General features: G+C 60.1%; 377 protein-coding genes, 18 tRNA genes, 6 rRNA genes, 1 other RNA gene, 1 pseudogene and 1 riboswitch (1 of these 404 running past the window's edge). Of the genes and pseudogenes, 302 read left to right on the forward strand and 101 right to left on the reverse strand.

The genetic code is table 11. The features are described 5' to 3' along the window. On the forward strand, positions 1–1,601 hold the 3' portion of the coding sequence (pknB, locus tag ET524_RS04070; RefSeq protein WP_236648248.1) for a Stk1 family PASTA domain-containing Ser/Thr kinase. 439 nt of this gene lie to the left of the window's left edge; the window shows 1,601 of its 2,040 coding nt (coding positions 440–2,040); its start codon lies beyond the left edge, outside the window; it ends in the stop codon at positions 1,599–1,601. Positions 1,602–1,615: 14 nt separating this feature from the next. On the opposite strand, the gene ET524_RS04075 is transcribed toward pknB, so the two are convergent. Next, entirely contained in the window at positions 1,616–2,062 is a 447-nt protein-coding gene (locus ET524_RS04075) for a hypothetical protein (protein ID WP_129423456.1), read from the reverse strand. Positions 2,063–2,423: 361 nt separating this feature from the next. Between ET524_RS04075 and ET524_RS04080 the strand changes: the two genes are divergently transcribed. The 4 genes from ET524_RS04080 to ET524_RS04095 all read left to right on the forward strand — a co-directional run bounded on the left by ET524_RS04080 (position 2,424) and on the right by ET524_RS04095 (position 5,607). Further along, positions 2,424–2,500, forward strand: a tRNA-Arg gene (locus ET524_RS04080). A 26-nt stretch (positions 2,501–2,526) separates the two neighbouring features. Further along, positions 2,527–2,603: transfer RNA gene (locus tag ET524_RS04085), tRNA-Arg, on the forward strand. Between the two features lie 283 nt (positions 2,604–2,886). After that, entirely contained in the window at positions 2,887–4,239 is a 1,353-nt protein-coding gene (locus ET524_RS04090) for a magnesium transporter MgtE N-terminal domain-containing protein (protein WP_129423458.1), read from the forward strand. Between the two features lie 3 nt (positions 4,240–4,242). Further along, positions 4,243–5,607: an NRAMP family divalent metal transporter gene (locus ET524_RS04095; RefSeq protein ID WP_129423460.1), complete on the forward strand. Its 1,365-nt coding sequence runs from the start codon at positions 4,243–4,245 to the stop codon at positions 5,605–5,607. Between the two features lie 298 nt (positions 5,608–5,905). Here ET524_RS04095 and ET524_RS04100 read toward each other — a convergent pair whose 3' ends face one another. Continuing rightward, positions 5,906–6,370 (reverse strand): RrF2 family transcriptional regulator, encoded by a 465-nt coding sequence (locus tag ET524_RS04100; RefSeq protein WP_201738657.1) that lies wholly within the window; start codon positions 6,368–6,370, stop codon positions 5,906–5,908. 266 nt (positions 6,371–6,636) lie between these two features. Between ET524_RS04100 and ET524_RS04105 the strand changes: the two genes are divergently transcribed. Continuing rightward, the gene (locus tag ET524_RS04105) at positions 6,637–7,254 is read left to right on the forward strand and encodes a 5-formyltetrahydrofolate cyclo-ligase (RefSeq protein ID WP_129423462.1); all 618 of its coding nucleotides are present in this window, start codon (positions 6,637–6,639) and stop codon (positions 7,252–7,254) included. Positions 7,255–7,552: 298 nt separating this feature from the next. Here ET524_RS04105 and ET524_RS04110 read toward each other — a convergent pair whose 3' ends face one another. The 28 genes from ET524_RS04110 to ET524_RS04245 form a co-directional block, all read right to left on the reverse strand. Beyond that, positions 7,553–9,199: a Na+/H+ antiporter NhaC family protein gene (locus tag ET524_RS04110; protein ID WP_129423464.1), complete on the reverse strand. Its 1,647-nt coding sequence runs from the start codon at positions 9,197–9,199 to the stop codon at positions 7,553–7,555. Positions 9,200–9,518: 319 nt separating this feature from the next. Continuing rightward, entirely contained in the window at positions 9,519–11,069 is a 1,551-nt protein-coding gene (locus ET524_RS04115; RefSeq protein WP_129423466.1) for a sodium:solute symporter family protein, read from the reverse strand. Between the two features lie 216 nt (positions 11,070–11,285). Then, entirely contained in the window at positions 11,286–11,477 is a 192-nt protein-coding gene (locus ET524_RS04120; RefSeq protein ID WP_129423469.1) for a hypothetical protein, read from the reverse strand. 780 nt (positions 11,478–12,257) lie between these two features. Next, positions 12,258–13,499 (reverse strand): phenylacetate--CoA ligase family protein, encoded by a 1,242-nt coding sequence (locus tag ET524_RS04125; protein WP_129423471.1) that lies wholly within the window; start codon positions 13,497–13,499, stop codon positions 12,258–12,260. 480 nt (positions 13,500–13,979) lie between these two features. Then, positions 13,980–14,576 carry a 2-oxoacid:acceptor oxidoreductase family protein gene (locus tag ET524_RS04130; protein WP_129423473.1) on the reverse strand — a complete coding sequence of 199 codons (597 nt, stop codon included), beginning with the start codon at positions 14,574–14,576 and terminating at the stop codon, positions 13,980–13,982. Continuing rightward, positions 14,569–16,509: a thiamine pyrophosphate-dependent enzyme gene (locus tag ET524_RS04135; RefSeq protein WP_129423475.1), complete on the reverse strand. Its 1,941-nt coding sequence runs from the start codon at positions 16,507–16,509 to the stop codon at positions 14,569–14,571. The genes ET524_RS04130 and ET524_RS04135 overlap by 8 nt, the downstream gene beginning before the upstream one ends. A gap of 375 nt (positions 16,510–16,884) precedes the next feature. Beyond that, on the reverse strand, positions 16,885–17,355 hold the full coding sequence (purE, locus tag ET524_RS04140; RefSeq protein ID WP_129423477.1) for a 5-(carboxyamino)imidazole ribonucleotide mutase: 471 nt from the start codon (positions 17,353–17,355) through the stop codon (positions 16,885–16,887). A gap of 349 nt (positions 17,356–17,704) precedes the next feature. Further along, a tRNA-Phe gene (locus ET524_RS04145) sits at positions 17,705–17,780 on the reverse strand. Positions 17,781–17,980: 200 nt separating this feature from the next. Next, complete coding sequence (locus ET524_RS04150) at positions 17,981–19,309, reverse strand: coproporphyrinogen III oxidase family protein (protein WP_129423479.1); 1,329 nt, start codon at positions 19,307–19,309, stop codon at positions 17,981–17,983. Between the two features lie 153 nt (positions 19,310–19,462). Beyond that, complete coding sequence (gene purD, locus ET524_RS04155) at positions 19,463–20,755, reverse strand: phosphoribosylamine--glycine ligase (protein ID WP_129423481.1); 1,293 nt, start codon at positions 20,753–20,755, stop codon at positions 19,463–19,465. A gap of 123 nt (positions 20,756–20,878) precedes the next feature. Continuing rightward, a complete protein-coding gene (locus tag ET524_RS04160) occupies positions 20,879–22,195 on the reverse strand; it encodes an adenylosuccinate synthase (protein WP_129423483.1) in 1,317 nt (438 codons plus the stop codon). 45 nt (positions 22,196–22,240) lie between these two features. Beyond that, on the reverse strand, positions 22,241–24,421 hold the full coding sequence (locus tag ET524_RS04165; protein ID WP_129423485.1) for an ATP-binding protein: 2,181 nt from the start codon (positions 24,419–24,421) through the stop codon (positions 22,241–22,243). Continuing rightward, a complete protein-coding gene (locus ET524_RS04170) occupies positions 24,418–25,704 on the reverse strand; it encodes a metallophosphoesterase family protein (RefSeq protein ID WP_129423487.1) in 1,287 nt (428 codons plus the stop codon). Before ET524_RS04170 ends, ET524_RS04165 begins: the two co-directional genes overlap by 4 nt. Before the next feature lie 35 nt (positions 25,705–25,739). Then, on the reverse strand, positions 25,740–27,152 hold the full coding sequence (gene dnaB / locus ET524_RS04175; protein WP_129423489.1) for a replicative DNA helicase: 1,413 nt from the start codon (positions 27,150–27,152) through the stop codon (positions 25,740–25,742). A 340-nt stretch (positions 27,153–27,492) separates the two neighbouring features. After that, a complete protein-coding gene (rplI, locus tag ET524_RS04180) occupies positions 27,493–28,014 on the reverse strand; it encodes a 50S ribosomal protein L9 (RefSeq protein ID WP_129423491.1) in 522 nt (173 codons plus the stop codon). Positions 28,015–28,029: 15 nt separating this feature from the next. After that, entirely contained in the window at positions 28,030–28,290 is a 261-nt protein-coding gene (gene rpsR / locus ET524_RS04185; protein WP_042432253.1) for a 30S ribosomal protein S18, read from the reverse strand. Positions 28,291–28,308: 18 nt separating this feature from the next. Continuing rightward, entirely contained in the window at positions 28,309–28,776 is a 468-nt protein-coding gene (locus ET524_RS04190) for a single-stranded DNA-binding protein (RefSeq protein WP_129423493.1), read from the reverse strand. 57 nt (positions 28,777–28,833) lie between these two features. Then, entirely contained in the window at positions 28,834–29,127 is a 294-nt protein-coding gene (gene rpsF, locus ET524_RS04195; protein WP_129423495.1) for a 30S ribosomal protein S6, read from the reverse strand. 375 nt (positions 29,128–29,502) lie between these two features. Next, positions 29,503–30,033: a hypothetical protein gene (locus ET524_RS04200; RefSeq protein WP_129423497.1), complete on the reverse strand. Its 531-nt coding sequence runs from the start codon at positions 30,031–30,033 to the stop codon at positions 29,503–29,505. A gap of 128 nt (positions 30,034–30,161) precedes the next feature. Then, positions 30,162–30,635, reverse strand: coding sequence for a MarR family winged helix-turn-helix transcriptional regulator (locus ET524_RS04205; protein ID WP_129423499.1), 474 nt, complete (start codon positions 30,633–30,635; stop codon positions 30,162–30,164). Positions 30,636–30,962: 327 nt separating this feature from the next. Then, a tRNA-Ser gene (locus ET524_RS04210) sits at positions 30,963–31,055 on the reverse strand. A gap of 79 nt (positions 31,056–31,134) precedes the next feature. Beyond that, positions 31,135–31,226: transfer RNA gene (locus ET524_RS04215), tRNA-Ser, on the reverse strand. A gap of 73 nt (positions 31,227–31,299) precedes the next feature. Beyond that, positions 31,300–32,115: an ABC transporter ATP-binding protein gene (locus tag ET524_RS04220; RefSeq protein ID WP_236648249.1), complete on the reverse strand. Its 816-nt coding sequence runs from the start codon at positions 32,113–32,115 to the stop codon at positions 31,300–31,302. 81 nt (positions 32,116–32,196) lie between these two features. After that, positions 32,197–33,408: a peptidylprolyl isomerase gene (locus ET524_RS04225; protein ID WP_129423501.1), complete on the reverse strand. Its 1,212-nt coding sequence runs from the start codon at positions 33,406–33,408 to the stop codon at positions 32,197–32,199. A 265-nt stretch (positions 33,409–33,673) separates the two neighbouring features. Continuing rightward, complete coding sequence (typA, locus tag ET524_RS04230; RefSeq protein WP_129423503.1) at positions 33,674–35,485, reverse strand: translational GTPase TypA; 1,812 nt, start codon at positions 35,483–35,485, stop codon at positions 33,674–33,676. A gap of 9 nt (positions 35,486–35,494) precedes the next feature. Next, positions 35,495–36,055, reverse strand: coding sequence for a J domain-containing protein (locus tag ET524_RS04235; protein ID WP_129423505.1), 561 nt, complete (start codon positions 36,053–36,055; stop codon positions 35,495–35,497). A 164-nt stretch (positions 36,056–36,219) separates the two neighbouring features. Beyond that, positions 36,220–36,295, reverse strand: a tRNA-Ala gene (locus ET524_RS04240). A gap of 73 nt (positions 36,296–36,368) precedes the next feature. Next, positions 36,369–36,445: transfer RNA gene (locus ET524_RS04245), tRNA-Ile, on the reverse strand. 204 nt (positions 36,446–36,649) lie between these two features. Here ET524_RS04245 and ET524_RS04250 point away from each other — a divergent pair. Next, entirely contained in the window at positions 36,650–37,162 is a 513-nt protein-coding gene (locus ET524_RS04250; protein ID WP_129423507.1) for a bifunctional nuclease family protein, read from the forward strand. A gap of 157 nt (positions 37,163–37,319) precedes the next feature. Here ET524_RS04250 and gyrA read toward each other — a convergent pair whose 3' ends face one another. The 7 genes from gyrA to ET524_RS04285 all read right to left on the reverse strand — a co-directional run bounded on the left by gyrA (position 37,320) and on the right by ET524_RS04285 (position 48,153). Beyond that, positions 37,320–40,055: a DNA gyrase subunit A gene (gene gyrA, locus ET524_RS04255; RefSeq protein WP_129423509.1), complete on the reverse strand. Its 2,736-nt coding sequence runs from the start codon at positions 40,053–40,055 to the stop codon at positions 37,320–37,322. Positions 40,056–40,064: 9 nt separating this feature from the next. Further along, entirely contained in the window at positions 40,065–42,026 is a 1,962-nt protein-coding gene (gene gyrB / locus ET524_RS04260; protein WP_129423511.1) for a DNA topoisomerase (ATP-hydrolyzing) subunit B, read from the reverse strand. 141 nt (positions 42,027–42,167) lie between these two features. After that, positions 42,168–42,749: a phosphoadenosine phosphosulfate sulfotransferase gene (locus tag ET524_RS04265; protein WP_129423514.1), complete on the reverse strand. Its 582-nt coding sequence runs from the start codon at positions 42,747–42,749 to the stop codon at positions 42,168–42,170. Positions 42,750–42,760: 11 nt separating this feature from the next. Then, positions 42,761–43,870 (reverse strand): DNA replication/repair protein RecF, encoded by a 1,110-nt coding sequence (recF, locus tag ET524_RS04270; RefSeq protein WP_129423516.1) that lies wholly within the window; start codon positions 43,868–43,870, stop codon positions 42,761–42,763. A 16-nt stretch (positions 43,871–43,886) separates the two neighbouring features. After that, entirely contained in the window at positions 43,887–44,987 is a 1,101-nt protein-coding gene (dnaN, locus tag ET524_RS04275) for a DNA polymerase III subunit beta (protein ID WP_129423518.1), read from the reverse strand. Between the two features lie 362 nt (positions 44,988–45,349). Next, positions 45,350–46,975 carry a chromosomal replication initiator protein DnaA gene (dnaA, locus tag ET524_RS04280; protein WP_129423520.1) on the reverse strand — a complete coding sequence of 542 codons (1,626 nt, stop codon included), beginning with the start codon at positions 46,973–46,975 and terminating at the stop codon, positions 45,350–45,352. 56 nt (positions 46,976–47,031) lie between these two features. Continuing rightward, positions 47,032–48,153, reverse strand: coding sequence for an ATP-binding protein (locus ET524_RS04285; protein ID WP_129423523.1), 1,122 nt, complete (start codon positions 48,151–48,153; stop codon positions 47,032–47,034). Between the two features lie 405 nt (positions 48,154–48,558). Between ET524_RS04285 and ET524_RS04290 the strand changes: the two genes are divergently transcribed. The 9 genes from ET524_RS04290 (at position 48,559) to ET524_RS04330 (ending at position 54,523) form a co-directional block, all read left to right on the forward strand. Then, entirely contained in the window at positions 48,559–49,089 is a 531-nt protein-coding gene (locus ET524_RS04290) for a hypothetical protein (protein WP_129423525.1), read from the forward strand. A 19-nt stretch (positions 49,090–49,108) separates the two neighbouring features. Beyond that, on the forward strand, positions 49,109–49,243 hold the full coding sequence (gene rpmH, locus ET524_RS04295) for a 50S ribosomal protein L34 (RefSeq protein WP_042432297.1): 135 nt from the start codon (positions 49,109–49,111) through the stop codon (positions 49,241–49,243). Positions 49,244–49,254: 11 nt separating this feature from the next. Then, a complete protein-coding gene (rnpA, locus tag ET524_RS04300; RefSeq protein ID WP_129423527.1) occupies positions 49,255–49,581 on the forward strand; it encodes a ribonuclease P protein component in 327 nt (108 codons plus the stop codon). A 51-nt stretch (positions 49,582–49,632) separates the two neighbouring features. Next, positions 49,633–49,827: a membrane protein insertion efficiency factor YidD gene (gene yidD / locus ET524_RS04305; protein WP_269089564.1), complete on the forward strand. Its 195-nt coding sequence runs from the start codon at positions 49,633–49,635 to the stop codon at positions 49,825–49,827. 56 nt (positions 49,828–49,883) lie between these two features. Next, the gene (locus ET524_RS04310) at positions 49,884–50,675 is read left to right on the forward strand and encodes a YidC/Oxa1 family membrane protein insertase (RefSeq protein ID WP_129423531.1); all 792 of its coding nucleotides are present in this window, start codon (positions 49,884–49,886) and stop codon (positions 50,673–50,675) included. A gap of 75 nt (positions 50,676–50,750) precedes the next feature. Next, entirely contained in the window at positions 50,751–51,287 is a 537-nt protein-coding gene (locus ET524_RS04315) for a Jag family protein (protein ID WP_129423533.1), read from the forward strand. A 313-nt stretch (positions 51,288–51,600) separates the two neighbouring features. Beyond that, entirely contained in the window at positions 51,601–52,242 is a 642-nt protein-coding gene (gene rsmG, locus ET524_RS04320; protein WP_129423535.1) for a 16S rRNA (guanine(527)-N(7))-methyltransferase RsmG, read from the forward strand. Positions 52,243–52,647: 405 nt separating this feature from the next. Then, positions 52,648–53,397 carry a ParA family protein gene (locus tag ET524_RS04325; RefSeq protein WP_201738828.1) on the forward strand — a complete coding sequence of 250 codons (750 nt, stop codon included), beginning with the start codon at positions 52,648–52,650 and terminating at the stop codon, positions 53,395–53,397. Further along, the gene (locus tag ET524_RS04330) at positions 53,390–54,523 is read left to right on the forward strand and encodes a ParB/RepB/Spo0J family partition protein (RefSeq protein WP_236648250.1); all 1,134 of its coding nucleotides are present in this window, start codon (positions 53,390–53,392) and stop codon (positions 54,521–54,523) included. The genes ET524_RS04325 and ET524_RS04330 overlap by 8 nt, the downstream gene beginning before the upstream one ends. Before the next feature lie 95 nt (positions 54,524–54,618). Here the strand turns inward: ET524_RS04330 and rlmN are convergent, their stop codons facing one another. Beyond that, a complete protein-coding gene (gene rlmN, locus ET524_RS04335; RefSeq protein WP_129423537.1) occupies positions 54,619–55,668 on the reverse strand; it encodes a 23S rRNA (adenine(2503)-C(2))-methyltransferase RlmN in 1,050 nt (349 codons plus the stop codon). A 107-nt stretch (positions 55,669–55,775) separates the two neighbouring features. Between rlmN and ET524_RS04340 the strand changes: the two genes are divergently transcribed. Continuing rightward, positions 55,776–56,726, forward strand: coding sequence for a D-alanine--D-alanine ligase family protein (locus ET524_RS04340; RefSeq protein WP_129423539.1), 951 nt, complete (start codon positions 55,776–55,778; stop codon positions 56,724–56,726). A 194-nt stretch (positions 56,727–56,920) separates the two neighbouring features. Here the strand turns inward: ET524_RS04340 and ET524_RS04345 are convergent, their stop codons facing one another. Then, complete coding sequence (locus tag ET524_RS04345) at positions 56,921–57,565, reverse strand: hypothetical protein (protein WP_129426065.1); 645 nt, start codon at positions 57,563–57,565, stop codon at positions 56,921–56,923. A 132-nt stretch (positions 57,566–57,697) separates the two neighbouring features. Here ET524_RS04345 and ET524_RS04350 point away from each other — a divergent pair, with 132 nt between their 5' ends. From ET524_RS04350 to ET524_RS04365, 5 genes are all read left to right on the forward strand, one after another. Then, a complete protein-coding gene (locus ET524_RS04350; RefSeq protein ID WP_201738660.1) occupies positions 57,698–60,781 on the forward strand; it encodes a helicase C-terminal domain-containing protein in 3,084 nt (1,027 codons plus the stop codon). Positions 60,782–60,793: 12 nt separating this feature from the next. Continuing rightward, positions 60,794–62,104 carry a hypothetical protein gene (locus tag ET524_RS04355; protein WP_129423543.1) on the forward strand — a complete coding sequence of 437 codons (1,311 nt, stop codon included), beginning with the start codon at positions 60,794–60,796 and terminating at the stop codon, positions 62,102–62,104. A 55-nt stretch (positions 62,105–62,159) separates the two neighbouring features. Beyond that, positions 62,160–65,750 carry an aminopeptidase gene (locus ET524_RS04360; protein WP_129423545.1) on the forward strand — a complete coding sequence of 1,197 codons (3,591 nt, stop codon included), beginning with the start codon at positions 62,160–62,162 and terminating at the stop codon, positions 65,748–65,750. A 132-nt stretch (positions 65,751–65,882) separates the two neighbouring features. Next, a complete protein-coding gene (locus tag ET524_RS11695) occupies positions 65,883–66,032 on the forward strand; it encodes a DUF5679 domain-containing protein (RefSeq protein WP_042432320.1) in 150 nt (49 codons plus the stop codon). 96 nt (positions 66,033–66,128) lie between these two features. Next, positions 66,129–67,475 carry a citrate/2-methylcitrate synthase gene (locus tag ET524_RS04365; protein ID WP_129423547.1) on the forward strand — a complete coding sequence of 449 codons (1,347 nt, stop codon included), beginning with the start codon at positions 66,129–66,131 and terminating at the stop codon, positions 67,473–67,475. 246 nt (positions 67,476–67,721) lie between these two features. On the opposite strand, the gene ET524_RS04370 is transcribed toward ET524_RS04365, so the two are convergent. Continuing rightward, positions 67,722–67,809, reverse strand: a tRNA-Ser gene (locus ET524_RS04370). Positions 67,810–67,833: 24 nt separating this feature from the next. On the opposite strand from ET524_RS04370, the gene ET524_RS04375 reads away from it, so the two are divergent. The 4 genes from ET524_RS04375 to ET524_RS04390 all read left to right on the forward strand — a co-directional run bounded on the left by ET524_RS04375 (position 67,834) and on the right by ET524_RS04390 (position 70,458). Next, the gene (locus ET524_RS04375; RefSeq protein WP_201738661.1) at positions 67,834–68,343 is read left to right on the forward strand and encodes a nucleoside deaminase; all 510 of its coding nucleotides are present in this window, start codon (positions 67,834–67,836) and stop codon (positions 68,341–68,343) included. Positions 68,344–68,345: 2 nt separating this feature from the next. Then, positions 68,346–69,368, forward strand: a complete 1,023-nt coding sequence (ispE, locus tag ET524_RS04380; protein ID WP_201738662.1) for a 4-(cytidine 5'-diphospho)-2-C-methyl-D-erythritol kinase — start codon at positions 68,346–68,348, stop codon at positions 69,366–69,368. A gap of 187 nt (positions 69,369–69,555) precedes the next feature. Next, positions 69,556–70,101, forward strand: a complete 546-nt coding sequence (locus ET524_RS04385; protein WP_129423551.1) for a LemA family protein — start codon at positions 69,556–69,558, stop codon at positions 70,099–70,101. Further along, complete coding sequence (locus ET524_RS04390; RefSeq protein ID WP_129423553.1) at positions 70,102–70,458, forward strand: guanylate cyclase; 357 nt, start codon at positions 70,102–70,104, stop codon at positions 70,456–70,458. A gap of 49 nt (positions 70,459–70,507) precedes the next feature. Here ET524_RS04390 and ET524_RS04395 read toward each other — a convergent pair. Further along, positions 70,508–70,598, reverse strand: a tRNA-Ser gene (locus ET524_RS04395). A gap of 65 nt (positions 70,599–70,663) precedes the next feature. Here ET524_RS04395 and ET524_RS04400 point away from each other — a divergent pair. The 3 genes from ET524_RS04400 to ET524_RS04410 all read left to right on the forward strand — a co-directional run bounded on the left by ET524_RS04400 (position 70,664) and on the right by ET524_RS04410 (position 74,389). Next, entirely contained in the window at positions 70,664–72,679 is a 2,016-nt protein-coding gene (locus tag ET524_RS04400) for a DUF2207 domain-containing protein (RefSeq protein WP_161566603.1), read from the forward strand. 185 nt (positions 72,680–72,864) lie between these two features. Then, on the forward strand, positions 72,865–73,782 hold the full coding sequence (locus ET524_RS04405) for a DMT family transporter (protein ID WP_129423557.1): 918 nt from the start codon (positions 72,865–72,867) through the stop codon (positions 73,780–73,782). Positions 73,783–73,864: 82 nt separating this feature from the next. After that, a complete protein-coding gene (locus tag ET524_RS04410; protein ID WP_129423559.1) occupies positions 73,865–74,389 on the forward strand; it encodes a shikimate kinase in 525 nt (174 codons plus the stop codon). Positions 74,390–74,619: 230 nt separating this feature from the next. Here the strand turns inward: ET524_RS04410 and ET524_RS04415 are convergent, their stop codons facing one another. Further along, on the reverse strand, positions 74,620–76,194 hold the full coding sequence (locus tag ET524_RS04415; protein WP_129423561.1) for an alanine/glycine:cation symporter family protein: 1,575 nt from the start codon (positions 76,192–76,194) through the stop codon (positions 74,620–74,622). 182 nt (positions 76,195–76,376) lie between these two features. Beyond that, positions 76,377–76,521, reverse strand: a riboswitch (glycine riboswitch). A gap of 201 nt (positions 76,522–76,722) precedes the next feature. On the opposite strand from ET524_RS04415, the gene ET524_RS04420 reads away from it, so the two are divergent. The 15 genes from ET524_RS04420 to ET524_RS04490 all read left to right on the forward strand — a co-directional run bounded on the left by ET524_RS04420 (position 76,723) and on the right by ET524_RS04490 (position 95,317). Next, positions 76,723–77,202 (forward strand): 23S rRNA (pseudouridine(1915)-N(3))-methyltransferase RlmH, encoded by a 480-nt coding sequence (locus ET524_RS04420; RefSeq protein WP_129423563.1) that lies wholly within the window; start codon positions 76,723–76,725, stop codon positions 77,200–77,202. 441 nt (positions 77,203–77,643) lie between these two features. Then, positions 77,644–78,585: an exodeoxyribonuclease III gene (locus ET524_RS04425; RefSeq protein WP_129423565.1), complete on the forward strand. Its 942-nt coding sequence runs from the start codon at positions 77,644–77,646 to the stop codon at positions 78,583–78,585. 145 nt (positions 78,586–78,730) lie between these two features. After that, positions 78,731–79,312 (forward strand): GTP cyclohydrolase I FolE, encoded by a 582-nt coding sequence (gene folE / locus ET524_RS04430; protein WP_129423568.1) that lies wholly within the window; start codon positions 78,731–78,733, stop codon positions 79,310–79,312. 12 nt (positions 79,313–79,324) lie between these two features. Then, entirely contained in the window at positions 79,325–80,122 is a 798-nt protein-coding gene (locus ET524_RS04435) for a sulfite exporter TauE/SafE family protein (protein WP_201738663.1), read from the forward strand. A gap of 138 nt (positions 80,123–80,260) precedes the next feature. Further along, complete coding sequence (locus tag ET524_RS04440; RefSeq protein WP_129423570.1) at positions 80,261–80,530, forward strand: ACT domain-containing protein; 270 nt, start codon at positions 80,261–80,263, stop codon at positions 80,528–80,530. Positions 80,531–80,784: 254 nt separating this feature from the next. After that, positions 80,785–82,074, forward strand: a complete 1,290-nt coding sequence (locus ET524_RS04445; protein WP_129423572.1) for an isochorismate synthase — start codon at positions 80,785–80,787, stop codon at positions 82,072–82,074. Next, positions 82,071–84,002 (forward strand): 2-succinyl-5-enolpyruvyl-6-hydroxy-3-cyclohexene-1-carboxylic-acid synthase, encoded by a 1,932-nt coding sequence (gene menD / locus ET524_RS04450; protein ID WP_129423574.1) that lies wholly within the window; start codon positions 82,071–82,073, stop codon positions 84,000–84,002. Before ET524_RS04445 ends, menD begins: the two co-directional genes overlap by 4 nt. A gap of 306 nt (positions 84,003–84,308) precedes the next feature. Next, on the forward strand, positions 84,309–85,172 hold the full coding sequence (locus ET524_RS04455; protein WP_161566604.1) for an alpha/beta fold hydrolase: 864 nt from the start codon (positions 84,309–84,311) through the stop codon (positions 85,170–85,172). Between the two features lie 271 nt (positions 85,173–85,443). Further along, on the forward strand, positions 85,444–87,357 hold the full coding sequence (locus tag ET524_RS04460; RefSeq protein WP_129426071.1) for a diguanylate cyclase: 1,914 nt from the start codon (positions 85,444–85,446) through the stop codon (positions 87,355–87,357). Between the two features lie 47 nt (positions 87,358–87,404). Next, positions 87,405–87,761: an Hpt domain-containing protein gene (locus tag ET524_RS04465; RefSeq protein ID WP_129423578.1), complete on the forward strand. Its 357-nt coding sequence runs from the start codon at positions 87,405–87,407 to the stop codon at positions 87,759–87,761. Positions 87,762–87,914: 153 nt separating this feature from the next. Further along, entirely contained in the window at positions 87,915–88,754 is an 840-nt protein-coding gene (gene menB, locus ET524_RS04470) for a 1,4-dihydroxy-2-naphthoyl-CoA synthase (RefSeq protein ID WP_129423580.1), read from the forward strand. A 41-nt stretch (positions 88,755–88,795) separates the two neighbouring features. After that, on the forward strand, positions 88,796–91,639 hold the full coding sequence (gene menC, locus ET524_RS04475) for an o-succinylbenzoate synthase (protein WP_129423582.1): 2,844 nt from the start codon (positions 88,796–88,798) through the stop codon (positions 91,637–91,639). An 85-nt stretch (positions 91,640–91,724) separates the two neighbouring features. After that, on the forward strand, positions 91,725–93,242 hold the full coding sequence (locus ET524_RS04480; RefSeq protein WP_129423584.1) for a basic amino acid/polyamine antiporter: 1,518 nt from the start codon (positions 91,725–91,727) through the stop codon (positions 93,240–93,242). 54 nt (positions 93,243–93,296) lie between these two features. After that, entirely contained in the window at positions 93,297–93,875 is a 579-nt protein-coding gene (locus tag ET524_RS04485) for a xanthine phosphoribosyltransferase (RefSeq protein ID WP_129423586.1), read from the forward strand. After that, a complete protein-coding gene (locus tag ET524_RS04490; protein ID WP_201738665.1) occupies positions 93,872–95,317 on the forward strand; it encodes a uracil-xanthine permease family protein in 1,446 nt (481 codons plus the stop codon). The genes ET524_RS04485 and ET524_RS04490 overlap by 4 nt, the downstream gene beginning before the upstream one ends. Before the next feature lie 375 nt (positions 95,318–95,692). Here the strand turns inward: ET524_RS04490 and ET524_RS04495 are convergent, their stop codons facing one another. Further along, positions 95,693–96,745 carry a helix-turn-helix domain-containing protein gene (locus tag ET524_RS04495; RefSeq protein ID WP_129423588.1) on the reverse strand — a complete coding sequence of 351 codons (1,053 nt, stop codon included), beginning with the start codon at positions 96,743–96,745 and terminating at the stop codon, positions 95,693–95,695. A gap of 94 nt (positions 96,746–96,839) precedes the next feature. Here ET524_RS04495 and ET524_RS04500 point away from each other — a divergent pair, with 94 nt between their 5' ends. The 6 genes from ET524_RS04500 (at position 96,840) to ET524_RS04525 (ending at position 105,128) form a co-directional block, all read left to right on the forward strand. After that, entirely contained in the window at positions 96,840–97,613 is a 774-nt protein-coding gene (locus tag ET524_RS04500) for an energy-coupling factor transporter transmembrane component T (protein WP_129423590.1), read from the forward strand. Continuing rightward, positions 97,613–99,184, forward strand: a complete 1,572-nt coding sequence (locus tag ET524_RS04505) for an ABC transporter ATP-binding protein (protein WP_129423592.1) — start codon at positions 97,613–97,615, stop codon at positions 99,182–99,184. The genes ET524_RS04500 and ET524_RS04505 overlap by 1 nt, the downstream gene beginning before the upstream one ends. Before the next feature lie 18 nt (positions 99,185–99,202). Continuing rightward, positions 99,203–99,826: an MptD family putative ECF transporter S component gene (locus ET524_RS04510; RefSeq protein WP_129423594.1), complete on the forward strand. Its 624-nt coding sequence runs from the start codon at positions 99,203–99,205 to the stop codon at positions 99,824–99,826. A gap of 72 nt (positions 99,827–99,898) precedes the next feature. After that, positions 99,899–101,722 (forward strand): ABC transporter ATP-binding protein, encoded by a 1,824-nt coding sequence (locus tag ET524_RS04515; protein ID WP_236648251.1) that lies wholly within the window; start codon positions 99,899–99,901, stop codon positions 101,720–101,722. Next, positions 101,712–103,457 (forward strand): ABC transporter ATP-binding protein, encoded by a 1,746-nt coding sequence (locus ET524_RS04520; protein WP_129423599.1) that lies wholly within the window; start codon positions 101,712–101,714, stop codon positions 103,455–103,457. Before ET524_RS04515 ends, ET524_RS04520 begins: the two co-directional genes overlap by 11 nt. Before the next feature lie 348 nt (positions 103,458–103,805). Beyond that, complete coding sequence (locus ET524_RS04525) at positions 103,806–105,128, forward strand: hemolysin family protein (RefSeq protein ID WP_129423601.1); 1,323 nt, start codon at positions 103,806–103,808, stop codon at positions 105,126–105,128. 6 nt (positions 105,129–105,134) lie between these two features. On the opposite strand, the gene ET524_RS04530 is transcribed toward ET524_RS04525, so the two are convergent. Continuing rightward, positions 105,135–105,941 carry an amidohydrolase family protein gene (locus ET524_RS04530; RefSeq protein ID WP_129423603.1) on the reverse strand — a complete coding sequence of 269 codons (807 nt, stop codon included), beginning with the start codon at positions 105,939–105,941 and terminating at the stop codon, positions 105,135–105,137. Positions 105,942–106,199: 258 nt separating this feature from the next. Between ET524_RS04530 and ET524_RS04535 the strand changes: the two genes are divergently transcribed. Together ET524_RS04535 and ET524_RS04540 are read left to right on the forward strand one after the other, a co-directional pair. Next, positions 106,200–107,411 (forward strand): trans-sulfuration enzyme family protein, encoded by a 1,212-nt coding sequence (locus tag ET524_RS04535; RefSeq protein ID WP_201738666.1) that lies wholly within the window; start codon positions 106,200–106,202, stop codon positions 107,409–107,411. A gap of 197 nt (positions 107,412–107,608) precedes the next feature. Beyond that, entirely contained in the window at positions 107,609–108,790 is a 1,182-nt protein-coding gene (locus tag ET524_RS04540) for a MalY/PatB family protein (protein ID WP_129423605.1), read from the forward strand. 125 nt (positions 108,791–108,915) lie between these two features. On the opposite strand, the gene ET524_RS04545 is transcribed toward ET524_RS04540, so the two are convergent. Then, positions 108,916–110,880: a UvrD-helicase domain-containing protein gene (locus tag ET524_RS04545; protein WP_129423607.1), complete on the reverse strand. Its 1,965-nt coding sequence runs from the start codon at positions 110,878–110,880 to the stop codon at positions 108,916–108,918. Positions 110,881–111,028: 148 nt separating this feature from the next. Next, complete coding sequence (locus ET524_RS04550) at positions 111,029–111,862, reverse strand: hypothetical protein (RefSeq protein ID WP_129423609.1); 834 nt, start codon at positions 111,860–111,862, stop codon at positions 111,029–111,031. Between the two features lie 362 nt (positions 111,863–112,224). Here ET524_RS04550 and ET524_RS04555 point away from each other — a divergent pair, with 362 nt between their 5' ends. The 7 genes from ET524_RS04555 (at position 112,225) to yhbY (ending at position 122,687) form a co-directional block, all read left to right on the forward strand. Next, positions 112,225–116,016 carry a molybdopterin dinucleotide binding domain-containing protein gene (locus ET524_RS04555; protein WP_129423611.1) on the forward strand — a complete coding sequence of 1,264 codons (3,792 nt, stop codon included), beginning with the start codon at positions 112,225–112,227 and terminating at the stop codon, positions 116,014–116,016. A gap of 18 nt (positions 116,017–116,034) precedes the next feature. After that, positions 116,035–116,694 (forward strand): 4Fe-4S dicluster domain-containing protein, encoded by a 660-nt coding sequence (locus tag ET524_RS04560; protein ID WP_129423613.1) that lies wholly within the window; start codon positions 116,035–116,037, stop codon positions 116,692–116,694. Positions 116,695–116,698: 4 nt separating this feature from the next. Continuing rightward, positions 116,699–117,616 carry a dimethyl sulfoxide reductase anchor subunit family protein gene (locus ET524_RS04565; protein ID WP_129423615.1) on the forward strand — a complete coding sequence of 306 codons (918 nt, stop codon included), beginning with the start codon at positions 116,699–116,701 and terminating at the stop codon, positions 117,614–117,616. A 447-nt stretch (positions 117,617–118,063) separates the two neighbouring features. Further along, the gene (locus ET524_RS04570; RefSeq protein WP_129423617.1) at positions 118,064–118,780 is read left to right on the forward strand and encodes a 4Fe-4S dicluster domain-containing protein; all 717 of its coding nucleotides are present in this window, start codon (positions 118,064–118,066) and stop codon (positions 118,778–118,780) included. Between the two features lie 10 nt (positions 118,781–118,790). Further along, a complete protein-coding gene (locus ET524_RS04575) occupies positions 118,791–119,723 on the forward strand; it encodes a 4Fe-4S binding protein (RefSeq protein WP_129423619.1) in 933 nt (310 codons plus the stop codon). Between the two features lie 1,109 nt (positions 119,724–120,832). Beyond that, on the forward strand, positions 120,833–122,242 hold the full coding sequence (locus ET524_RS04580; RefSeq protein WP_129423621.1) for an MFS transporter: 1,410 nt from the start codon (positions 120,833–120,835) through the stop codon (positions 122,240–122,242). A gap of 142 nt (positions 122,243–122,384) precedes the next feature. Further along, positions 122,385–122,687 carry a ribosome assembly RNA-binding protein YhbY gene (yhbY, locus tag ET524_RS04585; protein WP_129423623.1) on the forward strand — a complete coding sequence of 101 codons (303 nt, stop codon included), beginning with the start codon at positions 122,385–122,387 and terminating at the stop codon, positions 122,685–122,687. Between the two features lie 68 nt (positions 122,688–122,755). On the opposite strand, the gene ET524_RS04590 is transcribed toward yhbY, so the two are convergent. Beyond that, positions 122,756–123,700 (reverse strand): SGNH/GDSL hydrolase family protein, encoded by a 945-nt coding sequence (locus ET524_RS04590; protein WP_129423625.1) that lies wholly within the window; start codon positions 123,698–123,700, stop codon positions 122,756–122,758. A gap of 390 nt (positions 123,701–124,090) precedes the next feature. On the opposite strand from ET524_RS04590, the gene ET524_RS04595 reads away from it, so the two are divergent. The 10 genes from ET524_RS04595 to ET524_RS04635 all read left to right on the forward strand — a co-directional run bounded on the left by ET524_RS04595 (position 124,091) and on the right by ET524_RS04635 (position 134,580). Next, a complete protein-coding gene (locus ET524_RS04595; protein ID WP_129423627.1) occupies positions 124,091–124,540 on the forward strand; it encodes a hypothetical protein in 450 nt (149 codons plus the stop codon). Beyond that, complete coding sequence (locus tag ET524_RS04600; protein ID WP_129423629.1) at positions 124,541–125,011, forward strand: PIN domain-containing protein; 471 nt, start codon at positions 124,541–124,543, stop codon at positions 125,009–125,011. A gap of 236 nt (positions 125,012–125,247) precedes the next feature. Further along, on the forward strand, positions 125,248–127,203 hold the full coding sequence (htpG, locus tag ET524_RS04605; protein WP_129423631.1) for a molecular chaperone HtpG: 1,956 nt from the start codon (positions 125,248–125,250) through the stop codon (positions 127,201–127,203). 94 nt (positions 127,204–127,297) lie between these two features. Next, a complete protein-coding gene (locus ET524_RS11700; RefSeq protein WP_201738667.1) occupies positions 127,298–127,435 on the forward strand; it encodes a hypothetical protein in 138 nt (45 codons plus the stop codon). A 49-nt stretch (positions 127,436–127,484) separates the two neighbouring features. After that, complete coding sequence (locus tag ET524_RS04610) at positions 127,485–129,005, forward strand: TrkH family potassium uptake protein (RefSeq protein WP_129423633.1); 1,521 nt, start codon at positions 127,485–127,487, stop codon at positions 129,003–129,005. 41 nt (positions 129,006–129,046) lie between these two features. Then, the gene (locus tag ET524_RS04615; protein WP_129423635.1) at positions 129,047–129,763 is read left to right on the forward strand and encodes a hydrolase; all 717 of its coding nucleotides are present in this window, start codon (positions 129,047–129,049) and stop codon (positions 129,761–129,763) included. Positions 129,764–129,781: 18 nt separating this feature from the next. Continuing rightward, the gene (rsgA, locus tag ET524_RS04620; protein ID WP_129423637.1) at positions 129,782–130,789 is read left to right on the forward strand and encodes a ribosome small subunit-dependent GTPase A; all 1,008 of its coding nucleotides are present in this window, start codon (positions 129,782–129,784) and stop codon (positions 130,787–130,789) included. Positions 130,790–130,914: 125 nt separating this feature from the next. Next, a complete protein-coding gene (locus tag ET524_RS04625) occupies positions 130,915–132,210 on the forward strand; it encodes a glycosyltransferase (RefSeq protein ID WP_129423640.1) in 1,296 nt (431 codons plus the stop codon). A gap of 18 nt (positions 132,211–132,228) precedes the next feature. Continuing rightward, positions 132,229–133,185 (forward strand): sulfite exporter TauE/SafE family protein, encoded by a 957-nt coding sequence (locus ET524_RS04630; protein ID WP_129423642.1) that lies wholly within the window; start codon positions 132,229–132,231, stop codon positions 133,183–133,185. Positions 133,186–133,260: 75 nt separating this feature from the next. After that, a complete protein-coding gene (locus ET524_RS04635) occupies positions 133,261–134,580 on the forward strand; it encodes a histidine kinase (protein ID WP_129423644.1) in 1,320 nt (439 codons plus the stop codon). A gap of 49 nt (positions 134,581–134,629) precedes the next feature. Here the strand turns inward: ET524_RS04635 and ET524_RS04640 are convergent. Next, positions 134,630–134,713: transfer RNA gene (locus tag ET524_RS04640), tRNA-Leu, on the reverse strand. A 61-nt stretch (positions 134,714–134,774) separates the two neighbouring features. On the opposite strand from ET524_RS04640, the gene ET524_RS04645 reads away from it, so the two are divergent. The 6 genes from ET524_RS04645 to ET524_RS04670 all read left to right on the forward strand — a co-directional run bounded on the left by ET524_RS04645 (position 134,775) and on the right by ET524_RS04670 (position 142,441). Beyond that, positions 134,775–136,310, forward strand: a complete 1,536-nt coding sequence (locus tag ET524_RS04645; RefSeq protein WP_201738668.1) for a Sapep family Mn(2+)-dependent dipeptidase — start codon at positions 134,775–134,777, stop codon at positions 136,308–136,310. 616 nt (positions 136,311–136,926) lie between these two features. Next, positions 136,927–137,640, forward strand: a complete 714-nt coding sequence (locus tag ET524_RS04650) for a LytR/AlgR family response regulator transcription factor (protein ID WP_129423646.1) — start codon at positions 136,927–136,929, stop codon at positions 137,638–137,640. Positions 137,641–137,970: 330 nt separating this feature from the next. Then, positions 137,971–138,795, forward strand: a complete 825-nt coding sequence (locus ET524_RS04655; protein WP_129423648.1) for a CPBP family intramembrane glutamic endopeptidase — start codon at positions 137,971–137,973, stop codon at positions 138,793–138,795. Positions 138,796–138,906: 111 nt separating this feature from the next. Beyond that, positions 138,907–138,993, forward strand: a tRNA-Leu gene (locus ET524_RS04660). 708 nt (positions 138,994–139,701) lie between these two features. Next, the gene (locus ET524_RS04665; protein WP_161566605.1) at positions 139,702–141,801 is read left to right on the forward strand and encodes a Na+/H+ antiporter; all 2,100 of its coding nucleotides are present in this window, start codon (positions 139,702–139,704) and stop codon (positions 141,799–141,801) included. Positions 141,802–141,805: 4 nt separating this feature from the next. Next, on the forward strand, positions 141,806–142,441 hold the full coding sequence (locus ET524_RS04670) for an IMPACT family protein (RefSeq protein WP_129423652.1): 636 nt from the start codon (positions 141,806–141,808) through the stop codon (positions 142,439–142,441). Between the two features lie 118 nt (positions 142,442–142,559). Here ET524_RS04670 and ET524_RS04675 read toward each other — a convergent pair whose 3' ends face one another. Beyond that, positions 142,560–144,293, reverse strand: a complete 1,734-nt coding sequence (locus ET524_RS04675; protein ID WP_201738669.1) for a response regulator transcription factor — start codon at positions 144,291–144,293, stop codon at positions 142,560–142,562. Between the two features lie 351 nt (positions 144,294–144,644). On the opposite strand from ET524_RS04675, the gene ET524_RS04680 reads away from it, so the two are divergent. Then, positions 144,645–145,304 carry an iron-sulfur cluster assembly scaffold protein gene (locus tag ET524_RS04680; RefSeq protein WP_129423654.1) on the forward strand — a complete coding sequence of 220 codons (660 nt, stop codon included), beginning with the start codon at positions 144,645–144,647 and terminating at the stop codon, positions 145,302–145,304. Then, positions 145,301–146,527, forward strand: a complete 1,227-nt coding sequence (locus ET524_RS04685; protein ID WP_129423656.1) for a hypothetical protein — start codon at positions 145,301–145,303, stop codon at positions 146,525–146,527. Before ET524_RS04680 ends, ET524_RS04685 begins: the two co-directional genes overlap by 4 nt. 178 nt (positions 146,528–146,705) lie before the next feature. Here the strand turns inward: ET524_RS04685 and ET524_RS04690 are convergent, their stop codons facing one another. After that, positions 146,706–148,844, reverse strand: coding sequence for an aldehyde ferredoxin oxidoreductase (locus ET524_RS04690; protein ID WP_129423658.1), 2,139 nt, complete (start codon positions 148,842–148,844; stop codon positions 146,706–146,708). A 385-nt stretch (positions 148,845–149,229) separates the two neighbouring features. On the opposite strand from ET524_RS04690, the gene ET524_RS04695 reads away from it, so the two are divergent. From ET524_RS04695 to ET524_RS04725, 7 genes are all read left to right on the forward strand, one after another. Next, positions 149,230–149,919 (forward strand): ferredoxin-like protein, encoded by a 690-nt coding sequence (locus ET524_RS04695; protein ID WP_042432432.1) that lies wholly within the window; start codon positions 149,230–149,232, stop codon positions 149,917–149,919. A 109-nt stretch (positions 149,920–150,028) separates the two neighbouring features. Further along, on the forward strand, positions 150,029–150,721 hold the full coding sequence (locus ET524_RS04700) for a molecular chaperone TorD family protein (protein WP_129423660.1): 693 nt from the start codon (positions 150,029–150,031) through the stop codon (positions 150,719–150,721). Positions 150,722–150,780: 59 nt separating this feature from the next. Next, positions 150,781–152,985, forward strand: a complete 2,205-nt coding sequence (locus ET524_RS04705) for a molybdopterin-containing oxidoreductase family protein (RefSeq protein ID WP_129423662.1) — start codon at positions 150,781–150,783, stop codon at positions 152,983–152,985. A 3-nt stretch (positions 152,986–152,988) separates the two neighbouring features. Continuing rightward, entirely contained in the window at positions 152,989–153,531 is a 543-nt protein-coding gene (locus tag ET524_RS04710) for a 4Fe-4S dicluster domain-containing protein (RefSeq protein WP_042432438.1), read from the forward strand. Positions 153,532–153,538: 7 nt separating this feature from the next. Further along, positions 153,539–154,435, forward strand: a complete 897-nt coding sequence (gene nrfD / locus ET524_RS04715) for an NrfD/PsrC family molybdoenzyme membrane anchor subunit (RefSeq protein ID WP_129423664.1) — start codon at positions 153,539–153,541, stop codon at positions 154,433–154,435. 1,009 nt (positions 154,436–155,444) lie between these two features. Next, positions 155,445–155,696: a hypothetical protein gene (locus ET524_RS04720; protein WP_129423666.1), complete on the forward strand. Its 252-nt coding sequence runs from the start codon at positions 155,445–155,447 to the stop codon at positions 155,694–155,696. A 203-nt stretch (positions 155,697–155,899) separates the two neighbouring features. After that, positions 155,900–156,415 carry a ferritin gene (locus ET524_RS04725; protein ID WP_129423668.1) on the forward strand — a complete coding sequence of 172 codons (516 nt, stop codon included), beginning with the start codon at positions 155,900–155,902 and terminating at the stop codon, positions 156,413–156,415. Between the two features lie 337 nt (positions 156,416–156,752). On the opposite strand, the gene ET524_RS11920 is transcribed toward ET524_RS04725, so the two are convergent. Next, on the reverse strand, positions 156,753–157,487 hold the full coding sequence (locus tag ET524_RS11920) for an ATP-binding protein (RefSeq protein WP_236648252.1): 735 nt from the start codon (positions 157,485–157,487) through the stop codon (positions 156,753–156,755). A gap of 374 nt (positions 157,488–157,861) precedes the next feature. On the opposite strand from ET524_RS11920, the gene ET524_RS04735 reads away from it, so the two are divergent. Further along, complete coding sequence (locus ET524_RS04735) at positions 157,862–158,917, forward strand: tyrosine-type recombinase/integrase (protein ID WP_129423670.1); 1,056 nt, start codon at positions 157,862–157,864, stop codon at positions 158,915–158,917. 67 nt (positions 158,918–158,984) lie between these two features. Here ET524_RS04735 and ET524_RS04740 read toward each other — a convergent pair whose 3' ends face one another. Next, on the reverse strand, positions 158,985–160,859 hold the full coding sequence (locus tag ET524_RS04740) for a hypothetical protein (protein WP_129423672.1): 1,875 nt from the start codon (positions 160,857–160,859) through the stop codon (positions 158,985–158,987). Between the two features lie 280 nt (positions 160,860–161,139). Here ET524_RS04740 and ET524_RS04745 point away from each other — a divergent pair, with 280 nt between their 5' ends. From ET524_RS04745 to ET524_RS04790, 10 genes are all read left to right on the forward strand, one after another. After that, positions 161,140–161,388, forward strand: a complete 249-nt coding sequence (locus ET524_RS04745) for a hypothetical protein (protein WP_129423674.1) — start codon at positions 161,140–161,142, stop codon at positions 161,386–161,388. After that, entirely contained in the window at positions 161,375–161,599 is a 225-nt protein-coding gene (locus tag ET524_RS04750; protein WP_129423676.1) for a hypothetical protein, read from the forward strand. Before ET524_RS04745 ends, ET524_RS04750 begins: the two co-directional genes overlap by 14 nt. Further along, positions 161,592–162,584, forward strand: a complete 993-nt coding sequence (locus tag ET524_RS04755; protein ID WP_161566606.1) for an AAA family ATPase — start codon at positions 161,592–161,594, stop codon at positions 162,582–162,584. Before ET524_RS04750 ends, ET524_RS04755 begins: the two co-directional genes overlap by 8 nt. Beyond that, positions 162,574–162,924, forward strand: a complete 351-nt coding sequence (locus ET524_RS04760) for a plasmid mobilization protein (protein ID WP_129423680.1) — start codon at positions 162,574–162,576, stop codon at positions 162,922–162,924. The genes ET524_RS04755 and ET524_RS04760 overlap by 11 nt, the downstream gene beginning before the upstream one ends. 18 nt (positions 162,925–162,942) lie before the next feature. Then, positions 162,943–164,907, forward strand: a complete 1,965-nt coding sequence (locus ET524_RS04765) for a type IV secretory system conjugative DNA transfer family protein (protein WP_129423682.1) — start codon at positions 162,943–162,945, stop codon at positions 164,905–164,907. 2 nt (positions 164,908–164,909) lie between these two features. After that, positions 164,910–165,794 (forward strand): relaxase/mobilization nuclease domain-containing protein, encoded by an 885-nt coding sequence (locus ET524_RS04770; RefSeq protein WP_129423684.1) that lies wholly within the window; start codon positions 164,910–164,912, stop codon positions 165,792–165,794. Between the two features lie 949 nt (positions 165,795–166,743). Next, on the forward strand, positions 166,744–167,823 hold the full coding sequence (locus ET524_RS04775) for a tyrosine-type recombinase/integrase (RefSeq protein WP_129423106.1): 1,080 nt from the start codon (positions 166,744–166,746) through the stop codon (positions 167,821–167,823). Then, positions 167,808–169,232 (forward strand): tyrosine-type recombinase/integrase, encoded by a 1,425-nt coding sequence (locus ET524_RS04780; protein ID WP_129423105.1) that lies wholly within the window; start codon positions 167,808–167,810, stop codon positions 169,230–169,232. The genes ET524_RS04775 and ET524_RS04780 overlap by 16 nt, the downstream gene beginning before the upstream one ends. Continuing rightward, complete coding sequence (locus tag ET524_RS04785) at positions 169,233–170,732, forward strand: tyrosine-type recombinase/integrase (RefSeq protein WP_129423104.1); 1,500 nt, start codon at positions 169,233–169,235, stop codon at positions 170,730–170,732. Further along, positions 170,722–171,150, forward strand: coding sequence for a DUF6262 family protein (locus tag ET524_RS04790; protein WP_129423103.1), 429 nt, complete (start codon positions 170,722–170,724; stop codon positions 171,148–171,150). Before ET524_RS04785 ends, ET524_RS04790 begins: the two co-directional genes overlap by 11 nt. Before the next feature lie 60 nt (positions 171,151–171,210). Here the strand turns inward: ET524_RS04790 and ET524_RS04795 are convergent, their stop codons facing one another. Then, positions 171,211–171,567 (reverse strand): YraN family protein, encoded by a 357-nt coding sequence (locus ET524_RS04795; protein ID WP_129423686.1) that lies wholly within the window; start codon positions 171,565–171,567, stop codon positions 171,211–171,213. Positions 171,568–171,929: 362 nt separating this feature from the next. On the opposite strand from ET524_RS04795, the gene ET524_RS04800 reads away from it, so the two are divergent. From ET524_RS04800 to ET524_RS04815, 4 genes are read left to right on the forward strand one after another with little or no spacing between them, the layout of a single operon-like run. Then, positions 171,930–172,139 carry a YlcI/YnfO family protein gene (locus ET524_RS04800; protein ID WP_129423688.1) on the forward strand — a complete coding sequence of 70 codons (210 nt, stop codon included), beginning with the start codon at positions 171,930–171,932 and terminating at the stop codon, positions 172,137–172,139. 5 nt (positions 172,140–172,144) lie between these two features. Further along, positions 172,145–175,234 (forward strand): type I restriction endonuclease subunit R, encoded by a 3,090-nt coding sequence (locus ET524_RS04805; protein ID WP_129423691.1) that lies wholly within the window; start codon positions 172,145–172,147, stop codon positions 175,232–175,234. Between the two features lie 9 nt (positions 175,235–175,243). Then, on the forward strand, positions 175,244–176,755 hold the full coding sequence (locus ET524_RS04810) for a type I restriction-modification system subunit M (RefSeq protein ID WP_129423693.1): 1,512 nt from the start codon (positions 175,244–175,246) through the stop codon (positions 176,753–176,755). Next, positions 176,745–177,953 (forward strand): restriction endonuclease subunit S, encoded by a 1,209-nt coding sequence (locus ET524_RS04815; RefSeq protein WP_129423695.1) that lies wholly within the window; start codon positions 176,745–176,747, stop codon positions 177,951–177,953. Before ET524_RS04810 ends, ET524_RS04815 begins: the two co-directional genes overlap by 11 nt. Here the strand turns inward: ET524_RS04815 and ET524_RS12165 are convergent. Further along, on the reverse strand, positions 177,919–178,386 hold the full coding sequence (locus tag ET524_RS12165) for a restriction endonuclease subunit S (protein WP_129423697.1): 468 nt from the start codon (positions 178,384–178,386) through the stop codon (positions 177,919–177,921). The two genes, ET524_RS04815 and ET524_RS12165, sit on opposite strands and share 35 nt — an antisense overlap. Further along, on the reverse strand, positions 178,383–179,342 hold the full coding sequence (gene xerA, locus ET524_RS04825) for a site-specific tyrosine recombinase/integron integrase (protein ID WP_129423699.1): 960 nt from the start codon (positions 179,340–179,342) through the stop codon (positions 178,383–178,385). Before xerA ends, ET524_RS12165 begins: the two co-directional genes overlap by 4 nt. Before the next feature lie 83 nt (positions 179,343–179,425). Here xerA and ET524_RS04830 point away from each other — a divergent pair, with 83 nt between their 5' ends. Continuing rightward, positions 179,426–180,166: a restriction endonuclease subunit S gene (locus ET524_RS04830; protein WP_129423701.1), complete on the forward strand. Its 741-nt coding sequence runs from the start codon at positions 179,426–179,428 to the stop codon at positions 180,164–180,166. Positions 180,167–180,264: 98 nt separating this feature from the next. Here ET524_RS04830 and ET524_RS04835 read toward each other — a convergent pair. Next, positions 180,265–180,341 (reverse strand) — tRNA-Met (locus ET524_RS04835). A 214-nt stretch (positions 180,342–180,555) separates the two neighbouring features. Here ET524_RS04835 and ET524_RS04840 point away from each other — a divergent pair. From ET524_RS04840 to ET524_RS04855, 4 genes are all read left to right on the forward strand, one after another. Continuing rightward, on the forward strand, positions 180,556–181,467 hold the full coding sequence (locus tag ET524_RS04840; protein WP_129423703.1) for an acetamidase/formamidase family protein: 912 nt from the start codon (positions 180,556–180,558) through the stop codon (positions 181,465–181,467). Positions 181,468–181,988: 521 nt separating this feature from the next. Further along, the gene (locus ET524_RS04845) at positions 181,989–183,389 is read left to right on the forward strand and encodes an APC family permease (protein WP_129423705.1); all 1,401 of its coding nucleotides are present in this window, start codon (positions 181,989–181,991) and stop codon (positions 183,387–183,389) included. 345 nt (positions 183,390–183,734) lie between these two features. Beyond that, complete coding sequence (locus ET524_RS04850; protein ID WP_129423707.1) at positions 183,735–184,214, forward strand: universal stress protein; 480 nt, start codon at positions 183,735–183,737, stop codon at positions 184,212–184,214. Between the two features lie 127 nt (positions 184,215–184,341). Beyond that, positions 184,342–184,417 (forward strand) — tRNA-Thr (locus tag ET524_RS04855). A 344-nt stretch (positions 184,418–184,761) separates the two neighbouring features. Here ET524_RS04855 and ET524_RS11925 read toward each other — a convergent pair. Beyond that, positions 184,762–187,005, reverse strand: a complete 2,244-nt coding sequence (locus ET524_RS11925; RefSeq protein ID WP_129423709.1) for a MurT ligase domain-containing protein — start codon at positions 187,003–187,005, stop codon at positions 184,762–184,764. Between the two features lie 222 nt (positions 187,006–187,227). Between ET524_RS11925 and ET524_RS04865 the strand changes: the two genes are divergently transcribed. Both ET524_RS04865 and ET524_RS04870 read left to right on the forward strand, forming a co-directional pair. Continuing rightward, the gene (locus tag ET524_RS04865) at positions 187,228–188,502 is read left to right on the forward strand and encodes an ArsB/NhaD family transporter (RefSeq protein ID WP_129423711.1); all 1,275 of its coding nucleotides are present in this window, start codon (positions 187,228–187,230) and stop codon (positions 188,500–188,502) included. A 266-nt stretch (positions 188,503–188,768) separates the two neighbouring features. Continuing rightward, a complete protein-coding gene (locus ET524_RS04870; RefSeq protein ID WP_129423713.1) occupies positions 188,769–190,322 on the forward strand; it encodes an LCP family protein in 1,554 nt (517 codons plus the stop codon). Between the two features lie 90 nt (positions 190,323–190,412). Here ET524_RS04870 and ET524_RS04875 read toward each other — a convergent pair whose 3' ends face one another. Further along, complete coding sequence (locus ET524_RS04875; RefSeq protein WP_129423715.1) at positions 190,413–191,174, reverse strand: TraX family protein; 762 nt, start codon at positions 191,172–191,174, stop codon at positions 190,413–190,415. Positions 191,175–191,260: 86 nt separating this feature from the next. On the opposite strand from ET524_RS04875, the gene ET524_RS04880 reads away from it, so the two are divergent. From ET524_RS04880 to ET524_RS04930, 11 genes are all read left to right on the forward strand, one after another. Continuing rightward, the gene (locus ET524_RS04880) at positions 191,261–192,214 is read left to right on the forward strand and encodes an L-lactate dehydrogenase (RefSeq protein ID WP_129423717.1); all 954 of its coding nucleotides are present in this window, start codon (positions 191,261–191,263) and stop codon (positions 192,212–192,214) included. Positions 192,215–192,435: 221 nt separating this feature from the next. Then, positions 192,436–194,148, forward strand: coding sequence for a glucose-6-phosphate isomerase (locus tag ET524_RS04885; protein ID WP_129423719.1), 1,713 nt, complete (start codon positions 192,436–192,438; stop codon positions 194,146–194,148). Positions 194,149–194,338: 190 nt separating this feature from the next. Further along, positions 194,339–196,792: a carbamoyltransferase HypF gene (hypF, locus tag ET524_RS04890; RefSeq protein ID WP_129423721.1), complete on the forward strand. Its 2,454-nt coding sequence runs from the start codon at positions 194,339–194,341 to the stop codon at positions 196,790–196,792. 45 nt (positions 196,793–196,837) lie between these two features. Continuing rightward, positions 196,838–197,110, forward strand: coding sequence for a HypC/HybG/HupF family hydrogenase formation chaperone (locus ET524_RS04895; RefSeq protein WP_129423723.1), 273 nt, complete (start codon positions 196,838–196,840; stop codon positions 197,108–197,110). 153 nt (positions 197,111–197,263) lie between these two features. Beyond that, positions 197,264–198,400 (forward strand): hydrogenase formation protein HypD, encoded by a 1,137-nt coding sequence (hypD, locus tag ET524_RS04900; protein ID WP_129423725.1) that lies wholly within the window; start codon positions 197,264–197,266, stop codon positions 198,398–198,400. 721 nt (positions 198,401–199,121) lie between these two features. Beyond that, a complete protein-coding gene (locus ET524_RS04905; protein ID WP_129423727.1) occupies positions 199,122–200,270 on the forward strand; it encodes a serine/threonine protein kinase in 1,149 nt (382 codons plus the stop codon). 254 nt (positions 200,271–200,524) lie between these two features. Continuing rightward, on the forward strand, positions 200,525–201,658 hold the full coding sequence (locus ET524_RS04910; protein ID WP_129423729.1) for a DMT family transporter: 1,134 nt from the start codon (positions 200,525–200,527) through the stop codon (positions 201,656–201,658). A gap of 46 nt (positions 201,659–201,704) precedes the next feature. Further along, positions 201,705–202,292, forward strand: coding sequence for a hypothetical protein (locus ET524_RS04915; RefSeq protein WP_129423731.1), 588 nt, complete (start codon positions 201,705–201,707; stop codon positions 202,290–202,292). A gap of 224 nt (positions 202,293–202,516) precedes the next feature. Continuing rightward, positions 202,517–203,848, forward strand: a complete 1,332-nt coding sequence (locus tag ET524_RS04920) for an MFS transporter (RefSeq protein ID WP_129423733.1) — start codon at positions 202,517–202,519, stop codon at positions 203,846–203,848. Between the two features lie 351 nt (positions 203,849–204,199). Then, complete coding sequence (locus ET524_RS04925; protein ID WP_129423735.1) at positions 204,200–205,549, forward strand: MFS transporter; 1,350 nt, start codon at positions 204,200–204,202, stop codon at positions 205,547–205,549. Positions 205,550–205,658: 109 nt separating this feature from the next. Continuing rightward, entirely contained in the window at positions 205,659–206,252 is a 594-nt protein-coding gene (locus tag ET524_RS04930; RefSeq protein ID WP_129423737.1) for a TetR/AcrR family transcriptional regulator, read from the forward strand. A 263-nt stretch (positions 206,253–206,515) separates the two neighbouring features. Here ET524_RS04930 and ET524_RS04935 read toward each other — a convergent pair whose 3' ends face one another. Next, the gene (locus tag ET524_RS04935; protein ID WP_129423739.1) at positions 206,516–207,952 is read right to left on the reverse strand and encodes a basic amino acid/polyamine antiporter; all 1,437 of its coding nucleotides are present in this window, start codon (positions 207,950–207,952) and stop codon (positions 206,516–206,518) included. A 216-nt stretch (positions 207,953–208,168) separates the two neighbouring features. Further along, positions 208,169–209,386, reverse strand: a complete 1,218-nt coding sequence (gene arcA / locus ET524_RS04940; RefSeq protein WP_129423741.1) for an arginine deiminase — start codon at positions 209,384–209,386, stop codon at positions 208,169–208,171. Positions 209,387–209,819: 433 nt separating this feature from the next. Here arcA and ET524_RS04945 point away from each other — a divergent pair, with 433 nt between their 5' ends. Together ET524_RS04945 and ET524_RS04950 are read left to right on the forward strand one after the other, a co-directional pair. Next, positions 209,820–210,788 (forward strand): helix-turn-helix transcriptional regulator, encoded by a 969-nt coding sequence (locus ET524_RS04945; protein WP_129423743.1) that lies wholly within the window; start codon positions 209,820–209,822, stop codon positions 210,786–210,788. Between the two features lie 289 nt (positions 210,789–211,077). Continuing rightward, a complete protein-coding gene (locus ET524_RS04950; RefSeq protein WP_129423745.1) occupies positions 211,078–212,331 on the forward strand; it encodes an Nramp family divalent metal transporter in 1,254 nt (417 codons plus the stop codon). A 112-nt stretch (positions 212,332–212,443) separates the two neighbouring features. On the opposite strand, the gene ET524_RS04955 is transcribed toward ET524_RS04950, so the two are convergent. The 4 genes from ET524_RS04955 to ET524_RS04970 form a co-directional block, all read right to left on the reverse strand. Then, positions 212,444–212,519, reverse strand: a tRNA-Arg gene (locus tag ET524_RS04955). Between the two features lie 73 nt (positions 212,520–212,592). Further along, positions 212,593–213,258 carry an HAD family hydrolase gene (locus tag ET524_RS04960; protein ID WP_129423747.1) on the reverse strand — a complete coding sequence of 222 codons (666 nt, stop codon included), beginning with the start codon at positions 213,256–213,258 and terminating at the stop codon, positions 212,593–212,595. A 251-nt stretch (positions 213,259–213,509) separates the two neighbouring features. Beyond that, a tRNA-Gly gene (locus tag ET524_RS04965) sits at positions 213,510–213,584 on the reverse strand. Positions 213,585–213,679: 95 nt separating this feature from the next. After that, positions 213,680–214,009, reverse strand: coding sequence for a helix-turn-helix domain-containing protein (locus tag ET524_RS04970; RefSeq protein WP_129423749.1), 330 nt, complete (start codon positions 214,007–214,009; stop codon positions 213,680–213,682). A gap of 351 nt (positions 214,010–214,360) precedes the next feature. On the opposite strand from ET524_RS04970, the gene ET524_RS04975 reads away from it, so the two are divergent. Next, positions 214,361–215,878, forward strand: coding sequence for an LCP family protein (locus tag ET524_RS04975; protein WP_201738671.1), 1,518 nt, complete (start codon positions 214,361–214,363; stop codon positions 215,876–215,878). Positions 215,879–216,032: 154 nt separating this feature from the next. On the opposite strand, the gene galE is transcribed toward ET524_RS04975, so the two are convergent. Continuing rightward, positions 216,033–217,169, reverse strand: coding sequence for a UDP-glucose 4-epimerase GalE (gene galE / locus ET524_RS04980; RefSeq protein WP_129423751.1), 1,137 nt, complete (start codon positions 217,167–217,169; stop codon positions 216,033–216,035). Between the two features lie 466 nt (positions 217,170–217,635). Further along, positions 217,636–218,079: a hypothetical protein gene (locus tag ET524_RS04985; protein WP_201738672.1), complete on the reverse strand. Its 444-nt coding sequence runs from the start codon at positions 218,077–218,079 to the stop codon at positions 217,636–217,638. Between the two features lie 121 nt (positions 218,080–218,200). Between ET524_RS04985 and ET524_RS04990 the strand changes: the two genes are divergently transcribed. The 9 genes from ET524_RS04990 (at position 218,201) to ET524_RS05030 (ending at position 227,581) form a co-directional block, all read left to right on the forward strand. Further along, positions 218,201–218,455, forward strand: coding sequence for a dynein gamma chain protein (locus ET524_RS04990; RefSeq protein ID WP_129423755.1), 255 nt, complete (start codon positions 218,201–218,203; stop codon positions 218,453–218,455). 3 nt (positions 218,456–218,458) lie between these two features. Then, on the forward strand, positions 218,459–218,887 hold the full coding sequence (gene nikR / locus ET524_RS04995; protein ID WP_129423757.1) for a nickel-responsive transcriptional regulator NikR: 429 nt from the start codon (positions 218,459–218,461) through the stop codon (positions 218,885–218,887). Positions 218,888–218,971: 84 nt separating this feature from the next. Then, complete coding sequence (gene hypE / locus ET524_RS05000) at positions 218,972–219,994, forward strand: hydrogenase expression/formation protein HypE (RefSeq protein WP_129423759.1); 1,023 nt, start codon at positions 218,972–218,974, stop codon at positions 219,992–219,994. Positions 219,995–220,140: 146 nt separating this feature from the next. Further along, complete coding sequence (locus tag ET524_RS05005; RefSeq protein ID WP_129423761.1) at positions 220,141–220,329, forward strand: ATP-binding protein; 189 nt, start codon at positions 220,141–220,143, stop codon at positions 220,327–220,329. 486 nt (positions 220,330–220,815) lie between these two features. Further along, the gene (gene dnaK / locus ET524_RS05010) at positions 220,816–222,729 is read left to right on the forward strand and encodes a molecular chaperone DnaK (RefSeq protein ID WP_129423763.1); all 1,914 of its coding nucleotides are present in this window, start codon (positions 220,816–220,818) and stop codon (positions 222,727–222,729) included. 5 nt (positions 222,730–222,734) lie between these two features. Continuing rightward, the gene (locus ET524_RS05015; RefSeq protein WP_129423765.1) at positions 222,735–223,427 is read left to right on the forward strand and encodes a nucleotide exchange factor GrpE; all 693 of its coding nucleotides are present in this window, start codon (positions 222,735–222,737) and stop codon (positions 223,425–223,427) included. A 66-nt stretch (positions 223,428–223,493) separates the two neighbouring features. After that, positions 223,494–224,447, forward strand: coding sequence for a DnaJ C-terminal domain-containing protein (locus ET524_RS05020; RefSeq protein WP_129423767.1), 954 nt, complete (start codon positions 223,494–223,496; stop codon positions 224,445–224,447). A gap of 2 nt (positions 224,448–224,449) precedes the next feature. Further along, complete coding sequence (locus ET524_RS05025) at positions 224,450–224,848, forward strand: heat shock protein transcriptional repressor HspR (RefSeq protein WP_129423769.1); 399 nt, start codon at positions 224,450–224,452, stop codon at positions 224,846–224,848. Positions 224,849–224,881: 33 nt separating this feature from the next. Continuing rightward, positions 224,882–227,581 carry an ATP-dependent Clp protease ATP-binding subunit gene (locus tag ET524_RS05030; RefSeq protein WP_129423771.1) on the forward strand — a complete coding sequence of 900 codons (2,700 nt, stop codon included), beginning with the start codon at positions 224,882–224,884 and terminating at the stop codon, positions 227,579–227,581. 161 nt (positions 227,582–227,742) lie between these two features. Here the strand turns inward: ET524_RS05030 and ET524_RS05035 are convergent, their stop codons facing one another. Beyond that, positions 227,743–229,182, reverse strand: coding sequence for a helix-turn-helix transcriptional regulator (locus ET524_RS05035; RefSeq protein ID WP_129423773.1), 1,440 nt, complete (start codon positions 229,180–229,182; stop codon positions 227,743–227,745). 1,299 nt (positions 229,183–230,481) lie between these two features. On the opposite strand from ET524_RS05035, the gene ET524_RS05040 reads away from it, so the two are divergent. The 4 genes from ET524_RS05040 to ET524_RS05055 all read left to right on the forward strand — a co-directional run bounded on the left by ET524_RS05040 (position 230,482) and on the right by ET524_RS05055 (position 236,222). Then, positions 230,482–231,994: ribosomal RNA gene (locus ET524_RS05040) — 16S ribosomal RNA — on the forward strand. Between the two features lie 287 nt (positions 231,995–232,281). Then, a 23S ribosomal RNA gene (locus ET524_RS05045) occupies positions 232,282–235,260 on the forward strand. 123 nt (positions 235,261–235,383) lie between these two features. Beyond that, a 5S ribosomal RNA gene (gene rrf / locus ET524_RS05050) occupies positions 235,384–235,498 on the forward strand. The 16S, 23S and 5S rRNA genes sit together here, the layout of an rRNA operon. Before the next feature lie 292 nt (positions 235,499–235,790). Continuing rightward, on the forward strand, positions 235,791–236,222 hold the full coding sequence (locus ET524_RS05055; RefSeq protein ID WP_129423775.1) for a universal stress protein: 432 nt from the start codon (positions 235,791–235,793) through the stop codon (positions 236,220–236,222). A gap of 162 nt (positions 236,223–236,384) precedes the next feature. On the opposite strand, the gene ET524_RS11930 is transcribed toward ET524_RS05055, so the two are convergent. The 4 genes from ET524_RS11930 to ET524_RS05070 form a co-directional block, all read right to left on the reverse strand. Continuing rightward, positions 236,385–236,606, reverse strand: coding sequence for a hypothetical protein (locus ET524_RS11930; protein ID WP_236648253.1), 222 nt, complete (start codon positions 236,604–236,606; stop codon positions 236,385–236,387). A 16-nt stretch (positions 236,607–236,622) separates the two neighbouring features. Further along, positions 236,623–237,378 (reverse strand): acyl-CoA dehydratase activase, encoded by a 756-nt coding sequence (locus ET524_RS05060; protein ID WP_236648254.1) that lies wholly within the window; start codon positions 237,376–237,378, stop codon positions 236,623–236,625. Then, a complete protein-coding gene (locus ET524_RS05065; protein WP_201738673.1) occupies positions 237,375–237,734 on the reverse strand; it encodes a 2-hydroxyacyl-CoA dehydratase in 360 nt (119 codons plus the stop codon). The genes ET524_RS05060 and ET524_RS05065 overlap by 4 nt, the downstream gene beginning before the upstream one ends. Positions 237,735–238,222: 488 nt before the next feature. Continuing rightward, a complete protein-coding gene (locus ET524_RS05070; protein WP_129423777.1) occupies positions 238,223–239,074 on the reverse strand; it encodes a TrmH family RNA methyltransferase in 852 nt (283 codons plus the stop codon). Between the two features lie 119 nt (positions 239,075–239,193). On the opposite strand from ET524_RS05070, the gene mazG reads away from it, so the two are divergent. From mazG to ET524_RS05085, 3 genes are all read left to right on the forward strand, one after another. After that, positions 239,194–240,126, forward strand: coding sequence for a nucleoside triphosphate pyrophosphohydrolase (mazG, locus tag ET524_RS05075; RefSeq protein ID WP_129423779.1), 933 nt, complete (start codon positions 239,194–239,196; stop codon positions 240,124–240,126). 224 nt (positions 240,127–240,350) lie between these two features. Next, entirely contained in the window at positions 240,351–241,121 is a 771-nt protein-coding gene (locus ET524_RS05080; protein WP_236648255.1) for a GTP pyrophosphokinase, read from the forward strand. Between the two features lie 113 nt (positions 241,122–241,234). After that, positions 241,235–242,362, forward strand: coding sequence for an aldo/keto reductase (locus ET524_RS05085; protein ID WP_129423781.1), 1,128 nt, complete (start codon positions 241,235–241,237; stop codon positions 242,360–242,362). Positions 242,363–242,600: 238 nt separating this feature from the next. On the opposite strand, the gene ET524_RS05090 is transcribed toward ET524_RS05085, so the two are convergent. Next, positions 242,601–243,044, reverse strand: coding sequence for a GatB/YqeY domain-containing protein (locus ET524_RS05090; protein ID WP_129423783.1), 444 nt, complete (start codon positions 243,042–243,044; stop codon positions 242,601–242,603). A 160-nt stretch (positions 243,045–243,204) separates the two neighbouring features. Between ET524_RS05090 and trhA the strand changes: the two genes are divergently transcribed. The 6 genes from trhA (at position 243,205) to ET524_RS05120 (ending at position 248,474) form a co-directional block, all read left to right on the forward strand. Beyond that, positions 243,205–244,011 (forward strand): PAQR family membrane homeostasis protein TrhA, encoded by an 807-nt coding sequence (gene trhA, locus ET524_RS05095; protein WP_129423785.1) that lies wholly within the window; start codon positions 243,205–243,207, stop codon positions 244,009–244,011. A gap of 45 nt (positions 244,012–244,056) precedes the next feature. Beyond that, a complete protein-coding gene (locus ET524_RS05100; RefSeq protein WP_129423787.1) occupies positions 244,057–244,944 on the forward strand; it encodes a hemolysin family protein in 888 nt (295 codons plus the stop codon). Then, on the forward strand, positions 244,941–245,918 hold the full coding sequence (locus ET524_RS05105) for a PspC domain-containing protein (RefSeq protein ID WP_129423789.1): 978 nt from the start codon (positions 244,941–244,943) through the stop codon (positions 245,916–245,918). The genes ET524_RS05100 and ET524_RS05105 overlap by 4 nt, the downstream gene beginning before the upstream one ends. A 314-nt stretch (positions 245,919–246,232) precedes the next feature. Then, entirely contained in the window at positions 246,233–247,042 is an 810-nt protein-coding gene (locus ET524_RS05110) for a CMP-2-keto-3-deoxyoctulosonic acid synthetase (protein WP_129423791.1), read from the forward strand. A gap of 91 nt (positions 247,043–247,133) precedes the next feature. Next, on the forward strand, positions 247,134–247,793 hold the full coding sequence (locus tag ET524_RS05115; protein ID WP_129423793.1) for a potassium channel family protein: 660 nt from the start codon (positions 247,134–247,136) through the stop codon (positions 247,791–247,793). Between the two features lie 9 nt (positions 247,794–247,802). Further along, on the forward strand, positions 247,803–248,474 hold the full coding sequence (locus ET524_RS05120) for a potassium channel family protein (RefSeq protein ID WP_129423795.1): 672 nt from the start codon (positions 247,803–247,805) through the stop codon (positions 248,472–248,474). 181 nt (positions 248,475–248,655) lie between these two features. On the opposite strand, the gene ET524_RS05125 is transcribed toward ET524_RS05120, so the two are convergent. After that, positions 248,656–249,306 (reverse strand): MOSC domain-containing protein, encoded by a 651-nt coding sequence (locus ET524_RS05125; protein WP_201738675.1) that lies wholly within the window; start codon positions 249,304–249,306, stop codon positions 248,656–248,658. A gap of 237 nt (positions 249,307–249,543) precedes the next feature. Between ET524_RS05125 and purB the strand changes: the two genes are divergently transcribed. Continuing rightward, positions 249,544–250,887, forward strand: coding sequence for an adenylosuccinate lyase (gene purB / locus ET524_RS05130; protein WP_129423798.1), 1,344 nt, complete (start codon positions 249,544–249,546; stop codon positions 250,885–250,887). Positions 250,888–251,131: 244 nt separating this feature from the next. On the opposite strand, the gene ET524_RS05135 is transcribed toward purB, so the two are convergent. Next, complete coding sequence (locus tag ET524_RS05135; protein WP_129423800.1) at positions 251,132–252,538, reverse strand: aminopeptidase; 1,407 nt, start codon at positions 252,536–252,538, stop codon at positions 251,132–251,134. A gap of 252 nt (positions 252,539–252,790) precedes the next feature. Between ET524_RS05135 and ET524_RS05140 the strand changes: the two genes are divergently transcribed. From ET524_RS05140 to ET524_RS05150, 3 genes are all read left to right on the forward strand, one after another. Next, a complete protein-coding gene (locus ET524_RS05140; protein WP_129423802.1) occupies positions 252,791–256,108 on the forward strand; it encodes an ABC transporter ATP-binding protein/permease in 3,318 nt (1,105 codons plus the stop codon). Positions 256,109–256,374: 266 nt separating this feature from the next. Next, positions 256,375–257,781: a sodium-dependent transporter gene (locus tag ET524_RS05145; protein WP_129423804.1), complete on the forward strand. Its 1,407-nt coding sequence runs from the start codon at positions 256,375–256,377 to the stop codon at positions 257,779–257,781. A gap of 293 nt (positions 257,782–258,074) precedes the next feature. Then, entirely contained in the window at positions 258,075–259,592 is a 1,518-nt protein-coding gene (locus ET524_RS05150; protein ID WP_129423806.1) for an IMP dehydrogenase, read from the forward strand. Between the two features lie 54 nt (positions 259,593–259,646). On the opposite strand, the gene ET524_RS05155 is transcribed toward ET524_RS05150, so the two are convergent. Continuing rightward, positions 259,647–260,567 carry a LysR family transcriptional regulator gene (locus ET524_RS05155; RefSeq protein ID WP_129423808.1) on the reverse strand — a complete coding sequence of 307 codons (921 nt, stop codon included), beginning with the start codon at positions 260,565–260,567 and terminating at the stop codon, positions 259,647–259,649. 152 nt (positions 260,568–260,719) lie between these two features. Between ET524_RS05155 and ET524_RS05160 the strand changes: the two genes are divergently transcribed. The 13 genes from ET524_RS05160 (at position 260,720) to ET524_RS05220 (ending at position 270,866) form a co-directional block, all read left to right on the forward strand. Further along, positions 260,720–260,795, forward strand: a tRNA-Lys gene (locus tag ET524_RS05160). 35 nt (positions 260,796–260,830) lie between these two features. Next, a tRNA-Gln gene (locus ET524_RS05165) sits at positions 260,831–260,904 on the forward strand. 389 nt (positions 260,905–261,293) lie between these two features. After that, positions 261,294–261,512, forward strand: a complete 219-nt coding sequence (infA, locus tag ET524_RS05170) for a translation initiation factor IF-1 (protein WP_042436934.1) — start codon at positions 261,294–261,296, stop codon at positions 261,510–261,512. Positions 261,513–261,612: 100 nt separating this feature from the next. After that, positions 261,613–261,726 (forward strand): 50S ribosomal protein L36, encoded by a 114-nt coding sequence (gene rpmJ, locus ET524_RS05175; RefSeq protein WP_006363204.1) that lies wholly within the window; start codon positions 261,613–261,615, stop codon positions 261,724–261,726. Between the two features lie 22 nt (positions 261,727–261,748). Continuing rightward, on the forward strand, positions 261,749–262,117 hold the full coding sequence (rpsM, locus tag ET524_RS05180; protein ID WP_129423810.1) for a 30S ribosomal protein S13: 369 nt from the start codon (positions 261,749–261,751) through the stop codon (positions 262,115–262,117). Between the two features lie 16 nt (positions 262,118–262,133). Then, positions 262,134–262,532, forward strand: a complete 399-nt coding sequence (gene rpsK / locus ET524_RS05185; protein WP_129423812.1) for a 30S ribosomal protein S11 — start codon at positions 262,134–262,136, stop codon at positions 262,530–262,532. 19 nt (positions 262,533–262,551) lie between these two features. After that, the gene (rpsD, locus tag ET524_RS05190; RefSeq protein WP_129423814.1) at positions 262,552–263,148 is read left to right on the forward strand and encodes a 30S ribosomal protein S4; all 597 of its coding nucleotides are present in this window, start codon (positions 262,552–262,554) and stop codon (positions 263,146–263,148) included. 29 nt (positions 263,149–263,177) lie between these two features. After that, positions 263,178–264,128 (forward strand): DNA-directed RNA polymerase subunit alpha, encoded by a 951-nt coding sequence (locus tag ET524_RS05195; RefSeq protein ID WP_129423816.1) that lies wholly within the window; start codon positions 263,178–263,180, stop codon positions 264,126–264,128. A 12-nt stretch (positions 264,129–264,140) separates the two neighbouring features. Beyond that, complete coding sequence (rplQ, locus tag ET524_RS05200; protein ID WP_129423818.1) at positions 264,141–264,644, forward strand: 50S ribosomal protein L17; 504 nt, start codon at positions 264,141–264,143, stop codon at positions 264,642–264,644. Positions 264,645–264,883: 239 nt separating this feature from the next. After that, the gene (locus ET524_RS05205; protein WP_161566607.1) at positions 264,884–265,627 is read left to right on the forward strand and encodes an energy-coupling factor transporter transmembrane component T family protein; all 744 of its coding nucleotides are present in this window, start codon (positions 264,884–264,886) and stop codon (positions 265,625–265,627) included. 141 nt (positions 265,628–265,768) lie between these two features. Continuing rightward, positions 265,769–267,061 (forward strand): phosphopyruvate hydratase, encoded by a 1,293-nt coding sequence (gene eno, locus ET524_RS05210; RefSeq protein ID WP_129423822.1) that lies wholly within the window; start codon positions 265,769–265,771, stop codon positions 267,059–267,061. Between the two features lie 130 nt (positions 267,062–267,191). Continuing rightward, positions 267,192–269,765 carry a leucine--tRNA ligase gene (leuS, locus tag ET524_RS05215; protein WP_129423824.1) on the forward strand — a complete coding sequence of 858 codons (2,574 nt, stop codon included), beginning with the start codon at positions 267,192–267,194 and terminating at the stop codon, positions 269,763–269,765. A gap of 465 nt (positions 269,766–270,230) precedes the next feature. Next, on the forward strand, positions 270,231–270,866 hold the full coding sequence (locus ET524_RS05220; protein WP_201738676.1) for a SanA/YdcF family protein: 636 nt from the start codon (positions 270,231–270,233) through the stop codon (positions 270,864–270,866). Between the two features lie 335 nt (positions 270,867–271,201). On the opposite strand, the gene ET524_RS05225 is transcribed toward ET524_RS05220, so the two are convergent. Then, entirely contained in the window at positions 271,202–273,280 is a 2,079-nt protein-coding gene (locus ET524_RS05225) for a response regulator transcription factor (protein ID WP_201738677.1), read from the reverse strand. Positions 273,281–273,590: 310 nt separating this feature from the next. On the opposite strand from ET524_RS05225, the gene ET524_RS05230 reads away from it, so the two are divergent. Both ET524_RS05230 and ET524_RS05235 read left to right on the forward strand, forming a co-directional pair. After that, positions 273,591–275,084 carry an FAD-dependent oxidoreductase gene (locus tag ET524_RS05230; RefSeq protein ID WP_129423828.1) on the forward strand — a complete coding sequence of 498 codons (1,494 nt, stop codon included), beginning with the start codon at positions 273,591–273,593 and terminating at the stop codon, positions 275,082–275,084. A gap of 33 nt (positions 275,085–275,117) precedes the next feature. Next, positions 275,118–275,825: a cytochrome c3 family protein gene (locus tag ET524_RS05235; RefSeq protein ID WP_129423830.1), complete on the forward strand. Its 708-nt coding sequence runs from the start codon at positions 275,118–275,120 to the stop codon at positions 275,823–275,825. Between the two features lie 378 nt (positions 275,826–276,203). On the opposite strand, the gene ET524_RS11715 is transcribed toward ET524_RS05235, so the two are convergent. Next, positions 276,204–278,066 (reverse strand): helix-turn-helix domain-containing protein, encoded by a 1,863-nt coding sequence (locus ET524_RS11715; RefSeq protein WP_201738678.1) that lies wholly within the window; start codon positions 278,064–278,066, stop codon positions 276,204–276,206. Between the two features lie 397 nt (positions 278,067–278,463). Between ET524_RS11715 and ET524_RS05245 the strand changes: the two genes are divergently transcribed. The 5 genes from ET524_RS05245 to ET524_RS05265 all read left to right on the forward strand — a co-directional run bounded on the left by ET524_RS05245 (position 278,464) and on the right by ET524_RS05265 (position 284,148). Next, complete coding sequence (locus tag ET524_RS05245; RefSeq protein WP_129423832.1) at positions 278,464–280,875, forward strand: DMSO/selenate family reductase complex A subunit; 2,412 nt, start codon at positions 278,464–278,466, stop codon at positions 280,873–280,875. A 14-nt stretch (positions 280,876–280,889) separates the two neighbouring features. Beyond that, complete coding sequence (locus tag ET524_RS05250; protein ID WP_129423834.1) at positions 280,890–281,510, forward strand: DMSO/selenate family reductase complex B subunit; 621 nt, start codon at positions 280,890–280,892, stop codon at positions 281,508–281,510. Position 281,511: 1 nt separating this feature from the next. Next, positions 281,512–282,369, forward strand: a complete 858-nt coding sequence (locus ET524_RS05255) for a dimethyl sulfoxide reductase anchor subunit family protein (RefSeq protein WP_129423836.1) — start codon at positions 281,512–281,514, stop codon at positions 282,367–282,369. Between the two features lie 90 nt (positions 282,370–282,459). Further along, entirely contained in the window at positions 282,460–283,131 is a 672-nt protein-coding gene (gene dmsD / locus ET524_RS05260; RefSeq protein WP_129423838.1) for a Tat proofreading chaperone DmsD, read from the forward strand. Positions 283,132–283,224: 93 nt separating this feature from the next. Then, positions 283,225–284,148 carry a dimethyl sulfoxide reductase anchor subunit family protein gene (locus ET524_RS05265; RefSeq protein WP_129423840.1) on the forward strand — a complete coding sequence of 308 codons (924 nt, stop codon included), beginning with the start codon at positions 283,225–283,227 and terminating at the stop codon, positions 284,146–284,148. 260 nt (positions 284,149–284,408) lie between these two features. Here ET524_RS05265 and ET524_RS05270 read toward each other — a convergent pair whose 3' ends face one another. After that, positions 284,409–286,322 (reverse strand): MDR family MFS transporter, encoded by a 1,914-nt coding sequence (locus ET524_RS05270; RefSeq protein ID WP_129423842.1) that lies wholly within the window; start codon positions 286,320–286,322, stop codon positions 284,409–284,411. 358 nt (positions 286,323–286,680) lie between these two features. Further along, positions 286,681–286,902: a helix-turn-helix domain-containing protein gene (locus ET524_RS05275; RefSeq protein WP_269089548.1), complete on the reverse strand. Its 222-nt coding sequence runs from the start codon at positions 286,900–286,902 to the stop codon at positions 286,681–286,683. Between ET524_RS05275 and ET524_RS05280 the strand changes: the two genes are divergently transcribed. The 7 genes from ET524_RS05280 to ET524_RS05310 all read left to right on the forward strand — a co-directional run bounded on the left by ET524_RS05280 (position 286,866) and on the right by ET524_RS05310 (position 292,684). Further along, positions 286,866–287,294, forward strand: coding sequence for a 4Fe-4S dicluster domain-containing protein (locus ET524_RS05280; protein WP_201738679.1), 429 nt, complete (start codon positions 286,866–286,868; stop codon positions 287,292–287,294). The two genes, ET524_RS05275 and ET524_RS05280, sit on opposite strands and share 37 nt — an antisense overlap. A 14-nt stretch (positions 287,295–287,308) precedes the next feature. Next, on the forward strand, positions 287,309–287,674 hold the full coding sequence (locus tag ET524_RS05285) for a DmsC/YnfH family molybdoenzyme membrane anchor subunit (RefSeq protein ID WP_129423846.1): 366 nt from the start codon (positions 287,309–287,311) through the stop codon (positions 287,672–287,674). 288 nt (positions 287,675–287,962) lie between these two features. After that, positions 287,963–288,343, forward strand: coding sequence for an ATPase P (locus ET524_RS05290; RefSeq protein ID WP_201738680.1), 381 nt, complete (start codon positions 287,963–287,965; stop codon positions 288,341–288,343). A 1,010-nt stretch (positions 288,344–289,353) separates the two neighbouring features. Next, the gene (locus ET524_RS05295) at positions 289,354–289,941 is read left to right on the forward strand and encodes a tryptophan transporter (RefSeq protein ID WP_201738681.1); all 588 of its coding nucleotides are present in this window, start codon (positions 289,354–289,356) and stop codon (positions 289,939–289,941) included. A gap of 276 nt (positions 289,942–290,217) precedes the next feature. Next, on the forward strand, positions 290,218–291,075 hold the full coding sequence (locus ET524_RS05300; RefSeq protein ID WP_129423848.1) for an energy-coupling factor ABC transporter ATP-binding protein: 858 nt from the start codon (positions 290,218–290,220) through the stop codon (positions 291,073–291,075). Next, positions 291,072–291,917: an energy-coupling factor ABC transporter ATP-binding protein gene (locus tag ET524_RS05305; protein ID WP_129423850.1), complete on the forward strand. Its 846-nt coding sequence runs from the start codon at positions 291,072–291,074 to the stop codon at positions 291,915–291,917. Before ET524_RS05300 ends, ET524_RS05305 begins: the two co-directional genes overlap by 4 nt. After that, positions 291,914–292,684, forward strand: coding sequence for an energy-coupling factor transporter transmembrane component T family protein (locus tag ET524_RS05310; protein WP_129423852.1), 771 nt, complete (start codon positions 291,914–291,916; stop codon positions 292,682–292,684). Before ET524_RS05305 ends, ET524_RS05310 begins: the two co-directional genes overlap by 4 nt. A gap of 280 nt (positions 292,685–292,964) precedes the next feature. On the opposite strand, the gene ET524_RS05315 is transcribed toward ET524_RS05310, so the two are convergent. Further along, positions 292,965–293,810 (reverse strand): protein-ADP-ribose hydrolase, encoded by an 846-nt coding sequence (locus ET524_RS05315; protein ID WP_236648256.1) that lies wholly within the window; start codon positions 293,808–293,810, stop codon positions 292,965–292,967. Positions 293,811–294,275: 465 nt separating this feature from the next. On the opposite strand from ET524_RS05315, the gene ET524_RS05320 reads away from it, so the two are divergent. From ET524_RS05320 to ET524_RS05365, 10 genes are all read left to right on the forward strand, one after another. Next, positions 294,276–295,703 (forward strand): S1C family serine protease, encoded by a 1,428-nt coding sequence (locus ET524_RS05320; RefSeq protein ID WP_129423854.1) that lies wholly within the window; start codon positions 294,276–294,278, stop codon positions 295,701–295,703. Between the two features lie 478 nt (positions 295,704–296,181). After that, entirely contained in the window at positions 296,182–297,597 is a 1,416-nt protein-coding gene (locus tag ET524_RS05325; RefSeq protein ID WP_129423856.1) for an L-cystine transporter, read from the forward strand. Between the two features lie 118 nt (positions 297,598–297,715). Next, a complete protein-coding gene (pyrH, locus tag ET524_RS05330) occupies positions 297,716–298,432 on the forward strand; it encodes a UMP kinase (protein WP_129423858.1) in 717 nt (238 codons plus the stop codon). A gap of 63 nt (positions 298,433–298,495) precedes the next feature. Continuing rightward, on the forward strand, positions 298,496–299,038 hold the full coding sequence (frr, locus tag ET524_RS05335) for a ribosome recycling factor (protein ID WP_423826684.1): 543 nt from the start codon (positions 298,496–298,498) through the stop codon (positions 299,036–299,038). A 342-nt stretch (positions 299,039–299,380) separates the two neighbouring features. After that, the gene (locus tag ET524_RS05340) at positions 299,381–300,163 is read left to right on the forward strand and encodes an isoprenyl transferase (RefSeq protein ID WP_129423862.1); all 783 of its coding nucleotides are present in this window, start codon (positions 299,381–299,383) and stop codon (positions 300,161–300,163) included. Continuing rightward, positions 300,164–301,132, forward strand: a complete 969-nt coding sequence (locus ET524_RS05345) for a phosphatidate cytidylyltransferase (protein WP_236648257.1) — start codon at positions 300,164–300,166, stop codon at positions 301,130–301,132. 80 nt (positions 301,133–301,212) lie between these two features. After that, a complete protein-coding gene (gene dxr, locus ET524_RS05350; protein ID WP_129423864.1) occupies positions 301,213–302,427 on the forward strand; it encodes a 1-deoxy-D-xylulose-5-phosphate reductoisomerase in 1,215 nt (404 codons plus the stop codon). Positions 302,428–302,578: 151 nt separating this feature from the next. Continuing rightward, positions 302,579–303,694 carry a site-2 protease family protein gene (locus ET524_RS05355; protein WP_129423866.1) on the forward strand — a complete coding sequence of 372 codons (1,116 nt, stop codon included), beginning with the start codon at positions 302,579–302,581 and terminating at the stop codon, positions 303,692–303,694. A gap of 184 nt (positions 303,695–303,878) precedes the next feature. Beyond that, entirely contained in the window at positions 303,879–305,015 is a 1,137-nt protein-coding gene (gene ispG / locus ET524_RS05360) for a flavodoxin-dependent (E)-4-hydroxy-3-methylbut-2-enyl-diphosphate synthase (protein WP_129423868.1), read from the forward strand. Then, entirely contained in the window at positions 305,016–306,776 is a 1,761-nt protein-coding gene (locus ET524_RS05365; RefSeq protein WP_129423870.1) for a proline--tRNA ligase, read from the forward strand. Between the two features lie 123 nt (positions 306,777–306,899). Here the strand turns inward: ET524_RS05365 and ET524_RS05370 are convergent, their stop codons facing one another. Then, positions 306,900–307,790 carry a LysR family transcriptional regulator gene (locus ET524_RS05370; protein ID WP_129423872.1) on the reverse strand — a complete coding sequence of 297 codons (891 nt, stop codon included), beginning with the start codon at positions 307,788–307,790 and terminating at the stop codon, positions 306,900–306,902. A gap of 282 nt (positions 307,791–308,072) precedes the next feature. Between ET524_RS05370 and ET524_RS05375 the strand changes: the two genes are divergently transcribed. The 3 genes from ET524_RS05375 (at position 308,073) to ET524_RS05385 (ending at position 311,215) form a co-directional block, all read left to right on the forward strand. Further along, the gene (locus ET524_RS05375; RefSeq protein ID WP_129423874.1) at positions 308,073–309,041 is read left to right on the forward strand and encodes a DMT family transporter; all 969 of its coding nucleotides are present in this window, start codon (positions 308,073–308,075) and stop codon (positions 309,039–309,041) included. A 114-nt stretch (positions 309,042–309,155) separates the two neighbouring features. Next, positions 309,156–309,542, forward strand: coding sequence for a phasin family protein (locus ET524_RS05380; RefSeq protein ID WP_129423876.1), 387 nt, complete (start codon positions 309,156–309,158; stop codon positions 309,540–309,542). A 17-nt stretch (positions 309,543–309,559) separates the two neighbouring features. Next, positions 309,560–311,215 carry an ABC1 kinase family protein gene (locus tag ET524_RS05385; RefSeq protein ID WP_129423878.1) on the forward strand — a complete coding sequence of 552 codons (1,656 nt, stop codon included), beginning with the start codon at positions 309,560–309,562 and terminating at the stop codon, positions 311,213–311,215. A 182-nt stretch (positions 311,216–311,397) separates the two neighbouring features. Here ET524_RS05385 and ET524_RS05390 read toward each other — a convergent pair whose 3' ends face one another. The 3 genes from ET524_RS05390 to ET524_RS05400 all read right to left on the reverse strand — a co-directional run bounded on the left by ET524_RS05390 (position 311,398) and on the right by ET524_RS05400 (position 313,335). Beyond that, positions 311,398–311,793, reverse strand: a complete 396-nt coding sequence (locus tag ET524_RS05390; protein ID WP_236648258.1) for a hypothetical protein — start codon at positions 311,791–311,793, stop codon at positions 311,398–311,400. A gap of 144 nt (positions 311,794–311,937) precedes the next feature. Continuing rightward, a complete protein-coding gene (locus ET524_RS05395) occupies positions 311,938–312,570 on the reverse strand; it encodes a GNAT family N-acetyltransferase (RefSeq protein WP_161566608.1) in 633 nt (210 codons plus the stop codon). 72 nt (positions 312,571–312,642) lie between these two features. After that, the gene (locus ET524_RS05400; protein WP_236648259.1) at positions 312,643–313,335 is read right to left on the reverse strand and encodes an iron chelate uptake ABC transporter family permease subunit; all 693 of its coding nucleotides are present in this window, start codon (positions 313,333–313,335) and stop codon (positions 312,643–312,645) included. A 605-nt stretch (positions 313,336–313,940) separates the two neighbouring features. Between ET524_RS05400 and pheS the strand changes: the two genes are divergently transcribed. From pheS to ET524_RS05425, 5 genes are all read left to right on the forward strand, one after another. Further along, a complete protein-coding gene (gene pheS, locus ET524_RS05405; RefSeq protein ID WP_129423886.1) occupies positions 313,941–315,023 on the forward strand; it encodes a phenylalanine--tRNA ligase subunit alpha in 1,083 nt (360 codons plus the stop codon). A 13-nt stretch (positions 315,024–315,036) separates the two neighbouring features. Next, positions 315,037–317,532 (forward strand): phenylalanine--tRNA ligase subunit beta, encoded by a 2,496-nt coding sequence (pheT, locus tag ET524_RS05410; RefSeq protein ID WP_129423888.1) that lies wholly within the window; start codon positions 315,037–315,039, stop codon positions 317,530–317,532. A gap of 225 nt (positions 317,533–317,757) precedes the next feature. Further along, entirely contained in the window at positions 317,758–318,642 is an 885-nt protein-coding gene (locus tag ET524_RS05415; RefSeq protein WP_129423890.1) for a methionyl aminopeptidase, read from the forward strand. A 236-nt stretch (positions 318,643–318,878) separates the two neighbouring features. Continuing rightward, positions 318,879–319,169, forward strand: a complete 291-nt coding sequence (locus tag ET524_RS05420) for a hypothetical protein (protein ID WP_129423892.1) — start codon at positions 318,879–318,881, stop codon at positions 319,167–319,169. Between the two features lie 193 nt (positions 319,170–319,362). After that, a complete protein-coding gene (locus ET524_RS05425) occupies positions 319,363–319,998 on the forward strand; it encodes a hypothetical protein (RefSeq protein WP_129423894.1) in 636 nt (211 codons plus the stop codon). Positions 319,999–320,045: 47 nt separating this feature from the next. On the opposite strand, the gene ET524_RS05430 is transcribed toward ET524_RS05425, so the two are convergent. Together ET524_RS05430 and ET524_RS05435 are read right to left on the reverse strand one after the other, a co-directional pair. Next, complete coding sequence (locus ET524_RS05430; RefSeq protein WP_129423896.1) at positions 320,046–320,474, reverse strand: FKBP-type peptidyl-prolyl cis-trans isomerase; 429 nt, start codon at positions 320,472–320,474, stop codon at positions 320,046–320,048. Positions 320,475–320,591: 117 nt separating this feature from the next. Further along, on the reverse strand, positions 320,592–321,884 hold the full coding sequence (locus ET524_RS05435; RefSeq protein WP_201738682.1) for a glutamate-cysteine ligase family protein: 1,293 nt from the start codon (positions 321,882–321,884) through the stop codon (positions 320,592–320,594). A gap of 170 nt (positions 321,885–322,054) precedes the next feature. On the opposite strand from ET524_RS05435, the gene ET524_RS05440 reads away from it, so the two are divergent. From ET524_RS05440 to ET524_RS05485, 10 genes are all read left to right on the forward strand, one after another. Further along, positions 322,055–323,878: a polysaccharide biosynthesis protein gene (locus tag ET524_RS05440; protein ID WP_236648260.1), complete on the forward strand. Its 1,824-nt coding sequence runs from the start codon at positions 322,055–322,057 to the stop codon at positions 323,876–323,878. Next, positions 323,875–324,939, forward strand: coding sequence for an N-acetyl-gamma-glutamyl-phosphate reductase (gene argC, locus ET524_RS05445; RefSeq protein WP_129423900.1), 1,065 nt, complete (start codon positions 323,875–323,877; stop codon positions 324,937–324,939). Before ET524_RS05440 ends, argC begins: the two co-directional genes overlap by 4 nt. Before the next feature lie 46 nt (positions 324,940–324,985). Next, positions 324,986–326,311, forward strand: coding sequence for a bifunctional glutamate N-acetyltransferase/amino-acid acetyltransferase ArgJ (argJ, locus tag ET524_RS05450; RefSeq protein ID WP_129423902.1), 1,326 nt, complete (start codon positions 324,986–324,988; stop codon positions 326,309–326,311). After that, complete coding sequence (gene argB, locus ET524_RS05455) at positions 326,308–327,300, forward strand: acetylglutamate kinase (protein ID WP_129423904.1); 993 nt, start codon at positions 326,308–326,310, stop codon at positions 327,298–327,300. The genes argJ and argB overlap by 4 nt, the downstream gene beginning before the upstream one ends. Before the next feature lie 83 nt (positions 327,301–327,383). After that, a complete protein-coding gene (locus tag ET524_RS05460; protein WP_269089565.1) occupies positions 327,384–328,601 on the forward strand; it encodes an aspartate aminotransferase family protein in 1,218 nt (405 codons plus the stop codon). Positions 328,602–328,875: 274 nt separating this feature from the next. Continuing rightward, a complete protein-coding gene (locus ET524_RS05465) occupies positions 328,876–329,304 on the forward strand; it encodes an arginine repressor (RefSeq protein ID WP_129423908.1) in 429 nt (142 codons plus the stop codon). Between the two features lie 249 nt (positions 329,305–329,553). Continuing rightward, positions 329,554–330,888 carry an argininosuccinate synthase gene (locus ET524_RS05470; RefSeq protein WP_129423910.1) on the forward strand — a complete coding sequence of 445 codons (1,335 nt, stop codon included), beginning with the start codon at positions 329,554–329,556 and terminating at the stop codon, positions 330,886–330,888. A 4-nt stretch (positions 330,889–330,892) separates the two neighbouring features. Next, complete coding sequence (gene argH / locus ET524_RS05475) at positions 330,893–332,281, forward strand: argininosuccinate lyase (RefSeq protein WP_129423912.1); 1,389 nt, start codon at positions 330,893–330,895, stop codon at positions 332,279–332,281. A gap of 171 nt (positions 332,282–332,452) precedes the next feature. Continuing rightward, on the forward strand, positions 332,453–334,741 hold the full coding sequence (locus tag ET524_RS05480; RefSeq protein WP_201738683.1) for a transglycosylase domain-containing protein: 2,289 nt from the start codon (positions 332,453–332,455) through the stop codon (positions 334,739–334,741). Positions 334,742–334,774: 33 nt separating this feature from the next. Beyond that, positions 334,775–335,284, forward strand: a complete 510-nt coding sequence (locus ET524_RS05485) for a hypothetical protein (RefSeq protein ID WP_129423914.1) — start codon at positions 334,775–334,777, stop codon at positions 335,282–335,284. Between the two features lie 156 nt (positions 335,285–335,440). Here ET524_RS05485 and ET524_RS05490 read toward each other — a convergent pair whose 3' ends face one another. Next, a complete protein-coding gene (locus ET524_RS05490) occupies positions 335,441–337,657 on the reverse strand; it encodes a transglycosylase domain-containing protein (protein WP_330853701.1) in 2,217 nt (738 codons plus the stop codon). A 108-nt stretch (positions 337,658–337,765) separates the two neighbouring features. On the opposite strand from ET524_RS05490, the gene ET524_RS05495 reads away from it, so the two are divergent. From ET524_RS05495 to truA, 20 genes are all read left to right on the forward strand, one after another. Then, positions 337,766–340,282: a DUF3656 domain-containing U32 family peptidase gene (locus ET524_RS05495; protein ID WP_129423918.1), complete on the forward strand. Its 2,517-nt coding sequence runs from the start codon at positions 337,766–337,768 to the stop codon at positions 340,280–340,282. Positions 340,283–340,331: 49 nt separating this feature from the next. Then, the gene (gene tyrS / locus ET524_RS05500) at positions 340,332–341,543 is read left to right on the forward strand and encodes a tyrosine--tRNA ligase (protein WP_129423920.1); all 1,212 of its coding nucleotides are present in this window, start codon (positions 340,332–340,334) and stop codon (positions 341,541–341,543) included. Between the two features lie 567 nt (positions 341,544–342,110). Further along, positions 342,111–343,623, forward strand: a 16S ribosomal RNA gene (locus tag ET524_RS05505). Positions 343,624–343,910: 287 nt separating this feature from the next. Then, positions 343,911–346,889, forward strand: a 23S ribosomal RNA gene (locus tag ET524_RS05510). A 124-nt stretch (positions 346,890–347,013) separates the two neighbouring features. Then, positions 347,014–347,128, forward strand: a 5S ribosomal RNA gene (gene rrf, locus ET524_RS05515). Between the two features lie 534 nt (positions 347,129–347,662). Beyond that, a complete protein-coding gene (locus tag ET524_RS05520; RefSeq protein WP_129423922.1) occupies positions 347,663–348,271 on the forward strand; it encodes an L-threonylcarbamoyladenylate synthase in 609 nt (202 codons plus the stop codon). An 89-nt stretch (positions 348,272–348,360) separates the two neighbouring features. Further along, entirely contained in the window at positions 348,361–348,801 is a 441-nt protein-coding gene (gene rpiB, locus ET524_RS05525) for a ribose 5-phosphate isomerase B (protein ID WP_129426100.1), read from the forward strand. 208 nt (positions 348,802–349,009) lie between these two features. Next, positions 349,010–350,266, forward strand: coding sequence for a serine hydroxymethyltransferase (glyA, locus tag ET524_RS05530; RefSeq protein WP_129423924.1), 1,257 nt, complete (start codon positions 349,010–349,012; stop codon positions 350,264–350,266). Positions 350,267–350,347: 81 nt separating this feature from the next. Next, on the forward strand, positions 350,348–350,833 hold the full coding sequence (locus ET524_RS05535; protein WP_129423926.1) for a deoxycytidylate deaminase: 486 nt from the start codon (positions 350,348–350,350) through the stop codon (positions 350,831–350,833). Positions 350,834–351,133: 300 nt separating this feature from the next. Next, complete coding sequence (locus ET524_RS05540; protein WP_236648263.1) at positions 351,134–351,322, forward strand: hypothetical protein; 189 nt, start codon at positions 351,134–351,136, stop codon at positions 351,320–351,322. Positions 351,323–351,360: 38 nt separating this feature from the next. Further along, positions 351,361–352,149, forward strand: coding sequence for a F0F1 ATP synthase subunit A (gene atpB / locus ET524_RS05545; protein ID WP_129423930.1), 789 nt, complete (start codon positions 351,361–351,363; stop codon positions 352,147–352,149). Between the two features lie 124 nt (positions 352,150–352,273). Then, positions 352,274–352,486, forward strand: coding sequence for an ATP synthase F0 subunit C (gene atpE, locus ET524_RS05550; protein ID WP_042435060.1), 213 nt, complete (start codon positions 352,274–352,276; stop codon positions 352,484–352,486). A gap of 52 nt (positions 352,487–352,538) precedes the next feature. Then, the gene (gene atpF, locus ET524_RS05555) at positions 352,539–353,147 is read left to right on the forward strand and encodes a F0F1 ATP synthase subunit B (RefSeq protein WP_201738685.1); all 609 of its coding nucleotides are present in this window, start codon (positions 352,539–352,541) and stop codon (positions 353,145–353,147) included. Further along, positions 353,137–353,715 carry an ATP synthase F1 subunit delta gene (atpH, locus tag ET524_RS05560; protein ID WP_129423933.1) on the forward strand — a complete coding sequence of 193 codons (579 nt, stop codon included), beginning with the start codon at positions 353,137–353,139 and terminating at the stop codon, positions 353,713–353,715. The genes atpF and atpH overlap by 11 nt, the downstream gene beginning before the upstream one ends. After that, entirely contained in the window at positions 353,709–355,280 is a 1,572-nt protein-coding gene (atpA, locus tag ET524_RS05565) for a F0F1 ATP synthase subunit alpha (protein ID WP_201738686.1), read from the forward strand. The genes atpH and atpA overlap by 7 nt, the downstream gene beginning before the upstream one ends. Positions 355,281–355,291: 11 nt before the next feature. Next, the gene (gene atpG, locus ET524_RS05570) at positions 355,292–356,194 is read left to right on the forward strand and encodes an ATP synthase F1 subunit gamma (protein WP_129423935.1); all 903 of its coding nucleotides are present in this window, start codon (positions 355,292–355,294) and stop codon (positions 356,192–356,194) included. Continuing rightward, positions 356,195–357,649 carry a F0F1 ATP synthase subunit beta gene (gene atpD / locus ET524_RS05575; RefSeq protein WP_129423937.1) on the forward strand — a complete coding sequence of 485 codons (1,455 nt, stop codon included), beginning with the start codon at positions 356,195–356,197 and terminating at the stop codon, positions 357,647–357,649. It begins immediately after the preceding gene. Position 357,650: 1 nt separating this feature from the next. Further along, a complete protein-coding gene (atpC, locus tag ET524_RS05580) occupies positions 357,651–357,920 on the forward strand; it encodes an ATP synthase F1 subunit epsilon (protein ID WP_129423939.1) in 270 nt (89 codons plus the stop codon). 353 nt (positions 357,921–358,273) lie between these two features. After that, positions 358,274–361,732 (forward strand): DNA polymerase III subunit alpha, encoded by a 3,459-nt coding sequence (gene dnaE / locus ET524_RS05585; RefSeq protein WP_129423941.1) that lies wholly within the window; start codon positions 358,274–358,276, stop codon positions 361,730–361,732. 220 nt (positions 361,733–361,952) lie between these two features. Continuing rightward, positions 361,953–362,750, forward strand: coding sequence for a tRNA pseudouridine(38-40) synthase TruA (truA, locus tag ET524_RS05590; RefSeq protein WP_201738687.1), 798 nt, complete (start codon positions 361,953–361,955; stop codon positions 362,748–362,750). 548 nt (positions 362,751–363,298) lie between these two features. Here truA and asnB read toward each other — a convergent pair. Then, positions 363,299–365,302: an asparagine synthase (glutamine-hydrolyzing) gene (gene asnB / locus ET524_RS05595; protein WP_129423945.1), complete on the reverse strand. Its 2,004-nt coding sequence runs from the start codon at positions 365,300–365,302 to the stop codon at positions 363,299–363,301. A 480-nt stretch (positions 365,303–365,782) separates the two neighbouring features. Here asnB and ET524_RS05600 point away from each other — a divergent pair, with 480 nt between their 5' ends. The 5 genes from ET524_RS05600 to ET524_RS05620 all read left to right on the forward strand — a co-directional run bounded on the left by ET524_RS05600 (position 365,783) and on the right by ET524_RS05620 (position 372,967). Next, positions 365,783–366,295: a YbhB/YbcL family Raf kinase inhibitor-like protein gene (locus tag ET524_RS05600; protein WP_129423947.1), complete on the forward strand. Its 513-nt coding sequence runs from the start codon at positions 365,783–365,785 to the stop codon at positions 366,293–366,295. Between the two features lie 261 nt (positions 366,296–366,556). Beyond that, positions 366,557–369,355, forward strand: coding sequence for a YhgE/Pip domain-containing protein (locus ET524_RS05605; RefSeq protein ID WP_161566609.1), 2,799 nt, complete (start codon positions 366,557–366,559; stop codon positions 369,353–369,355). Then, positions 369,348–371,537: a YhgE/Pip domain-containing protein gene (locus tag ET524_RS05610; protein WP_129423951.1), complete on the forward strand. Its 2,190-nt coding sequence runs from the start codon at positions 369,348–369,350 to the stop codon at positions 371,535–371,537. The genes ET524_RS05605 and ET524_RS05610 overlap by 8 nt, the downstream gene beginning before the upstream one ends. A gap of 373 nt (positions 371,538–371,910) precedes the next feature. Continuing rightward, complete coding sequence (locus ET524_RS05615; protein ID WP_129423953.1) at positions 371,911–372,336, forward strand: metal-dependent transcriptional regulator; 426 nt, start codon at positions 371,911–371,913, stop codon at positions 372,334–372,336. Positions 372,337–372,487: 151 nt separating this feature from the next. Next, complete coding sequence (locus ET524_RS05620) at positions 372,488–372,967, forward strand: universal stress protein (RefSeq protein ID WP_161566610.1); 480 nt, start codon at positions 372,488–372,490, stop codon at positions 372,965–372,967. Positions 372,968–373,223: 256 nt separating this feature from the next. Here the strand turns inward: ET524_RS05620 and crcB are convergent, their stop codons facing one another. Continuing rightward, on the reverse strand, positions 373,224–373,610 hold the full coding sequence (crcB, locus tag ET524_RS05625; protein WP_129423957.1) for a fluoride efflux transporter CrcB: 387 nt from the start codon (positions 373,608–373,610) through the stop codon (positions 373,224–373,226). 109 nt (positions 373,611–373,719) lie between these two features. On the opposite strand from crcB, the gene ET524_RS05630 reads away from it, so the two are divergent. After that, the gene (locus ET524_RS05630; protein ID WP_201738689.1) at positions 373,720–375,111 is read left to right on the forward strand and encodes a M18 family aminopeptidase; all 1,392 of its coding nucleotides are present in this window, start codon (positions 373,720–373,722) and stop codon (positions 375,109–375,111) included. Here the strand turns inward: ET524_RS05630 and ET524_RS11530 are convergent. After that, entirely contained in the window at positions 375,108–375,251 is a 144-nt protein-coding gene (locus ET524_RS11530) for a hypothetical protein (RefSeq protein ID WP_161566611.1), read from the reverse strand. The genes ET524_RS05630 and ET524_RS11530 overlap by 4 nt on opposite strands. Before the next feature lie 160 nt (positions 375,252–375,411). On the opposite strand from ET524_RS11530, the gene ET524_RS05635 reads away from it, so the two are divergent. From ET524_RS05635 to ET524_RS05645, 3 genes are all read left to right on the forward strand, one after another. Then, entirely contained in the window at positions 375,412–376,305 is an 894-nt protein-coding gene (locus ET524_RS05635; RefSeq protein ID WP_236648264.1) for a DegV family protein, read from the forward strand. A gap of 326 nt (positions 376,306–376,631) precedes the next feature. Next, positions 376,632–377,912, forward strand: coding sequence for an O-acetylhomoserine aminocarboxypropyltransferase/cysteine synthase family protein (locus tag ET524_RS05640; RefSeq protein ID WP_129423959.1), 1,281 nt, complete (start codon positions 376,632–376,634; stop codon positions 377,910–377,912). A 297-nt stretch (positions 377,913–378,209) separates the two neighbouring features. Further along, a complete protein-coding gene (locus ET524_RS05645) occupies positions 378,210–379,106 on the forward strand; it encodes a LysR family transcriptional regulator (protein ID WP_129423961.1) in 897 nt (298 codons plus the stop codon). Positions 379,107–379,154: 48 nt separating this feature from the next. Here the strand turns inward: ET524_RS05645 and ET524_RS05650 are convergent, their stop codons facing one another. Further along, positions 379,155–379,796 carry a response regulator gene (locus ET524_RS05650; RefSeq protein ID WP_129423963.1) on the reverse strand — a complete coding sequence of 214 codons (642 nt, stop codon included), beginning with the start codon at positions 379,794–379,796 and terminating at the stop codon, positions 379,155–379,157. After that, positions 379,793–381,031, reverse strand: coding sequence for a GAF domain-containing sensor histidine kinase (locus ET524_RS05655; protein WP_129423965.1), 1,239 nt, complete (start codon positions 381,029–381,031; stop codon positions 379,793–379,795). Before ET524_RS05655 ends, ET524_RS05650 begins: the two co-directional genes overlap by 4 nt. Before the next feature lie 262 nt (positions 381,032–381,293). Between ET524_RS05655 and ET524_RS05660 the strand changes: the two genes are divergently transcribed. The 12 genes from ET524_RS05660 to ET524_RS05715 all read left to right on the forward strand — a co-directional run bounded on the left by ET524_RS05660 (position 381,294) and on the right by ET524_RS05715 (position 393,450). Further along, complete coding sequence (locus ET524_RS05660; RefSeq protein ID WP_129423967.1) at positions 381,294–382,625, forward strand: ammonia-forming cytochrome c nitrite reductase subunit c552; 1,332 nt, start codon at positions 381,294–381,296, stop codon at positions 382,623–382,625. Positions 382,626–382,786: 161 nt separating this feature from the next. Next, entirely contained in the window at positions 382,787–383,497 is a 711-nt protein-coding gene (locus tag ET524_RS05665; protein ID WP_129423969.1) for a cytochrome c3 family protein, read from the forward strand. A 162-nt stretch (positions 383,498–383,659) separates the two neighbouring features. Further along, positions 383,660–384,325, forward strand: a complete 666-nt coding sequence (locus ET524_RS05670) for a cytochrome c maturation protein CcmE domain-containing protein (RefSeq protein ID WP_129423971.1) — start codon at positions 383,660–383,662, stop codon at positions 384,323–384,325. 18 nt (positions 384,326–384,343) lie between these two features. Next, positions 384,344–386,551, forward strand: coding sequence for a heme lyase CcmF/NrfE family subunit (locus ET524_RS05675; protein WP_129423973.1), 2,208 nt, complete (start codon positions 384,344–384,346; stop codon positions 386,549–386,551). Between the two features lie 101 nt (positions 386,552–386,652). Further along, on the forward strand, positions 386,653–387,372 hold the full coding sequence (locus ET524_RS05680; RefSeq protein WP_129423975.1) for an ABC transporter ATP-binding protein: 720 nt from the start codon (positions 386,653–386,655) through the stop codon (positions 387,370–387,372). Beyond that, on the forward strand, positions 387,373–388,131 hold the full coding sequence (locus tag ET524_RS05685) for a heme exporter protein CcmB (RefSeq protein ID WP_129423977.1): 759 nt from the start codon (positions 387,373–387,375) through the stop codon (positions 388,129–388,131). It begins immediately after the preceding gene. A 186-nt stretch (positions 388,132–388,317) separates the two neighbouring features. Then, a complete protein-coding gene (gene ccsA, locus ET524_RS05690; RefSeq protein ID WP_129423979.1) occupies positions 388,318–389,094 on the forward strand; it encodes a cytochrome c biogenesis protein in 777 nt (258 codons plus the stop codon). Between the two features lie 90 nt (positions 389,095–389,184). Next, a complete protein-coding gene (locus ET524_RS05695; RefSeq protein ID WP_129423981.1) occupies positions 389,185–389,370 on the forward strand; it encodes a hypothetical protein in 186 nt (61 codons plus the stop codon). A 91-nt stretch (positions 389,371–389,461) separates the two neighbouring features. Then, positions 389,462–390,283, forward strand: coding sequence for a UTP--glucose-1-phosphate uridylyltransferase (locus ET524_RS05700; protein ID WP_129423983.1), 822 nt, complete (start codon positions 389,462–389,464; stop codon positions 390,281–390,283). Positions 390,284–391,391: 1,108 nt separating this feature from the next. After that, the gene (locus tag ET524_RS05705) at positions 391,392–392,291 is read left to right on the forward strand and encodes a homocysteine S-methyltransferase family protein (protein ID WP_129423985.1); all 900 of its coding nucleotides are present in this window, start codon (positions 391,392–391,394) and stop codon (positions 392,289–392,291) included. Position 392,292: 1 nt separating this feature from the next. After that, positions 392,293–392,562, forward strand: coding sequence for a hypothetical protein (locus tag ET524_RS05710; RefSeq protein WP_129423987.1), 270 nt, complete (start codon positions 392,293–392,295; stop codon positions 392,560–392,562). 117 nt (positions 392,563–392,679) lie between these two features. Continuing rightward, on the forward strand, positions 392,680–393,450 hold the full coding sequence (locus ET524_RS05715) for a mechanosensitive ion channel family protein (protein ID WP_129423989.1): 771 nt from the start codon (positions 392,680–392,682) through the stop codon (positions 393,448–393,450). Between the two features lie 68 nt (positions 393,451–393,518). Here the strand turns inward: ET524_RS05715 and ET524_RS05720 are convergent, their stop codons facing one another. Continuing rightward, complete coding sequence (locus ET524_RS05720; protein ID WP_129423991.1) at positions 393,519–393,731, reverse strand: TOBE domain-containing protein; 213 nt, start codon at positions 393,729–393,731, stop codon at positions 393,519–393,521. 335 nt (positions 393,732–394,066) lie between these two features. On the opposite strand from ET524_RS05720, the gene ET524_RS05725 reads away from it, so the two are divergent. The 8 genes from ET524_RS05725 to ET524_RS05760 all read left to right on the forward strand — a co-directional run bounded on the left by ET524_RS05725 (position 394,067) and on the right by ET524_RS05760 (position 401,405). Beyond that, the gene (locus ET524_RS05725; protein WP_129423993.1) at positions 394,067–395,023 is read left to right on the forward strand and encodes a phosphate ABC transporter substrate-binding protein PstS family protein; all 957 of its coding nucleotides are present in this window, start codon (positions 394,067–394,069) and stop codon (positions 395,021–395,023) included. A gap of 58 nt (positions 395,024–395,081) precedes the next feature. Next, positions 395,082–395,999, forward strand: a complete 918-nt coding sequence (gene pstC, locus ET524_RS05730; protein ID WP_129423995.1) for a phosphate ABC transporter permease subunit PstC — start codon at positions 395,082–395,084, stop codon at positions 395,997–395,999. Then, the gene (gene pstA / locus ET524_RS05735) at positions 395,992–396,909 is read left to right on the forward strand and encodes a phosphate ABC transporter permease PstA (protein WP_236648265.1); all 918 of its coding nucleotides are present in this window, start codon (positions 395,992–395,994) and stop codon (positions 396,907–396,909) included. Before pstC ends, pstA begins: the two co-directional genes overlap by 8 nt. Further along, positions 396,906–397,718 carry a phosphate ABC transporter ATP-binding protein gene (locus ET524_RS05740; RefSeq protein WP_129423997.1) on the forward strand — a complete coding sequence of 271 codons (813 nt, stop codon included), beginning with the start codon at positions 396,906–396,908 and terminating at the stop codon, positions 397,716–397,718. The genes pstA and ET524_RS05740 overlap by 4 nt, the downstream gene beginning before the upstream one ends. Positions 397,719–397,721: 3 nt before the next feature. Continuing rightward, on the forward strand, positions 397,722–398,531 hold the full coding sequence (pstB, locus tag ET524_RS05745; protein ID WP_201738690.1) for a phosphate ABC transporter ATP-binding protein PstB: 810 nt from the start codon (positions 397,722–397,724) through the stop codon (positions 398,529–398,531). Then, the gene (locus tag ET524_RS05750; RefSeq protein ID WP_236648266.1) at positions 398,531–399,205 is read left to right on the forward strand and encodes a phosphate signaling complex PhoU family protein; all 675 of its coding nucleotides are present in this window, start codon (positions 398,531–398,533) and stop codon (positions 399,203–399,205) included. Before pstB ends, ET524_RS05750 begins: the two co-directional genes overlap by 1 nt. 64 nt (positions 399,206–399,269) lie before the next feature. Further along, a complete protein-coding gene (locus tag ET524_RS05755) occupies positions 399,270–399,962 on the forward strand; it encodes a response regulator transcription factor (RefSeq protein WP_129423999.1) in 693 nt (230 codons plus the stop codon). Positions 399,963–399,971: 9 nt separating this feature from the next. Next, positions 399,972–401,405 carry a sensor histidine kinase gene (locus ET524_RS05760; protein WP_129424001.1) on the forward strand — a complete coding sequence of 478 codons (1,434 nt, stop codon included), beginning with the start codon at positions 399,972–399,974 and terminating at the stop codon, positions 401,403–401,405. A 17-nt stretch (positions 401,406–401,422) separates the two neighbouring features. On the opposite strand, the gene ssrS is transcribed toward ET524_RS05760, so the two are convergent. Then, positions 401,423–401,597: non-coding RNA, 6S RNA (gene ssrS, locus ET524_RS05765), on the reverse strand. Positions 401,598–401,799: 202 nt separating this feature from the next. Between ssrS and ET524_RS05770 the strand changes: the two genes are divergently transcribed. From ET524_RS05770 to dxs, 20 genes are all read left to right on the forward strand, one after another. Beyond that, on the forward strand, positions 401,800–403,191 hold the full coding sequence (locus tag ET524_RS05770; RefSeq protein WP_129424003.1) for a replication-associated recombination protein A: 1,392 nt from the start codon (positions 401,800–401,802) through the stop codon (positions 403,189–403,191). Between the two features lie 118 nt (positions 403,192–403,309). Then, positions 403,310–403,921, forward strand: coding sequence for a DUF948 domain-containing protein (locus ET524_RS05775; protein ID WP_201738691.1), 612 nt, complete (start codon positions 403,310–403,312; stop codon positions 403,919–403,921). Between the two features lie 33 nt (positions 403,922–403,954). After that, entirely contained in the window at positions 403,955–405,229 is a 1,275-nt protein-coding gene (locus ET524_RS05780; RefSeq protein ID WP_201738692.1) for an AI-2E family transporter, read from the forward strand. Between the two features lie 57 nt (positions 405,230–405,286). Then, entirely contained in the window at positions 405,287–407,920 is a 2,634-nt protein-coding gene (gene alaS, locus ET524_RS05785) for an alanine--tRNA ligase (RefSeq protein ID WP_129424005.1), read from the forward strand. 85 nt (positions 407,921–408,005) lie between these two features. Then, positions 408,006–408,428: a Holliday junction resolvase RuvX gene (ruvX, locus tag ET524_RS05790; RefSeq protein WP_129424007.1), complete on the forward strand. Its 423-nt coding sequence runs from the start codon at positions 408,006–408,008 to the stop codon at positions 408,426–408,428. 7 nt (positions 408,429–408,435) lie between these two features. Next, a complete protein-coding gene (mltG, locus tag ET524_RS05795; protein ID WP_129424009.1) occupies positions 408,436–409,587 on the forward strand; it encodes an endolytic transglycosylase MltG in 1,152 nt (383 codons plus the stop codon). A 6-nt stretch (positions 409,588–409,593) separates the two neighbouring features. Further along, positions 409,594–410,178, forward strand: a complete 585-nt coding sequence (locus tag ET524_RS05800; RefSeq protein WP_129424011.1) for a YqeG family HAD IIIA-type phosphatase — start codon at positions 409,594–409,596, stop codon at positions 410,176–410,178. 97 nt (positions 410,179–410,275) lie between these two features. Then, positions 410,276–411,223 (forward strand): shikimate dehydrogenase family protein, encoded by a 948-nt coding sequence (locus tag ET524_RS05805; RefSeq protein ID WP_129424013.1) that lies wholly within the window; start codon positions 410,276–410,278, stop codon positions 411,221–411,223. Between the two features lie 63 nt (positions 411,224–411,286). Next, positions 411,287–412,462 carry a chorismate synthase gene (gene aroC, locus ET524_RS05810; RefSeq protein ID WP_129424015.1) on the forward strand — a complete coding sequence of 392 codons (1,176 nt, stop codon included), beginning with the start codon at positions 411,287–411,289 and terminating at the stop codon, positions 412,460–412,462. A gap of 20 nt (positions 412,463–412,482) precedes the next feature. Next, positions 412,483–413,154, forward strand: coding sequence for a shikimate kinase (locus tag ET524_RS05815; RefSeq protein ID WP_129424018.1), 672 nt, complete (start codon positions 412,483–412,485; stop codon positions 413,152–413,154). After that, on the forward strand, positions 413,136–414,245 hold the full coding sequence (gene aroB, locus ET524_RS05820) for a 3-dehydroquinate synthase (RefSeq protein ID WP_129424020.1): 1,110 nt from the start codon (positions 413,136–413,138) through the stop codon (positions 414,243–414,245). Before ET524_RS05815 ends, aroB begins: the two co-directional genes overlap by 19 nt. A 105-nt stretch (positions 414,246–414,350) precedes the next feature. Continuing rightward, entirely contained in the window at positions 414,351–414,863 is a 513-nt protein-coding gene (gene aroQ, locus ET524_RS05825; protein ID WP_129424022.1) for a type II 3-dehydroquinate dehydratase, read from the forward strand. Beyond that, entirely contained in the window at positions 414,853–416,007 is a 1,155-nt protein-coding gene (locus tag ET524_RS05830) for a M24 family metallopeptidase (RefSeq protein ID WP_129424025.1), read from the forward strand. Before aroQ ends, ET524_RS05830 begins: the two co-directional genes overlap by 11 nt. 54 nt (positions 416,008–416,061) lie before the next feature. Continuing rightward, positions 416,062–416,622, forward strand: coding sequence for an elongation factor P (gene efp, locus ET524_RS05835; RefSeq protein ID WP_129424027.1), 561 nt, complete (start codon positions 416,062–416,064; stop codon positions 416,620–416,622). Positions 416,623–417,038: 416 nt separating this feature from the next. Further along, positions 417,039–418,919 carry an acetyl-CoA carboxylase biotin carboxyl carrier protein gene (accB, locus tag ET524_RS05840; protein WP_129424029.1) on the forward strand — a complete coding sequence of 627 codons (1,881 nt, stop codon included), beginning with the start codon at positions 417,039–417,041 and terminating at the stop codon, positions 418,917–418,919. A 1-nt stretch (position 418,920) separates the two neighbouring features. Next, positions 418,921–420,273 (forward strand): acetyl-CoA carboxylase biotin carboxylase subunit, encoded by a 1,353-nt coding sequence (gene accC, locus ET524_RS05845; RefSeq protein WP_129424032.1) that lies wholly within the window; start codon positions 418,921–418,923, stop codon positions 420,271–420,273. Beyond that, positions 420,270–420,623, forward strand: coding sequence for an Asp23/Gls24 family envelope stress response protein (locus tag ET524_RS05850; protein ID WP_129424034.1), 354 nt, complete (start codon positions 420,270–420,272; stop codon positions 420,621–420,623). The genes accC and ET524_RS05850 overlap by 4 nt, the downstream gene beginning before the upstream one ends. Before the next feature lie 33 nt (positions 420,624–420,656). After that, positions 420,657–421,124, forward strand: coding sequence for a transcription antitermination factor NusB (gene nusB, locus ET524_RS05855; protein WP_129424036.1), 468 nt, complete (start codon positions 420,657–420,659; stop codon positions 421,122–421,124). Positions 421,125–421,136: 12 nt separating this feature from the next. Continuing rightward, positions 421,137–421,430, forward strand: a complete 294-nt coding sequence (locus tag ET524_RS05860) for an exodeoxyribonuclease VII small subunit (RefSeq protein ID WP_129424038.1) — start codon at positions 421,137–421,139, stop codon at positions 421,428–421,430. 10 nt (positions 421,431–421,440) lie between these two features. Next, positions 421,441–423,330 (forward strand): 1-deoxy-D-xylulose-5-phosphate synthase, encoded by a 1,890-nt coding sequence (gene dxs / locus ET524_RS05865; protein WP_129424040.1) that lies wholly within the window; start codon positions 421,441–421,443, stop codon positions 423,328–423,330. 314 nt (positions 423,331–423,644) lie between these two features. Here dxs and ET524_RS05870 read toward each other — a convergent pair whose 3' ends face one another. Next, complete coding sequence (locus tag ET524_RS05870) at positions 423,645–424,151, reverse strand: GNAT family N-acetyltransferase (RefSeq protein ID WP_129424042.1); 507 nt, start codon at positions 424,149–424,151, stop codon at positions 423,645–423,647. A 193-nt stretch (positions 424,152–424,344) separates the two neighbouring features. On the opposite strand from ET524_RS05870, the gene ET524_RS05875 reads away from it, so the two are divergent. From ET524_RS05875 to rpsA, 4 genes are all read left to right on the forward strand, one after another. Then, on the forward strand, positions 424,345–425,619 hold the full coding sequence (locus ET524_RS05875; protein ID WP_129424044.1) for an ammonium transporter: 1,275 nt from the start codon (positions 424,345–424,347) through the stop codon (positions 425,617–425,619). Positions 425,620–425,650: 31 nt separating this feature from the next. Next, on the forward strand, positions 425,651–425,989 hold the full coding sequence (locus tag ET524_RS05880) for a P-II family nitrogen regulator (RefSeq protein WP_129424046.1): 339 nt from the start codon (positions 425,651–425,653) through the stop codon (positions 425,987–425,989). A 180-nt stretch (positions 425,990–426,169) separates the two neighbouring features. Continuing rightward, positions 426,170–426,595, forward strand: coding sequence for a Fur family transcriptional regulator (locus ET524_RS05885; protein WP_129424048.1), 426 nt, complete (start codon positions 426,170–426,172; stop codon positions 426,593–426,595). Positions 426,596–426,893: 298 nt separating this feature from the next. Next, complete coding sequence (gene rpsA / locus ET524_RS05890) at positions 426,894–428,039, forward strand: 30S ribosomal protein S1 (RefSeq protein WP_449133264.1); 1,146 nt, start codon at positions 426,894–426,896, stop codon at positions 428,037–428,039. Positions 428,040–428,334: 295 nt separating this feature from the next. Here rpsA and ET524_RS05895 read toward each other — a convergent pair whose 3' ends face one another. Beyond that, entirely contained in the window at positions 428,335–430,563 is a 2,229-nt protein-coding gene (locus tag ET524_RS05895) for an acyltransferase family protein (RefSeq protein WP_129424052.1), read from the reverse strand. Between the two features lie 165 nt (positions 430,564–430,728). Here ET524_RS05895 and coaE point away from each other — a divergent pair, with 165 nt between their 5' ends. Next, entirely contained in the window at positions 430,729–431,337 is a 609-nt protein-coding gene (gene coaE, locus ET524_RS05900) for a dephospho-CoA kinase (protein WP_236648267.1), read from the forward strand. A gap of 165 nt (positions 431,338–431,502) precedes the next feature. Continuing rightward, positions 431,503–433,620, forward strand: a complete 2,118-nt coding sequence (gene uvrB, locus ET524_RS05905; protein WP_201738841.1) for an excinuclease ABC subunit UvrB — start codon at positions 431,503–431,505, stop codon at positions 433,618–433,620. 162 nt (positions 433,621–433,782) lie between these two features. Here uvrB and larE read toward each other — a convergent pair whose 3' ends face one another. Together larE and ET524_RS05915 are read right to left on the reverse strand one after the other, a co-directional pair. Then, on the reverse strand, positions 433,783–434,622 hold the full coding sequence (gene larE / locus ET524_RS05910; RefSeq protein WP_129424056.1) for an ATP-dependent sacrificial sulfur transferase LarE: 840 nt from the start codon (positions 434,620–434,622) through the stop codon (positions 433,783–433,785). Between the two features lie 92 nt (positions 434,623–434,714). Then, on the reverse strand, positions 434,715–435,350 hold the full coding sequence (locus ET524_RS05915) for a glycoside hydrolase family 25 protein (RefSeq protein ID WP_129424058.1): 636 nt from the start codon (positions 435,348–435,350) through the stop codon (positions 434,715–434,717). A gap of 629 nt (positions 435,351–435,979) precedes the next feature. Between ET524_RS05915 and ET524_RS05920 the strand changes: the two genes are divergently transcribed. Beyond that, positions 435,980–436,408, forward strand: a complete 429-nt coding sequence (locus ET524_RS05920; protein WP_129424060.1) for an RrF2 family transcriptional regulator — start codon at positions 435,980–435,982, stop codon at positions 436,406–436,408. Between the two features lie 61 nt (positions 436,409–436,469). Here the strand turns inward: ET524_RS05920 and ET524_RS05925 are convergent, their stop codons facing one another. Both ET524_RS05925 and ET524_RS05930 read right to left on the reverse strand, forming a co-directional pair. Then, on the reverse strand, positions 436,470–437,981 hold the full coding sequence (locus tag ET524_RS05925; RefSeq protein ID WP_129424062.1) for an ATP-binding protein: 1,512 nt from the start codon (positions 437,979–437,981) through the stop codon (positions 436,470–436,472). Positions 437,982–438,014: 33 nt separating this feature from the next. Then, the gene (locus ET524_RS05930) at positions 438,015–439,556 is read right to left on the reverse strand and encodes a vWA domain-containing protein (RefSeq protein ID WP_201738693.1); all 1,542 of its coding nucleotides are present in this window, start codon (positions 439,554–439,556) and stop codon (positions 438,015–438,017) included. Between the two features lie 94 nt (positions 439,557–439,650). On the opposite strand from ET524_RS05930, the gene ET524_RS05935 reads away from it, so the two are divergent. Together ET524_RS05935 and recN are read left to right on the forward strand one after the other, a co-directional pair. Next, the gene (locus ET524_RS05935) at positions 439,651–441,687 is read left to right on the forward strand and encodes a leucine-rich repeat domain-containing protein (RefSeq protein WP_201738694.1); all 2,037 of its coding nucleotides are present in this window, start codon (positions 439,651–439,653) and stop codon (positions 441,685–441,687) included. 192 nt (positions 441,688–441,879) lie between these two features. After that, positions 441,880–443,544 (forward strand): DNA repair protein RecN, encoded by a 1,665-nt coding sequence (recN, locus tag ET524_RS05940; protein ID WP_129424066.1) that lies wholly within the window; start codon positions 441,880–441,882, stop codon positions 443,542–443,544. Positions 443,545–443,903: 359 nt separating this feature from the next. Here the strand turns inward: recN and ET524_RS05945 are convergent. After that, positions 443,904–443,978: transfer RNA gene (locus ET524_RS05945), tRNA-Val, on the reverse strand. Between the two features lie 316 nt (positions 443,979–444,294). On the opposite strand from ET524_RS05945, the gene cpaB (ET524_RS05950) reads away from it, so the two are divergent. The 23 genes and pseudogenes from cpaB (ET524_RS05950) to ET524_RS06055 all read left to right on the forward strand — a co-directional run bounded on the left by cpaB (ET524_RS05950) (position 444,295) and on the right by ET524_RS06055 (position 461,358). Beyond that, positions 444,295–444,945, forward strand: coding sequence for a Flp pilus assembly protein CpaB (cpaB, locus tag ET524_RS05950; RefSeq protein WP_129424068.1), 651 nt, complete (start codon positions 444,295–444,297; stop codon positions 444,943–444,945). A gap of 35 nt (positions 444,946–444,980) precedes the next feature. Next, positions 444,981–446,330, forward strand: coding sequence for an AAA family ATPase (locus ET524_RS05955; RefSeq protein ID WP_129424070.1), 1,350 nt, complete (start codon positions 444,981–444,983; stop codon positions 446,328–446,330). A 1-nt stretch (position 446,331) separates the two neighbouring features. Beyond that, positions 446,332–447,651: a CpaF family protein gene (locus ET524_RS05960; protein WP_129424072.1), complete on the forward strand. Its 1,320-nt coding sequence runs from the start codon at positions 446,332–446,334 to the stop codon at positions 447,649–447,651. Then, positions 447,621–448,562: a type II secretion system F family protein gene (locus ET524_RS05965; RefSeq protein WP_129424074.1), complete on the forward strand. Its 942-nt coding sequence runs from the start codon at positions 447,621–447,623 to the stop codon at positions 448,560–448,562. Before ET524_RS05960 ends, ET524_RS05965 begins: the two co-directional genes overlap by 31 nt. Then, positions 448,562–449,476 carry a type II secretion system F family protein gene (locus ET524_RS05970; protein ID WP_129426123.1) on the forward strand — a complete coding sequence of 305 codons (915 nt, stop codon included), beginning with the start codon at positions 448,562–448,564 and terminating at the stop codon, positions 449,474–449,476. Before ET524_RS05965 ends, ET524_RS05970 begins: the two co-directional genes overlap by 1 nt. Before the next feature lie 18 nt (positions 449,477–449,494). After that, positions 449,495–449,695 (forward strand): Flp family type IVb pilin, encoded by a 201-nt coding sequence (locus ET524_RS05975; protein ID WP_129426125.1) that lies wholly within the window; start codon positions 449,495–449,497, stop codon positions 449,693–449,695. Continuing rightward, positions 449,664–449,891 carry a hypothetical protein gene (locus ET524_RS05980; protein ID WP_129424076.1) on the forward strand — a complete coding sequence of 76 codons (228 nt, stop codon included), beginning with the start codon at positions 449,664–449,666 and terminating at the stop codon, positions 449,889–449,891. Before ET524_RS05975 ends, ET524_RS05980 begins: the two co-directional genes overlap by 32 nt. 26 nt (positions 449,892–449,917) lie before the next feature. After that, positions 449,918–450,427, forward strand: coding sequence for a TadE/TadG family type IV pilus assembly protein (locus tag ET524_RS05985; RefSeq protein WP_129424078.1), 510 nt, complete (start codon positions 449,918–449,920; stop codon positions 450,425–450,427). After that, the gene (locus ET524_RS05990) at positions 450,424–452,559 is read left to right on the forward strand and encodes a molybdenum cofactor biosynthesis enzyme (RefSeq protein ID WP_129424080.1); all 2,136 of its coding nucleotides are present in this window, start codon (positions 450,424–450,426) and stop codon (positions 452,557–452,559) included. The genes ET524_RS05985 and ET524_RS05990 overlap by 4 nt, the downstream gene beginning before the upstream one ends. Continuing rightward, positions 452,550–452,993, forward strand: a complete 444-nt coding sequence (locus tag ET524_RS05995) for a class III extradiol ring-cleavage dioxygenase family protein (protein ID WP_201738695.1) — start codon at positions 452,550–452,552, stop codon at positions 452,991–452,993. The genes ET524_RS05990 and ET524_RS05995 overlap by 10 nt, the downstream gene beginning before the upstream one ends. 56 nt (positions 452,994–453,049) lie before the next feature. Further along, positions 453,050–453,520, forward strand: a complete 471-nt coding sequence (locus ET524_RS06000; protein WP_129424082.1) for a hypothetical protein — start codon at positions 453,050–453,052, stop codon at positions 453,518–453,520. Then, positions 453,520–453,843: a DUF192 domain-containing protein gene (locus tag ET524_RS06005; protein ID WP_129424084.1), complete on the forward strand. Its 324-nt coding sequence runs from the start codon at positions 453,520–453,522 to the stop codon at positions 453,841–453,843. Before ET524_RS06000 ends, ET524_RS06005 begins: the two co-directional genes overlap by 1 nt. Then, entirely contained in the window at positions 453,840–454,433 is a 594-nt protein-coding gene (locus tag ET524_RS06010) for a hypothetical protein (RefSeq protein WP_129424086.1), read from the forward strand. Before ET524_RS06005 ends, ET524_RS06010 begins: the two co-directional genes overlap by 4 nt. After that, the gene (locus ET524_RS06015) at positions 454,430–455,320 is read left to right on the forward strand and encodes a helicase associated domain-containing protein (RefSeq protein ID WP_129424088.1); all 891 of its coding nucleotides are present in this window, start codon (positions 454,430–454,432) and stop codon (positions 455,318–455,320) included. The genes ET524_RS06010 and ET524_RS06015 overlap by 4 nt, the downstream gene beginning before the upstream one ends. A gap of 97 nt (positions 455,321–455,417) precedes the next feature. Then, complete coding sequence (locus ET524_RS06020) at positions 455,418–455,654, forward strand: hypothetical protein (RefSeq protein WP_201738696.1); 237 nt, start codon at positions 455,418–455,420, stop codon at positions 455,652–455,654. Between the two features lie 4 nt (positions 455,655–455,658). Beyond that, positions 455,659–455,814, forward strand: a pseudogene (locus tag ET524_RS12170) (TadE family protein); the annotation flags it as partial. 15 nt (positions 455,815–455,829) lie between these two features. Beyond that, the gene (locus ET524_RS06025) at positions 455,830–456,195 is read left to right on the forward strand and encodes a hypothetical protein (RefSeq protein WP_236648269.1); all 366 of its coding nucleotides are present in this window, start codon (positions 455,830–455,832) and stop codon (positions 456,193–456,195) included. After that, positions 456,182–456,643 (forward strand): hypothetical protein, encoded by a 462-nt coding sequence (locus tag ET524_RS06030; RefSeq protein ID WP_129424094.1) that lies wholly within the window; start codon positions 456,182–456,184, stop codon positions 456,641–456,643. Before ET524_RS06025 ends, ET524_RS06030 begins: the two co-directional genes overlap by 14 nt. 17 nt (positions 456,644–456,660) lie before the next feature. Then, entirely contained in the window at positions 456,661–457,236 is a 576-nt protein-coding gene (locus tag ET524_RS06035) for a pilus assembly protein TadG-related protein (RefSeq protein ID WP_129424096.1), read from the forward strand. 186 nt (positions 457,237–457,422) lie between these two features. Continuing rightward, positions 457,423–458,112 (forward strand): Flp pilus assembly protein CpaB, encoded by a 690-nt coding sequence (cpaB, locus tag ET524_RS06040; RefSeq protein WP_161566613.1) that lies wholly within the window; start codon positions 457,423–457,425, stop codon positions 458,110–458,112. Then, positions 458,105–459,421: a CpaF family protein gene (locus ET524_RS06045; RefSeq protein ID WP_129424100.1), complete on the forward strand. Its 1,317-nt coding sequence runs from the start codon at positions 458,105–458,107 to the stop codon at positions 459,419–459,421. Before cpaB (ET524_RS06040) ends, ET524_RS06045 begins: the two co-directional genes overlap by 8 nt. A gap of 84 nt (positions 459,422–459,505) precedes the next feature. Continuing rightward, the gene (locus ET524_RS06050) at positions 459,506–460,411 is read left to right on the forward strand and encodes a type II secretion system F family protein (RefSeq protein ID WP_129424102.1); all 906 of its coding nucleotides are present in this window, start codon (positions 459,506–459,508) and stop codon (positions 460,409–460,411) included. A gap of 20 nt (positions 460,412–460,431) precedes the next feature. Continuing rightward, positions 460,432–461,358, forward strand: coding sequence for a type II secretion system F family protein (locus ET524_RS06055; protein ID WP_129424104.1), 927 nt, complete (start codon positions 460,432–460,434; stop codon positions 461,356–461,358). Positions 461,359–461,373 lie beyond the last annotated feature (15 nt).

A 461,373-nucleotide genomic window follows, 5' to 3' on the forward strand; every position in this document is an offset into this window, starting at 1 on the left:
CCGACGGCAACGTGAAGGTCATGGACTTCGGCATTGCGCGTGCGAAGAACTCCACGAAAGAGCAAACGTCCAGCGTGCTGGGCACGGCGCACTATATCTCGCCTGAGCAGGCACAAGGCAAGGAACTCACCGCCACCAGCGACATCTATTCGCTGGGCATCGTGCTGTACGAATCCGCCACGGGCAAGCTGCCGTTCGACGGCCCCGACGCCGTCAGCGTTGCCATGAAGCAGGTGCAGGACGAGCCGGTGCCTCCGCGCGAGCTGAACCCCGAGATCGATCCGTCGCTTGAGGCCATCATCATGAAGGCCATGGCGAAAAACCCCATGGAGCGCTTCGCCACCGCAAAGGAAATGCGCTCGGCGCTCAACGACTACTTGGCCGGTCGCCCCGTTATGCTCGGCGGCGGCTTCACCAGCGCGCAAACGCAGGTCATGAGCAACGTGCCTCCTATCAGCCCCATGGGCGACGGTACCGCAGTTATGCCTGCAGTCGGCGGCAACCAGCACGGTACGTCCAAAAGCGGCCAAAGCCACTCGTATATGTCGGACAACACTGCGCCGAAGAACAACAAGAAGAAAATCGCCGCCATTGTTGCGGCCGTGGTTGCCGTGGTGGCGCTTATCGCCATCTGCGCGTTCGCGCTTGGCGGAAACGGCGACAGCAAGGAGCAGATCGAAGTTCCTGATGTCACGGGCCAAACGCTTGACGAGGCGAAATCCGCCATCCAGTCGGCCGGCTTCACGGTTGGCACCGTGCAGCAGCAATACTCCGACAAGGTGGAGTCCGGCAAGGTTATCAGCCAAGACCCCATGGGCAAGTCGAAGAAAGCCAAGGGCTCCAGCATCAACTTGACGGTTTCGCAAGGAACCCAGGAAATCGAAGTGCCTGACCTTACGGGCAAAACCGCAGATGAGGCTAAGAAACTCTTGCAGGCAAACGGCTTGAAGTTCAAGGCCGGCGCCGCTGAATACTCCGACACCGTCGACAAAGACCTTGTTGTGCGCCAGAACGTTGAGGCCGGTTCGAAGGTTGCAAAGGACACTGTGGTCACGTACTACCTGTCGCTTGGTTCCGAAGGCTCCTCCGTGCCTAACGTGGTCGGCCAAACGCGCAGTGCCGCTACCACCACGCTGAACAACGCCGGCTTCTACGTCACGTACGATGAGCAGTACTCCGACAGCGTCGCCGAGGGCGTCGTCATCAGCCAAACGCCCGAATCCGGCAGCAAGCTGAAGGCGGACGGCACTGTAAACATCGTGGTCAGCAAGGGTAAGGAAAGCAAGGCCGTCAGCGTGCCGAATGTTGTGGGCCAGTCTGAGGGTGCCGCAACCACCACGCTCAGCAACTCCGGCTTCCAGGTAACCACCGAATACCAAGCCAGCACTTCGGTTTCCGCCGGCAACGTTATCAGTCAAACGCCTTCAAGCGGGTCTGAACTTGATCCCGGCAAAACGGTGCACCTGGTCATCAGCACCGGCAGCGGGTCCACGGGCGGCGGTTCCGACAACAGCGGCAGCGGTGGCTCCAGCACGAGTGGCGGCTCTGGCGCCAATTCCACGGGCGGCGGCTCTGGCACTGGCTCCAACAGCACCAACTAACCAAAACGCGACACTCACTCGCGCCAACGAGAAGAGCCCCCGCCAAGGGGCTCTTCTCGTATATACGGGACAAGGGTGGGACAAGGGGACAGTCCCTTGTCCCATTCCGCACCTGACAAACGACCTAGCGTCGTCAAGGAACCAGCTTCCCACAGAAAGCCCTTCGTGCGCGTTTCACCCAGCGCCGACATCAGGCCGCGGAAATTCCCCATGCCCGTTGCCAAGTCCGTCACTTCGGCGGCACTGCGGTTGATGATGTAGCCGACGTATACCGTGGGCATGCCATCGGTGCCTTGCGTAAGCTTGTAATCGTACATCTTGCGGTCGGCATCAAGCGTGGTCTGCCTGCGATCATCGCCGCGCGCCGGCTCGGTCAAGGAGCACCCGTAGCTGAATGAGAACACCAGCGAAGAAGCAGGGTCGTTCTCCTTCAGAAGCTCGCTGCGGCAACGCGTCAACATCCAAAGAAGGCTGCATGACGTCGTCTTTCAGCAGCACGTCCACGTATGCTTCCAAAACGCCTTCGCCCTGTGCGGCAAGCGGAACCTCATCGTTGTTTTTCGGCTCATCTGGACTGGGCTTTTCGCTATTGATATTCTCCGAGCTATCGCTATTTGATAACATCGCATCCCCTTCGGATTACCTTGTCGCAAGCGTTTACAAGCCCCTTGCCGCGCAATGCCTGCTCATCCTCTTCACTTCAAGTAAGCTCTATTGTTTTACGAACTTAACTGGTAACCAAAAAAATTTTTCTCATTTAACGAAATTAGGTATTGACTTAGGGGCAAACGGCAGGCATAATAACCGTTGCTGTTTCAATGTGCGCCGTTACCTCAGCTGGATAGAGGGACTGACTACGAATCAGTACGTCGGGGGTTCGAATCCCTCACGGCGCACCATTTTAAACAGCGCCGCTTGACAATGTGCGCCGTTACCTCAGCTGGATAGAGGGACTGACTACGAATCAGTACGTCGGGGGTTCGAATCCCTCACGGCGCACCATTTTTAAGCTTTGAAATCCGCAATGGCTCCATCGAGCACATGCGGTTTTTTGTTTTGTAGGCCAAGGAAAGGAATTCTGTTGAAGGTTCGAAAACCGAAACCTCACAGTATGTAGCCTTCCTTCGACGCCATCCCTTACCGGCAGCCGAAGGTCAGGCTGCAACGCGCTCTCGTTTGACAGAGTCTTTACGCACCCGTGATGCCGCGTAGATTCGGCGACGGTACTATCGCGGGCACGATGAAAACTCTACCGAACGCGAGCATGGACAGTAAGGGAAATCACATGCTCTATCTCTCTCAAATGCTGGGGAAGCCGGTTGTGGACTCAACCGGTGAGAAAATCGGCACCGTTTCCGACCTTGCCATCTCTACGGGCGAGGTTTTTCCGCGTATCACCAGCCTGGCCTTCCAGGGGCCGGGCAAAATCCCGTTCATGATCTCGTGGCGCAAGTACGTCGACGAATTCGACGACGACGGCATCACGCTGCAGGTTGAGGCGCACGACATCCGCTTCAGCTATCTGCAGCCCGACGAGGTGCTGCTTGCGCGCGACCTTATGAACCGCCAGATTGTGGACACGCAAGGCCTGAAAGTCGTGCGCGTAAACGACCTGAAGCTTTCTGTTTCCGGCTCTCAACTGCGCCTTTTAGGCGCTGAAGTGGGCGTGCGCGGCATCCTGCGCGGCCTGGCGCCGTGGCTTGAGCGCGCCGTTGTTTCCGTGGCGAAGCTGTTCGGCAAGAAAATCGACGAGCAGATCATCGCCTGGAATTACATGGACCTGCTTGACCGCGACCTGTCCGAAGTGCAGCTGTCCGTCACGCACAAGCGCCTTGACGAGTTGCACCCCGCCGACGTGGCCGACATTCTGGAGCAGCTTGACCCGCAGCAGCGCGCCAACGTGTTCCAGCACCTCGACGATGCGCAGGCCACCGAGGCCATTTCGGAGATGGAAGACGAGTACCAGTCCGACTTCATCGAAAGCTTGGACAACAAGCAGGCCGCAAACGTGCTGGGCAACATGGACCCCGACGACGCAGCCGACATTGTGCGCGACCTGTCCTACGAGCGCGCTGAAACGTTGTTGCGCCTGATGGGTGTGGAAGATGCCGCCGAGATTCGCCGCCTTCTGGGTTACAAGGACGGCACGGCCGGCGGCATGATGACCACGCAGTACGTGTCCGTAAGAGACACCGACACCGTTGGGCACGCCATCGAGGTTTTGCGCGAGCTGCCTGAAGACCACCCCACCGTGCACTTCGTCTACGTACTTGACGAATACGACAAGCTGGTGGGTGTGTGCTCGCTGCGCACGTTGGTGCTGACCGACGACAAAACGCCCATGTCGCAGTGCATGTACGACGACGTTATCACCGCAACGCCTGACGAAACCGAGGAAGACGTTTCGGCCGACATCTTCAAGTACGACCTGCCCGCCATGCCCGTGGTCGACGAGCGCGGCGCGCTTCTGGGTATCGTCACCGTCGACGACGCATGGGACGCCATCGAAGATGACGTGCAGGGCGACAAAACGAAGACGTCCGTCCTGAAATGGGTGGGCATCGCCACCGGCTCGCTGCTGTTCTTGGCGCTGTATACGCTGGTGCTGCTGCAAATCGTCGGATTCACGGGGAGATAAGCCATGGTTTTGAAGCACAAGGGCAAAACCGCAGCCGCCGTCGACATCGATGCTTCCAATCCGCTTGAGCGCAGCAGCTTCAAAACCGGCGAGGCAGCACGCGGCCCCGAAGAGGCGCTGGCCACCGAAAACGCCCCTAAGCAGAAAAGCAAGCTGCTGCTTATCCTGGCCGCGCTGGGCCCCGGCATCGTCACGGCCATGGCCGGCAACGACGCTGGCGGCATTTCCACGTACTCCACCGTGGGCGCGCAGTTCGGCTTCGCCACGCTGTGGGTCATCCCCGTCATGTGCGTGCTGCTTATCGTGGTGGAAATGACCGCTGCGAAAATGGGCGCTGTCACCGGCAAGGGCTTCGCCGCGCTTATTCGCGAGTCGTTCGGCATCCGCTTGACGGCCCTGGCCATGTTTTCCCTGCTCATCGGCAATGTTTGCACCACGTTCTCAGAATTCGCCGGCATTGCCTCGGGCATGGAGATGTTCGGCGTCACGAAATACGTGGCCGTGCCCGTGGCCGCGGTGGCTGTGTGGCTGCTTATCGTGGGCGGCAGCTATAAGCGCGTGGAGAAGGTGTTCCTTATCCTGTCGCTCGTGTTCCTAACGTACGTGGTGGCCGCGTTTTTGGCCGAGCCGAATTGGGAAGAAACGGCCATCAACACGTTTGTGCCCCACGTGGTGTCCGACCAAAGCTTCGTGTCGCTGGTCATTTCCATGATCGGCACCACCATTGCGCCGTGGATGCTGTTCTTCAACCAAAGCAACGTGGTGGAGAAGGGCGTCACGCCCGACGATCTGTTTGCGCAGAAGGTCGACGTGGTGTCCGGTACCATCGCAGCTTGTTTGGTGGCCTGGTTCATCATCGTCACCACCGGCACCGTGCTGTTCCCGCAGGGCATCACCATCAACGACGCCGCCGACGCGGCGCGCGCGCTGGCACCGTTCGCAGGCCAATACGCCGAGGCGCTGTTCGCCATCGGCTTGATTGCCGCGTCGTTTTTGGCCGCGTGTGTTCTGCCGCTGACCACGGCGTTCGTTATCTGCGAAGCATTCGGCTGGGAAGCGGGCGTGTCCTTCAAATGGAAGGAAGCGCCGCTGTTCAAGAGCATCTTCACGTTCGTCATCGTGTTCTCCGCCGTCATCGTGCTGATTCCGAACATCAACCTTATGGGCGTCATGCTGATGGCGCAGTTCATCAACGGCCTGGTGCTGCCGGTGCTGCTGGTGTTCATGGCGCTGATCTCGTCGGACAAGCGCGTGATGGGCAAGTACAAGTCCGGCCGCGTCACCCGCGTGCTCATCTGGATCACCGTGGCCATTGTTACCGTGCTGACGGCGGTGCTGCTGGTCATGCAAGTGCTCGGCATCGGATAGCGGTGCTCTGCTGCCCTGCAAGCTCAACCATATGAGAAGAGGAAGGCCCCGAAAGCCTCCCTCTTCTTGTTTTCAGGTGGCAGGAGCGAAGCCGGGTATCCCAAGCCGAAGAGCAGCGCACCTCTTGCCCGGCCGGGTTCTCTTGTGATTCTTCCCCGCGTCATCCACTCAGCCAAATTGCTGCACGCGTGTACTCAATCGGCAGCAACGGACGCAACGCAATACGGCTCAACAGCAAAACCAACCGCAAAAAGGGGAGGTACAATGCCTCCCCTTTCGTTCGCTATTCGGTTCGCTGCTATTCAGCCAGCAAGCGATCGATTTGCTGCTGCATCTGATGCGCGATGAATTCGTTGTCGGGCTTTTCGCTGTGCATGTAGTCAAGCAGCATCTGCAGCGTCAACGCCGACATGTGCGCGTCAATGCCGCGCTCCACCATGTTGCACGCCGACACAACGCTGCGCGCGATATCCGTTTGGCGCGTGGCGACCTTTTTGCGCTTCGCGGGGCGCTTCTGGTCGTCCGCAAGCGCGTGCATCACATCGTAAACGCTAATCTGAGCTGGGTCTTTCGCAAGACTGTAGCCGCCGTGCTTACCAGGACGCGCGGCAATGATGCCCGCATTGCGCAGCAGCTGGGCAAGCTGAATAAGGTAATCGCGGGGAATCGACATCTCCTCCGCCACGTCGCGCGACGAGCACACCGTGCCCCTTTCTGCCAAATACAGCACTGTGCGCATCCCGTATTCAGTCGAAGCTTTCAAGCGTATAGCCTCCTTTAACATCCTCCGCTCGCACCCTCCAGGCGAGCATCGCAGGCTGACGCGTGCAGCGTATCAGCATCCCGCTCGTTGCAGGTGAAGCATACCAAAATGCCGCACCCTTGTCTTTTCATACCGCCAAAGCGAATCTTGTCGCTCATATTCCGCTTTGCGCATATGATTGCTAGATGAAGCAATGCCTAATATTCTAGTATATTACTGTACTTTCGACCAGGGTATATAACCAGCCTACATGATTGGACTTCCCAATGGCATTAAAGGAATCTACCCGAAAACTTGTGCTCGAAAAACGCGATGCGATTCCAGCCGATCAGCGCGTAAAGAAAAGCCAGCGAATCTGCGATCAACTGATGCAAATCGCGCTTCACCATGTTGACGAATCGACGAATATCTCAAGGAACGGGCTGTTCATTGCGGCCTACGAGCCTATGCGCAGCGAAGTTGACGTGCATCCGTTCTTCCGCGAAGCATTCGCGCGCGGGTGGCATGTTTGCCTGCCTTGCATGGCGAAGGATACGGAAAGCGCCAAGGCGCGTATGGTGTTTTTCGAGCTGTCCGAGAAGCGCATTTTCGACGAGCGTCCAGCATTTCTCGACCACCCGGCACAGCCGTTTCTGCTTGCCGACTTGCATGCCCAGGGATGGCACGAGATAGATGAGGTCCTGTTCGATATCGCGGTTATTCCCATGGTCGCGTTCGACAGCACGCTTATGCGCCTAGGATACGGCGGCGGCAACTACGACCGATTCCTGCCGAAGCTACGCCCCGATTGCCTTGTTGCCGGCGTGGCATTCGCCGAACAACAGATTCCCGTCGTCCCTACCGAGCCGCACGACCTGTCGCTCCCCCGCATCATCCGCGCCTAGCAAGCAGCAAGCCACCCGCTTGCGGGATTATTTGCAAACAAAAGCGTTCTGAAGAGCTCGCATTGCGTAACGTTTGCCCCCCTGTAAGCGGCGCGCATCAACTGCGGTCCCACCTGCGACAATACTGCGACAACATCCTTCTTGGCCAGGCAGCCCTGCGTCTTTTAGCCAGGCAGCGCCACCGGCCAACTCCTTCCTCATCGCATAAAAAGAGGGTGCCCGCAGGCACCCTCTCATTCCGCTTGCTTTCGCCAGCTTTCCGTCAGGCTGTCAGCTTCTGCCGGCTTTTCGCCAGCCGCTATTTCTTCGCGCCGAAGCTGGACTTATGCAGGCACAGCACGGCCACAACGGTCAGCACCACGCCAAGCGCCAGGGAAATCCACGGGTTCGCCGTGAAACCAGCCACGATGTAGCACACGAAGCACACCACCATGACGGTGGTGGCATACGGCAGCTGCGTAGCCACATGACGCAGGTGGTTGCACTTCGCGCCCGCCGACGACAGGATCGTCGTGTCCGAAATCGGCGAGATGTGGTCGCCGTACACAGCACCGGCCAGCGTTGCGCCAACCGCCACCAGGAACAGAGGGTCGCCCTCGGGGAACACGCCCACCACGATGGGCAGGATCAGCGCGATGGTACCCCAGCTGGTGCCCATGGCAAAGCCGATGAAGCCCGCCACCAGGAAGATAATGCACGGCAGAATGCCCAGGCCAACGCCCAAACCGTTCAGGAAATTGCTCACGAACTCGCCCGTGCCCAGCATATAGCGGCAGCAGCCGCCCAAGCTCCACGCCAGCACCAAAATCATGATGGCGCCCACCATGGAGCGCACGCCTTCGGAGATGCTCTCCACGAAGCCGCTCAGCGTGGTCAGGCCACGCGGCAGGAACATGGCGCCAGCAACGCACAGCGCCACGGTGGCGCCGATGCACAGGCCGCTGACCGGGTCTTCGCCAACCGCGGTGGCGAAATCGACGCCTTCGAAGAAGCCGCCCGTGTACAGCATGCCCAGGATAGAGAACACGATGAGCACCAGAATAGGCACCACCAGGTCGTGCACCTTGCCCTTTTCGGAGATGTTCAAGCCCTTGTACTCTTCCATGGCCGGCGCAGCGGACATCTCGATGTCGGACTGCTCGGTAACCACCGACTCCAGGTTCGTATGGTCGTCAAGGTTCGCCTCGGCCTTGTCGGACAGACCCATGGTGGCCATCTTTTCAAGCGCGCCGCCTTCACGCACGATTTCGCCGCGGGCCTCTTCCTCAGCCGCGCGCATCGGGCCGTAATCGTTCTTGCCCGAAATCAGCATGAAGAACACGAAGAAGATGGTCAGCAGCGCGTAGAAGTTGTACGGAATAGATTGTACGAACGTGGTGAAACCGTCTTCGCCCAGGTAACCGCCAACCGCAACGGCCCACGAGGACACCGGCGCGATGATGCACACCGGGGCAGCCGTGGAGTCGATGATCCATGCCAGCTTTTCGTGGCTGACGCGGAATTTGTCAGTGACGGGACGCATAACGGCGCCGACCGTCAGGCAGTTGAAGTAATCGTCCACGAAGATGATGATGCCAAGCAGCGCCGTGAGCACCTGGGCCATCTTCGCGTTCTTGATATGGGTGGACACCCACTCCGCATACGCGCGGCTGCCGCCCGCCGTGGCGATGACCACGGTCAGCGCGCCCAGCAGCGCAAGGAATAGCAGCAGCGCTCCGTTGTCGGCGATTTGCATGGCCATGGCGCTGGGCACGTCGGTAAACGCCGTGACCAGCGGGTCGACACCCACGCCGTTGAGGGTGAACTGGTAGATGACCATGCCCACGAACACGCCGATGGTCAGCGACGAGTACACCTCCTTCGTGATGAGTGCCAGAGCCAGCGCCAGCAGCGGCGGCACGATTGACCACGCGCCGGTGCTGATAAGCTCGAAAGCCTCTTCCATTTCCTTTCCCTTCCTAAACTCGAGGAACTTGTTGCGCACCAGTATACCCACGCCAAGCGCCCACACGCAGACGATTCCGCAGACGGGTCACACGCGAAACAAGGGGCTTAGGGCAAACGCGCACAAGTTCCCCCATGGACCGAAGCGCATTCAAGGCGCGGTACAAGCGTGTGGGCGGCTTTAGAAGACATCTATGCCACGAACTTCCTTCGACCCCCGCAGCTGCTAACAACCTGCCGCTTCAGCCCGCAAAACACGAGAAGGGAACTTGCGGCAAGTCACCCTTCCCTGTCCTAGGTATGTTCAGCTAGCGTTTGCGCTATTTCGCTTCGCTTTCGGCGGCCAGTTCTTGCTGGTATTCGCGGTCGATGGCGCCTTCGGGCGTGGGCGGATTCACCTCGAACGGCACCGCCTTCGTGAACAGGCTGACCACCGGCACGATAACCAGCGACAGCAGCATGGCCAGCGCGCCGCAGTTGATGGGGCTGGCGATCAGCGGCGTGCCCATAAGCGTGAGCACCATGTTTCCGCTGGTCAGGCATACGCCCACGATGAAGCTGCACCACACGGCAGCCTTGGAGATGCGGCCGGAGTACAAGCCCCACAGGAACGGGCCCAAAAATGCGCCAGCAAGCGCGCCCCAGGAAATGCCCATGAGCTGCGCGATGAACGTGATGGACGAATTGTACTGCACCAGCGCCAGCGCGGCGGAAACCACGATGAACACCACGATCAGACCGCGCATCCAGCCGAGCTTCTTTTTCTCGCTCATGCCCTTCACCACGTTGCCCTGCAGCAGGTCAAGCGTCAGCGTGGACGACGAGGTGAGCACCAGCGACGACAGCGTGGACATGCTGGCCGAAAGCACCAGCACGATCACGATGCCGATGAGCAGGTCAGGCAGCGTGGACAGCATAGTGGGGATGATGGAGTCGTACACCGGAGCGCCGTTGGCACCCATCTCGATCTGATCAGCGTATAAGCGGCCGAAACCGCCCAGGAAGTAGCTGCCGCCAGCAACCACGAACGCGAACAACGTGGAGATGATAGCGCCCTGCTTCACGGCCGGACCAGACTTGATGGCGTAAAACTTCTGCACCATCTGCGGCAGACCCCACGTGCCCAGGCTGGTCAGCACCACCACGCCAAGCAGGTTGAACAGGTCAGGGCCGAACATGCTGACGAACGGGCCGGCCATCTGCGAGCCCTCGGCAGGAATCTGAGACAGCGTGGTGATGGCCTCGCTGAAGCCGCCGTTGTTCAGGATAACCGCCGCGATAACGGCCACAATGCCGAACAGCATGACGATGCCCTGCAGAAAGTCGTTCATGACCGTGGCCATGTAGCCGCCAAGCACCACGTACAGGCAGGTGATAACGGCCATGCCGATGACGCATACCTCGTACGGCAGGCCAAATGCCATGCCGAATAGGCGCGACAGGCCGTTGTACACGCTGGCGGTGTAGGGGATCAGGAACACGAAGATGATGGCCGCGCTGGCAATGCGCAGGCCCTTCGACTTGAAGCGCTTGCCGAAGAACTCGGGCATGGTGGTGGCACCCAAGCGGTGCGTCATCTCGCGCGTGCGCGGGCCAAGCACCCACCAGGCCAGCAAGCTGCCCAGAATAGCATTGCCGATGCCGGCCCACACGGCGGCGATGCCGTATTTCCAGCCGAACTGGCCAGCGTAGCCGACGAACACCACAGCAGAGAAGTAGCTAGTGCCGTATGCGAACGCGCTCATCCAGGGGCCGACGTTGCGGCCGCCCAGCACGAAGCCATCGACGCTTGACGTTGTACGTCTACAGTACAACCCTACGCCGACTGCCACGCCGATGAAAATCAAAACCATGCAGATTTTTGCAACCATTAGTCTATTCCTTTATCGAGGTCTATCGAGGTACAAATGACCCGACACTGCGCATTTCACCAGGTCAAGCTGGCGTGAAATCAATTGGTTCGCTGCGTCGAGGAGCTTTGACACGCAAGAAGCACGCGCCAAAGCGCAAAGGCGCACACGCGATTTGCCCGAGTTTCGCCAAACGAAAGCACCGAAGAGCTAACGCACGGCAGCAAATCCCGTGTGCTAGATATATCGATAGGAATAGTAGGTGTAGAAGCAAGGCTCCATTGACCCGAATTCACCGGCCTTTATCCTCGCAAGATACATTGCCTGGACATCTGCGTTCGCAAGCGCGGTGAAGCGCATGAGCGCGGCAAGCTGCAGCTGCAGACGGCAGCGAGAAGATGCAGCGGTATGTCCCTGGGCGATGTTCATGGCGCATACTCTACCACACTATTTTGGTTAAGCGTTCACAATTTCTTCAATGGTTGCGGAGATTATCCTCATATTTTGATTCTCAGTTTTAGAATATTACCCGTATTTCATTGCATACTTTCATTATAGGCGCAACAATTGTCCTATAGGTTTCGCACATATTTACACAGATTCGCAAATATGTTTCTTTTCGAAGGGAATCGTAACCAGTAAAATACTTGGTGTCGGGAGAGCAATCCCCTTCGGTGAGCGACATGTCATCCCCTTTTACACAGTCGCCACCGGCATTCCTGACGTTGGTATGGTGTAGCGTCGGTGCCGCGTTTTCCCCTTATCGCGACATCGTGAACAACAACACTACATCGGTCGCGCGGCTATCGGCTGCCGACCACCCCTCCTCCTCCTTGCCGACCCGCGTCCCCTCACCTATGGCGGGTCGGCCTTTTTATGCCTTCATGCGCCCGAATGGGACAAAGGGACAGTCCCTTTGTCCCATTCGGGCATGCCGGTGCGAGCAACAAAGCCTATCAAGAAGAATACGTAGCGTCGAGCGCAAGCTCGACCCCAAATAGAAAGCGCCAATGGCGCGCCACCAATTTCCCCATGAGTAAAATTTGGTGACGCGTCCTTTGGGCGCTGACTAAAAAGGGACGAGCTTTCGCTCGTCCCTACGATTTCGCTCGCATATCGATTTCAGGCCACATTCCCACACTTCGGTCGCATATCGATTTCCGGCCGCGTTCCCACGCTTCGGTCGAATTTCAACCTCGCCCTGCGCCCCTAGTAGCGGCTGTCGAAGATGCGCTTCGTTTTCTTTTCGCTGCGCGGAAGTTCGCCCATGGGAACGCCCTTTGCCTCGGGCGTGCAGCCGATCTTCGCCTTGAAGATGGCGGCCAGCTGCGCCTCGCAGCGCTCGAGCTCTTCGCCCTCAAGCGGCGTCTCGAACAGCACGGTCAGCACATCGTGCCCGTTCACGGCCTCGATCATCACCTGATACTCCGACGAAGCGCCGTCGGTAAACTGAATGACTTCCTCTATCTGCGCCGGGAACATGTTGCAGCCCTTCACCTTCACCATGTCGTCGGTGCGGCCTGTCAGGATGTCGATGCGCGGGTGGTGGCAGCCGTACGCACACTTGCAGTCGCCCGGGATGATGCGCGTCAGGTCGTGCGTGCGGTAGCGGATAAGCGGCGCGCCCTGCTTGCGCAGCGTGGTCAGCACCAGCTCGCCCACTTCGCCGTCGGGCAGCGGCTCGCCCGTCTTCGGGTCGACGATCTCGCAGTACACGTAGTCTTCCCAGATGTGCATGCCGTGGTGCTCGTTGCACGAAATGCCGATACCCGGGCCATATATCTCGGTCAAACCATAGATGTCGAAGATTTCGATGCCCATCTCGTTGGCGATGCGGTTGCGCATCTTGTCCCCCCAACGCTCGGAGCCGATCACGCCTTTGCGCAGGTCAAGCTTATCGCGCAGGCCGCGCTTGCTGATTTCCTCGGCCAGCAGCAGCGCATAGCTGCTAGTGCCGGTGATAACGGTGGTGTGCAGGTCCTGCATCATCTTTAGCTGCTTTTCCGTGTTGCCGGGGCCCATGGGGATGGCCATGGCGCCCAAACGCTCGCAGCCCAGCTGAAAGCCGATGCCGGCAGTCCACAGGCCATAGCCCGGAGTGATCTGGATACGGTCCTTGTTCGTGATGCCCGCCGTTTCGTAGCAGCGCGCGAAAATGGTTGCCCAGTCGATGACGTCCTGCTGCGTGTACGGGATGATAACCGGCGTGCCCGTAGTGCCCGACGAGCTGTGGATGCGCACAACCTCTTCGTCGGGAACGGCCTGCAGTCCCAGCGGATACGCCTCGCGCAGGTCGGCCTTTTCCGAAAACGGCAGCTTCTCGAAATCTTCCTGCGTCTGCACGTCGGACAGGTCGATTCCCTTGAATTTCCGCGCGTAGAACGGCGAGCGGTCCTTCAGCGTTTTGAACTGGTTCTTGATGAGCTCAAGCTGCTCCGGCTTCATATCCATAGTAATCTCCCTTGGTAGGTGACGAATGATTCGATTGAATAGCAGGAAAAGTGCGAAAGGCGCTTCAAGCCCGTAAGCGAAGGGCAAGCGTGAACATCCAAGCCCCAAGCCTTGCAGGTCTTGAAGCTAAAGCCATCGACCAGCCAACGCGGTGCGCGCGGCTATGCGGGAAGATATGTCGGCTGCGAAAGTCATATCGCCATTGTAGGGCAAACTGCAGAGCGCTCAATCCCCAAATAGCGAAGACGGGGCCGAAATAGGCCCCATCGGTGAAAAGTTTTGCATACTCGAGAGATGGTGCGCTCACGATGCGCGCCACAGTTTTGCGAAGACACTGCGTCGGCGGCGAACCGCACGCATGGCAACCCTCGTTAACGCGCACGCAGCGGCAAGTCGCAATGTTTCATACGCGAGACCGCCATCGCGCGCAAACCGCGCGCCACGTTTCTCAACTAGCAATCGCCCGCAATAGCCTGTCAGCTACTCCGCCACAGCAATATCCACGGCACGCAGATTCATGTCCACCAGCTTCGGCTTCACGCACGCGGCGATGGCGCTGCGCAGGTCAACCAAGCTGATAGGAATGCAACCCGTTTGCAGGGCTTTCGCCAGAAGCAGGTTGTTCAGCACCTTGCGGCTTCCCGCGGCCTCCACCAGCGCCTGGTCGTCCACGGGAATGAACGTTGCCTTCGTGCCCTCAAGCGCGCGCTGGATGTTCGCCACCACGTCGATTGCACGGTACGGGTCGGTGGACAGCGCCGCCGTGACGGGCTGCACCGCCGTGGTTGCCGTGACCAGCGTGCCCGCCGGCGCCAAGTACGGAAGCACGCGCGCAGCCTCGGCCGGCTCGAACGCGATGACCAGGTCGGCCATGCCGCGGCTTACCAGCGATGCGTGCACCGTTTCGCCCTTGTCGCCGATGCGCACGTGCGACACCACGTTGCCGCCGCGCTGCGCCATGCCGATGGTTTCGGCCGTGCGCACCTGCCAGCCCTTTTCAAGCGCCGCCTGGGCCAACAACTTCGCCGCCAAAACGGTGCCCTGCCCGCCTACGCCTGCAAGTAAAACGTTAAGCATTGTCGGCCCCTTCCCTCTTCGCAACCTGAATGCAATCGAACGGGCACACCTGCGTGCACAGCCCGCAACCGTTGCACTGGCTGGGGTCGATGAACGCCTGGCCGCGCTGGCCGCTTTTCGGGCCGCGCGCGTCGGCATCGAATCCGATGCCCGGGCAGCCGATCTCGGTGATGCACTTCTTGCAGCCGGTGCAGCGCTGCGCGTCAAGCACCACGGGGACTTCGGGCTTGAACAGCTGCACGCACGGGCTTTCGAACAGAATGGCCGATGGACCCTCGAAATCGATGGCTTTCTTCGCCGCATCGATGGATTGTTGCAGGTCAAGCGGGTTTGCGTGCACGATACACTCCATGCCAAGCGCCTCAAGCACGCGCTCAATGGAGATGGGCTTGCGCTTCGGGCCCATCAGCGTCACGCCCGTGCCCGGATGCGGCTGGCTGCCCGTCATGGCCGTGGTAGCGTTGTCAAGCACGCACAGCGTGAAGTCGTGGCCGTTGTACACCGCGTTGGCCACACCGGTCATGCCGCTGGCGAAGAACGTGGAGTCGCCGATGAACGCCAGCGCCTTCTTGCCGGGGTCGGCCACCGAAAAGCCCTGCGCCATGGTCACGCCGGCGCCCATGCAAAGGCACGTGTCCACCGCGTCAAGCGGCATGGCGTTGCCCAGCGTGTAGCACCCGATGTCGCCGCAGTACACAGCCGGCGTTTTGCCGAGCGCGCGCTTCACCGCGTAGAAGCTGCCGCGATGCGGGCAGCCCGGGCACAGCACCGGCGGGCGCACGGGCAGCGGGAACTCGGGTTCGGCCGATTCGTACGTTACGGGCGATTCCACCTGTGCAAGCTCGGGAACACCCAGGAACTTCGCCAAGCGCTCGACGATGTCGTCGACGTCGTTCTCGCCGCGGTCGCGCGCCTCGCCCGTCAACTTGCCGTGCACGTTATATGCCGCGTGCGTTTTGCCGGCGTACGCCAGCAGCTCGTCTTCGATGACGTGGTCAAGCTCTTCGAACACGATGACGTCCGAAAGCCCGGCCGCGAACTTCTCACACGTGCGCTCGGGGAACGGGAACGGCGTGCCCACCTGCCAGAAGCGGTAGGCCGGCATATGGATGCCGCGCTCGTCGGCGCGCTGCTCTAAGATGCGCAGCGCCTCAAGCGCATACGCTGCCGACACGCCGCCGGCCGCAATGCCGAAACGCGTGGATTCGCCCGCGATGCGACGTTCGTCCATGGGGTTGAAGCGCGCGAAACGTTCGTCGGCGGCGTACGTCACCGCAATCTTGCGCAGGCGCTCGTTGATTTCGCCATGGCCTTCGAAGGCGCGCTTCGGGAAGATGACCCAGCGCGAGTCACGCTGAAAGCCCTCTTCCGGCACCGGCTTGGCTTGCGTGCTTTCCGCAACGTCGAAGAACGTGGACGCATGGCAAACGCGCGTGGTGGGGCGCATGATGACCGGCGTTTTGTACTGCTCGGAAAGTTCGAACGCCGCCTGCATCATGGCGAAGCCCTGGTCGGGCGTGGCCGGATCGAGTACCGGCACCTTCGAGAAGTTGCCGAAGCGACGCGTGTCCTGCTCGGTTTGCGACGAGATGGGGCCCGGATCGTCTGCCACGAACAGCACCGTGCCGCCCTTGACGCCCACGTAGTTCAGGCTCATAAGCGCGTCGCTTGCCACGTTCAGGCCCACCTGCTTGCACGTGAACAGCGTACGCGCGCCGCAATACGCCGCGCCGGCCAGCAGCTCAAGCGCGCTTTTCTCGTTCGTTGACCACTCGACGTGCACGCCCTGGGCGGACCCGTCCGCATGCAGCTTCGCGATTGTTTCGATTACCTCCGATGACGGCGTGCCCGGATAGCCGGCGACCACGCGGACGCCCGCCTCCAAGGCGGCATGGGCGAATGCCTCGTTGCCCATCAGCAATTGTTTCGTCATACGCTTCCCCACCTCAAAGCTGTGTTCTCTCAAGCAAAACGTAAGGCTGTTTCACGTGAAACAGCCGCTTTGTCGTCTGACTATGCACTCCATGATAGCAAAACGAAAGCGCCCCTCAGCTGCGCTTTCGATGCAAGGGCTGAATAGGTCGATGAAGCAAGATGAGGATTGGAATCGATTTCCTTGCTGCGAGGGGGATCTTCAATCTGCCGATGGTTTTCGCTTCAGCCTGCCTTCGCCGCAAGTGAAACCAGGGCTTTTGGCGAATCCGCCGATGACCTCTTTCTCGCTTGCCCGAAGCCCACCTTGCCCATTGACGCCCATAACAGCAAAGAAGGCGACGGACCGTCCCGTCGCCTTCTCGAAAACGCGCTGTTACGCCTCGGCCATAGCCTTCTTCATGTCGATGATCTTCTGGCGTGCGCCGTCGCAACCCGTGCCCAGCATCTGCACCGCCAGGATGGCCGCATTCTTGGCACCGTTGATGGCAACGGTGGCCACCGGCACGCCGGAGGGCATCTGCACCATGGAAAGCAGCGAATCCAGGCCACCCAGGTCGCTGGTTTTCATAGGCACGGCGATAACGGGATCGGGCGTGTAAGCCGCAACCACGCCACCCAAATGCGCAGCCTTGCCGGCAGCGGCAATGATGACCTTGATGCCGCGCTCATGCGCTGTGGACGCCCATTCGTGCACCTCGGCGGGCTTGCGGTGCGCGCTGGCAACCTTCACCTCATACGGAACGCCGAACTCGTCGAGCTGTTTCATGCACGGCTCCATGTTGGGCATGTCGCTTTCCGAGCCCATGATGATGCCGACAACCGGATTCTTATGATCGCAAGACATTGTGCAACCCTTCCTTCGCGCGATTCTTTCCACAAGCAGTGTAGCGCGCAAGAAGAGGCCAACACGAAACCGCACGAAAGCCGAATAAAGCCGCAGGGGTAGGAAGAGAGAACGCACGGAATGCCGAAGTGCCTGGCATACGTCAAATCGTGGGGTTGAGCGAAAGCTCAGCCGTTTTAATGTAGCGCCAAAGGGCGCGCCACTACTTTCCAAACGCGCGTGCAATAAGTTAGTGATGCGCCTTCGGCGCTTTTGGATGGGTCGAGCTTGCGCTCGACGCTACGAGGTCCGTCCCTGAGGTAACCTCAACAGCAAAAAAGTAGGAGCCCGAAGGCTCCTACGGTGTTTATGGTGGTCGGAGGGGGACTTGAACCCTCGGCACGGGGATTTTCAGTCCCCTGCTCTACCAACTGAGCTACCCGACCAGAAGTCGTTCGTTTCGAACGCGAGTTAGTATAATACGGGAAGCATCCCGGTCCGTCAAGCGGTTTGAGAAAAATCTTTTCTCAAACCTCCCGCACGCCCATAACATCCCGATTATGCACGAGCAGCGCACCGTTTCCGGCTGCACAGCGCTCGTCGCCTTCACGCACAAAACCGAAGAACGCCCAGCAACCGCAAACCGCTACTTGCACTCGGCGCAGCCGCTGCCAAACAGCAGTTCCTTCTCTTCGCCGGGAAGCACCGCACGAGCCTGGTCGCGCAGGTTGTTCACGCCAATGAAGAACTGGCGCATCATCACCACCAGCAGGTAGCGGCCCTTCGGTGTAAGCGTCAGTTCGTCGGCGTTGTCGGTGGCGAACGCCCCCGACGCCTTCATGAACGCCATCTCCGCAGGCAGACCGCGCTCGACCGAGCAGCCGAAATCCTTCTTGAACTGGCGCTTGTCCAGACGCAGGCCGAACAGCTGCATCATGAAGCGATAGCGCATGCGGTCGCGCTTGCTGAACGTGGTCTTGCCCATGATGGACATGTGACCAGCCTCGATGCACTTGTTGTAATCCTTCACGCTAAACGTGTTCACGTACAGGTTGCTGCCCAGATACGTGATGCCGCCGCTGCCGATGGCCGGATACTCCTCGTAGTCCACCACGTACTCGTCGATCATGGCGTCCTCGCCTGCGGCCGACGTGTTGCGCTTGTTGAACGTCCACGCGCTGCCGTGCTCGAACAAATGCAGCGGGCCGCCCGTCAGAAGTTCGCAAATAATCTCGTAGTACTTCTGCTCGCGCGCGTAATCCACCTTGCCAACGGTGCGCGCCAGGCTGCGCTCAACCGACGGCGACGCCATCAGCGGGTAGAACGTCGTCTGCGTGCAACCGCTTTCGATGACGCGCTCGATGTCGCTGATAAGGATATCCTCGGTCTGCGCAGGGAAGTTGAAGATCATGTCCGCGTTCATGGACGTGAAGTACGGGCTGGCGTCCTGAATGCGCGCGATAATCTCCTGGCCGCTGCCATACTTGTCGTAGCGGTCCATCTGCTTGAGCAGGTCGTCGTCGAAGCTTTGAACGCCAACGGACAGGCGCTGCACGCGCCCCTGCAGCTTGTCAAGGTAGCGGGGAATCAGATGGTTCGGGTTCGTTTCGCTGGAAACTTCCTTGATGCTGAACAGCTCACGCGCCTGATCGATGGTGTCGCACAGTTCATCGATCATGATGGTGGGCGTGCCGCCGCCAATGTAGACGCTGTCGAAGTCGTAGCCCAAGTCCTTCAGCATGCGCATTTCCTTGCGCATGTTCTCGAAGTACGGGCGTGCGCGCTCCTCGGAGAACGGGAAGCGGTTGAAGCTGCAATACGGGCACAAGCGCTCGCAAAACGGCACGTGCATGTACAGCATATAGCGCTGACCAGGCACGGGAGCCGGCATCGTCACTTCATCGGTCGGTTTCAGTTTCAGGTATTGGTTCGTGCACTGGCGAACCACCGTGGTAAGCAAACGCTCGGACAGCATGTTTCGCGTGCTCCTTCTCTCGTCATAAGTAAACGGTAGGAATTATATCCTACCGTTTAAGTCTCATATAATCTTGACGAAGCCTTCAAGCAGTCAGCTCGAGTTCTTCACCGTCCAAGCGCGCCGCGCGGACAGACGCGCCAAGCGTGCCGTTTACGCCCAGGCACCGCGACCGGCGGCCGCCTTCGCACCGATGTCGGTGCGAAGCTGCTTGCCCTCGAAATTGATGACGTCGCAAGCCTCGTAGGCCTTTTCGCGCGCCTCGTCGAACGTCTTGCCAAGCGCAACCACGTTCAACACGCGCCCGCCGGCCGTAACCAGCTCGCCATCGGCGTTGCGGGCGGTGCCGGCATGGAACACCGTCACGCCGTCCATGGCCTCGGCGTCCTCGACGCCGAGGATGACCTTGCCCTTCTCGTACTTGCCCGGGTAGCCCGCCGAAGCAAGTACCACGCACACGGCCCATTGGTCGTCCCACGTCAGGTCGATGTCGTCGGGACGGCCTTCGGCCACGGCCATCATCACGTCCACCAGATCGTTCTGCAAACGCGGCAGCACCACCTGCGTTTCCGGATCGCCGAAGCGGGCGTTGTACTCAAGCACCTTCGGGCCTTCGGGCGTCAGCATGAAGCCGCCGTACAGCACGCCGCGGTAGTCGTGCTCAAACGGCGCGCGGGCCGTTGCAGCCGCGGCCGTCTGCATGACCTGCTGCATGGCCTCAAGCTCTTCGGGCGTCACAATCGGCACCGGCGAGTACACGCCCATGCCGCCGGTGTTCGGACCCTTGTCGCCATCGAAAGCGCGCTTGTGGTCCTGCGCCGTTGCCATGCAATGCGCCTTGCCGCCGGAAACGAACGCCAGAAGCGAGCACTCGGGGCCGGTCAGGCACTCCTCCACCAGCACCTTCGAGCCTGCGTCGCCGAACGCACCGTCGAAGCAGCTGCGAACGGCTTCTTCGGCCTCTTCGATGGTTTGCGCAACCACAACGCCCTTGCCAGCGGCCAGGCCGTCGGCCTTCACCACAACGGGGGCACCCAGCTCGCGCACGTAGGCCAGCGCCGGCTCAAGCTCGGTGAAGCTGCCGTAGCGCGCCGTGGGGATGCCGTTGGCCTCCATGAATTCCTTGCTGTAGGTTTTGCTACCCTCAAGCTGCGCACCCTGCGCGTCGGGGCCGAACACGGCCACGCCAGCCGCGCGCAGCACGTCGGCCACGCCGGCAACCAGCGGGGCTTCCGGGCCGATGACCACCAGGTCGATGGAGTGCTGCTGCACAAAGGCCAGCACCGCTTCGCCATCTTCGGCATTCAAGCCCGCAACGTTTTGCGCGATGTCGGACGTGCCGCCGTTGCCGGGAGCAACGAAAAGCTCGTCAGTGCGCGCAGATTTAGCCAACGCCCATGTGATGGCATGCTCGCGACCGCCGCCGCCCAAGACCAGGATGTTCATGAATGACAACCTCCCAAGTGTCCGAATGTCGTTTTCCGAGGTAATACGCGCGTGCGGGCCTGCAGCTTAGCAGCCCCGCACGATAATGCACTTCTATTTCACGCTGATGCCGACAAGCAAGGTTTAGCCCTGCCAGCCGCGCATGATGGTTTGGTCGCGATCGGGGCCAACGGCCACGATGCTGATCGGCACGCCAATGGTGCGCTCGAGGTATTCCACGTAGGACTTGGCGTTTTCCGGCAGCTCGTCGAACGTGCGGCACCCGGTGATGTCCTCGCCCTTCCAGCCCGGCAGCTCCTCGTAGATGGGCTTGGCGTGGAACAGCACGCTTTGCTGCATGGGGAAATAATCGTAGCGCTCGCCGTTGCACTCATAGGCAACGCACACCTTGATGGTATCGAACGCGGAAAGCACGTCGAGCTTCGTGAGCGCCACGTCCGTCAGGCCGTTCACGTCAGCCGCATAGCGCGCGATGACCGCGTCGAACCAGCCACAACGGCGCTTGCGGCCGGTGGTCACGCCGTATTCGTGGCCCACCTGGCACAGTGTTTCGCCCTCTTCGGCCTCGATGCCTTCGCCACCGTCTTCAGCGTACTTGAGCTCGGTAGGGAAAGGACCGCCGCCGACGCGCGTGATGTAGGCCTTCTGAATGCCCAGCACGCGGTCGATGTTGACCGGGCCCACGCCCGAACCCGTGGCTGCGCCGCCGGCGCAGCACGAAGAGGACGTGACGTAGGGGTACGTGCCATGGTCGATGTCGAGCAGCGTGCCTTGCGCGCCCTCGAACAGGATGGACTTGCCGGCGCGCACGGCGTCGTTGAGCATCTGGCTGGTTTCGGCCATGTATTGCTTGAGGATGCGGGCGTACGGCAGGTACTCTTCGCAAATCTCCTCCACCGTGTAGGTGTGCAGGCCATAGATCTTCTCGAGGATGGCGTTTTTCTGCACCAGCGCCGTTTCAACCTTCAGGCGGAAAATCTTCTCGTCCATAAGGTCTTGGATGCGGATGCCTTTGCGGGCAACCTTGTCCTGGTAGCACGGGCCGATGCCGCGCTTCGTGGTGCCGATTTTGTGCTCGCCCAGGCTTTTCTCGTCCGCGCCGTCAAGGTCTTTGTGGTACGGCATGATCACATGCGCGTCGCAGCTGATCTTGAGGTTCTTGCAGGAGATGCCCTCGGCTTCCAACATGGCCATTTCCTTGACCAGCACGCCGGGGTCGACCACAACGCCGTTGCCGATGACCGGGATGGCGTTCTCGTACATGACGCCGGACGGCATCAGGTGCAGCGCCAGCTTCTTGTCGCCGTGAATCACGGTGTGGCCGGCGTTGTTGCCGCCCTGATAACGAACGACGTAGTCGTATTTGCTTGCGATAAGATCGGTAATCTTGCCTTTACCTTCGTCGCCCCACTGGGCGCCAACCAGAACGGTGTTCGGCATGTGTGCGCATCCTTTCAGTTACTGTGTCGCAACCCTCACAGTTTACTACAGAACCACTTCATTCAACGACGAATCGGCCAGGCGCATCGTATCGACGATTTCTTCATGGCACGTCAACATGATCACCTGGCGATGACAGGCCAGCTCCGCCAGCGCGCGAGCGGCGGCCACGCGGCGCTTGGAGTCGAAATTCACCAGAATGTCGTCGGCGATGATGGGGATGTTGCGCCCCACGTTGTCGGCCGTGATAAGCAACGCGATGCGCAGCGCCAGGTACAGCTGCTGGCACGTACCCAGCGAAAGGTGCACCGGTTCGCGCGTGGTCAGCATGTCGTTGGAAACCTGCAGGCGGCCTTCCCTGCTCATGGAGACGCTTGTCCATTTGCCGTCGGTCATGTCGGCAAGCAGCTTGCTGGCGCGCGCATACACCTCGGGCTGGCTTTTGCTCTCCCATGCCGCGATGGCTGTTTCCAGCATGCGGCGCGCAAGCAGCAGCTTGGCGAATTCCATGGCGCTCCGATCGCGGCGCGTTTGCAGCTCTTGGTAGCGCAGCTTGAGCTCGTCGAACGCGCGCTCCGATCTGCCGTACGCCAGAATTTGGCTAAGCTCGCCATAACGCCTGTTCAGATGCTCGCTGTTTTCCATTAAGCCCTCGCGCTGCCGCGTTTTGCGCGCGACGAACGCGTCCACGGCCTCGATGGTGCCGCGCTCGGGGCGGAAACCCATGTCCCCGTACAGCGCGTTGCGGGTGTTTGTGGACGCATCCAGCGTTTCCTCAAGCGCCGTGCGTCGCGACACCAGCGCTTGCCGGCGCTGCAGGTACAGCGCGTTGTTGGCGCGCATGTCGTGCGCCTCGTCCAGAAGCGTGCGCGCGTGGCGCAGCGAGTCTTTCGCTTCCGAAAGGCCCATCTCCGCCAGCTCGTTTTCCACGCGCACACGGTGTTGCTCCTGCTCAGCGCAACAAGTTTCAAGCTTTTTCTTGTCCTGCAACATCACCCAGCGCGCATCTTGCACGCGCGCATCTGCCGCTTCGGCCTTCTTGTTCGGCTTGAACAGCAGCGCCAGGGAAGCCGCCGCCAGAATGACCGCCACCAACACCAGGCAGAAGCCCAGCGCCGTGAACGACAGGCTGGTGATTTCGCGGCCGTGCATGAACAGAGGAATGCCCGCGGACATGAACGCCACCGGCAGCGCGATGGACAGCGCTACCTGCACGTATTGCTGCCGACGCGCCGCCTGGGCAATTGCCTGCTCGTCATCGGCCTCAAGCAGCGCCTCATACGACGCCTTCGAGGTGGCGAAATTGTCGCGTGCCAGGTCAACGGCGTGTTCGAACTTGGCGTTTTCGGCCGCCAGCACCTCGATGCGGTCGCGCAGGTGCCGCTCTTCGGTGGCCGTGATGCCCGCAAGCTGCACCGCGTGCTCTTTCTGGGCCGAACGGTGCTCGCGACGCAGGTCGTCTTCCTGCTCGCGCAGATCCGCAATCTTCGCCTGCAGATCGCCCGTTTCAGCTTCCAGCTTCTCAAGCGTCTTGCGGTTTGCCGTCAGCATCTCGATTGATGCGTTCAGCTCGCTGATTTTCGTCAGCAGGTCCTCGCGCTGAGGGGCAAGCTCGGCGAACTCTTCGCTTTCGCGCTTGAGCTTCTCGACGCGCTCCGTCTCCTGCGCAATCTGCTCGCGAACAGCATTCTGCTCGCGCTCGATGTTCACCAGAGAGTTTTCCGCCGCCTGGGCACGCGACGTGAACGAGGCCAAACGCTGCTGCAGCTCCGCCAGCGCATGCGCCGGCGACGCGCCCGTGCCCGAACCCGCCGTCAGCAGCTTCGCCGCCACATCGGACGTGTTCTTCAAGCGGCGCAGCTCATCGCTTGAAAGGCTGAACATGGTGCGATACGTTTCGCGGTCGATGTCGGCCGCCACGGAAACGTCCCCCTGTAGCCCATCGGCGTTGCGCACGCGCGTGACCTGCGCCGTTTCGCCCGTTTGTTCATCGGCGAACACCAGCGTGCCTGAGCGCTCCGCGTTTGCCGGCTTGTACGTGTTGCGCAGGCCGCGCGCCTCTTCCCAACCGAACAGCACGCCGCCCACAAACTGCGACAACGTGGTTTTGCCCGCCTCGTTTTGACCGAACACCACATTCAGATGCGGCCCGAATGGCCCCACCACGCGGTTCGAGAACGCGCCGAACACATCGATTTTCGCATGCTTCAAATACTTGCCGCTCATTGGTCGTCACCCCAAGACAGCAGGTCAAGCACCAAATTCTCGGCCTCTTTCGTCAGCTTGTCCACTTTACCAGCGCACGCAGCGGGCATCTGCAGGTTGCGGTCGATGAACTCGGCCTGCAAAAACGCCACTGCATCTTCCTTGTTCTCGATTTGATCGTCGGCCACGCGCATCAACACCGCCGGGAACAGCCCTTCAGAGCGAAGCGCCTGCTCATCGCGCGGTTCGACCGTCGCGTCCACCAGCGTGTCGCAGAAAAACGACGAGTACGAGTCATTCACGTGCTTGCGCAAGTCCTCGATGACGTCCGGACGGCTCAGCACCTCGTGCAGCTTCGTTTTGCCCACCAGCGTGATGCGGGAGATCATCTCCTCGCAATGCGCTTTGCCGTTGGCGCGGAACTGCTCGCGCATAATCTTGTCGCCCACCTCGGGCAACGTTGCGCATTCCTCGACGTTCACGTCAAGGCGCTGCCACACCACGCTTGCCGTGGGGATATATTCCAGCTGCGGCGCGGCGCCTTCCGCAAGCGTCACGGCCATCACACCGCGCGTGCCCGTCTCCTTGATGTCGCGCCCCTGGATGCACCCCGAGAACGCTATGCGCGGATTTTCCTTGCTGGGATAGAGGTAACGCATATGAATATGCCCGCACGCCCAGTAATCCATGCCGGCGTTCATAAGCACCGAAGGGTTCACCGGCGCCTTGATGGGGTCAAGGTTCAGCCCCGTGTGCAGAACGCCGATGGAAAACGGTGCCTCGGCCACACGCGGACGAGCAGGCGAAAGCGCCTGGATGGCCGCTTGGCGCGTCAGGCCATCGGCGATGCACTCGTCCATGGGCCACGTTTGGTTATAGTAGCCGCGCCCCGCGATGATGCACGCAGGCTGGCCGTCTTTCTCGAACAGCTCGAACCCGGGGTGGTCGGCCGCAAGCATGCGCACGTTGTCCGGCAGCGCGAACATACTTTGCTGCCACGACGTGAACGGATCGTGGTTGCCCGTGATCATGTACACGGGAATGCCCGCGGCGCCAAGCGTGCGCATTCCCTCGAAAAAGTGCAGGTAGTCGCCATACGACGCGCGCGAAGCATCGAAGATGTCGCCCGCAATCACCACAAAGTCCACCTGCCGCTTCACCGCCGCATCGATCATACGGTCGAACGATTCGGCGATAGCCTGAATCAGCCGCGCGGCCCACAACTCGGAAACCTGCGCAAGCCCGCGAAAAGGCGCGCCAAGGTGAAGGTCGGCGGAATGAAGGAATGTCAGGCTCTTCGTCATGCAGCAGGCACGGCTCCTATCTTTTGCGTTGCTTCTTACATATACCCGGGCACGCGAGAATCGTCAACGAAGTCCATGAAGCGCGTGTACTCGGCGTTGAACGCCAGCGTGATGTCGCGCGTGGGGCCGTTGCGGTGCTTCGCCACGATCAGCTCGGCCGTTCCCAGGTCGGGGCGATCTTCGCTTTCAGCCTCCATCTCGTCCATGCTTCGGTCGATGAACATAACGATGTCGGCGTCTTGCTCGATAGCGCCGGATTCACGCAGGTCGGAAAGCATGGGGCGCTTCTTGCCGCGCATCTCAACGGCACGGGACAGCTGCGACAGAGCAATAACGGGCATGTCCATCTCCTTGGCAAGCACCTTCAAGCCACGCGAGATTTCTGCGACCTCAACGGCGCGGTTGCCGTCGCGGCGAGCCTGCGGAGGCTGCATAAGCTGCAAGTAGTCAACGATGATGAGGCCTTTTTCCGCGTCGCGCAGTTCGCGGCGGGCCTTTGCGCGCAGCTCCAAGATGGAAAGCGCCGGCGTGTCGTCGAACTCGATTTTCAACTTCGAAAGGTTACTCGAAGCCTCGATGATGGCCGCCCAGTCGGCGTCTTGCACCTGACCTGCGCGCAGCTTCGACAAGCTGACGCGCGCTTCCGAGGCCAAAACACGTTGTACCAGCTGAGAGGCGCTCATTTCCAGCGACAGGAACGCCACGGTTGCGCCCAGCTTCGCTGCGCTGGTTGCAAGGTTCAACGCGAACGCCGTCTTGCCGACACCAGGACGCGCCGCAAGAATAACCAGGTCGCCGCCGCGGAAACCGTGAAACAGGTCATCAACGTCTTTGAAACCAGATGCCACGCCGGAAATCTTGTTCTCCTGCGCCGCCATTTCCTGCAATTCTTCGAAGGCGTCGACCAGCAACGTGTCGATGCCCGTGAACGCCGACGAAACGCGCTGCTCGGTAACGCGGAACAGCGTTTTCTCCGCCGACTCCACCACCACGCCTAAATCGTCGGGAGCATCGTAGGCCATGGCCTTGATTTCCTCGGACGCTCGGATAAGGTCGCGCAAAATAGCGGTGCGCTTAACGATTTCAACGTGGTTTTGCCAGTTCGTCAGAGCGAACGTGTTCGAGGAAAGCTCAAGCAGGTACGACCTGCCACCCACAGCTTCAAGCTGGCCGGCAGCATTGAGGTTGTCTGCCACCGAGATCTGATCGATGGGGATATGGCGCACGTACAGGTCCACCATCGACTCGAAAATGCGCTGATGGGAAGCGCGGTAGAAGTTCTCGGGGACCAGCTTCGCCGCCACGTCCTCAATGGCCGCAGGGGTCAACATGCACGCTGCCAACACCGATTTCTCAGCTTCAATGTTCTGAGGCTCCACTTTTCGGTTTGGCTGCGTACCGGCAACCTCAGGCGCGAAATCGGGATTGTAGGGAACGTCAACGGGCATGTGTCATCCTTTCTTTGCTTCGGCTATTTTACCGCAGCCTACACCGCGCGCCGATTTTCCATCGCCCCTTTACGGTGCATGGCGTGCTCTACGCTCGCGCAAGATGCAACCTTTGGCAAGACGAAACCACCAAGCAGCAATACAGCATCAAGGCGAAGGTAACGAACAGCTGTTGACCCGTTATTCGATGGTGTCAACCCAGCCTAGCGGCATGCGCGCGCCCCACACCACCCACGCCGCGCCGCCTCACGTCATCACAAGCAGACCCGCACCATGGGCGAAAAAAATCCCCGCACCGAAACGATGCGGGGATGCAAAAGTCTTCAAAAAAGACGCTGCGTTATTCAGCAGCCTCTTCCGTTGCGACTTCCTCAGCCTCGGGAGCAGCCTCTTCGGCCTCTTCCTCAGCCTCAACCTCGTCGATGCCGACGAGCAGGGTCACCGTGGCCTTGATGTCACGGTAGATGGAGATGACAACCTCGTGCTGACCAGCCGTCTTGATGGCCTTGCCAGCCTCAATGCGACGACGGTCGATCTCGACGCCCAGGGACTCCTTGATGGCCTCGGCGATCTGAGCGGCGGTAACGGAGCCGAACAGCTGGCCCTCTTCGCCGACCTTCGCGTCAACCTTCACGGAAGCACCGTCAAGCGCAGCCTGCAGCTTGGCAGCGTCGGCCAGGCGAGCCTCTTCGCGCTTAGCGATGTTCTTCTTGCGCATCTCCAGCTGCTTCAGGTTGCCCTTCGTAGCCAGGATGGCGATGCCCTGCGGCATCAGGTAGTTGTTGGCAAAACCGGGGGCCACGTCCACGACGTCGCCTTCGCCGCCCTTGCCCTTAAGCTCTTGGAGCAGGATGACTTTCATGGTTCCTCCTTGCGCCTAGCGATTGCGGCGGTCGCCGCGGCCGCTGATGGCGGGAACCGCGTAGGGCATCAGAGCCATCTCGCGAGCGCGCTTCACGGCGTTCGCGATGTCACGCTGGTGCTGGGTGCAGGCACCCGTCACGCGGCGCGGCTTGATCTTCCCGCGGTCGGTAACATACTTGCGCAGCATCTGAGTATCTTTGTAGTCGATGTACTCCGCGTCCTCTTTGCAGAACTGGCAGTACTTGCGACGAGGCTGCTTCGCGTAATCGGACATTTCGTAAACCTCTTTCGCTTAAAACGGGATATCTTCGTCGTAAACCGAAGCAGAGGCATTCATAATCGGTGCCGGAGCAGGCTGAGCAGCCATCATAGGCTGAGGCTGCGGGGCGTAGCCAGCGGACATGCCGTTGTCGTAGCCCTGGTTCGCGCTGTTGCGGCTCGACATGAACTCCAACTCGTCAACGATCACTTCAAGCTTGCTGCGGCGCTGACCGTCACGCTCCCAGGAGCTGTAACGAAGCTTGCCTTCGATGGCCACTTTCGTGCCCTTCGTGAGGTACTGCTGAAGCTTTTCCCCGCGGGTTCCGAACATGGTGCAATCGACGAAGTTCGGGTAATCCTCCCAATCGCCGGTCTGGGGGTTCTTGCGACGGTCGTTGACCGCCACGCCAAAGCCCAGTATTGCCATACCGGATTGCGTTGAGCGAAGCTCTGCGTCGCGCGTAAGATTTCCGCTGATCATTACTCGGTTGATGCTCATGTGAATCTACCTCTTCTCATGCTGGGGCCTATGACGAGAAGGCCCCTACGTCAAATCCTAATCGCGGTCGGTGCGCTTCACGATCATGTGGCGAACAACAGCATCAGTGATGCGAAGCACGCGATCGAGTTCTGCAACCTCGGCGGGATCAGCGTGGAAATCGATGAGGGTGTAGACACCATCGGTCAGACCATTGATCTCGTAAGCGAGTTTACGCTTGCCCCACTCGTCGACGTTGTCAACGGTACCCTGGGCAGCAGTGATCACGCCCTGGATACGGTTCAGCGTATTTGCGCGGGTTTCCTCGTCGGTAGACGGAGCGACAAAAAACAGCAGTTCGTAAGCCTTCATCAGCTCACCTCCTTTGGACTTTACGGCCCCGGGCTGGTGAAGGCATACACCGGGGCAGGAATTAGCCCGTCTATATTAGCAAAAGGCCGCTTCCTGTTCCAGACAAACATCCATTACGAGCGCATCTGCATCTTTTCATCACATATCGCCTGTTCAGCACCTGCAAACGTAGTAGCGCATCCCGACCGCAGCTGCCATGATGGCACACGAACCTTGCAGACCTTTTGCCAATATAGCGAACGAGGTTCGTCGAGACCTTGCCGACGAACCTCGTTTGTTTGTATGCGCATGTTGCGCCGATGCGCGCAAAACCTTGCAGATATCTTAACGGCTACAGCCTTCCCATACGCAATGCGGCTTTAGCCGAGAAACGTGCTATTCCTCAGCCTCGTCTTCCCCTTCGGCTTCTTCCTCGGCGGTGTACTTCTCGTCGATCTCGTCGTCCGAGTACTCACCAGGGGCCTTCAGGGCAATCATGAAGTTCGGGGCGTGGCCGATGTAGGCAGGCTCCTCCTCAAACGTGATGCTACCGTCTTCATTCTGCTCGTAAAGGTACCCAACCGCAAAGCCTTGGTCAGCACCAGGGACACCGCCTTCGGCTACCAACGCGTCTTTCGTGCCTTCGTCGATTTCGACGTAACCGTCGTAGCAGAACGAATACGCCTGCGCGCCCTGCGCGTGCTGCACCGTATGCTGCGCCGTCGCAAAGCAAGCGTCAACGGTTTCGCCGGGGTGGCTTTCAATGAACAGGTTGTCCTTCACCACCAGCGACGTGAAGGGAACCACTTCGTTGCTTTGCGTCAACTTTTCCTTCGCTTCGTCAAGCGAGAACAACAACACCTTTTCCAGTACTTCGGGAATTTCGGGAACCTGATCGTCAGAGCTTTCAACAACACGGTCTGCCATTGGTGCATCCTTTCTTCCTTGAACAAGGGAAGCCACGCTCCCGCATGCATCTACGATGCATCCAGTGTAGCGCGGCTTGCTGTGAGAGGTACCTATTTGATGTGGGAATCGTTGAAATCCCGCAACCTTTAGCGACGATGCTTCTTGCGGCGAACCTTGTAGCCCTTCTTCTTGCCGCTGATGCCCTTTTCCTTCATGGCAACGATAAGCTTCTCGGTGATGGCGTCGAGCTGCTTGACCTCCTCGGCGGTCAAGCAGGACAAGATTTCATCGGCCGTGCGATCGTTCGCGGCGACGCGCTTTTCAGCAAGCTCGCGGCCAAGGTTGGTCAGCTTGACGGCGTAGGTGCGCGGCTCGTCAACGCTTTCGATGGTGACGTACTCGTTGCGCTGCGCCTTCTTCACGACGTCCTTCAGGTTGCTGCGATTTATGCCGAGCGTCTTCACCAGCTCGCGCTGCGTGGCACCGTCGTTTTCCAGCAGGGCGCGCAGCAGGGCACCCTGACCACGCTTGTAGCTTTTCGGGCCGTTCTTATGGAACGCCAGGCGAACCAGCTTATTTGCTTTCTTCAGTTGCGCAAGAGACTTTGCGGCTTCGTTCATGGTACGTCCTTTCATTTGGAGAGTGGCTAAAGTATAGGACGTGCCTTATGTCGATGTTTCACGTGAAACGCTTTATACACAAACACTTCGCGGATTAATATTTTCGCAGGTTATTCTGCAGTTTAAATTATTCACGAATTACGAATATCAACCCGACAGCATTGCGGATTCGCATATCAGGACCACATCTTTAGACACCCCGCAAGATGCCCTACGCACTCGAAAGGCAAGTTCGAACCAGAGAGACCCTCGCCTCTCGGTCCGAATCCTCAGCAAGACCCCTGGAAAAAGAAAAGGTTCCTGCAATTGCAGGAACCTAAAATCGCGTGGCGGAGGAGGAGGGATTCGAACCCTCGTCACCGGGGTTTCCGGTGAAACGGTTTTCGAGACCGCCGCATTCAACCACTCTGCCACCCCTCCGCATGGGGTGCAGCCGACCGGTTTTCAAAGCCGACTGTATAAAAAAGGCGTTACCATAAAGGTTCCGCCGGGATAATTCTGGCGGAGAGATGGGGATTCGAACCCCAGATACGCTTTTGGCGTATACACGATTTCCAATCGTGCACCTTCGGCCAGCTCGGTCATCTCTCCGCTTGCTTACATTCTGCACAGCGTTCATGTTGTTTCTCATGTGCCCATGCAGCGGTTTAGTAGTTTACCTCATTTAGCACGAACTCACAAGGGAATAATACTCATTATTTTTGCCATTTTTTGCAACTTGAAGCGGAACGTCAAACAACGAGCTCATAACCTTGTCCGTAAGCATGTCCTCCTTCGCACCATCGGCGAACAGCTTGCCTTCCTTGATCAGCACCAAACGGCTGATTTCGGGAATGATGTCCTCGGGATAATGCGTGATCAGCACAATGCCTTTGCCCGCGCGCGCCAAATCGCGCATGCTCGAGCGCACGTAGTACATGCCTTCCGGGTCAAGGCCCGTGCACGGCTCGTCAAGCAGCAGCGTGCTGGGGTCGTGTACCAACGCGCGCGCAAACAGCACGCGGCGCGCCTGGCCGCTCGACATCGTCATGATGTCCTGGTCGGCCAGCTTCGCAACACCCAGCATCTCCATGGCCTCAAGCGCCTTGGCGTGCGAACGCTCGTCGGGGTGCACGTGGCGCGGCAAGCCCAACGTGCCGAACAAGCCGCCCTCCACAATGTCCACGGCAGGCAGATGCACGTTGATTTGCGACTGCATCGTCGACGACACCACGCCAAGCGTCTTTTTCACCTCGTCAAGCGTGGCGCGGGGGTTCCCGTTGAACTTCACCGGAGGCTTCTCACGGTACAGCGGCATGACTTCACGCGTGATCAGCTTCACAAACGTAGACTTGCCGGCGCCATTCGGGCCGAGCAGCGCGATGTTCTCCCCTTTCGCCAGGCTGAACGAATCCACATGAAGGATCATCCTGCTTTGGCGCACCACCTCAGCGTTTTCGAGCTCGAAAAGCGGCTCGGCTGCTTGCATTTGTTCATTCATAGTTACCATCCTGGCTTAAACAAAGAAGGGAACCCGGTGCTGCGGATTCCCTTCTGATGTACGTGTTTCTGCCGTTAACGGCTAGTTTGCGGAAGAAGTTTTCGTGGTGCTTGCATCGCCCTCGGTAGAGGCAGTCGACTCGTTATCGGCCGTATTCGCCGAATCGGTGGTAGCACCATCGCTGCCGGACTCATCGGACGTCGAAGAGCTGTCGGACGTATCGGTCTGATACTTCGACATATCCACGTCGTAAGGCAGGCCGGAAGGCATGTCGTTGATCTGCAGGTCGGAGGAATCCTTCTTCTCGCTCAGCCAATTCTGGTAGTTCGTGGTCTGACCCCGAGACTGCAGCGACTCCTTGATAGATTCCTGCCACTCGGTAGGAATCTGGTCGATGCTGGTCACCTTCACCGTTTCGGTACCGTCATCGGCGGTTTCCTTCGGTGCGTTGAACACGTCAGTGCACTTGATGATATGAATGCCATATGTGCTGGTAACAAGGCCGCTGACCTGGTCTTTCTCAAGGCCGTTCAGCGCATCGGTGTACTCCTGCACAAAGGAGTTGGTCTTATCCCAACCCACATCGCCGCCATTTTCGGCAGAACCCTTATCCTGGGAGTACTGCTTGGCAGCCTCGGCGAAATCAAGCTCGCCGGAGTTAATCTTGTCCAGAACCTCCTGAGCGGTTGCCTCGTCATCGGAATTGAACAGGATGTGAGAGGAACGCTTCGCGCCATCGTACGCGCTTGCATACATCTGCGCATACTGCAGCATGTCCTCATCGGAAGGCTGCTCGTCGGACGTGAACGTGTTGTACAGCTCTTTTGCCTTGAGCTGCAGTTCAATTTCAGAACGATACTCGTCCTCGGTCATGCCCGCCTGCCCAAGCGCGGCCTGCCACTTGTCGTCGCTATCGTAGTTGGCCTTCATTTTGTCGACATAGCTGTCCACCTCGGAGCTGTCGACAGTGATGCCCTTCTCTTCGGCACCGGAGTTGATAAGCTCGCGGGTGACGTACGTGTTGATGATCTGTTCGCGCACGCCTGCCGGGTCGGTACCCATCTGGGCCAGGTAGTTGCCCCAGGAATCTTCGTCAGTCAGACCCTGCTGCTCGCGCACGCTTTGGATGTAATCCGTCACCGTATCTTCGTAGATGTTGGTGCCGTTGATGGTTGCTGCCACCGCGCCGGAGCCGGACGACTGGTTGTTGCTGGAGCAACCGGCAACGCCCATGATGCAGGCCGCCGACAAGCCCATCGCGCAAACCGTCGAGATAATGCGAGATGCCTTCATAGAACCCTTCCTCAGAATTGCCAAAACCGCTTTATACCAGGCGGTTTAATCTGAAATGCTTCGTGCGCATTTTCCCACAGCGCTCATCAGAGTTATCTTCACAGCACAATATGCCCATGCAGGTTTCACAGTACCCAAGGGTTCCTACATCATTTGGCGTAATCTGACGAAAAAGACGGCCCCGAGGGGCCGTCTTTTTCGTGCGTTCTCTTAGCCGTGCGACAGTCGCTTTCACTGTTTCGCGGCGGCATAAGCAGTTGCAGTTTTATTTCTTCGCAGCCTTCTTACGCTCGATGGTGCTGAGGATGCGCTTACGCAGGCGAATGGACTGCGGCGTGATCTCCACCAGCTCGTCGTCCTCGATGTACTCGAGCGCCTCTTCAAGCGTGAAGGTGATCGGCGGCGTCAGCTGGATGGCCTTGTCCGCGGTGGAGGAACGCTGATTGCCCAGGTTCTTCGTCTTGGACACGTTCACCACCATGTCGCCTTCCTTGGCGGACTCTCCCACGATCATGCCCTCGTAGCACTCGTCGCCCGGCTTGACGAACAGACGGCCGCGCTGCTGCAGCGTGTCGAGCGCGTATGCAACCGCCTTGTCGGTTGCCATGGCGATCATGCCGCCGTTCTTGCGGCCTTCCATCTCGCCGGAGTAAGGGCCGTACTCGCGGAAGTGGTGGAACAGCACCGCTTCGCCATGCGTTGCGTTGAGGATGCGGGTTTTCAGGCCCATGGTGCCGCGCGACGGGATGCTGAACGTCAGGTGCGTCATGTTCTCATCAGACGCCATGTCCTCCATGATGCCGCCGGCGGTGCCCATGACCTCGATGGCCTTGCCGGAGTAATCGTTCGGCACGTCGACGGTGGCTTCCTCGATAGGCTCGAGTTTGTTGCCGTGCTCGTCGGTCTTGTACACAACCTGCGGGCGGCCGACCTGGAATTCGAAGCCTTCGCGGCGCATGGTTTCCATAAGCACGGACAGATGCAGCACACCACGGCCGGCAACGCGCACGCCAGACTTGTCCTCGGTCTCGTCGATGCGCATGGAAATGTTGCTTTCCTTCTCGCGCATCAGGCGCTCTTTGAGCTGGCGGGCACCGACGATATCGCCTTCGCGGCCCACAAGCGGGCTGGTGGAAGCTTCGAAGACAACGGCCATCGTAGGCTCTTCAACGGCGATGGGCTCCATTTCCACCGGATTTTCCGGATCGGTGATGACATCTCCGATGTCGGCGGCCTCAACACCGATGACGGCCACGATGTCGCCCGCGTGGGCCTCGGGAACTTCCTGTTTGCCCAGGTTCTCGAACGTGTACACCTTGCGAATCTGCGCTTTGTACTCGTTGCCGTCGGGCTGCACCACAAGCACCTGCTCCTTCTCGTGCAGCGTGCCGCTATGCAGACGTCCGACGCCGATGCGACCTTCGTAGCTGCTGTGGTCGACGGTGCACACCTGCAGGGCAACCGGGCCGTCCACGTCAACGTCGGGGCACGGAATCTCGTTGATGATAGTGTCGAGCAACGGAACCATGTCCAGGTTGCCGTCCTCGGGGTCCATGCGCGCGTAGCCGTTCACGGCAGAGGCGTACACCACGGGGAAGTCAAGCTGCTCGTCGGATGCGCCCAGTTCAACCATCAGGTCGAACACCTTGTCAACGGCACCTTCGGGATCGGCGTTGGGGCGGTCGATCTTGTTCACCACCACCACGATGCGCAGGCCGCGCTCAAGAGCGTGGGACAGCACGAAGCGCGTCTGGGGCTTCGGGCCCTCGTAGGCGTCGACGATCAGCAGCGCGCCGTCGGCCATGTTGAGCACGCGCTCCACCTCGCCGCCGAAGTCGGCGTGGCCAGGCGTGTCGATGACGTTAATCTTGATGCCCTTGTAGTGGATGGAGATGTTCTTGGAAAGAATGGTGATGCCGCGCTCGCGCTCCTGGTCGTTGGAGTCAAGAACGCGCTCTTGAACTTCCTGGTTCTCGCGGAACACGTGGGACGACCACAGCAGGCGGTCGACCAGCGTGGTCTTGCCGTGGTCAACGTGAGCGATGATAGCGACGTTGCGTAGACCTTCTTGCTTCATACGGTTGTGTTACTCCTCTTCCATTTCTTGCGCGATGCGGCGCTCTTCCTTATTCAGTTCGTCAATATGCTCGTTAAGCGTAGCGATAGAACGTTGAGATGATACCACCTGCACAATGCCCCAGATGGCCGCGGTAGACGCTATGGCCGCAACCACACCGAACAACCCGAAAGGGCGCCGGCCGCAGAACAGAGCCACCAGACCGCCCACAACCGCCATGCCGATGCCGTTGCGGCGCTCGTCGAGCACGGCGTCGCGCTGGCGAACTAGCTGCGTGCGGGCAGCGGCTATGCCGGCAAGGCGCGCATCGTCGGCATCATAGCCGGCACGGGCCGATGAGGAAGCGCCTGAAGCGGCGCGCGAGCCCTTGCGCCCCTTCGACGACGTCAGGTAGTCGTAGGCTTCCTGCAGGTTCTTGAACTGTTCCGTAGCGCGTTCCTGCAGCTTTTTGTTCGTTGCGAAGCGATCGGGGTGCAGAATCTGGGCCGTCTCGCGGTAGGCGGTCTTGATATCCTCGTCCGTTGCGTCCTCGTCAAGGCCCAACGTACGCAGCGCTTCCAATCGGTTCATAGCACCTCGCTTGATAGAGCGGTTTTCTTCGCTTGCCATGGTATAAAAAATCGCAGGCACCATGCCTGCGATTCAAAAATCACACCTGCAAAAAAAGAAGCTCCTCCGCAATGCAGGCAAAAAAAAATTGCAGGCCCGTTACCAGACCTGCAATCAAACTTCCATGGTGGAGGTTAGGGGGATCGAACCCCTGACCTCAGGCTTGCAAAGCCCGCGCTCTCCCAGCTGAGCTAAACCCCCATCGGCTGCACTTAACAATAATAAACGCTCCACCGGCAAACTCGGCTCACGGTGGAGCGTTTATCGCAAATACTGGTGGGCCCGAATGGATTTGAACCAGCGACCTCACGCTTATCAGGCGTGCGCTCTAACCAACTGAGCTACGGGCCCTTTCGAAAAGTGCTCGTCTATTATAACCACCTCTTCAACGGATGGTCAAGAAGAATTTTCAACTTTTGAGAAAAATTTTTTCTGGCCAGTATTCATTGAAGAAAGCGCAGGTCAAGCGTGATTTTATGGCTATAATCACGCTTGAAGGGTTGCAGGGGATACGTTATATGAGTTTTCAACTCATATAACAAGGAGGGCTGTTTCGTGATACCGATTGTCGTTCAAACGCTTATCGTCACCAGCGCGCCTGGACCCTCTGCCCTTGTCTTGCGTCCGCTTGAAGACAGCGTCTCTGACGGCAAGTACCGCGTGGTTCCCATATGGGTTGGCGTTGCCGAGGCAACGCAGTTGAGCATCGCGCTTGAGCACACGAAGATGACCCGGCCTATGACGCACGACCTATTCCTTGACGCGATTACGAATCTTGATGCCCGCATCGATCATGTCCTTATCAACGACGTTCAAGGCGCCATGTTCTTCTCCAAGCTTTTTCTCTCGCAGCATGGCAGGATCGTCGAGCTTGATGCCCGCCCAAGCGACGCCGTGTCTCTGGCGCTGCGGCAAGATGCTCCCCTGTTCATCGAAGAATCCGTTCTCGAACGCGCGTCCTATCCCTACATCGTTCGCAACAAAACGGGGCTGCCCGTAACTCAGCAGGAACTGGCAGAGTTCCACTCATTCATCTCGAACATCAGCCCCGACGACTTCTCCGCTTAGCAAATGTTTCACGTGAAACACTTGCTAAGCGCAATTCCGGGCGCAGTCACTAGCCAACGTAGCTGATTAGCTCAATCCATCAATCAAGTGCTCAGAGCATAAAGAAAGCCGCCCGTAGGCGGCTTTCTTCGATTCGAGGGAAGCAATCGGCTTTCGTCTATTCTTCGGTCATCTCGTCGATTTGAGACTCGTCCATCTCGCCAGTGCCATCGTCGGCGGCAGCGCCCTGCGCCTTGCCGCGAGCCGAAATGGCAACCGCCGTGACGCGATCGTCCTCGGCAACGTTCATGACGCGAACGCCCTGGGTGGAACGGCCAAGCTCGGAAATGCCATCGACAGGCGTGCGCACAACAACGCCCTCTTCGGACATGATCATAATCTCGTCATCGGCGCCGACGATCTTCATGGCTGCCAGCAGACCTTTTTTCTCCGTCATGGTGATGGTGAACACACCTTGGCCGCCGCGATGGTGCGAAGGATATTCGGAAATGGCCGTACGCTTGCCATAGCCCTTCTCCGTGATCACGAACAGGTCGGTGTCGGGGCGCGCGATCTCCATGCCCAGCACCTTGGCAATCGGCGGCACCGTCATGCCGCGCACGCCCATGGTGCCGCGGCCCATGCCGCGCACTTCATCCTCGGGCCACATGATGGCCTTGCCCGCAGACGACACCATGATGACGTTCTCGCCCTTCGCCACGCGCCGCACGCTGATGAGGTTATCGCCGTCCTTCAGGTTGATGGCGATAAGGCCGTCGCGGCGCGTGCGGTCGTACTGCTCCATGGACGTCTTCTTCACCATGCCGTGCTCGGTGGCGAACATAAGGTATTCGTCAGCCGGGAAGTCCTTCGTAGCGATGACGGCGCTGATGGTCTCGCCCTTCTCAAGCGGCAGCAGGTTCACGATGGCCGTGCCGCGCGCCTGGCGCGATGCCTCGGGCAGCTCGTAGACCTTCAGGCGATACACTTTGCCCTTCGTGCTGAAGAACAGCATGTAGGAATGCGTGGACGCCACGAACAGGTGCTCGACATAGTCGTTGTCCTTGAGGTTCACGGCCTGCATGCCCTTGCCGCCGCGCTTCTGCTGGCGGTACGTGGCAACGGGCAGGCGCTTGACGTAGCCGGCCTTCGTGACCGTGACCACCATGTTCTCCTCGGCAATAAGGTCCTCGACGTCGAGGTCCTTCGCAGCCTCGGACAGCTGCGTCTTGCGCGGCGTGTCGAACTTCTTCTTGACCTCTTGAAGTTCCTCTTTGATGATGTCGTGCACCAGCTGAGGATCGGACAGCACGCGGTTGTAGTACGCGATTTTCTCGCGCAGTTCGGCCAGTTCGCCCTCGATCTTCTCGCGTTCCAAGCCGGTCAGGCGGCGCAAGCGCATCTCGAGGATGGCGGTGGTCTGCTTGTCGGTCAGACCGAATCGCTCGGTCAAACGAGCAGCGGCCTCTTTGTCGGTCTGCGACGAGCGGATGATGCTGATGACTTCGTCGATGTTGTCGAGCGCAACGACCAAGCCTTCCAGGATGTGCGCGCGTTCTTCGGCTTTCGCCAGCTCGTAGCGCGTACGACGCACGATGACGTCTTCCTGGTGCTTGATGTAGTAGTGCAGCGTCTCTTTCAGGGACAAAACGCGCGGCACGCCGTCCACCAGCGCAAGCATGATGACGCCGAAGCCCACCTGCAGCTGTGTGTGCTTGAACAGCTTGTTCAGCACCACCTGCGGGATGGCGTCTTTCTTCAGTTCGATGATGATGTCGATGCCGTGGCGGTCGGCGCCGTCGTGGATGTTGGCGATCTCGGGGAGCTTCTTCTCGCGCACCAGCTCGCCAAGCTTCTCAAGCAGGCGCTGGCGATTCACCTGGTAAGGAATCTCCTTGACCACGATGGAGCTTTTGCCGTTCTTGCCTTCCTCGATTTCGCACTTGGCGCGCACGGTCAAGCTGCCGCGGCCGGTTTCGTACGCATCAAGGACGCCCTTTTTGCCCATGATGATGCCGCCGGTCGGGAAGTCCGGACCGGGCAGCACCTTCATCAGTTCGGCCGTGGTGACCTCGGGGTTGTCCAGCATCAGGCACGTGGCATCGATCGTCTCGCCCAGGTTGTGCGGCGGGATGTTCGTGGCCATGCCAACGGCGATGCCGTTCGAGCCGTTTACGAGCAGGTTCGGAAAACGCGCCGGCAAAACCGTGGGCTCTTCGAGGCTTTCGTCGTAGTTTGGCTGGAAATCGACCGTTTCCTTGTCCAAATCGCGCAACAGCTCCATAGCCGCCTTGTCCAGGCGCGCCTCGGTGTAACGCATTGCTGCGGCGGAGTCGCCGTCGATGGAGCCGAAGTTGCCGTGGCCGTCGATAAGCGGCACGCGCATGCTAAACGGCTGCGCCAAGCGCACCATCGTGTCGTACACGGCAAAGTCGCCATGCGGGTGATACTTACCGATAACGTCGCCGACGGTACGCGCCGACTTCATGTGCGGGCGGTTCGGCGTATAACCGGACTCGTTCATGGCGTACAGGATGCGGCGGTGAACCGGCTTCAGGCCGTCGCGCACGTCAGGCAGCGCGCGGCTGACGATAACGCTCATGGAATATTCCAGGAACGAAGCCGCCATTTCCTTGCCCAGATACGCTGCGCGCACCGTGGTGCCCTCGCCGCCGTTAGCATCCTCGATGATCGAGCCGTGCGGGTTCGCGATCGTGGACATGTCGATAAGCGAGCGCGCCTTGTCTTCCTCGGAAACCGGGCCCGAGGTGACCGTGTGGCCAGGCGCCTCTCCCGCCGTTTCCTGGGCGTCGGTGCCTTCCGCGTCTTGCTGCGCGGCGTCCACCAGGTGCTTCAGGTCGTCGGGAAGCCCCTCGCCGCCTGTGCCCTCGCGATTGTCAGTGTTGTCTGCCATTCATTTCTCCTAAATGTCCAGGAAGCGGACGTCGCGCGCGTGCTTCTGGATGAATTCCTTGCGCGGCTCCACCTGGTCGCCCATAAGCTCGCTTACCGTGCGCTCGGCTTCCGCGGCGTCGTCGATGCTGACCTGCAGAAGCGTGCGCGTGGCCGGCTCCATGGTGGTTTCCCACAGCTGGTCGGGATCCATCTCGCCTAAGCCCTTGTAACGCTGCACGTCGAACTTCTCGGAACCACCCATGGCTTCAAGCTCGCGGCCCAGGCTGTTCTCGTCGTAGATGTAGCGCTCGATTTTCGTGGAGCGGGTGTTCTTCTTCTTCACGCCGAAGATGGGCGGGCAGGCGATGTACACGTAGCCGCGGTTGATGAGCTCCGGCATGTAGCGATAGAAGAACGTCAGCAGCAGGATGCGGATGTGCGCGCCGTCGACATCGGCATCGGTCATGATGATGATGCGGTGGTAACGCGCCTGGTCGGCATCGAAATCGTCGCCGATGTTCGTGCCGATGGCCGTGATGAGCGAGCTGATGGTGTCGCTTGACAGGGCGCGGTGCAAACCTGCGCGCTCGACGTTGAGAATCTTGCCGCGCAGCGGCAGGATGGCCTGCGTCTTGCGATCGCGCGCCTGCTTGGCGCTGCCGCCTGCCGAGTCGCCCTCTACAATGAAGATTTCGGACTCTTCGGGCTTCTTCGACGAGCAGTCGGCCAGCTTGCCCGGCAGGGCGAACGAGTCGAGCACGCCCTTGCGGCGCGTCATCTCGCGAGCTTTGCGTGCCGCTTCGCGTGCCTTCAGCGCCTGCGTGGCCTTGCTGATGATGCGCTTAGCCGGCGCCGGGTTTTCCTCAAGGTATTCAGCCAAGCCCTGCGTCACCGCGTTTTGCACCAGCGGGCGAATCTCGCTGTTGCCCAGCTTCGTTTTCGTCTGGCCCTCGAACTGCGGGTCGTGCAGTTTCACGGAGATGACGGCCGCCAAACCCTCGCGCGTGTCGTCGCCGGACAGGTTGCTGTCTTTCTCCTTCAGGATGCCCTTGCTGCGCGCGTATTCGTTGATGGTGCGCGTGACGGCCTGCTTGAAGCCGTCTAGGTGCGTGCCGCCTTCGTGTGTGTTGATGTTGTTCGCGAACGCCATGACCGAATTCGCCGAGAACGACGTGGACCACTGCATGGCCACCTCGACGGTGCCGTCGGCGTTTTCCGCCTCGAAATAGATGGGGTCGTTCAGCGTTTCGCGGCCTTTGTTCAAAAACTTCACGAAGTCGATGATGCCGCCTTCGTACTGGAACACTTCTCGATGCGGCTCGGACGCAGCATCGGACAGCACGGCATCGGGGTTTTCGCGCTCGTCGGTCAGCGAAATCTTCAGACCTTTGTTCAAAAACGCCATCTCGCGGAAGCGCGCGGCAAGCGTGCCGTAATCGAAGACGGTCGTTTCGGTGAAGATCTCGGCATCGGGCCAGAACGTCACCGTGGTGCCGGTGTGCTCCGACGTGCCCACTTCGTGCAGCTTCTCGCACGTCACGCCGTGGTCGAAGGCAATCTGATATTCCTTGCCGTCGCGGCGCACGTTCACCTGAACTTTGGTGGACAAAGCGTTCACTACCGACACACCCACGCCGTGCAGGCCGCCGGACACCTTGTACCCTTCGCCGCCGAACTTGCCGCCGGCGTGCAGCACGGTCAGAACCACCTCGACCGTGGGGATTTTCTCCTTGGGGTGCAGGTCAACCGGGATGCCGCGGCCGTCGTCGGTGACGGTGATGGAGTTATCGGGATGAATGGTCACCTCGATATGACTGCAGTAACCGGCCAGCGCCTCGTCGACGGCGTTGTCGACCACCTCGTAAACAAGATGGTGCAAGCCGCGCGGACCCGTCGAACCGATGTACATGCCAGGACGCTTGCGGACAGGCTCAAGCCCTTCGAGGACCTGAATGTCCGAGCCGTCGTAATGATCAGGTTTTGCTGCCACTGACACGCTCCTTTTTGGATAACAGTTGCCATATCCTAGCTTGATCTAGAACCTATAGATTTTATCATAGACACTTTTGATGAGAGTTGACTTCATAGCCTCTACAGGCCACCAGAAGCCGCTAGAGCCGTATTTTTTGTTTTAGAGGGCACTTTTGCCGTTTTTTGAAGTTGGCGGCTGCTCGCTTGCGTCTAAAGCGTTCAGAATCGATTCACGCAGGCGCTTGTTCTCCACCGTTTGCGCTTGCTGGCGCAAACGCTCGGCGGCATCGTGGTCGATAAGCGGCTTGGCTGCAGAGCGCGAGAACGCGGCCGTTGCACGCTGGGCATCTTCGCGAAACGGATGGCGCGCCTTCATGTCGAAACGAGCCGGCTTGATGGAAAATGCCTCCACGTGCTCGCCTTGGCGGTTCAAGTGCATCTTGAGCATCTCCTGGCGCGCATCAAGGTCCGAGCGAACCATCGCGTCGTCGCAATACACCACCAGAAGCGTCTTGCCCTGCGGTACGCGAGCGGCCGCCGGGTCGTTCGCTTTATCGGGGCGCATGATGTACACCGCGTTCGTGTGATCGAGGATAAGCGGCGCGGAAGGGCCGTACACCGCCTCGGTGGCCATACGCCAACGCACATGGACTTCCGCGACGCGGCGCGATTTGGCAGCCTGGGCACCCTGCTCCCCCAGGCTCTGCAAAAACTGCTGCAGCCCATCGCCCAATCGAGCCATGCCGGGCCTCCTTACTCCATGGGCAGGCGCACCACGCGCGCCGCCGCCAACACGTCGTCGTCGAAATACGCCAGATTCGCCGTGGTGATGAACGTCTGAATGTCCCCGGACACGAACTTCACCAGCGATGCGCGGCGCTGCGCGTCAAGCTCGCTCATAACGTCGTCGAGCAAAAGCACCGGCTTTTGCCCCAGCAGATCGCAAATAAGCGTCACTTCCGCCAACTTGAACGCTAGCACCACCGAACGCTGCTGCCCTTGACTTCCATATATGCCAACGGGGCGGCCTTCTACGTAGAATTCGATGCGATCGGCGTGCGGGCCCACCAAGCTGCGCCGGCGCGCGCGTTCCGCTGCCGCTTGGCTTTTCAGGGCGGCAGCCATCTCCTCGCGCACCTTGTCGCGCTCAAGCTGCACGCCCGGCTCGATCCAGCGGCCCTCTTCGTACCACGAAGGCGCATAGCGCGCCGCAAGCTGCTCGCGGCCGCCCGTGATGTCGTGGTAGTGCGACGCCATAGCTCGCCCAAGCTTTTCGAACAGCGCCGCGCGATAGCACACAAGCTGCGCGCCGCACGTCACCATCATGTCGTTCAGACTTTCGATCAGAAGCGGGGACGCCTCGTCTTTCAGCAGCGCGTTTTTGTTCCGCAGCACCTTGTCCCAATCGCGCCGGATAAGGTAGTGGTTCTTCGACAGCTGCGACCCCACGCCGTCAAGGGCGTTGCGCCGGCCCGTCATGGACCCCTTCGCCAGCTCAAGGTCGTCGGGCGTGAACGCCACCGACGGGATGATGCCTTTAAGGTCGACGGCGCGCTTGGGCTTTCCGTTCAGCGTGAAGCGCCGTTTGCCCGCCTCGATGGCCAGTCCAAGCGTCAGCTGGCGGTTGCCGTCGCTGGCCTCGGCGGAAAGCTGCGCCAGCGACGCCCCTTCGCGCACCAGCTGCACGCCCGTCGGATGGCGAAACGACGATTGCGCGGTAAGCAGCTGGATACCCTCCACTACGTTCGTCTTCCCAATGGCGTTAGGGCCAACCAACACGGTAAGGGGCCCTATGCCGCCAAGGTGAAACGACTCGTAGCTGCGAAAATCCCGGAACGAGATATCGGTGATGCGAAGGTCCATGCCGCGTTTTCAGCCTTTAGGAGATGCGAACCGGCATGACCAGGTACAGGAAGTTCTCGCCTTCCGCCGCCTTGAAGATGCCCGGCTTCATGCCCGTCTGAACCTCAAGATATACGTTGTCGGTGCCCACAGACCCCAGCCCGTCAAGCACGTAAGCGTAGTTGAACGCGATTTCGACGTTCTCGCCCTCTCCCTGGCACGTCAGGGTTTCCTGGGCGCTGCCCACGTCCTGTGCCGCGGCGGAAAGCTGCACCGTCTGGCTATCCACGTCGATGGCGAACTTCACCGGCGAGCTTTGCTGGCCCAAGATGGACGTGCGCTTCACGCCCGACACCAGATGAGACACGTTCAGCTGCACGCGCGTGTTGTACGAATCGGGAAGCAGCTGGCGATAGTTCGGGAAGTTGCCCTCGATGCGGCGGTTGATGAACACGGTGTCGTGATACGTCACCACGATCTGGTTCTCGGCCAGCGCGATGGTCAGCGGGTCGTCCGTGCGGTTCAGGGAAGCAAGCTCCTGCAAGAACGAGCCGGCGATGACGGCCTGGAAGCCCTCGGCGGCAGGCTCGTCAAGCTGCGCCTCGGTGATGGCAAGGCGGTACGAGTCGGTCGCGACCATCTTCAGCGTCGCGCCCTCAAGCGTGATAAGCACGCCGGTGAGGATGGCGCGGCTTTCATCTTTCGATACAACGCGGGCCACGCGCTTGACCATCGACGAGAACTGAGAGAACGGGATGGAAATGGCCTGCTGCGTATCAACGTGCGGGAAGCCGGGGAAATCCTCGGCGTCAAGCGTCTTGATGGAGAACGAGGACGCGTCGCACGTGATGACGGCGGCCTCATCGAGCGTCTCAACATGCACGGCGGCATCGGGCAGGTTCTTCACGATGTCGAAGAACAGCTTGCCGGGGAACACCGAGCGCCCTTCTTCTTCGATGAGCGCGGGGATGGTGTATTGAATGGACAGCTCCAAGTCCGTGGCTTGCAGCGTCACGTGATCGTTTTGCGCATTGAGGTAAATGCCGGACAGGATAGGCAGCGTTGAACGGGTTGCTATGCCCTTGAGAACAACGGCTAAGGCGTCTTGCAGCTCTGCTTGGTTAATGCTGAATTTCACAGGCTTCTCTTTCTCTCAGTTGATTGCTGTTCCCTGCGCTTGTTGAAGTGAGGTACTTATTATCTTCTAAAGGCTTGTTTTAAATAATAGGTTTTTGAATAGTAGTATTAATAAGGGCGGTGGAATTGTTGAGAACTTTCAAAACCCCACTTCAGCCATCAAAAACTATTCGATTTTCGTTGTGGATGATGCGCTCCTTCGGTTAACCGCTTTTATTGACTTCGTTATCTTTCCCCTGCACTGCACTACTTTTCTTCTGCTTTCCTCAACCTTTTCGGCATGTTTTCCTCAATGGTCGGAAAAGCGCAGGTCGGAAGCGATGTTTCACGTGAAACAATTCGGAACGCGCCCGATGTTTCACGTTATGCTTCGCGGATGATCTGCTGCAGTGCCTCGATTTCTTCTCTGAGCAATCGGTTTTCCTTCAGCTTCGTTTCGATCATGGTCACGGAATACAACGCGGTCGAGTGGTCGCGGTTGAATTTCTTCCCGATGCTCTCGTAAGGCATGTCAAGCAGCTGCCTGCACAGATACATGGCAATCTGGCGGGCGTTCGTGATGCTGCGGCTGCGCCTTTTGCCGACGATTTCGGTGTGGCTGACTTTGTAGAAGCCTTCCACGGCTTTTTGGATGTCCTCGGCGTTCAGGCGTTTGCTCGGTCCGCCTGAGAAGTGGTTTTCCAGCAGCGCCCGCACATCGGCCAGCGTCATGTTCGGCTGGTTTCCGTACGTCATCTGAAAGATGACTTTCGTCACGGCGCTTTTCAGCTCGCGGATGTTCGAGCTGGAACTCTCGGCGATATACGTTTGTATGTCGGCGGGCATGGTGAACGCCATGGAGCCTTCTTGTTCCTGGTATTCGCGGATAAAGCTTTTCACGATGCCCAGTTTCGTTTCGATTTCAGGCGGTTGGATGTCGAACGTGCCGCCGGAATTGAAACGCGTTTTGTAACGTTCGTCGATGTCGATATTCTTCGGCGCGCGGTCGGCCGACAGGACAACCTGCCTTCCCTGGCTAGTCAGCTTGTTGAAGATCTGGAACATGATGTCGAGCGTTTGCTTTTTGCCTTGCAGGTACTGCACGTCGTCCACCAGCAGAACGTCGGCGTCTTCGTATGACGCCTTGAAGTTCTTGTAGCTGGATTTTTCGGTGTCGTGCGCCGCCGATGCCTCGGTGTAGTCGTCGAGCAACTCGGCCGAGTCCTTGTAGACCACCTGCAGCTGCGGCATGTTGCGGTTGATGTAATTCTGGATAGCGCGCAGCAAATGCGTTTTGCCCAGGCCCGATTTGCCGTAGATGAACAAAGGGTTCAAGTGCGGCTTGCCTGGCGCTTCAGCCACTGCCGTTGCCATGGAGTAGGCCAGGCGGTTCGAATCGCCGATGACGAAGTTCTCGAACGTGAGGGTGGAAAGCGGCGTGGAGTTGTCCGATTCCGGTGCTTCGGCGTGCTCTTCCGTGGCAGGTTGCTCCTGGGTTTGGTCGCTTGTTTCTTTTGGCTGCTCTGGTGTGCTGGCTGCTGCCGGCATTGGTGCTGTTGGAACAGACGTGGCATCCGGCTGCCGTGAAGCCTGAGAGACGGGTGCCGGTGTCGGGGCCGCTTCCGCCGAGGGCGTCGGCGGTGCGGCAACGGCGCGCGCGGGAGCGCTTTGCGGCGCCGGTGCTGTAGGCGGGGCAGGTGCCGCCGTCGGGACGGCAGGTGCTGCGGGGGCTGCGGGAGCTGCCGTTTGGGTGGGGTCGACTTCGATGATGACGGTGAACGGCACGCCGCGCAGCTCTTCAAGCGCGCGCTTGATGTAGTCGATGTAGTTGCGCTCGATCCACGTTTTGATGAAATCCGTGTTCGCCGTCAGCATGATGAAGCCGTCGCTGGCAGCTTGGGGATGCAACATGGAGAAGAACGCGTCGATCTGCGAGGGGACGATGCCCTCGTAACCCTTGACGCGGCTGCACACCTCCGCCCAGATCTGCTGAATTTCCTCGCTGTTCATATGGTGTTCCCTGTCGCTTTCGCTGTGTGAGCCTTCGTTCGTCTATGGCGCTGCGGTTACAGCTGCTGCGCCATTTGCCTGCCGACGGCGGTGAGCTGGCGGCGCTTATCGCGCGTCTTCTCCAAGACACCTTCGCCTTCAAGCTTCGTGAGCACGTTGTAAACGCTTGACTGCGCAACACCGGTCAGCGCCACCAAATCGGTCACGCGCAAGGCTCCCTCGTGGAGAAACACGTTGAGGAAATCCCGCTCGCGCTGGTTGAGGGCTGCCAGGCTAGGGCCGGCGTTGAACGTTGCAGGCTGCGCTTGCTGCGCGTTTTGCGCATAAGGATAAGGGGCTGCTTGCTGGTATGCGTTGCCATAGCCTGGCGCCGCCGCGCCGTAAGGTTGTTGCGGTGCGTAACCTTGTGTTGCGGGATAAGGCTGCTGCGGTTGGGCGACGCCTTGAGCCGGATAGGCCGGCGCCTGCATGGGCGCTTGCTGCGCGTATGCAGGCTGCGGTATTTGGTTTGCTGGCGCATAGGGTTCCGGCGCGACGTTGTATCGCGGAGCTGCAATAGACTCTGGCGCCTCGTCGCCGCTTGCGATGTGGTATCGCGGCGCAGGCGCGGCTTCGGAGGCCTCGCTTTCGAGCTTCAGCTCTTCAGGAAGCTCCGGTTTGCTGCCGTTCGCGCTGATGGTGACCACCGAGCCGCTACCTAGGTTGTCTTCGATCGTTATGGTGCCGTGAGTGAAGTCGAGGTACTCCTTCACGATGGGCAACCCCGACCCTACTCCTCTGATGTAGCTTTTCATGGGCTCGATTGCCGAGGTGAATCCGGGAAGCTGCGCGCGGTCTTTGCACGCGATGCCCGGGCCCTGGTCGGCGAACCGGATGGTGCAGCCGTTGTCGAGAATGGATACGGTTGCTTCTTGGAAACGCGCGTGGATGAAGTTTTCCGACACCTCGCGGATGACGGTGTAAGGAATGGTTCCGCCTGCCGCTTTCGACTGTTGATAAACGCTTGTGGCAAGGTTCTCGATGAACTCTGCGGTGGGCGCCGGCTGGATCTCGGTTACGTGCGGCGCGCTGAGCAGGTCGTCGTATAGCGCGATGCGCGCGATCGAATTCACGTGCGTGAAATCAAAAGGCTCCTCGTTGTTCTCGGGTCCTTCGTGAGTCTGGTTTTGCTGGTCCATCTGCGCTTTTACCACTTTCCACAACGTCGTTTTCCAAAGTTTTACACATTTTCGGGAAAATTCTTTAAAAAGTGTACCTTCTTTCGTTTCAAGATTCTATTCATCTGGGGAAATTCCTGAATCCATTGTGGAAAAACCACGAATGCTTGAAAGTTTTTCACTGTTAGCCACCTCGTGTTTTCGAAGTTTTCCACTTTTCATTCATCAATTGTGGAAAACAGCATTGAAAACCGTGAATTCCAGTGAATTCCTTTCGGTGGAATTCGATTCTTGTTGTTGAAAGATAGGGTGGAAAAGCCAGATTCCCCTTGATTTTTTCTCACCGCTTTCGGTTCGTCGTTTTCCTCCGTTGTTTCCACAAGAGGCGGATGGTTTCACGAACAGGAAAGGAGAAGAACTTCTGCAGTGTTTATAAAATGCCTGTTCAAATGGTTGCAAGACTTCTTTTACCTGATGACAACGGCTGAACAAGGATGTGGCGAAAAGCGCTCTTCGGCTCTCCCTGACCACTTCTTCTCAGTGTTTTCCACACCGGTTTTCAGGCTGTTCCGAAGTTTTCAACATTTTCCACAACGGATTCCGCTACCCACGCTTTCCTTCTTTGCGCGCGGAAACGCTTCGATGATGAAAAACCTCTCTTGTTGCTTGATTTCCCCTTCTTACCATCTTGGCAGGCACTTGCCTTGTGCGTTGCGGGATTGCTTTTCCACCGCTCTCTGCCCCTGGCGCAGAGACGAGGTTTTTCCGCCGCTTGGCCTTGGCACCGTTGTGCAGTTTTCCACTACGCTGCACCCTAGCGTTCTTCGGTTGTTGGAAAGCAACCTGTTTCCGCAGGTGGGCTTTCATGATATGGTCATCTTGTGCACACGTTGCCATATAGAGGTAAAAACCTTTGACAGCTGGGCTCAGCGGGTTATACTCAGCAAGTTGCTCTAAACCATGAAAGGGAAACGATATGAAGCGCACCTATCAACCTAACACTCGTAAGCGTGCCAAGTGCCACGGCTTCCGTGCCCGCATGGCAACCAAGGGCGGCCGCAAGGTTCTGGCTGCTCGTCGTGCTAAGGGCCGTAAGCGTCTTTGCGTGTAAAGAGCTCTAGATTGGAGACGATCAAGTCCAAAGCGGACATCTCCGATCTGTTCTCTAGCGGAAAGCGCCTGCGTACACCGTACCTTACGCTCATAGTGTTACCAGCAAAGCAGCACGGCCCCAGTGGTCGTGTTGCTTTTGTTGCAGGTAAGAAATCGGGCAATGCGGTGTGGCGCAACAGCGCGAAGCGCAGGATGCGCGCCGTGTGCCGCGAACTGGGCGGCCCATGCCCTGGCTACGATGTAGTATTTCTCGCGAAGTCGGGTATTTGCCGTGCCAAGTATAGTAAAGTGCTCACAGCGTGCGACGAGGCACTGAAACGCGCAGGAATGCGGTAGGAACTGATTGGAATGAAAAAGGGGTCTGAAAGCATACCTTGTAAGGTAGCAATGCTTCTCATCACTTTTTACCGGGCTGCAATCTCGCCCATGTTCCCTTCTTGCTGCCGTTTTGTTCCAACATGCTCGGAATACGGGCTCATTGCGTTTCGGCGCTACGGCTTCGCAAAAGGCTTAAGGCTGACGGTAAAACGTATTCTACGGTGTCGACCTGGAGGGCCGCACGGTTACGATCCTGTCCCGTAAGGGGGTCGGGCGCGTAGTCGGCGGCTTTTGTCGACTAAAGGAAGGAAATCCATAGTATGTGGGAAGTATTCAAGAACTGGATATTTGACATTATCCAATTCTTCTTCAGCTTCTGCCAAGACTGGGGCTTGGCCATCATCGTCGTGACCATCATCTTCCGACTGATAATTTCGCCCCTCATGCACAAGCAGACGAAGTCGTCGTATCAGATGCAGAAGGTTCAGCCTTTGATGCAGGAGATTCAGACGAAATTCGCCGACGATCCCACGCGCATGCAGGAGGAAATGCAGAAGCTGTATGCTGAGGCGAAGTTCAACCCCTTGGCCGGCTGCCTGCCCATGCTGCTGCAGATGCCTATCTTCATTGCTTTGTTCCAGGTTCTGCGCGAAATGCCCAACTACATGGGTTCCGACGAAGGCTACCAGTTCTACAACCTGGTCCCCAACCTGGTTATGACGCCGTCCGGCGCGTTCGCTGAGGGCTTCGGCACGTTCGTTCCCTACCTTATCCTGATGGTGATCTTCGCCGGCGCTACGTTCCTGCCCATGATTTTGATGCAGATGGGTCAGAAGGACAATCCGCAGCGTAACCAGACGCTGATGATGGCCGGCATCATGAGCTTGTTCATGCTGTGGATCAGCTGGTCTTCCCCCGCCGGCGTTCTTCTGTTCTGGGGCGTGTCTTCCATCATCGGTGTTTGCCAGCAGCAAATCTCGATGCGTATCATGAAGAAGCACGACGCCGAGAAGGAGGAGACCATCGAGGTCAAGCCGATCGAAGTGGACGTTACGCGCAAGGCCAAGAAGCCGCGCCCGAAGAAGAAAGACACTTCGAAGAAGCACGCTTAATCCGATTTGCGTAATGATGCGCTGTGTTTCACGTGAAACACAGCGCATTGTAGTTTTTAGTTCTAAGGAGCTGTTATGGCAGAAGAGAACATGGAACAGGCCGCAGAAGAGGCTCTCGACGCCCAGGCCGAAGAGAACGGTATCACCGATGAGGATCTTGATCGCATCGCCGATACCGCAATCGCCACGCTGCAGGACATCCTCAAACATTTCGATGTGGGCGAGGTGACCATCGACGAGTACGAAGGCGACGAAGGTGAGCTTATCCTCGACATCACCGGCGACGACCTGGCTGTGCTTATCGGCCGCCACGGCAAGACGCTGGATGCTTTGCAGTTCTTGGTGTCGGCCATCACGGTGCGGACGATGGGCTTCCGCTACCCCGTTATCGTCGATGTTGAGGGCTACAAGAACCGCCAGCGCGAGAAGCTTGAGTCCATCGCCCGCAACGCCGCTTCCAAGGCGGCGAAGCAGCATCGCAGCGTGAAGCTGCGTCCCATGACGCCGTATGAGCGTCGCATCGTGCACATTGCCCTGCGCAATGATGATCGCGTTGAGACTGCTTCCGAGGGCGAGGGCGCTTCCCGCCACGTGGTGGTTTTGCCTCTGTAGCGTTTCCCTTGCGAAATGTTAAAAAGGCCGCGTTGATACGCGGCCTTTTTGTTTACTCTTGTGGGATAGAGCGGATTTGTTTGGCGCCGTAATTTGAAAGCTCTGAGGTAGTTTTTAACGGTTGCGGACATGTGCGACGTGGGTCGACTAGAAGGCGTTCAAGCCAGACTACCCCTTCTTCTTAGGTAGCGGTTTTTCCTTGAGTTGCTCTTCTTCTTTTTCGCCGCGTTCCCTCGAGGCGTTGTTTCATTTATCTAGGCAAGCCGGTAAAGTATGTTTCACGTGAAACGATAAGCGATAAGGAATATACGATATGCACGACGAGTTGCTTGAGAAGCACCTTTCTTTGGTTATCGAAGCAAACAAGACAACGAACATCACGCGCATCTCGTCTTGGGAAGACGGAATGCTGCTGCATGTGAAAGATTCTCTGCTTGGCTTGGATGCTTTGAATGCCTGCCCTGCAGGACGCTATGCCGACATTGGCACGGGTGCGGGCTACCCGGGCATTCCGCTTGCCATCAAGTCGGGCCGTGAAACGCTTCTAGTTGATTCCGTAGCAAAGAAGGTTCAGATTCTCGACGGGTTTATCTCCGAACTGGGGCTCCAGAACGCTTCAACGTACGCTGGCCGCATCGAGGACTTGGGTCGCGAGCGCCCTGGGCAGTTCACGGCTATCACTGCGCGTGCTTTATCGAAGATTTCCATTCTGCTTGAGCTGGCTTCCCCCCTGCTTCAACGTGGCGGAAGGCTGATTTGCTACAAGGCGCGTGTTGAGCAGGAAGAGCTCGACCATGCACGTGTTGTGGCAAAGCAGGTTGGCATGGAACTGGTGGACGACAAGACGTTTGAGCTTGGCGAGAATTGTCGCAGGATTCTTTCTTACGAAAAGGTTGCCAAGCCGAAGCTTAAGCTGCCAAGGCGTACGGGTTTGGCCCAGAAGAAGCCGCTGTAGCGCTTTCGATGCCGCTTTTGCTTGCAGAGGCGGCATCTTTGATTTTTGGTGATTTCGTTGGAATCGTTCAAAAGTGTTTATTGGGCACACCAGTTGTTCGCCACCATTTCGAAACACGGTATACTGGAATCGAAACCATGAAAGGGGGTTCCTGTGGGTTTTTTTGACGGCCTCAGGAGAGACAAAAAGCAGGCTGAGCCGGTTCAGCAGGAACAACGTGTCGAAGCGGATACCGTTGAAGATGAAATTGCCATCGAGCACATCGAGGTTGTCGAGCGCGCGCCGCACGAGACGCCTAGCGTCGAAGAAGAGCCGATTGAAGAGTGCCCGGTAATTGAGCCGACTCCTATCCGCTCGTATCGCGACAAGAAGCCCGTTACGCATGTGGTTGGCCAGACGAAGATCATGGCCATCATCAACCAAAAAGGCGGCGTCGGCAAATCTACCACGGCTATCAACCTTTCTGCGGCTTTGGGAGAGCTTGGCAAGCAGGTTCTGCTGGTCGACCTTGACCCCCAGGGCAATTCTTCCAGCGGTCTTGGCATCGAGAAAAGCCAAGTGAACAACTGCATCTACGATGTGCTGCTCAACGACGTGCCTATCGAGGAAGTCATCATCCCCGATGTGTGCGAGGGCTTGGACCTGGTGCCTGCAACCATCAACCTTGCTGGCGCTGAGGTGGAGCTTGTGGCCGAAATGGCCCGTGAGAACCGCTTGAAGGACGCTGTTGGCAGCCTACGCGGCAAGTACGACTACGTGTTCATCGATTGCCCGCCTTCGCTGGGTTTGCTGACGGTCAACGCTCTTGTGGCGGCGGATAAGCTGCTTATCCCCATCCAGTGCGAGTTCTACGCGTTGGAAGGTGTGACAAAACTTCTTGATTCAATGAAACGTGTCAAAACTCGCCTGAATCCGACGCTTGATATCTACGGCGTTCTTATGACTATGTACGATGGTCGCACCACGCTTTCTCGTCAGGTTGTTGAAGAAGTTCGCGCGTATTTCGGCCGTTTGGTTTTCGAGACGCAAATCCCCCGTACCGTGAAACTTTCCGAGGCTCCTAGCTTCGGTCAACCGATAACCTTGTATGATCCCAGCGGCAAAGGCGCGCAGTCGTACATGAGTCTTGCTAAGGAAGTGATTGCACGTGGCTAAAAACGGTCGCGGCGGCCTCGGCCGTGGTTTGAATTCGCTGCTCGGCGGTGCATATGAGGAGGCTATTCCGCAGGAAGGCGTTCCTCAAAGGGTTCGCGTTGAGGCCGATCCTCGTCGTGAAGTTATCCGTGAAAGCGTTCCGGCTCAGAAATCTCCCGAGCCGCGTCAAACGTATGAAGCTGCCCCTGCAGTTGCTTTCGAAGAGCAAGAGCCTGAGTCTATTGTGGACAACGGCGTTGAGGTTACCATCAAAGGCGTAGCTCAGCGTGAAGCGCGCCCGGCGCCGGCGCCTGTGCAGCAGGAGTCCGTTGCCACCGCTGCGCCTGCGGTAAACCAGGAGACCGATGAGGTTGCTATTGACAGCGTCTCCCCTAACCCGGAACAGCCGCGCACGAATTTCAAGCGGGAAGAACTCGAAGAATTGGCCGCTTCCATTCAGAAGGACGGCTTGCTGCAGCCTATTCTTGTCAGGCCGGTTGGAGAAGGCTCGTATCAGATTATCGCCGGCGAGCGCCGTTGGCAGGCTTCTAAGCTTGCTGGCCTTACCAAAGTGCCTATCCGCATCAAGGATGCCGATGATGACAAGGCGTTGGAACTTGCGCTTATCGAGAACATCCAGCGTTCCGATTTGAATCCTATCGAAGAGGCCTATGGCTATCGTCGCATGATGGAGCGTCTGAATATGACGCAGGCGGAGGTTGCCCAGGCTATGTCGAAGGGTCGCTCGACCGTTGCAAATGCGCTTCGTTTGCTTGAGCTGCCCGAGGAAGCGCAGCAGCTGCTGTTTGAGGAGAAGATCACGGCGGGCCATGCGCGCGCTATCTTGTCCATCCCCACGAAGGAGGGGCGCGAACGCCTGACGCGCAAGCTTGTTGAGGAAAAGCTCACCGTGCGTGAGGCCGAGGCTTTGGCGCGCTTGTTCTCTGGCAAGAAAAACGATAACGTTAAGCCGAAGGTTCCCGTGCCGAAGGAATATAAAAAGGTTGCCCGCACGCTAAAGGATGTGCTTGACACGCCCGTTAAGGTGAAGTCCGTCAACGGCAAGAACAAGATAGAAATCGAGTTCAAGGATGAAGAGGATTTGGAGCGTTTGTTCAAAGGCATTCTTGCTTCGAACCTTGCGTAACTCGATTTGCTTTCGTAAAACGATTGCTATCAAAAAGGGAGCCTTGCATGGCTCCCTTTTCTTGTGCTGATAGATCTTCTATTGGGCTCGATGCATTAGGAATGCTGCTGAGTGAACGTGTTCTTAAGCTGCCCGCATGCACCCGCGATGTCAGATCCGCGTGAATCTCGCAAGGTAGTCTCGATTCCATGTTTTGCGGTAACGTCAATCCATTTCTGGATAGTCTGCTGCTTGCTTGGTTTGAAAGGCGATTCCGGCACTGCGTTGATAGGAATCAGATTCACGTGGCAAAGAAGTCCTTTGCAGAACTGCAGAAGCTCCTGCAGGTTGGATTCCTTGTCGTTCACGTTATCTATCATGATGTACTCGAACGTGACGCGGCGATTCGTGATTTCGATATAGCGGGCAAGGCTGCTCTTCAATTCGGGTAAGGGGAACGAATTCGTTTTCGGCATAAGCTGCAGTCGCGTTGCTTGACTTGCCGAATGGAGAGATACGGCAAGCGTGAATTGCTCGGGCTCGTGGGAAAAACGCTCGATTCCTGGGATGATGCCGCACGTGGAAATACAGATATGGCGCGCGCCGATGCCGAGGCCCTTGTCGCTGTTCATGATGCGTAACGCTGCCAGCACATTGTCGTAGTTGAGAAAAGGCTCTCCCTGCCCCATTCCCACAACGTTGCTTACGCGACGGCCAAGAAGCCGTTGAACGGTTAGTACTTGGTCGACGATTTCTCCGGCAAAAAGATTGCGCGACAAGCCCTCTTTACCGGTGGCGCAGAAGGCGCAAGCCATGGGACATCCCGCCTGCGTTGAAAAGCACACGGTCAGGCGTTCACCGTTTCGCGAGGGAATTGCCACGGTTTCAACGCATACCCCATCGTGATACTGAAGGATCATCTTGTGCGTTCCGTCGCTTGAGATAGCGTGCTCAAGAACCTCTACGTTGTGTAGCGGATGTTCCTGGGCAAGTTGGGCGCGGAATTTTGCCGGAAGGTTTGTCATCTCCTCGTAGCTTTGTGCGCCTTTCCCGTACAGCCACTCGAAGAGCTGCTTCGAGCGGAACGACGGCTGGCCAAGCCCTTTAACGAGAGCATCGAATTCTGACGGCAGGATATTTTTGATTGGTGTATTCATGCGGGTCATTATACCTGTTTCACGTGAAACATTCGCTGATGCGCGGCCGGCAACGAAGCGAACATATGGGTTTGCTATACTGCAGCAAACAGTTTTTGTAACGAAAGAAGGAGAGCATGTCTTCAAACATTGATCCTCGTTCGTGTCGTGTCGCGCTGCTGTGTGGCGGCAAGAGCAACGAGCGTGAAATTTCCTTGGCATCTGGAGAGGGTGCCCGCGAAGCGCTTGAGACTGCTGGCTTTCCGGTCGAGATGATTGACCCGGCTGATAAGGGCGATTTGAAGCGGCTTATCGATGAGCCGTTTGATGTGGCGTTCCTTTGCCTGCATGGTAAATATGGCGAAGACGGAACGATGCAGGGCTTCCTTGACTTGATTGACCTTCCTTATACGTGCTCTGGCGTTTGGTCAAGCGCATTGGCTATGGACAAGGCGAAGGCGAAGGTGTTTTACGAACGTGAGAACATCCCTACCCCACCTTCCATGACCGTGATGAAAGGCCAGCAGGTTGATGCCCAGGCGGTTATCGATGCCATGGGCGAAAAGGTGGTTGTAAAGCCCGGCACCGAGGGAAGCGCCATCGGTGTGTTCATTGTTGAAGGCGCCGAAGCTATTGAAGAGGCGCTTGCCAAGGCCTTCAAGATTGATAACGAAGTGTTGATTGAGCGGTATATCAAAGGCCGCGAATACACGATTGCCGTTGTTGGCAATCAGAATCCCGAAGCGCTGCCTATTATCGAGATTGTGCCGAAAAGCGATTTCTACGACTTCGAATCGAAGTATGCCGTTGGCGGGTCGCAACATATCTGCCCGGCCGATTTACCGGAGGATATTGCCGCGCGCATGCGCCAAGAGGCGGTTAAGGCTCATAAGGCCCTTTCTTGCAGCGGCACCTCCCGTTCCGACTTCATTCTGGAAGACAATGGAACGTGCTGGGTTCTGGAGACGAACACCATCCCCGGCATGACGAAAACGTCGCTGCTCCCCGATGCTGCCCGTGCCGCGGGCATGTCGTTCCCTGAGTTGTGCACGAAGCTTATCGAGTGCGCGCTTGAGAAGAAGCTGTAGAAGGCAAGAACTTCATAGGTACTTGAAACGCCCTGTGCTTGCGATGAAATGAAGCGCAGGGCGTTTTGTTGCGCTTAGCTCTATGGTCAAGAGTGTGGGGCGAAAATATTATGTAACGCTAGCCCTCAATGTCTTAAATATCGTTGAGATTTCTATTTTCAATCGCGTTTATGGATGATAAACAGTTTGTCGGATTAAAAAACGCCGCAACCCTTCAAAGCGAAGACAACCAGTGCTACGAGCCCAAGAAGGAAGAGCCAACTCAGCACGTAGCAGCCTTTGTTCCCTTCCCTGCTTTTCTGAACAAGGAAATCAAGTGTTCCGCGCGACTTCTTGATAATGGCGGTGTTCTTGTTGGTGTCCGGAAACGGAACGCGTTGCTTTGGCTGCCAGGTTCCGTGAGACTGGATGATGGAAGCGATTCCCTGGGTTTCAAGGTCGACCTTCGGGCGAATGCCCTTTCCTATAAGCTTCGCGGTTTCCGTCACGAACGTGTCGAAGTCGCTTTCATGCGAGCGATCGTAGCAAAGCAGGGCAACCTCTCCCCAATACATGCCCGGTTCGGGTTGGTCGGTGAAGGAAACGCAGGAAAGAATGGCGTGTAAAGTCCATTCGCGCGCGGCTAAAACATTGAGGCGGTGCGAAGTCTTCTCGTCTAAGAATCCGATGTCGGTGCCAAAGGCGTTAACGATCCAGGCTCGCGTGGAGCCTTTGTATGGGCGGAACTGGATGTCGAAGGTATCGCCGACGATGCAGTCTGAACCGATAAGCACGGCAGCATCGCGTTTCGAGACGGTGTCGAAGCGCGCATACGCTCCGTAATAGCAATCAATAGACATGAGACTCCTTTTAAACGTGTTGCAAGAAAAAGCGTAACACAAACGAAGAACCAGAAAGGCTAGCCAAAGGTGCTTCCAACTGGCATACAATATTAAGGTTGCAATAGAACAGAAGAACAGGCGGACTTTCGTATGCAGAACAAAGAACAAGCCATGCAAGGTGATTTGCTTGCCTATATCAGCGATGGCACGCCTCAATCAATCATTGATAGATATGCTCAGCTTTCAGAATATGCGCAACGCGCGGATTTTGGTGAGTTCGACCGGGATATCGTTGTCATTGACACGGAAACCACGGGCTTTTCGTTTAATCATGATGAATTGACTCAAATTGCTGCTGCCCGCATGGATAAGGGCGAAATCGTTGGTTGGTTTGTGACGTTCGTAAACCCGGGGAAGCCGATTCCCGAAGAAGTGGCGCATTTGACCAATATTCACGACTCCGATGTTGCTGATGCCCCTACGCCGTCTGATGCGCTTGCGCAGCTTGTAGAGTTCGTTGGGTCGTCAAAGCTGGTTGCGCACAACGCGGCGTTCGATCGAACGTTCACTACGCGTCATCCAAGCGGCTATCCCCTGCTCCAAAATGTTTGGCTCGATTCTCTTGATTTGGCTCGAATCGCTCTGCCGCGTTTGAAGTCCCATCGTCTTATCGACTTGGTGCGTACGTTTGGTGCACCGGTATCGACGCATCGTGCCGATGATGATGTTGCGGCAACATGCGCGGTTTTCCGTATCTTGCTGGCCGCGGTCGACACGATGCCGAAGCCGCTTGTTGCGAAAATCGCATCTCTTGAAACTCCCGATCATTGGCCGACGCAAGCGGTGTTCAACTACTTCGCCGATCATACCGGGATAAGCGAAGGAAATCCCGCCGCGGCTTCCGAGCTGCCAGCAGCTGAAGCGATCGATGTTTCACGTGAAACATCGTCTGGGCAGTTGTCTTGGACAACAGGTCCTATCGATATGTTTTCGATTCAAGGTCTTCGACGCGACCGTTTGCGAAAGATTGAGAACAGGCCGAAGATTGATGCCGATGCGCTTGCGTCCGATCCGATGCGGGAAATCGTGTATCCAAGTAAAGAGGAAATCGAGCAAGCTTTCCGTTCCGATGGCTTGGTGGGCAAGCTGTATACATCGTATGAGCCGCGTAAGGAACAGCGCGAAATGAGCATGGCAGTTCGCGATGCGTTTGCGGCGTCCGAGAATCTTGTGGTTGAAGCAGGGACCGGTGTGGGTAAGTCGATGGCTTATCTGGTTCCTTTGGCGAAAACCGCTCAAAGGAACAACATCACCGTTGGCGTGGCGACGAAAACAAACGCTTTGCTTGATCAGCTGGTGTACAAAGAAGTGCCGGCGTTGGCAGCTGCTTTGGCAAAGGAGGACCCAAACGCGAAGCCGTTGACGTGTGCACCGTTGAAGGGCTTCTCGCACTATCCCTGCTTGCGTAAAATCAGGAGTGTTGTGGAAGACGGCGCGCAAGTCAAGGAAGTGCAGGGAAAAGAGCTCTCCCAAGCACCGGCTATGGCTGCGCTTCTCTCGTTTATCGAGCAAACTGAATATGACGACATCGATGGCTTGAAGCTTGATTACCGCTTGCTGCCAAGGAAAATCATCACCACGTCAAGTCAGGAATGTCTGCGCCGCAAGTGCCCCTTCTTTGGGAACTTGTGCTTCGTGCACGGAGCGCGCAAGCGTGCCGAGGCGGCAGATATCCTTGTTACGAACCACAGCTTGCTGTTCTGCGATATGGCTGCAGATGGTGGGCTGCTGCCGCCGATTCGCTATTGGGCCATCGACGAGGCTCATGGTGCGGAAGCCGAGGCGCGTCGCGCGTTCTCGATTGAGCTTGATGCTGAAAGCATACTGCGTGATGCTCGCCGCCTGTCGGCTGAGGACCCTCGACGCAACGTGTTCGCTCACGCCGAGCGCCGTGTGGTGCTGAAGGACACGAAAGAGGAAAGCGAAACGCTGTTCTTCGCGCTGACGCAAAAGGGAAAAATAGCTGGCGAAGCATATCGTCAGGCGGCTGAAGCGTTCTGCGCAAGCCTTAAGGGCTTGCTGTTCTTCGATACGAACAAGCGCGGCAAAGGATATGAAATCGTTGAGCTGTGGATCAACGACGATATCCGCAAATCCGCGACGTTTGGCGATGTGGCGGAAAAGGGTTCTGCGTTAAGGGAGACTGCAGAGAAGCTGATCGTTGCGTGCCAAAACCTTGTTGCCTACTTGGAGGACATCGAAGATGCAGCTGCGGTGCAACGTGAGATCGCCTCAATTGCAATTGATTTGAAGGAACAGGTAAGCGCTGTCGAGCTGATTCTGGAAAACCCTGGTGAGGCGTTTGCCTATTCTGCGACGCTATGCCGGAAGAGAGATCGAGTGGCGGAGAAGCTCGAAGGCTTGCCGGTCAACGTTGGCGCTAAGTTGAACGAAACGCTGTATGCATCAACGCATTCAGTGGTGTTCGCGTCTGCGACGCTTTCCGTAAATGGGAAGTTCGACGGATTCACCAGTGCTATGGGCTTGGGCCAGTCGGAGTTCTCGCCGGTAAGAACGTGCCAGCTTGATTCAAGCTATGACTTCGATAAGAACATGACCGTATATGTGGTGTCCGACATTCCCGAGCCGAATGACGGTGGATACATGGCTTCGCTGCAAAAGCTGCTGGTTGATGCGCATCGCGCACAGCAGGGGTCTATGTTGACGCTGTTCACAAATCGCCGCGAAATGGAAACGTGCTTCGAGTATGTTCAACCGCGCTTGAAGTCGGACGATTTGCGTCTGGTGTGCCAGAAATGGGGCGTATCGGTAAAAGGTTTGCGGGATGATTTCCTGGCTGATGAGCACCTGTCGCTGTTCGCGCTTAAGAGCTTCTGGGAAGGTTTTGATGCCCCGGGCGCCACGCTGAAAGGCGTGGTCATTCCGAAGCTTCCGTTTGCAAAGCCGACCGATCCGCTATCTTGCGAACGCGCTGAACGCGACGATCAAGCTTGGCGTCATTACGTGCTGCCGGCTGCGGTTCTTGAAGTGAAGCAGGCGGCGGGACGGTTGATTCGCCGCGCCGACGATACGGGTGCGTTGATTTTGGCTGACCATCGTTTGGTTTCGAAGGGCTATGGGAAAACGTTCCTAAATTCGCTGCCAAGCAAGAATATCAAAATCATGAAAGCAAGCGAGATAGTTGCCGAGCTTGAGGCTGCGCGCCGCGCATAAGCGAATTCGCCTATGAAGCACAGAGACGATAAGATTGCGCGCGCTGCTCATATCAAAGCGCGCACCGAGGGCACATCGAATGAGATTTCATTCAGTGTATTGGATGCAGCGAAATACGCCGTGGACAACAAGCGTCAAAGGTTTAGCTTTCACGAATTCGTGAGCAACCGCGCAGCTCGGCGTGAAACTCCTTCAGATGTTTCACGTGAAACATCTGAAGGTTCGCCAAGCAAGGCATCCCGCATTCGCCGAGCTCAAGAAGGTTCGAGAAAGCAAATGCGGGAAGCCAAGGTCGCGAGGGTTTTGAGAAAGCCCAGTCGACACAGCGCTCAGCACGCAGCAGCTAAACAAAAACAGCTTTCGACGAAACGCATATCGTTGGAAGAGGAGATCGCAAGAAGAAAAGCTCGCAGACGCTTGGGCCGCATCGCGGCTTTGTCGGCAGTTGCCGTGATAACGATGGTTTTCGTTGCTATTGGCGTATGGATCTGGCACGTTGATGTAACCGAACAGCAGGGCTATGAAGCAATGCTGATGGATTCGATTGAGCTGGTATCGCAGGTAGATGATGTGATTCTGCAAATCGACGACATTGTGAACGACCCGTTCTCGGACGACAGCAAAAAATCGAAGCAATCTACGCTGAGTGAAATACCTGGTTGTCTAGATGTTCTTGAGCAGGCGGATGTGAAAGCACGGGAAGCTTCGGACGGGTTGAACGACCCGACAGTGAAAGACATTGCGAATCAAACGGTTATATCGATTGCCGCAAGGCACGCCATGATGCAGCAGGCTTCGGAATTGCTGGACGCGTCACTGCAGGTTGATGAAGCCGCGCAACAGTGTCAGGACATTTGGTCAGTCGTTCTTGACGCTGACGATGTGACGCATGAAGCGTCGAAGCTTGTTGAAGCCGACGATCCAGCGGGTTCGAAGGAGAAAACGCAGCAGGCAAATAGATTGTTTACGGATAGCCTTGCGCAGCTGAAAACATTTCAAGCGGAGCATGTGGAAGTAGATTTATCTGTGGCGACGGCGTATATCGAAAAGCGGATCGAAGCCGCAGGGTATGCCATAGCGGCAGACGATGCGCTGATAGACCGAAACAAAGAGGAAGCGCTTGTTCAGAATGACTGGTACAACGAGGCCGAAACGGAAGCGGCAACGCTGGCAATGAAGCTCCCTTCGGATATGGACAAGCTGTTCCACGATGCGTATAGCGAGCAATACTCATCGTTGATAAAGGCTTACACCGCTAAGCGTGCAGAGGCGGGCGCGAGTGATGCAGTTATACGTGATTATTTGGGGGCACAAGGCAAATAGCGTATACTTCAACCCGTATATGCCTTGCTGAAGTTGAGGAATGAAAGGCAACATAATGCCGGAGATTAAAGAGCATATCGCGTACTTGTCGCAGGAAATCGGCGCGCGCCCGGCGGGCACCGAGGAAGAGCAGCAGGCGGCGCTGTATATTACCGAGCAGTTCCAAAAGGATGCGGGGTTGCCTGCATCGATTGAGGGTTTCAATGGCGTTGGCGACGCAGATTTGCCGGTCATGATTTGCTGCGGCGCAGCGGTGGTGTTTGCACTGCTGTCGCTGATTGTGCCGGTACTTAGCATCGTGGGCGTGATTGGGTCGCTTGTCGCGGCGGCGCTGTTTGCGACGGAGCTGTTCGGCAGGCCTGTTCTGTCGAAGTTTCTGGGTAAGGGTGTAAGCCAGAACGTGGTGGCGAAATACGAACCCGGTGTGCCCGAGGGAGAATCTTCGGCCCGCCGTCGCAAGGTGATTTTGGTGGCTCGCTACGATACTGGCAAGGTCCGTCCTGAACTTGCCTCCTCTGTTGCCTCGTTTATGCCGCTTATCAATAAGGTTTCGTTTGGTGCCTTGGTTGCACTTCCTGTGCTACTCCTTATTAAAGGTGTGGCGCTTGGCCAGGCGGAAGGTGCGCTTCCGGCGGTTTTCACGGTGCTGGTGGTTGTCGCGATGATCCTTGCAGCTATCCCGCTGGTGTTTGGCGTTCTGCACAAAACGGCTGCGTACAACGAAGGTGCCAACAACAACGCATCGGGCGTTGCGGCGCTGCTTGAAGTTGCGCATCGCATCGGAGTGGGTCGCGTGAGCGAAGCGGAAATCGCTGAACGGGAAGACGCCATCATGCACGGCGAAGAGGCTGCGTATGACAATGGTTTGGTTCCCGAAGGCGCCGAGTTCGTGTATGCAGGTCACCCGCATTCGTCGATGCCGGAAGAGGAAAGCCTGGTTGCCGCGAAGGCGGCCATAGCGGCGCTGTCCGGCAAGCCGGTAAGCGGTCTTTCCGCAGAGGATGTCGAGCGCAATCTCGAAAAAATCGAACGCCACGATCGCGAAGAGGCCGAAGAAGAGGCCCGCATGCAGCGCATGGAAGCGCGTGCAGTGGAAAGCGCACGCCGCGATGCGGAGCGCGCCCGTGCCGAAGAGCAGGCAGCGGCCGAGCGCGCTGCTGTTGAAGCCGCGCTTGCTGCTCAGGTTGCAGACGAGCAGCCTGTTGAAGCAGCGCCGGAGCAGGTCGCTGCGCCTGAGCAAATGGAGCAGACGCCTGTTCAGGCGGAAATTCCTGAACCTGTGCAGGAGCCGGTTCGCCCGACAAACAGCGTGCCCGATTGGTTCGTGAAGGCCCAAGAGAAGGCTAAGAAGCCGCGTACGGCTGAAAAGCCGGTGCAGCGCTCTCGCTACGCAAGTGCGCTTGATGCTGCGGTTGCGGAAAGCGCCGGTCATTTTGCAAAAGCGAACAACATCGTCGAACACGAGCTTGAACGTGCTATCGACGTAGATCGCGACACGATTCATGAAGTGAAGGCTCCGCAGTGGGCAACGATCAAGCCCGTTCAACCTTTTGAAGCTTCTGCTGCAGATTCGGCGTCTCAGCCGGTTCAGCCTTCGCCGTTTGCCACCATCGACCCGGTGCAGCCCGCACCGCTTGCCAACATTGAGCCTGTGCAACCCGCAGTTGCTCCTGTGGAGACGAAGCCTGTTGTCGTCGAGCAGGGCGCAGGCGCTTCCGACGTCGAGTTAGCGAACGCCGATCAGGTGCAGGAGATGTCGGAGCTTCAGGCCGTACCCGAAACCGCTGTGTCTGAGCAGGTTGCGGCTGAGCCTCAGCCTTCTCAAATCGCAGATGTTGCCGAAGATAAGCCCGTTCCCGCGTCGCGTGCGGTAAGCGTTGATCCATTTGCGACGGCCGCTACGCCGCCTATCGACGTGACACAGCTTCATATCGACGATGTTCCCCCGGTAAGCGATATCCCCATGCCGGCATTTCTGGACCCGCGCAAGGTGCAGGCTGAAGCGCAGCAGCGTCAGTCCGATGCACCCCGTTCGGATAATCGCCTAGACGCTACGGATGCTGCTATCAGCGAAAACGGTCGCGTTGATTCATCGGCTATGGTGCAGAAGACCGCTGAGCAGCCCAATGCGCTTCCTGGTGAGTTGCAGGCTACGCCGCTGAACATCCCCACGGTTTCCGAAGAGCAGGCGCATGCGCCTATAACGCTGCCCGACATCGGCGCCACCGCGCCCGGTATGGCCCCCGTTGCCGCTGCCGCAAAGCAGCGCGCACCGCTGGCGGACGTTGAGTCAAAGGGAAAGAAGGCTGCTCGGAGCTTGCTGAGCTTGCTTCCCTCCATCGGCTCGGCTGATGTCGCATCGTCGCAGGCGCAGGAATCGCAAGATGACGGGCAGAAGGCCGACCATCCTTCCTTGCTTGCGTCCCTTCCCTCGTTGTCGGGCGCTATCAAAGCTGCTGATGTTGCCCAGGCGCAGCCGGGCATGGATGCTGCGCAGGCTTCGCTTGGCACGGCAGGCGCAACGGGCTCGTTCGCTCCCGTGAGCGCTCAGCTGGTGCAATCCATGGACCCTGAGGACATGTACGTGCACGATGCCGATGATTCCGCTTACGAGGACAATTTCACCGAGACGGGCGCTTTTGCAGGCCCGGGATATATGGAGATGCCGAAGTCGCGCTTCCGTCGCTTCCTTGATAAGTTCCATCGCAACAAGGGAGAAGAGGAGGACACTCCTCAGGATTGGCTTGACGTTGACGAAGGGTTCGAGGCGCGTGCTGTAGGCAAGGCCCGCGGCGGCTGGGAAAGCTTCCAGGAAGAGCATTACGAGCAAGGCGAGTATCAGGGCGACTATGCAGTTGACGAGCAGGTGGCATACGAGGGATCTACGCAAATGATGCCTCCCCTGCAGCCGGAAAGCCAGCTGGATGCCACGCAGGCGTTTGTGCCGCAGCCGAGTGATGTGCAGCCGGAAAGTCAGCAGTCTGAGTACGGCTTCAACGACGATTTCGATGCTGACGATATTGCCGAGGACGCGAACGATGGTCGACATTTCCGTCCGTGGCATGGCGGCGCGTTCTCGTCCCGCCGTGTGGAGAACGCGAACCTCAGCTCCGAGGAGCTTGCAGACGAAGCGGCTGCGGCCGCTTCTCCTGCCCCCGTTGAGGTGGACGAAGAGCTGAGCGAGGTCTATCAGTTCCGCAACCCCGACATCAATACCGAGGTGTGGTTCGTGGCGCTGGGCTCCGAGCTTGCGCAGAACGCCGGCATGCGAGCGTTCTTGGAAGCCCACGAATTGGAGCTGCGCGGTGCGTTCATCATCGATCTGGATGCGCTGGGCGCGGGCGACTTGACCATGATTGAACGCGAGGGATACCTCAAGCCCGCGAATGCTTCTTCTCGCATGAAGCGCTATATTCGCAAGGCTTCGCAGGCTAGCGGTGTGAAAATTGCGAATGGTTCGATGATGTGGGAGGAAAGCGCTGCTTCGTTTGCAACGAAGCATGGGCAGCAAGCCATGCACCTTGTGGGCATGGATGGTGCGAAGCCGGCGCTGTATGGTCAAGTTGACGACACGATCGAGAACATCGACGACCGCAAACTTAACGATAACGTGCAGTTCCTTATGGAGTTGTTGAAGAATATGTAGGTCGCGAAACGTGTCGGTAATGGACGGCAAAGGCAGTTACCCTATAATGCAGTCCGCCCACGTGAACATCGACGGAGTCGTTCGCCGATTGTCGGCACCACGACGCCGATATTGAAACTAGAGAGGTTTAAGATGGCTATCGAGGCATACTGCGTTAAATGCAAGGCGAAGAAGATCATGAAAGATCCTGTGGAGGGCGTCACCAAGAACGGTAAGCCCATCACGAAGGGGAAATGCCCTGACTGCGGCACAACCATCTGCCGCATCGGCGCTGCAAAGTAACATATCGTCTGAGCAACCAGCAATGCCCGCATTCGTGCGGGCATTGCTGGTTTTTGAAGCGAGGGGAGCTGCGAAGCGCAGCGGGAAGGAAACAGTATGGCTAACGATCAAAAGATCGACCTGTACGATCACTTCAGGGAAATCAACACCATTGACGCTAGCAAGTACAAGAAATACGATGTGAAGCGCGGCCTACGTAACGACGACGGTACGGGCGTTCTGGCGGGCCTGACTGGCATTTCCAACGTACATGGCTACGTTATGTCCGATGGCGAAAAAGTGGCCGATACCGGCGAGCTGCGCCTTCGTGGTTACGACCTGTACGACCTTCTTGGCGTGGATGCGAAAGATAGGCGCTTCAATTACGAAGAAGTGTCCTATCTGCTGCTAATGGGCGAGTTGCCAACGCAACAGCAGCTTGACGACTACATTGCCGCCATCGATGCGCAGCGCGAGCTACCTGACGGCTTCACGGCTTCCATGATCATGCGCGACACCCCCCCGGACATCATGAACGTGCTCGCACGTACGGTGATGCTGCTGTACGCCTACGACACGCATGCCGAGGACCGATCGGCCCAACACGAGATTTCGACGGCTATTTCGCTGATTTCGCGTCTTCCGCGCATTATGGTGCTGACGTATTACGCCATGCGCGCGCGTTACAGCAACGATTCCATGATCATGCATCGCTTCGTTCCTGGGCAATCGACGGCGGAAACCATTCTGTCCATGCTGCGTCCCGACCGTCAGTTCGGGCCGGAAGAGGCGCGCATGCTTGATATTATGCTGTGCCTGCATGCCGAGCACGGCGGCGGCAATAACTCCACGTTCACCACGCATGTGCTGACTTCGGCGGATACCGACGCGTATTCGACGTATGCGGCTGCCATTGGGTCGCTGAAGGGTCGCAAGCATGGCGGTGCGAATCATCAGGTCATCGCCATGCAGAAGGAAATCAAGGAGAACGTTGCCAACTGGGACAATGACGACGAGGTGGCGGCGTACCTTGCGAAAATCGTGAACAAGCAGGCGTACGACAAGAGCGGCTTGGTATATGGCATGGGACACGCGGTGTACACGCTATCCGACCCCCGCGCGGTCATTTGCAAGCGCTTTGCAGAAAAGCTTGCCGTGGGTACCGAATACGAGGCTGAGTTCCGCCTGCTTGAGAAAATCGAGCGCCTGGCGCCCGAGGTTATCCTGAACGAAAAGGGCACGCACAAGGACATGTGCGCGAACGTGGACATGTATTCCGGCTTTGTGTACTCCATGCTCGGCATTCCCGAGGATTTGTTCACTCCCCTGTTCGCCTGCGCGCGTATGTCGGGCTGGGCGGCTCATCGCTTTGAGGAAATCGTTTCCGGTAAGAGGATCATTCGTCCTGCTTATAAATCGATTTACAGCAAGAAGCGAGCGTACACGCCGATGGAAGAACGCTAAAACGAAGCCAAGAAAACGAAAAAGCGCTCGGAGGTTCCGGGCGCTTTTGAGTTCCTGGCGGAGGAAGTAGGATTCGCGTATTCGGTTCGCGAATCCGCACCCCTCCCTCGCAAGCTCGGTCGGGCGTTTCACGTTAAGAAAACGTGCCACTGGCACGTTTCCTTAACGTGAAACCACCTTATCGGTTCGAATCCGTCCGATCTCTTTCGAAAATAAAAACGCCCGGAGGCCCGGGCGTGTGTAATCTGGCGGAGGAAGTAGGATTCGAACCCACGGAACCTTGCGGCTCAACAGTTTTCAAGACTGCCGCCTTCAACCACTCGGCCATTCCTCCGTAACGTTGGTAGGATACCATATAATGCTACCTATGAATGACGAAGAATACATGCGCATGGCGCTAGAGGAAGCGCAACGGGCTGCCGATTTGGGCGAAGTGCCTATCGGTGCTGTTGTGGTGTACCAACCTATCGATAAGGGGACAAGGCGTCCGTTGGCGGAGCCGCGCGTGATTGCGCGGGCATGCAACGTGCGCGAAACCCAGCAAGACCCTGCAGGGCATGCGGAGTTCGTTGCCATGAAACAAGCGGCGGCAGAGCTTGGCGTTTGGCGCCTGACAGGCTGTACGGTGTACGTAACACTGGAGCCGTGCATCATGTGCGCGGGGCTGATGCACCAAGCGCGCATCGACCGATGTGTGTATGGGGCGCCTGATCCGAAAGCCGGTGCGCTGGGAACACTGTACTCCATCAACAGCGACAAGCGGTTGAACCATACGTTTGAGGTGGTTCCCGGAGTCTTGGCAGATGAGTGCGCCGGCATTCTGAAACGGTTTTTCGCAGCTCGAAGGAAGAAACGAACGGAGCGATAACGATGCAGTGGAATGATGAACAACAAGATGTTTCACGTGAAACATTTCAAAACAAAGTGGACATGATGGACATCGCCCGCATTGCGCAGAACGTTGAAGCGCGCGAGTTCGCGGGCATGGGATCGCTGAAACTGATTGCTCCAGCGAAAGTGAACCTCTATCTGAACGTGAAGGGTCTTCGCGAAGATGGCTATCACGAAGTGTCCACCATCATGCATACGTTGATGCTGCACGATGTGCTGCGCATGAAGCTTGTTCCGGGGACTGGCGAGCCCGTTCAGCTGACGTCGCGCAGCTACGAAGGCCTAGAACCGCTAGATGTGGACCCGCAGCACAACATTGTGACGAAGGCTATTGTGAAGCTTGCCGAAGCGTTTGGTCGCGAGCTTGGCGAAACGGAAACCGTGCGCGTGCATCTTGAGAAGCACATTCCGGCGCAAGCGGGTTTGGGTGGTGGCTCTTCCGATGCCGCAGCGGCTTTGCTGGGCGCTGCTATCTTGTGGCAAGAAAGCGTGTTGGATCCGCGCATCGAGCAAGTTGCCGCAACGCTGGGCGCTGATGTTGCGTTCTTCCTGAAGGGAGGATGCGCGCAGTACGACGGCATAGGCGAGCATTTCGTGCGTTCACTGAAAATCACGAACGACTTCGTGGTCATTGTGAAGCCCGAGGGCGGCGTATCTACGGCCGCGGCCTACAAGAAGCTGGATGAGAATCCGCAACCTTTGGACGCCGCATTGGTCAAAACAGCCGAAGAAGAGGCGTATGCCATGCATGTGCCGTTGCTGAACAACATGGCCGAGGCCGGCGAAGAGCTGAACACTGGCGTGAAGACGGTGCGCGAGTGGCTGCAGGAGCAGCCTGGGGTCTGCAACGCGATGATGTCGGGCAGCGGTTCGGCGGTGTTTGCGGTGTGCGAGTCGTTTGATGCGGCGGCGCGCGTATCGTCGAGCGCGCAAGCGAAAGGCTGGTGGTCGCGCACGACTACCTTCGGCCCGTTCAAGGCAACAATGACAACCAACCGATAATGCGGGCGGCTTCGAGTTCACTCAAGAATTCGGAGCCGCAGTTGTATAGGGCGTGCTTGAGAGTCCGCACAAGCAGTAATGCGAAGGGTCCGTGTCGCTGGCGTGCGCGTTCGCAAGTGTTCTGCTTGCTTGATAGCCGGTGCAAACATCGATGCTACAATAGCGAAAACCTCGGAAAGGGGAAATTATGACGATTGCAATCATATTGCTCGTGATTGTTGTTGTTGTGCTGCTGGTGGCGCTTTATAACAACCTGGTGAAGTTGCGGAACATGGTGGACAATGCATGGGCGCAGGTTGACGTGCAGCTGCAGCGTCGTCTTGACCTGATTCCGAACCTTGTGGAAACGGTTAAGGCCTACGCGAAGCACGAGAGTCAAACGCTTGAAGAAGTGACGCACGCGCGTGCGGCGGTGTCGAACGCAACCACGCCCGAAAGCCGTATGGGCGCGAACAGCCGCTTGAACAGCGCGCTGAAAAGCCTGTTCGCCGTGGCAGAATCGTACCCTGAACTGAAAGCGAATCAGAATTTTCAGCAGCTGCAGGCGGAGCTGTCTGAAACGGAAGACAAAATCAGCTACATGCGTCAAAGCTTCAACGACACGGTTATGAAGTACAACACGGCTATCCAAACGTTTCCTGCGGTGTTGATTGCGGGCGCCATGGGCTTTAAAGAACGTCCGAGCTTTGCGGCCGAGGCCCCCGCGCACAGCGTTCCCAAGGTGACGTTCTAGATGGTAGCCCGTCTGACAAGAATCATCCCTTTGCTGCTGGTGCTCGCGTTTGTGGCGGGCGTGGTGTACGTGGTGGCTTCGTGGCGCTATTCGCCAGCCCGTGCGAAGGAAATCCTCATCAAAGCGTTCACCGTGCTGAACACGGTGCTGACGGCGTTTTTCGGATTAGCCAGCCTGTATGCGCTGTCGGAGTCGAACATGGCGGTGTTGGACCTGACGCTCTCGTTTATGGTGACAGCGCTGGTTGCGCTGGCAATCACGCGCATTTGCCGTGCGGTGTTCCTTAAGCACAATCCGTCGTATCGCGCGAAGCCCATGAAGGCGAAGAAGTTGCGCCGCTGGCCCTGGAACAAGTAGCGCGAACGGCAAAAGAAAAGCCCCCGCTTGCGCGAGGGCTGGAAGTTCGTGGCGGAGAAGTAGGGATTCGAACCCTAGATGCCCTTGTGGGGCATACTCACTTAGCAGGCGAGCACCTTCGGCCTCTCGGTCACTTCTCCACACTATAATAGGTGCGGTTTGCTATGATACCTTGACTGACCAAAACATGCAAGGAGCTTTCTCGATGCAATACACGAGACCACCTCAATTTCGCCAAACCGCACAAAATGCGCTGCGCATCGATGCATCGCGCGCGCTTATGGCCGCATTCGTGCTGGCAGCTTGCTTGTTGCTAACGCTGGCCTTCCCTGCTCCGGCGCATGCGAAGTCCTATATCATGCCGGAGGTGGACATCCAGGCACAAATGGAAACGGACGGAACGCTGCACGTGGTTGAGCAGCGCACGTTCGATTTCGACGGCTCGTACTCTGCCGTGTGGTGGACGCTGAATTTGCTGCCGTCAAATGCGGAATTCACGGTGAACGGCGTGCGCATGATGACCGTCGACGGCGAAGGTGCCACCGAGTCGTCCATGTCGCAGGTTTCAGAAGTGCCGTTCGAGCTGAAATGGCGCGAAGAAGGCGGCCCTGACAAGGACGCGTATTCCGTAGATGCGCCGAAGAATACCGTGTACGTGTTCTTCGGGAACGAGCCAAGCAAAGTGGTGGTCGAACTCGATTACACCATCACGAACATGGCCCAGATGTACGACGATGTTGCCGAGGTGTACTGGCAGTACCTGGGTTCGCAGTGGTCGGCTCCATCGGAAAACGTGACGGCTACGCTGCAGCTGCCGGTGCCGCAAGGCGTGAGCATCGAGCCGGGCGAAAACGTGCGCGCATGGGGTCATGGACCGCTTGAGGGCATGGTGTCGGTGAACCAGGACGGGTCGGTCACCTGCACGGTGCCGCGCGTGGAATCGGGCGAATATGCGGAAATGCGCGTGCTGGTTCCCACGACGTGGCTGCCGAACGTCTCGCTGAAGTCCCTTCGCCTGCATGCGGGCGAGCAGCGCCTGGACACGGTGCTGAAAGAAGAGCAGACGTGGGCTGATCAGGCGAACACAAAGCGCATGATGTCGTTTGCGTACGTTGCGGGCTGCGCACTGGTGTGCCTACTGGTGCTTGCGTGGGCGCTGTGGGCGTTTTTCCGCCACGGCAAGGAATATACGCCGCGTTTCACCGACAAATATTGGCGTGACGTCCCCGGCAAGGGCGTTCATCCAGCCGTTATTGGGCGCTTGTGGCGTTGGAATCGGGAGAGCACCGATGATTTCACTGCCACGATTATGCATATGGCGCAGGCAGGTCTCGTGCGTATCGATGCCGGGTCGTACGAAGCGCCGACGAAGCACGGCGGGACCAGGCTGGTGAACGACTTCTACATCACGAAGCTAGTGGACGAGAACAACATCGTCGACCCTGTTGACAAGGCCACATTTTCGTTGCTGTTCGATCATGTTGCGGGCAAGCAGAACGCCGTGTGGTTCGGCTCCATCAAGAAGTACGGCGAAGATCATCCGAACGCGTTCGTGAAGGCGCTTGAAAACTGGCAGGATACGCTGACGAAGGCGACGGACGCGCAAGAATTCTTCGAGGCGAAGGGTGCGAAGCTGCGCAAGGTCATGTGGGTCATGGCGGCGCTGTTCGCGCTGGCCGGGCTGATGATTTGGCTGAACGACGGGAACATGCTCACGGTGTTCTTCACGCTGCCTACGGCTGTGGCTTTGGTGTTCATCGGCAACAACATGCCGCGTCGCAGCGTCGAAGGCAACGAGCTGGTGGCGCACTGCAAGGCGCTGCGCAATTGGCTGCGTGACTTCAGTTCGCTTGAAGAGCGGCCGCCTACCGACGTGAAGGTGTGGGGCGAATTCATGGTGTACGCGTATCTGTTCGGCGTGGCGGACAAGGCCATCGAGCAGCTTCGCATTACGCAGCCGCAGCTGTTCAGCGTCGATTCGTCGTATGGGGCGACGTATGTGCCCTGGTGGGCATGGTACACTGCCCCGGAATCGGGTGTGGGCGCTCAGATGCCCGATGTGGGCAGCTTCCTGTCAAGCTCGCTTGATGCAGCGGCGAAGACGGCGCACGAGGCGATTCAGGCTGCAAGCGGCGGGTCGTCGTCGGGCGGCGGCTTTGGCGGCGGGTTCTCCGGTGGTGGAGGCGGCGGCTTCGGCGGAGGCGGTGGTGGCGCTCGATAAGGGCGCACTGCAAAGGTTTGCGGTGATCCGCGCATTCAGCTTAAGGTTGGCGACGGTTCCAAGCGTCGAATATTCGTAGGTTTAGCAAGGCGTTGTTTTCGCATGGCGACAAGGCGAAAACAACGCCTTTGACTTCGCGGGATGAGTGGATGCCTGGCGTTGACGGGGAAAGACAGGGAATGGGAATGGGAAAAGGGAAAGCGATTCCTGCGTGGGTGTATAAGGCCGCCATTGTGGTGGCCACCATCATCTGGGGCTACAGCTTCGTGGCCATGAAAGACGTGGTGTCGGTGTTGCCGCCGGCCTGGCTTTTGGGCTTCCGCTTCACGTTTGCGGGCGTTTTGCTGACGGCGATCCTGTGGAAGCGCGTGCGCAAGGCGTTCTCGGGCCGCATGCTGCTGGCCGGCGCAGCGCTTGGCTTAGCGGATTTCATGGCGTTCTGGACACAGACCATCGGCCTTGAGCACACCACGCCCGGCATCAACGCGTTTTTGACAGCAACGTACTGCGTGATCGTCCCCTTCCTGTGGTGGATCGTGGCGCACCGCCGCCCCACGGTGTTCAACATCGGTGCCGCGGTGCTGGCGCTGGTGGGCATTTGGCTGGTGTCCGTGCAAAGCGGCGGCATGACCATGGGCTACGGCGAGGCTATGACGCTTCTGTGCGCGCTGCTGTTCGCCGTGCACATGGTGCTGGTGTCGAAACTGTCGCGCTTCCACGATGTGCTGGCGCTTACGGCGGTGCAGTTCGTGGCGGAAGGCTGCCTGGGCTTCGTGTTCGGCACCGCATTCGAGACGTTCCCGGGATTCGGCGTGTTCACGCCGGGCATTATCGGCCAGCTGGTGTTTTTGGCGCTGTTTGCGTCCATCGTGGCGTTCGGTATCCAGAACGTGGCGCTGGCGCACATCCCGCCCGCGCAGGCTTCGCTGTTCCTAAGCCTGGAATCGGTGTTCGGCGTGTTGTTCAGCATCGCGCTGTACGGCGAGCAGATCACCTTGCGCCTGCTTGTCGGCTTCGTGCTGATCTTCGCGGCCATCGTCATCAGCGAAACGTTCCCGCTCAAGAAGAAAACGGGCGCTCAGACTGGGGAAACAACCGATTAAGAACAGCTTGTTACCGATGCGGGCGCACGGCGTTTCGCGTGATACAATGCGGGCGTATGTGACCGAACAAGGAGGATTCACCATGGCTGAGAAGAACAACGTTGTTCTTATCGGTATGCCCGGTTCCGGTAAATCGACGTTGGGCATCGTGTTGGCGAAGATCATGACGAAGGACTTCATCGACGCCGATATCGTTATCCAAAACCAGTGCGATAAAACGCTGCAGAAGATCATCGATGCATGCGGCCCCGAGGGCTTCATCGAGGTTGAGAACCAGATTCTCAGCAAGCTTGAAGCGGACAACAGCATCATTGCCACGGGCGGTTCTGCCGTGTATTCCGACGAGGCCATGAAGCACCTGGCGGAAATCGGCACGGTGGTGTACCTGAAAATCTCCTACGACCAGCTGGTGCATCGCTTGAGCGATCTGCAGGAGCGCGGCGTGGTGCTGAAAGGCGGCATCGGTATGAGCCTGCGCGAGCTGTACGACGAGCGCCTTCCGCTGTATGAGCAGTATGCCGGCATCACCGTCGACGTGAACGACCTGAGCATCACGGCCGCGGCCCGCAAAGTGGCCGACGCCCTCGCCCACGCCGGCGTGGAATAGGATTCGTTTGCGAATACTTTGATTGCGCATCAAGGGGAGCTGCTGCAAAGCGGCTCCCCTTTTCTGTTTGATAGGGGTTGGGCGGTTTGAGTCTTCCCAACTCCTGCTTCTCCCCTCGTCGTCCCAGTTCAGCGATGCATGGCACATGAGCTGGCACCCTTTCGGCAAAAAGAAACGCCCCCGTGTTTCACGTGAAACACGGGGGCGTTTTCATGAGGGGCAGGCAGCTGCTATGCGGTGGCGAAACCTTGTGCAACTGCTGCGGTATCCTCCTGGGCGGTCTTGGCGCCCAGGCGATCGGTAAGGCTGTCGATGGGCGGCACGTTGTCGTAGTCGACATGCGGCTCCATCTTATCCTCGTTGCCGTCAGCATCCTTGAGGCGCTTGAAGAAGTCCTTTGTCTCGCGCGCCACAACGCCGGACAGAACGATAAGGGCGATCATATTCGGCACGGCCATGCAAGCATTGAAGATGTCGGCGATGGTCCACACCGCGGACACGGTCATGTAAGGGCCAATGAACACGGCGGCAATGTAGAGCCAGCGGTACACCTTCACGGCTTTCAGGTTGCCGTTGCTCAGGTACTCAAGGCAACGCTCGCCGTAGTAGTCCCAGCCAAGGATGGTGGTGAAGCCGAAGAGCGCCAGGCATGCCATCAGCACGAATGCGACAACCTGCGACGGGATGAACGGCAGGCCGGCCTGGAACGCGGTGGTGGTGATGGCTGCGCCCTCAAGGCCGGGGATCTGGTACGCGCCGGTCATGACGATGGTCAAGCCGGTCATGGTGCACACGATGATGGTGTCAAGGAACGTGCCGGTCATGGACACGAGGCCCTGGCGCACCGGCTCCTTCGTCTGCGCGGCGGCAGCGGCGATAGGCGCAGACCCCAGGCCGGCCTCATTGGAGAAGATGCCGCGAGCGATGCCCTTCTGCATGGCGATGATGATGGCGCCCAGTGCACCGCCGGCAGCGGCGCGCAGGCCGAATGCGGACTCGAAGATCACCACGAACGCGCCGGGGATTTTATCGAGGTTCGCCAGCAGCACGATGATGGAGAGGCCGACGTACAGCACGACCATGGCGGGAATGACGCGCTCGGAAACGCTGGCGATGCGCTTGATGCCGCCGATGACCACCAGGCCGACCAGGATGGCAAGCACGATGCCGCCGATGACCGTGGCCCAGGAGTAGTTCATGCCCAGGATGGTCACGGACGCCGCCTTGTCAGGGTCGAAGAAGTTCGTGATGGCGCCGTTGATGGAGTTCACCTGCGTGAAAGTACCAATGCCGAACAGACCGACGCACATGCCGAAGAAGGCAAAGATCTTCGCCAGCCAACGCCAGCTGATCTGCGGCAGGCGCTTGCCCATGCCGCGCTCGATGTAGTAGAACGGGCCGCCAAGCACGTGGCCGGTGTTCTTGTCGATGCTGCGGTACTTCACGGCAAGCAGACCCTCGGAGTACTTCGTGGCCATGCCGAACAGCGCTGCCAACCACATCCAGAACATGGCGCCGGGACCGCCAGCCACAATAGCGGTGGCAACGCCGACGATGTTACCGGTACCGATGGTCGCTGACAGCGCGGTGCACAGCGCGCCGAAGCTGGAAACTTCGCCGGAGCCGCCCTTTTCGTTCTTCATCATGTAGCGCAGCGCGCGCGGCAGTTGGCGGAACTGCAGGCCAGCCAGGCGTGCAGTCAGCAGGATACCGCCTGCAAGGATGAGCGTCATCAGCGGGACGCCCCACACAAAGTCGTCGATGGCGGTTAGCACGTCATTGACGACGTCGAAAAACCCTTCCACGTTTCACTCCTTCAATTGCTCGAATGCCAATACAACCTCTGCGAAACCCGAGGGCGCGTTGGCAACCGTACGCATTGCGAAGCGACCAGGCGGGGCTGCTGAAAACTATGTGGTTGTGGAGAGGGAAAAGCTGCGAGCGAACGTCCGAGTTTTGATTCACGTTCACGGTTGCGACAAGCGATATGCTTTTCTCTGTCCTTTTGCCTGAGAGTTTCAACGATGCGGTTCGCCGCTGCAGCTTCGTCAAGCTTATGCGGCTCGGCCTTGCGGCCTGCGCTCGTCTTGCCCCTTCGGCACCCACATGTGGGATTCTCCAGAGGCCCCTGCCTGTCCTGTTTCTTTCGATCCAGAACATATCAACGGGGTGACGCTATGAAATTGTGGCATGAACGTTAACAGCCCGGTAACAACTTGTAAACACCCTACTTCCCTAGGGACACTACTTTTTCGGGCAAGCGGACAAAATTGGGTGGGAAAAAGGGTAAAGTAAAGTGAAATTGCGAAGTGATATATGCTCAGGGAGGATGCATGAAGTTCACGGTTGTGGCGGTTGGGAAGCTGAAGGAACGCTTTTGGAGCGATGCGTGTGCGGAGTATCTCAAGCGCCTGCAGCCGTATGCGAAAACCCAGGTGCGCGAGATTGCCGACGTTGACCCGCGCAAGGCGGGCGGCGTTGACGGCGCGCGCGACAAGGAAGGCGCCGCCATTTGCGCTGAACTGGAGAAACTTGGTGCCGACACCCATGTGGTGCTGCTAGCAATCGATGGCAAGGAGCGCTCGAGCGAAGGGCTTTCGAAGCGCCTGGACAACCTGATGCTGCAAGGGAAAAGCAACTTCGCGTTCGTGATTGGCGGCTCGGATGGTGTGAGCACCGCCGTGCGCCAGCGCGCCGATGAACTGCTGTCGTTCGGCCCCATCACGCTGCCCCACAACCTCGCGCGCGTCGTGCTGCTTGAGCAGCTCTACCGAACGCAGAAGATTTCCCACGGCGAGCCGTACCATAAATAACAGCCCAGTCCGGCCGCTCGGCCGGGAAAAGTGCTTTTGAACAATCCACTGGATTGTTCAATCTCCAACTATGCGCCCGAGCGGGCGCGTTCCCGCTCGCCGAAGGCGAGGCGGAGACTCCCAAATGCCCAGTGGGCATTTGGGAGGCAACATCGCAGGTCAAACATGTAGAGTCGAGCGAAAGCTCGACCCATCTAAAAGCGCCGAAGGCGCATCGCTGACTTGAATTTCGTGCGTTCGGAATATGGTGACGCGCCCTTTGGGCGCTGCGTAAAATGGCTGAGCTTTCGCTCAACCCTACGAAATCGGTGCAGCGACGCAGTTTTGCTTGTTGGCGTTTTCGGTGCGAGCCCCTGCGACCCCCTGCTGCGCGTTGCCCGCTGCTTTCTTCAACTTTATACTGGTCGGCGAACATGATTGCCTGCGAAAGGGGCGCCTTCTATGCGAATGATTTCATGGAACGTCAACGGCCTGCGCGCCGTGCTGAAGAAAGGCTTCGAGGACATCGTCGGCGAATTCGATGCCGATGTGGTGGCACTGCAGGAAACGAAGCTGCAGGCCGGCCAGGCCACGCTCGACCTGCCGCGCTATCGCGAGTTCTGGAGCTACGCTGAGCGCAAGGGCTATTCGGGCACGGTGGTGTTCACGAAGGAGAAGCCGCTGCAGGTGCTGCATGGCCTGGGATTTCCGCATCTTGATAACGAAGGCCGCATTGTGGCGTGCGAGTTCCCGGAATTCTGGTTCGTGTGCGTGTACACGCCGAACGCGCAAAACGAGCTGGCGCGCATCGATCACCGCATGGAATGGGACGATGCGTTCCGCGACTTCTGCAAGGGGCTTGAAGCCGGCGTATTGCCGGCGGGCGTGCCGGTAGAGCGCGAAGGCGCCGACGGCAATGTAGTTTTGCAGCCTGAAGCCGGGCGCGGCGAGGGCAAAGGCGGCGCTGACGTGGTGCCCGAGCCGGCGCCTATGGGCGAGGGGCATCTTCCCACGCAATGGCTGCCGCTGACGCAGCCGGGAGAGACGGCCGCGCCGAAGCCCGTGGTGATCTGCGGAGACTTCAACGTTGCACACAACGAGATCGATCTGAAGAACCCCGGCCCGAACCGCGGTAACGCGGGTTTTTCCGACGAGGAGCGCGAGAAGTTCACGAAGCTGCTCGACGCCGGCTTCACCGACACGTTCCGCAGCCTGCATCCCGACCTGACCGGTGCCTATTCCTGGTGGAGTTACCGTTTCAATGCGCGTAAGAACAACGCGGGATGGCGTATCGACTACTTCCTGGTCAGCAACGAGCTGGCCCCGAAGGTGCGCGCGGCCAGTATTTACAGCGAAGTGTTCGGCAGCGACCACTGCCCCGTCGGCCTCGAACTGGAGGATTAAGGGAGCGTGTGCGGGTTGTGCGGGGCGGGTGGGCGGTGGTTCGCTCGTGGTATCATGCAAAAGTTCAAGAATGGCCGGCGCCTTCCCTGCAAAAGCGGGGTTTGCGCAGCTGGCGCACTGATTTACCGCTAGAAAGAAACGATTCATGGATACTGCAAAAATCGAAGCCGGCGTTCGCATGATTCTCGAAGGCGTGGGCGAAGACCCCGATCGCGAGGGCCTGCAGGAAACGCCCGCCCGCGTGGCGCGCATGTACGAAGAGGTGTTCGCCGGCCTGACCGAGGACCCGGCCGTGCATTTCGAGAAGACGTTCGACGAGCACTGCAACGAGATGGTGCTCGTGCGCGACATATCGTTCTACTCCATGTGCGAACATCACCTGGTGCCGTTCTTCGGCAAGGCGCACATCGCCTACATCCCCGCGCCCGACGGCCGCGTGTGCGGCCTGTCGAAGCTGGCGCGCCTGGTGGAGGTGTACGCGAAGCGCCCGCAGGTGCAGGAGCGCCTGACCGGGCAGATCGCCGACACGCTGGTGGAGCAGCTGCATCCGCAGGGCGTGGCCGTGGTGCTTGAGGCCGAGCACATGTGCATGAGCATGCGCGGCGTGAAGAAGCCCGGCAGCCGCACGGTTACCAGCGCGGTGCGCGGCGTGTTCGCCGGCAGCACCGATGCGGCCCGCGCATCTCGAAGCGAGGTCATGTCGCTCATTCTGCGCGACGCGCGTTAACGCGGGGGTTTGATGGACGTTGTGATTGACGCGTGCCAGCAGCTGTTCGGCGTTGCTCCGCTGAGCATGGCGCTGCTGTGCGCGCTGGTGTTCCTGGCGGGATACGTCGACGCCATCGCGGGCGGCGGCGGGCTTATCTCGCTGCCCGCGTATCTGATCGTCGGCTTGCCCACACATGCCGCCATCGCTACGAACAAGCTGAGCTCAGCCATGGGAACCACGCTTACCACCTGGCGTTTCGCGAGGTCGGGCTACATCCAGTGGAAAACGGCCGGCATGTGCGTGGCCGCGGCGCTGATAGGTTCGGCGCTTGGTTCGAACCTTGTCATGTTCGTGGCCGATTTCTACCTGCGCGTGCTGTTGCTAGTGCTGCTTCCCGTTACGGCTGTGTACGTCATGCGTTCGAAGGCGTTCGACGACGAAAGCCGCGAGGCGCTCAGCCCGCGTCGCACCGTTGTTATCAGCGTGGTTGTTGCCCTGGTCGTTGGCGCGTACGACGGCTTTTACGGGCCCGGCACGGGTACGTTCCTGATGCTGCTGCTCACGGGAGCGGCCCACCTGGCCCTCAAGCAGGCCGCGGGCGTGACGAAAGCCATCAACCTCACCACGAACATCACGGCGTTGTCGGTGTTTTTGCTGCATGGGCAGGTGCTTATCCCCATGGGGCTTTTGGCGGGCGTGTTCGGCATCGCGGGCAACTATCTGGGCTCGAAAAGCTTCTCGGAAAACGGCGGTGCCATCGCGAGACCCATCACCATCGTGGTGCTGGTAGTCTTCTTCGTGAAGGTCATCTGGGATTTCGTGGCGTAAAGAGCCCGGTTTTCGTTCGCCGCTTGCGGAGCATGTTTCACGCGGAACATCGGCTTGCAACAAAACCTGCACGGCAATCGGGTACTATAGTTGCGAACGTAGAGGGCGCGCCGCGGCGCGCAAGCGAAAGGACGAAACATGAAGTGCGTTATCAGCGTTCTTGGTAAGGACCGCAGCGGCATCGTAGCCGCCGTTTCCGTGGCGCTGGCCGAGTGCGGCGCGAACATCGACGACATCAGCCAGACCATCTTGGGCGAGATGTTCTCCATGACCATGCTGACCACGCTTGACACGGAAAAGGCCGACTTCAACACGGTGCAGGAGCGCCTTGACGCCGTGGCATCCGACCTGGGCGTGCAGATTACCATTCAGCGCGAAGACGTGTTCCAGTTCATGTACAAGATTTAAAGGAAGACGGGGTCGAAGTACGGGGCGTACGCCTTTGCTTCGACCCTATTTGCAAACGGCGTTTTTGCAATCGGCTGCGCGCAGGGCGAAGCCTCAAAGGCGAAGGCGCACCTGTTGTGTTGCGTTAGGCGGGTTGCAGGTGGGCGCCGTCTCGTAAATGAAAGCCCGGGTCGTGTGCGGCCCGGGCTTTTGCATGGATGCAAAAGTGCCGTAACAGTTGCAAGCTATCCATTTCGTATTGAAGGAGATGGCGAATGACCAGGATATTCTCGTTCACTCAGCCGCTTGACGTCGATATCGTCGATGCGTTCTGCCTGTTGCAAAAGGGCTTCACGGACCAGTTCGTCTACTACCGCAAAGACCGCCCCGTTCGCTTTATGGGCCTGGGCCGCTGCATTGCACTGCCCATGCTTGACGACGCGGAATGCGAGCTTTCCGGACCGGCGGGCGAACAGCCGGTGTTCTTCTCGTTCAACCGCTTCGACGCGCACAACCCGGCGCCTGCCGACGAGCTGTTCCAGTCGTTTCCCAGCCTGCACTTCATGCTTCCCGAAGTGGTGCTTATCGAAAACGAGCGCGGAACGTTTTTGCAGGTCAACTCGCTTGGGCCGGTATACGCCGGCCGTGTGGAGCGCTTCTCGCGCCTGGCGCTTTCCGCGCGGCCGCGCACGCGCCGCAGCATCGACTACACGCTGACTCTTGATTCGCGCGAGACATGGGAGCGCGCTGTAGACGACGGGCTTGCCGCCATCCACGCCGGCCGCGTTGACAAGGTGGTGCTTTCGCGCCGCCTGAAAGTGCGCGCCGCCGAGCCGTTCTCCTCGAAAGACCTGCTGGTGAACCTTATCGACGGCACGGCGCACGGCACCGTGCTGCTGTACCGTTACGCCGACGTGTTCTTCTGCGGCTGCACGCCCGAGCTGCTGGTGCGCAAGCGCGGCGCTGACCTGGAAAGCATGTGCCTGGCCGGCACGTGCCCCACGTCGCCCGACGCCCAGGAAAACGCTCGCCTGGCCGCGGCGCTGATGGCCGACCAGAAAAACCGCACGGAGCACGATTACGTGGTGCGCTTCATCCGCGATGTGCTCAACCGCACGTGCTACAGCGTCGATGTGCCGGCGCAACCTACCATCATGCCGCTCACGTGCATCCAGCATCTTATGACGCCGGCGCGCGCGAAGTTGCTTGACGGCGTCGATTTGTGGTCGATGATGGGCGATCTGCACCCCACGCCGGCCGTGTCGGGCGCACCTGTGGGCGAGGCGAAGATGCTTATCCGCCAGGTCGAGGCGTACAACCGCGGCTTTTTCGCGGGCGCGTGCGGCTACGTGGACGCCGCCGGCGACGGCGAGTTCAGCGTGGCGCTGCGCACGGGCGTGTTCGACGGCGAAATCGGGTATGTGTACGCGGGTTGCGGCATCGTCGACGGAAGCCGCGCTGCCGACGAGTACGACGAAATCGCGCTGAAGCTGAAAACGGTGCTCTCCGCGTTCGGCGGCGGCACCGAAACAGTGGTAGCCGGTGTGGACGGGGGTGCGCGATGACGGTTGCCGACCCGCGTCAAACGGCGCGTTTTCTGGGCGCATTCTTCGATGAGCTGGCGAAATGGGGCGTGCGCGACGTGGTGGTAAGTCCCGGGTCGCGCTCTACCCCGCTGTCCATGGTGGCGTACGAGCTGTCGTGTCGCGCGCCCGAGCGCATGCGCGTGTACGTGGACGTCGACGAGCGCGGTGCGGCGTTTTTCGCGCTTGGCCTGGCGAAAGCGTCGGGACGCCCTGCCGCCATCGTGTGCACGTCGGGCAGCGCCGTTGCCAACTACTACCCCGCCGTGATGGAGGCGGAATCTTCCCGCGTGCCGCTGGTGGTGCTGACGGGCGACCGCCCGCCGCAGCTGCAGGGCCTCGGCGCGCCGCAAACGTGCGATCAGCTGCATGCGTACGGCAGCCACGTGCGCGCGTTTCGGGCCATGCCGTTGCCGGCGGCCGACGAACAGTCGCTGCGCTTTGTCCGCCAGGCTGCGCGCGAGGCGTGCATCGCGTCCATGGGCGCCTGCCCGCCGCCGTCGCAGGCGCGTGGTGCGGCTGGTTCCGAAACCGCGCATCAACGTATCGCCGGTGCCTGCTTCGGCGGCCCGGTGCACCTGAACTTCCCGTTCGACGAGCCGCTGAAGCCGGACACGAAGCTCGATGACCTGTTCGACGGCGGGCTTGCTCCCGCCCTCGCAAACGACGCGGCTCATGGGCTTGTCCAGCCGCAGGGTCACATCTCAGGTGCGGCGGCGGCCGACATGGCGCGCACGCTGCAGGTGAACGACGCTCTGCTGCTTGCCGGCGAAGGGTCGTGCGCTACTATCGAGGACGCGAAGGCCGTCATGGAGTTCGCACGTGCATTCGCCATGCCGGTGCTGGCCGATCCTCTGTCGGGTTTGCGCTGCTGCCCCGATGAGCTGCTGGTGGAAAATTACGACAGCGTGTTCGAAACAGGTGGCGAAGTTGCCGACGAACAACTGAACCCGCAGATCATCGTGCGGTTCGGACGCTATCCTATCTCGAAGAAAGCCACGCAGTGGGCGCGCCGCCTTGAGGAAGCGGGCGCGCTGCAGATTGTGGTGGACCCGCTGGAAACGCGCGACACGAATGCGGGCACCACGGCGTTTGTGCGCGCCATGCCCGTCGATTTCGTGCGCAGCATGACCCGCGCCGAGCGCACCGAGGGAGGCCCCGCCGCCGCAGCAGCGAAAGAGCACGCGTTTGCGGCCGCATGGCAGCGCGCCAACGCCGAGGCCGCCGGCCGCATCTTCGCCGCCGACACCGCCGCAAACCAGCAGGCCGATGCGTTCGAGGGTGCGTACGTGCGCCGCGTGCTGCAGCTTGCCCCCGAGGGGTCGTGCCTGTTCGCGGCCAACTCTATGAGCGTGCGCGCCGTGGACACGTTCTACCTGAAGGGTGACAAGCGCCTGTGCGTGCTGGCGAATCGCGGGCTGAACGGCATCGACGGCACGGTGTCGACGGCGCTTGGCGCCGCGCAGCTGTTCGAGCGCACCACGCTGGTAGTCGGCGACCTGACCATGTTGCACGACATCAATGCGCTTGCCTTGCAGCGCGAGCTGCGCGTGCAGCGCCAGCTTGCCGCCGGCCGCACACCGGGCGAAACCACGCCGGATAGCAACATTGAAATGCAAGCGCAGCGCTTGGGCATTACCATCGTGTTGTTAAACAACAACGGCGGCGGCATTTTCGACATGCTTCCGCAGAAGTCGAGCGAAGCGTATTTCGAGCGCCTGTTCTTGACGCCGCAAGACGTGAACTTCCAGGCTGCCGCGGCGGCGTTTGGTGTTCCGTATGCGAAAGTTGACACGTTGCAGGCGTTTGACCAGGCGTATTGCGAAATGCTTGACGTGCCGGGCATCAGCCTGATCGAGGTGCCGGTGCCGCTTGAGGGCATTCGCGAGCGTTACGGCCGCTTCTGGTAGGCTGCACAAAGCCGCTGCTGCAGACGGCGACCTGCGGCGTATCGGCTGTCTCTATACCGTTGTTGTACAGAAATGCTTGTACGCTTGCGTGCAGGAGCGGAGTGTCGCGCTTCGCGCTCTCAATTATGGGTTGAACTTTCGCTCAACCCTACGAAGTGACGATGCGGCGTTTGGGGTCGATTTGTGGGGCGCTGAGTTGCTTACAGGTTGGCCTCGTAGGTGCGAGCGAAAACTCGCACCTAAATCGACAGCGCCGAAAGGCGCGCCACTCATGTTTGAATGTTGCAAGAGACTGGGGAGGCTCTTATGGCACCGATGACCGATTGCTTCGATTCCGACGGCGTCCGCTACCGCTACCTGTATTGCAAGGCGCAGGGTGTACCGGGCCGCCGCCGCCCGCCGGCCATCCTGGTGCACGGGTTCGCGCAAAGCTCGTCATCGTGGATCGGCGCGATGGATCTTATTGCGCAGGAGCGCGACGTGTACGCTATTGACCTGGTAGGACACGGCGGCTCGGCCGTGCCGGCAAGCCCGGCGCCCTACAGCCTGCGTTCCATGGGCGAAGCGCTGCTCGACTTCATCGATCTGGTGCCGGGCAAGCCGGTTGTGGTGGGCTATTCCATGGGCGGCCGCGTGGCGCTCAGCGCGCTGCTTGAGGCCGGCCCCGCCGCGTTCGCGAAGAAAACGCGCGGGCTGCTGCTTGAAAGCGCCGGCATGGGCCCGAAAACGGAAAGCGACCGCGTCGCCGCTGCCGAGCGCGACGCGGCCACCGTGCGCCGCCTGCGCGAGACAAGCCTGCGCGACTTCATGACGTACTGGGAAAACCTGCCCCTGTTCGAATCGCAGCGCTCGCTGCCGAAGCGCACGCGTGCGCTTATCCAGGCGGGTCGGCTGGCAAACGACGCCGAGGCGCTGGCCCGTTGCGTGGAATGCGCGGGGCAGCACCGCATGCCCTCGTATCACGAAACAACCGAAGCACTTCGTGACCTGGGGCTTCGCGGTTGCTCAACGCTGTATCTCACGGGCGCGAAGGATGAAAAGTACAGCCGCATCGCCAACGATCTGCACGCAGCGGGCATCGTGCAAACGCGCGTGGCGCCGAAGGCTGGCCACAACGTGCACCTGGAAGACCCCGCCGCATTCGCCGCCTGCGTCCACAGCGTCGCCTAGCGCTCGTGCAATCTTTCCGGCAGCAGGCGCAGGGCCAATGCCAGCAAGGACGCGGCAAAGGAAATGCTGACCGCCATGAGCGGTACTGGCTCCTCTCCGTTTTTGCCGCAGGCGGCCTTGCGCTGCACCCTGTTCCCCTGGTCGTGCGTTTTCTTCGCAAGCTTGCCCCTTTTCCCCGTTCGCGCGTATTGGGGTATCGCTTTTGTTACAATGACCAAGTTATATAGAGTGCGCTTTCATCTTTCAGCTGAGGAGCAGAGGCGTGACGGCTATGGGAGACATCAACATTCACGAAACGGGCCCGGAAGATAAAGCTTCCGTTGCCGTGACGCACGACCAGATCGGCCGCGAGATGGACCGTCTGCGGGAAATCTACCCGGTGGTGCGCCTGCTTGATTCCGACAACATCGACGAAGAGCAGTTCTGCCTGCTGTACGGCAACGAATGCATCTGCATGCGCAAGGTGTGCGAAGAGGTGCTGCACGACGGCGGCCACCAAACGCATTCGCTGCGCATGGGCGACGAGCAGCACCTTGCCAACGCGCGCTACGTTGAGGTGGACGGCAAGAAAAGCGTGCTTCTGTACGCGCAGCCCATCGACGCGGAAAACTTCACGGGCCTTTCCGACGAGCTGCTGTACCACGACGCGCTTTCCGGTGCGTACAACCGCCGCTTCTACGAGGACAACCTGCGCACGCAGCACATGTACGCCGGCATCGCCCTGCTTGACCTGGACGACTTCAAGCTGGTCAACGACACGCTGGGCCACCACGCCGGCGACGTTGCCCTGAAGGCGGCCGTGGCGGCCATGAAAAGCTGCATCCGCGGTACGGACATGCTGGTGCGCTACGGCGGCGACGAGTTCGTGCTGGTGCTGCCCGGCATCAGCGAGGACAACTTCTCGCGCAAGCTGCGCGCCATTACCGACAAGCTTGCCGAAGCGGCCGTGCCCGGTTACGAGAAGCTCGGCCTCAGCGTCAGCGTGGGCGGCGCGCTGTCCGAAGGCCGCACTGTCGAGGAGACGGTGCGCCAGGCCGACACGCTTATGTACAAGGCGAAAACCCTGAAAAACGCCGTGGTCACCGAAACGGACGACATCGAAGCCGAAGCCGCGCGCAAGCCGCTTCTGCTGGTGGTCGACGACTCGGAAATGAACCGCGTCATCTTAAGCGAAATGCTGAAAGACCAGTACGACATCATCGAAGCCGACAGCGGCGAAGCGGGCATCAGCTGCCTGGAGCGCCACGGCGACGGCATCTCCATCGTGCTGCTTGACATCGTCATGCCCGGCGCCGACGGTTTCGACGTGCTGTCGCGCATGTCGCGCAGCGGCTGGAGCGACGACATCCCCGTCATCATGATTTCCAGCGAAGAATCCGACGACATGGTGCTGCGCGCCTACGAGTTGGGCGCTTCGGACTACATCAGCCGCCCATTCGACGCGCGCATCGTGCGTCAGCGCGTTGGCAACATCATGCGCCTGTACGCCAAGCAGCGCCGCCTGTCGTCCATGCTGGCGCAGCAGTTCTACGAGCGCGAACGTGACAGCCGCATGCTCGTCGACATCATGGGCGGCGCTATGGAGCTGCGCAACGGCGAAAGCGGACCGCACGTGAAGCACGTGCGCAAGCTCACCGAGATGATGCTGGAGCACTTGGTGCGCAAAACGGACCGCTACCACGTCAGCTCAAGAGAGCGCGCCACCATTTCCGCCGCTTCCGTGCTGCATGACCTGGGCAAACTCTCCATTCCCGACTATGTGTTGAATAAGCCGGGCCGCCTGACGCCCGAAGAGTTCGAGGTCATGAAGACGCACACCACCATCGGCGCGAACCTGCTGGAAAGCATGACGCAGTGCCGCGACAGCGCGCTGGTGCAGGCCGCCCGCGACATCTGCCGTTGGCACCACGAGCGTTGGGACGGCAACGGCTACCCCGACGGCCTGAAAGGCGATGAGATTCCCATTTCGGCGCAGGTGGTGTCGATTGTGGACGTGTACGACGCGCTAACCAGCGACCGCGTGTACAAGAAGGCCATTCCGCATGAAGAGGCCATGCAGATGATCCTGAACGGCGAATGTGGCACGTTCAACCCGCTGCTCATCAGCTGTTTGATCGACCTGCAAGAGCGCATTCTGGCGGAAAAGGATGACGAAGGGACACCCCCCCCCCTCTTTCTAGGCTAACTAATAACGAAACCGTAACCGCAACCGAGCAAGACTAAGAAGAGAACATGAGTGAGATTCAAGATGCATACGAGAAAATCGGCGCCGATTACAACGACGTCGTCCGCCGTCTGACCAGCGAAGCTCTCGTGGTGCGTTTTGCCGGCAAGTTTTTGCAGGACAACAGCTTCGAGAACTTGCGCACGGCGCTTGCGAACAACGACGTGAACGGCGCGTTCCTTGCGTCGCACACGCTGAAGGGCATCGCGCAGAACATGGGCTTCTCGAACCTGTTCGAGCCGTCCAACGCGTTGGCCGAGTTCCTGCGCCCCATCCCTGAAACCGCAGCAGGCTCCGAAGAGCTGTTCGCGGCGGTGGAGGCCGAGTACAACAAAACGACCGAGGCCATCCGCGCCGCCCTGTAGGCGCCGTTTGTAATCGCGAGCAACCGCTAACGCGCTCCGCACGATGCGATTATCGTGCGGAGCGTGCGCGTTTGGTGCGAATTCGCTACCATTGTTTCGAATAGGTTAAAAATGTGCGTGCACGTAGCAACGCGCACAGCGAAAGGACCGTGTATGAGCGACATCCAGTGGCAACCTGGAAAAGAGTACCGCGAGATCATCTACGAAACGTACGAGGGCATCGCGAAGATCACCATCAACCGCCCGTTTAGGCGCAACGCCTTCACGCCGCGCACGGTGATGGAGATGTACGATGCGTTCTCCGAGGCGCGCGACGACGCGGGCATCGGCGTCATCATCCTGACGGGCGCCAACCACGGTGGCGCGCACGAGGACGAGGCGTTCTGCAGCGGCGGCGACCAGATGGTGCGCGGCAACGGCGGCTACGTCGGCGAGGACAACATCCCGCGCCTGAACGTGCTTGACCTGCAGCGACTCATCCGCGTGGTGCCCAAGCCCGTCATCGCCATGGTCAACGGCTACGCCATCGGCGGCGGGCACGTGCTGCACATCCTGTGCGACCTGTCCATTGCCGCGGAAACGGCGAAGTTCGGCCAAACGGGCCCGAAGGTGGGCAGCTTCGACGCCGGCTACGGCGCGGGTTACTTGGCGGCCATGGTGGGCCAGAAGAAGGCGCGCGAGATTTGGTACCTGTGCCGTCAGTACACGGCGCAGGAGGCGCTGGAGATGGGCATGGTCAACAAGGTGGTGCCCTTCGAGCAGCTTGAGACCGAAACCGTGCAGTGGGCGAAGGAAATGCTGCAGTTCAGCCCCACGGCGTTGCGCTTCATGAAGGCGTCGTTCAACGCGGCTACCGACGGCCTGGCCGGCTTGCAGCAGTTCGCCGGCGACGCCACGCTGCTGTACTACACCAGCGACGAGGCGAAAGAGGGTCGCGACGCGTTCAAGGAGAAGCGCAAGCCCGACTTCTCGAAGTTCCCGAAGTTCCCGTAGGATCTATTGGCTAGCAAGGCGAAAGCAGGCGCATTACCCACATGATCGGCGTGTTTGAAAACATGGTGCGGCTCAATCCGCAGCGCACGTGCTTCTCTTCTGTCGACAAAGACGGCAACACCGAAGCGTTGTCGTACCGGGAAACCCGCATGATTGCGGCGGGTCTTGCTAGCTTGTTGCGTCGTCGCGGCGTTGCGCTCGGCGACGCGGTTGCCGTGGACCTGCCGAACCAGCCAGCGTGCGTGTTTTTGCTGCTGGCGGCGGCATACGGCGGGTTCACGCTGGTGACGCTGAACAACCGGCTGACGGATGCGGAAAAGCAGGCGCGCCTGCTTGACCTGCAGCGCAGCCGTGCGTTCAACGTGGCGTACACCGTTGACGAAAGCAATGTGGCGAACCTTATCAGGACCGTGGCGAATGACGCTACTGGAACCGCGGAAGCTGCGGGCCCCGGGCATGCGCAGCGCACGTCGTTTTACGCGCGCACGAACATCGCCACGGCCGAGGCGCGCTCGACGCGGGCGCTCGGGCGCGCGGGTCGCAGTCGCGGGGCCGCTGCGCGCCGTCGCGAGGACGAAGCGCGCCAGGACGCGCTTGAAAGCGTCATCCATTTTGCCGAGCGCGGCGCGCATGTATTCGACCGCGGCGCCACGGCGGTGGTCATGTTCACGTCCGGTACCACCGGGCGTTCGAAAGCTGTGCCTCTGACCTGGGAAAATCTGTGTGGCTCGGCGGCGGTTTCCAATGCTTCGCTTAATCGTCACGGCGAGGGGCTGTGGCAGATCGCGCTGCCGCTTTACCACGTGGGCGGCCTGCAGATGGTGGTGCGCAGCCTGCTGAACGCGAATCCTTTCATTTTGTATCAGCGTTTCGACGCCGAACGCGTGCTGGTGGACGCCGCGCGCCGCGGCGCCACGCACATTTCCGTGGTCGACAAGATGCTGCAGGACATGTTGGCGAGTTCGCATGCGTTGGGCGTGGGCCGCTACGAGTGCATCCTGCTTGGCGGCGGGCCGCTGAACGCGCAGACGCTGGGGCGTGCGCTGGCCATGCGGGCGCGCGTGTACGCAAGCTATGGCATGACCGAAACGGCCAGCCAAATTGCAAATGCCCTGGTCACACCTGGGTTTACGGGGGGTATGTCCCTGCTTGAGGGTTATGAGGCGCGCATTGTGGACGCGGGCCCCGACGGGTTCGGTCGCTTGGCCGTGCGCGGGCCGGGCCTGTTCGGCGGCTACCTGAACGCGCGCGCCGCCTACACGGCCGACGGCTTTTTCCTGACGGGCGATACGGCCGCTATTGCGCCCGATGGCAAGCTGTACGTCAAGGAACGCACCGACGACATGTTCATCTCCGGCGGCGAGAACGTCTACCCCGCCGAAATCCGCGAGAAGCTGCTGCGCGTGCCCGGCGTTGCCGACGCGTATATCTTCGGCGCGCCCGATGACACGTGGGGTCGCCGCCCCGTTGGGTTTATCGAGCGCGGAAACGCCGCCGCGCCTGCAACCGGCGGCCCGGCTGGCATTGCCGCCGGCGTGGCGGGCCAGCGCGCTCGCACGCTGTCCGACCGCCGCTTCGCGCAAGAGATTGCCCAGGTCGCGGCGCCGCAGCTGTCGCGCATGTACCAGCCGAAGCACCTGTTCGCGCTCCCCCGTTTCCCGCGCACGGGAATCGGCAAGGTCGACCGCGCTGCGCTGCGTCGCCTCTACGAGCAGCGCATTGAGATTAAGCGCGTGAACCTATACCGCATTCGCCTGCCGTTCCGCAAACCGTTCGCCACGGCGAAGGGCACGCTGTCGTTCCGCGAGTCGCTGCTGGTGGAAGTGGTGGACCACGCCGGGCGCACGGGCTTGGGCGAATGCGTGTCGTTCCCAACCGACTGGTACCTGCCCGAGGTGCTTGACCAGGATATTCGTATTCTGCGTGAGCAGTTGATTCCGCTGGTGCTCAACACGGTGCTGCTGCATCCGTCCGAGGCCGATGGCCTGTTCGCGGCGTGCCCTGGTGCAAACGAGCTGCCCATGGGGCGCGGTGCGCTTGAGCCGGCGCTGTGGGACTTGTACGGCAAGATCGTCGAACAGCCGCTGTGGCAGCTTATCGGCGGGCAGGCGCCTGAAGGCACCGATGCCGTGGCCGTGCCGGCCGGCGCCGCCATTCCCGTGGGGCCCGTGGTCGAAACCGTGGCCGCCGCGCAGCGCTGCGTGGACGCGGGCTACACGCGCGTGAAGCTGAAGGTGACGCCCGGCACGGCGTACTTCAGCGCGCAGGCTGTGCGAAAAACGTTCCCTGACCTGGTGATTTCGCTTGATGCGAACCAAAGCTTCACCGAGCACGACATCGAAGAGCTGCGCAACCTCGATGAGCTTGACATCGCGTGGATCGAAGAGCCGCTTGACCCGCGCCGTCCGGTAGCGTCGGGCCCGCATGACCTGTTCGCGCGCTTGGCGCAGCTGCAGCGGCGCATCAAAACGCCCGTGTGCCTGGACGAGTCCATCGTCAGCGCCCGCGACCTGGCGCGCGTGCTCAAGCATCCGGAGCTGAAGTGCTTCGCGCTGAAAATCGGCAAGTTCGGCGGTATCGAGCCGGCGCTGCAATTCGTGCACATGACTCAGGCGCGCGGCATGCGCGTGTGGATGGGCGGCATGTACGACACGGGCGTGTCGCGTCGCATGCACGCGGCGTTCGAAACGCTTTCCGGTGTGTCGGACGCGGGCGACATCGGCGCCACGTCGCGGTATTTCGACACCGACGTCACGAACCCACCGTACACGGTCGAGCGCGGCCAGGTCACGCTTACGCGCCGTGGCCACGAATTCGGCCTCGGGTGCGAACTCGACCGCGCGGCCCTGTCGCACGTGCTCATCGACCAGGAATCGTTCGAATAGAAATTTGTTGCCGTCGATTATGCCCCGCGTTCAATAAGCTGGGGTATGATGATGGGCAACTGTTTTTTCAACGATCGGGGTTTCAATGAGCAATGTAAACGGGGCAGCACCCGCAGGTGCCGCTTCAGATATGGTCGTCACCGGCTCCGGGATGCTTCCCGAGGTCGACCACCACGGCAAGTTGGGCATTTTCCGCCTGGTCGCGTCCGTCATCACGCTCATCATCGGCGCGGGTGTGTTCACGCTTTCGGGCGACCAAGCAGCGCATGGCGCAAGCGGCGCGGCCATCCTTACCGCATGGGGCATTTCCGCCGTTGGCGTGCTGTGCCTTGTCATGACGTTTTTCGCCCTCTCGCGTATCAAACCGCAGCTCAAGGGCGGCATCTACAGCTACGCAACCGCCGGCTTCGGCGATTTCCTGGGCTTTAACAGCGCCTGGGGTTATTGGATCAGCGCGCTTCTGTGCACGGTCAGTTTCTCGGCCCTGTTGTTCGGCGCGCTTTCGTATTTCTTCCCCATCTTCGGCGAGGGCAACAACCTGGCGTCCGTCATCGGCGCCAGCTGCCTCATCTGGTTCTACACATTCCTGGTGAGCCGCGGCGTGAAGGAAGCCACGGGCGTGAACCTGGTCATCACCATCAGCAAGTTCGTGCCCATTTTCGTGGCTATCACCGCCATCATCTTCTTCCAGAAGTTCGACGTGGACATTTTCATGGCGAACATGTCGCACGGCGCTGCGGACGGCATGCCGTTCTTCGAGCAGGTCAGCGGCACCATGATGGTTACCATCTGGGTGTTCCTGGGCATTGAAGGCGCTGTGGCCATTTCCGGCCGCGCGAAGAAGGACAAGGACGTTGGCAAGGCAACCGTCATCGCGTTCTGCTGCGTTCTGACTATCTACCTGCTGGTTTCCACGCTTTCCATGGGCGTTATGCCGCTGTCCGACCTGGCCGAGCTTTCGAACCCGGCGCTGGCCGGCGTCATGGAGCACGCCGTGGGCCCGTGGGGTGCCACGCTTATCAACGCCGGCGTTGTGTTGTCCCTGGTGGGCGCCATGCTCGGCTACACCGTGCTCTCCTCCGAATGCCCGTACGAGGCGGCTGCCCAGGGCTCGTTCGTGAAGGCGTTCGCGCGCGTCAACAAGAAGGGCGCGCCCATCGTCACGCTGGTTGTCACGAACGTCATCATCGAGATCTTCCTCATCATCATGCTGTTCTCCGACAGCACGTACCAGTTCTTCTATGCGCTGTCCGCCGGCATGATTCTGCTTCCCTATCTGCTTTCGGCCGCGTATTTCGCGAAAGTGGCGTTCACCGAGCCCGAGTCGTTCAAGGGCAAAGTGGGCGGCCCGCTGATCGCGTGGCGCGTGTTCTCCGTCCTGGGCGTTATCTACAGCGTGTTCTTGGCGTGGGCATCGGGCGCGGTGGGCGTCACGCTCATGTCCATTCTGTATGCGCCGGGCATCTTGGTGTATATCAAGGGTAAGAAGGAACGCAACCAGCCCTTCCTGCAAAGCACGCTCGATCGTGTGGTCACGGCCATCATTTTGATTGCGGCCGTGGTTTCCATCGTGCTGCTTGCCACGGGCATGGTTGAAATCTAGCGTTTAGGGCTACATATATAGGTATCTGTCGGAACCGGGAAGAAAGAACGGACTGTGGAACTGCTTGAACAGCGCATCAGGCGCGACGGCGTGGTGAAGTCGGAAGGCGTCCTGAAGGTGGATAGCTTTCTGAACCACCAGATGGACATCAACCTGTTCAACGAAATGGGCAAGGAGTGGAAGCGCCTGTTCGCAGACGCGCCCATCAACAAGATCCTGACCATCGAGGCGTCGGGTATTGGCATTGCGGCGGTGGCCGCGCAGCATTTCGACGTGCCGGTGGTGTTCGCGAAGAAAAGCCAGTCCATCAACCTTGACGGTGACATGTACTCCACGAAGATCCAGTCGTTTACGCATCAGCGCATCTACGACGTTATCGTGTCGAAGAAGTTTCTGAACGCCGACGACCACGTGCTACTGATTGACGACTTCCTGGCGAACGGCTGCGCGCTCAACGGCCTGATCGAGTTGGTCGAGGAGGCCGGTGCCACGGTCGAGGGCATCGGCATTGCCGTGGAGAAGGGCTTCCAGCCCGGCGGCGACGACTTGCGCGCCCGCGGCTATCACCTGGAGTCGCTGGCCATCGTGCAGGCCATGGACCCCGAAACGGGCGAAATTGAGTTTCGTCGGTGAGCGCGCATCTGAAGCCGTTCGACCACGATGAGCTGCTGAAACTCGACGGCGACGTACCTATTCTGCGTTCGGTGCCTTATGGCATCCAGCATATCCTGGCCATGTTCGTGGCGAACCTGGCGCCGATCATGATCATTGCCGGCGTGGCCGGCCTTGGCGATGCGGAAACGGGCGGGATGATTCAAGCGGCCATGCTTATTGCGGGCGTCGGCACGCTTATCCAGCTGTTCCCCATCGGGCGCTTGGGCAGCGGACTGCCCATTGTCATGGGCATCAGCTTCACGTTCGTTACCGTTATGACGGGCGTGGTGGCCACGTACGGCATGGGCGCGGCCGCGGGCGCCATCATCGTGGGCGGCTGCATCGAAGGCGTGCTTGGCCTGTTCGCGCAGTACTGGCGCCGGATTATCACACCGATCGTGGCTGCTGTGGTGGTCACGTCCATCGGCTTCTCGCTGCTTTCCGTGGGCGCCACATCGTTTGGCGGCGGCAGCGGTGCGGCCGATTTTGGCAGCCTGCGTAACCTGGCGCTGGGTACCATCTCGCTGGTGGCGTGCTTGGCGTTCCAGTGCATGGTCAAGGGCAAGCAGAAGCATCTGTCGGTGCTGTTTGGCCTGGTAGTTGGCTACATTGTGGCCATCCCCATGGGCGTGGTGGACTTCAGCGCGTTCCAGAATGTCAAGCTGTTCGCGGCGCCGGCCATCATGCCGTTTACGCCCGAGTTCGACCTGGGCGCCATCATTTCGGTGACGTTGATTTTCCTGGTGTCGGCTACCGAAACGCTCGGCGACACCACGGCGCTGGCGCAGGCGGGCCTTGGCCGCAACGTCAACGACCGCGAGCTGTTCGGCTCCATTGCCGCCGACGGTTTCGTGTCCGCGCTGTCCGGCTGCTTCGGCTGCATGCCCATCACGTCGTTCTCGCAGAACGTTGGCCTGGTTGCCATGACGAAGGTGGTGAACCGCAAGGCTATTGCTACGGGCGCGGTCATCATGATTCTGGCGGCGTTTTGCCCGGTCATCAGCGCCGTGTTCAGCAGCTTGCCCGAGCCGGTGCTGGGCGGCTGCACCATCATGATGTTCGGCAACATCATCGTCACGGGCTTCCAGATGATTGCGTCTGCTGGTTTCTCGCAGCGCAACATCGTCATTGCGGCGCTGTCGCTGGCCATCGGCATCGGGTTCACGCAGGTCGGTGAGCTGTTCGTCTGCTTCCCCGAGCTGGTGCAAAGCGTGTTCGCGCAGAACTGCGTGGCTGTGGTGTTCCTGGTGGCCGTGGTGGCGAACCTGGTGTTGCCGAAGGACATGGAGCTGCGCGTTGCCGCTCCAAGCCGCGAGGTCCCAGGTGCTGCGGCAGTTATCAAGCCGCGAGCCGACGAGCCCGCAAAGCAGGATGCCCTTGCGGACGCAGACGAAGTCGGCGCGCCTCGCAGCACGAAATAGCGCTCAACAACATGCAACCCTAAAAAGATGCGGCCCCGGGCCGCATCTTTTTAGGGTATGTAAAATCACTGGTTGGGCGGTGCTGAATTGCTGATTGGAAATCTCGGGCGAAAGTCGCGAAACCCAACACTCGTTTAACAAATCCAACCAGTGATATTACATACCCGAAATTACTCGACGAGGTAGCAGAAGAACTTGTCGAAGCAAGAAGGCTGGTTTCCTAAGTCCTTTGTTAGTTAATGGTCCTTCTAACGGGGAGCGTCCTGTTTTGAACTGCCTCCCATTTCTTGGGCATGAGAAATGGGGGGCAGTTCATTCATCCTCAGAGCGCTCCTTATCTTTTGTTTGAGGAGTGGCCATCGCTTGATGCTATTCCTATTCGATTCGTAGTCTGTTGCGATAGGCGCGCGGCGTCGTGCCGTAGGCACGCTTGAACGCGTCAGTGAACGCTCCCTGGTTGCGGTAGCCCGCGCTTTTGGCGATTTCGCTGATTTTGCGGCTTTCATCAAGGAGAAGGCGTCGTCCGTGCTCCAGGCGCCGTGCGCGGATGTAGCTTTGCGGGGTGTTCCCCTGCACATTGCGAAACGCCGATATCATCTTCCCCTCGCTTACATGGGCAATGTCGCACAACGTTTTCGTGCTGAGATCGGATGATAAGTTGTCGTCGATGTAGGAGCAGAGGCACTCGACGCAGTCCCTGTCGCTTATGTTCACGGCATCGGCTGACGTGACCTTTTCGGGAATGCTGCTTGCCAGCAGCGCGAAGCATTCAATCACCTTGGCGTGATAATACGAATCGGCGACCGATGCGGCGGGGTAGGTGATGTCGAGCCCTCGAAGCGCCGAGGGCAAGCCGGGCGCGCCCTCCGACGTGGTGAGCCGTCCGATGGCGCGGCGCAGTTTCTTCTCATCGCAGTGCAAGGCATTCGCATAGCGACGTATTGCTTCAGGGGCTATGGTAATCGACGCCGATGACAGCCGCTTGTCGGGCTCGAACGAGCTTATGTAGGGGCCGCCATCCCAGTCATGTCCCATGAGCTTGCAGCTGGATGCGGCGCACTCGGGCGAGCAATACATGGGCATCGCATGCTCATAGAGGCCGAATCCCAGATAGGGAACAGTTTCCATAGCCGATTCCACGGCGCGTCTGTACGTGATGTCCATCGACACGACGATGGTGTCACCGTCCATGAGATAGAACCAGTAGGAGCCCCTGCCGTATTGGGGGTCGACGAACCATGTCTCGCCGACGCTTCGCACCAGGTCGGCCCGTCCGAATCCGCGCGCGAGTGCTTCCTTCGCGCATACGGTGTGCAGCTGCGAAAGCTGTGTGACGAACATGTCGTAAAGTGGGTTTCCCTGTCCTGCGGCGTAGCTTCCGTTTGATTTTTCGGTAGAACTTGAATTCTTTTCGGTGCAGTTTTCCATCTTCCCGTTCCGTCTTTCGCATTGCCTTATTGAGCTGTATTTTATCGTAAAGAGTTATATATAGTTAACTAGTAGGAAGAAGGACGATAATCGCATGGCTCTTTCGATGGGCGCGCCTTTGCCCTTGAACGCGGTAGCGCAGACGCAGCCTTCGACGTCTGCCAACGCTGCATCGCGCCATCTTGACCCGCGTACGTCGCTTGCGGTTCTGGCAGCGATCAACGTGCAGATGGCGCTTACGCAAAGCCTGTTCGCCGAGATGGGCGTTTTGGCGCTTACCGTTGTCGTGATGGCGTATTGCCGTCGCTTCTCTGCGATCGTGCGCTGGCTTGCCTTCTATGCGCTGTTCGCCGTGACGGCGCAGCTGTTCGTGGCGAGCGGGAACACCCTGCTTTCGCCCTTTGCGGCGTCGCTTCTCATGTACCGCCATGTTTTGCCCGCCTTCATGTTCGCTTTCAACATGATCGCAACCACGCGTCTCGGCGAGCTCGCTTGCGCGCTGCAGGCGATGCATGTTCCTGCGAACGTGTCGGTGGCTGTGTGCGTGGCATTTCGTTTCCTTCCCACCATGGGACGCGAATTCTCCGCTGTCGCCGATGCTATGAAGACGCGCGGTATCGCGCTCACGCCGAGGTCGGTCGTGCGCCATCCTGCGAAGACCGCCGAACATTTCCTTGTGCCCGTGATCGCGCGTTTGGGCCAGATCGCCGACGAACTGGGGAACGCGGTCGTCGTTCGCGGCGTGGGGGCGAGTGCGCACCGCACCTCGTATTGCCACTTAAGGGTGCGCGCTATCGATGTTGCGTGTCTCATCGCTGCGATGGTGCTCCTTGCACTTTCCGTTTGCTTTAGAGCGGGGGTGCTCTGATGATGGAAAATGCCGCCGCGGCGAAGACTTCGCCCTATGCTATCGAGCTCGATGGATGCACGTTTTGCTACAAAGGCGCTTCCCGTCCATCGCTTCGTGACGTTTCGCTTAAGATCCCTCGCGGTCAATGCGTTGTTGTGACCGGGCAGTCAGGATGTGGCAAGACAACGCTTACGCGCCTCGTTAATGCGCTTATTCCTCTTATGTACGAAGGGGATCTTCAAGGTGAGGTGCTTGTTGCGGGAAAACCCGTTTCCGCATGGACGATGGGCGAGCTTTCCGCGCATGTCGGGTCGGTGTTCCAGAACCCGCGTAGCCAGTTCGTCAATCTCGACGTGACCTCGGAAATCGCCTTCGGATGCGAGAACTTCGGAATCGATCGCGAGGAAATGGTTGAACGTGTGGCGCAGGCAGCGGCAACGCTCGGTATTGAGGGCCTGCTCGGGCGCGGCACCGAGGCGCTTTCTGGCGGGCAGAAGCAGTCGGTTATCCTGGCATCGGTCTATGCGGTGCATCCCGACATCTTTGTGCTTGATGAGCCAACCGCGTCGCTCGATGTGCATGCGATGCGGAATCTTGCGCGCACGGTTGCGCTTCTGAAGAGTCAGGGGAAGACCGTGCTTATCTCCGAGCATCGCTTGTGGTGGCTTGACGGCATCGCAGACCGCTATGTGGTTATAAGCGATGGTTCGGTTATAGGAGACTGGCCGGCGGCAGAGTTCCTTGCTCTGCCGTTTGAAACGAGAACCGATATAGGGCTGCGCGCCGCCTCTCTTGCTGAAATCGACTCCGTTGTGGCGGTGTCGCCCTTGGGCGACGCGGTCGCATCAAATGCCTCCAGATCACCTTTATACGGAAAAGCCATCGTGCGTATGAGCGGCGTAGTTGCCGGCTATCGCGGCGCGCCTGCGGTCTTGAACGGTCTCGACTTCTGCCTCCTTCCAGGTAGCGTCGTCGGTATTGTGGGGCACAACGGGGCTGGGAAAACGACGTTTGCCCGGTGCATGGCCGGCCTTCTCAAGGAAAAGGCGGGGGTGATCGAGGTCGACGACGTGCCGCTTCGCGCAAGGAAACGGGCGGGGCGCGTGTACCTGGTTATGCAAGAACCGGGATACCAGTTGTTCAGCAGCACAGTCGACGATGAGCTTGCAAGCGCGTGCTCTTCGGATGGTGCGGAAGACAGCCTAGGTAATAAGGACCGGATTGCAGCAATAAAGGCTGCGCTTGCTCTCGAAGGTCTCGCCGACAGGCACCCGCTCTCCCTTTCAGGCGGGGAGCGCCAACGGCTTTCCATCGCTGCCGGCTTGCTTTCGAGTGCCCGCGCGATGATTCTCGACGAGCCTACGAGTGGCTTGGATTATCGCAACATGCGTCGAATAGATGCCCAGATCGCGCGCATTCGCGATGCGGGCATCGCCGTCTGCGTTGTCTCGCACGACTATGAGTTCCTCTGCTCGGCATGCGATGAGATAGCCCTGGTCGAAGACGGGCGCATCGCCGAGCGCTTCCCCTTAAACAAGGCAACACTTCCGAAGTTGAAGCTCAATTTCGGGTTTGCGGAAATACAGTAACAAGAGAAAGGTTTCACAATGACAAGCAAAGCAACAATCGGTTCTGCCGCCAAGGAACGTAATGGCTTGAGCCCGAAAGACTTCGTCTTTATCGCCGTGTTCGGCATCCTTTTGTTTCTAGTGTTCATGGCGTTCTCGATTATCTTTAGCGCGAATGCCAACCTGTGCTGGTTTACTCACACGGTAGGCGCGTTGTTCGCTGGTACCGTGTTCATGTACCTGGCCTATCGCGTCCCGAAGCGTGGTGCGATCGCCATCATGGGCATTATAGTTGGTGCTGTCGGCCTTCTGATGGGCATGTTCTGGAGCGGTCCTGTCGGCATTGTTGTGGGCGGTATCGTGGCAGACCTTATCGCAGGCGATCCGCAGAAGCGCACCAAGACCAAGCTTATCTGTGCCTTTGCCGCGTTCACGTTCTGCTTCTGGCTGGGGCAGATCTCTCTCATCCTTATGATGGGCGAGGCTTATGCCGAGATGTGCGTTCAAGCCGGCATGACCCGCGAGTACGGCCAAACGCTCGTTAACTCGATTCTAAGCCCAATGGGCGTCGTAACCGGCGCTGCCACCATCGCTGGCGGCCTCGTCGGCGGCTTCATCGGTACCAAGGTGTTCTCGAAGCACTTTGCCAAACTTGGCATGTAGATTAACGGCCGGGAGGTAAATATGGCAATGACCCGGGAAGACGGTACTCTAACGACAGAAGTAGGAAAGGACGTGGGGAAAGAAGGTACCGCCAAGAAGAAAAACGCGATTCTCGAGCTGTTGGGGTTTGCTGGCAAGCGGCGGGTTTTGGCGTATGTAGGATGCGGCCTTTCGGCGCTGAACGCCGTGCTCACCGTGATGCCGCTTGTTTGCGTATGGTTCGTGGTTCGCGACTTGGTTTTGGTGTACCCGAACTGGGCAGAAGCATCATCTGCCGCGATGTGGGCTGTGCTTGCTGTGGTTTTCGCCGTGTTGAGCATCATCGTGTATTTTGGCGCGCTCATGGCTTCGCATCTTGCGGCCTTCCGTATTGCGGCAAATATGCGCAAAGCGATGGTTCGCCACGTGGCGCGGATCCCAATGGGGTATTTCAGCGCGCACTCGTCGGGGGAGATGCGCCGCGTGATTGACGGGTGTGCAGGCCAGACAGAAGACCTTATCGCCCACAAGCTGCCTGATTTCGTTGGCTCTTTTGCCACCCCGGTGATCTTCTTCGTCGTGGCGTTTCTGTTCGACTGGAGGATGGGGCTTCTGTGCCTTGTCCCCATCGCCGTTTCCTTTGCTGCGATGTGGTGGATGATGGGCCGCGAGGACGAAAAAGGCGGCCGCCATTTCATGGAACTTTACCAGGCGGCTCTCATGCGTATGAGCGCTGCGGCAACCGAATACGTTCGAGGTATACCCGTGGTAAAGGTATTCCAGCAGACGGTGCTTTCGTTCAGGGCCTTCCACGAGGCAATCATCGGCTATCGCGACATGGCGACGAATTATACCGAGTATTGCCGACGACCTCAAGTCGTGCAGCTGGTTGCGATCAACTCAACCTTTGCGGTGCTCGTACCTGCGGGTATTGTGCTTGCCGCCGTCGCGCCTGATTTCCCAGCGTTCCTGACTGATTTCCTGTTCTACGCGTTTTTCTCGGCGATGACAACAACGATGATGTCGAAGGTCATGTACTCGTCAGAGGCGGTCATGATCGCCGAAGACGCGCTGCGGCGGATGAACACGATCATGGAAGTTGCTCCCATCGCCGAGGTGGAGTCTGCCAAAGCTCTCCATCCGAAGGAGGCGAGCATTGAGCTTGCGGGCGTCAGCTTCTCGTACCCCGGTTCCAGGGAACCGGCGCTTCGCAACGTATCGATTTCTGTCCCCGCCGGGGCGACGGTGGCTCTTGTCGGGCCGTCGGGCGGAGGCAAGTCGACGCTCGCGTCGCTCGTCCCGCGCTTTTGGGACGCAGATGAGGGTGTCGTTCTTGTGGGCGGGGCGGATGTGCGACGAATTCCTGCCGAGGAACTGATGGGTGCCGTTTCTTTCGTGTTCCAAGACGATCGACTGTTCAAGCGAAGCTTGGCTGATAACGTGCGTGCGGGTCGCCCCAATGCAAGCGATGCCGAGGTGCTCGCGGCTCTTCATGCGGCCCAGTGCGATGACATCATTGCCAAGTTCCCCGATGGCGTGAACACCGTGGTAGGAAAAGCTGGCGTGTATCTTTCCGGGGGAGAGCGTCAGCGCATCGCGCTTGCGCGTGCCATTCTGAAGGGAGCCTCGATTGTGGTTCTCGACGAGGCGACGGCGTTTGCCGACCCCGAAAATGAGGCACTGATTCAAGCTGCTCTTGCAACGCTTTGCGAAGACAAGACGGTGCTTATGATCGCACACCGTCTGTCAACCGTTGTGAATGCGGATCGCATCTTCGTCATCGACCGTGGTTCTGTCGCGGAACAGGGTACCCATGAAGAACTCGTCGCGCAAGATGGACTGTATGCGCGCATGTGGCGAGACTACCGAACGAGCGCGATGTGGAGGATTGAAGGGGGTGGCAGCCATGTGGCGTAGGATTCAAGATGCTTTTGCCTTGACCGATCAAGGCATGAAGGATTTTATGCGCGGTGCTGGGTTCTGTGCGTTGGCGAACCTGATGCTGATGCTGCCCATCGTGGTGCTGTACTTTACTGCAAGCGATTTTATCAGGTATCTGGATGACCCTTCAGTTGGCCTGCCGGGCATGGCGCTCTACGCAGCGGGCATTGTGGCGGCGCTTGTTGTGATGTTTGTCACGCAGATGTGGGAATATCGCGCGACGTACACGGCGGTCTACCAAGAAAGCGCCCGCAAGCGTATCGCCATCGCGGAGCGTTTGCGCCGGCTTCCGCTCTCGTTTTTCGGAAGGCGCGATTTGTCCGATTTGACGAGCGTTATCATGAAGGACTGCTCCGATCAGGAGCGCCTGTTCTCGCACACTATGCCGCAGATTTTCGGTATGGGCGCTTCGACGCTGGTGTTCGCTGTCATGATGTTCGCGTTCGACTGGAGACTGGCGGCATCTGCGCTCTGGCCCATCCCCGTGGCGCTTGTGGCGTTGCTTTTGACCGCGCATATCCAGAAGTCGCATACTGTGAAGAAGAACGCGGCGTCCCTTTCATTCGCCGACGCGCTGCAGGAATACCTTGAATGCCACCGTGAGATACGCTCTCTCAACAAGGTGGGCGCATTCCAGGATGAGCTTGATTGCCGCATCGATCGTTTCGAGCGAGAGAAAATTGGTGCCGAGCTGGCTATGGGTGTGGCGGTGTGCTCCGCCCAAGGATTCTTGCGTCTGGGAATCGCATCCGTCATCGTGGTGGGTACTGTGCTGCTCGTGGCGGGACAAGTCGACTTCCTCGTGTTTTTCGTGTATCTGTTGGCGGTGACAAGGGTTTACGATCCCATCAACGTAATCTTGCAGGCCATCGCCGAGCTGATGGACATGAGCTTGAGCCTGGAGCGCATGCGCGCCATCGAGAATGAGCCGATCCAGACGGGTAGCACTTCGTTCGAGCCTCAGGGCCATGACGTGGTCTTCGAAGACGTGGGCTTCGCATACGCCGACGGCGAGGACGTCTTGAGCAGCGTATCGTTCAAGGCGCGGGAAGGGCAGGTGACAGCGCTTGTGGGCGCGTCCGGTTCGGGCAAGAGCACGGCTGTCAAGCTCGCTTCGCGTTTTTGGGACGTAAGCTCTGGCGCGATCTTTGTGGGCGGCGTTGACGTCTCTACTGTCGATCCGGAAACGCTGCTTTCTGCATTCTCCGAGGTGTTCCAGGACGTGGTGCTCTTTGACGACACCGTGCGTGAGAACATTCGCCTCGGGAAGAAGGATGCTACGAACGAGGAGGTTCTCGCTGCGGCGAGGGCGGCGCGCTGCGACGAGTTCGTGGAGCGTTTGCCCAACGGCTACGACACCATGATCGGGGAAAACGGCAGCAGGCTTTCCGGTGGTGAACGCCAGCGTATCTCGATTGCGCGTGCCCTGCTGAAAGACGCTCCGATTGTGCTGCTCGATGAAGCAACGGCCTCACTTGACGTGGAAAACGAGACATACGTGCAAGCTGCTCTTTCTGAACTGCTTCAAGGCAAGACGGTCCTCGTTATCGCACATCGCATGCGCACGGTTGACAATGCCGACAAGATTGTGGTGCTCGAAGGTGGTTGTGTGGTGGAGCAGGGAAGCCCGGCAGAGCTGCGTGAGAAGCCCGATGGTAGATACCGCCGCATGTTGGAGCTGCAGCGCGAAAGCGAGGCGTGGGTGCTCTAACGCAAAGGCAATGCCAGGCGGGGCAGACGAGTGTGTACCGAAGTCCCGCCTGGCATATCTTCAAACCAGTGGTACAGAGACTTTTGATAGCGATATGTTTTGTCTCTTGAAACCACGAGAGAGTTGGCGTGCTTGGTGCTTTCTTGAAAGTAACGAAATGGTAAATCGTGGCTTGACTTTTGGATATACGTTGGGATTGCGTCTGCGTGCGAATTCGCATGTCACAATAAGAATGTTGCGTTTGCGGCGGCTGCCGTTGCGAGCGTGACGCGGCCGCTTCGGCTGTCGCTTGGGGCCGGCGCCTTCGCCAGCCCTTGTTTTGTACCCAACATAAGGAGACCCGCTTTTATGCACATAGGCTTAAGCCTGCTACTTGTTGTCTTGTTCCTGGCGATGAACGCGTTTTTCGTCATCGCGGAGTTCGCGCTGGTGCGCGTGCGCAAATCCCAGCTTGAGCTGGCCGTCGAGGAAGGCAAGAAGGGTGCGAAAAGCGCCATGCACATTGCCGAGAACGTCAACGCCTACCTTTCCGCCTGCCAGCTGGGCATCACGCTGGCGTCGCTGGCCCTTGGCTGGTTGGGCGAGCCGGCGTTTTCCGCGCTCATTCGCCCGCTGTTCGAGCTGTTCCACCTGCCCGAAGCGGTCATCAGCATTGTGGCGGTGGCTATCGGCTACTTCATCATGACGACGCTGCACGTGGTGGTGGGCGAGCTTATCCCCAAGTCATTCGCCATTTTCGCCACCGAACGCTATGCGCTGTTCACGGCCGGCCCGCTGATGGCGTTCTATAAGGTTACCTATCCCATCATGATTCTGTTCAACGGCATCACGAACGGCGTGGTGCGCCTGGCCGGTCACGACCCGGCCAACGAGCACGAGGTGTACACGGGCGACGAAATCAAGCTGCTCATCGACGAGTCCACGGAAAGCGGCCTGATCGACCCCGAGCAAAACACGTTCGTGGACAACATCTTCGACTTGGGCGACAAGGACGCCGAGGCCATCATGACGCCGCGCACCGACCTGGTGTGCATCGACCTTGAGGACACGTTCGAGGAGAACATGGCCCTGGTCACGCGGTACAAATACACGCGCTACCCCGTGTGCCGCGAGTCGAAGGACCGCATCGTGGGCTTCGTGCACGTGAAGGACCTGTACCTTATGCGCCACGGCTCCAGCATGAAAGACCTGCCGGTGCGCCCGATCGAAGCGGTGCCGGAAAGCATCCCCGTGGCGAAGCTTCTGCAGGTGCTGCAGGAGGGCAACACGAAGATTGCCGTGGTGGTGGACGAGCACGGAGGCACGGCCGGCATCGTTACCATGACCGATATCATGGAGCAGATCGTGGGCCATGTGGACGATGAGTACCGCCACGCCGACAACGACTCCGTGAAGAAGCTGACCGACGACACCATGATGATCGACGGCGGCATGTCCGTGGGCGACTTCGAGGAGCTCATCGGCTTCACGCCCGAGGACGCGGAGGATTGCGAAACGCTTGGCGGCCTGATCATGGACGTGCTCGATCGCATCCCGGCCGAGGGCGACAGCCTGACGCTTGAGGGCCGCGAAGCCACGGCGAAGCTGACGGTGATGCAGATGGATCGCCACCGCATCGACACCGTGAAGCTGGTGCTGACGCCCAAGCCGCAGCAGGAGGACGAGGAGTAGGGCGCCTTAGCTCACCTTCACGCCGCTGAAGCGCTCCGCGTTGTGCCACAGGATGTTTTCCAGCTCGTCGTCGGTAAAATCGCAGGCCATAAGCTTGTTGCATTCATCGGCCGGGTCCCACATGGGGAAGTCGCTGCCGAACATGATGCGGTCGGTGCCCCACATGCGCGCCAACTCGACGGTGCGGCGCGGGCCAAGGAACTTTTGCGTGCTTGACTGGTCAAGGAACACGCGGTCGTGGCGCGCGATGTCGTGCAGGATGTCGTAGCCCACGTCGAAGCACGGCCAGTAGCCGAAGTGCGCGGCGTCCACCACCAAGTCGGGGAACGCTTTCAGGATGTTCACCAGGCGGCGCGGGTGCGAGAAGTCGTAGCGGTAGTCGCCGGTGTGGATGACCACGGGCAGCCCCATTTCCTCGCAGATGGCGTAAACCTCCATCAGCCGCGGGTCGTCCATGTTGACCTTTTGCGTGTCGGGATGCAGCTTCACACCATGAAGTCCCAGGTCAACAGCGCGCTGCAGCTCGGTGGCGGGGTCTTCGAAATCCTGATGCATGGCAGCAAAGCCGATGAACTCGGGGTGGGCCTGGCACGCCTGCGCGATGGCGTTGTTGATGGCCGTGACCGCGTGCACGCTGGTGGCAACGGAGTGCACCAAGAAATGCGTGATGGGGGAGCGGTCCTTCGCGGAAAGCAGCCCGGCGGCCGTGCCGTCGCCGAACATGTTCACCTCGTAGAAGTTGCCGACCGCATCCACTGCGGCAGCGGCGATTTTGTCGGGATAGATGTGTGCGTGTGCGTCGATAACGGCCATAGTTCGCTCCTTGTGTATTTGACGCCCCTGATTGTACGGCGGCGCGCGGTTCGCCGCACCGGTCAATGTGCCACCAGCTGGCGGGACATTCGGCCCGATAGCAACTGTTCGGAAAATCGTATATCTGGGCTATCTGATTTCTTGGCCACTGGGGCGCGTTCTCCGGTACACTACCCTTTCGGAAAACGTAACCTTACAAGCGTGCTAGGGATTACAGCGCGCAGGGCCGCACCCGCGAACGAAAGGAACGCTGCTTTCATGAACGACTCCAGCTTTGAGGCAATGGCTGACGAAATCGATGGCCTGCTTGGCATTGACCAGCAGAAACACGCTGGTTGGCACGCCGATTCCATCGCGGTGCGCGGCTACGAGGGCATTGATGCGCGCACGGGTTCCATCAGCTATCCGCTGTATCAGTCGGCAACGTTCGCGCATCCGGCCTGGGGCCAGTCTACGGGCTACTGCTATTCGCGCTGCGGCAACCCCACGCGCCTGGAGCTTGAGAACACCATCGCGCTGCTGGAAGGCGGCAAGAAGGCCATGGCGTTTTCCAGCGGCATGGCGGCTATCACCACGCTGCTGAAGCTTTTGCGCGCCGGCGACCACGTGCTGGTAAGCGACGACCTGTACGGCGGCACATATCGCCTATTCAGCAACATCTACACGCAGTACGGCCTCGAATTCGATTACGTGGACCTGACCGACCCCGACGTGCTGGCGGCATCGTTCAAGCCGAACACGCGCCTGGTGTTTTTGGAAACGCCCACGAACCCCACCATGAAGGTGGCCGACGTCGCCGCCGTGGGCGAGGCGGCTCACGCGCACGGCGCCGTGTTCGCGGTGGACAACACCTTCTTGACCATGTATTTCCAGAAGCCGTTCGAACTGGGCGGTGACGTGGTCATTTACAGCGGTACGAAATACCTGTGCGGCCACAACGACGTGCTGTCGGGCTTTTTGATCCTGCGCGACAACACGCTGCTGGAGCCGCTGTTCAACGCCACCATGAGCGAGGGCAACCAGCTTGACCCGTTCGACAGCTGGTTGATGCTGCGCAGCTTGAAAACGCTGGGCGTGCGCCTGCGCCAGCAGGAGCGCAACGCGAAGCGCATCGCCGAGGCGCTGAAGGCGAACCCGCACGTCACGGACGTGTTCTATGTGGGCGACCCCGACCATCAGAACTATGAGCTTTCGAAGCGCCAGACCACGGGCTTCGGCGCCATGATATCGTTTAAGACCGACACGCACGAGCGCGCGTTGGCCGTGCTTGAGCGCACGAAGCTCATCCTGTTCGCGGAAAGCTTAGGTGGCACGGAAAGCCTGGTCACGTATCCGTTGGTGCAGACGCACGGGTCCATCCCGAAGCCCATGCTGGACAAGCTGGGCATCGACGATCGCCTGCTGCGCTTGTCGGTGGGCATCGAGGACATCGATGACCTGCTGGCCGATTTGGAGCAGGCGCTGGCGTAGCAGGGCGCGTGTGCAACACTTACCGTACAACAACTGGATGCGGCAAGGAGTTGCGGGTGCAGAAGCGGAGGAGCGCTAGCGTTTTCGCAGGTCAACGTTGTAAGTCTTGCAGGAATGCGCTCCGAAACGTGCTGTTCGCCGTCGAATCGGGGCGCCGTGCAACGCGTTTTGCAACAAGAAGACGAAGGAGTCGTCGCATGACGAAATATGATTTCGAAACCATCATCGACCGTCGCAACACGGGCTGCTTGAAGTGGGACGCGTGGAGCCGCCGCGGCCACGCGGCCGATGACCTGCCGCTTTGGGTTGCCGACATGGACTTTAAGACCGCGCCGGCCGCCATCGAGGCGCTGACCGAGCGCGTGCAGCATGGCGTGTACGGCTACACCATGGCAACGGATGGCTACTACGAGTCGGTGCAGAACTGGTTCGAGCGCCGCCACGGCTGGCGCCCCGAGCGCGAGTGGTTCGTCATGACGCCGGGCGTGGTGTTCGCCCTGTCCATGGCCGTGAACGCATTCACGCAGCCGGGCGACGCCGTGATCATCCAGCCGCCCGTGTACTACCCGTTCCGCCTGATGATCCAGGATAACGGCCGCAAAATGGTCACGAGCCCGCTGCGCTACGAAAACGGCCGCTACACCATGGACTTCGAGGGTTTCGAGCGCCAGCTGGAGAAATCGGCCGCGAAGCTGTTCATCCTGTGCAACCCGCATAACCCCGTGGGCCGTGCATGGACCGAAGACGAGCTGCGCCGCATCGGCGACATCTGCCTGGCGCACAACGTGCGCGTGGTGGCCGACGAGATTCACGCCGACTTCGCGCGCCCGGACTTCAAGCACGTGCCGTTCGCGTCGCTGGGGCGGGAATACGCCGATGCGGCCGTGGTGTGCACGGCGCCCAGCAAGACGTTCAACCTGGCAGGCTTGCAGCTGTCGAACATCTTCATCCCGAACGCCGACGCCCGTGCCGCGTTCAAGCGTACACTCGGGCGCACGGGCTACGACGAGCCCAGCGTGTTCGGCGTCACAGCCACGCAGGCGTGCTACGAGCAGGGCGAAGAGTGGCTCGACGAGCTGAAAGGCGTGTTGAACGAGAACTACGGCGTGCTGCAGGCGGCCGTCGACCGCATGCCGGGCGTGAGCCTGGTGCCGCTTGAGAGCACGTATCTGCCGTGGCTGGACTGCAGCGGGCTGGGGCTTGACGATGCGGGTATCAAGCGCCTGGTGGAGCAGGATGCGAAACTGTGGCTTGACCTGGGCACCATGTTCGGTCCCGAAGGCAGCGGCTTCGTGCGCATGAACCTGGCCAGCCCGAAATCCCTGGTGCAGGAAGCCTGCGATCGCCTGGAGCAAGCGGTGAAGGGCTTGGGCAAGTAACGGTATCGGGGGCGCCACGCGCACGGGAAAATGTGTGACGCGCCCTTTGGGCGCTGACTAAAAAGGGCCGAGCTTTCGCTCGGCCCTACGCTTCGGGGGTTGGGAGGCTTACTTTGCCGAATCCCCTAGTTCAAACCGTACTCGGACAGCAGCGCTTGGCCGCCGATGGTGGTGGGGGCGGCGTCGCCGGCTTCGGAGAGGAACGCCGACGGGCGCACGATGGCCATGCGCTTGCCGTTCTCGCTCTTCACGCGCACTACCTGCATCTTCGTGCGTTCGGCCAGCTCAAGCTCGGACTTGCTGAAGTGCGACAGCACAAGCAGGTGCTTGGCCTTCGCCACACCGCTCATGAAATCGCGGCGCTCGGCGTCCATGACGCGGTTGCGCTCGCCATCGGTGCTGATGACCTCGAACGCGTTGCGGATGGGGAAGAAGCCGTCGATACAGCCGACCACGAAAATGTTGTCGTACTCGGTGCCGCACAGGTTCTGCAGCGTGGACACGTGCAGCACGTGCGGATCGTCGATCCAGGCCGGATCCATGATGACGGCGCGCTCCATCTCGAACAGGCGCGCGGCCGTCTCGTCGCCCATCATGTCGGCGGCAACGGCCTCGAACTCGCTGATGCCCTCGGCGCCGATGGCCTTCATAAGGCCGAAGCCGCGGCGCGTGCTGTTCTTCGTGATAAACTCCTGGCCAGCGCGCCATTTCTCGGCCAGCGTGCGAGCGCGCAGGAACGGCTCCTTCGCGCCGAACCCGGCGTTGCCCACCTGCTCAAGCGCCTGGTACAGCGTGATGTTCTCGGCCTCGGCGAAATCCTGCAGACCCATCCAGGCGTCGGAGTTCGTCAGCGCGTTGTCGAAGCCGCACCAGCTGCGCCACGCCACCATGTCGCGCGGATTGGCCAGCAGGTTCAGCTTCGTGTACGCAACAAGCGCGCGCGAACGGCTGGAATCGCGCGGGTCGCCCGCCAGCGTGCCGGCGGCACCGGCGGCGGACACGTTGAAGCCGCGTCGGCGCAGCAGCCTCTCCACCATCACAGCCCAGCGGCGGTTGGCCACCACGATGCACGTGTGGGCCTCGCGCACGTCTTCCTGGCTGCTCAGCAGGTGGCGCAGGTACTTCGTCAGGCCGTTCAGCTCGTCCTCGGGCGTGTTCCACTTGATGGACTGCACGCCAACAGGCAGCGCAGCAGCCGCGGGGTCGCGCTCGATGTCCGCAGCGGTTCCGGCAACGTAGGCGCCATCCATGCCGTCCTGGCTGCCCAGCGCATCGGCCAGCGCGATGACCTGCGGGTTTCCGAAGGCGCCTTCCAGATGGAACACCTCAACGTCGCGGCGCACGGCGTCGAACTTCAGGAAGCCCTCAACATAGGGGTGATTGCCGCGCTTAGACATCATCTGGTTGGGGTTGCCCGCCACCATGATCTGCTTGTCGGCCAGCAGGCACAGGCACGTCTGCTCGGAGTGCGAGAAATTCTGGAAATCGTCGCACAGCACGTGCGAGAAGCGGCCGCGCGCGGCCTCGCCGGCGTCGCTTTTCAGGAAATCGGCGGCCAGCATAGGCGCCTCAACAGGCAGCATGGCGCCGCGCAGCTTCAGCACGCGCGTGGCGAAGGCGTGCAGGTTGCCCGCAGCGGTGCCGGCGCCCCACTCCTCTCGCGACTCGTAGTTGGCCATCTTGCGCTCCAGAAACGACAGCATGCTGCGCAGCTTGCGCGGCTGTTCGCCGGTGGTTTTCAGATCTTCCAGGAAGAAGTTGTATTCGGCTTCGGAAAGGATGCGCGGCTCGCGGCCGGTGGCCTCGCGGGCGGCGGGGGTGTCAAGCACCTCGACGGCGGCGTCAAGCGCGCAGCAGATGCGCACGGCCTCGGCGGCGGCAGCTTTGTTGGCGGGAAGGGCGCGGCGCAGGCGCTTGCGGAAGGCCTGGGCGGCGAAAGCGTTCGTGACCGCAACAAGAATGGACTCGGGAGCCTCGCCGTTTTCAATCAGTTTCGCGCAGCGCGCCACCAGCGCCTGCGTCTTTCCGCTTCGAGCTGCGCCCTCGATCTTCGCGAGACGCCCGTCGAATGCAGCAATGGTATCGATCATATAAAACTCCCTTTCTTGTTGCGGCTATCTGTGGCCGGCCCGCGCGCAGCGGGCCGGCGGTTTTCAAAAGGTTGCGAACAGGCGCGGCGACTCGGCCGACCTGACGCGATGGCGCTCCGGCGGGGGCGCGGCAGGCAAACGGCGCGCGTTACGCGGCGAACGTCTTGCTCGTGCCGTCAGTATACTCCACGGTCCACGTGCTGTAGTCAACGGCGAACGTGGGTTCATCAAGTTCGAACACAAGCTCGGGCGCTTCCACGCCGCCGCCTTCAACAACGGCTTCGCCTTCCTCGTTGGCGGCAACCAGCTCGGGCGACTCCAGGAACGCCTCCTCGGCGGCAGCCTCGGCGGCGGCGCGCTCGGCCTCGGCGGCAGCGGCGGCAGCCTCGGCGGCCGCGCGCTCTTCTTCGGCGCGCTTTGCGGCAGCAACGGCGCCGTCGGCAACCTGCTGCTTCCACGACTCGGCCGTGGGCATGCTGATGCGCGCGATGGAAGCCTTATCGCCCAGCTTCCCGCTGTTGTATGCCTCGCGTACAACGCTCAGCATCTCGGCAGCGCTCTCCTCGATGCTGCTCACATCGTTCATGCGCAGGCGCACGGGCAGCTGGCCGTTTTGCAGGTCCACCTCAAGCCACGTGAACATAAGCTCCTGGCCGTCTTCGATCTCGCGCTGACGCTTGTTGTAGATAAGCGTCTGGTTGCCGATCTTGCGGAACTGGTTGGCGAACCACGTGCGCATCACGTCGTTCCACAGCTCGTCGGAGCCTTCTTCGTCCGCATTCAGATACTGGCGCGTGCCCAGCTTCACCAGCATGCACAGCGTGTTCTCCACCGGCGCATCGTCGACTGCGGCCGCGTGCGTGCGCACGAGCGCGGAGCCTACATACGTGTAGCTGCGGCCGATTTCCAGGCGCAGCTCGTCGGAGTCGATGCGCTCGTCCACGTCCACGATCAGCGTCAGGGAAGGTCTTGGTTGTGCCATGTTCAAACCCCTCATTCGTCTTGCGGCGGCTGCCTGCGCGCCGCGCCCCTCACGGGCGCCACGCCGGCTCATCCGCCTGTTCCTCTTCGCTAACCAAAGTATAAATGCCCAGTTCAGCGCAAAATCATCCCGCAAGGATGATATGCGCGCGCTCATACATCCCCCTCTTATGATTCCCGTCAAACCCGCCGCCGTAGTATCGAGTCACCGCATTGGGGACGCAGCGCGGCGCCGCATTCGGCCAAGCCGCCACCCTCCTCCCTCCCCCCCCCTTGCAGGCGGAAGGCTGAGGTGCAGCACCGCGCCGTGTCTCCAATGCGGAAGACGAAAAGGAACGAGTAAGTAAAGGAGAGGAGGGGCATATGGCGAAACTTTCTTTGACTCGCCGCAGCTTCCTGAAGGCGTCCGCTATGGCGGGTGCTGCCGCAACCGTGGGGTTCGCTGCAGCGCCGTCTGCGGCTCTGGCCGAGGGCGCTGATCCGACGGCCGGTGAAGTGAAGCGTATCCGTTCTTGCTGCCGCGCTTGCGGTAAGGTCGAGTGCGGTACGTGGGTCACCGTCCAGGACAACAAGGTGATCAAGGTCGAGGGCGATGAATCCAACGCTCACAGCCGCGGTCACTGCTGCGCGAAGTCTCAGTCGTCGATGCTCGCACTGTACCATCCCGATCGTTTGCGCTACTGTCTGAAGCGCACGAACCCCAAGGGCGAGGACGATCCCGGTTGGGTGCGTATTTCCCTGGCCGAGGCCTTCGACGAGGCCGGCGCCAAGCTCAACGAAATCGTGGAGAAGTACGGCGGAGAAGCCAACTTCGCCATGGGCGGCACGTCCCGCGTGTGGGCGCAGCCTCCGTACGGCACCTTGAAGTCCATCTTCCCGACCCCGAACGCCCACCTGGCGTACGAGATCTGCAAGGGCCCGCGTCACTTCGCCGGCATTCTGACCGACGAAATCGGCTCGCCCTGGATGGAAGTCGAGCAGGGTCCGCTCGTGTACGTGCAGTGGGGCACCGCTGCCGAGTACTCCAACTATGACTCCACGAACCGCACGGTCGTGGACTGCTCGCAGCGCGCTTACAAGCATATATTGGTGGACCCGCGCATGACGCCGCTGGGAAAGGAAGCCGACCTGTGGCTGCCGCTGCGCGTCGGCACCGACCTGTGCCTTTCCCTGACCTGGCTCAAGTGGATCCTGGACAACGAGGCCTACGACGACCTGTTCGTCCGCCGTTGGACCAACGCCCCGTTCCTGTGGAACCCCGAGAAGGACGGTCGCACGAAGAAGGGTTGGTTCCAGGAGATGAACGGCGGCGTGGATATGGAATCCCGTATCCTGACCGAGGCCGACGTCGACCGCGAGTGGATCAGCCAGTGGTGGGAGCCGGCGGACGAGAAGTACAGCTATCGCCGCTTCATCTGCTGGGACGAGAACAACAACAAGCCGACCTACTGGGACGCCGAGGCCTGCCAGTGGGAGGGCGAGAAGCATAAGATCCCGACGACCGGCACCTGGATCGAGCATCCGTACAAGCCGATCATCGCCGATGCATGGCTGCCCGACCCGTCGCACTTCGCCGACCCGGCCGACCCGTCCTACGACGCGTACTGGAACGAGGGCAACGAGGGCGGCAAGAAGTCCAACCCCATGGGCCTGCCGAAGAATCCCGCGCTGTTCCCTGGCGGTGTTGAGATCAAGCTGAAGAACGGCGCCACCATCAAGGCCGGCACCGTTTGGGAAGCCTTCTCCGACTCCCTGTCCGAGTACACGCCCGAGTACTGCGAGAGCGTGACCGAGGTTCCTGCTGAGAAGATCGTAGAGGCCGTGAAGATCTACACCACGCGCCTGAACCCGTTGCACGGCAACGGCGGCATCCACTATCAGCTGGCTCCCGACCAAACGGGCCACGCGGTGCAGAACTCCCGCGCCCTGCAGCTGATCGCCTGCATCACCGGCAACTCCGACGAGCCTGCGGGCAACCGCGGTTCCTCGAAGGCCGAGGTCGACGGCTGCTGCGGCCGCGCGAACATGAAGGTCACCGACCACGAGCCGCGCGACTGGGGTATCCGCGAGGGCGTTGGCACCATGGAACTGGGCAACACGCCGCGCGACCTGTCCATCGACGAGCAGGTTCCGCTGATCCAGAACTTCGTGCAGTACCTCATCGACGAGAAGTCCCCGCTGGCCGAGCGCTACGGCAACCACGTGCCTTCCGCCGAGGAAGCGCGCTGGATCGCAGAGCGCAAGGGCGGCGCATACAAGAGCTCGCGCGCATGGCCTGGCCTGAAGACCTCGTTCGACAGCAACGCCAAGCAGATTTCCGCTGAGCGCTTCCCGCTGCTTCGCTACTGGAACCGCTGGGCCGACTCCGCAACCATTTGGGACTCCATCAACGGCATCGACACCCCGTATCAGATTCATGGCGGCGTGTGCATGTCCGGCGACTTCATGAACGAGTCCAACCTGCTTGAGGCCTGGGAGGCCCTGACCCGCCTGGACTTCTGGCTGGACTTCAACCTGTGGAGCTGCCCGAACAACGGCTGCGCCGACATCGTCATCCCCGTCCTGCACTGGCTCGAGGTCAACACCGGCCGCGTGTCCCAGGGCGCCGGCGGCATCTTCGGCGCAGGTCAGCGCGCCGTCGAGCCGATGGGTGATTGCATCTACGACCCGGTCGCCGTCATCTGCCTGCACCTGGGCATGGCGAAGGCGGTCTCGGGCAAGGAGCATCCGACGCGCGCCGACATCCCGGCGGACCGCTCGGCTCTCATCTGGAACGACCGCGACCTGAACTACGACGGCTGGAACAACCTGGACTACAACAACTTCGTGCAGATGGGCGGCGACGTCACCTACGAGCAGCAGGAGTACCGCGTGCTCAAGGACGCTACCGACTGGTGGCGCATCGAGGAGTTCAAGGGCAAGGAGAACAAGCCCGAGCCCGTCATCCCGGCGTTCCCGAGCTATGCAGCCTCCGAGCAGCCTGCCCAGGTCAGCAACGACGTGGCCGGCCCGGACTTCCCCGAGTACGCTGCGAAGTTCCAGGAAGAAGGCTGGTTCGACTGCCGCAAGTGGCATCCCGAGCGTTGGGGCACGTACCGTCGTTGGGAGATGGGTTACCGTCGTCAGCAGGGTGGCTACAACCTGTACGCCGCCATCGACGAGAAGTGCGGCTTCATGACCCCGACCGCCAAGGTCGAGGTGTGGTCCACCATCGCCGAGACGTACATCCCGGACACCACGAAGACGTTCGCGGAAACCTGCAGCCCGGATCGCGCCGCTTACGATGGCAAGATTCCGGACATCGACAAGTTCCCGCACTGGTTCGAGCCGAAGAACTCCAAGGCGGAGGCTCCGCGTTACTACCACAAGGACCAGGCCGATCAGATTTCGACGACCGACTCCTACATCAATGACAACTACAAGGGCGATCATCTGATGGAAGAGTACAAGGAGAACCTGCAGAAGTACGGCGACGACCATGCGTTCATCATGACCACCGGTTCCCGCCAGCCCGTGTACTTCCACTCCGAGCATCGTCAGCTGCCTTGGTGCCGCGAGCTGTGGCCGTCGCCGCGTGTTGAGATCAACCCGTCCGATGCCGCGCGCATGGGCATCGAGCAGGGCGATTGGGTCTGGATCCGCACGCCTTGGGGCGCAGTCCGCGAGGTCGCCGACCTGTACTACGGCATCAAGGAAGGCACCATCAACGCCAACCATGCGTGGTGGTACCCCGAGATGGACACGGCAAGCCACGGCTTCGAACTCGTCGGCATCAACTGCTGCATGGACAAGTACGCCCAGTGCTGGGTGTGCGGCGCTTCGCAGCTGCGCGGTATCCCGGCGCTGATCTACAAGGCAACGGCTGAGAACTCCCCGTTCAACAACCCGGTGCCGTGCGATCCGAAGGGCAATCCGGCCATCACGAACGCCAACGACCCGCGTCTGAAGGAATGGCTGTCCAACGACCCGCGTCTGGCCGACGCCAAGGTCGATCTGACGTTCGCCAACATGGACGCCAAGGGCTGCCAGCCCTCCATCCAGTCGCCTGACGCGCTGGCAACGGGCAAGCTGTCCCAGGGCTCCGTCGGCAACGACGCGCTGGGCCAGTACATCAATAAAGGCTCGCTGAGCGACAAGCTTGGCTCTTACAAATAAGGAAAGGAGGTTCCACCCATGGCTAATTACGCGATCATCACCGACCTGAACCGCTGCACGGGCTGCCTGGCCTGCACGGTTGCCTGCAAGGCAATCAACGGCGTTGACGTCGGCAACTTCTGGATCAAGACGCTGCGCATCGGTCCGCACCCCATCGAGGGCGGCTCGGGCGATTTCCCGGACGTGGAGATGTACTTCCTTCCGGTTCAGTGCCAGCACTGCAAGAACCCCGAGTGCGTGCGCGTGTGCCCGACCGGCGCGTCCCATATCCGCGAGGACGGCACCGTGCAGATCGACAAGTCCAAGTGCATCGGCTGCCGTTTCTGCGCTCTGGCCTGCCCTTACGGCGTTCGCTACCTCAATGAGGAAGAGCGCGTTGTTGAGAAGTGCACCATGTGCGAGCAGCGCATCAGCCAGGGCGAGCTGCCGCAGTGCGTCGCCCAGTGCGGCGCCCGCGCCCGCTTCTTCGGCGACCTGGACAAGGGCGTCGACAACTTCGAGGGTCCGGCACATCCGGACAGCCCCGGCTGCCAGTACGACGAGATGACGAAGACCCGCGTCAAGCTGAAGGACTACGTCGAGGCGTACACGGAAAACGATATCCATCATCTCAAGGACGCAGGCAACAAGCCCAAGCTGATGTACCTGCTCCGCGAGGGTCGAAAGTGGAGGGAGTAGACTCATGAATCCGGAATGGCCTCTAATCCTCTTCACGTTCTTCCTGTGCCTGTCCGGCGGCATCCTGGGCGCGCAAGGCCTGCTCACGGTGCTCGGTAAGGGCAAGAAGATGCAGAACGTGGCGCTTATCGCCGCGCTCGTGACCCTGGTTGTCGGCGGTATCTGCGTGTTCATGCACCTGCAGCACTGGGAGCGCATCTTCAACGCGTTCGGCGCGCTGCTCGCCGGCAACGGCTACGGCGTTTCGGGCATCACGCTCGAGCTGTGGGGCTGCGTCATCGAGTTCATCGCGATCGTGCTGTTCTTCCTGTTCGCACGCCGCGCTGAAGACGGTGTGGCTCCGAAGTGGGTCGGCGTCCTGGCCATCATCGTTGGCCTGGCGCTTCCCATGGTCACCGGCGACTCCTACCTGATGCCGTCGCTGCCCACGTGGGACACCCCGCTGCTGATCGTGTACTACCTGACGAACACGATCTTCATGGGCGGCCTGGCCGCGCTCGTGATCGCTGGCATGACCGGCGACACCGAGTCCCGCGACTTCATGGTGAAGACCGCCCTGGTCGGCGCCGTGGCCCAGCTGGTCGTTGTGCTGGTGTACGTGTTCATCATCAACGGCTCCGCTGGTACGTACTCCGCTGACATCAGCTTCTACTTCGACCCGACGCTGCCCGACGTGCCCATGGTGGACCGCGCGGCCGTGGTCGGCAGCCTGCTGGCTGGTTCGAACGCGCTGATGTTCTGGCTGGGCGCCATCATCGTCGGCATCATCGTGCCGGCCGTGGTCACCTGGCTGGGCAAGGGCAAGGATGGTCAGCAGCTGGCCGTCTACGCTGGCGGTGCAGGCGTGTGCTGCATCATCGGCGGCATCATCTGGCGCGTGCTTCTCTACGCAGCCGCGATGCACATCTTCGCCCTGTTCTAGGAAGTTTGCGGCGGGCGGTGCGTCTGCCCGCCGCATGAAGGGGCTGGCTGCAGGTCGGCCGGCCCCGAACCGGGTGCGAAGCGGGGGATTGCCCTCGGTTGCAAGTCGGTGCTTCGTGCGTGCCACCTGGTTGTTTTGCGAATGCGAGGTCGGTTCTGGTCGGCCGGCTTCGCAGGAACGCGAGTCTGACCTGCAAGGATTCGCGGTTTGAAAAAGCGTGTTGGAGGGGGCTTTCACACTGTGCCCCGCTTTCGGCAACGGAAGCCCCCTCATGCACGCGTTTTCGCGTTGATTGGGGTGCCGCCACCGGCATCTCGCGTTGCACCGGCAAGCGGGACAAAGGGACAGTCCCTTTGTCCCGCTCTCGGGATGTGAGGGCATTTCCGGCGAGGCGTTTCGCGCTTCACCGTGCAAGAAGAGGAACGTAAGACGAGAAGAGGGGTCTTCATGAGCGAAGAGAAGAAGGAGACGAACGCGGCGCCGGCGGCTGCCGATGCCGCTTCCGCGCAGCCTTCGGCCAAGCGGGCGAAGGAACCCATGAGCGTGTCGCGCCGTTCGCTGCTCATCGGCGTGGGCAGCACCGCGGCGCTTTTGGGCTTGGGTGCGCTGCGCTATGCCGGGCACGTGCCGCTGAACCGCCCGCCGGGAGGTCAGGACGAAGCGCACCTGGTCAGCGCCTGCATTCGCTGCGAAAAGTGCTACGAGGCGTGCCCGCGCCACGTCATCAAGCCGGCCAAAATCGAGGACGGTCTTCTGGGTATGCGCAGCCCGCAGCTGGACTTCAGCACCGACTACTGCGACTTCTGCGCCGAGGAAAACGGCGGCGTGCCGCTGTGCGTGCGCAACTGTCCCACTGAGGCGCTTTCGCTGCCGGCGGACGCCGATGCGCACAACACCATCATCGGCCTGGCCGAGATCGACCAGAAGACGTGCCTGGCGTTCCGTGACACGGGCTGCCATTTCTGCTACGACGCCTGCAAGCAGGCCGGATACGACGCCATCCAGCTGGATAGCGAAGGCTACAGCGGCCGTCCGTACGTGATCGGCGACAAGTGCGTCGGCTGCGGCGCGTGCGAGAGCGTGTGCGTGTCGCTGCAGCAGGGCTCCATCGTTGCCGGCGCCACCGAGCGCGCCATCGTCGTCCGACCCGCGTCTTCGCTGTAAGGAGGCTGTCATGAAATTGAGCAAGATTCGCACCATTGTGGCGGCCGTTGTGTTCTGCTTCCTGGCAATTTGCCTGGTCGCGGGCATCAACATGGGCACGCTGTCCGGCTTCGGCTGGGACGCGTTCAGCGCGCTGTGCCCGCTTGGCGCCTTCACCACCATGTTGGCCACGAAAACCATGGTGCCGCGCGCCGTGTTCAGCATCATCATCATGGCGTTGCTGGTGTTCGTGTTCGGCCGCGCGTTCTGCGGCTGGATCTGCCCGGTGCCCGTGCTTGACAAGGTGCGCGCGTTTTTCCGCTCGCCGAAGAAGCGCAAGCAGCTTGAGCAGGCGAAACACGACGAAATGCTCGACATCGCCAAGTTCGAGCTGGGTTGCGGCGGCAAGGGCGGCAACTGCGGCAGCTGCAGCGCCTGCAAGCAGCAGCGTCAGAAGCTGGACTCGCGCCATTACGTGCTGGGCGGCGCGCTGCTGTCCACGGCCATCTTCGGCTTCCCGGTGTTCTGCCTGGTGTGCCCCATTGGTCTGACGTTCGCCACTGTGCTGGTGTTCTGGCGCCTGTTCGCTAACGCCGACATGACGGTTGCTGTGGTGCTCATCCCGTTGATGCTGATCATCGAGCTGGTGTTTCTGCGCAAGTGGTGCACGCGGTTTTGCCCGATGGCAGGTTTGATGAACCTGATGAGCCGCTTCAGCCGCACATTCAAGCCCACCATCGACGACTCGAAGTGCCTGGAAACCAGCAAGGGTACACCGTGCAGCCGTTGCGCCATGGTGTGCGAAGCCGACATCAACCTGCGTCATCCCGAGTACGGCGAGCGCACGCTGGCCGACTGCACGCGCTGTCACTCCTGCGTGGACGCCTGCCCCGCAAGCGCCATCACCATGCCGGTGGTTGCCAAGCGCGGCGAGAAGGTCAAGCTAGCTGCAAACGAGAAATAACAACATTTCGAAAGGCAAGCGCCCTTCACGCATCCTCTTCGCAGAAGGGCGCGCTGCCATTTCGCCGCATGTTGGACTCCCCCTCCTCCAACACGCGGCCCAAAAAGCCCCGGCCCCCGCCGGGGCTTTTCGCATAATACGCCAGCCAGCCAGCCAGCCCGCCAGCCCGCCAGCCCGCCAGCCCGCCAGCCCGCCAGCCCGCCAGCCCGCCATCTCTTCATTGCTTCCTGTAACCCTTCTTGTTGCAGGGTGCTTCCGGCTCGAATTCCCCTATGCAGAGCAAAAATTGCTCATGTATGTGATTTAACTTAATTCAGCTATCTAACGAAAATCGTAGCAAGCCTGTGAACTGGGGAAATGTTAACGGCATTTGCCGTGATAGCCGGCGGAGCACCATTAAATCACATACATGAGCGATTTTTTGGCAAGAGGGGAGGCCCTTGCCAGGGTTTCGCGCTCTCACGCGCTTGAAAAGCTGTGCTTCTGCCACGAACTTGAGCGAATTCTGTCCCAAACTCGAGCGACTTTTGTCATGAAGTCGCTCGAGTTTGGGAGTTTGTTGAGCTTGAGCGAGGCATACCTGCAATGGGGGAAGACGTTGACCTGGGGGAAACATAATGCAGGAGAAACCCGATACATCAGGCGCGCACGTTAAGTCCCAAACTCGAGCGAGTTCGGGAAAATTGCTTTTCCTGTGCGAGTTGTTCGCGCGATTGGGTTGCGCCGAGTACAATGCGGGCGTACCACGAGTAAGCGTGCCTTTAAGCCACGCATTCGCGCTTCCGCGCCGCGTGCGCCAGTTTACCGGGGTTCCAAAACACAATCGAATGCGTTGAGGCAGGTCGCCAAGATTCGGTTGGCGTGCCTGGCAGTGCGGAGTTTTTGCGATGGCCGAGCTCGCCGCAGGGCTGTGAGCTCCGCAGCGTTGCTGCTGGCTTTGCCCAGCTGCTTGCGATTGGCGACGCTCGGGAATGCGACTGGTCGGGTAAGCGATTGGGAACGCATGCCGCGCGGGATGGCGAGTCCTCGTATCGCGTGCGCCCTCGACCGCCGCCAGGTTCTTCGCGCGCTTCGATTGCCTGGTAGCGGTATGTGGGAAAGGATGCAAGATGCAAGGAAAACCGCTGGTCATGCTGCTTGTTGTGATTTACGCCAGCGCATTTTTGGCCGGATTCAACGAGAACTTGGTGAACATGGCGCTCGTCTCGGTCATGGGCGAGTACGGCGTGGACTCGGTTGCCGCGCAATGGCTGGTCACAGGTTACATGATCGTGGCCACCATCATGGTCATGTGCATGGCGTTTTTCTACCGCCGCTTCAAGCTGCGCCCGTTGTACTTCTCGGCGGCGGCGTTCACACTGGTCGGCTCGCTCATGGGTCTGCTCGCCCCGAACTTCGAGCTGCTTATGGCCGCGCGCCTGGTGCAGGCGGTCGGCTCGGGCATCTTCATCCCGCTCATGATGAACACGGTGCTGGCGGTCACGCCGAAGGAGAAAATGGGCACGTTCATGTCCATCGGTGGCTGCATGATCACGTTCGGCCCGGCGTTGGCGCCGGTGGTGTGCGGCGCGCTGGTCACCACGTTCGGGTGGCACAACATTTTCGCTGTGCCCGTGATTGCCATGGCGGTGCTTGCCGTGCTTGCGATTTTCGCGGTGAAGAACCTGGGATTTTCGCCTGCTCACCTGGACATTCCGTCTGTGGTGCTTTCCGCGGTGTTCCTGAGCTTGCTGAGCTTTGGCCTTGTGGAGCTCACTATCGACACGCCGTTGGCGGTTGGTGCGCTGGTGGTTGCCGTGGGTTCCGCGGCGCTGTTCGTGTGGCGCCAGCTGCGATGCGACCATCCGCTTATCGACTTGTCGCCCATGAAAAGCCGCGCGTTCTGGCCGTCGGTGATGCTGACCACCGTCGCCATGATGGGCAGCTTCAGCTGCAGCGTGCTGCTGCCGCTGTACCTTGAAAGCGGCACGGGCCTGACCGCGTTCATGGCGGGCATGGTTATGCTGATTCCCGTGCTGGCGAACGCGGGCACCACGCTTCTGGGCGGCCGTATTATGGATGCGCGCGGCGAGTGGCCGCTGCTGCCGGCGGGTTTTGCGGCCATCGCTGTCGGGTTTTGCCTGATGGCGGGCCTTGCGCCCACGCTTTCGCTGCCGGCGGTGTTCGTGGCGCCGCTGCTGGTCATGGGTGGCACGGGCTTTGTGTTTTCGCCGTCGCAAACGGCGGGCCTGCGCACGCTTCCGCCCGAGATGAACCCGTTCGGCGTGGCGATTTCCACCACGTTCGTGCAGATCGCAGCTTGCATCGGGCCCTCGCTGTACACGGGCATCCTGTCGACGGGCCAGGCCAGCGCGCTTTCGGCGGGCGCCAGCGCCGGGCTTGCAACTGCGCAGGGCTTTGCCGAGGCTATGGTGGTCGCCACCTGCGTAGCCGCGTTCGGTTGCGCCCTGGCGTTGGCCTACTCGCGGGCAGCGGTGAAACGAGCAGCGGTGAAGCGAGCAGCGTTGAAGGAACGGTGAACGCGTGGGGAACGTGCGGGTTCGCGGCCCGTTTTCCCTGCTGACCGTGTAGAATGAACCAATCAACACGAAACTGGATGCGCAGGCGATTTCCGCTTGCGCATCGTTTTGCATAAGCAACGAAGAGAAACGAGCATCACCTATGGCAATCACCGGCAAGCAGGTCCGCCAGCTGCGCAGCATGGCGAACAACTTGAAGCCTTGCGTCATGATCGGCAAGGAAGGCGTGACCGAAAGCGTTTTGAAGCAAATCGACGAGGACCTTGAGGCGCACGAGCTTATCAAGGTCAGCGTGCTGTGCGAAACGGGCAAGGAAGCGGCGCAGGCAGGTTACGAAATCGCCGACGAAACGGGCGCTGAGCTGGTGCAAGTCATCGGCAAGCGCGTAGTCCTCTACCGCGAAACCACCCGCGACGACATCGAGAAGATCGAGTTGGTGAAGTAGCAAACTGCGCAAGCGAATTGCAGTTTAACGTCAACACGCGAAGGCCCCGAGCGCTCGGGGCCTTCGTTTTACTTCAGGCACCTGCAGAGCCATTGGTTGCCGGTGTTGGCGGCGTGGGGGCAGCCGATGCAGGTAGGGGCGTTGCAAGTTTCGGCGCTGGCGGGGGCGCCGCAGAATGTTTCTAGGTTAAGTGCGGGGTTTGCGGCTTCGGGCTGCGTGCCGATGGTGGCGCCGGCGGCGTTGGCCGCTTCCTCTTCCGCTTCTGCGTCCGCCAACTGCATGGCGCGCACTACCATGCTGGCGAACTGGCGCATGCCGAGGTTCGTGGGGTGTGTGCCCTCGAGCGATTCGTAGTCGTGCCCGAATGCTCGCACGTCGGCGACGCGGCAGCCTTCTGCTGCTGCGGCTTCGCGGATGGCGCGGTTGTATTCGTCCAGGTGAACACCGCGAAGGCGATACGCGAACTCGGGGTGATCGACCCCGCGTGTACGGCCGGGCAGCAGCGTGACGCAGTACACCAGCGCATCGGGCGCCACGGTTCGAATATTGCGCAGCATGGTGCGGTATGCGTTGCCGAACTGCTCGGCGGCATCGGCGGGCGCAGCGCCGGCAACCTGCTCGGGCACGCTTGCCAAGTCGATGCATTTCGGCATAGCGTGGCTGTGACCTGCGGCTTGAGCAGCCGCGCCGCCCCAACCATAATCGTTGATGCCGATGAACGTGATCACCACGTCGGGCGTCTGCCCGCCTTCGCCCAGCAGCGCCGCCGCGCGCTCAGGGCTTTTTGCGGCGGGGAAGCCCGCGCCGTCCACCATGCTGCCCGACCACGCATCATCGGCCAAAACCTCGCCGCCAAGCGCGCGGGCAACGTGCGACCACCACGTATCGCTGGGGCTGGTCACGCCCGAGGTTTCAAGTCGCTCGTCGTTGTAGAACAGCGTGTAGCCGTCGGGAGTGCACCCTTCGAACGTGCTGATGGAGTCGCCCATGATGGAGAACTTCAAACCGGGCATTCCCGACCGCCTTCCGTGTTTGTTACTGCGCACCCGGGTGCGCGCGGCCCCCGGGCTGATTTCCGGCCAACCATGGTATCAAACCCTGGTGGCATCTTCGTGAACAGCATATTACAGTAAAAACCTATAGGAATACCGGTATAACACAGCAAGCGCAACAATTTCGGCATCACGCGGGTAATGCGCAGCCAGCTAATCACCCGATGTAACCTATGAGCCGCAGCATCCATTTCCCCAGGTGAAAAAGGTGAAGAACTCGTGAATCTCACCCAAGAGCATCGCTTCGCATCCTTGACGTTGTACGTAAACAGTTGTACAATATGAAGAACCACGCACTCACACATGGCGCGTCGGCATCGCCCGGCGTGTCGCTGGTAAAAGGAGGCTGCAATGGGCGAGGCAATGGTCACGGGCCGCATGGCCCCTGGCAAAAAACGTCGCGGCGGGCAAATCCTGCACAGGGAGGGCCTGACCGCTTCCCAGGCAATCAACCGCATGTACGACTGCCTCATCGAAAAAGGTGACGCATCGTTTCTCACGGGCAACATCGTTGCGGAAGATGAAGAAGCCTGGTTTCGCGCGGCCGATTTCGTGGACGCGCTTTCCGAAAAGAAGGACATCGCGCCTCTGACCTCGCCTTTTGCCCCAATCCCCGCTGCCGCGCCCGCCGGCGCGCAGCCGCAGGCGCAGGACGCCAATCCTGAAGCCTCACCCGAAGATGCTGCGCGCGCCGCTTGCAGCAAGCTTGCTGCCAAGGCGCAAAGCGGCAGCATCCCAACACCTGTCGGCGCGCCGTCCGAGCGCGCTGTACATTCCGCCGAAGAACAGGGGGCGAACTAAATGGCAGAAGCACGCATGCTGCTCGACACCGAAGTGGTGCTCGACTTCCTATTCGAACGCGAGCCTCACTATCGCCCCACGCGCCTAATCATGATTGCCGGCCGCGTCGGCGAATTCGACCTGTGGATGACGTCCACCCAGATGATGGACCTTGCGTACCGCCTGTCCGACGGCGGCAACCCCGCGCTGATGCCTCGCGCGCTTGAGCGCCTGCGCGGCCTGCGCACGTTCATTCGCGTGCAAGGCGTAGGCGACACCGAAATCGACCGCTTGCTGGCATCGAATTGCGAAGACCCCGCCGCTCAGCTGCTGGTCAACGCCGCGGTGGACATCAAGGCGGACTTCCTGGTCACGCACAACGCGCAGGCGTGCAAAACGAACCTGCTCACCGTCACCGATTGCGAAGGCGTGTTCGACTGGCTGCGCGACAACCGCGAAATCGAATACGAGGATGTTGAAATATCCGAGTAGCTTTTCGCCGTCACCTTTCTGTCACTTGACACCTTCGAGTGCCAGACTACAATTCAAATTAGCACTCAAGCTGTGAGACTGCTAACGCGCCCCGCACCTCGCGGGGCGTTTCATTCGCCGGCTCGCTTGCACGCAAAAGTGGGACAAAGGGACAGTCCCTTTGTCCCACTTTCAACAAGTGAAGCGCGCGAGGCAATCCCACGGCGTCTAGCACGAACGGAAAGGAAGCGCCGCACATGCGCAAATTCAAGACAGAGAGCAAAAAGCTGCTCGACCTCATGATCAACTCCATTTACACCAACCGCGAAATTTTCCTGCGCGAGCTCATCTCCAACGCATCGGACGCGGTTGACAAGCTGTACTTCAAAAGCCTCACCGACACTAGCGTTCAGCTGACGAAAGACCAGCTCGGCATCGACGTCTCCTTCGACAAGGACGCCCGCACCATCACCGTGTCCGACAACGGCATCGGCATGACGCAGGAAGACCTCGACCGCAACCTCGGCACCATCGCGCACTCCGACTCCATGGCGTTCAAACAGGAAAACGCCGAGCAGCAGGGCGACGACGTTGACATCATCGGCCAGTTCGGCGTGGGCTTCTACAGCGCGTTCATGGTCGCGAAGTCCGTGCGCGTCGTGTCGAAGGCGTACGGCGAAGAGCAGGCTTGGGCCTGGGAATCCGACGGCGTTGAGGGCTACACCATCGAGGCGGCCGAGCGCGAAACGAACGGCACCGACGTTATCCTGACGCTCAAGGACAACACCGAGGAAGAGAACTACGACCAGTTCCTCAGCGAATACGGCCTGAAAGACCTGATCAAACGCTACAGCAACTACGTGCGCTACCCTGTGCGCATGGAAGTGGAGAAGTCGCGCCAGAAGCCAAAGCCCGAGGATGCCGGCGACGATTACAAGCCCGAGTACGAGCAGTACACCGAGGTGGAAACCATCAACTCCATGGTGCCCATCTGGAAGCGCGGCAAGTCCGACGTGAAGCAGGAAGAGTACAACGAGTTCTACAAGCAGACGTTCCACGACTTCACTGACCCGGCCGCCACGTTCGGCATCCACGCCGAGGGCGCGCTGTCCTACGACGCGTTGCTGTTCATCCCCGGTCGCGCTCCCTACGACCTGTACAGCAAGGATTACAAGAAGGGCCTGGAACTGTACGGCTCCAACGTGCTGATCATGGAGAAGTGCGAGGACCTGCTGCCCGACCACTACAACTTCGTGCGTGGCGTTGTGGACAGCCAGGACCTTACGCTGAACATCTCGCGTGAAACGCTGCAGCAGAACAACCAGCTGCGCGCCATCGCCCGCAAGGTGGAGAAGAAGATTACGTCCGAGCTGAAGAAGATGCTCAAGAACGACCGTGCCGGCTACGAAAAATTCTTCGAGAACTTCGGTCGCGGCCTGGAGTATGGCATCTACACCAGCTACGGCATGCTGAAAGACGAGCTGGCCGAGCTGCTGCTGTTCTACAGCGCCAAGGAGCAGAAGCTTGTCACGCTTGACGAGTACCTGGAGGCCATGCCCGCCAACCAGAAGTCCATCTACTACGCCGCCGGCGACAGCATCGACCGTTTGGCGAAGCTGCCGATCGTGAACACGGTGCTGGGCCGTGGTTACGACGTGCTGCTGTGCACGAAGGACGTCGACGAGTTCTGCTTCCAGTCCATGATGAACTACGGCCCCGAGCCGGAGAAGGACGCCGAGGGCAAGGACATCGAGGGCACCGGCCCGAAGGATCTGAAGAACGTGGCGTCCGGCGTCCTGGACTTCGCCACCGAGGACGAGAAGAAGGAAGCCGAAGCCGCCGAGAAGGACAACGAAGCCCTGCTCAAGGCCATGAAGGAGCATCTGGGTGACGTCATCACGAAGGTGGCCGTGTCCACGCGCCTGACCGATGCGCCGTCGGCCGTGACCACCGAAGGCCCCGTGTCGCTGGAGATGGAGCGCCTTATGTCGCAGATGCCCGAGGGCATGGGCGAAGTGAAGTCGCAGCGCGTGCTCGAGCTGAACGCGAAGCATCCGGTGTTCGAGGTGCTGAAGGGTGCGCAGGAAGCCGGCGATGCCGACAAGGTCAACCTGTACACCGACATCCTGTACAACCAGGCGCTCATCGTAGAAGGCATGCCCATCGCCGACCCGGTAGCCTACGCGAACGCGGTAACGAAGCTGATGGCTTAAATGGTTCCGCCGGCCTGCCGGCTGGAAGCGAAATATGAAGCGGCTTGGCCTTGGTCGAGGTCAAGCCGCTTTTGTACTATTATATGTAGTCACTATGCAGAAAAGCATTCACGACATATTCCAGATGGTTGAAACGCCGCTTCTTAGCTTCACGGTGGTGGTGCTGAGCTGTTTGGTGTTCCTTCTGGGGCTGTGGGCCATCATGATCCTCGTAAGGTTCGTGATGGGATGACCGTGCTCGCATTCAACGCGCGCGCCGAGTGGCGGGGGTAGGCACCGCAATGTGGCAGCGCTTCACGTGGTATGACATCAGGGTTATCGGCCATTACCTGGGCATGCTGGTTTTGTTCTCGTCGGTGGCGTTGCTTGCCCCGCTGATTACCGCCATCATTTTCCAGGAATGGATTCCTGCAAGTCATTACCTCTTTTCCATCGGTCTTTCGCTCATCGTCGGTTCGGCGCTTCGTTTCATGCGCATCGAGCCTGGTCGTCTGAACCGCCAGCAGGCGTTGGTGGTCACGGGTCTGGCCTGGGTGGTTCTGGCGTTCATGGCCACCATCCCGCTGTACCTGTCGGGCCATTACGACACGTTCCTTGACGCCATGTTCGACGGCGTGTCCGGCATCACCACCACGGGCGCCAGCATCATCTCCGACCTTGACCACCTTTCCTACGCTGACAGCATGTGGCGCTTCGTCATGATTTTGCTGGGCGGCTTGGGCCTTGTAGTGGTCGCGCTATCGTTTGGCCTGTTCGGGAAGCGTTCGGGCGCCAGCCTGTTCGTGTCCGAAGGCCGCAGCGAGCACGTGGTTCCCAACGTGGTGCAGACGGCGCAGTTCATCGCAAAGCTGTCGTTGGGCTTCATTCTAGTTGCCACCACGGTGCTGGCCATCATGTGCGCGTTTGCGGGCATGGAAGCGTCGCGCGCCGTACTCAACGGCCTGTGGCTTGCCATCTCCAGCTTCTGCACCGGCGGCTTCGCGCCCATGAGCGCGTCCATCATGTACTACCATTCGCTTCCCATCGAAGTGGTGCTTATGGTGCTCATGATCATCGGCAGCGTGAGCTTCGTGTTGCATTCCGAGCTGTGGAAAGGCCACCTGAACGTGTACTTCCGCGACATGGAAATCCGCACGATGTTCATCTGGATTGCCGTCATGACCTTGGTGTTTGCGGCGTCGGTGTCGGCAAGCTCCGACTTCTCGAACCTGACCACCATGCTGCGCCGCGGCGTGTTCATGATCGTGTCGGCGTTCTCCACCACGGGCTTTCAGAACATCACCACGAATCAGCTGACCACGTCGCTGACCTCCGGCGCGTTTCTGGTCATCGCTGCGTTGATGGCCGTCGGCGGCGGCGCGGGGTCAACGTCGGGCGGCATCAAGCTCAACCGCATCGGACTGATCATCAAATCGCTGGTTGCCACGGTGAAAGAAACGCTGGCGCCCGACTCGGCGCGCGTGGTGGTTTCGTACAACCACCTGGGCCGACGCATCCTGTCGCCCGAAATCGCGAAAGAGGCCATGACGGTGTTCGTGCTGTACGTGGTCACGTATGCCGTCGGCTCGTTGGTGGGCATAGCGCACGGTTACGAGGCCACGCAGGCTATTTTCGAATCGGTGGCCATGGCGTCGAACGGCGGCATCTCGTCGGGTTTGTGCGCGCAGGGCATGCCCGTTTCGCTCGAGCTGTTCTACATGCTGGAGATGTGGGCCGGCCGTCTGGAGTTCGTGACGCTGATTGCGCTCATCGTGGAGGTTGTGGTGTCGCTTGACCCGCGCAGGCTGGTGAGGCGCTCATGATGAAGCTGGCGAAGAGCAGGGCGAAGGACGCAAGGGGCGTTTTGACGCGCGCGATGGCGAATGTGCCGGCGGTCGTGCTCGCAAGCAAGAAGAACGTGCTAGCGAAACGCCTGGTCAGCAATGCGTTGCTGGGCATATTCGCAGTCGCTGTCGCAGCCGTGCTTACGTGCGCTGCGCCGACCGCCGCGGCCGGCCCGGCGCCCGCCGGTGAAGGCGCGCTTGCGGTGCCAGGCCCATTCATCGTGCCCGCCGCATGGGCCGACGAGCCCGCAGACGGCAGCAACGCCGTCGACGTCACGCAGCTGCCCGACAGTTCGTTCATCTACGACACGTCCATCACGGACCTCAGCACGGCCGACACGTACTACGACAAGCAAACGGTGCAGGTCACGGGCGAGGTTGTCGGCGACCGCATCGACGCAGGCGACGGCCACCACTGCTGGATCACGCTGGCATCTGCCGTCGATGCGTCAACGGTTTCCGTATACATGACGAACGAGTCAGCCGCGAAGATCGACATGTACGGCGCGTACGATCGCAAGGGAACAACGCTGCAGGTGCGCGGCACGTTCCAGCTGGCGTGTCCCTCGCACGACGGCGTGTCGGACCTGCACGCGCAGGTGGTGTCGGTCACGGAAAAAGGCAAGGCCACGCCCGACGAGTTCAAGTTCGAGGCGTTCATTCCCGGCATTATTACCATCATGATCGGGCTGGTCATGATGGCGGTGTTCTATCTGCTGCGCGAGCGGCAGCGATAAGGAAGCAAGGAGGCGGGCTTGCAAAAAGGGCAGGTCGTGAAGCTGGATCGCGGGTATCCGCTGGTGAAGTGCGCCGATGGGCGCCTTGTGCGTTGCGAACATGCAACGTCCCTGGTCAAAGGCGAGAAACTACGCGCCGTCATCGGCGATTTCGTGGAAGTGAACGCGCCGGAGGGCCACGACAAGGGCATCATCGAGGCCATTTGCCCCCGCCAGCGCGCGTTCGTGCGCAAAGACCCCACCGAGCGCGCCGTGCCGCAGGTGCTTGCCGCAAACTTCGACCGCGTCATCGTGGCGCAGCCGCTGGCCGAGGTGAACCTGCGCCGCCTGGAGCGCGAGCTGGTGCTGGCGTACGAAACGGGCGCGGCCGTAACCGTGGTGCTCACGAAGGCCGACCTTGCCGAAAGCGAAGCGCAGGTCGAAGAGGTGGCCGCCCGCGTGCGCGCGCTGGCGGGCCCCGAGGTGCGCACGCTGGTGGTGTCCGACGGCAATGCCGAAAGCGTGGAGGCCGTGCGCGCGCTTATGCCCGAAAACACCACCACGGTGCTGATTGGCAAATCGGGCGTGGGCAAGTCGAGCCTGGTCAACATGCTGGTTGGCGAAGACGTGCAAGAAACGGGCAGCGTGCGTGAAGGTGACGGCAAGGGCCGCCACACCACGGTAAGCCGCGAGATGGTGGCCGTCCCCGGCGGCGGTTACGTGGTGGACATGCCCGGCGTGCGTGGGCTGGGGCTGTGGGATGCCGACGCCGGCATCGGCGCCGCGTTCGCCGATATCGAGCAAGCGGCCGAAAACTGCCGTTTCCGCGACTGCAAGCACGAGAACGAACCGGGCTGCGCCGTGCGCGCCGCCGTGGAGGCGGGCGACATCGCGCCCGAACGTTTCGCCAGCTACCAGGCGCTCAAGCAGGAAACCGCCACGCTGCGCACGCGCCGCGAAGAGGCCCGCCGCATGCGCGGCGAAAAGGCCAGCGACAAAAAGCGCGCCGCTCGCCCCGCAAAATCCCGCGGCAAAAAGCGCCGATAAGGGCCGGTTACGGGGCTGTTTCGCGTTCGTAAGGCAAAAACGCTACAATAATAGGGTTAACCGTAAGCAACGCACGCGCGGGCGCGAAGGCGCCGGCGTAAACGAACTCAAACCAAAGGACGTGCATGAACCCGGTCATCGTTATCCCTACGTACGTTTCCTCGCGCCGTCGCAAGGAACCTACCAGCGTGACGGCAACGTACGATCACACCACTCCACTGAAAAACCCTGGTGAGCTGCCTCGTTTGCTCACGTCGCTGCAAAAGGTGCGCGGCATCGGCCAGATCATCGTGCTGGTTGCCGCCGACCAATCCACCGAAGCGCAAGCCGCCGACAAGGTGCAGGACATCGTCTCCCGGTTCCCCTCGCTCAACGTCGCCGTCATCGGCGCGGCGGAATACGGCCTGGTGCAGCAGCGCATGGAGCAGCTGGGCCTGGGCAAGCTGCAGAAAGAAATCGGCCTTTCGGGCTACGGCGCCATCCGCAACCTGGGGCTGGTGCTCGCCAACGTTATGGGCTTTGATTCCGTGGTGTTCCTGGACGACGACGAGGTTATCGACGACGCGGAATTCCTGCAAAAAGGCGTGTATGGCCTGGGAAAACTTACGCGCAAAGGTGTGCCTATCCTTGCGAAATCCGGCTTCTACTTCAACTCTGAGGGCTCGTTTCTGTCGAAAAGCCAAGACAAGTGGTACAACCATTTCTGGCAGCAGGGCAAGGCGTTCAACGCGTGGATCACGAAGGCCATGCGCGGCCCGCGCCTGTCGCGCAGCAACCACGTGTGCGGCGGCTGCCTGGCGCTGCACAAGGAAGCGTTCAAACGCCTGTCGTTCGACCCGTGGATCGCGCGCGGCGAAGACCTCGACTACATGCTGAACCTGCGCATGTATGGCAGTGACATCTGGTTCGACAACCAGTGGTGCCTGCGCCACCTGCCGCCGGCGTCCGCCAGCGAGGGCACGCGTTTCCGCCAGGACATCTTCCGCTGGCTGTACGAGTACCGCAAGATGGAGTACAGCCGCACGCAAATCGACTTGATGCAGGTCAAGCCGCAGTCGCTTGAGCCGTATCCCGGGCCGTTTTTGGAGCCGGGCATCACGAAGCGCATCCGCATCACGGCCATCCTGCGCAGCTTCGCGCGCAAGGACAAGAAGGCGTATCGCCAGGCGGCGAAGGCGGCGCGAGCCGAGGCCGTCATGTACGCGCAGCGCAACTGCTCGAAGTATTTCGAGTTTCAGTTCGTGTGGCCCGAGCTGATGGCCCGCATGGAGAACGACCAGATTCTGCACACGGCCATCGTGCAGTCGGTTGCGCGTCGCCAGGCGGAAACGAATCCGTCGGTCGCATTCCCGGTTGCCGGACCCGCGGCGGGCGTCGACCCGGGCGTGACCAGCGAAATTCGCCTGAACATCGCGGAATAGGGAAGGCGAAGCGAACTGATGGGTCTTTTCTTGCAGTTTGCCGCTCCGGCGTTGGCGGGTATCTTCGTGGGCGTTATGTCGGGCCTGCTCGGCGTGGGCGGCGGCACCATCATGGTGCCCATTTTCCGCCTGGCGTTCGGCATGAGCCCGCTTGCCAGCACGGCCACCAGCCTGTTCGCCATCATCCCCACGTCCATCTCGGGCGTGGCATCGCATATGCGCGCGAAAACCTGCGTGCCGAAGTTGGGCGTGGCTCTGGGCGTCGGCGGCGCGCTGACGTCGCCCGTGGGCGTGTGGCTGGCAAGCGTTTCGCCTGGTTGGCTGGTTATCGTGGTGGCCGCGCTGGTGGTCGGCCTGAGCGCTTACAAAATGTTCAAGAAGGCGATAAAGGCCCCACGTGTTGCGCTGTCCTGCCGGAAAGCGCATACTGCCGACGCTGCGGCCACCTGTGGCAGCGCATCCCGCGGTGAAGCCGAAGACTTGCGTACCGAAGTACGCGGCGCCTCCGCCTTCCCTACGGGTTGCACTACCACAGGCGCCCTCGCTGACGCTTCCGAACCTGCGAGCTCTAACCCCATTCCCGCCCAGCCCGACCTTACGCGCAAGCACTACTTGCAGGGCGCGGGCATCGGCCTTGTTGCGGGCCTGGCCTCGGGATACGTTGGCGTGGGCGGCGGCTTCATCATGGTGCCCATGATGCTGGCCATCCTCAGCATCCCCATGAGCTTGGCGTCGGGCACGTCGCTTATCGCCATCATGATTTTGGCCATCCCCGGCGTCATCGAGCAGGCCATCCTGGGCAACATCAACTACTTCGCTGGCATCTCCATCGTGGTCGGCACCATTCCCGGCGCGGTGATCGGCGCGCGTTTGGTGCGCGTGATCCCCGAGCGGCAGCTGCGTTTCGCGTTCGGCGGCTTTTTGCTGGTGGCGGCCGTGCTGCTCATGCTCAACGAGTTCGGTATACTGGGCTAGAACGTCTTTCGGGCAGGTGCGGCGCTGCGGGTTTGGGCGCTGTACCTGCCTTTTTCGCGGAAAGGAGCTGACGTAATGAACGTCGACATCGAAGATCGTCGCGGAAACTTGCCGCGTTTCTTCACGTTGGAAATGCTTATGTCGGTGCTGGTGGCGCTTGCCGGCCTGGTGATTATTTGGAACCTGGTCACGCCCGAGGCGAACGTGCTGGTGCTGTTCATTGCCGGCGTGGTGTTCACGTTGGCCATCACCGTGCTTATTCGCTTGCTTATGGACCCCGATTCGGTGCGCGCGCGCCAATCGAACGCGGTGCTGCAGCTGGCCAGCCAAACGCTTGAGGCCATGGGCGAGGGGCTTGACGCGAAATCTTCGCAGCGCATCTGCAGCTTGCTGCTGCCTTCGACGGCAGCCATTGCGGTTGCCATTACCGACGACCACTCCATCTTGGGGTATGCCGGCTACGAGGAGTCCCATAACCCCACGGGTGCCATCATCCGCACGCAGGCCACGTACGCTACGCTGGCCGATGGCAAAACGCGCGTGCTGTTCACGCCCGAAGAAATCGGCTTCCCGAACGGCGCGCACGGCATCAACGCCGCCATCATCGTGCCGCTGGCGGTGGGCAAGGACGTGAAAGGCACGCTGAAGTTCTACTACCGCAGCGCCAACCACATCAGCGAAACGCAGAAGTCCATTGCCGTGGGCTTCGGACAGCTGCTGTCCACGCAGATGGCCGCATCGGCACTTGAAGAGCAAACGGCCCTGGCCACGAAGATGGAGCTCAAAATGCTCCAAAGCCAGATCAACCCGCATTTCCTGTTCAACACCATCAACACCATCGCGTCGCTGACGCGCACCGACCCTGCGCAGGCGCGCACGCTGCTGCGCGAATTCGCGAAGTTCTACCGCAGCACGCTTGAAGACTCCCGCGATCTGATCGAGTTCCAGCGCGAGGTCGAGCAGACGCAGCGCTACTTCATGTTCGAGCTGGCGCGCTTCGGCGAAGACCGCCTTGAGCTGATCTGCGACATCCAGTCCGAGGTCAACGAGATGATGGTGCCGCCGTTCTTGCTGCAGCCGCTGGTGGAGAACGCCGTGCGCCACGCCATGCCGTCCGAGGGCAAGCTGACCATCCGCGTCACGGGCATGCGCACGGGCGACGACGTGATCGTGTCCGTCATCGACGACGGTAACGGCATGACGCAGGAAGCGTGCCAGAACATCTTGCACCCCAGCTCAACGCAGGGAATGGGCATTGCCGTGGGCAACGTGCACGACCGCATTTGCGGCTACTTCGGCCCCGGCACGCGCCTGGAAGTGGAAAGCGAGCTTGGCAAGGGCACCACGGTGCGCCTGGTGCTGGTCGATGGCGCCATTCGCCAGTGGCGCGAATAGGCTTGGAAAACGAAAGCGGCCCCGCGTGTGCGGGGCCGTTGGTTTTGAATGGTGCCCGAGGCGAGAGTCGAACTCGCACGTCGTGAGACAACGGTTTTTGAGACCGCCGCGTCTGCCATTCCGCCACTCGGGCATGTAGCTCTAGCATTATATCGGAACATTGCTGAACGCACAACAAGAAATGGAGATACCCCATGGAAAACGAAAGCGCGCAGGTTCAGATGCCCGCAGAATCGCTGCTTGAACAGCGCATTCAGGAATATCTTGATGCGCATTGGGAAGAAATCGTCGCCGACATCGACGCGCTGGTGCGCATTCCCAGCTTCGAGGACCGCAGCGCCGCTGCCGAAAGCGCACCGTACGGCCCCGGGCCGCGTGCGGCGCTGTCTGCGGCACTTGACCTGGCAAAACGTATGGGCTTCGAAACGCACGACGACGAAGGCTATGTTGGCTACGCCGATTTCGCCGGCAAAACGGACACGCAGTTGGGCATCATCGGCCACATGGACGTGGTGCCGGCGGGTCCGGGCTGGCATTTCGAGCCGTTCGCCGTCACGCGCAAGGACGGGTATCTGGTCGGGCGCGGCGTCATCGACGACAAGGGCCCGTGCGTGGTGGCGCTGCACGCCATGAACCTGTGGCGCGCGCTGCAGCAGGAGGGCGAGGCGCCGTGGCTGCCGTACACGCTGCGCTTCATTTTCGGCGCGAACGAGGAAACGGGCATGGGCGACGTGCGCTATTACCGCGCGCATCACGCCGACCCGGCGTTCCTGTTCACACCCGATGCGGAATTCCCGGTGTGCTATGGCGAGAAGGGCATCTACAACGGCCTTCTGACCAGCGCAAACCTTCCCGTTGAAACGCGTTCGGTCATCTTGTTCGAAGGTGGCACGGCCATCAACGCCGTGCCGGGCCATGCGCAGGCCGTGGTGTGGGCCGATGCCGAAAAGCTTCCCGCTGCCGAAGGCATTGCGGTCGAGCCCGTGCAGCCGGCTGAGGCCGCGCGCTTGCTGGCCGATGCGGCGTCGCAGGCGGGGGTGCAGCCGGCGCCTGGTTGGTCGGCTGCCGATGCTCACCTAGCGCGCATCGTGGCCACGGGACGCAGCGCGCACGCAAGCTTGCCGGAAAGCGGCGTGAGCGCCATCGGGCTGCTTGCGAACTACCTGCTGAAGAATCGCCTGGTCGAGGGGCAGGAGCGCGCCTATTTCCGCGTGGTCGCCGACATCGCGGCTTCAACGGACGGCACCGCAATCAACCTGGCTTGCGCCGACGAGCATTTCGGGGCGCTGACCATCGTGGCGGGCTTCGCGGCAACGAAGGGCAACCGCTTCACGCAAACCATAGACGTGCGCTACCCCACGTCCATCACGGGCGACCAGCTCAACGGCATGCTTGACGCGCTGGCCCAGGCGTGCGGCGGCTCGTGCGCGAAGACGCGCGACGACGTTCCGTTCCTGGTAGACCCCGAAAGCCCCGAGATCCAGGCGCTGCTTTCGTCGTACAACCTGGCAACGGGCGAGGACGCCAAGCCGTTCACCATGGGCGGCGGCACGTACGCGCGCGAATTCTCCCGCGCGGCAAGCTTCGGCCCTGAAAAGCCGTGGGTGCAGGCGCCCGCCTGGGCCGGCAGCATGCACGGCCCCGACGAGGCGGTCAGCGAAGACCTGCTGAAAGAAGCGTTCCGCATCTACGCGCTCACCATCGGCAAGCTCATGCGGCTTGATTTCTAGGGAACGTGCCTGGCGCAAGGGGGCGCTTGGATGATGGGGCACGGGGCGAGCATCGTCAAGAATAGGGAAAGGGAAATGCTCCCCTTCCTCGATGACGCTCGCCCTGCCCGCGCGCTGTTCGGGCGCTTCCCGCGCATCGCTCCGCCCCTGGTGCCGTTAGCCTTGCCTTCTGCCATTCATCGAACAGCTCCATAATCTGCGCGCGCTGTGGGAAACGGCTGTTGCCGAAGCGTGGACGTTTTGTGATACGCGTATCAAACCAGATGGGCAAATTCGCCAGACTGTTGCCAGACATCCGCATGCTTTGCGGATGCCTTTCTTGGTGCATCTGATGCGCACCCGTCATCCCCGCCGCGCGCCTTGCCTGCGCTCATCAAGCCCTTTTCGTCGCGCAATACCCCGAAAGGGGTGGTGTTTGCCTGTCAATGCTGCTCACCGAAAACACCGCCCACCGCCAAAAGCGGCCTTCTGAAGTCTGATTGCTACCGTTCGCGCCGCTTGCGCCGAAGAAAATCACTCCGCCGCCGCAGTGGAAATCCCCCTCACCCATGCTCTATAATGTGACCCGTTACAGTGCATTTTTCTTCACAACAGGAAAGCAAGGAGGCCCCAAAACATGCTGAAAGCGATGATCGTCGACGACGAGGCCCCTGCGCGCTCCGAACTAAAGTTCCTGCTCGACGAACTGGGTCAGACCGAAGTGGTGGCCGAGGCAGCAAGCGTGCGCGAGGCCATTGAGAAGCTGAAAGAATATCCCTGCGACGTCATGTTCCTTGACGTGAACATGCCCGAGGCAACGGGCCTGCAGCTGGCGGAAGCCCTGCAGCACCTGAAGTACCCGCCGGCGGTCGTGTTCGTTACCGCCTACAGCGAATTCGCGCTGGACGCGTTCAAAGTCAACGCCATCGATTACCTGGTGAAGCCGGTCGAAACCGATCGCCTGGCGCAGGCCATCGCCCGCGTGCGCGAGCACGTGCAGCTGCATGCGCAGGCCCAGAAGTCCGAGCGCATCCCGGTCGAGAAGGCCGGCAAGAAAATCCTCATCAGCATCGACAAGATCCGCTTCGTCATGGCGCGCGACGATTACGCGTACCTGCAAACGGATACCGATCGCTACTTCAGCACCGTCAGCCTGGCGCAGCTGGAGAAGCGCCTGGACGGCCACGGGTTCTTCCGCGTGCATCGCGGCTACCTGGTGAACCTGTCCATGGTCGAGGAGATCGAGCCCGTTGCCGGCGGCACGCTGCTGCTTACGCTCAACGGCGTCGAGGAGAAAATCCCGGTCAGCCGCCGTCGCGTGTCCGCGCTGAAGAAGGCGCTGGGGCTGTAAAGCTTACGGTAATAGCGAAGCGCAAGGGTCGGTGCCACAAAAGGCGCCGGCCCTTTCTGCATGTGCGGGTGATCGGGGTCCACGCGGAAACCAAGCAGGGCGATTGGGGAAGGGCGAGTGCGGATGGCGGCGTTTCGGCTTTGCTTTTCCGCATTGTCGATGGCGGTCGCATTGCCTTCCTCCTTGCTGGTCGCAGCATTTGATCGTTGCGCCGCGAGGACTGATGGCGGTGGCGTGCTGTTGCTTTCTTTTGGGTGGCGAGCAGAAGATGCCATGCGCCCAACAGTGTATGGATGCATGGGTTGCGGAAGCGCGTGAAGGAGGTGCGAGGTGAATAGCGGGAAGACGCTGACGGCATTCGTTGTTGTGCTGGTGGTTTCGTTTGCGGTGATGAGCGTGCTGCCGGACGATGGGCTGTCGCGTGCGTGTTTGCAAGAAGCGTTGCTTGCTGCCGTTGCGATTGGCGCCGTGGCGTTCGCGTGCCCTCGTGCGATCCGTCGTATTCGTTGTACGAATAGTGTGCAACATGGAATGGCTGTTGGCGTTGCCGTGGTGTTTGCGGGTGTGCTCGGCGGTGTGATAACGCTTGCGGCCTGGGGTTTTGCCGACTTCGCGTTTGCTGGCTCGCTTGTGGGCGAGGCGTTTCCTTCGGTCGGTATATTTGCGCAACGCTTGGTTTTGTTGTTGGTCGTCTGCGCGTTGACGGGCGCATTCGAGGAAGCGTTCATGCGTGTTCTGGCCATCGAAGCGTTTGAGAGCTTGTTGGGCGCCGGCGGCGAAGGTGCGGATTGGGCTGTAAAGCGCGCGGTGCTGCTGTCCGCGGTTTTGTTTGCGCTGTTGCACGTGGGAGCGCCTGATGCAGCCGCAAGCGCCACCGTGATATTGCAAATGCTGGTGAAGTTTGGTCAAGCGTTCTTGTTCGGCCTGGTAATGGGCGTGCTGTACGCGCGGTCGCGCAGTTTGTGGCCGTGTGCGGTGGCGCATGCGGGCTTCGATGCGCTTTACTTGGGGCCGGGCGTGGTGCTGACGGGCGTGCTGCCAACAACGTATGCCTCTGGCCTGCCGATCGATACCGCACTGCTTTGCGCCACCACGGCGTTGCTGGCGATTGTTGCCGTTGCGACCTGGAAATCGTGGGCAAAGGGCCTCGTATAGCGCGGATTTGGAAAAAATTCCGGTTCGCGAAATCTTTTTTAAATTTAGGCTTGCATACCCGGGATAAGTAGCGTAATATACATTCTCGCCTTGAGAGACAGGCGCCAATTCGCGGGCGTGGCGGAATTGGCAGACGCGTACGGTTCAGGTCCGTATGGGGGCAACCCCATGGAGGTTCAAGTCCTCTCGCCCGCACCATTAAAACTTAAAAGACCCGCTTCGGCGGGTCTTTTGCTATCCAGGGGCATCCTCGATCTCCCCATCACATCGCAGGCTCATCAACCACCATGGACGCAATCATCACATCGCCGAGGTAACATTTTCGGTCCCCTTAATGGCGCTGCAGGCTCATCAACCGGCCGTACTTGGTAGGCGGCTTCTGAGCTCGCGCTTGACGGCAATTGAGTCAAGACAATTAAAGCCACGGTAATTGAAGCCGCGATCGGAAGGCGCCTAAAGCTGCTTGCCGCTATAGACGTGGCACGAAATCGAAGTTTCCGTATGCGAAAACATCGAGAGCCTTCGTTTTGTCACGATTTCGAACTTTCCGAGCCTCGTCTGCTAACTGTATGCTCGTTTTTGGCACGATTTGCAACTTTCTGTAGCTGCGAGCGTTTTTCGGACTGTATTGAGATTCGGAAAGTTCAAAATCGTGACAAAATAGACGCGGTTCACGTAATGGCGGAGCCTATCGCCATGTAGGCCTTCCGCACATCCCCGCAACTTACCACTTAACTTCCCACGTGGTAAGTTAAGTGGTAAGTAGGTAGTAAGTTTGCCAGGGCACGGTTGGGTTGTTTAGCTGTTTGGTGACGTTTGACGGGCGCGCTGGTTTGGCGTGGCGTGCGCTTGATAGCATGGGAGTTCACTAACGTTGGGGGACGCATAGCTGAAGGATGAATGCCCATGGAAATGCTTGAGTTCGTATTGCTGCTATTGGCCGCGGTGCTGGTGTCGGCGGTGCTTGACCAGATGATGCCGCGCGTGTCGTTGCCGCTGGTGCAGATCGCGATTGGCGCAATCGTCATCTTGCTGGTAGGCACGCCGGTTGATGTGGCAATCGATCCCGAGCTGTTCTTGGTGCTGTTCATCGCGCCGCTGCTGTTCGACGAATCGCGGCACGCAAGCAAACGCGGGTTGTGGGACAACAAGGGCTCCATCGTGTCGCTTGCCATCGGGCTTGTTATCGTGACCGTGTTGGTAGTCGGCTTCGTGCTCAACTGGATCGAGCCGTCCATTCCGCTGGCCGCCGCCTTCGCGCTGGGCGCGGCGCTTGGCCCCACCGATGCTGTGGCCGTTACGGCGTTGGGCAAGGACATCCGCCTGACAGGGCGCCAGAAATCGCTGCTGTCGGGCGAGGCGCTTATCAACGACGCATCGGGCGTCGTGTCGTTCCAGTTCGCCATCGCAGCCGCGGTCACAGGTGCGTTTTCCCTGGTGGACGCCGCGCAAAGCTTCGCTATCAGCTTTTTCGGCGGCATTGCCATCGGCTTGATCGCGGGCTTTTTGGCGTTGCTTGCTATGAAGGCCATCCGCGGGTACGGCTACGAAAGCATCACGGTGCACGTGGTGTTCGAGGTGTTCACGCCGTTCATCGTATTTCTGGCGGCCGAACATTTCGGCACCAGCGGCATCTTGGCGGTAGTGGCCGCCGGTCTGCTTATCACGCTGCTTCCGCAGAAGCCCACGCCGGTGGCCGCGCGCCTGAAAATCGCGTCGAACAGCGTGTGGGAGACGCTGGTGTTCGTCATCAACGGCGTTGTGTTCGTGATGTTGGGTATGCAGCTGCCGAAGGCCATTATGCCGTCGTGGCGCAGCGACGAGGTGAGCTCGCTTTTGCTGTGCGGCCTGGTGCTGCTGGTAACGGCCCTGGTGGTGGGCGTGCGCTTCATCTGGGTGCTGGTGATGGAACGCTGCGACAGCAGCGCGAAGCGCCACACGGGTAAGCAGCTGGTGCGCGACGCGCTGGTCACCACGCTGTCCGGCCCGAAGGGCGCCGTCACGCTGTCCATTATCATGACCATCCCGTTCACGCTGTCCACAGGCGAGGCGTTCCCGCAGCGCGACACGCTCATCTTCCTGGCGTCCGGCGTCATTTTGTGCACGTTGCTGCTGGCGAACTTCGTGGTGCCGGTGCTGGCGCCGAAGGATGATTCGCCTGATGAAACGGAAGAGCAGGACGTCAACGCCGTCACCATCGACATTTTGAAGCGCGTCATTCGCCAACTGCGCGAGCAAAAAACGCCGCAGAACGAGTCGTCCACGCAGATCGTCATTCGCCAGTACAGCGAGCGCATCAAGCGCTTGCGCCGTCAGAACACGTCGGCGCCGCGCCTGATTGAACTGCGTGCGGGCGCGCTGGCTGCGCAAACGCGCATGGTCGAGGCGCGCATGCAGTCGGGCGACCTGACGCGTGAAGAGGGCTCGCGGGAACTTGAGCGCCTGAACAGTGCCCGTCGCCTGCTGATGCGCGCCCATACGCGCCGCGAGAAGCTTGGCGAGGTGTGGAGCCGCGTGAAGGTTGGCGTGATGCACACGTGCCGCAACCTTGACCGCATGGTTCGCCACGTGGTGGACGATGAGCTGCAGCTTGAGCGTAGCCGTCAGCTGCGCATCGAACTTGAGGAGTGCGCGCTCAACTACTACCTGGGTCGCATGGACGACGCCGATCTGGAAGTGGCCGATGGCGCGGGCGTGCTGGCGGCGGAGTGCCGCTCCACGCTGTCGTTTTTGCGTGCGGCAAACGAGCCGGCGGTGCTGGCGCGGGCGAACGTGGCAGGCAGCGTGATCGGCGTGGACGCCGGCGGCATGCGCGGGGCGCTGCAAAGCATGGACACGCAGAAAATCCAGGTCATCAAGGCGCGCGTCACCGACGTCGAGGCCGAGGCACTGCGCTTGGAGCTTGAGGAAATCCAGGCCATGCGCGATGAGGGCCGCCTGACGCGCGACGCAGCGCGCGAGCTGCGCGAGGAAGTGTATCTGCTGCAAATGGCAACAGGAGAGTAGCAACATGAGCTCATATACCACCATCGAAGGTCGCGCGGTCGCGGAAATCGAGGAGAAGAAAAGCCGCTTCATCGCCAGCTTGGCGCATGTGGAAACCGAAGAGGAAGCGCTGGCGTTTTTGGAAGAGATTCGCGCGGCGAACCGCATGGCGCGGCACAACGTGTACGCGTACATCTTGCGCGAAGGTGGTGCGGGCGCGGCGGGCCGCGTGCGCTACTCCGACGACGGCGAACCGCAGAAAACGGCGGGCCTGCCCACGCTTGAGGTGCTGCAGCATGCGGGACTGACCGACGTCGCGTGCGTGGTGACGCGCTACTTCGGCGGTGTGCTGCTGGGCACGGGCGGCTTGGTGCGTGCTTACACCCAGGCAACGCAAGCGGGTATCGATGCCGCGCAGTTGGTGGTGGTGTCGCGCTGCGTGGATTTGCGTATCCGCATAGCGTACCCGCGTTACGAGCAGCTGATGCGCCTGGCGGAAGACCACGGCGCCAAGGTGCTATCGACCGACTTCGCCGATGCAGTCACCATGAATCTGCGCATGCTCGACGGCACGCAGCAGCCTCTGCTCGATGCGCTGACGGCGCTAGAGCGAGGTCAAGAGGACGTGGAGATAAGCGACCCCATAGACGCCGCGTTTTAACTTGCCGCCTCGGAAGCAGCGCCTTTAGCGCGCCGCCTTCTAGCGTGACGTTTTCCAACGGGTGGCGTACGGCTCCTTTTGACGCGGCGCTTACCGGAAACGTCATCTTTCCCGACCCCTAGGACGTGTACTGGTCCATGAAATCCAGGATCTCTTGGCGGGAGTGCAGGCCCGTTTTCGCGTAGATGCGCTTGATGTGGGCGTGTGCGGTGCTGGGGCTGATGTAAAGCTCCTCGGCTACGCGCTTCTGCGTCCAACCCAGCGCGTACAGCGCAAGTACCTCGATTTCGCGGTCGGAGAGCAGAAACTGCTTGCCCATCTGTTCGGCATTGTTTCGCATGGTGGCCTTGCGGATATCGGCGATGGAATCGCCCTCGTCAAGGCCCATCAGCCGCACCAGCCGCATCCCGCGTTTGGAACCGGGCTGCGCGTTGCGGCTCTTGTCCGCCGTTTCGCCCTGATCGACGCTTTCGATGGGCATTACCCCTGCGCATTGCAAGGGGTTCGGGGTACCGACCGCACCGGCGGCACCGGCGCCCATAGGCGCCGCATTTGCGCAAGCGGCGCACTCGCTGTATTCGCCAGCGTTGTTTTTCAAGATCGTGAGCGCTTCCACATTCGCTTGCGCCCGCGACAGCTGCTTCTCCAGGCGCTCCATGCGGCGTACGTGCAGATCGTGGCGCTCATCGGCTTCCATCTGGGAGACCTTGAGGAACTGGCCGAGCGCCACCTGCGTGGAGATGACCACGCAGGTGCCCATGATGGCGTTGATGAGCAGGTCGTTCGTGGAAAGCGACTGCACGTTTATCAGCGTCACGCGCGCGATGGCGCGGCAGCCGAGCCACACGATCCAGCCGCCCAGCGCGTAGTAATACGGGTCGCGCCAGCCGAAGCTCATAAATGCGATGATGATATACCAGGTGAACGCTACCAGCAACGCATTGAGCGTGGTGGTGAATACCGCGCCGATGTCCGGCATATCGGGGAAGGCCGCATACAGCACCAGTGCGGCGCACGCGAACAGCTCCAAGAGGATGAACATGCCCACGGTCATGACGCTCTTGCGCTTGTGCATCATCAAGGAAATGACGATGACGCAAATGGCTATGGTGAGCAGGCCATATGCAACCCGGGTGGCGGGCTGGAACGCGATGGGCGTACCGTCGGGGTAGCCGCGCAAGAAGCCGTCCACGATGGAGAGCACGCCGATGCTCGTTGCCGTCGCCGTGAGGAAGCGTTTGCTCGACAGCAACGTGGTGGCGAATCCGAAGAAGTCGTCGTTGGGCGTGAACGACTCGATATCGTTCGCCAGCTTGTTCTTGCGCGCGCTCAGCATGCAGGGGAACTGCAGGAGGGAGAGAGCGGCGGCAACGTAGAAGCCGTAGGTGCCGATGAGCGAGCAAACGTAAATCTCCACCTCACTGATGGCAAGGGCGCTGAACACATACAGCACGGCGGTGGTGCTGCCGCATCCGCGTGCGCGGCGCAGCCAATAGAAGATGGCGAACGATGCGAAGAACGTGACGGCCGCGCATAGCCAGAAATGCACGTTCGGCCAGAAGGCGCCTGCAATGTGGGTCAGGGGAAGCAGTAGCACGCACAGCGCCTCCAATGCAACGCACGTGCGCATGATGCGGTTGGTGGTGCGCTTCTTCAGGCGGATCTTCCGCGTTCCGATGACAAGCAGAATAACGGCCATGAAGGAAAGCGCCACGAGCATGCTGCCATCGGTGAATATCCCCTCATCGGTGTGGGTATAGCTGCCGTAGCCGGCAACGATAAGCCCCGTGCGCGCGAAGCACAGGCCCAAGATGGAGGGGAGGAGCGGGACGTACAGGCTGAGCAGCTTCATGCCGGTTGGCATAGGGTGAGCGGCGTCGTCGGGCGCAAGGCGGCCTGTGCGCGTTCGAGCGCTCGGCTTCGCACCGACGGCGCTTGAAGCACTTGCCGGTTGTCCGGAGGCAGATGCCCCTCCCCGCCCTTGTGCGCGCTGAGCGATCGAATTGCCCGCTTCGTTGATCCTCACTGATCCTCCTGGTATATGCGGCGCGATTTGCCAGGTGGCCGTCCCTCTCCCTAAAAGGCCGGCTTACTTGTTCGCAAATTCCCTCAAAGAGGGTATGCGCGAAACGCCATGTTCGCCATCATAACATAAGGGAAATAATGCATAGTAACAGCAACGTTAACTGTAGGGGGTATCGATATGGCGAACGAGCAGGAAATCACGTTCGATGAGCCGGATGAGGGCCGTGACATCTATCACGAGCCGGACGACCGTGCGCTGATCCGCACGAAGGACGTGTATCAGACCGAGCTGGACAACGGCGTGGAAGGCTACTCGGAAACGATGCTCGCCATCGTGGCGAACTTCAAGAACGCCGGCAAGCCCGAGGGCTTCAACGTGCAGAGCATGGTGGGCAAGTCGAAGCGCGGCGAGGTGGCGTTGCGCCTGTTCGCAGTGGTCGACGACTCCGTTGCCGACCCGGTGTTCGTGAAGGTGGGCTTCAAGAGCCGCGGGTGCCTGGCCATGACCGGTTGCGCAAGCGCCATCTGCTCCATGATCGAGGGCAAGACGTTCTCGCAGGCGTTGGAGCTGACGCCCAAGGACGTGGAGCTTGCGGTAGACGGCGTGCCGAAGGGCAAGGGCCATACCACCTTGTTCGCCATCGAGGCCGTGCGCGGCCTGGTGGGCGACTGGATGTACCGTTGCGGTATGTCGCTCGCGGAGATGGACGAGAAGCTGCCCTGCGACGAGATGTCGGTGGCGTGCCTGATGTGCGAGCATTGCAGCCTGCGCGACACGCGCGTCGAGATGAGGGTTAACGAGGCCATCGCGAAGCAGAAGGCCGGCGAGGCGAAATGAGCGAGCAGATGAAGACGGCCGGAGAACCTCTGGGTCAGGATGTCGTTTCGGAAGACGTGGAATCGGCGGTGGGGGAGGTTGCCGCCAACCAGGGCGTCGCAGCCGCTGGGAATGCGGAAGCTGCCGCAGCCGGCGTCGATGAGACGCTTGAAGGGGAGGCGGCCGACGAGCCCACGGAGGAGGAGCTTGCGGCCGCACGCGAGCTGGCGGAGAACAACGCGCTTGCCGATGTGTTCGATGACGTGCGCAAACAGTCTGCCGACAGCCACCTGGTCACGCCCGAGCGTTGGCCAGAGATCGGTTTGGTGCCCGAGCATATGACGGCCGAGGACTTCGAGATGTTCGTGTACGAATGGCTCGAGGATTACCAGGCGGAACACAAGGACGAGATCGAGGCGGAGCGCGCCGCCGAGCGCGCGAAAGCCGCCGCGGTGCGTTCTGCTACTCGTGCGGTGGGCGTGCCCCCGAAGATCCCGAACCGCCGCTTGGCGCAGATCGAGGCCGACAACGAGGCGAAGGCGGCCGAGGCCGCCGATAAGGCGCCGAAAGCCGTTGGGGATTCCGCTGAAGCCGAGTCCGCCGCGGGCGTCAATGCTTCCGTGCAGGTTGATAACGCTGCGGAATCCGCCGAAAGCGCCGCCGTCGCCGCAACGCCTGCGGTTTCCGAGCCTGCCCCGGGTTCCCCTGATAGCGCAGCCGAAGATGAGCAGCCTGCCGAGGACGACAGGAGCCCCTTCGCCGGCTTGCGCATCCCCGAGGGCTACCGCCTTGAGCAGATCGAGGGCGAATGGGTGCTCGTGGAGGACGAGAACGCCGCGCCTGTGCGCAAGGAGATCAAGTGCAACCGCATCAAGGTGCTCATGGGTATGCACAGCTACTATCTCTACGACGAGACGCTCATGACTGCCAGCTACGCTCGCTGGGCATTCCTGGCAGCCGAGGATAACCCGGTGGTCACGTTCGTCGAGTGTGTGCGCGAGGATTCGCGCGTGTATCCTCGCCCCTATGCCGCCGAGTGCCTGAAGAACCCGCCCTTCCGCATGACCGACGAGCAGATCGAGGAAACGTGGCAGGCTGTGCGCGATTCCGGCAACTATCCGGACATTGAGCGCACCGAGGCATCCAACGGCGACGTGTACTACTATTCCACGCAGTACCTCGAGTCCGGCTATGCGGCATCGCTGGCCGAATACGATGCGGTGGAGCGCCCTGCCGACGTGTAATGCCCGATGAGGGTCTAGCGCGCAGCGGCAGTGCGCAATGCAATGCGCCCCGAGCAGTCTCGCTCGGGGCGCATTTTTTTGCTAACCCTAGAACGCAAAAACGCCCCCCGCTGTCTGCGCAACGGGGGGCGTTTGCGATTCAAGCTTGCTTTGCCGGTCTAGCTTGCCAGCTTAGCGTTTACGGCAGCAGGTTCAGGCTCTGCAGCTCGGCCTTGACGTCGTCCATGCCGTAGTAGTCCAGGCAGTCGGCCGTCGGGCAGCCCTTCTCGGAATCCCAACCAAACTTCTCGTACAGCATGGTCAGGCCCTTCTGGAAGTCTTCCTTCTCCATCTTGTCGGTGCCTTGCGTGAACGGCTGCTTGTCGGGGTCCTTCGTGAACGGCCACTCGGTGATCACGTCGTGGATGGTGCGGCAGTCGTTGCAGCCGATCTTGCCGTCCTTGTCGGTCATGCCACGCACGGTGTTGGCGCGTTGCAGCGTCATGATCTTGGCGGCGCGCTTGTACAGCTCGTCGGTGGTGACATCCTCGCCGGTGACGGCCTTGTAGAACTTGGCCTCCAGGTCGAGGTCGCCGCGGTAGTTGCGGTCCTTCGACGGGCTCTGGGCCATCGGCCACACCCAGTTGCACAGCGTCAGCGAGTCATGCAGCACGTCGGTGACGATCGACCACCAGCAGAAGTTTGCCTTGTGCTCGTTCATCGGCGTGTAGTTCTTCTCGGGGTCAAGCGCGTCCTCGCCGCCCCACAGCTCGGCAGCGATCTGCTGCTTCAGCTCGTGCGGAAGGCCGCACTGCAGCATGTTCTGATGCGAGTGAATCATGGGGTCGCGGTTGAACACCATGTTCAGCAGACCGCCGACCTGGCCATACGACTCAATGGCGTGGTGCACCGGCCAGCCGCGGTAGTTGATCAGGCAGCTTGCGGTGGTGTCGAACCACTCCATGTCGTCCCAACGCGGGCACCACACGAGCGGGCCGTGGCCCAGATAGGACATCTCGTTGTCGTTCTGCGCGATGTGCTTGAGCAGCTCGACCATAATGGTGGGGTCGTTGTTCTCGAACTTCTGCCAGTCGAACATGTTGTACTCGTCTTCGGGCAGCACCTTCTTGAAGATGCCCTTGGACACGCAATGCGCGATGTCGCGGTAAATCTGAGCGTAGTTGCACCACATGCCCAAATCGTCCATCGTGCCGCCAACAACCTGGTCCCAGATCAGGCCGTCCTCGGTGCCGAACTTCACCGACGTGTGATTGCCCAGGATCTTCACCATGTAAATGGAGAACGGGAAGTTCGGCACGCAGGTGTTGCCGGTGATCTCGAAGCCGCCGTTCTTCTTGGCGTTCGGCACGCGCATGTCGGAGTAGCAGTGAATCGGGCAGCTGTGGCAGCCGTTCATCTTGATGGTGTACTTCTCGGCCTCGGGACCCTCGTCCTTGGTGGTCTTCATGCAGCGGTAGCCGACGGTGTTGATCTCGCCCGGCTTCGGCTCGCCGGTCTCGATCGGCTCGCCCTCGGCGTCGGCCCAGTACAGGCCCTTGCGAGCGGTCCAACGGGTGCCCTTGTCGTAGTACTCTGCCCATTCCTGCTGGGTGGACGGCACGACATGGTTGTTGTTGGAGCCGACGATCTCGCGCAGCATGTAGTCGGACAGATCGGCCAGGGCCTTCGGGTCCTTGACGTTCACGCTGCCGTTGCCCTCGACGACCAGTGCCTTGAGCTTCTTGGAGCCCATGATGCAGCCCAGGCCGGCGCCGGCGGAGTGGTTACGGGAGTTCATCATGACGGCGTAGGGCAGCAGGTTCTCACCGGCAGGGCCGATGGTGGCCACGCAGGCGCGGTTGCCCTCGAGACGGTTCAGGGCCTCGGTGGTGGAACGGGTGCCCATGCCCCAGACGAAGGAGGCGTCCTTGATCTCGACCTGATCGTCCTTGATGTGCAGGTACACCGGCTTGTCGGACTTGCCCTCGACGATGATGGCATCGTAACCGGCCAGCTTGATGCGGGCGCCGATCATGCCGCCGCAGTGTGCGTCGACGACCAGATGGTCCTTGCTGAACGTGGACAGGAAGCTAATGGTGGTACGGCCAGCCAGCGGCACGCCGGAAGCGGTCAGCGGGCCGACGGCGTAAACGATCTTGGACTCCTCGGAAAGAGGATCGGTGCCAGCCGGTACCTCGTCGTACATGATCTTGTTGGCAAGGCCCATGCCGCCGATGTATTCCTTATAAGGTGCGGTGGACTCGGTGGTGATGCTGCCCGTCGTCAGATTGACGCGCAGGATCTTGCCGGCCCAGCCGTATGACTTCTCGTCAGCCATGTTGCATCTCCAAATCTCTTCTCGATACATGCGTTGCGTGACATGTCGGGCGATTCGGGTGCAGACGACAATTCGTCACTGGGCAGTGTTGCGCACCGTATGAACCGGGTATCCCCTCTTTGAGGGTAATTTATGGAAATAGCCTGGTAAACGGCGAGCGGATTCGATTTTTCGGCGAATGAGGGGACAAATTCGATCGCATTGACCCCCAAAGAGGGGATACCGAAAAAGCGGTGAGCCGCATACTGCTTTTTGTTGCGTGACCCGGAAAGGGCGAAGAGTGTGCGCCGGAAATCAGAAGGGACGAGGCGGACGAGGCCTCGGCTGAGGGAGGAACCGGCGCAAGGTAGCGACTCACCAATATATGTGAGGGGGAGTACTGAGAATGTCAGATACGAATACAAGCGGCAGCGCCCCGGTCAAGAAGAACATCACCCGCCGCGACGTGCTGGCCATGGCCGGCTGCGGCGTTGCGGGTTTGGTCGTCGGCGGCGCGCTGGCCAGCTGGGGCGTCACCCAGGAGTCCATCGCATCCGGCCGCATCGAGCTGCGCACCACGCCCACCAAGATGATCGTCACCGATCGCGCCCGTTGCTCGGGTTGCCAGCGCTGCGAGATGATGTGCACGCTGAAGAACGACGGCCGCGTGTGCCAGCACATCGCCCGCGTGCGTGTGTGGGATAACTATTACTGGGGCAAGTCCGCCGACACCGGCGACGGCTCCTTCGGCGACGGCAAGGGTGCTTGCGAGTTCACCGTCGAGCACTGCAAGCAGTGCGCCGACGCGCAGTGCGTGAAGTACTGCCCGGTCCACGCCATCTACGCCGACGAGAAGACCGGCGCCCGCACGGTCGACACCAAGAAGTGCATCGGCTGCGGCATGTGCAGCCAGGCTTGCCCCTGGAACATGCCCCGCGTCGACACCGAGACCGGCGTGTCCACGAAGTGCATCTCCTGCGGCCGCTGCGCCGAGCAGTGCCCCAACGGCGCCATCCAGTTCATCGATTGGCAGGATATCGCGCAGAAGATCATCGACGAGGGCATCGTTCGCACGACGACCGCGGTCACCGCGTAATCGTTTCGGGGCGATATACCCCGCATGATGCGAACGCCCGCGCGGCAAGCGCGGGATGTGAAAGGTCGATGACCTTATAACCGCGACCAAGGAAAGGAGTGAGCGCGAGATGATGGACGACGCAGCGGTGTTCTCGGTGCTTTCGAAGTGCTTCGGTTCCGTTGAAAAGGACGAATGGAAGCAGATGACGCACAGCGCAGCCTGGGCCGAGTTCATGGACGGTGTTCGCCGTCTTTTGCAAGACGACACGCGTTTCGGCAAGCAGGCAAGCCCCATCGAGCGCATGCAGGTGCGCGCGCCCATGCAGGAATTCCTTTCCGACAACGAGGTCGACGAGCTGTTCTGCCCTCCGCTTTTCGAGGAGAAGCAGGGGTTTGCGGCGCGTCACTTCACCGGAGGGCTTCCCCAGTCGGCGATTCCCGTGGAGTCGCTGTACACGGATTGGAGCACCCCCGGCAACGTGAATCCGCTTATCGGCAAGCAGAAGGGCCTGTATCTGGGCGCTTCGGCGCGTTATATGCGGGCATTGATCGAGCAGCTGGGCCTGGAGGTGCCGGCGGAATATGCCGACTGCCCCGATCACCTGGCGTTGGAGCTCGACCTGGTGGCGGTGCTGCTGCGAAGCGGCATGGACGCCGAGGCCCGTCAGTTTGTGGCCGAGCGCTTCGATTGGCTGACCGATTACCGGTTGAAGCTGCTGAAGCTTGACGATGACGCGCGGTTCTACATCAGCCTGGTCGACGTGATCTTGGGCATCTGCGCGGAACAGCGCGCCGAGTCCGAATCCGGCCAGACGGCTTGATGGCGGTTCGCATCATGGATGAAACGATGACGCAGGATGCATATAGAGAGGAATCAGCAATGTCAGAAAACGCTATTACCAGGCGAAGCTTTCTGGCCGGCAGCGCCGGGGTCGCAGCAGTTGCGGCCGGTGCGGGCTTCATGAGCTTTGGCGCCTGGGAGCAGGCTGACGCGAGCGGGACGAAGGATGTGGAATCCCACACCGCTTACTCGCTGTGCAACTCCTGCTCTTCCAAGTGCGGGTTCAAGGGGTACGTGGTCGACGGCAAGCTCACCAAGATGATCGGCGAGCCCAGCCATCCCCACTGCGAGGGCACGCTGTGCGGCCGCGCATACGGCTACGCGTCCATCGCCTACTCCGAGGACCGCTTGACCGACCCCTTGAAGAAGAACGCCAAGGGCGAGTTCGAGAAGATCAGCTGGGACCAGGCCTACTCCGAGATCGCGGAGAAGGTCAAGTCCATCATCGGCTCCGACGGCCCCGAGGCCCTGGCCATGATCCAGGACCCGCGCCCGTCCGGCTCCTACTACACCAAGCGCTTCATGCAGGCGCTCGGCAGCGCCAACGTGTACACGCACGGCGCCGCCTGCAACATGTCGAAGAACGCGGGCTTCACGCAGGTCATCGGCGCGAGCGACTACCTGGCCGACGTCGAGAACGCCAAGGCCTGCATGTTCATCGGCCGCAGCTACGCCGATGCCATCCGCCCGAGCCAGCTGCACGCCCTGGAGAAGGCGCACGAGAGGGGCGCGTACATCGTGCTGGTCGACCCGCGCCTGAACAACTCCATCGCCTTCGCCGACGAGTGGCTGCCCATCAACCCGGGCACCGACCTGGCGCTGGTGCTTGCCATGAGCCACGTGCTCGTCAACCGCGGCCTGTACGACAAGAAGTTCGTGTCCGAGCAGGCAGTCGGCTTCGACGAGTGGGTCGCCACCCTGGGCCAGTACACGCCCGAGTGGGCAGCTAAGATCACCGGCCTGAAGGCCATCGACATCGAGCGCATCGCGGTGAAGTTCGCCGAGTGCGCCCCTGCCGCCTGCATCGAGCCGAGCTGGCGCGGCGCCTATGGCTGCAGCTACGCCAATTCCGGCGAGACGGCACGTGCCGTCGCTTGCTTCAACGGCCTTTTGGGCTGCTGGAACCAGAAGGGCGGCGCCCTGTTCAGCGCGTCGGTCAAGGCCGGCGACGTGGACAAGGCCAAGTTCCCGTCCGTGCCCAAGGTCGAGGCGAAGATCGCGGGTCAGTCCGAGTACCCGCTGTCCCTGTCCGGCATGGGCGTCAACGTCTACGCCGCGCAGCTTGCCAAGGAAGGCAAGATGAAGGGCATGTTCTTCTACAACTCCAACATGGTGGCGGGCTATTCCAACCCGGCCTACCTGCAGGAGTGCCTGGCCAACCTGGAGCTGTCGGTGTGCATCGACGTCCAGATGACCGAGACGTGCCACGCGTGCGACTACGTCCTGCCCGACACCAGCTACCTCGAGCGCCTCGAGCTCCCCGAGTTCTACGGCGGCAAGATCCCGGCCGTGGCTATCCGCGACCAGGTCATCGAGAAGGTGCATCCCAATACCCGCCCGGTCGACCAGATCTTCTCCGAGCTGGCAGAGGCGTGCGGCGTGGGCCAGTACTTCGACTTCACCGTCGAGGAGCTTGCCGATGCGCAGCTCAAGACCGTGGGCCTGTCCCTCGACGGCCTGCGCGCCTGCGGCGTGAGCACCTTCCCCGAGAAGGCGTTCAAGTACGGCTCGTACCCGAAGTGGAAGACGCCCTCCGGCAAGTTCCAGTTCGCCTCCGAGGCGTGCGAGAAGGCGGGCCTGCCCCGCACCCCGCAGTGGCTCGAGCCTGCGGTGGCCGTGCCCGAGGATGGCAAGTCCTTCCGTCTGATCGGCGGCAAGCAGGCCATCCACACCCATACGCAGACCGCCAACAGCGAGCCGCTCATGGCCATCACGAAGCAGTACGGCCTGGAGCGCGTGTGGATGAACGCGAGCCGCGCTAAGGAGCTCGGCATCTCCGACGGCGACACCGTCGAGGTCTCCAACGAGCAGCACACGGGCAAGGTCCAGGTGAAGGTCACCCAGCGCATCAACCCCGACGCGCTGTACATGCCCAGCCACTACGGCTGCTCCTCGAAGGAGGAGAAGACGGCGTATGGCGTCGGCCTGAGCCAGATGGACTACGTGCCCTTCCGCATCGAGCCCGGTTACGGCGGAATCTGCTCCCAGGAGGCCGTCGTCACCGTCAAGAAAGTAGGTGCATAGCATATGGCACGCTATGGAATGCTTATCAACACCAAGAAGTGCATCGGCTGCTACGCCTGCCGCACCGCGTGCCAGCGCCAGAACGGCTTGGACCCGACCGATTCGTTCATCCGCTTCGAGGAGCGCGAGGTCGGCGAGTACCCGAGCGTGAGCGTCGAGCACGTGCCTCTGCAGTGCATGCACTGCGAGGACGCGCCGTGCGCCAGCGTCTGCCCGACCGGCGCCGCCCACATCGGCCCCGACGGCATCGTCGAGGTCGACCAGGGCCGCTGCATCGGCTGCCTTTACTGCATGGCCGCCTGCCCCTACCAGGTGCGCAACCGCAACGAGAAGACCGGCGCCGTCGACAAGTGCCGCTTCTGCAACGTGTCCAACTACACGAGCGGCACCGAGATGTGCAGCTGCGTGACGGCCTGCCCGACCGGCGCGCGCATCTTCGGCGACCTGGACGACCCGGACTGCGAGCTGGTGAAGGAGATCGCCGCCACGCACGCGGCCCCCATCGCCGGCGACCTTACCAAGTCCAAAGTCTATTACGTGAGGTGATGCTGAGATGGAGTACACACCTATTTGGAGCGGCATCATCGCCTGCTATCTGTTCCTAGGCGGCCTGGGCGGCGGCGCGTTCGCCACCTCGGCCTTCCTGGCCTGGCGTCATCCTGAAGCGGTCACCATGCGCAAGCTCGGCCACTGGATCGCGCCGATCGTCGTCATCGTCGGCCTCGTGCTGCTGATGTTCGACGCCAAGGCGGGCCTGCACAACCCGCTACGCTTCGCGCTACTGCTGACCAACTTCGGGTCCGTGATGACCTGGGGCGTCGTCATCCTGGCCGCGTTCGTGATCGTCGCGCTGGTCGCGTTGGTCATGGACCTGACGAAGCGCCGCGTGCCCATGGCCCTCGAGATCGTCGGCGCCGTGCTCGGCATCTGCGTGGCCATCTACACCGGCTGCCTGCTGGGCGTGTGCAAGACGTTCCCGCTGTGGAACAACGCACTGCTGCCCATCCTGTTCCTGGTGTCTGCGGTGTCCACGGGCATGGCCGCCGTGCTGCTGGCCGGCGTGTTCAAGTGCCCCGAGGAGTTCAACCGCGTGGGCGTGCTCAAGAAGTTCCACTACTGCTTCCCGTGCATCGAGATGCTGCTGGTGGCGGCGCTGCTGTTCATCACGGCGACCAACTCCACCGCGGGCCTGGCCTCGGTGCAGGCGCTGGTGTGCGGCAAGTACGCCGTGGTCTTCTGGGTGCTGTTCATCGCCGTGGGCCTGGTGATCCCGACGGTGCTGGAGACCAAGATGCTGTTCTTCAGCCCCAAGGAGTTTGAGGAGTCCCGCAAGGCGCACATGATCAGCGCCTGCTCCGACATCGGCGTGCTGATCGGCGGCTTCGTGCTGCGCCTGCTGGTGCTGCTGGCCGCGCTGCCGGTGACCATGACGGTCGCTTGGGTCCTGTAACCTGCCCGAAAAGTGGGACAAGGGGACAGTCCCTTTGTCCCACTTTGAACCTGGCAAGGGGATAGGTCGTTTGTCATGCGCTGACCGTCCAGGCAAAAATGGGGCGAGGGCTGTTACCTTGCTTCCCCGCTTTGGACCTTGGCGGCAACGACCCGTTCTCCGTGCTTTTGCTTGATCACGCTTGGGGCGAAGGCGATGTTCCTTTCGCCCCGCTTTCGTGTGGCGAATCTGGGCCGGGAGGCCTGTTTTCCTGGCTCGTTTCGTGTAGCGCGGCAGCATATTCGCCCGCTGCCGCGCAGGCGTCTGCCGCAAGGCGCCGTCATCCCCAATTAAGGCGCGGGCCTTCCCTCCCGCGCCGCCTTGCGGGGCCGGCCTCTTCCAACGCTGGCCCCGCCTTTCCCTTCTGGCCGCCGCCCAAACCCTTCCGGGCAGCGGCCTTTCTGCGTCTGGCGCTCTTTGACGGTGCCAGCCCCGCCTCCGCCAGCCTCGCGCTTTCGCGAAAAGGCGAGCTCCTTTGCCGGGCGCCAGCGGCCGCGGCGGTTATCGTTTGGGCGTCGTCAGCGGACGTGTCAAGCGTCCCTGAGTGCTTGGAGCCGGGGTTGGGCCTGATGCTGTGTCAAGAAAAGCGAATTCCTGTAGCTTCTGGCCCGAGAAACGAACCCTGTGGCAAGAATCTCGGCTTTCTGTAGCCTTGGAAAGGCTTGAGCGGTGCAGGAGTCCCGGATTCTTGCCAATTCCAGGCTCCAAGGGTGGTTTGCCGCTACAGAAACCCAAGATTTTTGCCAAAACGAAGGTCATGGGGGCGCAGGCATGCAGGAATCCCGGATTCTTGCCAAAACTGCACCCGTTTTCAACAACCTGCTAGGGAATAAGACAACGTGAGCTTCCGCGAAAAGGTGCTGCAATCTGTCTCGGATATAATGAATGCGTTGCTGGTCGAAATCGCGGGGAAGGTTCCCATGGGGGGCTGCTGAACTCAATCAATACGCTTTCTGCGTTTAGCGTGGGTATGGAGCTGTTCGCTGCCTTGGTGGCGGGCTTGCTGCTGATCGCATGCTTCCTGGAAGCGGGCCATCGCCATCGTGCGACGCTCTACTTCATGGGCATCCTGGCGCTTCACGTCGTGCTGCTTGTCTGCGACGCGACGCTGTGGGCGGTAAGCGGAACTCCCGGCAGCGAAGCGCCGGTGGCTGCCTTGGCGTTGCATCGGGCGCGCAGCTGCTTGACGTATCAGCGAAGCACGGCTGGTGCGGCGGCTTGATGCGTCATTGGGACGCCACCCTCATGGCGCTCCTGCCGATGCCGCTCGTGCTGCCGGGGCGTTTCCTTCGCGTACCCCGCCCATGCGCCCTGCGCCTTACCCCGCCAAGCGATGGAAATGTGAAGATGCTTGCATTGCGGTGCTACTATGAGGGTGTTCGAAACCCGGCGCCTGCCGGCTTTGTCCCCAAAGGAGGATTCGCAATGGATGCAAAGGTGTACGAGCTGATTAACGACCAAATTCGCAAGGAGCTGTACTCGGCGTACCTGTACCTGTCGTTCGCCGATTACTATCAGGAAGAGGGCCTGGAGGGTTTCGCCCATTGGTACGAGATCCAGACGCAGGAGGAGCGCGACCATGCACTCATCTTCCGCAAGTACCTGCATGAGAACGGCTGCAAGGTGAAGCTGCAGGCCATCGACCAGCCCGACAAGACCTTCAGCAACCACCTGGAGCCGCTGGAGGCCGCGCTGGAGCATGAGAAGTACATCACCAGCACCATCAACGACATCTACACCGCCGCCCTTGAGGCGAAGGACTACCGCACCATGAAGTTCCTCGACTGGTTCATCGAGGAGCAGCAGGAGGAAGAAGACAACGCCGAGAAGCAGGTGTCGCGCATGAGGCTGTTCGGCAGCGATGCCAAGGCGCTGTACGACCTCGACCAGGAAAACGCCGCTCGCGTCTACGCCGTTCCCACCCCGCTGGCGAATGCGTAGGGCGTGACCGGTGAAGCGAGGCGTGAAAGTTAAGCTATAGGTGCATTTTCCGAATGGCGGGCAAGAGATTATCCCTTGCCCGCCGCTTAGTATTGAGAGAGATCGACGCGTAAGGTTTGGCTCTCGAAAGGTGCTGTGATGCACCGTAATCACAAGTGGCCGGGGCGCTTTTTGGGTGCTCGCGATTCTTGTGGTGAGCACTGCGCGTATGCGATGGAGGGTTCTACTCCGTCAAAGAATAATACTGGCGAGGGTCGTTTGGAGAGGTGCCATGCCATTCGAGAAGGCTTTTTTAACGAGTCCTCTCAAGACCTTGGAGCAGAGCGTAGAGCCCCTGTCAATTTCTTCGGCAAGTTCTTTTGTTGTGACGCGTCCGCTGGCGAAAGCTAGGCGAATAGCGGGTCGTTCTCATATTGTCCAGTGTGACGATGTTGGGAAGTTTCCCGGGGCTCGTAATTTCAAGACGGTCATCGAACATAGAGATGCGAATGTAGTCGCCCCGAAAAGAGTAATCTCGGTGCGTTACGGCATTAACGAGACCTTCAAACCAAGCGAACTCGGGGTATTCGGGAACTGTTTGAAATGTGCCATCGGGTCCTAAAAATTGAAACTCTCGCAGCATGCTTGAGATAAGCAGGTGCACATCTTGGATGACTTTGGGCAAAGGGCCGCAGAACGTTCGCTCTTTCGTGATGTTGAGTCGTTTGCCCGTTTCCATCTTTACGCCGTCGTATCGCAAGACTCGGACGCGTGCCTGCGGCATCATGACGGAGGGGTCTTGCACGAACAGAAGAGCGCCAGCAACGGTCAGTTTCCCATCGCGCATGAACCGCCTGCTTTTAAGCACCTGCTCGTCTGACGATTCAGTGCCGAGCAGCGACTTGTAACGGTCGAGAACATCGTGATCGATGTCGTCAATTGATGAATCTTGAATAAGTTCATCTTCGAAAATGCGCTGGCCTTTATCGTATTCAAGGGCAAGAACCTGCTCGCGTGGTGATGGGGCATGGTAACAAAAAAGCCACCCGAAGGTGGCTTGAACATTTGGTCGCGGGGGCTGGATTTGAACCAACGACCTCCGGGTTATGAGCCCTAGTTTTCAGAAAGTTGTTCTTGGTTGGTATTGTCTATTGTAGCTTGAAAACCCCAGGTCAGCAAGTTGGTATAGTTTGGCGTCTCTTGGGGGTATTTGGAGGGTGGGACCACTTCGGGACCACCTATGGGACCACTTGATGCTATGCTCTGCCCAACGCAAAACCGTGACAGTTGGGAGAAACATTGAACCAAGAGCGCATCGTCATAGATGGCGAGGGATCCATCGTCGAAGTCGAGCGCGGAAAGCTGTATCGCATCCGCCTTCGCCTTCCACCGGAGTCCCCAGGCGGAAAGCGCAAATGGTCTCCACAGCGCACAGTTCACGGCAATAAGGCCAAAGCGCGCATTGAGATGGAGAAGTACCGCTCGGAGCTTGAGGAAGAGCTGAACAACGAGCATTCCATGCTCAAGATGGGAGCTTACGCGCGCGAGTTCCACGAACGCCGCAAGGCAATAGCCAGCCTGTCTCCCCTCTCGCTTGAGCGCGATGAGATTGAAATCAAGCGCATCGAGACCATCTTCAGGAGCACGCCGATACAGAAGATAGATGCAGCGACTATCAACAAGACGTATGCGCGACTGCGCAAGGACGGCATGACCCCCAGCGCTCTGCACAAGCTGCACCAGAAACTTAGCCAGGTTTTAAAGCAGGCGGTGAAAGAGGAGATCATTCAGCGCAACCCTTGCGATCTCATCGACGACGTCAAGCGCCCAAAGGCCAAGGAGCGCCGCTCCCTTACCCAGGAGCAGGCGATGCAGCTTGCGCATGACCTCAAAACATCAGGCCGCAACGGGCGAATCGTGGCCGTATGGCTTGCCTTGGCCACGGGCGTTCGCCGAGGCGAGGCTCTTGGGCTTATCTGGGATGACGTCGATCTTGTTCGCAAGCGCATTTACATTCATAAGCAGCTTGATAGCAAGGGCGTGCGCCGAGACCCCAAGAGCGAAAAATCGAAGCGCAACCTGGCCATCGACGACGGCACCGTTCAATTTCTCACCGAATGGATGATCATGCAGTCCGATTTGTTCTTCGGAGGTGGGGATGTTCCCGGCACGACGCCGGTCTGCACGAACGAGACCGGCGGGTTCATATCACCAGCGGCGTTCGACAAATGGCGCCGTAACTTCTTCGTAGAGCATGAGCTGGGCTCGTTCGACAAGGAGGAAGTCTGGTACGACCGTCAGGGAATCAAACGATACACGCGTAGCGGGTTCCACGGCTTCAATTTGCATGAGCTGCGCCATACGCAGGCGACGCTGCTTATCGGCCAAGGTGCCGACATCAAGACGATCCAAAACCGCCTGGGCCACTCGACCGCATCGCTCACGATGGACATCTACGCCCATGCAATCGAGCAGAACGACCGGACTGCAGCCGACACCATAGGCGGGCTGCTGGAACTGTAGCGTGGCGGCTGTTGCAGATGTGGCAGCTGTGAGGGGATGCCCGCAGCACGCAACACCTGCAACCAACCTATTTGCCAAAGAAGCTACAGAGGAAACTGATGGCCGCATCGAAAAGCCCCGGCTCCTCTTCCTTCGGCTGCATTTCCGGTCCCATATACGACGTCATGCCGATATGCACCGCCTCTTCAGACTCGGCGAACGCGAAGAATTCTCGCCGGATTCTCTCTCGCTCGCTTTCGACGCCTTTCGCCTTGCGCTTGCGGAGCTGACTCCGGCAGCTACTATCGCAGACGTTGCGGGTATTGCCCCTTTCACGCGCGACGTTCATCAACTTCCCGCAGAATTCGCAGCGAGCGAGCTCAAACGGGATCTTTCCCCTGTTGATCAGGTCCATTACGTTCCAAAGCGTGCAAACGAGGTCAACGCCGAAATCGTTGACCTTCACCAACGGCCTCTCGGGGTTAATTCTGCCGGCCTCTGCGAATAAGCCTTTGTAATTGAGCGAAACGCCCTCCTCGATCAACCCATCGAGGAAGTCTTTCAGGTATTTGCGAGCAATATCTTTGAAATCATCAGGGGTCTCGCCTGGGAAGCAAAGGATGTGAACGGCCCTGCCGCAACCGTAATCCTCCTGTTTCGTAATGCCCCAATACTCTTTTCGAGAAAGGCTCAAGCGGCAGTGGGAAAGCTCTACTTGATAAGAGTCACGGGTCTTGTTGGAACCCGGATTATCCCAGTCCGAGCCGCATGATTCGAACCAAATGGTGTAGCAACCCTCAACCTTCGTTTTCACGGCGGAAGGGTCAAAGCATCCGTCCCCGGGATCGACCGACTCCACATCGAATAACTCCATGTGGATCTTGCCGAGAACGCGGTTGAACGCAGCATCATCACCATTGATCGCCATGTAAAGTTCCATCGCATCACGGAACAGAAGCGCGATCTGGTATACCCCCCAAGCGTCGAGCGTGATGTACCCATCATGCGACAAGCTGTCACGTTCTTCTTCGCTGAAAAGCCTATATGCGCACTCGCATGCATGGAGCAGGTCGCCCTTGTCGAGGTGGAGATGACGAATCTCGTTCATGCAGCGGTTTTCTTCTTCGAGATAGCGATCGAAGATAGACTCGTCGATCGAACCGTCGGGGAGTGCGCTCTCTCGGTATTTCCTCTTAATAGCGATCTTCTCTTCGGCCTCAAGCTCTTTCTTCTTTTCTTCGAGAAGGTCGATCTTTTTCTCGATTCCGCTGAGGCCGGAGAAGTCTTTGGCGAAGCGCTTCATTCCGTGGAAGAAGATTCTCTCGGCCGTGAGCTCCTTGTCGCCTTCGACCAATAGGCCGCTACGTTTAAGGCGGTGTTGAAGAAACCCGATTTCAAGACCGTTGCGTGCGTTTTTCAGCCTGGAATTCTCTGAAGCGATAAGATCTTCGAAATCCTTTTCGTAATCCTCGGAAAAGGAAAGGCGTCTCGGTTCCAGCAGGTTTCTCCTCGTTCCCGGGCCCCAGCCATCCGAACTCATATGAGGCAGCCCGAACTGGTTCACGAAGTTGCTTGCTTCTTTTCTGAGGACCTTTTCTCCCTTCTTCCCGAATGAGCCACATTCGGGACTCAATGGGCGAGGGTCGTTCGCCCAACAATACGGAGCTGTTATCTCTGCAATGTTTGCAAAGGCCAAAAGGGCATCGACGGCATTCTGCCAGACGAAGTCGGACCGTTCCGACTTCTTCGTCCTGGCATCGGGGGCGCCTTCTTTCCTTGTGCCCTGGAACCAAAAGATTGGCGCGCCATCAAACGTCGAGCCGAGACCGTTGTCGCTGGCGTGAAAACAACTGTTTCCGCTCAACTTGGGGCATGAGTGCAAGCTTTCGAAGAGGGCTTGCCTTCTTGCTTTCTCCTTGGCTTGTTCCGCTTCCCAAATCGCTCGCGATTCCTCTGGGCTCATGTTTACGCTCCTATCTATTTGGGTCACGACAATTTTAGCCCATTCCAACTTAATCCAAGTGAAATTAGACTTAAAATTTGTCGTGTCAAAACAAAACCCCAGCGTGTCATGAGATTTTTCTAGCGCGTCTGCCATCTGATTTTAGATTCTTAATCGGTTTATCGTGTCACTTATGCGAAGCTTCACCTGCCAACCGGTTGGCATCGGCGCATGGATCCGCGCCGGCAGTATCCACATCGACCGAGCGGTCAATACGACCGCCTGAAAGGAGACGAGAGCGATGACGGATCGGGAAATAAGGAATCAAACCAAGCCATTCCTGGGGTGGCAGGACTTCGCCAGGCTTTTCGATTGCGGCCGAAGCAAGGCGCTGCTACTCATGCATGAGGTGGGCGTCGTCTATATCGGTCATGCGGTGTTCGTTCCGGCGAGCAAGCTGGACGACTACCTTGCCGAGCACGGCTCCATCGACATCACCTGGCCGCTCAGCGAGAAACGCCGAAAGGAAGCCCGCCATGAACGCCGCTAGCTTCTATCAGCAATTAGCAGCCGAGAGCCAGATGCTCGAGGAACACGGCTTCGAATGCTGGCCCGACAACGTGGAGCTCGCCCGCAAGGTATGCGACCTCGAGGACGGCCTTCACGCATTGGCCCGCTCCCTTGAGCGCGAGATCGTCAAAGACTACCGCGGCCGCTGGATCGTGTTCCCCGCGGCGAAGGGCAATGGTCGCAATGGGTAGGCTTGAGACGTTCTCACTCGCGGAAGTGTTGCAAGAGCCCCAGGAGGAAACCGACTGGGTCATCGAGGACTTCGTCACCACGGGCCTCCACCTGCTCGTCGGCCCGCCAAAAGTGGGCAAGTCGTGGATGTCGCTCGATATGGCCATCTGCGTCGCCCAGGGCGATCAGTTTCTGGGCTTCGCCGCCGTGAAGTGCGATGTTCTATACCTTGCGCTCGAAGACCCGCGCCGCCGAATCAAAACCCGAGCGTGGAAGCTGCTCGACGAGACCAGCGGAAATGTCGACTTCGCGGTCGCTGCGGAGAAGGTTACCAGCGGGCTCATCCCCCAGATCGAGGACTACCTGGCCGAACACCCAGCCACCAAGCTCGTAATCATCGACACATTTCAGATGGTTCGCGACTCCAAGAATGACAACGCCTACGCCGCAGACTATAACGACCTCACACCCCTCAAGCAGCTGGCCGACAGGTCGCACATCGCCATCGTCGTCGTGCATCACACCAGAAAGCAAGGCGACTCCGACGTGTTCAACACTGTGAGCGGCACGAATGGCATCACCGGCTGCGCCGACAGCACCATGGTGCTGTCCAACGTCAACCGCGCAGACGGCAACGCGACCCTCTCGCTGACAGGGCGCGACCGCGAGTTCTTGGAGCTCAAGATCCGCTTCCGCCAATGCCGTTGGCTCTTGATCGAAAAGACCAGCCAGGAAGAGTTAGAAGAGCGCGATGTCCCCGACGACGTGCTGCGCACCATCGACTTCATGGCGGGATACCCGTCTCAGTGGCAGGGCACCCCCACCAAGCTGCTCGGCGAGATCGGCGCCGAGGGCGTGAGCGTCGCGGCGTTCGGCAAGCACCTCGCCGAGCATTCCGCCTTCATGGCCGGTCGCGGCATCTCCTACCAGCGCGCACGTACCCGCGAGGGCACCGTGCTCACGCTAAGCCACATCAGGACGGAGGCCGCGAGCGATGACCAGTAAGCGCGCCAAGCGCCTGAACGTCCGCATGTCGCAGTCCGATTACGAGGCTCTGGCCCGCGCGGCCGGGGCCTCCGGGCTCACCATTTCGGATTTCGTGCGTTTCCGCTGCCTCGAGGATGACGGCCGACCTCGCATCGTCGTCGATGCCGAAGCCCTCAGGGCCCTCTATTCGAACGAGCGCAGAATCGGCGGGCTGCTCAACCAGCTCCTGCGCCATGCGAACACCCGCCACCAGGACTTTCCGCAACTCGCAGCGCAGGCGCAGACCGCGCTCGCTCAGCTCGAGGAAAGCACAAGGCAAGTAAGCGAACTGATCGCAGAAGCGCGAATTTCCGCGTAGGGACACAGAAAGGAACTTATGGACAACTTCGGCACCAAGAAAGCCATCGCGGCGGTTGCGTTTGCCATCGGCAGCGTTACCATCGCAGTCATCGCCGCGCCCGTCGGCGTGCCGATGGCCGGCAACATCCTGTTTAAGGACGGGACGAACTTCAAGCCGCTATGGACGATCCTCGTCAGCGGTGACCCGATGGGCGGCTTGGGCCGGTACATCGCACAGCTCTTCGCGAGCGAGCACGGGGTCCCCGCATTCATGCTCTGGCTGAGCTTCGTCATGCTCATCTTCGGCCTGCTGCTGCTCATGCAGCATTACAAAAAGGATGAGCAGCGCAACGTCTCCGGCGGCATTCTAGGCGACGCCAAGCTCATCACGTCAATGCAGGAACTTCACAAGAAGAACGACTTCTGGAATGGCAAGGGCACTCCCCAGAAAGCCGGCCTGGTAATCGGCAATTCGAAGAAGGGCTATCTATTCGACAGCTCGATCCCGCATTGGGCCATCACGGGCAAGACCGGCTCAGGTAAATCATGGCTCGTCTACCTGCAGACACTGCATCTTTGCATGGCCGCCGGGTGGAACCTCATCGTAACCGGCAAGAACGAGATGCTGGAGCTCACGGGCGACAAAGCGCTCGAGCTCGGCTACCGTCGCATCGTGTTCGACCTAAGGGGCTACCCCGGCGCCAGCCGCTTCAACCCGATCGACCTCATCTCGGAGTTCGCAGAGGCCGGCAACGTGGGCGATGCGCAGCTGACCGCCCGCCAAACCGCGGCCGACCTCGTGCCCATCGGCGGCGAGAGCAACACCTACTTCCCCAAGGCGGCCCGTTCCGCGCTGACGGCGTGCCTGCTCATCGTGGCCTTCGCCAACATCCCGCGTTCGCAGAAGAACATGGCAACCGTATGCGACATGTTCAACCGCGGCACCACCGGCGACGGCAAGGACCCCTCCGCGCCGCTTAAGGACTTCATCCGCAGTAGCGAGGTCGGCCCCGATCACCCGGCCTACGCCGCGGCGGTCGACTTCCTTTCCGACGGCGGCGTAACCACGGCCGGCAAGAACGTGCTGTCCACGTTGAAGGAGGCCTTGAGCATCTTCAACGACGAAGGCATCCGCCGCATCACTGCGGCAAGCGACGTCTCTATTCGCGACATGGTGCGCGAGAAGACCGTCGTGTACATGCACCTGCTGGAGGAGAACGCGCCGTACATGGTGCTCATGACGGCGTTTCTTAACCAGTGGTGGCGCATCGCGCAAACCGAAGCCGACAAGAACGGCGGCCGCCTGCCGCACGAGACCGCGATCCTCGGCGACGAATGGGGGAACCTGCCCAAAGTGGATGCCATGGCCGAGATCGTCACCCTTGGACGCTCGTACCGCCTGCACGCCTACTGCGCCACGCAGGACCTGAAGCAGTGGCAGAAGTACAGCAAGCGCGGCGACCAAAACGCCGGCCGCGACAAGATCTTGGGGTCCATGGGCGGCAAGGTGGCGCTGGCGCTGGCCAACCCCGACGACTGCCAGTACTTCACCCGCCTTGCCGGCAAGCGCACCGTGCGTACGCAGAACACCGGCACCTCGAAGCAGGGTTGCGGCGTAGCCGCAAGCGTCGGCAGCAGTGAAGCCTACACCGAGCGTGCCGACGACCTCATCCATGAATGGGAGTGGGCGAACCGCGCGCCCGTAAAGGACGGCGCCATCGTGATCAAGGGTGCGGAGAACTCCAAGCCTGGGCGCGAGGGAGTGTTCCAGATGCCCGTCACCTATGCGAGCAACACGCCGGCAGGCGAGTTCTTCGGTCTGGGCAACGAGCAGGAATGCGACGCCAAGCGCATGCTGTTCCGCCAAAACGCCGAGAACCAGGCAGCCGTTTGCAAGCAGGACGTCGAGATCTGGCGCGTCGATTTCGACGCTTGCAAATCCGAGCAGACCGCCCATGCCGAGGTCGTTGACGACGAGTGGCAAGCCTGGGACGGCATGTAGCCGTGAGCGCCATCAAGCAGGTGGCGGTCACCTCGGCCGCTCACGCGGGCTCATTGGGCAAGTACCTCAACGACGAGCGGGCCCTGATGCGCGATTCCCAGCACATCGCGAACGAGGACCGGTGGTTCGAGGAGATGGACGCCACCCGCGAGGCCTACGGGCACAACGCCCCGGGTCGCGCGGGCGCGTCCACGACCTACATGTACCACCAAGTCATCGCATTCAACCCCGATGAATGCAGCTGCAACGGCGGCAAGATGACGCCGCAGAAGTGCATGGAATTCGCGAAGGACTGGGTGCAGGCCCGCTACCCGGCGCAAGAGGCGCTTTGGGTGCTGCACAAAGAGCACTGCGCAGCCGACGGCACCGACCGATTCGCTGTGCACATCGGCATCAACCGCACGAACCTGGAGACCGGCAACCGGCTCTGCGAGGGGCGCGGGCAGAAGGCGAAGGTGGACCGCGCGAACGCGATGCGCGCACTGGATGCCAAATGGGGCTTGCGTCAGATGGAAAAGGGCGAGCGAAACTCACGCGTCCACGCCATGCAGCCCACGCGTGCCGAGAAGGAGATGCACGCCCGCGGCGTGCAGCCCGACAAGGCCTGCATCCGGCAGCACGTGCGCCAGCGCGTGGCCGAGATCTCGCGCGAGGCGCCCGCCGGCAACCGCATGCGCGAGCTTGCCTCCAGGCTCAAGGCCGACGGCATAGAGATGTCCGTCAGCAAGGGCGGCAAGCAAGTAATGTTCCAGCGCGAGGGCAGCGGCTTCAAGGTGGGCGGCAGCCGCCTTGGCCGCGGCTTTTCCATACAGGGCATCGCCAAGGGGCTCGGCATGGAAACGGGGATGCAGCTTGGCAGGGCGGCATCCCAGGAAATGGACCGCTAGCGGGTTATTTCCGTTGCAGGGGCGTTCGGGCTCAGGGACCCGGCGCCCCTTCTTGTTTCGAGGGGGCCGGCCTGCCGAAGGCTAGCCGCAAACCCCGAGAACGGCGCAGCCGGGACTCACGTGCCGGAGGCGCGCGGAAGCCCGGCGAGCAGGCCCCGCAGGGCAAGATCATCGCCGCGAGCGCGCCAAGGATTTGGCGTGTGAGTAGCGATGTACATCTTGCATCCACTGGACGCAGCGACTCGACCCGTTGAGCGGAGTCCGGTGGATCGTGAGCGCGGTTGAGCCGCCGCGAGCAAAGCCCGCGCCGATATGGCATGGGCGAGCGATGCGTGCGGCGACCCGCGCGAGAGGCGGACGGCCGGCGAAAGGTGCCAGTGGCACGTTTCGCCCGTGGCCGCCGGCGTGAGCGGAGCGCGCAGTGAAGAAGCCGGTGGCTTCTTCGAACGGAGCGCGCAGCGAGAGCGAAGGCGAAGCGATGGCGACCCAGGGGAGCCATCGAGCGCAGCCGGAGCGGGCTTTGCCGCCCATAAGCGGCGAAGCGTCGGGCGCAAGGCCGACATCGCGCAGAGCGATAGCGAAGCGCATCGGGCGCGAGCCCGATATACGCGGGCGGCATCGGTTTGCGAGCATGCGAAAAGCGGGACCGCCTTTCGGCGGCCCCGCTGCCCTTGGAGGGCTAGGAGGTCTGGTTAGCCCTCCAAGGTGCCAAGTGCGTTGACGTGATATCTGTAGGTTGTTTTGTTCATGACGTTCACCTTGTCTTTCTGATTCATATGCCCAGCTCAGGGCATGTTTCAAACGTGTTTTTATTAATACCTTCGAGCGGCGGCTCCCGCTCTTATCTTCTAGATTGTGTCCGAGGCGCAAGGCCGCGGTCACCCCAGCTCCAACCTGGGCAAACGGACGGGCCAGCGTCGAAGACACCCGTACGACAGGAAGGAGCAACATGGAGCTGCACACAGTCGCCGTGCACGGAAGCCCGCGCGTCATCCTCTTGGACGACCGCATGGCCCCCGTGCGGCCCGTCTTCAGGTACCTCGAGTTCCTGAGGCTGAAGAACCGGGCCCCCAGCACTCTCGCGTCCTACGCCCAGGACCTCAAAACCTACTGGGTCTTCCTTTCCCAGAAGGGCTACGCCTACGACGAGGCCACGCCCTCCACCATCAACGAGTACAAGGCCTATTTGCAGTCAAATGACCCCGACGCCCTCGTCCTCTACCTGGAGAGCGTGCGCTGCGGGTCGACCATCAACAGGATGCTCAGCACGCTCAAGGGCTTCTACGGCTGGTGCGAGCTACTGGGGGCCGTCGAACTCAACCCCGTTCTCTCCCAGGCGGTGGCTATGCCGCCCGGCATGCACAAGGGCATGCTCCACCACGCTCGCAGAGACAGCAGGACCGTCCAGGGCGTCTTCAAGGTCAAAGAGAGCCCCAGGCGCGTCCGCATCGTCACCGACGAGGAGATGTCCACCATACTGGACGCCGCCAATAGCGAACGCGACAAGCTCCTGCTCTCGCTGCTGTACATGACCGGCGCCAGGATCCAGGAGGCCCTCGACCTCCAGATCGGCTCCATACCCATTCCCGACCAGTTCGCCCCCGTCTCCGTCGTAGAAAACATCAAGTCAAAGGGGAAGCGGCGCGACCTGTACGTCCCGCTCAGGTGCCTGGAGCTCATCGACGCCTACATAATCGGCGGGAGAGCCGACATCGCTACCGACCACGACTTCCTGTTCGTGGCCGACCACGGGCCGTGGCGCGGGCGCAAGCTTACCTACAACGCCGCCTACGACTCCCTGACCCGCATACGCGAGAAGACGGGCATATCGTTCGGCTTCCACGATCTGAGGCACACGTTCAACACGAACCTAGCCGAGGCGGGCGTCGACGTCGCGGTGAGGCAGCTCCTCTTGGGGCATGCCCACGCGTCCACCACCGATCGCTACACCCACCTCTCCAGCAAGCGCGCCTGCGAGGCGTTGGAATCCTACTGGGAGAGGAGCGTGATGTCATGCCCGCAGAGCTGACCCCCTCGAGGACCAGGCCGAGGAGCGGCCAATGGGTTCTCGTCGAGACGAGGCCGGAATCCGCGTCCTGCGGCAAGAGGTTCGGGTTCACCCTTGACCAGCTGCCCGACCAGGTCAGGCGCGCCGTCGGAGACTATGCATGGACGTGCTACACGGCCAGGACCGTGAGCGCGAGAAGCGTAGCCACTCACTGCAGGAACGCCCGCTACTTCGCAGACTACCTGAAGTCGAGCGGCGTCGACGACCTGCGCGACCTAACCCCCCAGCTAATGGATGGCTTCCGCTCCTACCTTGCGTCCGCGATTTCCTACAGGGAGGGCAGGCCCCTGGGCTACAGGAGCCAATACAGCATATTCAAGGACATCAGGAGCATCGTCTGCTGGCTCCAGGTGAACAGGCCCGAGAGCATCGCGCAGACGGCCCTGTACGAGGGCTGCGAGTTCCTCGGCATCAACCAGACCCGCGACATCGATTACCTGTCCGACGACGTGGTCGCCCAAGTCAACACAGCCCTTCCGAACGAGAAGAACGAGATCTTGCGCAACGCCATACTCATCCTCGAGAGCACAGGCATGCGCGCCAGCGAGCTCGAGAATCTCAGGGTAGACTGCGTGAGCAAGCACCCCGTCAACGGGCACATGATCGAGTGGTTCGACCTCAAGAACGGCGTTCAGAGGAAGCCGATCCCGGCGTCCCCGCAGTGCGTCGCAGCCGTCTCCCGGATCGCCGAGCTGACCGAGGAGGCCCGCAGGGAGATGCCGGAGAAGGACCGTGGCTTCCTGATGGTCTTCAAGGACCCCCACCGCTCGTACGCATGCAAGCGCATACGGTCCCATCTCATGCGGGCCTGGCTCAAGAAGTTCGCGGAGAGGCACGAGATCAGGGAGCAAGACGGCAGCATCGCCAGCCTCACCGTTCACTCCTTCAGACGCACGCTCGCCACCGACATGGTTTCCAAGGGTGTCGACCTAGTCGTCGTGAAGGAGGTTATGGGCCACGCCTTCGCCTCCACCACCAAGGGCTACTACGCCAAAGTGAAGGACCCCGCCATGGCGAAGGCCTTCTCCGAGCTGCGGCCGGTGGGCGCGAGGCAGACCGATGCCCTGACGGCGGATGAGCGTGCGTGGCTCGCCGAGAACGGCGACACGAAGGCCCTCCTCTCGGATGGGTACTGCGCGAAGCCGTTTAGCGACGGCGAGGTCTGCAGCAGGCTCATGCAGTCAGGCCGATGCCTGACCTGCGCGAGGTTCGTTACCACGCCGGAGTTTCTGGATGCCCACAGGGAGCGGTTGGCCGGCATCAGGGCCGACATGGAAGCGGGCGCCGCCTACGGCGAGCACTACCGCCAGCACCTCCAGGCGACAGCCGATCTGCTAGAGGCCCTGATAAGGCAACTGGAGGCGATGTAGATGGAGGCCATCGCAATTGACATCCTGCCGGCGCAGAAGAACGAGCGAGCCGAGACCGAGTGGAACCCGGAGGTCGGGAGATCTCGGTTCCGCGACGACGTATGGGACCTGACGGACCTTACGCCCGACTGGGTCCAAGGCCATCGCAGGAAGATAGACTTCACCGCCGTTGCCGAGCCCGGGCTCCGGGAAGTATGGCGGCACTACGCCTACTGGAAGCTCGGACGCGTCAAGGCATCAACCGTGACGTCGATGAGGAGCAACATCTTGAGGCTCTTCGGATACTGCACCGTGATGGGTGCGGACAGGCTATCGGACCTCGACGAGCACGACATACTTGGCCTGCCCCTCTGGCTTTCCTCCTGCGGAATCGAGCCAGCCACCCAGGTTCACGTTCTCCAAGTGGCAGACGAGATCATAAGAATCGGCCAGTTGCGGGGCTGGGACGTTCCCGAAAGCGTCAACATGGCCGCAGTAAAGGCCCGGCCCGAGTGGCCAAAGGGGGACCCGCCCCACAAGAAGACCAAGGTGATACCGGACGACACCATGGAGCGCGTTCTCGAGTGCGCCCTCATGGAGGAAGACACGATAAGCAAATCCTTGATAATCATCCTCAGCCAGACAGGGCTAAGAGCCAGCGAGGTCGTCACGATAGAGAGGGGCTGCATAGAGCAGGCGCCCGCCGGCATGCACACCATGGAGGTGTTGATCTCAAAGACCGTCAAGCAGGGCCCAACCCCGCACAGGATACTGGTCAACAGCCTTGTCGTCGACGCGGTGAGGGAGCTCGAGAAGCGAAATCCCGCTTCCGAGGGCCCGCTGTTCGTGCGGCCCGTCAGGGGCAAGGTAAAGAGAATGACGGCGTCCGACGTCGCGAACAGGTTGAAGCGCTTCTGCCTGCGCTGGTCGATAACCGATGCCGGCGGCAAGCCCGCCATACACCCCCACATGTTCAGGACCACGTTCGTGCGGTCGCTGGTCATGCAGGGCATCCCTCTGGCGTTCATCATGGAACACTACGCCCACGTCTCCATAGACATGACGGCGCACTACCTTCAGCTCAGCCGAGAGGACCTGCGCAGCGCATGGGGCAAAGCGATACTGTCGCCCGACTCCACGATTGCGGGCAAGCGGGCGAGGCAGATAAGGGCCGCGGTGGCCAAAGAGCTCAAGGCCAGGGCCGAGGAGAGCGTCGAGGACGTCATTGCCTCCCTTGCGGACTCCATGAGCTTCAACCCTCTGCCGACGGGCGTCTGCCTATACGACCTGCGCCGCGGCCCCTGCTCGAAGGGTGAGAGCTGCTTCTTCTACAATTGCCCGAACTACGTGACCGAGAAGCGCTTCTACCCCGTCCTCAAGCGAGAGCTCGACCTCATCGAAGAGGAGATGTCTCGCCTGAAGGCGCTGGGGCGGGAGCGCGAATGGCAACGCCAGTACGCGAAGCGCGCTCATCTTGAGCCCCTCGTCAGAGATTTGGAGGAGCAGGTCAATGAACAATAGGAACACCGAGGGCATCAGGGCGCACGCCGCATCGAGGGCCGAAGAGACCAGGACCAGAGCCGAAGCCGCCATAGAGACCCTCAAAGGCCGAGGCGAGAGGATAACCTTCGCCGCCGTTGCCAGGGAGTCGGGCCTGAGCAGGTCGTCTTTGTACGGCAATGATTATGTCAAGGTGCGTATCCAGAGTCTTCAGGCACTCGAAGCCGTCCCCGACCGAGCATCAAAGAAATCCCGAGGAGACGGCTCACGGCGGCTGACCGAGCTCGCGGACAGAGTCAGAGAGCTGGAGGAGCAGAAGCTGATGCTCGTGGCCCAGCTGGCCGAGATGGAGCTTCTCAGGATGGAGAACGAGGAACTCAAGCGAGTTGCGAAATCGAGGTCGACTCCACAGGCCCCGAATGTGGTCACAATGCGCTAGGGCGGCACGTGCTGGACGCTTTCGAGCGTCCAGCACGTGTTTGCGCAAATGGCAAACGTCTTAGACACATGAACCCCAAGCGTTGATGTGATGGCGGAGGATCGCGCGAGACCCGCTCACGATCATCAGCGCGATGTCGTCGAAACGGACGGCCGTGTCGACCAGGTCGTCGCCGTTGGCTGCAAGCCATTGCGCCGCAGCCGACTCGCGCTGCTCGCGGGTTATCGTCGGGTCCTCGAAGCGCTGGGTGCCGACATTGGCCGAGACGTTCACGAATGCGATGCCGTCGTCGTCTTTGGCGATGATGTCGATGGCCTGGCCGTCGGCTGCCGTCCAGCTGCGGTCGAGAATCTCGTAACCCTTGCTGGTGAGGAATCTCTCGCTTGCCTCGACTGCGCGTTTGTTGATGACTTCCATGATAGACCTCCTGTGTTCTTAGGCCGCCCCGCTGGCTGCCTTGCGGCACGAAGGCCGCATGGTTTGGCGGTGTGTGCAAGGACGGAAGCGAAAACGTGGAACGCCATGAGTTTTGCGCAGCGAAAGTTTTTCGCGCCTTGCGCATGCCATCGGGCCATGCGAACGTGCGGGACTCAAGGAAGCGACGTGTCGGGCTAGGTTCTGGATGGTCGTTTGGATTGCCAACGACGCGCCGCCGTCGCGTCGGCTGACCGCCATATCGCCCGCATCTCCGCGCAGGCTCGATCGCAGCAGGTCGGCGACCGCGCTGGCGTATAATGTCGGAAAGCGAATGTATTGCATTCCGAGTGAACGGAGTTCCGATGCCGGGCTACAAGGACCTCATCACGGAGAATCCCAGCGAAACCGCCATCCGCAGTTATTTGGTGCAGGGCGACCAGGTTTCGGTGACCCTGCGCATCCCGAACGCCCTGCGCGACGCGGCCAAGGAGGAAGCGGCCCTGCGCGGCATGAGCTTCAGCGCCTTCGTCCGCACCTGCATGATCGAAGAGCTCGCAAAGAAAGGCCGATAACGACCATGGGCGCCAGCACCTATTCCTATACGGTGGTCCCCGGAGGATTCAACGAGGACTTCTACGAGCAATGCGTTATCGAGCATATGGCCGAAGAGCTCGGCTATACGCATCTATACGGCCCGGACGTCATCCGCACCTCCGACGAGTACCGCGACGTATTCCTGCCGGGCGTCCTTGAGGACTCCCTCGCGCGCATAAACAAGGGCCTCCCCGCCGCTGCAATCGACGAGGCGATTCTCAAAATCCAGAACGTTGAGGGCGGAACGCTTGAACAGCGCAACGAGACCTTCAACGATTACCTGCAGTCTGGCGTCGAGGTGCGCTTCTTCGATGGCAAGCAAGAGCGCGACGACATCGTTCGCCTGCTCGACTTCGACGACCCCGAGAACAACGACTTTCACGTTGTGAACCAGTGGACGTTCGTGGAGTACTCCGAGAAGCGCCCCGACGTCATCGCGTTCGTGAACGGCATGCCGCTCGTAATGTTCGAGCTGAAGTCGCCCTCGCGCGAAGAAACCGATGCATCCGACGCCTATTTGCAGCTTCGCAACTACATGCACCACATACCCAGCATGTTCGTACCGAACGTCTTCTGCGTGATGAGCGACATGTCCGAGACTCGCGTTGGCACCATCACCGCCGACGAAGACCGCTACGTTGCGTGGAAATCAACCGACGGAGATTACTCCGAGACCAAGGCGGCCACTTGGCAGACCATGCTCGACGGCATGATGCCCAAGGCGCGCCTGCTCGACCTCATCCGTAATTTCGTCTGCTTCAATGACAGCAACGATAAAGTCGTCAAGATCCTTGCCGCCTACCACCAGTACTTCGGCGTGCGCAAGGCAATCGAGCGCGCAGAAGAAGCCGTCGCGGGAGACGGCAAGATAGGCGTCTTCTGGCATACGCAAGGCTCCGGCAAATCCCTTTCCATGGTGTTCTTCGCGCACTTGCTTCAACGCCACTTGGACAGCCCCACCATCGTCGTTATCACCGACCGCAACGACCTGGACGACCAGCTGTTCGGGCAATTTGGGCGTTGCTCGGCATTCCTGCGCCAAAATCCCGTTCAGGCAACAAGCCGCGAGGACCTGAAAAACCTCCTAGAGGGACGCGAGGCCAACGGCATCATATTCACCACCATGCAGAAATTCACCGACGGCGACGAACCGCTATGCGACCGCAGCAATGTCGTGGTGATGGTGGATGAGGCGCATCGCGGCCAGTACGGCCTCACCGAGAAGATGGACGCTAGCGGCAAGGTGTCCGTTGGGGCGGCGCGCGTAGTGCGCAAAGCGCTGCCCAACGCGTCCTACATCGGATTCACCGGCACGCCCATCGCCCTTGAAGACCGCAACACCCGCGAGATCTTTGGCGATTACATCGACGTCTACGACATGACTCAATCCGTGGAAGACGAGTCGACTAAGCCCGTCTACTACGAAAGTCGCGTGGTAGCGCTGCATCTGGACAACGACGCACTAGGCAAAATCGATGCCGCCTATCGGGAGTTCGCCGACCAGGCCGACGAGGCAAGCATCGAGAAATCAAAGCGCGACCTGGGCGGCCTGAACGCCATCTTCGACACGCCCGAAACCATTGACGCGCTGTGCCAAGACATCGTTGAGCACTACGAGAACAACCGCGCCGACGTGCTCGCCGGCAAGGCGCTCATCGTGGCCTACAGCCGGCCCATCGCCATGAAGATCTACAAACGAATCATGGAGCTTCGCCCCTCTTGGAAGGAAAAGGTGGGCGTGGTCATGACCATGTCCAACCAGGACCCAGAAGAATGGTTCGAGGTCTGCGGCGGCACCAAGCACAAGAAGGACATGGAGCAGCGCTTCAAGAACGACGACGACCCGCTGAAGATCGCCATCGTCGTCGACATGTGGCTCACCGGCTTCGACGTGCCGAGCCTGGCCACCATGTACGTGTTCAAGCCCATGAAGGGCTACAATCTGATGCAGGCCATTGCTCGCGTGAACCGCGTCTGCCGCGGCAAAGAGGGCGGCCTGGTGGTGGACTACATCGGCATCGCCCGTGCGCTCAAGCAAGCCATGAAGGACTACACCCAGCGCGACCAGGGCAACTACGGCAACATGGACGTCGCCGCCACGGCATATCCCAAGTTCTTGGAAAAGCTGGACGTGTGCCGCGACCTCCTTTATGGATTTGACTACAGGAAGCTTATCTTCACCGACAAGAAATCCCAGCTGGCTGCCGCCATCGCCGAAGGCACCGACTGGCTACTCGACCCCACGCGCCACGAGGACTGCGAAGAGTTCTTAAAACAGTGCCAGCTGATGAACCAGGCCCTCAGCCTATGCAAAAGCCTGATCTCCCAAGAAGACCAGCACGAGGCAGCCTACCTCTCAGTCCTGCGCGTCCAGGTATTGCGCCTTACGGGCCGCAAGCCGAGCGGCGGCGGGGGCATGACTTACGAAGAATTCAACAAACGCGTGACCGAGATTATGGAGCAAACGGTTCACGCCGACGGAGTGCTCAACCTGTTTGACAGCAAAGACGTCGAAATCTCGCTTTTCGACGAGGCCTTCCTTACGGAAGTTGCCAACATGAAGGAAAAGAACATCGCCGTCGAAAGCCTAAAGCGGCTTATCAAAGAACGCGTGAGCACCTACCAGAAAACCAGCGTGGTGAAGGCGCAGAAGTTCTCGGACATGCTGCAGGGCACGCTCAACAGCTATCTAAACGGCATGCTCACCAACGCGCAGGTCATCGAAGAGCTAGTCGAGATGGCCAAGGAGATGATGAGGGACCGCACCGACGCCGAAGAAATGGGGCTCACAGACGAGGAGATGGCTTTTTACGATGCCATCACCAAGCCCCAAGCGGTCCATGACTTTTACAACAACGACCAGTTGGTCGCAATAGCCCGAGAGCTTACCGAGACGTTGCAAAAGAGCGCCACCATCGACTGGCAGAAGAAGGAAAGCGCCCGCGCCGGAATGCGCCGCGCCATCAAGCGTCTTCTGCGAAAATACAAGTACCCACCCGAGGGCGTCGACGACGCGATGGAGACGGTCATGAAGCAATGCGAGCTCTGGGCCGACAGCAAGACATTCGATTAGGAGTAAGACGTGGCGAAAAAGAAAGCCGACAACACCGCTGAAATCGGATTCGAACAGCAGATCTGGAGCGCAGCAGACAAGCTTCGCGGCAATATTGACGCATCTGAGTACAAGAACGTAGTTCTGGGACTCATCTTTCTGAAGTATATTTCCGACAAGTTCGACCAGCGCCATCAGGAGCTTGTCGAAGAGGGCGAAGGTTTCGAAGAAGACCGCGACGAATACTTGGCCGAGAACATCTTCTTCGTGCCGGAGAGCGCGCGTTGGGCAACGATCGCCGCGGCAGCCCATACACCCGAAGTCGGCAAGGTCATCGACGAAGCCATGCGCCAAATCGAAGCTGAAAACGACAAACTGAAGAACATCCTCCCCAAGAACTTCGCGCGCCAAGAGCTGGATAAGCGCCGCCTTGGCGAGGTTGTAGACTTGTTCACCAATGTGCAAATGGCCGAGAAGGGCGACACACGCGACATCCTTGGCCGCACTTACGAATATTGCCTGGCGAAGTTCGCCGAAGCAGAAGGCAAGAACGCGGGAGAATTCTACACGCCGGCCTGTATCGTAAAGACCTTGGTTGAAATCATCGAACCCTATCATGGGCGCGTGTACGACCCCTGTTGCGGTAGCGGCGGCATGTTCGTGCAGTCGGCCGAGTTCGTAAAACGCCATCAGGGAAACATTGACGACTTGTCTATCTACGGCCAGGAAAGCAACCCCACTACATGGAAAATGGCCACGATGAACTTGGCTATCCGCGGCATCGACGCAAACCTTGGAAAGCAGAACGCCGACACGTTCTTCAACGACTTGCACCGCACCGAGAAGTTCGACTTCGTCCTGGCAAACCCGCCGTTCAACATGAAGGACTGGGGCGGCGACAAGCTGAAAGAGGATCCGCGCTGGGAGTACGGCGTGCCGCCCGAGGGCAACGCCAACTTCGCTTGGGTGCAGCATATGGTGCACCACCTAAATCGCAGCGGCCGCATGGGTATGGTGCTGGCCAATGGCTCGCTTTCGAGCCAAACCAACAACGAGGGCGATATCCGCGCCAAACTGATTGAAGCCGACCTGATAGAGGGCGTTGTCGCCATGCCCGGCCAGCTTTTCTACAGCACGCAAATCCCCGTGTGCCTGTGGATTATCACCAAGAAGAAGGCTCAACCCGGCAAGACGCTATTCATCGACGCGCGGAATATGGGCACCATGGTAAGCCGCAAACTGCGCGAGTTCACCGATGAAGACATCGCCAAGGTTGCCGGTGCGTTCGATGCATTCCGCGAGGGTAAGCTGGATGAAGAGAAGGGCTTCAGCGCCGCCGCGAGCATCGAAGACATCGCAAAGCAGGATTACATCATCACTCCCGGCCGCTATGTTGGCATCGCCGACGTCGAGGAGGACGATGAGCCCTTTGAGGAAAAAATGGCCCGCCTGACTAGTGAGATATCCAAATGCTTCGAAGAGTCAAACCGACTGCAAGAGCAGATCAAGAAGAATTTGGAGGCGATCGGGTATGGGCTGTAGGGTTGCGTTAGGCGATATTTGCGACATTAATACTTCTCAATATTCAACCAAGGAGGCTTGGCCTCGTATTCAGTATCTTGACACCGGCAATGTGACTCGCGGTGTGATTTCTGAGCTGCAACAGCTCGATCCTTTGACTGGCAAAGTTCCAAGTCGGGCTCGTCGGAAGGTTAAACCCAATAGCATCGTGTACTCAATGGTTCGCCCTAATCAAGGGCATTATGCCTTACTTAAAAACCCACCAGTAAACATGCTTGTTTCAACAGGTTTCAGCGTCATAGATGCAGACGAAAGCCAGGTGCTTCCCAGTTATCTCTACTACGCTTTAACTACGAAAGAGGCGACGGAAGGCTTTCAGGCGCTCGCGGAGCAAAGTGTGTCAACATACCCGACTCTAAGCTCCGCTGATTTGCTAGCGTTCGAGGTCGCGCTTCCGCCGCTCAAATGCCAACAACAAGTCGCTGCGGTACTTGAGCGCATTGACGAAAAAATGGCTGCCAACGCTAAGCTAAATGGCTATTTAGAAGAACTGGCACGCGCCATGTATGTGAACGCAATGCAAGAACATGCAGATAGTGCCGCGCTGCGCGATTTAGCAGAATTCAATCCGGAAACGTATTCGCCTAAAGAAAACTGGAGTGCTGTAAGCTACATTGATACCAGCGCCCTTATGCTAAACGATCTGGCAGGGCTTCAGCACTTCAATCTCGCCGAAGAAAAGCTTCCAGCCAGAGCTCGTCGCAAGGTCTCCGACGGTGACATTCTCTACTCAACCGTTAGGCCCAATCAAAACCATTATGGATTGCTGTACGGTCCGGTGCCGCATATGTTGGCCTCTACAGCTTTCGCAGTAATACGACCAAACGATACGATCATGTCCCCGCTTGTCTACCTCGCACTTACAGATGCGAGAATTACCAAGACGCTCCAACAGCTTGCCGAAACAAGCACTTCAACCATTCCGTCGATTAGACCAGTAGACCTTGAGCAAATTGCTGTACTAGTACCTTCGGATGAATGCGGGAATGAAATTGCCGCTCAAATTGGAACAGCTTTCAAACAGATCGATTGCAATAAACGAGAAAATCGTAAGCTTGCCGCTCTCCGTGACGCTCTTCTCCCCAAACTCATGTCGGGTGAAATCGACGTTTCGAAAGTAGACCTCACGCAGCTAAATAGCCATTTATCCGATTGTTGAGCTCGATTTTGCTGGTAATGCTATCGAGTAGGTAAGCAATGCGGTCTTGGGTTATCTTGTCGGGAATAGTCACTTTGTGCAAATTGACGTGATTTCTATTGACGCCAGGAACCGCGCTTGCCGTTGTGTATTCGCTCCAGGGAATAGTCTGAAGAAGGTAATATACAAATCTCGGATTGTTCCCTTTGAAATCGCACGAATAGAGGGAAGTGTTAAGAGGCCAACAGCTAATGCTCGAATAAAAAACTTTCCCGATGGTTCCGTATCTTCCCGTGATTACGCAAGGGCCCTCAACCATATATTTATCATGGGTGCCGGTTTTACCGGAAGACGAATAAACGGGGTACTTTCCGCTCACTCGCTTGCTTGCTGGAAGGTCGAATCCTCTTTTTAAATCGGTAACTTCGCCGAGAGTCGTTGTCGTCCAGCTCATTCCAAATACTTCCTATGCGATGCCTTCACATTGTTCTGGTTCACCATGGCGTAGCGCATGGTGGTATCTATTTTCGCATGTCCGAGAAGCTTTTGCACTTGTTCGATGGGCATTCCCTTGTCGATGGCGTGGGTGGCTAGCGTGCGGCGGAATTTATGAGGATGAACTCTGCCCGCATTGCATGATTCTCCAATGGAGCGAAGCTGCGATTCTATGGCGTCAATGGTTGCGCGCCTTGGCTCTCCGGAAAGCGTTGTGAAAAGTGCGGGGTTGGAATCGTGGCGCGTTTTCAGGTAAGTGATAAGACTTTGCTTCGTGCGTGCGTCGAAATATACAGGGCGTTGCTTGTTACCTTTGCCTGTGACAACGCATTCCCGTTCCCGAAAATCAATATCACTGCGATTGAGATTGACAAGTTCGCCGATGCGCATGCCGCTTGATGCAAGCATGTCGACAATGGCTGAATCGCGTGCGGAATGACACGCAGTGCGTACTGCTTCTAACTGCTCATCGGTGAACGTCTCCTTGGCGACAACGGCAGTCTTAACGCGCTTAATGCGGCGAACAGGGCTTTTAACGATGTAGTCTTCGTCTTCGAGCCAAGAAAAGAAACTCGACATAATACGTCGAATATTGTCGATGGTGACTTTGCTTGCATGTCGTTTACGTTCGTAGTCATTCAGATATGAGCGCAGGTCGTCGCTTTCGATTTGGGGCACAGGCTTGTCGATCGCGTCTTGCATCATGGTAAGGGTGTTTCGATAGTATTCAACCGTTTTAGGCGAGCAACCTTCGACAGTTTTAGCGGTGAGGAATAGAGGGAGTAAATCAGCGTCCGATTGGTTGTGCTGGGGTTGCTTCAGGGCTGTTGCTAGCACTTCCTTAAGGCGTTTGAGTTGAGATGCGTTGAGGGTTGTTTTCATCTGCTCAAGAATTACGTTGATGGTGGAGTTCATGGTATTCCCCTTTGTCCGTTGCTGAACTCCAATAATTAGCGCAGAGCGAGATAAATGGCTATTTAGAAGAACTGGCACGCGCCATGTATGTGAACGCAATGCAAGAACATGCAGATAGTGCCGCGCTGCGCGATTTAGCAGAATTCAATCCGGAAACGTATTCGCCTAAAGAAAACTGGAGTGCTGTAAGCTACATTGATACCAGCGCCCTTATGCTAAACGATCTGGCAGGGCTTCAGCACTTCAATCTCGCCGAAGAAAAGCTTCCAGCCAGAGCTCGTCGCAAGGTCTCCGACGGTGACATTCTCTACTCAACCGTTAGGCCCAATCAAAACCATTATGGATTGCTGTACGGTCCGGTGCCGCATATGTTGGCCTCTACAGCTTTCGCAGTAATACGACCAAACGATACGATCATGTCCCCGCTTGTCTACCTCGCACTTACAGATGCGAGAATTACCAAGACGCTCCAACAGCTTGCCGAAACAAGCACTTCAACCATTCCGTCGATTAGACCAGTAGACCTTGAGCAAATTGCTGTACTAGTACCTTCGGATGAATGCGGGAATGAAATTGCCGCTCAAATTGGAACAGCTTTCAAACAGATCGATTGCAATAAACGAGAAAATCGTAAGCTTGCCGCTCTCCGTGACGCTCTTCTCCCCAAACTCATGTCGGGTGAAATCGACGTTTCGAAAGTAGACCTCACGCAGCTAAATAGCCATTTACCAAAGTGGCGGGCGATCTGTTGCAAATTCAGGGGCATCCCTACATACCTGCCACAACTGCAACTGCTGTCACGCAAGCATGTGTTGGAACCATGAAAGTTTGGTACTTCTTGGAGTTTGGGACCACTTTGGGACCACTTGGGGGTCCAGACAAAGAAAAAGGTCACAAGCTTGAGCCTGTGACCTGGTGTTTCTGGTCGCGGGGGCAGGATTTGAACCTACGGCCTCCGGGTTATGAGCCCGGCGAGCTACCAGACTGCTCCACCCCGCATCGTGCGACCCGCTTTCCAGAAGTTGTAAGCGCTTCGGAAAAGCTGCAAGAAAGAACTATACGCGCGGTTTCGCGTATGTGCAAGTAAAACCTTGCTCATCACAAAACCGTCACAATTAAGTTGCCTGCGTTCGCCGTTTGCCGCATGCTGCGGTTGGCGTACAATCGCACGAAACGGCAGCAAGCCGTGCTGGTATCGCGAAAAGAGGGACCTATGCAAATCATCACCGATCAGGTTTACGCATTCTCGAAGGACAACAAACCCTGCGCCACCGCCAAGCCGGGCGAGGTGCTGCAGTTCAACACGCTCGACTGCTTCAGCAACCGCATCCCCGACGAGAGCACCACCATGGCCGATCTCGATTACACGTACGGCTTCGCGAACCCCGCCGCCGGCCCTGTGTACATCGAAGGCGCCGAGCCGGGCGACGTGCTGGTGGTGGACATTTACGACGTGAAAGTTGCCGACGAGGGCACCATCGCCACCGACGACCATTGCGGCCCGCTGTTCGAAACGACGGGCTACCGCACGAAGAAAATCCCCATCAAGGACGGCATGGCCACGTTTAACCAGGTCAGCTTCCCGATTGACCCCATGATCGGCGTCATCGGCATCGCGCCTTCGGGCCCCGACGTCATCGACGGCTTCGTGGGCAGTCACGGCGGCAACATGGACAACAAGAAAATCACGAAGGGCACGCGCCTGTATTTCCCCGTGCGCGTCCCCGGCGCGTTGCTGCAGATGGGCGACGTGCACGCCACCATGGGCGATGCCGAGCTGTGCGGCACCGGCATCGAGATTCCGGCCGAAATCACCGTGCGTGTGCAGCTGGTGAAAGACTTCGAGCTGAACTGGCCCGTGCTGGAAACGTTCGGCGCGCAGGGCAAGTGGTATGTGAACGCCTGCGCCCCGCATTACGAAGAAGCCCTGATGAACGCCTCGAAGGAGCTGCAACGCCTGCTCATGCGCATCACCGGCTGGGACGCGGTGGAAACCTACATGTATATGTCGGTGCAAAGCGACGTGGAGATCAGCCAGGGCTGCGAGCCGTGCGAAGTCGAGCTGTCCCTGCGCATCGGTACGCCGAAGCTGCCGCAGTTCCCCTCGCTCGTGCCGCAGCCGTAAGGTTTGCGTGGGCGCTGGCGGGCGAGCGCGTTGCGGGGCTGCCGGTGAGCGCCGGCGCGAATCGCTGGCGGGCGGCGGCGCGGTTCGCCGTAGCGCGAATCACGGGGGGCAGCTTGCCTGCCCGCGTGCGAACACAGCTTGCCGGTGCGGCTCGTTGTCTTCGCAAGCACCTGCAACGCTTGCGTTCGCGTAACCGTTCGCAACGCAAAAAACGCCGTTCGCCAAGCGCGAGCAAGAAAACTTCTCCGGTACGCGCACGAAGCACATATGTCGAACCAAAGCGAAAAGAGGCCCGTTTTCCCACAAAAATGGGCCTCTTTCCATCTTCGCAAGCCGCCGATTTCGCCCATATCGGCCAAAAGCAGCACTCATACGTGACTTTTACGGTCACATTTGCAAAAACGCGTATTCGCTTTACTGCGTCAAAGTGGTAAAGTACCCGCATATTGCGCAGAGCCGGGGGACCAGCTTCCGGCCCTGCGCAATGTTCATTTTCCCAAGAAGAAAGAGAGGACAGGGAAATGGCAGCAGGAAACGCCCCCGCAAAAGGTGGCGCGGGGGACAACATCGAGCAGTTCGGCTATAAGCAAGAGCTGCGCCGCGGGATGGGCCTGTGGGACGTCGTGATGTATGGCGTTCTGTTCATGGTTATCATCGCGCCGCAATCCATCTTCGGTTCCATTCAGCAGAACAGCCATGGCATGACGCCGCTGGTGTACATCATCGGCTTCGTGGCCATCATGTTCACCGCCATGAGCTACATGCGCATGTCTGGCCGGTTCCCCATCGCGGGTTCCGTGTACTCGTACGTGCAGCGCGGCATCAACCCGCACGTCGGCTTCATTGCCGGCTGGCTGATCCTGCTGGACTACATTCTGGTTCCGTCCCTGCTCATCGTCATGGTCATGAACTGGGGCACCGCATTGATCCCCAACAGCCCGGCATGGTTGTGGGCCGTGGTGTTCATTGCGTTCAACACGTTCGTGAACATCCGCGGTATCCAGATGAGCCGCGGCGTTGACTGGGTCATCTTCGTCATCGAGGTGCTGGCCGTTATCGCGTTCATCGCGTTGGGCTGCAACTTCGTTATGGGCGGCGGCGGCGCGGGCGGCTTCGTGCTTGACCCGATTTACCAGGAAGGCCAGGTCGACGCGCACTTCATCGCTTCCGGCATCTCCCTGGCGGCGCTTTCGTTCCTCGGCTTCGACGGCATGTCCACGCTGGCTGAGGAAACCCGCGAGCCCGAGAAGAACATCGGTCGCGGCATCCTGATTGCGCTGTGCGCCATCATCGTCGTGTTCGTTGCGCAGACCTACATCGCCGCTATCGTGCAGCCCGACTGGGCGAACACCGACCCCGACATGGGCTTCTTCGATTCCGTCATGCTGGTGGGCGGCCCGGTCTTCTACAAGATCATGCTCGTCATCAACATCGTGGCCATCGGCATCGCTAACATCATGAACGCTCAGATGGCGTCCTCGCGCCTGCTGTTCTCCATGGGCCGCGACGGCGTTATCCCGAAGGTGTTCGGCAAGGTGCATCCGAAGTATCAGACGCCTTGGTTCTCCGCGGTGTTCCTGGGCGTGGTGACGCTGTGCCTGTCCATCCCCATGGGCGACAAGATGACCGAGCTGGCCGGCCTGGTGAACTTCGGCGCGCTGGCTTCGTTCATCCTGCTGAACTTCGCCGTGTTCCTGTTCTTCTTCATCCGCGAGAAGAAGCGCAACACGCTCGGCGACATCGTGAAGTACCTCATCTGCCCCTGGATCGGCATCGCCATTCTGGTGTACGTGTTCACCGGCTTCGAGACGATGACGTACGTCGTCGGTATCGTGTGGCTGGTCATCGGCCTGATCATCGGTGCAGTGAAGTCGAAGGGCTACAGGGAAGTGCCCGAGGCGTTCAAGCACCTGGAGGTGTAGCGGCGCGGCCGGCAGGCTTTCGACTGGGAAAGCGTCCGGCGTGTTGCGAACGTGACAACATGGTAACGCTGTCTGCGTAGGCGGCGCTTTGAGGGGTTCTGCGGCTGCGCGCTGCGGGACCCCTTGCTATACTGGAGAAGAGCCTGATGAGCGCGCAGTTTACGCACGTGGTGAATCCGGCGAAGCGTAGGTTTTCGCACGAGCTGCGTTGGCAGGCTTGCTGCTTTGCGTGGCTGGTGGGGAGCTGACTTCTGCTTCGCTGGGCGCGTGATGCGCTTGGCATGGTGTTGAGCTGCGGGTTATGCGTTGCGTGCTGAAAACCCGCCGGAAAAAGGAGGGATTGCCATGTTGTACGATGCGATTGTCGTTCCGTTCGACGGTTCCGCGTCCGCTCGCGCGGCGCTTGACGAGGCCGTGCGTTTCGCAAAGGAAGACCCGGGCCTGGTTCTGCACGTCATTCAGATTGCGGACTTGGAGCAGGCTGCTGTGGCGCTGCTGGAGTCCAAGGGCGTCGACCTGTCCGAAAGCGCGGTGCCCATGGGCATGCGCGACGCGGTCGAGGCGGTTACGCAGCAGGCGTCGGAGCGCTTGCGCACGCAGGTCGATGGCGTGCTGCGCAGCCTGATGAACGAGAAGCGCGTCAGCTTGCTGCCCGAGGTGCATCCGGGCGACCAGATCGTGCAATACGCGAAAGACAACAGCTGCGACCTTATCATCATGGGTAGCCGCGGACTTGGTGCGCTGCGCGGGATGCTGGGCAGCGTCAGCAGCTACGTGCTGCGTGAGGCTACGGTTCCCGTGCTGGTGGTGAAAGCGGGCGAGTAGCGGCCTGGTTGCAACCTGTGGAGAAATGGCGAAGGCAGGCGGTTTGGCCCGAAAAGTTACAATTGCCCCTTGCGAATGCGACAGGTCTTCGGTATAGTTCATATTCGCGCTTCGGAAGAAGCCGTGTGCCAACGTGGCTCAGCTGGTAGAGCAGCGCTCTCGTAAAGCGCAGGTCACCGGTTCGAATCCGGTCGTTGGCTCCACGAATGTACGAGGGTTCCGCAAGGGGCCCTCTTTTCGTGTATGGGGTGACAGGGCCGCTGAGCGCTTCGCGTTTGAGGTATGTGACGCGCCCTTCGGGCGCTTCCTATGAGGTGCGGAGCTTTCGCTTCGCGCTACAAGTTCTTGCTGCAAGCCTGATTTGCTTGCTGGGCATATTTCGCAGCAACCGCAATTCGTGGCCTCGAGCGAAAGCTCGACACTAAATAGAAAGCGCCGTAGGTGCGCCACTGTCTTTGCCGAACGCTTGCAGGCCCAAAAGTATGTGAGCGCTTCTCGCGTAAAAAGGGGGTCGAGCGTTCGCTCGACCCCCTTTTTTTGCTTCGTCCTACTTCGCTCCTAGCTTTCCGCACATGAAGGCGTTTGCTGCTTGCTCGGGCGCGTCGTCAAGCGGCGTCAGCGTCAACGGCTCTTTGCCGGTGCGCTTCGCGTGGCGCTCGAGTGCGCGTTCAAGCAGCCAATCGGCAATCTGCGGGTTCTTCGCCAGCAGCGGTCCGTGCAGGTACGTGCCCAGCACGTTTTTGTAACGCACGCCGTCCTGCTTCGTTTCCTCGTTGTTGCCCAGGCCCGTGTTCGAAACCACGGTGCCGAACGGTTCCACACCCTCGTCCAGGTACGTGCGGCCGGCGTGGTTCTCGTAGCCTACCACCGGCGTATCGGAAAGCGGGCTGCGCAGGGCGATATTGCTGACCAAGCGGTCGGCTGACGTGCCGGGGCGCCCGGTGGTCATGCCGACAAGCCCCAGGCCAGGCACCTTTTCGCCGTCGACCAGCCATTCGCGTCCCAACATCTGATAGCTGCCGCAAATGGCCAGAAGCGGGCCGCCGTCCTGCACGTATGCGTCCAGGTCATCGCGCATGGCCACGATATCGGCGCTTGCCAGTTTCTGTTCGCGGTCGGGGCTGCCGCCCATCATGATCAGGTCGACGCCGGCAAGGTCCACGCTGTCGCCGTGGCACACGCGGCGAACCTCAACGGGAATGCCGCGCCAAGCCAGGCGCTGTTCAAGCACGCGCACGTTGCCGCCGTCGCCGTACAGGTTCAGCAGGTCGGGGAACAGATGCGCGATAACCACGGGCGCGCCCTTGACGCTTTCGCCATCGGCGCTTGCCGCCTCTGGCCCCGCCTGCTCGCCAGTTGCCTTCGCGCCGTAATCGCGTGGCCGCGGCGCATCGCCAGGCGCGGGTACAACCTCTCCACCTGCGGAAACGACTGCATCAAGTGCGGCCTTGCATCCCGGCAGCGACGTGTAGTTCGCGATGATGTACGCGCTTACCTCGCGCGGCTGCTGCGCAATGCGCGCTAGCAGGTCGTCCGCGTCCTCCACCACTTCGGCGGCAATGCCGGCGTACTTCAGGCGCACGGCCATGTCGCGACCGCGGATGCCGCCGGCGTACGCTACCAGCGGGCCGGCCTGCGCCAGCTCCTCGAAGTCGATGTCCCACAGCCACGACACGTCGTGCCCGTCGGCCTCCTTGTCGTTGATGAAGAACGCCATCACCTTCGGCGTGGGGTCCTGCGCCACGATTTTCAGGTTCTGATTGAAGCCGGTGGGGTTTTTGGCGAGGTTCAAAAGTACGCGACGCCCCGCCAAATCGTAGGTTTGCAGGCGCCCGTTTTGTGGGTCGAACGCATCGATGGCGCCCTGCAACGCCTCGTTCGTGCAGCCCAGCAAGCTTGCCGCCACGCCTACGGCCGCCAGATTGTACACCATGTACGCTCCGGAAAACGGCGCGGAAACAGAAAACGCGCCCGCGCGCCCGCCGTCTGCAGCACCCGGTTTCACCAGGGAAAACGCCAGCCCTGTAGCGTCAAGCTTCACGTTTTCGGCCGCAAAGTCCAGTGTCGGCCGCGCGAACCCGCACTTCGGGCAGTGCCACTTGCCCAGCTGTCCGTACTGGCGCCAGTCATACTCGAACATGGCGGAGCAGCGCTGGCACATGGTGGCGTCGGTGACGGTGTTTTGCGCCAGCCCCATGCTCTCGCTCACGCCGAACGCGATGGAGCGCGTGTGCTCGCGCCCGGGCAGCTGCGCGGCGCGGTCGGCAATCGACGCGCACAGCGGATCGTCGGCGTTGTACACCAGCACGGTTTTCGGTGAGCTTCCCAGCGCGCCCACGATGCTGTCCTGGATGCGGTCGATTTCGCCGCAGCGGTCCAGCTGATCGCGGAACAGGTTCAGCAGCAGCACGTAATCGGCCTGCAGCTGCGGCAGAATCTTCGCCAACCACAGCTCGTCGGACTCGAAGATGCCCCAATCGGCCGCGCCGGCATGCAGCAGCGCCGTGGACACGCCCGAGTCCAGGTTCGCGCCCGTACGGTTGCAAACAACATGTTGACCTGCGCGTTCGAGCACGTCGGCCAGCAAGTTCGTCACCGTGGTCTTGCCGTTGGTGCCCACAATGCACACGCTTCCGCGCCCCAGCTTTCCGCGCAGGTGCGCAATAAGCTGCGGGTCCACGTACAGGGCAACCTTGCCGGGGAAGTTCGCGGCGGGCCGGCGGAACACGTTTTTCAATCCCCACGTGGACACGGCGCTCACGGCGCGCGCGGCGGTGAATTTCAAGCCCATGGTTTCCTCGCTTAAACTCGGTTTCGTTGCTGCCAGTATATCGCCCGCGCCGCCTGCCGCCTGCCGCCTGCGCTGTTCAACGTTAAAAGACCGAGAAGTTTTCTTACAGCTTGCCGGGTGCAAAACCAGTTTTGCTATAGTTACCACTTGCGCGCAAAAGTGAGGAACGCGCCAAGAAGAAAGAAGGATCCGTGGAAAACAACGCAATAAAGGCGGTGGGACGTGGATACTAGCCAAATCATCTCCGTCGCCGTTTTCGTGGTGGCCATGATCGCCATCATGACCGAGAAGGTGCACCGTGCGCTCGTGGCCATCACCGGCGCCATGCTGCTGCTCATCCTGCACATCATGCCGTTCGAAACGGCCATCGGCCACATCGACTTCAACACGCTCGGTGTGCTGTTCGGTATGATGTTGTTCGTGGCCGTGGTGAAGCAATCGGGCGTGTTCGAGTTTCTAGCCATTAAGTGCGCGCGCCTGGCCAAGGGCAACCCCTGGACCATCATGGTGCTGTTTGTCCTGCTCACTGCCGTGCTTTCCGCGTTCTTGGATAACGTCACCACCGTGCTGCTTATCGGCCCCATGACCATCACCGTGTGCCGCTTGCTCGACATCGACCCCGTGCCGTTCTTCATGACGCAAATCTTGGCGTCGAACATCGGCGGCACGGCAACGCTTATCGGCGACCCGCCGAACATCATGATCGGCTCCGCCGCCGGCTACACGTTCGCCGACTTCATCGCGTACGACGCCCCGGCCGTAATCATCATTTTGGCCGCTGTCATCGGCGTGTTCTACGTGATGTATGGGCGCAAGATTTCCGCGAACGAAGAGCATCGCAAGGCCATCATGGAACTTGACGAGAACGACTACATCAAGGACCGCCGCCTGCTGCACATCAGCGTTGCCATGGTAGCGCTGGTGGTCATCGGCTTCATGACCCACGGCTCGCTTGGCCTGGAGTCCTGCGTCATCGCGCTTGCCGCCGCCGGCCTGATCCTGCTGATTTCCGGCGAAAGCATCGAGGAAGCGCTGCACGGCGTTGAATGGACCACGCTGTGCTTCTTCGCTGGCCTGTTTATCATCGTTGGCGCCATGTCCGAAACGGGCGTCATCGGCATGCTGGCCCAGGGCCTCATCGACGTGACGGGCGGCAACCTCATGATCACCATGCTTGCGGTGCTGTTCGGCTCGGCTGTCATCTCCAGCTTCCTGGACAACATTCCGTTCGTGGCCACCATGATCCCGATTATCCTGACGCTTGAGGCCGACGGCCTCGACGGCACGGCGCTGTGGTGGGCCCTGTCGCTGGGCGCTTGCCTGGGCGGCAACGGTACGCTCATCGGCGCGTCGGCTAACGTGGTGCTGTCCGATATCAGCAAGAAGTTCGGGCATGAGATCACGTTCATGCAGTTCTTCAAGCGCGGTTTCCCGATCATGTTGTTCACGGTGGCCATCGCCGCCATCTACATGGTCATCCGCTTCCCGGGCGGCTAGCGAAGCCGTTAACCTTGCATGCTGATCGAACGGCGGGTCGTCTGCGACGGCCCGCCGTTTTTGCACTCTACGACAAGGGGACAGGTCGTTTGTCAGGCGGATAGCCCTTTGGGACCGACTTCGCAGGGAAGAGCGAAAGCTCTTCCCCGAATAGAAAGCGCCGAAGGCGCGCCTTCCGGCTTTGGACACTTCGCGTTCCTGTGGTCATTTCCCGCAGAGGATGTGGGCTGGCTTGCACCTGGCTCTGGCGCCGTCAAAATGGCCCTATGGAAAACAAACGCACACGCAACGGGCGCGACCGTCAAGGCGCGGGCCGTGCAACAACAAACCAACCCTCTTCTACCCGTCGCGCAACGGCTTCCGAAGTTCGCGCGCAGGACCGCTACGCGCGCAGCCGCTACGGCGCACAGCCCGCAAACCCCACGAAGCGCACGGCTACCAGCCAGCCCGCCGCAGACGACGCCGCGGCGCAGCGCCTTTCGCGCGACGAATACGCGAAAACCCACAAGCACAAAAAGCACGGCAAGCTGTTCTACGCCGGCATCGCAGCGCTTGCCGTCGTGCTCATCGGCGCGGGCGCAGCGTTCGCGTACGTGCAGGTGCTTTCCGGGAATCTGCATGCCGGCCTGGGCAACGTGGGGCAGTACCTCGTGAAAACGAACATGACGAAAGAGCCGTTCTACATGCTGCTTATGGGCACCGACGGCTCGGCCGAGCGCGACGAGTCCGGCGATTTCGGCGACAGTTACCGCACGGACAGCATCATGCTTGCGCGCATCGACCCGGTGGGCAAGAAGGTCACGCTGGTGTCGCTGCATCGCGATACCATGGTTGACATGGGCGAATACGGCGTGAACAAGCTGAACGCCGCGCACGTGTTCGGCGGCCCGGCGCTGTCCGTGCAAACGGTTTCCCGGCTGGCGGGCGTGGACATCTCGCATTACGCGGAAATCAACTTCGACGGCTTCCACGAAATCGTCGACGCGCTTGGCGGCATCGAGGTTGACGTCCCCATGACCATCGATGACGAAGACGCGGGCGGCCATCTTGATGCCGGCTTGCAAACGCTCAACGGCGACCAGGCGCTTATCCTGTGCCGCGCGCGCCATGCGTACGACGAAATCGGCCCGGGCGACGAATATCGCGCCGCCAACCAGCGCCTTGTCATATCGGCCATCGCGAAGAAGCTGCTTTCGGCCGACGCGGCGTCCATGGCCTCGACGGTCCAGGCTCTTTCGAAATACGTCACCACTGACCTGGGCGTCACCGACATCATCGGCCTTGCGCAGGCCATGCAGGGCCTTGACCCGTCCACGGACATCTACTCGGCCATGGAGCCTACCACCTCGGAATACATCGACGGCGTGTGGTACGAAATCAACAACACTGCCGAGTGGAAGGCCATGATGAAGCGCGTTGATTCGGGCCTGCCGCCTACGGACGGCGACGTCGTCGACAAAACATCGGGTACCATCCTGGCCACCACGGGCGACGGCGGGGCCACAAGCGCGGGCACGGCGGGCGACGGCACGGGCGCGGTCAAGCGCGGCGGTACCGTGGCCATCCGCAACGGCAACGGCGTTTCAGGTGCCGGCTTCGACGCCACCGAGCGCATCCAGGGCCTTGGCTACAGCGTGAACACCAGCAATGCCGACAACTTCGACTACCGGGAAACACTGGTCGTCTACAACGACCCGGCAGATAAGGAAGCGGCCGAAGCCATCGTGAAGGCCCTCGGCGTAGGAAAAGCAGAGCAAAACGCCAACACCTACCTCTTCGAAGAAGACTTCCTCATCGTTTTAGGCGCGGACTGGCAGTAGGTGGGTTTCGCCGTTCTGTCGAACGGCGAATTGACTCGACGCTGCGGGACCCTGTGGCACGCCGTCTTGCACCTCAACTGCGCAGGTGGGTTACACGCTCGCGATGCTCCAATCGCCGAGCAGCAGGCCCTTCGCCAGCCCTAGAACCGCGATGTGGGCGGGGTAGTACGCGTAGAAGAACCACTTCATGGGCCGCCCGCGGCCGCCGTTGTAGGCCCACAGCAGCGGGATGGTCGCCGTGCACCCTGCCAGCGGATACAGCGCGAACGCAAGGTTTTGCAGCAACGGCACGGCAAGAAGCTGCTCAAGCGCGGGCAGGCCGTTTGCCGCAATGGGCAGCAGCGCCGAATACGCGATGCGCCGCCGCTGGTCGGCAACTACGCGCAGCACCATGACCATGCACGGCGCCAAAATGCCCCAATCGCACGTAACGGTCAGGGCCGTGACCAGCACAAACACCATCCAAAACCGCATGCGCGACGCCATATGGTCGTACGCGTACAAAAGCCCCAGGCACACAAGCAGCGTGAACAGCACGTTGAGCCCCGGGCTCAGAAACATCCCGAACGGCACCTGCGCTACCAGCGCGAACACCAGCAGCCGCCGTGCATAGCGCGCAACGTTCGACGTGTGCCGATAGCCCTCTACCAGTAGAAACGCCATGATGGGAAACGTTAGCCCACCGAAACCGAACAGCACGCACAAAACCTCGGGCGGCAGATAATCCCAATATATGTAGCAGGCATGGTTGCACGTCATGCCGACGATGGCCAGCACTTTGAGCGGAAACGCGGTAAGCCCTCGGTTTTGTGGGGCGTTCGCGGGAGAAGTTGTGGATGCGTGTTGTATCATGCGGCAAGTATACTCGACCTTCCTCGCGCCGCGCCAAGATGCGGCGCGGTCATCATGCGGCCTGCACGCCGCGCAAGGAGGAACCTATGGCAGCAATCATCAACCCGCGCAAGGTGGCCATCGTCGGCTGCGGCTTCGTCGGCTCGGCAAGCGCCTTCGCGCTCATGCAGTCCGGCCTGTTCGCCGAGATGGTGCTCATCGACGTCGACCGCGATCGCGCCGAGGGCGAGGCGCTCGACATCGCCCACGGCATGCCGTTCGCCAGCCCCATGAACATCTACGCCGGCGACTACACCGACATCGACGACGCGGCCATCACCGTCATCACCGCCGGCGCGAACCAGGCGCCTGGCGAAACGCGTCTTGACCTGGTGAACAAGAACGTCGCCATCTTCAAATCCATCATCCCGCAGATCGCCGAGCGTGACTACCAGGGCATCCTGCTGGTGGTGTCCAACCCCGTCGACATCCTCACGTACGTCACGCTCAAGCTCTCAGGCATGCCGGCCAACCGCGTGCTCGGTAGCGGCACCACGCTCGACACCGCACGCTTCAAGTGCGCCCTCGGCGAGCACCTTGGCGTCGACCCGCGCAACGTGCACGCGCGCATCATCGGCGAGCACGGCGACAGCGAAATCGCCGCATGGAGCCTGGCGAACATCTCGGGCATCCCGCTGGACACGTTCTGCGAGCTGCGCGGCCGCACCAATCGCCAAGAGGACATGGACCGCATCGCCGAGGACGTGAAGAACGCCGCGTACGAGATCATCAAGAAGAAGCGCGCCACGTACTACGGCATCGCCATGACGGTCAAGCGCATCTGCGAGGCCATCACCCGAGATGAGAAGCCGATTCTGCCCGTGTCGAACTACCTTGACGGCGACTACGGCCTGCACGACATCGTGCTGTCCATGCCCGCCGTCGTCGGCAAAGACGGCATCGAGTACAAAGTGCCCATCACCTTGAATGAGAAGGAAACCGCCCAGCTCAAAGAGTCGGCGGCAACTCTGCGCGCCGTCATCGACAAGCTGGACCTGTAGCGCTCGCGCACAATGCACCCGCAACCGCGCCTGCACGCCGACAACCCGCCGGAGCGCGGGCGCTTGCTTTTCTGCATGAGTCATCAACCGGCCCCTTTTCGCCCCGAACGCCCACCGGTTTACTTCTCGGTTCACAACTCCATCACACAGAAATGCCCATTTGGGGCGCCACGGAGTGGGTTTGCTAAAATGTTCGTTACTTACGCAGAAAGAAGGTGCTCATGCTGTCTGGAGATATGGAAAAGCTTTATCCCTCCGCCAAAACGTTGGTGAAGGACTGCGTTGCCAGCCGCCTTCACGCAAAAGACGCGACGCTGTACAACTTTTCCGACGAAGCGCAGGAGTGCGCACAGAATTATATGGGCTGGGCTGACCTTGCAAGCAACCCGCCGTACCCCTTGCACGAAATTCAAAACTTCGCTGATTCCATTATTGCCCAGGGCTTGAAATCGGTGGTCCTCATCGGCCAAGGCGGCTCCACGCAGGCGCCCATGACCATCACGAAGTACCACAAGCCGGACTCGTCGCTGGTGCAATTCCGCACGCTCGACTCCGATTCGCCGGTGCGCGTGCGCGGCATTCTGTCGGAAATCGACCCCCGCACCACGCTGTTCATCGTATCCTCGAAGTCGGGCGGCACCATCGAGCCGCGTTTGGCTCTGCGCGCCGTGCGCGACGCGTTGGCTGGCCAAATCACGAATGAGGAGCTGGTGCAGCACCTGGTTGCCATCACCGATCCCGGCTCCAAGCTGGAGCAACAGGCTCGCGAAGAGGGTTGGGCTGCCGTATTCTCCGGCGAACCCACCGTTGGCGGCCGCTTCAGCGCGCTGTCCGTGTTCGGCCTGCTGCCCGCCGCGCTTGTTGGCATCAACCTGGAAGAGTTCATGGCGCACGCCCTTGAGGCCGAGCGCGCTTGCAGCGAGGACGCCATCGACAACCCCGCCATCGGCTTGGCGGCTTTCCTGTACGACAACTACCTGCAGGGACGCAACAAGTTCAGCTTCCTCACGCAGAAGCGCGGCCGCGTGCTTGGCCTGTGGATCGAGCAGCTTGTTGCCGAAAGCGTCGGCAAGAACGGCCAGGGCATCCTGCCGAACATCGAAATCGACACGCTGCTGCTCAAGAAAGACCCGGGCGACCGCAGCGTCATCATGTACCAAACGAAGAACGACCTGTGGGACGAGCGCCACAACTTCGAGATGAGCCTGTCCTACATCGATCCCACCATCCCGCGCGCCGCGTTCAAGATTGAATCGGTGTACGAGTTGCCCGAGCACTTCATCATGTGGGAGTACGCCATCGCCATGTGCGGCTACCTCATGAAGGTGTGCCCGTTCGACCAGCCCGACGTGGCGTCGGCGAAGGCTTGCGTGCTCGACATTCTGCGCGACGGCCAGCCCGAGCCCGACTACGTGCAGGACTTCATCGACGACGTGCACATGGGCCAGGTCGAGGTGCGCCAGGCCCCGTGCTTCAAGGACTGCACCGACGTGCGCGCCTCGCTGCGCGCGCTGCTCGGCAGCATCCAGCCGGGCGATTTCTTCGCGCTGAACGCGTTTCTCCCGTTCACGGGCGAGGGTCGTCGCGAGGCACTCGAGTCCATTCGCCACGGCGTTGCCGAGAAGTTCCGCATGGTGTCGTGCCTGGAAGTTGGTCCGCGCTACCTACATTCCACGGGCCAGCTGCAAAAGGGCGGCCCGAACTGCGGCGTGTTCCTCATCTTGTCCGCTGACGAGCTGAAGGACATTCCGCTGAAGGAAGAAGCCGAAAGCCTTGGCTCGCTGGCGAAGGCGCAGGCTTCGGGCGACTTGGTCACGCTTGCCGGTCGCGGTCGCCGCTGCGTGCACCTGCACCTGCCCGACAACTCCGGCGTTACGCTGCGTGCGCTGGCCGAAGTTGTGTGCGACATTCTGGAAGAGCTTCCGCAGGCGTAAAGGGCCGACGCGAAGGCGCGGCGCTATTGGCGCGCGAGGCTCGCTGCTGGATACGAAAAGGCGCGTCGACTTGGTCGATGCGCCTTTTGCTTTACGGTTTTGGCTCGAATGGGCAATTTTTGACAGCAGCGCGCGAAACTCAAGCGAAAAGGCGCTGTCGGAGAATCAGACGTCAATAAAGGGGTTGATCATGGTCGAGGCGCTCGACATTCAGGTGAAAGGCATCGTACAAGGGGTGGGCTTTCGGCCCTTCGTGTATCGCCTTGCGAAGAAATACCTGCTCAACGGCTGGGTTCTCAACGCCACAGAAGGTGTGTTCATCCATGCCGAAGGCGAGGCGAACCTGCTGGACAAGTTCGTCACCGAACTGCATATGAACCCCCCAAGCGCGGCGAAGGTCAAGGAAATCGACCTGAACGAAGTGCCGCTGCAAGGCTTCACCACGTTCGAGATTCGCTTCTCGGACGAGCACGCGGCGCAACAGACCACGCTCGTGTCGCCCGACCTTGCCACGTGCGACGACTGCCTGTCCGAGCTGTTCAACCCCAACGACCGCCGCTTCCGCTACCCGTTCATCAACTGCACGAACTGCGGCCCTCGCTTCACCATCATCGACTCGCTGCCCTACGATCGCCCTGCAACGTCCATGAAGGATTTCCCCATGTGCCCGCGTTGCGCCGCGGAATACGCCGACCCGCTCGACCGCCGTTTCCACGCGCAGCCCGATGCGTGCTGGGAATGCGGCCCGCACATCTCGTGGAGCGTAACGGGGGAGACAAACCAGGAAATCATCTGGGGAAACACGCGCGAAGCATCCGACGCCATCTTCGCTGCGGCCGTGCGCATGCTGCTTGATGGAGGCATCGTTGCGGTGAAGGGGCTTGGCGGGTTCCATCTGGTATGCGATGCCACGAACCCCGAAGCGCTTGCGAAGCTGCGCCAGCGCAAGCGCCGCTGGGGCAAGGCGTTCGCCGTTATGGTGGCCAGCGCCGACGAGGCGCGCCGCGTGTGCCACGTTGACCAGGTGGAGCAGGGCGTGCTGGAGTCGACGAAGCGCCCCATCGTGCTGCTGCGCAAGCGCCAGGAAGCGCATTTCGCCGCCGGCCTTGCCGACAAGCTGCCCGAGCTGGGCGTCATGCTGCCGTGCACGCCCGTGCAGCACCTTTTGCTGCACGATTTCACGCAGGCGCTGCAGGCGCAGCGCGGCGCCGATACGCTGGCCATGCTCGTTATGACTTCGGGCAACCTGCACAACGAGCCTATCGTCACCGATGATGCCCAGGCGCGCCAGAAACTTGCCGGCATAGCCGATGCCGTGCTGGGCAACAACCGCGCCATTCTCTCGCGCTACGACGACTCGGTGGTGCGCGTCATCCAGGCAGGTGGCGAGCAAGCCATCCAGTTCGTGCGCCGCGCGCGCGGCTACGCGCCGCTGCCCCTGCCGTTGGAGTGTCCCGAAGCGCAGCCCAAGCAGGAAACGCTGCTGGCGGTAGGCCCCGAGCAGAAGGCCACGTTCGCGCTGGTGCGCGCCGCCGCGGCCGACGACCAGCAACCCGATGCGTTCGTGTCGCAGCACATCGGCGACGTGGAAAACGCGGAAACCTATGATGCGTGGCTTGAGGCGAAATCGCGCTACGAAAGTCTGTTCCAGGAGCGTCCCGCGCGCCTTGCGTGCGACAAACACCCGGAGTACCTTACGAGCAAATGGGCCCGCGAACAGGCGCAACGTAACAAACTGCCGCTTGTGGAAGTGCAGCACCACCATGCGCACGTCGCCTCGGTGCTGGGGGAGAACAACCTGTTCGGCCCCGTGTGCGGCATCGCGTTCGACGGCACGGGCTACGGCGCCGACGGCAACATCTGGGGCGGCGAGGTGCTGCTGGCCAACCAGCAAACCTACGAGCGCTTCGCGAACTTCGCCTACGTTCCCATGCCCGGAGGCGCGGCGGCCGTCCGCAACCCGCTGCGCATGGCGTATGGCGTGCTGCATGAGTTCGACCTGCTTGAACACGCGGGTGCGGCAGACGTGCTGGAGGCGCTGGGGGAGCAGGCCGACGTGTGCGCCCAAATGATCGAGCGCGGCCTGAACACACCGTACACCTCGTCGGTCGGCCGTCTGTTCGACGCTGCCAGCGCCATCCTGGGCATTTGCCCGCAGCCCACGTACGAAGGCCAGCCCGCCATCGAGCTTGAGGCCGCCATGGGCTTCGCGCCCGCCGAGCTGCCGATAACCGATGCCTACCATATAGATGTCGTGAAGAACACGGCCACGGAAACCAGCACGGCACTTGACACATCGGTGCTGCTGTTCGACGCCGCGCCCGCATTCGCCGCGCTGCTTGACGACAAGGCCGCGGGCGTTCCCGTGCCCGTCATGGCGCGCCGCTTCCACGATGCGTTCGTGCGCGCAGCTGTTATGGCTGCTCAGCTGGTCGAAAGCCTGTACGGTATCACCACGGTGGCGCTGTCGGGCGGCGTGTTCCTCAACCGCTACCTCATCGAGCATGCCGCAGAAGCGCTGCAAAATGCTGGCTTCACCGTGGCGCTCAATCGCGACCTGCCGCCCAGCGACGGCTGCATTTCCTATGGCCAGGCTGTGGTAGCATGGGCAGCGAATAAGACGAGCGAACCTGCCGGCGAATAACCGCAAACGGCGTCGGCAGCGCAACAGAAAGAAAGAAGGCAACGCATGTGCCTAGCAATTCCCGCGCAGATCACGCAGCTTGACGGCGACGGCCTGGCAACCGTCGACATCCTTGGCGTGACGCGCAGCATTTCTCTCGACCTTACGCCGCAGGCCGGCGTCGGCGATTTCGTCCTGGTGCACGCCGGGTTCGCCATCGAGGTGGTGGACCCCGATTACGCGCAAGAAACCATTGATCTCATCAGGGAATTCCCTGATCTTGCCGGCGACGAGCTGCCCGCTGAGGCCAAAGACGTCGCAGCCACCATGGCTGGCTAGTCAGCTGAAAAGCACCCAGGCTACGCAATCGAGGCGCGCAACAACGCCCTCGGCTGCGTAGCCTTCCTTGTTATGTCCACAACGCTGCGCCGCCGCAGGGCGCTGCAGCGCCGTCCGTTCGCGGCGCACTGCCGCCGAAGTTAAAGGCTCCACATGACCGAACTCAACAACATTCACCATTCGCGCACCGTCGACGCACCCACCATGCAGCAGGAGCTGGCGGCGTTCAAAGACCCGAAGCTGGCGCGCGGCCTTATCGATTCCATCAGCAAGCTGACCCCGGCCGGCGGTGCCACGCTTATGGAGGTGTGCGGCACGCATACCGTGGCCATCGCGCGCAACGGCATCCGCAACCTCATGCCCGAAGGTGTGCGCCTGGCGTCTGGCCCCGGCTGCCCCGTGTGCGTCACCTCGAACCGCGACATCGACACGGTTATCGCGCTTGCGCGCATCCCCGGCGTCACCATTGCCACGTTCGGCGACATGACGCGCGTGCCCGGCAGCACATCAAGCCTACTCAAAGAGCAGGCGAACGGCCGCAGCGTCGAAATCTGCTACTCGCCGCTTGATGCGCTGACGTTGGCGAAGCAACGCCCCGACCAGCAAATCGTGTTTGTGGGCGTGGGCTTCGAAACCACCACGCCGCTGGTGGCCATGGCCATCAAGCGCGCCGCGGCTATGGGGCTGGAAAACTTCAGCGTATTCGCCGCTCACAAAAACATGCCCGGCGCGCTGGAAACGCTGGTGAACGACCCCAGCCTGAAAATTGACGCACTCATTTTGCCTGGTCACGTCAGCACCATTATCGGTACAAAGCCCTACGAGTTCCTGGCGAAGAAATACGGCATCCCCGGCGTCGTCACCGGTTTCGAACCTGTTGACGTGTTGCAGGGCATTGCCATGATCATGCGTCAGCTGCACGAAGGTCGCGCCGACATCGAAATCGCATACGCGCGCGGCGTCATGCCGCAGGGCAACCCCGTTGCTATGGCCGCCATCGACGAGGTGTTCGAAACCTGCACGGCAACTTGGCGCGGCATGGGGGAGATTCCCGGCAGCGGCTACCGCATTCGCCCCGAATACGCTCAGTTCGACGCTGTGCGGCGCTTCAGCCCCAGCGTCGAGTCTACCATCGAACCGAAGGGATGCCGCTGCGGCGACGTGCTGCGCGCCCGCATGGCGCCGAACGAGTGCCCGCTGTTCCGCAAGGTGTGCACGCCGGAAAACCCCGTCGGTCCCTGCATGGTCAGCAGCGAAGGCAGCTGCGCCGCCTACTTCCGCTATTACTAAGGCTCGAAAGTGGCGCAGTATCGAAACCATGGATCAGCAAGACAAAAGCCCGGTCGTGTGACCGGGCTTTTTGCAGCGACATTTCGGACCTGTATGAAAAAAATGCATAAAGCGGCAAAAAATTCGAATATTTTGCAATTGTGCATGAAAACAAGGGAAATCAGCGTATAACGGGTCGTTTCGCACCGCCTGCCGGGCAAAATTGCCCGTTCGGACCCAAAACTCAAAAAGCGCAACGCTCGGCTAGAAATTCAAAATTCATCGACTCAGCTTATGAAAACCGCATTTTTGATTGGTTGTGCAAACTATTTCATGTTTTTCGAAGTCGTACTTGACGAAGGAAATGCATGCGACTTCGATTCCATCCTGCGTTTACAGGTGACAAATGGTACAAACGCAAAAAATATCCAATAATCGCGCCAAAACTGCATAACAAAGTATTTCGACTTTGTTACACACTTTTGTGCACCTGCATAATTTACTTGTGCAAAATGTTCAATTTCCTGAATAAATCGCCTATTGCAGCCGCACAACGAAGGTGATATAACTGTCACGTCGGCAAAACCGGAACATGCGAAACGAAACGAACTTAAAGGGTTGCCAAGTGATTTTTCCCTCTCAGTGAATTTCACATCAAATGGCCGGAAAAGCCTAAAGGTACACAATAGGTAGTGTGCATCGTCGAAGGTGTAGGAAGCACCTTCAAAGAAAGGAGACAGTCATGGCGAAGATTGTCAACTCTTGGAACGACTGGGATCCGTTGAAGCGCGTCATCGTTGGCCGCTGCGACAACTCGATGATCCCGCCCGAGGAGCCCGCGACCTCTGAGAAGGTGCCGGTCGACTCCGAGATGCGCGGCATGTGGGGCCTGCGCCCGCTGCGCACCGTCGAGCGCGGCAACGAGTGCCTCGAGAACCTGGTCAAGGCCGTCGAGGAGCGCGGCGTGGTCGTCGACCGCCCGACGCCCCTGCAGTGGAACCAGGCCATCGGCACGCCGGACTTCCGCAACGACTCCATGATGACCTGCATGCCTCCGCGCGACATCCTGCTGACCGTCGGCAACGAGATCATGGCCTCCGCCAACTCCTTCCGCTGCCGCTACTTCGAGTACCTGGCCTACTGGCCGCTCATGAAGCAGTACTTCGACGAGGACCCCGAGTTCCTGTGGACCCAGGCCCCCCGTCCCCGCCTGACCGACGCTTCCTACAAGCACAACTACTACGACGAGAAGATCACCCTCGAGGAGCGCCTCGTCCGCACCGCCAACAAGGACTTCGTGACCACCGAGGTCGAGCCGATGTGGGACGCCGCCGACCTCATGCGCATGGGCAAGGACATCTTCATCCAGCACGGCCTGACCACCAACCGCACGGCCATGGAGTGGTTCCAGCGCTACTATCCCGAGTACCGCATCCATGCGATGAACTTCCCGGGCGACCCCTACCCGATCCACATCGACGCCACGTTCGTGCCGCTGCGCCCGGGCCTGATCATCAACAACCCGCACCGTCACCCGGCCGAGGGCCAGCGCGACATCTTCGAGGCCAACGACTGGCAGATCGTCGACGCCGCCCAGCCCGCCCATGACGAGCCGCCCGCGCTGTGCTACAGCTCCGTGTGGCTGTCCATGAACTGCCTGGTGCTCGACCCCTCCACGGTCATCGTCGAGGCTTCCGAGGTCAACCAGCAGGAGCAGATGGACCAGCTGGGCATGAACGTCATCCCGGTCGACCTGCGCGACGCATACCCCTTCGGCGGCGGCCTGCACTGCTCCACCGCAGACGTCTACCGCGAGGGCGAGTGCCTCGACTACTTCCCGAACCGCGTCAAGGACTGCACGCTCATCCACCCGGAGATGTGGGAGGACTAGGCTATCTGCCTAAACCAGAACCTACTCAAGTAGGGCTCTGAACAAATAATAGAAAGGGGCCTGGCACGACAAGTTCAGCCAGGCCCCTTTTTTAAGTTCGCCATCCAATCAGCCACAAAGGGTTTTCGATTCGACTGGACAAGATTGAGCTTAACAATTGGATATTAATATGAGCACGAAATAGTTTGGTCAGAACCGAAATTGGGTGAATTGGAGGCACCCTGTACATGCTACTGGTTTTTAAGGAGGAACCAATGGCAGAAGAGAACAACACTGTGGGCCAAGGGGACGGCTCCCGGGAATATCAGATGAACCGTAAAATGGGCACTATTTTCATGCTTATTTCCGCTACGGGCATGGGTTTGGTGCCGCTGTTCAGTCGCTGGGCTACGCGTACTGACATGTTTGACGCTACTCAGGGTCTTAACGGCTCCGACTCTGTCGGCGCAATTATGGCGCTTGGTCGTATGGCCATGGGCGTGGTGTTCTTCTTGATTCTGATGGTTGCCACTCATAAGGTTGCCACCTTCAAGAAGCTCAAGCTTACTCCTGCAATCGCACTGGGTGGCTTGATGATTGGCATGTCCTTGGCCTGCTATGTTACCTCCACGCTGATGACCACCGTTGCAAATGCCGTTATGTTCATTTATACGGGTCCCGTTATCTGCGTGCTGCTTGCACGAATCTTCCGCAAAGAGCCGATGAGCCCACTGCAATGGGTTTGCCTTTGCATCGTGTTTGTAGGCATGCTGTTCGGTGAGAGCCTTCTTGGCTTTGGCGTTGGTGGAAACGCATTTGGCCTTGACTTCAACCTGGCTCCTTCCACTCCGGAGTTCCCGCAGAAGATGGTCGGTGACATCTTCGGCCTGCTTTCCGGCGTGTTCTATGGCGCTTCCATGTTCTTCAACGGCTATCGTAAGGATGCGGATACTACCGCTCGCGGCGTGTACAACTTCATCTTCGCTGTTATCGGTGCGGGTGCCGTCGCAATCCTGATGAACATTGTCGGTATGGCCACGGGTCAGACCAACTGGATCACCGAGATCCACTTCACGGCTTTCAACTGGGTGGGCGCTGTCCTTCTGTGGATCGTGTGCGGTCCTATCGCTCTGGGCTGCCTGCTGGTCGCTGGCCGCAACTTGCCGGCTATGGACTACAGCACCATCGCTTACTGGGAGGTCCCTGTTGCTCTGTTCATCGGCCTGGTAGTGTTCAGCGAGCCTGTTACGCTTAACACTGCAATCGGCATTATCTTGATCGTTGGCGGCGGCGCATTCCCGACCGTCAAGGCTATGATTCAGGGTTCGAGGATGGAGAAGCAGCAGAAAGTCGCTGAGCATCTGTCCGAACGTCTTGAAGAAGAGGCTGCCAAGGAAGAGGAGCGCTAGAGCATCTCTAACGCTGACGTAAGGGCCTTTGAAAGGAGGCTGCGTCATGAAGGTTACGAATCGTCTAACCCATATCGCTACGAAGGTCAACTTTGAAGCTGCAATGACCGAGGACCAGCTGAAAGCTGCGTTTGAGTCGAAAGACCTTGCCAGTTTCCCCGCTATGCTCGACATCAAGGAGCGCACGGAAGAGCACGTGCAAATGCTGTCTCTTGATGATCTGCTCTCTTTCGCGAAAGCGTCTGGCGTTGCGGCAGTGACGTTTGATGTGACGTATTTCCCGCATGCTGACGATGCTGAGGTTGCTCGCCAGCTTAGGGGTTTGGCTAGCGATCTGGATATCAGCGCAGACGTTATCAAGGACGTATGCGCAGCCGAAATTCAGGAATACCTGGATCTTGACGCAAAGCGCGACGCTGACGTCCCAGTGCATAGCATCGTTGAATGCTATGTCGGCGGTACGGCGTTCGCGTGGTATGGTTTGAGCGACTACCCGCGCCTGAAGCGCGTGGTGCTCGAAAAGCTTGCGCATGGCGGGCAAAAGGCGAAGCGTGACTTTGTGCTGCGCGCCAGCCGTGCACAGGTAGAATTGATGGATGATGAGGATATGCCTGCAGACATTGTGCTGCGGTAATGTTCGCGTGGTGGATTGCGCCTCTATGAGGGAGGGCGCAATCCACTTTTTTAATCGGAAGCGGAACGTAACTTGAGGGATAGCGTTTCGCCTGATGGGATGCCTATGAAACGGCGAATCATAGGAGGGGCATCCCGGTAAAGGAGGGCTAGCAATGGGGATTTTTGCTGCCATTGGCCTAGGGTCGTGTCCGTGCGATCTGAAGTGGTTCCAAGGTGATTTCCATGACAGATAGCGCTCAGGCAACTGCCGCAGAACAGCGGCGCACCGTCCGCAAAGTCGCAACGGCGTCGTTCTTCTGCAACTTCATCGAGTGGTTCGACTATGCAACTTACTCGTATTTTGCGGTCGTCATCGCGCAGGTTTTCTTCCCGAACGACGACCCGGCTCTCGCGCTGATCCAAACGTTCGCAGTGTTCGCGCTGTCGTTTTTGCTGCGACCCATCGGCGCAATCTTTTGGGGGAACATGGGCGACAAGAAGGGTCGTAAGTGGTCGCTTACCGTGTCCGTGTTCATGATGGCTGGCGCCACGTTCTGCATCGGCCTGTTGCCCGGCTATATGGCGTGGGGCATGGCCGCTCCGGCGCTGCTGCTGTTGCTGCGCATGATTCAAGGCTTTTCCGCATCCGGCGAGTATGCGGGCGCTGCAACGTTTTTGGCAGAATACGCACCCACCGACAAGCGCGGCATGTACTGCTCGATCGTTCCCGCTTCCACCGCCATTGGCTTGCTGGTGGGCAGCGCGTTTGCAACGGTCATGTACACCATCATGCCGGAAGCTTCTGTTAACGAGTGGGGTTGGCGTATTCCGTTCATCTTGGCAGGTCCTTTGGGAATTGGTGCCTACTTCGTGAACATCCAGCTTGAGGATTCCCCCACGTATCAGGCCATGCAGCGTGCACTGAAAGACGCCGAGGCTTCCGGCGCGGCCGGCGCCCCCGAGCGTCCCATCCATTGCTTGTTCACCAAGCATCTGCGTAAACTCATCATTTCCATCGGTGCGGCAATGCTCAACGCCGTCGGCTTCTACGTGGTGCTCACGTACTTGCCCGTGTACCTGGAAACGGCCGTTATGATGCCGAAGAACGAGTCTTCGCTTATCACCACCATTGCGCTGATCACGTATGTGGCGTTCATCTTCGCCAGCGGGCATCTGTCCGATAAGTTCGGTCGCAAAAAGATGCTTATCACCGCATGCGTAGGCTTCATCGTGTTCACCATCCCGGCGTTTATGCTGCTGAACACGGCGAACTTCGTAACGGTGCTCGTGGTGGAACTGATCATGTGTCTCATTCTCACCATCAACGACGGTACGCTTTCCAGCTACTTGAGCGAGACGTTCCCCACGCAGGTGCGCTACTCGGGCTTCGCGCTCAGCTTCAACGTGGCGAACGCCCTATTCGGCGGCACGGCTTCGTTCATCTGCACGTCGCTGATCACGGTGTCGGGCTCGAACATGGCTCCCGCGTTCTATATGGTGGGCGTGTCCTGCATCGCGCTGGTTGCCATGATCTTGTCGCACGAGCACTCAAACAAAGATCTGTCCGAGATCTAGAAATCGGACGTGGCTACAGGCCCGTTTCCTCCTAGCGGGCCCGTAGTCAAAGGCAAGGGTTCTAGGGGTTGCTGCCAGCGCAATCGGCTGGTTCGGGGTGCGAAAGAGAACGTTTCCCCAGGTGGCATATTGCTAAATGGTAACAACCCGGAAACCTGCCGCAAACACACGAGGTGCGCACGGTACTATTTCCTTATCTGTTCAGTATTCGGTTTGCTGATGCTGGCAAGCCTTCAGGTAAGGAGGTTGTGATGCAGCAATTCATCGCTTCCAAAGGGGAAGTCGATGAAGTCCGTGTGCACGCAGCCGGCTTGCGTCATAAGGCTGCTGCAAAGTTATTAGGGGATTATCATGAATGCTGACTCTGGCAGACCTACGAACCAAGAACTGACCATTTCCGAGGCCGAGAAACATAAGACGCTAAAGAAGGTTGTGTTCTCGTCGTTCTTAGGCAACTTCATCGAGTGGTTCGATTATGCAAGCTACTCGTATCTGGCAACGGTTCTGGCCCTGGTGTTCTTCCCGGGCGAGGATAAGATGGTTGCCACCATGATGACGTTCGGCGTGTTCGCGCTGGCGTTTCTGGTGCGCCCGCTTGGCGCAATCTTCTGGGGAAACATGGGCGATAAGAAAGGCCGCAAGTGGGCCTTGTCCACTTCCATCCTGCTCATGTCTGGCGCAACGTTCCTAATTGGCTGCCTTCCCGGCTACGCCATGCTGGGAATCGGTGCTCCGCTTCTGCTGCTGTTGCTGCGCATGGTGCAAAGCTTCTCCGCGTCGGGCGAGTACGCGGGTGCTGCAACGTTCATTGCGGAGTATTCACCGAAGGAGCATCGCGGCTTCTACTGCTCCATGGTGCCGGCGTCTACGGCCGTCGGCCTGTTAATCGGCTCGCTGTTCGCAACGTGGATGTTCAACACGTTCGGCGCAATGTCCGAGTTCGTTGTTGACTGGGGCTGGCGCATCCCGTTCTGGCTGGCTGGTCCGCTCGGCTTCATCACGCACTACATCCGCGAGCATCTGGAAGACTCTCCGGTGTATGCGCAGATGCAGGCTGACCTGGCCGAAAAGGGCATGAAGTCCGAAGATAAGCCCATCCGCATGCTGTTCAAGAAGCATTTCCGCGTGCTGGTCATCTCGTTTGGCGCGTGCGTGCTGAACGCTGTGGGCTTCTACGCCGTGCTGACGTATCTGCCGAACTACCTTGAGGCTACACTGAATTACGACGCCGCTTCCGCGTCTATCATCACCACTATCGTGCTGGTGGTGTACATCGGCTTTATCTTCCTGTCCGGGCGCATTTCCGACAAGTTCGGCCGCAAGAAGATGCTCATCGGCGCGTGCGTGGGCTTCATCGTGTTCACCATCCCGGCATTCTGGTTGCTGAACAGCCTGGACTTCTTCACCATCCTGGTGGTGGAGCTGGTCATGTGCCTGCTGCTTACTATCAACGACGGCACGTTGTCCAGCTACCTGTGCGAAACGTTCCCCACTGACGTTCGCTACTCCGGCTTTGCGCTCAGCTTCAACCTGGCGAACGCCATCTTCGGCGGCTCCGCGTCGTACATCTCGTTCGCGCTCATCGAGCTTACGGGCGACGCCATTGCCCCGGCGTACTACATGGTGTTCATCGCAATCCTGGCGTTGGTTGCCATGATTGCCTCGCACGAGCATACCGGCAAGGATTTGTCTGAAGTATAACGTGAATCGCTCGTAATGATTTGCCTTGCGAATGCCGCCCGAATGCATGAATTCGGGCGGCATTTTCGTATAATGGGCGGTGGTGGTTTTCGCTAAGAGGGGGACGAACATGGGCGAGGCAAACCAAACTCCAAAATCGTTGAAAGCGCAGATTACGCGCACATCTTTGGTGCTTGCCGCGGCGGCGCTACTGCGCGAGCAGGGGCCGAAGGCGGTAACGTATCGCAAAGTTGCCCAGTGGGCTGGTGCGGCGTCGTCGTCGGTGGGTTACTACTTCGAATCTACGAACCAACTGTTGTACGAGGCGGGCCGTTACAACATTCAGCTATGGGCCGAACGCGCCGAGAATTCTGCTACCACGGCCGAATCCATGGACCAGGCCGATTGCCGCAAGCATCTGGTGAACCTGCTTATCAGCGCTAGCCTGCCCGACGACTCCGTGAACCCGGCTGCGCACTACATGCAGCTGCTGGCGGCTTCCGAATCAGAAGACGTTACCGAGGCATACCGCAATGGTCGCGTGCAGCTTGACCAGGCGGTCGGGCGCATCCTGAAGCATGCGGGCGTGGACATGCCGTCGCACATCGTCGGCGCCGTGGTCGACGGCGCGGCGGTTACGGCCGTCTCCGAGGGCCGCGATGTCCGCGAACTGGCGGCCGGGCTGCTGAAAGACGTGCTGGCAGCGTTTGATCGTGACGAATAAAGCAAGCTTGTATTCTATTGCCGCCTGCGCATCTAGTAGGCGGCATGTTGGTTTTACGCCTGGCTAAGCAATGCGGTTTGAAGCTGCATGCTAAAGCGCTCGTGGAAAACCTCTCGTTGGACAACCATCGCGCGTACGAGATTGCAACCCCCAGCGCGAAGCAGCCTATCGACGTTTCTCAACAACCCACGAAAACGCAAAGAAGGCCCGGACCTTTCGGTCCGGGCCTTCTGCTTGCAAGCTTTCAGCAATCCTTGCGCGAGCTAGATGCCGATCACGCCCATGCCCACCAGCACCAGGGCCAGGATGCCCAGGGCGGACACAGCGCCGATGCCAACCTTCTCGCCGCTGGTGATCGCGTGGCCGCGATCCTTGCGGGCCTTCGCATACACGAAGAAGCCGGGGATGTAGCCAACGCAGGTCAGCAGAAGGAACGACCAGCCGTTGTACAGTACGCCGACCACCTGGAAGATCAGGGCCACCACGCCAACGATGATTTGGGCGGTGTTCTTCTCGCCGGCCGAGAACTTGATCTGATACAGCGCGATGAACGACCACGTGATGACGATGGACACGGTGCACATGCTGAACGCGAAGTTGTACGCGTCCTCGCTGAACATCAGCACGATCAGGAACACCTGGATGCAAGCGCCAACCAGCAGCAGGCTCATCTGCGGAGCGCCCTTGCTGTTCAGCTTGCCCCAAGACTCGGGCAGCAGGTGACGCTCGGCCATCTCGGACGTGGTCTCAGCAGGCAGCATGGTGAAGGACAGCCACGCGCCGGCAACGCCCACGATAATGGCGATGCTGATGAACGCGCCGCCCCAACCGGGAGCCATGGAGTCGAACACGTACAGCATGGCGGGGTAGTCCAGCGTGGCGATCTCGGTGTAGCTCATGTAGCCATAGGGGAGCACGGAGCAGCCGATGTAGATAAGCAGCAGGCAGATCAGGCCGATAACGGTAGCCTTGCCAACTTCGCTCTTGTTGCGAGCGCGCGAACTCATAACAGCGGCGCCCTCAATACCAATGAACACCCACATCATGATGATCATGCAGTTCATAACCTGCTCGCCGATGGAGCCCAGGCCCACTGCATCGGCACCCGCTTCGCCAGCGGCAACGGCGTTGTTGTACACGTTGCCCCAGAAGTCGGCGGTAAAGATGCCCGCTTTGAACATAAAGATAGCGAAGATAAGGAAGATGCCCAGCGAGGCCACCTTCGCCACCATAACGATAGCGTTCAGGAACGATGCGCTCTCAACGCCGCGGATAACCAGGAACGTCAGCGCCCACATGAACAGCGACGCCACAATAACGCAGGGCAGGGTGTTGCCCGGCAAGAACGTGGGGAAGAAGTAGCCCAGCGTGGACATCATCATCGTGGCAAATGCGATGTTGCCCAACCATGCGGACAGCCAGTAGCCCCAGCCGGAAATGAAGCCGGCCAGTGGGCCGAAGCCTTCCTCAGCGTACTGGAAAATGCCCTTGAGCTCGGGCTTCTTCGCACCCAGGTTGTTCAGCGACAGCGCCAGGGCGGCAAAACCGATGCCCACCACAAGCCATGCGATCAGCACGGCGCCCGGGCTTGCAACGCCGGCAAGCTGGCCGGTAATGGCGAACACGCCGGAGCCGATGCACGAGCTGACCACCATGCCGATCAGTCCGAATAGACCAATGCCTTTAGCTTTTTCGCTCATGATTTCCCTCCTTAATCGAAACCATGCAGTGGGTGTCGCCCCTGGACTCCGCGCGGTTAGCCGGACATACCGGACCTGCAGCGGCTGCGTTGCCGCACAGGCGCGGGCGGAACGCAGAGGCGAAACCAGACAAACAGTGCAGAAGCGCCGACCCCGTGCAGCCGGCAAGCTTCCAAAGGGATGCCGGCACAAGCCGGCATCCCTTGCAGCAAACGATTAATCCTCGCGCCAAACGGGCATGCTCATGCAGCGCGGGCCGCCACGGCCGCGGGACAGCTCGGCCGACGGAATCTCGATGACGTCGATGTTGTGCTTGCGCAGCACGGCGTTCGTGACGTCGTTGCGCTCGTAAACCACCACGCGACCAGGGGCGATGCACAGCGTGTTCGAGCCGTCGTTCCACTGCTCGCGCTCGGCGGCAATGCGGTCGCCACCGCCGCAGGGGATCAGCGTCACCGGCATGCCGATGTACTTCTCCAGAATCTGCTCAAGCGGAGCGTTGATCTCGTGCACCTTGATGCCATTGCCTTCGGGCGTGATCTCGAACACGGACAGCGGGCCCATGATGCCGGGGTGGATGGTGAACTTGTCCACGTCGATTTGAGTGAACACGGTGTCCAGGTGCATCATGGCGCGGTTGTTCGGGATGTTGAACGCCAGGATGGTGTCCACGGGGCTCGTGGGGTCGTTGAAGATGTTGTGGGCAATGCCGTCGATGGCGTCGGGCTCGGTGCGCTGGGAGATGCCGATGGCCAGCACATGCTCGTTGATGTTCAGGATGTCGCCGCCCTCGATGTGGAACGTGTTGTAGCGGCTGTAGTACTGCGGGGTGCCCTTGAAGTCCGGGTGATACGTGAAGATGTACTCGCCGTAAAACGTCTCGCGGTTGCGCGTGACGGAGTACATGCGGTTGATGGACACGCCGTTGCCGATCATCGCGAACGGGTCGCGGGTGAAGTACAGGTTCGGCATGGGGGCCACCACCATCTTGGAGGCCTCAGACACCAGGTCGACCAGCGAGTTGGACTTGTCGGTGTGCAACTCGGTCAGGTTGATGCCCTCCATGGTCTTCAACACGAAGTCCTTGGCGTCGGGGTAGTTCTCCTGCATGTAATCAAAGATGATCTTGCGATAGCGCTCGGTCTTGATGCCGGCCTCATCGATCCACTGCAGCAGGAACTTCTCGCGAAGCTGCGGGTCGGCGGCCAGAACCTCGGCCGTCAGGTCCTCCAGGTACACGACCTCCACGCCGTTGTCGCGCAGAGCCTGCGCGAAGGCGTCGTGCTCTTCCTGGGCAACCTTCAAAAACGGAATGTCGTCGAACAGCAGCTCTTCAAGCGTGTTCGGGGTAAGGTTCAGCAGCTCCTTACCGGGTCGATGCAGCAGGACTTTCTTCAAGGGCTTGATTTCGCTCTTGACGTTTACGCCAGCCATAACAACCTTCTTTCGTCTCGTTGGGATATAAAACTATCTTCGCCGTGCGAGCCGCGTCGCATACTTGGCTTAGCGGGTTGGCTCGCGGGTGGGGCTTTCCAAGTCGCCCCGTTTCCCTGATTCCACTATGAATTCTTCACAAATAATCCGGAAGGTCTAAGACGGGTTTAACGGCACCCGTTTAGAGGTGGAACCAGGGATTAAACGCAGTATGAAGCAGCTAAACCTCGAATAAACGCCTGATGGCAAGCTTGTTATGGCGGCGTTGCCGAAACGCTCGAAACGTTGTTAAACCGTTTCCGTTTAGAAAATTGACGCCCAACAACTTCTTTGCTTCCGTTGGCTGAACGGCGCGATATGGCGCGCCAGGCTCGTGTATCATGAAGAAAGCGTTTGTGATGGGGATTAATGGACGCGTTCTACGGAGGGGCTTGTGGAGCTAGCTCTGTTTTATTACACGTTGCTCATGTTGCTGCTGTCCATTTTGGTGGCGGCTGTGTGCTTGTCGGCGTATCTGGTGTCGCACAAGAAGACCACGCTGTTCTTAAGCATTGCGTTCGCATTCTATTTCTTCGACGTGGCGCTGGTGTTCCAAGACGAATTCATCATGCGCTCCACGCAGCAGGCGCTGCCTTCGCTGTACATGTTCGTCAGATCGTTGGCGTCCGTGGTCACCGGCGGCGGCTTCATCACGGCGTTTTGGGTGCTGGTGTGCGACTATCTTGGCGAATCGCGCCGCGCGCTTTTGGTGGTGCCCCCGGTGGTGTTCGCCGTTGTTAGCGTGGCTATGCTTGTCGTCATTCCCGATGGCGAAAACCAGCGCTTTTGGTTCTGGGCCATGCACCAGTTCTATATGTACTGGATTCTGCTGTACGCGGGCTATCGCTTCGTGAAGCAGAAAGACGAGGCCGAACGCGCCCGTCTGTGGCGCCACCGGGTCATATACCTTGCGGCCTGGGTGCTGAGCCTGGGCATCCTTGTGGAAGACGCCGCGTTCTTCCTGTTTCTCGACATTCCGTCGTTTACCATCGGGCCGCTTATCTTCACCACGGAGCGCAACTACGCCGAGAATCTGTTGCTGCTGGTCGTCGGCATTGCCGCCGTGCGCGATTGCTTCCGCATGCTCTCGCTGCGTTTCGAGCGCCCGCCGGCGCAAGGCGGCAGCAAGCGTCAGGAACAGCAGATCGTCGAGAACCTCAACGTGTTCGCCACGCGCCACAAGCTGTCGCAGCGCGAGCGCGAGGTGCTGTATCTCATCCTCATCGGCAAGGATAACCAGAACATCGCTTCGGAAATGTCGCTGGCCCTGTCCACGGTGAAGGTGCACGTGCACAACATCCTGAAGAAAACGGGTTCCGCAAGTCGCCAGGAACTTATCCAGGATTTCTGGAAGATGTCGTAGCGGCGCAGGGCTCGGCGCCGCGCACGCATCTTGCAAGCCGCTGCCCGTTGGCTGCAAAGTGTGCGCTTGTGGCTAGCAAGCAGCGTCGCCCCTTACCTTATTATGCTCATTGTCGCGAGACTTCTCTCATTACCGCCCAACCCCCAAAACCTACCCTCTACCGCCGGGGGCGGCGCCGGTGTGTTACAGTCCCGTATCCAATCAACACAGAGGCGCTTTCGTCTGCTAAAGTGTCCCACTAATCCACAAGCTGATGTGGGAAATCAACCAAAAGGAAGGGAGGGACACGATGGCAAGCTCGTTCGTTCAGAAGCTGAAGAACGTCGGCCCCGGCGCATTGGTTGCGGCTGGCTTCGTTGGCCCCGGCACGGTTACCACGTGCACGGTTTCCGGCGCAAGCTATGGCTACACCATGTTGTGGGCGCTGCTGTTCGCCACCGTCGCAACGATCATCTTTCAGGAGATGGCCGCACGAATCGGTATCGTGACGCAGGAAGGCCTGGGTGAGAATATCCGCGATCGCATTTCGCATCCTGTGCTGAAGTGGATTGCAATCGTGATTGTTATCATCGCTATCTTTATTGGTAACACCGCATACGAAACGGGCAACATCACGGGCGGCATCCTGGGCATTCAGGCTGTGGCCGATGTCCCCATGATTCCCATCGTCATCGTGCTGGGCATCCTTGCGTTCGTTGCCATGTGGGCTGGCTCGTACAAGCTGGTCGAGAAGATTCTGACAGGCATCGTCATTTTCATGGGCCTGGTGTTCCTTATCACGGCGTTCGCTTCGCCGGTTGATTGGGGCGCGGTTGTGGCCGGCCTGTTCACGCCTACGCTGCCCGAGGGTCAGGCCGGTGCGAAGGGCATCCTCACCGCCGTTGGCCTGATTGGCACTACCATCGTGCCGTACAACCTGTTCCTGCACGCGTCCGGCGCAGCCGAGCGTTTCAAGGATCCCGAGCAAGTTTCCGACGCGCGCTTCGACTGCGTGCTGTCCATCGGCCTGGGCGGTGTCATCTCCATGGCCATCCTCATCTGCGCTGCTGCGAACATGCATGCGGCCGGCATCACCGTCACGAACGGTAAGGATATGGCTATCGCGCTGCAGCCGCTGCTGGGCAACTGGGCCACGGTGCTCATTGGCATTGGCCTGCTGGCCGCCGGTTTCTCCAGCGCCATCACGGCTCCGCTTTCCGCTGCGTACGCGGTCAACGGCGTGCTGGGCTGGGGCAAAACGCTGAAGGACCTGCAGTTCAAGGTCGTCTGGATGATCGTGCTGGTGGCTGGCTGCCTTATGGCCGTTGTGCTGGGCAAAAGCCCGACCGAGCTCATCCTCGTCGCGCAGGCGGCAAACGCCATCTTGCTGCCCATCATGGCCTTCTTCGTGATGTACGTTGCGAACGGCAAAAGCCTGGGCAAGTGGCGCAACCATGCCTTCGCGAACATCTGCGGTGTAATCTTCATCGGCATCACGCTGTTCATGTGCTGGCGCAACATGTCCAGCTTCCTGGCATCGCTGCAAACGCTCATCGGCGCTTAACAGCAAGAGAAAACCCAAGCATTCAAAAGCGGGCGGGAGCATATCCCGTCCGCTTTTTCGCTGTAAGGGCAGTAAAAAGGCCACCGGCAAATGCCGGTGGCCTGCATGTTCGTGGTGCCCCAGATACGATTCGAACGTACGACACCCGCTTTAGGAGAGCGGTGCTCTATCCCCTGAGCTACTGAGGCGTGTTCGTCATTGTAGCATTAAACGGCGCAAGCGGTCATTCGCCGTGCAGTCACCACGGCTTGTGCGCAATGTTTACGCCGGGGAGAACTGCAAAAACTGCGTGGGGCTGGACAGAATCACGTCGGCGCCCGCCTCTTGCAAGACGTCGACGGGGTTGTAACCCCAGTCTACGCCAATAGCGAACGTGCCGGCATTGCGCGCAACTTTGATGTCTCCGGCGGAATCACCCACATACGCCGTTCGCTCAGGCGCCGAGCCCAGCTCGGCGATGGTGCGCAAAAGCCCCGTGGGGTCGGGTTTGCGCGGAATGCCCTCGCATTCGCCGTGCAGCACGTCGAACAGGCCGGGAAGATGCTTCGGGATAACATCCTTCACGCCACCCTCGTACTTGTTGGAAAGAACGGCCAGCTTGCAACCTTGCTTCTTGAGCTGCGCAAGCGTTTCGGGCATGTGTGCGTACGGCTTGGTGAGTTCAAGGCCAATTTCCGGGTACAACGCTTTCCAGTAGGCAAGCGCTTCGGCGCAGGTCTCGTCGGACGTGCCCTCGGGCATGGCGCGGTAGATAAGCCGTTGCGCACCGTCGCCGACGTAGCTGAGGATCTCCGCGTCGGTGTGCGTAGGCTTGCCGAAATGCTCCAGCGTTTTGTTCGTGACCACAATCAGGTCGGGCATAGTGTCAAGCAGCGTGCCGTCAAGATCGAAGATGAACGTGTCGAATGTGGGATTGCTCTGATTCATGAGGTCCTCCTTGAATCGAAAGCCTTGCAACAAAAACGGCAGCCATAAGGCTGCCGTAGTTATCAATGGAGCGGGTGACGGGACTCGCGATTTTCTGCGAAAATCGCACCCCTCGGCGCAAGCGCCTTCGGGCGTTTTGCTAAAAACATGCCACTGGCATGTTTTTAGCAAAACCACCTCTCGGTTCTCGTCCCTATCAAGGTCCGTTTCCAAAACTGCAGGCAACGTTGCGGCTGCAGGAAAGTTATCAATGGAGCGGGTGACGGGACTCGAACCCGCGAATGCGAGCTTGGGAAGCTCGTGCCTTACCACTTGGCGACACCCGCATACATTCGGTTTGCGCTCCACGCCAAACCGTGTGGGCATTATAGCCTAAAACACGCTTCTGCAAGCGAGCAGAACGAAAACGTTCGGGAATCTTCTACACATAGGGCTCAAGAGGCCAGTTCGGTGAGGTCGGCGGAAACTCGGGGGCGTTCGAAATCCCTTGTGTGCCGAAGAGCAGGAAGTGCGGCGTGGTATCAAGCGCTGATGCAAGTTCTTCCACAAGGGAAAGGCGGACGTTGGCCGTGCCGTTCTCTATTTTGTTCAGCAGGGGCCGGCCGATGCCCACCATCGCTGCAAACCTTGTTTTCGTGATGCGCTCGTCTTTTCGCAAAGCCTTGACGTTCCGCCCAAGCGTTTCCGCAAGTGATGGCGCGTCAAACGTTGCGTCGGTTAGCGGGTCGCTATGTTGGCGGGTCTGCTTCATGGGCTGAGCGTAACGCTGGTGTTACGTACTGCCGTAATAGAGCGGTTACGTTTCGCCGATACTATAAACAATAGTTACTGGGTGGGAAATCGCATTGAATTTGGGGAGGATGCGGTTGTATCGTGAAGGCGTGTGGCCGATGACGTGCCTTTTTTATGGTTCAAGTTCCAGGATGATACAATTGAGAATGGTTTTCCGTGCGTAACTGCGATGGGCGGTTGCTCACAGAACGAAAACGATTGCAAAACGATTCGGGCTGCGTAGGCACCATGTCGGCGGGGAGACCGCATGGGTTCTGGGCGGTGCGACAAGTACAACGTGCTCGAACACAATAGCTGTGAGGAGATTTGCATGGCATTCAAGAAGAACCGCCACCCCCAGGCGAACATGCCGCAGGATTCTCAATCAACTGGATATCGCCCTGCTTATATTCCTGGTTCGCAAGGCCATGATGCCAACAACGCGTTTCGAAACCAAACAGGTGTCACGCAATATTCGCGTTCCAACCCTGTGTATTCGTCGCAAAGGAAGCGAAAGTCGGGTAAAGGCAAAAAGATCGCTATCGGAGTCTGCTGCGCCCTTGTTGTTGCCTTGATTGGCTGCGGCACCGCGTTCGCCGTGTGGCTCAACGGCGTTAATTCTCAGCTGAACACTGGTGACAAAACAAGCGAAGAGCTCGAGAGCATCAACGAACAGCTTGTCACATCTAGCTTTGATGAGCCGTTTTACATGATGCTAATCGGCTCCGATAAGCGCGAGGACGATGAAGAAATGGGTGCCCGATCGGACACGAACATCGTCGTGCGCATCGATCCGGTGAATAACCAGGCAACGCTTGTTTCCATTCCTCGCGATACCATGATCGACATCGACGGGTATGGCACGAACAAATTCAACGCTGCATACAATTATGGTGGCGCTGCGGCAGCTATTCGCGAAGCTTCTCAGCTGACGGGCGTCGACATTTCTCACTATGCTGAAGTGAATTTCGATGCGCTCGTCAGCTTGGTCGATGCGGTTGGCGGCGTTGATGTTGTCGTCGACGAGCGAATCGACGATCCCGATGCCGACAACTCCTGGTCAGGAACCGACCCCGTCATCATCGAGGAGGGCGAGCAACACCTTAACGGAACCCAGGCGCTGGTGTTCGCTCGTAGCCGTGCCTATGTTGATGGCGACTTTACGCGCACGTCCAACCAGCGAAAGCTCATCGAGGCACTGGCGAACAAGGTCCTCTCGCTGCCAGTAACCGAGCTGCCAGGCGTGGTGCAGGCGGCGGCGAAGTGCGTTACGACCGATATGAAAATCGCCGACATCATTTCGCTTGCTCAGCAGTTCCAGGGCAACGGCGATTTGACCATGTATTCCGCCATGCTGCCGTCTATCACGGGGTATGTTGGCGATGTCTCCTACGTCTTTGCCGATGAAGACAAGGTCACGGAGATGATGCAAATCGTAGGTTCCGGCGGGGATCCGAGCGGCATTGTGGGCACTACTAGCAAGCTTGCTCAGCAATACTCTGCAACTTCTTCCGCAAACGGCTTGTCGAGCGGCACCGGCGCGTACGCGGGCAACGATTACGACGCAACGTCTTCAAGCAACGGGTACAGAACGTATTCCGGCAACGATTACGACACCGGCAATTCCTACAGCTCGGGAAGCTATGGAACAAGCACGGGCTATGGCTATGTTGACAACTCGTCGTCGTACGGCGGTTCGACTGGCTCGTCGACTGGTGGAAACTATGGGTATACGGATTCGTCGTATGCACAAACGCCGGCAACAGGCATAGGCGGTTCGGGTACGGGAACCTATTCCGATACCAGTACCAGTGTGTCGGCGGGCGGCTCGTCAGGCTACGGCTATTAGCGATTCGCACTATTGCAGGGGCGGGAGCGCAGCGGCGTTTCCGCCCCTGTTGCGTTTGCGAGAAAGGTCACCGCTTTTAGACTTAAACGAGCGCAAGCAAAATCGCCCCGCAGCCATTGGCTGCGGGGCGATTTGTAAAGTGAACAGCGGTTCGCTACTTCGTGGCGTATCCGTCGGGGTTCATCGACTGCCAGCGCCAGCTGTCGGCGCACATGCGGTCCAGGTCGTACTGGGCAACCCAGCCCAGCTCGGTGCGCGCCTTGTCGCACGCGGCGTAGTTCGTGGCAACGTCGCCTGCGCGGCGCGGCTTGATCTGGTACGGGATCTCGTGGCCGCACGCCTTCTCGAATGCGTGCACCACGTCGAGCACGCTCGAGCCCTTGCCGGTGCCCAGGTTGAAGATGCCCACGCCGCGGCGGCTGCCGTCCTCGGCGGCCTCGCCTTTGATGGAACCCAGGCCCAGCGCCTTGCCGGTGCCAACCTTGCCACCCATCCAGTCCAGGGCCGCCACATGGCCGCGGGCCAGGTCGACCACATGGATGTAGTCGCGCACGCCCGTGCCGTCCGGCGTGTCGTAGTCGTTGCCGAACACGCCCACGCACTCAAGCTTGCCCACGGCAACCTGCGCCACGTAGGGCAGCAGGTTGTTCGGGATGCCCTTCGGGTCCTCGCCGATAAGGCCGCTCTCGTGCGCGCCGATGGGGTTGAAGTAGCGCAGTAGCACGATGTTCCACTCGTTGTCGCCGACGTACAGGTCGGAGAGCACCTGCTCAAGCATGCTCTTCGTCCAGCCGTAGGGGTTCGTGCAGTCGTGCTTCGGGCAGTCTTCGGTGATCGGGATGAACTCGGGCTCGCCGTACACCGTTGCGCTGCTGGAGAACACCAGGTTTTTCACGCCGTGGCTGCGCGCCACGTCGCACAGCACCAGCGTGCCGGCGATGTTGTTCCAGTAGTACTCAAGCGGCTTCTGCACGCTTTCGCCCACGGCCTTGAAGCCGGCGAAGTGGATGATGGCGTCAACGTCGTTCTCGTCGAAGATGGCGGAAAGCGCCTCGCGGTCCAGGATGTTGTTCTCGTAGAAGCGCAGCTGTGCGTCGTCGGCTGCCAAGCCGCAGATCTTGCGGATGCGATCGACCGCCACCTGGCTCGAATTGCTCAGGTCGTCGACGATGATGACGCGGTATCCCTGCTGGATCAGCTCCACGCAGGTGTGGCTGCCGATGAAGCCAGCGCCGCCGGTAACCAGAATGCTCAGGGCGTCGTGACCCTTCGCCAAGCCCTTGTTAGCCATGAAAGCTCCCTTTCCTTCAATGCGATGCATGCCGCATGCGGTACGGCTGCCCGTTGTGATGCGTCTATGGTAACAGCCCAGGTGGCTGGGACGGTAAAGAGCTGGAAAGCAACACGTGACAAGCGTTAAAAGCGCCGTTTTCGAATCGCTCGTATCCGCAAACGAAGCAATCGAAACATCTTTCGAAATTATTCTTGACCCAGAATAGGTAATACCGTATATTATCTCTCGTCGGAGATAAACAAATCCTCACTTATCTCCTCCCCCTCGTTTCACTCGTCTGACGAAAGGCCGCTTCCCCCGCGGCCTTTCGTCATGTTAGGGGCGAAATTGGTTGTCTTCATCCGTACGACCCGGCGGTGCCTTCGCAGTCAGTTGCCGCTTCGTCGCAGGGCGAAGCTCTGGCTCCAAACACGAGGCGAAAACGCTTCGCCGTCGCATGCGAAGCGAAACGCTCTCTAGGTTGCTAGCTATTCAGTTTTGGAAGCTTTTTCAACAACGCCCAGGCAATCTGTTTATCCTGCGGCGTTTGCAGCAACGATTCGAAATCAATGAACGAAACGGCGGTGCGGCCGAACAAACGGCATGCATCACCGGTTGGGACGCTGCATCGGTACGCTTGCCCCAGCAGCGCGGCTGTTTTACCGTCGGCGGCTACCAGGCACAACGGGTCGAGCCCCTCGAGCAGCACGAACAGCGCGTGCTCTTCAAGGCCTTCGGTGGTTATGAACGTGCAGGCTTCGTCGCCGTACCCAAGCGCTTTCGCTGAGCTTTTCACGGCGTTTTGCGCGGCGTCAGACAACGGTTTCGCGCTGATCACGCCAACAAGCCCGCTGCGGGCTCCAGACATGAGCGAACCGAACAAATCCCATGTTTCGTTAAGTGCGACCTTGTATTTGTTACCAGTCATGGATTTTTTCACACCCGCTCTTGCCCTTGAAAGCCCTTCGCCGTATAACCGAATCATAGCAAGAACAGCACCATCGCGGCGCGCCTATTCTGCAGGCGCCGCGCAATCGAAGGAGGACGCTATGTGCACCAACGGAATCAACACCGGCCAGTTCGAGATGATGATCGAGCAGATCGACGACCATTTGAAGCTCGAGCGTCGCTGGGCGCACACGCTCGGCCATAAAGCGGGCGATGCTGGCTACGAAACCGTTTCCAAGAAGCTGCACGAGGCGCAGGCCATGATCGACGACGTGCGCGCGCTGCTTGACGAGGCGAAAGACGCGCTGGAAGACGACGCGCAGGCCGCCGGCGGCGTAACCGTCAAGCTTGTGTAGCGCATGAGTAAAGACCTCATGCGGTTTTCCGTGGCCATGCCCGAAGACCTGCTTGTGCGTTTCGACCATTTGGTCGCGCGTCGCGGGTTGGCGAAAAACCGCAGCGAAGTGGTGCGTGATCTGGTGCGCGACGCCCTGGTGGAGGACGAGTGCGCTACGCCTGGCATCGAAGTTGCCGGCACGCTCACCATCGTGTTCGACCACCACGCAAACGACCTGCAGGAAAAGTTGCACGCCATCCAGCACGAGTATTTCGGTAACATCGTGTCGTCCATGCACGTGCATCTTGACGCGCACATGTGCCTGGAAGTCATCGTGCTGCGCGGCGAAACGGGACTGGTGCAGGACATCGCGAACCTTATTCTGGGAACGAAAGGCGTGCAGAACGGCAAGCTCGTGCTTACCGTCACGGAACATCGCCACGAACACTGAACGTGATCGCGGCAGCAAGTAGTGCTGCTGCGAAGGCGACCTTGCCCCTGCCGGCAAGGTCGCCGTGTATTCCAAGGAGCATTCATGGACGAAACAGTCATGCTCGGCCACGGCAGTGGCGGAACCATGATGAAGCGCATCATCGACGAGGTGTTCTTCGCTGCATATGCGGGCGAGGAGCTGCTGCGCGGAGACGACGCGGCGGTGCTGCCCGCCCCGGCGCCGGGCGAGCGCCTGGCGTTTTCCACCGACAGCTTCGTGGTGACGCCGCACTTCTTCCCGGGTGGCGATATCGGGCGCCTGGCGGTGTGCGGCACGGTGAACGACGTGGCCACCAGCGGCGCCACGCCACGCTACCTCAGCTGCGGTTTCGTGCTGGAAGAGGGCTTCCCCATCAGCGACCTCAAGCGTATCTGCGCCAGCATGGCCGAGGTGGCGAAAGAAGCCGGCGTGCATCTGGTCACGGGCGACACGAAGGTAGTCAACCGCGGGCATGGCGACGGCGTGTACATCAACACGGCAGGCGTCGGCACGCTGCCCGAAGGCGTGAACCTGGGCGGCGCGCAGTGCAAGCCGGGCGACAAAGTGCTGGTCAGCGGCACGCTCGGCGATCACGGCATCACCATCATGAGCTGCCGCGAGTCGCTGTCGTTCAAGGCCGACCTGCAAAGCGATGCTGCGCCGCTCAACCATCTTATTGCGGACGTGTTGGCAGCGGCGCCCGGCACGCGCTGCTTCCGCGACCCCACGCGCGGCGGCTTGGCGTCTACGCTCAACGAGCTGGCAGCGCAGTCCGGCACCGACATCACCGTCGAGGAAGACGCCGTGCCTGTGAAGCCCGCCGTGCAAGGCGCGTGCGACATGCTCGGCTACGACGTGCTGCAGGTGGCCAACGAAGGCAAAATGGTGTGCATCGTTGCGCCCGAGGACGCCGACGCAGCGCTTGCGGCCATTCGCGCGAACAAGTACGGCGCCGATGCGGCCATCATCGGCGAGGTTTCGGAAATGCAGCCCGAGCGCGGGTCGAAGGTGTTTCTGCGTACTGCGTTTGGCGGAACGCGCATCCTCGACATGCTTGTTGGCGAACAGTTGCCGCGCATTTGTTAAGCGCGGGTGCCGTTCCTCGACAAGCCTTTCGATTTTTCCTGATTCGTATTGCAATCGTGCGCAGTAGTGGTATTGTGCGGGCATTGTTTAATTGGGGTATGACCCGGTAACATTTCGCCGGGGATTATAGACGAGAAGGAGTTACCATGGCTCATCCGGTTATCGAGACTGACGAGTGCATCGGCTGCGGCATCTGCGTTGACGCATGCCCGCAGGAGGTTCTGGAAGTGAACGGCGGCGTTGTCGAGGTCGTGAACGAGGACAACTGCATCGCTTGTGGCGACTGCGTCGAGGAGTGCCCCATGGGCGCTATCCCCGAGGTTGTCGAGGAATAATCGCGAAGCAGCATATCGCAAACGAAAACAGGGCCTTACCTATATATAGGTAAGGCCCTGTTGCATGCAGGGGTGAAAACCCTCGCAGCAAGAAACCCTGCACGCGTAAAGCGAATCGCGCATGCGGGGTCTTCTTGCCGGAGGGAGATTCCGGCCCGCAACTGCCTGAACCAGTAAGGTTTACAAGGTCCCACTTAGATTTCCGTGACGAAAAAATGACGGCGAAAACGGCTCTCGGAGAAGTTTTTTCAAGAGCCGTTTTGCGTGTTTTCAGACTGTTTTCCCAGTTCAAAAGCTTGTATTCGCTCGCTTGATCTTCCTGACAAGTTCGCGTTAACAAAACGTAACCTTTAATTTCGCAAATAACTTGACAGGTTGAGACTTAGATTTTATATTACGAATCGTTGGAAAAAGGCTAAGCCCCCAAGGCAAAAGCCGCCAGCACTTAACTTCGGTTACATAACTCCAAGTGAGAGGAAGCAACATATGAGCAAGATTTTGGGTATCGACCTTGGCACCACGAACTCCGCCATGGCCGTCATGGAAGGCTCCGAGCCTGAAATTCTCGTAAACGCCGAGGGCGACCGCACTACTCCGTCTGTTGAAGGTTTCCGCAAGGACGGCGAGCGCGTGGTCGGTAAGGCTGCTAAGAACCAGGCTGTCACCAACCCCGAGAACACCGTTTCTTCCGTCAAGCGTTTCATCGGTCGTTCCTTTGCCGAAACCGCTGACGAGCAGAGCAAGGTCAGCTACAAGGTGAAGGCCGGCAAGGACGGTCGTACCGTTGTCGACATCGACGGCAAGGACTACACGCCCGAGGAAATCTCCGCCATGGTCCTGCAGAAGCTGAAGAACGACGCCGAGAAGCAGGTCGGCTCGCCCATCACGCAGGCCGTCATCACCGTTCCGGCTTACTTCAACGACGCTCAGCGTCAGGCCACCAAGGACGCCGGCAAGATCGCTGGCCTCGAGGTTCTGCGTATTATCAACGAGCCGACGGCAGCTGCTCTGGCCTATGGCCTGGACAAGACGAACAAGGACGAGAAGATCCTCGTGTTCGACCTGGGCGGCGGCACGTTCGACGTGTCCATCCTGGAGCTGGGCGACGGCGTGTTCGAGGTTGCCGCTACCGCTGGTGACAACCACCTTGGCGGCGACGACTGGGATCACCGCGTTATCGATTGGTTGGCCGACAAGTTCGCGAAGGACAACGGCGGCATCGACCTGCGCAAAGACAAGATGGCTCTGCAGCGCCTGAAGGAAGCTGCCGAGAAGGCGAAGATGGAGCTGTCCAGCACCACGCAGGCCAACATCAACCTGCCGTTCATCACCGCAGATGCCACCGGCCCGAAGCACCTGGACTACACGCTTACCCGCGCCGAGTTCGAGTCCATCACCAAGGATTTGCTCGACCGTTGCCGCAAGCCTGTTGAGCAGGCGCTGCGTGACGCCAACATGTCGCAGGGCGAAATCGACGAGGTCATCCTCGTTGGCGGTTCCACCCGTATGCCCGCCGTGCAGGAACTGGTGAAGCGCATGACCGGCAAGCAGCCGAACATGTCCGTGAACCCCGACGAGGTTGTGGCTATGGGTGCAGCTGTTCAGGGCGGCGTGCTTGCAGGCGATGTTGAGGGCATTCTGCTGCTCGACGTTACGCCTCTGTCCCTGGGTGTTGAGACCATGGGCGGCGTCATGACGAAGATGATCGACCGCAACACCACCATTCCTACCCGTAAGACCGAGATTTACTCCACGGCTGCCGACAATCAGACGTCCGTTGAGATTCACGTCCTGCAGGGCGAGCGTCAGATGGCCAAGGACAACAAGACGCTCGGCAAGTTCCAGCTGACCGGCATTCCGGCTGCTCGCCGCGGTGTGCCGCAGATCGAGGTCACGTTCGATATCGATGCTAACGGTATCGTGAACGTTTCCGCTAAGGATCTGGGCACGGGCAAGCAGCAGCAGATTACCATTAGCGGCTCCACGGCTCTGAACGACGAGGAAGTCGACCGCATGGTGAAGGACGCCGAGGCTCATGCCGAGGAGGACAAGAAGCGCAAGGAAGAAGTCGAGACTCGCAACAACTGCGACGCTCTGGTGAACGCCACCGAGCAGACGCTCAACGAGCTGGGCGACAAGGTTCCTGCCGACTCCAAGTCCGCTGCTGAGGAAGCTATCAACGAGGCTAAGACGGCGCTGTCCGGTACCGATATCGAAGCCATCAAGGCTGCTACCGAGAAGCTGCAGCAGGCTGGTTACAAGCTGGCTGAGGTTGCTTACAGCCAGCAGCAGGGTGCTGAGGGCGCTGCCGGTGCCGCTGGTGCTGCCGCGGGCGCTCAGTCCGACGACGGCCCCATCGAAGCCGACTACGAGGTTGTTGACGACAAGGAAGGGAAGTAGTAGCCATGGCTGAGCAGAGCACGCCCAAGCCTGAGCGCGCGACGCAGGCCGAAGGCAAGCAGATTCCCATCGAGGACGCCAACGTTGCAAGCCAGCAGGAAGGCGCCGCCGAACAGGGCGGCGCCCCCGAGGCCGCCGATGCCGCATCCGACGTGGTGAAGGAAGCAGAAGAGGTGTTGGAAGGTCAGCCCGAAGAAGCCGCCCCCACCAACGACGAACTGGTCGCCCAGGCGCAAGCCGAAGCGAAGGACTGGCAGGACAAGTACCTGCGCCTGCATGCTGAGTGGGACACGTATCGTCGTCGCACGGCAGAGCAGCGCGAGCAAGAGCGCGTCCGCGCCGGCGAAAAGCTGGTCGAGAAGCTGCTCCCCGTCATCGATGACTTCGAACGCACCATCGACTACGCTGAGAAGAACGGCGAAGCGGGCTTGATCGACGGCGTGAAAGCCGTGCACAACAAGTTCGTGAACGTTCTTGAAAGCGGCGGAGTGCAGGTCATCAACCCGGCAGGCGAGGCGTTCGATGCGCTTGAATGCCAAGCGGTTGCAACGGTTGACGATGCTTCCGTTCCTGATGAAACGGTGCATGAGGTGTACCAGAAGGGCTACAAGATGGGAACGAAAGTTCTTCGTGCAGCCATGGTCACCGTCACCACGGGCGGCCCGAAAAGGCCGAAGCCCGAGAGCGAAGGCGAATAGATAACTTCTGCGAGGGCGGGCGGTTGGTCCGCCCTCGCTGTTCATAGCGAAAGGAAGGTGGATTGCATGCCGGCTACTCCGGACTACTACAAAACGCTGGGCGTTCCGCGCACGGCGTCCACCGACGAAATCAAGAAGGCGTTCCGCAAACTGGCGCGTAAGTACCACCCCGATGCGGGCGGCGACGAGGCCAAGTTCAAGGAAATCAACGAAGCCTACGAGGTTTTGTCCGACGACAAGAAGCGCAAGCTATACGACCAATACGGCACAGCGAACGAGAACCAAATCCCCCACGGCTGGGGCGGCGGCGCCGTCAACATGGACGACATCTTCGGAGGTGGCGGTGCCGGCGGCTTCGGCAGCTGGGCCGACATTCTGGAAAGCATTCGTCGGGGCGAAGGCGCGTTCGGCACGAACTGGGATTTCAATGGCGGCGGTGCCAGCGGGTTCGGCGGCCGTCAGCCGCGCCCGCGCAAGGGCCAGGACATGAACGTTACCCTGAACGTCACGTTTGAGGAAGCGTTTGCCGGCACGGAAAAGCGCGTGACGGTTCGCGTCCCCGGTCGCACGGATTCCGAAACGCTTACGGTGAAGGTTCCGGCGGGTGCGGTCGACGGAGGTCGCCTGCGCTTCAAGTGCAAGGGCGCTCCGGGCGAAAACGGCGGCGCTGCAGGCGACTTGCTCGTAACCACGCGCATTCAGGACCACCCGTACTTCAAGCGCGACGGCGCCGATGTGCTCATCGACGTTCCGGTCAACGTCGCGGAGGCGGCATTGGGCGCAAGCGTGGTGGTTCCCGCTCCCGACGGCACGAAGGTGCGCGTGAAAATCCCGGCTGGCACGCAGGACCAAACGGTCATGTCGGTGCGCGGCAAGGGCGCCCCGCGCGTCAAGGGAACCGGAAACGGTGACCTAAAAATCACCGTGAAGGTGCAGGTCCCGAAGCATATGAATGAAGCGCAAACGAAGGCAATGGAGGCGTTTTTGCAAGCGTCGCCCGATGATGTGAGGAGCTGGTAAGCATGCCCGAGTGGAACGACCGCAACCGGCCTTTATACATGATCGGCGTAGCCGCCGAGCTTGCGGGCGTTCATCCGCAGACGTTGCGCGCTTACGAGCAAAAAGGCCTCGTCACGCCGCAGCGCACCAGCGGGAACACGCGCATGTACTCGCAAGCCGACATCGAGCGCCTTGCGCTCATCAACGAGCTCACGGGCGAAGGCATAAACCTTGCGGGCGTCATTCGCATCCTTGACCTGCAGGGACGCCTTGACGACCGTGACCAGGAAATCGACGACCTGCACAAGCGCGTGCGCCGTTTGGCCGACCGCGTGCATGAGTTGGAAACGCGCGAAAGCGTGAATTCCCTTGTGCAATCGCCTACGGCCATCGTCGTGCGCCGTCCCAGCTCGCTTTTGTAATAACCACGTAGAACCAACTTAAAGGAGGTTCACATGAGACTAGATAAACTTGCCGTTACCGCTCAAGAGGCCTTCCAGGCTTCCATGGGCGTTGCCGGCGATGCCCAGTCCAGCACCATCGAGCCCATTCATCTGCTCAAGGCAATGCTGGACGCATCGGAGAACAACCTGTCGGCCATCATCAAGCGCATCGGCGCCGATCCGGCGCAGCTGTCGCGCAACGTCGATGACGCTATCGCCGCTATGCCCAAGGCTTCCGGCTCCAGCATGCCTATGGCCATGCCCAGCAACAACCTCATTAAGGTCATCGATAACGCCGTGAAGGCCGCCGAGCGCATGGGCGACAGCTATGCAACCACCGAACACCTGCTCATCGCGCTTGCCCAGGACAAGGGTGAGGCGGGCCGCGTGCTCAATGGTCTTGGCGTTACGGGCAAAACCGTCGAAGAGGCGTACAGCTCGCTTCGCGGCAGCACCCGCGTCACCGACCAGCAAAGCAAGCCCGAACTCGACGCGCTTAACCAGTACGGCCAGAACCTCACGCAGAAGGCGCGCGAGGGCAAGCTCGATCCGGTCATCGGCCGGTCCGAGGAAATCCGCCGCACCATCCAGGTGCTCAGCCGCCGCACGAAGAACAACCCCGTGCTCATCGGTGAGCCTGGTGTCGGTAAAACGGCTATCGTTGAAGGCTTGGCCCAGCGTATCGTTGCAGGCGACGTGCCGTCTGGCTTGAAGGACCACGACGTCATCGCGCTTGACCTGGGCGCCATGGTAGCCGGCGCGAAGTACCGTGGCGAGTTCGAGGACCGCTTGAAGGCCGTGCTGCGCGAGGTGAAGGAATCGAACGGACAGATCATTCTGTTCATCGATGAGCTTCACACCATCGTGGGCGCAGGCTCTACGGGCGACAGCTCCATGGACGCGGGCAACATGCTCAAGCCGGCGCTTGCACGTGGTGAACTGCACGCCATCGGCGCTACCACGCTCGACGAGTACCGCAAGTACATCGAGAAGGACGCCGCCCTTGAGCGCCGTTTCCAGACGGTCATGGTCAGCGAGCCCACGGTCGAGGACACCATCGCCATTTTGCGTGGCCTGAAGGAGAAGTACGAAATCCATCATGGCGTGCGCATCACCGATGCCGCCATCGTGGCATGCGCCGAGCTGTCGAATCGCTACATCTCCGACCGCTTCCTGCCCGACAAGGCCATCGACCTTATGGACGAGGCGGCCAGCCGCCTGCGCATCGAGATCGACAGCATGCCTGAAGAGGTTGACCTGGCAGAACGCAAGCTCACGCAGATGCAAATCGAAGAGCAAGCGCTCATGAAGGAAACCGACGACGTCAGTCGCGAACGCCTTGAGCACCTGCGCAAGGAAATCGCCGACGCGCAAGACGCCCTGTCCAAGCGCAAGGCCGAATGGCAGAACGAGAAGGACGTCATCGAGAACGTCCAAACGCTCAAGGCCGACCTCGAGGCGGCGCAAACCGACGAGGAGCGCGCTACCCGCGAAGGCGACTTGGTGAAGGCTTCGGAAATCCGCTACGGCCGCATCCCTGACCTGCAGCGCAAGCTGCAAGAGGCCGAGCAGGCGCTCAACGAAAAGCAGGAGGACGGCGCAATCCTGAAAGAGGAGGTGTCTCAGGAAGAAATCGCCGAGGTCGTGTCCACGTGGACCGGCATCCCCGTGTCGAAGATGATGCAGGGCGAAATGGAGAAACTCGTCGACTTGGAAGACAAGCTGCATGAGCGCGTCATCGGCCAGGACGAAGCCGTTTCCGCCGTTGCCGGTGCCATCCGCCGCAACCGCGCCGGCCTGTCCGACCCGAACAAGCCCATCGGCAGCTTCCTGTTCCTCGGTCCTACCGGCGTCGGTAAAACGGAGCTGGCAAAGGCACTGGCCGAGTACCTGTTCGACAGCGAAAAGGCCATGGTGCGTATCGACATGTCCGAGTACATGGAGAAGTTCAGCGTGCAGCGTCTTATCGGTGCCCCTCCGGGATACGTAGGCTACGACGAGGGCGGTCAGCTGACCGAAGCCGTGCGCCGTCGTCCGTACAGCGTCATTCTGCTCGACGAGGTGGAGAAGGCTCATCCCGACGTCTTCAATATCTTGCTGCAGGTGCTCGACGACGGCCGCCTGACCGATGGCCAGGGTCGTTTGGTGTCGTTCAAGAACGCCATCATCATCATGACCAGCAACATCGGCTCCCAGGCCATTCGCGAATTCGAAAGCGCGAACAGCAAGCAGGAGTCCATGGGCGACGTCATGGAGAACGTCATGAAGGGCGACGTTAAGTCTGCGGCGAAGAGCCTGGCTGACCTGTCCAACATGATCAACGATGCTCTGCGCAACACGTTCCGCCCTGAGTTCCTCAATCGTATCGACGAGGTCATCACGTTCCACGCCTTGTCCATCGCGAACATGGAGCCCATCGTGGAGCTGCAGCTCGACGACGTGCGCAAGCGCCTGGCCGACCGTCGCGTTACGCTCGACGTCACGCCCGCCGCTATGGATCACCTGTCCATCGATGGCTTCGATCCGGTTTACGGTGCGCGTCCCTGCAAGCGCCTCGTGCAGCGCGAGGTCGTCGATCGCATCGCGCAGAAGATCGTCGAGGGCAAGCTGCCTGATCGCAGCCACGTGCTCATCGACATCGACGAAGCGGCTGACGACTACGTCTGCAAAGTCGAGCCGCCGCTGGAACTCGATGCCGTTCCGGTCGACTAATGCCAAGGTGGCCTGAACTAGCGAAAAGCCAACAACAGCGTCTAAACGCCAACGGCCCCGCTGAATACATCGGCGGGGCCGTTTCGTCTCTCAAGCAAAATCGCAAACGCGAATACCAAGCGCAATCCGCGGGTGCGCCGCGCGGGCGGCCGCCAAAATCGCTAGCTTGCCGACTTCTCCACCATGTCCATCAGCTCTTGCTTGCTGTGCACGTCAAGCTTCGAGTAGATATGCTTCGTGTGCCCCTTCACCGTGTTCTCGGTCAAGTACAGCGTCTCGGCAATGTACGCTTTCGTCCGTCCCTTGCACAGCAGCTGCATGATCTCAAGCTCGCGCGGCGTCAGCCCGTGCTGCTTGCCAACCTCCTCGCAGCGCTCGTCGATGCTGCGGAAATCGCTCGGTTCGCTCACCGGTTCCCCGCGCAGCTCGGCGAACAGCCACTTCGTATCCTGGTCGCGCAACTCAAGGCAGAACGTCGAAAGCAGCACCAGCACAAACATCAGTGCAACAATCACCGGCGCATCAATGGCGCCAGCGGGGTAGGCGGAGGCTGCAATCGACCCAATAGCGAACGGTGCCGTGTAGCACGCCCAGCCAATGCCGAAAACCCAAGGCGCCGACAGCTTCGAATGGTGCGCAATGTCGGAAAGCGTCAGCCAAGCGAACAGGACGATCAAGTCCCAAGCACTGCTTTCCACGCAGCGCAAAATGGTGATCTCCGGAAACGCCGCCTGTGTAAGTAGGTCAAGCCCAAGCACCAGCAACGCAATGCGCCACAATTGCGAGAAGTTGAACGGCTTGTTCAACCCAACGGTAATGAACAGCACAATGGCCGAAATCGCAATCTCGAACAGGCGGCTCATCAGAAAGTCAGCAACGGGGATAGAATTCTGGTTCCCCAAAAACTGCCCAACCAGAAACGCAACCACAAAGCTAAACGCCGCAATGGCGACGGCCACTTTCCAAAGCCCGCGCATGTTGTGCGACTCGAATCGCATCGTCGGGTTAGCACCCTTGCGCGCATTCTCTATAGCAATTTTGCACATCACCACCGACAGAACCGGCAGGGCCATCCCCAGCAAGCACTGCCCCCAAATGGGAATGAAGTGCGAGAAAGCCTTTATGGTCGACCCACCAATATTCGCCAAAAACAAGTAGCAAACCGTCGAGCGCAGCCCTAGCTGTGCATAGAACGTGCCCCATTGCAGATACAGCCACCCCAGCACGCACGCGCACAATATCGTGGTAAGGTACTGAATGGAAACGCTGTCAATCACCGTGAACGACAGCACCATAAACACGGTGCTCGCCGCTCCCAGAACCGCCGCGACAAGCTCCATGCTTCGCGATGTGAAGAACGCCGGAATGCTGCGTGATATCGCTGCGAATGCAATAACGGCAACGGCAAGCACCAGGTACGACACCGTCCAGGGAATCTGCCCCGTCGGTTTCGTGGCGCCAATAGCGTTGATAATGAAGCCCCAAGCCAGCGGGCAAGCGATGCCCGTCGAGGCAAACGCCTTCCAACCCCCCGATTTAGCAAGGTCAATAAGCGTAAAGTTTTCTGGCAAAGCGGCGGATGCTGTATTCGAATTCGTCATAGTTACCCTTCCTTGTGCAAAAATACTAGCACAGGTTGTTTGTAACCCTCTCCATACGCCAAAAGAACGCGCAAGAATCTGACCAGCGAAAACGTGAATGGCACCCTTTTGGGGTTAAAGGGAAAAATGCCGAATTCGGCCCAAAATACTACCTAAAGGGTGGCGCGCGCGCACGCAAAGACGCGTATTGTTCTCAGTGTCGAAAGGGAAACCGCACGGTGCACCAATCGGAATCTCGTCCTCCGAACCAAGCATCGATTTCGCCTGCGGTTTCACTCGACCCGGCGTTAAGCCATTGACAACCACATCGATACGCGGAAGCAAAATGCTGAAAGACCACCCCTCCGGTCGGACGTATTCCCCTTATGCGTCGCAGCAAAATCCCCTCACCTAATAACTGCTTCCGATCTCCTCCTCGGAGCCCGCAAGTCCCCTCTTGCGGGCTCGTTTCTTTTCCGAGCACTTTCGTGAACCAGCAAGCCGGTGAACGTAAAATAACAGCGCGATAAGAGCAGCCCATGCCTAGGCAAACCGAGGGCAGGCATAACACCTAGTAAGGCAACCGACGATCTAGCCGGCTGCCGCAGCGTCGAAAGCATTTCTGAACAACGTGCCAAATGGAGCCAAAAACAACGACCCAGAATAAAGCGCCAATCAAGATTGACTCCAAAGAAGGTTCCCCTCCAAGAGAAGCCGTTTGCGCTCAAAAGCAAGAAGGCCCTTTAATCCACTGCATGTGCAGAATAATAAGGTGACCCTGGATAAGGAAAAGCAGAAACGGCATGCGAAGCGAATTGCCAACAATAAAAGACTTAGAGAGCTGTAGCACGTGAAGGCTGCTTGGCAAAAGCGGAAGGGGAGGGCGAAACGTCCGTACCTATATTTAGATAAAGGCGTCAGAAGATTGGGACCCATATAAGTAAACATCCCGGATTCAAGTAGGCGCTCCAAATTCGCCAACGGCTTGTCGACGGGTTAGGTCTCTCAAAACCCAAATATGTATGAAACGTGGAGAAACAGCCCAACGGAAAATAGTCCTTGCATCGGGGCGGGGAGGCGCGTATTATTCAATCTTGCGCCAAGCGCGAAAGCGCGAAGGCCGAAAGCCGCGGGGGCGACCCCGCAGGCGGGAACCTTGAGAACCGGATACTGGACAAGAGACGATCACAATAGCCAGTGAAGCCAGCGCAGGCAGGGCCTACCTATTTTGAGCCCGCCTGCCCCGGATTTACAATTTCTTTTAAAGTTTTTCTTTTTATGCCAAAGATCGCGGGGACGGGAGACCGGCCCCGCTCTTCTTCAACGGAGAGTTTGATCCTGGCTCAGGATGAACGCTGGCGGCGTGCCTAACACATGCAAGTCGAGCGATGAAACCGCCTCCGGGCGGACATGAAGCGGCGAACGGGTGAGTAACACGTGACCGACCTGCCCCCCGCCCAGGGACAGCCCCCCGAAAGGGGGATTAATACCTGGTACTCCGGCAAGGACGCATGTCCTGGCCGGGAAAGCCTTGGCGGCGGGGGATGGGGTCGCGGCCCATCAGGTAGACGGCGGGGCAGAGGCCCACCGTGCCGACGACGGGTAGCCGGGTTGAGAGACCGACCGGCCACATTGGGACTGAGATACGGCCCAGACTCCTACGGGAGGCAGCAGTGGGGAATTTTGCGCAATGGGGGCAACCCTGACGCAGCAACGCCGCGTGCGGGACGAAGGCGTCCGCGTCGTAAACCGCTTTCAGCGGGGAACACTTCAACGAGGGTACCCGCAGAAGAAGCCCCGGCTAAATACGTGCCAGCAGCCGCGGTAATACGTATGGGGCGAGCGTTATCCGGATTCATTGGGCGTAAAGCGCGCGTAGGCGGAGCGCTAAGCGGGACCTCTAACCCGAGGGCTCAACCCCCGGCCGGGTCCCGAACTGGCGCTCTCGAGTGCGGTAGGGGAGAGCGGAATTCCCGGTGTAGCGGTGGAATGCGCAGATATCGGGAGGAACACCGACGGCGAAGGCAGCTCTCTGGGCCGAAACTGACGCTGAGGCGCGAAAGCTGGGGGAGCGAACAGGATTAGATACCCTGGTAGTCCCAGCCGTAAACGATGGGCGCTAGGTGTGGGGGATAACATCTTCCGCGCCGCAGCCAACGCGTTAAGCGCCCCGCCTGGGGAGTACGGCCGCAAGGCTAAAACTCAAAGGAATTGACGGGGGCCCGCACAAGCAGCGGAGCATGTGGCTTAATTCGAAGCAACGCGAAGAACCTTACCAGGGCTTGACATCACCGTGAAGCGGCGGAGACGCCGTGGCCGGAAGGAGCGGTGACAGGTGGTGCATGGCTGTCGTCAGCTCGTGCCGTGAGGTGTTGGGTTAAGTCCCGCAACGAGCGCAACCCCTGCCCCGTGTTGCCAGCATTCAGTTGGGGACTCGCGGGGGACCGCCGGCGTCAAGCCGGAGGAAGGCGGGGACGACGTCAAGTCATCATGCCCCTTATGCCCTGGGCCGCACACGTGCTACAATGGCCGGTACAGAGGGTTGCCACCCCGCGAGGGGGAGCGGATCCCGCAAAGCCGGCCCCAGTTCGGATCGGAGGCTGCAACCCGCCTCCGTGAAGCCGGAGTTGCTAGTAATCGCGGATCAGCACGCCGCGGTGAATACGTTCCCGGGCCTTGTACACACCGCCCGTCACACCACCCGAGTCGTCTGCACCCGAAGCCGCCGGCCGAACCCCTCCGGGGGGCGGAGGCGTCGAAGGTGTGGAGGGTGAGGGGGGTGAAGTCGTAACAAGGTAGCCGTACCGGAAGGTGCGGCTGGATCACCTCCTTTCTAGGGAGATTCGACCAATCAAGAGAATCGCTGCCTCACTGGAAGTCTCTTCCATCCAGCATCCGGCTCCCGGGGCTCCCGCCCCGAGGCACCTTGACAGCCGAACAGCGAAGCGAAGCGAAAGCACAACGACGCGGGGCCGGGGCAATCCCCCCGGCCCCCGAGAACGAATTATTTAGAATCGATCCAATTAAGACGATTCGGATTCTTCACGATCGCAACGATCATTCATCTGGTATTCTCTATCGATTTGAACGACCTGTACTAATTCAGTCAGGATCCCTTGGATGGAAGATGTTAAGGGCGCGAGGCGGATGCCTTGGCGCGGGAAGTCGACGAAGGGCGCGGCAAGCTGCGATAAGCCCGGGGGAGGCGCAAACGGCCTTCGATCCCGGGATTCCCGAATGGGGGAACCCAGCGGGGGCAATGCCCCGCTACCGGCGCCTGAATCAAATAGGGCGCCAGGAGGCAACCGGGGGAACTGAAACATCTAAGTACCCCGAGGAAGAGAAATCAACCGAGATCCCGGGAGTAGCGGCGAGCGAAACCGGGCCAGCCCAAACCGGCGCGCGTGTCACAGCGTGCGGGCGCTTCCGCGCCGGGGTTGCTGGGCGGGACGCGAGGGGGCCGCACCCCCCTCCCGCTGTCATAAACCTGCCCCTCAGGGGAACGGCCTGGGAAGGCCGGCGGAACAGGGTGAGAGCCCCGTACCCGAAGAGGCGCAGGCAGCGGGTTCCCGATTCCCAGAGTAGCGCGGGGCACGTGAAACCCCGCGCGAAGCAGGGGGGACCACCCTCCAAGGCTGAACACTCTCCCGCGACCGATAGCGAACCAGTACCGCGAGGGAAAGGTGAAAAGCACCCCGAGAGGGGAGTGAAACAGCGCCTGAAACCTCGCGCCCACGAGCAGCCGGAGCAGCCATCGCGCTGTGACGGCGTGCCTTTTGTAGAATGAGCCAGCGAGTCACCGCGCGCGGCGAGGTTAAGCTATAGAAGCGAGCCGCAGCGAAAGCGAGTCTTTAAGCGGGCGACGTAGTCGCGCGCGGTGGACGCGAAGCCGGGTGAGCTACCCATGGGCAGGCTGAAGCGGGGGTAAGACCCCGTGGAGGGCCGAACCCACTTCGGTTGAAAACGGAGGGGATGACCCGTGGGTAGGGGTGAAAGGCCAATCAAACCCGGAGATATCTCGTTCTCCCCGAAATAGCTTTAGGGCTAGCCCCGGCCGTTTTCCCGCGGCGGTAGAGCACTGGACGGAGGAGGGGGCCTCACCGCCTACCGATGCCGACCAAACTCCGAATGCCGACGGGACGGAAAGGCCGGGAGTCAGAGCATGTGGGCTAAGCTGTGTGCTCGAGAGGGAAACAGCCCAGACCGCCCGCTAAGGCCCCCAAGTCGTCGCTGAGTGGCAAAGGATGTGCCCCTGCCCAGACAACCAGGATGTTGGCTTAGAAGCAGCCATGCATTCAAAGAGTGCGTAACAGCTCACTGGTCGAGTGGGGGCGCGCCGACAATTCACGGGGCTAAGCGACGCGCCGAAGCGGCGGAATGTAGACACATTGGTAGGGGAGCTTCCCCTGGGCGGAGAAGCCGGAGGGCGACCGACGGTGGAGCGCAGGGGAGTGAGGATGCTGGCATGAGTAACGAGAGCGGCGCGGGAAACGCCGCCGCCGTAAGCCCAAGGTTTCCTGGGGAAGGCTAATCCTCCCAGGGTCAGTCGGGAGCTAAGGCGAGGCCGGAAGGCGTAGCCGATGCGCAACAGGCGGACATTCCTGTACCGCCTCTGGACCGCTATTCAGACCGACGGGGCGACGGAGAAGGGTACGCAGGCGGGGTTCTGGACGCCCCCGTGAAAGCGCGTAGGCCGCAGGGCAGGCAAACCCGCCCTGCAGGAAAGGCCGAGACGCGAGACGAAGCCGCATGGCGAAGCTGCGGAGCCCACGCTCCCTGGAAAAACCCCTAGGCAGGGACAGAGGCGCCCGTACCAAAACCGACACAGGTGGGCGGGTAGAGCATACCGAGGCGATCGGGGGAACCATGGTCAAGGAACTCGGCATAACCGCTCCGTAACTTCGGGAGAAGGAGCGCCGCCCGGGGTGGAGGGACACGCTCCCCGAGCCCTGGGCGGCCGCAGCGAAACGGCCCAAGCGACTGTTTACCAAAAACACAGGACTCTGCCAACCCGCGAGGGGAAGTATAGGGTCTGACGCCTGCCCGGTGCCGGAAGGTTACGCGGATGCGTTAGCACTCGTGCGAAGCGCTGAAGCCAAGCCCCGGTAAACGGCGGCCGTAACTATAACGGTCCTAAGGTAGCGAAATTCCTTGTCGGGTAAGTTCCGACCTGCACGAACGGCGTAACGACTTGGGCGCTGTCTCGACCATGGACCCGGTGAAATTGCACTATTCGTGAAGATGCGAATTACCTGCGGAAGGACGGAAAGACCCCGTGAACCTTCACTGCAGCTTGGCATTGGCCGTTGGCTCGGCGCGTAGAGGATAGGCAGGAGGCATCGAAACCGGGGCGCCAGCCCCGGCGGAGCCGCCCTTGGAATACTGCCCCCTCCGTTCCGGCGGCCTAACGCGGCGCCCTGACCGGGGCCGCGGACCGTGCCAGGCGGGTAGTTTGACTGGGGCGGTCGCCTCCTAAAGAGTAACGGAGGCGCGCAAAGGTTGGCTCAGGACGGTCGGCAACCGTCCCGAGAGCGCAAGAGTGCAAGCCAGCTTGACTGCGAGGCGGACGGGCCGAGCAGGTGCGAAAGCAGGCTCTAGTGATCCGGCGGCACAGAGTGGAACGGCCGTCGCTCAACGGATAAAAGGTACTCCGGGGATAACAGGCTGATCTTGCCCAAGAGTCCACATCGACGGCAAGGTTTGGCACCTCGATGTCGGCTCATCGCATCCTGGGGCTGAAGTCGGTCCCAAGGGTACGGCTGTTCGCCGTTTAAAGCGGTACGCGAGCTGGGTTCAGAACGTCGTGAGACAGTTCGGTCCCTATCCTCCGCAGGCGCAAGTGGATTGAGGAGGTCTGCCCCTAGTACGAGAGGACCGGGGTGGACGGGCCTCTGGTGCAGCGGTTGTCGACCAACGGCACGGCCGCCTAGCTACGCCCGGCACGGATAACCGCTGAAGGCATCTAAGCGGGAAGCCGTCTCCGAGATGAGTCCACTTTACGGTAAGGGCCCGGGTAGAACACCCGGTCGACAGGGCGCAGGTGCAAGCGGGGCGACCCGCTCAGCCGAGCGCTGCTGATAGCCCGAGCTCTTCGCATCCTCGTAAGGGATTTTGCGAGGCGTCGCGAGCTTTCCGCTTCCTTCGCTGCACGGCCGCCAGGGTCGCCCCGGAAGGGGACCCGGGCAGGCTCATATCCATGAGCCGCGGGGGAGCGCCCCCCGCGAGCGCGACCACAGAGGCGGGGATCACCCGGTCCCATCCCGAACCCGGCAGTTAAGCCCGCCTTCGCCGAGAGTACTGCAGCGCAAGGCTGCGGGAGGGCAGGGCGTCGCGCTCGCGGAGGGCGCTTTTCTTCATGCGCGCGAGCGGCCGCAGAGGCCGGCGGGGCCCGCGGGGGGATCGGATCCCCCCGCGGGCCCTTCTTGCGTTTTAGGGCGTCTGTGCGCACGGCCTGTTCTGCGTTCTGGACTTTATTGCTATTTCACTATTTGTAGAATAATTTTGCTTGGTTGGCCTTCCGATTTCCGGCGGTTTCGTCATTGCTTTGTGAAGTAGCTGGTGCTCATTCTTGGCGTATCCTCATTATATTGGGTGCAAGCTTTTTAATATGCTGAGGGAAGGGGATTGGTATGGCTGTTGATAAGTTGTTGGTTGCTTATGATGGATCCGATGGTTCGCGTCATGCGCTTAAAATGGCTGTTTCTATTGCTCAGGTGAACAAGAATGCTCATCTTGATTTGGTGTATGTCGTACCCATTCCACTTTTGAATGCTGACCAGATGACTGCTTTTCAGAGCATTTTGGACATGATGGTATCTGATGGTGAAGACCTTCTTGCTGCTGCTACTGATGAGCTTGCTGATGATGTTGTTGAGCGCACTGATACGATGTTGGTTACGGGTACAAATCCTGCTAGCGAATTGCTGCGGCTTGCCGAGCAGCGCGGCTATGATTTGATCGTTGTTGGCAATCGCGGTCTTTCGGGTTTTAAAGAATATACCGGTAGTGTCAGCCATAAGGTTCTTGCTGGTTCTAAGATTCCCGTGCTTGTTGCGAAATAAGCCTCATAAGAGGGGGCCTTTGTCGACTCAATTCAAATAGGGAACGAGCTGCGAGTTTCAGGCTTGCAGCTCGTTTCCTTTATATTGGGGAATGATCGCATATTGACCCAGTTCTGGTTGCTAGTGGCGTGGCTTTAGCTCGCCTTTTTCGCAGCGGTTTCCTCAGCTGTCGATGAGTTTTCCGTCGCGGTTTACGCAGATGATCTCGCAGTGGTTTGCACATTTGTTGCATTCGATTTCTCTGGTTTCGAAATCGAACTCTTGGAGAGCGTCGAAGTCGAGTTCGCCGGATTTCATGGTGCAGGATGTTACATCGCCCTCTACGGGCTTGCGTGCAGATATCGACTCTTCGGCTGCAAGGAGTACTGCCCCGAATGCGCCCATGAGGCGTCCGTCGGGGTCAACGATGACGGGAGTACCCAACTCGTTCTCGAAATGCTTTTACTATGCCAATGTTTTTGGATACGCCGCCTTGGAATACCACGGGAGCAATGATGTTTTTACCTTTGCCGACGTTGTTGAGGTAATTGACGGCAACGGATTTGCACAGGCCGGCGATGATGTCTTCGCGTGCGTAGCCTACCTGAATCTTGTGGACCAGGTCGCTTTCTGCGAATACCGTGCAGCGAGCTGCGATGTTTGCGGGCTTTTTCGAGGTCAGCGCGATTTCGCCGAACTGCTCTACCTCTACGTCAAGGCGATGGGCTTGACTGGAAAGGAAGGCACCCGTGCCCGCCGCGCACAGCGTGTTCATAGCGTAATCGACCGCGATGCCGCCATCTACGCAGATGATTTTGCTGTCGCCGATTTCTAGGATGGTACGAACATCGGGGTGCAGAAACGTGGTGCCTACGGCGTGGGCGGTGATTTCATTCTTGATTACCGATGCACCGCACATGGCGCCAACGAGGCGGCGTGCGCTGCCGGTTGTTCCCACTGTTCGTACCGCAACTTTGCTTTGATCGATTTGCCCGCCGAGTTCTGCGATAACACGTCGTGAAGCGTTGACGGGGTCGCCTTCGGTCCATTGATACGAACGTGCGATAATCTGGCGCTGGCTGTCGATGATGACACCTTTCGTGGGGATGGAACCAATGTCGATGCCAAGGAACGCGTCAGGCTTCTGCTCTGCGGTTTCGGGTTGTGTTGCGGTCATCGCTGCTTCTCTTTCTTCATTGCGAGCATGTCGTAAAACGCTTCGAGGCGCGTGTCAAGGCCGGTGTCGCTTGTTTGGGAATCGAAGCTGAGATACAGCACGGGCGTGTGCATGTCGCGGTTAATGTGCTGCAGCACGGGCATGCAGTCGATCTCGGGCGTGCAGCCAGAGGATTTCATATGGATGACGCCGTCGAAGCCCTCTTGCGCGTACTTCAGCGTGGCGGCAATGGTCATGCTTGACGTCGGTCCCATGTCGTACGTGATGTAATCCGAGGCGCTTGCTCGCAGGTTTTTCTCGTTGTAGCGCAGATTGCGGTTCGTCATATTGATCATGCGGTGCAGCTCAACGTCCATACCCAGAAGCTTCTTTTACATGCCCAGATTGCTTGATTCGTCGACGGCGGTGAAATATTCGTCGACTAACCCGACGCGAACGGGGTTGTCTGGCTTGTGGCGGGGAATGGCACGAAAACGCTCGAGACCCGCTTTTGCAATAATCGGGTGCGATAACGGTCGATAACGTTAGCCGAGACAAGATCAGGGGAGTAGGTAATTGTACAGAAAATGGGAAAATGGGGACAATCCGTTACCGAGAACAAGGCGGGCGCAGCATGTCGGTGGGCGGGGGAGGCATCGTCTTCGCCAACGTCTTCCTGTGCATAGGCGTGGTACGTGGCGTATGCGGCGACTCTTGACGCTGTTGGGGGGTGCGCTGATGGGGTGAATGCACCGTACGCGATACGGGGTTGCGGGGCTTCCTGGTGGAAACTGCAACGGTGTTTTGCGCTTGCTGCCATTCCGGCGGTGATGTGCGTGGCGATACCGAAGCGTGCGAGTCGCCGCTACCTGACGCGCAGCTCCCAAAAAGCTACAGCGCTTGCGGCCGCAACGTTGAGGCTGTCAACCTGGTGCGCCATAGGGATGCGAACGGTGTAATCGCAGTTCGCGATGGTGTGCGCCGCAAGGCCGTCGCCTTCCGTGCCAAGCACAAGCGCGAGTTTTTCCTCGGCTGCCAGCTGCGGGTTGTCAAGCGAAATGGAGTTGTTGGAAAGCGCCAGCGCGGCCGTTTTGAACCCCAAGCTGTGCAACAGCGGAATGCCGTCGTGCGCCCACGAGCCGGTGCCCGTTGCCCCCGAGTCGGCCCCGATACGAGCCCAGGGAACCTGAAACACCGTGCCCATGGAAACGCGCACAGCGCGACGATACAGCGGATCATAGCAAGCTTGCGTAACCAGCACGGCGTCAATGCCCAGGGCTGCGGCGCTACGGAAAATGGCGCCGACGTTCGTGTGGTTCGTGATGTCCTCAAGCACGGCAACGCGGCGCGCCCCGCGACAGACGTCCTCGACGCTGGCGGGCACGGGACGGCGAAACGCGCCCAGAGCGCCGCGCGTAAGCTCAAAACCTGTCAGCTTCTTTAGCTGTCCGTGCGGCAGAATGAAAGCGGGTAGGTCAAGACCGGGGTAGCGCCGGGAAATCTCGTCGATAATGGGCTGCATGCCCGCAAGGAACTTCTCTTCCATAAGCAGCGAAAGCGGCTGCATGCCACCGGCTACGGCTCGCTCGATGACCTTGGACGATTCGGCGATGAACATGCCTTTTTCGGGTTCCAGCTTGTTGCGCAGCTGCACTTCCGTCAGGCGTGCGTAGGCGTCAAGGCGCGGGTCGTCTATGGTTGGCACGTTGATGATCATGACGTTCTTTCTCGCAAGGGTTGTTGGCTTCATGATACCCGATGCTCGTGTGGGAAGCGTGCACGCGGGGCAAGGGTATACTCTTGCGGAAACAACATTAGCGTTGAGAGGAGCGGCATATGGAGCAGGAGAAGCAGCATTCGGAAGCGCTCGAGCGTGCGGCGCATCCCGTGCGGCACGAGGACTTCGACCGGTTCGTCGCCACGATTTCGGCGTTGCGCGCGCCGGACGGGTGCCCGTGGGATCGCGAGCAAACGCATCAGTCCATAGCGCACAATATGATCGAAGAGGTCTACGAAGCGGTTGATGCAATTGAATCGGGCGATGCGGCGCACCTTCGCGAAGAGCTTGGCGATGTGCTGCTGCAGGTGGTGTTGCAAAGTCAGATTGCCTCTGATCAGGGGGAATTCGATATTGATGACGTTGCGGCGGATGTGAACGCGAAGATGGTGCGCCGTCATCCGCACGTGTTCGGTACTAGCGAGGCAACGGATGCGGCCGAAGTGCTGAGCCTGTGGGACCAGGTGAAGCTGGCGGAAAAGAAGGCGGCGGACGAGAACGCTGCGCGGGCGGGCTCCGCAGATGCCGGCGATCATGGCGAGCTGGAGAAGCCGGCAGGGCTGCTTGACGGGGTGCCGGTGAGTTTTCCGGCGCTGATGCAGGCGCAGAAGATTTCGCGCAAGGCGGCCGCCGCCGGGTTCGAGTGGGATACGCTCGCCGATGTGTGGGACCAGGTCGAAAGCGAAATCGACGAGCTGAACGAGGCCTATGGCCAGGCCCCGAAAGCGGCGAACGGCAAGGTAGAGGGCGACCCCGAGGCAATGGCGTGCGTGGAGGAAGAGCTTGGCGACGTGCTGTTCAGCATGGTTAACGTTGCTCGTCGCATGGGCGTAAACGCCGAGAACGCGTTGCGGGCAAGCTGCCGCAAGTTCCGCGGGCGCTGGGCTGCCATGGAGCAGATGGCGTTTGAGCAGGGCGTTCGCCTTGAAGACGTAAGCACGAAGCAGCAAAACGAGCTGTGGAAGCTTGCGAAGGAACAGGAGCGCAGGTAACGGCTACACACTTGGGTCATTTTGTGGCTGCATTCGCCCTATTCCTCGGATTTTGGGGAAATGGGGAAGGGTAACGGCTTGGTTCTAAACGCCGGAGAAGGCTCGAACCCGCCTGCAGTGGGGTATGATGGTTTCGACACAATTCGCGCCGCATTCTTGGAGGGAACGCGGCGCGCGTTTTGGCGCGGAGGGTCCAAAACGCCACCATGAAGGAGCCATCGATCATGACAATAACCGGTGAAGCCGCAAACGCCGGCAATTTAGCGGGGCGCACTATCGACGATAGCGCGAAAAAACAGCTGCCTATTCCGAACGTGCCCGACCTGAACGCATTCAACGTCAACAGCGATCTGCACGTGAATCAGGAAAGCATGGAAACGCTGCACAAGGCCAGCGTCGAAACCATGTCCATCATGCAGAAATACAAGGCCGCCATGCGCGAGATGAAGGTGCGTTTGGAGATTCTTGACCAGGACTTGAACCTGAAGAAGCACCGCAATCCCATTCACCATATCGAAAGCCGCCTGAAAAGCCCGGCCAGCATTTACGAGAAAATCGGACGCTACGGCTACGAGCCCACGCTTGAGAACATGGAGCGCTACATCCTAGACATCGCGGGCATTCGCGTTATCTGCCCGTACATTCAGGATGTGTACAGCCTGTTTGAACTGCTCAACAGGCAAGACGACCTGGAAATCGTGAAGGTGAAGGACTATATTGCCGCCCCGAAGCCTAACGGGTATCGCAGTTTGCACGTTATCGTGCGCATCCCTGTGTTCTTCATGGACAAGAAGGAGTCCATTCCTGTTGAGATTCAGCTGCGTACGCTGGCCATGGATTTTTGGGCCAGCCTTGAGCACGACCTGAAGTACAAGGCCGTCAGCGAAGTGCGCGGCATTGATGCAAGCAGCGAGCTGAAGGATTGCAGTCGCATCATCGAGGAAGTTGAAACGCGCATGCAGGTGCTTGCCGGCGCCCTTGAACCCGAGGAATAACAAGTGAAAGTCGAAAGCGGCCGGGTGTGACGCTCGGCCGCTTTCGATTTCCTGCGCCTTGACTTGAAGCTGACTCCAATGGCTATCATGAAATGCAACGAGAGGAGCATTTCATGAAAGAAGAATACGCTACGGTGCCGAAGCTGGGCTTTGGCTGCATGCGCTTGCCGCTGACCGACCCCAAAGACGTCACCGCTATTGACGTTGAGCAGGTCAAACAGATAGTGGATGCGTTTATGCAGGCGGGTGGTACGTATTTCGATACCGCATTCGTGTACCACAACGGCCAGTCCGAGGTTGCGCTGCGCGAGGCGCTGGTGGAGCGCTATCCGCGCGAAAGCTTCACCATTGCCACGAAGTGCCTGGCCTGGGCGCTTCCCGACGCCGAAACAGCGAAGGCGTGCCTGGACGCGTCGCTTGAGCGCTTGGGCACTGACTATGTGGACTACTACCTGTTGCACAACGTAGGCGGCGAGCGTACGAAGAAGTTCGACGACTTCGGTTTGTGGGAATGGGCGCAGGAGATGAAGGCGGCTGGCAAAATTCGCCACGTGGGCTTCAGCATGCACGATGGCGCCGATACGCTTGAGGAATTGCTGCAGGCGCATCCGGAGGTGGACTTCATCCAACTGCAGGTGAACTACCTGGATTGGGAAAGTCCTGTTGTCCAGGCGCGCCGCAACATGGAGGTCGCGCGCAAGTACGACAAGCCTGTTGTGGTGATGGAACCGGCGCGCGGCGGTCGTTTGGCCGACCTGCCCGAAGCCGTGGCCGCGCCGCTTCTGGCTGCTCGCCCCGACCTCAGCCAGGTGTCGTGGGCGTACCGCTTCTGCTTCAACCAGCCCAATGTCATGACGGTGCTTTCGGGCATGTCGACGCTTGACCAGGTGAAACAGAACGTAGCGGAATGGCGTGAGCACGGTGGCGCGTTTTCGGCCGAAGAACAGGCGGCGCTTGACGCGGCGCGCGATGTGCTGGCCGCTATGTCTACGGTGCCGTGCACGAATTGCCGCTACTGCGTAAAGGATTGCCCGCAGCAGGTTGCCATCCCCGAGATCATGAACCTGTTGAACTTGGAAATCCAAACGGAGAACACCGAGTTCGCCAAGCAGCAGTACAGCTGGCAGGCGGCTCCGGGCCGCGCGAGCGACTGCATCCAGTGCGGTGCGTGCGAATCCATGTGCCCGCAAAGCATCAACATCATCGAGCAGCTGGAAAAAGCTGCCGACCACTTCGAGTAATCGGAGGGACGCAAAAGGCCCGGCATATGCCGGGCCTTTGTTGCGCGCACGTCGGTTGTGGGTGGTTTGGCCGGCGCGCGTGCGGCGTGCCGCCTTGCGAACCTGGTCTTTTGCGAGGCGGCGCGCGCCTCGACGGCCTGAAACCGCCCACAACCGACGGGGTGGCGGCTGATGCGGCCGCAAAACACGACCAAACCGTCCACAACGCTGCGTTTGACGCGGCGGGCGGGCGCCGTGCTTACGAAAGCTTGCCGCCCAGCTCCTTTGCCGCTGCGGCCTTATCGAAGTTGCCGCCGGTGCGCTTCGTGAGCTCGCCCATCACGCGGCCCATCTCCTTCTTCGTGGTAGCGCCGGTTTCTGCCAGCACGGTGTCGATGAGCGCGGACAACTGCTCGCCGGACAGCTGCTGGGGCAGCAGCTCTTCAAGCATCTGAACCTGCGCGGCCAGCGTGTCGGTGCGCTCCTGGTTGTTGCCGGCTTTGATGGAGCCCTCCAGCGTTTCTTTCGTTTGCTTGATAACGCGCTTCGTCATGTCGTTGACGTCTTGTTCGGTGATTTCGCGGCGCTCGTTGACCTCGATGTTCTTGATCTCACCGTGTACTTGGCGAAGGATGGACAGGCGCACCTTGTCGTGCGCCTTCATGGCCTGCTTGATATGCTCTTTCAGCTCGTCGTATTGCATGTTTGCTCCTTGCGTGCGTATCGGGGGCGCTTGTGGCGCCTTTATCTCGCTAGCTAGTATAACCCTGCGCGCAAGCGGGCGCGCTTCCGTTGCGCAGCCGCATTGCTACGGGTGCGCAACGGAATTATCGGGCGCGGCCGGCGTATGGTATAAAGGGCGTATGGATACTGAAACAACACTCAACGCATCGCCGGCGCCCACCTGCGGGGAGGGCTCGCCCGCGCCTGCTCACGCATGGACGCCATCGCAGCTTAAGCCGCGCAATTTGCGCGAAGCGAAGGCGCGCCGCAACGAGCCGACGGCAACATCGGCCAACGAGCACAACAAGAAGCACAACGTGCGCGAATACACGCTGGGTGAGGAAATCGCCAATTCCGTGTCGCACGGCATCGGCGCGCTGCTGGCCATTGCCGCCATTCCCATTTTGGTGGTGAAGGCGGTCAGCCATGGCGGTGGAATCCTGCTGTTCGCCGCGCTGGTGTATTCGCTGACCATGCTGCTTGAGTACACCATGTCCACGCTGTATCACGCCATTGCGGTCGACAAGGCCAAGCGCGTGTTCAAGGTGCTCGACCATAGTTGCATCTATTTGTTCATTGCCGGTTCATATACGCCGTTTTGCCTGATCACGCTTGCGGATGCGGGCGGCGTGTGGCTGTGCGCGTTCGTGTGGGCGCTTGCCATTGCCGGCGTGGCGTGCGAGGCGTTCTGGGTGTTTCGCCCACGTTGGATTTCGGCGGTGCTGTACCTGGCCTTGGGCTGGGCTATCGTGTGGTATTTGCCGGCGCTTGTTTCCGCAATCCCTACGGCAGGTTTGTGGCTGCTGGTCATCGGCGGCGTGTGCTATTCAATCGGGTGCATCTTCTACGTGTTGAAAAAGGTTCCGTACATGCACTCCATTTTCCATTTGTGGGTTGTGGCGGGAAGCGTGTTGCAATTCCTGGCGGTAGTTTTGTATGTCATGTAGTCTGTCTCTTTAAGGAAAAGGACGAAAAGGGAAGCGGTTTAACCCATGAGCGGCAAAATCGAAGACGGCGACAGTAGCAAGCAAGGTTTGAAAGGCTTGTTCGGTTTTTTGGGCGCGCAAAAGCGCCAGACGCCCTCGGCGGAAGAGGAAATCAAGGATTTCGTTGCGGACAGCGATGAGCTGCTCGACGACGAAAAGCGCATGATTCACGAGATTTTGGATCTTGGCGACATGGACGCGGGCGAGATTATGACGCCGCGCGTCGATATGATCTTGGTCGAGGACACCGAAACCGTGCGGCAGGCGGTTGATCGCATGATGGGCACGGGCTATTCCCGCCTTCCGGTGTTTCACGAAGACATCGACCGCATCGTGGGCATCGTCCATTACAAGGATTTGGTGCCGCCGGTGCTGGACGGCAAAGGCGACGATTTGGCGGTTGACTACGCGTTTGAGCCGCTGTTCATTCCGGAATCGAAAGACGTGTTCCCCCTGCTGACCGAGATGCAAACGAAACGGCAACAGATGGCCATCGTTGTTGACGAATACGGTGGCACTGATGGTTTAATTACCGTTGAGGACATCGTTGAGGAAATCGTGGGCGAAATCATGGACGAAACGGATCGCGAGCGTCCCGTCATTAAGCAGGAAGGCCCCGACGCATGGCTGGTCGATGGGCGTTTCCCGGTGGAAGACGCCGTGGAAATGGGCTGGCCGCTTGCCGAGTCTGAGGACTACGAGACCATTGCCGGCTGGGTGCTTAGCATGCTGGACACCGTGCCGCAGACGGGCTACTCGTTCGAGAAAGACGGTTTCCGCTTCACGATTCATTCCATGCGTCGCCGCCGCATTTTGGCGGTGCGTGTTGAGCGCGTGGCGAATATGTGCGATGACCAGGAGAAACGAAACGGAGCAGGTCAGGAGGAGCGGTGACGGAGAGGCGCCATCTCTACCGGTCGCGCAATGCGCTGGTTGGCGGCGCGTGCGCCGGGATTGCGGAGCGGCTTGATGTCGACCCGGTTGTCACACGTATTTTCTTCGTGGCGTTTTCTGTGTTGACGCTGGGATTCGGGGGGTTTCTCTACCTGGCGTTGTGGGCGGTTTTACCGAAGGCTCCGAAGCGGGTGCGGCCCGTTGACGTTGAGCCGCAGCTTGTACATTCCGATACGTTTGGCGTGGTGGACTGTCGCAGCGCGCGCGGCCGCAGCGCGGCGGCCGCGCGTTTGGCTCAGGCGCAGCCATACGTGAGCGCGGCGCACTTGCCGCCGACGCCGCCAAGTGCCGCGCGGCAGGGGGGCGCATTGTCTCCTGAGGTTGGCGAGCCTGGCGCATCGATGGACGTTGCGGGCGCCGAACAGCTTGCGGGCGGCAATCGGGAAAGCGTTACGGGTGCCGTGCTTACACGGCCGTCGCTTTTGCGCATTTGCCTTGCGCTGTGCGCGGGGTGCTTGCTGGTGACGGTTGGCGTGTCCATTGCCGCTTCTGCTGCAATTCGCGAAATCGCCTGGTGGCAATGCTGGCCGCTGTTCTTTATTGTCTTGGGGATTGTGCGCATGGCGGTTCCTGTGCCGGGCAACGCAAGCGCCGCGGCATTTCTGCTTGGCGTCACGCTTGCTTCGGCGGGCTTGCTGTTGCTCCCCATAAGCGTGGGGATTGTGGCGTGGGATTCGCTTGAAGCCATGACGGAAGGGTTGTGGCCGCTGCTGGTAGGCGCTGTGGCGCTACTGGCGTTTGGACTGCATGCGCGTTCGGTCACGCCCGTGCTTGTTGCGACGCTGCTGGTGGTGATGTTCTGTGTGTTGGGGCTGCTGCTGTATGCCGAGCCGGGTACGTTGCGCACGGTGACGCTGGTGACGCCGCTTGGTCGCGAGTACCAGGTGTTCCTGCCGTTCACGTTGTTCCGGTAAGCGATTCTCGCACGAAATTGCGCCCACCGCTGCAGTTTTTGTAACGTCTGTTCGCCGGAGCCGTGGATTTCTGGGCCGATTTCGCTGGCTGCAAATCTCAAGCACTCACCTGGGAAAATGCTGAAACGCCATTTGTCAATCGAACAAATAGTGGAGGGCATCTCCACATAATTTGGCTCTGACGAGGGGCTTCGGTAAAATATACCTGTCAAAAACAGCATAACGCCCTTCATGACAGCAATCCATTTCACAACGTAACACGCTGTCGCCGCTTCGGCGGCCTGGGGTCGTGCGCTGTGATCGAAAGGTATTGTTTGAAGAAACGAAATGCACATCCGAAAACAGGGTTGGCGCTGAAAGTCGCCGGCCTTGCTTGCGCTTCGTGCGTGCTTGCCGGTTGCCTTGGCGTGGGGTTCGCCACCGCCGCAAACGGCGTTTCCCATGACATGCAAACGTTCGGTATCAGCGAAACCAGCACGCAAGCCGGCGCTTCCGGCTCGGCCGAATCGCTTTCCGACAAGGCTAACGACGCATCTGCCACGGCAACGTCGCGCCTGGCCACGGCCAGCACGCGCAACATCTCCAAGGGCGTTGCGGCCATTGAAGCCGAGGAAGAAGCTGCCCGCCGCGCTGCCGAGGAGGCCGTGCGCATCGAGGATCAGGCGCACACCGATGCTGCCCTGGCGAATCGCGCAGCGCAGCTTTCGCGCGATCCGGGCGCGGGCCTGACGGGGCTTTCCGAGGTTGACTGGAACGTCAGCAAAGTCGATTTCGTTAGCGAATGGAGCCAGCGCATCGACAATTACCTGGCAGGCAGCCCGCTTGCCGGTTATGGCGCAGCGTTCGCGGAAGCCGCCTGGGAAAACGGCGTTGATCCGCGTTTTTCGCCGGCCATTTCCAACACGGAATCCACGAAGGGTCTGAACTGCTTCCGCAGCCACAACGCGTGGGGTTGGATGGGCAACACGTCGTGGGGCAGCTGGAGCGAGTCCATCAACGCTCACGTGCAGGGTTTGGCGAAGGGCTACGGGTACACTATTTCCTTGGCCAACGCGAACAAGTACTGTCCGCCAACATATGAGGACTGGTACGCGAAAACGCTTGCGCAAATGGAACTGATTTAGCGAAAGGCGGCTTGCGGGTCGCCTTTCTTGCTGTTAGGCGCGCCTTGCCTTTTGCGCTATTCTGTTGCGTGGACGTAAGGAAGGATGATGCATGAGCAACGTTATTGTGGTGGGATGCGGCCGCGTGGGCTCGCAGCTTGCCAACATGCTGTCCGATAACGGCAGCAACGTGTGCGTGATCGACCGCAACGTGGACGCGTTCGCCAACCTGGGGCGCAACTTCAACGGCTCGACCATTCAAGGCGTGGGCTTCGACGAGGAAACGCTGGAGAAGGCGGGCATCGAAGACTGCACCGTTCTCGCGGCGGTGACGCAGCTGGACAATACGAACCTCATGTGCTGCGAGGTGGCAAGCCGCCTGTTCGACGTTCCGCACGTTATTGCGCGTCTGTACAACCCCGACCACGAGCGCGCGTACATGCAGCTGGGCATCGACTATGTGTGTGGCACGTCGCTGGTGGCAGAAGACGTGTTCAGCAAGGTGGTTTCGGGCCACGGGGCGCACCTGGACACGTTCGGCGAATTCGAGGTACTGCGCTTCTCGCTGAACCTTAGCTGGATGGAGAAGAGCACCATTCGCGTGTCCGAACTTGAGCGCGACCACGACATTCGCATCGTGGCGTTCGAGCGCGGCGACGGCAGCGCAAGTTCCATTCCCACCAGGGAATCTATTCTTTACAACGGCGATTCGGTGCTGGCGTGCGTGCGGCACGAGCTGATCGAGTCGTTCTCGAAATACATTCAGGATTAGGGGCGCACAATGTACGTGGTGATTGCCGGCGGCGGCAAGATTGGCGAATATCTGGCAAACGTGCTGCTGCAAAGCGGCAATGACGTGACCATCATCGAGGAGGACCTGGACACGGCTGACCGCTTGTCGGTGGTGCTGCAGGGTCGCTACCTGGTCATTCACGGCGACGGGTGCGATTCGAAGTTCCAGGAAGACGCGGGCATTCGCCGCGCGGACGTGTTTGTTGCCACCACGGGCCAGGACGATGACAACCTGGTGTCGTGCGAAATTGCGCAGCGTGTGTTCAACGTGCCGCGCTGTATTGCGCGCGTGAACAGTCCGAAGAACCTGCGCATTTTCCACGAGGTGGGCATCGAGTGCGTGTCGTCTACCACGCTGATTGCGAACCTGATCGAAGAAGAAACGCTTCTGGGCAGCGTGTCGGTTGCCTCGTCGCTGACGCACGGCAACGTGATGCTGACGGAGGTGGTGGTGCCGCGCATGCGTCATCATTCCAACGACGCCGGCGTGCTGGCGTCGGCCATTCCCATGCCGCCCGACAGCCTGATTGCAGCCGTGGCCTCGCACGATAACGTTGAAGTGACAAACGAGGACACGGTGCTGTTCCCTGGCGACAAGGCCATCGTGGTGGCCGACAACGAAGCCATCGATGAAGTGCGTGTCGTGTTCAAGACACTGTAGACAACAAGGCGGCGAAGGGATTGGGGCAGATGCCGCCAAAGGCAGGCTCGGGAAACGCGGCCTTCTTGGCGGCGGTGTGCGCTCCGGCGTCCGCGATACCTGGCAACTCGGACTAGCGAAGCAAAAAAGAAGGGAGCCAAACGGCTCCCTTCTTTTTTTGCGCGTAACTTGTGGTCTGCGCTTAGCGCGGCGTGTTCGCCAGCTCGTCAAGCGCTTCCTGCGGCGTGTACTCGCACGTGCCATCGCCCAGCTTCACCACGTCGATGCTGTCACCGGCCTTCACCTGACCCGTGGTCAGCGCCACGAAGAAGATGCCCTCGCGCGGGAAGATGCAGTCGCCGGCCAGGTAGTAGATGGCGCACTTTTGGTGGCACACCTTGCCCTGCTGGGACAGCTCCAGCAGCACGTCGTCGCCGATTTTGATTTGCGTGCCCAGTGGCAGCGCCATAAGGTTGATGCCTTCGGTGGTGATGTTCTCGGCGAAGTCGCCTTCCTTCACGTCCAGGCCGCGGGCCTGGGCTTTCGCGATGGATTCCCAAGCAAGCAGCGAAACCTGGCGGTGCCATTCTCCGGCGTGCGCGTCTTCGGCCACGCCATGGTGCGCTTCGATGGTAACCGGGCCGTCGACTACAGTTTTGCGCGTGCCCTTGCGTTTGGAAACGCATACGGCGCGCACGGTGCCATGCGTGGTGCTTTCGGCGTCAGGGCCTTCCATGCGGCCCTTTTCCACGATGTTGACCTGGTCGTTTGCCGCCTGGCGCGCGGCGCAATCCGCATCGCAGGCAGCGCAGGCGTTCGGCAGCTGATTATTCTCGTCGCAATTCTGCGTCATGTGTCCCCCAATAAACCTAGTGAATAGCTAGGGGCATACTAGCATACTGGCGCACAAATCGGCGAAGGTGCATACCGAATCCGCGAATGGATGATCGTGATCGAAGAGGCCTTCCCGGGCAACGCGCGAGCGTTGCTGCGTGCGTAAACCATCTGCAGAAACGCCTGGTACATGCCGCTGCGCAAGGCGCCTGCGGTATTATGGCCCTATCCACTAGCAAGCGCGAAAGGGGTCGTTGTGATCAACCGCTACACGCGCCCGGCCATGGGCGCCATCTGGGAGCTTCAGAACAAGTTCTCCATCTGGAAGGAAATCGAGGTGCTGGCGTGCGAAGCGCAGGCCGAGCTGGGTCAGGCCGGCATCACGAAGGAGGAGGCGCAGTGGATTCGCGACCACGCCGACTTCACGGTTGAGCGCATCGACGAGATCGAGCAGGTGACGAACCACGACGTCATCGCCTTCACCACGTGCATGGCCGAGTACATCGACGCCGACGTTCCCGAGGGCAAGGAAAAGCCCAGCCGCTGGGTACACTACGGCATGACGTCGTCCGACCTGGGTGACACTGCGCTGTCGTACCAGATCACGCAGGCAATCGACATTATCCTGGACGATGCGAAGCAGCTGGGCGAAACGTGCAAGCGTCGCGCGTTCGAGTTCCAGAACACGCTGTGCGTGGGCCGCACGCACGGCATCCACGCCGAGCCCATGACGTTCGGCATGAAGTTCGGCAGCTGGGCATGGGCGCTCAAGCGCGCGCAAACGCGCCTGGAGCAGGCCCGCGAGGTTGCCGCAACCGGCGCCATCTCCGGCGCGGTGGGCACGTACTCCAGCATCGACCCCTACGTTGAGCAGTACGTGTGCGAGAAGCTGGGCCTGACGCCCGACCCGCTGTCCACTCAGGTGCTGGCGCGCGACCGCCACGCCCAGGTCATGTGCGCGCTTGCTTGCGCCGCGGCCACGCTGGAATCCATTGCCATGCAGGTGCGCCTGCTGCAGCAAACCGACGTCATCGAGGCGGAAGAGCCGTTCAAGAAGGGCCAGAAGGGCTCGTCGGCCATGCCGCACAAGCGCAACCCCATCACGGCCGAGCGCGTGTGCGGCCTTGCGCGTTGCGTGAAGGCGAATGCCCAGGTGGCGCTTGACAACGTGGCGCTGTGGTTCGAGCGCGACATCAGCCATTCCGGCACGGAGCGCGTGGCGCTAGCCGACAGCTTCATCGCGCTGGACTACATGTTCGGCAAGATGCAGTGGATGCTGGATGGACTGCAAACGTATCCAGCGAAGATGGAGCACAACGTGTGGCGCACGAAGGGCCTCATCTTCTCCAGCAAGGTGCTGCTGGCCCTGGTGAACACGGGCATTACGCGCGAGGATGCCTACGTTATCGTGCAGCGCAACGCCATGGCGGTGTGGGAGGATATCCAGAACGCCGTGGACGGTCCGACGTATCGTGAGCGCCTGGAGGCCGACCCCGAGGCGAAGCTGTCGAAGGAAACGCTCGACGAGATTTTCGACCCGTGGGATTTCCTTACGCGCAAGGACGAAGTGTTCAAGCGCCTGGAGGGCCTGGAGTTCTAACTGTTTCGTCGGCCTGCCGGCCGACGAATTTGCTCGACGCTGTGGAGCCCGATGGCACCCGGCCTTGCCCGCTGTACAGCACGCTGCGCGTACCGAAGTACGCTTGGTGCTGCGGCGGGGCAATTCCGGGCATCCTCGGGCTCCTCGCTGACGTTGGTGGGCCTGGGATTTGTTCCAAGGAGATGCGTAAACGAATAAAGCCCCCGCAATTGCGGGGGCTTTTTGCTGCTGGTGTTTGTGCAGGTTAGGCGCGCAAGAAGGCTTCGTAGCCGCGTTCGGCTTCGTAGATGTCGGCCTTGCTGGTGGCTTCCCAGGGGCTGTGCATGGAAAGCACGGCCACGCCCGAATCGATGACGTCCATGCCGTACTTCGCGGGGATGTACGCGATGGTTCCGCCGCCGCCGGCATCGACTTTGCCCAGCTCGCAGGTTTGGAACTGCACGCCGGCGTCGTCCATGATTTTGCGGATGCGGGCCATGTACTCGGCGCGGGCGTCGTTGCTGCCCGACTTGCCGCGCGCGCCGGTGTACTTGTTGAACACCAGGCCGCGGCCCAGATAAGCGCTGTTCTTCGGCTCGAATACGCTGGCGTAGGCCGGGTCAAGGCCGGCGGACACGTCGGAGGACAGCATGGCGGAAGCGGCCAGCGCGCGGCGCAGCGGCAGCATGCCGCCCTCGCCGGCAAGCTCCATGATCTCGGCGATGGTGTTCTCGAAGAACTGCGACGCCATGCCGGTGGCGCCCACGCTGCCGATCTCTTCCTTGTCCACTAGCACGCACACGCCCGTGCGGTCGAGCTCGTCGCCAGCAACGGCCAGCTGCGCCACCAGCGACGTATAGGCGCACACGCTGTCGTCCTGGCCGTAACCAAGCACCATGGAGCGGTCGAAGCCCAGGTCACGGGCGCGTCCGGCGGGCACCACTTCAAGCTCGGCGGACAGGAAGTCCTCTTCCTCGACGCCGTACTTCTCGTTGAGCAGCTTGAGCGCGAACGCCTTCACCGGCTCCTTCTGCTCCTCGGGCTCGCCTTCGTCGTTGCGCACCACCAGCGGGCGGTTGCCTACCAGGATGTCGAGCGCTTCGCCTTCCACGACCTCGTTGGCTTTCTTGCCCATCTGCTGATTCGCCAGGTGAATGAGCAGGTCGGACACGCAGAACACGGGGTCTTCCGGGTCTTCGCCGATCTTCACGTCCACAACGCTGCCGTCCTTCTTCGCCACCACGCCGTGCAGCGCCAGCGGGATGGTGACCCACTGATAGTGCTTGATGCCGCCGTAATAGTGCGTGTCCAGGAAGGCGAAATCGTTGGACTCGTACAGCGGGTTCTGCTTCACGTCCAGGCGCGGGCTGTCGATGTGCGCGCCCAGGATGTTCATGCCCTCGGTGAGCGGGCGAGCGCCCAGCTGCACCAAAATGACGGCCTTGCCGCGCATGGTTGCCCACACCTTGTCGCCTGAAACAAGTTTGCGACCTGCGGCGATAGCGTTGTCCAGACTTTCGTAGCCCGCGGCCTCGGCGCTGCGGATGGCCGCAGCGGCAAACTCGCGCTCGGTTTTGTTCTCGGAAATGAAATCGATGTAGCTTGCACCAAGCTGCTCAAGCTCGGCAAGCTGGTCTTCGTCGTAGCGCTTCCACGCCGACTCGCGTTCCATACACGCTCCTCACGTTCGGGATTGTCGTTCGCAGATGATACTACGCCAACCGCTCCCGCCGCGCCAGCGCGTGACGGGGCGGTGGTTGTTCGGTTGTCTGAAGGTTACAGATTCCGCGCATTTGGCGAAGGTGGGGATTGCAAGCTGAGCGCTGGGGGATAATCGGGAAGATTGCCAGCCCGAAAACGGCCTTGCGCGATGCGCCTTGCGGTGCGCGCCGGCTGAGGGAAGCTCAACTTCGAAAGGCGCTTCATGCTGCAACTGATAGACGTGTGCAAGTCTTACACGGTGGCGGACTTCACGCAAACGGCGCTCGACCACGTGTCGGTGGCGTTCCGCGACAACGAGTTCGTGGCCGTGCTTGGCCCGTCGGGCTCGGGCAAGACCACCATGCTCAATATCATCGGCGGCCTTGACCATTACGACAGCGGTAACCTGCTTGTCGACGGCGTGTCCACACGCGAGTACAAAGACCGCGACTGGGACACGTACCGCAACAACCGCATTGGCTTCGTGTTCCAGGCATATAACCTTATTCCGCACCAAACCATTTTGGAGAACGTTGAGCTGGCGTTGACGCTGTCTGGCGTTTCGCGTGGCGAGCGTCGCCAGCGTGCTGTTGAGGCGCTGGGCCGCGTGGGCTTGGGCGACCACATCAACAAGAAGCCTAGCCAGCTTTCCGGTGGTCAGATGCAGCGCGTGGCCATTGCCCGTGCGCTTATCAACGATCCGGAAATCCTGCTGGCCGACGAACCCACCGGCGCGCTGGACTCCAAAACCAGCGTGCAGATTATGGATCTGCTGACCGAAATTGCCAACGACCGCCTGGTCATTATGGTCACGCACAACCCTGAACTGGCCGAACGGTATGCCACGCGCATCGTCACGCTGGCAGACGGCGTCATCCGCAGCGACACGCGCCCATTCGACCCTGCCGCCGAAAACGAGCCGCGCCGCGAGGCCAAACAAGCGCGCCGCACCAGCATGTCGTTTTTGACGGCTCTGTCGCTGTCGTTCAAGAACCTGTTGACGAAGAAGGGCCGCACGCTTATGACGGCCTTTGCCGGCAGCATCGGCATCATCGGCATCGCCGCCATCTTGTCGCTGGCTAATGGCGTGAACAACTACATCGCCAATGTCGAAGAGAACGCGCTTTCCGAATACCCGCTGCAAATCCAGGACCAGGGCTTCGACATGACCAGCATGATGGGGCTTGGCGCCGACGGGTCGGGCGATTCGACGGATGCGTCCTCGGGCAGTCAGTCGTCCGATGGCGATTCCGGCAAGCCCGTACACGAGTCGAAGATGATTGCGAATACATTCGACAGCATCGGCAGCAACGACCTGGCATCGTTGAAGGAGTATTTCGATTCGGGCGAATCCGACATCGACCAGTACGTCAGCTCCATCGAATACGGATACAACGTCACGCCGCAGATTTTCGGTCCTGACACGTCCGATGGCGTGCGCCAGGTTAACCCCGACAAGTCGTTCGGCAGCATCGGCTTGGGCGCCGGCACGGCATCGAACGGCATCATGTCGTCGATGATGAGCACGAACATTTTCTACGAGCTGCCGAACAACATGAACATGGCTGAAAGCCAGTACGACGTTGTAGCCGGTCATTGGCCTGAAAGTTACAATGACATCGTGCTGGTGCTCACGCCGAACGGCAATGTCAGCGACTTCATGCTGTATTCCATGGGCCTGCGCGACCATGCTGAGCTTGACGATATGGTGCGCGCCTTCGCGAACGAAGAAGAGGTTGACGCGCCTTCCGATACGCTGTCGTTTACGTACGACGACCTTATGAACGTGGAGTTCAAGCTGGTCAACGCCACGGGCTTCTACCAGTACGATGACGAGTACGGCGTGTGGAAGGACAAGTCGGGCGATTCCGACTACATGAAGGGCCTTGTTGACGGCGGCGACACCTTGAAGATTGCCGGCGTGGTCAAGCCGAAGGAAGACGCGCGAATCACGTCGCTGAAGGTGGGCCTGTATTACCCGACAAGCCTGGTGAACCACCTCATCGACCAGGCAAACGACACGCAAATCGTGAAGGATCAAATCGCGAATCCGTCGAAGAACGTCATTACGGGCAAGTCGTTCGCTGAAGAAGAGGACGAGGCGAAAGACGGCAACCAGCTTGATATGTCCAGCTTGTTTACCATCGACGGCGAGAAGTTGCAAAGTGCGTTCACATTTGATGAAAGCGCGTTGACGTCGGGCCTGGAGGGGGCTGATCTGTCCAGTAGTTTGGACCTCTCTGGCATGAATCTTGACCTGTCGAACATGCCTGCGTTCGATGCGTCGTCCATCAGCATTGACCCGTCCGCTATTGACCTGAGCAGCATGAATCTAGACTTTAGCGGGTTGGACATTAACCTCGACGGCGCGCAGCCTACCATCAAAACCGATGCGCTTACTCAGGGCGTCATGGCGGTGGTGCAGGGGTATCCCGCATGGCTTACCGGCCAGCTGTCCGAGCATCCTGAGTACGCGACGGATCAAAACGCCGCCATTGCCGCCTACCTTGCCGACCCCACCACGCAAGCGGCTATGCAAGCCGCCATTGCCGGTTCTATCGATTTCAGCGGCATGACTGACCAGATTAAGCAGCAGCTGCAGACGCAAATTGGCCAGCAGCTGCAGCAACAATTGCTGCCGGCGCTGACGCAGGCCATCTCGCAGCAGCTGCAAACGCAGCTGGCAAGCGCGGTCGCCCAGTACATGCAAACGGCCATGACCCAGGTGATGACCCAGTTCAGTGGCGCAATCCAGCAGCAAGTCTCCAGCGCCATGAGCGGCTACATGTCCACGCTTTCCGCGAATATGTCCAACGCCATGGGCATCGATGAATCGGCGTTTGCCGATGCGTTCCAAATGAACATGGACGAAAATGACCTGGCTGAGCTCATAGCCAGCCTTATGTCCACGGAAACCAGCAGCTATGACAACAACATGAAGAAGTTCGGCTGGGCCGATTACGCGAAGCCTGCCAGCATCGATATCTATCCGAAGGACTTCGATAGCAAGCAAAGCGTCATCGACATTCTTGACGGCTACAACGATCGCATGAAGGTCGACGGCGATGACGCAAAGGTGGTCAGCTATACCGATATCGTTGGCGCGCTTATGAGCTCGGTTACCACCATCGTGAACATGATTAGCTATGTGCTGGTGGCGTTCGTGGCCATCTCGCTGGTGGTCAGCTCCATCATGATCGGCGTCATCACGTACATCAGCGTGCTTGAGCGCAAAAAAGAAATCGGCATCCTACGCTCCATCGGCGCCAGCAAGGGCGACATCAGCCGCGTATTCAACGCCGAAACCATTATTGTGGGCTTTACGGCGGGCGTCATTGGCATCGGCCTGACCGCGTTGGGATGCATTCCGGCGAACGCCATCGTGTATTCCCTGTTCAACGTAGAGAACGTGGCTATCTTGCCGTGGCAGGCGGCCATCGTACTTGTTGCCATCAGCATGTTCCTGACGTTCTTGGCGGGCCTGATTCCCTCAAGCGCGGCAAGCCGCAAGGACCCGGTGGAGGCGCTTCGCTCCGAATAGGGGGCTCGGTAGGTTTGGGACATCGCGGTGAGGGGTGTGCCTTCGCTGCGATGTCCGCTGATGCCGGCGCAGTGCGAAATTTGTCGCGGCGCGCCGGCCGAAGCGCCCGCCCTGTCGGCGGCGGCAACGGTTTTCTCCCCGTCACGTCGCTAGCAGCTTTCGTGCGTTTCCGCTACACTGCAAGGGTTGATTGTGCGCGCCCGGCGTTTCGCAAGAACGCCGGGCGCTTTTTGTGCATACCGTTCATCGCGCGGTTTGGAGGGCGAATGGAACGCGAAAAGTTCGGAAGCCGCCTGGGCTTCATTCTGGTAAGCGCCGGTTGTGCCATCGGTTTGGGCAACGTGTGGCGCTTCCCCTACATCACCGGCGAGTACGGCGGCGCGGCGTTCGTGCTGATGTACCTGGTGTTTTTGGCCATTTTCGCCTTGCCGGCGCTCATCATGGAGTTCGCCGCCGGGCGTGCCAGCCAGCGCTCCATCGCGCGCAGCTACAACGAGCTGGAACCCGCGGGCACGAAATGGCATGCGTTCAAGTGGCTCGCGCTTGCGGGCAACTACCTGCTCATGATGTTCTACACTACGGTGGGCGGCTGGATGCTTGCGTTCGTGGTGAAAAGCGCCACGGGCGAATTCGTGGGGCTTGAAAGTTCCCAGGTGGCCGACGTGTTCAACGGCCTTTTGGCCGACCCGGTGCAGTTGACGGTGTACATGCTCATCATCGTGGGCGTGGGTGTGGGCGTTACCCGCGCGGGTGTGCAGAAGGGCGTCGAGCGCGTGACGAAGGTCATGATGATGGCGCTGTTCGTGGTGCTGCTAGCCTTATGCGTGCGCGCGGTTACGCTGCCGGGCGCTGCTGATGGCCTGCGGTTTTACCTCATGCCCGATTTCAGCAAGATGTTCGCCGGCGATACGCTTGCCCAGCAGCTGGCAACGTTTGGCGACGCGGTATACGCGGCCATGGGTCAGGCGTTCTTCACCGTGTCGGTAGGCATGGGCGGCATGTCCATTTTCGGTAGCTACATTGGCAAGGACCATACGCTCACTGGCGAAGCTGTGCGCGTGGCGGGGCTCGATACGTTGGTGGCTCTGATGGCGGGCCTGGTTATCTTCCCGTCGTGCTTCGCGTTCGGCGTGGAGCCGGGTTCGGGCCCGGGCCTGGTGTTCATCACGCTGCCCAGCGTGTTCAACGAGATGCCGCTTGGCCAGTTGTGGGCCGTGCTGTTCTTCGTGTTCATGACGTTTGCGGCCCTGTCTACCGTCATTGCCGTGTTCGAAAACATCATGAGTTTCACCATGGACCAATGGGGCACGCCGCGCAAGAAGGCGTGCCTGGTCAACGGTGTGTTGCTGGCGGTGCTCAGCCTTCCGTGCGTGCTGGGATTCAACGTGCTTGCGGGCGTTAGCGTTCCGGGCATCGGCGACATCCAGGCTATCGAGGACTTCCTAGTGTCGAACAACATCCTGCCGTGGGGCGGCTTGCTGCTGGTGTTGTTCTGCACACGCAAAAACGGCTGGGGCTGGGAAAATTTCCTGGCCGAAGCCGATACGGGCAGCGGCTTGAAGTTCCCGCGCTGGGCGCGCGGCTACGTGTCGTACGTCATTCCCGTTGGTATGCTTATCGTGTTCGCACTGGGCTATGCGCCCATCGTGGCGAAATGGGTGGGGCTCGGATAGCTTTGCGTTTGCGGCGGGCTACCTCGCTTTTCGCGTGCTGTTCGGGCGTTTCGCCCTCTGCGAAAGCCGCTTCGCCGACGCGTGGCCTAGCTACGCGCGACGCGGCCGCTAAAAATCCAAACGTTCGCGATGCCGCTGGCTTGGTGCCGGCGGCATCGCGCGTTTTCGGGCGCGTTGTCCGTGACTTTCTTCATAATCGCCGCTATTTGCCGTTCCGTTCTCGCAATCGGCCGCTTCGCGTGACTATAATATCTAGCAACAAATTCCCGTTGCGAGAAAAGGAGCCCTCTCCCATGGCTTATTACTACGACGAGCCGTCACGTACGTTCAACGAGTATCTTCTGGTACCTGGTCATACGCCTGCAACGTGCATACCGGCGTCGGTGAGCCTGAAAACCCCGCTGGTCAAGTACCGTAAGGGCCAGGAAGAGTGCCCGCTTACGCTGAACATCCCCATGGTCAGCGCCATCATGGCCGCCGTTTCCGACGACAATATGGCCGTTGCCCTGGCAACCGAGGGCGGCCTTAGCTTCATTTACGGTAACCAAACCATCGAGCAGGAAGCTGCCATGGTTGCGCGCGTGAAGAACTACAAGGCTGGCTTCGTGGAGTCCGACGCGAACCTGTCGCCCGAGATGACGCTGAACCAGGTTGTGGAGCTGAAGGAGGCCACGGGCCATTCCACTATGCCCGTCACTGACGATGGCTCTGCGCATGGCAAGCTGCTGGGCGTGGTGACCGAGCGCGATTACCGCCTGTCCCGCATGACCGGTGAGGAAAAGGTCGCCGAGTTCATGACGCCGCTGGAGAAGCTGGTCACCGCTTCTGCGGACACGTCGCTCAAGGAAGCTAACGACATCATCTGGGATCACAAGCTGAATTCCCTGCCGCTGGTGGACGCCGAGGGCAAGCTGACCTACATGGTGTTCCGCAAGGACTACGACAACCATAAGTCCAACCCTAACGAGATGCTTGACGGCCACAAGCGCTACATGGTGGGCGCCGGTATCAACTCCCGCGACTACGCCGAGCGCGTTCCCGCCCTGGTGGAAGCCGGTGCGGACGTGCTGTGCATCGACAGCTCCGAGGGCTATTCCGACTGGCAGAAGATGACCATCGAGTGGGTGCGCGAGCACTACGGCGACTCCGTGAAGATTGGTGCCGGCAACGTAGTTGACGGCGAAGGCTTCCGCTTCTTGGCCGAGGCGGGCGCGGACTTCGTGAAGATCGGCATTGGCGGCGGTTCCATCTGCATCACGCGCGAGACGAAAGGCATCGGCCGCGGTCAGGCTACGGCCACCATCGAGGTTGCCAAGGCCCGCGACGAGTACTTCAAGGAAACCGGCATCTACGTGCCCATCTGCTCCGACGGCGGCATCGTCTACGACCATCACATCTCCCTGGCGCTGGCCATGGGCGCCGACTTCGTCATGCTGGGCCGTTACTTCGCCCGCTTCGACGAGTCCCCGTCGGCCAAGGTCATGGTCAACGGCACCTACATGAAGGAATACTGGGGCGAGGGTTCTGCCCGTGCCCGTAACTGGGGTCGCTACGACCTGGGCGGCAAGAAGTCGCTCAGCTTCGAAGAGGGCGTGGACAGCTACGTGCCCTACGCCGGCCCGCTTAAGGACAGCATTGCGGTGACGCTGCTGAAGATCAAGTCCACCATGTGCAATTGCGGCGCACTTACCATTCCCGAGTTCCAGGACAAGGCGAAGCTGACGGTTATCAGCTCCACGTCCATCGTCGAGGGCGGCGCGCACGACGTTCTGCTCAAGGACAAGGCGCCCTACGCCTCCAACATGCGCTAATTGGTTTCGCCGGCCTGCCGGCCGGCGAACTGACTTTTCCAGGCCGTCGACCCCTTACCGCGGGTCGACGCCTTCGCTTTCGCTGATGATGCGGTGCAGCTCTTCGATGTAGCGGTCAAGCAGCGGGGAGGGCTTGCGCTCGTTGTGCATGATGTAGCCGACGGTCATGCGCTCGTCGGTATCAAGCGGGATGCTCACAATGCCCGTGTGCATTTCGCTTGACAGCACGCCGGTGGACAGCGTGTAGCCGTTGTAGCTGGTCAGCAGGTTGGAAAGCGTGCCGCGGTCCGAAATGCGGATGTTGCGCGTGTGCTCAACGTAGCTCAGCGGCTCTTCGGAATAATAGAACGAGTTCGTGGTGCCTTGCTCGAAGCTATAGCGTGGCCATTCGGTCAGCTCGTCGGGCTTGATGATGTTGCGATGCGCCAGCGGGTGGTTTTCGCCCACGAACACATGAACGCCGGCGTCGAACAGCGGGAAAAACGCCACGTCAGCATCGTCGAACGCCTTTTGCATCACACGCTGGTTGAATGCGTCAAGGTACAGCACGCCCACCTCGCTGCGGAATGACCGCACATCGTCGATGATCTGGGCCGTGGTGGTTTCTCGCATGATGAAATCGAAGTAGTCGCCGTCGCATTGCTCCACCACATTCACGAACGCCTGCACGCTGAACGCGTAATGCTGCGTGGAAACCGCCAGGCGTGCCTGCGGCTTCTCCTTGTTCGCGTAGCGCGCCTCAAGCATGTTCGCCTGCTCGATAACCTGGCGCGCGTAACCCAAAAGCTCGGTGCCGTCGTTCGTCAGCGTGACTCCGCGGTTGCTGCGCGTAAATATGGAGATGCCTAGCTCCTGCTCAAGTTCCTTAATGGCGGTCGAAAGGTTCGACTGCGAGGCGTACAGGTTCTGCGCGGCGGCGTTGATGGAGCCATATTCCGCGATGGCAATTAAATAGCGAAGCTGTTGCAGCGTCATGGCGGGCCTTCCTTCGTGAAGAACTGATGGCGGTTAGTGCCGCCATTCTAAGCCAGGATATCGGTTTTCGGTATAACGAAACGAATTCTCCGATTTTCCGTTGACCGAAAAACCTGACGCCGCTACAATAGATAGCCGCACATATGCGAAGTGGGCCTTTAGCTCAGTCGGTAGAGCAGGGGACTTTTAATCCCAAGGTCGTGGGTTCGATCCCCACAGGGCCCACCATTTCATGTGCTGCCGCTTCGGCGGACCGAATGCACTGGGCCATCGTCCAACGGCAGGACTCTGGTTTTTGGTACCAGCTACCTAGGTTCGAATCCTAGTGGCCCAGCCAGCGAAACTTAAAGCCTTCCATCGCGGAAGGCTTTTCTTTTGCAATCCTTGCGCAGCGGCGGGTGGATTGCGGAAAACTTCTCCACAAGTCTTGACGGCTGAAAGGGAAGGGCTATCATTTACAGAATCTGAACGCGAAACGCAACTCATTCACTCCAGCGCGTTATAGCCGACAAGGCGGCTGCGCCAAGCGCGAATACCTGGCGGCCTCTCCCAATCCAAGTGGTGAAGGCTGCGCGGCATCTAGACCGCACGCCTGACATGCAGGTACTTCAAAAGCCAAGAGCTTATCTGGTCTTGTGCGCTTTATGTATTTCTCCCACACAATCGAATATTTTTGGTATCATTCCGGATTGCTGCGAAAAGACGAATTAGTTTGAAGGAGCACCGTTGACCAAGCAAGATGTTATCGAACTGGGCGGTAAGGTTCTTGAAGCCCTGCCGAACGCCATGTTCAAGGTGGAGCTGGAAAACGGCCACCAAATCCTGGCCCACATTTCCGGCAAGATGCGTATGCATTACATCAAGATCTTGCCCGGCGACAAGGTGACGGTCGAGCTGTCCGTCTACGACTTGAACCGCGGGCGCATCACGTACCGCTTCAAGTAGTCTCAGCCTGCGCGCAAGCCGGCGCGCTACTGTCCCCGAGAACAATCACCAGCGGCTGGGTGTGTACATATAGGACCGCATTAACCGAAAGGAAATTGAAATGAAGGTACGTCCTTCGGTCAAGAAAATGTGCGACAAGTGCAAGATCATTCGACGCCATGGCAAGGTCCTCGTGATTTGCGAGAACCCCCGTCATAAGCAGCGTCAAGGCTAGGAAGAAAGAGGAGATATTACCTATGGCACGTCTTGTTGGTGTCGACCTTCCTCGCGGCAAGCGCATTGAAGTCGGCTTGACCTACATTTACGGCATTGGCCTGACCACGTCCAAGAAGATCTTGGCCGAGACGGGCATCAACCCCGACACGCGCACGAACGACCTCACCGAGGAAGAGCTCGTGAAGCTCCGCGACTACATCCAGGGCAACCTCAAGGTTGAGGGCGATCTGCATCGCGAGGTTTCTCAGAACATTAAGCGCCTTATGGAAATCGGCTGCTACCGTGGCCTGCGTCACCGCAAGGGCCTGCCCGTTCGCGGTCAGCGCACCCACACGAACGCTCGTACCCGCAAGGGTCCGCGCAAGCAAATCGGCGGCAAGAAGAAGTAAGTAAGGGAGCTAAGAAGTGGCAACTAAGAAAAACGTGCGCACGCGCATCAAGCGCTCCGAGCGCAAGAACATTGCCGTTGGTGCTGCGCATATCAAGTCTACGTTCAACAACACCATCGTCAGCATCACCGATCCTCAGGGCAACGTGATCTCTTGGCAGTCCGCCGGTACCGTCGGCTTCAAGGGCTCTCGTAAGTCCACGCCGTTTGCCGCGCAGATGGCTGCTGAGGCTGCCGCCAAGACGGCTATGGAGCACGGCCTGAAGAAGGTCGCCGTGTACGTGAAGGGCCCGGGTTCTGGTCGCGAGACCGCTATCCGTTCCCTGCAGGCGACCGGCCTGGAAGTTTCCAGCATTCAGGACTGCACCCCCATCCCGCACAACGGCTGCCGCCCCAAGAAGCGTCGTCGCGTGTAACTGAAAGGATCTATTTACTATGGCTATCAATAGAACTCCGGTTCTTAAGCGCTGCCGCCAGCTGGGCCTGGATCCCGTCGTGCTGGGTTACAGCAGCAACAAAACCTCCAAGCGCGAGCCCAAGCGTCGTCGTAAGGAATCCGAGTACGCGATGCAGCTGCGCGAGAAGCAGAAGGTCAAGTTCATCTACGGCGTGCTGGAGAAGCAGTTCCACGGCTACTTCAACAAGGCTAAGTCCATGCCCGGCATCACCGGCGACAACCTGATGATCATCCTCGAGTCCCGTCTCGACAGCGTTATCTTCCGTCTGGGCTTTGCTCGCACCCGCAAGGAAGCTCGTCAGATTGTGACCCACGGTCACATCACCGTGAACGGCCGTCGCGTGGACATCCCGTCCTACCGCGTCAAGGCCGGCGACAAGATTGCTGTTGCTGACAAGTCCAAGGAACTGCTGGTCATCAAGAGCGCTCTCGTTTCCAACGCTCGTTTCCAGGTGCCTGCTTGGCTGGAAGTTGACATCGAGAAGCTGCAGGGCAGCGTTCTTGCTCTTCCGACCCGCGATCAGATTGATCTCGACATCCGCGAACAGCTCATCGTCGAGCTCTACTCCAAGTAATCGCGCGATAGTAAGGAGGCTTACCCAACATGACAGAGTTCATGAGGCCGACGGTAACAACGGAAGAAGTCAACGATACTGTTGCGCGTTTCATCGTGGAACCGCTGGAGCGTGGCTACGGCTATACGCTGGGTAACAGCATGCGTCGCGTTCTGCTGTCTTCTCTGGACGGCGCCAAGGCGACGGCCATCCAGATCGAAGGTGTGCAGCACGAGTTCACCACGGCCGAGGGCGTCATCGAGGATATCACCGATATCGTCCTGAACGTCAAGGGCCTGGTCTTCTCGGCTCTGAGCGATGACATCGAAGAGGCTACGGCGCATGTGTCCGCCGAGGGTCCCTGCGTTGTCACCGGTGCGGACCTGCAGGTTCCCGCCGAGTTCACGCTGATCAACCCCGAGCATGTTATTGCCACGGTTGCCGACGGCGGCCAGCTTGACATGACGGTGCGCATCGGTGTGGGCCGCGGTTACGTGTCTGCTGAGCGCAACAAGCGCACGGAAGACCCCATCGGCGTCATCCATGTCGACTCGCTGTTCTCCCCGGTTCGTCGTTGCACGATGAACGTCACCGACACCCGCGTGGGTCAGCGCACCGACTACGATAAGCTGGTTCTGGAAGTTGAGACGGACGGCTCCATTGCGCCTATCGACGCAGTCACCCGCGCCGCCAACATCATCAACCAGTACATGGGTGCGTTCCTCAGCCTGACCAGCACCCCCGAAGAGGAAGAGGGCGAAGTGCCGTCCATCTTTGCTCCGGAGGGTCAGGAGTCGAACGCCGAGCTTGACAAGCAGATCGAAGACCTCGACCTGTCCGTCCGCTCGTACAACTGCCTGAAGCGTGCCGGTATCCACTCGGTGCGCCAGCTGGTCGAGTTCTCCGAGAACGACCTGCTGAACATCAGGAACTTTGGTGCGAAGTCCATCGAGGAAGTGAAGGACAAGCTTATTTCCATGGACCTCAATTTGAAGCAATAGGAGATACCTACCATGAGGCATAACTACAAGGGCCGCAAGCTGGGCACCGACTTCGCCCACACTAAGGCCATGAAGCGTTCCCTGGTGCAGGCGCTGTTCTTGAACGACCGCATCAAGACCATCGAGTCCCGCGCCAAGGAAATCCGCCCCGATGTTGACAAGATCATCACCTGGGCGAAGAAGGGCGACCTGCACAGCCGTCGTCTGGCCATCGCTGCGCTGGGCAACGACAAGGAGCTCGTCCGCGAGATCTTCGAGAAGGTCGCGCAGGGCATGTTCGCCGATCGTCAGGGTGGCTACACCCGCATCATGAAGCTGGGCAACCGCAAGGGCGACAATGCTCCCATGGTTATCATGGAGCTGTGCACCGAGCCGGTGGCCAAGAAGGCTGAGAAGGCCGCTGCCCCGAAGGCTGCTCCGAAGAAGGTCGAGGCTGTTGAGGAGCCGAAGGCCGAGGAGAAGGCTGAGGAAGCTGCTGAGGCTCCCGAGGCTGCTGCCGAGGAGAAGGCCGAATAAGCTCAGGCTTTCAAGCAAAACTCGTTTTGAAAGGACCCTTCGGGGTCCTTTCTTTTTTCAAACAACTAGGTCGCGTGCGCTAAACCTGACAGGGGACAGGTCACTTGTCAGGTTTTGAGACTTTGCCATGCTTGTATCGACGAGGGGTGAGAGCCCCTGATACTGCGCGCATGTCGTTATTGGCAAGGTCGAAAGCGCTTGCTATAAGCATCAAGCCTGCGTGCGCTATACTTCGCTTCATGCAATTGCAGACGAGCGCATATATTCCGGGTTCCAGCATCGTTCATGCGTGCGACGCGCGCGTGAAGGTGATGCTGCTGTTTGGATTTACCATCTCGCTGTTTTGGGTGGATTCCTGGGTGGGGCAGGGTCTGCTTGCGGCGTTGTTCGTTGCGTCAATTTTGCTTGCGCGAATTCCGGTTGTGCGGGTGCTTGCCATGGGGATTCCCGTATATGTGTTGGCGGCATTTACGGTGGTGTTCGCATCGATAAACCAGCAGGTGGGGCTTGGACTGGGAGTTTTCTACGGCATCCGCATGATTTTACTGGTGTTGGCAAGTTTGGCGGTGGTGCTTACCACTACGTCTTCGCAGCTGACCGATGCCTTGCAATCGTTTTTGCGGCCGCTTCGCGTGCTGAAAGTCCCCGTTGACGATTTCGCTATGGTGGCCTGTATGGCGCTGCGTTTTATCCCCGTGATGGCACAGGAGCTGTGCGCAGTGCATGACGCCCAGTGGTCGCGCGGTGCTCCGTTTACGGATGGCAGCCTTCTGAAGCGCCTGTCTGCATGGTCATCGGTGTTCATTCCTCTGTTCGTTGGCATGTTCCGCCGGGCGGATAAACTGTCCGTTGCCATGGATGCGCGCTGCTATGGGCTTGATGTTAAGCGAAGCGTTTTGCGGCAGCCGCGTATGAACGTTGCTGATGTGGTTTCTCTGGTTGGTGGACTCGCGTTCATGGCGGTTGTTGCGGCGTTCCTGTAATGCGGACTTCCGCGCACGAGCCCATCGTGCCGTCCGTCGGAGCGCGGGGGCGCTGCCGCGCACGCGTGGTATCATGAACCCGTATGGCTTGGTGCAAGTGAGGCGCCAAGGTCAAAGGAAACATCCTACAAGGAGGCATTCATGAGCGTCATCATCGATGTGTTCGGGCGTGAAGTCCTGGACTCTCGCGGCAACCCCACCGTTGAAGTGGAAGTTGTGCTGGAGGATGGTTCCTTCGGTCGTGCGGCTGTTCCCTCCGGCGCGTCTACGGGCGCATTCGAGGCCGTTGAGCTGCGCGATTGCGACAAGGATCGCTATCTGGGCAAGGGCACGCTTGATGCCGTTGGCCATGTGAACGACGAAATTGCCGATGCCCTCATCGGCTTCGAGGCAGACGACCAGCGCGCTATCGACGACGTGATGCTGGAGCTTGACGGCACGGACAACAAGGGCGCTCTGGGCGCAAACGCCATCCTGGGCGTGTCGCTGGCCTGCGCAAAGGCCGCTGCCGAATCCGCCGGCCTGCCCCTGTACAAGTACATCGGCGGTGTGAACGGCCATATCCTGCCCACGCCTATGATGAACATTCTCAACGGCGGCGTGCATGCCGACAACAACGTGGACTTCCAGGAGTTCATGATCATGCCGGTGGGCGCGGAGACGTTCGCCGAGGCGCTGCGCTGGTGCGCCGAGATCTATCACACGCTGAAGAAGGTGCTGCACGAGGCCGGCCTGGGCGGCGGCGTTGGTGACGAGGGCGGCTTCGCGCCGAACTTCACCACGAACGAAGAGCCGCTGCAGTACATCGTGAAGGCTTGCGAGGCTGCTGGTTACAAGCCCGGCGAGGACATCATGTTCGCCATGGACCCGGCATCCACGGAGTTTTACAACGCTGAAACCGGCAAGTACGAATTGGCGGGCGAAGGCCGTGAGCTTACCAGCGCCGAAATGGTGGACTACTGGGAGGCTTTGGTCGACAAGTACCCGATCATCTCCATCGAAGACGGCATGGCCGAGGAGGATTGGAACGGTTGGAAGGCCCTGACCGACCGCATCGGCGACCGCGTGCAGCTGGTGGGCGACGACCTGTTCGTTACGAACTCCAAGCGTCTGGCCAAGGGCATCGAGCTGGGCTGCGCGAACGCCATCCTTATCAAGGTGAACCAGATCGGCAGCCTGTCCGAGACGCTTGACGCCATCGAGATGGCCAAGCAGGCTGGCTATGCGTGCGTTATGTCCCATCGTTCCGGCGAGACCGAGGACACCACCATCGCCGACTTGGCCGTGGCGCTGAACACTGGCCAGATCAAGACCGGCGCCCCGTGCCGCAGCGACCGCGTGGCCAAGTACAACCAGCTGCTGCGCATCGAAGAGGAGCTGGACTCCCAGGCGCAGTACGCCGGCCGCAACGCGTTCTACAACATCAAGCGCTAGCTCGCAAAGCCAAAGACAGGCACTTGTTTGAAATCTCAAGCGCCCTCGCATCGTGCGGGGGCGCTTGTTGTTGCTTGCTGCTACAATGGCTAACGTGTGAATTACCGCGTCAGTCAAGGAAAGATAGACGATGAAACAGTACAACCCTCACGAGATTGAGCCTCGTTGGCAGAAGGTTTGGGAGGACTCCAACCTGCACAAGGTGACGGAAGACCATTCCAAGCCGAAGAAGTACGTGCTTGAGATGTTCCCGTATCCGTCGGGCGACATCCACATGGGCCACGTGCGCAACTACACCATCGGCGACGTGATTGCCCGTTACTCCAAGATGCGCGGCTTCGACGTGCTGCACCCCATGGGCTGGGACGCGTTTGGTCTGCCGGCTGAAAACGCTGCCATCAAACATCATAGCCACCCCGCAAAGTGGACGTACGCGAATATCGAAACGCAGAAGGCCAGCTTCAAGCGCATGGGCCTGTCCTATGACTGGGATCGCACCGTTGTGGCGTGCGACCCCGAATATTACCGCTGGGGCCAGTGGATTTTCCTGCAGTTCTGGAAGCGCGGCCTGGTGGAGCGCCGCAATTCTCCGGTGAACTGGTGCCCGAAGTGCCAGACGGTGCTTGCAAACGAGCAGGTCACCGAAGGTGAATGCTGGCGTTGCAACAGCGCGGTTGAGAAGCGCGACCTGACGCAGTGGTACTTCAAGATCACCGATTACGCGCAGGAGCTGCTTGACGACCTTGATCAGCTGGACGGCTGGCCCGAGCGCGTCAAGCAGATGCAGGCGAACTGGATCGGCCGCTCCGAGGGCGCCGAAGTGAAGTTCACGCTGTGCGACAAAGACGGCAACGTGCCGGAAAACCCCACGGATGACGACCTGATCACCGTGTTCACCACGCGCGCCGATACGCTGTTCGGCTGCAGCTTCTTCCTGCTTGCTCCCGAAAGCCCCATCCTGAAGGGCCTGGTGGAGGGCACGGAATACGAGGCTGCCGTCATGCAGGTGGTCGAGGACGCGAAGAAGATCACCGCTGTTGAGCGCGCGCAGGGCAACAAGGAAAAGCACGGTGCGTTCACGGGCCGCTATGTGGTGAACCCCGTCAACGGCGAGAAGGTGCCCGTATGGGTGGCCGACTACATCGTGGCCGACTACGGCACCGGCGCGGTTATGGCCGTGCCGTGCGGCGACCAGCGCGACTTCGAGTTCGCAAAGAAGTACGACCTGCCTATCATCCCCATCATCTTGGGCGATGACGACCCGCTGTTCGAGCAGCTCAAAGACGAGCAGAACCGCGTGGTCACCCGCGTTGACTGGGATGCGGCCATGGAGGCCGAGGGGCGCCTGGTGCAGTCTGGCAAGTACACGGGCCTGACCGGCGGCAAGCATTCCGAGGGCGAAGAGGCCATCGTCGCCGACCTGGAGGCCATGGGCCGCGGCCGTCGCAAGGTGGAGTTCCGCCTGCGCGATTGGCTGATTTCCCGCCAGCGCTATTGGGGCAACCCCATCCCCATGATTTATTGCGACAAGTGCGGCCTGGTGCCGGTTCCCGAAGAGGACCTGCCGGTGCGCCTGCCCGAGGACATCGACCTGGCTGCCGGCGAAACGCTGGCCACGCACGAGGGTTTCGCGAAGTGCACGTGCCCGAAGTGCGGTGGCGAGGCGCGTCGCGAGACGGACACCATGGACACGTTCACGTGCTCGAGCTGGTATTACCTACGCTACACCGATCCGCACAACACCGAGCTGCCGTTCGATAGCGCCAAGACGAACCGCTGGATGCCCGTTGACCAGTACATCGGCGGCATTGAGCACGCAATTTTGCACTTGCTGTACAGCCGCTTCTTCACGAAGGTGCTGCGCGACATGGGCATGGTGGACTTTGACGAGCCGTTCAAGAACCTGCTGTGCCAGGGCATGGTGCTTGACGAGCACGGCGACGTTATGAGCAAGTCGAAGGGCAACGTCATCTCGCCCGAGGACATGATCGCCGGTTACGGCTGCGATGCCGTGCGCGCGTACATCCTGTTCATGGCTCCGCCTGACAAGGAACTGCAGTGGAACGAGGACGGCCTGGCCGGCATGCACAAGTTCCTCAACCGCGTGTGGCGCATGGTGAACGACCTGGCGGGTGCGGCCGACGAGGACACGCTGTTCCAGCCCGGCGCCTCCGACGCCGACGTTACGGCAGCGCGCAAGGTGCTGCTGCGCGAGCGTCACCGTGTGGCGGGCAAGGTTGTGGACGACTTCGACCGCAACAACTTCAACACCGCCATCGCCGCCATCATGGAGCTGGCCAACGCTGCGGGCGACTACCTGCGCAAGGTCGGCCCCGAGCAGCGCGCCGCTTCCGCAGATGAGCAGGCATTTGCCACCGAGATTGCCGAGGTGCTGGTGAAGCTGCTGGCGCCTATCTGCCCGCACATGACCGAAGAGCTGTGGCACGACGTGCTGGGTCACGAGGGCTCCATCCACACTGAGGAGTGGCCCGAGTTCGACCCCGAGAAGGCCAAGGACGACGAGGTTGAGCTGGCCGTGCAGGTCAACGGCAAGGTGAAGGCGCGCATCACTGTTGCGGCCGATGCTGCCGAGGACGACGTGAAGGCCGTGGCGCTTGAAGCCGTGAAGGCCGCCGTGGAGGGCAAGGACCTGAAGAAGGTTATCGTGGTGCCCGGCCGCCTGGTAAACATTGTGGCCAAATAGCGAATAGCGTTTCGGCGCTTTCGCGAAGGCAACCGCTGCGGGCGGTGCTGCAGAACATGCGGCACCGCCCGCTTTTTGTTTGGGCGGGGTTGCAGGAGGCGCGATGGACGACAAGGCTCGATGGTGGATGGAGAGTGGCGCGGGGGCGGATGGGGGAACCCGGTGGGTGTGCGGGCGCAAGACGCTCCGGCGGCGATGCTGAGTAGCAGGGGGCGGCGATAGTAAGGTGGTAGCGTCCGGGCCCTTTGCCATTCCTCTGGTGACGCTAGCCATGCCCCTGTTGCCTGGAGCGTTCGTGGGAACCTTAAGGAAGCCTTTGGGCTCTTTGCTTTTCCGGTTAAGTTTGAGTGACGTTGTTGCGCCGTTATTCGCAAACGCTTGCGAGGGGCTTTCGCCGTTTGCTATTGTCGGTTGCCTATGAGCAGTGCGAAGAAACATAAGGGATGCCTAAGGCGGGTGCTGGATATGGTCGTAGCCGTTGCGCTTGCGATCGTTGCGGTGTTTGCCGTGACGAATGTGGCGACCATCGTGGGGGCGAAGGGTTCCATCGTGAGCGCCGATGAAGCCAGCATCAGCAGTGCGGACGCCATTGTGGTGCTGGGCGCATCCGTGTTCGCCGATGGCACGCCGTCGGGCATTTTGCAAGACCGTCTGGACGACGGCATCGCGCTGTATTTCGCCGGAGTTGCGCCGAAACTTATCATGAGCGGCGACAACGGCACCGAATCGTACAACGAGGTGCGCGTTATGAAGCAATACGCCATTGCGCAAGGCGTGCCCAGCGAGGACATCTTCTGCGACCACGCGGGGTTCTCCACGTACGAAAGCATGTATCGCGCGAAGTACGTGTTCGGGTGCCAGCACATTGTGGTGGCAACGCAGACGTATCACCTGTATCGCGCGCTGTGGTCGGCGAAAAGCCTGGGGATGCAGGCTACGGGCGTGCCGAGCGACTATCACGAGTACCAAAAGCAGCTGCAGTACGACATACGCGAGGTGCCCGCGCGCACGAAAGACTTCTTCAAGGCGTTGTTCCGCATGCCTTCAACGTATGTGGGCGATGCCATCAGCCTTGACCAGGACGGCGACGTGACGAACTGATGGCCGGCTGGCTAGCCGCGAGGCCCGCTCGGCAGTTTGCGGCGCAAGGTTGGCAGGGATCAGAGGTTTTGTAGTTCGAGCGCGAAACTTTGCGTGAGGCTGGCAAGAATCAGGGGTTTCTGTAGCCGAAGGTCGCGAAATCGGTTGTGCTGGCAAGAAACCCGCAATTCTGTAGCTATATCTGGCTTGCCGAGGGCTCTTTTGGCACGAATCCTCGATTTCTGTATCTTGCAAGCCGAAAGGGAGCTACAGGAAGCCTTATTTCTTGCCAGAATTTTGATTCAGGAGCGCTGCATCTACAGAAAGCTTGAATTCTTGCCATACACCGGGGTCGCTTATGAGTGCGTGCGATTCTCGAAGAGGCTGATGAGCTCCTCGCGGGAGTGGATGCCTAGCTTCGCGTAGACGTTTTTCGAGTGCGTGCGCACGGTGTTTTCCGAGATGAAAAGTTCGTTTGCAATGAAGGTCTTGCTGCGCCCGCGCGCGATGAGCAGCGCGACGTCGATTTCGCGAGCCGTTAGGCCGTGCTTGGTGCGCAGCCATTCTCGCACCTGCTCGTCGGAGCTTGCCACTGCGGGCTTTTCGAGCTGCGCGCCGGGCGTGGAGCTTTTCGTCTGCGGGGCGGGGCCTTCCGCGTGAGGTTCCGCTTGGGTTCGCGAATCTGGAGCGGCGGTTTCGCAATTTGCTGGGAGAGCGGCGGAACTTGCTGCTGCGACGTTGGCTGCTGTGCTGCCTTCGCTTTCCGTCTCGTAAGCGGCGGGACCTGAAGCAGTGCGGCTGGCTGCTGCTTCGCCGGATTCGTCGTCGTAGATGAAGAGCTTGCGCGTGCGGGGGAGGTTGTCCGTCAGCAGGCATACCATGCTCAGCGACAGCGCGAACACGATGACGCCGAGCACGGCGCTTTCCGATTGCGTCATGGGCGACAGGGCGAAAACCACGGTGCGGCCCAGGTTACGCGACAGCACGCGCGCGGCCCAGGCGCCGCCGAAGATGACGAACGGGTGCAGCGACGAGTGACGCGCCACGTCTTGCGCGGTGATGAACAGCACGCACAGCATCAGCATGTCAGCGATGTTGACGATTGCCACGGCAATTTCCGTGGCGGCGCCCGGAAGCACCATCAGGATAAACGCACCGGTTGCGGCGATGACGATTTCAAGGCGCCACAGCAAAGAGAAACTGATGTGCCGGCCTTTCGCGCCGATCCACCACAGAAAGCCGGCGCTGATGGCCACTACGCCAAGCTGGTGAACGAAGCGCACGGGAAGGCCGAACGGCACGGGGCTGCCTGCGGGAAACCCGCGCGAGAGGCCCAGCGCCAGGCCGAAGACGGCGATGCCGCCGATGATGAGGGCAAGCGAAAGCTTCGGCTCGTTGTCATAGGGGTGGCTGGCGGCTTTCCCAAAACGCATGGTAGCCGCGTCGGCGTTGCGGCCGGGCGTTTGCGTGCTGGCGGTCTCGCGGTTCTCGTTTGTCGGCGTGGTTTGCGCGTCGCTAGCGTTTGCGGCTAGCGGAGTTGCGCCGTGGCTGTTGCCTGCCAGTTCACCAAGCGGCATGTCGCCGGTGTACGTACGTGTGCGCTCGAAGCACAGGAGGGAAAGCGCGGGCATGAACAGGCTAGCGATATAGCGCGACCCCTCGGGCAGGAAGCTGACCGCAAGCCCGCCGAGCGAGCCGAGCGCCAGCGAGGCGAACGCGTACATGAGCGCAGGTTTCAGCGGCAAGCGTGTGTAGGCGCATGCCCACATGCCGCCGCCGAACGCGCCGGCCACGCCGACCAGCAGCGCGCCTGCCGTGGCAACCGCGCCGGCGTTCGGCGCGAGCCCGGCCAGCATCAGCAGCGGGGCGACCAGCATGAGCGCTGCGGCAATGAAGGCGATGGCGTGCTCGGTGCGCGGTGTGGGCGGCTTGCGCCATGCGACGGCCGCGGCTATCAAGAACGTCAGGCCGTACGTGAGGTTGCTGAGGATGGTGATGATGCCGTTGTCCGACTGCGCGTAGCCGCCGAATTCGTTGACTTGCAGCCAAACGCGCAGTGCGGCAAGGCCCAGAAAGCACGGCATGAATGGCGCGCCGAACCAGCGGGAAAGCGCACCGTTGCTCGATGATTGGGATTGCGATGAATTTGCGCCTGCGCCTGTGTCCTCATGCCCGGCATGCGGGGCGGTGTGGGTGGTGCTTAAGTTTGCGGGCGCGCTGGCGGCATGGGTATAAGCTGCTGCGCCCGATGCGTCTTGGGTTTGCGACGCGGAGTGATTGGCGGCGGAAACGCTATCTGACTCATTGGCCACCACGCAAGCGAAACTCGTGCCGCCCGGAGCGTCTGGCACGTTGCCCACGTTATACGGTGCGGCGGCGCAAAATGTCGCATTCCGTCGTGCGTCCGTGCCGTTGGTGCCGGGTTGTGCGGCCATGCTGTTGCTTCCCTTCTTTTATATTCTCGCAAATTATAACAGGCTGCCAGGGTGTACGGTCGTAAGCGTTTGCAGCCTGCAAAAAGGTACCTCGCACGAACCGTGTGAGGATAAAACACCAGGTCACATGCTTGTATAGAAATCACCCGCTGCATTTTCACACGATAGGTGGCTTCTGGGCGTGCGCGTGCGCGCCTACTATGGGGCGCGTTGAAAGCCCAAGGATGCGAACGGCCGGGAAGGCAAAACGCAGCAGGCTTCCCGCCAAAAGACGGGCGCTGCGCTGTTCGCAACGGAGAAGGAGGGACGGATGAGACAATCCGAAAGCGCGCGGTCGCTGACGCGCCGTCAGTTCGCCACGCTGGTGGGCGGCGGCATGTTGGCGCTGGCGGGCGGTGGCCTGTTCGGCTGCACGCCGAAAAGCGAGGCGTCCGCAAACGTGTCGAAAACGGTGTCGTGCGACGTGCTGGTGGTCGGCGGCGGCGGTGCGGGCGTGTCGGCAGCCGCGATGGCGGCATGCGCCGGCGCGAGCACCATCCTCATCGAGAAGGAGGCGTGGCTTGCCGGGTCGAGCTCGCTGGCGCTTGGCACGCTGTACGGCGCGAACACGCAGATGCAGAAGGAGAAAGGCGTCGACGACAGCGCCGAGGACTTCTTGGCGTACCTGCTCCGTCGCGGCGGCGACAAGCTTGACCGCGACATCCAAGTGATGTGCTCGGAGGAGTTCGGCAAGACCATCGACTGGCTGCGCGAAGACCTGCATGTGCCGTTCAAGGACACGCTGTCGCTGAAAGGCACCGACACGGTGGCCCGCGCCCACAACTGCAAGAACAGCGCCTACGACGCGTTAAGCGCCGTGACGGCGCTGGCGCGCGAGAATGGCGTGCAGTTCCACTTCGGCATGCCGGCCGAATCGCTGGTGGTAGACAACGGCGCCGTTACCGGCGTGCTGGCGCGCAGCGGCGCAGGCGAGCTGGTGCAGTACAGCGCGAAGAAAACCATCATGGCAACGGGTGGCTTCTGCCGCAACCCCGAGATGATCGACAAGTACATGCCCGACTATTCCGGCGTGTACACCGAGGTGGGCGTGGGCTTGACGGGCGAAGGCCTGCAGATGGGCCTGGACATCGGTGCCGACTACGTGGGCCACGGCGGCACAAACGGCATCCTGGCGTGTCCGGTCGAGCCCGGCCAGTCGAAGCTTATCAGCACGAAGGCCATGTGGGTGAACTCTGCGGGCGAGCGCTTCGCCAACGAGGGCGGCCAGACGCACGACATCTACTACCAGGTGGCTCACTTCCACGACCAGAAGTTCTTCGCCGTGTACGACCAGGCCATGTACGACGCGCTGAGCAGCGGGTTGAAGGCAAACTTCGACCGCGGGCTGAAAAGTGGCGTGTTTGCGAAGGGCGATACGGCGGCCGAGGCGGCCGAGGCGTTAGGCATTTCGGGGCAGGCGCTGCAGGCATCGCTGGACGCGTACAACGAGATGGCGCGCGCTGGCGAGGACACGCAGTTCAAGAAGAAGGCGGCGAACCTGGTTCCCATCGAGAAGGCGCCGTTCTACGTGCTGACCATGGGCGTGTGCACGCACGGCAGCTTCGGCGGCTACCACGTGAACACGGATCTGCAGGTGCTTGACACGTCCGGCAACCCCATCCCGAACTACTATTCGGCGGGCGAGGTGTGTTGCGGCTCGTTCATCTACGACGACTACCCGTCGGGTGGTTGCGGCCTGAACTGGTCGTATACGTCCGGCAGGCTTGCGGGCCAGAAGGCCGCGGCTGCGGCGGCGCAGGCGTAACGGGCATCGAGGAAACGTTAGGAGGCAAGAGAAATGACCGAGAACGAAAACCGCGATGAGCGCGCGCAGGGCGAAGGCGCTTCGCCGGCTGCTCCGGCGCCGCGCAGGCATAAGCGCGGCATCACCGTTGCCGTAGTGGTTGTGGCGGTGCTGGTGGTGGCCGGCTGCGGCATGCTGGCGTGGCACGAGACGCCGAGCTTCTGCGGCATAGTGTGCCATACGCCCATGTCAACGTACCTTGACACGTACGAGGCCACGCCGAACACGCAGGGCGTCGACGCGTACGGCAACGAGGTTTCGAACACGAACTCCATGCTGGCCGTTGTGCACGCAAGCGCAGGTCAGGGTTGTATGGGCTGCCACGAGCCCTCGCTTGACCAGCAGATGAGCGAAGGCATGGCGTGGGTTTCGGGCAACTACGAGTACCCGCTGCCCGAGCGCAGCGTGAACGACCTGATGGTGGATTCAGACAAGGACGGCGGCTCTGAGGCATTCTGCCTGAAGAGCGGCTGCCACGACGCCATCGGCATCACGTCGCGCGACGATTTGGAGCAGGCGACGGCCGACATGCCGTTCAACCCGCACACGCGCCAGCACGGCGACATCGACTGCGGCACGTGCCACAAGGCGCACCGCGCGTCCACGCTGTACTGCACGCAGTGCCACGCCGAGGCGGTAGACGAGCTGCCGGCCGGCTGGGTGACGTACCAGGACTCCCAAGCGCAGATCGCCGAGATGTAGCAGTCTGTGCGGCAATAGCCTTGATGGCTGGGACGCGAACCGAATTGGGCTTTGCGCGAGGGGGTGCCGAGATGCGGCACCCCCTCGCGCCGTCTGCGGCGAATCTGAGCGCTGCGGGTGTGATCTTGCGAGCGGAAGGTTGGTTTGGGCAAGAATCGGGGCTTTCTGTAGCTTGGGCGCAAAACTTTGCGCGGGGTGGCAAGAATCGAGGGTTCCTGTATCCCCTTCGGTCCTCAAAGGCTTCGATTTGGCAAGAATTGGGGATGCCTGTATCTCGGGAGGGGGCGAGAAGCTGCAGGAATGGCAGATTCTTGCCAACGGAAGCCGCTATTCGAATTCTAGCTACAGAAAGCCCCGATTCTTGCCATCACAGAGGCGCTATTCCTTGAGGTCTTTCGGGTTGAACGTTTCCACAAGGTCGAGCAGCTCTTGCTTTTTGTGGATGTCGAGCTTGGCGTAGATGCGCTTGCTGTGCGTGCGGATGGTGTTCTCGGACACCACCAGCTGCTCGGCGATGCGTGCGACGGTGTTGCCGCGCGCGATGAGCTCCATAACCTCGGTTTCGCGCGCTGACAGGCGGTAATGCTGGCGCACAAGCGCTGCCTGCTTCGAAAGACGGTCCTGGTACGTGGGGCCGTCGGCGCTCCTGGCGGGTGTGGGCTGCGGGGCCGTGGCGTGATCGTTGGCGGTTGCAATGCCTTGCTCGGCGGTGCTGCGGCCGCCGCTTGCGGATTGCTCGCCAACGGCTTTGCGCGCATCGCTTTCGCCGCGGGCTTCGGCGCTTGCTGTACCGCCCTCGCCGCCGGGGCCCGCATTTCCTTCGACCGCCAGCGGGATGATGATGGGCTTGACGTTGCTGCCCGAGCCTTGGCCCGCGTAGGGGCAGGCGGCGGCGCAGCTGTCAAGCATTACGGTGGCGCGCGCGGTCTCGCCGCCGGGGGCCGCTTCGCCTTCATCAAGATCGGTCAGACGCTCCTCAACATCGGCTGCGCTTAAAGCACCTGCCGCCGCGCCGGCCATAAGCTCGATGTCCTCGGCGTCGGCGCCTGCCAGCGCGCGCTTGAAGCCGCCCTGCCCGATGAAGAACATAAGCCCCAGCAAATACACGGCCACCAGCGCCACGATGGCCGTGGGCTCCATGCCGATGACGCGGATTTGCTCGGCGAACGTGCCGGCCAGAAATCCCACGTCGTGCAGCGCGTATACCACGCCGGCCACGAAGCCGTAGATGAACACGGGGTTGATGCCGCGGTCGCGCGAGACTTGCGCGCATTGGATCATCATAAGCATGATGCCCACGCTGTACACGGCGTACAGGATGGCAGCCTGCCGGCGCGCGTAGCCGATGGTCAAAAACGGCAGCAGCAGAAACGACGTGATGATGATGGGAAACGCCACGCGATAGGCGCCGCTGACGTTCATGCGCACGTTCTTGAACTGCCACAGCACCAGCACGCCGGCACCGGCAACAAGGCAGCCGAGCATGGACATCATGTTCACCAGGCTGCCTACTTGCGGCTCGCCGATGGCAAGCGCGCGCATGACGCCCGCGCAAAACGCCATGGCGCCGATGCACAGAGCGGGGCGCCAGTAGTCGCGCAGTACGCGTCGATACACCTGCGGATGGTCTCGCGGGATGTCGTCGAACATGGGCTGGCGCAGGTCGATTTCGCGGCTTTTCAGCGTGATGGCAAGTGCGAACAGCGGCATGAACACCAGCGGGATCAAAAACGCGGTAACAGCCTGCGGGATGGCATACAGCGCGAAATAGAGAAGCGCGCCGTACGCGGTTCCCAGGATAAGGTCGTGGTTGCCGCGGTCGGCGTCAAGGCTGGCGAACAGGCGCTGCCACAGCATATAGAAGCCCGCTGAGCCAAGGCCCAGCAGCGCGCCGCCGGCTACAACAAGCGGCAGCGCGGCATCGTGAACGTAGATGGCGCCGATAAGGCAGCACCAACCCAGCAGGTACGGCGCGCTGGCAAGCATGACGATGAACTTGCGCGTGGGGCCGGGGAAGTAGTACACACCTACGGCGCTGGCGAAGTAACACAGCGAGAACACAAGCGATTGCGCCAAGAAGAACCAGAACGTGATCTCCGGCGTTTGGAAATTCATGGGCAGAAACGGGAACACGCCGCCCCAAACGCCGGCGGCGTTGATGGCCAAGAACAGCGCATAGCCAAGCGCCGCAACGTTTGGCTTGAACGTGCGTGCTATATCGGAGAAGCGGGTTTGTGCCACGGTCGTCCTCGTCTATGATGGCGCACCGATGCGGTGCGGCCGTCGCCCTTCTTGGCGTTTTCGGCGGCCGCGCCTTGTCGTGCGCAAGCGTTGAGCTGCATGTGCGCGCAGCAATAATCTCCCTTGAACAGTATAGCGTCCCGTAAGGCTCGTTGTGTCACATGTTGCCGCGTGTGATAGCTTTTGACCTGGGTAAACGTAAAATTCGCACGTTTTATGTGACACGACCGCGCAGGCGGCGCGGTAAGGTTTGCCCATCAAATCCGCGCTCAAGGGAATGACGAATCCCGCTGAGGATGGGTGCGGCGCGCGGCGGAAAACGCCGTGCGAAGGAGGCGTGTCTGCCGCAGCAAGAGGCTGTTTCGGCAAGGCGCGAAACGAAACGAAGGGGGAGGCAATGCAAGACATGCCATGCATGAACCGTCGCACGTTCGTCAAGTCGACTGGTGCGCTGGGTGCTCTGGCAGCTGTCGGCGGCGCTGCTGCAACGGGCGCAAACCTGTTCAACGCCACTGAACCTGCGCACGCAGAATCCGAGGAGAAGATCGTCTACACGCATTGCGCCGTGAACTGCGGTTGCTGCTGCGTGTGGAAGTGCCACGTCCAGGACGGGGAAATCAAGTACATCGAGTCCGACAACACGGGCTCCGGCGATTTCGCCGATCCGCAGATGCGCGCTTGCCTGCGCGGCCGCTCTGCTCGCCGCTGGCTGCAAAGCTCCGAGCGCCTGAACTACCCCATGAAGCGCGCGGAGGGTGCAAAGCGCGGCGAAGGCAAGTTCGAGCGCATCTCGTGGGACGAGGCTCTCGACACCATCGCAAGCGAGATGAAGCGTATTCGCGAAAAGTACGGCGACGAGTCCATGTACCTGCAGTACGCCTCTGGCGTGACCATGGGTGTTTGGGGTTCCAGCCCGGTCGGCCGTTTGCTGAACCTTACGGGCGGCTACCTTACCTACTATGGTACGTACAGCAACGGTCAGCTGATGCGTTCTTCTTTCTATACGTATGGCGAAGCGGGCGGCTACGGTAGCAACTATCAAACGTTGCAGGACAACGAGCTTGTGGTCATGTTCGGCTCGAGCCCCGTTGAAACCCGCATGGGCGGCACCGGTCAGGGCAACAACCTGGTGTACGCTCGCGAAAAACACAACCTGCGCATCATCAACATCGACCCGCGCCTGAACGACACGGCAGCTGGCGACAACACCGAGTGGATTCCGATTCGCACGGGCACTGACGCCGCGCTGTGCGCAGCTCTGTCGTATGAGATCATCAACAACGGTTGGGCTGACGAAGAGTTCCTGCACAAGTATTGCGTCGGCTATGACGAGGAGACGCTGCCTGAGTCTGCAAAGGGCAAGAACGCCTCGTACAAAGACTACATCCTGGGCACTGGCTACGACATGACGCCGAAGACCCCTGCATGGGCTTCGAAGATCACGTTGGTTCCCGAACAGCGCATCAAGGACCTTGCTCGCGAAATGCACGAGGCGAACCCTGTGTTCATCACCCAGGGTTACGGCTCTCAGCGCCACTCCAACGGCGAGGCAACGGGCCGTGCCATCATGGTTCTGCCGCAGCTGCTTGGCCAGATCGGCAAGCCGGGCATGAACGACGGCCGCCGCGAAAACAAGATCGGTTTCGCCATGAGCGGCTTCCCCGCGGGCAAAAACGCGGTGAGCACGCAGATTCCGTTCTTCCTGTGGTACAAGGCCATCGAGGCGCCTGAAACCATGACGAACCTGAACTCCGGCATCATGAAGGCCGAGAAGTTGAAGAGCGGCATCAAGTTCCTGTTCAACTATGCCGGCAACGCTTTGACCAACCAGCATTCCGACATCAACCACTCGCACGACGTGCTGGTTGACGAATCGAAGTGCGAGTTCATCGTGTGCTGCGACGTCTTCATGACCGACTCTTGCAAGTACGCTGACATCATTCTGCCTGACCTGACCAGCCAAGAGCAGCTGAGCCTGGTTGGCGCGCCGTACAACGACAACCTGAAGGCCATCATCTACGGCCAGCCGGTGTACGAAGAGAAGTTCGAGCGCCGTGGCATCTACGAGGTGTGCTCGGAACTTGCGAAGCGCCTGGGCGTATACGACGAGTACACCGACGGCGGCAAGACGCGCGAAGACTGGACGAAGAAGCTCTACGAGGACTTCCGTGCGAAGAACCCGCAAATCCCCACGTGGGAAGAGGGCGTCAAGATGGGCTTCTACAAGGAAGAGCGCGTCGGCGAACTTATCGCGCACCAAAAGTTCATTGCTGATCCTGAGGCCAATCCGCTGAAGACTCCTTCCGGCAAGATCGAGATTTACTCCGAGGACCTGGCGAAGATCAGGGACACGTGGGATCTTGAAGAGGGAACCGTTGAGCCGATTCCGTTCTTCGACCCAGGCTTTGAGAGCTACCAGGACCTGAGCGACGAGTACCCGCTGCTGATTCAGGGATTCCACTACAAGGCGCACACGCACTCTTCGTACGCGAACAACCAGATCGTGCAAGATGCTGCTCCGCACTTCGCGTGGATGAACCCTGCCGATGCCGAATCTCGCGGCATCAAGGACGGTGACACCGTGAAGGTGTTCAACGATCGTGGCGAGATTCGCATCCTTGCGAAGGTCACGCCGCGCGCCATGCCTGGCCATGTGTTCATTCCGCAGGGCTCTTGGCACAACGCCGACATGTCTGGCGATCGCGTTGACTACGGTGGATGCATCAACACGCTGACCATTGCGAAGCCGACGCCGCTCGGCAAGTGCAATCCGCAGCACAGCAACGTCGGTCAGGTTGAGAAGGCATAAGGGGGGTAGCAAGGATGACTCAGAAAGCGTTCTTTTTCCATGGTCAGCGCTGCACCGGCTGCAAAACCTGCCAGCTGGCTTGCGCCGACTACCATGATTTGAGCAAAGAGTTCTGGTATCGCCGCGTGTATGAAGTGTGCGACGGCTCTTGGAAGCAGGATTCCGATGGCTGCTGGACGGCGGACACGTTCGCGTACTACACGTCGGTGGCTTGCAACCATTGCGACAATCCGGCGTGCACGAAAGTGTGCCCGACAACCGCCATGCACAAAGATCCCGAAACGGGCCTGGTCACGGTTGATGCCGACAAGTGCATCGGCTGCGGTTACTGCCACATGGCTTGCCCGTACAACGCTCCGCGCGTCGATCGCGAAAAGGGCCATAGCGTGAAGTGCGACGGCTGCGCTGAGCGCGTTGCCGAGGGCAAAATGCCCATCTGCGTCGAGGCGTGCCCGATGCACGCCCTGGAGTTCGGCGATGTCGATGAGATGAAGAAGAAGGGCGAGCAGGCAGATTTCGCGCCGCTGCCCGAGAAAAAGTACACGTCTCCTAACCTGTACGCGACCGCATCGAAGCACGCCGTGCCGAGCGGAAGCGAAAAAGGTAAGGTTATGAATCCCCTGGAGGTGATGTAGCATGATGGCCGAGCTGCCTTTGGCTCTGTTCACCACGCTGGCGCCTGTTGCCGCAGGCGCGTTCATCGCGCTGGCCGTGGCTTTCTTCACCACGAAGTTCTCTGACGAGCAGCTGAAGAAAATCGACCGCATGACCACCATCCCGGTTGTTGTGCTGATCGCGGGCTTCATCTGCGCGTTCTTCCACCTGGCCAACCCCATGCATGCATTCGGCGTGTTCGCCGGCGTGGGTTCAAGCCCGCTGTCAAACGAGCTGGTTGCCGGCTGCGTGTTCGCCGTGCTGGCCATCGTGTACTGGATCGTGGCGCTTGCCGGCAAGCTGGGCGAGGGTGCTCGCAAGGGCTTCTCCGCCGTGGTCGCCGTGATGGCCGTGGTGTTCGCGTGCTTCACGGGCGCTGCCTACATGATGGGCACCATCGCCTCGTGGAACACCCCCATGGTTCCCGTTGCCATCGTGGGCTTCTGCCTGCTGGGCGGCGTGTCTTTGGGCGTGCTGGTGCTGGCGCTGGCCGGCGCTCTTGAGGATGCCGTGGCCGGCAGCTTCAAGATGGCGGCCCTGGTTGTGGCCGCACTTGGCCTGGTGCTGGGCATTGCCGGTACGGTTGCCCAGGTCATGGGCGTCTCCGGCATGAGCAACGCGCTGGTTGACGGCGCCGACCTGGTTGCCGGCGCAACCGCTCCCATGTGGGTGGGCGTCATCTGCCTGGTGGTTGCCGCCGCCGCTGCGTTCGCCGCGCTGCGCAACACGAAGTCCGCGGCGCTGGCCGCCGTGGCCCCCGTGGTTGCCTTGGTGGGCGTGTTCGCTTGCCGCATGGCGTTCTACGCGGTGCAGCTGAGCGTTGGCCTGTACGTCGGCTAGTAGTTTAGCGATTCGATTCGGGGCGCGTCCGGCATGCGGGCGCGCCCTTTGCTATATCATGGTTGTTTGCGAACAACGAGAGGGGATTGCATGGCCAATCTTGATGAAGCGACGCTTGAGGGCGTTGCGTTTCTGGGCAACACGCTGGGCCCGTTTTTCTTGCAGGACCCGCGCACGGGCTTGGCGGGCGCCGAGTTCGCCGCCGTTGCCGCGCTTGACGCGCAGGCCGCCGGCGCGGAGTGGCCGTTTGCAGACGAGGCCGAGGCCACGCGCGATTTGGCGATGATGGTGGAAGGCCTTGCCGCAAGCCGCGCAATGAGCGAGGGCGGCGCGTTTTGCGGTGACGACGATTTGATGTGGGAATATCGCCGCTTGTTCATCGGCCCCGGCGCGAAGCCCGCACCGCCGTGGGGTTCGGTGTATACCGATCGCGAGTGCGTGGTGTTCGGCGATACCACGCTTGAGCTGCGCGCATGGATGCGCGAGCACGGCGTGGCGCGCATCGTTGACGAGCGCACGCCCGAGGACCACATCGGCCTGCTGCTGGCTTTGATGGCGTGGCTGGCGCAGTATCAGCCCGAGAATCTGGAAGAGTTCCTTCGCCTGCACCTGCTGACGTGGGCGGGGCACTTCCTGGACGAGCTGGCCGAAGCTGCTGAGCACTCGTTTTACGAGGGGCTTGCGCGCCTGACGAAGGCAAGCTTGGACGGCTTGCAAGACGCACTGGGGCTTGAGGTGGAAACGCCCCGATTCTATCGATAACCATTGCTGTGCAGGTTGGTTGGGCGTGTGCCCGGCCAACCTGTTTGCGTATGCGGGCGCACCGCCGGGTGCAGCCCGCCGTGGGGGAAGCTGATGATTTCAGGGTTCGATACCGCATTCGGCGAAGTGACGCTGGTGCTGTTCACCACGCTGGCGCCGTCGGGCGCGGTTGCGCTTGCCATTGTGGCGGCGGTGCTGCTGTTCGCGAAGCTGGGCAGCGACGTTCGCGCGCGCATCAACAAGTTCATGTGCATTCCGCTGGTGGTGACCATGGTGGGGCTTATCGCGTCGGCTACGCACCTGGGCAATCCCGCCAACGCGCTGTACGTGTTCATGCACGTGGGGTTAAGCCCGCTGTCGAACGAGGTGAGCAGCGCCGTGGCGTTTCTGGCGTGCTGCGGCCTGTACTGGCTGTATTCGTTTTCGGCGAAGCCCGTGGCTTGGTTGCAGCGGGCGGTGCTTGTTTTGATTATGGTTACGGGCGCGGTGTTCGTTGCCATGGTGTCCGTTGCGTATTCCGTTGACACCATTCCCACGTGGAACCTGCCGACCGTGCCCGTTTCGCTATGGCTGAATGCGCTGGTGGGAGGGCCTTTGCTGGCGGCGCTCACCCTGTATGTTGCGCGCTGGGGCGCGCTTGCGGGGCGCTTCGGCCTGGCGTTGATGAGCGTTCCCGTGGTGGCGCTTTTCGCCAACGTGGCGGTGTACGTGGTGCAGGGGAGCATGATGGCCGGGCTGGGCAACCCGGCGACAACCGCGGTTGAGCTGGTTCCGCATTACTGGCAGATGCTTGCCGCAGCAACGGTGCTTGCGCTTGCCGGGTGCGTGCTGGCGGCCGCCACGATGCACGTGGTGTCGCGGCGCGCAGGGCAAGTCCAAGCTGCCGGGGCGCTGCTTGCGTTTTCGAAACGGGTGGCAACCAGGCTGTGCGTTGCGTGCTTGTTGTCGTTCGCCGGCATCTTCATCATGCGTTTCGCGTTCTATATGATGCGCCTAACGGTGGGCGTTGCCGTGTAGGCGGGTTTTCGTCGTGCGTGCGACAGCTTGCCGCGCATGCCGTGCTGGCTATAGCTGTTGTGGGCGGTTTCGGCGTTTCTGGCGCTTGATTTTGCCTTGCCTCCAACGGTTCTGGATGGTTTTGGGAGCCCTTGCTCGCGCTTTGATTTTAAAATGCCTGGTCGCAAAGCTTCCGTAGGCGAAAAGCGCGACGCTTCACCGGCAAAGCCGCCCAGAACCGTAAAGTGGCTCCAACCAAGAGCGGTTGGAGCCACTTTCGTTTACTGTGCTTCGGCGCGGTCGGCCAGGTAGCGTTCCATGCTGAAGTGCGTGATGTCGCTGCGGTTGATCACGCCGACGATGATGCCGTTGTCAAGCACGGGCACCTTCTTTAGGTGGTTCTCGCCAAGCACGCGGCACACTTCGGGCAGGTCGGCGTGCACGTTCACGCCGATAATGCCCTTCGCCCCGATGTCGGAGGCTTTCATGCTCATAAGGTGCTCGAGCTTGTGCGCGTAGTCCTTGTGGTCGGCGTAGGCGTCCACGGTCTGCACGATCATGACCACGGGGTCCATGATCATCTGGCCGCGCTTGGACAGGTAGCGCATGATGTCGCCGTCGGAGATGAACCCGGTGGGCTTGCCGGTTGCGTCCACCAGCGGTGCGGCGCTGATGTGGTTGTTCACCAGCAGCTGCATGGCCTCAAGCACGGTGGCGTCCTCGGGCAACGTGTACACGTCGCGCTTCATGATCTGCTCGATAAGGCTGCGATGCTTGTTGTCCTCGTCGGCGGCTGCTTCGTCGCCGGGCTTGTTGCGCACCAGCGCCACGGTCAGCACGAAGCCGATGACGCACAGCGCCGTGGCAACCACGAACGCCATGTGGATGCCGAACACGCCGGCGGTTGTGGCGTCGGTGGAGCCGGCCACGGCGTTTTGCACGGCCGTGGACGTCGACACGATGATGGCGGTGCCCAGCGAGCCTGCCACCTGGCGAAATGTGTTCTGCACCGATGTGCCGTGGTTCACCAGCTTATCGGGCAGGGCGTTCATGCCCCACGTGGAGATGGGCATGTTCACCAGCGACAGGCTGAACAGGCGCACGGTGTAGATGGCGGTGAGCGTAACCAGCCCCGTGCCCGGGCCCATGAAGACGAACGCCGACGTGGTCAGCGCCAGGATGCCGGTGCCGGTGACGGCCAGCACGCGCGGGCCGTGCTTGTCGAACAGGCGGCCGGCAACCGGGCCCATGGCGCCCATGATAATGGCGCCGGGCAGCAGCACCAGGCCCGATGTGGTGGCCGAAAAGCCCATGTAGGACTGCAGCAGGATGGGCAGCAGGATGCCGCCGGCAAGCAGCGCGCCCTGCACCAGCATGACGATGATGGTGGCGATGAGGAATTTGCGGTTGGCCAGTACGCGCACCTGGAGCATGGGTTGCTCCATACGCAGCTGACGGCGGAAGAAGAACGCGAGCGCCACGGCGCCGATGACCACGCCGGCGGCGGAATCGGCGGTCACGCCGTAGCTGCCGATGGCCGAAAGCCCGTACAAAAGCCCGCCGAAGCCGATGGTGGACAGGATGACGGAGGGCACGTCAAGCGTGACGTCCTTGTTCGTTTCGCCGCCGCGCTCAAGCACCGCGCCGGCGAAGAAGATGACCACCAGGCACAACGCCGCGATGATCCAGAACATGACATGCCAGTTCGCCTGGTCGATGATGATGCCGGCAACGGTGGGGCCGGCGGCAGGGGCGAACGCGATGACGATGCCGAACACGCCCATGGCCGTGCCGCGGCGGTCGACGGGGAACGTCCACATGAGCACGGTCATCACCAGCGGCATAAGGATGCCGGCGCCGGCGGCCTGCACCAAACGGCCGCCCAGCAGCACGGGGAAGCTTGGGCCCCAGGCGGCAAGCGCGGTGCCGCACGTGAACAAAATCATGGACGTCAAGAACAGCCGGCGCGTGGTGAAGCGGTCGGTCAGGAAAGCGGTGATGGGTACCATGATGGCGTTGACCAGCGTAAACCCGGTGGTCAACCACTGCGCCGTTGCGGCGTCGACGTTCATTTCGGACATGATGGACGGCAGCGCCGGCGACACCACCGTTTGGTTGAGTACCGTGACGAACGTGCCGAACACCAGCACGGCCAGCATGACGATCTGCTTGCGGGTCAAGCCCCAGTTAGCCATGAGCGGCTCCTCTCTGCGCGGCGCGGGTACGGCCGCGCGCTTGCCCGATGAGCGCACAAGCCAAGGGCGGCCCGCGGGCTCGCCAAACGCATATGCGCTCTCGGATTCGGATAGGGAAGGCGTCGGACAAAAACAACGTCCCCGGTGCTGGCAAGCAAGCCGGGGACGTCGAGCAAGACGCCGTTGTGTTGTTCACGATAGTAACGCGCGCAAAGGATGCCGCCCAGAGGTGCGCGGGTCGAATCACACAATCCTTTCGCTGTCAACAAATCTTTCTCACAATGTGGGGTAGAAGTGGCTGCGGAACCTGCCCTCTTGCCGGATGCTTGCCGCATTCCTGCCGGTGCGTCAACGGCGCCTATTTCTTCACAATGAGGTTTTCCGCTACGTTTTTGAGCTTCTTGAAATCGGTGATGACCAGCGCGCCGCGCTGGCGCTCCACGCATTCTGCCTTGCGCAGCGCGCTGACACTGTTCGTGATGGAGTTCACGTGCACGCCAAGCATTTCGGCCAGCTCATCGTGGAAAACGGCACGATGGCGACGTGTTGTACCAGGCCACGGGCGCGTTCCCGCGCACACATCTGGCGTTTCGCCCCATGCTGTGCAACCACTGCGAAGACCCGGCGTGCGTGAAGCATTGCCCCACCCACGCCATGCACAAGGACGCGGAAACCGGCCTGGTGCTGGTGGACCAGGACCGCTGCATCGCGTGCGGGTATTGCACGTGGACCTGCCCCTACGGAGCCCCGTCCATGGACGACGTGCACCACATCATGAGCAAGTGCACGTTCTGCAAAGACCGCATTTCCGAAGGTCAGAAGCTGTTTTGCGCTGAAGCCTGCCCGGCAAACGCGCGCGTGTTCGGCGACTTGAACGACCCGGAAAGCGAGCTGAGCAAGCTGCTGCAGCAGAAAAAGGGCGTTCAGTACCTTCCCGAGATGGGTACGAACCCGTCGGTCTATTACGTGTAAGGCGGTTGGTGAACATGATTTTGCATGTGCTTCCTTTGTTGGCGTTCACGACATTCGCCGGTTTTGCGGCGGGTGCGTATGCCGTTGACGCGGTGTGCGGCAACGGCCGCGAGGCGAAGACGCCTTGGCTGTTCCCGCTGGTGTGCGTGGTGCCGCTGGGCATCGGCTTGTGCGGCACGTTGGCGCATCTGGGTCAGCCGCTGCGCTTCATGAACGGCATGGCGAACCCGGCGTCGGGCATTTCACAGGAGTCGTACTGGGCGATTGCGCTGGGCATCGTTATTGTTGTTGACCTGGTGATTTCTTGGCGCGGCGGCAAGACCGCGCGCGTTGCGGCAAGCTGGCGGGGAAGACGGCTGCGGTTGCCGTGCTTGTCCTGACGTTTGCCAGCGTGGCCGTTGCCCGCTACGCGTTCTTCGCGATGGGCGTCGGCGCGTAACAGCGAAGCGCGGCAGGGTTGTTTTCGCCCCGACTTCGCGCGATAACGTTTGCCCCCCTCCTTAGGAAGCCCGATGAGCAAGCATTGCCCATCGGGCTTCTTTGCGTTGGCCGGGCGAAACTGGCGGGCTGGCAAGTGTGATGGCCGGTGCGCCCGCAAATGCGGGTAAACTCGTTTGGCGAAAGAAACACGGCGGCGCTTGTCGCCCAAGTGGAAGGAACGACTCTGCATGTTGACTATCGATATCCCGGGGCGGGGCGTGCTTGAGGTTTGCCACGTGGTGTGCGACTACAACGGCACCATTGCCACCGATGGGCACCTTGCGGATGGTGTGGCGCAGCGCGTTCAACGCTTGGCCGAGTTTGCGCAGGTCAGCGTGCTGACTGCAGACACGTTCGGCACGGTGCGCGCGCAATGCGAGGGGCTTCCGGTCAACGTGCGCGTGTTCGACCGCGATGATGCCAGCGTCTGCAAGGCGTCTATCGTGCGCGAGTTGGGCGCCGCGGGCTGCGTGTGCATTGGCAACGGCTTCAACGACATCGCCATGTTCGGCGAAGCGGCGCTGTCCATCGCGGTTATAGGGGCGAAGGCGCCTGCGCTAAGCTTCTGACCTGCGCCGACGTCGTAGTAACCAGCCCGCTTGACGCCTTCGACCTGCTACTGAACCCCAATCGTCTGCGCGCCACGCTGCGCGGGTAACAAGGGCGGTTCCCTCTGCTCCGTTTTGCGGTGTCAGGCTGACGCTCGAGTTCAGTCGGGCAACCCGTTGCTGCGTTTTGGCACGTTTTCGAACTTTCCGAATCGAATTTCCGCCGACGAGGCTCGGAAAGTTCGAAATCGTGCCCATTTGGCGAGAATCGGCCGCAAACAGGCCCGGAAAGTTCAAAATCGTGCCAAAAAATCCCGCGCGAATGTTTTCAGGCTTGGAAAGTTCGATTTCGTGCCACTCGACATCTGGCAAGGGGGACAGGTCGTTTGTCGCATGGAGGCGGGCTTTCCGTTAAGGGGGCGAGCCTTGCCGTGTGGCAACCGCCCTGCCCCCCTTGCCAGATGCGCTTGGTTGCCGTTAACCGGGCTTTTGTTTCGCGATGGTAAATTCGCGAAATTTGGGTCTTGCGCGAACGCGGGCCATCACGTATCTTTCTGATACAACTTAATACCTTGAAACCGTTGAGGCGAAAGTCAAGCCATCATAAGCGCTCACAGAGAGCGGGTGTTGCTGGGAATCCCGCAGAAATGCTGGGTGGTAAATGGTTCGCCGAGGGAAAGGGGAAAGGTTGGCAGGTGCGACACAACCGTGCGGCACGTGGCAACTGAGTATCTGGACCGTGAGCCTGCGTTAAGGGCAGAACATGTGTTGGCATGTTCGTGAGAGGGTTCCTTCGGGAGCCAAGTAAAGGTGGCACCGCAGATGTAACGTCTGTCCTTTATCTCAAAGGACAGACGTTTTTTATTTTGCGGAAACTCGGGCCACGGGCACGGCGAGTCGCCATAGCCGCAAGCCCAGCTTTACTTGCACCCGCGGGTTGCACAACCTCATTCGCGTTCGTTGCCGGCAGACCGAAAGCCCGGGGACGGGCAATGACCGGCGGAAACTCCGCCAAGAAAGGAATGAGGATCATGTCGAACAATGTTGCAGCCCAGAAGCGTACGGTGGCCGCCTCCACGAAGAAGGAGGGCCTGTCCGTACAAGATCTGATTTTGGTGGCCGTGCTCATTGCCGCCGGCGCCGTGCTCAAGCTTACCGTTTCCAGCTTCCTTAGCTTTGCGGGCATGAAGCCCAACTTCATGATTGCCATGTATTGCCTGGCCATCATCCTTACGCGTCCGAAAGTGTTCCAGTCCGTCATCATCGGCTTGCTGGTCGGCCTGGTCAGCCAGCTGCCCATGTTGAACGCCACGCCGCTGGTGAACATCGCCTCCGAGATGCTGGGTGCTTTGGTGTGCGGCCTTTTGGTCACCGCGTTCGTGAAGGTTGCCGCCGACAACAAGGCGTTTCAGAACGTTGCCGCCCCTGCCATCATCACCTTCCTGTCCACCGTTGTTTCCGGTTACACGTTTGCCCTGATCGTGGGTGTGGCCGTGGCGCATCTGTCCCCGATTGCCGTGTTCGGCGTGTACGCCGTCATGGTGTTCGGCACCGCAACCATGAACGCTGTGCTGGCCGCCATCCTCGCCCCCGTCCTGCGTGCGGTCCTGAAGCGCTAGTAGGGTTCCGTTTTGCCTACGGCAAAACGAAAACGCTCGACGCTGCGGCCGCTTCTGGCACCCCATCTTGCCCTTCAGCTTCACGGGCATGGCCGAAAGGCCAATGCCCAGCTGAGCTGGGCGCGCCCGCTCGGGCGCATAGATGGTTTGTGAACAAGCCACTGGCTTGTTCGCTCAGGGCAATCTTGGGCACCAGAAGCGCCCTCGCTGACTCTTCGCCACCTGCGTTATTTGCCAGCTTTCCACTTGCTTGCCCGCTTACCTGAAGGGGTTTCCATGATCGAGATTTCGCAATTGTCGTTTCGCTATCGGGAGGGGGCCGAGCCCATCCTGCACGGCATCGACCTGGTCATTCCCGATGGCGCGTTCGTCGGCATCACCGGCGCGGCGGGCAGCGGCAAGTCCACACTCACCTACGCGTTCAACGGCATCATCCCGCATTGCTACCCGGGTGATTTCTACGGCAGCGTGCTTATCGACGGCCTTGACACGTGCGAGGCGTCGCTTACCGACATCAGCCGCTTGGTGGGCAGCGTGTGCCAGGACATCGATTCGCAGATGGTGTCGTCGGTGGTGGAGGACGAGGTGCTGTACGGCCTCGAGAACTTCGGCGTGCCGAAGGACGAGGTGGAGGCGCGCGTGGCCGAGGCGCTTGACGCCATGGGAATCGCTGACCTGCGGCATCGCGGCATCGCCGAGCTTTCAGGCGGGCAGAAGCAGAAGGTGGCGGTTGCGTCGGTCATCGCGCTGAAGCCGCGCGTGCTGGTGCTCGACGAACCTACGGCCGAGCTTGACCCCGCGTCGTCGCTGGCCGTGTTCGAGTTGCTGGCACGCTACGCTCGCGAAAACGACACGACGGTCATCGTGGTGGAACAGAAGATCGCGCTGCTGTCGGATTTCGCGGATATGCTGCTGATCGTCGACGACGGCAAAATCCGCTTCCAGGGCACGCCGGCCGAGGTGCTCGAGCATTCCGACGAGCTGCTGGAGATTGGCGTGAACTGCCCGCGTTCCACCAGCTTGGTGAATCGCCTGCGCGCCGGCGGCTTGGTGAACGCGCCGGCGGCGCGCAACGTCGACGAGGCGGTTGCGGTGTGCAAGCGCGTTTTGAGCGGGGAAGGGGCCGTCGCATGATCGAGTTCAAGAACGTGGGCGCGTCGTACGACGGCGAGCTCGCTATCCTGCGGGACGTGAGTTTCCGCATCCCCGACGGTGACTTCGTGGCGTTCGTCGGCACGAACGGCGCGGGCAAGTCCACCACGATGCGCCTGGTCAATGGGCTGTTGAAGCCCACGGCGGGCGAAGTGCTCATCGACGGCGTGCCCACTACGCAGCTGCGCACCAGCCAACTTGCAGCGAAGGTGGGCTTCCTGTTTCAAAACCCCGACCGGCAGATTTGCTGCGCAACCGTGCGCGAGGAGCTGCTGTTCGGCTTCCGGGCGCAGGGGCGGGCCGATGCCGAAGCCGAGGCGCGCGTGGACGCCATGATCGAGCGTTTCGGGTTCGATGCCGATGCCGAGCCGTTTTTGCTCAACCGCGGTACGCGGCAGCTTTTGGCGTTGGCGTCCATCATCGTGCTCGAGCCGCCCGTGGTGGTGCTCGACGAGCCGACGACCGGCCTCGACTTCCGCGAGTGCGCGAAGGTCATGGACACCATCGCGGACATGAACGCGCGTGGCACCACGGTGATCATGGTGTGCCACGACATGGAGGTGGTTGCCGACTACGCGCGTCGCGTCATTGCTATGACCGCAGGTCAGGTGGTTGCCGATGGCGCCACGTTCGACGTGCTGCGCAACCGCGACGTCCTGGCGCGCACGCACTTGCTGCCGCCGCAGGTGGTCGATGTTGCGCTGCGGCTGGCCGAGGACGGCGCCGTTGCGGCCGATTCGGCGGTGGCTGCGGCCAATACGCTTGACGAGATGACCGAGGCGCTTGCAGCGGCAGGCGCGAACGCGAAGGTGGGTGCATCATGAAGGGCTTTCTGGAATACGTGCCGGGCGACAGCTTTCTGCACCGCATGAACCCGGTGGCGAAGCTGGGGGCGGCGTTGCTGCTGGTCATTGCCGCTTTCGCCACGGGCAACTTCGTGCTGCTGGCGCTTTTGGCCGTGCTTGACGTTATACTGGCCGCGCAGTGCAAGATGCTGCCGCAAACGCTGGGCCTGGCACGCGCGGTGGCGCTGTTCTCGCTGCTGCTGGCCCTTATCGCGCTGTTGTTTACGCCGCAGGGCGATGTGCTGGTGGCGCTGCCGTGGGGCTATATCGGCACCAAAAGCGTCATTGCAGCCGTGCTCATTGTGGTGCGCCTGGTGGTGTGCGCCGTGCCGCTGTTTCTGGTGTTCTATGTGACCAAACTTACCGATATGGCGAATGCCCTGGTCAAAGTGCTGCACGTGCCGTACAAGTACGCGTTCACGTTCATGTCTACCGTGCATTTCATCCCCGTGTTCATGAACGATATGTCCGGCATCATGGAAGCGCAAACGGCGCGCGGCGTGGAGTTCGACGGCGGCATCGCGAAGAAGATTCGCCTGATGATGCCGCTGTGCGTGCCGCTTCTGGTGTCGTCGGTGCGCAAAACGAACTCGGCCGCCATCGCCGCCGAGGTGCGCGGCTTCAACCTGCGCACTCGCGAAAGCGGCTTCAAGGAATACCCCCTCGCCGGCATGGACTACGCCGCCCTCGCGGCAGCGGTCGTAATCCTGGCGGCAGCCATCGCCCTGACCGTGCTGGGGTTATAACGACAGGGCTCGAAATAAGAGAGAGCAAAACCAAAGGGCGGGGCGATTCGCTCAGAATCGCCCCGCCTTGCAGTCCGAGCTGCGTACTGCTTGAAAACGGTTGGCGGGATGCGCGGCGAATCGTCTCAAATCCGGAGTGGCATTCCGGATTTGAGACGAAATCAAACGAGCTTGGTAATAATTTTGCCCCTAGGTCTCGTCCGCACCGCTTCCTAGCGTAGCGCGCCTCGCGCCTTGATGGCTTCTTCGCCTGTTCGATCGCTTGCAAACCGCCTCTTGCTTACTCCTCTGCAGCCTCTTCGCCGGCCTTGGCATCGGGGCCAAGAATCTCGCGGTAGTATTCTTCGTCTTCCTCGGTGTAGACGTCGAAAATGACATGCATGTCTGCGCCCGGTTCGCCGGGTTTGCGCGTATCGAGCCACGTCTTCGCGGCGTTCGTGGCAATGGCCGCGCCTTCTTGCTGCGGAAAGCCGAACACGCCGGTGGAAATGCAGCAGAACGCGATGGATTTCGCACCGTCAAGGGCGGCGGCGTCAAGGCAACTCAAGTAGCACTGCGTCAGCTGTTTGCGCTGCTCGACGGTGGGCGAGCCCTTCGTCATGGGGCCGACGGTGTGGATGATGCGCTTGGCGGGCAGGTTGTAGCCGGGCGTGATCTTCGCGCGGCCGACGGGCTCTTCGTAACCTTGCTGCTGCATGATCTGCGCGCACTTCAGGCGCAGCTGCACGCCGGCGAACGTGTGGATGGCGTTATCGATGCACAGGTGGCCGGGAATCCAGCAACCCAGAAGCGCGCTGTTCGCGGCGTTGACGATGGCGTCGCAACGCAGCGCCGTGATGTCGCCGCGCCACAGGGTCAGGCGCTCGTCGGAGGCAATGCGCGGCAGCTCGTCGGCCTCGGTGATGCCCGGCTCGGCCACCATCAGCTGCAGAACGCGGTCTTGCACCTTCAGAAACGCCGGCGAGGCGGGCTTCGGCTCGCGCGTGTTCACCAGCGCGCGGAACTGCTCCCACTGCTCCATGAACCAACGCGGGTCCTCCTGCGGCTCAACGTGCTGCGCGCCGGCGCCGCGTTCATCCATCAGGTAGTTCACCAGGTACGTGATGTCTTCGACTAGCTGCATCATGCTGCTGCTCCTTACTATATAGTGCTGCGTCCGCGTGTCCGGTGGGCAGGGACGAATTTTCCGAAGAGGGAAGGGAAAATCTGCCCCCGTCATTTCGGCGACACTTGCCCCATCGCTTGCCCACCGTTTCATTGAGACTTTCGCGAACGAAATCGTTTGGCATGTAGCATAGCGCAACGTATCGGTGCGGTGACGCTAGCGCCGCTGCAGTTTGGCAAAGCTGCGCAACCATTTTCGCGTTTGCAACCTTATTTGCTAGCGCGTTTGCGTCATCCGCGCAGGTTGCTTCTCGTGCGCCGCCGCCTTAGGTTACGTGGGGTACACCAGCGGATGTAATTCGATGACATACGGGTGACGAAACGGTGCAAGGGCTGCTCAGCGGCGCTTTCGCGTGGTAAGGTCACCGTGTCAAAAAGAACGCGGGGCGAAAGGAAGCCCCGCATCTCCCATAACAAGGAGCCGACCATGACCGATCAATTCAACAACCAGAACGGCTACACGCCTCAGTCCGGCCAGCCGTATCAGCAACCGAACTTCCAGCACTCCTACCAGCAGCCGGTGGTGAACCCGCAGCAGCCGCACCCGGCAAAGCCCTCTACGGGCCGCACGTTCGGCACGGCGTTCGCCGGCGCGGCGCTGGCCTGCGTTATCGCGTTTGGCGGCTTCACCGTGTATCAAAACGTGACGGAGACCCCTTCCGACAGCAACGTTACGCTGGGCGCGTCCACGAACACCGAGATCCAGGCCCAGTCAACCGATGACACGCTGCCCGAGGCCGTGGCGCAGAAGTGCCTGCCTTCCGTGGCCGCCATCGACGTGTATACGCAGCAAACGTCTACCGACATGCTCGGCCGCAGCACGTCAAGCTCCGGAACGCTTACCGAAAGCTCCCTGGGCAGCGGCGTGGTGCTTTCGGAGGATGGCTACATCGTCACGAACAACCATGTGGTCGCGGGTGCCGATGCCTTGAAGGTCACCGTGGGCGGCGAGGAGTACGATGCCGACGTGGTGGGCACCGACGAGTCCAGCGACATCGCAGTGGTGAAGCTGCAGGGCGCAAGCGGCCTGACGCCCATCGAGATCGGCGACTCGGACAACCTGACCATCGGCGAATGGGTCATGTCCATCGGCAGCCCGTTCGGCCTGGAGCAGTCCGTGGCAACCGGCATCGTGTCGGCCACCAGCCGTTCGCAGATCATGAGCAACGCCGAAAGCAGCGGCAGCGATGGCTATGGGTACGGCTACGGCAACTCATCCAGCCAGTCCAGTGGCTACACCATCTACCCGAACATGATTCAAACCGACGCGGCCATCAACCCGGGCAACTCCGGCGGCGCGCTGGTTGACTCCAACGGCAAGCTCATCGGCATCAACACGCTGATCACCTCGTATTCCGGCAACTATTCGGGCGTCGGCTTCGCCATCCCGGTAAACTACGCGGTCAACATCGCGCAGCAGATCATCGAAGGCAAAACGCCCACGCACGCGCAGCTTGGCGTGTCGCTTTCAACGGTGAACTCGCAAAACGCGAAGCGCTACGGCCTGAAGGTTGACAGCGGTGCGTACATTGCCGCGGTCAGCGCGGGCTCCGGTGCGGCCGATGCGGGCCTTGAGGAAGGCGACATCGTCACGAAGTTCGACGGCAACGCGGTTGATTCCGCCAGCGATCTGATGCTTGACGTGCGCTCGAAGAACCCCGGCGACACGGTGACGCTTGAGGTGAACCGCAACGGCGAAACGAAGCAGCTGCAGGTGACGCTCGGCTCCGACGAGTCCTCGCAGGCCGCGCCCACCACGCAGAACTCCAGCAAGAACGGCTCGAGCTCGGGTTCGAACGAGTTGTTGAACCGCCTGTTCAACAACGGTTCGTCCAGCCAAGGCAACGCTGCCTAAGCTGTAACGGGGCCACGCGCCCCGGGGCTGCCCGCTATCCGGGCGGCCCCGCGCAGGCCGCGCCATGCGCGCAGTCTGCGCGGGGCCAACCACCCCCGTTCCTTTCTCTCCCTTTCCCTTTTTTCCGAAGAAGGCGGCCACTTCCCGGGCCGCCTTCTTCATGTTTGAGGCCGGCACGCCGTTTCAGGACAGCTGCATCCGCGGCGAAGCCGTCCGCGTTCCCATTTAGGAAGGAAGGGAAAACTGGCTGCTGGCGATTCGCCTAGCCCAGCCGTTTGCCGTTTTCTGCGTTCGGCGAACACGATGATGCATTCTCTTGAATAAAAGTAAGCAATCCTATTGAACTACTAGGCGAAGTAGGCGCATAATAATCGGCACGCAAAACAAGGGGCGTGGCGATGTACGCACGGGCGGCGGCTGAAAGAGCCGCCGCCCGTTTGTTCGCCGGCGCGCCCTGCAACCAAAGGAGACGAGAATCATGTCTTTTGACGTAGTGGGACCGGTGCTTGGCGTGCTGGTCATCTTCGCCGTGCTGCTTGCAGTGCTGTGGTACCTGAACCGCAAAGCGAAGAAAAGCTTCACGTTCCGCGTGTTCACCGCGCTTGGCCTGGGCATTGTTCTGGGCGCGGGCATTCAGCTGGCGCTTGGCCGCGGCAGCGACGCCGCAACGGTGGCGCTTGACTGGATGTCGCTGGTAGGCACCGGCTACATCGATTTGCTGCGCATGCTGGTTATGCCGCTGGTGTTCGTGGCCATCGTCGGCGCGTTCACGCGCACGAAGGCCGTTGACAACCTGGGCAAAATCGGCGGCTCGGTGCTTGCCGTGCTGCTGATCACCGTGGCCATCGCCGCGCTGTTCGGCTGGGCCACCATCGCGCTGTCGGGCCTGGCGGGCGCCGACTTCACGCAGGGTTCGGTTGACGCCACGAAGCTTGACGCGCTGCAGACGCGCCAGGACAAGGTTGCCGACACCACCATTCCGCAGACCATCCTGTCCATGATTCCCGTCAACGTGTTCGCCGACCTGGCCGGCACGCGTTCCACGTCCACCATCGCCGTGGTCATCTTCTCGGCTATCGTGGGCCTGGCGTACCTGAAGCTGCGCGACCGCGACTCCGAGCAGGCGCAGTTCTTCAACAACCTCATCGACAGCCTGTACGGCATCGTCATGTGCATCGTGAAGATGGTGGTGGGCCTGACCCCGTACGGCGTGCTGGCGCTTATTGCCAACGTCATGGCCACCAGCGACTACGCCGCCATCCTTGACCTGGGCAAATTCATTATCTTCAGCTACGTGGCCATCATCGCCATGTTCCTGGTGCACCTGCTTATCCTGGCCGGCAACCGCGTTAGCCCCGTCGTGTACCTGAAGAAGGCGTTCCCCGTGCTATCGTTCGCGTTCGTGTCCCGCACCAGCGCCGGCGCCCTGCCCATGAACATCGAGACGCAGTCCAAGGCGCTTGGCGTTGATCCGGCAACGGCGAACTTCGCGGCCAGCTTCGGCATGTCCATCGGCCAGAACGGCTGCGCGGGCATTTACCCGGCCATGATGGCAACGCTCATCGCGCCGACCGTGGGCATCAACGTGTTCGATCCCACGTGGGTCATCGGGCTGATTGCTGTCATCGTCATCAGCTCGTTCGGCGTGGCCGGTGTTGGCGGCGGCGCCACGTTCGCCAGCCTAATCGTGCTGGGCACCATGGGCCTGCCCATCGAGATCGTGGGCCTGATGGCGTCCGTTGAACCGCTTATCGACATGGGCCGTACCGCCTTGAACGTCAGCGACTCCATGGTTGCCGGTGTCACGTCGTCGAACTTCACGGGCGGGCTTGACCGCGACAGGTACAACAACCCCGAGGCAACGGTCAGCACCGATTTCACTGAAACCGCCTAAGCGCTCTTTGTCCTTTGCGTGAATCGCCAAGAAACGGCCGCCATCATGGGCGGCCGTTTTCATTTTCAGGTAAGATAGGCAAGCTAAGCGAATCCAAGTTAACCGGGAGGTTTTACCTATGGCCGAGGAATACCGATATAAGCGCGTGCTGTTGAAGCTGTCCGGCGAGGCATTGGCAGGTGACCTCGGTTATGGCATCGACCCGAAGGTGGTCGATTCGCTGGCTGACGAAATCGCCGACGTGGTGCACGACGGCGTGCAGCTGGCCATCGTCGTGGGCGGCGGCAACATTTTCCGCGGTGTGTCCGGCGCCACCGAGGGCATGGACCGCGCGCAGGCCGACTACATCGGCATGCTGGCCACGGTCATGAACGCCCTGGCGCTGCAGGACGCCTTCGAGCGCCACGGCATCTTCAGCCGCGTGCAAAGCGCCATTAACATGCAGGAAGTGTCCGAGCCCTACATCCGTCGTCGCGCCATCCGTCACATGGAGAAGGGCCGTGTGGTCATCCTGGCCGCCGGCACTGGCAACCCGTACTTCACTACCGACACCACTGCGGCGCTGCGCGCGTGCGAGCTGGACGTCGACGTGCTTATGAAAGCCACGAAGGTTGACGGCGTGTACGACGCCGACCCGGTGAAGAATCCCGACGCCAAGCGCTACGACCGCATCAGCTACATGGAGGTGCTGTCGCAGGGCCTCAACGTCATGGATTCCACGGCTACCAGCCTGTGCATGGACAACAACGTGCCTATGATCGTGTTCGACCTGACCGTTGAAGGTAACATTTCCCGCGCGCTTAAGGGCGAAAACGTGGGAACCACGGTAGAATAGGCATATGCGCGCCCGCTTGGGGGCGGGCGTTTAAGGAAAGGAACCACAATGATCGACGAGATCATGCTGGAAACCGAGGAGAAGATGCAGCGCGCCCTGGGCGGCCTGCACAACGCGTTCGGCACCGTGCGCACGGGCCGCGCGAACGCCATGATCCTCGACCGCATCAAAGTTGACTACTACGGCGTGCCCACTCCCATCAACCAGATGGCCGGCGTGAAAACGCCCGACGCGCATCTGCTGGTCATCGAGCCGTGGGACAAGGGCGTTCTGGGTGCCATCGAGCACGCCATCCTGGAAAGCGACCTGGGTGTCACGCCGAACAACGATGGCTCGGTCATCCGTCTGCCGTTCCCGGCGCTGACGGAGGATCGTCGTCGTGAACTGGTGAAACAGTGCAAGGAATACGCCGAGGAAGCGCGCGTGGCCGTGCGCAACGCTCGCCGTGACGGCAACAGCCACGTGGCGAAGTGCGTCAAGGAAGACAACCTTCCCGAAGACGAGCAGCGCCGCGCCGAGGCTGAGATCCAAAAGCTCACCGACAAGTACGTTGCCGAAGTGGATGCTGCTTTCAAAAAGAAGGAAGCAGAAGTAATGGAGATCTAGGTGGTTTCGCCGGCCTGCCGGCCGGCGAATTTACTCGACGCTGCGGGGCACTCTCGCACCCCGCCTTCGTCCTCAGCTTCACGGGCATGGCCCAAAGGCCTATGCCCGCTTGCTTCGAACGAATTCGGGGCACGAGAGCGCCCCTCGCTGACTCTTCGCTGCCTATGGCGTTTTTCGATTCGTTCGTGGGGCTTTCGGTGGTTGCTGGGGTTGGAGGGGTTTGGCTTTTGCGTTTGCGTCGAGGGTTTCCGTTTCATTTTGCAAGGCTTTCTTGCTGCTTTTTTGTTTGCCAACCTGCGGGGGTCCTGCAGGTTGGCTTTCCGGTATATATGAGGTTCGCTTATGAATAAGCCGCTTGATTACATTTTCCCGAATCCGCCCGAGGGGCTTAACCTGGGGGCGCTTGATTTGGACAACATCCCGCAGCACGTGGCCGTCATCATGGACGGAAACGGGCGTTGGGCGAAAAAGCGCGCCATGAACCGCCTGAAGGGTCACAAGGCCGGTATCGAAGCGGTTCGCGAAACCATTCGCTGCGCTTCTGACCTGGGCGTTCGCTACCTTACCATCTACTCGTTCTCCACGGAGAACTGGAAGCGCCCGCAGGATGAGGTTGTGGGGCTTATGGACCTGTTCGCCAAAACCATGCTGGCCGAGGTCGATGGGCTGCACGAGGAAAACGTGCGCGTGCGAACCATCGGTGACCTGTCGGCGCTGCCGGCCGAAACGCGCGAGGCGTTCGAGGAAGCGTGGCAGAAGACGCGCAACAACACGGGCATGACGCTGGTGGTGGCCGTGAACTACGGCTCGCGCCAGGAAATCCTCAATGCGGCCGAGGCGTGCGTGCGCCGTGCATTGGCGCGTGCCGCGGAAGGCGAGGACCCTACGGTTGCCTTGACCGAGGCCGATTTTGCGCGCGGCCTGTACACGGCCGACATTCCCGATCCCGAGGTGGTCATCCGCACGTCGGGCGAGCTGCGTTTGTCGAACTTCTTGCTGTGGCAGGTGGCGTATTCCGAGTTTGTGATCACCGATACGCTGTGGCCTGATTTCGACCGCTATGAGTTTTTGCGCTGCCTGCTTGCCTACCAGGGCCGCGACCGTCGCTTCGGGGCGGTGAAATAGGTGGTGCAGCGCCAGGTGGACAACCGGGATGCGCACTCTCAGAAGCAAGCGGCAGGCCAAGCGCAGGCCGCTGACGAGCGTTCGCGCGGCGAGCGTTTGAAAGACTATGCGTACGCCAAAACGCCGCAAAAGTTCAAAAACGCATCTGACCTGCAGGTTCGCTTCCGCACGGGTTTCGTGTACGTTACGGTTTCCGTGCTGTGCATCCTTATCAACGACTGGACCACGCTGGCGCTTTTGTGCGCCACGGCGGCATTGTGCGCGGGCGAGTTCTACTACATGCTGCGCGCCGATGCAAAGCTTCCTAACGAGATGCTCGGCATCATCGCTGCGGCGCTGTATCCCATAAGCGTGTACTTTTTAGGCCTGCAAGGTGCGTTGCTGGTAAGCCTGGCGCTGCTTTTGGCGCTTCTTGTGTGGTACGTGTTCTGGATGCGCGCCCGCATTCCCGACGTGGGCGTCAGCTTTTTCGGCGCGGCGTACTGCGGCATGCTGCTGTCTAGTTTGGTACTGGTGCGTCAAGCGCTGCCGCACCCTTGGGGCGGCGTGCTGGTGCTCGGCATCTTCTTGAGCGTGTGGGCGAACGACTCGTTCGCGTATTTGGTGGGCAGCAAGTTCGGCAAGCACAAGCTGGCGCCCCGCGTTTCGCCGAAGAAAAGCTGGGAAGGCTTTTTCGCCGGCTTGGCCGGGTCGGCCCTGTTCTGGTGCTTGTTCACGCTCATTCCGGGCGTGAACCTGTCTATTCCCATGGCGCTTGTGTTTGGCGTGGTCAGCGGCCTGTGCGGCGTGCTGGGCGATTTGGCGGAAAGCCGCATCAAGCGCAACGTCGGGTTCAAGGACTCGGGTACGTTGTTGCCGGGCCACGGCGGCTTGCTTGACCGCTGCGATAGCTTGTTTTTGGTGGCGGTGGCTTCGGCGATTTTGCTGGTAGCGGGTAACTGCATCCCGTTCACCTGGCATTTCATGTAGGTGTTCAGGCGTTCGGGCCGGCGTTGCGCTGCAGCGCTGGCCCGAACCTTTTCGTTTCGGGCTTACAAACGGAGGCTGTTATGAGGCGCATAGTTGTTTTAGGGTCCACAGGTTCTATCGGCACGCAAACGGTGGATGTGGTTCGCCAGCATCTCGACGAACTGGAAATCGTCGGCCTGGCGGTGAACACGCGTGTTGCCGACATGCTGGAACAGGCGCGCGCCCACAACGTGCACAACCTTGCCGTGGGCGATGAGCGCTTGGCTGCCGACGCCGTGGCGGCCGATGTGCGCGAGCAGGCGGGCAGCCAGGGCATATGGGGCTTCGGCATGGACGCCGTGGTCAACCTGGTGCGCCTGCCCGAGGTCGACGTGGTGGTAAACGCGCTGGTGGGCGCAGCGGGCCTGCGCGCAAGCTACGAGACGCTGGCTGCGGGCAAGGTGCTGGCGCTGGCGAACAAGGAAAGCCTGGTGGTGGGCGGCGACTTGATCATGCCGCTGGCGGCGCAGGTGGACGCGCAGCGCCGGCAGGCGGGCGTGGCCCCGAAGATGGGCCCGGCGGGCGCGCTTATGCCCATCGACTCCGAGCATGGCGCCATCTATCAGTGCCTGTTGGGCGAATCCGAGCGCGAGGTGTCGCGCTTGTGGGTAACGGCTTCGGGCGGCCCGTTCCGCGGCAAGAAGCGCGCGGATCTGGAGGGCATCACGCCTGCTCAGGCGCTGAAACATCCCACGTGGAACATGGGCGCGAAAATCTCGATTGACTCGTCCACGCTTATGAACAAGGGCCTGGAAGTTATCGAGGCGCACCACCTGTTCAACATGCCCTACGACAAGATCAGCGTGGTGGTGCAGCCGCAAAGCGCCATCCATTCCATGGTGGAGTTCACGGACGGCAGCGTGAAGGCGCATCTGGGCACCACCGACATGCGCATTCCCATCCAGTTCGCGCTCAGCTACCCTGCGCGCTGGGCTGCGCCGGTCGAGCCGCTTGACTTCACGAAGCTGGGCAGCCTTGAGTTTGCGCCGGCCGACACGGACACGTTCCGTTGCCTGGCGCTTGCCCGCCACGCGGGTACGGTTGGCGGCACGCTGCCGTGCGTCATGAACGCGGCGAATGAAGTGGCCGTGGCGGCATTTTTGGCTGAGCAGGGCAGCTATCTGGGCATCGCCGAATGCGTGGAGGCGGTTATGGACGCGCACGAACGCGAAGGCGTGCAGCGCGTCGAAAGCCTTGAACAGCTGCAAGAGCTGGACGCCTGGGCGCGCGAAACCGCCCGCAAATCGGTGCGCTAGCCGGCGCCGCGTTCGCCTTGCTCCTCGTGTAGTTCTGGTTCCGCTTCGGTAACGGGGTGGAACCTCTTTTTATAATGGGTCGGATTGAAATTGCGCGCCGGCGTGCTTGCGGCGCGCGTCGCTTCCTCTTCAAGCAAAAGGAGCTTTGCCTGTGGACGTTGTCCTGATGATTTTGTATTGCACCATCGTGCTGAGCATTCTGGTGGTCATTCACGAAGGCGGTCACTACCTGGCCTCGCGTGCGTTCGGCGTGCGCGTCACCGAATTCATGCTGGGTATGCCCGGCCCGAACATCGGCTTCAAGAAATGGGGTACGAAGTTCGGCGTCACGCCCATCCTGCTTGGCGGCTATGCGCGCGTGTGCGGCATGGAGCCAGGCGAGATGAGCCCGCATCTTGAGCCGGTGCTTGCGGCGCTGTATCGCCGCGGCACGGCGAACATGGAAGACATTGCTGCAGATTGCGGCATCACCGACGACGAGGCGCTTGAAGCGCTTGATGAGCTGGTGGAATGGGGCAGCTGCACGGGCCCCACGAAGAAAGACGAGTACAACACGTACCGCGCCATGGAGGTTATCCCCACCAAAAAGCAGATCAAGGCTGCCCGCGAAGCGGGCCTGCCGGAGCCGGCGCGCTACGAAGAGGGGCAGGCGCGCCCGGTTGACGATGCGCACGCACTGTTCGAAAGCGAATACCGGCAGCAGTACCGCAGCCTGCCGTTCTGGAAACGCACGGTCATTTTGCTGGCGGGCATCGCGGTGAACCTGCTGTTCGCCATCGTGGTATTCGTGGTGCTGTTCAGCATCATCGGCTTCGATGTGCAGCTGCAATCGGGCGAGGTCACGCACATGACGGTGGACCCCGGCCGCGCCATCGTGGCGGGCTTTACGTACATCGGCATGGTGGCTCAGGCCGTAGCGGGCCTGTTCAACCCCGCAACCGCGGCGCAAACCGTGTCCGATTCGTCGTCGGTGGTGGGCATCGCCGTTATGTCCAAGCAGTTTGCCGACGCGGGCCTGGCGCCGTTTATGGAGTTCATGGCCATGATCTCGGTGTCGCTGGGCATCATGAACCTGCTGCCCATCCCGCCGCTTGACGGTGGCCGCTTCGTCATCGAGGTGTTCCAGAAGCTGTCGAAGAAAGTGGTGTCGCTGCGCGCCATGAACGCCATGAGCATGGCAGGCATGGCGCTGTTCGTGGTGTTTTTCCTGGTTATGGTGAACCAAGACGTGCAACGCATCATCTCGGGCACGTTCTTCGGGCAATAAGCGCAGGCGCGCGGCGTTCGTTGGCCCCAGGCACCTTCCGCGCTTTTCGAAGGCGGCCTTGCTTGAACGGCAAGGCCGCCTTTGTTGCGTTTTGGCGCCAATTCCCGTGTTTGCAGCAACTTATTCGCCTGTTGCTTCTATACGTTTCGGCAACGCTGCGCCCGGCGCTGGTAGAATACGCGCTATGGAAAATTACGAACATAAGGCGAACGGGTGCGCTGCAGCCTCTTCGGAGGACGCGGCGTTTTCGTCTACGCCGGACGCAACGCGTCCCAATCAAAAAACGCACCAGGTCATGGTGGGCAACGTGCCGCTTGGCGGCGGCGCCCCCGTTGTGGTGCAATCCATGCTCAACGCGCAGGCCGACAGCGTGGAGGAAAACCTTGCGCAAATCCAGCGCCTGGCCGATGCCGGCTGCGAAGTGGTGCGCATGGCCATCCCGCGGCGCAACTGCTTGGACACGTTCCAGGCGGTATGCGAAGCATCGCCGCTACCGGTGGTGGCCGACGTGCACTTCGACGCCACCATCGCCATCGAGGCGGCCCGGCGCGGCGCGGCGAAGCTGCGCATCAACCCCGGCAACATCGGCGGCCTGGCAAAAACCGACGCCGTGCTTGACGCGGCGGGCGAAGCGGGCATTCCCATTCGCATCGGCGTGAACGCCGGTTCGCTTGACCAGCAGCTTGCTGCGCGCAGCTACCTGACGTTGCCGCAGAAGCTGGCCGCTTCGGCGCGCCAGTACGTGGAATACTGCGAAGGCCGCGGCTTTCACGACCTGGTGGTTAGCGCGAAGGCGCACGACGTCATGGCCACGGTGCGCACGTATCGCCAGCTGGCCCACGACATCCCGCACATTCCGCTGCACATCGGCATCACCGAGGCGGGCACCACGTTCCAAGGCGTCATCAAAAGCGCCTCGGGGCTGGGCATCCTGCTTGAGCAGGGCATCGGCGACACCATGCGCATTTCGCTTACCGACGATCCCGTTACGGAAATGCGTGCGTGCTGGACGTTGCTTGGCGCACTTGACCTGCGCAGACGCAATCCCGAACTCATCAGCTGCCCCACATGCGGTCGTTGCCAGGTGAACCTTATCGGCCTGGCGAACGAGGTGGAGCAGCGCATTTCCGGCTTGAACAAGCCGCTGAAGGTTGCCGTTATGGGCTGCGTGGTGAACGGCCCGGGCGAGGCGGCCGACGCCGATATCGGCGTGGCGTGCGGCAAGGGCGCGGGCATTGTGTTCCGCCACGGCAAAACCGTTCGCAAAGTGGAAGAAAGCGCCATCGTCGACGCTTTAATGGAAGAGATAAAGGAACTGTAAATGACGAACCCCAACATCACGCGCATGAGCACCTTGTATGCTCCCACGCTGAAAGAAGACCCCACCGACGCCGAGATTGCCAGCCACAAGCTGCTGCTGCGCGCCGGCTTCATCCGCAAAACGGCCGCGGGCATCTACACGTTCTTGCCGCTGGGCAAGCGCGCGCTGTCGAAGATCGAGAACATCGTGCGCGAGGAAATGGACGCGTGCGGTGCGCAGGAAATCCGCATGCCCATGCTGCAGCCCGAAGAGCTGTGGCAGGAATCCGGCCGCGCCGACGCGTACGGCCCCGAGCGCATGCGCCTGAACGATCGCCACGACCACGAGTTCTGCCTTGGCCCCACGCACGAGGAGCTCATCACGGCGCTGGTGCGCGCCGAGCTGCGCTCTTACAAGCAACTGCCGCTGAACATGTATCAGATTCAGACGAAGTTCCGCGACGAGATTCGCCCGCGCTTCGGCCTGCTGCGCAGCCGCGAGTTCGTCATGAAGGATGGCTACAGCTTCCACGATTCCCAGGAGTCGCTACAGGAAGAATACGACAAGATGTATGCGGCCTACGAGCGCATTTGCGAGCGCTGCGGGCTTGAGTATCGTCCCGTGCAGGCCGACGCCGGCCAAATCGGCGGCGCGGTAACCTGCGAGTTCCACGCGCTTGCCGAAGCGGGCGAGTCGGCGCTGGTGTACTGCGACTGCGGTTACGCCGCCAGCGACGAGGTGGGCGAGGGCATGGCACGCCCCACGGTGTACGACGTGCCCGAAATGAAGAAGGTTGCTACGCCCGGCGTGCACACCATCGCTGAGCTGGCCGAATTCCTGAACATTCCCGAAACGTCCACGGTCAAAGCCTTGTCCGGCAAAAACGACGAAGGCAAGCTGGTGGTGCTGTTCGTGCCCGGCGACCACGAGGTCAACGAGGAGAAGGCGGCTCGCGTGGCCGGTGGCTTCACGCTGCTTACCGACGAGGACATGGAGACCTACGGTCTGCACAAGGGTTCCATGGGCCCGGTGGGCCTTCCCGAGCAGGCTTACGTCATTGCGGCGAACAGCTTGAAGGCCGTGCCGAAGTGGGTTGTGGGCGCCAACGAGGACGGCTACCACTATGTGGGCGCTGAACTGGGCAAAGACTTCCAGGTTGACGAATGGGCCGACATCATCACCGTCAAGCCCGGCGACTGCTGCCCGAAGTGCGGCCTGGAGCTGAAGGGTGCGCGCGGCATCGAGGTGGCGCAGGTGTTCCAGCTTGGCGACAAGTACTCGCGTGCCATGGGCGCCACGTTCATGAACAAGGACGGCAAGGAACAGCCGTTCATCATGGGTTGCTACGGCGTGGGCGTGTCCCGCACATTGGCCGCCATCATCGAGCAGCACAACGACGAGAACGGCATGATTTGGCCGATGTCGGTGGCGCCGGCGCATGTGTGCATCCTGCCGTTGGCAACCGGCGACGACCTGGTGCAGCCCGCTGCCGAGAAGCTGGCCGAAGAGCTTGCGAATCTGGGCCTGGAAGTGGTTATCGACGACCGCAAGGAACGCGCCGGCGTGAAATTCGCCGAAGCGGACCTGATGGGCTGGCCGCTGCAGGTCATCATGGGCAAGCGCGGCTTGGCCGAGGGCAAGGTCGAGATCAAGCGCCGTTCCACGGGCGAGCGTCGCGACATCTCGCTGGACGCGCTGCGCGAGGCGCTCGGCTTCGCGAAGGGCGCGCAGCGCCGCTGGGGCAACAGCCTCAACGCGTTCTCGCCTCTGTTCACCGACTAGGGAAGCGCACAGGCAGTTGCAAGCGAAAGGGCGGCCAGCTTGGCCGCCCTTTTTCGCCTCTGGGGTGGTGCTCGAGTTTCGGCTCGGCAGCGGTACGCGGGCCATCCGCTGCGTTGCCGGCCGCTAGCCTTCCTGGTGATAGCGATTCGCCACCCAGGTGCGGGTGGTTTCGATGAACGCGCGCGTGGCCGCCGATGCCGTTTCCGTGGAACGCACGGCAATGGCTATCTCGCGCGTGGTTTCCACCTGCGGCGGAACCACGGCCAAAGGAAACGGCGTGGTGTCCAACAGCAGGCTGGATAAAACGCTGAAGCCCAGCCCCGCGCTTACCATGCTCATGACGGCGTAGTCGTTGTCGATGGTGAACCGCACGTGCGGGTCTACGCCGTTGTTGCGAAACACCGCGGCCATCTCGGAAAGCGTGCCGCTTTGCAGGCAGATGTAGGGCTCTTCGGCAAGCGTGCGCGCGGGAACGTGCGCGGCGTTGGCCAGCGTATGGTTGGGCGGCAACAGCACCATTAGTGGGTCGTGGTACAGCGAAAAGGCCTCAAGCGGCTGCTTGATGGGCACCACGAAGAACCCGCAGTCAACGTCGCCGCGCCATACGGCCTGCTCAAGATCGTCTTCGTTATCAAGGCACACCAATTGCAAATCGATGCCGGGATGCTTCGCCAAAAACGTTTTGGCAATGCCGGGGAACCACTGGATGGAGACGCTGGTGAACGCGGCAACGCGCACCACGCCGCTTTCAAGGTGCTTCAGCTCGGCAATGCGCCCAGCCAGCTGACGCTCGTCGTTGCAGATGTTGCGGATCCAGGGCAGCAGCTCGGCGCCTTCGCTGGTAAGGTGCGCGCCGCCGTAATCGCGCACGAACAGCGGGATGCCCAGCTCGCGCTCCATGGAGCTGATAAGGTAGCTGATGCCGGCCTGCGTGTAGCCCAGGTCGTGCGCGGCTTGCTTGAAGCTGCCGGTTTCGGCGATGTGCAAAAACGCCTCGTACTTTTGGTTCGCCATGCGTATCTCCTGTCGCTTGCGGTGACTTGCGAGGGAAATGTGAACGGCAAGGCCATTCACCTGCTATTGTGGCAAGAATTGTTCACGTGTACAAGGTGTTTACCTGCAAAGATAAGGGTTTCTTTATTTCCTTGCAAGAATTGCCCGTTTTACTTTCATTAGGCAAAGCCATACCATACGAATCAATCCGGAACAACGTTATAGGAAAAAGCCCCCTTTTGCAGGGCTTGGCATTTTACGCGCCTTACGACGCGGCGCGCGCGGGAAAGGAACGCGAAAAACATGGCGAACGCAACGAAAAGATGGCTGTTCATTGCCTTGGTGGTGCTGCAGACCGTGATTTTCGGCTTCGGCAACGTGCTCACGAAAATCGCCTACAGCGACATCACGCCGCTGTGGTGCCTTGTGCTGCGCTTTGGCCTGGCGCTTGTCGTGTTCGGCGCCCTGTTCGGGCACCGTATCGTGCGTCAGTTGCGACAGGTCAGCGTGCGTTCGTGGTTGCCGGCGGCGGTGTGCATGGCGCTTTCCTACATTGCGTGCAACGTGGCGCTTGACCTGACCACGGCCACGAACGTGGGCTTTTTGGTGGCGCTGCCGGTGGTGTTTGCGCCGCTTCTGTCGTCGCTGGTGAACCGCAAGCGCTATCCGGTGGCGTTCCTGCCGCTTCAGGGCGCCGTGGTGGTAGGGCTGTTCCTGCTGTGCGGCAACGGCGGCACGTTGGCGTTCGGGCTGGGCGAGGCGCTGGCGCTGCTGTCGTCGGTGGCGCTTGCCGGCGCGCTGGTGTTCGGCGAGCGCGGCCTGGAAAACCTGGACGTCTGCACCGTTGCGGGCACCCAGATTGCGGCAACGCTGGTCATTTCGTTGGCGTTTGCCCTGGTGGCGGAGCCGGTGGTCAACATTGCCGCCGTCACGCCACTTGCGTGGGGCACCATCGCGTTTCTGGCGCTTGCCTCAACGTGCCTGACATTCTTCCTGCAAAACAAGGCGCTGACGGTGTTGAAATCGTCCACGGTTTCGCTGCTGCTTACCGGCGAGCCGGTGTTCACGGCCGTGTTCTCGCTTCCCATGCTCGGCGAGATGCTCGACGGGCGCGGCTTTGCCGGGGCTGCCATCATCGTGGTGGCGGTGGTGTGCGCAACCATGCTCGAAGGCCGCAAGGGCAAGCAGCCCGCGGCGGCGCCCGCGTTCGGTATCGCGGAATTCCCTCACGCTGTTATCGAGCCGACGTGGCGCGACCGCCGGGCAGCGTAAGGTATCGGTTCGCTTTCAAGTCGGCGATAGTCGTTGTCCCTCCCGTCGCAATAGTGCATCATAGTAGGATAAGGCCCGCGTATCGGGCGCCGTTTCGAAAAAGGGGAGGCTGTTATGGCTACGATCGGTGATGGTTTCAAAGACATTTTCCTGGCAGGCGTTGGCGCCATGGCCATTACGGGCGAGAAGGCGAAAGACCTGGTAGATACGCTCATCTCGAAGGGTGAGCTGACGGTTGACCAGGGCAAGCAGATCAACACAGAGCTTAAGCACAAGGCTGATGCGGCTGTTGAGTCCATGCGCTTCGACGCGCTTGAGGCCCGCATGTCGGTCATGACGCCCGAAGAGCGCGCTGCGTTCGCCGCGAAGGCGGCCGAAATTGCCGCCCGTCCCGTGGCTGCGCCGGCAACCAAAGAGCAGCCTGCGGCTGAAGCCGAGCCCGCCGAAGCTGCTGCCGCGCCCGAAACGGCCGAGGAAGCTCCTGCAGCTGCTGCTGAATAGCGGGGCTGTGCGCTTTCATGGCAGAAAACACATTCCTGAAATACTTTTTCGGCTCCGGTGCCACGTTTGACCCCGAAGGCCAGTTCGACCTCACGCGCAAAACGCGCATCCGCAGGTTGCGTGAGTTCTACACCATCATGCAGAAGCACCACTTCACGAAGGGGTTCACGCCGGAATCTTTTCGGTCCATGCTTGAGAATTTGGGCCCAAGCTTCGTGAAAATCGGGCAGACGTTGTCAACGCGTTCCGAAATTCTGCCGAAAGCGTATTGCGACGAGCTGAAGAAGCTGCAGGCCAGCAGCGACCCGCTGCCGTTTGACGAAATGCTTGCCGCCATGGACGACATCTACGGGGCGCAGCGCACGCAGCTGTTCGCGGAAATCGATCCAACGCCGCTTGGCAGCGCTTCGCTGGCGCAGGTGCACAAGGCGCGCCTGGCCGACGGCAGCGTTGTTGCGGTGAAAATCCAGCGGCCGGGCGTTCGCGCCACCATGGCGCAGGACATCGACATCATGCGCATCGTTGCGCGGCAGGCCTCGCGCGTCATGAAAGACGACCAAATGCTTGACGTGCGCGACGTGGTCGAGGAACTGTGGGCAACGTTCCTGGAGGAAACCGACTTCAAGCGAGAAGCGGCCAATTTGCAGGAATTCGCGCTGCTGAACAAAGACGTCAACTATATTGCCTGCCCGAAGGTGTATCCCGAGCTGTGCCGCGAAAACATCCTGGTTATGGAATACGTCGACGGCATTCCCATCAACAACTTCGACAAGTTGCGCGCCGCAGGCTACGACTTGGAGGAAATCGGCAAGAAAATCCTGGACAACTATGCCACGCAGGTGCTTGACCACGGGTTTTTCCACGCCGATCCTCATCCGGGCAACATGCTTGTGCGCGACGGGAAAATCGTGTACATCGACTTGGGCATGATGGGCCGCTTGTCGGCGCGCGACCGCGCGGGGTTCGGCGCCATCATCAACGCGGTGGGCATGCAAAGCTCGTCCGAGCTGAAAGACGCGCTTCTGGCGTTTGCCATCCAGCGCGACAACGGGGCCATCGACCACACGCGCTTTCTGGCTGACCTGGACTTGTTGCTGAAAGATTACGGCTCGTGCGATGTGTCCGAAATCGATGTGGGCCAGCTGCTTACCGACATCCTCAACCTTACACGCCAGTGCAAGGTTACGCTGCCGCCGTCCATCACCAGCGTTTCGCGCGGCATCGTCACGCTTGAAGGCACGGTCATGCCGCTTATTCCGAACGAGAGCATGGTATCCATCATCAATGCGCACATTCAGCGCACGAAGGATCCGAAAAGCGAGCTGGTCGATGCCATGCAGGACCTAACGCTTGCGTTACGCGGCGCGGGCAAAGGCTCGCTTGATGCGGCGAAGTATGCGGGGCAGGCGCTGCGCATGCTCACGCGCGGCCAGGTGAAGGTGAACATGGAGGTGCTCGGCTCGGAAGCCCCCATGAGCAGCTTGGCGCTTATCGTGAACCGCTTGACGCTTGGCATCATCATTGCCGGCTTGTTCATCGGCTCGTCCATGGTGGCGCTGTCTTCCATGGAACCGCGCTGGCTGGGCGTGCCCGTGCTGTCGTTCTTCGGCTATTTGGGCGCGTTCATCTTGTCCGTGTGGGTGGTGTCCGATATTCTGCGCAAGCGCAGATAGCGGCATGGTTTTAGCTGTGCGATAACAGGGACGGCGTTTCGGAAAAGGGGGAGGGGGAACGGCGCCTTATCGTCTTGGCGAACCTGTTCTCTTCCTGCCGCTTTCCGAGCCGGCTGCAGCCTAGTAAAAGAAAAGCGCCCGAACAGGCGCTTTTCTGCGTTGCTGACCCTGTTGAGCGGCAGCTACGACTTCATCTGCGTTTCTTTCTTGCACTTCGGGCACACCACGCGCAGCGTGCCCTTGCCGCGTGGCACCGACAACTCCTGCCCACAGCCTTTGCAGCGGAAGTATTTCGTGGTCTTGCGGTTCACCCACTTCTTTTTCGCCAGTTCATAGCTGCGCCGCGGCTTGGCCGTTACGCGCAGGTACGTTTGGTTCTCGCTTGAGCGCTTCAAAATGTTTTTCGAGCACGTACGCCATATGGCTATGACCAGCGCAATCAGTGCAATGTAGGAAAGCCATCCGCAGTGCGGGAAAATGGAAAGCAGCATGGTGATGATGCCCAGCGCCACCAGGCCGTTTGAAAAATCGTCGTTGCCGTAACGTCCTTGCATCCAAACGGCCATTTTGTACGTCATGCGTTGAAAGAACTGCTTCATCGTGGTGCCTTCGCTTCATAGTCGGAAACCAACGCGCCTCGCAGGGTGAGTTTGAAGCCCTGCGAGGCGCGATTCATACTGTATGGCTATCGCGCTTGCGCGTCATGCGATTTTGCGGCGCTGTTACGCAACGGTTGCCTTGTCTTCGCATGTTCGACGAATGCTGTCGTTGGCGGCGCCCAAAATGCGCCCGACCGTTTCCGGTTGCGTGCGGCATAGCTGGGGAAACGGCACTGGTGCGGCGGGATCGTCATTAAACGCGTCGGTCAAGTACTTCACGTACCATGTGACGTCATGCCAGGCACCGCACGTGAATCCGGCGTGGCGCTGTAGGCCCATCACTTCGAACCCGAAGGCGTTGTGCAGCCGTTCGCTGGGAACGTTTGGGCTGGTCACAATGCCATATACAACTTTGATGCCCTGCGCAGCGCACGAATCGATAAGCGCACGGTACAGCGCGCTGCCCAGGCGATGACCTTGCGCAGCCGGTGCCAGGTACACGGAAAGCTCTGCGTTCCACTGGAAAGCGGCACGCTCGCGCAGCTCGTGCGCATAGGCATAACCCACAATGGCCCCGTCAAGCTCGGCAACCAGGAAGGGGTGCGCCGCCAGGATGCCGTCCGTGCGCGTCTGAAAGGCTTCGCGCGAGGGGACGTCCTCCTCGAACGTGATGGGCGTCTCGATGTACGGCGTATAGATGTCCAGAATGGCGTCGGAATCCGCGCTGGTTGCAAGGCGAATAACGGGGGTGGTCATGAAAAGAGGCTCCTTATCGCAAGTGGATAGGAGCCCCATGATATCACTGGCGTGTGGCAAAGCCGTTGCGCGCTACGCGGGGTTCTTCGCGGCAAGGATGAGCTCGACGTCGCTGTCGGTCAAGCTGTAGTTCAGGTACGTCTTGTAGAAGTCCTTCACCTTGCTGTTGATGTCGAGGTCGCTGAACAGTTCGGAGTGCAGCGTAGCGGCAGCCCACTTAAGGCCGCACAGCACCAGCAGCAGAATCTGGCTTCCGCCGCGTCCGTTGCTGCGGGCGCTGAAATACGTCAGCCCTACGGCGATGAAGCCCATGGTAAACGCCATAACTTGCACCGCATGGTTGTCGAAGTTCCACAGCAGTGCCAGCGCGGCGCCAAACGATGCGCCGGCCGATGCGCCCAAAATGTCGGGCGACACCATGGGATTTCTGAACAGGCCCTGATAGCTTGCGCCCGAAATGGCAAGTGCCGCGCCAATAAGCAGGGCGGCAACTACGCGCGGAAGGCGCACGTTAAGCACGATGTTCGTGGCCATATCGGAATAGCTTGCGCCCGTGCCCAGCAGCGCGTTCGCAAGGATTCCCACCACGTCGCTTGGCGCTATGCCCGCGCGGCCCGCGCCAAGCGCAAGCACGAACAGCACCACAAGCGCTGCGCAGCATGCAATGGCCAGCACGGCATTGACCTTGCGGTGAGCGAAGTACGAGGCAGTGCCGCTTTGCTTTGCGGGTACTGCAGCCTCGCAGCCGTCTGGCTTCGCTGTCACTTCCGTTGTTGGTGACGGCTTTCTCGAATCCGAATGGCCATCGGCCTCGAGAAAGCCGTCGTTCACCCGCTTCATCCTGAAAACACCCCGAATCGCGTGGGAGAGCTCGAACGAATGCGGAAGTGTATTGCGGGTCGCACCAGGTGCCGGGCGCCTTGACGTTCGGGCGCAAGGGCGTGCCTGCGGCGGTGCCTTCGCTGCGCGTGCGCGCGGCGTGAAAAAATGCCCACGCACGCGTTCGTTGCGGTATACTTCATGGGCACATGCAACGACGAAGACAGCAGCTCGCATCATTGCGGTCGGCAGAGACGGGTTTCATCGGCTGAAAGAACCCGGGCGGCAAGCAGGCTGATTCCCTTCCGAGCATCGCAGTTGAACGCGGGGCGCTTTTGCGCGGACGTTTACGTAGGCTGCGACGGCCGCTTCCCGTCACGAAGCAAATGAAGCGGGCGGTTCGCGCTTTAAGCACGCAGCTGCCAACCAAGGTGGTACCGCGAGAGCCTTCTCTCGTCCTTGGACTGGGAAACCCCAGGCCAATGGCGAAGAGGGCTCTTTTTTATTGGGTCGCGAATGCGGACGAACTAAAACAGAAAGGGATCGGACACATGGCAATCGTGGACGAACTTGCGGCGTTGCGCGAAAGCACGCTTGCTGCCATCAGCGCGGCGGCTGACACTTCCGCGCTTGACGAGGTGCGCGTGGCCGTGCTGGGCAAGGCCGGTACGCTGACGGGCTACCTGCGCAGCATGGGCCAGGTGGCGAAAGAAGAGCGCGCCGCCGTCGGCAAAACGGTGAACGAGGTACGCAACGTGGTGGAGGCTGCGCTCGAAGATCGCAAGCGCGCGCTTGAGGCGCAGGAGCTTGAGGCTGCCATCAGCGCGGCGGCCGTCGACGTGACGCTTCCGGGCCGCAGCCAACAGGTTGGCACGCGCCACCTTATCAATCGCATCACCGACGAGATTTCCGAGATCTTCTTGGGCTTGGGCTATACCGTGGCGCAGGGCCCCGAAGTTGAAACCGATTATTACAACTTCGAAGCGCTGAACGCTCCGGCTGACCATCCCAGCCGCAGCATGCAGGACACGTTCTACGTGGTCGATCGTTCAGGCGAGGCTTCCGCAGTGCGCGGCGAATCGAAGGTGCTGCTGCGCACGCAAACCTCAGGCGTGCAGGTGCACGTCATGGAACAGCAAAAGCCGCCCATCTACATCATCGCGCCAGGCAAAGTGTATCGCCGCGACGTTGCCGACCCCAGCCACTTGCCGCAGTTTACGCAGGTTGAGGGCCTGGTTGTAGACAAGGGCATCACGTTTGGCGACCTGAAGGGCACGCTGGACTACTTCTGCAAGCAAATGTTCGGTCCCGACCGCAAAACGCGTTTCCGCGCTCACTACTTCCCGTTTACCGAGCCCTCTGCCGAAGCCGACGTCAGCTGCGGCGTGTGCGGCGGCACGGGCCATCTGCACGACGGCGAGCGCTGCCGCATGTGCAAGGGCACGGGCTGGCTGGAAATCCTGGGCTGCGGCATGGTCGACCCGAACGTGCTCAGCATGTCCGGCGTTGACCCCGAGCAGTACTCGGGCTTCGCGTTCGGCGTGGGCGTCGAGCGTGTTGCATGCCTGAAGTACAACGTCCCCGACCTGCGTATGCTCCTTGAGGGTGACATGCGCTTCCTTCGCCAGTTCTAAGGAGTAAACAGCAATGAAAGTATCGCTGAAATGGCTGAACGAATACGTTGAGGTGCCCACGGACATCAAGGCGTTCTGCGACAAGCTTGACCTGACGGGCACGGGCGTAGAAGGCGTTGAAACGCTTGGCGCCACGTTCGACCATGTGGTCACCGCCAAGGTTCTGAAGAAGGAGCACCATCCCGATTCCGATCACATGTGGGTGTGCTCCGTTGACGTGGGAGAGCAAAACCTCGGCAAGGACGGCAAGCCCGAGCCGCTGCAAATCGTGTGCGGCGCACAGAACTTCAACGAAGGCGACCACATCGTCACCGCTATGGTGGGCGCCGAGCTTCCTGGCGATGTGAAAATCAAGAAGTCCAAGCTGCGCGGCGTTGCCAGCTGCGGCATGAACTGCTCTGCGCGCGAGCTGGGCTTCGGCTCCGATCACAGCGGCATCATGATTCTGCCCGAGGATGCTCCGGTGGGCATGCCGTTTGCTGAATACGCTGGCCTTACCGACACGGTGCTTGACCTGGAAATCACTCCGAACCGCCCCGACAGCCTTTCCATTGCCGGCCTGGCACGCGAGGTGGGCGCCATGTACCGTCGCGATTGGAAAGACCCGCTGTCCGAGATGGCGGCGAAGCTTCAGCTTGATGCTGCGGCAACGCCCATTGACGAAGAGGTTAAAATCACCATCGACGACGCCGTGCGCTGCCCGCGCTATACGGCGCGCGTCATTCGCGGCTGCAAAGTTGGCCCCAGCCCCGACTGGATGGTCGAGCGTCTTTCGGCCATCGGACAGCGCTCCATCAACAACATCGTTGACGTTACTAACTATATTCTGTTCCTGTTCGGCCAGCCGCTGCACGCGTTTGACCTGGACAAGCTGAAGAACGCCGACGGCCATGCGCACATCGTGGTGCGCGCCGCGCAAGACGGCGAGCCGCTGACCACGCTTGATGGCGAGAAGCGTACGCTCACCAGCGACATGACCGTTATTTCCACGCCCGAGCGCGGCGCGGTGGCGCTTGCGGGTGTCATGGGCGGTCTTGACACCGAAGTCACCGACGAAACGGTTGACATCTTGCTGGAGGCGGCAACGTTCGAGGCGGGTCGCACCAGCCGCACCAGCCGCAACCTGGGCCTTATCAGCGAAAGCTCCATGCGCTACGAGCGCGGCGTGGACGACCACGACATCGACGTGCGTTCGGCTGCCGCGGCGGCGCTTATCGCCGAAGTTGCAGGTGGCACGGTCAGCGCCTGCTCGGCCAATGACCTGGGCATCATCGACCAGTGGCCGCTTGTTTCCGAAGAGGCGCACCTGAAGTTCCGCATCCCGCGCTTCTGCGGCATGATGGGCGCGCAGATCCCGCGCGAGTTCATCGTCGAGATTCTCGAGCGCCTGGGTTGCAAGGTTTCCGATTCCGCCGATCCCGACGTGCTTGACGTGGTGTCGCCGACGTTCCGTCCCGACCTGCCGCGCGAAATCGACCTGTACGAGGAGGTGCTGCGCCTGTACGGCATGGACCTTATCCCCGAAACGCTGCCGGGCGGCCGCGGGCGCTTCGGCGTTCGCTCGCATATGGAGCACGTGCTGGCCACCATCAACCGCACCATGTGCGCCAGCGGCCTGAACGAAACCATGACGTATTCGTTCGCCGAACCCACCGAACTCGACCGCCTGCGCATGCCCAAGGACGGTCTTGGCGATGCCGTGGAGCTGATCAACCCCATGAATGCCGACCAGTCGGTCATGCGCCAAAGCATCATCCCTGGCCTTCTGCGCTCGGTTGCGCACAACCAGGCGCGCGGCGTGAAGAACATCCAACTCTATGAGCAGGGCATGGTGTTCTACGCGCACGAGGGCAGAAAGCAGCCGAAGGAGCGCCGCAAGCTTGCCGGCGTCATGGCGGGTGCGTTTGCCGATGCGGGCTGGAATCAGCAGCCGGCGACGTTCGACTTCTTCGACGGCAAGGGCGCCGTGGAAAACCTCATGCGCGAGCTGGCCATCCCGAAGGTTCGCTACAAGGCGCTTTCCGCTGACGAGGCTCCGCATTTGCAGCCTGGTCGCGCCGCGCAGGTGCTTACGGGCGGTACGGTGCTTGGCTGGGTTGGCGAGGTTCATCCTTTGGCTTGCGCTGCCTACGATGCGCAGGCGCCCGTTGTGGCGTTCGAACTTGACGTGGACGCGCTGGCGAAAGCTGCACGCCCGGCGCGCGACTACGTTGACGTGCCCACGTTCCCCGCAGTGTCCATTGACCAGGCATTTGTGGTGGACGAGTCCGTTACGCACGAGCGCCTGGAGCAGTGCGTGACGTCTGCTGGCGGCAAGCTTTTGTCCGATGTGCGCTTGTTCGACGTGTATCGCGACGAGGAGCGTATCGGCACAGGCAAGAAGTCCATGGCATACGCGCTGACGTATCGCGCAGCTGACCGCACACTCACCAGCGAAGAGGTTGACAAGGCGCATGCGAAGCTTGTGAAGAAGGTCTGCGGCGCCACGGGGGCCGAGGTTCGCGGCTAGCTGTCTGCGGCAGCGCTGACTGCAGGTAGGACCGGCGCGGCTTGCGAAAAGCGAAACGAAGCGGAAAGCCGTCGAGCATTCGGCGGCTTTCCTTATTTGCGGCAGCGCGTTTTGCTGGGAGAGTGGCCGCAGCCTACTTTGCGCACGGCGTCTGTATTCGCGTGATTTCAAGGTTTAGCCGAAGCTAACAGCGTTACAATAGGCCGCAAAACGAAAGGAAATCGCATGTACGACAATCTCAAAAGCCCCGGGCGCAACGACGAATGCTGGTGCGGCAGCGGGCGTAAGTATAAGAAGTGCCACCTTGATTCCGATGAGCGCCTGCAGGAGCTCTACGAGCAAGGTTTCGAGGTTCCGCAGCGCAGCCTGCTGAAAACCGCTGCAGATATCGAGGGCATCAAGAAAAGCGCGGCCATTAACATCGGCGTGCTTGATTACGTGGCCGAACGCATCGGGCCGGGCATTTCCACCGAGGAAATCGACAAGTGGATTTACGACTACACCGTCGAGCACGGCGGCATTCCTGCCGATTTGAACTACGAGGGCTATCCGAAAAGCGTATGCACGTCCATCAACGAAGTGGTGTGCCACGGAATCCCCTCGCCCGACGACGTGCTGAAAGACGGCGACATCGTCAACGTGGACTGCTCCACCATCCTCGACGGCTATTTCTCCGATTCGTCCCGCATGTTCTGCATCGGTAACGTTTCGGACGAGAAGCGCCGTTTGGTGGAGGAAACGAAGAAGGCGCTTGAGGCGGGCCTTGCCGCGGTCAAGCCGTGGGGGCTGCTCGGCGACGTGGGCGCTGCGGTTCACGAGTACGCGCACGCGCAGGGGTTCTCGGTTGTGCGCGAGTTTGGCGGCCATGGCATTGGGCTTGAGTTCCATGAAGACCCGTTCGTAAGCCACGTGTCCGAGCCGGGCACCGGCATGGTGCTTGCGCCGGGCAGCTGCTTTACCATCGAGCCCATGATCAATATGGGCGCGCATGACATCGACATGTCCGACCCGAACGGCTGGACGGTTCGCACGGCCGACCGCATGCCTTCCGCTCAGTGGGAGGTTCAGCTTGTGGTAACGGAAACGGGCTACGAGCTCCTGAGCTGGTAAGAAGCCGCTAGATGGCCTCTTTGGATTGAACCATCATCCAAAGAGGCCATATTTTTGCAATTTCGTACGAACAAACGTACGTGTATATGCTATACTAGCGCCATCGCATAAGAGCCAGTGCAAACGCTTCTCCTATAACCGGGGGTTGTCCATAGATGGTAGCGGTGTTCCTCGTTGCCCGTACCACGTTTGCAAGATCCTCTTCACCCTTGGAACAGAATAAGTAGGTGTTCTCCATGGTCGAAATCGGCTCTCGCTCGTGCTGCTCTCATCCGCAGGCTTTGGTTGTTATGGCCGCCATTCCGTTGTGCCAGGCAGAAGCGCTGCAAAGTGTGTTGGAAGACGAGTGCCTTGATAATTGCTCTGGCGGCGGGCTCGGCAACATGTTGTGCAATGAAGAAGCGTTCAGTGCTGATCAATGGTATGACCAGGAATTTCTCGATTTTTTGCCATTGCGATGCGCGTGCGTCATGGATTGCCAGGACGCCATCTGCCTCATGCAGGAGGTGGGCCATGTCGTGCTCTAAGTTGCTTTGGGATGAGCAGGTCTTCTCGCGCAAACAGGTTCCAACCGTCCAAGACGCCCTTGCGTGCTGCGATAAGCAAACGTTGCTCTATGTGGTAGAACGCACTTTCGCCTCGCGTATGCCTGGGTGGGAAACCGCAACGCCTCAGCAACGTCGCGTGGCGCGAAAGCGCATGGCCAGGGCGCTTGGCGCCATGCGGCAATGCCAGGTCAAACGCAAAGAAGGCAAATCGTATTGCGTGTTTCCCCAGGAAGAATTCGTGGTGCACATCTCAGGTGGCCGAAGCGTCATAGAACGCGTGCTGCAAGGGCGCGTGGTCGATGTGTCTTCTCGGCACAATTGTCCTGAAGGCGTACAGAATATGCTGACGTTTGGGTGCAAACCTTGGGCTGCTGCGCTTGCGTATCGTATCTGGCTTGAGGGTCCGTGGAATTGCCAGGAGCGCTATATGGTGCTGGCAAGCGTGTTTTGGCAGCTTACGCATCAGGGGTTTGAGGAGCCTTGTGAACTTCCCCTAGAAAGCGAATCGCGCTCAAACGGTTTTTATCAGGTCTATGGCACATGCTCGCCGCTATCGTCAAAACCGCTTTGCGGGTCACGCGCTTTAGAGGCAAATTGCTATGGATGGGATCGCATGCAAGATCGTGCTGTTTCACCTAATGAAGACTGCGTAAGCAAGGCGGAGTTCATGGGCCTTGGCGTTCCCGAGGCACTTGAGGAAACGTACAAAGAAAGGCTTATCGCTCGCGTTGCTCAGCTCAACAGCATCGGCCAGCAAGATCTTCAAGCGCGCGTTGTTCGCTTCTCGCAGCGCCTGCGCGCAGCATAAAAAGGCCGCCATAGCGGCGGCCCGAAATGCACTTTGAAAACGAAAGACTAGCCTTCAATTTCAACAAGCGTAATCTCGAAGTTAAGATCCTTGCCGGCAAGCTCGTGGTTCATGTCGAACGTCACGATGCCGTTTTCAATGCCCTGAACGAAAACGGGGAAAGGCTGACCGGTCGGGCCCTGCATGTACACGGTCTGGCCAACGGGAAGCTGGTCGCCATTGGGGATGTTCTCCAAGGGAATGCGCTGCACCAGTTCCTCGTTGCGCTCACCGTAGGCGTCGGCTGCGGGAATGTACACCGTTTTGGTTTCGCCTTGCTCCATGGTCTCAACGGCGGCGTCGAAACCGGGGATCATCTGTCCGGCCATGCACGTGAACTCCAACGGCTCGCCGCGGTCGAGGGAAGAGTCGAACTTCGTTCCGTCGTCCAAGGTGCCGGTGTAGTGAACCTTAACCTTTTTGCCCTTGTTGCTCATGGGTGTCTCCAATCATTAGGTAAATGCTCGGTTCAGTCTACCCGAGTCTTCCGTCTTGTCCGTCACGAATTGCGGCGCGTTCGAAAAAGTTTCCGTTTCGTTGACCGTCGAAGAGCTTTAGCTCTCGGCGATATCGGCCAGGGTTGTGCGGTTTTGAACCAGCTGCATAAGCGGTTCAAGATACGTGGCATCTTCTGCTGAAAGGGCTTTTAGCGCAATGCCCATAATGCTGTCGCACAATTCCGCTGCAGGCTTTCCGTAAACAACGGCATCGTAGCCGTGCTGCATAAGTTCGTCCTTTGCGGCCTCAAAGCTTTCTGCGGTAACGCCCTCGAACAAAGTATCCAATGCATCAAGGCTGTTTTCGCTATAGAACAGCCCCTTGATCAGCGCTGCATAAGCAATGACATAGGGGATGGGCATGGAGTCGGCAGGGCGAATCTCCAAGTAGGTCTTCAGGCGAACATCGGGGAACTGCATGGAAACAGCATGCTCGATTTCCTGGTTCGTCATGATTTGGTTTGCGTAGATTTCGCCAAAGGTTTTTTCGCTGTAAGCCCAGCCGCCGTCCTGGGGCATCACTATGGCGGGGGTGTCCAAAACAAACTGGGCATAGCGCTCAAGCGTGAAGTCTTTGTTAAGCGCTCCCGGAACAAGTCCGCAGCGGTCGCAGTCCGTGTGCCTCCAAACGTCGGTTCTCATCAGCTTGTGCGTGCGGGGCTTCCCCTCAAACATGGGGGAGTTATCGCATATCAGGCTCAGCAACGGAACCAAGGCATACGCAAGGCGCATTTTCCGCAGGCAGTCATCAACGCTGGTGAAATCAATGGAAATCTGCGTAGAAGCGCTACCTCTCATCATGCAAGGGCCGTAAGAATCCTTTGCGCTCAGATAACGGTTCATGAAGTCGTATCGCTGTTTGGGGATAAGTTCGAGGCTTCGTGCGGTTGCGCTGGGGTGATATCCCTGCGCAACAATGCGCATCCCGTTTTGCGCAAGCAGATTTTGAAGCGTGCTCTCGTACGCTGAAAACACTTTGCTTGCATGCTCAAGCGTGTCGAATGGGCCTGCAGACAGTTCGACTTGCGCAGCGGGTTCGATGGTGATGGCTTCTCCGCGCCGCGCTACGCCCAGAAGATCGCCTTCGCTGTCTACGGTTTTTTCGGGGTAGCTTTCGGAAAGCTGCGAAAGCAGCCAGGCAACGCCATGCTCCTCGCTGTACGACACGGGCGAGTTGTCGTTGCGTACAACAATTTGCTCAAGCTCTATGCCAAGCTTTCCGTGGCTTCCATGAGGTTTGATGCCGCTTTCGAAAAAGCGGACCAATGCATCGATATTGCTTTGTCTTGCAGGCTGCGACATGGGATAATGCTCGGTTTCGTCGCTAGATTGGCGGGCTGTAGTATTCATGAAACAAGCTCCTTAGCCGGTAATATCGCTGCAATAATACGACACTTTGGATACAATAAACCCTCAGTCGGCAGCCTTTGTAGGTAATCTGACACTATGAACTGTTCTATTTGATGAAGATGAAGACGGGGCCGGGTTTGGACGTGCATATCACAAAAAGAACAGCGCTTTTGTTGCTGCTCGACATCGTTGCTACGTATATTTCGTATTGGCTTGCTTCCATCCTCACGAACGTGAAGGGTGAAGTGTTCGTCAACAACGAGATTTACTTCGTTCTTGGTATTCTGGCATGCATCAATGTGCTGGTGCTTGCTGCATTTCGCTTGTACAACAACCTCTGGGAATACGCCAGCATTGACGAGGTCGTTCAGATCGTCGGGGCAACGGTGCTTGGCACCCTTGGCGGTGCCGCGTTCCTGTGGATTATCGGCACGCGGCTTCCCATCAGGGTGTTTGTCGTATCGTGCTTTTTGCTGATTTTCTTCATGGGCGGCATGCGGTTTATATTCCGTTATATGCGCCAAAAGGGGCGCGCCTTCGTGTCGTCGCAGCGCACGTGCGATCGTCCTCGTACGCTTGTTGTCGGCGCGGGCGAAACGGGTTCCTTGGCAATCGGACGCATGGCGTCGAAAGACCCGCTGATGCCCGGTATTCCCATCATCGCAACGGATGATGATCCCGCAAAGCGTGGTCAGCGCATTCACGGCGTCAAGGTTGGCGGGTCAACCAAAGACATCGTTGATTTGGTCGATCGCTACGACATCCAGCAAATCGTCGTTGCCATTCCGTCGTCTACGCCTGAAGAGCGCAAGCGCATTTACGGCGAATGCACGAAAACCGATTGCCGTTTGCGCACGCTTCCGAACGTACGCGCCCTGTCCCTTGACGAAATCGGCGACGTTAGCCTGCGCGATGTTGACGTTGCAGACCTGCTTGGTCGCGAGGAAATCGTTTTGAACACGCGTGCGGTTTCGGGCTATATCGCGGGGGAAACGGTGCTTGTCACCGGTGGCGGCGGCTCTATTGGCAGTGAACTGTGCCGGCAGCTTTGCACGGTTGCGCCTGCGCGCATCATCATTTTCGACATCTACGAGAACGATGCCTACATGCTGCGCAACGAGTTGCTTTCCGAATACAGCGACATCGAAATCATCATCGAAATCGGCAACGTGTGTGACATCGATCGCGTAAACGAGGTATTTGCGAAGTATCGTCCCGGCGCGGTGTTCCATGCGGCCGCCCACAAGCACGTTCCGCTTATGGAGCATTGTCCCCGAGAAGCAGTGCACAACAATGTTTTCGGTACGCTTAACGTTGTTCGCGCCGCCGATGCATACGGTGCAGCTCGATTCATCTTCATCTCCACCGACAAAGCGGTGAATCCCACCAGCGTCATGGGCGCAACGAAGCGCATGGGCGAGATGGTCGTTCAGTACTATGCCCATTCTTCGAAAACCATCTTCACGGCCGTCCGGTTCGGCAACGTACTTGGCTCGAACGGCAGCGTCATCCCCGTATTCCAGCGGCAGATCGCTGCGGGTGGCCCTGTTACCGTTACGCATCCCGATATCGAGCGCTTCTTCATGACCATCCCCGAAGCGTCGCGTCTTGTCATCCAGGCGGGAGGCATGGCTCGCGGGGGCGAAATCTTCATTCTCGATATGGGCGAGCCCGTGAAGATCGTTGATTTGGCAAAAGGTTTGATTCAGTTGCAAGGTCTCATGCCTGACGTCGACATCAAAATCGAGTTTACGGGCTTGCGCGAAGGTGAGAAGATGTACGAGGAACTGCTCATGGACGAGGAGAGCACGCTTCCTACTGATAACCAGTCCATCATGATTTCAACGGGGCAGGAAATCAGCTACGATCAGGTTGCCGCAAAGCTCGATGAGCTTGAGAACGCATTATCAGCAACCGATGAGGAAGCGATTCGCATGCTCGAACAGGCGGTCCCAACGTATCATTACACCTCGAACGGGAAGGGTATCGTATGAGCATCAAATGCGGCATTGTGGGAGCGGCGGGCTTCGCCGGCGTCGAACTGATTCGCGTGGCGCTTCGGCACCCTGAGTTCGAGTTGGTTGCGGTAACTTCTAACGAACTGGCAGGAACGCCTGTTGCGAAGGAGTACCCGGGCTTTACGGGCGCAACGGATTTGGTGTTCGCGAAACACGACGATCCCGCAATCGATGAGTGCGACCTCGTGTTTCTTGCTGTTCCTCATACGGCGGCAATGGCAATGGCCCCGAAAATCGTCAACCGCGGCGGCGTGGTGGTCGATATCTCGGCAGACTTTCGCTTGAAAGACCCCGCGGTTTACGAGCAATGGTACAAAGTCCCTCATACGCAAACCGAACTTCTGAAACGCGCAGCATTTGGCTTGCCTGAGCTGTTCCCCGATGATCTTGCGCGCGCGGCGCAGGAAAGGGCGCAGGGTAAAGGCGCTCTGGTCGGTTGCGCTGGCTGCTATCCTACGGCAACGTCGCTTGCCGCCGCTCCTGCGGTGCGCATGGGCCTTGTTGCCGACAACGCGCCGGTTGTGGTTGATGCAATCTCTGGCGTCACGGGTGCTGGCAAAAAGGCAACGGCACGCACTCATTTTTGCTTTGCCGATGAAAACCTTGAAGCATACGGCGTTGCCACGCATCGCCATACGCCGGAAATCGAGCAAATCCTGGGCATTCCCGGTAGGCTGGTGTTTACGCCGCATCTGGCTCCGCTGAACAGGGGCCTGCTCTCAACGGTCAATCTGCCCCTTGCGGCCGATGCAACTCGAGATGCCCAAGAAATCATCGAGCAGTATAAGCGCTATTACCAGGACAGCACTTTTGTCACGGTGCTCGATAAGGGCGTTATGCCGAAAACGTCGTCGGTCGTGGGCACGAATTGCGCCCATATCGGCTTGGCCGTCAATGAGCGCGTAGGAATGCTTATTGCCGTCGGTGCAATCGATAATCTGGGCAAAGGCGCGGCAGATCAAGCCGTTCAGTGCGCCAACATCGTTTGGGGATTGCCCGAAAACCTTGGCCTTGATACAGTGGCAGTTCCGGTGTAGGGGATTTATTGTTGCGGGGCTTTAGGCTCCGGGAGAGAAGCGCATCATGACGAATTCCGTTCCCTCTTCAGGTTCCGAAGCGGATGTCGCGCCATTAGGAAACGCAAGTACGGCCGAGCGCTATGCCGACTTGCCGTTTCTCCCGAATGGCGGAGTGGCATCCGCAAAAGGGTTTAAGGCTTGTGGCATCCATGCAGGTTTCCGCGCTGATCCAAAGCGGTTGGATTTTGCGCTGGTTGCCGCAGACCAGCCGGCGGCATGCGCTGCCGTGTTCACCACGAACGTGTTCTGCTCGGCGCCGGTAACGGTGTCTAAGGAACGCTTGGGCGGCGTTGGGTACGGAACAGTCCGTGCGGTAGCTATCAACTCTGGTATTGCGAATGCGGCTACGGGGGATAAGGGCCTCGATACCGCTCGTCAATCATCGGCAATCGTGGCAGATGCGCTTGGTTGCCCGGCAGAAGAAGTGCTGGTGGCTTCAACGGGCGTTATCGGCCAGCATCTTCAGATGGAGCCGTTCGAAACGGGGTCCGAGAAGGCGGTTTCCACTCTCTCGTCTGCTGGCGGCCATGACGCGGCTTGCGCCATCATGACAACGGACACGCATCCGAAAGAATATGCCGTTTCCTTCAGTGGTTCCGGCATCGGTTACGAAGGCTGCTCGTTTACCGTTGGAGGCATGGCCAAAGGGTCTGGCATGATTATGCCGAACATGGCAACGATGATTTCCGTTATCACCACCGATGCTCCTATTGCGGCAAATGATCTGCATACGGCGCTTAAAGCGGCGGTTGACATGAGCTTCAATAAAATCACTGTCGATTCAGACACGTCTACGAACGATTCCTGTTTCTTGTTGGCAAGCGGCGAAGCCGCTAAGCCGAGTGCTGCCTACATGGTTCCTGGAACCCCGGCTTTTTCGGCGTTCGAGCACGCGCTTCGCACTGTTTGCATCGCGCTTGCTCGCACGATGGCAACCGATGGCGAAGGGGCAACGCGCCTTATCACCGTTAACGTTGCTGGCGCGAAAACCGTCGAAGACGCCGATGCGGCTGCGCGAACGGTTGCGAACTCACCCCTGGTGAAAACGGCTATTTATGGGCACGATGCCAATTGGGGCCGCATTGCCGCTGCACTTGGACGATCGGGCGCAGCATTCGATCAGGAGTCGGTTGGTATCGACATCATGGGCCTGCCGGTGTGCCGTCAGGGTTTGACGGTTCCCTTCGATGAGGAAGAGGCGCTTCGACGATTCGAGTCGCCTGATGTGGTTATTGATATCAATCTCGGCGCAGGCGACGAAGCTACAACTATGTGGACGTGCGACTTCTCGCATGAATATGTCACGATTAACGGAGATTATCGCTCATGAAATACGCAAAAGACACGCGCCCCGAGGGCGCTTCCATTGAGGCAGCTGAAATCCTTGTCGAGGCTTTGCCTTGGATCAAAAACATCACTGGCAAAACCGTTGTCATCAAGTACGGCGGTTCGGCTATGGTCGACGAGAAGCTACGCGCCGATGTCATGAGCGACATCGTGCTGCTGAAAATCGTTGGCGTCAATCCGGTCATCGTTCACGGTGGTGGCAATGCCATTTCTCGTGCTATGGATATGCTGAACCTTCCGGTCGAGTTCAAGGATGGTCAGCGAGTCACGTCCCCTGAAGCTATGAACGTGGTTCGCACGGTGCTGATGGGCGAAGTGAATCAAGAGCTCGTCGAAGCGCTTAATCGTCATGGCAATTTCGCCGTGGGCGTATCGGGTGCGGATGCTGGCGTCATTGTTGCGGAGCAGGCAAGCCCCGAGCTGGGCCGTGTTGGTCGCATCACGCGAATCAATCGCCCCTTGCTGGACGACCTGGTTTCTTCCGACTACATTCCTGTTATCGCGTCGGTCGCCCTTGGCGAGGACGGTGGCTTCTACAACGTGAACGCGGATATGGTGGCGGGCCACATTGCTGCTGCGATTGGCGCTCACAAGGCGGTGTTCCTCACCGACGTTGACGGCCTGTATGAAAACTTCGAGGACAAAAGTTCGCTCATTTCTAACCTCACGGTCTTTGAGGCGCGTTACATGGTTGAGAACAACGTGGTTTCTACGGGCATGATTCCCAAGCTGAAGTCATGCATTCATGCACTTGAAAACGGCGTTCAGCGAGCTCATATCATCAACGGAACCACGCCTCATTCGCTGTTGCTTGAACTTTTGACCAGCACGGGCGTTGGCACCACCATGCATTCAACGGAAGAAGCGTACCGGTTCGATAACCACCCTCTGGGCAAGTTCGCTTCAAAGCTGCTTGAGAATCGCGACCAAAGTCAACCTGCGCAATCCACGCAAAGCAGCCAGAATCGTTAGCAAGCGCTTGCAGGCGCACATTATTAGGAAGAGCGAATCAAATGTCTTTAGCTGAACAGCAAAAACTTGAATCTCAATACGTCATGCATACCTTTGGGCGCAAGCCAGTCGAGCTTGTTTCTGGAAAGGGAATGGTGGTCGAAGACGCCGACGGCAATAGCTACCTCGACTTCATCGCGGGTATCGGTGTCTGCTGCTTGGGCCACTGCCACCCGGCAATTGTCGATGCTTTGCAAAAGCAGACCGAACGCCTTATGCACGTAAGCAACTATTACTACATCGAGGGCCGTGGTCAGCTTGCTCACCAGCTTTCGGCGCTGCTTAATGGCGGGGATGCCGATGCTCCCGAGCCGTGGCAGACGTTCTTTGCCAACTCCGGTGCAGAAGCCAACGAGTGCGCAATCAAGCTGGCGCGCTTGTACGCGCGCAAAAGCGCCGAGGAGAAAGCTCGCGAAGCTGGTGCGTCTGACGAGCAGGCAAAGCAAGCCTTCGAGGCGGCTCCGCGCACTATCGTCGTCCTTGATCGCAGCTTCCATGGTCGTACGCTCGCCACGCTTGCCGCAACGGCTCAGCCGGCAAAGCAGGAGGCATTTCAGCCTCTGCCCGGTGGCTTTGTGAGCACGCCCATAAACGATGTTGACGCGCTCAAAGCTTTGTTCGAACAGCAGGGTGCTGGCATTTGCGCTGTTATGCTCGAATGCATTCAGGGCGAAAGCGGCGTTCATCCTTGCACGCAAGAATTCCTGCAGGCCGTTCGCGACCTGACGAACCAGTACGGTGCGCTTATGGTGTGCGACGAGGTTCAGACGGGCATCTATCGTTGTGGAGCTCCGTTTGCTTTCCAGCATTTCGGCGTGACGCCTGACATCGTCACCATGGCAAAGGGTATTGCGGCAGGCATGCCCATGGGAGCGTGCGCGGCGCCTCGCCACATCGCCGAAGCCTTCCAGCCCGGCGATCACGGCACCACGTTCGGCGGCAGCTGTCTTGCCATTGCGGCGGCGCAGGCAACGCTGAACACCCTTGCGGATGGCTTCACTCAGCATATCAACGAGGTTGGTGCCTATATGAGGGAAAAGCTTGCTACGGTGCCTCATGTGAAAGAGGTGCGCGGCGTGGGCTTTATGAACGCCGTCGATCTTGACGAAAGCGTTGATGCGCCCTCATTGGTTACGGCAGCGCTGAAAGAAGGTTTGCTTCTGAACGCAACGGGTGCGCACACGTTGCGCTTCCTTCCTCCTCTCGTGTGTGAAAAATCGGACATCGACACCATGGTGCAGCGCCTGAGCGCGATGCTGTAACGCGTTTCCGCATAATTTCAATAAGGCCCGGTCGATCTTCGTTACTGGTTTGGCCGGGCCATTTTGCGTAATGCTGTTATTGGGATGCGGCAAAACTGGTAAACTGAAGTGCGCAAACCGCACGTTTTTCTATTTTCATCGTCAATACAACCACTTCTTGCGGTATCATCTACTGCATATTCTGTTTGTGGCTTGCACTATATTGCATAACGCAAAAGGATATTGCAGGAAACCGTATACGATGTCCTATCCATAGGACAGAGAGCATTCAGGCATGAGAAAACGGCAACAACGACATGACGTTATTCGCGATATCATTCGCGAAAACAATGTCAAAACGCAGCGCGACCTTGCAAGCCAGCTGCAGGCTGCCGGCTATGAGTGCACTCAGGCCACCATCTCTCGTGACATCATGGATATGGGTCTCGTTAAATCTCGCGAAGGCTATTACGTCCTTCCCGAGGAAATGCGTCTTCAGCGCATGGTTTCCGAATTGGTCGAAGAGGTGCACGTAGCAGGCAATATGGTGGTTGTGAAAACGTTTTCCGGCGGTGCTGCCGGCGTTTCCGCTGCCCTTGATAAAGCTTGCTTGCGTGGCGCGCTTGGCACCGTTGCCGGCGACAACACCATTATGATTGCTGCAGAAAGCCCCGAGGCTGCAATCGAGGTCAAAAAAGCCATCGACCGTCTGCGACGACGATAGTCGCATAGCATCCGTCGCGAGAACGGTCACTCTCGCATACCCATGTTTGTTACAAGCTGTTACGTTGTTAGTTTGCGCCAAATATCTGTCGTAGACTGCTGCAAGCGGTGTGCCAAGGGACAGCTGTCCTTCTGGCGCCGCTAGAAAACCTGTTATCAGCTGCCTGGCATTCCGGGACATGTCTGCGCAACGCGGCAAGCGTGGGAAACGTGTTGTCAATTAAGCCGAACATACGGAAGGATTTTTATCATGGCTGAGCAAAGGGAAAAGGTTGTCCTTGCATATTCTGGCGGTTTGGACACGTCATGCTGCATCAAGTGGTTGCAGGACAAGAAAAACCTCGACGTTATCGCCGTTGTGGGTGATGTGGGGCAGGAGCATGACGGCCTGGAGAAAATCAAGCAGAAGGCCCTGCGCGTCGGCGCGCTCGATTGCCTGGTCGTTGACATGCGTCAGATGTTCGCTCAGGAGTATCTGACGAAGGCATTGGCTGCAAATGCCATGTATGAGAACAAATATCCCCTGGTGTCTGCGCTGTCCCGTCCGCTGATTTCCAAGCACTTGGTGGACGCCGCTCACAAGTTCGGTGCAAAGTACGTTGCTCATGGTTGCACGGGCAAGGGCAATGATCAGGTTCGTTTCGAATCAAGCATCACCATGCTCGACCCGTCTCTTGAAATTCTCGCTCCCGTGCGTGAGTGGGACTTGCTGACGCGCCCCGATGAAATCGAGTGGGCTGAAAAGCATGGCGTTGAAGTGGGTGCCACGAAGGATTCCCCGTACTCTATTGATGACAACCTGTGGGGTCGCGCTATCGAGTGCGGCGTGCTGGAGGACCCGTGGGCCGAACCGCCGACGGACATCTACACCATGACCACGGACCCCACGAAGGCTCCCGACGAGCCCGAGTACGTTGAGCTGACGTTTGCCCGTGGCGTTCCCTATGCCATCAACGGCAACCAGAAAAGCTATCTGGGCATTATTTACGAATTGAACGCTATTGCCGGCAAGCACGGCTATGGCCGCATCGACATGGTTGAAAACCGCCTGGTGGGCGTGAAGAGCCGTGAGTGCTATGAGGCGCCGGCCGCCATGGCACTGATTCTTGCGCACAAAGCGCTGGAAGATTTGGTGCTCGAGCGCGAAGTGCTGCACAACAAGCTTGACCTTGAGCAGACGTGGGCTCGCTGCGTGTACAACGGCCAGTGGTTCTCGCCTTTGAAGGAGGCTATCGACGCATTTATGGCCTCCACCCAGCGCTGCCTGTACGGCTCGGTGCGCCTGAAGTTCTACAAGGGTTCCTGCACGGTTGTTGGCCGCAAGTCCGCATACTCGCTGTACGATCAGTCCTTGGCAACTTACGACAAGGGCGACACGTTCAACCGCAGCGCCGCTGAAGGCTTTATCCAAATCCAGACGCTTTCCACCAGGACGTGGGCGGTCAATCGCCGCAAGGAAGGCGCTCCTGCTGAGCTGTTCGACGCCCAGAACCAGCAAGGTCCCCTGAAGCGCGGCCGCTACGAGGACGTTACGCCTCTGTGGCGTCAGGCCGAAAAGCCCGCTGCAAACAAGGAAACGGAGTAGTCCCATGGCTTTGTGGTCGGGACGTTTCACTGAAAACGTAAGCGAATTTACGCAGCGCTTTGGCGCTTCCTTGCCGGTCGACAAGGCTTTGTATGCTCAGGATATCGCCGGCTCGAAAGCGCATGCGCACATGCTGGCGAAGGTCGGCGTCATTTCGCATGAAGACGCTGATGCCATCGATTCCGGTCTCGAGCGCGTGAAGAATCGCATAGAGTCGGGGGACTTCACGTTCGACATCAACGATGAAGACATTCACATGTCCGTCGAACGAGCTTTGACGGCGGACATCGGTGATGCGGGCGCACGTCTCCATACCGGAAGAAGTCGCAACGACCAGGTGGCAACAGACACGCGCTTGTTTGCGAAAAAGCGCGCGCATGACCTTATGCGTGCCAACGTTGCGTTGCGTCATGCGCTCGTTGAGCAAGCCGAGAAGCACTTCGACGTCATTTTGCCTGGCTATACGCATATGCAGCATGCCCAACCGGTGTTGTTCTCGCATCATATGCTTGCCTACGTGTGGATGCTTACGCGCGATTTCGAGCGTCTTGCGGCAGCTGAGCGCGCGGCGGATGCAAGTCCGCTTGGCGCGGCAGCGCTGGCCGGAACCACCTATCCGCTCGACCGCCAGATGACGGCGGCGGAGCTTGGCTTCAGTAAGGTAATCCCCAATTCGCTCGATGCTGTTTCTGATCGCGATTTCTTGCTCGATCTTGATTATGCCTGCGCGGTAAGCTGCATGCACCTGTCGCGCTTGTGCGAAGAGCTTGTGCTGTGGTCAACGTCGGAGTTCGGTTTCATTGAGCTGTCGGACTCCTTCTCAACGGGGTCGTCCATTATGCCCCAGAAGAAAAACCCCGATTTCGCCGAACTCATTCGTGGCAAAACAGGGCGCGTCGTCGGTAATCTGGTTTCGCTGCTGGTTACCATGAAGGCGTTGCCGCTTGCCTACAACAAAGACTTGCAGGAAGACAAGTACGGCGTCATCGACTCGGCAAAAACGCTAGAGGACTGCTTGCAGTGCGCTGCCGGAATGATTGAGACCATGCAGATCAAACCGGACAACATGATGGCGCAGGCGAAGAAGGGCCACCTGGCCGCAACGGACGTTGCTGACTATCTGGCAAAGAAGGGCCTGCCGTTCCGCCATGCTCACGAAGTGGTTGGTCACCTCGTGCTGTTATGCGAACAGCGAGATTGCAACCTCGATGACTTGTCCCTTGAAGACTTCAAGGCGGCAAGCCCCCTGTTCGAGGAAGACATTACGTCTGCGTTGAACTTGGAAAGCATCGTGAAGGCCCGAACAACGGAAGGCGGAACGGGCAACAGCGTTGTTCGCCAGCAGCTTGATCAGGCAAAAACCGTGCTTGCAAATGACGAAGCTTCTTTGTAAATAACGGCATCTCGCAAAAGCTCAAGAGCATCAGGTCCCAATAAAGGCCTTGAAGCCGCTAAACCAATCGGCGGCTTCAAGGCCTTCTCTTACTTTTTTGCTACGAACTTGTGTGCTTTGAATTCTGATTTTCCCCCGATGGTACAATGAGCCGAGTTTTGGAGGTGGTTTGTGGCTTCTCGATCGATAAAGAGCAGGCCGAGCATTAAGAAAAAGCACCCCGTTGTTGGTGTGCTTGCGGTGCTTAGCGTTCTTGTTGCGTGTTGTGTTGCGGGCGCTATCGGTGTGTTCGCGCTTTGCAATTCATGGATAGGCGATCTTAGCGATTACGATGTCTCGGAGGTTTCCGAGCTCAATTCCGCCATGCCTACAACTGTGCTGGCTTCTGATGAAACGACTCAGCTTGCGCGCTTTCAAGTGGAAAACCGCGACCCTGTTGAGCTTGATGGTATCAGCAAATATGTTTTGCAGGGTACAGTTGCCACGGAGGATGAACGTTTTTACGAGCATGGTGGCTTCGATTTAGTTGGCATTGCGCGTGCGGCGTTCGTTACGCTTACCGGTTCCGGTCGAGAGGGCGCATCGACAATCACGCAGCAGTTCATTCGCAATACCATTTTGTCTGACGAGATGAACGACATTTCGCTGAAGCGTAAAGTGCGCGAAATGTACCTGTCCGTTAAGCTTGAAGAGCAGTATTCCAAAAACGATATCCTGCTCATGTATCTCAATACCGTGAATTATGGGTCTGGCGCATACGGCATTCAGGCGGCGTCGCAGCGCTATTTTTCAAAAGACGCCACAGACTTAACGCTTGTCGAAGCGGCAGCGTTGGTCGGTATTCCTCAGTCTCCCACGTATAACAATCCCATCGACTATCCCGACAACTGCTTTGCGCGCCGAAATCTTGTGCTCGATCGCATGCTTTCGAACGGATATATATCGCAAGAGGAGCATGATGCGGCGAAGGCGGAGGCTCTGGTGCTGAATCCGTCCACGCCTACATCCGACGGCATTGAAAAATACCCTTACTTCACTAGCTACGTGAAAAACGTGCTTTCCAATCAATATTCCCAGCTTGACGTGTTTAAGGGTGGGCTGACAGTTGTTACCTCGCTTGACATCGACACGCAAGAGGCGGCGGAATCGGCCATTCGCGCCAAGGAAAATGCACTTGGCGAAGCCATTAGCGGATCGATGGTTGCCATTGACCCCGACAATGGGTTTATTCGAGCCCTGGTAGGCGGCAAAGACTGGGAGACGCAGAAGACGAATCTTGCAACAGGCGAAGGCACCAACGGGGGGCGTCCTTGCGGATCGGCCTTTAAAACGTTTACGCTTATCGCTTCACTTGAGGAAGGCATTGATCCTCAAACCATGGTTGATTGTTCATCGCCTGCGGTTATTCCCGACACCGATTACGACAATAGCAATCCGCTGCAAAACTACGACAACAACAATTATGGTACGCGCAGCATCGCTCGTGCATTTGCTGTATCGTCGAATACGGGTTTTGTCCGACTTCAGATGGCACTTGGCACTCAGAAGGTTATTGACGTGGCTAAGAAGATGGGCATAACCTCAACGCTGAACGCCAACCCCTCGCTTACGCTGGGCCAGTCGAACGTCACCATGCTTGACATGGCCGATGCATATGCGTGCATTGCGAACGGTGGGACGCGCTATGATGCTCAGCCGATCATGAAGATTTACGACAGCAAGAACAATCTTATCGTCGACAACACGAACCCAGCGGGTACGCAGGTTATCTCCGCTGAAGTAGCCCATGCCGCTACCGAGGTTATGAAGGGCGTTGTGAACACTTCTGAAGGTACCGGCACACTTGCAAAGCTCGACAACGGTCAGGCAGTTGCTGCGAAGACGGGTACTTCAAGCGAATATCACGATATTACGTTTTGCGGCATCACCCCGCAGCTTTCTGTGGCAATTTGGTTTGGCGACCCATCGAACACCGAAACCATTCCTTCGAATGTGAACGCGGCCGATGTCTTCCATAATTTCATGACAGCTGCGCTTTATGGACAGGCAACGGAAAGCTTTCCCTCGGCGGCCGATCCTTCCTACAAACCGTTCTCGAACGCAACGTATCACGTTGGTTCAAGCTGGAGCGGCTCAAGCGGCTACAACACCAATTCCTGGTCAAATTCCACAGGTAACTCCGGCTCTTATGGCTCAAATGCGAATGGAACGGGAACCGGTGGTGCTAATAACTACGGAAATGACTCTACAGGTGGTTCAACCTCCGGCACGGGTTTGGGTACTGGTGCTGGCGCAGGAGCCGGTGCCGGTGCGGGAACGTCTGGGGGAACCGGAGCCGGTGCAGGAACAGGTGCGGGCACTGGCGCAGGAGCGTCGAACGGTGCAGCAGCTGGTGGTTCCGGCAATTCGGGAGGAGCCTCAACTGGCGCTACTGGTGCTGGTAGCTCGGGAGCCCAATAGCTTTTGTTTGATTCGTCATCAGATAGGAACGATATGAAACTTCAGACTCTTTCGAAAGCGATAGCGCTGGCTAGTGCTGGAATCCTCGGTATGGGTGTTCTCGGCGGGTGCGCCGCGCAGCAGACGTCTGCCGTTACCGAAGCGCAATCCGAAAATCGTGCGTACATGACGCAAGTCAACCAAACTATGGAAACGTTGAAAGACAGGCTCGCCAGTTTTTCGGATGCCGTATCCCGCGGCGATGTGGTGAACATGCGCACGCAAGCTGATAACGCCTTCAAGGCGCTGGACTCTTTGAGCTCGCAAGATGCTCCTGATTCATTGAAGGACATCAAGCAGCAGTATGTTGATGGCTGCGCCGACCTTGAAACGGCGCTCAGCGACTACGTGACCCTTTATGCGGAAATCGACAGCGCAACCGACACTCAACCGTTCGACTGGTCTTCGTATGACGAACGGCTCGCCGCTATCCAGTCTTCGTACGACTCTGGTATCGCAAAGCTGGAGGCGGGAGACAAGGCTGCGGCAGACTTGAACGGCTAGGCAGTTTCGCTCAAGCAGTTGCGACTCTATGAAACAGTCAAAGAGAAGGGCGCCTCGCAAGCAAGCGAGGCGCCCTTCTCGGCGTTTTGCGACGGCGCGCAGCAGGGGGTGACCCTCAGCGAGAATGCCAAACACGGTCACATGGAAGAATGACGGCTACGAAGTTTTCGGCCCCGTTGAAAGCACAATCACTATCATTCCGTCGCTTGCCACGTATTGACGAATCACCGTATCCTTTGCAACCGTTCCGGAATATTCGGTCACGTAGCCAGCCTTCCAGTCTGCCAGCAGGGTTTTCGCTTCGGTAAGCGTTTTGCCCGTGGCGTCAGGTGGCATGCCTGCATCGTCTGAATTTGCGGTTTTCGATCCTTCCGAAATGCTTGTCGGGGTTTGTGAATCAGGGGCTTCTGCAGCGTCCTCGTCGGCCCCAAGCTTCGCTTTTTGCGTCTCGTTGAACGTGTTGTTGTACGAGGGGTCTTTTGTTTCGGGGAATTGCTCGATGCTTCTGCCGTAAGTAGCCCGGTCCATGAAATCTTTCCAAAGCGCATTGCAGTTCAGCTGTTCACCCGACGAGATGCTTCCTGCGGGGTTGCCGATCCACGTAGCAACGGAGAGCGAAGGCGTATAGCCCACAAGCCAGTGATCGGCAAAATCCGTAGATGTTCCGGTCTTTCCCGCTACCGGCTGTCCGCTTTCCAGTTTGGCGCTTTGCGCGGTTCCATCGCTTGCTTCAAATACTTGGCGAAGGGACTTCGTCGTTGCCCCGGCAACTTCTTCGCTAATCACGCGCTCGGAAGAATCTTGCGCTTCGTAGATAACGCTGCCGTCTTTATCTTCGATTTTGGTGATAACCAAAGGCGTGCGCTTTACGCCACCGCTGGCAAGCGTTGCGTACGCGCTGGCCATGTCAAATGGCGTCACGCTCGCAACGCCAAGTGTTGTGGTGTAAACGGTTGAAAGCGGCGACGTTACTCCAAGTCGTTTAGCCATGTCGTTAGTGGCAGCTTGTCCAATTTCTTCGGAAAGGCGTAGGTATCCGGTATTCGACGACACGGCGGTTGCGCTCTCGATGCTTCGGATGCCGTAGTCAATGTTCGCGAAATTCTCGAAGGATTGTTCTTTACCGTCAATCTCTTTTGTCATCGGCGAGGTGCAGTCGATGCGGGTTTTCGGCGAGATGCCTTTCTCAATGGCGGCGGCAAGTGTGAATGCCTTGAACGTCGAGCCTGCCTGACGGCCCGATCCGCCCGTACCCGTGGCAATATTTACCTGGCTAGATTTGTAGTCTCCACCGCCAACCATAGCCTTGACTTGGCCGGTCTTAGGGTCAATGGCAACAAGAGCGGAATCAAGCTCGCTGCTCATGCGGGCGCGCTGCGCATCGCATGCGGCTTCCGCTTTGTCTTGCAATGTTGTATCAAGCGTCGTGTAAATAGTCAGCCCGCCTTCAAACAGGTCGGCATATGAGCATCCGTAAGGATTGTTCTCCTCCATAAGCAAGCTGCGTACATAGCTGGTGAAGTAGGGATAGGCGTAAATGCCGTCTTCGGGTACCTCGGGCGCCAAGTTAAGCCCCAGCGGCTCAGCCTGCGCCGCATCGTGCTCTTCTTGCGAGATATCGCCTGCGGAAAGCATGCGATCAAGCACCAAATTCCGTCGCGAAAGACAGGCATCGGGGTATGTCTTCGGGTTCAAGAACGTGGGGGATTGCGGAATGCCAGCAAGTGTTGCCGCCTGCGCAATCGTCAAGTTGGCAGCAGTCGTTTGGAAATAGTTTTCCGCTGCCGCCTCGATGCCGTAGCAGCCGTCACCGTAGTTGACGGTGTTCAGGTACATCATCAGCACCTCGTCTTTGCTATATTCCTTTTCCATGTTCAGCGCCAGCTGAGCTTCGCGGATTTTTCGCTCAATCGAGATGTCGTTCGCTTCCTGCGTCAGCAACGTGTTGCGCACAAGCTGCTGCGTAATGGTGGAGGCGCCTTCCAGGCTGCCGCCCGCAAGGTTGTTCACGAGTGCGCGAGCGATGCCCGGCAGGTCAACGCCATTGTGCTCGTAGAATCGAACATCCTCGGTATCAACGGTGGCATGCTTGACGTAGTCGGAAACTTCATCCGACTCAACGGGGTCGCGCTTTTCCAGCTGGAATTCCGCAAGTGTGGTCGTTCCATCTCCCGCATACATCACCGATTCTTGTGCATGGCTCGTAAAGGCGGTGTTATCGATGCTGGGCAAATCTTCGGTCCAGCCGTTCATGACGCGTAAAGCCCCTTGAATGCCCCAATAGCCCACGAAGCAAGTGCTCGCCAGGGCTACAAGGATCATCCAGGGGATGGCATGGGTGCGCATTTCGCGCTGTTTTCGTCTTAGTTTCATTGCTCGATTATACTACCCTCACATTATTTCTATTCGACGTACGGCGGCATCCAGCGGCATTGCAAAACTCGCCTTGCCCTGCGCCCGGGCGTATACGGGGGTTGTTTTATGAATCGTGAAGTGGAATTGCTGGCGCCAGCTGGTGGCATGGCGGCGTTTCATGCCGCAATTCAGGGCGGTGCCGATGCGGTCTATCTGGGCTTGCAGTCGTTTAACGCTCGGCGCGGCGCTGACAATTTCACGTTGGAAACGTTTGCGGATGCTTGCGCGTATGCTCACCTGCGCGGCGTCAACGTGTACGTTACGCTGAATACGGCAATTCTGCCGAACGAGGTCAACGATGCGCTTGAAACCGCTCGCCAGGCATATCGTGCCGGCGCAGACGCGTTCATCGTCCAGGACATCGGCATCGCCTCCGAGCTGGCGCGCACGCTCCCGCAGGCACGCCTGCACGTGTCAACGCAAATGAACACGCACAATGAAGCCGGCGTTCGCGCGGCGGCAGAACTTGGCGCCAAGCGCATCACGCTTGCGCGCGAACTATCGCTTCCTGAAATCGAGCACCTGGTGGGCGTGGCGGACGAACTCGGCGTCGAAATCGAAACATTTGCGCATGGTGCGCTTTGCGTGTGCTATTCGGGCCAGTGCTTCATGTCGTCGCTCATCGGCGGGCGTTCGGCGAACCGCGGTCTTTGCGCGCAGGCTTGCCGTCTGCCGTACACGCTGCACAACGTCGCGAAAAACAAGCCGCTTCCCGCGCCGGGCGAGCACCTGCTCTCTCCGCAGGACCTATGCACTATCGACTTGCTTCCCGATCTGGTACGCGCAGGGGTTTCGTCGCTGAAAATTGAAGGTCGCATGAAGTCGCCCGAGTATGTGCTTGCGGTTACGCAGGTATATCGCGAAGTGCTCGATCGCGTGCTGACAGCGCGCGATGCGGCGCAAGAAAGCGACAGCGCGTCATGGGCTGCGCAGCCTGCAACGGAAGAAGAGCATCAGAAGCTGGCCGAAGCATTCTCCCGCGGCTTCACCACCGCCTACCTTGAAGGCCATCGCGGCAACGAAATCATGAGCTACGGACGCCCCAACAATCGCGGCGTGTTCATCGGGCGCGTTGCATCGGTGCGCAATGGCAAGGCTGCCGTTGCCGCCGATCAGGAAATCGTCGCGGGCGATGTCCTCGAATTCTGGACGAACAAGGGCCATTTCGCCTATACCGTCTCGCAGGTTGAGAGGGACCGCAACGGCAACGTTCTGCTTGCGCCGGAGCGCGCCGTGGGCAAGGGCGACCGCGTCTTTCGCGTGCGTAGCGCGAAGGCGGCGTTCGTCGACGACGACAAGCTGCCGCGCGTGCTCGTCGATGGTGTTGCTCGCTTGCGAATCGGGCAGCCCCTGCGCGTGGAGTTTCGCCTGGCAGACACGCCGGGCAACGGTCGCGCCTATCGGGCTGCCGTCAAGCGCTTCGCCGGCCAACCGCTGCCGGTGGGCGTTGCCGAGGGCCCAAACGTCGAGGCGGCCCGTACGAAAGCGGTTGCCGAAGCAGGCGTTCGCGCCCACATCGACCGCATGGGCCAAACGCCGTTTGAGCTCGCATCGCTCGTCGTCGAAATCGATGAAGGAGTCGGCATCGGCTTCTCCCAGCTGCATCATGTGCGCGCAGCGGCGCTCGAATCCCTGAAGCAGCAATTGCTCGAAGGCGTGACCGCCCGTCCGCTTCCGCGTGTCGAGCCGCTTCCCGATGTGCGTCCTGCCAACGCGGGCGGCGTTCATGTTGCCGCACTCGTAACGAATCCCGCTTGCGCCAAAGCCGCGAAGCGCGCCGGCGCTGACGTGCTGTACGTTCCGGCTGTCAACCTTGAGCACGGCCAGGCAACGGTGGCGGGCCAACTGACCGCAACCGTCGAGCAAGCAAGCTACCCGAAGCAGTGCACGGTTGTGCTCCCCGTCGTGTGCCACGACATCTGCAAGCTTACGCGCGAGCAGGCATGCGGCTTCGACGCGTGGCGAAGCGTGCACGCCGACCAGCCTGTCGTAGCGGAGAGCCTCGGCATGCTCTCGCGGGCAATGGCGCAAGGCGGGCTCGTCGAAGTGGGGCCGCACCTGCCCATCACCAACAAACTCGCACTCCGTAAGGCCGCAGAGCTTGGCGCGCGCCGTGTATGGCTTTCCCCCGAGTTGAACCTGGCACAAATTGCCGAATTGGCGAAAGAATCGCCGGTTGAACTGGGACTTACCGTAATCGGCCGCCAGGAGCTCATGACAACGGAACATTGCATGCTTATGAGCCAAGGCCCCTGCGCGCAAAACTGCGCTTCGTGCGCTCGCCGCAAAAGCCCGCACTTTCTCAAAGATCGAAAAGGCTACGATTTCCCCGTTGTCACCGACCAGCTGGGCAGAAGCCACCTTTACAACAGCGTGCAGCTCGATGTCGTCCATGCGCTGCCGGACATTATCCAGGCGGGTGTGTCGTGGCTGATGGTCGATGCCACTATGCTCAACGTCGAGGAAACCACGCAGGCTGTGCAAAGGGTCGTGCGCGCGCGTAACATCGCGCACGCGCAAGGCGCCGCCCTGCCTAAAGAGCCCGGTTGCACCAGCGGCCATCTGTTCCGAGGAGTGCAATAACCCGCATATGCTAGAATCGCGAGCATACGCGTCATAGAAAGAGGAAATCATGCTGTCCGCAGAAGAACAACTGCACATCATCGCATCGGGCGCTGCGCAAATCGTGCCCGAAAATGGCCTGCTCGAAAAGCTCAAGCGTGGCAAGCCGCTCAACATCAAACTCGGCGTCGATCCCACCAGCCCCGACTTGCACTTGGGCCACGCCGTGCCGCTGCGCAAAATGCGCCAGTTCCAAGACCTCGGCCACAACGTCACGCTCATCATCGGCAACGGCACCGCCATGATCGGCGATCCGTCCGGCAAAAACACCACGCGCCCGCAACTCTCTCAAGAGCAGGTGCAGGCAAACGCTGAAACCTACGTTGCCCAGGCAATGAAAATCCTCGATCCCGAAAAGACGAAGATCGTCTACAATGCTGACTGGATTCTCTCGCTCGATCTCAAGCAGCTGCTCGGCCTGCTCAGCAAGTTCACGGTCGCCCGCATCCTTGAGCGCGACGACTTCACGAAGCGCTATCAATCGCAAACGCCTATTGCCCTGCACGAGTTCCTCTATCCCGTTATGCAGGCATACGACTCGGTCATGGTGAAGGCCGACGTGGAAATGGGCGGCACTGACCAGCTGTTCAACCTGCTTGCCGGGCGCGACCTCATGGAGAAAATGGACATGGAGCCTCAAATCGCGCTAACCATGCCGCTTCTGGAAGGCACCGACGGCGTGCGCAAAATGTCCAAGAGCTACGGCAATTACGTGGGCCTCACCGACGAACCGAACGACATGTTCGGCAAGGTCATGTCCATTCCCGATGAACTCATGATCAAGTATTACCGCCTGGCGTCCACGCTTCCGGTGGCGGAAATCGATCAGCTCGAGAAGGACCTCGCCGAGGACAAACTGCATCCTAATAAGGTGAAGCGTGCCTTGGCCCGCAACATCGTCACAGCGTACTACGACGAAGAAGCAGCCCAGCAGGCCGAGGCCGATTTCGACCTGAAGTTCAAAGAGCATGGCTTCCCGGAGGACGCTCCCACGTTCGAGGCCGATCTCACGCCTGGCGAAGACGGCACGGTGTACTTCGCAAAGCTGCTGGTAAATGCAAAGGTTGCTCAAAGCGTGTCAGAAGCAAGGCGACTCATCGATGGCGGCGGTGTAAAGATTAACGGCGAAGCGCTCGCGCCGAAGTCGTACAATCTCAAGCCCGAGCAGCTGCAAGGCGCCGAAATCCAGGCAGGCAAAAAGAAGTTCCTGCGCCTGGTGTAAAACAAAACACAAGACAAGGCGGGGCCGAGCAATCGGCCTCGCCTTATATATTGGGGAGAAGCGGGGACCGAGATCCGGCAGGGAAGGAGCGGCCTCCTCACCCCCCCCCGCGAGGACTCCGACCCCGCAAGAAGCGGGAGCGGCGGGCCTCCCCATCTTCAGGTAAGGGGCGAAGGGCCAAGCGGTCTCGGCGAGGGCGGCCGGCCCCCGGGCGCTTCCCACGGGAGACGACCCCCGAGCGCGCCGCGCGCCCCAAAACCCAAATGTGTATGAAACGTGGAGAAACAGCCCAACGGAAAATAGTCCTTGCATCGGGGCGGGGAGGCGCGTATTATTCAATCTTGCGCCAAGCGCGAAAGCGCGAAGGCCGAAAGCCGCGGGGGCGACCCCGCAGGCGGGAACCTTGAGAACCGGATACTGGACAAGAGACGATCACAATAGCCAGTGAAGCCAGCGCAGGCAGGGCCTACCTACTTTGAGCCCGCCTGCCCCGGATTTACAATTTCTTTTAAAGTTTTTCTTTTTATGCCAAAGATTGCGGGGACGGGAGACCGGCCCCGCTCTTCTTCAACGGAGAGTTTGATCCTGGCTCAGGATGAACGCTGGCGGCGTGCCTAACACATGCAAGTCGAGCGATGAAACCGCCTCCGGGCGGACATGAAGCGGCGAACGGGTGAGTAACACGTGACCGACCTGCCCCCCGCCCAGGGACAGCCCCCCGAAAGGGGGATTAATACCTGGTACTCCGGCAAGGACGCATGTCCTGGCCGGGAAAGCCTTGGCGGCGGGGGATGGGGTCGCGGCCCATCAGGTAGACGGCGGGGCAGAGGCCCACCGTGCCGACGACGGGTAGCCGGGTTGAGAGACCGACCGGCCACATTGGGACTGAGATACGGCCCAGACTCCTACGGGAGGCAGCAGTGGGGAATTTTGCGCAATGGGGGCAACCCTGACGCAGCAACGCCGCGTGCGGGACGAAGGCGTCCGCGTCGTAAACCGCTTTCAGCGGGGAACACTTCAACGAGGGTACCCGCAGAAGAAGCCCCGGCTAAATACGTGCCAGCAGCCGCGGTAATACGTATGGGGCGAGCGTTATCCGGATTCATTGGGCGTAAAGCGCGCGTAGGCGGAGCGCTAAGCGGGACCTCTAACCCGAGGGCTCAACCCCCGGCCGGGTCCCGAACTGGCGCTCTCGAGTGCGGTAGGGGAGAGCGGAATTCCCGGTGTAGCGGTGGAATGCGCAGATATCGGGAGGAACACCGACGGCGAAGGCAGCTCTCTGGGCCGAAACTGACGCTGAGGCGCGAAAGCTGGGGGAGCGAACAGGATTAGATACCCTGGTAGTCCCAGCCGTAAACGATGGGCGCTAGGTGTGGGGGATAACATCTTCCGCGCCGCAGCCAACGCGTTAAGCGCCCCGCCTGGGGAGTACGGCCGCAAGGCTAAAACTCAAAGGAATTGACGGGGGCCCGCACAAGCAGCGGAGCATGTGGCTTAATTCGAAGCAACGCGAAGAACCTTACCAGGGCTTGACATCACCGTGAAGCGGCGGAGACGCCGTGGCCGGAAGGAGCGGTGACAGGTGGTGCATGGCTGTCGTCAGCTCGTGCCGTGAGGTGTTGGGTTAAGTCCCGCAACGAGCGCAACCCCTGCCCCGTGTTGCCAGCATTCAGTTGGGGACTCGCGGGGGACCGCCGGCGTCAAGCCGGAGGAAGGCGGGGACGACGTCAAGTCATCATGCCCCTTATGCCCTGGGCCGCACACGTGCTACAATGGCCGGTACAGAGGGTTGCCACCCCGCGAGGGGGAGCGGATCCCGCAAAGCCGGCCCCAGTTCGGATCGGAGGCTGCAACCCGCCTCCGTGAAGCCGGAGTTGCTAGTAATCGCGGATCAGCACGCCGCGGTGAATACGTTCCCGGGCCTTGTACACACCGCCCGTCACACCACCCGAGTCGTCTGCACCCGAAGCCGCCGGCCGAACCCCTCCGGGGGGCGGAGGCGTCGAAGGTGTGGAGGGTGAGGGGGGTGAAGTCGTAACAAGGTAGCCGTACCGGAAGGTGCGGCTGGATCACCTCCTTTCTAGGGAGATTCGACCAATCAAGAGAATCGCTGCCTCACTGGAAGTCTCTTCCATCCAGCATCCGGCTCCCGGGGCTCCCGCCCCGAGGCACCTTGACAGCCGAACAGCGAAGCGAAGCGAAAGCACAACGACGCGGGGCCGGGGCAATCCCCCCGGCCCCCGAGAACGAATTATTTAGAATCGATCCAATTAAGACGATTCGGATTCTTCACGATCGCAACGATCATTCATCTGGTATTCTCTATCGATTTGAACGACCTGTACTAATTCAGTCAGGATCCCTTGGATGGAAGATGTTAAGGGCGCGAGGCGGATGCCTTGGCGCGGGAAGTCGACGAAGGGCGCGGCAAGCTGCGATAAGCCCGGGGGAGGCGCAAACGGCCTTCGATCCCGGGATTCCCGAATGGGGGAACCCAGCGGGGGCAATGCCCCGCTACCGGCGCCTGAATCAAATAGGGCGCCAGGAGGCAACCGGGGGAACTGAAACATCTAAGTACCCCGAGGAAGAGAAATCAACCGAGATCCCGGGAGTAGCGGCGAGCGAAACCGGGCCAGCCCAAACCGGCGCGCGTGTCACAGCGTGCGGGCGCTTCCGCGCCGGGGTTGCTGGGCGGGACGCGAGGGGGCCGCACCCCCCTCCCGCTGTCATAAACCTGCCCCTCAGGGGAACGGCCTGGGAAGGCCGGCGGAACAGGGTGAGAGCCCCGTACCCGAAGAGGCGCAGGCAGCGGGTTCCCGATTCCCAGAGTAGCGCGGGGCACGTGAAACCCCGCGCGAAGCAGGGGGGACCACCCTCCAAGGCTGAACACTCTCCCGCGACCGATAGCGAACCAGTACCGCGAGGGAAAGGTGAAAAGCACCCCGAGAGGGGAGTGAAACAGCGCCTGAAACCTCGCGCCCACGAGCAGCCGGAGCAGCCATCGCGCTGTGACGGCGTGCCTTTTGTAGAATGAGCCAGCGAGTCACCGCGCGCGGCGAGGTTAAGCTATAGAAGCGAGCCGCAGCGAAAGCGAGTCTTTAAGCGGGCGACGTAGTCGCGCGCGGTGGACGCGAAGCCGGGTGAGCTACCCATGGGCAGGCTGAAGCGGGGGTAAGACCCCGTGGAGGGCCGAACCCACTTCGGTTGAAAACGGAGGGGATGACCCGTGGGTAGGGGTGAAAGGCCAATCAAACCCGGAGATATCTCGTTCTCCCCGAAATAGCTTTAGGGCTAGCCCCGGCCGTTTTCCCGCGGCGGTAGAGCACTGGACGGAGGAGGGGGCCTCACCGCCTACCGATGCCGACCAAACTCCGAATGCCGACGGGACGGAAAGGCCGGGAGTCAGAGCATGTGGGCTAAGCTGTGTGCTCGAGAGGGAAACAGCCCAGACCGCCCGCTAAGGCCCCCAAGTCGTCGCTGAGTGGCAAAGGATGTGCCCCTGCCCAGACAACCAGGATGTTGGCTTAGAAGCAGCCATGCATTCAAAGAGTGCGTAACAGCTCACTGGTCGAGTGGGGGCGCGCCGACAATTCACGGGGCTAAGCGACGCGCCGAAGCGGCGGAATGTAGACACATTGGTAGGGGAGCTTCCCCTGGGCGGAGAAGCCGGAGGGCGACCGACGGTGGAGCGCAGGGGAGTGAGGATGCTGGCATGAGTAACGAGAGCGGCGCGGGAAACGCCGCCGCCGTAAGCCCAAGGTTTCCTGGGGAAGGCTAATCCTCCCAGGGTCAGTCGGGAGCTAAGGCGAGGCCGGAAGGCGTAGCCGATGCGCAACAGGCGGACATTCCTGTACCGCCTCTGGACCGCTATTCAGACCGACGGGGCGACGGAGAAGGGTACGCAGGCGGGGTTCTGGACGCCCCCGTGAAAGCGCGTAGGCCGCAGGGCAGGCAAACCCGCCCTGCACGCAAGGCCGAGACGCGAGACGAAGCCGCATGGCGAAGCTGCGGAGCCCACGCTCCCTGGAAAAACCCCTAGGCAGGGACAGAGGCGCCCGTACCAAAACCGACACAGGTGGGCGGGTAGAGCATACCGAGGCGATCGGGGGAACCATGGTCAAGGAACTCGGCATAACCGCTCCGTAACTTCGGGAGAAGGAGCGCCGCCCGGGGTGGAGGGACACGCTCCCCGAGCCCTGGGCGGCCGCAGCGAAACGGCCCAAGCGACTGTTTACCAAAAACACAGGACTCTGCCAACCCGCGAGGGGAAGTATAGGGTCTGACGCCTGCCCGGTGCCGGAAGGTTACGCGGATGCGTTAGCACTCGTGCGAAGCGCTGAAGCCAAGCCCCGGTAAACGGCGGCCGTAACTATAACGGTCCTAAGGTAGCGAAATTCCTTGTCGGGTAAGTTCCGACCTGCACGAACGGCGTAACGACTTGGGCGCTGTCTCGACCATGGACCCGGTGAAATTGCACTATTCGTGAAGATGCGAATTACCTGCGGAAGGACGGAAAGACCCCGTGAACCTTCACTGCAGCTTGGCATTGGCCGTTGGCTCGGCGCGTAGAGGATAGGCAGGAGGCATCGAAACCGGGGCGCCAGCCCCGGCGGAGCCGCCCTTGGAATACTGCCCCCTCCGTTCCGGCGGCCTAACGCGGCGCCCTGACCGGGGCCGCGGACCGTGCCAGGCGGGTAGTTTGACTGGGGCGGTCGCCTCCTAAAGAGTAACGGAGGCGCGCAAAGGTTGGCTCAGGACGGTCGGCAACCGTCCCGAGAGCGCAAGAGTGCAAGCCAGCTTGACTGCGAGGCGGACGGGCCGAGCAGGTGCGAAAGCAGGCTCTAGTGATCCGGCGGCACAGAGTGGAACGGCCGTCGCTCAACGGATAAAAGGTACTCCGGGGATAACAGGCTGATCTTGCCCAAGAGTCCACATCGACGGCAAGGTTTGGCACCTCGATGTCGGCTCATCGCATCCTGGGGCTGAAGTCGGTCCCAAGGGTACGGCTGTTCGCCGTTTAAAGCGGTACGCGAGCTGGGTTCAGAACGTCGTGAGACAGTTCGGTCCCTATCCTCCGCAGGCGCAAGTGGATTGAGGAGGTCTGCCCCTAGTACGAGAGGACCGGGGTGGACGGGCCTCTGGTGCAGCGGTTGTCGACCAACGGCACGGCCGCCTAGCTACGCCCGGCACGGATAACCGCTGAAGGCATCTAAGCGGGAAGCCGTCTCCGAGATGAGTCCACTTTCCGGTAAGGGCCCGGGTAGAACACCCGGTCGACAGGGCGCAGGTGCAAGCGGGGCGACCCGCTCAGCCGAGCGCTGCTGATAGCCCGAGCTCTTCGCATCCTCGTAAGGGATTTTGCGAGGCGTCGATGTGCGGGCAGCTTCCTTCGCTGCACGGCCGCCAGGGTCGCCCCGGAAGGGGACCCGGGCAGGCTCACAGACATGAGCCGCGGGGGAGCGCCCCCCGCGAGCGCGACCACAGAGGCGGGGATCACCCGGTCCCATCCCGAACCCGGCAGTTAAGCCCGCCTTCGCCGAGAGTACTGCAGCGCAAGGCTGCGGGAGGGCAGGGCGTCGCGCTCGCGGAGGGCGCTTTTCTATTGCGCGAGCGGCCGAGAGGCCGGCAGGGCCCGCGGGGGAGACTATCCCCCCGCGGGCCCTTCTTGCGTTTTAGGGCGTCTGTGCGCACAAACGACTCTCTCTCGCGTTTGAGGCGCTGGTATTTGCGTACGGCGCCTCTCTGCGCATCGTGTCGTGTGCGGTGCAAGGCTCCGCCGGCGTGCTGGGGGATGCGGCAGACCGGCGCGTTGAATTTCCTCTCGTTTATTACCTGGCTATTTTCCGCAATCTTTTACTAGGCTATTGGGCGTTGAGGGGCTGGTGCTCATGGGTGTATCTTGTGCTTGAGTCTTAGCCTAACGCTGCCGCATTGCTAATCGTGTGTTTGCGTGGGGCTGAAGGCATTTTGACCAACGTCTTGTCGTAACTATCCATTTTTGTCTCTCTACTTCTTCTTGTTGAATCTGCTTGATTGATTCAGGCGATGGTTGCTATTGGTATTATAGAAAGAGTCACTTTGCTACTGCTTGTATTTCGATTACGAGAAGAGGTTGGGCTATGACATGTGTTTCTAGCTCAATGGACAAGACGGTTGAGGCCCTTGTCCAGGGTAGGGCTGCTCTTTATCCTACTGAAACCGTTTATGGCGTTGGCGTTGCTGTTCGTTATGCCGCCGATCCTACGATTATCTACGATATAAAGCATCGCGAGCATCGTAAGCCGATCGCGTGGCTTGTTGACAATCTGAAGGACCTCGATGTTTATGGCAAGCATGTTCCCGAGTTTGCTCGAGTGCTTGCTCGTACGTTTTGGCCAGGACCTCTTACGCTAATTGTGAATGCCAGCGATAAGGTTCCTCAAGCTTTTCAATCTCCTGCAGGTACTATTGGGCTGCGTATGCCTAATAACGATACGGCACTTCAGCTCATTGCTCATGTTGGGTGTCCCTTGGCTACCAGTTCAGCTAATGTAAGTGGAAACAAAGCTCAATGCAGCTTTGATCTTGTTGATGATGCGATCAAATCATCAGTTGGTGCCTGTTTGGCTGATGTTTCCGATACTGCAAAGAGTGGAGTTGCTTCGACTGTTGTAGATTGCACGGGCGATCATCCGGTGATGGTTCGCACTGGCGCCATCACGATTTCCGATATTCAGGCTTTGTCGTAACGGTCGGGAGAAGTCGTTCAGTTTCCTAACTTGTTGCGATATAGGGTGTAACATCGCACTATTGTTTCTTGCTAAGGAAGGCTATGGATATGAAAATCAGCATTGCAAGCGATCATGCCGGTTTTGATCAAAAACAGCAGCTTGCTGCGTATTTACGTGAGCAGGGTCATGAAGTATTCGATCGCGGCCCTGAAAACGACGATCGAGTCGATTATCCCGACTACGCTGAGCTTGTGGCCCACGATGTTGTCGATGGCGTAGCTGAGCGAGGCGTTCTTGTTTGCGGCACGGGCATTGGTATGGCCATTGCAGCGAACAAGGTTGATGGAATTAGGGCTGCGAATATTGTTTCGCCGGCTTTTGCTGCGCTTTGCCGCGAGCATAACGATGCAAACGTCATTACTCTGTCGGGGCGTTTTGTCGACTTGTCAGCTAATAAAGAGATTCTTAAAACGTTTCTGTCTACTGACTTTGGTGGTGGACGTCATGCAGGGCGTGTTGAGAAGATTATGGCCCTGGAGTCGAAATAAGCGATTCGAAATACGCATTCTCGCGAAAGCCGGGTGTACCGGCTTTCGCTGCATTATGGCCAACAGGCGGTTTGCGTGTCCGCAGCTGCCCATTCCCGCTCGCCTGTTATCTATTGCCGGTTGGTTTCCGCAATGTGTGGTGGTCGTGAGTCTGTTGGGCATGTGATAGAGTACAAGGCGTAACGAATGTCGAAGAAAGGGTTACATCATGGCAATTGAGCACGTGAAACAAACCGACCCGGAAGTGGCTGCCGCGTTAGGTCAGGAGCTGTCTCGTCAGCGTTCATCCGTTGAGCTTATCGCGTCTGAGAACTTCACGTCGCGTGCTGTGATGGAGGCAATGGGCAGCGTTCTTACGAACAAGTACGCAGAAGGCCTGCCGGGTAAGCGCTATTATGGCGGTTGCGAGAAGGTTGATATTGTCGAGAATCTTGCGCGTGATCGTGCTTGTGAGCTGTATGGCGCTAAGTTTGCGAACGTTCAGCCTCATTCCGGCGCAAATGCCAACCTTGCCGCATATTTCGCCACCGTTAAGCCTGGCGACACTATTATGGGTATGAGCTTGGACAACGGCGGTCACCTTACTCATGGCAGCCCGGCAAACTTCTCCGGAAAGCTGTATAACGTCGTGTCTTACGGCGTTGATCCGGAAACTGAAACCATCAACTACGACGAGATGGAAAAGCTGGCGAAAGAGCATCAGCCGAAGATCATCGTTGGCGGAGCTTCTGCCTATCCGCGCATCATCGATTTCGAGCGTATGGCCGAAATCGCCCATGAGGTGGGGGCCTACCTGATGGTCGACATGGCACACATTGCCGGTCTTGTTGCGACTGGCGCTCACCCGTCTCCGGTTCCGTACGCTGATATTGTTACGTCCACCAGCCACAAGACGCTGCGTGGCCCGCGCGGCGGCTTTATCCTTACGAATAACGAAGAGCTGTTCAAGAAGGTCAACTCCGCTGTGTTCCCTGGCAGCCAGGGTGGCCCGCTTATGCATGTTATTGCCGGCAAGGCGGTTGCATTCGGTGAGGCGCTTAAGCCTTCGTTCAAGGAGTACATCGACCATGTGGTGGAAAATGCCGCCGCAATGGGTCAGGGCATGACTGATGGCGGTTTGCGCCTGGTGTCTGGCGGCACGGACAATCATTTGTGCCTTGTTGACCTGACGCCTGCGGACGTGACCGGTAAGGACGCCGAGAAGCTGCTGGAAAGCGTTGGCCTGACGGTGAACAAGAACACCATCCCGAATGAGCAGCGCAGCCCGTTTGTGGCCAGCGGCATTCGCGTTGGTAGCGCGGCTGCAACCACGCGTGGTTTCACGAAGGAAGATTTCTACGAGGTTGGCCAGTGCATCGCTGCAACGGTGTTTAACGCTGGCAACGAAGCCAAGCTTGCCGATGTTAAGAAGAAGATCGACGCTATGCTGGAGGCCCATCCGCTGTATCCGGGCTTGGAATACTAAATCCGAACCAGGTAGTGTAGACTAACGGCCGGGCGGGAAACATCCTCGCTCGGCCGTTTTTTTGTATGTGAAGGGGTTGGTATGAGCGAGTTGAAAGACCACCGCCCAAGCTGGGACGAATATTTCATGACGCTTGCGAATGAGGTTGCCACGCGCACGACATGCCTGCGTCGAGCGGTGGGCGCCATCATCGTGAAAGATCGTCGCATTTTGGCAACGGGGTACAACGGCGTTCCAACCGGACTTGCCCATTGTGCGGAAACGGGTTGCTTGCGGCAACAACTAGGCGTGCCCAGTGGGCAGCGGCACGAGATTTGTCGCGGTCTTCACGCGGAGCAGAACGCCATTATCCAGGCGGCTCGCTACGGCATCAACATCACGGGTGCATCTATCTACATCACCACGCAACCGTGCGTGGTGTGCGCGAAAATGCTCATTAACGCCGACATTGAGGAAATCATTTACGCGAACCCCTATCCTGATGAATTGGCAATGTCCATGCTGTCTGAAGCTGGCATAAAACTACGCGTTTACGATGACCCAATCGGAAATGATGCAAATGCATAAAAATCGACAAACAAGGCCATTCTGTGAATATCTAAAAAAGTAGAACAGGGTAAATAGCTGGGAAAATCGAATAAATGAGAGCCGTTTACCAGCGTTTTGTGGCGATTGCGGGGTTTAGTGGGGGCTTTCAAAAATCTACGTTATCATACGCGTTGGTTTTCTATGCGGGAATTGTGATTGACGAAAGGTTTGGGTGAAACGCGGGCCATGGTAGCAGCCATCGTAATCGGCGTCATAGCTGGCTTCATTGGCTTTCTTCCGCTGTTTGCGTCGCTGCGTTTAGCCCGGAAGCATCCTTCGGTGTCGGTCGCCAACGCTGCGTTGTACGGCTTGGGGGGCACGTTCGTGTCGCTTGTAGTCGTGGCGGTGGCTTTGATCGTGTGCGCTCTTGTGGCGCGTCCGCAGGTTCTTCCCTTCGGCATGGCCGAGATCGTTTCGCTTATCGTTTGCACCGCAGTGTACGTGTGGCGTAAAAACGTAGCACGGTAATGTAGGGTTCGTCACTGGAAAGGCTGGGATGATCTGAGATGGGCGAAGCGCTCAATAAGTTCGTCGAAGAGGCACGGCACCTCTCCGAAACGTTCGATTCCCACACCGTATTCTCGATCGGTGGATGGGACATCAGCCAGTACACGCTGTACATGTTCTTCATTTTGGCGTTGGTACTGATGGTGGTTCTGATTGGGGGCCGCAAGCTTCAGCTGGTCCCGAAGAACAAGTTCCTCAACACGGTCGAGTATGGCTATGACTTCGTGAACACGAGCATTGGCCAGGACGTTATCGGTGAGGGTTTCAAGAAGCACATCCCGTTTTTGTGCACGCTGTTCTTCTTCATCCTCATCGCTAACGTTGTTGGCTTGATTCCTGGTGCGAAGGCCACCACGGGCACCATCTCCATCACGTGGGCGCTGGCTGCCGTCTCGTTCGTGTACTTCAACTTCTACGGTCTGAAGACGCTGGGCGTGTTCGGTTACATCAAAAGCCTTGTGCCTTCTGGTGTTCCCGGCCCCATGGTCCCGGTCATCTGGGTGCTCGAGTTCTTCTCCATGGTCATCCGCGTGCTGACGCTGGCCGTTCGTCTTTACGGCAACATGCTGGCCGGTCATATGGTCCTGGCCGTGTTCTCTCTGGCAACCACCGTGTTTTTGCAGCAGGCTGTTTTCAGCATGGACTTCGTTACCGCGCTGCCTGCAGTTGCATGGTTCGTTCTGCTTGTTCTCATGTATGCCATGGAATGCCTGGTTGCGTTCCTGCAAGCATACGTGTTCACCATTCTGTCCGCTTCCTACATCGGCATGGCGGTTCATCCCCACTGATGCGCGGACCGGCGGCGCAAGCTGCCATCAGTACTGTTTGGCACCACAGCTGACATAAGTAGATCAGCTTGGGTATATAGGCATGAGCACGGAGAAGGCTCCGGGTTCAACGAAGGAGGTAATTATGGAAATCACGCTCGCTGCGCTGAAGGTCGTCGGCTATGGCCTCGCCGCCATCGGCCCCGGCATCGGCATCGGCGTTGCAACGTACGGCCTGTGCGTGTCTGCTGCACGCCAGCCTGAGATGAAGGGCACCCTCATGGGCTACTTCTTCATCGGCGCTGCTATGTCTGAGGCTCTGGCACTGCTGGGCCTGGTCCTCTTCTTCATTGGCTAACAGGTTTTCAACTCAAGCAAACCTAGTAAGCTAAGGAAAGGAGGCAAGCGAGTTGAACGTCAAGAACACAGTGCTCCGCGGTTGCGGCAGCGCCGCCGTCGCTTTCGGCGCGGCAAGCGCTATGCTTCCTGCTCAGGCATTTGCTGAGGAAGGCAGCGGCGTTGCGGCTATCCTGCCGCAGATGGATGAATTCATCCCGATGCTCGTTGCGTTCATCATCCTGTGGATCATCCTGGCGAAATTCGGTTGGCCGCTGTTCGAGGGTATGCTCGTAAAGCGCGAGACCACCATCAAGGACGCTCTTGAGCAGTCCGAGAAGGCTCGTGTTGAAAGTGAGCGCGTCCTCGCTGAGTACAAGCGCCAGCTGGAGGAAACCAAGGCTCAGTCCGCGCAGATCATCGCCGACGCCAAGAAGACGGGCGAGTCTGTTAAGGCAGACATCACCGCTAAGGCGCAGGCAGAGGCTGCAACCATGATCGAGAAGGCGCATGCTGCCATCGAGGCTGACAAGAAGGCTGCTATTGCAGAGCTGCAGGGCTCTGTGGCCGATATGTCCGTTGCCGTGGCATCTCGTCTGATCGGTGAGGACTTGAGCGACGATGAACACCGCAAGATCATCGAGCGCTACGTGAACGAGGCGGGCAGTTTCAATGCCAACTAACCGCCATGTTCAAAAGGAAAAGGTTGCAACGTATGCATCCGTTTTGCTCGACGGCGCGCTAGCTGCCGGCGGTCAGGATGCGGTGCTTGAAGTTCGCGACCAGACCGAGCGCATTATCCGCATTGTGCGTTCGAACATGGATCTCTCTAGCTCTTTGCATGATAGCTCTTATACGCCCGAGCAGAGGAACAGCCTTGCGCGCAACGTGTTCGCGCAAGCAAATCCGGTCCTCGTCGACGTTCTGGCCGTTATGGCGGAGCGTGGGGACTTCGCGTTGCTCTCGCGCGTATGGGAGAGCTACGGAGAGCAGGTCGAACGCAAGCTGAACGTTACCGTGGTCGACGTTACCACCGTCGTGCCGCTGGACGATCACCTGCGCGAGGTCATTAAGAAGAAGGCTGAAGCCGACCTGGGTACGAATGTCGTGCTGCGTGAAAGCATCGACAAGTCTCTGATCGGCGGCATTTTGATGAGCGCCAACGGCAAGCGCATCGACGCCAGCATGACGTCGCAGCTTGAGGCCGCTCGCAACGTGCTGAAACAAACCACAGATGGAGGTGAATGCTAGTGACTGAAATCACCGCACAGTCTATCGACGCGGCGCTGCGCAAGCAGCTCGATGCGCTGAACACCAGTGTGGAATCCCGCGAAACGGGTTCTGTTATCCAGGTGGGCGACGGTATTGCTCGCGTTGACGGCCTGAAGAATGCGATGGCAGGCGAACTTCTGGAGTTCACCAGCTCTACCGGCCAGGTTGTCTACGGTATGGCCCAGAACCTCGAAGAGGATGAAGTGGGCGCCGTTTTGCTGGGCGATGTCGCTGCAATCAAGGAAAACGATACGGTGAAGACCACCGGTCGTCTGGTCGAGGTTCCCTCCGGCAAAGCCCTGCTGGGCCGTGTTGTGAACCCGCTCGGTATGCCGCTTGACGGCAAGGGCGACATCAAGGCTGAGGGCACGCGTCCCGTTGAGTTCAAGGCTCCGGGCGTTATTCACCGTAAGCCGGTTGAAGAGCCTATGCAGACCGGTATCCTGGCTGTTGACGCCATGATCCCGATTGGCCGTGGTCAGCGTGAGCTGATCATTGGCGACCGTCAGACTGGTAAGACCGCTATTGCTGTTGATGCCATTCTGAACCAGAAGGGCAAGGACATGATCTGCATCTACGTTGCCGTGGGCCAGAAGGCCTCCACGGTGGCGAACGTGCAGGAGACGCTGGAGAAGTACGGCGCGATGGATTACACCATCATCGTCAGCGCTTCTGCTGCTGATTCTGCTCCGCTGCAGTTCATCGCCCCGATGGCTGGTGCCGCTATGGGCGAGTACTTCATCTACAACGGTGAAGACGGCAAGCCCGCAGGTCCAGAGAACCCGGGTCGTCACGTGCTGATCGTGTACGATGACCTGACGAAACAGGCTGTGGCCTATCGCCAGATGTCGCTGACCCTGCGTCGCCCGCCGGGACGCGAAGCTTACCCGGGCGACATCTTCTACCTGCATTCGCGCCTGCTGGAGCGTGCTGTGAAGATGAACGAGGAAAACGGTCTTGGCTCCATGACGGCTCTGCCGATCATCGAGACGCAGGCTGGCGACGTTTCCGCCTACATTCCGACGAACGTCATTTCCATTACCGATGGTCAGATCTACCTGCAGACCGACCTGTTCTTCCAGGGCCAGCGCCCGGCTGTTGACGTGGGTATTTCTGTGTCCCGCGTTGGTGGTTCCGCGCAGATTAAGCCTATGAAGTCTGTTGCCGGTACGCTGAAGCTCGACCTTGCCGCTTATCGTGAGCTGAAGGCATTTACGCAGTTCGGCTCCGACCTGGACAAGGCTACGCAGGAGCAGCTGAACCGTGGCGCTCACATGACCGAACTGCTGAAGCAGAATCGCTTCTGCATGATGGACGTGTACGACCAGGCTGTTGTTATTTACGCTGGCGGCAAGGGCTACCTGGACGACGTTCCGGTTGCCGATGTCGTGCGTTTCCGCGGCGAGCTGCTGGAGTACCTGCACGCTTCCAAGCCCGAGGTATTCACCGAGCTTGAGAAGGCTGGCAAGTGGACTGGTGACGTCGAGAACCTGACCAACGCTGCGATCGAGGCTTTCAAGCTTCAGTTCGCTCCGACGGCGTAAGGTAGGTAGCGATGCCCAACCTTCACGACATTGATAGGCGTATCAACTCCGTCTCTTCGACGAAGCAGATTACGCGAACCATGGAAATGGTTGCTGCAGCTAAGATTCGCCGCGCTGGCGAGCGCGTTGCAGCGGCTACGCCGTACGCCGAATCCATGGTCGAAATGTTGGCCAACGTTGCCAAGCGTGTAGGTGGCTCCGAGAACGCGCTGTTGCGTAAGCATGACGAGGTTAAGAACGTGCTTGTTGTGGTTGTTGTGTCTGACCGCGGTCTGGCCGGCGGCTTCAACAGCAACGTGCTGCGCCACGTCGATCGACTGACGAAGAAGAAGCAGGCGGCGGGTGCTCAGGTGAGCATCGTCGCCTGCGGCAAGAAGGCACTGGGCTACTTCACGTATCGCAACGTGGAGCCGGCCCTGTCCTTCGCGAACTTGTCCGCCGACCCCACGGTTGAGGAAGCGAATGGAATCGCCTCCTACGCTGTGGACGGGTATGCCAATGGCACGATCGACGAGGTCATTGTGGTGTACAACCACGCTAAGAATGCGGCAGAGCAGAAGCTTCGCGAAGAGGTTCTGCTTCCCATCGATACGGAAGCGTTTGCGTCCGATAAGGGCAACGGCGCTGCCGAGGCTGCAGCCGAGGAACTTCAGGGCGACGTTATTTTCGAGCCGAGCCCCGAGGGCGTTCTCGATCAGTTGCTGCCGGCGTATGTACGCACCACGCTGTACCATGCGCTTATCGATTCGGCAGCCGCTGAGCAGGGCGCACGCCGCAACGCCATGATGTCGGCTACGGACAACGCCACCGAGATGGTTAACACGTTGACCAGATTGTATAACCGCGTACGCCAGGGCGCTATCACGACCGAGATTTCGGAAATCGTCGGTGGCGCAGCTGCTTTGGAGGATTAAATGGCTGAACATTTGTTTACTAAGGAGGAGGTCGAGGCCAGCAAGGGCGCTGTCGGTCGCATCGTGCGTATCGTCGGTCCTGTTGTTGACGTCGAGTTTTCTCCTGATCAGCTGCCGGCGATTTATAACGCGCTGACGGTTGATGCGAAGACCGAGGCGGGCGATCTGCACGTCGTCCTCGAGGTCGAGACCCATCTGCCGGGCAACATCGTCCGTTCCGTCGCCATGAGCTCTACCGACGGTCTGGTGCGTGGCCTGGACGTGCAGGACACCGGTCATCCGATTATGATGCCGGTTGGCCAGGAGACGCTTGGCCGCATTTGGAACGTCATCGGCGAGCCCGTTGACGAGAAGCCGATGCCCGAGGTTACCGGCTATATGCCCATTCATCGTCCTGCTCCCGAGTATGACGAGCTGGTCACGAAGACTGAGATCTTCGAGACGGGCATCAAGGCCATCGACCTGATCGAGCCCTTCGTTAAGGGTGGTAAGACGGGTCTGTTCGGCGGCGCTGGCGTTGGCAAGACCGTTATCATCCAGGAGCTCATCAACAACCTGGCTCAGGAGCATGGTGGCACCTCCGTGTTCACCGGCGTTGGTGAGCGTACCCGTGAGGGTACCGACCTGTATCTGGAGATGAGCGATTCTGGTGTTATCAACAAGACCTGCTTGGTTTACGGCCAGATGAACGAGCCTCCGGGAGCGCGTCTGCGCGTCGGTCTGGCTGGTCTGACCGAGGCTGAGTACTTCCGTGATCAGGGCCAGGACGTTCTGCTGTTCGTGGACAACATCTTCCGCTTCACGCAGGCTGGTTCTGAGGTGTCCGCTCTGCTGGGCCGCATGCCTTCTGCTGTAGGCTATCAGCCCACGCTGGCCACCGAGATGGGCGACCTGCAGGAGCGCATTACGTCCACGTCCACCGGCTCCATTACGTCGGTGCAGGCTGTGTACGTGCCCGCTGACGACTTGACCGACCCCGCGCCGGCTACGACGTTCACCCACTTGGACGCTAAGACGGTCCTTTCGCGTTCCATTGCTGAGCTGGGCATTTACCCTGCTGTTGACCCGCTGGAGTCCACGTCTCGCGCACTCGACCCGGCTATCGTCGGCGAAGAGCACTACCGCGTTGCTACGGGCATCCAGGAGCTGCTGCAGAACTACAAGGACCTGCAGGACATCATCGCCATTCTTGGTATGGACGAGCTGTCCGAGGAGCAGAAGCTCACGGTTTCCCGTGCGCGTAAGGCTCAGCAGTTCTTCGGTCAGTGCTTCCATGTTGCTACGCAGTTCACCGGTCTGCCGGGCAAGTACGTCAAGATGGAGGATACCGTCCGCTCCTTCGCCGCTATTCTCGACGGCGAGTGTGACGAGATCCCCGAGCAGTGCTTCCGTCTGAAGGGCGGCATCGACGACGTGTACGCTGCGTACGAGGAAATGAAGAAGGAAGAAGCGTAGTATGGCTAGCTTCAAGTGCGACATCGTAACGCCTGCCGAGAAGCTGTTGACTACCGAGGCTGAAATGGTCGTTGTGCCGGGCGTTGAGGGCGAGATGGGCTTTTTGGCCGGTCACGCTCCCTTGGTTTCCGCTTTGGCCGATGGCGAGATTCGTCTCACGCCTGCTGGCGGCGGTGCCGTACAGCGCTTCGAAGTCAAAGGCGGCTATGTGCAGGTTACCGGCGACAAGGTGATTATCCTTGCCGACAGTGCGCAGCCTGTTGCTGCATAGCTTGGGCGTCGGCTTGAGCAAATAAACCCGCGGCCGCTGGTGCGACTGCTGGCAACGCGACGGTCGTACCCAATCGGCTGACTTCTTGAAGACCCCCTGTTGAATGCAGGGGGTCTTTTCGTGTCCTGAGGCGTCAAGTTGAGTGGCTGCTGGTGTTTGATGCTTTGCGGCTAGAGCGTGACAACAGATTGTCTGCTATCCGTTTGGAAACCCTTGCGAAATCCATCGTTTGTTCGAACACGCGTGCGCGTTTCGCTGCTATGATGAGTACCCGAACTAATAAGAGGTCTGGCTATCAATTTGAATAGTCACGAGCCTAAGCACATCAGCTTGCAGAGAGATTCGAGGCGCGTATGGCGTTTGTTCATTTGCACAATCACACTGAGTACTCGTTGCTTGACGGTTTAACGCATGTTAAGGACATGGTGCGCCGCGCGGCAGAACTGGGTATGCCGGCAGTTGCCATTACCGATCATGGCGTTATGTCGGGTGTTCCTGAATTGTGCGATGCGTGCGATGCAGTGGAGAAGGAAACCGGTAAGCGCGTTAAGCCTATCTATGGTTGCGAAGTGTATTTCACAACCGATGAAGAGCTGCGCAAAGACGTGAAGCCGAAGCTGTATCACTTGCTGCTTCTCGCGAAGACAAATGAGGGCTATCACAATCTGTTGCACCTGGTCAGCGAATCGCACGTTGATAATTTTTACTATAAACCGCGTACCACGTTCAGCATGCTGCAGAAATACGGCAAGGGCATTATTGGCTCTTCCGCTTGTATTGCAGGCATCATTCCGAAACTGCTTGATAATCGCCAGTTTGATGATGCGGTTGAATGGGCGAACAAATTCGCAAGTTGCTTTGAACCGGGCGATTTCTATATCGAATTGCAGAATCAGGGTATTCGCACTGATGGTGGCTTAACGCAAACTGAGCTGAATCATCAACTCACGGAAGTTGCACATCGTGCTGGCTTGAAGACTATTGCCACGAACGACTTCCATTATTTGCTGCAGGAAGACGCCAAGGCGCAGGATGTTATGCTGTGCATCGGCACGGGCTCTGCGGTCAACGATACGAACCGTATGAAGTTCGAGAACGACCAGTTCTACATGAAAACGGAAGAGGAGATGCGCGAGGCGCTGCGCGATTTCCCCGAAGCATGCGATACCACGGTTGAAGTTGCCGAAAAATGCAACGTGATTCTTGAACGTGACTCTATTCTGCCGAAATTTCCGCTGCCTGAAGGCGAAACGGACGAAAGCTGGTTCCGCCATCAGGTTATGGATGGCATGAAGAAACGCTATGGCGATCCAATTCCCAAAGAGCCGCTTGATCGTGCTGAATACGAGATGAGCGTTATTATCCAGCAGGGTTTCCCGGCATACTTCCTTATCGTGCAGGAATACTTGAATTGGGCGCGTAGCCAGGGAATCGGCGTTGGCCCGGGCCGTGGTTCGGCTGCTGGTTCTATTGTTGCGTACGCGATGGGCATTACCGACCTTGAACCGCTGTCGAACGGGTTGCTGTTCGAACGTTTCTTGTCGCCGGAACGTGTTGAGATGCCTGATATCGACTGCGACTTCGAGGATGAACGTCGCCAGGAGGTTATCGAGCACATTCGCGAAGTATACGGCGCCGATCATGTTACGGGCGTTATCACGTTCGGCAAGCTGCAGGCGAAAAATGCCGTGCGCGATGCCGCGCGCGTGCTTGACTATCCGTATAGCGTTGGTGACCGCATCTGCAAGATGATCGGCGATGAGCTTGGCATCACCATTCAGAAAGCGCTGGACACCAATCCTGACCTGAAAAAGGCGTATGAAACAGAAGAAGACGTTAAGGCTGTTGTAGACGCCGCACAGTCTATTGAAGGCCATGTGCGTGGCGAGGGCGTGCATGCGTGTGCAACCATCATCTGCCGCGACCCCATGGCAGACCACGTGCCTGTAAAACGCGATACCAAGGGCGGCGGCATCATCACCCAGTACGATGGTCACTACACGCCTGACCTTGGCCTGCTGAAGATGGACTTCCTTGGCTTGCGTACGCTTGGCGTGCTGTCGCGCGCGTGTCGCAACGTGGAGCTGACTACCGGTCGCAAGATTGTGCCCGAGGAAATTCCTACCGATGATGAAGCTGCGTTCGCCTTGATGCGTTCCGGCAACATGGACGGTTTGTTCCAGGTTGAGGGCGGCTTGTACGTCAGCTTGTTCGCAAGGCTTCCACCGCATAGGTTCAGCGATATTGTTGCTTCCATTGCCCTGAATCGCCCGGGTCCGTTGGAGTCCGGCATGGTTGAGGACTACATTAAGGTTGCAAGCGGTAAAACGCCTGTTCACTACTATGATGAGCGTCTTCGCCCTGTGCTTGAGGAAACGTATGGCACTATGGTTTACCAAGAGCAGATCATGCAGGTGTCCATGGTGATGAGCGGCTTCTCTGCCGGCAAGGCAGATAAGCTGCGTAAAGCAATGGGCAAGAAGAAGCTTGAAGTCATGCGCGCGTTGCAGGAAGACTGGAACAACGGCGCGGTGGAGAACGGCTATTCGCTGGAAATTGCCAAGAAGATTTGGGACGATGCGGAGAAATTCGCTAAGTACGCGTTTAATAAATCGCACTCGGCAGCGTACTCGATTCTGGTTATGCGCACCGCTTACTTGAAGGCGCATTACCCGAACGAGTATATGGCGGCAGTGTTGTCCAGCTACATGGGCAACACCGATCGCTTGATTCGCTATATTTCCAGCTGCAACCACAACGGTACGCCGGTGCTGCCGCCTGATATCAATTCGTCGAACGCAGAGTTCACGCCTGTTGAAAATGGCATCCGCTTCGGCCTGGTTGGCGTACGCGGTGTTGGTCGCAACGTCGCGGATGAGATTATCGAAGAGCGCGAGAAGAACGGTCCGTTCACCAGCTTGCATGACTTCGTGAACCGCGTGGACGCGAAATGCTACAACCGCAAAACGCTTGAAGCACTCATTAAGGGTGGTGCGTTCGACTCTACAGGGTACACGCGCAAGCAGCTGATGTACTTCATCGAGGAAACGCCGTTGTTGGAAGGTGCTGCAAAGCGCCAGAAAGACCGCGATCGTGGCCAGGTGAGCATGTTCGACCTGTTCGCCGATGACGAGGATTCGGGGTTCAAGGAAGATGTGCCCGCACCGGATGGTGTGGAGTGGCCGAAGCGTCAGCTGCTGACGTACGAGAAAGAGATCATGAAGATTTACGTCTCGGATCATCCGCTGCGGCCGTACGAGAACTATATCTCGCACATCACGAAGTTGCAGCTGGGTGATTTGGCTGAACGCACGAAGGAAATCAAGTCTGCGGTGTTCGTTGGCATGGTGTCCAATGTGGTTACGAAGCTGACGAAACGCGGCACGAAGATGGCAACGTTCGACCTGGAGGACACAACGGGCCACGTGGAATGCATCTGTTTCAAGTACGACGAGAACGCAGAGGCAATCCAAGAGGATGCCATCGTGAAGATCAAGGGTAAGTTCGAGCACTCTGATCGTGGTAACCAGATCATGGTGTTCGAAATGGAAACGTTGGAGCTGAATGAAGAGGACGCCAAGCCTCGTCAGTTGCAACTGAGCGTTCCTATGTCTGATTTCGACCAGTCGAAGTCGATGCGCTTGAGCCGTATCTTGAAATCGTATCCGGGGCGCGACGGCGTGGTGCTGTTCGTGAACCAAAATGACGGGCACAAGTTCCGTGCGGAGCTGCCGGTGACGGTGGATGCGGCAAGCCCGATTATGCGCAGCGAGTTGACCGACCTATTCGGCTATAACGTGCTGACGGCATAGGACCAGGTTAGAGAAGGATTCGTTGCGTTAAGCGTATTCGGCACCGTTTTGCAAAGACGCTGTGCCAGTTTGTCAATGTGACGGGGCTTGGATGGGTATCCGAGCCCCGTTTCTCTATGGGGTTATTGTCGCGTATCATATTGTCTCAAGAATACTGAGAGAGCGGTATGCAGAGGAGTCATGAGTGGAGTCTACGACGGAATACGCGAATGCGTCACGTGTGAGCGATACTGAAGGCTTCGTGCGCGAGACGCCTGAGCGTACGTTGTCGCTGACCGTGTCGTATAACGGTGCGCCGTTTAGCGGGTTTGCGCGGCAGCCAGGTCAGCTGACGGTGCAGGGCGAACTGGAGCAGGCGCTTTCGCTCGTATTTCGTCGACACATGGAAGTGGTGTGCTCGGGTAGAACCGATGCGGGCGTGCATGCGCTTGGCCAGGTGGTTAGCTTCGACGTTGCGAACGACGAGCTCGAAGGCAGGAACTTATACAGCCTGCGCCGAAGCCTTAATGCGTTGACGCATGAGGACATAACGGTTCGTGAGGTGGAGGAGCGGCAACCAGGGTTCAGCGCCCGGTTCGATGCGCAGTGGCGCGAATACCACTACCACGTGTGCCTCGATGAGGTTCCGCCGTTGTTCATGCGCGACTTCAGCTGGTATGTGCATGGCCAGCTTGATATCGACGCTATGCGGGAAGCTGCGGCCCATCTTGTAGGCGAGCATGACTTCAAAAGCTTCTGTATGGCGGCAAGTGCGGTTGGCAAGCCAACATGCCGCAATGTGCATGAGATATCGCTTTCGCGTGAGATGATTATGGGCGAAGGTATCCTGACCATCAAGGTGGTTGGCAACGCGTTTCTGCACTCGATGGTGCGCACGATTGTTGGCACGCTGGTGATGGTGGGACGCGGTCAGCGCAAACCCGAATGGGTTCGCGAGGTGCTTGAGGCGCGCAATCGCACTGCGGCAGGAGGGAATGCCCCGGCAGCTGGCCTGGTGTTCTGGCGGGTGCAGTATTGATGAGTGGACAGCACGCGCACGGCCGCAAACGAGAAGAGCAGGATGAGGAGAAGTCGTCAATGCCTGCTCGCAAGAAGAAGCCCTCGAAATTCAGCAGGCTTTACGAGAGTCGTGACAGCCGCTTGTGCGTATTTGAAGACGAGCACGGCCATTTGACCAGTGTAAGGACATCTCGTTTGGCATAAGCGAGTGGCGCCGCTGGGGCGGGGATGACGCGCGGATGGCTGCGCTCGTTTGCGATGACGAGAGGGAAGCAAGGGCAGACGTCGTGAAATAGCGCGATGCAAGTTCTTTGCAAGTTACGAGGAAGCTTTTTGCGCGCTGTACTCACTTAGAACGCACTGAGCCTGAAAGCGCTATCTTTGGGGCATCGTCAATGGCTTTGCGGAAAATCACTGCCGACAGTGCGATTGTTCCATGGGAAGCGATACATCAAGGTAGCGGCGCGATTTCCGTTCGCAGTCGGTACCGCCAATAGCTTTGCGGAAACGAACAGTGGCCCGCAACCGGGATGGTTGCGGGCCACTTCAAGGAGCAGGCTGATGTTGCTAGCGCGCCTTCGGCTTTTCTGGGACCGTTTTGTCGACAAAGTAGATCTTGTACCACATAAGGAACATGTAGACGATCCATATCTTGCGGCTGCGATCGGCGCCGGCCTTATGCTCGTCAAGCAGGCGAACAAGCTCGTCGGTGTTGAAGAACTCGCGTGCGATATCGCCGGTGAACCATTCCTTCACCTGGTTATAATAGCGGTCTTCGCGCAACCAGTTCACCACGGGCACGGGGAAGCCGAGCTTTTCCTTCTGCGCCCAATCTTTCGGGATGGCGCGCTCGGACGCTTCGCGCAGTGTCAGCTTCGTTTGCGACTCGTTGACCTTCAGCGGCGTGGGGATGGTGGCCGAGACGTCGAACACGCGGCGATCCAAGAACGGCACGCGCGATTCAAGCGAGTGCGCCATGGACATCTTGTCTGTTTTCAGTAGAATATCGCCGACAAGCCAGAAGTACAGATCGATATATTGCATGCGCGTGGTTTCATCCAGGTCTTTGACCTCGGCATATACCGGCGCGGTCAGCTGCTGAGGCGTGACAGCATTGCAGTCGCCCTTCAGCAGATGGGCGCGTTCTTCAACGGTGAACGCAACGCCGTTGGCGTTGGTGTAGTACCAATCTTCAGGAGTTTCGCTGGCGCGCTCAAGGTAGTTCGCACCGCGGATGCCCAGCTTGCGCATGGCGCCCGAAGCCCCGCGCAGCAACCCCTTCGGCGCCCACGACAGCTTGGCGTTGGAGAACGGCGTTTGGTAAATGCGGTAGCCGCCGAAGAACTCGTCGGCGCCTTCGCCGGAAAGCACGGCTTTAACCTGCGTGGCGGCAATTCGGTCGACGAAATACAGGGCCACGGCTGAAGGGTCGGCCGAAGGCTCGTCCATATGCCACTGAACGCGGGGAAGGCTTTCCCAATATTCCGCCTCGCCAATGTACTTGCTGGTGTTGGCGATGTGCAGGTCGTCGGCCAATTCGCGCGCCCAGGAAATCTCGTCGCGCATGGTTTTTCCGCCGGCGCCTTCAACATTGTTGGCGGCGGCGTCTTTGTAGCACTCGAACCCAACGGTGAACGTTTTGATGTCGGGGTTCTCTTTGGCCAGGCATGCGGCCATGTAGCTGGAGTCGATGCCGGAGGACAGGAAGCTGCCAACCTCGACGTCCGCCACGTTGTGATAACGCACGCTGTCGCGCATGGCCTCGTCGATGGCCTCGACCGTGTCCTGGCGGCTGCGCTGGTTGTCGAAGTGATACTCCGGGCGCCAATAGCGGCGTGTGGTGATGGTGCCGTCAGCGTGCACGGTCATGCAATGTGCGGGCGCCAGCTTGAAGACGCCTTTGAAGAACGTTTCGGGCAGCGCGCTGAACTGGAAGCACAGGTACTGCTCAAGTGCTTCGCGGTTAAGCTCGCGCGTGTAGGCTGGGTGCTCAAGGATGCACTTGATTTCGGACGCGAAGATGAACTGCCCGTTTTGCTGCGTGTAGTAGAACGGCTTGATGCCGAAGAAATCGCGCGCGCAGAACAGCTCACGCGTTTCGCGGTTCCAAATGGCGAATGCGAACATGCCGCGCAGGCGATCGAGCACACCTTCGCCCCAGGCTAGATAGCCGGTCAGCAGCACTTCGGTGTCGGAATTCGTTTGAAACGCCCAGCCTGCGGCTTCAAGCTCGGCGCGCAGGTCGCGGTAGTTGTAGATTTCGCCGTTGAACACGATGGCGAACTGGCCCTTTGCAGCGGCCTGTTCGAGCGTGCCGCACGGGGTGCCATCGAGATGCAGCGCCGGAGACGTGATGGCGGCGGCGTGCTCGCCCGTGGCGCGCACCATAGGCTGGTTGCCGTTCGCAAGGTCGATGAGCGACAGGCGGCGGTGTCCAAGCGCAATACCGCTTTCCGCGTCGATGTACTGGCCTTCGCCGTCGGGCCCGCGATGGGCCATGACGTCGCACATGGCTTTCAGGGTAGGCAGGCTGGATTCGGTTGCCTGCGTGAATCCGCAGATACCGCACATGGTGAGGCATCCCTCCAATCATATATAGGTATTGCCCATCATAACGAAAGCGCACGCCCTGCGTCATGCCTCGCGCGAAAAGCGCAGATTTCGTTGCGAGGTGGGCGAGGGGCGAATTGATGTCAATGCGCATGAAAAGACGTTGGGCGTATGCGGGCGGAATTGGAGTGCCGGTGGGGCTTGATGCTGCAGTGGGATACGCTGCTATTACTGGATTTGGTGTGTGTGCATAGCGAATAAATGGCTCAATCGCTTGCTACTATCGGGCGGATGAATCGTGGTACGCGCATGAAGCGGAAGGCTTCGATTGACGAAACGGGGTGCAAGCGTTGTGCCTGCGCCGTGCTAAACTGCGAGGGAACAAGCAACGATACAGCCGCTCGATGTTTCGGGCCTGTTGAGCGGGCGTTTTGCATAGCTTGGCGCCGCGAACGACGACGGCAAGCTAATGGAAGCGCTTTTCAAGGAAAGGACGTCAAGATGCGCATTCACGTTGATACGGAAAACGGCCTGCTGGCCGACAAGTTCGGCAAGTACGCGCCGGAAGAAGACCGGCTTGAAGGATTCCCCGTAAGGTCGTTCCCCATTCAGATTGAGGACGTGCCTGAGGAAACGCAGTCCCTGGCGCTTGCATTCATCGATTTCGACGCTATTCCCGTGGGCGGGTTCTGCTGGATTCACTGGACGGCGTGCAACATTCCCGCCGACACAAGGCTCATTCCCGAAGATGCTAGCCGTGCGGACGCGGTGGCTATGGTGCAGGGGCGCAACAGCAATTGGTCGCCCATGGTGCACGGCAGCGCCAACCCGCACGTGCACTCGCGCTATTGCGGCCCGCAGCCGCCCGATGCCACGCACGCCTACACGCTGAATATGTATGCGTTGGATTGCAAGCTTGACCTGGCGGAAGGCTTCTATCTGAACGAGCTGCGCCGCGCCATGGAAGGCCATGTGCTGGCGCGCGCGAGCATGGAGTTGCCAAGCAGGGCTTAACGAGTGCAGGGCTGCATGCGTGCAGCCCCGATTGGATGCAGGCGGGGCGGATAAGGGGACGCTCTGCCGGCTTCTTTACAGGTTTGCAACGGATTCTGTGGTTTGATTTGGCGCGGAAACAATCCACATGTGGGGTATTTTACAATGGCTTGTGCTACACACGAGCCTTCGCGCGACAAGGCGCCGCATTCGTCGGGCGAAGGCCATTTTCCGCAATTGACGCCGCCTTGGCGTTTCCGCAAGGAAGAGGTACTACCTGCTATGAGAAACATCCTGCGCGTGCTCGGGCGCGATTTCAAGCGTCTGCTCAAAGCGCCGGCCGCTCTTGTTGTTGTTATCGTGCTTGTTGTGCTGCCGTCCACGTACACGTGGGTCAACGTCATTGGTTTTTGGAACCCGTATAACAACACGGGCAACATGCGCGTGTGCGTGGTGAACGAGGACACCGGCGGCAGCAACGATATCATGGGCGACATGAACCTGGGAAACCAGATTGTCGACCAGCTGCATGAGAACACGCAGTTGAAATGGGAGTTCACCGATTACGACGACGCCATGGAAAAAGTTGAGTCCAGCGAGGTATACGCGGCGTTCGTCATCCCCAGTGACTTCACCGAGAACCTGTTCACCATCTTGTCGGGCGATTTCCATCAGCCGAACTTGCAGTATTACGTGAACGAGAAGAAAAACCCCGTTTCCCCGAAGGTTACCGATGCGGGTTCGACCACGCTTGACGAAACTATCAACAGCCAGTTCGTTTCCACGGTCAGTTCCGTGGTTGCCGACACGTTGAACGATAAGATTGCGGAAGCGGAAGAGGGTCTTGACGTCGCGCAGTCGAATACGGTGAAGCAGTTGAATCGCGCGATTGATTCCGTTTCGGACGCACGCTCCATGGTGGACGAGCTGTCGACAAGCACGGGCGAGGCGCAAGGTAAGGCGCAGGCTGCGAAGGACCAGCTGAAGCAGGCGCGCTCCGATGCGAAGACGGTGCAGGACCAGCTGCAGCAGGTGTACGACCTTTCAGGCACGCTGCAGAAAAGCATTGGGGATTTTACGGCGGCCGCATTGCCGGCGCTTTCCGAGTCTTCGGTGGCCTTGTCGCAAGTTTCTAGTGGTGTGTCGGGCGCAGTATCGGATGCCTCAAGCAGCATCACCGGCGCGCAGGGTACCGTTGACGCGTCTATTGAACGTGCGCAGGGCGTCATCGACATGAATGACACCATCATTGCAGAGCTGACCACCATTTATGATGGCATGGCCGACTCTGACCCGCACAAAGATGAGTTGAAGCTTGCCATCGATTCGGCGACGAAGCGCAACCAGGAACTACAGCGCGACCTCGATGATTTGCAGCAGCTGTACAACGACACCGAGGCAACAGCTGCGCAGCTTTCTGGAGCCGCTACTACGCTCAATACCGCCATTCAGCAGTCCATCGGCTATGCGGGAACGTATCAGTCGCAGTTGTTCGGTACTGCGTTGCCGCAGGTGAGCAGCGGTATCTCGCAAGTGGGAAGCGCAGCTATCAGTCTGAAGGCCGCCATTACGAACCAAGGCTACCTTATCGATCAAACCGGCAACATCATCGATCAGCTGGAAAGCACGCTGGGCGCTGCGGGCAATTCGCTTACGCAAACCGACGCTGTGCTGACTGATTTGGGCAAGGCGCTGACCACAGCGCGCAACGATGTTTCCATGCTGGGTACGTCAACGGCTATTGATGAGCTGGTCGACAACGGCCGCATCGATCCCGAGAAAATCGCCGAATTCATGGCATCGCCTACGCAGGTGACCACCGAGAAGCTGTATCCGCTGAATGCGTACGGCTCGGCCATGGCACCGCTGTTCATCAGCTTGAGCCTGTGGATTGGCACGCTGATGCTGTGCGTTATCTTGAAGCTTGAAGTTGACAAAGAGGAAATCCCCGACCTGACGGTTGTGCAGGGCTACCTGGGCCGTTGGCTGTTCTTCGCCGTGCTGGTAACGCTGCAGGCTATCGTGTGCGTGGCGGGCTGCTTGGCGCTGGGCGTGCAAACGGTGTCGGTGCCGGCGTTCTTCTTCACGGCCATTATCTTGTCGCTGGCGTACCTGTGCATCACGTATACGCTTTCGTCGTCGTTCCAGCACATCGGCATCGGCCTGTGCATCATCATGGTGTTCGTGCAGATTCCGGGCGGCACAGGTTTGTACCCCGTTGAGATGACGGATGAATTCTTCCGCGCCGTGTACCCGATGTTCCCGTTCACGTACGGCATCAACGCGCTGCGCGAGACCATCGGCGGCTTCTACGGCACGCAGTGGATCAGCTACATCGGCATCCTGTTCGCTATCGGCATTTCCATGGGCGTGATCGGCGTGTTCGTACGTCCGCACCTGACGAACTTAAACCGCCTGGTGGCGAAGGAAATCAAGAAGAGCGACCTTCTGAATGTGGAAGACGCGCTGGTGCCCGAGCGCCGCTATCGCATCGGGCAGCTTATCCGCGCGCTTGCCGACCACGACGAATTCCACAATGCCGTGCAGCAGCAAGCTGACCGGTTCATGACGCTGTATCCGCGCCTGAAACGCGGCGCGCTTATCCTGGGCATTTTGGTGCCCGTGGCGTTTACGGCCGTGTTCGCCGTCACCACCACCGAGAAGGTGGTGACGCTGACCGGATGGCTGATTTGGCTGGTGTTCACCATCGCGTTTTTGCTGGGCATGGAGCTGGTGCGCGACAACATTCAGCGGCAAGCGCATATCGACAGCATGAGCGACGAAGATCTGCGCGAGCATTTGGCCGAGCGCGGCAAGAAAGTGGTGAAGGAGCTGGTGCCGGCCGCCATGTCTACGGCGCGCATGTCCGTGCCGGTTGACCGCACAGCGCGCGCGGCGGGCGTGACGGTGCCTTTGCCCCCGGTGGGCAAGGTGTCCGATGACCTGGGCGAATCGTTCGAGGGCGGCACCGCGCGCCACGATGGTGCGAAGGGTGCCTTGCGCGACGACGAGAAAAAGCACAAGAATAAAAAGCACGAGAAAAAGCATCACGATAAGAAGCAGGAGGGCGACCATGAGTAACGTTTGGAAGCTGCTCTGCTACGACGTGAAGCATCTGTTCGGCAACGTGGTGACCGTCGTCATCATCCTGGGCCTGGTGTTCCTGCCTTCGATTTTCACATGGTACAACGTCATCGCGTGCTGGGACGTGTTCGACAATACGGGTAATTTGAAGGTTGCGGTGGCGAACTCCGACGAGGGCTATGAAAGCGACTTGCTGCCTACAAAGGTGAATGTGGGCGACAGCGTGGAGTCGGCCCTGCGCGCGAACGACCAGCTTGATTGGGTGTTTACCGACGAGGAAGACGCCATTGATGGCGCAAAATCGGGCAAATACTACGCGGCCGTGGTCATCCCGCAAAGCTTCAGCGAAGACATGATGAGCTTCTATTCAAGCGATACCGAGCACGCGCAGATCATCTATTACGAGAACGAGAAGAAAAACGCTGTGGCGCCGCGTGTGACCGATCAGGCTTCCACGAAGGTGTCATCGCAGGTGAACACGACGTTTGCCGAAACGCTGTCCGATGTGGCGCTGGGGCTGGTGGACACGTTCAGCAACCTTGCCGAGCAAGGGGATGTCGGCGGGCAGATTGCCAAGCTGTCGGGCACGCTTTCCGACTCGGCGAAGCAGCTGGGCAACACCGCTGATGTGCTGAACTCGTATGCTTCGCTGACTGGCACGGCAAAATCGCTGGTGAACAACTCTACGGATTTGCTTTCCAGCGCACAGGCGGCGGTGAAGGATGCGGAAGGCCAAGCGTCGGATGCTAAAGACGGCGCGCTTACCATCAGCGATGCCATGAAAACCTCGGTTGCGGCGCTTTCCGATGCGCTTGCGCAAAGCGGCGACAGCTTCAAGGATGTGCCCGGCGCGGTTGACGGCGTGTACGACCAGATTGATACCGATAAGGCGAATGCAGCGAAAAGCCTGCGTGAGCAGATGGCGGACGTGAAGAACCAGCGCGACCGTTACGAGGAATTGATAGCGCAGTTGGAAACGCTGCGCCCGAACATCGATGAGCAGTATCAGCCGGCAATCGATGCCGTCATCAAGCAGCTGAATACGTCTATCGCTTCACTTGATAAGCTCTACGATGCCCTTGACAGCGCCGCAGACAAACTTGAACAGGGTAAAGACCCCGAGGGAACGTCGCGCGAAGACGTACAGAAAAAGATTGATGCGGTGCAAGCAAGCTTGTCAACGCTGAAGGCGGATTACGAAAACGGTTTGAAGCCGGGTCTTGAGCAGCTTGCCGACTCGGTGTCCGCGGCGGCGCAATCGCTTACCGCGCGCGCATCGCAGCTTTCGGGTGTTGGCGGCGATTTGGAAAACTCGGCAAGTTTGGTGGCTGGCAAGCTGGGAGATGCCCAGGGAACCATGAGCAGCATGGCGGATGAGCTCCATGCATCGGCCGACAAGCTGTCCACGCTGTCGACGCGCATAGACGAGGCGCTGGCAAGCGGCAGCGTCGAGCAACTCAAGCAGGTCATCGGCTCTGATCCTGAAGCGCTGGCCAAGGCGGTGTCGGCGCCGGTGGGCGTGGAGCGCATCGCGGTGTTCCCCGTTGAGGACTTCGGCTCCGCCATGGCCCCGCTGTACACCACGCTCGCGCTGTGGGTTGGATCGCTGCTGATTATGGTACTGCTGAACCCCGTGCCGTCTAAGCGCGCCATCGAGGAGGCGGGCTTGGTGAACCCGAAATCGTGGCAGCTGTTCTTCGGCCGCTACGGTGCGCCGTTCGTGCTGGCGTTTATGCAAAGCACGGTCGTGTGCCTGGGTAACATGCTGTTCGTGGGCGTGCAGGTGGCAAATCCGCTGCTGTATCTGCTGTGTTTCTGGGTGGCGGGTTTTGTGTTCAGCTTTATTATCTACACGCTTGTGTCGCTGTTCGCAAACCTGGGCAAGGCCATTGCCGTGCTGCTGCTGATTGTGTGCGTGACCGGCGGCGGAGGCAGCTTCCCGCTGCAGCTGCTGCCCGATTTCTTCTTGAATGTCAGCCCGTTCTTGCCGGCAACGCATGTTATCAATGCCATGCGCGCGGCAAGCATGGGTGTGTACCAAAACGATTTCTGGATTGAAATCGCGTCGACGTTGCTGTTCTTGTTGCCATTTATCATTTTGGGCATCTTGCGGCCGGCGCTGTCGAAGCTGACGTATTGGTTCGTCGAGCAGGTGGAGAAGTCGAAACTGGTGGCGTAACGGCTGCAATTTGCGAGGCGAAAAGCATGCAGATGCGAGGGGGCGTGGTTCGAATGAGAGCCGCGTCCCTTCTGCATCCCGGTTGTGAAGAAATTGTATGCAAGCGCTAACACAGTTGCACAAGGCTAACGGTTAGCGTATTCTAACCCCTGTCGAAAGGCTTGTGAGCAGGTGCTACGAAGGTAATCGGCTTTACGCAAGCAAGCAGCTGTGAACTTTCTGGCAGCTTAAATCCCTTTCGGTTCATTTGCTGACACGGCGGTGAAAGCTCTTCTCGTCTGGCTTATCACCGCACCTTTAAAGCAGAGGGAAGATCCCCCCTTCTTCCCTCTGCTTCTTTATGTGTAGGGCCGCATGGGGGATTGGGGGTCAGATGGAGAAACTCACGACGTCAAGCGAAGACTACCTTGAAGCCATCGTCAACCTGGGCGGCACGCTGACGAACTCGGTACGCAATATCGATATTTCCAACGAGCTGGGCGTGACGAAGGCATCGGTCAGCAAGGCCATTCAGGTGCTGCGCGAGGACGGCATGGTCAGTCAGGAGCCGTACGGCGGCGTGCGTTTGACGCCGAATGGGCTGGCGCGCGGTATGGCGGTGCTGTGCCGGCATCGGTTGCTGTTCGCGTTTTTGACGCAGGAGCTTGGCATCGACGAGCAGACGGCGGAGCGCGAGGCGTGTGGCATCGAACACGCCATCAGCGATGCGTCGTTCGAGTGCTGGCTTGCGTACGCTTCGAAAATCGGATTGCGCGTCAAGGGCCTTCCGCGCTACTACATGGAGTATAATCAGCAGTAGGTTCAGGCGCTGCGAATGCTCGTGTGAACAGCAGCAACGTAACGGATTGAGCCTTGCAGGCCACGTATGGGGCGTAGTCCTGCTAAAGCGGCAGTCCCAGCCGCTTCCGCGTCGAATTTGTACGGCGCGGCGTTACGGAAAGGAGCCCGTTATGAAGTTCCGTCACATCATGGTTCCCTACGATGGATCCGACCACGCCAAGAATGCTCTGCAGTACGCCAAGGACTTGGTGGAAACGTGCCCCGAGGCTCGCATCTCGGTTGTTCATGCGGTGCCTTCTAGCTATGTTGGCACGGATCGCATGGGCACGGAAGGCGCGCTCGATGGCGTGCCGTACGGCATGCTTGATTACGAAGAGTACCAGGGCGTGGTGCAGCATGTGCTTGACGAAGCCAAGAAGCGCGTAAGCGAGAATCTTGGGGATACGCTTGCTGACCTGGGCGATCGCGCCGATGTTGTGGCGGTTGCCGGTGCTTCTCCCGCCGATGCGCTTGCCCGTTTCGCCGAAGAGCACGATTGCGACCTTATTGTCATGGGTCGTCGAGGCTTGGGCGCCATTCGCGGCATGCTCGGCAGCGTCAGCTTCGGCGTGCTGCGCGCCACCGATATCCCGGTGCTTACGGTGAAGTAGCTTTTCAATCGATTGAGGCCGCCCGCATTTGCGGGCGGCCTTTTTGTGCATGCGGGACGCACGGTTGTGCTGCCGGTCGGCCGTACTCTATCGGATGGATAGCGCTGGCAGGTGGGTGCATGTTTTGTCTGGATGGGAGATTGTGCGGCCGCATGAAAAGCTGACAAACGACTTGTCCCCATGTCGTACTGGCAAAAGAATAATGTTGTATAGTTTAAGTTGTACATTGAGCCTGTGAAGCGGGAGCGGTTGAAGGCTAAGCATTTTGCGTTTGCAGCAGCGTTTTCACGAACAGTTTCCCAGCCATGACGCCGAGGACGCACACGGCCAGGCTACCGAGCGCGTAAGCACTGCCGATGGCGTATTTTCCGCGTTCAAGCAGGCTTAACGTTTCTAGAGAGAACGTGCTGAATGTGGTGAAGCCGCCGCACAGGCCCGTTTTCAGGAACAGCACGGCATTGTCGGAGAGCATGCCGGGACGGATGTTCGCGACTTCGAACACCACGCCGATGATGAACGCGCCAACAAAGTTGATGGCGAACGTGATAAGGGGAAAGTCGCCCTGGTAGGGGATAAGTCCCAGCAGATAGCGCGCAATCGCTCCCAGAAAACCGCCTGCTCCAACGCAAAGTGCCGCAATCATCCGTTCCCTTTCCCTGCCGGCTTGCATGTGCTTCAGGTTCGTATTCTAGAGCAATCGCTTGCGCTGTGCCGGTGATTGCTAGACTGGAGCAAAAGGAAAGGAGACGGCTATGAGCCAGGTTGAGGCGAGCGGGTGCGCAGCGCCTGAGGCGGGCGTGCAAACGCGTGGCTGCGCGGTGTCGGAGCTTGACGTGCGGGCGGCGCAGCGCATGATCGATTTCGTGAGCGAATGCCCCAGCATGTTCCATACAGTTGCGGCGCTGCGCAAGCGTTTAGACGCGGCGGGGTTCACGTTTGTGCCCGAGGGGCAGCGGTGGAACATCGAACGCGGTGGGGCGTACTACACCGTGCGCAACAATTCCAGCCTTATCGCGTTTCGCGTGGGCGAGAAGCTGGACTCGTATCACTTTCAGCTGACGGCGGCGCATTCGGATTCGCCGACGTATAAGGTGAAGGCCGTCCCCGAGCTTGCCGGCCCGGCGGAGTATCTGCGCTTGAACGTTGAAGCGTACGGCGGCGTTATGGACCACACGTGGTTCGACAAGCCGCTTTCTGTTGCGGGCCGTGTGCTGGTACGTGAAGGAAATCGCCTGGTCAGCAGGCTTTATGCGCCCGATGACGATCTGCTCATCATCCCGCGCGTGCCCATTCATCTGGACCATCAGGCGAATGCGGGCTTCGCGCCGAATCGAGCCGTCGATTTGTGCCCGCTGTTCTCGGCCGGGGCGCTTGAACGGGGTGCGTTCGACGCGATGGTTGCCGAAGACCTTGGTGTTGCCGTCGAAAACGTGGCGGCGCGCGATTTGTTCCTGGTGAACCGCCAGCAGCCGCGCGTGTGGGGCAGGGCAAACGAGTTTGTCAGCGCGCCGCGGCTGGACGACCTGGGCTGCGTGTTCATTTCGCTTGAGGCATTCCTAGCTGCGAGCAATCCGCACGACGTGTCGGTGTTCTGCTGCTTCGACAACGAGGAAGTGGGGTCGAACACAAAGCAGGGCGCTATGTCGACGTTTCTGCGCGACACGCTTGAGCGCTTGAACGGCGCGCTGGGCTTCGCCGTTGAAGATCTGTGCTGCGTGCTGGCGAAAAGCATGCTGGTGAGCTGCGATAACGCCCATGCTGTGCATCCGAATCACCCCGAACGCTATGATGAGTGCAACCGCGTGCAGCTCAACCGCGGCCTGGTGGTGAAAGAGGCCGCGAACCAGAAGTACTGCACCGATGCGTTCAGCCGCGCGGTGTTCTGCGCGTTGTGCACCGATGCGGGCGTGCCGCTGCAGGCGTACGCGAACCGCAGCGATATGCCCGGTGGCTCGACGCTGGGAAATCTGTCGAACATGCAAGTGAGCATGCATGGCGTTGACGTCGGCCTGCCGCAGCTGGCCATGCATTCTAGTTACGAGACGGCGGGCGTAGCTGATGTGCGTTTGGGTACGCGTGCCTTGCAGGCGTTTTTCGAGGCCGATGTGCGCATCGATGGTGCCGACGCGGCAGTGCTCGCCTAGGGGGTGGCGAAAAAGTCAACGATGTCGCACGTGATGGACTGTTCGCTGTGGTAGCCCAGCACGTTGGCTCGATGGTGGTTGAGATCCGCAGTTTGATAACGTGCGGTCAGGAAAGTTCGGCCTGATAGCAAACGAATCATCGGGGTGATGCGTTGATGATTCATTTGCGTAGCAAAACGTATTCGCTCAAGCGAAACGCCGTGATTGCATTGCGATGATGGACACATTGCGGCAATATGGGGTGTTGCTGTTATGCGCTTGGCGCAAACGGCATCGTAACCGTAGTGCGATAGGAGCATTGTGCAGCAATCAGCAATCGAAGGCGCCGCAGCGCGCCGCGTACATATCATCACCGATTCCGCGTCCGACTTGGCGGCGGGCGAATTTCCCGACGTAAGCGTTGTGCCGCTGAGCATCTCGTTCGGCAACGATTCGTTCGAAGACGGCGTGAACCTAACCCATCGGCAGTTCTACGAGAAGCTGGTCGAGTCTGACGAGCTTCCGCGCACCAGCCAAGCAACGCCGTTCGCGTTCACGCAGGTTCTGGCTGAAAAGCTTGGCCAGCCCGGCGAAGGCGGCACGGACGAGGCCGTTATCATCACGCTGTCCGCAAAGCTGTCGGGCACCTACGACAGCGCGCTTGCCGCGGCTGAGCCGTGGGGCGCTCGCGTGCACGTGGTTGACAGCACGAACGTGACCGTTGGAGAAAAAGCGCTGGTGGCGTACGCCATTCGCCTGGTTGAGCAAGGCATGTGCGCCTCCGAGGTGGCGGCCGAGCTGAATCGCGTGAAAGGCCGCATTCGCCTGGTGGCGCTGCTTGATACGCTTGAGTACCTGCAAAAGGGCGGCCGCATTTCCAAAACGGTTGCCATTGCGGGCGGCATGCTGTCCATCAAGCCGGTCATCTCTATTCAGGATGGTCTTGTGGTCATGCTGGGCAAGGCGCGCGGCAGCAAAAAGGGCAACAACCTGCTGATTCAGCAGGTGCAAAACGCCGGCGGCATTGATTTTTCGCTGCCGTTCTTCCTGGGTTACACGGGCTTGGGCGACGAGCTTATCAAAAAGTACATTGAAGACAGCCGCGCTGTATGGGAGGAAGGCGTTGACGAAGTGCGCTATTCCACCGTTGGCGGCACCATCGGCACGCACGTGGGCCCGGGCGCCATCGCGCTGGCGTTCTTCGCTCGGGGGTAACTGGGCGGCTTCATGCGCTTTGCGATGAGGACGCCCTGCCGTAGGCGGGGGCGCCCTCATCGCGGTGGCTTTACCTTTCCCCTGGTGGGCCTAACTCTGCTCTTCCCCTTGGCGGGCTCGATCTCGCCTTTTCGCTCGCGGGCCTGACCTAAGCCTCTCGACGGGGCGCCTCGGTTCGGCCCTTCACTCCGCTGTGCCGCAGGCAGCCATTGCGGGTTTCTTGCCAATTGCTTGTGGCGCAAGCTGGCAACAAAGGGCATACTGGAATGCTGACCGCGCCTAACGGCGATGACGCGGCTAGCATTTCATTTTCTAGGAGGCCAAACATGACGGAGCATATGGGGACCACGTGCGTGCAAGGCGGTTATCGACCTGGCGACGCGCAGCCGCGCCAGATTCCGATTTATCAGTCCACCACGTGGAAATACGACACGTCTGAGCACATGGGCAAGCTGTTCGACCTGGAAGAGTCGGGCTACTTCTACACGCGCCTGCAAAACCCCACGAACGATTACGTGGCAGCGAAGATCTGCGAGCTTGAGGGCGGCACGGCAGCTATGTTGACCAGCTCGGGCCAGGCGGCGAACTTCTTCGCAGTGTTCAACATTGCCGGAGCGGGCGACCATGTGGTGGCCTCAAGCGCCATTTACGGCGGCACGTACAACCTGCTGGCGCATACCATGCAGCGCATGGGCCTGGAGTGCACGTTCGTCAGCCCCGACTGCACCGATGAAGAGCTTGAGGCGGCGTTCCGTCCGAACACGAAGGCCGTGTTCGGCGAGACCATCGCCAACCCGGCGCTGGCCGTGCTTGATATCGAGCGTTTCGCGAATGCGGCGCATGCGCACGGCGTGCCGCTGATTGTGGACAACACGTTCCCGACGCCCGTGAATTGTAACCCCATCAAGTGGGGCGCGAATATCGTGACGCACTCCACCACGAAGTACATGGACGGTCACGGCGCATGCGTGGGCGGATGCATCGTGGACGCCGGCACGTTCGACTGGATGGCGCATGCCGACAAGTTCCCGGGCCTGACCACGCCCGACGAAAGCTACCACGGCGTGGTGTACGCCGAGAAGTTCGGCCAGGGCGGGGCGTTCATCACGAAGTGCACGTCGCAGCTGATGCGCGATTTCGGCTCCATCCAAAGCCCGCAGCATGCCTTCATTTTGAACCTGGGTCTTGAGAGCCTGCACGTGCGCATGCCGCAGCATTGCAAGAACGGTCAGGCCGCAGCCGAGTTCTTGCAGGCACACCCCAAGATCCGCTTCGTGCGTTACCCGGGCCTGGTGGGCGACCCGTATCACGAGCTGGCGCAGAAGTACATGCCGAACGGCACGTGCGGCGTGGTGTCGTTTGGCTTCGAGGGCGGTCGCGCGGCGGCCGAGCAGTTCATGAAAAGCCTGAAGCTGGCGCAGATTGCCACGCATGTTGCCGATGCGCGCACGTGCGTGCTGCATCCGGCGAACGCCACGCATCGTCAAATGAACGACGAAGAGCTGGTGGCGTGCGGCATCTCCCCGGACATGGTGCGCCTGAGCTGCGGCATCGAGTCGACGGAGGATTTGCTGGCCGACCTGGAGCAGGCGCTGGCAACAGTGTAGACGAAGCGCTAAGACGGCGATGGGGCGGGGCTGCTGACAATGCGTCGGTGGCCCCGCTTTTTGCTATCTGCAAGTGGGGAAGCATTGCTGCGCGAGGGATGTTCTGTGGCAGCAACCAGGGATAATGCGAATACGTAATCGCATGGTTACGTTAGCGTGCATCCTGGCGCGCGCTTGCCGAAAGCGGGGAGCAAAATGTATGTGCGAGTGAATTGATAACAGTTTCTGTGCTAGCCTGATTTTTGGTTTGACCTGGGGATTTTGTATCTATAACTCATCTCATGTCAGGGGGGCTGTATGAGCCCAAGCTTTTCGCAACTAGAACGGTTCGTCGCAACGGCACGCAAGGGGTCCTATAGCGCCGCCGCCGAGGACCTTTTCGTGACGCCGCAAGCAGTTTCGAAGTCGATTCACGACCTTGAGAGCAAGTTGCATGTGCAACTGCTTGAAGCGCGCGGTAAGCAGCTGAAACCAACGGATGCGGGCGGGAGGGTGTACCGCTATGCCGTGGATGCGCTTGATGCGCGCGGCGGCATTAGAGACGTGACGCCGGCTGGCGAAGGTGGGGTTGCGCAGCTTCGGGGGTCGCTTTCGGTTGTGGTGGCGAATATCCCCTTGCGAGGCCGAGTGTTTCGCGAAGAAGATTTCGAGCCTTTTCGCCGGGCGTATCCGCTTGTGGAGCTTCAGGTGTCGTTTTTTGCTGGCAGCGGGTGCTTGGCGGCCCTTGACGCGGGCATGGCCGATGCGGCGCTGGTGGTGGGAAAGCCCGAGCGTGAAGATTTGCACGCATCGTGGATGAGAACGATGGCGTTGTGCCTGCTGGTGTCCACGCGCCATGAGCTGGCGGCGAAGGAGTGCGTGGCGTTTTCCGACTTGCATGGTAGGAAGTTGGCCGTGCCGCATGATTTCCGTAGCTACAAAGAGGTGGTGGAGCGGCGGTTTGCGCAAGAGGGCGTGCGTCCGCGCTATGTTGCGCTTGAGATGAGCGAGGCGCGACATAGAGCGTTTTTACGCGACGAAGGCGGTGCCCTGCTGGTATCTCATGACGCGCGTTTGTGCGAAGCGTTTCCCGATACGGTGATGATTCCTTTCAAGGAGAAGGAGCGCATCGCGCTTCCTTATTACTATGTATGGCGCGAGGGGCACGAAACGGCTTTGGTTGCAGCATTGAGGCGCTGCTTGTGCGCGTCATGACAGAGCTTGGCATGCCTAGGCTGTCCATGTGCGTTGTGCGGGCAGCTTCTACAAGTCAAGCAGCTTATGCCGCAGCGCGTAGTCGACGGCATCGGCGCGCGTTTTCAGATGCAGCTTCTTGAATATCTTGCTGCGGTGCGCCTCCACTGTTTTCACGGATAGAAACATGCGCTCGCCGATTTCCTTGTTCGTGTGGCCTCGTGCGATAAGCTGCAAAATCTCAAGCTCGCGGCTGGATAGCTGTTGGAAGGAAGGGTCGTTAGCCTCGGGGTTTCCCGCGTGCTTTGCAAGCAACGAGGCCATGGTGGGGTGGATGTAACTGCCGCCTGCGGCAACGTCGTGCACGGCTTGGCGCAGCTGTTCGGGCGTCGAGTTTTTCAGCACGTAGCCCGCCGCGCCGCCGCGCAGGGTGTACAGCAGGTATTCCGGCTCGGCGAACATAGTGAGAATGATTACTTTCGTGTCGGGAAAGTCGCGGGCCACTTTTTCGCAGGCCACAAGTCCGCTTTGCCCGGGCGGCATGGAGATGTCAAGCAGCAGCACCTGCGGTTTGTGCTGCGCCACAAGCGAATAGGCTTGCGTTCCTTCGGCGGCTTCCGCCACCACGGCGATGTCAGGGTCCGCTTCAAGCAGAAGCTTAATGCCGGTGCGCACCACCTCGTGGTCGTCGGCAAGAATCACGTTGATCATTGCAGTTCCTCCTGGGCGCGCATGGGCGTGACCAGCGTGACGCGCGTGCCGGCAGCGCCTGATTCGATGGAAAGCGTGGCGCCGACCTGGTTTGCGCGTTCTTGCATGCCCAAAAGCCCGCAGCCGCTGCCTTTGATGGTGGGGTGGGCAACGTCGAAGCCGCATCCGTCGTCGGAAACGCAGATGTGCAGCCAGTCGCTTGCGGCCTCAACCTGCACGCGTACCGTGTCGGATCCCGAATACTTGCAAGCATTCGTCATGGCTTCTTGGCAGATGCGGTAGGCCTGCGTTTCCAGCGCGCGGTCGAAACGCGGCAGCGTCAAATCGCCCTCGAACGCAACGGCCGAGCCATACGTTTGCTCAAGCACCAGCGCTTGGCTGCGCAGCGCGGGCACGAAGCCAAGGTGGTCAAGCGCGCTGGGGCGCAGCATGACGGAGATGTTGTGCAGCTCGTCGAGCACGGCGTTGATGCTGCCGTGAGCCTCGTCGAGGATGGCAATCCCCTCGTCGTCGAGGTGCTCGCGAAGCCGCTGCAGCGAAAACGTGACGGTGAGTAGCTCTTGTGCAACGCCGTCGTGCAATTCGCGCGATATGCGCCGGCGCTCATCCTCTTGAGCGCCGATGATGCGCGCAAGGTCGCTGCGAATAAGCCGTGGAGAGCCATCGTTTTTCGCGGGGCTGCTTTCGCCGCTATCGCCCGCCCGCCCAGACAAGATGCTGGCATCGTCGTGCAGGCTTGCGTCGAACCCGATGAATCCTTCGGAAACAACGGCCAGCTCGCAAAACGTTCCGCGCAGTTCATCGGCGATAAGCGAACGAAATGCCTGGGCGTGGCTTTCGCTGACATCGCGGAACGCGCATAGCAGCACGGCGATGACGTGGTGGTTGCGTTTGAGGGGCAGCGCGCACAGGCTGCGCAAGTCTTCGGCGAACACGATGGGGTAGGACGAGTATTCGCGTGGGTCAAGCTCGGAATCGATGTCGGTGAACAGCATGGGCTTGCCGGACTTCAGCACGATGCCGCCTACACCATGGCCGGGCGCCAACGCGATGCGCCGGTGCCGGTTGCTTGTTTCGCCGGCGCTGTACACCCACTTCAGCGGTGCGCCGACGAATGCGGTGATGCCCATGGTGACGAAGTCGAAGTTAAGTCGCGCGCGAAGCTGCTCGACGGCGCGTTGGAACGCTTCGTTGTTTCCGTCAAGCGTTGCCCGATCGAAATTAGAAGCCCCCATGCTCTTCCTTTCCCGCTTGATGCTCCCCGCGCACATTATAGGACGCCGCTGCGGGGGATGACCAGTGCCTGCAGCGGTCAATCACCGTGCGGTAAAGAAACAACAACCAGGCCAAAAGCCGCTCATGGGAAAACTATAGGGTTTTCCCCGCGTGTTTTGCCGGGCGTTTCCTATAAGGGGCCTTCGCCATCTTCGCCCGCGCGCAAAGGCGCGTAACGTGGCGTCGTGGAGAGATATCGCCCCAGAAGGGAGGAAAGCGGAAATGACGAAAGCGAAAAGGAACAAGTCGGTTGCGTGGGTTGCGGCCCTGTGCGCCTTCGGCCTGGTCGTTGGCCTTTCGGCATGCGCGCCGAACGCCGACAAGGCCGGTCGCGCCGACCAAAAGGCCACGGACAAGCCCGTGGCGCAGCAGGTTGAGCAGGTGCCCGAAGCCGACGAGTATGGCGTGGTGCACGCCGATCAGTGGGCGCAGGACTATCCGGACCAGTACGCGACGTATCGGGAAAACGACGCGAATGGCACGGAGGGCAAGCACGACTATCTGCAGTTGTATCCGGCGCTGAACACCATGTACAAAGGCTATGCCTTCGCACTGGGCTATGATGAAGCGCACGGGCACACTCACGCGCTTCAATCGGTGAAGGAAACGCCGCGTACGCAGAAGAAAGAGCAGCTGGCAAACTGCATCTCGTGCAAAACCCCGCAGTACACCGCGCTGGTGAACGCCGAGGGGGACACGGCTTATCAGGGCAAGTTCAAGGACATGATCGACCAGTTCGACGAGCCCATCAGCTGCTATAACTGCCACGAGAACGACCCGACCCAGCTGGTGGTGGGCAACAAGTTCTTCGTGCGCGCGCTTGGCGACGACGTGAACAACGAGAAGAAGGCGCCGCTTGCCAGCCAAACGTGCGGCCAGTGCCACAACGAGTACTACTTTGATCCCTCGACGAAGGCCACGACGAACCCCTATACGGGAACCGATCAGATGACGCCTGACGCCATCCTGGCGTATTACGACAACCTGGGATTTTCGGATTGGAGGCACGCCGACACCATGGCACCCATGATCAAGGTGCAGCACCCCGAGTTCGAAACCATGTACGGCGGCGAGTCCACCACCATGGCGCGCATCGGCTACACGTGCGCCGATTGCCACATGGGCACGCAAACGGCCGAGGATGGCACGGCGTATACCTCGCACAATTGGATCAGCCCGCTTGAAAACGAGGACATGCTTGCCAACGACTGCAACAACTGCCACGCCGACCTGAAGAGCGAAGTGGCTGCCACGCAGGCAAAAGAAGAGCAGCGTGTGACGTCGATCAGCGAGAAGATCGAGAACCTGACGAAGAAGATCGCCGCGCAGTATGCCGACGAGATTGCCGCCATCAAGGCCGCCAAGGACGCCGGTGGCAAGCAGGACCCCTCTGCCGAGCTGGCCGCGCTGTGGAAGCTGCAGCGCAACGCGCAGTTCTACTGGGATTTCGTGATGGTTGAAAACAGCGAGGGTGCTCATAACCCCGACCTGACGTTTGAAACCCTGGACAAGGCGGAAGCGGCCGCTGACCAGGCATTGTCGATGCTTGCGTAACAGCGCAGGCGGTGATTCTCTCCGATAGGCTTCGGGGCACATTGTCGGGAATGCGCGCGGAACGCGGGGCGCGGACTCCGCTGCAGCGCTTCGGCAGGTTGCGCATCGAAGCGAAACCGCTGTAAAGTTCGAACCTTTTTGGGAAAGGAGGTTCCGCGTATATGAGCAAGCAAGAGGCAAACGGCGGCATGGCGCCGTCGAAGAAACGCAAGACGGACCGCAGGTGGCCCATCGTGGCTGCGGTGGTTGCGGTGGTGGTTGTCGTTGCCGGCGGAGGGTTCTGGGTATGGCACGAGCAGCCCAGTTTCTGCAACGCTATCTGTCACACGCCGATGGACCCTTACGTTGCGGCGTTCGATCAGCAGCCGGGCACGGCAGGCGTGGACAAGTGGGGCAACGAAGTGTCGAACACCAGCTCCATGCTGGCCGTGGTGCACGCGGCGTCGAAAAGCGAAGGCGGTGCGGACGCGAACTGCCTGAGCTGCCACAAACCCACCATCGCCCAACAGCTGACCGAGGTGAGCGAGTGGTCTACCGGTAACATGCCCCTGTTCGCCAACGAGGCGTACGGGCTGGTGCTTGGCGAGCGCGACACCGAGCAGCTTGGCGAGTGGCTTGGCCAGGAAGGCGATGCGTTCTGCCTGAACGAGGCGTGCCACAACATAACTCGCCAGGACTTGGTGAAGAAGACGGCACGCTTTGGCGAGCGCAATCCGCACATGGCCATGCACGGCCAGCAGCGCGATTGCGGCGATTGCCACAAGGCGCACCGCGCTTCGGTGAACGCGTGCAGCCAGTGCCACGAGGATGCTCCCATCCCCGATGGTTGGCTGACATACGACCAAGCGCAGGAAACAGCGCAGCGCGCATAGGGTGCGTGTGAGGGGGGGAAGGGTCGCGAACGCGGCCCTTTCTTCGGTAAACGGGTGGTTTAGCGGTGTAAATTACACTATCTGGGTGATAGCGCGCCCATTTCGTTTTCGATAAGGTTAGCATTCGGAATTAGCCTTGAACGGACGGAAAAGGGAGGGTTTGTGAATACGAAGACGAAGCGCCGCATGATTGCCGTGACTGGCATCATCGTTATCGTGCTTATCGTGATCTTGGCGGTTGTCGGCAGCTCGGGCGCCGCGAAGTCGGCCACTATCGCCGACGCGCTTGCCGGCAAGTATCCGGACCAGAAGATTCAGGTCACGGGCAACGTGGTGGAAAACTCCTACGCCACGAACGACAACGTCCTGACGTTCGCCATCTACGACAAGGACGGCAACCCCACCGAACAGCTTAACGTCCGTTACGAAGGCGGCGTGTCGGCCACGTTCGGCAACGACGTCACCGCCATCTGCACGGGTAAGATTGCCGAAGACGGTGTGCTGCATGCCACGGAGCTGGTGACGAAGTGCCCCTCGAAGTACGAGAACGCGTCGAACGCGCTGACCATCGAAAGCCTGCTTGGCTACGGCGAGTCGGTGTACGACAAGCCGGTGAAGGTTTCGGGCACGGTGCAGGCGGGCTCGCTGAAGGCAGCGGGCGCGGGCGATCGTTTTGTGCTGGCAGACCCTGATTCCGACAAGACGCTTCCCGTTGCATTCGACGGCGCGCTGTCTGACGAGATTGCCGAGGGAAGCTCGCTGGTGGTTACCGGCAGCCTGTCGGCAGATGGCAAGTTCACCGCCACCGACGTGGCGCTTGAAGGCTAAGCAGAAAGGTAACGTTTCATGTCTACTATCGGCCTGATGGGCTTGCTGGTGGCGTTTGCCGGCGTGGCCGTTTCGGTGCTGTGCCTGCTTGTGGGCGCCATCCTTGGCCGCAAGCAGGAAAGCTCGCTTGCGGAAACCCTCACGTGGGGCGGCCATGTTGCTTCCATCCTGACCACCATCGCGCTGACCGTGTGCTGCGGCATTCTGGTGTACTGCTTCTTTGCAGGCGATTATTCCATCGAGTACGTGCTGAAGCAGCACAGCAGCGCTGACGGCGCGCTGGGCTGGCTGTACAAGCTGTCCGGTTTGTGGGCTGGCCGCGAGGGCTCGCTGCTGTTCTGGGCGTGGCTTATCAGCGTGTTCAACTCTGTTGTGGCCATCCGCGATCTGAAAAGCCCGCGCAAACTGGATTCCACGGCGCTTATGGTGTCGCAGCTGGTGCTGGCGGCGTTCGTGGGTGTGCTGCTGTTCAGCGAAAGCAATATGCCGTTTACCGTGACGCCGGACAAGTACTACAACTCCAACGGCACGCTGACCAACGCGGCCACCATGCTGGGCATGAACTCGCTGTTGGAGCACTGGGCCATGGCCATTCATCCGCCCACACTGTTCGTGGGTTATGCGGGCTTGACCATTCCGTTCGCGTACGCCATCGCCGCGCTTATCGTGAACGATTCGTCGAAGGAATGGGTGGTGCGCAGCCAGCGCTACGCCTTGTTCTCTTGGCTGTTCCTGGGCATCGGCATCGGCTTGGGCTCCGTGTGGGCTTACGTGGTGCTTGGCTGGGGCGGCTACTGGGGCTGGGACGCCGTGGAAAACGCCAGCTTGCTTTCGTGGCTGGTGGGCGTGGCCTTGATTCACAGCTTCACCGTGTATCGTCAGCGCGGCGCGTTCAAGCGCTGGAGCGTCATGTGCGCCTGCATCACGTTCGCGTTCGTCATCGTGGGCACGTTCATTTCCCGTTCCGGCTTGGTGCAGTCCGTGCACGCGTTTGAGGGCGACCCGGTTTCGCTCGTGCTGTTCGGCGCGCTTATCGTGGTGGCGCTGCTTGCGGGCATCGTGGGCCTGATCGTGCGCTGGAAGAGCTTCGGCCCGGCGGCCGACGGCTCCGACGAGGTGGAGCACCTGCTGTCCAAGGAGGGCGCGTACTACTTCAACAACGTCATCATGGTGGTGTTCGCCACGCTGCTGGCATACCTGACCATCTCCTCGGCGCTGCCCGACTTTCTGCCGTTCGGCGGCCAGACCGTGTCCTCGGGCACGTTCAACGCCATCGCCCGCCCGCTTGGCGTGGTGTACCTGGCAATCCTGGCCATCTGCCCGCTTCTGGCGTGGGGCGCCACGCTGCGCGCGAAGTTCCTGAAGCAGGCGCGCATTCCCGCCATTTGCGCGGTGGTGCTGTTCGTGGTGCTGGCGGTGTACTGGGGCACGTACCTGGTGCCCAGCTACGATGCCATCATCGCTGCCGGCGGAACCACGGCCGAAGAACTGGCAAGCGACGGCCCGGCCTGGTATTACAACGGTTTGGCGCTTGTGGGCTTCTTCGTGGCCAGCGTGCTGTTCTTCAACTCGCTGTTCATGCTTGGCCGCACCATCGGCGCGTACAAGAAGGCGCACGGATGCGGCGCGCTGGCGGCCTTCGGCGGCTGCCTGCGCAACAACGCGGCACGCTTCGGCGGTTTCCTGTCGCACGCGGCCATGGCCGTCATCTTGGTGGGCCTTATCGGCTCGTCCATGTACGTGACGGAGAAGGTGGCCTACATCGGTTACGACGAGTCAACCGACACCGCGGCGGAGAACTTCACCATCAAGGACTACGAGCTTGAGTACACGTCGAACTCCGTGACCGAGGTCAACGGCGGCAACGACATTCTGTACACCGTGAACTACGACGTGTACAAGGATGGCAACTACATCGGCTCGGTTAGCCCCGCCGTGCAGCTGGCGCAGAAAACCCAGCAGCAGAAGCTGGTGGCCAGCGTCATCTCGCTGCCGGGCGAGGACCTGTTCGTGGTGTACCGCGGCGTGAACAACGACGGCGCGTTCTCCATGGACGTGCGCGTCAACCCGCTGATCTCGCTGGTGTGGGTGGGCTTTGGTCTGCTGATGGTGGGCGTGTGCGTGGCCACGTTGGGCCGCCGTCGCGCAAGCCGCAAGCTTACCGACAGCCAGCGCACCGCCGCCGACGCCGCTGCAGGCGAATCGGCCAGCGTGGATGCTGCATAACAGATGAAGCAAGGCGCGGCTGCCGATTCGGCGGCCGCGTTTTGCGCTAGACTAGCGGCAAACTGTTTGATTGCCGGCAGGGACGCGGGAAGGGAGAGCCAGTGGGAGAAGCATCGGCCATTCGCACGAAGAAGCTGTCGAAGGTGTTCGGCACGCGCAAGGCGGTGGACAAGGTTTCCATCGACGTGCCTCAAGGGGCGTTCCTTTCCATTTTCGGCCCGAACGGCGCGGGCAAGACCACGTTGTTGCGCATGCTGTCCACGCTGGCGCGCCCCACGGACGGCTCGGCGCAGCTTATGGGCATCGACCTGAAGGAAGAGCCCGATGCTGCCCGCCAGCACATCGGGCTTATCTCGCACAACGCCATGCTGTATCCCGACCTTACTGCCGAGCAGAACCTGCTTCTGTACGCGAAGCTGTACGGCTTGGCCGACCCGCAAGCGCGTGTGTCGGAGCTTTTGGAGGCCGTGGAGTTGAAGCATCGCCGCCTTGACGTGGTGCGCACGTTCTCGCGCGGCATGACGCAGCGCCTGTCCATTGCCCGCGCGCTTATCCACGACCCCGACGTCGTGTTCCTTGACGAGCCGTATTCGGGCCTTGACCCGCATGCCGTTGATATTTTCGACCAGCTTATCGCCAAGCATCGCGAGGGCCGCACGTTTGTCATGGTCAGCCATGACCTGCAGAAAGGCTTCGACATGTGCACGCACGCGCTGGTGCTGGCGCGCGGGCGCGTGGTGACGTTCGGGCCGAAGGAAGACTTCGACTTCGCCGAGTTTTCCGAACTGTACCGCTCGACCGTTGGAATGGGGGTGGCGTAAATGGCGCGCAAGCAAGCTGCGAAGGCCGCGCCGGCGCGCGTGGGCTCGGTGGCGCTTTCGGTGCCCAGCACGTTCGCGCAGTACAAGACCCTGCTGGCCAAGGACTTGCAGCAGGAGTTCCGCACGAAGGAGATGCTCACGTCCATGGGCATCTATGCGCTGCTGGTGCTTATCGTGTACGGCGCTTCGCTGGGGCAGACCGCGCAGGCAACCGACGTGCTGCAAATCTCCGGCGGCCTTTTGTGGGCGCTTATCGTGTTCACGTCGCTTCTGGGCCTGAACCGCTCGTTTGGGCACGAGAAGGAGCAGGGCTGCATGGAAGGCATTTTGCTGGTGCCTATGGACCGCAGCGTGATCTTCTTGGCGAAAGCCACGTCCAACCTGCTGTTTTTGCTGGTGGTGGAAGTGGTGGCCGTGCCGCTGTTCTGGTTCTTCTTCCTGACCACGGCAACGCCGGGCCCCGATTTCATGCTGATGGTGGCGCCGCTTTTGGTGGGCACTATCGGCGTTGCGGGAATCGGCACGCTGCTTTCCACCATCACCGTGAACACGCGCGGCAAAGATGTTATGCTTGCCGTACTTTTCGTGCCGTTGATTTTCCCGCTGCTGTACGCATGCGCGTCGGCCACCACCGCCGTGGTGGTGGGGTCGGAAGGCTACTTCGACGTGTTCGTGCAGTCGCTGGCGCTTGCCGGCGGCTACGACGTCATCATGCTGCTGCTCAGCTGGGTGCTCTACGACTTTGTTATCTCGGCCTAACGGTTTCGCCGGCCTGTCGGCCGGCGGATCTGCTCGACGCTGTGGCCGCTTGTGGCACGTCGCCTAGCCGTTCAGCTGCACGGGCATGGACGAAAGGCCAATGCCCGCTTGCTTCGCGACTATGCGACGCACCGCAAGCGCCCTCGCTTGCCTTGATTGACCTGCGACTATATCGAAAGGAAGGACATGACGAACAAACCCGTGAAGCTGCCTGAGGCGGGGCAGTGGCCTGACAAGGTGGCGCCGTGGGCGCTGCTTGCGGGCATCGTGTTCTCTACGCTGGGCTTTCTCATGGCGTTTCTGTACGCCGGCCCCGTCAACGGCGCCGCCGTCGACGGCGTGGAGCTGATCGGCGGGCAGATGGTGGCGAACAAGCTGCTGCTGTCCCAGAAAATCTTCTACTTCCACATGCCGGCCGCATGCGTGTCGTTCATCGCCATGGCGTTCGCCTGCTACTACTGCGTGCGTTTTTTGGCCACGAAGAACCAGCGTTTCGACACGTGCGCGAAGGTGGCCATGGAGATCGCGCTGGTGTTCGTCATCATGACCATGATCACCGGCGATTTGTGGACGCGCTTCGAGTGGGGCGTGTGGTGGACGTGGGAGCCGCGCCTGACCACGTACCTAATTCTCATGCTCATCGTCATCGCGTACTTCGTGCTGCGCAACGCCATCGACGAGCCCGAGCGTCGCGGCACGTACGCGGCCGTGCTTGGCATCATCGCAACGGTTGACGTGCCCATCTGCTTCATGATCACGCGCCTGATTCCTTCAAGCATCCACCCCGTGGTGCTGCGTGAAGGCGGCATGAGCGGCGACATGGGCATGACCGTGGGCGTGTGCATGATCGGCCTTCTGCTGGTGGGCTTCGCGCTGTATCGCTTCCGTTTCCGCCAGGTGCGCTTGCAGGAGCGCTTGCAAGCTCTGAAAGACGAGGTCGAGATCCTGGAAGAGGACCGCTAAAGGCGCCGTTTCGTTATGCGGACGCAAAACCCGCTTTCCGCTTGAATGCCCCGGCGCCCGGCGCGCCGCTTACCGCAAAGGAGAATCACCATGAATCCCGTGCTTGTCGAAATCTACAGCACCGTTATCCCGTCCATGCCGTTCATCATCGCTGCATACGCCCTGCTGTGGGCCGTGCTGCTCATCTACGTGTTCGTGTCCATGCGCGGCATGAAGAAAACCGAGCAGCAGATCGCCGTGCTTGAAGAGGCTGTGGCGGAACTGAAGGCCAAATAGCCTGCGTGCTACAATTGCCGAAGCGAATCGACGAGGCGTCGCCTTTGCGCGGCGCCTCGCGTCTATTCCCCCGAAGAAAGGTATGTCCCATATGAAGGCAATCATCCCTGCCGCTGGCCTGGGCTCGCGTTTCCTGCCCGCCACGAAGGCTCAGCCGAAGGAAATGCTGCTTGTTGTCGACCGTCCCGTCATCCAGTGCATCGTGGAAGAGGGCCTGGCATCGGCCGCCGATGAAGTGGTTATCGTGAACAGCCACGACAAGAAGTCCATCGAGGAGCACTTCTCCCCGAACCCCGAGCTTGTAGCTATGCTGCGCGAGCGCGGCAAGGACAAGTACGCCGATGCCGTGGAGCATGCTGGCAACCTTAACGTCAGCTACGTGTACCAGGAAGAGCCGCTTGGCCTGGGCCATGCCGTGCACTGCGCCGCCGAGAAGACGGGCAACGAGCCGTTCTACGTGCTGCTGGGCGACGTGCTGGTGCCCGACAACAAGATGCTGCCCGCCATGCAGAAGGTGTCCGACGAGCACAACGGCGCCTCGGTCATCGCGGTTATGCCCGTGCCCGACGACCAGGTCAATCGCTTCGGCGTTATTGCCGGCTCCGCCATCTCCGACGATGTGTGGAAGATCGACAGCCTGGTGGAGAAGCCCGCGCTCGAAGACGCGCCATCGAACCTGGCCGTGTTCGGCCGCTACCTGCTTTCGCCGCGCGTTATGGAGCTGCTGGCCGAGGTGAAGCCGGGCGTGGGCGGCGAAATCCAGCTGACCGACGCGCTTGATGCAGTGCTCAAGGAAGAGGAAATGTACGCGCTCATCATCGATCCGCAGGACGGCTTCGACACCGGTACCGTGGAAAGCTGGCTTGAGACGAACAACATCCTGTACGAGCGCAAGTACGGCAAGAAGGCATAAGGCCCGCTTTCGAAAATGCTTGGCTCGTAGCGATGCCGTCCGGGTGGGTCCGGGCGGCATCGCTTTTTTGACAGCGAAGGCGAAGGAGAGGGCGCAGATGCGCCGGCTGCCGGGGCCAAGAGGGCGGCGTTGCGCGATGCTGCGGAAACATGCTGCTATCGGCCGATGATGTATTGGGGTGGATGCCGACACGCGCCGGCTTGCGATAGGCGCACGCGCTGATTGCAAGAGGGGAATGCGTCCCGGAAAAAGAATCGGCCCCGGCGGGAGGGGAACTCGCCGGGGCCACAAGGAGGGGATGGACGGTACCACTTCGGAATGGGGTACCGATTCTGCTTAAGGGATAAAGCAGATGCAAACGTTCAAGGAGGGGAACCTTTCGTTTGCTGATACGTAGTATAAGGGTTGACATTGAAGGCGATATGTGAGCGGCGTGCACGTTTTGTGAAACGACCCCTGTTTTTCGTTAAGAATTCGTAAAGCCTATCGGAAATGTAGGGATATGAAGCGCTCTGATGAGCAGTGCAACCTTTCGGCTGTCAGGCGTGTGGCGCAGGCGGTGGATGATTCGGCGTGTTCCGGCCATTCGCTCGGCGAAGCCTGCGAAGAGCTTACTGTACGCTTGAATCAGCTGGCGGCCTCAAACGGCGGTTTGCCATGAAAAGGAAGCGAGCCGCCGGCAAGGGGGTTGCCGGCGGCTCTGAAGAGGAGGGGAGGAGCGACGCTTGCATTCAAGCGCCGCGAACTGCTATGGGAAGCAGGCAAGCGGCGGAAAGGGGATGTCCCGCTTACAGGTATTACTATAACGGCGGGTCTTGAAATGCGCGTGTGCCGCGGGTGACTTTGGGATGATTCGCGCGTGAACGGTTGGTGAATACCCAGGTCGCGCCGTTACCTTTTCGTTGCCATTTTCTTCCCGGTGGAGAAAATGGCCAGCATTTTCCCAGGTAAGAAGCAAGATTTGTTGCGTTGCCAAACGTGATGCACCTGTGAGGAGACCCTCGGTTCGCTTTGCCCGCGCTCGCGCATCGTTTATGTGCGCCCGCGCCGCGCGGCGCATCGCGCAGGCGGCCTTTGGTATCATGGACGGCGTCGAAAGGATATTCCCATGCCTGATATTCAGTTGCGGTTTCACCGCGATATGTTGGTGCTTTCCAGCCCTGTTGCGCCCGTGCTTGCCCGCCAGGGTTTCACGGAGGCAGGCGACGTCGAGTACGCTACGCTTATGGAGCCGGAAGCCGTTGAAGATGCGCTGCGCTTGAACCTGGTTGCCGGCGCGCAGTGCCTGGTCACCGAAACGGCGGGCATGACCCCGGCGCGCTTGGCGCACCATGGCATGGCCGACCGCATGCCCGAGCTTGTGAAGGCCGCGCTGGACACGGCGAACAAGCTGCGTCCGCAGCACGTGCTGGTGGAAATCGGCCCGTGCGGGTTGCCGCTTGACCCTTCCAGCAAAGCTTCGCTCAACGAAAACCGTGATCAGTATGCACGTGCGGCGCGTGCGTGCGAGGGCATGCAGCTTGACGCGTTCTTCTTGAACGGATTTGCCAACCCCAGCGACCTGAAGTGCGCGCTTATGGGCGTGCGCCAGGTCAGCGGCCTGCCGGTGTTCGCATCGGTGGACGTTGCGGCGGACGGCACGCTTGCCGACGGCCGCTCGACGTTTGCCGAGGCCCTTTCGGTCATGGCAGAATTCGAGGCCAGCGTGGCGGGTTTCTCCACGAAGGCCCCGCTTGCGGATGCGTGCGCGCTTGCAAAGCAGGCGGCAACCACGCCGCTGCCCGTGCTTGCGCAGCTTGACGTTGTGCGCCACGACCCCAAGCAAGGCCAGGCCACGGAGGAGAACCCCTATTACTGCCCCGATGTTGCGGTGGATGCCGCCCTGGCGCTGCGTGCGGCTGGTGCGCAATTCCTGCGCGCAACCGGCGCTGCCACGCCGGCGTATGCCGGCGCGCTTGCTGCCGCCGTCGACGGCACTGATGCGCATCGCCCGGACGTGGAGCTGTAGCATGGCGGCTAACCCGCGCACCAACACCATGCGCAGCGAGCATTACGGCCAGCTGCAGCGCGTCATCGACGCGGTGTTCGCCGATGGGCGCAAGTTCGTTCGCCGGCTTGACGTGGTGGTTGTGGCCGAATCGTTCGACCTGCCCGACGACCTTAACGAGATCATCGGCTTGCTGCCGCCGTCCACGTTCACGCGTCAGCGCCTGTGCGACCAGCTGAACTCCGCCATCGGCGGCCACGCATGGGGCCAGGTGTACGGAACTGTCGAATAGCCCCAGGCGGCAAAGGCCATCGTGCGCTTGCTGGCGGTTTTGTGCCGGCGCCTATAACTCACGTAATCGTGCCCGCAGCGTTTGCCTGCGGGCATTGCTTTCCCGAAAGGTTGGTTCATGGAAGATTTCGAGCACACCATCAGTCGCTTTGTGGGAAGCGAGTGGCTGGGCACGCTGATCACGGCGGTGCTCATCCTCACGCTGACGGCGGTGGTGGGGCATCTGCTCACGAAGTTTCTGCGCAAGGTGCTGAACTACTCGGACGAGTTGCCGTCGTCGTCGATCTTCATCAACATCGGCCGCGCCATCGTGTGGGTGGTGGGCGGCTCGGTCATGCTGTCCACCTGTTTCGGCATCGATGTTTCGGCGGCCATCACGGCGCTGGGCATTGGCGGTATTGCCATCTCGTTGGGCTTTCAGGACACCATCTCCAACCTTATCGGTGGCGTGCAGGTAAGCTTGCTGCGCATTGTGACGCCGGGCGACAACATCTCCATCGGTGGCTCGAAAGGCGTGGTGAAGGACGTGAGCTGGCGCCACACCACCATCACGAACGCCAAAGGCGAAACGGCGGTTATCCCGAACTCCGTCATTAACAAGAATTCGCTGACGCACTTGCCGCCAACGGGCAAGGTGGTGCTGACGCTGGTGGTGGAAGGCAACGGCGAAAATCTTGACGCGGTCGCGTCGAAAATGGAAGCCGCGGCGCTTGAGGCCGCGCGCAAGGTGGGCGTGGTGGAAAAGCCGCCGCGCATGTGGTTTACCGAAGCCACCGACGCGGGCTTCGTCGGCGATTTGATCTTCACCATGGAAGACGGCTCCACGGCCGCGGAGGCCAAAGACGCGGTGCTGCGCGCGGTGGCGCCGTTCACCAGGCACGGCGCCTAGCAGCAACGAATACCGGCGGAATAGGAAGCGGGGGACCCTGGCTTGTCAGGGTCCCCCGCTTTGCTTTGCTAGTCGTCGATGCCGATCATGACATCCGAGGCTTTCACCACGGCGTACGCTTGCTGGCCTACGCGCAGGTCCAAGTCCTTAAGCGCTTGGATGGAGATGCTTGACGTGACAAGCTGCCCGTCGGGAAGCTCGATGATCACGATGGCGTTCACCGCGCCGGGCTGGATGGAAATGACCTCGCCTTTCAACGTGTTGCGTGCTGAAAGCTTCAAAACGTCCCCCTCAATTCGGTATTTTTGTGGCAAGTGTGCCAAGCTTCGAAAGAATGCCTGCTACAGAGCCGTTGCGTGCGCCCTCTCCCTTTAAGCGCATGACAACTTATTGTAGCGTACAAGTGCCGCGCGCGCTTCCGTAAAGCGCGCGTTGTGCCCGCCTGCGTTGTGTAAAGGGCGCGCCGCAGGTTTCGTAAACGCGGCGTAAAACATCGTCAAACCTGCGTCATACCTGTTCATTGCCGCGAAAATTGGCAAGTCAAGCGCGTACCATCCTCCCTTGCAAGCCCGCTTGCTGGGCTTCGATGAAACCATCCGAAGGGAGAAAACGTACTATGCAGGGTTCCTATATCAGCCGCCGTCGCTTCATCGGCATCGCCGGCATGTCCGCATTGGCAGTCGCCGGTTTCGGCCTGACGGGTTGCGGTAGCTCCAACAGCTCCACGGACACCACGTCCGCGGGCACGTCCGGGGCTTCGGCTGAGAAGAAGGCGCTCGCGGGCACCATCACGGCAGTGGGTTCCACCGCGCTGCAGCCGCTGTGCGAGGCCGCGGCCGAGCAGTTCATGCAGGAAAACCCCGGCGTGCAGATTACCGTTCAGGGCGGCGGTTCCGGCCAGGGCATCACGCAGATTACGCAGGGCGCCGTGCAGATCGGCAACTCCGACGTGTTCGCCGAGTCGAAGGTGAAGGATTCCTCCGACCTGACCAAGATCACCGACAACAAGGTGTGCATCGTGGGCATGGGCCCCATCGTGAACTCCGACGTCACCATCGACGACATCAAGCTTGACGACCTCAAGAAGATCTTCATGGGCGAGATCACCAACTGGAGCGAGGTCGGCGGCGCTGACGAGCCGATCACCGTCATCAACCGCGCTTCCGGCTCCGGCACGCGCGCCACGTTCGAGGACGCCGTGCTTGCCGGCGACAAGGTGCCGGACTCCTTCAAGCCGCAGGAGCAGGATTCCTCGGGCACGGCCGCCAAGATGGTTGCCAGCACGCCCGGCGCCATCTCCTACGTGGCGTTCTCCTACTACGACAGCAGCTTCAAGGCGCTGAAGGTCGACGGTGTGGAACCGAACGAGAAGAACGTCGAGGACAACTCCTGGAAGATCTGGTCCTACGAGCACATGTACGTCTCCACGTCTGCCGACGAGGCCACGAAGGCCTTCATCGAGTACATGATGGGCGACGAAGTGCAGGGCGGCCTGGTGGAGCAGCAGGGCTACATCCCCATGTCCGGCATGAAGGTGGAGAAGGACGCTTCCGGCAAGGTCTCCAACAAGTAGTTTGCGAGTTGCATTCGATTCCAGAGTTGACCTCATCATTTGAAAGGAGACGCGCGCAATGGCCTTGATGGCGAAGGCACGCGTCGAGCGGATCGGACAAGGCGTCACGGGCGCGTGCATCGTGCTCGTGGCGCTTCTTGTCGTCACGCTTGTCGCCATGGTCGCCGGGCGCGGTATCGCTACGTTTACCGCCGACGGTATCGACCTCGGTTCGTTTTTGACGGGAACCACGTGGAACCCGCATCAGGATGACGCAAGCGGCATGCCCACGGTGGGCGCGCTGCCCATGATCGCGGGCTCGTTTTCCGTCACGCTGCTGTCCACGCTGTTCGCGCTGCCCATCGCGTTCGGCAGCGCCATCTTCGTGGTGGAGGTGGCGCCGCGCTTCGGGCGCAAAGTGTTCCAGCCGCTGGTGGAGCTTCTGGTGGGCATTCCGTCGGTGGTGTACGGCCTTATCGGCCTGACGATCATCGTGGCCGCCGTGCGCGGCGCGGCCGATGCCATGGGCCAGACCATCACCGGCTTCGGCATTTTCTCAAGCGCCATCGTGCTGGCGGTTATGATTCTGCCCACCATCACCAGCCTGTCCATCGACGCGCTGGCTGCGGTGCCGCAGGAATATCGCGAAGGTAGTTACGCGCTTGGTTGCACGCGTTGGCAAACCATTTGGAACGTGGTGCTGAAGTCCGCGGCGCCGTCGCTGATGACGGCGGTGATTTTGGGCATGACGCGCGCGTTCGGCGAGGCGCTGGCCGTGCAAATGGTCATCGGCAACGCCATCCAAATGCCGTCGGGCCTGTTCACGCCCGCATCAACGCTTACCAGCGTGCTGACCATGGGCATGGGCAACGAAGCTATGGGCACGGTGTACAACGACGTGCTGTGGTCGCTGGCGCTGCTGCTGATGGCCATGTCGCTGGTGTTCATCCTCATCATTCACCTTATCGGCCGAAAGGGGGCGGCAAAGCGTGGCTAACTTCGATATGTCGGCGCATGTGCGCCGCATCAACCGGCAAGACCGCATTGCCACGGGCGTCCTTACGGCCATTGTGGCGTTCGTCATGATCATGCTGGCCGCCATCGTCCTCTACATCCTGGTGGCTGGCGTGCCGAAGCTGTTCGACATCAACTTTTTGACGGGCCGCCCGCAGCAGTTCAAGGAAGGCGGCGGCATCGGCCCCGAGCTGTTCAACAGCTTCTACCTGCTGGTGCTCACGCTGCTTATCAGCGTGCCGCTGTCGCTGGGCGCGGCAATCTTTCTGTCGCAATACGCGCCCGACAACGCGGTTACCGCGGTGGCGAAAACAGCCATCGAAACGCTTTCGAGCTTGCCGTCCATCGTGGTGGGCCTGTTCGGCTTTCTGTTCTTTGTGCTGTACATGGGCTGGGGTTTCTCCGTCATCGCGGGCGCGGTGGCGCTCACCATGTTCAACATCCCCATCTTGGTGCGCGTTATCCAGCAGGCGCTTGAGGACGTGCCGCGCAGCCAGCGCGACGCCGGCCTGGCCATGGGCCTGACGCGTTGGGAAACCACCATCCACGTGCTGCTTCCCGCCGCCATGCCCGCCATTGTCACGGGCGTGGTGCTGTCGGCTGGTCGCGTGTTCGGCGAGGCCGCGGCGCTGATCTTCACGGCCGGCCAGTCGGCCCCGGTGCTTGACTTCACCAACTTCGACCTTTCAAGCCCCGCTTGCCCGTGGAACGTGTTCCGCCCGGCTGAAACGCTGGCCGTGCACATCTGGAAGATCAACAGCGAAGGCGTGGTGCCCGACCTGACGGCCATCTCGAACGGCACGGCCGCCGTGCTGATGGTGTGCATCCTGGCGTTCAACATTTTGGCGCGCGTTGTCGGCAAGTATCTGGAAAGGAGGCTGACGAGCGAATGACGAAGGAAAACGAACTCGCGAACGCTACTGCGCAGGCGTCTGCATCGGGCGAAGCGCTGGTGCGTACGCACGACCTGACCGTGTCCTATGCGGGCAACGAGGCGCTGCATCCCACGTCGCTTTCGTTCTCAGCGGGCCAGGTGACGGCGCTTATCGGGCCTTCGGGTTGCGGCAAGTCCACGTTTCTGCGCTGCTTGAACCTTATGAACCGCGAGATTCCCAAGTGCAAGGTCGGCGGCGAGGTGCTCTACCACGGGCGCAACATCAACACGCGCAAGGAAAACCTGTTCGAGCTGCGTAAATCCATCGGCATGGTATTCCAGCAGCCCACGCCGTTTCGCAAGTCCATCCGCGACAACATCCTGTTCGCGCCGAAGCGCCACGGGCTGGTGCGCGGCAAGGACGAATGCGATGTGCTGGTGGAGGAGAGCCTGCGCGCCGGCGCCTTGTGGGACGAGGTGAAGGACAAGCTCGACCACAGCGCCATGGCGCTTTCCGGCGGCCAGCAGCAGCGCCTGTGCATCGCGCGCACGCTTGCCATGCACCCCGACGTGGTGCTGTTCGACGAACCGTGCAGCGCGCTTGACCCCATCTCCACGTTCGTGGTGGAGGAAACCATCCGCTCCATCGCCGAAGCCGGCATCTGCGCCATCATCGTGACGCACAACATGGAGCAGGCCACGCGCACATCCGACAACACGGCGTTTTTCTACGTGGGCGACATGGTGGAAACCGGCCCCACAAAGCAGCTGTTCAGCCAGCCAAAAGATGCGCGCTTGCAGGATTATCTGATGGGAAGGTTCGGCTGATCCATGACGAATATCGAACAAGGAAGCGAAGCGGTAAGCCCGGCGCAGGCGTCTGGCGTAGACGCGGAGCCCATGATTTCCATTCGCGATTTCAATCTGTGGTACGACGATTTCCAGACGCTGAAAAACATCACGCTCGACATCCCGAAAAACCGTGCTACGGCCTTCATCGGGCCTTCGGGCTGCGGCAAGTCCACATTGCTGCGCACGTTCAACCGCATGTGCGACTTCGTGCCCACGGTGCGCTGCGAAGGCTCCATCAAGCTGGCGGGAACCGACATTTTCGCCGGCGATGCCAACGCGCTGCGCGTGCGGGTGGGCATGGTGTTCCAGCACCCCAACCCGTTCCCTATGAGCATTCGCGACAACATCCTGTACGGCCCGCGTCGCATGGGCAAACTCGGGCGTTCCGAAGCCGATGAGCTGGTGGAACGCTGCCTTATCGACGCCGGGCTGTTCGATGAGGTCAAAGACAAGCTGGGGCAATCGGGCCTGGGGCTTTCCGGCGGCCAGCAGCAGCGCCTGTGCATTGCGCGCGCTTTGGCCACCAAGCCCGAGGTGCTGCTGATGGACGAACCCACCAGCGCGCTCGACCCGCTGTCTACGGCGCTTATCGAGGAGCTGATGGTGCAGTTGGCGCGCGAGCGCACCGTGGTGGTGGTTACGCACAATATGCAGCAGGCCACGCGCGTGGCCGACAAGACGGCGTTTTTCTACCTGGGCGAGCTTATCGAGGCCGGCCCCACGAAGCAGCTGTTCGGCAACCCACGGCAGCAGAAAACGAGAGACTACCTGACAGGAAGGTTCAGCTGATGCAAACGCGTACGAAATATCTCGAGAAGCTGGAAGACCTCAGCGCGCTTTTGGGGCAGCTCGGCGAGAAGTCGGTGCTTGACGTGCGCGCGGTTGGTCGCGCCTTGGCGGGCGAGGAGCAGGCTGCGGAAGGCGTGGCGGCGGGCGACAAGGCAAGCCGTCATTTGCGTTCGGCCATCGAGGATAGGTGCCTTGACATCATGTTGATGCAGCAGCCGCTGGTGGCCGATGATTTGCGCGAGGTAACGGGTGCGTTCCGCATCGTCAGCGACCTGGCGCATATCGAGGAGATGGCGCGCGATGTGGCGTATCTGTCGCAGCAGCTGACGCCGAAGGCAACCTCGCACCTGTCTGACGAGTTTGCGCAGGCCACGGACAAGGTTTCGAACATGGTGGCCCTGGCGGTGAAGGCGTTTGCGGACGCGGACGTTGCGCTTGCGCAGCGCGTGTTCGCTATGGACGACGCCGTGGACGACCTGTACGATCGCTGTGAGCAGGTGATCGTCGAGATGATTCGCGGCGAAAGCTCGGGTGCGCGCCACCTCACGGAGCTTTTAATGGCGGCGAAGTATTTCGAGCGCATGGGCGACGATGCCGAGCGCATTGCCGGTTGGGCAGTTTTCCGCGCAACGGGCGAGCATGCGTTACACTCTGCAGATACGGAAAAAGACTAGCAAAACGCTAGGTCGGGCGCAGCGGCGCAGCGGTGGCGTTTTGGAAACGGTTGAAGGTGCAGCGATGATTTACTATCTAGAAGACGATACCAATATTCGCGACCTGACGGTGTATGCGTTGCGTCAGACGGGGCTTGATGCCGTGGGGTTCGCTAATGCGCGCGATTTCTTCGCCGCTTGCCGTGAAACGCTGCCTGAGCTGGTGCTGCTTGACATCATGCTGCCCGAAATCGACGGCCTTGAGGTGCTGCGCCGCCTGCGTGAAAATCCCGCAACCAAAACGCTGCCCATCATGATGCTTACGGCGAAGGGCACCGAATTCGACAAGGTGACGGGGCTCGACTCGGGCGCCGACGATTACCTGGCGAAGCCGTTCGGCATGATGGAGCTGGTCAGCCGCGTGAACGCGCTGCTGCGTCGCGCGGCAACGCCGACGGTTGCCCCGGGCAACGACTTGGTGTGCGGCCCCGTTGAGCTGCACGTGCTGGCTCACACCGTTGCAGCCGGCGGTTCGCCTGTCGAGTTGACGCTGAAGGAGTTCGACCTGCTGCGCGCGCTGATGCAGAACGAGGGGCGCGTGCTTTCGCGCGGCCAGCTGCTTGAGGACGTGTGGGGCATGACGTTCGTGGGCGAAACGCGCACGGTCGATGTGCACATTCAAACGCTGCGTCAGAAGCTCTCCGCCGCCTGCCCCGGCGCCGACGGACTCATCAAAACGGTGCGCGGCGTGGGCTATTGCATCAAGCGTTCTGAATAGGAACAACCTATGGGACCTTCAAGCGAGCGCCTCAGGAGTCTTTCGGGGCGCATCTTCACAAGCGTGCTCGTGTTCACGCTTGGCATCGTGCTGGTGTTCGCCGTGGCCTTGACCAGCATCTTCTACTACTCGTACGAGTGCGATGCCGAGCAGGCGCTGTCCGAGGCGGCTTCGCGCGCGGCGTCGTATCTTGACGACGCCCCTGCCTCCGACGTTACCACGTTGCTTTCCCAGCAGTTCAGCGGGGTGACGCGCTACACGCTTATCAGCGAAAACGGGCTGGTGCTCTACGATAGCCAGGCAAACGCCGATCAAATGGACAACCATGCGTCGCGCCCTGAGGTTAGCCAGGCCGCCCGCACGGGCGGGGCGGTAAGCATGCGCTATTCTGACACGCTTGGCACCGACACGGTATATGCCGCCGAAAAGCTGTCCGACGGCCGCATCGTGCGCCTTTCGGAAACGCGTCACTCGCTGTTCGCGTTCTTGGGCGAAATGCTCTTGCCCGTTGCGGTGGCGTTGGTCGTGGCTGCCGGCCTGGTGTTTCTGCTTTCGCGCATCCTGACGAAGCACATCATGAAGCCCATCGATGCGCTTGACATGGCCGAGCCGCTTGAGAACGAGATTTACGAGGAAATGGTGCCGCTGCTGCAGCGCATCGACGATCAGCAAACGCTGCTCAAGAAGCAGAACAAAGAGCTTGCCGAGGCCGAATCGATGCGCCGCGACTTCTCCAGCAACGTCAGCCACGAAATGAAAACGCCGCTGCAGGTCATTTCGGGATACGCCGAGCTCATGAAGAACGACATGGTGCTGCCGGGCGATCGCCAGAAGTTCGCGGGCCTTATCTACGACGAGGCCCAGGCGATGCGCGGGCTTATCAACGACGTGCTGACGCTGTCGAAGCTCGACGAAAGCGCGTTCACGCGCGAGGACCTTCCCATCAATGTGCGCGGCGTGGCCGACCGCATGGACGACCGGCTGTCCTCGTTCGCCTCTGACCGGGATGTTTCCGTCAAGGTGGAAGGCGATTCCGCGTTCATCCGCGGCAGCGAGACGCTGGCCGAGGAGATGTTGTACAACCTTATCGAAAACGGCATCCGCTACAACCGCGAAGGCGGCACGGTAAGCGTGCGCGTGTCGCGCCGGCCCGCCCAGGCTGTCGATGTCGTGGCGTTTCGCGAAGAGGGTGCGGAGGGCGTCATCCGCGAATTGGTGGAAGTGCGCGTGTCCGATACGGGGCCAGGTGTTCCGGAGAATATGCGCGAGAAGATTTTCGAGCGCTTCTTCCGCCTGGATAAAAGTCGTTCGAAGGAAACGGGCGGCACGGGCCTTGGCCTGGCCATCGTGAAGCATGCCGTGCAGTATCACCATGGTGTGATTGCCGTTGAGGGCAAGCTTGGCGAGGGAACCACGTTCGTTTTGATGTTCCCCGGCGCGTAGGGCGAAAAAGGGCACAAAAAAGTTCCGCCCCTGGCCGGAAGGATGAACCCACCTCAGTCAAGGTGGGTGCTCGCAGCATGCTTCCCGGCTTTCGTGCCAACGGGTACGAATCTCCGTTCCACAGGCTATCTTGAGCTCCCTCAGAAATAGCATCGGTCCATCGCAAAAGTACGGCGACAAGGGCGGAACCTGTCTTTGAGTATATGAGGCTTCAAGCCAAAGTAAAGTCTTGACACGATCGGCGAAACGTAGCAGAGGGCTACCTTGTTTCGCCGATTGTCTTTGGACGCGTTTGTGTGGCTGCGAAGTTGTTGCCGAGGTTGGAGAATTGCCCGCTAGGCAAACAAACGTTCGCATGGTATCATGGGTGCCCAATCAAGAAGCGAGGTCGGGCATGGACACATTATTCACGGCAATGGAAAACGAGCGGAAACAGCAGGTCGCGCCGCTGGCGGTGCGCATGCGTCCACGCACGCTTGAAGATGTGGTGGGGCAGGCCGACGCTGTGGGCCCGGGCAGCTGGCTGCGCACGGCCATCGAACAGGACAACGTCAGCTCTGTTATTTTGTACGGCCCTGCCGGAACGGGAAAAACGTCCATTGCACACGTTATCGCGGAAACAACGAAAGCGGCGTTTGTGGAGGTTTCCGCTATCGGCGGCACGGTGTCTGATCTGCGCCGTGAAATCGACGCGGCAGAAAAGCGCTTGGCGCTCAACGGCTCGCGCACCATTTTGTTCGTCGACGAGATCCACCGTTTCAACCGCAGCCAGCAAGATGCACTGCTGCATGCGGTTGAGAACCGCGTGGTGGTGTTGGTGGGCGCTACTACAGAAAACCCGTTTTTCGAAGTGAACTCGGCGCTTATCAGCCGTTCGCGCGTGGTGGAGCTGCACGGGCTTTCCGATGGCGATATCGCGCGTTTGGTCGACCGTGCTGTGGCCGACCCGCGCGGGCTTGACGGCTGCTACACGCTTGAGCCTGCGGCGCGCAGCGCCATCGTGCTTTTGGCGGGCGGGGACGGGCGTGCGTCGCTTACCACGCTTGAGCTTGCGGCGGGCATGCAGAAGCCGGGTACGCGCCAAAAGCCTGCGGTTATCACGAAAGCCCAGGTGGAAAGCGCCACGCCACATCGCGCTTTGCCGTACGACAAGAACAAGGATATGCATTACGATATCATATCCGCGTTTATCAAATCCATGCGCGGTTCCGATCCCGATGCGGCGCTGTACTGGCTTGCCCGCATGATCGACGGCGGGGAAGACCCGAAATACATTGCGCGGCGCATGTTCATCCACGCGTCTGAAGACGTTGGCAACGCCGATCCTCAAGCGCTGCTGGTGGCCGAGGCCGCATTCAAGGCTGCCGAGGTCATCGGGTACCCGGAGTGCCGCATCAACCTGGCGCAAGCGGCGGTGTACATTGCGCTTGCGCCGAAAAGCAACGCCGCGGAAGCTGGCATCGACGCCGCGTTGGCTGAGGTGCGCCATGGGCCGAAACGTGATGTGCCCGACTACCTGCGCGATCGTCATCGTCCGGGCTCGGAAAGCTATGGGGAGTATAAGTACCCGCACGACTATCCAGGTGGCTGGGTTGATCAGCGCTATTTGCCGCAGGGCCTTGAACGTGGATGCTTCTACCATCCGTCCGAAAGGGGCTGGGAGGCGTATCGCGTCGAGGCAACGGCGCGCGACCGCGCTCGGGCGGCGCATGCGGCGGCCGTTCGCGCCAAGCAACAGCAACAACAACAGCGGCCGACCGAAGGGCAAAACCCCACGTCCGAGTGATGGTAACCGCTGGGCAACCGCTATGAATGGCCAGTGTAGACGAACGCGCCCAACAGGTAGAATTCTTGCTGGCGTGCTATAGTTGGCGCGGATAACGTGCAGGTAAAGGAGGCGCTCGGTGGAATTCGGCGAGGTTATGGGCATGGTGCTGCCCGTCGTGTACGTGGTGGTCGGCATCGCTTTGATTTGGTTCGTGGTCGAGCTGGTTGTGACGGTGCGTAAAACCCGCGCAACAGTCGACGAGATGAAGCAGCAGCTGGACCCTACGCTTGAAAGCGTGCAGCGCATCACGAAGTCGCTTGAACCCGTGGCTGACAAAGTCGACCCGCTTGTCGACCGCGTGTCTTTGACCGTGGACGCGGCGAATCTGGAAATCATGCGCCTTGATCAAATTCTGGAAGACGTCGGCGAAATTACTGATTCCGCCTCTAATGCGGTCGGTGCGGTTGAAACCGTTACGAACGCCCCTATGGAAATCATGAACAACGTCACGTCGAAGGTACGTGACAAGCTGAAGACGAAGCGCGCAAGCGACGAATCCGTTGCTTTGGGCGAAGCGAAGGCGAAAGCGCAGGCCGCGGCTTTGGCCGGCGCCGCCGATGCAGCTGCGGACAAAGCGGGCAAGCAAGAAGATGCGCCTGCAAGCGAAGCCGCTGCTCAGGCAAAAGAGCTTACGGATGAAGGCCCTGCCTATTTCACGTACGGTCAAGAGGGCGGCAAAGCCGAATAGCACTTCGTTGCATGCATTAAGGGGTTGATTGAGGTGTCGGACAACGCGGATCTTCGCATGGAGAAGACCAAGCGCTGGTTTTTGGTGGTGTGGACGTGCGTGGGCGGCATCTTGCTCACCGGCGTTTTCGTGTACCTCATCAACATCTTAAGCGTTCCGGTTGCCATCCTTCTTTGGACGGTCGTCATTGTGTTTTGTCTGCGCGGCACGGTGAACAAGCTGGAATCGAAAGGGGTGCCGCGCATAGCGGGAACGGCCATCGCATACGTGCTGATGGTGGTTGTCTTGGTGTTGGTGTTCTTCTTGATGTTCTCGCCGGCGTTCGGCTTCGGTGATCAGTTCAGGGATCTGCTTCAAAGCATCCCTGGATACATCAACGATTTGATGAGCTTAGCGAACGGCGTGTATGCCCAATACTCCGACGTATTTCAGAACGATTCCGTGCAAAAGTATCTCAATGATGCGCTTTCCGCCTTGGGTTCGGCAGCGTCGGATGTTGCGCGTCAAAGCGCTACGGGTATGGTTGCCTTTGGTACTGGCCTGGTGAACACATGCATGGCAATAGGCTTTGCGCTGGTCATTGCGTTTTGGATTCTTATCGAGTTGCCCGCCCTTGGTCGCGAAACCATGCGGCTCGCCGGTCCGAATCGTGCCGAGACTATGACCATGCTGCATGTAACGTTCACGCGTGTCATGGGCGGTTACATCAAGGGCACGCTTATTCAGTGCGGCATCATCGGTTTGGGCTGTGGCATTTTGTTCGCCATTCTTGATATTCCCAACTATGCCGCTCTGGGCGTTATCGCGGGTATCTTGAACATTATTCCCATCGTGGGTCCCTGGCTTGGCGGCGCCTTGGCGGCAATTGTCGGCGTGTTCGTCAGTCCTTGGATTGCGGTGGCGGCGCTGGTGGGCACCATCGTCATCCAACAAGTGGTGTACACGTTCGTTTCGCCGAAGATCATGGCGTCTTCCGTTGATATCCACCCCGCATTGACATTGATTGCCTTGATGGCCGGCAGCGCTATCGGTGGCGCCATGAGCGGCTTCACCGGCTCGCTTGTGGGCATGCTGGCATCTATTCCCGCCGTGGCGGTTATGAAGTCCGTTTTCGTGTATTATTTCGAAAAGCATACCGGGCGTCAGCTGGTGGCGGAAGACGGCGTGTTCTTTCAGGGAACGCCAAAATCCGATGGCACGCTCGACCCCATTGCGGACGCCACATCGCCGCATCCGGATATATCGGCGGCAATAGAGCGCGTGAAGGTCGATGGCGGCAAAGGCCCGTTCGGCAAGCGCAAAGGATAGCAATAAGCTCGCACAAGCTGCGGGTATGCAATAAGGCAGAGTTAGAAAGACAGGCACATGAAGTACATGACAAGCGCGGAGATCCGCGAGAAGTACTTGAAATTCTTCGAGGAAAAAGGCTGCAAGCGATTGCCGTCCTCCTCGCTTATCCCCGACGATCCGTCGCTGCTGCTCACCAGCGCCGGCATGGTGCAGTTCAAGCCCTACTTCCTGCATCAAAAGGAGCTTGACCCCACCTACATCGGCACCACCACCGTTCAGAAGTGCGTGCGTACGAACGACATCGACAACATCGGCGATGCCCGTCACCTTTCGTTCTTCGAAATGCTTGGCAACTTCAGCTTCGGCCGCTATTTCAAGAAGGAAATGTGCGCATGGGCCTTCGAGTTCTCCACTGAGGTTCTGGGGCTGCCGAAGGAAAAGCTGTACTTCACCGTCTTCGAAGACGATGACGAAACCATCGAAATCTGGAAGTCTTTGGGCGTTGCCGAAGACCACATCTCCAAGCTTGGCGAAGAGGATAACTTCTGGCGCGCCGGTCCTACCGGTCCGTGCGGTCCGTGCTCCGAGATCTATTTCGATCAGGGTCCCGAGGTTGGCTGCGGCAAGCCCGACTGCAAGCCCGGCTGTGATTGCGACCGCTTCCTCGAGTACTGGAACTGCGTGTTCACACAGTTTGACGGTCAGGAAGACGGCACGCTTGCTCCGCTGCAAACGAAGAACATCGATACCGGCATGGGCCTTGAGCGCATGGCCGCTATCATGCAGGGCGTTACGAACAACTACGACACCGATGTGCTGCGCAGCCTTGTTGCGGTGGGCGAGCGCTTGGCGGGCGTGGAGTACGGCAAGGACGAAGCAGCTGACTTGTGTCTGCGCATCATCGCCGACCACAGCCGTTCGGTCACGTTCATGATTGCCGACGGCATTCTGCCGTCTAACGAGGGCCGCGGCTACGTGCTGCGTCGCTTGCTGCGTCGTGCGGTTATGAAGGGCCACATGCTCGGCCTCGACAAGCCGTTCCTGAATGAGTACGTGGACGAAGTCGTGAAGCTCATGGGCAGCGTGTACCCTGAAATCGTGGAGAACCGTGAGCTTATCCGCGGCATCATCCTGTCCGAGGAAGAGCGCTTCGGCGCCAACCTGCGCCAGGGCCGCGCGTTCCTTTCCGACGCGCTTGATAAGCTTGATGGCACGGTGCTGCCGGGCGATCAAGCATTCACGCTGCATGACACGTACGGCTTTCCGGTCGACATCACGCGCGAGCTGTGCGAAGAGCGTGGAGTTGAGGTTGACATGGATGGCTTCGAGCGTTGCATGGAACAGCAGCGCGAGCGCGCCCGTGCCGCAAACGTGAAGGACGCGGAAGCGGCCTGGAGCACGTACGGCGGCGTGCATGCTGACCTGCTCAAGGAGCTTGGAGCGACGAAGTTCGTCGGTTATCAAGAGCTTTCCGCCCAGGCAACCGTGAAAGCTTTGGTGAAGGATGGCACTCGCGTAAACGAACTTGCTGCTGGTCAGCAGGGCGAGGTTGTGCTTGATGTCACGCCGTTCTACGCCGAAATGGGTGGCGAGGTCGGCGACGCGGGCGTTATCGCTTGCGACGGCGTGAAGGCCGAGGTCATCGACACGAAGGCTCCCGAAAAGGGCCTGGTGTGCCACGTGGTGAAGGTGGTCGAGGGCACGCTGTGCGCTGAACAGGTCGTCACTGCCACCGTGGAAGCCGGTCGCCGCGCTCGCGTTACGCGCAACCACACGGCTACGCACATTCTGCATGCGGCGCTTCGCCAGGTGCTTGGCGAGCATGTGTCCCAGGCAGGCAGTTACGTCGGTCCCGATCGCTTGCGTTTCGACTTCACGCATTTTGCCGCGGTCACGCCCGAGCAGCTGGCCGAAGTTGAGCGCGTTGCGAATGAGTTCATCATGTCTGCTACGCCTACGAACATCTACGAGACGTCGCTTGATGCTGCCCGCGAAGGCGGCGTGACGGCGCTGTTCGGCGAGAAGTACGGCGAGCAGGTGCGCGTTGTCGAGTGCGGCACGTTCTCTCGCGAGCTGTGCGGTGGCTGCCATGTTGCCAATACTGCCGAAATCGGCCTGATGAAGATCACCAGCGAAACAAGCGTCGGCGCGAACGTGCGTCGCATCGAGGCCGTCACCAGCTTTGGCGCGCTTGAATACATCAACAAAGTTGAGTCCGAGCTGAAGGAAACCGCCGAGGAGCTGCGCGTGCCGCTGTTCGACGTGTCCGAACGTACGGCTGCTAACATCAAGCAGCTGCGCGAGTTCGCGAAGAAGGCGAAGCAGAGCAAGGGCATCGTGTCCGACGACAACATTACGAAGCTTGTGGATTCTGCTGTTGCATCTGCTGCTGGCTATCCCGTCATCATCTCTCGCGTGAAAGTTGCCGATGCAGGCGCTCTGCGCAACGGCTGGGATATCTTGCATGCACGTATGCCCAAGCCGGGCGCATGCGTGCTGATCGGCGAGAAAGACGGTAAAGCCGTGCTCATGGCTGCCGGTTCGCCTGAAGCGGTTGAGGCGGGCTTTAACGCTGGTGCCATCATCAAGGCCATTGCCCCTTGCGTGCAGGGCGGTGGCGGTGGCAAGCCTTCCATGGCGCAGGCTGGCGGCAAGAACGCCGCGGGCATCGATGATGCTCTGGAAGCTGCTCGCAAGATGCTGCTGTAGCTTTAGCTTTCGCAATGTGCGCCCCGCAGCAACAAGCTGCGGGGCGTTTTCGTGTCTAAGGTTATCTGGTAAAGTAAGGATTACTATGAGAATTCTTGCATTGGATATCGGCCAAACGCGTATCGGCGTTGCCGTCAGCGACCCACGCGAGCGCGTTGCGTCTCCTGTATGCGTGCTTCCTACAAACGATGTGCTGGCAAATGCGAAAAGCTGGCGTCGCGTGTTGGAGGATTGGGAGCCGGAATTGCTGCTCTCCGGCCTTCCGTACACGCTTTCGGGCGAAGAAGGCTCGCAGGCGGCGCGTATCCGAGAGGTTGCCGGCAAAATCGGCAAGGCCGCAAGCCTCCCCGTTGAGTTCACCGATGAGCGTTTAAGCTCGCAGGAGGCCAAGCGCAGTTTGCGTGAAAGCGGCATGTCGGAACGCGATATGCGCGGCAAAATCGATATGATTGCAGCAAGCGTGTTCTTGCAAGCATGGCTTGACGCACGCAATTCCAGCGAAAGGTAAGTAATCTATGCCCCTTCGTAAGCAAGTGACGTATTCCCGTCGTCCGAACCACGCAGCCCGTTCTGCCCACGCACGCGGCGACCGCATGTTCCGCACGTACGATACCAGCTATATCCAGCCGAAACGCAGCAAAGTGCCCGCAATCGCGTTCACTGTGGTGCTGGTGCTGGTGGTGCTGGCCATCCTGTGGTTTGTCGGCTCTTCAGTGGCAAGCTGCATGTCGCCGAAGGCGGAACTTTTGGCCGATGGCGAACAGGCAACGGTTGTGGTCAGCGATGGCGAAGGGGCCAATGACATTGGCAAGGCGCTTGTCGACGCTAAGCTGGTGTCCACTTCGAAGGACTTCACCGACCGCGTAAACGCGTTAGGCGCCGCTGCGGATCTGAAGCCGGGCACGTATGTGTTCACTGGCGGTGCATCGGTCGACGACATCATCTCATCGCTGCAGGCGGGTCCTGTTACCGCAACGCTTACCATCCCCGAAGGTTATCGCCTTAGCGAAATCGCTTCGGCAGTGGAAACCGCTACGAACGGCAACGTGACCGCGGACGATTTCACGAACGTGGCTTCAAATGCAAGCGTGTATGCGGGCGACTTCAGCTTTCTGGAGTCGGCGGGCACGAACAGCCTTGAGGGCTTCCTGTTCCCGAAGACGTACGACATCTCCCCTGACGCTACGGCCGACAGCCTCATTCGCGCCATGCTTACGCAGTTCCAAACCGAAACGGCGGGCCTTGATTGGTCGTATCCGCAATCCCAGGGCCTGTCGCTGTACCAGGCAGTCAACCTTGCTTCTATCGTTGAAAAGGAATCCAGCGGCGACGAAGGCGTTCGCGCGCAGGTGGCCTCGGTGTTCTACAATCGCTTGACCACGCAAGGCGAGCCGAGCAACGGCCTTTTGCAGTCCGATGCCACCACGGCTTATGTTGTCGGTCACGATCCCACGCCTGAAGAGGTGCACGCCGATTCCCCGTACAGCACATACACGAACCCGGGTCTGCCGCCTACGCCCATCTGCTCGCCTTCCATCGAGTGCTTGCAGGCCGTGTGCGCACCGAACAAAGACGCGCTGGGCAAGTACTACTTCTTCTATTTCGAGGGCGACAACTACCAGTTCAGCGAAACGTACGACGAGCATCAGGCCACGTACTCCTCGTAGGTGACCATGTCGTATCTGCAGCCTGAACGGTATTTCTCGCGCATCTCTCACATCAACATCAAACGGGACCTGCTTGATTGTGGGTTCCGTTTCGTGTTGCTTGACATCGACAACACCATCCTTTCGCGCGCTACGCACGATGTGCCGCGCGACGTGGGACTTTGGCTTGCGCAGGCGCGCGATGCCGGCGTGCAATTCTGCTTGGTGTCGAACAACTGGCACGAAAACGTGCATCAGCTTGCCAACAGGCTGTCCATGCCTATCGTGGCGAAGGCCATGAAGCCCATACCTGCCGCCTTGTTCGTGGCCATGCGCAAGCTGGGTGCGAAACGCGCCGAAACGGTGATGGTGGGCGATCAGCTGTCCACCGATGTGCTTGCTGCGCATAACGCGGGCATTTCCGCGTATCTGCTGGCCCCGCTGGTTGAGCAAGACCTTAAGCATACGCGCTATGTTCGCATGGTCGAGCGCGCTATCTTGGGCGATGCGCTGCCCGAAGGCGGCGTGCCGCAACCAGCGCATGCCGAGCCCGGAAACGCTGCCTTGTGCGAATGCGCAAGCGGCATGGAAGCCGCCTCTCCAAAGCTCTAGCTCGCCGCTCAGGATTTAACGGTGCGAGAGCCGACGACATTGGTATGATGGAATCCCTGCAAATCTGCAGGCTCTTTTGCAATGAGGAAGGAATTCCATGACCGAGCAGAGCGAAGGCGAACGCCTCTATATTCTGGGGCACCCTGTTGCGCATTCGAAATCGCCGGTAATGTACAACGCCGTGTACGGTGCGTGCGGTCTTCCTTGGACGTACGATTTCGCCGATTATGCGGAGCTGGACGATGCCCGCACGTTTCTGGATGAACGTCAATTCCTGTCGATCAACATCACCACTCCGTATAAGCCTTTGGCCTTCAAAGCCGCAACTCGCAAAGATCCTAGCGCCGTGCTGGCGCAAGGGGCGAACGTGCTGGTGCGCGAAGACGACGGGCTTGCGGGCTACAACACCGATGGCGCGGGTTGCGTGCGTTTCCTGGAGTTGATGGGCGTGCGCTTCGAAGGCAAGCGCGTTGCCGTGTGCGGTACAGGCCCCACGGCGCTTTCCATCATGCACGCATGCGCCGTTGCCGGCGCCGACTCGCTCATGCTGCTGTCGCGCGACGACCAGCGTGCTCGACGCGTGCTTGAAAGCTATATCGATCGGTTTGGCCTGCTCATGAGCACGGCCGAGGGGGAGGTGCCCGGCAGTAATGGCAGGCGAAGCCTGCGCGAGGCGTACGAGGTCCCCACGTTCCGCTTTGGTTCCTACGGAAGCGCGGCCGATTTTATCGCGTCGGCCGATATCATCATCAACGCAACGCCGCTTGGCATGAAGCCCGGTGACCCGGCGCCGTTCGATACGAAGTTGTTGAGCGCGCGCCAGGTGGTCATGGACGCCGTTTACGCTGCAGGCCGCACGAAGCTGGTCGAGGACGCTTTGGCGGTTGGATGCCAGGCGTGCAACGGCGGCGGCATGCTGGTTGCCCAGGCTGTGGCAACGGCGCGCATCGTTTCCACAGCACAAAGCGTCGACCTGGCTATGAGCGATGCTGACATGTTCAACGCCATGGCGGATGCGGCGGGTTTCGACTGCCCCCGCGCGTAGCACAAACAACTCCGACGGCGCAACGGCATGCACCCGCCGCGCCCGATGCACGAAGGAATACACATGCGTTACTACACTGCAGGCGAAAGCCACGGACAAGGGCTTGTTGCCATCATCGAAGGCGTTCCCGCGGGCCTGAAGGTGTCCGAAGAGCAGATCAACATCGACCTTGCGCGCCGCCAATCGGGCTATGGTCGCGGCGGTCGCCAGAAGATCGAGCGTGACACGGTGCAGGTCATCTCCGGCATCCGTTTCGGCCGCACCATGGGCAGCCCCGTTGCCATGATCGTGAAGAATCGCGACTGGGAAAACTGGACCGACCGCATGGCCCCGTTCGGCGAAGCGCCGCTTGACCTGGTGCGCGAGGTGACGCCGCGTCCCGGCCATGCTGATTTGGTGGGCGCGCTCAAAACGAATACGGACGACTGCCGCAACATCCTTGAGCGTTCAAGCGCCCGCACCACGGCACCGCGCGTGGCGGCCGCAGGCATTGCGCGCGAGTTTCTGGCCGAGCTGGGCGTCGACATCTTCTCGTACGTCGTGTCCATCGGCAGCGTGTCCATGCGCGAGGAAAACCCGTACATGAACGCCGCGCAGTACACGCCGCTTGCCATCGAAACTAGCGAGGTGCGCTGTCCCGATGCCGAGGCAACCGAGGCCATGAAGCGCGAGATCGACCGCGCCATCAAAACGAAGGACAGCCTGGGCGGCACGTTCCGCGTGGTGGTGCGCGGCCTGCTTCCCGGCGTGGGCGATTACGCCGTGCCTACCGAGCGCCTCACGTCCACCATCGGCGGCGCGCTGTTCAGCATTCCTGCCATCAAGGGCGTGGAATTCGGCATGGGCTTCGAATGCGCCCGTCGCCCTGGCTCGCAGGTGCACGATCCCATCGAGCTTGATCGCGCGAACGCGAAGTTCACGCGCACGTCAAACAATGCCGGCGGCCTTGAGGGCGGCATGACCACGGGCATGCCGTTGGTGGTCACGGCGGCAATGAAGCCCATTCCCACGCTGATGCAGCCCCTGCAAACGGTGAACCTCGACACGCTTGAGGTAGCGCAGGCCTCCAAGGAGCGCAGCGACGTGTGCGCCGTGCCCGCTGCCGCGGTGGTTGCAGAAGGAGAAGTGGCGTTTGCCCTGGCAGATGCCTATATGCGCAAGTTCGGTTCCGACAACATGGCCGATATCAAGGCCGCCATCAAAGCGTACAAGCAGCGACTGAACACCATGTCGCGCTAGCAAGTTAGGAAGGAAGTCCCATGGAAACGAAGGACGCGGAAAACCAGACCATCACGCCGGAAACGAATCCGATTGCCTATACGCTTTCGGTCACCACGCCCGACGAGGTTGTCTCCGTTGTGAACAGTCCCGAGCTCAAACCGGCAAGCCGCCCGGTGTACGAGCTTACGCGCAACGTGTTCTTCGTCGGCTTCATGGTTGCGGGTAAAACGTCTACGTCGCGCCGCTTGGCGCGCCAGTGCGGCTTGGCCACCATTGACCTTGACGCCTACATCGAGCGTCGCGAACGCCGCTCCATCAACCAGATCTTCGCCACGGAAGGCGAAGATGCGTTCCGTGCTATGGAAACCGAGGCGCTGGCCGAGTTTGCGCACAAAGGCCCCATGCTGGTGTCGTGCGGCGGCGGCATCGTGCTACGCGAAGAAAACCGCGAAATCCTGAAGCAGAACGGCTTCGTAGTGTACCTGCAGGTCACGGCCGAGCAGGCCGTTGAGCGCGTCAGCGATGTTTCCACGCGTCCGCTGTTCAAAGACCTGGAAACGGCGCGCAAGACCATCGCGGGGCGCTTGCCCATGTACGAAGACGTTGCCAGCGTGTCCATCGATACGGTGGGCAAGTCCATCAACGTTGTTGCGCAGGAAATCCAGGACATCCTTGAGAAGGAGGGCGTGCTGTGCCTGCGACAAAAGTAGTGGTGAACATCCCCGGCGAGGTTGCGTACAACGTGCGCATCGGCGCGGGCGTGCTGGCCTCGCTGGGGCAGTCCATGCGCAACGTGCCGTCGCTTGCCGGCGCCGAGCAGGTGCTTGTCATCACGGACACCAACGTTGGCCCGCTGTACCTTTCGCGAGCGAAAGCATCGCTTGCCGAGGCGGGCTACCATGTGTCCGATATCTGCGTTCCCGCAGGTGAAGAGGCGAAATCCATCGCGGTGATCGGCGAGGTTTGGGAGGCCATGGCCGCGTTGGCGCTTGAACGCGACTGCGTGGTGGTAGCGCTTGGCGGCGGCTGCGTCGGCGACCTGGCGGGTTTTGCCGCGGCCACGTACATGCGCGGCGTGCAGGTGGTGCAGGTGCCCACTACGTTGCTATCCATGGTGGACTCAAGCGTCGGCGGCAAAACGGGCGTGAACCTGACGGCGGGCAAGAACCTTGTCGGCGCGTTCAAACAGCCCGCATTCGTGTGCGCCGACACCGACGTGCTGGCAACGTTACCGTCGCGCGAATGGGCGTGCGGTTGCGGCGAGGTGGCGAAGTCGGCGCTCATCGACGGCGACGAGTTCTTCTTCTGGCTTTCCGACCAGGCGCAGGCCATGGCAGCGCGCCAAGCCGACGTGGTTGCCGAGGCCATCGCGCGCTGCGTGGTGTTCAAGGCCGACGTGGTGGCGCAGGACAAAACGGAAAGCCGCGGTGTGCGCGAATGCCTGAACTATGGGCACACGTTGGCACACGCCATCGAGAAGCTGTCGGGCTACGGCACGTATTCCCATGGCCACGCCGTGGCGGATGGCATGCGCTTCGCGGCGCTTTTGGGCGAGAGCCTGGTAGGCACACCGGCCGAGCTTGCCGAAGCGCAGGCGCAGCTGCTTGATGCGTTGAACTTGCCGGCGCTTGACTGGAAGGCCACGCCGGAAAACGTGCTGGAAACCATGAAGCGCGACAAGAAGGCTCGCCACGGGCAGGTGCGCTTCATGCTGCTTGAGGACGTGGGCGCGTGGAAGCTCGTCGACGTGGACGATGCCACCATTTTGCGCCATCTGCAAACCTACTTCGCGGGCAAATAGCCTGCGCAACGCAAACGATGCGGGCCGGGCGCATCGCTCGGCCTTTGCATTTCCCGCAAGCGGCGCCAAGCGCGGCATGCCGCCGCGGGGTGAAAGGAGCGTTTCGTGAAGAAAATCCTGCTGATGAACGGCCCGAATCTCAACATGCTGGGCATTCGCGAGCCTGGCGTGTACGGCAACAACACGCTGGCTGAGCTTGAGCGCCAGGTAATCGAGTACGGCGCGGCGCACGATTGCGAGGTGGAGTGCTTTCAGTCCAACCATGAAGGCGACCTGGTGGAGAAGATTCACGCCACGCACGGCGCGTGCGACGGCATCATCTACAATCCCGGTGCACACACGCACTACTCTTACGCGTTGCGCGATGCGCTTGGCAGCGTCAGCACGCCGTGCGTGGAAGTGCACATCTCCGATGTTGATGCACGCGAGCCGTTTCGCCGCATCTCGGTGATTGCCCCGGCGTGCGTGGCGCAGGTGAAAGGGCGCGGCTTTGCGGGCTATTGCGATGCGCTCGACATCTTGCTGGAAGGCGTGACCGAGCGCTTGGGCGAAGGGTATGAAAACCGCTATAAAAGCGGGCAAGTGATTATGGCAGGTCGTGATTATCATGACGAATAGTATGAAAGCCCAGGCCGCAGGACGTTTGGCGCGTTTGCGCGAAGCGGCGGCACAAGCTGGCATCCGTACGTTTTTGGTGCGTGACACCGCAAGCATCGAATGGCTGACGGCGTTCGATAACGTGTTCGACGACGAGCAGGCGCATGCGCTGTTGGTCACGCCGCATGATGCGGTGCTGCACACCGATTCGCGCTATGCGGGCGCCGCGCGCAAGGTAGCTGCCGGCGAAGGTGTTATCGCCATTGACGACGCGCGCATGGGCCACGGCGCCTGGGTGGCCGATGTGTTCGCGGCGCGCCATGCGAACGCAGCGGGTGGCGTAGCGCCCGCCGACATCGTGCTGGGCATCGAGGACAGCATGACGCTTGCGGGTTTCCGAGCGCTCGAGCGCGCGCTCGCCGAGGCGCCGGCTGCCCCCCAGCTGCGCGAAACCACCGATTTCGTGCGGGCTTTGCGCGCGGTGAAGGAGCCGGCTGAGGTGGCGCGCATGAAGGCGGCGCAGGCCATCACCGACGCGGCGTTCAGCTACATCATCACGTTCATGAAGCCGGGCATGACCGAACGCGAAGTGCAGGTTGAGCTAGAGGATTGGATGCTTCGCCACGGCGCGTCGGGCCTGGCGTTTTCGTCTATCGTGGCCACGGGCGCAAACGGCGCAAGTCCGCACGCCATTCCCGGTGAAACGAAGCTTGAGGCGGGACAATGCGTGGTCATGGACTTCGGCGCGCGGGCGCACGGCTATTGCTCCGACATGACGCGCACGGTGTTCATCGGGCAGCCGGACGCGAAGATGCGCAGCGCATACGATACCATGCGCCAGGCAAACGAGCGGGTTGAAGCAGCGCTTCGCCCCGGCGTTACCGGTGCGGACATGCACCAGCTGGCCGAAGACGTGCTGGCGGCGGGCGGTTTTGCCGGCAAGATGGGCCACGGGCTTGGGCACGGCGTGGGCATCGACATACACGAGGAGCCGGTGTTGTCGCCGCGCAACACCGCGCTGCTTGCGCCGGGCAACGTGGTCACAGTGGAACCGGGCATCTACCTTGAAGGCGAATTAGGCATGCGCTTGGAAGATTTCGGCGTGGTCACCGAAGAAGGGTTCGACGTGTTCACGCAATCTACGCATGAGATGGTTATACTGTAAAGGTTGAACTAAAGGGGCGGCTCCGGTCGTCTGAACGTTTGAAAGGAACTACCAGTGGCAATCTCTACCGCCGACTTCAAGAACGGCATGTGCATCATCAACAACAACAAGATGTGCACCATCGTCGAATTCCAGCACGTCAAGCCTGGTAAGGGCGGCGCATTCGTGCGCACGAAGCTTCGCGACATCAAAACCGGCCGCGTTGTCGACTACACGTTCAACGCCGGCACGAAGTTCGACACCGTGCGTCTGGAAACCCGCAAGATGCAGTACCTGTACAACGACGGTTCCGACTACTACTTCATGGACCCGAACACGTACGACCAGATGAGCATCCCCACCGAAACCGTGGGCGACACGGCGAAGTGGCTGAAGGAAAACGACGAGGCCAGCCTGTTGTACGCCGGCGACGAGCTTATCAGCATCGAGCCGCAGATGTTCGTCGAGCTTGAGTGCACGCACACCGAGCCGGGCTTCAAGGGCGATACCGCCACGAACACCACGAAGCCGGCCACGTTCGAGACCGGCGTTGAGCTGCAGGTCCCCACGTTCGTCGAAATCGGCGACGTGCTGCAGATCGACACCCGCGACGGCCGCGTCATCAAGCGCGTTTAATAGTTTCGGCGGCCTGCCGGCCGGCGAATTGACTCGACGCTGCGGGCCGCTCTGGCACCCGACCTTCACCTTCAACTGCGCGAGCATGGCCCAAAAGGCCTATGCTCGCTTGTTTCAGGCGAATTCCGGGCACCAGAGCGGCCCTCGCTGACTTTGGTGGTGTTCCGGAGTTTCAATATGCGCCCTTTGGGCGCATTTGTTGTATATGGGGTCTCTCGCGGCTGCGCACTTGAATCGTTACGTGCGTGAAGGGTTGGCTGGGGCGGTTCGCGCTTCTGGGCGCCGCCGGGGTGCGGTTTCTGTTTCTTGCCCGTGAATTCGCTGTATGCGGCCGGCAACGCTGCCGCCTTCTTCTATAATCCTGGTTTCGATCTATACGGTCATATACCACTTGATAACGAAGGGGGTGCGAGTTCATGCCAAGGCTTCAGATCATGGATACCACCATCCGTGACGGCCAGCAGAGCCTGTGGGCGACGCGCATGAGCATCGGCGACATGCTGCCGATCCTGCCAAAGATGGACCGCGTCGGATACTGGGCAATCGAGGCATGGGGCGGCGCAACGTTCGACTCATGCATGCGTTTCTTGGATGAGAATCCCTGGGACCGCCTGCGCTCCATCAACGCGGCAACGCCGAACACGCCGTTGTCCATGCTCACGCGCGGCCAGAACCTGGTTGGCTATAAGCATTATTCTCGCGAGATTGTGAATCGCTTCATCAAGGCGTCGAAGCGCAACGGCGTGCACGTGTTCCGCGTGTTCGACGCGCTGAACGACATCCGCAACGTCGTGGACACCGCCGAGGCGGTCAACGAGTGCGGCGGCCATTTCGAGGGTGCAATCTCTTACACTATTTCCCCTGTTCATACGCTTGACAGCTATCTGGAGTACGCGCAACAGCTCAAGGAGCTGGGCGCCGACTCCATCTGCGTGAAGGACATGGCCGGCCTTATGACGCCGTACCGCGCCGAGCGCATCGTCAAGGCGCTGAATGCCGAAATCGGCCTGCCGGTGCATCTGCACTGCCACTATGTTGGCGGCATGGCTCCGGCAAACTACATCAAGGCTGCCGAGGCGGGCGTGTCCATCGTCGACACCGCGTCCGCGCCGCTGGCCTTCGGCAACTCCCAGCCCGCCGTCGAGATGCTGGTGGCGGCGCTGCAGGAAAGCCGCTACGACACGGGGCTTGACCTCAACCTGCTGTTCGAAATCGCCGAATACTGGGAGGAAGTGCGCAAGCGCAGCCACTACAAGCGCGGCGTGTCCTCGCTTATCCATATGCAGGTGTACTCGCACCAGGTGCCCGGCGGCATGATGTCGAACCTCATGAGCCAGCTTGAGGTGCAGAACGCCTCCGACCGCCTGCCCGAGGTCATGAAGGAAATCCCGCGCGTACGCGCCGAGGTCGGCTATCCGCCGCTTGTTACGCCCATGTCGCAGATTGTCGGCACGCAGGCTGTGTTCAACGTGCTTACCGGCAAGCGCTGGGGCGTTGTATCCAAGGAAATGAAGGACTACATCTGCGGCTACTACGGCAAGGCGCCGGGCCGCATCGATTCTGAGATCATGAAGAAAGTCGCGGGCAATTCGCAGGTGCTGCCCGACGACGTTGCGCCGTCAAGCCTGGTCACCACCACTTACGACGAGGTTGCCGAGGAAATCGGCGATTTGGCGCAAAGCGAAGAGGACGTGCTCATGTACGCGCTGTTCCCGAACGAGGCGCGCACGTTCTTGAGCAAGCACCGTGCATCTGAGAGAGTCGACTTCCTTATGCAGGAAGAGTCGAGCAATACCAAGGAGGACGATTACGTGGATATCAACCAGATTCGCGAGCTGGTTCGCGTTGCCGAGGAAAGCGGCGTCGGCGAAATCGTAGTTGAGGAAGAGGGCACGCGCATTGCCGTGCGCATGCCGGGTGCAGCTCCTGCAGCCGCTCCGGCCGTTGCTGCGGCTCCTGCCGTTGCCGCTGCTGCCGCACCTGCAGCTGCTCCGGCGGCACCTGCTGCTGCCGAGCCCGAGCGTCCTGCCAACTGGTATGCCGTGAAGGCCCCCATGGTCGGCACGTTCTACGCGGCTCCTGCTCCGGGCGAGCCGGCGTTCGTGAAGGTGGGCGACGAGGTTGCCGCCAACCAGACGCTGTGCATCGTCGAGGCCATGAAGCTTATGAACGAGATCACGGCCGAGGAAATGGGCACCGTGCGCGAGATTTGCGTGAAGGATGCCGATCCGGTCGAGTTCGGTACCGTGCTGTTCTACATCGAGCCCCACTCCACCACGCCCATCTCGGAGCAGTAGTATGTTCAAGAAAGTACTCATTGCCAATCGCGGCGAAGTGGCCCTGCGCGTCATGCGCGCCTGCAAAGAGCTGGGCGTGAAAACCGTTGCGGTCTACTCCACGGAGGACGAGAACACCTATCCCGTGCAGTACGCGGATGAGAAGGTGTGCATCGGCCCTGCTCAGGCGGCGAAAAGCTACCTGGTTATGTCCAACATCATCGAGGCGGCCCGCATCACCGGCGCCGAGGCTATTCACCCCGGCTACGGCTTTCTGGCCGAAAACGCCGACTTTGCCCGCGCGTGCGTCGACAACGACATCGTGTTCATCGGCCCGTCGGCCGAGTGCATCGAGCGCATGGGCGACAAGTCCTCTGCGCGTGAAACCATGAAGGCGTGCGGCGTTCCCACCGTGCCCGGCTCCGATGGCTGCATCGACACCGTCGAGGAAGCACGTCAGTTCGCCGAGCGCGTGGGCTACCCCGTGCTCATCAAGGCAACGGCCGGCGGCGGCGGCAAGGGCATGCGCGAGGTTCACGACCCCGTTGAGCTTGAGTCGCACTACAAGGCTGCCCGCGCTGAGGCCGGCGCGGCATTCGGCAACGACGAGGTGTACCTGGAGAAGCTCGTGCTGCGTCCGCGCCACGTCGAGGTGCAGGTGCTTGCCGACGACTTCGGCAACAACGTTGCCCTGTGCGAGCGCGACTGCTCTGTGCAGCGTCGCCACCAGAAGCTTATCGAGGAAGCCCCCTCGCCGGCGCTGACCGATGAGCTGCGCCGCGCCATGGGCGTTGCCGCCATCAAGGCTGTCCGCGCGGTCGATTACCGCAACGCGGGCACCATCGAGTTTCTGCTTGATACCACGGGCAAGTTCTACTTCATGGAAATGAACACGCGCGTGCAGGTGGAGCATCCGGTGTCCGAGCAGATCACGGGCACGGATATCATCAAAGAGCAGCTGCGCATCGCCTCCGGTGAGCCTATGAGCTGCGCTTCCCGCGCTCCGTTCACGCCGTTTGGCCACGCCATGGAGTTCCGCATCAACGCCGAGGACCCCGAGCACGGCTTCCGTCCGTGCCCTGGCACCATCACGCGCTTCGAGCCTCCCGCGGGCCCGGGCGTGCGCGTTGAGGCATACGTGCACTCGGGTTCGAAAATCAGCCCGTACTACGACTCCATGGTTGCTAAGCTTATCGTGTCCGGTCAGGACCGCGAGGAATGCCTGGCGCGCGGTCGCCGTGCTTTGGATGAGTTCGTCATCGAGGGCATTCAAACTACGCTGCCGTTCCATCGTCGCGTGCTGGACAACGAAGTGTTCTGCGCAGGTGAGGCCACTACCGACTTCATCGAAACCCAGATGGGAGATGTGCTATGAGCGATTTGAACGTTGATGGTATGGCGCTTGCGCCGGGTGTCGTCGAAACCATCGTTTCCATTGCCGTTGCCGAAGTCGACGGCGTTGCAAGCGTTGGCGGCGCTTCCGCTGCGAACCGCGGCATCCGCGCTGCGCTTGGCAGCAAGCCCGCTACGGCAGGCATTCAGGTGGCGCCGGGCGAAGATGACGCGCTGCAGATTTCCGTGCGCATAGACGTATACTATGGGCACGTGCTGCCCGACGTGGCGGCGGCGGTGCGCCAGTCCGTGGTCGATGCCGTGGCAAGCCAGGTTGGCGCAACGGTTGAATCGGTTGACGTGTACATCGACGGCATCCAGTTCAACAAGTAAGAGAAAAGAAGAGGCACAGGGGATTTATCACATATGGCAATGAAACGACACGAGCGCACGACGGCCCGCCGCGTGGCGCTGCAGGTTCTGTACACCGCTGAAATCAAGGGCATAACCGCAGCCGAGGTGGTTGCGGAAGGCACGTTTCCCTCCGAAGAGGGAACGCTGACCGACTATGCGCTCGATTTGGTGCGCGGCGTCGAGAACAACCGCATCGCCATTGACGGCAACCTGAAGGCTGCTGCCGAGAACTGGTCGCTGGGGCGCATGCCCATCGTGGACCGCTCCATCCTGCGCATTGCCACGTACGAGATCCTGTTCGTGGAAGACGTTCCCACCAGCGTCGCCATCAACGAGGCCGTTGAGCTGGCGAAGGACTTCGGCGGCGAAGACGAGTCCCCGCGTTTCGTGAACGGCGTTTTGGGCCGCATTGCCAAAGACGTCGACGCTGAGGCTTCTGCGCCGCGCGGCGACGACCCGGCGCAGCCGCTCGTGCTGTAAGCGGGTGCGTTCGTGGCGTACGAGTCTTACGAGTCGTTCGAATCGGTCAAAAGGCGCCTGGCTGAGATCGTCGATGCGGTAAGCAACGACGATCTTCCGCTTGACCAGGCGCTCTCGCTGTACGAGGAAGCCGTTGGCCTGGGGCTGCGCGCAAGCGATTTGCTGGAGCAGGGCATCGACGAGCGTCGTTGCGAGCAGGCGTTGGCCGAAGAGGACGGCGGGCAGGAGGGCTCGGCGCAGCCCGCAGACGCGGCGGGGCAGGCACCGGCCGCTGCAACCGATGCCGAAAACCCTGATCAGGAATGAAAGGCGTTGCATGAGCGATAATCGCATTCTGGACATAATTTCATCACCTGCTGACTTAAAGCTCCTCTCCAACGAGGAGCTCTCCATACTTGCAAGCGAAATTCGCCAAGAGATCGTTTCCGTCACGTCGAAAACGGGCGGTCATGTGGCTTCGTCGCTTGGCGCTGTGGAGATCATCCTTGCGCTGCACAGCCTGCTTGATTGCCCGAAGGACAAGATTGTGTTCGACGTGGGGCATCAGGCGTATGCGCATAAACTGGTTACGGGCCGACTGAAGGATTTCCCCACGCTGCGCACGTACGGCGGCATGTCGGGTTTTCCGAAACCGTCCGAAAGCCCGTACGACGTGCATTATTCCGGCCACGCTTCCGATTCGCTTTCCGTGGCCCTTGGCTTGGCCGAGGCTCGCGATCTTTCGGGCGCAGACAACAAGGTTGTTGCCCTTATCGGCGACGCGGCGCTTTCGGGTGGCATGGCGTTTGAAGCCCTGAACAACATCGGCCAGGCGCAAACGCCCATGGTCATCATCTTGAACGACAACGAGATGTCCATCTCGCACAACGTTGGTGCGCTTATGAAGCACCTTGGGTACATGCGCGCTTCGTCGCAGTACCGCCAGGCGCGCGACACTATGCAGGAGCATCTGGAAAGCTCGGGCCCGGTGGGCAAGGCGCTGACCAGCTTCGGCCGCAACATGAAGGAATCGATGAAGCAGTTCGTCATTCCGCATTCCATGATTTTCGAGCAGCTGGGCATTGTGTGCACGGCGCCGGTTGACGGCCACAACATCGCTCAGCTGCGTGAGACGCTGCGCGCGGTGCTGGCGGCAAATGGGCCGGTGCTCATGCATGTGGTCACGCGCAAGGGCGAAGGCTACATGCCTGCCGTGCGCAACCCCGAGAAGTTCCACGGCATCGGGCCGTACAACATTGCCACGGGCGAGGTTATCAAGTCCGACAAGCCCTCGGCGCCGAAGTACACGAACGTGTTCGGCTCCGCGCTGGTGAAAGAAGCGGAAACGAATCAGGATATCGTGGCCATCACGGCAGCCATGAAGGGCGGCACGGGGCTTGATGCGTTCGCCGAGAAGTTCCCGAAGCGCTTCGTGGACACGGGCATTTCCGAAGAGCACGCCGTGGGGTTTGCCGGTGGTTTGGCCGCGGGCGGCAAGAAACCCGTTGTTGCGCTGTACTCCACGTTCATGCAGCGCGCCATCGACCAGACGATCATCAACGTGGCGCTGCCGAAGCTTGACGTGGTGTTCGCCATCGATCGCGCCGGCATCGTGGGTGCCGACGGCCCCACGCACCATGGCGTGTTCGACCTGGTGTACGCTCGCATGGTGCCGAACATGCGCGTGCTGGCCCCCTCGAACGAGGCTGAGCTGGTGCATAGCTTGCATACGGCGCTTGCCATGGGCGGCCCGTTCGCCATTCGCTACCCGCGCGGGGAAGCGGAGGGCGTGCCGTTGCCGGAAGTGCCGGAGGTGCTGCCGGAAGGCAAGGCCCGCATGGTGCGCGAAGGTGACGACGTTGCTCTTTTGGCGTTTGGCCGCATGGTTGGCTACGCTTGCAAGGCCGCAGAGGCGCTGGAACAGCAGGGCATCAGCGTGCGCGTGGTGGACATGCGCTGGGTGAAGCCGCTTGATGCGGACGCCATTCGCGAAGCGGCGGGCACGAAGCTGGTGGTTACCGTCGAGGAAGGCGTTATTGCCGGCGGCGCTGGGGAGGGCGTGCTGGGCGAGATGGCTCGCATGGGCCTGCATACGCCCGCTCTGAACCTGGGCATTTCCGATGCGTTCGTCACGCAAGGCGGCGTTGGCCAGCTGCTGCACGAGCAAGGCCTTGACGCCGAAGGCATTGCCGCCAGCGTAAAGGACCGCTACCAGCAGTTGAACTAGCAGCTTATAGCGGCTAAGCAAAATAGGCGCCGAACAGTAGGAATATAAGAAGGCAAGGCCGGACAAGCCTTGCCTTCTTTGCGTTTGGCGCATGATGCGCCGTGCTCACGTAGAGTCTTTCGTCATGCTTTGTCGAAGGTCCTGCCCGGTATCTCGAGCGTAATCATACTCGCGCGTCAAGGTGAGCAGGGCAATCGCAAGGCCATTGCGTTCTTGAGGCCGACTTCTTGCGCGGCGGTTCTCCAAACAAAATCACCCGGCAGCTCGCACGAACTGCCGGGTGATTTCCTGCGAGGCGTGCTCAAGAAGCTCCTTTACGCTTCCTTCTCCATCACGTAGTCGTCCATGACAAAGCCGTTGCCGATGTCGGTTTCCACGGACTCGATGGTGACGAAACCCTTGCCCAAATAGCAGCGCACACCCAGCTCGTTGTGTTTGTTCACCGTCAGGTACATGGCGTGCAAATCGCGCAAGCGGCACAGCTCCACGTAGAACTCGATGATCTTCGAAGCGTAGTGCTTGCCGCGCTCTTCGGCCAGCAGGTAGATCTTCGAGATGAAGTAGCGGCTGGTTTCCGGCTCCTCATGGCCACCGGTGTAGCCCACGGTTTTGCCGTCTTCGTCGACGACAAACCAGTATTCGTAGGCGTTTTCGGCCATGTCGCGCTTGATGGCTTCAAGGCTTTGGAACTGCTCCACCATGTAATCGGTTTGCGCAGCCCCGATAAGCGCGGGCCAGTATTCGTGCCAAATCTCACCGGCCAGCTTTGCCAGCGCTTCTTGGTCCTCAGCGGTTTCAACGGGTACGAAACGCACGTCCATGAGCAATCCCCTCGACATCGATTTGGTCTGTTTCCACATTGTAACACCGGCGTCTCGGGCGCGTTACAAAGCGTTTCCCAGCGCGTTAACAATGCATTTGCGAGAAAAAGACCAGGTCAAACAGTGGCACCATGAACCTTGTCAAATGCGGGTGCCCCAATGGCGGGCACCAAGGAAAGAAGGAGGTATCACGATGTTTGACACAGGTTCAACGGCGTTCATGCTTGTGTGCGCCATGCTCGTCCTGTTGATGACGCCCGGACTTGCGTTCTTCTACGGCGGCTTGTCGCGCCGCAAGAACGTGGTGAACACGATGATCATGGTGTTCGCGGCCATCGGCATCGTAGCGATTACGTGGACGGTATGCGGTTGGTCGCTCGCGTACGGCGGAGACGGTTCGATCCCCTTTTTCGGGGGCTTTGATCAACTTGGCTTCCTGAACGGCGCCAGCGATATGCTTGCCGAGGCGGAAGCAGTTCCCGAAGATGCGGTTTACCCGTCCATCATCGACTTCGTGTTCCAGATGGCGTTCTGCATGATCACCACCGCCATCATCACCGGCTCGCTTGCCGGCCGTATGAAGTTCGGCGCTGTGTGCGCGTTCGTAGCCATTTGGACCATCGTGGTGTATCCGCCGCTGGCTCACATGGTGTGGGGCGGCGACGGCAGCCTGATCGGCGACACCATCGGCGCGCTTGACTTCGCCGGCGGCGATGTCGTGCACATCTCCTCTGGCTTGACGGGCCTGATTCTGTGCCTGATTCTGGGTAAGCGCAAGGGCTTCGGCATGATGAGCTACCGTCCGCATAACGTTCCGTTTGTGGCTTTGGGCGCAGCGCTTCTGTGGTTCGGCTGGTTCGGCTTCAATGCTGGCTCTCAGTTCGCTGCCGACGGCGTTGCCGGCCTGGCGCTTATCAACACCGTGGTGGCATCGGGCGCGGCGCTGGTTTCCTGGATGATCGTGGAGCGCGCGAAGGTGGGCAAGCCCACGCTGGTCGGCGCTGCAACGGGCCTGGTGGCTGGCCTGGTTGTCATCACGCCGGCAGCTGGCTTCGTCGAGCCTTGGGCGGCGCTGGTCATGGGCCTGATCGTTTCTCCCATCTGCTACTTCGCCATCTCGTTCTGCAAGGCGAAGATCGGCTACGACGATGCGCTCGATGCGTTCGGGTGCCATGCAGTCGGCGGCGTTGTGGGCGGCATCTGCACCGGCATCTTCTGCGTGCCTGAGCTGTCCTGGACCGACTTCGGCGGCCTTCTGTACACGGGCGACGTCAGCCTGCTTGGCAGCCAGATCGCCGGCATCGCCATCACCATCGTGTTCGTGGGCGTGCTTGACCTGGTGATCGCGTTCATTGTGAAGGCGCTGTTCAAGGGCAACCTGCGCGTCAGCGAGGAAGAGGAAGCGCAAGGCCTTGACATCGCGGCCCATGGCGAGTCCGCATACCCGGCCTACATCGGCTTGGATTAAGCTGGCAGCGAGCGTTTGAAAGGAGCAAGCAATGAAGAAAATCACCGCCATCGTGCGTCCCGAAAAGCTCGAGCCGCTCAAAGATGCGCTGTTCGCAGCGAAAGTTTCCGGCATGACCATCTCGCAGGTGCAAGGCTGCGGCAGTCAGCACGGCTGGAAGGAATACTACCGCGGCACCGAGGTGCTGCTGAACATGGTGCCGAAGGTGAAGTTCGAGATCATCTGCGATGACGCCCAGGTTGACGCGCTCATCGACGTGATTGCGAACACGGCGCGCACCGGCAACGTCGGCGACGGCAAGGTCTTCGTCTTCCCGGTCGACGAGGTGGTGCGCATCCGCACCGGCGAGCGCGGAGACGCCGCGGTATAACGCCACAACGAAATATTCGCAGCTAGAAAGAGGCCTGCTTTTCGAAAGGGAAGCAGGCCTCTTGCCGTTTCGGGGGTTCTTGGGCTTGCGGGCGTCGCGTTCGCGCATCGACGTCATCATAGTTTGTCCATCTTAATGAGATATACTACTAATAGTAATCAGAATAGATAGGAGGACGGCATGGCACAGGCGAGCGCAGCGGCTTGCGAAACGGTTGGCACGCGCAACACCAAGCAGCGGGCACTTGTGCTTGATGCGGTTCGCTCGCTGCACAACCATCCTACATCGGCGGAAATCTACGAAGTGGTGCATCAGCAGAACCCGAACGTGTCTCGCGCTACGGTGTATCGCAACCTTGGCGTGTTGTCCGACCGCGGGGAAGTGCTGCGCATTCCCGTTCCGAATGCCGCGGATCGCTACGATTTTCGTTGCGACAACCATTTTCACGCGAAGTGCGAACGGTGCGGCGGCGTGTTCGACATTGAAACGGAGGGCGTAGATCCCTTCGCGCGCATCACCAAGGACTATGGGTTCCAGGTAACCGGCTTCGACCTGGCCTTTTCCGGCATTTGTTCCCAGTGTGCAAACGGTGAAGCTGATTGCTAGCGCTTGATGCGCCGTTGGCGTTCCGCGAAGAAATCGTGCATCGCAAAATCACGGGGGCAGCGCGGTCTTCGCATGGTATACTCAGTTGGCTTATGGGAAGGTCCCTTAAGCATTGGTAATGTAGGCCCCCGAGACATGTTTGTTGCACTGCTAAAAGGGAATACCCCCTGCAAGCGAACATGGTTAATGTAGCAATCATTCATGACGAAGGGTCCCCGGCAAAGTATGGAAGGGGTCCGTTTTGACCGACATTAAGAACACGTCTGTCATCGACTTCGAGGACATCTCCGACGATCAGATGAACCAGATGATCGACGGAACGCTGACCGAGTTCGACGAGGGCGACCTGGTCAACGGCACGGTCGTTAAGATCGAGCATGACGAGGTGCTGGTGGACATCGGATTTAAGTCCGAGGGCGTTGTGCCCGTCCGCGAGCTGTCCATCCGCAAGGATGCCGATCCGTCCGAGATCGTCAGCCTGGGCGAGCCCATCGAGGCTCTCGTTCTGCAGAAGGAGGACAAGGACGGCCGTCTGATCCTCTCCAAGAAGCGTGCCGAGTACGAGCGTGCTTGGATCAGCGTCGAGGAGAAGTTCAAGGCTGGCGAGACCGTCACCGGCGAGGTTATCGAGGTTGTCAAGGGCGGCCTGATCCTGGACATCGGCCTGCGCGGCTTCCTGCCTGCGTCTTTGGTCGACCTGCGTCGCGTCAAGGACCTGGACATGTACCTGCACACCGAGATCGAGGCTCGCGTCATCGAGATGGACCGCAACCGCAACAACGTTGTTCTGTCCCGCCGCGTGCTGCTTGAGGAAGGCCGCAAGAACGAGCGCGCCGAGATTCTCTCCAAGCTGTCCAAGGGCATGCGCCTCAAGGGCACGGTTTCCAGCATCGTCGACTTCGGCGCCTTCGTTGACCTGGGCGGCATCGACGGTCTGGTCCACATCTCCGAGCTGTCCTGGAACCACGTCAACCATCCGTCCGAGGTCGTCAAGGTCGGCGACGAGGTTGAGGTTGAGGTCCTGGACGTCGACCTGCAGCGTGAGCGCATCTCCCTGGGCCTGAAGCAGACCACCGAGGATCCGTGGATCAAGCTCGTCGAGAGCTATCCGGTTGGCTCCATCGTTGACGGCAAGGTCACCAAGACCGTTCCGTTCGGCGCCTTCGTCGAGCTGGGCCAGTCCATCGAGGGCCTGGTGCACATCTCCGAGATGGCTATGCGCCACATCGACACGCCTGCTCAGGTTGTCAAGCCTGGCGACATGGTGAAGGTCAAGGTCATGGAGATCAACCCCGATCGTCGTCGCATCAGCCTGTCCATGAAGGCTGCCGCTGCTGAGATGGGCTTCGAGATCCCCGTGGACGAGTCCATCCAGGCTGAGGAGAAGCCGGCCAAGAAGCGCGAGAAGAAGGCTGACAAGCCCGCTGAGGCCAAGGCCGAATAACCTGAACGCTAGCTTCAAGCTTCTGCTTAACAGCGAACGAGCCCCCGGTTGTTACCGGGGGCTCGTATTGTATCGGGACGCGAAAGAGTCGGCGACATGGTGCGAGCTCGACGTGCGGATTCAGGGCTGTCGCTTTGCTGAGAGCGGGTAGGGAAGTTATTGCGGGGGCATTTGCGGCGAAAGGCAGGGTCTTGGCGCTTTCCGTTCCTGAGATGTTGGCATCGACCGTAAAAACGAAGGGCCTGAAACGATACGACATCGTTTCAGGCCCTTCGCAATAATGCGGCAACGCCGGCTAGTTTTGATTGGGCTGTTCCCCAAGGGTGTTGGCTAGGTTGTTGGCGAGCGTGCGTGCGGCGGATTCCTGGGCGCTGATAGCGGCGTTCGTTGCCTGCTCGTAGGGCGTTTCGATTTTCGCCACTTCGTCGTTGGGCTTGTGCTCGGGCAGCAAGTCGGCAATGGCGTCGTGCACCAGGTCGATGTAGGCTTGGGCGCCGTCTTGGGACAGATGGGTACCGTCGCCGTCAAACCAGTCGCCGTGCGGCGCACTGGCGCTATACCAGTCGATAACCTGCACGTTGCCGTAACGGCCAGCTGCGCGTTCAAGTGCGGCGTTCGTTTCGGCCATCCAAGTTTGCGGGCTGCGCGTGTTCACGAAGAACACGTGCTTATCGGTGCCCACTTCGCCCAGCAAATCGTCAAGCTGTTCATCGGTTACCTGGCCGTTTGTGCCCAACGCGAACACGACAATATCGCCGACAATACCCTGCTCGGCATAGGAGCGGTACACGTCTTCGCCCACGGTAAGCTGGCGGTTCACGGCGGCGTCGATGGCGCCGTAGGGGAATGTTTCCGTGAAGTTCGGAATGGCGCGCACGGAAACGGAGTCGCCGATCATCAGCACGTCAAGCTTGGCCTTCTCGGCGGTGGCGGCATCGTTTGCAGCGGGAACGCCGGCAACGTGAGCGCTTTCGTCCTTCAGCAAGTCGCCGCCTTCAAGAGCTGACGTGTTCGGCACGAAGATAAGGCCGCCAACGCACACGAGCGTAACGGCTGCGGCTGCGGCGGTGGGGATGGCGTGATCGCGCAGCCAGTTGGCCAGGTACACCTCGCCCGAGCGCACGCGGCCCACGAACGTGCCGATGGAGCCGTGGCGGATGGGGTCTTCCACGAACTTGTAGGAAAACGCCGCGCAGGCGAACATAACGGCAAGCTCCACCAGGTACATCCACCAAGGAGTGCCGGCGATGTTGCTGCGCGGGTTCATCAGCAGCAACAGGGGATAGTGCCACAGGTAGATGCCGTACGAACGCAGGCCGATCCACACTAGGGGCTTCGCGGAGAACACCTTGCCCAGGATGGACGACGGATGCACGATAACGGCGATGATTACCATGGTGATGATGGACGCTAGCAAAATGCCGCCGCGATACATGATGGCCGACGTGCCCTCGATGCAGCCCATCATGGCAATCAGCCCGATAAGCGCGATGCCGCCCACGGCGTCAAGGGCGATGCGCACGTTGCGGTCAAGCTGCACCTCGTTATCGGCGCCTAGCTGGTTAGAGGGCCACACGAAGGCAAGCCATGCGCCGATGAGCAGGCTAAACGCGCGCGTGTCGGTGCCGTAGTACACGCGCGAGGGGTCGGCATCGGGGTTGAACAGCAGCGCCATCTCAAGTGCTGAAGCCAGTACCAGCACCAGCGTGGCGTTGCGCATGTGGCTGCGCTTCACGCCGAACTTGTGGGCCAGAATCAGCACCACGGGCCACACGACGTAGAACTGCTCCTCGATGGCCAGCGACCAGAAGTGCGTGACGGGGCTTGGCGCGCCCAACGCATCGAAGTACGACACGTCGCGCAGGATGTACCACCAGTTCGTCACCCAGCACAGCGCGGCCCACATGTCCTCGCGCAGCTTGGTAAGCAAGCTGTGGTCGAAGATGGTGCACAGTGCGGCCACGCAAATGATGACGAATGCGATGGCCGGGAACAGGCGTTTTACGCGCCGCAGCCAAAACTGCGGCAGGTTGATGGTGCCGGTGTTGTCCCATTCGATCAGCAGAAGGCTGGTAATAAGGTAGCCGGACAAGACGAAGAACACCGTGACGCCAAGCAGGCCGCCGGGTGCCCATGCCATGCCCATGTGATACGCGATGACGCCGAGCACGGCAAGCGCGCGCAGGCCATCGAGCGCGGGAATGTAGCGTGACTTCTTCTTGGGAGCGGGTTGCGCGCCGCGCTTACGGTTGGCGGAAGGCGTTTGGGCGCGTTCCGAGGCATGGGTGCATGCATGTGCGTTTGTGCCAGTCGCAGATGCCGTGCGCGTGTGAGCGCTTGCGGTACGCGAATGGTTTGTCGAAGCGGCTGGACGTGTGGCGCTATGCTGTGAGTGAGCGTGGCGAGATGCGTCGCTGCCGGCGGTGCGAGCGGAGTATGAGCGTTGCTGAGCCTGCTGAGCTTCGTGTGCGGAACCAACGTGCGTGCGGTTCCCGTAGTGCCTGGTGGCCGGCGTTTCCGGCATGTTCGATCCCTTCTCATTTGCTGCTCTCCCAAATTTGCAGCATAGCCCTCAGTATACCAGCGCCGCCCACCGCGCCTGTTGTCAAATGGTTGCTTGCACCCGGACTGTCGGGCACGGTTTACGTGTATCATGGAAACGTGATGGTGCAAGTGAAGGAGGCAAGGCATGGGCATGAAAAAGCTGTTCATTATCGGCGGCATGGGTTCTGGCAAGTCCACGGCTCGCAAGGTACTGGCCGAGCAGGGCGTTCCGTTTATCGATCTTGACAAAGTTGGGCACGATGTCCTTGAGTGGGATACGGTGAAGGACGACTTGGTCGAGGCTTTCGGCGCGGATATCTTGGGCCCTGATGGGCGCGTCGTTCGCTCGAAGGTTGCGGCGAAGGCGTTCACCACGCCGGCGGAAACGCGCAAGCTCAACCGCATTTCCATGCCGCGCATCGAGGAGTCGTTCACCGATCAGCTTGATGAGCTGGAGCGCGAAGGCAACAAGGCCGTGGTGGTGGAATACTCCGTGTTCAAGAACCGCCAAACGTCCATGGCCAACGGCGCCGACGTGGTTATTGCGGTGCTTGCGCCGCTTGACGCGCGCATCGAGCGCGCTGTGAAATCCGGTTGGGACGAGACGGACGTGCGCAACCGCATTGCGCGCCAGATCAGCGATGCCGAGCGCATCGAGCAGGCCGATGTGGTGTTCAACAACGACGGCACGCCCGATCAGCTGCGCGAGAAAGTTATCGCGTGGTGGACGGAATACGCTAAAACGTTGGACTAGCGTTTCGTTGGAGAAACGGGAAAGGCTGCTAAGGCGGCCTTTCTTTTTGGTTACAAAAACGTACACTTGTTCTTTTCTTGGCGACATGCTAGACTGCAAGACCTAAACCGAATGCAAGGTAGGGTGCGTATGTCCAGTCATCTCAGGAACATCGAAGGCGTTGAAATGGAAGGCAAGCTGCCGGAAGTGCGGCTTGCCAACACGCCGTTTCACGTGGTTAGTCCGTACGAGCCGTCGGGCGACCAGCCGCAGGCCATACAAAAGCTGGCGTCGGGCATCGAAGAGGGCTTGCGCTATCAAACGCTGCTGGGCGTGACGGGGTCGGGAAAAACGTTCACCATGGCGAAAACCATCGAGGCCGTGCAGAAGCCCACGCTGGTCATGGCGCCGAACAAAACCTTAGCGGCGCAGTTGGCAAGCGAGCTCAAGGAATTTTTCCCCGACAACGCGGTGGTGTACTTCGTTTCGTACTACGACTATTACCAGCCTGAGGCGTATGTGCCGTCGTCGGACACGTTCATCGAGAAAGATGCGTCTATCAACGAAGAGGTGGAAAAGCTGCGCCATGCGGCAACAAGTGCGTTGCTGTCGCGCCGCGACGTCATCGTGGTGGCTTCGGTCAGCTGCATATATGGCATTGGCAGCCCCATGGACTATGCGGGCATGGCGGTGTTTCTGGACAAGCAGAAGGAAATGGACCGCGACCAGGTTATTCATGACCTTATCGACATCCAGTACGATCGCAACGACTATGAGCTGAAGCGCGGTACGTTCCGCGTGCGCGGAGACAACCTCGATGTGTTTCCTCCTTATGCCGACAATCCCATACGCGTTGAGTTTTGGGGCGACGAAATCGAGGAGATCGCCGAAATAGACAACGTCACGGGCGAGGTGCTGCAAAGCTTCGAGGCGTTGCCCGTGTGGCCGGCGTCGCATTACGTCACGGCGCGCCCGAAGATGGAGCACGCCATCAAAACCATTCAAGAAGAGTTGCGCGAACGCCTGCAGCAGTTTAAAGACGAAGGCAAGCTGCTTGAAGCGCAGCGTTTGGAAATGCGCGTGAACTACGACCTTGAGATGCTGGAAACTATGGGGTTTTGCAGCGGCATCGAGAACTATTCGCGCCATCTTGATGGGCGTGAGCCGGGCGAGCCGCCGTACACGCTTATCGATTACTTCCCGAAAGACTTCCTGTGCATCATCGATGAAAGCCATGTGACGGTGCCGCAGATTCGCGGCATGCACGAAGGCGACCGCAGCCGCAAGATCACGCTTACCGAGCACGGGTTCCGCTTGCCAAGCTGCTTGGACAACCGTCCGCTGCGCTTCGATGAGTTCGAAGAGCGCATTCCGCAATTCGTGTACGTTTCGGCCACGCCAGGCGACTACGAGCTGAAGGTGAGCCAGCAGCGTGTTGAGCAGATCATTCGTCCTACCGGCCTGCTTGACCCTGAAATCATCGTGCGCGGCAGTGCCAGCCAAATCGATGACATCGTCGACGAGGCGAAGGAGCGCGCTGACCGTAGCGAACGGGTGCTGATTACTACGCTTACGAAGAAGATGGCCGAGGATTTGACGGACCATTTGCTCGACCGGGGCATCCGCGCGCGCTATATGCATAGCGATATCGGCACGCTTGAACGCGTCGACATTTTGCGTGATCTGCGCTTGGGCAAATTCGATGTGCTGGTGGGCATCAACTTGCTGCGTGAGGGCCTTGACTTGCCCGAGGTCACGCTTGTGGCCATCCTAGACGCCGACAAAGAGGGCTTCTTGCGCAACCAGCGCAGCCTTATCCAGACGATTGGCCGTGCAGCACGTAACGCGAAAGGCCAGGTCATCATGTATGCCGATAAAACAACGGATTCCATGGACCTGGCAATTAGCGAAACCCGGCGCCGCCGCAGCATCCAGATGGCGTACAACAAAGAGCATGGCATCACGCCGAAAACGGTGACGAAGGCCGTTACTGACATCATGAGCTACGTGCATGGGGAAATGGGCGACGTGTCTTCTGAAGAAGTGAACAAGCAGCTTGCCGAGCTGTCGCGCGAAGAAGTGCTGCGCGTTATTTCCAGCATGGAAGACGACATGGCCGAGGCCTCGCGCAACATGGACTTTGAGGAAGCAGCGCGCTTGCGTGACGAGGTGGTGCGCCTCAGGGCAAGCGTGGAAGGCGAAAGCGAAGCCGACGTGCTGAAGGACCTGAAGAAAACGGCGCGCAAAGGAAGCGCGTTCGGCAACCGAAAAAATGCTGCGTATGGTAGCTCGCGGCGGTCGTGATTTGCAGGCGGATTGCATCGCAGCTGCTTCGATCGAAGCGTGGATATGCGTGGCGTGGTATGGCTGCCGCGAGACGGGGTTCGTTGGGCTGTCGCGGCCTAGGGGGGCTTGAGCGCCTGTAGAGGCGTGGCGCTTGCGGGCGCTCTGGCGTAGTTGCTGGCGTTACTCGATTGTGCGGTTCAGGCTGCCTGATAGATAGCCTTCGGCATCAACGGAAACGTAGTCGAACCCTGCGTTGCGGATGCGCGCTGCAAGGTCGCTGGTGGTGAAGGCTTCCATAAGCGCAACGCGCTGAGCAGGCGGTACCTCAATGCGCGCGAGCTTACCGTGCGCGCGGCAGCGGACCTGCGCGAACCCGGCTTCGATGAGCAGGTCTTCGGCGGTTTCGATGGCAGACAGCTTTTCGGCGGTGATGGTGTTGCCGTAGGGCACGCGGCTTGCAAGGCAGGCGTAGGAAGGCTTGTTCCAGGTGGGAAGGCCCAGCGCGTGCGAAAGCTCGCGCACGTCGGCTTTGGAAAGGCCGGCTTTCAGCAAGGGGCTTTCAACGGACAGCTCGGCAAGCGCCTTAAGGCCGGGGCGATAGTCGCCAAGGTCGCTGGTGTTCGTGCCTTCGGCAACGTGGGAAAATCCTAGGTCAGCAGCTTTTTGCAGGATGCAGCCGAACAGGGCGGTTTTGCACACGTAGCAGCGGTTGGCAGGGTTTTCCGCAAAGCCATCGATGGCAAAGGCGTCAACGTCCATGATAATGTGACGGATGTGCTCGATGTTGCAGAAGTCGCTTGCTTCTTGCACTTCGCGGGCTGGAATCATCTGCGCGCGGGCTGTGATGGCAACGGCGTTTTCACCAAGCGCGTCGTGCGCAACTTTGAGGAGCAGCGTTGAATCGACGCCGCCGGAAAAGGCGATGGCAAGGTGCCCGAGCTGTTGGATGTTGCTTGCGAGCGCATCGTATTTCTGCTGAAATTCGGGCGACAATGGCGTTGCCGAAAGCTGTGTTTGCATGAACGCTCTCCTTTGCGGCTTGTTTTCGCCACCGTATCATATGAAGTTGGCTTCAAGTCTTGCGGGGGCGGTGTTGCAAGTTGCAAATACCGTCACAAGGCGTCGGTGAATCTGAGGTTCAGATCAACGGGGGTCGAGATGCCGGAAACGCTACCGCTGTTCGTGTATTGCCACAGTGCGAAGTCGAACTGCCCGGAAGGCTGGTTGGCGTTGTATTCCGCGAACCACACAAGGCGACCTTCCAAATCGCTGAGGTTAAGGCGGGCGATGTCCACTTTGTTGCCGTAAATCATCGACGTGTACCCGGCCGCCTCGACGCGCTCGCAAAATGCCCTTGCGGCGGCCGTGAGCGTGGCGCGGTCGACATTGTTGCCGCGCGCACCTGTGGTGGTGTCCTGCTCGTGGTCGAACACGATGGGCAAGTCCAAGTTGCGTCCGTTTAACAAGCTCAAGACAAGGTCGGCTTCCTGCTGCGCTTCTTCAACGCTGGTTGCCTGCGAGTAGAAATACGTGCCAACTTGCAGGCCGGCTGCAGCGGCGTTGCTGAGATTTTCCTCGAACATGCTGTCGGTGAACAACCCGCCTTCGGTGGTGCCGCGATATCCTGCGCGCACGAACGCAAACGAGATGCCGTCGTTTTTCACAGCTGGCCAATTGATGGAGCCCTGAAGTTCGGACACATCGATGCCTACCTGTGATTTCTGCACGCCGTTTTCCGTATAGGTCATGCGGTCGCCTGAAAGAGCAAGGCCGGAAAAGTCGTAGGGACTGACGTAGGCAGTGCGTGATGAGCTGCTAGGGGCTTCGGCATTAGAAGCAGGCTGGCTCAGAAATGTGGTTGTGGCAATTCCCGTAACAACCGCAAGTGCCACAAGGGCTGCAACTGCAAGAGGGATGCGCGGAAACGAGGGCTTCGACTGATGTGCACGCGTACGCGTAGGCGCAGTGCGCGTGCGGGATGCGCTCGCGCGTCCATGCGAAGATGCTTGTCGATTGCGCGCTACATGCTGCTGGTTTGTTGGCCGGTGTGTTGCCGGAGTGCTGTTTCGTTTTTTATCCATAAGATAATCCTAGCAAACGCAATGAATTACAACCGTTCTACAGCCGCTATAGACGCGGGGATTTCAGATGCCGTTCACAGCCATTTCACGCCGCTTGAACGCATCTTTTCAATGACAGAACTATTGCAGACCCGCTTTCAATAAGTTAACTATATAATTATAAGTAAAATGCACAGCAAGATTCTCAACCGCCATATGCAGGGATTCACCGTGAAGGAATGACCTTGTACTCGCGGAGCAAGCGCATCCAGGTTCGTCCAAAGGCGACGAACGGCAATAAAGGTGGATCGATACGTATGATGGTTTCAACTCGTGGGCGCTATGCGCTCCGTCTCATAATAGACATTGCAAAGCAGGGGCAAGCCGGCGCGCTTGTTGCCATGCGCCAGTCCGCCGAACGGCTGGGCTTGTCGGTGAAGTATCTCGAGCAGCTTGGCGGTGCGCTTGTGCGCGGCGGCGTGCTGAAAAGCATTCGCGGTGTGAATGGCGGGTACTACCTTGAACGCTCGCCTGCCGAAATCTGCATCGGGGATGTGCTGCGGGCAACGGAAGGATCGTGCATGCCCGTAAGCTGCTTGGACGATGAAGCCGTGTGCGAACGGGTTGATGCGTGCGAGGCGCGCGAATTCTGGCGCGGCATGGGAGACGCCATCACGGACTACATGGATAGCATGACGCTGGCCGATGTGCTGAAACTTGGCGAAGAGCAAGAGCGTCCGGAATAGGGCGTTGCGGGGCTAGTGGGGCGCGGCTGGAAACAGTCGCGCCCCACTTTTTCGCGGGCGGCTAGCTTTCGTCGAGTGCGGTCTGCTTGATGCGCTGCGCCAAATCAGCGCCGCGGTCGCCGAACTGCAGGTTCGCGTTGTGCGCGAAAAACCGTTCGTTGCCGTGGGCGTTGATGAACGCCATGCTGTAGCGGTTTGCCGACAGGTCGGTGATAAGCAGCAGCATCTCCTGGCCTTCGCCAAATGCCTGTTCGGCGAATGCAAGCGCGTTGTCAAGCGACTGCTCGCCTTCGCCGACGCGCTGCTCAAGCTTGTCAAGCAACGCTCCGAACGCTTCTTTCACCTGGTCAAACGTGAGGGTTCCTCCATTGGAGGCCAGGCGCTGCGCGCGTTCAAGCACCTCAAGCGCGCGCTCGTACGAACGATATTTCTGCTCGGAAAGCAGACCGCTTGCCCGGTCGGTGCGCAAAAGCTGCTGGATGTTCGCTTCAAGCTCGCGCACGGCCTCGGTGGCATCGCTCGTTTCGCTTTGGGCCAGCGTATCGCGCAGTCCCATAAGACGGGGGTGCGTAAACTCAACAGCGCCCTCTTCCAGAACCGCTTCGCGCAATGCGTTCGAAAGCGCATCGGAAATCAGCCCCACCAGCGACACCCGTTCGTCGAACGGCGCCTCCTGCGCGCGCTGCGCAACATCGGCCTCGGCCGTGCCGGCAAGGATGCGGTCGATTTGGTAATCGGAACGGTATTTCGTGAACAGGTCGTAATACACGGCGAAGCGCTTGGCTATTTCGGGCGCCTGCACGTATTGCCCGATAAGGATATCGTCGACGGGTAGGTCCTGCGCTTCGTACAGCTTGATGGCGCTGGAAAGGTCGTCCCAGCCGCGCGCCGTGATGAACTCCTTGCCGTCTGCGGTGGTCTCAAGGTGATAGAAGTGCTCCTGCTCAACGTCAAGGTACGTGATGACGGCGGGATGCACGCCGCTGGCCAGGGCATATTCGCGCCACGCCTGGTAGTCGGGCTCAACATCGATGCGCTTGAGGCGGTCCCACGTTGCCAGGTCGAAATCGCGCGCCGTGCGGTTGTATTCGGGCGGGTTGCCGGCGGTCACCACGATCCACCCCTCGGGCACCTTGTGGCGGCCGAACACTTTGTACTGCAAGAACTGCAGCATGGCGGGCGTGAGCGTTTCGGACACGCAGTTGATTTCGTCAAGGAACAGGATGCCCTCGGCGTGCCCCGTCTGCTCGATAGAGTCGTACACGGCGGCGATGATTTCGCTCATGGTGTACTCGGATACGTCGTACGTTTCGCCGCCGTACTGCTTTTGCACGATGAACGGCAGGCCCAGCGCGCTTTGGCGCGTGTGGTGCGTCATGGAGTAGGCCACGAACCCCACGTCAAGCTCTTGGGCTATCTGTTCGACGATGGCGGTTTTGCCGATGCCCGGCGCGCCAAGCAGGAAAACGGGGCGCTGGCGTTGGGGCGGCAGGGCGTAGCCGCCGAACTCGTCTTTTGCGAAATACGCTTGCATGGTGTACTTGATTTGCTGTTTGGCTTGTTTGATATCCATGGTGGCTCCTTGTCGGTTGCATGGCGCGGGGCGTTATGCCAGGTCAGGTTCTTGTTCTAAGAACGTATCGTCCAACACGGCCTTCATGGCCCACGGCGGTACGGGCGCGCTTGCATCGGCGGTTTCCTCGTCGGGGAATACAAACGCGGTATCGAACGCGGGCTTGCGGGCGGGGTAGGTTCCTTGGCCGTCGGTGAAATACAGCAGCCCGCCAAGGTTCGTGAATTCTCCCTGATCGATGGCGTTTTGCACGTACGCGAACACGGGGCGGAAATCCGTGCCGCCAAGGCCTTTGACCTCAAGCGCGTTCAGATAGTCGTTCAAGTCGTCCAGGCTTTCGATGCGCGCGACGTCCGTGACGGCCGCGTCGCACTGCACCAGGTGCACGTTCATGTGCGCAAAGAAGCTGGTCTCATTGGCAAGAACGCTGTACGTGCGCTCGAGAAAGCGCCTGACCAGGCCGTCTTTCGTGGACGCCGATGTGTCGATGGCTATGACGAAATCCCTGATGCGGCGCTGCTCCACGTATTCAAGCGGTTCGATAAGCGGCAGATTGCCGTAACGGGAAAGCCCGTAGCAGTAATAGACGTAGTCGAACTCGTCGTCGTTGACGTGCACATGCTCGCCCATGTGGGCGAACTTGCGCAGAAACGTGGTGAAGTCGCGCCGCTTGCGGGTGACGGCGCGCAGGTTCATGGAAAGGTTCGACCCCTCTACGCCCCACAGCTTCACGTAGGAGTCAAGCTGCACGCCCATCTCGTACGCCGCGTTTTTCCACTGCTCGCGCGAGCGGTCCAGGTTCACCGTGTTGGCGAAGCGGTTTGCGGCAACGCCGCGCGCCTGCTCGGGGGCCTGCTTTTCGGTGATGTCGTCAAGCGACATGCCGCGGTGCGCCTTGTGGTTCGGCTTAGCGTTGCGCGCTTCGGGCGGCAGGGGCGCATCGGTGCCGTTTTTGCCTGCTTGCGAAGCGGGAGCTGCAGGCTGCGTTTCGGCGTTTTCTTGCCGCTGCCCCTGTTCTTTTTCGCGCTGCTGCGCTTCTTGCGCGGCCATGCGGTGCCATGGCTCGTGGTCGTCGACGGCGAACGGGGCGCGCAGCTCGGCTAAGGCTTCGGGCGAAAGCTCCTGGTCAACAAGCGTGTGGTAGATTGCTTCAGCGGTTAGGTGCGGGCATACGGCTTGCAGGCGCGCAACAGCTGCGGCCTGCGCTGCTGTGCGGCCCGAGCGTGTGTTCGGCAGGTCAAGTTGCGTGATGGCGGCTTCAACGGCTATGTCGCACGCGGCGTCCCAGCAGGCGGCATGCATGGCCGCCGTGGGGAACGGGTGCAGAAATACGTTGTGCAGCATGACGTGCAGATAGGCGCGCGCAAGGTCTTCGGGGCTGTCCACGAAGCGTTGCGCGATGTCTGCGGGGTCGAACCGCAAGTACGTGCCATCGGTTGCAAGCGTTTGACCGGGAATGGAAAGCGGTTTGACCTGGGAAAACGCAGCGTTTAAGAAACGCAGGCTTGCAAGAAGCTTGTTGCGCGTGAGGTCAAGCGCTTCTTGCGCAAGTCGTGCGGTAGCGTTCGCGCTCACGGTCCCCTCCCTTCGCGCTTGATTTCGCTTTCGGTCGCAGTGTAGCATGGGCGACTGACAGGGTAAACCGGTTTCAGGAGCGGGGGGTGCGGCGATGGCGGCATCGGCGAAGATGGTGTTTTCCGAAGGGGGCAAAACGCCCGAAGATGTGGTGCGGCGTGCGCTTGCGGCGCCGGTTTCGCTTGAACTTGACGACGTGCGCGTGGTGCGGCCTGGGCGTGCTGCAGCGGGTGAAGTGTGGTCGCCGCAGCTGCTTCCGTATCGCGAATGGACAGGCGCGGCGGCGTCGGGCGCTGCTGAGGTTGCGGGGTCGGCGGACGGGGATTTGCTGTCTGCTGGGTCGCTGGGTATGGGCGTTGATGACGCTCGCCGCGCGAACCTGCTGGCGTTGGCGGCAACGCAGCACGATGTTGGCGGCGCGGCGGCCGTTGCCGTGCCGCAGCATGATGCGGACTTGTGCGCCGTCTCTGTGCAGCAAGAGGACGAAGGCTATGCGCTTGTTGGGTTTGACCTGCGAATACTTGCAGAAGCAGCAGGGGTGGCCACGGACCTTGTTGTTGTGCTGCCGTCGTTTGTGGACGGAAAGCCCGTCGTGCGCATCGCGCCCGGGGCGTTCGCGCGGCGGTTGGTACGCGGTATCGGCGTTGACGTGCTGGTGGTGCCGGACACGGTTCGCCGTATCGGGGCAGGCGCGTTTTCCGCGCTTCCGGGTCGGCATATCCATTTAGGGGCGGCCGTGAGCACGGGCGGCGAGCAGGCGTGCGATTTGCTTGGCGTCACGCCTCCGCTTGAGCGTCGCACGTACTCGGTCAGCGCCGGCAACGTCAGCTATCGCGCGGACGGGGGCAGCTTGCTTTCCGCGGATGGGGAGCACTTGCTGTTCTTTGCGCCGCCCTATGCGGCGGATTGCGCGCTTCCCGAGGGTGTGAAGTTCGTTGGCGAATACGCGTTTTGCCAGGGTTGCGCCACGCCGCACGTGGTGCGCGCTTCGCAGGGGCTGACTCAGGTGAAAGCGCGGCAATGGGACGACGCGCTGTGGATATGCCCTGATGAAGCGCCTGCGGCTGCGCGGCTTCGCAAGCGTGGCGTGCGCGTATGCGGGCTTGCTGCGGCGCATCGGGATGCATGCTGGTTCGACCTTGAAGGGCCGGACGCGGTGCTGGTTGCCGGGCCGCCCGCTCCCACGTCGGCTTCGAAGCGCTTTGCCCGAGCTGCCGCCGAGGCCCGCGCAACTTCGGCGTCCGATGGGACCGCCGTTGTGGACGCCGACGAAGCGGCCGCGCGCGCGGAAGCGAACGATTGCGGCGGCTTGGTGTCGGGCGGCAGGTTGGGGCCGGTGGGGCAGGGGCCCTCGGCCGCCGCGCTTGCGCGCCCTGCTGCCAACCGTCTGCTGGAGCTTCCGACGGAAGTTGCGGGCAAGCCGCTTGCTTCCGTTGCCGCCCGGGCGTTGCCTTACGCGCCGCAAACCGTGGTGATTCCCGTATCGGTGCGCGCTATCGGCGACGGCAACCAGTGCCGGGGCACGCGCAGGCTTGTGCTGCCCGAAGGCCTTGAGCGCGTCGGCGCGCACTGCTTCTGCTCGCGCACGTTGGAGACGGTGGCGCTTCCGCGCACGCTGCGCAGCGTTGGCGCGGGCAGCTTCGAGTTCGCCGTGTGTCGCTTGGCGCACAGGGGCGTGTGCGTGCACGTGCCGGCCGACCAGCTGCTCAGTTGCTTTCGTGAGGATGCACCTGAAGGTTGTGACCCATTTGACCTGGTGAAATATGACGAAGTGCTGCGGGCGGGCAAAAACGTTCCCGATCGGTTGGGCGCGCTGCTGCACCGTCTTGCGGCCCCGGTGGGCATAAGCGATTCCGACCACGCGGCGTTTGCGGACGAGGTGCGCTCGTTTGGGCGCGAGGCGCTTGTGCGCGTTGCGCGCGAAGGCGACGTGTCGATGGTGCGCGCGCTTGCCGATGCGGGGCTGCTTGACGGCGCGCGTTTCGACGTGCAGATCGAGCTGCTGCGCCAGGCGAACCGTATGGATTGCGTCGCGTATCTGATGGAGTGGCATCGTAAGCAGGCTGGTGCAGCTTGTTCGGGTGAAGGCGGCTCGGCCGGTCGGGGGATTCGCGACCGCTTCGCCTTATAGTGGGCGCGCGGCCGGCGCAAGCGGCGTTGGGCGCTTGCGGCCAGCGCGCCGGCAAGGTTTCGCGCGCATGTGCGCAACATTCGTGCGCGTTGTGCGTTCCGCGACGAACCACCCGGTTCACTGGTATACTGGCATATAGAACAACCGTACGTTTTAATAAGGCGCGCTTAGCCGCATGCAAGGGGAAACGCGATGATCGACGAAATACAAGTTCGGAATCTGGCGCTTATCAAACAGGCGTCGCTTGTTCCGGCGCCGGGGCTGACGGTGCTTACCGGCGAAACGGGTGCTGGCAAAACGGCGTTGCTGTCTGCGTTGAAGCTGCTTATGGGCGTGCGCGCCGATAAGGATTTCGTGCGCGATGGCGAGCAATCGCTTGAGGTATCCGGGCGCTTTTTCGGCCTTGCGAATGCCGAAGGGCCTGATGGGGATGAGGAAGCATCTGACGAGCTGGTTGCCACCAGGCGCGTAAGCTCGGACGGCCGATCGCGCGTAACGCTTGATGGGCGCATGGCCAGCGTGCGCGAGCTTGCGGCGCGCGTGGCGTCCACTATCGATTTGTGCGGACAACACGAGCAGCAACAGCTTATGAAGCCGACGGCCCACGTGCGCATGCTCGATGCATGGGCGGGCGAGGTGGTTGCGGTGCCGCAAAATGCCTACAAGCAGGCGTTTTCCCAGGCGAAGGCTGCAGCGGAAGAGCTTGACCACGTGCTGAACGCAGGCGCGGCTTCGTCGGCAAAGCTTGACGAGGCGCGTTTTGCCCTGGAGCGCATCGATGCGGTGGGCCCGCGCGAGGGCGAGTACGAGGAGCTGTCCGCGCGCCTTGCGCGCGCCGAGCATGCCGAGGCGCTTGCGTTGGCGGCGAATCGCGCGCACGAGGTGCTTGGCGGCGACGAGGGCGCAATTGATTTGCTGAACAGCGCCATCGCCGCGCTTGACGAGGGCGGGCGCTTCGATGCGGATTTGTCGGCGCTGGCGGATTCTTTGCGCGAGGCGGGGTTCGTGCTTGAGGATGTGGCGCGCTCGGCCCGCGATTATCGCGATGGCGTAGAGTTCGACCCGGAAGCGCTTGAGCAGGACCAAGAGCGCATGTCGGCGCTGCAAGGGTTGCTGCGCGCATATGGCCCGCGCATGGTCGATGTGCTGGAGGCGCGCGATGAGGCGGCCGATCTGGTTTCTGCCGTCGACGACGCGGCTGAGCGCGAGCGCGCGGCGCGGAAGAAGGTCGATGCGGCGGAGCAGAAGCTGGCCTCGGCGGCCCAAGCGCTTGACCAGGCGCGCCGCACCGCGGCGCCGCAGTTCGCTGAGCAGGTGACGGCCCAGATGAGCCGTCTGGAGATGGGCGGTGCCGAGCTGTTGTGCGAGGCGCGCCCTTTGCCGCGCGAGTCGTGGACACAGGCCGGCCCGTCTGAGGTGGAGTTCCTGTTCCGGCCGGGGGCTGGCATGCAGGCCCGCCCGCTTGCCCGCATCGCATCGGGCGGCGAAGTCAGTCGCGTTATGCTGGCGATCAAGGTGGTTTTGGGGCAGGCTGACAGCGTTGACACGCTGGTGTTCGACGAGGTGGACGCCGGCGTTGGCGGTTCAACGGCTGTTGCATTGGCCGATGTGCTGGTTGATTTGGCGCGAACGCACCAGGTCATTGTGGTAACGCACCTTGCTCAGGTTGCCGTGCGTGGCAACGCTCACTACACCGTCAACAAGGTTGCGGGCACTGATGGCAAGCCGCAAACGAATTTGCAGCAGCTTTCCGCCGAGCAGCGCCCGGCCGAGATTGCTCGCATGCTGTCAGGCGATGCCACGCAAGCTTCGCTTGCTCATGCGCGCGAGATGCTTGAAGCTGCCGCAAGGGCTTAGCGTAACGCAGCGTTTGGCCGCGCGCGTTTCACACATGGCATGCTTTCCTTAATCAGGCTTGAAGAACGGGAAACCCGGATGATCTTTTCAAGGTCATCCGGGTTTTGTTTTTGTGCGCGGGACCGTTGCTTGGTGCTGACGGCGGCCTTCTGCAGGTGCGCCTTTGCCTTGCTGCGAAGTGTCATCCATGCGATCAGCCGTGGGGCGCCCACGCATGCGTTTGGTCAAGCCGTCGAAAACGTCGTTCATGACACGAAAACTTTGTTGTGTTGCAAATGGTGTTGCAAGATGTGTTGCAAACTTGATTCGAAAAAGAAAACAGGTCAAGCAAAAGACTTGCCTGACCTGCGATAGCTCAATGGTGGCCGGTACAGGATTTGAACCTGTGACCTTGTGCTTGTAAGGCACCTGCGCTCCCGCTGCGCCAACCGGCCGTTTTCCCTCGAAAAGGGCGAACTGTATTTTCGCATAAGAATGTGCGCTTCGCAAATACTGCACAAATGAGAGCCTTGATCAGGCTTGAAAGGTGTTTCGTCCAAGAAAGGCGTGTGCTGCGCACGTGCCGTGAGCTCTCCGTGTGCTGCGCGGGGCGTGTGCGCAGCGTGCTCTGGTGCAAGGTTTCGCGTGCTTTCGAACGATATGTCGGCAAAAGGTCTGCAAGGTCGGCAGTGCATACTCGTAGACAAGCGAAAGCGAAGTCGGGCAAGGCGGTACAGCGAAACGTTTTGCCTGGCAGATTGCGAGGTGTCTATGAGAAAGAACAAGGCGGCCTTCGTCGGCGTTGTGTGTGGCGTGCTGTGCGCGGCCTGCGTGTTCGCTTATACGCAGGCGGTCCGAGGTGAGGCCGACCAGCAGCGCCGTGACGCGCTGGCCCGCTATGGCGGCGACCAGGTTGAGGTGTGCGTTGCGAAGCGCGATATCGCAGCGGGAGAGGTGGTCGAGGCCTCCGCCATAGAAACGCGTCTGTGGGTGGCCGACTTGCTGCCCGCTGAAGCGGTTCGGCAGGCGTCGGAGGTGGTGGGCTCGAAGGCGTCGTCGGTGATGCTTGCCGGGGAAGTGCTGTCTAAGCGCCGGTTTCAGGCTGAAGGAAGCCAGATCGATGTTCCCGATGGCCAGGTTGCCTTAAGCGTTCCAGCTAAAGACGTCCAGGCGGTGGGAGGCGCTATCGGCCCGGGTTCTTTGGTCGATGTGTATGCCACCGGGGGTTCCGATACGCAGGCGCTGGCCCGAGGGGTGCGCGTGCTTGCCACAAGCGTGGCAGATGGGGAATCGACTGGTTCGTCTTCGGCAAAGGTTTCGTGGGTGACGGTTGCCGTTGGTGCCGATCGAGCCGAGGAAATGGTGTCGGCGGCGCAGCGTACGGAGCTGTACTTCACGCTGCCCGGGGCAAACGCGCGCTGATGCAGGTGGGAATAAAAACGCGGGAAAGGAACGAGATGTCGATGCCGTTGGTGGCGCTTTGCGCGGATGAGGAAAGCCTGCGCAATCCAGAAATGCTCGGCCTTGGCGGTGAAAACCTGGCGGCTCAATCGTGGCTGCAGCTGTTTTCATCGGCTGAACAGGCACGATGCTCCCTTCGAAACGATACGGGCATTCAAGAGGTGTGGGTTGCCTCGTGTGATGAGGTTGCCCCCATCAACCTTGCGGCCGCGTTGAAGCGCGATCGTCGCGATCGGCGGGTGTGCATGCTGTCGGCGCAGGAATCGGGGTCGCTGCGCTCGCGGGCAAGCGCAGCGGGCATTGACGCTTCGTTTACGCGCCAGGCGTTCGTCGAGCGGTATGCGCTTTGCAAGCAGATCGCCATGAGCGCGTCGGCCTCGGCGCCGGTGCAGCCGGCGTCTGGCGGGCCGGCGCTTGCGGGGCCGGCAGGTGCAAGCGCGGTTGAGCCCGCTTGTGCGCCCGCGAAGGGCGCGCAGCCTGCTTTCGCCCAGCCAGCGTACGGGGGCGCGCAGCCGCAAGCGCAGCAACAGGCCTCGGCGCCGGCGCAGGGCAACTCGCGCGGTTTTCTGCTGCCGGTGGTAAGCGGAAGCGGCGGTGCCGGCAAAAGCGCCGTTGCCCTGCTTGCCGCATATGCGGCGCAGCGGATGGGGAAAAGCACGCTGCTGCTCGATTTCGATCTGCAGTTTGGCGACATGGTGGAACTTGCGGGCGTGCAGCATCCGCTGCGCATCGACGAGGCCATTGCGAACCCCGAAAGGCTGACGGGGCTGCAGCCGCAGGGCAACGCGCCTGCGCTGTTGGCGGCTCCGCTGCACATCGATGCGGCAGAGGCGGTGGTTGCGCAGGCGCCGGCGCTTCTTGAAACGCTGCGTGGGCGGTTCGATGTCATTGTGGCGAACACCGGTGGCGCGTGGGCCGAGCAGCATGCGGTGCTGCTCGAGCGTAGTTCGAAGGCGCTGTTCCTGATCGATCAGCGCATGAGCTCGGTATATGCCTGCAAGCGGGCGCTTGATCTGTGCGCGCGGTGCGGCATCGCGGTCAATCCGCTTCTGTTCGTGCTGAACGGCTGTGGAAAAGGCGCGCCGCTTTCCTCGATGGACGTGTCGTGCGCGCTTAAGGGCGCCCACGTGCACGAGCTGGCCGATGGCGGCGCAGACGTTGAGGACATGCTTGCGGCGCACGGAATCGAAGAGCTGTTCGATGCGCGAAACGAGCTGGTGGCAAGTATCGAACAGCTGCTTGCGGAAGTGATTCCCGGCATGCAGGGTTCGCAGCCGGGCGAACGCGAAGGCGCAGGCCTGCCGTTTTTGCGCGGCAAGAAACCGCGCAAGCGCAGGAGGGCCTGAGATGTCGCTTGCGCAGCGGGCGCAGGCATCGGGGTCGGTGCTGCTTGAGCAGCGCGTCGCGCCGCCCGACCTTGCGCGGTTGAAGAGCGACGTGCAACGGTTCGTGTCCGTGGGAGACATCGCGGCCATGATGAGCCGTCAACCCAGGCGGGCGCGCAGCGAGCTTTTAGGAGCGTGCCGTCAGGCTTTTCAGCTGCCAATGTGGCGCGCGGTGCCCGAAGGGCGGCTTGAGGAACTGTCCGCAAGCCTTGTCGACGAGGTGTTCGGCTTCGGCCCGCTTGAGCCGCTGCTGGCAGATCCCACGGTGACGGAAATCATGGTGAACGGCCCTCAAAGCGTGTTTTTCGAGCGAGGTGGCTGTTTGCAGCCTTCTGAACAGGTGTTTTCCGGACAGGGCCAGCTTCGCGCGCTTATCGACCGCGTGCTTGGGCCGCTTGGCAGGCGCGTGGACGAGTCAAGCCCCATGGTGAACGCGCGCATGCCCGAAGGGCACCGCGTCAACGTGGTGATGCCGCCGCTTGCCCCCGAAGGCCCCATCGTCACCATCAGGAAGTTCGCCGAGCGGGTTATGACGCTTGAGGATATGGTTGCCAGCGGGTCGCTTGATAACGAGCTGCGGCAGTTTCTGGAGTGGGCGGTCCGTGCGCGCAAGAACGTGGTGGTTGCCGGCGGAACGGGCAGCGGGAAGACGACGCTGCTGAACGCGCTGTCGTGCTGCATTCCGGAAGGCGAGCGCATCGTGACGATTGAGGACACCGCTGAGCTGCGATTTCTTGAGCATCCGCACGTAGTGCGCCTGGAGGCGCGGCCGCGCAATGCCGAGGGCGTGGGCGAAGTGACCATCCGCGATTTGGTAATCAACGCGCTACGCATGCGCCCCGACCGCATCGTGGTGGGCGAATGCCGAGGGGCCGAGGCGGTAGATATGCTGACCGCCATGAATACGGGCCACGATGGGTCGCTGACCACGTTGCACGCGAACTCGCCGGCCGACATCTTGCCGCGCGTGGTGACGATGGTGCGCTACGGCGTCGACCTGCCCGTCGACGTGATCGAGGCGAATGCGGCAAGCGCGTTCGACGTGGTGGTTCAGACGACGCGCTCGCTTGACGGCTCGCGCTACGTGACGTGCGTTGCCGAGTTCGAGCGCGCCGCGCACGGCGGCGGATGCGGGGTGCATGTGCTGTTCGAGCGCACATCGCCTGGGCTCGCAGGAATGTGGAAGGCGCTGCCAAGGTGGATCGACGACGTGCCGGAGCTGTGCGGCATACCGACTGAGGAGGTAAAGACATGGGAGCATCGGTTGCATGGGGCTGCATGAGCGTTGCCCTGGCGTTTCCTTGCGCCGCGCTGCTAGGCAGCTGTGCGGCGGCCCGTTCGCGCTCGTTTGCTTCGGGCGACATGCTGGCGCGTCTTGCCCGTAACGGCGTTTCATGGACGCTTCCTGCAGCGAAGCGGCTTGCGAAAACGCGTCGCGTGCAGCGGTCTTTGGCGGATGCCGTTGACCTGCTGGGCGAGCGGGGCATCTTCGCAAGTCCTGTGGGATTGCTGTCGCTTGCAATGGCGGCGGCCGTGGCGGTGGCGGCGGTTGTTGGCGCGCTGGCGCAATCGCCGGTTGCGGGCGTGGCCGTGGTGGCTCTGGCCATCGCCTGCCTGCTGACGCGCGTGCACCTGTGGCGCGACAGGCAAGCCGAGGCGCTGCGCGATGCGGTGCCCGACGCGCTTCACGCCATGGGGTCGTGCTTTCAAGCGGGCTTTTCCCCGTTGCAAACGTTTCAGTACTTGGCTTCGGAGCTGCGCGGGCCGTTGGGAAAGCGTTTCGCCGATGCTGCGCACCTTCTTGAAACGGGGCACGACATGCACGAGGCGCTTGATGCGCTGCGCGGTGCGGGCGCTCAGGGAGAGCTGGTGTTCGTGTCGGTGGCGCTTGACGTGCAGCACCAAGCAGGCGGAAGCATGCGTCCGGTTTTGGAAGCGGCGCGGGAAACGGTGGAAGGCGAGCTTGCGCTTAAGCGCTCTCTGCGGGTCCAAACGGCGCAGGCGCGCTTGTCGGCGCGCATCGTGACCATTATGCCCTTCGCGCTGGTGGCGGTGTTTTCGCTGGTGAGCAAAGGGTTTCTCGATCCGTTCTTTGAGAGTCCCTTAGGCGTGGCGCTGCTGTGCATGGCGGTGCTGATGCAGGTTGCGGGCGTTGCGGCCGTGCGGCGCATGCTGTCGATAGAGGTGTCGTGATGACGGTGCTTGCGCTTGCCGCGTGCGTGCTGGCCTGTGCGGCGGGCGCGTGCGCGGGCAGCATGCTGACGCGGCGTTTTGCGGGGCGCCCGAAGCACCGAATATCGGTCGCGGCGCCTTCATTCCCGGGGGTGAGCGGGCTTGATGCCGCGTGCTTGGCGTACCTCGTAAGCACGTCGAAGCGCGTGTCGCTGCATGCGACCAGCCTGCTTTCCCGGCGCCTTCCCCTTCGCCGTGCGCGGGCGTCGTTTGGCGCTTGCGCGGAGAAGGCGGGGCTCTCGGGGCGGGCAAGCGCGGACGGCTATTGCGAGGCGTCGCTTCGGCTGGCGTTTGCCGGGGCGGCGGGCGGCGCGCTGCTTGGCGCGGTCGCGTCGAACGAACTTGCGATTGCGGGGTGTGCGGCGGGTGCGCTGTTCGGCGCCAGCGCTCCGCGCAGAGCAGTGGCGTCGGCCCGCAAGGCGCGCAACCTCTCGCTTGAGCGCAGCTTGTCGGAAATGCTCGAGGTGGTGGCGCTGGGCGTTCGCAGTGGCCTTTCGTTCGACCGCAGCATGCAGTTGTACGCGGCGCATTTCGACGATGCGCTGTCGCGTGAGTGCGCATCGGCGCTGCAGCTGTGGGAGACGGGCATGGCTTCGCGCGGCGATGCGCTGCGGTCGCTTGCCGCTTCGTACGATTCGGCGCTGCTGTCGCGGACGGTGGCGGCAATCACGCGGTCGCTTCGCTTTGGAACGTCGCTTGGCGACGTTTTGGAACAAGCGGCGGACGAGGCGCGTGTTGCCCGTTGCGCTCAGGTGGAAGAGCGCGTGGCGAAAGCGCCGGTCAAGATGATGATTCCCACGGGGGTGCTCATCCTGCCCGCCATGCTTTTGCTTGTGCTTGGGCCGGTGCTGTTGGAATTGATGAAAGGGATGTAGGACATGATCGATGCGGTTATGAGCGGATATCGCCGCGTATTGGCGAACCTTGCGTGCAAGTGGTTTCGCGTTAAGCGCAGGGAAGACGGCCAGGGAACAACGGAGTACGCGATTCTCGTCGGCGTGCTGGTGGTTATCGCCATCATTGCCATCACGGTGTTTCGGCCGAAGCTGCAGGAGCTGTGGGATGCAATTGCAGAAGGCATCAACAGCCTGTAGGCGGCGTGGTGAATGCGGCCAATCGACGGTGGAGTTTGCGGTGGTCGCAGCTGCGTTTCTGGCGGTGACGCTGGGGCTTGGGGCAGTGTGGCGGGGCGTGTCGGGTGGTTTGTTCATCGAACATGCGCTTTCAACGGCATCGCACCACATCGAAGGCGCGGCGCCCCAAACATTGGCGGACATCTTGCTGTATTGAGCGCGAAGTGCGAAAGGGGGTGCGTCGTGAGGGCGAAGACGTGGCGCGACGACGGCCAGGCGACGGTGGAATCGGCGTTTTTGATTCCGGTGCTGTTCACGGCGCTGCTGTTGCTGGTGCAGCCGGGCATGGTGCTGTACGACCGCATGGTGATGGCCGCTGCGGCCACGGATGCGTGCCGCGTGCTGGCGGTGAAAACCGATGCGGCAGGCGACTCTTCCCAGGCCATCGAGGCATTCGTACGTCACCGGCTTGGCGCGGTTCCCCCGGTTGCGTGCTTCCACGTTCACGAAGGCGAGTGCTCGTGGCGCATACAGCTTGAAGGCGACGAGCGCTCCGAATACGTGCGCGTGTCGATCGAGAACAGGGTGCGGCCGTTGCCGTTGCTCGACGGCGCCAGCGCACTGCTGGGGTTGCTTGACGAGGAAGGTTTGCTGCCGGTGAAGGTGGAAGCGCAAAGGCGGACGCAGCCGGCATGGCTGCTTGGTACGCAGGAGGGGCTTGACCCGCGCGGCTGGATAGGCGCCTGGTCATGAGGCGGCCGTTTTTCAGCGTGGCGCCAGGACGGTTGCTGCGCGACGAGTCGGGCTTGACAACGACGGGCATGGTGCTTGCGCTGTTGCTGACGCTTTCGCTGGTGTTCTCGTCGGCGCAGGTGTACCGCATCCAATCGGTGTCGTCACGCGTCCAATCGGTTGCGGATGCGGCGTCGCTTGCGGCGGGCAACGTGGTGGCGGAGTTCATGATAGCCGTTCGGTTGTGCGATGCCGTGGCGCTGTCGCTTTCCCTCACCAGCTTGACCGCAACGGGCCTTGGCGTGGTTGCGCTTTGCGTTCCCGGGGCGCAGGCTGCGGGCGGCAAGCTTATCGAGTCGGGACAGAAGGCTGGCCAGGCACGGGACAAGTTTTCCCGCACCGCGTCGGAGGGCCTGACGCGCGTGCAGAAGGCTCTGCCGTTTCTCTCTGCGGTTGCTGCGGCCTCGGTGGCGTCGGCGAACAACCCCGAAACGTCGCGTTACGTTGCCATGGCGGTGCTTGTGCCCGATTCGGCGCCGGATATCGGCGTGGCGGCGGAGGGCGCAGCAGCGGCGAAAGCGCGCGATGCAGCGGCTTCGCAAGCTGAGGACATCAAGCGGCTGGCCAACGAGGCCGATGCCGCATCGCGCGAGGCCAACGAAGCGAAACGGCAGGCGTTCGAGCGCGATTGCGGGAATCGCCCGGGCTATTGCATGCAAGAGCGCGCGGAAACGCTTGCGGGCATGAAGGGCTCGTCGAACCCGGTGTACTCAAGCGTTGATGCCTGGTCGTTTTCCGTTGCGCTGCGCCGCGCGCAGGCGTACTACCCTGCGCGGCTTGCCTCGGAGGCGCCCGATGGACAAGGCGTTGAGGCGCGTGCCCGCTCTGAATTGCGGAAACGCTTCTTCGCTTATGCGTCTGAAGAGCTGTCGCGCGGATATGTGGTCGAAAAGCCCGAGTTCCGCGCGTACTTTCCGCACTTGCCGAAAAACACTGACGAGATGCGGGAAACAACGCTGTACACCGATGCGGTTTACCCCTGCACGACTGAAGACGGTCTGCCGATGTTGCACGCGTGGTCCGGGTGCCCTCGGGCGGCGGGTTTTTCGTCAACGGCATCGATTGCCGCCATGGAAGGTGGCGGATGGAAAACGTGCAGCGAATGTGGCTTTACGGCGGCAAGCATGGGCAAGGTTGCGGCGGCGTCGTCGTCGATTGACAACGGGTTCGAATACCACTACGAGGCGGTGGCGCGCGCGGCGGATGCGTACCAGGAAGCCATGCAGCGCGCCGAGCCCGCGAAGCGGGCGGTGAAAGACCGTGTGGCGGATGTGCTTGCCGCGCTGAAGGAGGCGTGTTCGCGCGTGGGCGACTACCGCATCACGGCGCGGCCGCCGGGAAGCGAAGGGTTCGTGGTGCTGTGCGCCAACGTTGGCACCGATGCGCCCGCAAAGGGGTTCGAGTCAACGTTCGTGCAGGCCACAGGGCAAGTCGGCACACGTGTTGCCGTTTCAGCGTCAACGCTGGTTGCCGATCCGTCCGGGGAAGGCGGCAACGTCATCTCGTCTTTGACCGATGGCTTGACACAGCGCGGCGCGCCGGCGGGACTTGCTGGGGTTGCCTTGGATTGTTGGGCGGGATTGCTGAGCGCTTACGCGAACGGGCAGTCAAGTTTGACGAACGTCGTTCGCGAAGGACTTGACGGGCTTCCGCTGATCGGTGCCAGCGGTTTGGGCGATTGGGCTGCCGACGAGCTTTCGGGGGCTGTTGAGGCCGTTGGCTTGCAGCCGGCAAACCTTGACGCGCTTCGCCCTGCGGTGGTGAATGCGGCCCATGTTGCAGGGTCGGACAAGGCGGATTCGTTTTGTGCGCGGCTGGTGGAGTTGAAGCGGCAGGCGGTTGCGCATCCGCTTATGTCGAACGGCGTGTTCTCGTCACTGGCTGCATCGGTTCGCCGGGATGCGTTCGCCGGCATCGATGCGGCAGGCGGGTCTGTTGAAGTTGCCAGCATCGATGTGGGCGGCGAATCCGTTCCCATCGAGATCTCGCTTCCGCCTGCTGCGCGCGAGTTCGCAAAAGGCGCCCTTGGAGAGGCGATTGACCAGCTGGTTTCGCTGTACGCGAATGTGACGGGGGTGCGGCCGTGGGACTGATGGACGCTCGCGCCTGCGGGGAGGCGGGCCAGATGACCATCGAATTCGTCGTTGCGTTTCCGGTGATGCTGATCGTAGCGGCCATTGCGGTGAACGCCTGCTCGTTTTTCGGGGTGTGCGCGGCTTTCGACAACGATTTTCGCGACGCGGTGCGCACGTGCGCAACGTCGCCGGCCTACGGGCAGGACGTTGCGCAAAGCTGCTCGCTTATCGAACGGGAGTTGCAACAAGGCAGCAATGCGAAAAACGTGCAGGTGCAGGTGAGTGCGCGATCCGTTGCGCAAGGGCACACGGCCTTTTCCGCAACGGTGCGATTCGAGCCGACGCTGTTCGGGGCGGCGCTAAACCCCCAGGTGTTTGGCGTGTCGCTGCCCACGTTGTCGCATAGCGAGGAGATAGTGGTGGATTGCTACAAGCCGGGGGTGTTGTCATGAGCGTTGTGCCAGGTAGGGATGGTGTTTTGGTTGCGTGCCAGGCAAAAAGGTTTCGCTTGGCATGCGCAATCGTCGGCGCGGCTGCAGCCGCGTTGGTCGCATGCAGCGCGTTCGAGGCGTCGGCGCGGAGCAGTGGACCAGGTGAGGCCGCGGCGGCGGTTGCCGAGGCGGGCTTCGATGCCGTTGTGAGCGGGGGCGAACGCACGGCATTTGCTTTGCCAGCACATGAACCGGCGTTGTTCGAGGACGAGCTTTTCGACGTGTCGAGCATGAGCGGCGCCTACTGGAGCTCAAATGCCCAGCTGGTCAGTTGGTGCGAAAAAGGCAGCGTTGAAGAAACGCTCGCGGCACTTGAAGGCCGCCTGGTCGCTAAAGGCTGGGTCGGCGTTTCCTCGGATTCTTCCTCGTGCGGGTCGTTTGTCAAAAGCGAAGGTGCGTATCGCTGGGCGTTTGCATCGGCGGCGCAGGTGGGGGAAGAGACAAGCGTTGTTTTGCAATGGTCGGGTACTAAGGACGGAGGCGAGTGATGGAAAACGAGATTGAGGTGCTGAAACTTGCGGGAAGGTTTCCCGCGCGCGTCAAGGGCCTGCTTCGATCGAAACCTGGTGGTGTGCTGCTGCTCATGCCGTGCAACGACGTGCACACCGTCGGGATGAATGACTTGCTTGACATTGCGTTTGTGGGCGATGACGGCCGCATCATCGAGTCTTATCGAGCGGTGGCTCCGCTGCGACGCCTCAAATGCCGTAAGGCCGTTGCGGTGCTTGAGCGGTTTTCCACGTGCGATCCTCCTTGGTTCTCAGTGGGCGATTACGTAGGCATTTCAAGAAAGGAAGGTGGCAAGGCATGAAGACATGTCCGGTTTGCAGGGCGGGGGCGTTTGACGATGCCGAGGTGTGTTACGGGTGCTTGCATCGGTTCTCGCAGGGCGATGCACAAGTGTTCGGTGCGCCATCGGTTGCTTCGGCGCCGAATTTGTCAGAAAGCGGTGGTGCGGTAGGTGTGGATGTGGCCTGCGAAGGGCAGGGCGGCGCGAGGAGCGGGGAGCCCGCAAGCATGCACGCGGAATCTGTCCGGCAAGTAGTTGCCGCCGATGCCGGAAACGTTCTTTCTGATTGCGGTTCTGTGGCGAGAAGCAGTTTGAAAACGGTTGATGTCCCCGTTCGAGGCGCCGATATCGTGGTGCGCATCGAATTGGTGGACGTTGGGGCCGCTGCAGCGCAGATCCCCGATTCGCACAAGGATGCGGCTTCCGCTTTGGCACCTGAATGCGTTGTTCTACGACGGGGAAGGCGGCCTTCCGTGATGGATATCGCCCGCCCGGCCGAGGTGAAGCGAGGGACCGCGGCCGGGCAGAAGGGCGAATGCGTGCAGGAGGTGCGTGCTCGGCACGCTGCGGTTGATACGGTGCGTCAGCAAAGGCAGGCGGAGATAGCATGACGTCGTTTTTCCTGATGATGGTGCTTGTGTCGGCCGGTGTGGGCGTTGCGGCTGGTGCGCTTGCCGTGCCGTGGTTGGCAGACATTGCGATGAAGCGCGCATATCGGCGGTCTCTTTCGTGGTGGAACGAATCGCTGCAAGGCGCTATCGCATATCGGGCTGGCCATGCCGGCGTATGGCCGAAGCCGTCCGATGCGGGAAGCGCTGGTGCGCTGGGCATGTGGCTCGATGATGTCAAATCGCAGGCGAAACGCAAGGTGCTGACGCACGAGCGCGCCTGCGCGCTTCGCGAGGCCGGCATCGACGTTGGGCAGGATTGCTCTTCGCGCAGCGAGCGCGAGCAGGCACGGCGTTGCTCGTTTCGCCCGACCGCGTTGCAGCGCGTTGTACTGGCGCTTGCATGCGGTGCATGGTTCGCTGCGCTTCCCGCGTTCGGATTGCCGTCGCAGCTTTCCGTGCCTCTTTCGCTTTGCGGCGTTGCCATGGCGGCAGGCGTTGTGTGCGACGTTCGCGCTCGGATGATTCCTTTGGAGTGCTGCGGGTGTCTGCTTTTAGGTGGGGTCGCATTTCAGCTGCTCAATGGCGGGGTTGCTGGCGTAGTAGCAGGGTTTGCTTCCGCTGCGGTTGTGCTGGCGGTGTGCTGGATAGCCAATCGTGTTGCTCGCGATGCGGGCGGCTCGGTGGGCCAGGGCGATGTGCGGTGCATGACGGCGCTTGCCGTCCTTAGCGGCCCGGCTTCACTTATCGGAGCGGCGTCTTGCTATATCGTTGCCGGGCTGTTCTCCCTTGTCGGTTTGGCATCGCGGCGCCTGAAGCGGCAAGACGGCATTCCCATGGCCCCGTTTTTGACGCTCTGGATGATTTTCGGAACGGTTGTGGCTCGATAGGGGTCCGTGCGGACAGGAAGGAGGTGGTGCGGTTGCTTGTTGGCTATCGCTGAACATGGATGAACAGGGAAAAGGGTAACGAAGAAAGGAACTAATGATGGAAAAGCACACTGCTATGAAGGGCATGTTCGACAAGACACGCGCGCTGGCGTATCGCGGCGAGGAAGACGGCGGTTCTGAAATCGTGCAGGTGGTGATCGTCTTGGGTTTCGCGGTAGGTCTGGGAGCTGCGCTTATGACGTTGCAGAATCAGATCAACACCTCGATCAATTCCGCCGGAACATCCATCAGCAACATGTTCAGAAGCGTGACCGCTGGCGCTGCGGCGAAATAGCGCCATGCAACGGCGTGCGATAGCGGAGCACGGCAAAGAGGCAGGTGGCAGCGCCGTTTCGTTTGTGATGGTGCTGCCCATCCTCATAACGCTGATGTGCGCAATCGTAGATTTGGGGCGCCTTGCGTTTATGGGAACGGAGCTCGAAAGCGCAACGCAAACGGTATGCCGGCGTATGGCCGATCAAGTCTCCTTATCGGGCGTGGCGTTGCCAAGCAGCTGCGATATCACCGAGGCGCTCAGTGACGCTTCTCCCTCGCTTTCCTCGCTTGGCGTTCGCTGTTCTGCAACATGCCGCGTGTCCGACACTCCGGATATCTCGTATCAGCGTCATCGTTTCGATGCGGAAACAGGTTTGTTTATCGACGAAAACGCCTCGATGCGCGCTGTAAAAATCGAGGTTTCCTCAACACTTGAAGGTGATTATCTGACGCCTGTCGGGCAAATATTATCCGCAGGCGGCGGCGCAACGTTCGGTCTTTCTGCTCAGGCAACGCGTACGGTGCTCAAATCGCAGGAGGTCGTTTATGGCGAAGGGTGAATCGGGAAGCGAGGCGGTCCAATTCATTTTCGCCATCATTGCACTGATGACGCTGCTTTTTGGATCGTTGTACATAGCTTGTTATACAACGTCCGCTTCAATTCTCTCATCGGAGCTTTCGCAGGCGTGTTTGCTGCTTGACACGGCTGGTTTGGCGAAATCGCCGGACAAGGCCCGTTTCGTGGCGCATGAGATTGCCGGTGAATCGTCCCAGCTTGATTTCGACAGCATTCAGGTAAGCGATGTTTGCATCGAGGTATCGAATAGGCAATCGCCGGGTGAGCTGGGTGGCATTGACCAGCGAACGAAGGTCTCCTCGGTTTCTTTCTCGGTTTGCTATCGCCTTCCGCTGGTTTTATCCGTTGCCGGTATCGAGCCGGCACAGCTTGAAAAGCGTGTCTTTTGCGCAATCGAGAATGAGCGCATATCGGAGGTGGCGGTGTCGTGATGGTTGAAAGGTTTTGGGTGCGGGGCGAATGCGGTTCTATTGCCCCGCTGGCCGTGGTGGTATGCCTTGTGCTTGTTACGACGCTGGGCTTTGCGGTTGATCACGGGGTGGTATATGCGGCAAAAGCGCATCAGGAGCAGGCGCTTGATGCGGCGCGGCAGGCATGTATGGACGCTTCGGGGGCCGTTCCGGCGAAATATGCGGACAATCCCGGATTGACGCTTGCTGATGGAATCGTCCAAACGGTTCGTGACCAGGGCGTATCTGCGGCGTTGACCGTGTGGTTCTACGAAGCGCCTGCGCAGTCTACGCCTCGCAGCGAGCGGTTGTGGGTCATTGGCGTTCAGGCCGAGCAGCAGACGCCGTTGCCGTTTTCGGTGCCGGCATCTCCGCAGGCCCTTACCGTTGCCTCAAGCCGAGCTTTTGTTGCAAAGCCTTATTCCGCGGAAGCGGTGTGGCGGCCGGAGCGCAGGATTTGCGGGTCGTATCGCTTCGCTGAAGGCTCGACGGCGGGAATGTCGACGTTTTCCTCCATCTCTTCGCTGCAAGGGTTTCCAGATGAAATGGTGAAACTTGCTCAGGGCGTGGGGTAAGGCGGTCTGGTCGTGCCGCGCTTATGAAGCAGAAAGGAAAGAAACATGGTTGGAAGATCGGGCGCGGGAGCTTCGCGGCGTATGGTGCCAAAACGAACTCGGGGCGTTTCTCGCTCGTCTGGCGCTGTGCCTGCAAGAGGCGACGATGTGGCGGTGGATTCACCTGTGCGAGGCGAAGAGCCGCTTGTGCATCGATGCAAACAGATGTCGGCGGTTGTTGCTGCTTCGGTTGCGGTGGCGTGCGTTTCTGTGGGGTATTCGCTTTGGCAGGCTGCGGCATCGCAGTCTGCGGTCGACCAGGTAACAAGGGATTCAGCTGCCGTTTGGGTCGTTTCTCAAGATGTGAAGGCGGGCGAGATGCTCGATACGGATTCGTTAGAGGTGCGTGAAGTTCCTGCGGCATTCCGGTCGGCTGCTGCGCTGCCTGCTCAGTCAACTGAACCTGCATCAAGCGTATCCGGCATGCGCGCCCTTGTGGACATACCCGCAGGTTCGCAGCTGTGCGGAACGTTTCTTGCGGGGTCGGGCTCTGATGGTCGCTTGGCGGCCCAGCTTTCAGCGGATAAGGAAGCGGTGTCGCTTTCGGTCGATGACGAAACGGGCATTGCGGGGCAGGTGAAGCCCTATGATGCGGTCCGCGTTGTCTCGATTGAAGGAGCGTCTTCTGGAATTGTTGATTCGCAAACGCTTGCGAATCGGGCGCGCGTTGTTGCTGTTGGGGGAGACGGATATGACGATGGTGCGTCGTATAGCGCCATCGTTATAGAAGTTTCTCCTGACGAGGCCGATGCGATTCGTCAAGCCCAGGTGTCGGGCAAGGTAAGTGTGCAGCTGCTTGCTTCGGAAGACGTGCTGACAGGTGGTGTCGATGGATAGGATTGCGGCATCGGCGCTCAAACGTCTTGTGCGTGACAACTTGGCCCTGCAGCTGCAGGAGTCTTCGGATTCGAGCCGCGTTGAAGCGGCAATCCGCTCAATCGTTTCCGAGACGATTCGATCGTGGGGCATGGTGGTGAGTATCGAAGACGAGAACCTGATGTGCCAGTGCATCGTGGATGATTTTTTGCGCTACGGACCGCTGCAAGTTTTGCTTGATGACCCTTCTATCACGGAAATCATGGTAAATGGAGGCGGCATCGATTTCGAAGGAGCTTCGCTCTCGTTTCGCGATCCGAAGGTGTTCGTGGAGCGAGCTGGGCGCATTGAAGAATGCGCGTATGTGCGATTCGATGACGCCGAGCACGTCAGGCGCATCATCAACAAAATTGCGGAGCAGGCAGGTGTTCGCTGCGATGAGTCTCACGCGATGGGGTGCGCGATGCTGCCAGGAGGAAGAGCCCGCGCAACGTTCATCATTCCGCCGCTAGCTCCCGACGGCCCTGCGCTGAACCTGCGCCTTTTCAGCGAGCACATCATGAGCATGGACGACTTGATAGAGAAAGGCGCGCTCAGCACTGTCATGGCGAAGTTTCTTGGGGCTGCCGTGCGGGCAAGGTGCCCTATCGTCATTTCGGGCGGCACCGGATCGGGCAAAACAACCTTGTTGGGAGCCTTGTCGGGCTTTATTCCAGCGCACGAGCGCGTTATCACCATAGAGGATACGCCTGAGCTGCGGCTGCGGGCTCATCATGTCGAGCGTATGCAAACGCGCGAGGCGAATGCAGAGGGGCAGGGGGCCGTTGGGATGCGGGAGCTGGTGGCGTTGTCGCTGCGCCGTCGCCCTGACCGCATCATCGTTGGCGAGTGTCGTGGCGCCGAGGCGTATGAGATGTTGCAGGCAATGCAAACCGATCATCCTGGCTCTATGACTACCATCCATGCAAATGACCCAAGCAACGCGTTAAGTCGCTTGCGTACGATGGTGAACTATGCGCATTCCGATTTGGGCCGCGACGTTGTGCAGCAGCAAATTGCGGAATCGTTGCAGGGTGGTCTTGTCGTTCATGTCGATCGAATGGCCGATGGATCTCGCCGTGTAACAAGCATCACGGCGATCGACCCGATGCCTGAAGGGTCGGCGGTCATTCCTCGCGCGGAGCTGTTTCGCTTCGATGTAGGCGGTACCGACGCTTTCGGGCGAGTGTCGGGTAGCTGGCGGCCGTGTGGCGTGCAGCCGCAAACCATCAAGCAAAAAATGATCAGAGAGGGCGTTCAGTATGATCCGACCTGGTTTTTCTCGACATAGCCTGCTGAAAAGTCGATACGTTGCCGCGTTCTTCGCGTTTGGAGAGCGGCAACGGGAAAGTGGAAGCGGCGAAAGGGGAAACAGATGGCTTTCGTGTTAATCGTCGCAATTGCCGTTGTAGTCGCCGCCGCGTTTTCGGCTCGACGAAAGCTCAGAATCCTGCTAAGTGATCGTGCCGTTTCTGACAGGACGCTGTACGAGCAGGGTCGACGCGATTCGGATGAAAAGCGCAAGGGCGATGATGGCCCGTTGGCGAAGATATTGCGCGATGCAGGGATCGAAACATCTCCTTTGATGTTGCTTATGTGCGCAACGGCGGTGTTGGTGACCGTGGGGGTCTTCTCTTTGCGTGCAGGTGGCGTGCCTGCAGCGTTTGCGGGGATGCTTCTTGTTTGCGCGGGGGCGGCCGTGTATGTAGAGCGGGCACGGCGCAGGCGTCGCGAACTATTGGCCGAGCAATTCATTCGTATGCTGCCTCAGCTGTCCGCAAGCGTTCGTAGCGCTCAGACTGTAGAGCGCGCGTTTCGGGCTTCGGTCGATCGAGCTCAGGAGCCGATTCGATCCGAATTGGTGCGGGTGCTGGCCCAGGTTTCACACGGGGAGCCGCTTGTAAGCGCGCTTGAAGGCATGGCGCGAAGGACGGGCAGCGAGGATGTGGCGGCGTTCGCCGCGTCGATGAGAATTCAGCAGCGATTCGGCGGTCCTGTCAACAAGGTCATTGACTTGGTAGGTGACCATGCGAATGCGCGCATGAAAACGAAGCGGGAACTTAGGACCGAACTTGCGGGTACGCGCCTGGCGACGTGGTTCGTCGCCGGCGCAATGCCGGTCATCTTTGGGTTGATGTATATGACAAGCTCGGATTTCGCGCTGTTTTATCGGACTGATCCGCTCGGGTGGCTTGTCTTGTCTTGTGCCGCGTTCATGGAAATCGCTGGAATAGCGGCTTGCAAGAAGATCACCACGTTCAGAGAAGTCGACGTTTCGTAGGGCAAAGGGAAAGGGGCAGCATGGACGGATTCTTGTTTGCCGCGATAGCCTTCACCGGCATTGCGGCCGGTTTGGTCGCGTATGAAGTTGTATGCGCATGGTGCGGGGCGAAGTCCCCCTCTGCAGTGGCTCTTTCTCCCTCGTCAAGCGAAGCACCAGCATCGTCGCCTCGGTCTGCTGCAAAGTCATCTTTCGTTACGATTGCGCAGCGGCTATCCGTTGCGGTAAACACTTTTGCGCCGATGACCCGTGATGAGGCGGGTTCAACAAGGGACGCGCTTCGTCGTGCAGGCATGGGCGTGGAGCCCGAGACGTGGCGTGCGGTCGTGGCGGTGATGATAGGCGCAAGCGCTGCGCTTTGCTTTGCAGCGTGCGTATTGTTTGCGGTGCCAAGCGTGTGGAGCATTGCCCTGACGGTGGGCGCGGCCGCTTTTGGGCATTGGGCAGCTGGGCGGTATGTGGCGTTCAGGCAAAACGATCGGCGCCGATCCATAGAAGCGTGTCTTCCTGACGCAATGGAGTTGCTTGCGGTTGCTTTGGCTGCCGGGTCTCCTATCGAGCAGTGCTTTCGCGAGGTGTCCGCAAGCCTGAAGGGACCTATTTCCGAAGAGCTTCGCTTAGTCGATCAAGAGGTGAATTTGCTGGGTCATTCCCGCACCGAGGCTTTGGAGCACTTTGCGCAACGTTGCGCAAGCCAAGAGGTTAGCGTTTTCGTGGGGCAAATCACCCAAGCGATCGATCAGGGCTCTTCTGTTTCGGAGGGGCTTGCTGCCCAGGCGCTTTTAGCGCGTGAGCAGGCGCAAGCCATGGCGCTTGAGCGAATCCGCAAGATGCCGACGAAGCTCGATATCGTTTTATCTGCATGCTTTCTGCCCCCTACGGTGATTTTGGTTTTGGTTCCAACGGTGGTGAAGCTGCTGACCTTTTTGAGCGGAGGAATGGTGTAGTGGTCGCGATGAGAG

Source organism: Senegalimassilia faecalis (assembly GCF_004135645.1).
GTDB lineage: Bacteria > Actinomycetota > Coriobacteriia > Coriobacteriales > Eggerthellaceae > Senegalimassilia > Senegalimassilia faecalis.

What these genes read in the sequence shown, in the direction of transcription:
- rpsM (WP_129423810.1), top strand. Translation starts at nt 261,749, where the DNA reads ATGGCACGTCTTGTTGGTGTCGACCTTCCTCGCGGCAAGCGCATTGAA.
- atpE (WP_042435060.1), top strand. Translation starts at nt 352,274, where the DNA reads ATGGAAATCACGCTCGCTGCGCTGAAGGTCGTCGGCTATGGCCTCGCC.
- hypE (WP_129423759.1), top strand. Translation starts at nt 218,972, where the DNA reads ATGGACGAAACAGTCATGCTCGGCCACGGCAGTGGCGGAACCATGATG.
- ET524_RS05750 (WP_236648266.1), top strand. Translation starts at nt 398,531, where the DNA reads ATGCAAACGCGTACGAAATATCTCGAGAAGCTGGAAGACCTCAGCGCG.
- recF (WP_129423516.1), bottom strand. Translation starts at nt 43,870, where the DNA reads ATGGACCTTCGCATCACCGATATCTCGTTCCGGGATTTTCGCAGCTAC.
- trhA (WP_129423785.1), top strand. Translation starts at nt 243,205, where the DNA reads ATGGATACTGAAACAACACTCAACGCATCGCCGGCGCCCACCTGCGGG.
- rplQ (WP_129423818.1), top strand. Translation starts at nt 264,141, where the DNA reads ATGAGGCATAACTACAAGGGCCGCAAGCTGGGCACCGACTTCGCCCAC.
- accC (WP_129424032.1), top strand. Translation starts at nt 418,921, where the DNA reads ATGTTCAAGAAAGTACTCATTGCCAATCGCGGCGAAGTGGCCCTGCGC.
- ruvX (WP_129424007.1), top strand. Translation starts at nt 408,006, where the DNA reads ATGAGAATTCTTGCATTGGATATCGGCCAAACGCGTATCGGCGTTGCC.
- ET524_RS05975 (WP_129426125.1), top strand. Translation starts at nt 449,495, where the DNA reads ATGAGCGGATATCGCCGCGTATTGGCGAACCTTGCGTGCAAGTGGTTT.
- menD (WP_129423574.1), top strand. Translation starts at nt 82,071, where the DNA reads ATGACGGTTGCCGACCCGCGTCAAACGGCGCGTTTTCTGGGCGCATTC.
- pstC (WP_129423995.1), top strand. Translation starts at nt 395,082, where the DNA reads ATGGCCTTGATGGCGAAGGCACGCGTCGAGCGGATCGGACAAGGCGTC.
- ET524_RS11930 (WP_236648253.1), bottom strand. Translation starts at nt 236,606, where the DNA reads ATGGGCGCATTCGGGGCAGTACTCCTTGCAGCCGAAGAGTCGATATCT.
- ET524_RS04545 (WP_129423607.1), bottom strand. Translation starts at nt 110,880, where the DNA reads ATGATCGATACCATTGCTGCATTCGACGGGCGTCTCGCGAAGATCGAG.
- ET524_RS04265 (WP_129423514.1), bottom strand. Translation starts at nt 42,749, where the DNA reads ATGGCTCGATTGGGCGATGGGCTGCAGCAGTTTTTGCAGAGCCTGGGG.
- ET524_RS04500 (WP_129423590.1), top strand. Translation starts at nt 96,840, where the DNA reads ATGGCTCTTTCGATGGGCGCGCCTTTGCCCTTGAACGCGGTAGCGCAG.
- ET524_RS04425 (WP_129423565.1), top strand. Translation starts at nt 77,644, where the DNA reads ATGCGAATGATTTCATGGAACGTCAACGGCCTGCGCGCCGTGCTGAAG.
- ET524_RS06055 (WP_129424104.1), top strand. Translation starts at nt 460,432, where the DNA reads ATGGACGGATTCTTGTTTGCCGCGATAGCCTTCACCGGCATTGCGGCC.
- ET524_RS04645 (WP_201738668.1), top strand. Translation starts at nt 134,775, where the DNA reads ATGGAAAACGAAAGCGCGCAGGTTCAGATGCCCGCAGAATCGCTGCTT.
- ET524_RS05315 (WP_236648256.1), bottom strand. Translation starts at nt 293,810, where the DNA reads ATGATGCAGCTAGTCGAAGACATCACGTACCTGGTGAACTACCTGATG.
- ET524_RS04505 (WP_129423592.1), top strand. Translation starts at nt 97,613, where the DNA reads ATGATGGAAAATGCCGCCGCGGCGAAGACTTCGCCCTATGCTATCGAG.
- ET524_RS04565 (WP_129423615.1), top strand. Translation starts at nt 116,699, where the DNA reads ATGAATCCGGAATGGCCTCTAATCCTCTTCACGTTCTTCCTGTGCCTG.
- ET524_RS04480 (WP_129423584.1), top strand. Translation starts at nt 91,725, where the DNA reads ATGAGCAATGTAAACGGGGCAGCACCCGCAGGTGCCGCTTCAGATATG.
- ET524_RS06045 (WP_129424100.1), top strand. Translation starts at nt 458,105, where the DNA reads ATGGATAGGATTGCGGCATCGGCGCTCAAACGTCTTGTGCGTGACAAC.
- ET524_RS04650 (WP_129423646.1), top strand. Translation starts at nt 136,927, where the DNA reads ATGCTGAAAGCGATGATCGTCGACGACGAGGCCCCTGCGCGCTCCGAA.
- accB (WP_129424029.1), top strand. Translation starts at nt 417,039, where the DNA reads ATGCCAAGGCTTCAGATCATGGATACCACCATCCGTGACGGCCAGCAG.
- ET524_RS11925 (WP_129423709.1), bottom strand. Translation starts at nt 187,005, where the DNA reads ATGGGCTTGAAATTCACCGCCGCGCGCGCCGTGAGCGCCGTGTCCACG.
- ET524_RS04745 (WP_129423674.1), top strand. Translation starts at nt 161,140, where the DNA reads ATGACGGATCGGGAAATAAGGAATCAAACCAAGCCATTCCTGGGGTGG.
- ET524_RS05520 (WP_129423922.1), top strand. Translation starts at nt 347,663, where the DNA reads ATGACATGTGTTTCTAGCTCAATGGACAAGACGGTTGAGGCCCTTGTC.
- ET524_RS04600 (WP_129423629.1), top strand. Translation starts at nt 124,541, where the DNA reads ATGGCAGAAGCACGCATGCTGCTCGACACCGAAGTGGTGCTCGACTTC.
- ET524_RS04130 (WP_129423473.1), bottom strand. Translation starts at nt 14,576, where the DNA reads ATGCTTAACGTTTTACTTGCAGGCGTAGGCGGGCAGGGCACCGTTTTG.
- dnaK (WP_129423763.1), top strand. Translation starts at nt 220,816, where the DNA reads ATGAGCAAGATTTTGGGTATCGACCTTGGCACCACGAACTCCGCCATG.
- ET524_RS04830 (WP_129423701.1), top strand. Translation starts at nt 179,426, where the DNA reads ATGTATGTGAACGCAATGCAAGAACATGCAGATAGTGCCGCGCTGCGC.
- ET524_RS04685 (WP_129423656.1), top strand. Translation starts at nt 145,301, where the DNA reads ATGAGCGAGCAGATGAAGACGGCCGGAGAACCTCTGGGTCAGGATGTC.
- ET524_RS04725 (WP_129423668.1), top strand. Translation starts at nt 155,900, where the DNA reads ATGGATGCAAAGGTGTACGAGCTGATTAACGACCAAATTCGCAAGGAG.
- ET524_RS04410 (WP_129423559.1), top strand. Translation starts at nt 73,865, where the DNA reads ATGGCTGAGAAGAACAACGTTGTTCTTATCGGTATGCCCGGTTCCGGT.
- ET524_RS05535 (WP_129423926.1), top strand. Translation starts at nt 350,348, where the DNA reads ATGAGCGAGTTGAAAGACCACCGCCCAAGCTGGGACGAATATTTCATG.
- ET524_RS04805 (WP_129423691.1), top strand. Translation starts at nt 172,145, where the DNA reads ATGGGCGCCAGCACCTATTCCTATACGGTGGTCCCCGGAGGATTCAAC.
- ET524_RS04440 (WP_129423570.1), top strand. Translation starts at nt 80,261, where the DNA reads ATGAAGTGCGTTATCAGCGTTCTTGGTAAGGACCGCAGCGGCATCGTA.
- ET524_RS04510 (WP_129423594.1), top strand. Translation starts at nt 99,203, where the DNA reads ATGACAAGCAAAGCAACAATCGGTTCTGCCGCCAAGGAACGTAATGGC.
- ET524_RS05850 (WP_129424034.1), top strand. Translation starts at nt 420,270, where the DNA reads ATGAGCGATTTGAACGTTGATGGTATGGCGCTTGCGCCGGGTGTCGTC.
- ET524_RS05135 (WP_129423800.1), bottom strand. Translation starts at nt 252,538, where the DNA reads ATGGAACGCGAGTCGGCGTGGAAGCGCTACGACGAAGACCAGCTTGCC.
- ET524_RS04105 (WP_129423462.1), top strand. Translation starts at nt 6,637, where the DNA reads ATGGCATTAAAGGAATCTACCCGAAAACTTGTGCTCGAAAAACGCGAT.
- argB (WP_129423904.1), top strand. Translation starts at nt 326,308, where the DNA reads ATGAAATACGCAAAAGACACGCGCCCCGAGGGCGCTTCCATTGAGGCA.
- rpiB (WP_129426100.1), top strand. Translation starts at nt 348,361, where the DNA reads ATGAAAATCAGCATTGCAAGCGATCATGCCGGTTTTGATCAAAAACAG.
- ET524_RS04985 (WP_201738672.1), bottom strand. Translation starts at nt 218,079, where the DNA reads ATGACTGGTAACAAATACAAGGTCGCACTTAACGAAACATGGGATTTG.
- ET524_RS04520 (WP_129423599.1), top strand. Translation starts at nt 101,712, where the DNA reads ATGTGGCGTAGGATTCAAGATGCTTTTGCCTTGACCGATCAAGGCATG.
- ET524_RS05020 (WP_129423767.1), top strand. Translation starts at nt 223,494, where the DNA reads ATGCCGGCTACTCCGGACTACTACAAAACGCTGGGCGTTCCGCGCACG.
- ET524_RS05770 (WP_129424003.1), top strand. Translation starts at nt 401,800, where the DNA reads ATGGACACATTATTCACGGCAATGGAAAACGAGCGGAAACAGCAGGTC.
- ET524_RS04970 (WP_129423749.1), bottom strand. Translation starts at nt 214,009, where the DNA reads ATGAAGCAGACCCGCCAACATAGCGACCCGCTAACCGACGCAACGTTT.
- ET524_RS05425 (WP_129423894.1), top strand. Translation starts at nt 319,363, where the DNA reads ATGCGGCAATGCCAGGTCAAACGCAAAGAAGGCAAATCGTATTGCGTG.
- htpG (WP_129423631.1), top strand. Translation starts at nt 125,248, where the DNA reads ATGCGCAAATTCAAGACAGAGAGCAAAAAGCTGCTCGACCTCATGATC.
- ET524_RS04560 (WP_129423613.1), top strand. Translation starts at nt 116,035, where the DNA reads ATGGCTAATTACGCGATCATCACCGACCTGAACCGCTGCACGGGCTGC.
- ET524_RS05650 (WP_129423963.1), bottom strand. Translation starts at nt 379,796, where the DNA reads ATGATCAACGTGATTCTTGCCGACGACCACGAGGTGGTGCGCACCGGC.
- ET524_RS04420 (WP_129423563.1), top strand. Translation starts at nt 76,723, where the DNA reads ATGAAGTTCACGGTTGTGGCGGTTGGGAAGCTGAAGGAACGCTTTTGG.
- ET524_RS05925 (WP_129424062.1), bottom strand. Translation starts at nt 437,981, where the DNA reads ATGGATATCAAACAAGCCAAACAGCAAATCAAGTACACCATGCAAGCG.
- ET524_RS04800 (WP_129423688.1), top strand. Translation starts at nt 171,930, where the DNA reads ATGCCGGGCTACAAGGACCTCATCACGGAGAATCCCAGCGAAACCGCC.
- ET524_RS04555 (WP_129423611.1), top strand. Translation starts at nt 112,225, where the DNA reads ATGGCGAAACTTTCTTTGACTCGCCGCAGCTTCCTGAAGGCGTCCGCT.
- atpC (WP_129423939.1), top strand. Translation starts at nt 357,651, where the DNA reads ATGGCTAGCTTCAAGTGCGACATCGTAACGCCTGCCGAGAAGCTGTTG.
- ET524_RS05695 (WP_129423981.1), top strand. Translation starts at nt 389,185, where the DNA reads ATGAATCCCGTGCTTGTCGAAATCTACAGCACCGTTATCCCGTCCATG.
- cpaB (WP_129424068.1), top strand. Translation starts at nt 444,295, where the DNA reads ATGAGAAAGAACAAGGCGGCCTTCGTCGGCGTTGTGTGTGGCGTGCTG.
- arcA (WP_129423741.1), bottom strand. Translation starts at nt 209,386, where the DNA reads ATGGCTGGCGTAAACGTCAAGAGCGAAATCAAGCCCTTGAAGAAAGTC.
- ET524_RS06030 (WP_129424094.1), top strand. Translation starts at nt 456,182, where the DNA reads ATGGCGAAGGGTGAATCGGGAAGCGAGGCGGTCCAATTCATTTTCGCC.
- ET524_RS05705 (WP_129423985.1), top strand. Translation starts at nt 391,392, where the DNA reads ATGCCTGATATTCAGTTGCGGTTTCACCGCGATATGTTGGTGCTTTCC.
- atpA (WP_201738686.1), top strand. Translation starts at nt 353,709, where the DNA reads ATGCTAGTGACTGAAATCACCGCACAGTCTATCGACGCGGCGCTGCGC.
- ET524_RS04740 (WP_129423672.1), bottom strand. Translation starts at nt 160,859, where the DNA reads ATGAGCCCAGAGGAATCGCGAGCGATTTGGGAAGCGGAACAAGCCAAG.
- ET524_RS05800 (WP_129424011.1), top strand. Translation starts at nt 409,594, where the DNA reads ATGTCGTATCTGCAGCCTGAACGGTATTTCTCGCGCATCTCTCACATC.
- ET524_RS11530 (WP_161566611.1), bottom strand. Translation starts at nt 375,251, where the DNA reads ATGATTCGTTTGCTATCAGGCCGAACTTTCCTGACCGCACGTTATCAA.
- ET524_RS04285 (WP_129423523.1), bottom strand. Translation starts at nt 48,153, where the DNA reads ATGGACCAGCAAAACCAGACTCACGAAGGACCCGAGAACAACGAGGAG.
- ET524_RS11700 (WP_201738667.1), top strand. Translation starts at nt 127,298, where the DNA reads ATGCAGAAAAGCATTCACGACATATTCCAGATGGTTGAAACGCCGCTT.
- ET524_RS05035 (WP_129423773.1), bottom strand. Translation starts at nt 229,182, where the DNA reads ATGACGAATTCGAATACAGCATCCGCCGCTTTGCCAGAAAACTTTACG.
- ET524_RS04935 (WP_129423739.1), bottom strand. Translation starts at nt 207,952, where the DNA reads ATGAGCGAAAAAGCTAAAGGCATTGGTCTATTCGGACTGATCGGCATG.
- ET524_RS04535 (WP_201738666.1), top strand. Translation starts at nt 106,200, where the DNA reads ATGAACGACTCCAGCTTTGAGGCAATGGCTGACGAAATCGATGGCCTG.
- ET524_RS04115 (WP_129423466.1), bottom strand. Translation starts at nt 11,069, where the DNA reads ATGGTTGCAAAAATCTGCATGGTTTTGATTTTCATCGGCGTGGCAGTC.
- ET524_RS05340 (WP_129423862.1), top strand. Translation starts at nt 299,381, where the DNA reads ATGAATAAGCCGCTTGATTACATTTTCCCGAATCCGCCCGAGGGGCTT.
- rsmG (WP_129423535.1), top strand. Translation starts at nt 51,601, where the DNA reads ATGCACGACGAGTTGCTTGAGAAGCACCTTTCTTTGGTTATCGAAGCA.
- ET524_RS05080 (WP_236648255.1), top strand. Translation starts at nt 240,351, where the DNA reads ATGACAATAACCGGTGAAGCCGCAAACGCCGGCAATTTAGCGGGGCGC.
- ET524_RS05025 (WP_129423769.1), top strand. Translation starts at nt 224,450, where the DNA reads ATGCCCGAGTGGAACGACCGCAACCGGCCTTTATACATGATCGGCGTA.
- ET524_RS05285 (WP_129423846.1), top strand. Translation starts at nt 287,309, where the DNA reads ATGATTTTGCATGTGCTTCCTTTGTTGGCGTTCACGACATTCGCCGGT.
- dmsD (WP_129423838.1), top strand. Translation starts at nt 282,460, where the DNA reads ATGGCCAATCTTGATGAAGCGACGCTTGAGGGCGTTGCGTTTCTGGGC.
- ET524_RS04815 (WP_129423695.1), top strand. Translation starts at nt 176,745, where the DNA reads ATGGGCTGTAGGGTTGCGTTAGGCGATATTTGCGACATTAATACTTCT.
- ET524_RS05150 (WP_129423806.1), top strand. Translation starts at nt 258,075, where the DNA reads ATGGCTTATTACTACGACGAGCCGTCACGTACGTTCAACGAGTATCTT.
- ET524_RS04705 (WP_129423662.1), top strand. Translation starts at nt 150,781, where the DNA reads ATGTCAGAAAACGCTATTACCAGGCGAAGCTTTCTGGCCGGCAGCGCC.
- ET524_RS05815 (WP_129424018.1), top strand. Translation starts at nt 412,483, where the DNA reads ATGGAAACGAAGGACGCGGAAAACCAGACCATCACGCCGGAAACGAAT.
- gyrA (WP_129423509.1), bottom strand. Translation starts at nt 40,055, where the DNA reads ATGGCAGACAACACTGACAATCGCGAGGGCACAGGCGGCGAGGGGCTT.
- ET524_RS05385 (WP_129423878.1), top strand. Translation starts at nt 309,560, where the DNA reads ATGGCAGAAAACACATTCCTGAAATACTTTTTCGGCTCCGGTGCCACG.
- ET524_RS04920 (WP_129423733.1), top strand. Translation starts at nt 202,517, where the DNA reads ATGACAGATAGCGCTCAGGCAACTGCCGCAGAACAGCGGCGCACCGTC.
- argC (WP_129423900.1), top strand. Translation starts at nt 323,875, where the DNA reads ATGAGCATCAAATGCGGCATTGTGGGAGCGGCGGGCTTCGCCGGCGTC.
- eno (WP_129423822.1), top strand. Translation starts at nt 265,769, where the DNA reads ATGAGCGTCATCATCGATGTGTTCGGGCGTGAAGTCCTGGACTCTCGC.
- ET524_RS05065 (WP_201738673.1), bottom strand. Translation starts at nt 237,734, where the DNA reads ATGGACGTTGAGCTGCACCGCATGATCAATATGACGAACCGCAATCTG.
- ET524_RS05370 (WP_129423872.1), bottom strand. Translation starts at nt 307,790, where the DNA reads ATGGCGAACCAAAAGTACGAGGCGTTTTTGCACATCGCCGAAACCGGC.
- ET524_RS05195 (WP_129423816.1), top strand. Translation starts at nt 263,178, where the DNA reads ATGACAGAGTTCATGAGGCCGACGGTAACAACGGAAGAAGTCAACGAT.
- ET524_RS05665 (WP_129423969.1), top strand. Translation starts at nt 382,787, where the DNA reads ATGAGCAAGCAAGAGGCAAACGGCGGCATGGCGCCGTCGAAGAAACGC.
- ET524_RS05895 (WP_129424052.1), bottom strand. Translation starts at nt 430,563, where the DNA reads ATGCCGGAAACGCCGGCCACCAGGCACTACGGGAACCGCACGCACGTT.
- ET524_RS05320 (WP_129423854.1), top strand. Translation starts at nt 294,276, where the DNA reads ATGACCGATCAATTCAACAACCAGAACGGCTACACGCCTCAGTCCGGC.
- ET524_RS04840 (WP_129423703.1), top strand. Translation starts at nt 180,556, where the DNA reads ATGCAAATCATCACCGATCAGGTTTACGCATTCTCGAAGGACAACAAA.
- ET524_RS05120 (WP_129423795.1), top strand. Translation starts at nt 247,803, where the DNA reads ATGTACGTGGTGATTGCCGGCGGCGGCAAGATTGGCGAATATCTGGCA.
- purE (WP_129423477.1), bottom strand. Translation starts at nt 17,355, where the DNA reads ATGTCTTGCGATCATAAGAATCCGGTTGTCGGCATCATCATGGGCTCG.
- ET524_RS05225 (WP_201738677.1), bottom strand. Translation starts at nt 273,280, where the DNA reads ATGGCCGCACAACCCGGCACCAACGGCACGGACGCACGACGGAATGCG.
- rpmH (WP_042432297.1), top strand. Translation starts at nt 49,109, where the DNA reads ATGAAGCGCACCTATCAACCTAACACTCGTAAGCGTGCCAAGTGCCAC.
- crcB (WP_129423957.1), bottom strand. Translation starts at nt 373,610, where the DNA reads ATGATTGCGGCACTTTGCGTTGGAGCAGGCGGTTTTCTGGGAGCGATT.
- hypF (WP_129423721.1), top strand. Translation starts at nt 194,339, where the DNA reads ATGGTCGAGGCGCTCGACATTCAGGTGAAAGGCATCGTACAAGGGGTG.
- ET524_RS04315 (WP_129423533.1), top strand. Translation starts at nt 50,751, where the DNA reads ATGGCAGAAGAGAACATGGAACAGGCCGCAGAAGAGGCTCTCGACGCC.
- rpmJ (WP_006363204.1), top strand. Translation starts at nt 261,613, where the DNA reads ATGAAGGTACGTCCTTCGGTCAAGAAAATGTGCGACAAGTGCAAGATC.
- rpsF (WP_129423495.1), bottom strand. Translation starts at nt 29,127, where the DNA reads ATGAAGGCTTACGAACTGCTGTTTTTTGTCGCTCCGTCTACCGACGAG.
- ET524_RS12165 (WP_129423697.1), bottom strand. Translation starts at nt 178,386, where the DNA reads ATGAGCTGGACGACAACGACTCTCGGCGAAGTTACCGATTTAAAAAGA.
- ET524_RS04170 (WP_129423487.1), bottom strand. Translation starts at nt 25,704, where the DNA reads ATGACGAAGAGCCTGACATTCCTTCATTCCGCCGACCTTCACCTTGGC.
- ET524_RS05465 (WP_129423908.1), top strand. Translation starts at nt 328,876, where the DNA reads ATGAGAAAACGGCAACAACGACATGACGTTATTCGCGATATCATTCGC.
- frr (WP_423826684.1), top strand. Translation starts at nt 298,496, where the DNA reads ATGCTGGAAACCGAGGAGAAGATGCAGCGCGCCCTGGGCGGCCTGCAC.
- rpsD (WP_129423814.1), top strand. Translation starts at nt 262,552, where the DNA reads ATGGCTATCAATAGAACTCCGGTTCTTAAGCGCTGCCGCCAGCTGGGC.
- ET524_RS05325 (WP_129423856.1), top strand. Translation starts at nt 296,182, where the DNA reads ATGTCTTTTGACGTAGTGGGACCGGTGCTTGGCGTGCTGGTCATCTTC.
- ET524_RS04925 (WP_129423735.1), top strand. Translation starts at nt 204,200, where the DNA reads ATGAATGCTGACTCTGGCAGACCTACGAACCAAGAACTGACCATTTCC.
- ET524_RS05055 (WP_129423775.1), top strand. Translation starts at nt 235,791, where the DNA reads ATGGCTGTTGATAAGTTGTTGGTTGCTTATGATGGATCCGATGGTTCG.
- ET524_RS05935 (WP_201738694.1), top strand. Translation starts at nt 439,651, where the DNA reads ATGGCGGCATCGGCGAAGATGGTGTTTTCCGAAGGGGGCAAAACGCCC.
- nikR (WP_129423757.1), top strand. Translation starts at nt 218,459, where the DNA reads ATGAGTAAAGACCTCATGCGGTTTTCCGTGGCCATGCCCGAAGACCTG.
- ET524_RS05615 (WP_129423953.1), top strand. Translation starts at nt 371,911, where the DNA reads ATGGAGAAACTCACGACGTCAAGCGAAGACTACCTTGAAGCCATCGTC.
- ET524_RS04670 (WP_129423652.1), top strand. Translation starts at nt 141,806, where the DNA reads ATGAGCTCATATACCACCATCGAAGGTCGCGCGGTCGCGGAAATCGAG.
- ET524_RS05630 (WP_201738689.1), top strand. Translation starts at nt 373,720, where the DNA reads ATGAGCCAGGTTGAGGCGAGCGGGTGCGCAGCGCCTGAGGCGGGCGTG.
- ET524_RS05060 (WP_236648254.1), bottom strand. Translation starts at nt 237,378, where the DNA reads ATGACCGCAACACAACCCGAAACCGCAGAGCAGAAGCCTGACGCGTTC.
- ET524_RS05660 (WP_129423967.1), top strand. Translation starts at nt 381,294, where the DNA reads ATGACGAAAGCGAAAAGGAACAAGTCGGTTGCGTGGGTTGCGGCCCTG.
- ET524_RS04460 (WP_129426071.1), top strand. Translation starts at nt 85,444, where the DNA reads ATGGGAGACATCAACATTCACGAAACGGGCCCGGAAGATAAAGCTTCC.
- ET524_RS05880 (WP_129424046.1), top strand. Translation starts at nt 425,651, where the DNA reads ATGAAGAAAATCACCGCCATCGTGCGTCCCGAAAAGCTCGAGCCGCTC.
- ET524_RS05005 (WP_129423761.1), top strand. Translation starts at nt 220,141, where the DNA reads ATGGCTCATCCGGTTATCGAGACTGACGAGTGCATCGGCTGCGGCATC.
- ET524_RS04465 (WP_129423578.1), top strand. Translation starts at nt 87,405, where the DNA reads ATGAGTGAGATTCAAGATGCATACGAGAAAATCGGCGCCGATTACAAC.
- ET524_RS05675 (WP_129423973.1), top strand. Translation starts at nt 384,344, where the DNA reads ATGTCTACTATCGGCCTGATGGGCTTGCTGGTGGCGTTTGCCGGCGTG.
- ET524_RS05220 (WP_201738676.1), top strand. Translation starts at nt 270,231, where the DNA reads ATGGTCGTAGCCGTTGCGCTTGCGATCGTTGCGGTGTTTGCCGTGACG.
- ET524_RS05300 (WP_129423848.1), top strand. Translation starts at nt 290,218, where the DNA reads ATGATCGAGATTTCGCAATTGTCGTTTCGCTATCGGGAGGGGGCCGAG.
- rpsA (WP_449133264.1), top strand. Translation starts at nt 426,894, where the DNA reads ATGAACCAGATGATCGACGGAACGCTGACCGAGTTCGACGAGGGCGAC.
- dxr (WP_129423864.1), top strand. Translation starts at nt 301,213, where the DNA reads ATGAGGCGCATAGTTGTTTTAGGGTCCACAGGTTCTATCGGCACGCAA.
- ET524_RS04310 (WP_129423531.1), top strand. Translation starts at nt 49,884, where the DNA reads ATGTGGGAAGTATTCAAGAACTGGATATTTGACATTATCCAATTCTTC.
- ET524_RS04590 (WP_129423625.1), bottom strand. Translation starts at nt 123,700, where the DNA reads ATGCCCGGTTTGAAGTTCTCCATCATGGGCGACTCCATCAGCACGTTC.
- ET524_RS04095 (WP_129423460.1), top strand. Translation starts at nt 4,243, where the DNA reads ATGGTTTTGAAGCACAAGGGCAAAACCGCAGCCGCCGTCGACATCGAT.
- ET524_RS05685 (WP_129423977.1), top strand. Translation starts at nt 387,373, where the DNA reads ATGGCGCGCAAGCAAGCTGCGAAGGCCGCGCCGGCGCGCGTGGGCTCG.
- ET524_RS05830 (WP_129424025.1), top strand. Translation starts at nt 414,853, where the DNA reads ATGACGAATAGTATGAAAGCCCAGGCCGCAGGACGTTTGGCGCGTTTG.
- ET524_RS05305 (WP_129423850.1), top strand. Translation starts at nt 291,072, where the DNA reads ATGATCGAGTTCAAGAACGTGGGCGCGTCGTACGACGGCGAGCTCGCT.
- ET524_RS05805 (WP_129424013.1), top strand. Translation starts at nt 410,276, where the DNA reads ATGACCGAGCAGAGCGAAGGCGAACGCCTCTATATTCTGGGGCACCCT.
- ET524_RS05920 (WP_129424060.1), top strand. Translation starts at nt 435,980, where the DNA reads ATGATGGTTTCAACTCGTGGGCGCTATGCGCTCCGTCTCATAATAGAC.
- ET524_RS04750 (WP_129423676.1), top strand. Translation starts at nt 161,375, where the DNA reads ATGAACGCCGCTAGCTTCTATCAGCAATTAGCAGCCGAGAGCCAGATG.
- ET524_RS04930 (WP_129423737.1), top strand. Translation starts at nt 205,659, where the DNA reads ATGGGCGAGGCAAACCAAACTCCAAAATCGTTGAAAGCGCAGATTACG.
- ET524_RS04225 (WP_129423501.1), bottom strand. Translation starts at nt 33,408, where the DNA reads ATGAAGGCATCTCGCATTATCTCGACGGTTTGCGCGATGGGCTTGTCG.
- ET524_RS04200 (WP_129423497.1), bottom strand. Translation starts at nt 30,033, where the DNA reads ATGGCAGACCGTGTTGTTGAAAGCTCTGACGATCAGGTTCCCGAAATT.
- ET524_RS04120 (WP_129423469.1), bottom strand. Translation starts at nt 11,477, where the DNA reads ATGAACATCGCCCAGGGACATACCGCTGCATCTTCTCGCTGCCGTCTG.
- ET524_RS04895 (WP_129423723.1), top strand. Translation starts at nt 196,838, where the DNA reads ATGTGCCTAGCAATTCCCGCGCAGATCACGCAGCTTGACGGCGACGGC.
- ET524_RS04735 (WP_129423670.1), top strand. Translation starts at nt 157,862, where the DNA reads ATGGAGAAGTACCGCTCGGAGCTTGAGGAAGAGCTGAACAACGAGCAT.
- ET524_RS05715 (WP_129423989.1), top strand. Translation starts at nt 392,680, where the DNA reads ATGGAAGATTTCGAGCACACCATCAGTCGCTTTGTGGGAAGCGAGTGG.
- asnB (WP_129423945.1), bottom strand. Translation starts at nt 365,302, where the DNA reads ATGTGCGGTATCTGCGGATTCACGCAGGCAACCGAATCCAGCCTGCCT.
- aroC (WP_129424015.1), top strand. Translation starts at nt 411,287, where the DNA reads ATGCGTTACTACACTGCAGGCGAAAGCCACGGACAAGGGCTTGTTGCC.
- hypD (WP_129423725.1), top strand. Translation starts at nt 197,264, where the DNA reads ATGACCGAACTCAACAACATTCACCATTCGCGCACCGTCGACGCACCC.
- ET524_RS04870 (WP_129423713.1), top strand. Translation starts at nt 188,769, where the DNA reads ATGGAAAACAAACGCACACGCAACGGGCGCGACCGTCAAGGCGCGGGC.
- ET524_RS05620 (WP_161566610.1), top strand. Translation starts at nt 372,488, where the DNA reads ATGAAGTTCCGTCACATCATGGTTCCCTACGATGGATCCGACCACGCC.
- ET524_RS04960 (WP_129423747.1), bottom strand. Translation starts at nt 213,258, where the DNA reads ATGAATCAGAGCAATCCCACATTCGACACGTTCATCTTCGATCTTGAC.
- ET524_RS04075 (WP_129423456.1), bottom strand. Translation starts at nt 2,062, where the DNA reads ATGTTGACGCGTTGCCGCAGCGAGCTTCTGAAGGAGAACGACCCTGCT.
- ET524_RS04710 (WP_042432438.1), top strand. Translation starts at nt 152,989, where the DNA reads ATGGCACGCTATGGAATGCTTATCAACACCAAGAAGTGCATCGGCTGC.
- ET524_RS05415 (WP_129423890.1), top strand. Translation starts at nt 317,758, where the DNA reads ATGTACGACAATCTCAAAAGCCCCGGGCGCAACGACGAATGCTGGTGC.
- ET524_RS04675 (WP_201738669.1), bottom strand. Translation starts at nt 144,293, where the DNA reads ATGAAGCTGCTCAGCCTGTACGTCCCGCTCCTCCCCTCCATCTTGGGC.
- recN (WP_129424066.1), top strand. Translation starts at nt 441,880, where the DNA reads ATGATCGACGAAATACAAGTTCGGAATCTGGCGCTTATCAAACAGGCG.
- ET524_RS04455 (WP_161566604.1), top strand. Translation starts at nt 84,309, where the DNA reads ATGGCACCGATGACCGATTGCTTCGATTCCGACGGCGTCCGCTACCGC.
- ET524_RS05435 (WP_201738682.1), bottom strand. Translation starts at nt 321,884, where the DNA reads ATGAATACTACAGCCCGCCAATCTAGCGACGAAACCGAGCATTATCCC.
- ET524_RS04345 (WP_129426065.1), bottom strand. Translation starts at nt 57,565, where the DNA reads ATGTCTATTGATTGCTATTACGGAGCGTATGCGCGCTTCGACACCGTC.
- pstB (WP_201738690.1), top strand. Translation starts at nt 397,722, where the DNA reads ATGACGAATATCGAACAAGGAAGCGAAGCGGTAAGCCCGGCGCAGGCG.
- ET524_RS05115 (WP_129423793.1), top strand. Translation starts at nt 247,134, where the DNA reads ATGAGCAACGTTATTGTGGTGGGATGCGGCCGCGTGGGCTCGCAGCTT.
- ET524_RS05140 (WP_129423802.1), top strand. Translation starts at nt 252,791, where the DNA reads ATGCTGCAACTGATAGACGTGTGCAAGTCTTACACGGTGGCGGACTTC.
- ET524_RS04950 (WP_129423745.1), top strand. Translation starts at nt 211,078, where the DNA reads ATGGCAAGCTCGTTCGTTCAGAAGCTGAAGAACGTCGGCCCCGGCGCA.
- ET524_RS05605 (WP_161566609.1), top strand. Translation starts at nt 366,557, where the DNA reads ATGAGAAACATCCTGCGCGTGCTCGGGCGCGATTTCAAGCGTCTGCTC.
- ET524_RS05070 (WP_129423777.1), bottom strand. Translation starts at nt 239,074, where the DNA reads ATGATCATCAACGTGCCAACCATAGACGACCCGCGCCTTGACGCCTAC.
- ET524_RS04340 (WP_129423539.1), top strand. Translation starts at nt 55,776, where the DNA reads ATGTCTTCAAACATTGATCCTCGTTCGTGTCGTGTCGCGCTGCTGTGT.
- ET524_RS04785 (WP_129423104.1), top strand. Translation starts at nt 169,233, where the DNA reads ATGGAGGCCATCGCAATTGACATCCTGCCGGCGCAGAAGAACGAGCGA.
- typA (WP_129423503.1), bottom strand. Translation starts at nt 35,485, where the DNA reads ATGAAGCAAGAAGGTCTACGCAACGTCGCTATCATCGCTCACGTTGAC.
- ET524_RS04780 (WP_129423105.1), top strand. Translation starts at nt 167,808, where the DNA reads ATGCCCGCAGAGCTGACCCCCTCGAGGACCAGGCCGAGGAGCGGCCAA.
- ET524_RS04400 (WP_161566603.1), top strand. Translation starts at nt 70,664, where the DNA reads ATGCAATACACGAGACCACCTCAATTTCGCCAAACCGCACAAAATGCG.
- ET524_RS06050 (WP_129424102.1), top strand. Translation starts at nt 459,506, where the DNA reads ATGGCTTTCGTGTTAATCGTCGCAATTGCCGTTGTAGTCGCCGCCGCG.
- ET524_RS05640 (WP_129423959.1), top strand. Translation starts at nt 376,632, where the DNA reads ATGACGGAGCATATGGGGACCACGTGCGTGCAAGGCGGTTATCGACCT.
- ET524_RS04610 (WP_129423633.1), top strand. Translation starts at nt 127,485, where the DNA reads ATGTGGCAGCGCTTCACGTGGTATGACATCAGGGTTATCGGCCATTAC.
- ET524_RS05600 (WP_129423947.1), top strand. Translation starts at nt 365,783, where the DNA reads ATGCGCATTCACGTTGATACGGAAAACGGCCTGCTGGCCGACAAGTTC.
- ET524_RS04765 (WP_129423682.1), top strand. Translation starts at nt 162,943, where the DNA reads ATGGACAACTTCGGCACCAAGAAAGCCATCGCGGCGGTTGCGTTTGCC.
- ET524_RS05490 (WP_330853701.1), bottom strand. Translation starts at nt 337,657, where the DNA reads ATGAAACTAAGACGAAAACAGCGCGAAATGCGCACCCATGCCATCCCC.
- ET524_RS05390 (WP_236648258.1), bottom strand. Translation starts at nt 311,793, where the DNA reads ATGACGTACAAAATGGCCGTTTGGATGCAAGGACGTTACGGCAACGAC.
- ET524_RS04790 (WP_129423103.1), top strand. Translation starts at nt 170,722, where the DNA reads ATGAACAATAGGAACACCGAGGGCATCAGGGCGCACGCCGCATCGAGG.
- ET524_RS05470 (WP_129423910.1), top strand. Translation starts at nt 329,554, where the DNA reads ATGGCTGAGCAAAGGGAAAAGGTTGTCCTTGCATATTCTGGCGGTTTG.
- ET524_RS05760 (WP_129424001.1), top strand. Translation starts at nt 399,972, where the DNA reads ATGGGACCTTCAAGCGAGCGCCTCAGGAGTCTTTCGGGGCGCATCTTC.
- ET524_RS04580 (WP_129423621.1), top strand. Translation starts at nt 120,833, where the DNA reads ATGCAAGGAAAACCGCTGGTCATGCTGCTTGTTGTGATTTACGCCAGC.
- ET524_RS05085 (WP_129423781.1), top strand. Translation starts at nt 241,235, where the DNA reads ATGAAAGAAGAATACGCTACGGTGCCGAAGCTGGGCTTTGGCTGCATG.
- ET524_RS05245 (WP_129423832.1), top strand. Translation starts at nt 278,464, where the DNA reads ATGCAAGACATGCCATGCATGAACCGTCGCACGTTCGTCAAGTCGACT.
- ET524_RS04665 (WP_161566605.1), top strand. Translation starts at nt 139,702, where the DNA reads ATGGAAATGCTTGAGTTCGTATTGCTGCTATTGGCCGCGGTGCTGGTG.
- purD (WP_129423481.1), bottom strand. Translation starts at nt 20,755, where the DNA reads ATGAACATCCTGGTCTTGGGCGGCGGCGGTCGCGAGCATGCCATCACA.
- ET524_RS04570 (WP_129423617.1), top strand. Translation starts at nt 118,064, where the DNA reads ATGAGCGAAGAGAAGAAGGAGACGAACGCGGCGCCGGCGGCTGCCGAT.
- ET524_RS04755 (WP_161566606.1), top strand. Translation starts at nt 161,592, where the DNA reads ATGGGTAGGCTTGAGACGTTCTCACTCGCGGAAGTGTTGCAAGAGCCC.
- ET524_RS04595 (WP_129423627.1), top strand. Translation starts at nt 124,091, where the DNA reads ATGGGCGAGGCAATGGTCACGGGCCGCATGGCCCCTGGCAAAAAACGT.
- ET524_RS06010 (WP_129424086.1), top strand. Translation starts at nt 453,840, where the DNA reads ATGAAGACATGTCCGGTTTGCAGGGCGGGGGCGTTTGACGATGCCGAG.
- dnaA (WP_129423520.1), bottom strand. Translation starts at nt 46,975, where the DNA reads ATGAACAGCGAGGAAATTCAGCAGATCTGGGCGGAGGTGTGCAGCCGC.
- ET524_RS04775 (WP_129423106.1), top strand. Translation starts at nt 166,744, where the DNA reads ATGGAGCTGCACACAGTCGCCGTGCACGGAAGCCCGCGCGTCATCCTC.
- pyrH (WP_129423858.1), top strand. Translation starts at nt 297,716, where the DNA reads ATGGCCGAGGAATACCGATATAAGCGCGTGCTGTTGAAGCTGTCCGGC.
- ET524_RS05495 (WP_129423918.1), top strand. Translation starts at nt 337,766, where the DNA reads ATGAATCGTGAAGTGGAATTGCTGGCGCCAGCTGGTGGCATGGCGGCG.
- ET524_RS05015 (WP_129423765.1), top strand. Translation starts at nt 222,735, where the DNA reads ATGGCTGAGCAGAGCACGCCCAAGCCTGAGCGCGCGACGCAGGCCGAA.
- ET524_RS05460 (WP_269089565.1), top strand. Translation starts at nt 327,384, where the DNA reads ATGCATACCTTTGGGCGCAAGCCAGTCGAGCTTGTTTCTGGAAAGGGA.
- menC (WP_129423582.1), top strand. Translation starts at nt 88,796, where the DNA reads ATGATCGGCGTGTTTGAAAACATGGTGCGGCTCAATCCGCAGCGCACG.
- pheS (WP_129423886.1), top strand. Translation starts at nt 313,941, where the DNA reads ATGGCAATCGTGGACGAACTTGCGGCGTTGCGCGAAAGCACGCTTGCT.
- ET524_RS05375 (WP_129423874.1), top strand. Translation starts at nt 308,073, where the DNA reads ATGGCGAACGCAACGAAAAGATGGCTGTTCATTGCCTTGGTGGTGCTG.
- ET524_RS05965 (WP_129424074.1), top strand. Translation starts at nt 447,621, where the DNA reads ATGGGAGCATCGGTTGCATGGGGCTGCATGAGCGTTGCCCTGGCGTTT.
- ET524_RS04910 (WP_129423729.1), top strand. Translation starts at nt 200,525, where the DNA reads ATGGCAGAAGAGAACAACACTGTGGGCCAAGGGGACGGCTCCCGGGAA.
- ET524_RS04160 (WP_129423483.1), bottom strand. Translation starts at nt 22,195, where the DNA reads ATGCCGAACACCGTTCTGGTTGGCGCCCAGTGGGGCGACGAAGGTAAA.
- ET524_RS04885 (WP_129423719.1), top strand. Translation starts at nt 192,436, where the DNA reads ATGCTGTCTGGAGATATGGAAAAGCTTTATCCCTCCGCCAAAACGTTG.
- ET524_RS04845 (WP_129423705.1), top strand. Translation starts at nt 181,989, where the DNA reads ATGGCAGCAGGAAACGCCCCCGCAAAAGGTGGCGCGGGGGACAACATC.
- ET524_RS05870 (WP_129424042.1), bottom strand. Translation starts at nt 424,151, where the DNA reads ATGGACGTGCGTTTCGTACCCGTTGAAACCGCTGAGGACCAAGAAGCG.
- ET524_RS04495 (WP_129423588.1), bottom strand. Translation starts at nt 96,745, where the DNA reads ATGGAAAACTGCACCGAAAAGAATTCAAGTTCTACCGAAAAATCAAAC.
- ET524_RS04405 (WP_129423557.1), top strand. Translation starts at nt 72,865, where the DNA reads ATGGGAAAAGGGAAAGCGATTCCTGCGTGGGTGTATAAGGCCGCCATT.
- atpG (WP_129423935.1), top strand. Translation starts at nt 355,292, where the DNA reads ATGCCCAACCTTCACGACATTGATAGGCGTATCAACTCCGTCTCTTCG.
- ET524_RS05955 (WP_129424070.1), top strand. Translation starts at nt 444,981, where the DNA reads ATGTCGATGCCGTTGGTGGCGCTTTGCGCGGATGAGGAAAGCCTGCGC.
- ET524_RS05365 (WP_129423870.1), top strand. Translation starts at nt 305,016, where the DNA reads ATGACGAACCCCAACATCACGCGCATGAGCACCTTGTATGCTCCCACG.
- ET524_RS05980 (WP_129424076.1), top strand. Translation starts at nt 449,664, where the DNA reads ATGCAATTGCAGAAGGCATCAACAGCCTGTAGGCGGCGTGGTGAATGC.
- ET524_RS04205 (WP_129423499.1), bottom strand. Translation starts at nt 30,635, where the DNA reads ATGAACGAAGCCGCAAAGTCTCTTGCGCAACTGAAGAAAGCAAATAAG.
- ET524_RS05380 (WP_129423876.1), top strand. Translation starts at nt 309,156, where the DNA reads ATGGCTACGATCGGTGATGGTTTCAAAGACATTTTCCTGGCAGGCGTT.
- ET524_RS05875 (WP_129424044.1), top strand. Translation starts at nt 424,345, where the DNA reads ATGTTTGACACAGGTTCAACGGCGTTCATGCTTGTGTGCGCCATGCTC.
- coaE (WP_236648267.1), top strand. Translation starts at nt 430,729, where the DNA reads ATGGGCATGAAAAAGCTGTTCATTATCGGCGGCATGGGTTCTGGCAAG.
- ET524_RS05970 (WP_129426123.1), top strand. Translation starts at nt 448,562, where the DNA reads ATGACGGTGCTTGCGCTTGCCGCGTGCGTGCTGGCCTGTGCGGCGGGC.
- ET524_RS04385 (WP_129423551.1), top strand. Translation starts at nt 69,556, where the DNA reads ATGACGATTGCAATCATATTGCTCGTGATTGTTGTTGTTGTGCTGCTG.
- ET524_RS04625 (WP_129423640.1), top strand. Translation starts at nt 130,915, where the DNA reads ATGAACCCGGTCATCGTTATCCCTACGTACGTTTCCTCGCGCCGTCGC.
- ET524_RS05295 (WP_201738681.1), top strand. Translation starts at nt 289,354, where the DNA reads ATGTCGAACAATGTTGCAGCCCAGAAGCGTACGGTGGCCGCCTCCACG.
- ET524_RS06020 (WP_201738696.1), top strand. Translation starts at nt 455,418, where the DNA reads ATGGAAAAGCACACTGCTATGAAGGGCATGTTCGACAAGACACGCGCG.
- ET524_RS04445 (WP_129423572.1), top strand. Translation starts at nt 80,785, where the DNA reads ATGACCAGGATATTCTCGTTCACTCAGCCGCTTGACGTCGATATCGTC.
- ET524_RS04165 (WP_129423485.1), bottom strand. Translation starts at nt 24,421, where the DNA reads ATGAGCGGCAAGTATTTGAAGCATGCGAAAATCGATGTGTTCGGCGCG.
- ET524_RS04850 (WP_129423707.1), top strand. Translation starts at nt 183,735, where the DNA reads ATGTTGTACGATGCGATTGTCGTTCCGTTCGACGGTTCCGCGTCCGCT.
- ET524_RS05255 (WP_129423836.1), top strand. Translation starts at nt 281,512, where the DNA reads ATGATGGCCGAGCTGCCTTTGGCTCTGTTCACCACGCTGGCGCCTGTT.
- ET524_RS05030 (WP_129423771.1), top strand. Translation starts at nt 224,882, where the DNA reads ATGAGACTAGATAAACTTGCCGTTACCGCTCAAGAGGCCTTCCAGGCT.
- ET524_RS04220 (WP_236648249.1), bottom strand. Translation starts at nt 32,115, where the DNA reads ATGAATGAACAAATGCAAGCAGCCGAGCCGCTTTTCGAGCTCGAAAAC.
- ET524_RS05310 (WP_129423852.1), top strand. Translation starts at nt 291,914, where the DNA reads ATGAAGGGCTTTCTGGAATACGTGCCGGGCGACAGCTTTCTGCACCGC.
- ET524_RS05270 (WP_129423842.1), bottom strand. Translation starts at nt 286,322, where the DNA reads ATGGCTAACTGGGGCTTGACCCGCAAGCAGATCGTCATGCTGGCCGTG.
- ET524_RS04355 (WP_129423543.1), top strand. Translation starts at nt 60,794, where the DNA reads ATGAAGCACAGAGACGATAAGATTGCGCGCGCTGCTCATATCAAAGCG.
- ET524_RS05645 (WP_129423961.1), top strand. Translation starts at nt 378,210, where the DNA reads ATGAGCCCAAGCTTTTCGCAACTAGAACGGTTCGTCGCAACGGCACGC.
- ET524_RS04695 (WP_042432432.1), top strand. Translation starts at nt 149,230, where the DNA reads ATGTCAGATACGAATACAAGCGGCAGCGCCCCGGTCAAGAAGAACATC.
- ET524_RS05915 (WP_129424058.1), bottom strand. Translation starts at nt 435,350, where the DNA reads ATGACCTATACGGAAAACGGCGTGCAGAAATCACAGGTAGGCATCGAT.
- yhbY (WP_129423623.1), top strand. Translation starts at nt 122,385, where the DNA reads ATGGCAATCACCGGCAAGCAGGTCCGCCAGCTGCGCAGCATGGCGAAC.
- ispG (WP_129423868.1), top strand. Translation starts at nt 303,879, where the DNA reads ATGGAAAATTACGAACATAAGGCGAACGGGTGCGCTGCAGCCTCTTCG.
- ET524_RS05265 (WP_129423840.1), top strand. Translation starts at nt 283,225, where the DNA reads ATGATTTCAGGGTTCGATACCGCATTCGGCGAAGTGACGCTGGTGCTG.
- ET524_RS04975 (WP_201738671.1), top strand. Translation starts at nt 214,361, where the DNA reads ATGGCATTCAAGAAGAACCGCCACCCCCAGGCGAACATGCCGCAGGAT.
- dxs (WP_129424040.1), top strand. Translation starts at nt 421,441, where the DNA reads ATGAGCGATAATCGCATTCTGGACATAATTTCATCACCTGCTGACTTA.
- nusB (WP_129424036.1), top strand. Translation starts at nt 420,657, where the DNA reads ATGGCAATGAAACGACACGAGCGCACGACGGCCCGCCGCGTGGCGCTG.
- rpsR (WP_042432253.1), bottom strand. Translation starts at nt 28,290, where the DNA reads ATGTCCGATTACGCGAAGCAGCCTCGTCGCAAGTACTGCCAGTTCTGC.
- ET524_RS04880 (WP_129423717.1), top strand. Translation starts at nt 191,261, where the DNA reads ATGGCAGCAATCATCAACCCGCGCAAGGTGGCCATCGTCGGCTGCGGC.
- ET524_RS05755 (WP_129423999.1), top strand. Translation starts at nt 399,270, where the DNA reads ATGATTTACTATCTAGAAGACGATACCAATATTCGCGACCTGACGGTG.
- pheT (WP_129423888.1), top strand. Translation starts at nt 315,037, where the DNA reads ATGAAAGTATCGCTGAAATGGCTGAACGAATACGTTGAGGTGCCCACG.
- ET524_RS04125 (WP_129423471.1), bottom strand. Translation starts at nt 13,499, where the DNA reads ATGGATATGAAGCCGGAGCAGCTTGAGCTCATCAAGAACCAGTTCAAA.
- ET524_RS04135 (WP_129423475.1), bottom strand. Translation starts at nt 16,509, where the DNA reads ATGACGAAACAATTGCTGATGGGCAACGAGGCATTCGCCCATGCCGCC.
- ET524_RS05235 (WP_129423830.1), top strand. Translation starts at nt 275,118, where the DNA reads ATGACCGAGAACGAAAACCGCGATGAGCGCGCGCAGGGCGAAGGCGCT.
- ET524_RS05230 (WP_129423828.1), top strand. Translation starts at nt 273,591, where the DNA reads ATGAGACAATCCGAAAGCGCGCGGTCGCTGACGCGCCGTCAGTTCGCC.
- ET524_RS05990 (WP_129424080.1), top strand. Translation starts at nt 450,424, where the DNA reads ATGAGGCGGCCGTTTTTCAGCGTGGCGCCAGGACGGTTGCTGCGCGAC.
- ET524_RS05145 (WP_129423804.1), top strand. Translation starts at nt 256,375, where the DNA reads ATGGAACGCGAAAAGTTCGGAAGCCGCCTGGGCTTCATTCTGGTAAGC.
- ET524_RS04700 (WP_129423660.1), top strand. Translation starts at nt 150,029, where the DNA reads ATGATGGACGACGCAGCGGTGTTCTCGGTGCTTTCGAAGTGCTTCGGT.
- ET524_RS04795 (WP_129423686.1), bottom strand. Translation starts at nt 171,567, where the DNA reads ATGGAAGTCATCAACAAACGCGCAGTCGAGGCAAGCGAGAGATTCCTC.
- ET524_RS04110 (WP_129423464.1), bottom strand. Translation starts at nt 9,199, where the DNA reads ATGGAAGAGGCTTTCGAGCTTATCAGCACCGGCGCGTGGTCAATCGTG.
- ET524_RS04760 (WP_129423680.1), top strand. Translation starts at nt 162,574, where the DNA reads ATGACCAGTAAGCGCGCCAAGCGCCTGAACGTCCGCATGTCGCAGTCC.
- ET524_RS04540 (WP_129423605.1), top strand. Translation starts at nt 107,609, where the DNA reads ATGACGAAATATGATTTCGAAACCATCATCGACCGTCGCAACACGGGC.
- ET524_RS04990 (WP_129423755.1), top strand. Translation starts at nt 218,201, where the DNA reads ATGTGCACCAACGGAATCAACACCGGCCAGTTCGAGATGATGATCGAG.
- ET524_RS04530 (WP_129423603.1), bottom strand. Translation starts at nt 105,941, where the DNA reads ATGGCCGTTATCGACGCACACGCACACATCTATCCCGACAAAATCGCC.
- glyA (WP_129423924.1), top strand. Translation starts at nt 349,010, where the DNA reads ATGGCAATTGAGCACGTGAAACAAACCGACCCGGAAGTGGCTGCCGCG.
- ET524_RS04150 (WP_129423479.1), bottom strand. Translation starts at nt 19,309, where the DNA reads ATGCTGTCCGAGCGTTTGCTTACCACGGTGGTTCGCCAGTGCACGAAC.
- ET524_RS04635 (WP_129423644.1), top strand. Translation starts at nt 133,261, where the DNA reads ATGAACGTCGACATCGAAGATCGTCGCGGAAACTTGCCGCGTTTCTTC.
- ET524_RS05610 (WP_129423951.1), top strand. Translation starts at nt 369,348, where the DNA reads ATGAGTAACGTTTGGAAGCTGCTCTGCTACGACGTGAAGCATCTGTTC.
- ET524_RS04875 (WP_129423715.1), bottom strand. Translation starts at nt 191,174, where the DNA reads ATGATACAACACGCATCCACAACTTCTCCCGCGAACGCCCCACAAAAC.
- uvrB (WP_201738841.1), top strand. Translation starts at nt 431,503, where the DNA reads ATGGAAGGCAAGCTGCCGGAAGTGCGGCTTGCCAACACGCCGTTTCAC.
- larE (WP_129424056.1), bottom strand. Translation starts at nt 434,622, where the DNA reads ATGCAAACACAGCTTTCGGCAACGCCATTGTCGCCCGAATTTCAGCAG.
- ET524_RS05710 (WP_129423987.1), top strand. Translation starts at nt 392,293, where the DNA reads ATGGCGGCTAACCCGCGCACCAACACCATGCGCAGCGAGCATTACGGC.
- ET524_RS04630 (WP_129423642.1), top strand. Translation starts at nt 132,229, where the DNA reads ATGGGTCTTTTCTTGCAGTTTGCCGCTCCGGCGTTGGCGGGTATCTTC.
- ET524_RS05100 (WP_129423787.1), top strand. Translation starts at nt 244,057, where the DNA reads ATGAGCGGCAAAATCGAAGACGGCGACAGTAGCAAGCAAGGTTTGAAA.
- nrfD (WP_129423664.1), top strand. Translation starts at nt 153,539, where the DNA reads ATGGAGTACACACCTATTTGGAGCGGCATCATCGCCTGCTATCTGTTC.
- ET524_RS04550 (WP_129423609.1), bottom strand. Translation starts at nt 111,862, where the DNA reads ATGGCACAACCAAGACCTTCCCTGACGCTGATCGTGGACGTGGACGAG.
- ET524_RS04375 (WP_201738661.1), top strand. Translation starts at nt 67,834, where the DNA reads ATGCTACCTATGAATGACGAAGAATACATGCGCATGGCGCTAGAGGAA.
- ET524_RS05485 (WP_129423914.1), top strand. Translation starts at nt 334,775, where the DNA reads ATGAAACTTCAGACTCTTTCGAAAGCGATAGCGCTGGCTAGTGCTGGA.
- ET524_RS05250 (WP_129423834.1), top strand. Translation starts at nt 280,890, where the DNA reads ATGACTCAGAAAGCGTTCTTTTTCCATGGTCAGCGCTGCACCGGCTGC.
- ET524_RS04090 (WP_129423458.1), top strand. Translation starts at nt 2,887, where the DNA reads ATGCTCTATCTCTCTCAAATGCTGGGGAAGCCGGTTGTGGACTCAACC.
- atpD (WP_129423937.1), top strand. Translation starts at nt 356,195, where the DNA reads ATGGCTGAACATTTGTTTACTAAGGAGGAGGTCGAGGCCAGCAAGGGC.
- ET524_RS04435 (WP_201738663.1), top strand. Translation starts at nt 79,325, where the DNA reads ATGGACGTTGTGATTGACGCGTGCCAGCAGCTGTTCGGCGTTGCTCCG.
- rlmN (WP_129423537.1), bottom strand. Translation starts at nt 55,668, where the DNA reads ATGACCCGCATGAATACACCAATCAAAAATATCCTGCCGTCAGAATTC.
- argJ (WP_129423902.1), top strand. Translation starts at nt 324,986, where the DNA reads ATGACGAATTCCGTTCCCTCTTCAGGTTCCGAAGCGGATGTCGCGCCA.
- ET524_RS04680 (WP_129423654.1), top strand. Translation starts at nt 144,645, where the DNA reads ATGGCGAACGAGCAGGAAATCACGTTCGATGAGCCGGATGAGGGCCGT.
- ET524_RS04360 (WP_129423545.1), top strand. Translation starts at nt 62,160, where the DNA reads ATGCCGGAGATTAAAGAGCATATCGCGTACTTGTCGCAGGAAATCGGC.
- xerA (WP_129423699.1), bottom strand. Translation starts at nt 179,342, where the DNA reads ATGAACTCCACCATCAACGTAATTCTTGAGCAGATGAAAACAACCCTC.
- argH (WP_129423912.1), top strand. Translation starts at nt 330,893, where the DNA reads ATGGCTTTGTGGTCGGGACGTTTCACTGAAAACGTAAGCGAATTTACG.
- ET524_RS05725 (WP_129423993.1), top strand. Translation starts at nt 394,067, where the DNA reads ATGCAGGGTTCCTATATCAGCCGCCGTCGCTTCATCGGCATCGCCGGC.
- ET524_RS05290 (WP_201738680.1), top strand. Translation starts at nt 287,963, where the DNA reads ATGTTGACTATCGATATCCCGGGGCGGGGCGTGCTTGAGGTTTGCCAC.
- ET524_RS04350 (WP_201738660.1), top strand. Translation starts at nt 57,698, where the DNA reads ATGCAGAACAAAGAACAAGCCATGCAAGGTGATTTGCTTGCCTATATC.
- ET524_RS05430 (WP_129423896.1), bottom strand. Translation starts at nt 320,474, where the DNA reads ATGAGCAACAAGGGCAAAAAGGTTAAGGTTCACTACACCGGCACCTTG.
- leuS (WP_129423824.1), top strand. Translation starts at nt 267,192, where the DNA reads ATGAAACAGTACAACCCTCACGAGATTGAGCCTCGTTGGCAGAAGGTT.
- ET524_RS04915 (WP_129423731.1), top strand. Translation starts at nt 201,705, where the DNA reads ATGAAGGTTACGAATCGTCTAACCCATATCGCTACGAAGGTCAACTTT.
- ET524_RS04365 (WP_129423547.1), top strand. Translation starts at nt 66,129, where the DNA reads ATGGCTAACGATCAAAAGATCGACCTGTACGATCACTTCAGGGAAATC.
- galE (WP_129423751.1), bottom strand. Translation starts at nt 217,169, where the DNA reads ATGGCTAACAAGGGCTTGGCGAAGGGTCACGACGCCCTGAGCATTCTG.
- ET524_RS11695 (WP_042432320.1), top strand. Translation starts at nt 65,883, where the DNA reads ATGGCTATCGAGGCATACTGCGTTAAATGCAAGGCGAAGAAGATCATG.
- ET524_RS05125 (WP_201738675.1), bottom strand. Translation starts at nt 249,306, where the DNA reads ATGACGCAGAATTGCGACGAGAATAATCAGCTGCCGAACGCCTGCGCT.
- ET524_RS04390 (WP_129423553.1), top strand. Translation starts at nt 70,102, where the DNA reads ATGGTAGCCCGTCTGACAAGAATCATCCCTTTGCTGCTGGTGCTCGCG.
- ET524_RS05155 (WP_129423808.1), bottom strand. Translation starts at nt 260,567, where the DNA reads ATGACGCTGCAACAGCTTCGCTATTTAATTGCCATCGCGGAATATGGC.
- ET524_RS04525 (WP_129423601.1), top strand. Translation starts at nt 103,806, where the DNA reads ATGCACATAGGCTTAAGCCTGCTACTTGTTGTCTTGTTCCTGGCGATG.
- ET524_RS04690 (WP_129423658.1), bottom strand. Translation starts at nt 148,844, where the DNA reads ATGGCTGACGAGAAGTCATACGGCTGGGCCGGCAAGATCCTGCGCGTC.
- rplI (WP_129423491.1), bottom strand. Translation starts at nt 28,014, where the DNA reads ATGAAAGTCATCCTGCTCCAAGAGCTTAAGGGCAAGGGCGGCGAAGGC.
- ET524_RS06005 (WP_129424084.1), top strand. Translation starts at nt 453,520, where the DNA reads ATGGAAAACGAGATTGAGGTGCTGAAACTTGCGGGAAGGTTTCCCGCG.
- ET524_RS05960 (WP_129424072.1), top strand. Translation starts at nt 446,332, where the DNA reads ATGTCGCTTGCGCAGCGGGCGCAGGCATCGGGGTCGGTGCTGCTTGAG.
- mazG (WP_129423779.1), top strand. Translation starts at nt 239,194, where the DNA reads ATGGAGCAGGAGAAGCAGCATTCGGAAGCGCTCGAGCGTGCGGCGCAT.
- ET524_RS05205 (WP_161566607.1), top strand. Translation starts at nt 264,884, where the DNA reads ATGCAATTGCAGACGAGCGCATATATTCCGGGTTCCAGCATCGTTCAT.
- ET524_RS04190 (WP_129423493.1), bottom strand. Translation starts at nt 28,776, where the DNA reads ATGAGCATCAACCGAGTAATGATCAGCGGAAATCTTACGCGCGACGCA.
- ET524_RS04575 (WP_129423619.1), top strand. Translation starts at nt 118,791, where the DNA reads ATGAAATTGAGCAAGATTCGCACCATTGTGGCGGCCGTTGTGTTCTGC.
- dnaB (WP_129423489.1), bottom strand. Translation starts at nt 27,152, where the DNA reads ATGCCCGTTGACGTTCCCTACAATCCCGATTTCGCGCCTGAGGTTGCC.
- alaS (WP_129424005.1), top strand. Translation starts at nt 405,287, where the DNA reads ATGAAGTACATGACAAGCGCGGAGATCCGCGAGAAGTACTTGAAATTC.
- mltG (WP_129424009.1), top strand. Translation starts at nt 408,436, where the DNA reads ATGCCCCTTCGTAAGCAAGTGACGTATTCCCGTCGTCCGAACCACGCA.
- ET524_RS05395 (WP_161566608.1), bottom strand. Translation starts at nt 312,570, where the DNA reads ATGACCACCCCCGTTATTCGCCTTGCAACCAGCGCGGATTCCGACGCC.
- ET524_RS05090 (WP_129423783.1), bottom strand. Translation starts at nt 243,044, where the DNA reads ATGCAATACGACGAGCTGAAAGAGCATATCAAGCAGGCCATGAAGGCG.
- dnaE (WP_129423941.1), top strand. Translation starts at nt 358,274, where the DNA reads ATGGCGTTTGTTCATTTGCACAATCACACTGAGTACTCGTTGCTTGAC.
- ET524_RS04905 (WP_129423727.1), top strand. Translation starts at nt 199,122, where the DNA reads ATGGCGAAGATTGTCAACTCTTGGAACGACTGGGATCCGTTGAAGCGC.
- ET524_RS05885 (WP_129424048.1), top strand. Translation starts at nt 426,170, where the DNA reads ATGGCACAGGCGAGCGCAGCGGCTTGCGAAACGGTTGGCACGCGCAAC.
- ET524_RS05655 (WP_129423965.1), bottom strand. Translation starts at nt 381,031, where the DNA reads ATGGGGGCTTCTAATTTCGATCGGGCAACGCTTGACGGAAACAACGAA.
- ispE (WP_201738662.1), top strand. Translation starts at nt 68,346, where the DNA reads ATGCAGTGGAATGATGAACAACAAGATGTTTCACGTGAAACATTTCAA.
- ET524_RS06015 (WP_129424088.1), top strand. Translation starts at nt 454,430, where the DNA reads ATGACGTCGTTTTTCCTGATGATGGTGCTTGTGTCGGCCGGTGTGGGC.
- yidD (WP_269089564.1), top strand. Translation starts at nt 49,633, where the DNA reads ATGCTTCTCATCACTTTTTACCGGGCTGCAATCTCGCCCATGTTCCCT.
- ET524_RS05740 (WP_129423997.1), top strand. Translation starts at nt 396,906, where the DNA reads ATGACGAAGGAAAACGAACTCGCGAACGCTACTGCGCAGGCGTCTGCA.
- atpB (WP_129423930.1), top strand. Translation starts at nt 351,361, where the DNA reads ATGGGCGAAGCGCTCAATAAGTTCGTCGAAGAGGCACGGCACCTCTCC.
- ET524_RS04720 (WP_129423666.1), top strand. Translation starts at nt 155,445, where the DNA reads ATGGAGCTGTTCGCTGCCTTGGTGGCGGGCTTGCTGCTGATCGCATGC.
- atpH (WP_129423933.1), top strand. Translation starts at nt 353,137, where the DNA reads ATGCCAACTAACCGCCATGTTCAAAAGGAAAAGGTTGCAACGTATGCA.
- ET524_RS06025 (WP_236648269.1), top strand. Translation starts at nt 455,830, where the DNA reads ATGGCCGATCAAGTCTCCTTATCGGGCGTGGCGTTGCCAAGCAGCTGC.
- tyrS (WP_129423920.1), top strand. Translation starts at nt 340,332, where the DNA reads ATGCTGTCCGCAGAAGAACAACTGCACATCATCGCATCGGGCGCTGCG.
- ET524_RS04325 (WP_201738828.1), top strand. Translation starts at nt 52,648, where the DNA reads ATGGCCATCATCAACCAAAAAGGCGGCGTCGGCAAATCTACCACGGCT.
- menB (WP_129423580.1), top strand. Translation starts at nt 87,915, where the DNA reads ATGAGCGACATCCAGTGGCAACCTGGAAAAGAGTACCGCGAGATCATC.
- ET524_RS04235 (WP_129423505.1), bottom strand. Translation starts at nt 36,055, where the DNA reads ATGAACCGATTGGAAGCGCTGCGTACGTTGGGCCTTGACGAGGACGCA.
- folE (WP_129423568.1), top strand. Translation starts at nt 78,731, where the DNA reads ATGGATACTGCAAAAATCGAAGCCGGCGTTCGCATGATTCTCGAAGGC.
- ccsA (WP_129423979.1), top strand. Translation starts at nt 388,318, where the DNA reads ATGACGAACAAACCCGTGAAGCTGCCTGAGGCGGGGCAGTGGCCTGAC.
- ET524_RS05420 (WP_129423892.1), top strand. Translation starts at nt 318,879, where the DNA reads ATGGTCGAAATCGGCTCTCGCTCGTGCTGCTCTCATCCGCAGGCTTTG.
- ET524_RS05700 (WP_129423983.1), top strand. Translation starts at nt 389,462, where the DNA reads ATGAAGGCAATCATCCCTGCCGCTGGCCTGGGCTCGCGTTTCCTGCCC.